The following is a 440,648-nucleotide window of genomic DNA, read 5'->3' as shown; positions in this document are numbered from 1 at the left end:
GTGAACGACGCGTCCCTGGGGCGCGACGGCGAGGGTCGTGCGCCTCGCCCGCTGGACAACATCGGTATCCAGTACGGACTGTCGGGCCTGAAGCAAGGGGCGCTCACGGCGGAGCAGTTCGTGACCCTGAACGAGAACGTTGGCGGCTATGACGCCGACGGCAACCTGCAGGCGGCCAGAACCCCGGCCGACCTGGCAGGCCTGCGGCGCGCCTACGCGCTGGGACGCGTGGGATCGGGTGCCGGCGGGCTGGCCACCGTACCCTTGCTGCAGATGCGCGCCGTCACCGAGCCGGCCGGCGACATCCACACCCTGGACAACGACTTCAAGCTGCGCGCGCAGCTGCAGCGCTCGAACGGCCGCAGCGACAACCAGGTGATCTGGGTGCTGCCTCATCCGGCGCTGGCCCTGCTGCTGGGGCTGGGGGTGGAGCAGCAGCGAAAGCTCGAGCAACTGCTGCACGACACACTGCTCGCGCGCCTGGACCTGATGAGCCAGTGGCTCGACACGCTGAGCGCGATGCCAGCACCCCACAACGCAGACCAGATTGCGACCGCCAGGCCGGCCGGCGCGGTCGATGCCTGCTGGGACGTGGCCACCGCCGCGCGCATCGACGAGCCCGCCACCTACGATGGGCCCGGGCGCTGCAACACGCTCTACCCGAAGACGCCCTCACCGCGCATGGTGGCCGGGGCCCCCGTGTCCGATGACGTGCTCAAGTGCACACTGAAGCCGCTGGACCCGCGCGACTATCCCGAGGGCATGTTCGACGCGGCACAGTGGCAGCGGCTGAACGCCCTCTTTCCGACGGGGGTGTGCGACTACAGCCGGCGCGGCGTTGAACAAGTGCCGCTCAAGGGCACCTGGTTGCGTTACTGAGGCCTGGGTGGGAGCGGGTGCGCCTCCATATCCCCGGAAGCGCACCCGCTCTTGAATGGTTCGTTCATCTCTCGCTCCTTCCGTGATTCTGGTTGGTCAGCTGCGAACCAGCTCAGCCGTCACCTTCTGCGGCGCCACCTCGTAGTGGTCGAACTGCATCGTGTACTGCGCACGCCCCGATGAGAGTGCACGCAGGCTGCCGATGTAGCCGAACATCTCCTTCAGCGGCACCTGCGCGTCGATCACGACCGCCTGGCCCCGCAGCTGCTGACCCCGCACGATGCCGCGGCGCCGGTGCAGGTCGCCGATGCAATCGCCCAGGTACTCGGCCGGTGTGACGACTTCTACCGCCATCACCGGCTCCAGCAACTTCGGGTCTGCTTTCGCAAACGCCTCGCGGGCAGCCGCCGCCGCCGCCAGCTCGAAGGCCATCGCCGACGAGTCCCGCTCGTGGAAGCTGCCGTCCACCAGCGTGGCCTGGAAGTCCACGGAGGGGAAGCCGCGGACCACGCCGGTCTCCGCCGCACGACGGATGCCCGCTTCCACCGCGGGAATGAACTCGCGGGGAATCGCGCCACCGACGACCTGGCTGTCGAACCGCAGGCCTTCGCCGCGAGCCAAGGGCTCGAAGCGCAGCCGCACCTCCGCAAACTGGCCCGGGCCGCCGGTCTGCTTCTTGTGCACGTGATGCACCTCCACAACCCGGCCGAGCGTTTCGCGGTAGGCCACTTGCGGCCGACCGACCTGCACCTCCACCCCGTGGCGCGAGCGCAGCTTCTCGATCGACACCTCCAGCTGAAGCTCGCCCATGCCCGAGAGGATCGTCTGCCCGGATTCGGCGTCGTGCCGCATCCGCAGGCTCGGATCCTCGCGCAGCAGGGTCTGCAGCGCCTTCGACAGGCCCTGGGCGTCCTCGCGCGTGCGCGGCTCGACGGCCACGTCGATCACCGGCTCGGGCACGCTGATCTCCTCCAGATGCAGAGGATGGGCCGGGTCGCACAACGTGTGCCCGGTCAGCGTTTCCTTCAAGCCGACGATCGCCGCGATGTCGCCCGCCTGCAACTCGTCGAGCTCGACGTGGTCGTCCGCATGCACCTCGTACAGCCGCGCCACGCGCTCAATGCGGCCCGTGTTGGCATCCAGCACCGAGTCGCCGCGCCGCAGGCGGCCGCGATAGACACGCACGAACACCATGGCGCCGTGGCCCTCGGCCGCCACCTTGAAAGCCAGCGCCGCGAACGGCCCTTGCGGGTCGGACGCAGGTTGGCCTTCGGCACGGAGGATGTCCTCCGGCGACGGCAGGTAGTCGACCACCGCATCGAGCAACGGCTCCACGCCGCGGTTCTTGAAGGCCGAGCCGGCGAGCGCGGGCACGAACGCCCCAGACAGCACACCGCGGCGGATGCAGCGCTTCAACAGCGCCGCGTCCAGCGGTTCGCCGTTCAGGTAGGCGTTGAGTGCCTGCTCGTCCTGCTCGACGACCGAGTCGATCAGTCGCGCGCGGTGCCGACCGACAGCGTCGGCCATGTCCGCCGGCACGGCCGTCACGCGAACAGGCTCGCTCGCGTCGTCGCGGTCCCACACCAGCGCTTGCTGGGTGAGCAGGTCCACGACGCCGCGGAACTCGCCTTCCGCGCCGATCGGCAACTGCAGCGGCAGCACGGTGGCACCAAGCCGCTCCTCCATCATGGCCACCACGCGCAGGAAGTCGGCGCCCACGCGGTCGAGCTTGTTGATGAAGGCGATGCGCGGCACGCCGTACTTGTCGGCCAGGCGCCAATTGGTCTCGGTCTGCGGCTCCACGCCGGCCACACCGTCGAACACCACCACGGCACCGTCGAGCACGCGCAGCGAGCGGTTCACCTCGATGTTGAAGTCGATGTGGCCCGGCGTGTCGATCAGGTTGATCTGCGTGCCTTGCCAGTGCACCGTGATCGCGGCGCTGTTGATCGTGATGCCACGGCGGCGCTCCTGCGGGTCGTAGTCCATGCGGGTGGTGCCGTCGTGCACCTCGCCCATGCGATGGTTCTCGCCCGTGTAGAACAGGATGCGTTCGGTGGTCGTGGTCTTGCCGGCGTCGACGTGGGCGATGACGCCGATGTTGCGCAGTTGTCTGTTGTTCGAGTTCATGGCGAATCCTTCTTATCAAGCCTTTGGGCAAGACGCTGCCCTCAGGCGGATTCGCCTGATGTGGCTAGCGTCGCGGATGCGGACGAAGGCCGGAGCGCGCGCACGCGCAGTCCACGCTCCGGCGGGCGGGAATCGTGGCGATCAGCTTGTCGTAGGTGCGCATGAGAGAACCCTTGAAAACACAAAACCCCGGAGGGCGGGCGCCTGCCGGGGTTTGAGGGCCGGAAGGCAGACACGCCTTCCGAAACGCGATCGAAAGGCGTTGCTAGGTGGCGATGGTCGCCTTGATCACGTGGGTGAGCTTCATGATGGTCAAGATTGTGAGCGAGCTTGGAAGGCCTCGCAACGACGAGGGCATGCGTCGTTGTGTTCAACCGAGAGCGGGAAAAGTGTCCGCCGTGACGGACCTTGTCGAAGAAGAAATGTTGTCGCAACCGCTTGACGACTAAGTGAAGAGTCTTTACAGTCCGCCTCCTCGCTGCAATGAGTGCGGCGGGAACCGATTTCAGAAGCAACCCAACAACGAAGAGTTCATCGTGCAACGCAAAGGCCACATCGCAAACCGCTCGCTTGCCCTGAAGGGCCAGTGTGCGTTCGTGCGAGCCGTCATTGGCTTCGGCACTGCGGTTGTCACCATGAATGAACGGCATCCGGTCAAGAGCCAGCGACCCACCGGGGCGCTTGGCTACGAGGATTGGATGCATCCGGGCAAGGGAGGCGCATAAGGCGCGCTCCCTCCACTCGATCACACGTCGAGGCCCGGATTCCGAAAGGATCCGGGCCTTTTTGTTGTTGGCGTCAGATCTCATTGCGGGTGTGCTTCGGCACAACGGCCGAGCATGCGTCTTTTGAAGTGCAAAGACGGCCGGAATGTGCGCTGCAGGGACGCCTGCATCGTGCAGCGAGAGCGCTTCAAGCGGGGCACCGCGCTCGCGCTGGAGCACAACCGCAATGGGATCCGACTAAATCGGCCGCAAAGATTGGGCGGCGCCGGAACCCGTCACCGGATGGCTTATTTGCGCCTCCTTAGCTCAGGGGAATCAAGAGCGCCGGTCTACGAAACCGGAGGCCGCACGTTCGAATCGTGCAGGAGGCACCAGTCACTTATCTAACTGTTTTGTCTCGGTTCGATCCCGACCGGTCACCCTCAGCGCACGCGATTCCCGTACGAGACGTCAATCATCAACGCCATCACACAACGAGCTGAAGGTTCCGCTGGTGCGTTCCTTCGGCCCACACCCGAAGGAAAGGAGGAAGCACCATGCACCAGCACGTACTGCAACTGGACATCCAGGGCACGCCGCAGCGTTGGATCACCCTCCAGCAGGCGGCCCTGAACTACGCGACCGACGCGGTGGCCTGGGTCGATGGCGAAACGCCGCTGCGAACGCTGCGCGGCGGCTTCAATTCGGCCACCGGCCGCCAGTCGGCCATCGAGGTGCACCCCATCATCGCGCTGCGTGGCGCGCCGAAGATCAACCTGTTCGAGGTGGTTCCCGGCGTCACCAAGCTGAAGCTGTTCCGTCGTGACCGCTGCACCTGCGCCTACTGCGGCCAGCGCTTCAGCGAGCGCGAGCTGCAGTGCGAGCACATCGTGCCGGCATCGCGCGGCGGCGGCTGGACCTGGATGAACCTCGTCTCGGCCTGCGGCGCATGCAATAGCCGCAAGGCCAACCGCACGCCGGAGGAAGCCGGAATGCCGCTCGTGTACCTGCCGTACGTGCCGAGCCGCTTCGAGCATTTTCTGCTCGAAGGCAGGCATATCCGTGCGGACGTGCACGAGTGGCTGGCCGCGCGCCTGCCGAAAGGATCGCGCCTTGGCTGAACATCATCGAAACGCTGAAACTCAACGAAAGCATCATCATGAAGAACGAAGAACTGCCGGCGATCGAGATCAAGGTCAAGCAACCGCCGGTGCTTTTCAGCCGCACGCAAGCGCTGATTCAGACGTTGCAAACGCGGCTGGGCGGCCCGCTCGTCGCTTACTGGAACGGCCCGCGCGGCTCGGTGTGCCATTCCGACGTGGTGGCGCTGTACCACGTGCTCGAGCGGCTGGGCCAGCACGACACGATCCACCTGTTCATCAAGTCGGATGGCGGCAGCGGCCAGGTGTCGCTGCGCCTGGTGAACCTGCTGCGTCAGCACTGCCGCCGCCTGGTGGCCCTGGTGCCGCTGGAGTGCGCGTCCGCCGCGACCATGGTCACGCTCGGTGCCGACGGCATTCAGATGGGCCCAACGGCCTACCTGACCGCCGTGGACACGTCGCTGAACCACGCGCTTTCGCCGGTGGACCGCGACAACGACCGCGTGAGCGTCAGCCTGAACGAGCTGCAACGCGTGATCAAGCTGTGGCGCGACCAGCAAGGCCAGGGCAGCGCCGAACCGGAGAACGCCTACAAGTCGCTGTTCCAGTACGTGCACCCGCTGGTCATCGGCGCGGTGGACCGCGCGGAATCGCTGTCCATCATGCTGTGCCGCGAGCTGCTGGCGTATCACATCGCCGACGCGGCGAAGGCAGAGGCCATCGCGACGGCCTTGAACGGCAAGTACCCGTCGCACAGCTACCCGATCCTGCTGGACGAGGCGGTGAAGATCGGCCTGAACGCCCAGCGCATGCCGGCGGACGTGAACGCCTTGCTGCTGCAGCTGAACGCCTGCTACAGCGAGATGGGCCAGAAGGCGACGACGGACTTCGACGAAGTGCGTGCGCACAGCAACGAGATCGTGAACATCTGGGAGTCGACCGGCGCCCAGGTGTACTACCAACAGGACAAGGACTGGTTCTACCGCGCGGAAGAGCGGCGCTGGATCACCCTGAACGACAACAGCGGCTGGCGCCGCATCGAACGTGTGGGCAAGCGCATTCAGCGCGGCCCGCTTCACGTTGCATGATGGCGCCATCCGCGCATGGAGAAGTCATCATGGAAACGACCAACCACATCCACGAAGACGTGCCCGGTGGCGTGCCGCTGAAGATGTGGACGCGCGGCGTGCCCGTCGAAGACGAGGCCAAGCGCCAACTGCAGAACGCCGCGCGCCTGCCCATCGTCTTCAAGCACATCGCGGCCATGCCCGACGTGCACTTCGGCATCGGCGCCACCGTGGGATCGGTGATCCCGACCGTCAAGGCCATCATCCCGGCCGCGGTGGGCGTGGACATCGGCTGCGGCATGATTGCCTGCAAGACCACCCTGAGGGCCGAAGACCTGCCCGACAACCTGGGCCCGCTGCGCTCGGCCATCGAGCGCGCGGTGCCCCACGGCCGCCAACCCGGCAGCCGCGACCCGGGGGCGTGGCAGAAGGCGCCGGGCTCGGTGAACACGGCGTGGGCGCAGCTGGAGCCGGAGTTCACCGAGCTGTGCCGCAGCTACCCCAAGCTGGCAAAGACCAACAACATCCAGCACCTGGGCACGCTGGGCACGGGCAACCACTTCATCGAGGTGTGCCTGGACGAGGCGGGCGCCGTGTGGTTCATGCTGCACTCCGGCTCGCGCGGCGTGGGCAACTTCATCGGCACCATGTTCATCGAGCTGGCCAAGCAGGACGCGATGCGCCACCAGGCGAACCTGCCGGACCGCGACCTGGCCTACTTCGAGGAAGGCAGCCGCTACTTCGGCGACTACGTGCGCGCCGTGAGCTGGGCGCAGAACTTTGCCGCCGTCAACCGCGAGCTGATGATGAAGCGCGTGATCGACGCCGCGAAGACGGTGATCCGCAAGAACTTCCAGAGCCACATCGAGGCGGTGAACTGCCACCACAACTACGTGCAGAAGGAACATCACTTTGGCGAAGACGTGTACGTGACCCGCAAGGGCGCGGTGAGCGCAAAGGCCGGGCAGCTGGGCATCATCCCCGGCAGCATGGGCGCGCGCAGCTACATCGTGCGGGGCAAGGGGCATGCGGACAGTTTCGAGAGCTGCTCGCATGGGGCGGGGCGGGTGATGAGCCGGGGTGAGGCGAAGCGCCGCTTCACGCTGGCGGACCACCGCGCGGCTACTGAAGGCGTGGAGTGCCGCAAGGACAAGGATGTGATCGACGAGACGCCGGCGGCGTACAAGGACATCGACGCGGTGATGGAAGCGCAGCGTGACCTGGTGGACGTGGTGCACACGTTGAAGCAGGTGGTGTGTGTGAAGGGGTGAGCTTGGGCTTGACCAACTTGAGCGGCGTCCGACGAAGTCGGACGCCGCTCTTTGTTGGACGCTGCCGTTTGAGGAACGGCGGCTTAAGAGTGATAGCAGACCTAAGATTCGCAGCCGAGTGACTGGTCTTCTCGAGACCGGTTGTTCGGCTACACGCGGCCGTGTGCCTCAAACAATGGCCGCACCTTGGGACTTTGGCCGCATAGGGCTACTGGGCAGGCAACGGGAGTTGCGGCCTACTTCGGCGATAGAGGTGACGGCCACGGGCGCCCTTGCAACTTAGCCATCATCGTTGCCGGTCCGAAGTACTCGGATAGGAAGAGATGCACGGCAGCTACGACAAGTACAAGTCCAAGACCTAGCGATGCGAGGCCAGCTGCAACGTCGAGAACGTTCCCCCAGAACGCTGCAACCAGCAGCGCGACACCAAGGCCGCAGCACAACTCCGCGAACGCGTTCAGAACGCGCAGGCGGCTTCTAGGTTCTTCAAGTGATGTATCGATGACCTCAATAGCTGCCTGTCGTTCAGGAGCGGCGTCGGGGCCTTGTACCGGCTGCACGACTTGCTGTGCCCTCTTCCGAAGATCAGTTGCCCGCGCGGCGAGCGCGAAGACACACCATACCAGGGATCGGGACACTGCCCAGCCCGTGATAACTACTCCGATCCCTACGAGTAGATCGCCCACCGTCGCCGAGCCTAAAGGACTCCCTTGTAGCGTCATGAAGGAGGAGAGCTTCGACTGTGCCAACGTCTCGACGATGCTCAGATGGGTCTGTGCCTTGACCATCAGCGCGCCTACGAATCCACTCGCAAAGAGGACGAGCCTGTGCAGCGGCAGGGCAGCCGTTGCGGCTTCAATGTATGGCGATCCGACTGACTCCCAAACAGACATTGCTGCTAGGCCACAGAAAGAAACATCAGATCGCCACCCATGAGGTCGAATCCAAGAGCTTCAATGATGGGACAAACAAAGAGGCGAACCTCCCTGCCGTTGTGATACGGATGTAGCGCGTCGCAGTCTTGCTGACTTGAGAGGTGCAGAACAACTTCTCGTCCCGACGCAAGATTGAGAATCTTCGCGCTTGGTCTAGCGTAGCGATTGCCTCGGTCCAGAGTACGGATGATCGTGTTCACAGCGAAGGCTGCCCCCAGTTCCTTCCTTGCGGCAATCTTGTGAAAGCGTCTCGCGATCTGTGCGTCAAACTCAAACGGCAGATGCGATCTCCGTCCACGCAGGGTGATTTCCACAATACTCCCGTCCAGCCTGTCCGGAGTGACTTGCGCGACTAACTGGTCAATCTCCTTCACAACCGAACGGTTCGAGTACCCGCTGGCCCATGCGTCAGGTGGATCCGCCAGAAGGTCCTCGAACCGTGGAGTGTTGGCGCGCATCCCGCCGACGTAGTCTCGCCTGTCCGCGAGCTGTTCCGCAATCGACGCCTGCTGTTCGATGGCATCGTTAACCGCTCCCTCAAAGACAGGACGAATCGCCGCGGCTACCCGGTCCACTATCGCTCCCGCGCCCGCCCGAACGGCGTCGAGAATGATGCCGCCTTCGCGCGGATACTCTGCGATGAACTCGGTCTCTTGGTACTCGTGATCTTTTAGGCGGGCGTGCTTCCATACATCGCCGTGCTTCTCGATCAGGTAAGCCCGATCGATCGCACGTTGCATGTGCTCGTACGTCTTCGCCAGAACCCGAATGGAGACCTTGTGGTCGACGGTAATCGGCCCGTCGAAGTGAATTCCGAACGTTGCCAAGTTGGCCTCCCTAGCTGTCTTGTTTGAGCGTCCGGCCACGAACGGCGTCTACGCCATCGTATCGTTGGAACGGGACCTACCTCTACCGCTTTGACGTAGCTGGTGTGATGCGCATGCGGCCGGCATGCTACCTGGCCGGTTCCTTGGCGTGCGCAGACGGTGGCACTGTCAACCGCCAAAACCCGACGCTGGCAGGAACGCTTCGCCGGTCTGCGAGGCGTGCCGGCGCACGCGCAGGATCACGTCCTGAAACGCCATCGAGCCGGTCAGGAACATGTACAGGTGCATCGCATCCAGCAGGAGCAATGCAGTCTTTCGTCCAGATGCCTGAGCAATGGCAACGCTTGAGTAGCCGGAGATGGAGACCATGATGCCCATCGTGTTGTCTGCCTTGTCGTCGACCTTGGACCGTAGCGAGTCAACGTCGGTTGCACCGGCCTGACTGCCAGTGAACTTCAACTCCACTAGGTAGGTCGTGCCGTCAAGAGTGAGCGAGCCATCGATTTGCCGTCCAGCGCTGACGTAGGGCCTGCGGTTCTGAATTTCGCAGTAGTCGAGTACATCGTAGAACCAGGTCTGGAAGGCGTAGCCGCCCTGCTGTGTCCCGACGGACGGGTGGAGTTGATCCAGCCGCTCTTGCAGCTTGCGCTTGTCGGTCAGCCCACGCTGGACTTTCTCGCGTTCTTCGCGTGCACGGTTCTTTGCTTCCTCACGCTCGCGTTCGCTGCGAACTTCTTCGTCTTGCGCCCGCAGGTACGCCTTCAACTCCCCGACTGCCTTCGTGGCTTCGGCGATCTTCTGCTCGCTTTCCTCCCAGTTTCGAAGGTCGGGAAACGTAGTCTGTTCGGACAAGGCGCGAGCCATTTCGAAGATCACGGCCTTACCGCGGTCGCTCCCCTGGAGCTTCTGAAACGTGCGATCGAGAAAGTCCCGCTTGCTTTCATCGGCGGACCATGTGGCGACATGCGTATCCGCGACATGGGAGCCAAGTAGAAACTTACGCAGCGCCGCCTTTCGCCAGAACGACTTGAGCGTGGCTTCGTATGTCAGCTCGACAAACCGGGGCGTGATCTTCGCGGCCATAGCGCGGATTCTGATAGAAGCATCGTCGTTCCATCAATCCGGCGACGCACCTGGGGTATCCGACAACAATGAAGACTGGGGATGCCCGCGGTATCGGCTGCGGCCAATGCAAACAATGTGCAGATGCTTGTGGCGGGTCCACAGCGACGCTGACCCAGCTGTAAACCTCAGCAAGAGTAACTGGTTCCAGGCCGGTTGCCGTTGCCGACGGACGCGAGACGTACCGCTGTAGAGCGGACATCGATCGGTGCAGCCACGATTCCGTCGCTACGAAATCAAAAGGGGTCAGCTCCAAGCGAAGCTGACCCCTTGATGTTTGGCTCCCCGACCTGGGCTCGAACCAGGGACCTACGGATTAACAGTCCGGCGCTCTACCGACTGAGCTATCGGGGAATGAAGCCTTGCATTATAGCCAGACTTTTCGGCGTCGATCAAATCGCCGCTTGCAGCGCAACGCGCAAGGTGCGCGGCGCCATCGGGAACAGGTACGCGTGGCCGTACTGGTAGGGCGCTTCCTTCCAGGCGCGCTGGTTGGTGGCGTTGTCCACGCCCACGCGCCAGGTGAGTTGCGTGCCGCCCAGCGTGTGCTCGTAGCGCGCCAGCAGGTCCAGGCGCGTCCATGCGGGAATGCGCAGGCTGTTGTCGGGCAGCACCATGCGGTCGCCTTCATGCACCACCGAGCCCAGCAGGTGCAGGCCGGGCAGGGCACCCAGGTCATGCTCGACCTGCAGGCGCAGCGTGCGCGCGGCCACGTTGGTCGGACGCAGGCCGTTCACTGACGCGTCCTGCGCGCCGCGGCGCTTGGCGTCCAGCCACATGCCGGTGCCGTGCACCTGCCACGGCCCGCTGTGCCAGCTGAGCATGGCTTCGGCGCCGCGATGGCGCGCGCTGCCGTCGATGTGGCCGGTGCAGGGCGCTTCGGTGGAACAGCTTTCTTCGGCCACCTGCGGCCGGTCGATGTCGAACAGTGCCGCGCTGGCGTCGATGTTCTCGCCGTCGTGCTTCAGGCCCAGCTCCACCTGGCGGCTCTTCAGTGCGGGCAACGCTTCGCCGGCGTTGGTGTAGTAGCTGCGGTTGGGCACCACGGCGCTTTCGATGCCCTGGCCCCAGCTCGCGTACACCAGGGTCTTCGGCGTGATGCGGTGGGCCACGGCCAGCCACGGCGTGGTGAACTGCTGGTCGTAGCTCGTGGCGCGGGAGCCGTCGGTGCGCACGCTCTCGCGCGCCAGGCGGGTGTGGCGCAGCCCGGCCCACACGCTCCATTGGGGTGACAGCTCGATGGCATCGCGCAGGTAGAGCTCGGTGCTGCGTTCGTCGCGGTTGGTGTTCTCGTCGGTCAGCTCGGGCGCCGCGGGCACTTGCGTGTTGCCGTCGATGGTGCCCACGCCGGCCCAGTTGTAGGCCTGGCGCTGGAAGCGGCTTTGGAAGCGGGTGAAGAGCACGCCGGCGCTCAGCTGGTGGCTCACGCCGCCGGTGCGCAGCGCGCCGTGCAGGGCCAAGTCCACCGCGTCGCTGTCGCGGTGTTCGTTCTCGCTGCGGAAGTCGTAGAGGTCGAAGCTGCCGTCGCTGCAGTAGCGGTCGTACACGTCGGCCGCGCTGCAGCCGAAGGGGAAGGCCACGCGGTCGTCGTTCACCAGGCGCTGCGCCATCGCCTGCGCGGTAATGCGCCAGTCATCGTTCAGGCGCTGCTGCAGGCGCAGCGAGCCGGTGTTGGCCTTGAACACCACCGGCAGCGACCAGCTCTGGTTGTTGAGGTTGATGCGCGGGTCGATGCTCCTCGCATCGGGCAGGGTGCTGCCCAGCAGGCTGAAGCCCGGCACGCTGGGTTGGGACTGGCGGCTGTTCTCCACTTCGGCTTCGATCAGCGTGTCGGGGCTCACGCGCCAGTCGCCGGCCAGCGCCAGCAGGTGGCGCTCGCCCTTGGCGCTGCGCACCTGCGGGTCCAGGTGTTCAGCGCTCGCATTCACGCGCAGGCCGAAGGCCTCGTCGGTGCCGAAGCGTTGGCTGATGTCCACCGCGCCGCCCACGCTGCCGTGCTCGCGCCACTCGATGCCGGCGGTGCGCAGGTTGCGGGTGGGGCGCTTGACCACCAGGTTCACCAGGCCACCGGGCGCGCTGGTGCCGGCCTGGATGCCGGTGGTGCCCTTGAGCAGTTCCACGCCCTGCTTGTTGCCCAGCGGGATCACCGCCTCGGCATTGATCGGCAGGCCGTCGCGGCGGTAGTTGAAGCGGTTGTCGATGACGAAGCCGCGCACGGTCAGCGACTGCCAGTAGCCTTCGGCGTTGTAGGCGTCGCTGATGGCGGCGTCCAGCCGCGTCAGGTCAGAGATGCCGCGGGCGCCGGCATCGGCCAGCTGGCTGGCGGTGATCAGGCTGGCCGCAAAGGGCGACTGAGCCAGCGGTACGTCGCCGAAGCCGCCCACCTGCAGGGGCGAGCCGATGATGCGGCCGGTGACGGTGACCTGCTGCACAGGTTCAGCGGCCGTGGCGGCCAGCGCGCACAGCAGCGAGAGGGAACAAAAGAGAACGGGCTTTGTCATCGTGCGTCCGAAAGCGACAAAGCAGGTCGGCGGAACGTCACGGCGCCCGTGTCGGGCGATCAAGAGCGTTTGCTTCCCTGCGCGAGGATTACCTCAATCAGGTTCAAAGGGACTTTCTCAGTCGGCCGCCCGCGCGATGCGAGGGCCAACACCCCTAGCGAATGCGGCGCTTTGGAAAACTGCTGCGCGCCGCGGCAGCGATTATGTCAGTCGTCGAAGCTGGGCGTTTCCACGCCCAGCACCTTGTGCAGCTTCGGGCTGGTGGTGGTGTACTGCAGCAGCACGCGCTTGTCCGGGAAGATGTAGGGCGACGCGCCAAAGGCCGCCAGCGCCGCCTCGTGAAAGCCCGAGAGGATGAGCTTCTTCTTGCCCGGGTAGGTGTTCACGTCGCCCACGGCGAAGACGCCGGGCACGTTCGTCTCGAAGGTCTCGGTGTTCACCACCACCTGCTTGCGCTCCAGGTTCAGGCCCCATTCGGCGATGGGGCCGAGCTTGGGGCTGAGGCCAAAGAACACCAACACGCTGTCGCAGGGCACCACGCGCGTCACGCCATCGCCGCCGGTGACCTTCACCGCATTGAGCTTGCCGTCGTCTTCGTCATAGCCGGTGACCTGGCCGACGATGAACTGCATCTCCAGCGCGTCGCACAGTTCGCGCATGCGCGCCACGCTGGCGGGCGCGGCACGGAAGCCGTCGCGCCGGTGGATGAGGATCACGCTCTCCGCCTTGTTGGGCCCGTCCTGCACGAAGTTGAGCGACCAGTCGAGCGCCGAATCGCCGCCACCCACGATCACCAGGTTCTTGCCTGCGAACTGCGCCGGGCTCTTCACGCGGTAGAACAGCTGCGTGTCGTTGTATTTCTCGATGCCATCCAGGCGCAGCAGCCGGGGCTGGAAGGAGCCGACGCCGCCTGCCACGAAGATGGTCTTGGAGATGAAACGCGTGCCCTTGGACGTGGTCACGTCGAAGCGGCCATCCTCGCGGCGCGCGACCTCGGTCACTTCCTGCCCCAGGTGGAAGGTGGCACCAAAGGGCTCGATCTGCTTGAGCAGGTTGTCGGTGAGCTCGCGGCCGGTGCACACCGGCACCGCCGGAATGTCGTAGATCGGCTTGTCGGGGTAGAGCTCGATGCACTGCCCGCCCGGGTAGGCGAGCGAGTCGACGATGTGGGCCTTGATCTCCAGCAGCCCGAGCTCGAACACCTGGAACAGGCCCACCGGGCCGGCACCGACGATGAGGGCATCGGTCTCGATCACGCCGGCGGGCTCGCTCATCGTGTTCAGCGGATCAGGTGCGAGACCTTGTCCTTGACGTCCTTCCACTCATCCGCATCGGGCAGCGCGGCCTTGCGCTTGGTGATGCTGGGCCAGTTCTTGGCCAGCTCCGCATTGAGCTTGATGAAGGCCAGCTGGTCGCTGGGCACGTCTTCCTCGGGGAGGATGGCGTTCACCGGGCACTCGGGGATGCACACGGCGCAGTCGATGCACTCGTCGGGGTCGATCGCGAGGAAGTTCGGGCCCTCGCGGAAGCAGTCCACCGGACACACGTCCACACAGTCGGTGTACTTGCAGCGGATGCACGATTCGGTGACAACGTGGGTCATGACCTGGAGGCTCGGGTTGAGGGTGTGTGGTGTGCGGCCCGCCCGGACGCGAGGCGGAAGCCCGCGATTTTAGGGCTTCAGCGGGGAACGGGCCGGCAGCGGCACCTCGGCGCCTGAGGGCTTGTTGACGCCGCGCAAGGCGGCCGCCCCGGCGCCCACCGTCACCACGCTGGGCCGGCCGGCATGCAGCAGGCTGGCTTGCGGCAGGGTGGCCACGGTGTGGTCGCTGTGCAACTGGTCGGGCCAGCCGGCACGCGACAACACGCTTACCGGCGTGTCCGGCGCCCAGCCGGCCTGCTGCAGCCGGCGTGCGAGCGCAGCCAGTTGCTTGCCGGCCATGTAGAAGACTTCGGTGTCGGCCGTGCGCGTGGCGTGCAGTTCGCCGGCCTGGGTCATCGCGGTGGTCAGGCTCACGCTGCGGCCTTTGCCGCGGCGGGTGAGCGGGCGCTGGATGGCGGCCGCGGCCGCAATGGCGGCGGTGACGCCGGGCACCACTTCGCTCTGGATGCCGGCCTGGGCCAGCGCTTCCAGCTCTTCTTCCAGCCGGCCGAACACGCTGGGGTCGCCGCCTTTCAGGCGCACAACCACCGCGTGCTCGCGGGCGTGTTTCACCAGCAAGGCGTTGATCTGCGTCTGGGCCGTGCTGTCGCAAAACCCGCGTTTGCCCACATGCACCCACAGCGCGTGGGGTGCCAGTTCGCGCAGCGTGGGGTCGGTGAGCGCGTCGTACAGCACCACCTCCGCCTGCGCCAGCCAGCGTGCGCCCCGCAGCGTGATCAGGTCGGCCGAGCCGGGGCCCGCGCCGACGAACACCACCTTGCCGGGCACGTGGCTGCTCATCAGAGGGCTTCCTTCACCAGCAGCGCGCCGCTGGTGCGGTTGGTGGTGGGGTCCACCACGATCAGCGCACCGCCCACGCGGTTGTCGGCATAGGCTTCCACCGGCAGCGCCTGCTGGGTTTCCAGGGTGACGTGGCCGATCTCGTTGACGGCCAGCTCGTGGGCGTCGGTGGGCTGCAGGGAATGGATGTCCAGCCGGTGTTCGATGGCGCTGATGCGCGCCTGCACCCAGCGGTTGCCATGGCGCACCCAGTACTTGCGGCCCACGATGGCGGGCTCGGTGTCCAGCCAGGCCAGGGTGGCGGCAAAACGCTGCGTCGATTTCACGGCGCCCGGCGTGCCGATCCAGTCGCCGCGCGACACGTCGAGCTGGCGGTCCAGCACCAGGCCCGCGGACTGGCCCGCCTCGGCGCGCGCCACCACTTCCGCGGCGCGCCGCACCTCGGCCACCACCGCACGTTCACCGCTGGGGAACAGCTGCACCTCGTCGCCGGCCTTCACCGTGCCGTGGGCGATGCGGCCCCACAGCGTGCGCGGCTGGTTGCCGGTGCCTTCGCCTTCGCGCGCCACGTACTGCACCGGCAGCAGCAGCGAACCCTGGGTGCGCTCCTGCGTGGTGGGCAGGCGCTCCAACAGCTGCAACAGCGACGGGCCGTCGTACCAGCTGGCCCAGCTTTGCAGGCCCGGTCCGGAGTGGCTGGGGGTCAGCGTCACGTTGTCGCCCCGCAGCGCCGACACCGGGATGATGCCGGCCACCTCGATGCCCGCGGCATCGGCAAAGCGCTGCAGCGCGCCGCTCACGGCCTTGAAGGCGGCTTCGGCCTGCTCCACCGCATCGAGCTTGTTCACCGCGAACACGATGCCGGGCACGCGCAGCAGCTGCGCCAGCAGCGCATGGCGGCGGGTCTGCGGCAGCAGCTTCACGTCGGCCGCGGTCCAGTCGATCTTGGTGATGTCCACCAGCACCACCGCCGCATCGCTGCCGGCCGCGGCGGTGACCATGTTGCGGGTGTACTGCTCATGCCCCGGCGCATCCGCAATGATGAACTTGCGCGTGCGGGTGGCGAAGTAGCGGTAGGCCACGTCGATGGTGATGCCCTGCTCGCGCTCGGCCTCCAGGCCGTCGGTGAGCAGCGACAGGTCGATGGGCGCACCGGCGGCGCGCTTTTCCAGCGTGTCCAGCTGGTCGGCCAGGATGGCGCGGCTGTCGTACAGCAGGCGGCCGATCAGCGTGCTCTTGCCGTCGTCCACACTGCCGGCGGTGAGGAAGCGCAGCGCGCGGTGGTCGGTGGCTTGTTGCTCGGCCACGGTCTCTTCTTTCAACACGGCAGACATCAGAAATACCCTTCCTTCTTGCGGCGCTCCATCGAGGCCTCGGAGGTGCGATCGTCCATGCGGGTGGCGCCGCGCTCGCTCACGGTGACGGTGAGCGTTTCGGCCACGATCTCGGCGGCGTTGGCCGCATCGCTTTCCACCGGGCAGGTGCAGGTCATGTCGCCCACAGTGCGGAAGCGCACCTGCGCGGTCTCGACCGTTTCGCCGGCTTCGGGCGGGGTCACCTCCGTCACCGGCACCAGCAGCCCCTTGCGGCGGATCACCTGCCGGTCGTGCTTGTAGTACAGGTTGGGCAGCGGGATGTTCTCGCGGGCGATGTACAGCCACACGTCCAGCTCGGTCCAGTTGCTGATGGGGAAGCAGCGGAAGTGCTCGCCCGGCTTGTGGCGCGTGTTGAACAGCGTCCACAGCTCGGGCCGCTGTTCCTTGGGCTGCCATTGGCCGAAGCTGTCGCGGTGGCTGAAGATGCGCTCCTTGGCGCGCGCCTTTTCCTCGTCGCGCCGGGCGCCGCCGATCAGCGCATCGAAGCGGTGCTCCTCGATCGCTTCCAGCAGGGTCACCGTCTGGTGGCCGTTGCGCGACTCCAGCGGATGCGCCAGGCGCACGGTGCCGCGCTTCATGCTGTCTTCGAGGTGGCCCACCACCAGGCGCTCGCCCATCTCCGCCACGCGGCGGTCACGGAACTCGATCACCTCGGGGAAGTTGTGTCCGGTGTCCACGTGCAGCAGCGGGAAGGGCAGCTTGCCCTTGAAGTCGTTGCCGCTGATGCGAGTCTTGAAGGCCTTTTCGGCCAAGCGCAGCACGACGCAAGAATCCTTGCCGCCCGAGAACAGCAGGGCGGGGCGCTCGAAGGTGGCGGCCACCTCGCGCAGGATGAAGATGGCCTCTTCTTCCAGCCAGTCGAGGTGGCTGTGGTCCAGCTGCGGCAGCAGCTTGTCGACACTGATCGGTGCGTTCATTCAACGGGCTCCCAGCATGGAGACGGCACCCGTCTCCTCGTCATCGTCTTGTTTCACGTGCAGGCCGCATTCCTTGGCCGCTTCGTCTTCCCACCACCAGCGGCCGGCGCGGAAGGGCTCGCCCACGGCGATGGCGCGCGTGCAGGGCGCGCAGCCGATGCTGGGCATGAACTCGTCGTGCAGCGGGTTGTAGGGCACGTCGAAGGCCTGGATGTAGTGCCACACGTCGTTCCAGGTCCAGTCGGCCAGCGGGTTGAGCTTCAAGCGGCCCTGGTCGTCGGTGTCCTCGAAGGGCACCTCGCCGCGGTTGTTGCTTTGCTCGCGGCGCAGGCCGGTCACCCAGGCGCTGCGATCGGCGAGCATGCGGCCCAGCGGCTCCAGCTTGCGGATGCCGCAGCAGGCCTTGCGCAGGTCGATGCTCTGATACATCGCCTTCTCGCCGTGGTCGCGCACGAAGTGGATCACCGCCTCGGCCTGCGGACGGTAGAGCTCCACCGCCAGGCCATAACGCTGCTCGATGCGCGGCACCAGGGCCAGCGTCTCGTCATGCAGCTTGCCGGTCTCCAGCGTGCCCAGGGCGATGGGCAGTTGCAGCCGGGCGATCAGGTCGGTGACCACCATGTCCTCGGCGCCCAGGCTGGTGGCCTGCACGATGCGGCCCGGGTGGGCGGCAGCGGCGGCCTGCAGCAGGCGGGTGGCGTTGGCCAGCTTGGCGTCGAAGTCCGCGCTCTTGCGGGCATAGAGGGCGATGGCGCTCATATCGCAGCCCCCACGTTCAGGAACTCGGTGGCGGCGGCGTTCTCTTCCGGCGTGCGGGCAAACAGCGGCCGGGTCTGCTGCACGTCGCCCTGGTAGTGACCGGCAAAGAAGGTGAGGGCGCGTTCGGCCGACTCCCGCTTCTGGTCACCGCGCAGCACCACCGCGTCGAAGCCGGTGCGCTGCAGCAGGGGCAGCATGTCCACCACCACGTCGCCGATCGCACGCACCTCGCCGGCATAGCGGAAGCGGCTGCGCAGGATGCGGGCCTGGCTGTAGGCGCGGCCGTCCACCCACTTGGGGAACTGCAGCACCAGCAGCGCCAGGCGCGGCAGGTCGGCTTCCAGGGTCTCGATGTCAATGTCGTTGGGCACGAGCACGCCGGTGGGCAGGTTGGCCGGCCAGCTGTCGCGCACGGCATGCCACTGCTCCAGCGTCAGCAGCTGGTGCGGCAGCGGATTCGGGTGCGGGATCGGGCCGTCTTCGCCGGCCGCGGCACGCCAGGGGTCATGGGGCTTGTCGATGAACTTCATGGGGCTGTCCTCAGGCCACGGCGGTGGCATGACGCTCGGCGTCGGCGGCCTGCTTGAAGGGCGCCAGGCCGATGCGGCGCACCGTGTCGATGAAATGCTCGGCCGCCTGGCGCTCGCGCTTGTAGGTGGTGATCAGGGCCTCGATCACGTCGGGCACCTCGTCGGCGGCGAAGGAGGGGCCGATCACCTTGCCGGGGATGGATGCGCCGCTCAGCGTGGAGCCGTCGGAGCCGCCCAGCGACACCTGGTACCACTCCTTGCCGTCCTTGTCGACGCCGAGGATGCCGATGTGGCCGCTGTGGTGGTGGCCGCAGCTGTTGATGCAGCCGCTGATGTGCAGGTCGATGTCGCCGATGTCGTGCAGCTCGTCGAGGTCGTCAAAGCGCTCGGTGATGGCTTCGGCGATCGGGATGGAGCGGGCGTTGGCCAGCGCGCAGAAATCGCCGCCGGGGCAGGCGATCATGTCGGTGAGGTAGCCGATGTTGGGCGTGGCAAAGCCGTGCGCCTTGGCCTGCTGCCACACGGCGTACAGCTCGGCTTCGCGCACCCAGGGCAGCAGCAGGTTCTGGTCGTGCGTGACACGCAGCTCGCCGTGGCTGAATTGATCAGCCATGTCGGCCGCGCGCTCCATCTGCTCGTCGGTGGTGTCGCCAGGGGCCTGGCCGGGCCGCTTGAGCGACAGCGTCACGGCACGGTAACCCGGCACGCGGTGGCCGTGCACGTTGCGCGCCAGCCAGCGCTGGAACGCGGCCGGTGCGTCGGCTGGGGCCTGCAGGGAGGCCTCGGTCGGCTGCACACCGGCGGGCTCCACGAAATACTGCGCCACCCGGTCGAACTCGGCCTGCGGGATGAGGTGCGCGGCGCCGTCGACGTCGCGCTCCAGGATGTTGCGGAACTCCGCGTTCACCGCGTCGAAGAACTTCTGGCCTTCCGCCTTGACGAGGATCTTGATGCGGGCCTTGTAGAGGTTGTCGCGCCGGCCGTAGCGGTTGTACACACGCACGATGGCCTCGATGTACACGAGGATCTGCTGCCAGGGCACGAACTCGCTGGCCACCGTGCCGATCACCGGCGTGCGGCCCATGCCGCCACCCACCAGCACCTCGAAGCCCACTTCGCCGGCGGCGTTCTTCTTCAGCTGCAGGCCGATGTCATGCCAGGCGATGGCGGCGCGGTCTTCCTTGGCGCCACTGACGGCGATCTTGAACTTGCGCGGCAGGAAGGCGAACTCCGGATGCAGCGTGCTCCACTGGCGCAGGATCTCGCAGTACGGCCGCGGGTCCACGATCTCGTCGGGTGCAATGCCGGCGAGCGCGTCGCTGGTGATGTTGCGTATGCAGTTGCCGCTGGTCTGGATGCCGTGCATGTCCACCGAGGCCAGCAGGTCCATCACGTCGGCCGCCTTGGGCAGCGGAATCCAGTTGAACTGGCAGTTCTGGCGCGTGGTGAAGTGGGCATACCCACGGTCGAACTCGCGTGCGATGCGGGCCAGCATGCGCAGCTGGCGGCTGGCGAGCTCGCCATACGGCACCGCGATGCGGGCCATGGGCGCGTGGCGCTGGATGTACCAGCCGTTCTGCAGCCGCAGGGCCCGGAACTCGTCGTCGCCCAGTTCGCCGCGCAGGTTGCGCTCCAGCTGGTCGCGGAATTGCGCGGCGCGCGCATGCACGAACTGGCGGTCGAAATCGGTGTACTGGTACATGAAGGTCGTCGTCGGTTCAATGAATCACTTTGAGGCCTGCGGTCACCAGCGACACGCACAGCAGCGTGCGGGTGATCTTTTCCGGCATGGACTTGGTGAGCCGCGCGCCGAGCCAGATGCCGGGCAGCGAGCCGATCAGCAAGGCGCCCAGCAGGGCCCAGTTCACGTTGCCCAGCGCGGCGTGGCCGATGCCGGCCACCAGGGTGAGCGGCACCGCATGGGCGATGTCGGTGCCCACCAGGCGCTGGGTGGGCAGGCGAGGGTACAGGATCAGGATCAGCGTGGCGCCGATCGCGCCCGCGCCAATGGAGCTCAGCGACACCAGCACCCCCAGCAGCACCCCGGCGGCCACGGTGAAGTAGGGCTTGCGCGAGGGTGGCAGCCAGGCCTCCAGCTTCAGGCCCACGCGGTGCCAGGCCTGGCGGTAGGCCACCGTCACCGCGGTGAGCAGCAAGGCAATGCCCAGCGAGAAGGTGAGCGCGCTGGCCCAGCCCTTGGTGATGCCGGTGAAGTGCATCAGCGCGATGGTCACCAGCGCGGCCGGGATGCTGCCGGCCAGCATCAGGCCGGTGATGCGGTAGTCCACATGGCCGTGGCGGTGGTGCGCGATCGACCCGCTGGTCTTGGTGATGGCCGCAAACCACAGGTCGGTGCCGATGGCCACCGCCGGGTGGAGCTTGAACACGCCCATCAGCAGCGGCGTCATCAGCGAGCCGCCGCCCACACCGGTCATGCCGACGATGGCGCCGACGCCGAATCCACTCGCGATTGCCAACCAGTCCATGCCGCTCCAACGGGTTTACCCGGGTTTCAACCCGTCGGGCGACTTTAAGGATCGTATATATATATGAGAAGAACAGTTTAGTTGATTGCTTATTCCAGCCTGCGTCGGGAAATCTTGCCGCATGCGCGGCGCTGGCCAGGGAAGCCGGCTCCTAGAATCCGCCGATGTTGTGCCTGACCTCTGTTTCTTGGCGCCGCCGCGGGTTTGCGCTGGCTCTCCTGATCGGCCTGGTGGGCTGTCAGACGGCGCCGGTGAACCCACCCACCACACCCCCGGTGGTACAGCCGCCCGCCGTGGTGGTGGCGCCGCCCAAGCCGGTGCGCCCGCCGCGGATCGGCCTGGCCTTGGGCGGCGGTGCGGCCCGCGGCTTTGCCCACATCGGCGTGATCCAGGTGCTGGAGGAGCACGGCATCAAGCCCGACCTGGTGGTGGGCACCTCTGCCGGCAGCCTGGTGGCCGCGCTGTACGCCGCGGGCCGCAGCGGCGCGGAACTGGGCACCTTGGCTCAGACCATGGACGAGACCGCGATCACCGACTGGGCGTATCCCGGGCGGGCGTTGATCCGCGGCGAGGCGCTGGCGCGTTACGTGCGCGACCACACCGGCGGCCGGCTGATCGAGCAGATGAAGCTGCCGCTGGGCATCGTGGCCACCGACCTGGACAGCGGTGCACCCATCCTGTTCCAGCGCGGTGACCCCGGCATGGCGGTGCGCGCCTCCAGCGCGGTGCCGGCGGTGTTCCAGCCGGTCAAGATCGGCAGCCGCGAGTATGTTGACGGCGGCCTGGTGTCGCCAGTGCCGGTGCGTTTTGCGCGCCAGATGGGCGCCGAGCTGGTGATTGCGGTGGACATCTCCGCCGCGCCGGAAGGCAACCCCACGGGTGACGCGATGCGCATGCTGCTGCAGACCTTTGCCATCATGGGCCGCAGCATCAACCAGTATGAGCTCAAGGACGCCGACATCGTGCTGCGCCCCAAGCTCAACGGCGTGTCGAGCGCGGACTTCAGCGTGCGCGCCAAGTCCATCCAGGCCGGCCGCGAGATCGCCACAGCGCTGTTGCCCGACCTCAAAGCCAGAATCACGGCCCTGACGAAGTAGCGCTGCCGCAGCCATCTCGCCGGGCGCGTGCATTGGTCCCTGGGGACAGGCCGCGCAGCGGCCAGGGGCGCAGCGGTGGATGACGAGCGGGTCGCGGACGGGTTGCCCGGCCGCGACCCGAGCCCCCACGGGGGGCGGCCGCGAGGCGGCCGGGGGCCAAAGAAAAGGCCCCACGCGGAGCATCGGGCCTGAAGGTACCTTGAAAGGGGGTTTCGAGAGGTACCGAGGAGACAACCTTTCAGGGAGACCGCAGTGCGGTCAAACGCTGCGGTGCTCCATAGATGCGGCGATCGGACAAAAGTTCAATCGCAAGATCCGGTCGTTGTTCAAGCTCAGGCGGCGGCGGTGGCGCGCTTGCCTTTGCCGGTGCTGGCCTGGGTGGCCTTCACCGCGGTGCTGGTCATCGCCTGGATGTTGGCTTCAGCCACATCGGCGGCTTGCTTCGCAGCCTTGTGCACGCTTTCGTAGGCGTTGTTCGCGGCAGCCAGGGCCGACTTCACCAGGGTGACGGCGTTTTCGGTGCCGGCCGGGGCGTTCTTGACGGCGGTGTCGACCAGGCTCATGAAGTTGCTCTGGCCTTCGGCCAGCTTCTCTTCAGCGACGCGGGTCACTTCGGCACCGGTGGCAGAGGCGATGTCGTACACGTGGCGGCCGTAGGCGGCAGCCTTCTCGGCCACCGGCTGCAGCAGCGCGGCTTGCAGGGCCACCAGCTCTTGCGCGTCCTTCACGGACAGGGCGGCCTGGGTGTTTTCAGCCACTTCGCCCAGCGCGGTCTTGGCGACCTGCAGGTTCAGTTCGACCAGCTTTTCCACGCCTTCGAAGGCCTTGTTGGTCAGGCCGAACAGGGTTTCGACGTTGGCTTTGTGGGCGGCGAGCAGTTGTTCAACAGTCAGCATGTGAGACTCCAATGAGGTAGATGGGCGGAGAGAGCGTTTGCTGCACTGCAGCATGGCCTGAAGTATAGGGACCTGCCGCCGCCATGCAAGTCTTTTTTGTTGCGATGCAGCATTTTAGGGGGCCGTTTCTAGATGCGGGCTTTTTACGCCGACACCTTCGTGCTGCCGGTGCCGGCCGGGCACCGCTTTCCGATGACCAAGTACCGCCTGCTGCGCGACGCCGTGGCGGCAGAGCTGCCCGGTGTGCGACTGGAGGTCGCCCCGCCGGCCAGCGACGGTGAACTGGCGCTGGTGCACACCCCCACCTACGTGAACGCGGTCGCGGAGGGGCTGTTGTCGCCCGCGCAGCAACGCGAGATCGGCTTTCCCTGGTCCGAACGCATGGTGGACCGGGCCCGGCGCTCCGTGGGCGCCACCATTACTGCCGCGCGTGTGGCGCTGGCCGAAGGCGTCGCGGCCAACCTGGCGGGTGGCACCCACCACGCCCAGGCGGACAAGGGCAGCGGCTACTGCGTGTTCAACGACGTGGCGGTGGCCGCCCGGCTGATGCAGGCCGAGTGGCACCGGCAGCACCGGGCCTTGTTGCGGGTGGCCGTGATCGACCTGGACGTGCACCAGGGCAACGGCACCGCGGCGATCTTCCGCGACGACCCGACGGTGTTCACCCTGTCCCTGCATGGCGCCAAGAACTTCCCTTTCCGCAAGGAGGCCAGCGACCTCGACGTGGAGCTGCCCGACGGCTGCACCGACGCACCCTACCTGCAGGCGCTGGACACGGCCCTCGCCGAACTTTGGCTGCGCCACGCCGGCGCCTTGCCTGGCCTGGTGTTCTACCTGGCCGGCGCCGATCCGCACGAAGGCGACCGGCTGGGGCGGCTGAAGCTCACGGCGCAAGGCCTGGCCGAACGTGACCGGCGCGTGTTCGCCGCGCTGCGCGAGCGCCGCATTCCGGCGGTGATGGCGATGGCCGGCGGCTATGGCCGGGTGATCGAAGACACCGTGGCGGTGCAGCTGGCGAGCTTCCATGCCGCGCTGGCCAGCTGGCAGGCCTGGCAGTCGATGGAACAATGCGGCGCATGAGCTCGCCGCCTGCCCGCCCCGCCGCCCAGCCGCGCAGTGCCTACCGGCACTTCGGCGCCATCACTACCCGCTGGATGGACAACGACGTCTACGGCCACGTCAACAACGTCGTCTACTACAGCTTCTTCGACACCGCCGTGAACCGCTACCTCATCGAGGCTGGCGCGCTGGACATCCACCGTGGCGAGGTCATCGGGCTGGTGGTGGAGACGCACTGCAACTACTTTGCGCCGCTGGAGTTTCCCCAGACGGTGGAGGCCGGCTTGCGCGTGGCCCACGTCGGCAGCTCCAGCGTGCGCTACGAAGTGGGCCTGTTCGCCGCCGGCGAGCCGCTGTCCGCCGCTGCCGGCCACTTCGTGCATGTGTACGTGGACCGCGCCACCCGTCGCCCCGCGGCGCTGCCGGCCGCACTCCTGACCGCCTTGCAACCCCTCCGGACCGCCGAATGAGCGACACCCCCAGCCCTGACGCCACCGCCGCGGTGGATGCCGCCATCACCTCGCGCCGCTCGATGCGCGCTTTCCTGCCCACACCGGTGCCGCGCGAGACCATCGAGGACATCCTTCGCGTGGCCGCGCGTGCCCCCTCGGGCACCAACACCCAGCCGTGGAAGGTGACGGTGCTCACCGGCGAGGCCAAGGCCGCGCTCTCCGCCAGGATCCGAGCCGCCTACGACGACCCGCAGCAGCGCGCCCAGCACACGGAGGAGTACGCCTACTACCCCACCGAATGGGTATCGCCCTACATCGACCGGCGTCGCAAGGTCGGCTGGGACCTGTACGGACTGCTCGGCATCGCCAAGACCGACAAGGCCCGCATGCATGAGCAGCACGGCCGCAACTACCAGTTCTTCGATGCGCCGGTGGGCCTGATCTTCACGATCGACCGCATCCTGCAGCAGGGCAGCTGGCTGGACTACGGCATGTTCCTGCAGAACATCATGGTGGCCGCGCGTGCACGCGGGCTGCACACCTGCCCGCAGGCCGCATTCACCCAGTTCCACCGCATCATCATGGAACACATCGGTGCGCCGGCGAACGAGCAGGTGGTGTGCGGCATGTCGCTCGGTTATGCCGACATGGGCGCGGTGGAGAACACGCTGGTGACCGAGCGCGAACCGGTGGAGCGCTTTGCGCGCTTTCTCGCGCAATGAACGGCGCGCAGCTCTCCGCCTGGTGGGGCGTGCCGTTCGCCGGCATGCTGCTGTCCATCGCGCTGATGCCGCTCACGTGCCCCAAGCTCTGGCATCACCACTACGGCAAGATCGCGGCCGGCTGGGCGCTGGCCTTCCTGCTGCCCTTTGCGGTGCTGCATGGCCCGGCTGAAGCCGGCCATGCGCTGGCGCATGCGCTGCTGGCCGAGTACCTGCCCTTCATCATCCTGCTGGTGGCCTTGTTCACCGTGGCGGGCGGCATCTTCATCCGTGGCAACCTGCATGGCAGCCCGGGCCTGAATGTGCTGCTGATCGCCATCGGCGCGGTGCTGGCCAGCTTCATGGGCACCACCGGGGCATCGATGCTGATGATCCGGCCGCTGATCCGCGCCAACGACAACCGGCCCTATGTGGCGCACGTGGTGGTGTTCTTCATCTTCATCGTGTCCAACGCGGCCGGCTCGCTCACGCCGCTGGGCGATCCGCCGCTGTTCCTCGGGTTCCTGCAGGGCGTGGACTTCTTCTGGACGGTGTCGCACCTGCTGCCCGAGACGCTGTTCCTTTGCGGTGCGCTGCTCGCGATCTTCTACGTGATCGACAGCTACCACTACCGCAAGGAAGGCGTGCTGCCGGCCGACCCCACGCCGGACACCGAGTCGTTCGGCATCGACGGCAAGCTCAACTTCCTGCTGCTGCTGGCGATCGTGGGCCTAGTGCTGCTGAGCGGCCTGTGGAAGTCCGGCGTGGCTTTCCAGCTCGCCGGCACCGACATCAACCTGGAAGACCTGGTGCGCGACATCGGGCTGGTGGTGGTGGCGCTGCTGTCGTACCACCTGACGCCCAGCGCGCCGCGGGTGGCGAACCAGTTCTCCTGGGGCCCGATGCAGGAAGTGGCCAAGCTCTTCATCGGCATCTTCCTCACCATGGCGCCGGTGCTGGCCATGCTCAAGGCCGGCATGAACGGCCCCTTCGCTTCGGTGGCGGCCGCCGTCACCGCGCCGGATGGCCGGCCCGAACCCTGGGCCTACTTCTGGTTCAGCGGGATGCTCTCGTCCTTCCTGGACAACGCACCCACCTACCTGGTGTTCTTCAACCTGGCCGGCGGTGATGCACCCACGCTGATGACCACGCTGGCCACCACGCTGGCCGCCATCTCCGCCGGCTCGGTGTTCATGGGCGCCAACAGCTACATCGGCAACGCACCCAACTTCATGGTCAAGGCCATCGCCGAGGAGCGGGGCATCCGCATGCCCAGCTTCTTCGGCTACATGCTGTGGTCGGGTGCGGTGCTGATCCCGCTCTTCGTGTTGATGACCTTCATCTGGTTCCGCTGACGAGGCAGTCGATGAAACCCAGCATCCTGGTGGCGCGTGCGGTGTTTCCCGACCTGGTGGAGCGGCTGCGCGCCTGGTTCGAGGTGGACGACAACCCGGAGGACCACATCCTCGACCGGCCTCAGCTGATCCAGCGGCTGCAGGGCAAGGCGGGCGTCATCACCACCGGCAGCGAGCGCATCGACGCGCAGGTGCTGGATGCCTGCCCCGAACTGCGGGCGGTGTGCAACATGGCGGTGGGCTACAACAACCTCGACGTGCCGGCCTGCACCGCCCGCGGCGTGCTGTGCAGCAACACGCCGGACGTGCTCACCGAGACCACGGCGGACTTCGGCTTTGCGCTGATGATGGCCACCGCCCGCCGCATCACCGAGGCCGAGCACTTCCTGCGCCGCGGCGAATGGACCCGCTGGGCCTACGACATGTTCATTGGCGCGGACGTGCACCGCGCCACGCTGGCGGTGCTGGGCATGGGCCGCATCGGCCAGGCGATCGCGCGGCGCGGGCGCTTCGGCTTCGGCATGCAGGTGATCTATCACAACCGCTCGCGCCTGCCGGCCGACACCGAGGCGGAACTCGGCGCACGGTACGTGGACAAGCCGACGCTGCTGCGCGAGGCCGACCACCTGGTGATCGTGGTGCCGTATTCGGCCGAGTCGCACCACCTGATCGGCGCGCAGGAGCTGGCGCAGATGAAACCCACCGCCACCCTGACCAACATCGCGCGCGGCGGCATCGTGGACGACGTCGCCCTCGCGTCCGCCCTGCGCGAGCGGCGCATCGCCGCCGCGGGGCTGGATGTCTTCGAAGGCGAGCCGCGGGTCCACCCCGATCTGCTCGCGGTGCCCAACGTGGTGCTCACGCCGCACATCGCCAGCGCGACGGTGGCCACCCGGCGTGCGATGTTCACGCTGGCCAGCGACAACCTGGTGGCCGCGCTGGGCTGCGGCCCCGATGCCGGGCGCCCGCCCACCCCCTTGAACCCGGAAGTGCTGTCGCGCATGCGACCCGGCCTTACGTGAAACCCACAGCGCTTGTTGGGGGATGCGCTGCCTAGAATCCGGCGCATCACAAGCCCACAAGGGGACAAGCACCGTGAAGATCAAGAGCCAGAAGGATTTCTGGTCCGGGCTGATGTTCGTCGTCGTCGGCACCACGTTCGCCGTGGGCGCGCTGAACTACAGCTTCGGATCGTCGGCCCGCCCCGGGCCGGCCTACTTCCCGTTCGGCCTGGGCGTGCTGCTCGCCATCCTGGGCGCGATGGTGCTGTTCAAGGCCCTGACCATCGAAGTCGAAGGTGGTGATCCGATCGGCAGCTTCGCCTGGAAGCCGCTGATCATTCTCGTGGTGTCGCTGGCTGTGTTCGGTGCCATTCTGCCGCGCCTGGGCATGGTGATCTCCCTGCCGCTGCTCATCCTCATGTCCAGCCTCGCGGGCGACGAGTTCCGCCTGAAGGAGGTGGTGCTCAACGCGCTGGTGCTCACATTCGGCAGCTGGGTCATCTTCATCTGGGGCCTCAAGCTGATCATCCCGGTGTGGCCCACCATCACGTTCGGCGCCTGAAGGAACCACCATGGACTTGCTGAACAACCTCGCGCTGGGGTTCTCCACCGCGCTGACGCTGCAGAACCTGCTCTATGCCCTTGGCGGCTGCATATTGGGCACGCTGATCGGCGTGCTGCCCGGCCTGGGGCCGGTGGCCACCATCGCGATGCTGCTGCCCTCGATCTATGCGCTGGACGCGACGCCGGCGCTGATCATGCTGGCCGGCATCTACTACGGCGCGCAATACGGCGGCTCCACCACCGCCATCCTGATCAACGTGCCGGGCGAGTCGTCGTCGGTGGTCACGGCGATCGACGGTTACCAGATGGCGCGCCAGGGCCGTGCAGGCGCGGCGCTGGCGGCGGCCGGCCTGGGTTCCTTCTTCGCCGGCTGCGTGGGCACCATCATCATCGCGGCCTTTGCGCCGCCGCTCACCGAGCTGGCCTTCAAGTTCGGCCCGGCGGAGTACTTCTCGCTGATGGTTCTGGGCCTGATCGGTGCCGTGGTGCTGGCCTCCGGCTCGCTGGTCAAGGCCATCTCCATGATCCTGTTGGGCCTGCTGCTGGGGCAGATCAACACCGACGTGATCTCCGGCACGCCGCGCTACAGCTTCGACATTCCGGAGCTGACCGACGGCATCGGCTTCGTGGTCATCGCGATGGGGGTGTTCGGCTTCGGCGAGATCATCGCCAACCTGGGCATGCCGGCCGAGCACCGCGAGGTGTTCACCAAGAAGGTCAAGGGCCTGTGGCCCACCAGGCAGGACTTCCAGGAGGCCTGGCCTTCGGTGCTGCGCGGCACCACGCTGGGCTCGGTGCTGGGCGTGCTGCCCGGTGGTGGCGCGCTGCTGGCCTCGTTTGCGGCCTACACGCTGGAAAAGAAGCTGACACGCAACCCGCGTGTGCCCTTCGGCAAGGGTGCCATCCAGGGCGTGGCGGGGCCCGAGTCGGCCAACAACGCGGGTGCGCAGACCTCCTTCATCCCGATGCTGACGCTGGGCATTCCGCCCAACGCGGTGATGGCGCTGATGGTGGGCGCGATGACGATCAAGGGCATCCAGCCGGGCCCGCAGGTGATGACCAGCAACCCCACGCTGTTCTGGGGCCTGATCGCCTCCATGTGGATCGGCAACCTGATGCTGGTGATCCTGAACCTTCCGTTGATCGGCATCTGGATCAAGCTGCTCACGGTGCCCTACCGTTTCCTGTTCCCGGCCATCGTCACCTTCTGCGGCATCGGCCTGTACACGCTCAATAACAACAACTTCGACGTGTATGTCGCATCGGTCTTCGCAGCGGTGGGTTACCTGTTCTACAAGCTCGGCTGCGAGCCGGCGCCGCTGCTGCTGGGTTTCATCCTGGGGCCGATGATGGAAGAAAACCTGCGCCGGGCGCTGCTGCTGTCGCGCGGCGACTGGAGCACCTTCCTGCAGCGGCCGCTGTCCGCAGGCTTGCTGATTGCCGCGGCGCTGATGGTCGTGGTGGTGATGCTGCCCTCCATCCGGAGCAAGCGGGAAGAGGCGTTCCAGGAGGATTGACCTCACCGGGTTCGTCAGGGAAAGGGCCGCACCACGCGGCCCTTTTCGTTTGCACAATCAGGCATCTTCCTTGACGAGCGCGCCATGAACCACAGCTTCGATTGGACCAGCGGCTACCCCTCCGCCCGCCTGCCGGTGTTCGGCCGCAACGTGGTGTCCACCTCGCACCCGCTGGCCGCCCAGGCCGGCCTTCGCATGCTGCTCAAGGGCGGCAATGCGATCGATGCCGCGATCGCCGCCGCCGCAGCCATGACGATCGTGGAGCCCTGCAGCAACGGCCTGGGCTCGGACGCCTTCTGCATCCTGTGGGACGGCACCCGGCTGTACGGCCTGAACGCCTCCGGCCGTGCCCCCGCGGCCTGGACCCCCGACTACTTCCAGCGCAAGTACGGCACCGACGCGCGCCATCCGCCGGCGCGCGGCTGGGATGCGGTCACCGTGCCGGGCGCGGTGGCCGGCTGGGTGGCGATGAGCGAACGGTTCGGGCGCCTGCCGTTTGCCGACCTGCTGGAGCCGGCGATCGAGATCGCAGAGCGCGGTTATGCAGTGCCGGTGGTGGTGCAGCAGAAGTGGGCGGCCGCGGCGCAGGTGCGCGAGCTGGTGTCGCAGCCGGGCTTTGCCCAGGCCTTCCTGCCGCACGACCGCGCGCCGAATGTGGGCGAGCTGTTCCGCTTTCCGGCTGCCGCCCGCGCCCTGCAGGCGATTGCCGACACCCGCGGCCACGCGTTCTACGGCGGCGAGATCGCCGAGTGCATGGTGCGCCACGCGCAGGCCGAAGGCGGCGCCCTCACACGGCGCGACCTGGCCGACTACCGGCCGGAGTGGGTGACACCGATCGAAAAACGCTACCGCGGCCACACGCTGCACGAGATTCCACCCAACGGCCAGGGCATCGCGGCGCTGATCGCGCTGGGCATCCTCTCGCATTTCGACCTGGCGTCGCTCAAGCCGGACAGCCCCGAAGCCATGCACCTGCAGATCGAGGCGATGAAGCTCGCCTTCGCCGACGTGTACCGCCACGTCGCCGAGCCCGAGGCAATGGAGGTGTCGGCCGAGCAGATGCTGGACGAAGGTTACCTGCGCGGGCGCGCGAAGTTGATCGATCCGAACCGTGCGCAGGACTTCCAGGCCGGCAACCCGGTCAAGGGCGGCACCATCTACCTCACCGCCGCGGACGCCAGCGGCATGATGGTGAGCTTCATCCAGAGCAACTACCTGGGCTTCGGCTCCGGCGTGGTGGTGCCGGAATTCGGCATCTCGCTGCAGGACCGTGGCCATGCCTTCAGCCTGGACCCGCGCAGCCCGAATGCGGTCGCGCCGGGCAAGCGGCCCTTCCACACCATCATTCCGGCCTTCCTCACGAAGGACGGCCACCCGGTGATGAGCTTTGGTGTCATGGGTGCCAACATGCAGCCGCAGGGCCATGTGCAGACGGTGGTGCGCATGCTGGACCATCGGCAGCAGCCCCAGGCTGCTTGCGACGCGCCGCGCTGGCGCTTCAACCAGGGCCTGTCGCTGAACGTGGAAGGTGCGATGGACCGGGCGGCGGTGCAGGGCCTGGTCGACCGCGGCCACCAGATCGAGGCGATCAATGACAGCTACCAGGACTTCGGCGCCGGCCAGTTCATCTGGCGCCTGGGCGACCCGGCGGTCGAAGGCTACGTGGCGGCGAGCGACCCGCGCCGCGACGGGCAGGCGGCGGTGTTCTAGACAAGCGGGCCCTCGGCTGCACACACAAGCGGGCCTTTCCCGGCAGCGAAGGCGGCCTGCCAACACGCTGCCTAGAATCGTCCGCAATGTCGTCTTCTTCCATCGCGGCGCCTTCGGCCGCCAAGCCCGCGCCGGTGTGGCCGGGCCTGGTGCTCGCGTTGCTCGGCTCGATCGCGTTTTCCGGCAAGGCGATCATCGTCAAGCTCGCCTACCGCCATGGCGTGGACGCGGTCACGCTCATCATGTACCGCATGCTGTTCGCGCTGCCGATGTTCGTGCTGCTGGCCTGGTGGGCCGGCCGCGGCAAGGCGCCGCTGCAGCGGCGCGACTGGGTGGCGATCGGCGGGCTCGGTGTGTCGGGCTACTACCTCGCGAGCTTCCTCGACTTTGCCGGCCTGCAGTACATCAGCGCCAGCTTCGAGCGCCTGATCCTCTACCTCAACCCCACCATCGTGCTGCTGCTCGGCGTGGTGCTGTTCAAGCGCCGCACCACGGCGCGCCAGCTCATCGCGCTGGGGGTCAGTTATTGCGGCGTGCTGCTGGTGTTCGGCCATGAGCTCACGCTGGCCGGCGCCAACGTGGTGCTGGGTGCGGTGCTGGTGTTCGGCAGCGCGGTCAGTTATGCGATCTACCTGGTCTACAGCGGCGAGGTGGTCCGGCGCATCGGCTCGTTGCGCCTCACCGGCCTGGCCACCTCGGTGGCCTGCGTGCTGTGCATTGCGCAGTTCCTGATCGTCAAGCCGCTGGACGCGGCACTGGTGGCCCCGCAGGTGGTGTGGCTGTCGGTGCTCAATGCCGTGGCCTGCACCTTCGCGCCGGTGCTGATGGTGATGATGGCGATCGAGCGCATCGGCGCGACCATGGCGGCGCAAACCGGCATGGTGGGCCCCATGTCCACCATCCTGATGGGTGTGTTCATCCTGGGCGAGCCGTTCACCGCCTGGGTGGCCGCCGGTACGGTGCTGGTGCTGGCCGGTGTGTGGCTGCTGGCGTCGGCGCCCGCCGCAGCCAAGCCGGGCACGGCGGCCACCAAGTGAACATCGTTTGAACGCTTGAGAGAAGGATCGACATGGACCTCGGCATCCAAGGCAAGTGGGCGCTGGTGTGCGCCGCCAGCAAGGGCCTCGGCAAGGGCTGCGCGAGCGCGCTGGTGCGTGAAGGTGTGAATGTGGTGATCACCGCGCGCGGCCCCGAGGCGCTGGAGCTCACCGCGATCGAGCTGCGTGCGCTCGGCGGCGGCGAGGTGCACGCGGTGGCCGGCGACATCACCACGCCGGAGGGCCGGGCGGCCGCGCTGGCCGCCTGCCCGCAGGTGGACATCCTGGTCAACAACGCGGGCGGGCCGCCACCCGGGGACTTTCGCGACTGGGGCCGCGACGCATGGATCCAGGCGCTGGAAGCCAACATGCTCACGCCGATCGAGCTGATCAAGGCCACGGTGGATGCGATGGCCGAGCGCGGTTTCGGCCGCGTCGTGAACATCACCTCCGGTGCGGTGAAGGCGCCGATCGATGTGCTGGGGCTGTCCAACGGCGCGCGCTCCGGCCTCACCGGCTTTGTGGCCGGCCTGGCGCGCCAGCCGCGGCTGGCTGCACGCAACGTCACGCTCAACGGCCTGCTGCCGGGCGCCTTCGACACCGACCGGCTGCGTGGCACCACGCAGGGCGCGGCGCAGAAGACGGGCCAGTCCTTCGATGCACTCTGGGACAAGCGCCGCATGGGCATTCCGGCACAGCGCTTCGGCAGCGCGGAGGAGTTCGGCGCGGCCTGTGCCTTCCTCTGCAGCCAGCATGCCGGCTACATCACCGGGCAGAACCTGCTGATGGACGGCGGGGCATACCCCGGCACCTTCTAGGGTTGCGGCCCTGTCGCACACTGGCCGTCCAACAGCAAGGAGGCCAGCATGGGTGACAGCGGTGAACATGTGCTTTACGGCTACCAGGGCAGCGGCAGCGCGGCGATCGAAGCGGCGCTCACCCTCGCCGAGCTGCCATTCCGGGTGGTGAATGCTGCGTCCTGGGACGCGGCCTCGGAGCTGGGGGCTTTGCGCCAGGTGAACCCGCTGCTACAGATCCCGGCCCTGCGCTGGCCCGACGGCAGCACGATGACCGAAAGTGCCGCCATCCTGATCGAGCTGGGGCTGCGGCATCCGCACAGCGGCCTGCTGCCTCAGTCGCCCGCCGCACGGGCCCATGCCATCCGTGGCCTGGTGTACATCGCAGCCAACTGCTACGCTGCCATCGGCGTGATCGACTACCCGGAGCGCTGGACCAGCGGGACCACCGACACGGAGAGGGAGCATGTGCGCCAGGGCACGCGTGCGCGCCTGCATGCGCTGTGGGACCGGTTTGCCGGCACCTTCCCGGCGCAGCCCTTCCTCAGCGGCGAACAGCCCGGTGCGCTGGACCTGCTGGCCGCGGTGGTCTCGCGCTGGTCCGGTGCGCGCAAGCACCTCGGCACGTCGCGGCCGCAGTGGTTCCCGGTGCTGGAGCGCATCGACCACCTGCCCGCCGTGGCGCCGGTCATGGCGCGCCACTGGCCTGCGGCGGCCTGAACCTTCAGCGGCGCGAGGACACCGCGATGCCTGCCACGATGAGCGCGAACGCCACGCCGTGGTAGGGCTGAGGCGCCTCGCCCAGCATGGCCGCCGACAGCACGGCGGCAAACAGCGGCGTGAGGTTGCTGAAGAAGGCTGCCACCGCCGGCCCCACCAGCGTGACACCCTGGCCCCAGCAGCGATAGGCGATCACCGAAGGGCCCACGGCCACGTACAGCAGCGCCACCGCCACGCCGGGTGACCAGTGCACCGTGGCCCCGGTGAGGGCGAATTCCGCGCTGGCCGCCGTGGCGCCGAAGGCGCTGCCGAAGAGCGTCTGCACCAGCAGCAGCTCGGCCCAGTTCCAGCCCGGCCGCGCCTCGCCGCGCATGGACTTCGGCGGCCGTGCCAGCAGCCAGCTGTAGAAGGCCCAGCTCATCACCGCCAGCAGCATCAGCAGGTCGCCGGTGACGAAGTGCACCCGCGCCAGCGCGGCCACGCTGCCGCGGGACAGCACCACCAGCACGCCGCCCAGCGACAGCGCTGCGCCCAGCCATTCGCGCCCGCGCGGGCGCACCTGGTAGAAGACCGCGCCGATGCCCATCATCCACAGCGGCATGCTGGCCGCGATGAGCGTCACGTTCAGCGGCGTGGAAGTGGTGAGCGCCAGGTACTGCAGCGAGTTGTAGCAGCCCACGCCGAGGAAGCTGAGCAGCGCCAGCTCGGGCCAGCGTTGTGCGATCTGCGCGCGGGCAGCCGGCGTGGCGATGGCCCTCCATCCCAGCGGCAGGAGCAACAGGCTGGCCAACACCCAGCGCATTGCGTTCAGCGCCAGCGGCGGCACCTGGCCCACCATCAGGCGGCCCACCACCGCGTTGCCCGCCCACAGCAGCGGTGGCAGTGTGAGCAGCAGCACCAGCCGGGCATTGAGCTTCACCATGCCGGCCCCATCGCGCCACATTGCCAGCACTGGTCAAACGGCCCGTCGATGCGTTCATGGCACTGCTGGCACACCCAGTGGCGCCAGGGCGGATGCTGCAGCTCGCGCAGCTGCGCCTGCGCGGCGTCGAACTGCGTTTCGTCCAGCACCCACACCTCGGGCAAGGCCTGGTCAGGCGGAATCTCGCCCGCAATGCTGCTGGTGTACAGCCGCTGCACATTGGCCGCGATGCCGGCCTGCGTGAGCATGTCGGCCCACAGCGTGGCGATGGCGATGTTGGGAGCTTGGGCGAGGCGCTTCAATTCGCAGGGTTTTGGCGGGGCAGCGCGCATGCTAGTTCACGGCTGGCGTAACCTCGCCGCTTCCCTTGCAAACCAGGAGTGCACAGATGCCCAAGGCCATACAGATCAGCGAATTCGGCGGCCCCGAGGTGTTGCGCCTGACCGAGGTGGCGGTGGGCGAGCCGGGGCCCGGTGAGGTGCGCATCCGGCACCAGGCCTGCGGCCTGAACTACATCGACGTGTACCACCGCACGGGGCTGTACCCGAACAACCTGCCGCTGGTGCTGGGCATGGAAGGCGCGGGCATCGTGGAAGCAGTAGGTGAAGGCGTGATGCACCTCGCCCCCGGCGACCGCGCTGCCTATGCCAGCCAGCCGCCCGGCGCCTACAGCGAGCTGCGGGTGATGCCGGCCCGGTGCGTGGTGCGGCTGCCCGACGGCATCGACTTCGAACAGGGCGCGGCCATGATGCTCAAGGGCCTGACCGTGCAGTACCTGCTGCGCAAGACGCAGCCGCAAGGCGGCCTGAAGGAGGGCGACTTCATCCTCTTCCATGCCGCCGCCGGCGGTGTAGGGCTGATCGCCTGCCAGTGGGCGCGTGCCATGGGTGTGCAGCTGATCGGCACGGCGGGCAGCGATGCCAAGTGCCAGCTGGCGCGCGACAACGGCGCCGCGTTCACCATCAACTACAACACCGAAGACTTCGTCGCGCGGGTGAAGCAGATCACCGGCGGACGCGGCGTGAAGGCGGTGTACGACTCGGTGGGCAAGGACACCTTCGAGCGCTCGCTCGACTGCCTGCAACCCTTCGGCCTGCTGGCGCTGTTTGGCAACTCCTCGGGGCCGGTGGCGGCGCTCAACACCGGGCTGCTGGCGGCCAAGGGTTCGCTGTACGTGACCCGGCCGACCTTGTTTGCGCACCTGGCCACGCGCGAGGCCACGCAGGCCATGGCGGACGACCTGTTCGACATGGTCGGCAGCGGCCGGGTGAAGATCCAGGTCGAGCAGCGCTACGCCTTGGCCGACGCCGCGCAGGCGCACCGCGACCTGGAAGCGCGCAAGACCATCGGCTCCAGCGTGCTGCTGCCCTGAGTGCGCGGGGCGGCCGCGCCCGTCGGCGGGCAGGGCTCGCGGTCGCCGGCGAGCCCGGGTGCAGGCCCTAGCGCCCGCGCCGCACGCGCAATAGCTCGTCCAGGATCAGGCAGGCGGCGCCCACGCTGATGGCGCTGTCGGCGACGTTGAAGGCCGGAAAGAACCAGCCGGCGTGGTGCACCTGGATGAAGTCGACCACGTAGCCATGCAGCAGGCGGTCGATCACGTTGCCCAGCGCCCCGCCCAGGATGAGTGCCAGCGCGGTGGCAAACAGGCGCTGGCCGCCATGTTTGCGCAGCATCCAGATGATGAAGCCGGCGGCCGCGACACCCAGGCCCACGAACATCCAGCGCTGCCAGCCGGAGGCACCGGCCAGGAACGAGAACGCGGCGCCGGTGTTGTGCGCGCGCACGATGTTGAACCACGGCGTGATGGTCACCGAGTCGCCATAGGCGAAGGTGCGCAGGATCATCGCCTTCGTGATCTGGTCCAGCAGGATCACGATGGCGGCCAGCCCCAGCCAGGGGAGCAGGCTGGCGCTGGCGGAGGAAGGAGCGGTCTTGGCCATGCTGTGCGCGCGCTCCCTCAGGCGACGGTGCGGGGTTCACCCGCGCCGAACAGGTTGCTCACGCAGCGGCCGCAGATCGTGGGATGTGCGGCATCGCTGCCCACATCGGCGCGGTAGTGCCAGCAGCGTTCGCACTTGGGGTCGGCCGAGGGCGACACCTGCACCTGCAACTCGCTGCCGGTCTTCACTTCCGCCCTGGAGGTGATGAGCACGAACTTCAGGTCCTCGCCCAGCGCACGCAACAGCGCCTCGTCTTCGGCCGCCGCGCTCAAGGCCACGTTGGCCTGCAATGACGAACCCACGCTGCCGGCCGCGCGCAAGGTCTCGATCTCCTTGTTCACCACCTCGCGCACCTCGCGGATGCGCGCCCACTTGGCGAGCAGCGCATCGTCCTGCGCCGGGAACTGCCAGTAGGTCTCCGTGAAGATCGTCTCGCCGCCGTTGAACACCTTCCACGCCTCTTCCGCGGTGAAGCTCATGAAAGGCGCCATCCAGCGCAGCATGCCGTTGGTGATGTGCCACAGCGCCGTCTGCGCCGAGCGGCGCGCGTGGCTGTCGGCCTTGGTGGTGTAGAGCCGGTCCTTCAGCACGTCGAGGTAGAAGGCGCCCAGGTCTTCGGAGCAGTAGACCTGCAGCTTGGCCACCACCGGGTGGAACTCGTACACCTCGTAGTGCGCCAGCACCTCGGCCTGCAGCTGCGCCGCACGCGACAAGGCATACCGGTCGATCTCCAGCAGCTTGTCCAGCGGCACCGCGTCCTTCTTCGCGTCGAAGTCGCTGGTGTTGGCCAGCAGGAAGCGCAGGGTGTTGCGGATGCGGCGGTAGGCGTCCACCACGCGGGCCAGGATCTTGTCGTCGCCGGCGATGTCGCCGGAGTAGTCGCTGGCGGCCACCCACAGGCGGATGATCTCGGCGCCCAGCTTCTTGCTGGTTTCCTGCGGGTCCACGCCGTTGCCCAGGCTCTTGCTCATCTTGCGGCCCTGGCTGTCCACCGTGAAGCCATGGGTGAGCAGGTGGCGGTAGGGCGCCCGGCCTTCGAGCGCGCAGGCGATTAGCAGGGACGAATGGAACCAGCCGCGGTGCTGGTCATGGCCCTCGAGGTACAGGTCGGCTTCGGGGCCTTGTTCATGGCTGCCGCCCGGGTGCGAGCCGCGCAACACATGGAAGAAGGTGGAGCCGGAGTCGAACCACACGTCGAGGATGTCGGTGCTCTTGCGGTAGTGCTCGGCGGAGTGTTCGCCTTCGCTGCCCAGCCATTCCACCGGGTCCAGCTTGGCCCAGGCTTCCACGCCGCCCTTTTCCACCAGGTCGGCGGCCTGGTCGATCATGCGCAGTGTCTCGGGGTGCAGCTCGTCGGTCACCTTGTGCAGGAACAGCGGCAGCGGCACGCCCCAGTTGCGCTGGCGGCTGATGCACCAGTCGGGCCGGTTCGCGATCATGTCGCGCAGGCGGGCCTTGCCGTTTTCCGGATAGAAGCTGGTCTGCTCGATCGCGTCCAGCGCCATCTGGCGCAGCGTCTTCGGCGCCTTGTCCACGGTGAACACGCCGTGGCCTTCGTCCATGCGCACGAACCACTGCGCCGCGGCGCGGTAGATCACCGGCGTCTTGTGGCGCCAGCAGTGCGGATAGCTGTGCTGCAGCTTGGCGCTGGCCATCAGGCGGCCAGCATCCTGCAGCGCCTGCACGATGTTCGGATTGGCCTTCCAGATGTACTGCCCACCAAACAGGGGCAGGCTGGTCTCGTAGACGCCGTTGCCCTGCACCGGGTTGAGGATCTGGTCGTGCTTCACCCCGTGCGCCACGCAGGAGTTGAAGTCCTCCACGCCATAGGCCGGCGCCGAGTGCACGATGCCGGTACCGTCTTCGGCGGTGGCGTAGTCGGCCAGGTACACCGGGCTCAGGCGGTCGAACCCGAGGTCCACATGCGCCAAGGGGTGGTGGAAGTGCAGGCCGTCCAGCGCCTTGCCCTGCGCGGTGGCGATCACCTGGCCGGTCAAGCCGTAGCGCTCCAGGCATTTGTCCACCAGCGCGCTGGCCAGCAGCAGCACGCCGCGCTCGGTGTCGACCAGCGAATACTCGAGGTCGGGGTTGAGGTTGAGCGCCTGGTTGGCCGGGATGGTCCAGGGCGTGGTGGTCCAGATGACCACGAAGGCGTCCTTGTCGAGCTGGCTCAGGCCGAAGGCCTCGGCCAGCTTTTGCGGCTCGGCGGCCAGGAAGGCCACGTCCACGGTGGGCGAGGTCTTGTCCGCGTATTCGATCTCGAACTCGGCCAGCGAGCTGCCGCAGTCGAAGCACCAGTACACCGGCTTCAGGCCGCGGTAGACGAAGCCGCGTTCCATCACGCGCTTCAACGCGCGGATCTCGCCGGCTTCGTTGCCGAAGTCCATGGTGCGGTACGGATGGTCCCAGTCGCCCAGCACGCCCAGGCGCTTGAAGTCCACCATCTGCTGCGCGATCTGCTCGGTGGCATAGGCGCGGCTCTTGGCCTGCACCTCGTCGCGCGGCAGGTTGCGGCCGAAGGTCTTCTCGATCTGGTTCTCGATCGGCAGGCCGTGGCAGTCCCACCCCGGCACGTAGAGCGCGTCGAAGCCGGCGAGCTGGCGCGCCTTGACGATCATGTCCTTGAGGATCTTGTTGACCGCGTGGCCCATGTGGATCTGGCCATTCGCATACGGCGGGCCATCGTGCAGCACGAACTTCGGCTTGCCGCAGCGTGCGTCGCGCAGCTTCTGGTAGATGCCCTTGTCCTCCCATTCCTTCACCCTGCCCGGCTCGCGCTTGGGCAGGTCGCCGCGCATCGGGAAGGGGGTGTCGGGCAGGTTGAGCGTGGCGCGGTAGTCGGTCTTGTCGGTCACGATGGAATCTCGCGAAAGGAAGTCGAATGGCAGCCCGCTTCGGAGGAGAGGCTGCAGTGCGGGGTGGGAGATGTGAGCGGTGCGCTCACCGCGCCTTCAGCGGCGCTCAAGCACTGCGAGAGTCAAATTCGGCTGCGCGTGGTCTCGCGCCGCGTGTGGGTGTGCGGCGTGAGCAGGGAGGGCGACGGGCCGGAGAAGGCCTGTTGCATGGCGCGTTGCATGCCTGCGATTGTACGGGGCGCCATGGCCAAGGGCTCAGGTGGGATGGGCCGCCAGCCAGCGCCGTGCATTGGCTTCGTCCACCGCAATCGCTTCGCGCAGGGCCTCCAGCGACTCATAGCGGCGCTCATCGTGCAGCTTGTGCAGCAGCTCCACCCGCACCACGCGGCCATAGCCGCCTTCGTCGCCGAGGCCGGCCGGCCAGTCGAGGCAATGCGTTTCGAGCAGCACGCGCCCGCTGTCTTCCACCGTGGGCCGCACGCCGAGGCTGGCGACGCCGGGCAAAGGCGCGTCGGTGAGGCCATGCACCCGCACCACGAAGATGCCGTGCGCGGCGGGCTTGGCATGCTGGAAGCGCAGGTTGAGGGTGCGAAAACCGAGTTCGCGGCCCAGCTTACGGCCATGCTGCACATGCCCGCTGATGCTGAACGGCCGGCCCAGCAGGCTGGTCACGCGCTCCATGTCGCCGACGGCCAGCGCCTCGCGCACCGCCGAGCTGGACACGCGCAGGCCGTGCACCTCGTAGCTCATCATGCGGGCCACGTCGAAGCCGGCGGTGGCGCCTGCCGCGTCCAGCATGGCGTAGTCGCCGGCGCGCCGGGCGCCAAAGCGGAAGTCGTCGCCCACCAGCACGTAGCGCGCGCCCAGGCCGCGCACCAGCACCTCGTCGATGAAGGCCTGGGGTGCCAGCGATGCCAGCTGTTCGTCGAAGCGCAGCACCACCACCTGCGCGATGCCGCAGCGTTCCAGCTCGCCCAGCTTGTCGCGCAGGTTCGCGATGCGGGCCGGCGCCAGCTCGGGCTTGCCCGCCCGCACGGCAAAGAAGTCGCGCGGATGCGGCTCGAAGGTCAGCACGCAGCTCGGCAGCTTGCGGTGGCTGGCTTCGTTGGTCAGCAGCGCCAGCATCGCCTGGTGGCCGCGGTGCACGCCGTCGAAGTTGCCGATGGTGAGGGCGCACTCGCGCGCGATGCCGGGATGGTGGAAGCCGCGGAAGACTCGCATGCGGGCGATTATGTCCACCGGCCGGGCTCCGGCCCTCCGGGGCCGTGCACCCGGGGTGCGCCCGGTGCCGCCGCGGCCGGTGCCGGTGCCGCGGTGGAGCAGCCAGCGAGGTGGCGCTGCAGCAGGGCACCCAGCTCGTTCAGGTCGAAGGGCTTGGCGAGGTAGTCGTCCATGCCGGCGGCCAGGCAGCGCTCGCGGTCGCCGGGCACGGCGTTGGCGGTCACGGCGATGATGGGCAGTCGCATCGCGGCAGCCTCCTGCGCGCGCCAGCGGCGGGTGGCCTCGAATCCGTCCATGCCCGGCATCTGGCAGTCCATCAGCACTGCGTCGTAGCGCGTCGTGTGCAGTCGCTGCAGCGCCTGTTCGCCGTCCTCCGCCAGGTCCACGCTGAGGCCGAAACGTTCCAGCATGCCGCCGGCCACCATGGCGTTCACCGGGCTGTCGTCCACTACCAGCACATGGCCGCGCAGCTGGAAGGCCTGTGCGGCCCAGGCCCTCGGCAGGGCGGCATCCTCCGTGGGCATGGGGGCTGCCGCCACGGTGAAGACAAAGGCCGCACCACCGCTCGGCTCGCCCTGGTAGCGCACGTCGCCCCCCATGGCACGCGCCAGCTGGCGCGAGATCGTCAGGCCCAGGCCGGTACCCGCGCGCCGGGCCGCACCTTCGCCGGCCTGCGCAAACGCGTCGAAGATGCGCTCGGCTTCTTCAAGGGCGATGCCCTGGCCGGTGTCGCGCACCGTGAACGCCAGGCCCTCGGGCGTGGCGGCCACTTCCAGCGTGATGCCGCCTTCGCGGGTGAACTTGATCGCATTGCCGAGCAGGTTGTGCAGCACCTGCTTGATGCGCGACGCGTCGCCGCAGGCGCGCGCCGGCAAGCCCGGCTGCAGCAGCACGCGGAAGGCCAGCCCCTTTTCGGCGGCCACGGCGCTGAGCAGGTCGCTCACCTCGCGCACCGTGTCAGTGAGGATGAAGGGCTCCAGCTCGATCTCCAGCCGGCCGAACTCGATGCGCGACAGGTCCAGCAGGTCGGCGATCACGGTCTGCAGGTGGCGCGCCGAGCGCCGCATCACCTCGAGCTGATGGCGCTGGTGCGGGTCGCTCACCTGGGCGCCCAGCAGCTGCGTCATGCCGAGGATGCCGTTCAGCGGCGTGCGCATCTCATGGCTCACTGCAGCCAGGAAGCGGCTCTTGGCCGCGCTGGAGTGTTCCGCCAGCGCCAGCGCCTGGCGCCGCTGCTCCGCGATCCAGGCGTTCTGGTAGCGCAGCCTCAGCATCTCCACCAGCCGGCTCTCGCTGCGCCAGCCTTCGAAGGCCAGCACGCCGAAGTAGATGAGCAGCGCGGCGGCGGTGAGCAGGTTGTCGCGCTCGCCAATGGCGAGCTGGTCCACCATGATGGGCGCAAGCACCGAGACGAGGTACACCAGGCTGGTGCTCCAGTGGCTGAAGGTGGTGAACACACCGACCGAGGCCACGCCCACCGCACCGGCGAGCAGCACCGTGCTGGCGATGCCGTGTGCATAGGGCATGAACACCACCGTCATGCCGCCCCAGCTGATCGCATCGATCGTCATCAGCGTGAGGTAGCGCGCCAGCCAGCCCCGCAGCGCGGGCGCGGGCGCGCTGCAGCGGCGAAAGGCCGCTGCGTCCACGATGCGCAGTGCGGCCATCAGCAGCTTCAGCCCCAGCCAGCCGGCAGTGAGCAGCGGGGGCGCCACAGGTGCCATCATCAGGGCCACCAGCAAGGCGAACCCTGCGCCGGCCATCACCGGCGGCGGCGTCAGCTCGTAGAGGGTGCGCACGCGTTCCAGCGCGATCTGTGCGCCGATGCCGGAAGCGTCGGATGGGTCGACCGCTGAAGCCGAGGTGCGCGAAGGCGGCGGAGATACAAGCATGGAACAACGATGCCCTGGCCGCTGTGAGGCCGCCGGGCGGCGCCGCGGCGGTGTAACTGATTGTTCACAGCTTATCGGCCGGCCGCCGCGCAGGCCCCGGGCCAAACCCGCTCAGCGCGTGCCGAAGATCACGCCAGGGTCAGGTATCCAGCGCCACTGGCCTGGGCCCAGGTCGGCCGGCAACGCGAGCGCGCCAAAAGCGCTGCGATGCAGCTGCTCCACCCGGTTGCCTACCGCCGCCACCATGCGCTTGACCTGGTGGTACTTTCCTTCGGTGAGCACCAGCTGCAGATGGCGCTCGCCGAGCGCCTGGGCGGCTGCGGCGCGCACCGGCAGGGGGTCGTCGTGCAGCACCACACCCTTGAGCAGGGCACTCACCTGGCCGGGCGTGACGGGATCGGCGGTGGTCGCTTCGTACACCTTGGGCACATGGTGCTTGGGCGAGGTGAGCTTGTGGATCAGGGTGCCATCGTCGGTGAGCAGCAGGGCGCCGGTGGTGTCCTGGTCGAGCCGGCCGATCGGCTGCACGCCGCGCTTGCGCAGGGGCGCGGGCAGCAGCGAGAGCACGCTGGGCCAGGCGGAGGGCTTTTGCGAACACTCGTAGCCGGCCGGCTTGTGCAGCAGCACCAGGGCCTTCTCGTGGTACGTCCAGGCCTTGCCTTCCACCTCGAACTGCAAGCCCTCGGTAGGCACATCAACCGCCGGGTCGTCCACCACCTGGCCGCCGACGCGCACCAGGCCGGCGGCGATCAGGCCTTCACATTCGCGCCGGGCACCAAAGCCCTGGCTGAACAGCACTTGTGCAAGCTTCATCGGGCGGCCTCGGTCGCATCGCCGGACGCCGACCACTCGCTGGCCGATGGCCAGCCGGGCAGGCCCTGCGCCTGCGTGATCGCGTTCAGCACCGCCGCCGTGGTCACCCGGGCGGCCAGCGCGCCCAGCCAGGTGAGGTGGGGCGTGCGGCCGCTGCGGCCGGTGGCCAGCGCGAACATCGTGTCGCCGTCCGTCATGGTGTGCACCGGGTCGATGCAACGCGCCAGGCCGTCGTGCGACAGGGTGGCGAGCTTGTGGGCCTGCGCCTTGGTGAGCACCGCGTCGGTGGCCACCACGCCGATCGTGGTGGCACCGCCGGCCACCAGCTGGCTGGGCCCTTGGCCGCGCACCATGGCGTCGGTGCTGCCGATCAGGCTGCGGCCGTCGGCGCTGCGTGCGCCGGCCAGCAGGCGGCCGGTGGCCGGATCGATGATGTCGCCCACCGCGTTCACAGCCACCAGCGCCGCCACGGTGACGCCGTCCACCGTGAGGCTGGCACTGCCGATGCCGCCCTTCATGGCGTGCGCGATGCCGAACAGCTTGCCCACGAGGGCGCCGCTGCCGGCGCCCACCGAACCTTGTGCGATGGCGCCTGCGTCGGCTGCTTCGCACGCCGCATAACCCGCCGCCGCATCCGGCCGGATGTGGCCGTCGCCCACCCACAGGTCGAACAGCACCGCGGCCGGCACGATGGGCACACGCACCGGGCCCACGGGCAGGCCGATGCCACGCTCCTCCAGCCAGCGCATCACACCGCCAGCCGCGTCCAGCCCGAACGCACTGCCGCCGGCCAGCAGCACCGCATGCACCCGCTCCACCAGGTTGTCCGGGCGCAGCAGGTCGGTTTCGCGGGTGCCGGGGGCTGCGCCGCGCACGTCGACACCGGCGATGGCGCCTTCTTCGCACAGCACCACGGTGCAGCCGGTGGGGCGGCGGCCGTCGGTGTGGTGGCCGACCTTGAGGCCGGCCAGGCCGGGTGCACCAGCAGAGGACAGGGTCCGCTGGCTCATGGGCCGGTGAGTTCCTGCACCAGAATATGCGAATAGCTGCCCGGCGCCTCCTGACCAAGCAGGCTCGGATAGGTGGTGGTCGTCACACACTTCACGTTGCGCTTGAGTGAAACAGACCACCAGCAGTCGATCGACTGGTCGTAGCCCGCCTGGCCGCCCGAGCCCAGAGGCAGTCGCGGATCGTTCGACTGGGTCACGATGACGTGCGTGTGCAACCGGAGTGCATCGTGGGTCGTCCCGCCCACCGTGACCGGTTCGTAGTCCGCCACCGTGGTGATGGAGTCCACAGTCTCCTCAAACCCTTGCTGACAGCTGTAGTGCCACTGGCTCGTCCAAGGACTCTTGCCGTAGTAAAGCGGGAACTTCAGGAGCTTGCGCACCGGGTCGTAGGTGCAGCGGTTGTTGTTTGCGATGGTGCGCTCGAGGAGGTTGTCCTCGCTGTCCAGCAGGCGCGTCTCGGTCACGGTACCGGGCGACGTGGTGATGTCGCGCACGCTCTGGTCGTAGCTGCCATCGCCATGGACCGCGGCGGTGCTCACCTCGTTCTTGACCACGACGATGCTGCCGTCCTTGTGCGTGTCGGTCTCGGTCCAGGTTCGCACTTCGCCGACTTGCGCCGCCGCGCGCTCGTATTTCTGCGCATTCACCACCGCCGTGATCTCGACTTCCTGCGACGGATCGTTGCTGGAGACCGCCTTGATCACCACCTGCCCGCCCTTGGGGCTGTTGAGCACCGCGCTGAAGCTGCTGCCGTCCTGGTTGGCGTCGGCCTGGATCACGTTGCCATCGGCCGTTACCGTCCATTGCGCGCCGTTGGGGCTGGCCTTGACCTCGATCTTGTCGCCCGACTCCATGGTGATGGAGTACTTGATGCCCAGCGCGGGCACCGGCAGGCCGTTGACGGTGGTGATCACCAGGAAGGGTGTCACCACCGGGGTGGGCTCGGAGCCACCGCCCCCGCCGCCACAACCGCCGATGAACGCCAGGGAAAGGGCCAGGCAGGCCCGCGCCAGATACTGCTTCATGAATGGCTTTCGTCGAATGCGGACGACCGGCCCGCCAGCCCGCATTGTCCGCGTAGCGGCCTCAGTTCTCGCGCAAGCCCTCGATCACCGTGGCATCGAGTTCTAGCACCACCGAGGTGTAGTGCTCGATCTTGCCGACCACACGTTCGCGCGGGCCCTGGCGCCATTCGTCGCTGCCGTAGAAGGCGTCCTGGCTGGCCTGGCGCTCGGCCAGGCTGGCGTAGGCGCGCATCAGCACATACGAATCATCATCGTGGGCGGACGGGCCGCAGCGCACCACGTCCACGCCCCAGCGCTGCAGCATGGGCAGTGACTCCTCCTGCATCACGCGGTGCAGTTCGACCCGGGTGCCGAGTTTGAGGGTGTAGGAGCGGATTTCCAGCCAGCGTTTCATCGCAGCCTCCGGGGGGACGAAGGCTGCGAGTATCGCGTTCAGGCAAACACGCCCGCGGTGTCCTGCATGCGCTGGCTGACCTCGCCCAGGTGGTGCAGGGTGTCGCCAAAGCTGAGCTCGATGCAGGTGAGGCGCTTGAAGTAATGCGCGCCGATGTATTCGTCGGTCACGCCGATGCCGCCGTGCATCTGCACCGACTCCTGGCCGAGGAAACGCATGGAGCGACCCAGCTGCACCTTGGCCTGCGCGATGGCGCGCCGCCGCACGGCGGGCTCGTCGTTGAGCTTCAGGCTGGCGTAGTAGCTCATGGAGCGCGCCAGCTCCAGCTGCATCTTGCAGTCGGCCATGCGGTGGCGCAGCGCCTGGAAGCTGGCGATCGGCACGCCGAACTGCTTGCGCGTGTTGAGGTACTCCGCGGTCAGCGCCAGCAGCTTGTCCATCGCACCCACGGCTTCGGCACAGAGGGCGGCGATGCCGGCATCCACCGCTGCTTCCAGCGTGGCGAAGGCGGCGCCCGGTGCAGCGATCAGCGTGGCGGGCGCATTGCCGAACTGCACATCGGCGGCACGGCTGCCGTCCTGCACGCCGTAGCCGCGTGCGCTGACGCCGGCGGCGGCGCGCTCGACCAGGAACAGCGCGATCCCGGCCGGATCGTCCACCGCCCCGCTCACGCGTGCAGGCACGATGAAGGCATCGGCCTGGTCGCCCGCGGGCACGATGTGCTTGGCACCGGTGAGCGTCCATCCGCCCGCAGCCTGCGTCGCGCTTGTCTCCACGTGGTTCAGCCGGTAGCGCGCGCCACGTTCCTGGTGCGCCAGCACCACCAGCGCGTCGCCGCTGGCGATGCGCGGCATCCACTCGGCCTGCACCGCCTCGGGTGCCGACTGCAGCGCGGTGGGCGCGACCAGCGCACCTTGCACCAGCGGCTCCATCACGATGCCGCGGCCCAGCTCTTCCATCACGACCATGGCGTCCACCGGCCCGAAGCCCATGCCGCCATGGGCCTCCGGCACGTACAGGCCCGTGAGGCCCAGCTCCGCCAGCTGCGTGTACACGCCGCGATCGAAGCCGCCGGCTTTCACGATGGCCCGCCGGCGCTCAAAGTCGTAGCCCTTGTCGACCCAGCGTCGCACCGCCTCCCGCAGCGATTCCTGGTCCTCGGTGAAATCGAAATTCATGGCCTGTCCTTCCTCGTCCTTCTGACTGGAGCCCCCTCCCGGAGGGGAGCAATCCTGTTGCGCAACGCGCAAACGGTGATCGGCCTCAGCCGAGCACCGTTTGAGCAACGATGTTGCGTTGCACTTCGTTGGAGCCGCCGTAGATGGTGGTCTTGCGGGTGTTGAAGTAGGTGGCGGCCAGGGGCGCCAGGTAGGCCGGCCCGGTGAACTCGCCCTGCCAGCCGGCCTCCATCGCCTCGTGCACGAAGGGCAGGCTGTAGGGGCCGGCGGCCAGCATCATCAGCTCGGTGTAGCGCTGCTGGATCTCGCTGCCGCGGATCTTCAGCAGGCCGGCGATGTCCAGCGACTTCTTGCCGCCTTGCTCGGCGCTCAGCACGCGCAGCACCATCATCTCCAGCGCCACGATGTCCACCTCCAGCAGCGCCACCTGGTCGCGGAAGCGCGGCTCGTCGTACACGCCTTCGGCCTTGGCGATGCGCTTCAGGCGCTCCAGCTCGCGCTTGGCGCGGTTGACGTCGGCGATGTTGGTGCGCTCATGCGCCAGCAGGTACTTGGCGTAGGTCCAGCCCTTGTTCTCCTCGCCCACCAGGTTCTCCGCCGGCACCTCGACGTTGTCGAAGAACACCTCGTTCACCTCGTGCTCGCCGTCCAGCGTGATGATGGGCCGCACGGTGATGCCGGGCGTCTTCATGTCGACCAGCAGGAAGCTGATCCCGGTCTGCGGCTTGCCCTCGTTGCTGGTGCGCACCAGGCAGAAGATCCAGTCGGCGTGCTGGCCGAGCGTGGTCCAGGTCTTCTGGCCGTTGACGATGTACTTGTCGCCGCGGCGCTCGGCGCGGGTCTTCAGCGAGGCCAGGTCGGAGCCGGAGCCGGGCTCGCTGTAGCCCTGGGCCCACCACACCTCGCCGCTCATGATGCCGGGCAGGTGGCGCTGGCGCTGCTCCGGGTTGCCGAACGCCATGATCACCGGGGCCACCATCACCGGGCCGAAGGGCAGGATGCGCGGCGCGCCGGCCAGGGCGCACTCTTCCTCGAACAGGTGACGCTGGATCGAGTTCCAGCCCGGGCCGCCGAACTCCTTGGGCCAGCCATAACCCAGCCAGCCCTTCTTGCCGAGGATCTTGGCCCAGCGCTGGATGTCGTCACGGCTCAGGCGGAAGGCGTTGTGCACCTTCTCGCTGATGTCCTTGGGCAGGTTGGCGGCCACCCAGTCACGGATCTCGTGGCGGAAGGCGATCTCTTCCGGCGTGAAGTTCAGGTCCATGGTTCGTCTCCTGTAGCCCGGCGTTTTAGCACGATCGTTCGATTCGCGGCTGTCCCTGGGGTGACAAGCGGGTGCGCGGGGCGGGCACGCCGTTAGCATGCTCCCTCTTGCCCGAACCCTGGGTGCCTTTTGATGACTGCGATGGAAATCCTGCTGTGGCGCCATGCCGATGCCTTCGATGCCCGACCCGGGCAGGACGATTCGCAGCGTGCCTTGACGCCCAAGGGCCTGGAGCAGGCCCGTCGCATGGCGCGATGGCTCAACAGCGTGCTGCCAGCCGACACCCGGGTGATCGCCAGCCCGGCCCAACGCACGCAGCAGACCGCCCAGGCGCTCGGCCGCGAAGTGCAGACGGTGGCGGCCCTTGCACCTGGCGCATCGGTACAGGCCGTGCTGCAGGCGGCGGACTGGCCGAACGCCAAGGTGCCGGTGCTCGTGGTCGGCCATCAACCCACCATGGGGTTGGTGGCCTCCTGGCTGATGACAGGCCAGCAGCAGCACTGGTGGGTGCAAAAGGCCGGGGTCTGGTGGCTGCGCAGTGAACGCGACGACCGTGCCACCTTGCTGGCCATGCGCACGCCGGAGCACGAGCCGCGTTAAGGCCGCCCGTGCAGGGCGCGGCGCCACGCCCGCAGCCAGCGGCCCGGCATGTTCCTAGAATCGCCTGCCGGCCGCGCCTTTGCGCGCCGTTCAATGCCAGGAGAACACCCCATGCAGCGTGACGACCTCGACAGCCTCTTGCCCGCGCGCGATTTCAGCCGCCGCGACTTCGTCCGCACCACCGTGGGCAGCGGCTTTGCCGCGGCCGTGCTGCCCGTGACCGCGCAGACGGTGAAAACCGACACGCAGGGGCTGGTGGCCGGCGAAGTGGCCATCCCCGTGGGTGACTTCAAGATGCCCGCCTACCGCGCTGCGCCCCAGGGCAAGCGCAACCCGCCCGTGATCCTGGTGGTGAGCGAGATCTTCGGCGTGCATGAACACATCGCCGACGTGGCCCGCCGCTTCGCCAAGCAGGGCTACATGGCGATCGCGCCGGAGCTCTTCGTGCGCCAGGGCGACGTGAAGGCCGCCATCGAGGTGGCCAAGGTGATGGAGGTGGTGGGCAAGGTGCCCGACGCGCAGGTGATGGGCGACCTGGACGCGACCGTCGCCTGGGCCAAGGCCCAGGGTGCGGACACCACCAAGCTGGGCGTCACCGGCTTCTGCTGGGGCGGGCGCATCACCTGGCTGTACTGCGCCCACAACTCCGGCGTGCAGGCGGGTGTCGCCTGGTACGGCCGTCTGGCCGGCGCGCCCACCCCGCAGCAGCCACAGCATCCGATCGACATCGCCACCAAGCTGCACGCTCCGGTGCTCGGGCTGTACGGAGGCAAGGACCAGGGCATTCCGCTTGACAGCGTTGATAAGATGAAATCGGCCCTGGCGCAGGGCAGCGCGGCCTCGCGGGCGTCGCAGTTCATCGTGTACCCCGACGCCGGCCATGCCTTCCATGCGGACTACCGGCCCAGCTATGTCAAGGAGGCTGCGTCCGATGGGTGGGCCCGCTGCCTGGCCTGGTTCAAGACGCACCAGGTCGGCTGACCCGCCCAGCCGCCACCACCGCGCCTGCAGAAGGCGCGGTTCTTTTTTGCACTTTCGAAGAGCCCATGACGCAAGGAGCCCCATGACGCTGCTGTACATCGTGCTGGCCACGCTGCTGGGCGGCCTGCTGTCGGTGTTCATCGCGGCCAGCCTCACGGTGAGCATGCTGGGGCGCATCGTCAAGAGCCTGGTCAGCCTGTCGGCCGGCGTGCTGCTGGGCACGGCGCTGCTGCAGGTGCTGCCGGAAGCGTTTGAAAGCAAGGCCAGCCCGCAGGCCTTGTTCATGACGCTGCTGCTGGGCCTGCTGTTCTTCTTTCTGCTGGAGAAGGCCGAGCTCTACCGGCACGGCCACCACCACGAGGGCGACGGGCACCACCACCACCACCACTTCGACGCGCAGCAGGCCGGCCGTGGCGGCTGGAGCGTGCTGGTGGGTGACAGCATCCACAACTTCTGCGACGGCGTGCTGATCGCGGCGGCCTTCCTGGCCGACACGCGGCTGGGCATGGTCACCGCGCTGGCCATCATCGCCCACGAGATCCCGCAGGAGGTGGGCGACTACATCGTGCTGCTCAACGCGGGCCTGTCGCGCGCCAGGGCGCTGCTGTACAACGCGCTGTCCGGCCTGGCGGCGGTGGCCGGCGGCATCGTCGGCTACTTCGTGGTCGGGCCCTGGGAGGCGCTGTTCCCGTACATGCTGGTGGTGGCGGCGAGCAGCTTCGTGTACGTGGCGGTGGCGGACCTGATCCCGCAACTGCAGCGGCCGCTGCCGCTGAAGGACACGCTGTCGCAGCTGCTGTGGCTGGCGATGGGCCTGGGGGTGGTGCTGTTCGCCACCCAGTTCATGCATCACTGAGCGCCGGGCGGGCCCAGAGGCAGCCGGCCGCGCAGCCGGCTAACGAACGATCAGGACCGGAATGGTGCTGTGGGTCAGCACCTTCTGGGTTTCGCTGCCCAGCAGCAGCGAGGCCATGCCGCGCCGCCCATGCGACGCCATCACGATCAGGTCGCAACCTTGCTGCCTGGCGTAGTCCACGATGGCTTCCCAGGGGTGCAGCGCTTCGAGCGTGTGCGCCTGGCAGGGCAGGTCGGCCACCCGGGCAGCCTCCACCACCTGCTGCACCCGGCCGGAAGCGATGCGCTCCTGTGCGTCAAAGAACTCCTGCGGTGGCGTGGGTTGCATCTCGGAGATGGCGCTGTAGGGAAACGGCTCCTTCACGCTGATGGTGAACAGCTGGGCGCCGAGCCGGCGCGCCAGGCCGATCGCGGTCTGCACCGCCTTGGCGGTGATGTCCGAACCGTCGGTGGGGACGAGGATGCGCTGGTACATGGTCACCTCCTGGCGTGGGGCCCTTGGGCAGCCCGCGGGGTGCGGGTCGGGTGCAGTGTCCCCTCAACAGTATGAACAGGCTTGCGTCACGTCAAGAAGGGCGAACAAGCCCCCGCCACCTCAGCCGCGGGCCACGGGCCGCGCCGGGTCGGCGGACCATTCGCTCCAGGAGCCGGGGTACAGCCGCGAGCCGGCCAGCCCGGCATGCTCCATGGCCAGGATGTTGTGGCAGGCGGTGGCGCCGGAGCCGCACTGGTGCACCACCTCGGCGGGCGGCGTGGTGCCCAGCAGGGGCACGAACTCCGCGCGCAATTGCCCGGGCTGCTTGAAGCGGCCATCGGGCTGCAGGTTGAGCTGGAAAAAGCGGTTCAAGGCGCCGGGAATGTGGCCCGCCTGCTTGTCCAGCGGCTCCGCCTCGCCGCGGTAACGTTCCGGCGCCCGCGCGTCGATCAGGGTGACGGCGCCCAGGCGCTGCTGCAGGGCGTCAGCGTCCAGCGTGGGCATCGCGTCGGTGCTGGCAGGGTAGGGCGCCGCTGCTTCAACCCGCGCGGGCACGGCCTGATCCATCGGGCCGCCCGCGGCTTGCCAGGCCGGCAGGCCGCCGTCCAGCACCGCGACCGCGCGGTGCCCGATCCAGCGCAGCATCCACCAGGCGCGCGCGGCGAACATGCCGCCTTGTGCGTCGTACACCACCACCTGCGTGGCTGGCGTGATGCCCAGTGCGCCGGCCAGCGCGGCAAAACGCTGTGGCGGTGGCAGCGGATGGCGGCCGCGGAAGCGGCCCTGGGCGTCGACCTTGGCGTCTGCCAGGTCGCGGTCCAGGTGCAGGTAATGCGCACCCGGCAGGTGGCCGGCGGCGTAGGCGCGCTCTCCGGCAGAGGGGTCGGCCAGGTCGAACCGGCAGTCCAGCAGCACCAGCGGTGCGCGCTGCTGCACCAGGGTCAGCAGGTCCGGAGCGGAGATGAGGGTGCGGTGCTCGGATGTCATGGTTCGGCGGTGGGGAAGGTGGAATCCGGCGGTGCCTTCTGGCTGCGCAGCAGGGTGGCAGCCAGCCCGGCCGCCACGATCAGCAGCATGCCGGACAGCGCCATCCATGTCACCGGGTCGTCGAACAGCCACACGCCGTAGAGGAAGGAGAACACGATGCCCATGTACTGCAGGCTCGCGTTGGACAGCGTGCGCCCGATCGCATAGGCCCGCGTCATCAGGATCTGTGCCACCGTGGCCAGCAGGCCAGTGGCCAGCAGCAGGAGCACGCCGCGCAGGCTGTGGGGCGACATGCCGGTCCACAGCGTGGACAAGGCACCGGCGGCCACGCTGCCGAGCGAAAAATAGAACACCACGCGGTACTCGGGCTCACCGGCCCGCCCGAGCGCGGTGACCTGGAGATAGGCCAGTGCGGACAGCATGCCCGACAGCAGCCCCACCAGGCCGGCCCAGAGCTGGTTGTGTTCCAGCGTGGGCCGCAGCACCAGCGCCACGCCGGCAAAACCCGCCAGCACCGTGGCCACCAGCCGGCCATCGATGCGCGAGCGCTCGCCGGCATTCAGCATCACGGCGCCGCCAATGAGGAACAACGCCATCCAGACCGAGGACATGTAGTTCAAGGTCACCGCGGTGGCCAGCGGCAGGTGGCCGATGGCATAGAACCACAGGCACAGCGCCGACACGCCGCAGATCGAGCGCCAGAAATGCATCGCCGGCACGGCAGTGCGCAGGCTGCCGCCGCGAAAGCGCGCCATGCCCGCAATGAACAGCGCCCCGATGAGGCCGCGGTAGAGCACGATCTCGCCAGTGCCGTAGTGCGCCGACGCCAGCTTGACGCACACCCCCATGGTGGCGAACAGCAAGGTGGCGAGCAGCATCAGCAGGGGTGCGGACATGGCGGCCGATGGTAATGGCCGCAACCGGACGTATGCGGCGCGCGCGTGGGAGCCGGAAAGAACACGGGGCCTTCAAGAGGCCCCGTGCGGTCACACCATGCGCAGCTGCTTGCGGTACCACTCGTGGAAGTGCTGCATGCCGTCTTCCATCGGGCTCTGGTACGGCCCCACCTCGTTGTCGCCGCGCTCCATCAGCGCCTTGCGCCCGGCGTCCATGCGCATGGCGATCTCGTCGTCCTCCACACAGGTCTCCAGGTAGGCGGCCTGCTGGGCCTCCACCAGCTCGCGCTCGAAGGCGGCCACCTCTTCCGGATAGAAGAACTCCACCACGTTGGTGGTCTTCTGCGGCCCCTTGGGGTACAGCGTGGAGACCACCAGCACGTGCGGATACCACTCCACCATGACGTTGGGGAAGTAGGTGAGCCAGATCGCGCCGTGCTGGGGCGCCTGCCCGTTGTTGAAGGCGAGCACCGCGTCGTGCCATTTGCGGTAGATGTCCGAGCCCGGCTTGGCAAGCGAGCCGTTGACCCCCACCGTCTGCACCGAGTGGTGCGAGCCGAACTCCCAGCGGAGGTTGCTGCAGGTGACGAAACCGCCCAGCCCGGGGTGGAACGGCCCCACGTGGTAGTCCTCCAGGTAGACCTCGATGAAGGTCTTCCAGTTGTAGTTGCACTCGTGGATGTGCACCTTGTCCAGCACGTAGCCGTCGAAGTCCAGCGCGGCGCGCGGCCCCAGCTTGGCGAGGTCGGCGGCCACGTTGCGGCCGTTGTCCTCGAACACCATGCCGTTCCACACGTGCACCGGGTAGTTGTTCAGGTGCAGGCAGGGGTCGTCCTGGAAGTGGGGTGCCCCGATCAGCTGGCCCTGCAGGTCGTAGGTCCAGCGGTGCAGCGGGCAGACGATGTTGCGGCTGGTATGGCCGCGCCCACGCAGCATCACCGCCTGCCGGTGGCGGCAGACGTTGGATATGAGCTCCACGCCCTGGGGCGTGCGCACCAGGACCCGGCCTTCGCCTTCCTGCGGCAGCGCGTAGTAGTCGCCTACCTGGGGCACGGCCAGCTCGTGCCCCAGGTAGCGAGGACCATCCCTGAAGATCGTTTCCTGTTCCTTGCGGAACAGGCCCTCGTCGTGATAGGCGGATACGTGCAGTTGCGAGCGCGTGCGCTCAAGAGCTTCCAGAGTGATGCTCAGGTCGGACATGATCCCCAGGATCTCCAAAAACCAATGTCAACCCCCCACCGCTTCAGGGATCGGTGGGCAAAAAAGCCGCTGTTCGGGCTCCCGAAAGCGGCCGGCGATTGTACCCAGTCCCCCAACATGGGTCGGGCGAGAGGAATCACAAGCGAAATGTGCGTCAACCCCCTTTGGAGGGAGCTCACCACAACCCCTGAGGGTTCACCTTGGGCCGAGGGTTCCACCTGACTACAATTCCACCCTTGATTTTTCATCCTCCGAAATGACGTCCAGCGCTTCCCCCACCGTATCGGTCCCCGCGAGCTATGAAGAAGCGTTGGCCGAACTGGAGCGGCTGGTGCTGGCGATGGAGGGTGGCCAGATGCCGCTGGACCGGCTGCTCGAAAGCTACCAGCGGGGCGCGGAACTGCTGGGCTTTTGCCGCACGCGCTTGCAGGCCGTGGAAGAGCAGGTCAAGGTTCTAGAGGACGGGCAGCTCAAACCGTGGACAGCGAACGCGTGAACCGGGACAACTTCGACATCTGGATGCGCCGCGAGCTCGACGCGGTGGAACGCGCGCTGGAAAGCTGGGTACCCTCCGACGCACCGGCCGGGCTGGGCCAGGCCATGCGCTACGGCGTGCTCGACGGCGGCAAGCGCCTTCGGCCGCTGCTGGTGATTGCCGCCTGCGAGGCGGTGGACGGCCTGCGCGAAGCGGCCCTGCGCGCCGCCGTGGCGGTGGAGCTGATCCACGCCTATTCGCTGGTGCACGACGACATGCCCTGCATGGACAACGACGTCCTGCGCCGGGGCAAGCCCACGGTGCACGTGCAGTACGGCGAGGCGCAGGCCATGCTGGCCGGCGACGCGATGCAGGCGCTGGCCTTCGAGATTCTCACGCCCGACGATGGCGTGCCGCCCGCGCTGCAGGCGCGGCTGTGCAGCCTGCTGGCGCGCTCGGCCGGCCATGCCGGCATGGCCGGCGGCCAGGCCATCGACCTGGCCAGCATCGGCGTGAGCCTGGACGAAGCCGCCCTGCGCGACATGCACCGCCGCAAGACCGGCGCGCTGCTGCAGGCCAGCGTGATGATGGGCGCGGCCTGCGGGCCGGCCAGCGCGGCCGCGCTGCAGGCGCTCGCCGACTACGGTGCCGCCATCGGCCTGGCCTTCCAGGTGGTGGACGACATCCTCGACGTGACCCAGGCCTCCGAGACGCTGGGCAAGACCGCGGGCAAGGACCTGCACCACAACAAACCGACCTATGTGTCCGTGCTGGGCTTGAGCGCGGCACGCCGCCATGCCGCCGAGCTGCGCGACCAGGCGCATGCGGCGCTGGCCCGCAGCGGCCTGAGCCATGCCGCCCACCTGAGCGTGCTGGCCGACAAGGTCGTGGAGAGGGAGAGCTGACACCATGAACCACCCGCTGCTGCAAACGATCGCCAGCCCGTCCGACATGCGGCGTCTGTCGCGTGCCGAACTGAAGACGCTGGCCACCGAACTGCGCGACTACGTGCTGCAAAGTGTCAGCAGGACGGGTGGGCACCTCTCGTCCAACCTGGGCACGGTGGAACTCACCATCGCGCTGCACTACGTGTTCAACACGCCGCACGACCGGCTGGTGTGGGACGTGGGCCACCAGACCTATCCGCACAAGGTGCTCACCGGCCGGCGCGACCGCATGCATTCGCTGCGCCAGCTGGGCGGCATCAGCGGCTTTCCGCGCCGCGACGAAAGCGAGTACGACACCTTCGGCACGGCGCATTCGTCCACCTCCATCTCCGCCGCGCTCGGCATGGCGATGGCCGCCAAGCTCAAGGGCGAGGACCGCAAGGCGGTGGCCATCATCGGCGACGGCGCCATGACGGCCGGCATGGCGTTCGAGGCGATGAACAACGCCGGTGTCAGCAACGGCGGCGTGCTGGCCGACATGCTGGTCATCCTGAACGACAACGACATGTCGATCAGCCCGCCGGTGGGTGCGCTCAACAAGTACCTGGCGCGCCTGATGAGCGGCAGCTTCTATGACGCCGCCCGCGAGGGCGCCAAGCAGGTGCTGAAGAACACGCCCCTGTACGAGCTGGCGCGCCGCTTCGAGGAACATGCCAAGGGCATGGTGGTGCCGGGCACCATCTTCGAGGAGCTGGGCTTCAACTATGTGGGCCCGATCGACGGGCACGACCTGGACTCGCTGATTCCCACGCTGGAGAACCTGCGCGAGAAGAGGGGCCCGCAGTTCCTGCACGTGATCACCAAGAAGGGTTATGGCTACAAGCTGGCCGAAGCCGACCCGGTGAAGTACCACGCAGCGTCGGGCAAGTTCGACCCGGCGGTGGGTTTCGCCAAGCCGGCTACCGCGCCCAAGATCACCTTCACCCAGGTGTTCGGCCAGTGGCTGTGTGACATGGCGGCCGCCGATGAGCGCCTGGTGGGCATCACGCCGGCCATGCGCGAAGGCTCCGGCATGGTGGAGTTCGAAAAACGCTTCCCCCGGCGCTACTACGACGTGGGCATCGCCGAGCAGCACGCGGTCACCTTCGGCGCCGGCCTGGCGTGCGAAGGCATGAAGCCGGTGGTGGCCATCTATTCCACCTTCCTGCAGCGCGCCTACGACCAGCTGATCCACGATGTGGCCATCCAGAACCTGCCGGTGGTGTTTGCGCTGGACCGTGCCGGCATCGTGGGGGCCGACGGTGCCACCCATGCCGGTGCCTACGACATTGCCTTCATCCGCTGCATTCCGAACATGAGCCTGCTGACGCCGGCCGATGAAAACGAATGCCGCATGGCGCTGACCACCGCCTTCCGGCAGAACCATCCGGTGGCGGTGCGGTATCCGCGCGGCGCCGGCGTAGGCGTGCAGATCGAAGCGGCGCTCACCGAGCTGCCCTGGGGCAAGGGCGAGATCCGCCGGCGCGGCCAGCGGGTGGCGATCCTGGCCTTCGGCACCTTGTTGTACCCGGCGCTGGAAGTGGGCGACCGGCTGGACGCGACCGTCGCCAACATGCGCTTTGCCAAGCCGCTGGACGCGGAGCTGGTGGCCGAGCTGGCACGCACCCATGAAGCCATCGTCACGGTGGAAGAGGGCTGCCTGCCGGGCGGCGCCGGCTCCGCGGTGATGGAGGCGCTGCACGCAGCGGGCCTGAAGACGCCGGTGCTGGCGCTGGGCCTGCCCGACGAGTTCATCGAACACGGTGACCCGGCCAAGCTGCTGGCCTTGTGCGGGCTGGATGCGGCCGGCATCGAGCAGTCCATCCTGAAGCGGTTTGCGCTGCGCCCGGCGCTGGTGCGGCCCGCGGCCAACCAGTAGGGCGCCCGGCGAACGCGCCGGCCGTGGAAAACCGCCTCTAGAAAAGCACCCAGCCGGGCAGGGGCCGGCGGTTTGATGCGATGCTCCGGTCTGGCGCCGGGCAATCGGCATGCCGTTGCTGTACTGACTTCACCATGACGCACCCCACCGACGCCCTGCACATCCCCGACACACAGAGCGAGCGCGACCAGCGCCAGCTGGTGATCCAGCGCGTGGGCGTAAAGGACGTGCGCTACCCGCTGCAGCTGCGCGTGGCGGGCCAGGTGCAGCAGACGGCCGCCCAGTGGGATTTGGACGTCATGCTGCCGGCCGACAAGAAGGGCACGCACATGTCCCGCTTCGTCGCCTGGCTGGACGCGCTGGATGCGCCGCTGGAGTCCAACTCGCTGCGCCTGCAGCTGGGCAGCATGCTGGACAAGCTGCAAGCCACCGAAGGCCGCATCGAGGCCCGCTTCACCTTCTTCATCCGCAAGCGCGCGCCGGTGTCGGGCGTGCAGAGCCTGCTGGACATCCAGGGCCGCTGGATCGCCGAAAGCCGCGGCGGCAAGACGGCGGTATGGGCCGAGGTGGGTGTGCCGGTGAAAAGCCTGTGCCCCTGCTCCAAGGAAATCTCCGACTACGGCGCCCACAACCAGCGATCATTGGTCACCATCCGCGTGGAGCTGCAGCAGGACATCGGCTGGACTGAACTGGTGCGTTACGCCGAGGAGTCGGCCTCCAGCGAGATCTGGCCGATGCTCAAGCGCGCCGACGAAAAGTGGATCACCGAGCGCGCCTACGAGAACCCGAAGTTCGTGGAAGACCTGGTGCGCGACGTGGCGTTGAAGCTCAACGCCGACACGCGCATCGGCCGCTACAGCGTGGATGTGGAGAACTTCGAGTCCATTCACAACCACAGCGCTTATGCGCGCATTGAGCGCGCATAAGCCCGCGCTTCACTGCTGCGGGACGCCCTTGCGCCACAGCGGCCAGCGCCGCACCACGTCCTCCACCCACGGCGCGCCGGCCAGGTAGAGGTTCTGCGTCGCGATCGGGAAGCCGCCGGAATTGGCCTTGAGCGACTCAAAGGCCGTCTGCCCGGCATGGGGGCGGTCGAAGTTCGAGCCGGTGCGCAGCACCGCCACCCGCTTGATGTCCAGCAGGCCCGCGCTCGCGCCGCGCGTCAGCGCCTCCATGGTCGCGTTGTCCTCCTGCTGCGTGGTGCAGTAGGTGCCCTGGCCATCGGTGAGCAGCTTGGTCCAGTCACGGGCGCGCTGGCCCAGCGCGTGGCCATGCCACCAGGTGTTGCCCGAGGCGGTGTCGCATTGCAGCACCGTGGGTGGCAGGTTGGCCGGTGCACTGCCGTACAGCGCCCGGTACTGCTGAGCTTGCGGGCTGTCGGCCAGCGGGGCGTTGCGGGTCAGTTGGAGGATCTTCTGCAGCAGCGCCTCGTCCAGCTTGAACACCTCGTTGTGGTAGTCCGGGCTGGGTTTCTGGTTGGGGCCGCTGGTCATGATGCCGATGTAGCCGCTGGGCCAGTCGGCCGGCTTTTCACGGGCGTCGATCTCCTGCTGCAGCGAAAAGTCGACCACGTAGCGCGCCCAGGCGGCGCTGCCCAGCGTGCCTTGTGCCGGGTCGATGCCCGCGATGCCGGCGATCAGGAAGTAGCTGTGGCGCAGGTCGAACTGGCGGCTGAAGACGAGCGCACTGATCGAGCTGGCCACGTTCGCGTAGCCCATCCCGGTGGTGACCTGGCACACGTCATCCGCATTGCAGTGCACCTGCGGGCCGTCGGGGCTGAGGCCCGGCACCGGGATCGCCTGGGTGAGCGATAGGCCGCTCTGCCAGGGCTGCGCCTCCGGCGCGAACATGCTGATGATCAGCAGCTTGACCGGCCGCGGGCGGCCGTGCCCGTGGCCCTGGCTGTCAGCTGCGGCGGGCGCCGCCTGGCACCAGCCGCAGGCCGCAGCCAGCAGCAGCGCGCCCAGGCGGGCGCCCCGTGAGGTGATTCGTTTCATGGTTTCCATCCCTTGGTGTGTGAACCGGCAACCCCCTGGTCGCCAGTCCGCCTTTGTGCCGCAGGATGGACGGCCGCGCTGAATCGGAAGGTAACGGCAGCGGCCGGGCTCAGGGCCGCTTTTCCAGGCGCAGCGTGTCGTTGTCGCGCTTCATCTGGAAGCGCGACAGGAAGGTATTGCCCAGCAGGATGTGCTCCATGGGCGCCGGCATCACCACCGCCTGCACGTTGTACGTTTCGACGTCGCCAATGCGCACGGAAGTGAGGTTGATCAGGTAGCCGGGCACGGTGCCGTTCGCGGTGTTCATGGGGATCATGCGGCCGCTGCGGTAGTTCAGCCCCATGCGGTCCGCGTCGGCCTGGGGAATGGAGATCGCAGTGGCGCCGGTGTCCACCATGAAGCGCGCGGCCTTGCCGTTGATGCTGCCGTTGGCGAGGAAGTGGCCGCCCAGCCCGGCACTGAGCACGATCTCCTGGCCGCCGCCACCCGACGCGGCGCCGCCCATGCTCACCGGTGTGCCGTGGCGCAAGGCCAGGCTGCGCCCACCGAATTCCACCTTCGCCTCGTCGGCGCTCAAGCCGGTGAGGCGCACGCCGGCCACGGTGGCGCCCAGGGCCACCGTGCGCGGCTGGCCGTCGATGACGAGCAGGGCCTTGTCGCCCATGCTGCCGTTGAAGGTGACGGTCTGCGCGCTTGCGGTAGCGCACAGCGCCGCCAGCAGCAACGCGGCGGCGATGCGGTGTGTCATGAAAGCCTAGTCGCGGAAATTGTTGAAGGACAGCGGCACGTCGGCCACGTCCTTGCGCAGCAGCGCCATGGCTGCCTGCAGGTCGTCGCGCTTAGGCCCGGTGATGCGCACCGTGTCGCCCTGGATGGCGGCCTGCACCTTCATCTTGCTCTGCTTGATGAGGGTCTGGATCTTCTTGGCGGTCTCGCTGTCGATGCCCGCCTTGATCTTGATCAGCTGCTTGACCTTGTCGCCGCCGATCTTCTCGATCTTGGCGGTGTCGTCGAGGAAGCGCACGTCCACGCCGCGCTTGGTGAGCTTGGCCAGCAGGATGTCCTTCACCTGGCTGATCTGGAAATCGCTGTCGGCATAGAGCGTCATGCTCTTGTCGGTGCCCTTGTCGACAAGCTCGATGCGGGCGTCGGAGCCCTTGAAATCGAAGCGCGTGCCGATTTCCTTGTTGCTCTGGTCGACCGCATTGCGCAGCTCCACCAGGTTGGGTTCGAGGACGGTATCGAAGCTCGGCATGGAAATGGCTTTGGCAAGCGTGATGATCGGCGAAAATTCTGCCATGCCAACCCCTCTTGCGGTCGAGCGCGGCGTCAACCTGCGACCCTACAACAGCTTCGGCCTGCCGGCGGTGGCGCAGCAGCTCGTGCGCGTGAAGGCTGACGCGGATATCCGCCGCGTGCTGGGGGATCCCCAGCTCGGCCGTGCGCCCAAGTTCGTGCTGGGCGGGGGCAGCAACGTGGTGCTCACCCGCGACCTCGACACCCTGGTGCTCAAGGTGGAGGTGATGGGCAGGCGGGTGGTGCAGGAGCGCGACGATGCGGTGATCGTGGAGTTCGGCGCCGGCGAAACCTGGCATGACGCGGTGGCCTGGACGCTGGACCAGGGCTTTGCCGGCCTGGAGAACATGGCGCTGATCCCAGGCACCGTGGGCGCGGCGCCGGTGCAGAACATCGGCGCCTACGGGCTGGAGCTGAAGGACCGCTTCGAGTCGCTGGACGCGGTGGACCTGGTCACCGGCCGCAGCGTGCACTTCGACGCCGGCATGTGCCACTTCGCCTACCGCGACAGCGTGTTCAAGCGCGAACTCGCCGGCAAGAGCGTGATCACGCGGGTGCGCCTGAAGCTGCCCCGGCCGTGGACGCCCGTGGTGGGCTACCTCGACCTCGAGCGCAAGATGCACGAGAGCGGCATCACATCGCCCGACGCACGCCAGATCTTCGACTGGGTGTGTGCCATCCGGCGCAGCAAGCTGCCGGACCCGGCCCTCATCGGCAACGCGGGCAGCTTTTTCAAGAACCCGGTGGTGAGTGAAGAGCAGTGCCGCGACATCATCGGCCGCGATCCGGAGATCGTGCACTACCCGCTGCCGGACGGCACGGTGAAGCTGGCCGCCGGCTGGCTGATCGACGCCTGCGGCTGGAAAGGCAAGACCATCGGCCGCGCCGGCGTCTACGAGAAGCAGGCGCTGGTGCTGGTGAACCGCGGCGGCGCGAGTGGCGCCGAGGTCGTCACGCTGGCCCGGGCGATTCAGGAGAGCGTGTACGGCCGGTTCGGGATCCGCCTCGAACCCGAACCGGTGGTCGTTTAGGCCTTCGTGCCGTCGTCGGACAGTTTGGCCAGCGCCGCACCCTGGCCCAGTGACAGCAGCCCGCTCTTGGCGTAGATGGCCAGCTTCTCCCGCGTGTCCACGATGTCGAGGTTGCGCATCGTGAGCTGGCCGATGCGGTCGGCCGGGGAGAAGGGCGCGTTCTCCACCTTCTCCATGCTCAGGCGTTCCGGCGCGTAGGTCAGGTTGGCCGACTCGGTGTTCAGGATGGTGTAGTCGTTGCCGCGCCGCAGCTCGAGGGTCACCTCGCCGGTGATGGCGCGCGCCACCCAGCGCTGGGCGGTCTCGCGCAGCATGATGGCCTGCGGGTCGAACCAGCGGCCCTGGTAGAGCAGGCGGCCCAGGCGGCGGCCGTTGTCGCGGTACTGCTCGATGGTGTCCTCGTTGTGGATGCCGGTGACCAGGCGCTCGTAGGCGATGAACAGCAGCGCGAGCCCGGGCGCTTCGTAGATGCCGCGGCTCTTGGCCTCGATGATGCGGTTCTCGATCTGGTCGCTCATGCCCAGGCCGTGGCGGCCACCGATGCGGTTGGCTTCCATCAACAGGTCCACCGGCGAGGCGAACTCCCGGCCATTCAGCGCGACCGGGCGGCCCTCGTCGAAACGCACAGTCACCTCTTCGCGCTTGACCTCCACGTCGTCGCGCCAGGAGGCCACGCCCATGATCGGCTGCACGATCTTCATGCCGGTGGACAGGTGCTCCAGGTCCTTGGCCTCGTGGGTGGCGCCCAGCATGTTGGAGTCGGTGGAATAGGCCTTCTCGGCGGACATCTTGTAGGCGAAGCCGGCCTTTTGCATGAAGGCGCTCATCTCGGCCCGGCCACCCAGCTCGTCGATGAAGGCTTGGTCCAGCCAGGGCTTGTAGATCTTGAGCGCCGGGTTGGTGAGCAGGCCGTAGCGGTAGAAGCGCTCGATGTCATTGCCCTTGAAGGTGCTGCCGTCGCCCCAGATGTTGACCTCGTCCTCCTTCATGGCCGCCACCAGCATGGTGCCGGTGACGGCGCGGCCGATCGGCGTGGTGTTGAAGTAGGTGCTGCCGGCGGTGGTGATGTGGAAGGCGCCGCACTGCAGCGCGGCCAGGCCTTCGGCCACCAGCTGCGCGCGGCAGTCGATCAGGCGCGCCTTCTCGGCGCCGTACTGCATCGCGCGGCGCGGGATGTCGTCGTAGTCCGGCTCGTCGGGCTGGCCCAGGTTGGCGGTGTAGGCGTAGGGAATGGCGCCCTTGTTGCGCATCCAGTGCAGCGCCGCGCTCGTGTCCAGGCCGCCGGAGAACGCGATGCCGACTTTCTGGCCGGAGGGAAGGTGCTGGAGGATGGTGGGCATGGTGTGCGGGGGCGGGAAGTGGTCGGACGGGCGGGGCCGGGGAAAACACGGATTTTATGGGCCGCCGGCTGGCGGGCCGCTGCGGTGTATCGCAGTGCAACAAGTCACGCGTGCCCGGGGCCTGTCGTGGGGTCTTCGGCGGCACCCGGCTCGAGGCGATAAGCTGGCGGGATGTCCGAGGCCTCCCCCGCGCTGAAGGGAGGGCCGCCGCCATTGGCTGCCCACCCGGGCGACGCCTTGCCCCAGGGCACACGGCTCGCCGAATTCGAGATCCGCCAGGTGCTGGGCGCGGGTGGCTTCGGCATCGTCTACCTCGCCTGGGACCACGCGCTGGAACGCGAGGTGGCGCTCAAGGAATACATGCCAGTCACCCTGGCCGGCCGGGGCCCGGGCCACCGGGTGACCATCCGCGCCCAGGCCCATGAAGAGACCTTCGCGCTGGGCCTGCGCTCGTTCGTGAACGAGGCGCGCCTGCTGGCCCGCTTCGACCATCCGTCGCTGGTCAAGGTGTACCGCTTCTGGGAGGACAACGGCACCGCCTACATGGCCATGCCGATGTACCACGGCCGCACCCTGCGCCAGGTGCGCCAGGCGATGGCACCCGGCTCCCCGGGGGAAGCCTGGTGCCGGGCGATGATCGACCCGATGCTGGGCGCACTGGAACGCCTGCACCGCGAGGACGTGTACCACCGGGACATCGCGCCCGACAACATCGTGCTCACCGACGAGGGCCATGCGGTGCTGCTGGATTTCGGCGCCGCCCGCCGGGTGATCGGCGACCGCAGCCATGCGCTCACCGCCATCCTCAAGCCGCATTTCGCGCCGATCGAGCAGTACGCCGACGTCGCCGCCATGCGCCAGGGCCCCTGGACCGACCTGTACGGCCTGGCCGCCACCGTGTACTACCTGCTCACCGGCCAGCCGCCGCTGCCGGCCGCCGCGCGTGCCCTGCACGACGAGCTGCCGCCTTTGGCGCGGCTGCAGCCGTCCGGCTGTTCGCTCGCCTTCCTGCAGGCGGTGGACTGGGCGATGGCGGTGCGGCCGCAGGAGCGCCCGCAGAGCGTGGTGCTGTGGCGCGACGTGCTGGAAGGCCGCATGGCCGTGCCCAGCCTGATGCGTCACGACACCACGGTGCCCAGCGTGGCGACACGCGCCTCTGCGCCGCCCCCCGTGACGGATTTCGACCCCACCATGCCCGCCTCCGCGGCCGCCGCCAGCGTGCTGCCGCTGCAGGCGCCCACCCTTCCTCCGCCCGGCCAGGCCGAGGCCAGCCATCCGCTGTGGCGCGGGTTCACCGTCCACCGGGTGCCTGAAGCCGCCACCGACCCCGCTGCCGCTGCGCCGCCGGCCCTGCCTTTGCCGGCCGCGGTGCGGCGCAAGCTGTGGGCCGGGGCGGGTGAGCCTCGCCGCGCATGGCAACTGCGGGCCGCTGCCGTGGCCGGGGTGGTGGGCCTGCTCGCCGCATTTGCGTGGGTCCTGCCCTCAGCGAAGCCGGATGGGCGGGCAGCCACTGCACCGGCCGCGTCCGCGCCCGCGGCGGCGCCCGCGCTGACCGCTGCGTCTGCAGCCCCGGTCGAAGTGGAGACCATCGAAACCGTGCTTCCACCTGCCAGGCCCGCTCGCCGGGTGGCTGCCCCGGCAACGGCACCCACCACGGTGGCCGCCTCTCCCGCATCCACACCGGCCGGCCAGGAGCCCGCAGCGGCGTTGCCCGAGAACGGCAGCGCCGAGCAGCCGATCGTGGTGCTGCCTGCGGCGCCGCGAGAGCGCTCACGCGACAAGGAGCGTGCCAAGCCGCGGCCGGCTCCTGCCGCCCATGCAGCCGTCACCGGCCCGCAGGAACGTTGCGCCGACCGCATGTTCCTCACCCGGCTGATCTGCATGAAGCATGAGTGCGACACCGATCCCCGGCTGCGCACGCATCCTGAATGTGTGCGCCTGCAAAAGGCGGAACAGGACCGCCGCGAGCGCATGCTGGAGCGCTGAAGCGCTGACACCTGGGTGACAGGCCCGATCGGGAATTGGCGGATGCGCCGGTGCCTGGGCTTGGGGTACATCTGACGTCTCACGTCAGGAGTGTTCAGGTGACTTCGTCTTCCCCGGTGCGCCCGCACCATGCCATCTGGCCGCGCCGCCTGCCGCGTGCGCTGACCGTGCCGCAAACATCCTTGTGGTTCAACCTCGAGGTGTCGGCACGGCGGTATCCGGACAAGGCGGGCTACGTCTTCTTCGGCCGCGAACTGCGCTTTGCCGAGCTGATGGCGCAGGCCGAGGCCATCGCCGGCTGGCTGCAAAGCCGCGGCGTCAAAAAAGGCGACCGGGTGCTGCTGTACATGCAGAACTGCCCGCAATACATCGTGGGCTACTACGCCATCCTGCGCGCCGACGCGGTGGTGGTGCCGGTGAACCCGATGAACCGGGCCGACGAGTTCGGCCACTACATCGTGGACCCGGAGGCCAGGGTGGCGCTGTGCAGCGCCGACCTGGCCGGCATCGTGGCACAGGCGAATGCCGCGCTGCCCGAGGCACAACGCCTGCAGCACCTGCTGGTGGCGCGTTATGCCGATGCCCTGCCCGAGACCGGCATTCCCGAGGACCAGAAACCCTCGCCCGCGCTGCTGGACTGGCTGCTGTCCGACCCGCCGCTGCCCGCCGGCTGCACGCGCTGGCAGGACGCGCTGGCGGCCGGCCTGCAGCCCGGACCGCACACCGCCCAGGTGGACGACCTGGCGGTGCTGCCCTACACCTCGGGCACCACCGGCCTGCCCAAGGGCTGCATGCACACCCACCGCACCTTGCTGTCCAACACCGTGGGCGGCGGGCTGTGGAGCCATGCCAGTGCCGAAACCGTGACGCTGGCGGTGGTGCCGCTGTTCCACATCACCGGCATGCTCTACGGCGTGCTCGGGCCGGTGTACCTGGGCTGCACCGCCGTGCTGATGCCGCGCTGGGACCGCGAGCTCGCCGGGCGGCTGATCTCGCGCTACCGGGTGACGCACTGGACCTGCATCCCCACGATGATCATCGACCTGTTCGGCAGCCCGAATTACAAGAGCTTCGACCTCTCCAGCCTCACCTACCTCAGCGGTGGCGGCGCCGCCATGCCGCAGGCCGTGGCGGAGCGGCTGCAGCAGGAGTTCGGCCTCACCTTCGCCGAGGGTTACGGCCTCACCGAAACCGCTGCGCCCAGCCACGGCAACCCGCCCGAGCGCGCCAAGCTGCAATGCCTGGGCATCCCGATCTACGGGGTGGACTCGCGCGTGGTGGACCCCGTCACCCTGCAGGAACTGCCGCCGGGCGAAGTGGGCGAGATCGTCACCCACGGCCCGATGGTGTTCAAGGGCTACTGGCGCTACCCCGAGGCCACGAAGGCCGCGTTCATCCAGATCGACGGCAAGCCCTTCTTCCGCACCGGCGACCTGGGGCGCATGGACGAGGAGGGCTACTTCTTCATCACCGACCGCCTGAAGCGCATGATCAACGCCAGCGGTTTCAAGGTGTGGCCCTCGGAGGTGGAACTGCTGCTTTTCAAGTGCCCGCTGGTGCAGGAAGCCTGCATCATCGGCGCCAAGGATGCCTATCGCGGGGAGACGGTGAAGGCGGTGGTGGTGCTGCGCGCGGAGGCCAAAGGCAAGGCCACCGAGCAGGACATCATCGACTGGTCACGCGAACACATGGCGGCCTACAAGGTGCCGCGCATCGTGGAGTTCGTGGACGCCCTGCCCAAGAGCGGCTCCGGCAAGGTGATGTGGCGCCTGCTGCAGGACCAGGAGGCCGCCTGAGGCGGTGTGTCAGAAGCCCGAGCCGGGCTGCCGCAGGAATTCCAGCTCTTCCGGGGTGGACTCCCGGCCCAGCAGCGCGTTGCGGTGCGGGAAGCGTCCGAAGCGCTCGATGATCTCGTGGTGCCGGCGCGCGTAGTCGGCATAGCCGGCCAGCCCGGGCGCCTCGGCCACCAGGGCGTCGAACAGGCGCAGCGCCTCCCGCTGGGCCGCCAGGTCCTCGGCATGCTCGAACGGCAGGTACACGAACACACGGCGCAGCAGCGGCAGCTGCTGGTCCTGGCCCAGCGCCACCATCTGGCGGGCCGCTGCCAGCGCGAGCGGGTCGCCAGCAAAGGCGCGGGCAGAGTCGCGAAAGGCATTGCGGGTGAACTGGTCGAGCAGCAGGATGCGCGCCAGCGCAGGCCCCGGCTGCCAGGCCCAATCCGTCAGCTCGCCGGCCAGCGCGCGCTCGATCAGTGCGCCGAAGCGGTCGCTGATCTCCCGGTCGAACGCGGCGTCCTTGCGGAACCAGCGCGAGGTGACCGCTTCGGTGTCGGCCAGCTCGGGCGGGCCGAACCAGAATTCCAGCACTCCGGCCGGTTCGCTGCCCGCCAGGGGCGCGGCCGCGCTCACGCGAGCACGTCCTTCGCTTCGGGGTGGCGCTGCATGTACGCAGCGACGTAGGCGCACTGCGGCTCGATCTTCAGCCCCTGCTCGCGCGCATGCGCGATGGCCTTTTCCACCAGGGAGGCGGCGATGCCGCGGCCCTCCAGCGCGGGCGGCACGCTGGTGTGGGTCATGGTCATCACGTCGCCGTTGAGGCGGTAGGCCGCCTCGCTGAGTTGGCCGTCCACGGTGGCTTCGAAGCGCGACTGCGCCGCGTTGTGCGTCACCGTCCAAGAGGGTGTGTTGTTCATGCGATCGGTCCAGCGAACGCCGTGCCCGTCAGCGTGCGAGCTGCTGCCACAGGTAGCTGAACTCCAGTGCCTGCAGGTCGGCGCGCTGGAAGTTGTCTGCCGCGCCGCCATGGCCGCCCTCGATGTTCTCGTAGTACAGCAGCTCGTGGCCCTGGGCCAGCATGCGCGCGGCCATCTTGCGGGCGTGGCCTGGGTGCACGCGGTCATCGCGGGTGGAGGTGGTGAACAGCACCTTGGGGTACTTCACCCCAGACTTCACGTTCTGGTAGGGGCTGTACTTCGAGATGAAGGCCCATTCGGCGGGATCGTCCGGGTTGCCGTACTCGGCCATCCACGAGGCGCCCGCCAGCAGCTTGTGGTACCGCTTCATGTCCAGCAGCGGCACCTGGCACACGACCGCATTGAAGAGGTCCGGCCGCTGCACGAAAGTGGCGCCCACCAGCAGGCCGCCGTTGCTGCCACCCTCGATGCCGAGGTGGCGCGGGCTGGTGATCTTGCGCCGGATGAGATCCTCGGCGACCGCGATGAAATCGTCGTAGCTTTTCTGCTTGTTGGCCTTGAGGGCAGCCTGGTGCCAGGCCGGGCCGAACTCACCGCCGCCGCGGATGTTGGCCACCACCAGCACACCGCCGTGGTTGAACCAGGCGGTGCCGAAGCCGCCCGAGTACCAGGGCTGCATGGACACCTCGAATCCACCGTAGCCGTACAGCAGGGTCGGGTTGCTGCCGTCGGCGGTGGCACCCTTGGGCCAGACCACGAAGTAGGGCACCTCGGTGCCGTCCTTGGACTTGGCGAAGGCCTGCTCCACCCGCATGCCGGCAGCGTCGAAGAACGCGGGCCGCGCCTTCAACGCCTCCCGGCGGTTGCTGCCGGTGCGGCCCAGGGCCAGGGTGTCCGGCGTCAGGAAGTCGGTGTAGGTCAGCAGGTAGGCGTCGCCCAGCGGGTCATCCTTGAGCAGGGGATCCCACAGGCCGCTCACGCCCAGCGTGCCAGGGAAGGGCGCATCCACCTCGCGCATGCGCCACCGGCCATCGGCCACGTGCCATTCCTCGACGCGGCTGGCAACCTTGTCCATCAGGTTCAGCAGCACATGCGAGCGTGTGAGCGTGAAGCCGGCCAGCGAGCGCGTCGGTGTGGGCGTGAACAGCGCATGCAGCTTGCGTTCGCCTTTGAGATAGGCCCCGGCATCGGCCACCAGCAGGGAGCCGCGTGGGAAGGTGGTGTCGCCTTGCTTGAAGTCGCTGCGCAGTTCGAGGAACAGGTGTTCGCGCCAGAACGACACCGAGGCGTCACTGGGTTTGTCGATGCGTTGCAGCGAGCCGTCCTTGGCCTGCAGGAACGCCTCGGTGTTGTAGAAGTCCAGCGAGCGGCCGAACACCGTGCGCTCGAAGCCGGGTGTGCGGTCCACGGTCACGAAGGCGCTCACGTCCTTGGGCTGGGCCTCGAAGACGGTGACGGCCGCGCTCAGCGGCTGGCCGCGTTTCCAGCGCTTGATCACGCGCGGGTAGCCCGACTCGGTGAGCGAGCCGGGGCCGAAGTCGGTGCCGACGTACACCGTGTCGGCGTCCAGCCAGTCCACGCTGGTCTTGGCCTCGGGCAAGGCGAAGCCGCCGTCCACGAAGCGCTTGGTCTGGGTGTCGAACTCGCGCACCACCGCCGCATCGGCCCCGCCGCGCGACAGGTTCAGCAGGCAGCGCGCGTAGGCCGGCCCGAAGCAGGTGGCGCCGTGCCAGACCCAGTTTTCCTTTTCGGCCGCGCCCAGGGCGTCCAGGTCCAGCACCGTCTCCCACGCCGGGTTGGGCTTGCGGTATTCGGCCAGCGTGGTGCGGCGCCACAGGCCGCGCTTGTTCTTCTCGTCCTGCCAGAGGTTGTAGAACCAGTCGCCCTGGCGCGACACGTAGGGGATGCGTTCCTTCGAGTTCAGGATCTTCAGCAGTTCCTCGCGCGTGGCCTGGAAGCGCGGGTGCGCCTCCAGCTGCTTGCGCGAAACGGCATTGCGCTCGCGCGCCCAGTCCAGCGCCTTCTCCCCTTGCACCTCCTCCAGCCATTGGAAGGAATCGTCGTTGGAGGGAGCGGAAGTCTGGGCCATGGCAAACAACGGGACAGCAAGAAAACCGGTGAGCGCCGCGGATCGCAGCGCGCGCGAGAGCAGGGTTCGCATGAGGCTTGGTGCGGCTTGTGGCCGCCGAGCTGCAAAGCCCCGGATGATAGGAGCCGCGCCGCCTTCAGCGTTCGCGGGGTTTCATCAGCGGCTGCAGCGTCAGTTCGACCCCCCGGCTGCCGTTGTCCATCGACACGGTGCCGTCCTGGATGTTCACCTGCAGCCGCATGCTGCGTTCGGCCAGCAAGGCCAGTGCCTGGCTCTGGTCGGCCGGCAGCTGCCACACCGCGAGGTTCTCCGCCCGCGTGAGCCGGTTGGCCAGCGGTTGCCACCACAGCAGCGCGCTGCTGCTGTAGGCGAAGACGCTCACGCGCTCGGCGCGGCCCGCCGCCTTGAGCAGCCGGCGCTCGTCGGGTTGGCCCACTTCGATCCACTGGACCAGGGCGCCGGTGAGGTCCTTCTGCCAGAGGTCCGGCTCATCGGGGTCGGACAGGCCCTTGGCGAACTCCAGCGCACCGCGGTGGTCGTCGGCGGGCAACTGCAGCGCGTAGGCCAGCACCCGCATCATCATGCGTTCGTCGGTTTCCGACGGATGGCGGGCGAGCGTGAGCGCATGGTCGCCGTAGACATGGCGGTCCATGTCGGCCAGCTGCAGCTGGGCTTTGAAGATGGTGGACTTGAGCGCCATGGTGGGGGCCGGCAAAGCCGTCCACTGTGCCACAGGCGAGCGTGCGACCGCTCGCCTGTGGCTTCCTCCCGGGGGTTCAATCGGGAGATCGTCGGGAACGTCGATACGCCGCGCCGATGCACGCAGCACCAACCAGGGCCAGCGCCCAGGTGCTTGGCTCAGGTACGGGAACGGGAGCGGAGAAAACGCTGTAGTGGATGCCAAAGTCCCACAGGCTGGGGTCTGCCTGCGCCGTCCGGAAGACCAGCTGATCTATGCCCTGGACGAAATTGACTTCGAAGAGGTCGGTCTCTCCACCAATTACCCGCAGCGCATCGCTGGCGACCAGTTGGCCAGCACGGTAGGCGTCCACCACATAGTCGGAGGCGCCGGGCAGGCCGTTGAAGAGCATGCCCGTGATGCGCTGGTAGCGCCAAGTGCCGGAAATGGTGAGCGTGAGGGCGCTTTGCAAGCTGTCGTCACCCAGATGGGACGTGGCGTACGTCGTGTGCAGCGTCCCTGGCAATTGGAATGAAGTGAAGGGCGGGATGCCAAGCACCACACCACCATCGATGCTGAGGTCTCCAAAAGTCAAGGACTGCACGGCGCCGGCGGCCGCAAACGTCGCGGCAGCGGGTTCGCTGTCGAAGGTGAGAGGAGGAGCGAACTGGGCTTGCGCAGCGCTCGCAGCGACGAACAGCGTCGCGCTGAACATCAGTGTCTTCATGCGAGGCTCCCCGGAGCGGCGGCGCGGCGGTCTCTTGCACGACGCAAACCCGCGATACCGGCCAAGCCGGCCAGCATCAAGGCATAGGTCTGCGGTTCCGGCACGGCCAGCGCGCTGCGGCCACCAGCCCAAACATTGGCTTCGAAGCTGAACTGCAGAGGCTGGTCCGTCAGATTGGTCAGCGACACCTGGAGGTGTTGAACGCTGTCGAATGTGATCGGGCCGGACCCGGAGCCCAGCAAGCTGTGGTCCAAGCGGGCGATGGAGCTTTGCTGGCCCAACCCTCCGGAGGCATCCGGTGCAAAAAGCTTGAGCTGCGCACCGCCGTAGGCCTCCTGGCAGCTCTCACCCCATCGGGTGGAGAAGCATTGGTCGGTGAACACGGACAACGCCAGGTCTCCCGACAGGACGAGCACCGAGTTGGGCGCCAAGGTGAGCATAAGCGCACCGAACAACAGCTTGCTGTCGACGCGGGCGCTGAAATTCTCCAGCACGTTGACGCTCGAACCGGTGGTCGACGCCCGCGCCGACATGGCGTTTGCGCCGGAAGAGGCCGACAGCTCCGTCGAGCCAGATATCAGCGTGCTTTGCGCCGGTCCGGCGAGGCCCGCGGCAAGGTCGTCGGCGTGATCGGTAATGGTGACCGTCGACAACATCAAATGGCGGTCGTACCCCGCGGTCGTCGCGGTGGCCATGCCGTCGATGCCGAAGACGGCCGGCGTCACGCCGTCTCCCAGATCGAGGTCAATGAAGCTGAAGCTGAGGTTGTGGAAATCGGCGGACGCAGCGGCCATGGGCGACGCATGCGCCGATGCCGCAAAGCCGGCCGCCAAGGCTAAGGCGGCCGCGAGGCAGGCAGGTGTCAAGGAGGTACTACGTGTCATGGCTTGGAAGGTGTGTAGGGAAGAGGCGGAACCGCCCTTATAGATGCCGACCTTTGGGCGTGCCACTTCCAACCGAGGTCTTGTCGTCCGTCGCGTCGTTTGATATGTCCGGGCTGTTATAGCGAAGCGCGCATGAGGGATTGGCTCAACGCAGAACAAGTCTGTAGGCGTAAGCCCTTGTATGGCAACCAAGGCAGGCCAGCAGGCGGCGACGGGCGCTGGCATCATGGATGCTCCGGTCTACCACCGGACTAGCAGGAGTGCAGTTGCCATGACGATGCTGACGAACGGCGTGCCGGCCACGAGCCCTGGCACCGACCACAACCCTTTGCTCCAGCCCTGGGAGGCGCCGTACCACGTGCCGCCCTTCGAACGCGTGCGCGCGCAGCACTTCGCCCCTGCCTTCGAGGTGGCCATGCGCGAGCACCGCGCGGAGCTGGACGCGATCGCCAGCCAACCGGACGCACCCACCTTCGACAACACGCTGGCTGCCTTCGATCGCAGCGGGCAGACGCTGGCGCGGGTGCAGGCCTTGTTCCACAACCTCTGTGCCTCCGAAACCTCGCCTGAGCTGCAGGCGGTGCAGCGGGAGATGGCGATGCCGCTGGCGGCGCACGAAAGCGCCATCTACATGCACGAAGGGCTGTTCCGGCGGGTGCATGCGCTGCATGAGGCACGCCTGGGCCTGGGGCTGGCGCCCGAGCCGTTGCGGCTGCTGGAGCGGGTGCACTTGGACTTCGTGCGCGCCGGCGCCCAACTGCCCCCAGCGGCGCAGCAGCGTTATGCCGCCGTGATGCAGCGCCTGGCCGAGCTGACCACGGCCTTTGCGCAGAACGTGCTGCACGACGAAGCCGGCTACCAGCTGGTACTGCAAGGCGAAAACGATCTGGCGGGGCTGCCCGACTTCCTGCGGGCGGCCGCGCGCGAGGCCGCCGCCCAGCGCGGCGTGCAAGGGTATGTGATCACCTTGTCGCGTTCGCTCATCGTGCCGTTCCTCACTTTCTCGGAGCGCCGTGACCTGCGTGAGCAGGCCTGGCGGGCCTGGATCACGCGTGGCGAACACGACGGTGCGCACGACAACCGGCCGCTGATCCGCGAGATCCTGGCCTTGCGCCAGGAGCAGGCGCGCCTGCATGGCTACGCCAGCTATGCCGACTACGCCCTGGTGGACCGCATGGCGAAAGAGCCGGCCGCGGTGAACCGCCTGCTGGCCGACGTGTGGCAACGCTCCAAGGCCGCGGTGGAGCGTGAGCGCGCAGCGCTGCTTGCGGTGCAGCGCGCCGAGGGCGCGACCGAGGCTTTGCAGGCCTGGGACTGGCGCTACTGGGCCGAGAAGGTGCGCCAGCGCGACTACGCGATCGACGACGCCGAGGTGAAGCCGTACTTCCCGCTGGACGCCATGGTGTCCGCGGCCTTCGACTGTGCGCAGCGCCTGTTTGGTGTGCGCTTCACGCCGCGGCCGGACCTCAAGCTCTACCACCCCGACGTCAAGGCCTACGAGGTGCACGACGAGCGGGGCCAGCGCATGGGCGTGTTCCTGCACGACAACTTCGCGCGGCCCAGCAAGCGCAGCGGTGCCTGGATGAGCGGCTTCAGCTGGCAGTCACTCAACGGTGATGCGGCCGGCTCGCCGGTGTACCCGGTGATCATCAACAACAACAACTTCGCCAAGGGGGCCGCCGGCGAGCCCACCCTGCTGAGCTTCGACGACGTGCGCACGCTGTTCCACGAGTTCGGCCATGGCCTGCACGGCCTGCTGTCCAGCGTCACCTACACGCGGCTGTCGGGCACCCAGGTGCTGAGCGACTTTGTCGAGCTGCCGTCGCAGCTGTATGAACATTGGATGTCGGAGCCGGAGGTGCTGCAGCGCCATGCGCGCCACTGGAAGACCGGCCAGCCGATTCCCGATGCCCTGATCGAGCGGCTGCAGGCCGCGCGGCGTTTCGGTCAGGGGTATGACACCGTTCGCTATTGCGCCAGCTCCCTGGTCGACATGGCGGTGCACAGCCATCCGGACCCGGCGAGCATCCAGGACGTATCGGCCTTCGAGGCGCAGGTGATGCGGGAGCAGGGCCTGCCCGATGCGGTGGGCCTGAACCATCGGCTGGTGCATTTCCAGCACCTGTTCTCCAGCGACGGTTATGCGGCCGGCTACTACGTCTACCTGTGGGCCGAGGTGCTGGACGCTGATGGCTACGGCGCCTTCAAGGAGGCGGGCAGCCCCTTCGACCCGGACGTGGCGGCGCGGCTGAAGCGCTTCATCTATTCGTCGGGCAACAGCCTGGAGCCGGGGCAGGCGTTTGCGGCCTTCCGCGGCCGGCCGCCCACCATCGAGCCGCTGCTGGAAAAACGCGGCCTGCTGCAGCCAGCCTGATGCGGCGAAGCGGGTCAACCAGGGGCGGTCGCCACTCGTTGTGGGCTGTGAGCGAATCGCTCAACGATCCCCATCGCGAGAGGAAAACACATGAAGAAACTGTTTGCTGCCCTGGTTGCCACCGCATTTGCCGCCGGCGCCTTTGCCCAAGCCACCCCGGCGACCCCGGCCACGCCCGCGACCTCGGCTTCCGCCGCTGCGCCGGCTGCTTCGGGCGCCCACAAGGCTGCCAAGCACAAGAAGGCTGCCAAGGCGAAGAAGGCCGCCAAGGCCGCCAGCGCCAGCTGAGCTGTCGTACCCGGCGCTCAATCCAAGCGCCCAACAAAAAACCCGGCATCGCCGGGTTTTTTCATTTCTGGCCGGGCCGGTTGTGTTTGGGCGCCTGGTCCAGCGGGGCCAGCAGGCGGCTCTTGGCGATCCGGTCCCACTTGCGCTGTTCCCAGGTCTGCGGGCCTTCCAGCGGCCACTGCTCGATCGCACCACTGAGTTCCGCACGCGCCACGCGCATGTAGCCGGGGCGCTGGCGCCGCAGGATCCACAGCCCGGGCCGCAAGCGGCGGGGCAGGGCGGCGTGCGACTCGCTCACCCAGTAGATGCAGTTGCGCTGGGCCCAGAACGCCTGGCGCTCGAAGTGCACCCGGCCGGCAATGCCGCTGTCGGCGGGCAGCACCACGGCGTCCGCGCTGGTCTCGATCACCGCGAACGCCAGGTCGCCGGGTGTGTCACCCGCGCCCCGGCAGACCAGCACCACCCGCTGGATGTCGTCCGCCGGAATGCGATCGAGCTCCTGACCGTTCTGCGTGACGATCAGCTCCATGCCCTGCCATGCGGTGTGCAGCTCGGTCCTCATTCGTCCTCCATCAAGGCCGGAGAGCGTAGTGCGGGACCGACCCTGCCGTTGTGAGCACCTACTACAAACTGAAAGAGTCGGCAGCAATGGCGACCGACCGCGGCGTGGGGATACGCCGCGATATAGCGCTCAGCGCTTCGGCTGGGTCAGGCGTGCGCCGGGGCGGGGGCCACCTTCACGGCGTGCCGGCGCAGGGGCCGGGGCTTGGCTGCGTGGGGCCGGCTGGGGAGCCGCCGATTGAGGCGGGCGCCCGGAGCGCTGAGCCTGGCCTTGGGGCTGCTGGGGCCGCCCGCCACCATGGTTTTGCCCGTTGCCGCCCTGGCCGCGGGCGGGGGCCTGCGACCGCGACTGGCCGCCGCCGCCACCGCCGCGGCGGTTGCTGTTGCCGCCTCGGCCACCGGCACCCACGCCGATCACCATGCGGCCCAGCACGATCGGCTCTGCCTTGGCGTTCGGGTCCGGCTCGAATCCCGGCACCACCTCGCGCGGGATGCTGCGCTTGATCAGCTTTTCGATGTCGCGCAGAAAGATGTCCTCGTCCACGCACACCAGCGAGATCGCTTCGCCCTGCGCCCCCGCGCGGCCGGTACGGCCGATGCGGTGCACGTAGTCTTCCGGCACGTTGGGCAGCTCGAAGTTCACCACGTGGGGCAACTGGTCGATGTCGATGCCGCGCGCCGCGATGTCGGTGGCCACCAGCACCTGCAGGTCGCCGCTCTTGAACTCGGCCAGCGCCTTGGTGCGTGCGCCCTGGCTCTTGTTGCCGTGGATCGCCATCGCGCTGATGCCTACCTTCTCCAGGTATTCCTGCAGGCGGTTGGCACCGTGTTTCATGCGCGTGAACACCAGCACCTGGTGCCAGTTGCCCTGCTGGATCAGGTGGGCCAGCAGTTCCTTCTTCTTGTCGCGGTCCACCGGGTGGATCTTCTGCGCGATGGTGTCGGCGGTGGCGTTGCGGCGCGCCACCTCGATCAGCGCGGGCGCATTCAGCAGGCGGTCGGCCAGGGCCTTGATCTCATCGCTGAAGGTGGCACTGAAGAGCAGGCTCTGCTTCTTCTGCGGCAGCACCGCCAGCACCTTCTTGATGTCGTGGATGAAGCCCATGTCGAGCATGCGGTCGGCTTCATCGAGCACGAAGATCTCCACGTGCTTCAGATCGAGCGTGCCTTGCTGGTGATGGTCCAGCAGGCGGCCCGGGGTGGCCACGAGGATGTCGACGCCGCGGCGCAGCTTGTCGATCTGCGGCTGCATGCCGACCCCGCCAAACATCACCATGCTGGTGAGCTTGAGGTACTGGCCATAGGTACGGACGCTTTCTTCCACCTGCGCTGCGAGTTCGCGCGTGGGCGTGAGGATGAGCGCGCGGATGGCCACGCGGCCCTTGGCGTCGCGCACCGCCGGCGTGGCCGACAGGCGGTGCAGCAGCGGCAACGTGAAACCGGCGGTCTTGCCGGTGCCGGTCTGTGCGCCGGCCAGCAGGTCACCGCCCTTCAGGACGGCGGGGATCGCCTGGGCCTGGATGGGTGTGGGGGTGTCGTAGCCTTGTTCGCGAACGGCACGCAGCAGGGGCTCGGCCAGGCCGAGGGAATCGAATGACATGGAGGGATGACAAAGATCGGCCTGTCGCCGCCAATGTGGGGCGCCAGTCGCAGGCAGAAGGTGGGGAAGGTGCGCCGGACTGGCGCTCAGGTCGGAATCGACCGCAGTGAAGAGACGACTGGAATCGCAACTGCTTGAGGCGGGATTGTACCTGGTTGGTTCATCCCGTGTTCGCGGGGGCCGGCACCCCCCTGGTGCTTCGCATAATCCGCGCTGCATGCACTTTTGGGGAGGAACGCATGACGAAGAGAGCCGTGCGCGCTGTGCAGCGCGTCGCCGCGTTGGCTGCCATGACGATGGGTGCGGTCGCCGCGCAGGCCGCCAACTACCAGGTAGACGTGTTCACCCTCGAAGGGCAAAGCACATTCTTGGCGGACATCAACAACGCCGGCGTATTGCTGGGAAGCAACTTCACCTACAGCCATGGCGTGACGACCTATCTGCCGCTGCCGCCCGGAGCGCTCGGCGCATTTTCCGGCGCCATCAGCGATAACGGGGTGATCGCCGGCACGTACTTCACCACGCAGCAGGTGGATCCTTGGACCGGCGATCTCTATGACGGTCCGTACAGTGGCTACCTGTACAACGGCAGCACATTCACCTCGTTCGATGTGCCCGGTGTCGACTCCCCGATGGTGCGGGGTATCTCACCTGACGGACGTTTCGTGTCCGGACTCAATATGAGCGGTGGCGGGTTTGTGTTCGACACGCAGGGTGGGCTGGGCGTGCAACTGATCGGCGGTCCCGGCCCGACGATCGCGCAGGGCGTCAACAGCCACGGAACGGTCGTTGGCAGCGAGGGCATCTTCGGGGAAGACGGGTCGTTTACGAAAGTCAGCTTCACCTACGACCTGAACACCGGCGTGCGGCAGGACTTCAGCTTTGCCGGTTTTCGCCAGACCAACTTCCGCGACATTACCTCGGACGGCCGCATCGGCGGCTGGCTGGCCACGAACGAGGTGGACCCCGAGACGGGCTCGACACGCATCGTTGGGTTTTTCGGTACGCCGGACAATTTCCAGATCATCGAAGTGCAGGGCGCCCAAAGCACCTTCGTCGAGGGCGTCAACGACCAGGGCTGGCTGGTGGGCAACTACACCAATGCCGATGGCACCGGTGGCGCCTTTGTTGCCCGTCCGGTCCCGGAGCCAGCCACCTGGCTGCTGCTCGCTGGCGGCATGCTCGGCTTGGCTTCGGTGCGCCGCCGCGGCTGACAGGCGGCATTCACCCCAAGCCCGGCCTCGCCGGGCTTTTTCATTTCCCCGGCCGCGTCGACCGCCAGAACCGATCTGGTACCCTAGCGGGTTACCCCGGAAGTCCAGCAGAGAAGCACCCGCCATGGCCCAGTACGTCTTCACCATGAACCGCGTCGGCAAGATCGTGCCGCCGAAGCGGCAGATCCTCAAGGACATCTCGCTGTCCTTCTTCCCCGGCGCCAAGATCGGCGTGCTCGGCCTCAACGGCTCGGGCAAGTCCACCCTGCTGAAGATCATGGCCGGCCTGGACAAGGACATCGAGGGCGAAGCCGTCGCCATGCCCGGCATCAAGATCGGGTACCTGCCGCAGGAGCCGCAGATGGAGCCGTCGCAGACGGTGCGCCAGGCGGTGGAAGAAGGCCTGGGTGGCGTGCTGGCCGCCAAGAAGCGGCTGGACGAGGTGTACGCCGCCTATGCGGAGCCGGACGCCGATTTCGACGCGCTGGCGGCCGAGCAGCAGGAGCTGGAGGCGGTGATCGCCGCCGCCGGCAGTGAAAACACCGACCTACAGTTGGAGATCGCGGCCGACGCGCTGCGCCTGCCGCCCTGGGAAGCCACCATCCAGAACCTGTCAGGGGGCGAGAAGCGCCGCGTGGCGCTGTGCCGCCTGCTGCTGAGCAAGCCGGACATGCTGCTGCTGGACGAACCCACCAACCACCTGGACGCCGAGTCGGTGGAATGGCTGGAAGTGTTTCTCAAGCGCTTCTCCGGCACCGTGGTGGCCATCACCCACGATCGCTACTTCCTGGACAACGCGGCCGAGTGGATCCTGGAGCTGGACCGCGGCCGTGGCATCCCCTGGAAGGGCAACTACAGCGACTGGCTGGAGCAGAAGGAAGCCCGCCTGGAGGCCGAGCAGAAGGCCGAAGACGCCCACATGAAGGCGATGAAGGAGGAGCTGAAGTGGGTGCGCTCCAACGCCAAGGGGCGCCAGGCCAAGAGCAAGGCTCGCCTGGCGCGCTTCGAGGAACTGTCGGACGTCGATTACCAGAAGCGCAACGAGACCAACGAGATCTTCATCCCGGTGGCCGAGCGCCTGGGCAACGAGGTGATCGAGTTCGAGGGCGTGTCCAAGAGCTTTGGTGATCGTGTGCTGATCGACAACCTGAGCTTCAAGGTGCCCGCGGGTGCCATCGTCGGCATCATCGGCCCCAACGGCGCCGGCAAGTCGACGCTGTTCCGCATGATCTCCGGCAAGGAGCAGCCCGATTCCGGCACGGTGAAGATCGGCAAGACGGTCAAGATGGCCTTCGTGGACCAGAGCCGCGATTCGCTGGAAGGCGACAAGACGGTGTGGGAAGACGTCTCCGGCGGGCTGGACAACATCGTGGTCGGCAAGTTCGTGATGCCCTCGCGCGCCTACATCGGCCGCTTCAACTTCAAGGGCAACGACCAGCAGAAGCTGGTGAAGAACCTGTCCGGCGGTGAACGCGGCCGCCTGCACTTGGCCAAGACGCTGGCCCAGGGCGGCAACATGCTGCTGCTCGACGAGCCGTCGAACGACCTGGACGTCGAAACCTTGCGCGCGCTGGAAGATGCGTTGCTCGAATTTGCCGGCTCGGTGATGGTGATCAGCCATGACCGCTGGTTCCTGGACCGCATTGCCACGCACATCCTGGCCGCTGAAGGCGACTCCCAGTGGTTCTTCTTCAACGGCAACTACCAGGAGTACGAGGCCGACAAGAAGAAGCGCCTGGGCGAAGAGGGCGCCAAGCCGCATCGGCTGCGCTTCAAGGCGCTCAAGTGAACCGAAGCGACCTGCGGGTCGCTTTTTTCATGGGGCGCTGGCCGCGTGGCGGCGCAGGCCGAGAAATAGGCCGCGCGCACCGGTCAATTCGCGATGGCCGGGAACGAAACGCGGTGTTAGTGTTCTGACGCAACGCTGGCGGCTCGGGCCGCAAGCACGAATTCCAAGGCAGGCAACCCACGTGCCTGCCCCCTCTGCCCGTCCTGCCGCTGTATCCATGGACCGACCCTCGCGCTCTATCGCCGCCCGCACGGCGCTGTCTGCCACCGCTGCTTGCGTCGTGTGGTTCCTGACCGGCTGCGCTGCGGTGAGCAACCTGGTGGCCGTGGCCACCACGCCGCCCGCGCCGGCCCCGGCCCACCTCACCGGCACACCGGTGCCCGCCGCCCCCGGTGCTTCGGCCCCGGTGGTGACACTGGCCTCAGCCGCGCCTGTCGCAGCCACCCCCCCGCTGCCACCCGGCAGCCCGCCGCACTTTGCCAACGTCATCAAGGACGCGCGCAAGACCGAGGGCCTGTTCACCCTGTGGCAGAAGGACGAGAAGGTCTGGATCGAGCTGCGGCCGGAGGATTTCAACAAGCCGTTTTTCCTGAGCCCCAAGTTCGCCAGCGGCATCGGCGAAGGCGGGCTCTTCGGCGGCACCATGACACGTAGCTGGGGCGAGGCCTATGGCAAGCCGCAGGTCGTGGAATTCCGGCGCATCCACAACCAGGTGCAGATGATCGCGCGCAACACGGCCTTCGTGGCCAAGGCGGGCAGCGCCGAGGCGCTGGCGGTCAAGGCGGCGTTTTCGCCCAGCCTGCTGGGCAGCTCGCCGGTGGTGAGCCAGCCGCACCCGGAGCACAAGTCGGTGCTGATCGAGGCGAACGGCCTGTTCGTGAGCGACATGCTGGGCGTGGGCATGCTGCTGCAGCGCAACTTCCACCAGGGTTATGGCTTCGATCCGCGCCATTCGGCCATCACCGCGCTGCGCGGCAAGGCCGACGAGGTGGTGTTCGAGGTGATGAACCACTACGCCACCTCCTCCATCGCCAGCTCGTCCGGCGGCGGCAGCGGTGCGCCGGTGGTGCCGGGCGGCCTGCCGGATGCGCGCAGCCTCTTCGTCAACCTGCACTATTCGCTCGGCCGGCTGCCCGAGGAGCCGATGGCGCCGCGCAAGGCGGATCCGCGCATCGGGCACTTCACCACCAACGTCAACGACTTCGGCGATGACCTCGCCCGCAGCCCGCGCGTGCGCTACGTGAACCGCTGGCGCCTGGAGAAGAAGGATCCGGCCGCGGCGCTGTCCGAGCCGGTCAAGCCGATCACCTTCTGGCTGGACCGCACCATCCCGCCCAAGTACCGCGAGGCCATCACCGCCGGCGTGCTGGAGTGGAACAAGGCCTTCGAGCGCATCGGTTTCAAGAACGCGCTAGTGGTGCAGGTGCAGCCGGAGAACGCCGACTTCGACACGCTGGACATGGGTTATGCGTCCATCCGCTGGATGACCAACAGCAACCCGCAGTTCGGCGCCATCGGCCCCAGCCATGTGGACCCGCGCAGCGGCGAGATCCTGGATGCCGACATCGGCATCGAAAGCCTGTCCTCCCGCTCCATCCGTTCGGTGCGCGCGCAGGTGCTCGGCAAGGCGCTGATGAGCGCGTGGCCGGGCCTGCTGGAAAACGGCGGTGCGGTGGCCGCACACGCCCACGACCCGCTGCAGTGCAGTTATGCCCAGCATGCCGGCGAGCAGATGGACTACGCGCTGGACGTGCTGGAGGCGCGCGGCGACCTCGCCCCGGACGGCCCGCAGGCGCAGCAGTTCGTGTTCGACTACCTCAAGGACACGACGATGCACGAGGTGGGCCACACCCTCGGCCTGCGCCACAACTTCCGCGCCTCCACCGCCTACACCGAAGCCCAGCTCAGCGACCCGCAGTTCACGCGCGCCAACGGCAACACCGGCTCGGTGATGGAGTACGCGCCGATCAACCTGCCGCGCCCCGGCGACAAGGGCGGCACGCCGTTCCAGACCACCCTGGGCCCCTACGACTACTGGGCGGTGGAATACGCCTACAAGCCCTTCGCGCCCGGCACCACACCCGAGCAGGTGCAGGCCGAGCTGGCCAGGATCGGCGCGCGCAGCCGCGAGCCCCAGCTGGCCTACGCCACCGACGAGGACAACTTCCTCGGCGTGGACCCGGACGCCGTGCAGTTCGACCTGGGCAGCGATGTGCTGGCCTTCGCCCGCAAGCGCATCGACATTGCACGCGACCTGCTCAAGCGCCAGGAAGCGCGCGAGCTCAAGCCCACCGAGGACTACTCGGTGCTGCGCCGCTCGGTGAGTTATGCCCTGCGCGACGTGAGCCGTGCGGCCGGTGCGCTGGCGCGCCAGATCGGCGGCGTGCGGACCTTGCGCGACTTCCCCGGCTCCGGCCGCGACCCGCTCACGCCGGTGCCGGCCAGCCAGCAGCGCGAGGCGCTGGACCTGCTGATTCGCGGCCTGCTGTCGGCCGACAGCTTCCGCATCTCGCCGGCACTGGCGCGCCGCCTGGCGCCGGACTTCCAGGAGCGCACCGACGCGGTGTTCGAAGGCGACGCCATGGCCAGCGTGCAGACCGACTTTTCGCTCGACGGCATGGTGCTGTCGCTGCAGCGCGCGCTGCTGGGGCAGCTGATGAGCGACACCGTGATCTCGCGCATCGTCGACAGCGAGGGCAAGAGCCGCCCGGGTGAGGCCTTCCATGTGTCCGAGCTGTACGGCCGCCTCAATGCCGAGGTGTGGAGCGAGCTGGCCGCACGCAAGGGCGACATCCCGCCGCTGCGCCGCGAACTGCAGCGCGACCATGTGAACCGGCTGGCGTCACTCGTGCTGCGGCCCTCGGCCTACAGCCGCAGTGACGCCCGCAGCCTGCTGCGCAGCGAAGCGCAGGCGCTGCTCACGCGCATCAATGCGGCCACCAAGCGGCCGGGCTTGAGCGTGGAGGCCAAGGCCCACCTGGCCGACAGCGCCGAAACGCTGTCCCAGGCGCTGGCTGCCAAGCTGGTGCGCGCCGGGGTGTAGCGCGCGTCGGGCCGCCAGCGGCAGCCCCCAAACCGTCGTCCGTCGCATCCGGCCTGCGCGGCCATTGGAGGGCCGCAGTGCCGGGGGTATCGTCGGGCCCTATGTCTGCAGCCCCGCCCGTGGTGCCCACGCCGCCACCCGATACCGCGCCGCCGCCCGGGTCGTTTTTTTCCGCCCTGACCGGGCGCAGCGTGCTCATCGCGCTGGTGCTGGCGGTGGTGGTGGCCGCAGCGCTCAACCCGCTGTTCCTGCCGCCCTTCCCGGTACTGCTGGGGCGCACGCTGTTCCTGTCGATGGCGCTGCTGCTGGCCTTCACCGCGGCGCGCCAATGGTCGCCGCGCTGGCTGCCGCGCTGGATGGCGCAGGTGCTGGCGGTGGTGATCGCCGCGCCGCTGGCCACGCTGCTGGTCTACCTGCTGTCGGTGGGTGGCAATGTGAGCGCGCTGCTGGCGCTGCCCGAGCGAGTCACGGGGATCGTGATCGTGTCCAGCGTGTCGCTGGTGCTGGGGCTGGTGCTGGCGCTTGGCGCGCTCTACCGTGAGCGCGATGCGCAGGCCCACCAGCAGGAGCTGCGTTTCGCGCTGGAGCGCGCCACGCTGGAGCGGCAGGCCCTGGACGCGCGGCTGTCGCTGCTGCAGGCGCAGATCGAGCCGCACTTCCTCTTCAACACCCTGGCCAATGTGCAGGCGCTGGTGGAAAGCGGCTCGCCGCGTGCCGCCGAGGTGCTCAAGAGCCTGATCGCCTACCTGCGCGCGGCCATGCCCAAGCTGCATGGCGACGCCCCCACGCTGGGCAGCGAAGAGGCGCTGGTGCGGGCCTACCTGGAGCTGATGTTCATGCGCATGCCGGACCGTCTGCAGTACCAGGTGGAGATCGACCCGGCCCTGCGCGCGTTGCGCTTTCCCGCGATGGCGCTGCTCACCCTGGTGGAAAACGCCGTGCGCCACGGGGTGGACCCGAGCGAGCAGGGCGGCCGCATCGAGGTGGGCGCGCGCAACGATGCAGCCGATGGCAGCGTGCATGTCTGGGTGGCCGACACCGGCGTGGGCATGGCCGAAGCCGCCACGCCGGGCACGGGCCTGACCAACCTGCGCCAGCGCATGCAGGCCTTCTTCGGGCCGGGCGCCCGGCTGGAACTGACCGAACAGACCCCGCACGGCGTGCGCGCCGAACTGATCTTCACCCCCGCACCATGAGCACTGCCCTGATCGCCGACGACGAACCGCTGCTGCGCGAGCGCCTGGCGGCCCACCTGACGCGCCTGTGGCCGGAGCTGGCCGTCGTGGCGCAGGCCCGCAACGGCCGCGAGGCGGTGGAGCTGTTCGACGAGCATGCGCCCGACGTGGTGTTCCTCGACGTTCACATGCCCGGCATGAACGGCATCGAGGCGGCCCGCTCCATCGCCCGCCGGGCCCAGGTGGTGTTCGTCACGGCCTTCGAACAATATGCCGTGCAGGCCTTCGACCACGGGGCCATCGACTATCTGGTCAAGCCCTTCGACGAGGCGCGCCTGGCCGACACGGTGCAGCGGCTGAAGCAGCGCCTCGGGGCCGGCGACCCGGCCGCACAGGCGCCGGTGGCGCTGGATGCCGTGCTCGAGCGCCTGAGCGCCGAACTCAAGCGCCACCAGGGCACCGGTGGCTGGCTGCAATGGATCAAGGCGTCGGTGGGCAACACCGTGCGCCTGATCCCGGTGGACCAGGTGGCCTACCTGCGCTCCGACGAGAAATACACCCTGGTGGTGTGGGAGGGCGGCGAGGCCCTGATCCGCAAGACCATCCGCGAACTGGCCGACGAGCTCAACCCCGATGTGTTCGTGCAGGTGCACCGCTCGGTGATCGTCAACCTGCGCCAGGTGCTGCAGGTCACCCGCGGGCCCAACGAAACGGCCGAGGTGCAGATGCAGGGCCGGCCCGAACTCCTGCCGGTCAGCCGCAGCTACCTGCACGTCTTCCGCCAGATGTAGGCCAAAGAAAAAGGCCGGCGGGAGCCGGCCTGAAGACGATCCCTGTGTGGGTTGTGCCCGGGATCGCGGGAGGTCTGTCGATCGCGCTTTCGGGACGCGACCATGCCACTCTAGGCGGGCCGGGCATGACCCGCCAGCGGCCTGCGACGGACGGCGGCCTGCACGGCATGAACTGCAGGCGGGCGGCCCGCCCGCATCGCGCCGCAGCGCCGCCCAGCGCATGCACGTGCGCACAAAGTCCTCAACTGGCAGGGGAAGCGGCCGATATTTGGCCCAGTGACCGCCGAAACGGCCACTCACAATTCCGTGACCATGCACTCCAAGAGGCAGCCCATGACGCTTTCGTCGCTCACCCATTTGTCCGTAGGCCGGCGCCTGGCCCTCGGCTTTGCCAGCCTCGTTGTGATGCTTGCCGCCGTGGCAGGCCTGAATACGCTCGAATTCCGCAACATGGGCGAGCGGGTGCGCCAGATCGTGGAGGTGAACAACCCCAAGAGCGACCTGGCCTGGCAGATGCTCAACCACATCAATGAGCTGGCGGTGCAGGCCCGGTCCATCACGCTGCTCACGGACGTGAAGGAGATCGACTCCGAGGTCAAGATGCTGAAGGCCGCCGAGGCCAACTATCTCAAGGCCGAGAAGGCCCTGGCTGCCAGCATCGAAGCGGCCGGCGCCACGGCCGAGGAGAAGAAGCTGATGGAGGAGCTGCAGGCCGCCGCCAAGAAGACCATGCCGCTGGTGCTGCGCGCCGCCAAGGAGGGCCAGGACGGCGCCAACATCGAAGCCACCATGACGCTGATGCTGCAGGTGCGGCCCAACGAGCAGGTGTGGCGCAAGAAGGTGGCCGAGCTGGTGGCCGTGGAAGAAGCGCTCAGCCACAAGAGCTATGAAGATGCCAAGGCCGGCCAGATGCGGGCGATGGTCATCGCCGGCGCCCTGGTGGTGGCTGCAGTGGTGGTGGGCGGCCTGGTGGGCTGGCGCATCACACGCAGCGTCAAGCTGCCGATTGACCGCGCCATCCGCATCGCCGAGCGCATCGCCGAAGGCGACCTGAGCTCCACCGTCGAGGTGACCTCGCGTGACGAGATCGGCCGCCTGCTGATGGCCATCGGCGCGATGCAGGACCGCCTGCGCGCCCTGGTCGGCGAGATCCGCCAGTCGGCCGAAAGCATCCAGATGGCCAGCGCCGAAGTGGCCACCGGCAACCAGGACCTGAGCCAGCGCACCGAGATGGCGGCCTCCAACCTGCAGCAGACCGCCAGCTCGATGGAGCAGCTCACCGGCACGGTCAAGCACAGCGCCGATGCAGCGTCGCAGGCCAATCAGCTCGCCAGCTCCGCATCCGCCGTCGCCTCGCGCGGCGGCCAGGTGGTGAGCCAGGTGGTCTCCACGATGACCGAGATCAACACCAGCTCCAAGAAGATCGCCGACATCATCGGCGTGATCGACGGCATTGCCTTCCAGACCAACATCCTCGCGCTGAACGCGGCGGTGGAAGCCGCCCGCGCCGGCGAGCAGGGCCGCGGTTTTGCGGTGGTGGCGGGCGAAGTGCGTTCGCTGGCCCAGCGCAGCGCCGAAGCCGCCAAGGAAATCAAGGCGCTGATCGGCACCAGCGTGGACAAGGTGGAGACCGGCTCGCGCCTGGTGCAGGACGCCGGCAGCACGATGAACGAGATCGTGGCCAGCGTGCAGCGTGTGACCGACATCATCGGCGAGATCACCGCCGCCTCCAGCGAACAGAGCAGCGGCATCGGGCAGGTGAACACCGCCGTGGCCCAGCTGGACCAGATGACACAGCAGAACGCGGCGCTGGTGGAAGAGTCGGCGGCGGCAGCGGAGAGCCTGAAGGAACAGGCCCAGAAGCTGGCCGGGATGGTGACCGCGTTCCGTCTGACGGCAGCCTGAACGGCTGCAGTCCCCGGCCCGCGGTCACCATTCCGGCGGGCCGGTGAATGTTCGCTCCCCCGGGCCCCCGCCGGGAGGGGGTTCCAGTCAGAAGTTGAAAAGCCGGCGTGAGCCGGCTTTTTTCGTTCAGAGCGGTTGGGTCCGCATTTCTAGCCAAGCCAGTGCGTCGCCGCTCACCAAGGGCGCCAAGCGTTCGCGGACGGTGGCGTGGTAGCGGTTGAGCCAGTCGATCTCATCCTGCCGCATCAGGCTGCGGTCTATGCAGCGGGTGTCGATCGGGCAGAGGGTGAGTGTCTCGAATTCCAGGAACTCGGCGAAGCGGTCGCCTTCGGGCGTGTCGGCCGGCACGTTGAGCACCAGGTTCTCGATGCGCACGCCCCATTGGCCGGGGCGGTACACGCCGGGTTCGATGGAGGTGATCATGCCCGGCTCCATCGCCATGTTGGCGTCGGGCAGGGCCTTGGAGATGCTCTGCGGGCCTTCGTGCACGTTGAGGAAGTAGCCCACGCCGTGGCCGGTGCCGTGGCCGAATTCCACGCCTTCGGCCCAGAGCGGCGCGCGTGCCAGCGCGTCCAGCATGGGGGACAGCGTGCCGCGCGGGAAGCGCGCGCGCGACAGCGCCATCGTGCCCTTGAGCACCAGGGTGAAGTCGCGTTTCTGTGCGTCACTCACCGTGCCGATCGGCCATACGCGGGTGATGTCGGTGGTGCCGCCCAGGTACTGGCCGCCGGAATCGATGAGCAGCAGGCCGTCGCCTTCGATCACGGCGTGTGAATCCGCCGTGGCGCGGTAGTGCGGCATCGCGCCGTTGGCGTTGAAGCCGGCGATGGTGGAAAAGCTCAAGCCCACGAAGCCCGGGCGCCTGGCGCGTGCGGCGGTGAGGCGCTCGTCGATGGTGAGTTCGGTGATGCGCTCCGTGCCCTGCGCCTGCTCGAACCAGGCGTAGAACTCGCACATCGCCGCGCCGTCCTGGGCCATGGCCTCGCGCACGAAGGCCGCTTCCTCGGCGGTCTTGCGGCTCTTGGCCAGGGTGCTGGGGTTGATCGCCTCGATCACCGCCACGCCGGTGGGCACATGCTCGCGCAAGCCGAAGGTCACGCGCTTGGGGTCCACCAGCAGGCGGCTGCCCACGGGCAGGGCCGCCAGGGCGCGTGGTGCCTCGGTGTAGTCCGCCACGCGCACGCCGTCGGCCTGCAGGGTGGCTCCCAGATCGCTGCCCACCTTGCCGGGCGCCAGGTAGAGCGTGCAGCCGCTCATGTCCAGCAGCGCATGAGCCAGGAACACCGGGTTGTAGTCCACGTCGCTGCCACGCAGGTTGAACAGCCACGCGATGTCGTCCACCGTGGAAATGAAGTGGTGGCTCGCGCCCGCGCGCGCCATCGCCTCGCGCACCTGCGCCAGCTTGGCGCTGCGCGGCAGGGGTGCATGCGGCGCACGGTGTTCGAACACCGGCGCGGTGGGCAGCGCGGGCCGGTCGGGCCAGATGTCGTCCAGCAGGTCGATGTCGGTGCGCAGCGTGATGCCAGCCTTGTCCATCGCGCTGCGCAGTTGCTGCGCGGCGGCCAGGCCGAGCACCTGGCCGTCCACCGCCAGCGTGCCGCGCGAGCCCAGTTGCTGCACGATCCAGTCGATGTGGTGGGTGGCCGCTGCGGTGGGAATCTTCACCAGCACCAGGCCGGTGCCGGCGAGCTCGCGTTCGGCCTGCTCCCAGTAGCGCATGTCGGCGAACAGCGCGCCGCCGTCGCGCGTGACGACCAGCGTGCCCATGGAGCCGGTGAACCCCGACAGCCACTCGCGGCCTTGCCAGCGTTCGGGCAGGTACTCGCTGAGATGCGGGTCGCTGGAGGGCACCAGCAGCGCATCGATGCCGCGCCGTTGCAGGGCTTCGCGCAGGCGGTCGAGGCGAAGGCGTTGGGGCGAGGTGCGGGTGTCCATGGTGTGGGGCTCGCGGTTGGGGCCGCGAGGCGCCGGGTGGGCGCCGCGGCCCGGTGGGCAGGGGGTAGGCGCCGATTCTAGGCGGGGGCGTCCTTCGGCTCTTGTGCGCTTTCGGCCACCACGCGGGCATGGCGCTCAAAGGTCCAGTACGACCAGGCCCAGTCGAACAGCACGATCAACCGGTTGCGGAAGCCGATCAGGAAGTACACGTGCGCGAAGAGCCAGAACAGCCAGGCGAAGTAGCCGCCCCACTTCACCTCGCCGATGGCCGGCACTTCCAGCTGCACCACCGCCGACTTGCGGCCGATGGTGGCGAGCGAGCCGTAGTCCAGGTAGCGGAAGGCTACAGCCGGCTCGCCGCGCAGGCGGCGCAGCAGGTTGCGCGCGGCCAGGCGGCCCATCTGCTTGGCCGCCGGGCTCACACCCGGCACCGGCTTGGGGTCGCTCTTGCCGTGGCTCTTGGCGGCCGCCAGGTCGCCGATCACGCTGATCTCGGGATGGCCGGGCACCGTGAGGTCGGCCTCCACCACCACCCGGCCGGCGCGGTCCAGCGTGGCACCGGCGGTTTCCGCGAGGGAGCGGCCCAGCGGCGAGGCGGCCACCCCGGCGCCCCACAGCACGGTGCGCGCTTCGATGCGCTGGTCGCCCTGCTCGGGATGGGCGGCATCGTGATAGGTCACGCCGTGGTGGTCGATGCCGGTGACGCGGCAGCCGGTGCGCACCTCCACGCCCAGCTTTTCGAGCTGGCGACGGGCGCTTTCCGAGAGCCTGGGATGAAAGGCCCCCAGCACCCGGTCCGAGCCCTCCACCAGCACCACGCGGGCGCGGCGCGAGTCGATGCGGCGGAATTCATCGGGCAGGGTGTGGCGCGCAATCTCCACCAGCGCACCGGCCAGCTCCACGCCGGTGGGGCCGCCGCCGATGACCACGAAGTTGAGCCACTGCTGCGCCTGGGCGGTATCGGCGCAGAGCTCGGCCCGCTCGAAGGCGCCGATGATGCGCGCGCGGATGTTGAAGGCGTCGGCCAGGGTCTTCAGGCCAGGCGCCACCGGCTGCCATTCGTCGTGGCCGAAGTAGCTGTGGGTGGCACCGGCGGCCACGATCAGGTGGTCATAGGGCAAGGCCTGGCCCTGGTCCAGCAGCAGCTCGCGCCGGGTGGCGTCGATGCGGGTCACCTCGGCCTGCAGCACGGTGAGGTTGCCGCGCCGCATCTCGCGCCGCAGGATGTGCCGGATCGGCCCGGACACCGCCGGTGCGCTGACGTTGGCGGTGGCCACCTGGTACAGCAGCGGCTGGAACAGGTGGTGGTTGGTGCGGTCGACGAGCGTGATGTCCACCGGTGCGCTGGAGAGCAGGCGCACTGCTTCCAGCCCGCCGAAGCCGCAGCCGATGAGCACGACACGGGGGCGGGTGGGGGCCGGGGAGGCGGAGGTGTGGTTGTTCATCGTGGTCCTGGTCGGTCAAGCCTTGGGGCAAACCCTAGGCCGATCCTACCGGGCCGCGGCGCTGTCAGGCCGGGCGGGGCTGCAAACGTCGCCGCACCTGCTGGATGTGGCCCTTGAGCGCATACAGCTCGTCGGCATAACTCAGCGGCAGCGTGATGCCCGCCACCCGGGCCTCGATCTCGTCCAGGCGCTCGTTGAGCTCCTGCGCCGGCGTGCGGCCTTCCTCCGCCTCGATCGCGCGCAGCTGGCCGTACCAGCGGAACACCCGCGAGCGGATGCGGAACTCCACCAGCGGCGGCACCACCCGCGACAGCGGGATCAGCAGGCCGACGATGGACAGCAGCACCACCCACATGCGGTCGATCAGGTTGGCCAGCCAGAACGGCAGGTAGCGCTGCAGCAGCGGCTCGCCATGGCTATAGACACGCTCGGCCTCGCGATGCAGCGCGCGTTCGTTGTCGCGCGCGTTCGGGAAGTCGCCCTTGCGTTGGAACCAACCGGCTTCGCCATGCACCTGCTGCGCCGCCTGCACGAACAGCTGCACCAGGGCCGGGTGCAGGCTCTCGCGCGCCACCAGCGTGGCGGTGGGTGCCACCAGGTGCACATCCTGGCGCGGCAGGTCGCCGGCCAGATCCACCACGCCGCGCGGCAGGTTCACGGGGGTGAGAAAGGGAAATCGGCGCGCATAGGCCTCGGCCTGGGCGAAGTCGAACAGCCGGATGCCGGGCGTCTGCAGCAGCATCTGCACCATCAGCGACTCCGGGGCGGAGGCGAACACCAGCGCGTCGATGCGGCCTTCGAGCAGGTCCACCACCGCGGGCGTCTGCGGCTGCTGCTGCAGGGTCAGCGTGGCGGGCTCGATGCGGTTGGCCTCGATCAGGCGCTGCATCAGGTTGGGCACGCCGCTGCCGGGTGCGCCGATGTTCACCCGCCAGCCCGGCAGCTGCGACAGGCTCCTGAGTTCCTGAGCCTTCAGCAGCCGCTGGGCGGATTCCTCCCGGTAGAACAGCCACACCGGCTCGTAGAACATGCTGCCGAGCGATCGCAGGTTCGCATCCGGGTTTTCGTCCGGCCCGCGGTCGCGGTCGGCGCCGCCTTGCACAAAGGCCAGGTCCACCTTGCCTTCGCGCAGCAGCTGCAGGTTCTCGGCCGCGCCCTGGGTGGCGCGCAGCTCCACCCGGATGTGGTGCTGTGCCAGCCGCGCCGCATAACGCTTGCCGAACTCGGCATAGGCGCCCTGGTCCACGCCGGTGGCCAGCACCACATGGCGCGGTGGCGACGGGTCCAGCACCAGGTAGGCCACCACCAGCAGCGCCAGCGCCAGCAGGGCGAAGGGCGCGGCCGTGCTGGCGAATTCGCGCACGGCGGTGAGCGAGAAGCTAATGTGGGGCAGGGAGGGCCGGGGCATGGGGCGCAACGATAACGTGATTGGTATCCTCGCCCGATGCGCCTGTTACTGGTAGAAGACGACCGCATGATCGGCAGCACGCTGCGCCAGGCGCTGCGGCTGGAAGGCTACGCGGTCGACTGGGTGTACGACGCACCGGCCGCGGCCGCGTCGCTGGCCAGCGAGCGCTTCGACCTGGTGCTGCTGGACCTGGGCCTGCCGCCGTCTCCTCAATACGGCAGCGGCCTGGACGTGCTGCGCGAGCTGCGCCAGCGCGGCGACACCACGCCGGTGATCGTGCTCACCGCGCGCGACGCGCTAGAGGACCGGGTGGCCGGCCTGGATGCCGGCGCCGACGACTATCTGGTCAAGCCCTTCGAGCTGGACGAGCTCAACGCCCGCATGCGCGCCGTGCTGCGCCGCCATGCCGGCCGCGCCGCACCCCGGCTGGAACACGAAGGCGTGGTGCTGGACCCGGCCACCCGCCAGGTCACCAAGGAGGGCGAGCCGGTGCTGCTGTCGGCGCGCGAGTTTGCCTTGCTGGAAGCGCTGATGCAGCGGCCCGGCGCCATCCTGTCGCGGGCCCAGCTGGAAGACCGGCTCTACGGCTGGGGCGAAGAGGTCGAGAGCAATGCGGTGTCGGTGTATGTGCACCAGCTGCGCCGCAAGCTGGGCGCGGACTTCATCCAGAACATGCGCGGCGTGGGCTACTTCCTCGGCAAGACGCCGAGGGCCTGTTAACGCTATTTGGAGCCTCACGTGACCCAGGAAACGGGTGCCATCAAGGCGCAAAGCACAGCCGTAGCACAGGCTACGGCGAGCATTTGCAACGCGGAGGGCGCCCGTTTCCTGGGATCACCCTTCGGGCTCGGGGCCCAAGGCGCGCATACCGTCGTTGCCGGCTCGTTGCGTGCATCTAGCACGCGGCCTCGCCAGCGCCTAGGTCTGCGCGCCTTGGACCCCGAGCGTGAGGCTCCAAATAGCGTTAACAGGCCCTAAGCATGAATTCCATCCGCACGCGCCTGCTGGTGTCGCTGGTGCTCACCTTGCTGCTGGCCGCGCTGGTGCTGGGCGGCATCACCTACCGCAATGCGCTTCAGGAGGCAGAAGGCCTGTTCGACTACCAGTTGCGCCAGATGGCCTTGTCCCTGCGCGACCAGGGCGAGATCGCGCCCGACCAGGCCAATGCCTTCGCCGACGCGGGGCTGGACTTCGTGGTGCAGATCTGGACGGTGGACGGGCGCGCCATCTATTCGACCCGCGCGCATGCCGCCTTGCCGGCCCGCGCGGTGCTGGGTTTTGCCGACGTGGCGGTGCAGGGCCAGACCTGGCGCACCTTCAGCGTGGCCGCGCGCGACCGGGTCATCCAGGTGGCCCAGCCGCGCCAGATCCGCGAGCGGCTGGCGGCCGGCGCGGCGCTGCGCAGCGTGTTGCCCTTGCTGCTGATGCTGCCGCTGCTGGCGGTGGTGATGAGCTGGCTGGTGGCCGTGACGCTGCGGCCCTTGCGGCAGGTGTCGCAGCAGGTCACCGAGCGTGGCGCCGAGGCCCTGAGCCCGCTGCCGGCCGAGGGCCTGCCCGACGAAGTGGCCCCACTGGTCGGCTCGCTGAATGCGCTGCTGCAGCGCCTGTCAGCTGCCTTCGATGCCCAGCGGGCCTTCGTGGCCGATGCCGCACATGAACTTCGCTCGCCGCTCACCGCGCTGAAGCTGCAGGTGCAGATGCTGCGGCGTGCGGCCGACCCGGCTGATCGGGCGGCCGCCACCGAGGCGCTGGCCCAAGGCGTGGAGCGCGCCAGCCGGCTGGTGGAGCAGCTGCTCACGCTCGCACGCAACGAACCCGGCGCGCGCCAGGCGCCGCTGCAGCCGGTGGACCTGGCCGAAGCCGTGCGCCAGGCGCTGGCCGATGCCGGCCCGCTGGCCGCGGAGCGGGGCACCACGCTGGCGCTGGAAGCGGCCGGCCCGGTGCAGGTGCAAGGCGATGCCATCGCGCTCGCGGCATTGGCACGCAACCTGGCGGACAACGCGGTGCGCTACGCGCCGCCCGGCGCCCGCGTGCTGGCGCAGGTGGCCAACGAGGGCGACGCGGCGGTGCTCACGGTGGACGACAGTGGCCCCGGCATCCCGAGCGCCGAGCGCGAGCGTGTGTTCGACCGCTTCTGGCGCCGCGAGGCCACGGCCGCGTCCACGGCAGGCACGGGGCTGGGCATGGCCATCGTCAAGAGCGTCGCCGAGCGCCATGGTGCGCAGGTGAGCCTCGGCGATTCGCCGCTCGGCGGCCTGCGGGTGACGGTGCGCTTCCCGCGCGCCGCTTGAGCCGCGGCTTAACTTTCGCTTCATCTTCGGCTAACGCTGGCCTCATGTGCCGGCCGCAGCATGGTGGCCAAGCGGATTCATCCGCGCTCACCCCAGGAGAGAACACACCATGGCCAACCATCGCCTCACCCCACTCGCTGCCGGGCTGCTCGGCGCGGGCATCGCCGTCGCCGGCAGTGCCGGCGCCCTCAGCTTGAACCCGAGCGACTGGTTCAAGAAGGACAAGGCCAGCGACACCACCGCCCCGCCTGCGCCGCCCACCCAGCTGGCGGCCAACACGCCGTCGCCGGTGGTGCCGGTAGCCCCCACCAATGCCAACGGCATCGCGCCGGTGGCCGCGCCCAACTTCCGCTCCATCGTCAAGCAGTACGGCCCCGCGGTGGTGGGCGTCACCGTCGAAGGCATGCACAAGGCCAGCGCCGAGGAGCAGGGCCTGCCGCCCGGCGCCGAGGACGACCCCTTCTTCCAGTTCTTCCGCGGCATTCCCGGCTTCGGCCAGCGTGGCCGCCGCGGTGGCAGCCCCGAAGTGCCGTTCCGCGGCCAGGGCTCCGGTTTCATCATCGACAACGCCGGCACCATCCTCACCAACGCCCACGTGGTGCGTGAAGCCAAGGAGGTGACCGTCAAGCTGCAGGACCGGCGCGAGTACCGCGCCAAGGTGCTGGGCCTGGACCCGGTGACCGACGTGGCGGTGCTGCGCATCGACGCCAAGGGCCTGCCGGCAGTGCGCCTGGGCGACCCGAAGCAGATCGAGGTGGGTGACCCTGTGCTGGCGATCGGCGCGCCCTACGGCCTGGAGCAGACGGCCACCCAGGGCATCGTCAGCGCCAAGGGCCGCTCGCTGCCGGGCGACAGCACGGTGGTGCCTTTCATCCAGACCGACGCCGCGGTGAACCCGGGCAACTCCGGCGGCCCGCTGTTCGACGGCGCCGGCAACGTGATCGGCATCAACGCGCAGATCTACTCGCAGACCGGCGGCTACCAGGGCCTGAGCTTCGCGATCCCGATCGACGTGGCGCTGAAGGTCAAGAACCAGATCGTCGCCACCGGCAAGGCCAGCCATGCGCGCCTCGGTGTGCAGATCCAGGACCTGAACCAGACGCTGGCCGAAAGCTTCGGCCTGCCGCGCCCGGACGGCGCGCTGGTGGCGCAGGTGGCGCCGGGCAGCGCCGCCGACAAGGCGGGCCTGAAGTCCGGTGACGTGATCACCGAGGTGAACGGCGAGCCGGTGGTGCGGGGTGGTGAGTTGTCCAGCCGGATCGGCCTGGCATCGCCCGGGGAGAAGGTGAAGCTGAAGGTCTGGCGCGACAAGGCGCAGCGGGAGGTCGAAGTCAAGCTGGGCTCGGCCGATGAGCGCAGCGAGCGTGCCGCGGCCGGCGATGACGAAGCGGACGGTGCACGCCTGGGCCTGGCCCTGCGCCCGCTGTCACCGGCCGAACGCTCGCGCGCCAAGCTGGAGCACGGCCTGGTGGTCGAAGACGTCGGCGGCCCGGCGGCGCGGGCCGGCGTGGCGCCCGGCGACGTGCTGCTCGCGGTGAACGGCAAGCCGGTGGATTCGGTCGACGAGGTGAAGGGCTTGCTCAAGAGCAAGCCCAAGAACGTGGCGCTGCTGATCGAGCGCGACGGCGAGCGGATCTTCGTGCCGGTGCGGCTGGGCTGAGTGGCCCGGAACCCTCAGGACACGCGCAGCTTCAACTGGACGGCGTACGCGCCGTCCACCCGCTTGCCCACCGACGGGATGTAGAGGAAGTTGATGCCCACGCGCTGCCACTCGAGCGACATCACCGGCACCAGGGTGGCGAAGTAGCCGCCGTGGCGCACCTTGGGGTAGCCGTTGATCACGCCCACGCTGGCACCGCCACGCACACGGAAATCGCTTGGCAGGGCGGTGTCCAGCGGCGTCCACGCCACCTGCGCATAGGTGCTGCCATGGCGCACCGAGTTGCGGTAGTGGCCTGCGTTGAACTGCACCTGCGGCGACCAGCGCCATTCGAGCCCCAGGCCATCGTTGCGCTGGTTGTAGCGGCTGGCGTGGGCGGTGTGGTGGGAGCGGAACCCGGTGGCCACCCACAGCTCGCGCTCGAAGCCGCTGACCGCGGGCGAGGCATCGGCTTGCGCGATCGCGGGGCCGGCCAGGCCGGCGGCAAGCGTGAGGGGCGCGAACCGCGCGAGGGACCAGAGGTGCATACAGCCCCCTCCCGATAACCGAAGGACCATGGGCGCCCGGCGTGGCGCCGGACGAGATGATGTGTCTATCGGTTACGGCGGCGGGCGCCTTGAGCGCTGGCCTCGTGCTGCGGCGATCGGCCGCGCACTCGGTCACGCACCTGGCCGGGAACGCGGCTGCGATGGTCTCCGGCGCGAGTGCCCGGCGCGCGGGTCAGCTGCGCGCGGCGAGCGGCAGCGGAACGGGCGGCTGCACCGGCATGTGCTGCTCCACCGCGTCCAGCACCTGCTCGGGCTCGTCCGCTTCGGCGTCGCTCTCGTTGTTGAGCTGGCGCTGCAGGCGTTCGGTGTCCAGGTCGCCGGTCCACCGGGCCACCACCAGCGTGGCCACGCCGTTGCCGATCAGGTTGGTGAGGGCGCGTGCTTCGCTCATGAAGCGGTCGATGCCCAGGATCAGCGCCAGCCCGGCCACCGGCACGCCGCCCACCGCCGACAGCGTGGCCGCCAGCACGATGAAGCCGCTGCCGGTGACACCGGCGGCGCCCTTGGAGGTGAGCAGCAGCACCGCCAGCAGCGTGAGCTGCTGCGTCAGCGTCATCGGCGTGTTGGTGGCCTGGGCGATGAACACCGCGGCCATGGTGAGGTAGATGGAGGTGCCGTCCAGGTTGAAGGAGTAGCCGGTGGGAATGACCAGCCCCACCACCGACTTGCGAGCGCCCAGGTTCTCCATCTTTGCCATCATGCGCGGCAGCACCGATTCGGAGGACGAGGTGCCCAGCACGATCAGCAGTTCTTCCTTGATGTACTTGATGAACTTCCAGATCGAGAAGCCGTGCACCCGCGCCACCAGCCCGAGGATCAGGAAGATGAAGATCAGGCAGGTGGCGTAGAAGGTGCCCATCAGCTTGCCCAGCGACAGCAGCGAGCCGACGCCGTACTTGCCGATGGTGAAGGCCATCGCGCCGAAGGCACCGATGGGCGCCACCTTCATGATGATGCCGACGATGGCGAAGAGCACGTGCGAGATCTTCTCGATCACGTCGAACACCAGCGTGCCGCGCCCGCCGAAGCGATGCAGCGCAAAGCCGAACAGCACCGAGAACAGCAGCACCTGCAGGATCTCGCCCTTGGCGAAGGCATCCACCACCGTCGACGGGATCACATTGAGCAGGAAGTCGGTGGTGGTCTGCATCTTGCCCGGCCCGGTGTAGGCGGCCACGCTCTTGGTGTCCAGCGAATGCGGGTCCACGTTCATGCCCACGCCCGGCTGCACCAGGTTCACGATCAGCAGGCCCACCACCAGCGCGATGGTGCTGAAGATCTCGAAGTACAGCAGCGCCAGGCCGCCGGTCTTGCCGACCTTCTTCATGTCTTCCATGCCGGCGATGCCGACCACCACGGTGCAGAAGATGATGGGCGCGATCATCATCTTGATGAGCTTGATGAAGGCGTCTCCCAGCGGCTTCATGGCCTCGCCGGTGGCGGGCCAGAACTGGCCCACCAGCACGCCGATCGCGATGGCGATGATGACCTGCAGGTACAGCGACTGGTACAAGGGCTTGCGTGGCATGGCGTCTCCTGTGGCGAGAGGACGCGAAGTGTGATCTTCTGCCGGCCGGCGCGCATACGTAGCATCCGCAACCGGCGTGAGGGCTCACCGCAGGCACGCCACGGCCGGCTGCCTACCCGGGCTTGCTGTCCATCGGAACGATGGAGATGCCGCCCGCCGGCTCGAGCACCGCGTACTTGATCTGCGCCATGTTCTCCAGGCCCTGTTTCTCGCGCGCGCTCTGCAGGATGTCGTCCACCGTCACGTGGGTGCTGTCCAGGCTGTCGCGCAGCAGCTTGCCGTGGGCCACCACGATCACCGGGGTGCCTTCGACGAGCTTCTCCACCCGGGGCACGCGCTTTTTGGCGTAGGCCAGCGCCAGGTCGATGAGCACCAGCGTGAGGATGGCCGTCATGCCGTTGACCACGGAGAAGTCGTCGCCGATCAAGGCGTTCTGCGTGGCCTCGCTGACGATGAGCAGCAGGACGAGATCGAAGTTCGACAGCTCGCTCAGGGTGCGCTGGCCCGCGATGCGGAACAGCACCAGCAGGAAGAAGTAGATCGCGGCGGATCGAAGCACGGTGTCCATGGGGGGGCTCCCGTCAGGGGTAGACGAACTGGCTGAACTCCAGCGCAGGGCCGTTGTCCGCGCGCCAGCGTGCCTGCAGGCGGCCGGGGTGCGTGGCCTTGACCTGCAACTGCACCTGCAGCGGCACGCCCGGCGTGGCATGGAACACCAGCAGGGTGGCCTGGGCTTGCGCCTGCACCTGCGCCGGTTGCGGCACCACCTGCTCGATGCTCACCTGCTGCAGGTAGGGCGTGTCCAGTTGCAGCACGACACGGCTGGCAACCGGCATCACGCTGAGATGCAGCTCCTGCATCGCGTCGCGGCGGGCGAAGCGGGGATGGTCGAGCACCACACCCGGCTGGCCTGACAGGTGCGCCCGCGCGAGCGGGCCGTCGCCCAGCAACCCGAGCGCGATCGCCAGCAGCAGCGCGTACAGCAGCGGCCGGGCAATGCGCTGCAGGCGCCCTTCGCGTTGCTGCTGGCGCAGGTTGTCGTCCAGCTCCAGCCCGGGGTGGTGGTGATGGCGGACCATGGTGTCAGTGGGCTCGGGAGGGGGTGGTGCGTGTCATCGGTTCCCGCGCAGCGGCTTCCTGCGCGCCGGAGAGGACGACGGTGCGGGTGGGGAACGCGAAGTTCACGCCCATGCGGCCGAGCTCGCGCATCAGCGCCAGGTTGATCAGCTGCTGCTCGTCCATGTAGAGCGTGTAGTCCGGCTCGGTGACGAAGTAGACGACCTCGAAGTCCAGCGAGCTCTCGCCGAAGCCCTTGAAGTGGGAGCGGTCGAACTTCAGCTTGGGGCGCTGTTCGATGATGCGCTTGACCACGCCGGCAATGCGCTCGGCCTGGTCCGGCGTGGTGTCGTAGGTGACGCCGAAGCCGAACTGCACCCGGCGCTGCGCCTGGCGCTTGAAGTTGCTGAGGGTCTGCTTGAGCAGGTCGGTGTTGGACACCACCACCTGCTCGCCGCTCAGGCTGCGGATGCGCGTGCTCTTCAGGCCCACGTGCTCCACCGTGCCCGACACGCTGCCGAAGGCGATGAAGTCGCCCACCTCGAAGGGCTTGTCGATCGCGATGGACAGCGATGCGAACAGGTCGCCCAGCACGTTCTGCACCGCCAGCGCCACCGCGATGCCGCCCACGCCGAGGCTGGCCACGAAGGCGGTGATGTCCACGCCCAGGTTCGACAGGATGCCCAGCATCACCATGGACCACAGCGCGGTGTGCAGGCCCCAGGACATCAGGGTGGCGCTGGCGCTGGCGTGCGCGCCGCTGGCGGGAGCGTGGCGCTGCAGGTAGCGATCCAGCCCGATGCGGATGGCACGCCCGCCCCACAGCGCCAGCTGCAGCGCCACCGCCACGAACCAGAGCTGGCTCACCCGCGTGGCCCAGCGGTCCGGCAGGTCCAGCAGGTTCACGCCGATCAGCAGTGCGGCCACCGCGATGAGAACGCGGTTGGTGCCGCTGAGCACCTGCACCGCTGCGTCGTCGAGCGTGGTGCGGCTGCGCGTGGCCATGCGCTGCAGCCGCTGCAGGGCGAAGCCCAGGGCCCAGGTGGCCACCAGGTAGGCCAGCAGCGCCGCGCTCAGCGCCAGCAGCCAGTGGGTAATGTCGGTGCCCAGGAAGAGGGTGCTGTCACCCCAGTGCTTGATGTCGGCTGTGTTCATGCCGCACAGTCAGCAAGTGCCGCGCCTTGGTGCTGCCCATGCCGCGGGTATGCCGTTTGCTCGGTGAGGGCGCCCTCCCTATGATCGGGCGCCCCTTCTCATCCGGAATCGAGCCATGAAGACAGTACACCTTCTCATCGGAATCGCCCTGGCCGCGGGCACGGCGATGGCGCAGGCGGCCAGTGCCGCGGCCTCCGCGGCCAGCGCGGCCTCCTCGGTGGCCACCAAGACCGAAAAGGCCGTGAAGCACGGCGTCAAGAAGGGGGCCAATGCGGTGGAACACGGCGCCCATGTGGCGGGCAGCGCGGTGCAGCGCACGGCCAAGAAGATCGGCCTGCCAGTGGCGCCGGCGTCCTCGCCGGCCAGCGAGGCGAAGTAGCGCGCCGGTAGCGGCCGCGCGGCTCTAGAGGTCGGTGCGCAGCTTCCAGATTTCGGGGAACAGCACCACGTCCAGCATCTTGCGCAGGTAGCCCACGCCGGAGGTGCCGCCGGTGCCGCGCTTGAAGCCGATCACCCGCTCCACCGTGGTCACGTGGCGGAAGCGCCAGAGCCGGAAGGCGTCTTCCAGGTCGGTGAGTTCCTCGCCCAGCTGGTACAGGTCCCAGTGGTGCTCGGGGTCGCGGTACACCTGCAGCCAGGCCTGCTCCACCTCGGCGCTTTCCGCATAGGGCTGGGTCCAGTCGCGCTCCACATGGCTGGCCGGCACGGGCAAGCCGCGGCGCGCCAGCAGGCGCAGGGATTCGTCATACAGCGACGGTGAGTCGTAGGCCGCTTGCACATCGGCCAGGCGCTCCGGCTTGTGCGAATGCGGCTTCAGCATGGCCGCATTCTTGTTGCCCAGCAGGAACTCCACGCAGCGGTACTGCCAGCTCTGGAAGCCGCTGCTGTTGGAGAGGTAGGGCCGGATGGCGGAGTACTCCGGCGGCGTCATGGTGGCCAGCACGTCCCACGCATGCACCAGCTGTTCCATGATGCGGCTCACGCGCGCCAGCATCTTGAAGGCACTGCCGAGCTTGTCGTCGGCCACGCACTGGATGGCAGCACGCAGCTCGTGCAGCATCAGCTTCATCCACAGCTCGCTGGTCTGGTGCTGGATGATGAAGAGCATTTCGTTGTGCTCGGGCGAGCGCGGATGCTGGGCGCTGAGCACCTGGTCCAGGTGCAGGTAGTCGCCGTAGCTCATGTCCTTGGAGAAGTCGAGCTGCGCTTTTTCAGCGCGCACGATCGCCTCGCCCTTGCCGCCGCCCATGGGGCAGCCTTCGTTCTGTGCGCTCATGTCACTGCCGCCCGTTGGTTGAAGCGCGCCTCGCGCCATTCGCCGCTCGCCAGCACCTGGCGAAGTTGTTCCACCGCGTCCCACACGTCCACGAAGCGGGTGTAGAGCGGCGTGAAGCCGAAGCGCAGGATGTCAGGCGCGCGGAAGTCACCGATCACGTTGCGTGCGATCAGCGCCTGCATGATGGGGTAGCCGGCGCTGGGATGCGAGAGGCACACCTGGCTGCCGCGCCGGGCATCGTCGGCGGGTGAGGCGAGGGTGAGGCCGTGGCCATCGCAGCGCTCGGCCGCGAGCGCCATGAACAGGCGTGTGAGGGCGATGGACTTGCGGCGAAGCGCCTGCATGTCGCCGGCGGCGAGCACCGTGTCCACGCCGCACTCGAGCGCGGCCATGGCGATGACGGCCGGTGTGCCGCAGAGGTAGCGCGCGATGCCGGGCGCCGGCCGGTACTGCGGCGTGAACTCGAAGGGCGCGGCGTGGCCCATCCAGCCCGACAGCGGCTGCCAGAAGCGTTCCGCATGGCGCGGGTGCGACCACACGAAGGCCGGTGCACCCGGGCCGCCGTTGAGGTACTTGTAGCCGCAGCCCACCGCGAAGTCGGCCTCGGCGGCATGCAGGTCCACCGGCACCGCGCCGGCAGAGTGCGCCAGGTCCCACAGCGCGAGCGTGCCGGCCTCATGCGCGTGCCGCGTGACGGAAGCCATGTCGTGCATGCGGCCGGTGCGGTAGTTCACGTGGGTGAGCATGAGCACCGCCACGTTGCGTTCGGCCAGCAGCGGCTCGATCTGTTCCGGGTCGTCACACAGCACCAGCTCGAAGCCGCGTTCGCGCGCCAGGCCTTCGGCGATGTAGAGGTCGGTGGGGAAGTTGTGGCGCTCCGACAGGATCACGCGCCGCGTGGGGCTGTCGGCCTGCGAGATGGCGAGGGCGGCACTCAGCACCTTGAAGAGGTTGACGCTGGTGGAGTCGGCCACCACCAGCTCGCCCGGGCCGGCGCCCACCAAGGTGGCGATCTTGTCGCCCACGCGCTGCGGCAGGGTGATCCAGCCGGCGGTGTTCCAGCTGCGGATGAGGTCGTGGCCCCACTCCTGCTGCACCACCTGCTGCACGCGGGCCGCGGTGGCTTTGGGCAGCACGCCAAGTGAATTGCCGTCCAGGTAGATCAGCCCCGGCGGCAGCTCGAACTGGTCACGCAGGTGGCGCAGCGGGTCGTCGGCATCGAGTGCGATGCAATCCGCACGGCCGGTGGTCATGGTGTGTCCTTCAGAGTTCGCGCAGCACGGCGCGCACCGGGCTGGCATCGGCGGTCATCAGCTTGAGCGGCAGGGCGATCAGCTCGTAGTCGCCCTCGGGCACTTCGTCCAGCACCAGGTTCTCCAGCACGCGCAGGCCACGCTCGCGGATCACCTGGTGGCTGTCCAGCGTCTTGCTCTCGGCCGGGTCGATGCTGGCGGTGTCGATGCCGACCAGCCGCACGCCCAGGTCGGCCAGGCGGCGGATGGTGTCGGGTGCATAGGCGGGCAGGGCCGGGTCCCAGCGGTCCACCGGCGCTTGCCGGTACGTGCGCACCAGCACGCGCGGCGGCAGTGCCTGTACCGCATGTTCGATGTGATGCCATTGCACCAGCGCGCCGCAATCGATCGCATGGATGACACGGCAGGGCCCCAGATAGGGCTGCAGGTCCAGCGCGCCTGCCGTCTGGCCCTGCGGGTCGTAGTGCAGGGGCGCGTCGGCATGCGCACCCACATGCGGCGACAGGGTCAAGGTGCTCACATTCACCGGGCAGCCGGGGCCCAGCGTAGCGGCCCATTGCTGCTGGTAGGGCGTGTCGCCGGGGAACACCGGCGAGCCCGCCTGCACGGGCGGCGAGATGTCCCAAAGGCGCTTCATCGAGGGATCATATGCCGCCATCCCAGCCCGCCCCAAAATAGTTGACAACTAAAGTATATCGGCCTAGATTGCCCTGCAACGATGCTCCGACCCGGAGGCTTGGGCCATGACGCGCAGCGCGCACCTCGACACGTTTGCGAGTGACCATCTGCCGCCGCGCGAGCTGTGGCCGCAGCTGCTGTTCGAGCTGCCCGAGCTGCAGTTCCCTGAGCGGATCAACTGCGCCGATGCCCTGCTGGACCGCTGGGTGCGCGAGGGCCAGGGCGAGCGTCTGTGCCTGCAGGGCGCCGGTGTGCGCTGGACTTATGCGCAGCTGCAGGCCCAGGCCAACCGCATCGCCCATGTGCTGGTGCAGGACATGGGCCTGGTGCCCGGCAACCGTGTGCTGCTGCGCGGTGCCAATTCGCCCATGCTGGCGGCCTGCTGGTTTGCGGTGATGAAGGCGGGTGGCATCGCGGTGGGCAGCATGCCGCTGCTGCGTGCACGCGAGCTCGCCGCGATCATCGACAAGGCGCAGATCAGCCACGCACTGTGCGACGCCCGGCTGGTGGACGAGCTGCAGACCGCGCGTGCCGGCTGCCCGGTGCTGGCGCAGATGGCGCTGTTCAATGGCCCCGGCGGGGAAGGCCTGGAGGCGCAGGCCGCCAACAAGCCGGCAGCGTTCACCAACGTGGACACTGCCGCCGACGACACCTGCCTGATCGCCTTCACCTCCGGCACCACCGGCGTGCCCAAGGGCACCATGCATTTCCACCGCGACGTGATGTCAGCGTGCGCCTGCTGGCCGCCGCATGTGCTGCGTGCCACGCCCGACGACGTGTTCATCGGCAGCCCGCCGCTGGCGTTCACCTTCGGGCTCGGTGGGCTGTTGCTGTTTCCGCTGTCCATCGGTGCGAGCAGCGTGCTGATCGAAAAAGCCACGCCCGAACAGCTGCTGCCCGCCATTGCCCAGTACAAGGCCACGGTGTGTTTCACCTCGCCCACCGCCTACCGGGCGATGGCGGCCGCCGCGCCGCAGCATGACCTGAGCTCGCTGCGCAAATGCGTGTCGGCCGGCGAGGCGCTGCCCGCGGCCACCCGCGCGCTGTGGAAGCAGGCCAGCGGCATCGAGATGATCGACGGCATCGGCTCCACCGAGATGCTGCACATCTTCATTTCGGCCGACGAGCAGCGCGCCAAGCCGGGGGCCACCGGCTTCCCGGTGCCGGGCTACCAGGCCTGCGTGCTGGACGACGAAGGCCGGCCGTTGCCACCCGGCCAAGTGGGCCGCCTGGCCGTGAAGGGCCCCACCGGCTGCCGCTACCTGGCCGACGAGCGCCAGCGCGCCTATGTGCACAACGGCTGGAACCTCACCGGCGATGCCTACCTGGTGGATGCGGACGGCCAGTTCGTCTACCAGGCGCGCACCGACGACATGATCATCTCCGGCGGCTACAACATCGCCGGCCCGGAAGTGGAAGGTGCATTGCTGCTGCACCCGGCGGTGGCCGAATGCGGCGTGGTCGGTGCGCCGGATGAAGAGCGCGGCCAGATCGTCAAGGCCTTCGTGGTGCTCAAGCCCGGGCATGAGGCTGATGACGCCATGGTGCGCACCTTGCAGGCCTTCGTGAAGCAGACCATCGCGCCCTACAAGTACCCGCGCGCCATCGAGTTCCGCGCCAGCCTGCCGCGCACCGAGACCGGCAAGCTGCAGCGCTTCAGGCTGCGGCAGGAAGCGGCGGCTCCCCAATGAACTTCGAACGAGAGGAGACGGTGCGTTTCGGCCACTGCGACCCGGCCGGCATCGTCTTCTATCCGCAGTACTTCGTGATGCTGAACACCCTGGTGGAGGACTGGTTCGACCGCGGCCTGAAGATCCCGTATGCACAGCTGGTGCTGCAGCGGCGCCTCGGCCTGCCCACCGTGCGGCTGGAGGTGCAGTTCACCGCGGTCAGCCGCCTGGGTGATGTGCTGCGCCAGGTGCTGCGGGTCACCCACCTGGGCCGCACCTCCATGCACCTGGAGTCGGCCTTCCATGGCGGCGACGAGCTGCGCCTGCGTGTGAAACATGTGCTGGTGTGCACCTCGCTGGAGGACCACCGCCCCCGCCCCCTGCCGGACGACGTGAGGAATGCCGTGCCGGCCTACCTGGAGACATCACGATGAGTGCCCATCGCGTTCTGCAACCGGCCGGCTGGGTGCCGCCGCGCGGTTACGCCAACGGCGTGGCCGCACGCGGCACCACGGTGTTCGTGGCTGGGCAGATCGGCTGGAACGCCGAGTGCCGCTTCGACAGCGACGACTTCGCGGTGCAGGCGCGCCAGGCGCTGGCCAATGTGTGCGCGGTGCTGGCCGAAGCCGGCGCGCGGCCGGAGCACATCGTGCGCATGACCTGGTACGTGACGGACAAGCGCGACTACCTGGCCAGCGGCAAGGCGCTGGGCGCGGCCTTCCGCGAGCTGGTGGGCCACTACGCGATCGCCATGAGCGCGGTGGAGGTGAAGGCGCTGATCGAGGACCGGGCCAAGGTGGAGATCGAGGCCACCGCCGTGATCCCTGACGCCTGAGGTTGCCGTTTTCTACAAGACGGCGGGTCGCCCGGCGCGTAGCCTGGAGGCTTCATCACCAGGGAGCGCCCCATGATCCACGAGGTATTTGCCTACCTGTCGGTGCACGACACCCAGGCCGCCATTGAGTTCTACGAGAGAGCGTTTGGCGCGGAAGAGATCTTCCGGCTCACGGAGCCCAGCGGGCGCATCGGCCATGCCGAGATGAAGCTCGGGCCGGCGGTGCTGATGCTGGCTGACGAATACCCGGAATACGGCATCGTCGGGCCCAGGACGCTGGGCGGCAACGGCAGCCGCGTGCACCTGCATGTGGGCGACGCGGACGCGATGGCGGCGCGCGCCGTGGAGGCCGGCGCCACGCTGGTGATGGCACCGCAGGACCAGTTCTACGGCGAGCGCAGCGCCCGGGTGCGCGACCCCTTCGGCCACGAGTGGTTGATCGGGCACGAGATCGAGAAGCTCACGCCCCAGGAGATGCAGAAGCGCTACGACGCGCTGTTCAAGTAACGCCGCGCCTGGCCCGCATCGGCCGTGCGTCAGTTCGTGATGCGGATCAGGTTGAATCCGGTGCTCATGTCGCTGCAGGCCACCAGCGGCTCGCCGGGGAATTTGTAGACGCCCCAGCAGCCGCCCAGCCCCGGGCCCTGCAGTGCATTGGTGTCCAGGTGCGCCACCAGCTGGGGTGCCGACGGGTTGCCGAGGTCGTACACCGCCAGGCCTTCGGTGTAGTGGCTGAAGTAGGCGCGCTGGCCCTCGATGATCACGTTGTGCGGCGTGCCGCTGCCCACCTTCAGCGTCGCCAGCTGCGTGGGTGTGGCACCCACCTGCTGCCACACGCGCGCCGGCAGGCCGTTGGGGATCTCTTCCGTCGTGATGACCAGGCTGCCGTCCGCGCTGGGCCACAGGCTGTGCGCAAACCCGCCCACCGACCAGCGCGACACCAGCACCGGGGCCCTGGGGTCACGCACGTCCCAGCGCGAGAAGGTGGAGGCGTTGCCTTCGGCCACGTAGACGAAGTCGCCCGCGGCGGTCATGTCGTGCACGCTGCGGTGCTGGTTGAAGGTGGTGAGGTAGGCCGGGTTCTCCGGGTCGGTGGCGATGTCGTAGATCTCCACCGAGCCGGTGTTGGCATCCCCCACCGGATGCTCTTCCCCGCTGTGCAGCGCCGTCGCGCGGCCGCTGCCGGCCGCGCTGGGCGCCCCCAGGTTGGTCACGCGCTGCAGGTACAGCAGGCCGCGGGTGGTGTCGACGTCCACCGTGTGCGCGGCCAGCTGCCCGTCACGCGGCACCACGCTGCGCACGTAGCGCACGCTGTCGGGCAGGCCGGCCAGGTCCAGGATCATGATGCCGCCGCGGACGTTGGTGTGCTCGGAGACGATGTAGGCGTGGGATCCGTACACCCGCATCTCGCGCCAGTACACACCGGCCGTGTGCGTGTCGTCCGGGCCCTGCACCTCGTCCACCACCCGCGGCTGGGCCGGGTTGCGCAGGTCCAGCACCAGCACCCCGCGGGCGGTGCCCATGAGCGCATAGCGTGAGCCGTCGGGTGCCACGTAGCCCCAGGTGCCGGAGACACCGCTGGCGGGCACCCGGCTCACCAGCTCGGCGCCCATGTCGGGGGCGGCTGGCGGCGGCGCAGGCGGTGCATCGCTGCCGCCGCCGCCACAGGCGGCCAGCAGCGTGGTGAGCAGCAGCGGCATGAGGGATGAGCGCAGTGCCGGCATGTCAGCCTCCGAACACGCGCCGCAGGATCGCGCTGCCGGTGCCCACCGGATCCTGGCGGATCAGGCGCTCCTGCTCGCCGATCACCTGGTACAGCCCGTCCAGCGCCCGGCCGGTGACGTAGCGCGGCAGGTCCGCGTCCTCCGCCTTCATCAGCCCGAAGGCCGCCGCCTTGCCGGCCACCGCGTTGTATTTCTCCGCCAGTGCCACGCGGTGCGTGGCCCGGGTGACGATGGGCAGGAAACGCTCCCCCAGCGGCTCGCGTGTCTTGCCGGCAAAGAACTGGGTGGCCGCATCGTCGCCGCCACTCACGATGCGCAGGCCGTCTTCCACGCTCATGCTGCGCACGGCATCGATCAGCAGGGCCTTGGCCTGCGGCACGGCGGCCTCGGCCGCCCGGTTCATGGCCACCACGAGTTCATCGACACGGTGCTGCTGGCCCAGCGCCTGCAGCAGCTTGGCCGCGTCCTTCAAGGGGCCGGGCAGCGGTATGCGCACCTTGGGGTTGGCGAGGAAGCCGTCGTTGCGGCCCAGCTGCGCCACCGCGGCGGCCGCGCCGCGCTGCAGCGCGACGCGGATGGCGCTGGCCGCATCCGTTTCGCTGGCGGCACGCGCCTGCCAAGGGGTGGCGGCCGTGACCAACACGCTGATGACCCAGTGACGCCGTTGCATGACGAGCTCCGCAAAAGATGGCTCAGCATAGCGTGCGCTGCGCGGCAGAAACGCCGCGCTTGTGGCCACCGTGGTATTGGCTGCCGATACCGTGCGGCGCGGCCTTGGGCCACCCGGCGTGAAGTGCTGGCAACGCCGCCTCGCGGCGGCGAGCATCGCGGCCCATGAACCTGCCCACCCGCTCTCTCACGCAGCCACTCGGCGGTGCTCACGGCGACACATCGCCTGGATGGAACGAACGCCGGCGCTTCCTCGCCAGCGGCCTGTGCTGCGGCGTCGCCACCGCGCTGGGTGTCTTCAGCCTGCCGCAGGCCTTCGGCTTTGCGCCGGCGCGCTGGCCCGCCGACGTGCAGGCCCTGTGGCAGCAGGCCTGGGCCGGCGTGCGGCCCGAGCAGGTGCTGGACGTGCATGTGCACCTGCTGGGCCACACCGCGCATGCGCCCGACGACGATGCCGGTGCCTGGATCCATCCGCGCACGCTCAGCCCGCTGGCACTGGGCGACTGGGTGCGCCGCACGGCGATCGAACACGCCAGCGGCGTGGCCGGCCGGCGCGCCGAACTGTCGGCGGTGTACCTGCAGCGCCTGGCCGCGCTGTGGGCCGAGTTCCCGCCCGGCGCCAAGCCGCTGCTGCTGGCGTTCGATGCCGCGGTGGCAGCCGATGGGCGGGTCGATGCCGAGCACACGATGTTCCGCACCGGCAACGCCTACGCCGGCGCGGCGGCGCGCCAGCACGGCTGGGGCTGGATCGCGTCGGTGCACCCAAACCGGCCGGATGCGATCGACCGGTTGCAGGCCGCCCATGCGCAGGGCGCCCGCGCGGTGAAGTGGCTGCCCTCGGCCATGGGCATCGATCCGTCGCTGCCGCGCCATCGCCGCTTTTATGCCGAGCTGGCGCGCCTGAAGCTGCCGCTGCTCAGCCACGCTGGCGAGGAGAAGGCTGTGACCGGCGCCAACGCCCACGAGGCGCTGAACCCGCTGCTGCTGCGCCCAGCGCTGGGCGAGGGCGTGCGGGTGATCCTGGCGCATTGCGCCAGCCTCGGCCAGGCGCGCGACCTGGACCATCCGCATCAAGCGCTGGTGCCGGCCTTCGAGCTCTTCGCGCGCCTGATGGACGACCCGTCGCTGGGGGCGCGGGTGCACGGCGACATCTCGGCCATCACCCAGGTGAACCGTTCGCCCGGGGTGCTGCGCACGTTGCTGCAGCGGCGCGACTGGCATGGCCGCCTGCTCTTCGGTTCCGACTATCCACTGCCGGCGCTTGCGTGGTTGACCTCGGTGCCGCGCCTGGCCCGCGCAGGGCTGCTGGACGCGCAGGACGTTTCGGCGCTGGAGCGCTTGCAGGCGCTGAACCCGCTGGCCTTCGACTTCGCGCTCAAGCGCCGGCTGCAGTGGCAGGGCGAGGGCTTTGCGCCTGCGGTGTTCGAGACCGCCAGGCACCTGGGCGGCGCATGAAGCGCGCCGGCTTCAACCCGCTGCGCGCACCACCGTGACGGTGCAGCCGCTTTGCGCCACCACCTGGGAAGAGACGCTGCCCAGGTAGCGCCGCAGCGCCGAGCTGCCGCGCGCGCCCATCACGATGTGGTCCACCTCGTTGCGCTGCGCAAAGTCGATCAGCGCGGCGGCCGCGTCGGGCGCTTCCAGCACATGGAAGGTGAGGCGGCCTTCGTCCAGCCCATGCGCCATGGCGATCGGCCGGGCCCAGTGCTTCAGGCCGATCAGCTGCTTCAGGTGCAGGCTCTGGCCGTGCGCGTCGGTGAGCTGGTCCATGCCGATGCGCGCAGTGCGCATCACACCCACGCAGGCCAGGCGCGCGCCCGGCTGGGTGCCCACCAGGCGCTGCACCGTCTCGCGCAACTGGTCCAGCAAGGCGGCTTCGGCGTTGAGGTCCACCGCGGCCAGCACGATGGGGCTGCGCTGCACCTGCGCGGCGGTGCTGTCGACGCCTTGGGGCTCGCTGCCGAGCGCGGCGAACCAGCGTCGCATCGCCTTCCAGCGGCCGCCGCCTTGCAGGCGCTCGGCGCGCCGGGTGAGCGGCATCTGCTCAGGGTTGTGCAGGTCGAGCGCGAGCTGCGCCGCGGTCTGGTAGCGCAGCTCGGGTTTCACTTCCAGGCAGCGCAGGATCACCTCCTGCAGCCAGGGCGGGCAGTCCGGCCGCAGCGCACGCGGCGGCGTGGGCTCCGCGTACAGCCGCTTGCGCAGGCCGGCCACGCTGGTGGGGTGGCCGAAGGGCCGCTGCCCGGTGGTGAAGTGGTAGAGCATGACGCCCAGCGCAAACAGGTCGCTGCGCGGATCGTTGCGCACGAACTGCACCTGCTCCGGCGACATGTAGGGCGCGGTGCCCATGGGCAGGCTGAACTCCTCGTCCAGCAGGTCGGGCAGGTGGTCGTGGCGCGACAGGCCGAAGTCGATGAGCACCGCTTCGCCGCTGGGCCGCAGCAGGACGTTGCTCGGCTTCACGTCCAGGTGCACCACATGCTGGCGGTGCAGCTCGTGCAGCGCCTGGGCCACCTTGGCGCCCAGTGCGGCCACTTCGGCCACCGGCAGCGGCGCGGCGTCCAGGCGCGGGCGCAGCGAGGGGCCGGCGATGTGTTCCATCACGATGTAGGGCTGGCGGATGAAGTCGCCCTTGGCCACGAAGGCCGGCACATGTGGGCCCTTGAGCATCGGCATGATCATCTGCTCGACCTCGAAGCCGACGATGGTGGCCGGATCGTCGCCGCCCTTGATGCGCGGCACCTTCATGATCAGCGGGAAGCGCGCGTCACCGTCATCGCGCCGCACACGCCACAGGTTGGCCATGCCGCCCTGGTGCAGGTGCTCCTCCAGCACGAAGCCGTCGACCACCTGCCCGGCCTCCAGCGGGGCCGGCGGCGCTGCGGCGGTTTCACTGTCCATTGACCAGCCGGTCGGCGAACGACGTGGGCAGTCCCGCGGCGCGGATCTTGTCGGCCGCGGCGTCGTGGTCGTAGGGCACACGATGGAAGGTGAGCTGCGCCTGGGCCAGGTCCATGGTGGCGTAGCAGGCGGCTGGGTTGCCGTCACGCGGCTGGCCGGCCGAGCCGGGCAGCACCAGCCACTGCCGGTGCGGCGGCACGGGGATGTCCACCTCCGGCGTGGGCCGGAACTCGCCGGTCTTGCCGGTGGACGACAGGTGGTACAGGCAGGGCTCGTGCACGTGGCCGCAGAAGGTGTAGCGGCTGGCGGTGCACAGCAGGCTGCGCGCCGCGTCGTGCCGGCCGACGATGTAGCCCCATTCCATGGGCGCGTAGGCGTTGGCGTGCACGTAGAGCCGGTCGTCCTCGGTCACCGCATAGGGACGCGCGGCCAGGAAGGCCACCTGCTCGTCGCCCAGCTGCGCACGCGTCCACTCGATCGCCTGGCGCGGCTCCAGGCGCATCGAGGGCGTGGGCCCGCGCACCACCGCCGCGTCGTGGTTGCCCAGCACCGCGGCCGAGCCCTGGGCCACGAACTCGCGCACCCGGTCCACGACCCAGCCGGGGTCGGCGCCGTAGCCCACGTAGTCGCCCAGGAAGGCATAGCGCTGCACCCCCAGGCCCTCGGCATGCGCCAGCACCGCGCTGAGCGCCTCCCGGTTGGCATGGATGTCGGTGATCAGCGCGAGCTTCATGGGGCGCTGCCGGGCCCTAGAACCCGAAGGCGTTGCGCATGACGTGGAAGATCCAGTTCTCTTCCATGCTGCCTCGCACCAGGTGGGCACGCGGGCCGCGGGCCCAGATGGCGACGTCCTCGCCGCCGTGGGTTTCGCTTTCCATCGGGATGGCCGCCTCCTGGTGGAAGTCGAGCTCGGTCGTGTCCACCGCGCTCAGGTCCGTGCGCGGCCCTTCGCGATGGCCGGGGCCGTTCTGGTAGCCCAGGGTGGTGTAGGGCAGGCCTTTCTGGTCCTTGGCCGGCGCCGTGGGGTTGCCGTCCACCTCGGGCACGTCCTTCACCACGCCAAGGATGTTGTTGCCGCGGTGCGGATAGCCGGCGATGGTGAACACATGGCTGTGGTCCGCGGTCACGATAATCAGCGTGTCGCTCTCTCGCGTGAGCTCCATCGCGCGGCGCACCGCGTTGCTCAGCTCGATGGTGTCCAGCAGCGCGCGTTTGGCATTGCCGCCGTGGTGGCCGTGGTCGATGCGGCCGGCTTCCACTTCGAGGAAGAAGCCCTGCCGCTGCCGGCTCAGCAGGCGAATCGCCTTGTCGGTCATCTCGGTGAGCGAGGGCTCGCCCGCTTGGTCCTGCGCACGGTCGGCTTCGTAGCGCATGTGCGAGGGCTCGAACAGGCCGAGCAGGTGCTCGGTGCCGGCCAGGTCGATCGCATCGAACTGCGCCTTGTTCCACACGTACTGGGCGCCGTTGCCGCGGCTGCTCAGCCACTCGGCGGTAAGGTTGCGGCCGTCGGTGCGGCCGCCCTTGACCGGGCCGTATTCGGGGTCGTCCACGGTGGCGGCGTCAGGCTGGCGCGGCAGGAACGCCGAGCGCCCGCCGCCCAGGGCGACCTTCAGGCTCTTGCGCACCGCCGGCGACACCTCGATCAGCTGGCGCGCGATGTCCTTCACGCCGCAACCGGCGGGCTGGTGGGTGTCGGCTTCCCAGTCGCGCGCCGGCACGTGCGCGTAGGCGCCGGCCGGGGTGGCGTGCGTGAGCCGCGCGGTGGTCACCACGCCGGTGGCCTTGCCGTGTTCGGCCGCCAGCTCCAGCATCGTCTCCACCGAATGCGCCGCGACGTTCGCCGCATCGCAATCGTTGCGCGGTGTGAGGTGGTCCACGCCCAGCATGCCCTCGCGGGTCTTGTAGCCGGTCATGATGGCGCTGATGGTGGGCGCCGAATCGGAGGTCTGCTGGTCCCAGGAATAGGTCTTGGACAGCGCGCTGTACGGAAAGGTCTCGAAGGACAGCCGGTTCTCCTCGCCCGGCTGCCCACGCAGCTGGCCCTCGAGGATGCGCGCAGCCGTCTGCGTGCTCACGCCCATGCCGTCGCCGACAAAGAGGATGACGTTCTTCGCGCGCCCGGTGATCGGCTTGACCGCTTTCGATTCGCGGATGAAGCGCTGGCCGGCGTCGTACCAGTCCTGCACTTTTTCAGGGCCGCGCACGGCGGGCTCGGCGGCAGCTGTGGTGAACGACAGGATGCACAGCACGGCCGCCGCGCCGGCGACCACAGGGGTGTTCTTCTTCATGTGCAATGTCAGCCGATGCGCCCGAGCAGCAGGTATTCCATCAGGGCCTTCTGCACATGCATGCGGTTCTCGGCCTCCTCCCACACCACCGACTGCGGGCCGTCGATCACCTCGGCCTGCACCTCCTCGCCGCGGTGCGCGGGCAGGCAGTGCATGAACAGCGCATCGGGCTGGGCCACGGCCATCATGTCGGTGTCCACGCACCAGTCGGCAAAGGCCTTCATGCGCACCGCGTTCTCGGCTTCGTAGCCCATGCTGGTCCACACGTCGGTGGTCACCAGGTGGGCGCCGCGGCAAGCGTCCATCGGGTCGGCGAAGGTCTTGTAGCAGCCGGTGTCGCGGATGCCCGCCACCTTGGCATCCACTTCGTAGCCCCCGGGCGTGCTCACATGCACCGTGAAGCCCAGGATCTCCGCCGCCTGCAGCCAGGTGTTGGCCATGTTGTTGCCGTCGCCCACCCAGGCCACCGTCTTGCCGGCGATGCTGCCGCGCTGCTCGATGAAGGTGAAGATGTCGGCCAGGATCTGGCAGGGATGGAACTCGTTGGTCAGGCCGTTGATCACCGGCACGCGCGAGTGCGCCGCGAAGGTGTCGATCTTGGCCTGCTCGAAGGTGCGGATCATCACGATGTCGACCATGCGGCTGATCACGCGGGCCGAATCCTCCACCGGCTCGGCGCGGCCGAGCTGGCTGTCGCCGGTGGTCAGGTGCACCACCGAGCCGCCCATCTGGTACATGCCGGCCTCGAAGCTCACGCGGGTGCGGGTGCTGGCTTTCTCGAAGATCATTGCCAGCGTCCGGTCCACCAGCGGCTGGTACTTCTCGTAGTTCTTGAAGCGCTTCTTGATGATCGCGGTGCGCTCGAACAGGTAGGCGTACTCCTCGGCACGCAGGTCCTTGAACTGCAGGTAGTGCTTCATCAGGCTGTGGCCGGGCTTCATGCCGCGGGCGAGGACAGGAACTCTTTCACCAGCGGCGCGAGGATGGCCACGAGCTGGTCGGCTTCTTCGCGCGTGAGGATCAGCGAAGGCACCAGGCGGATCACCTTGTCGGCCGTCACGCTGATCAGCAGGCCCGCCTCGCAGGCGCGGCCCAGCAGCTCACCGCAGGGGCGGGCGAGTTCGATGCCGATCATCAGGCCCTGGCCACGCACTTCCACCACGCCGGGCAGGCCCTTGAACTCGCGCTCCAGCGCGGCCTTGAGGTGGGCGCCCACCGCGGCGGCGTTCTCCAGCAGCCGCTCCTCTTCCATGATGCGCAGCGTTTCCACGCCGGCGCGCATGGCCAGCGGGTTGCCGCCGAAGGTGGTGCCGTGGTTGCCCGGGCCCAGCACGTTGGCCGCACGCGGCCCGCAGACGATAGCGCCCACCGGCACGCCGGAGCCCAAGCCCTTGGCCAGCGGCATCACGTCGGGCTGGATGCCGGCCCATTGGTGCGCAAACCACTTGCCGGTGCGGCCGATGCCGCACTGCACCTCGTCGAGCATCAGCAGCCAGTCGCGTTCGTCGCACAGCTTGCGCAGTGCACGCAGGTAGTCCAGCTGCGTGGGGTTGATGCCACCTTCGCCCTGGATCACTTCGAGGAAGACCGCGACCACGTTGGGGCGGGTGCGTGCGGCTTCCTCGATCGCGGCCAGGTCGTTCAGCGGCACGCGCACGAAGCCTTCGACCAGCGGGCCGAAACCGGCCTGCACCTTCGGGTTGCCGGTGGCCGACAGCGTGGCGATGGAGCGGCCGTGGAAGGCCTTTTCGTAGACGATGATCTCGGGCCGGTCGATACCCTTGTCATGGCCGAACTTGCGGGCGATCTTGAGTGCGCCTTCGTTGGCCTCCAGGCCGCTGTTGCAGAAGAATACGTTGGTCAGCCTTGACAGCTCGCACAGCTTCGCCGCGAGCTGCTCCTGCAGCGGCACGTGGTAGTAGTTGGAGCTGTGGATCAGCTTGCTCACCTGGTCCTGCAACGCGGGCACCAGCTTGGGGTGCGCGTGGCCCAGCGTGTTGACCGCGATGCCACCCAGGCCGTCGAGGTACTTCCTGCCGTCGGTGTCCCAGAGCCAGCAGCCTCGGCCGTGCGACAAAGCGATCGGCAGGCGGCCGTAGGTCTTCATCACATGCGGTTCGGGGGCGTTCATCGAGGCAGCTCCAGAGGAAAAAAGTCATTCTACGGGCGTGCTGCGCCGCAACACATCCGCGGCACAATACGGGGTTGCCCTCGCATTGACTGCCGCCAGCGTGTCGACCGAACCGAAACCGCGCCAAATCTTCATCCAGGGAATCACCAAGGATGGGCGCACCTTCCGTCCCAGCGACTGGGCCGAGCGGCTGGCCGGTGCGATGTCCAGCTTTCGCCCTGAAGGCGTGGTGCAGGGCAGGGCGGCCTACATCGGCTATTCGCCCTACTGCGTGCCGCGAGTCATCAATGGCGTGAAGTGCGTGATCGTCAACGAGGCGCTGAAAAGCGTGGAGCCCATGGCCTGGGACTTCGTGATGAACTTCGCGCGCGACAACGATCTGCAGGTTGCCGAGGCCTGCCTGGTGCCGGACACACCCGCCTCCCCGCCGGCCTGAGCGCCTGGGGAAGGGCGCCCACGGCGCGCCGGGGTGCTCAAGTTGGCGCCGTGGCGGCCGATACCCGAAGGTGCCACCGCCTGCACCCTCCATGACCTTCGACGGTGATCGACTGCCAAGCCGCGCACCCGATGGGCTGCGCATGGCCGCCGTGCTGCCCTGGCTGGCGGTCGGCGTTTCGTTCGCCCTGGGGGTGGCTGGGCTGCTGGCCCTTGGCCTGGACCTGGACCTGGTGTATGGCCAGCCCTGGCTGGTGGCCTTGCCGGCGTGGGCCTGCGCGGCCCTGGTGCTGGGCGCGCTGGGCATCGCGGCCCGGTGGGGAGCGTTGCGGCGCCCTACGCCGATGGATTCCCGGCACAGCGAGCGCCAGATCCTCCTGGCTTCCATCGTCTTCGTCGGGCTGGCGGCGGCCGGCGCTGCCGTGGTCGGGTTTGCAGCCCAGCAGCGCACCCGCCTGGAAGCGACCAACGCCGCCCTCAGCGCGGCGATCGACGCACGCACCCGGCTGCTCGACGAAGTGCTTGAAGCGGGCTCGCGCCGCGCCTTGCATGCGTCGCAACGCATGCCGCCGCTGCCGCCCCCGAGCCAGGCGGCCAACCATGCGGCGACGCAGGCAGCCAAGGTGCAGATCGCCCTGTTCGCACGCAGCCTGGTGGACACCGGCTACGCCGGCGTCGTGGTCACCACCGCTGACGGCTCGCCCATCGTCTCGGTGGGTGACGTGGCCGCCGCACGCGGGCTGCAGGCGCGGCTGGCACACGGCGTTCACAGCCAGCTTCTGTGGGACGACGGCCTGGTGCTGCGCCAGCAGGTGCAGGCCGGGGATGCCGACGGCACGGTCCGCAGGGTGCAGCTCGACCAGCGGCTGGACGCCCTGTGGCGTGACTTTTTCACCGCGACGGGTTTTGGCACCACCGGCGAGGTGCGGCTGTGCGTGCGCGCCGATGCCGGCCTGCGCTGCATCGCCGGGCCCCCTGAGCGGACGCCGGTCGAGATGCCAGCCGCCGGCGCGGCCAACGCACCCATGCTGAGTGCGCTGGCCGGCAGCCACGGCGTCGCGCGCTTCAACATAAACCGCGGTACCCCGACGCTGGCCGCCTACGGCCCGCTCGGTCCGGATGTGGGCGTGGTCGTGCAGCAGGCAGCGGTGGAGGCCTTTGCGCCGGCCCGGCGCACCCTGGCCTGGTCGCTGCCCCTGCTGGGGCTGCTGGTGCTGGCGGCCGTGTTTGGCGTGTGGGCGCAGGTGAAGCCGCTGGCGGCCCGGCTGGGCGCGGCGCAGCGTGAGGCCGCACGCAACGAGACCCAGATCCGCTCGGTGATGGACAGTGTGGCCGAAGGCATCCTCACCATCAGCGAGGACTGGGTCATCACGAGCGCCAACCGGGCCGCCTGCGAGATGTTCGGCTACAGCGCCCAGGAGATGGTGGGCCGCGACATCGTGGACCTGGTGCCCGAGCGCCTGCGCGGCGCGCACCGCGCGGCCATCGAGCTCTATCGCCAGACCGGCGACAGCAAGGTGGTGGGCCAGCGCTGCGTGGAGCTGGCCGCCCGCGCCAAGAACGGCAGGGAGTTCCAGGTGGAGTTCACCATCGGCGTGATGGCGCTGGACGCCGAGGCGGTGTTCACCGGCGTGGTGCGCGACATCACCGCCCGCAAACAAGCCGAACGGCGCTTGTTCGCCGAGAAGGAGCTGCTGCGTGTGACGCTGGGCGCCATCGGCGACGGCGTGATCGCGGTGGATCGCAGCGCCCGGGTCACCTATCTGAACCGGGTGGCCGAAGCCATGACCGGCTGGCAGGGCGACGAGGCGGTGGGCCGGCCGGTGCAGGACGTGCTGCGCCTGTGCGACAGCACCAGCCGCGCCCGCACCCAGGACCCGGTGGAGCAGGTGCTGCGTTCCGGCCAGGCCACCAGCCGCGAGCAGGACGTGCTGCTGGTGTCGCGCGACGGCGCCGAGCGGCCCCTGGAGGACGCCGCCGCGCCCATCTTCGACGACCATGGCCAGGTGGCCGGTGCAGTGGTGGTGCTGCACGACGTGACACGGGCGCGCAAGCTGGCGGCCGAGCTGTCCCACCAGGCCACCCACGATCCGCTGACCGGGCTGCTCAACCGGTCGGCTTTCGAGCAGCGGCTGGACACCGTATTGCAATCGCCCGGCGGCAGCGGCCAGACGCACGGCCTGCTGTTCCTCGACCTGGACCAGTTCAAGGTGGTCAACGACACCTGTGGCCACGCGGCCGGCGACCTGCTGCTGCGGCAGCTCGCGCAGCTGCTGCGTGGTGCCCTGCGGCGCGGCGACACCATCGCCCGCCTGGGTGGGGATGAATTCGCCGTGCTGCTGAACGACTGCCCGGCCTCGGCCGCGGCGCAGGTGGCGGAGAACCTGCGCCAGCAGGTTCAGGACTTCGCCTTCAGCTGGGAGGCGCGCCACTTCCACGTGGGCGCCAGCATCGGCCTGGTGTCGTTCGTGCCCGGTGAGTTCGATCGTGCCGGCGTGCTGCGCGCGGCCGATTCTGCCTGCTACGTGGCCAAGGAAAAGGGCCGCAACCGCGTGCATGCCTTCCATGCCAACGACGTGGACCTGCAGCGCCGCGCCGGCGAGATGGACTGGGTGAGCCGGCTGCAGCAGGCGCTGGCGGAGGACCGCTTCGTGCTGTACGCACAGCCCATCGTCGGCCTGGATGCCTTGCCGGGTGCCACGCCGCGCTTCGAGATCCTGCTGCGGCTGCTGGACGAGCAGGGCCGCATGGTGCCGCCGATGGCCTTCATCCCGGCTGCCGAGCGCTACGGCCTGATGGGCGACATCGACCGCTGGGTCATCCGCCATGCGCTGGCCGAGCACCGCCGCCACCGCGCGGCCGTCGGCTGCCCGGTGCACTACAGCATCAACCTCTCGGGCTCCTCGCTGTCCGACGACACCCTGGGTGCCTACGTGCAGGCCGAGCTGCTGACGAACGACACGCCGCGCGGGGAGATCTGCTTCGAGGTGACGGAGACCGCGGCAGTGGCGAACCTCGAGGTGGCCGTGGACCTGCTGGGCGCGCTGCGGGCGCAGGGCTGCCAGGTGGCGCTGGACGACTTTGGCGCCGGCATGTCGTCCTTCAACTACCTCAAGCGCCTGCCGCTGGACTACCTGAAGATCGACGGCGGGCTGGTGCGGCGCATCGGCGACGACCTGACGCACCGGGCGATGGTGGAGGCCATCCACAAGATCGGCCACCTGATGGCGCTGAAAACGGTGGCCGAGTTCGTGGAGGACCAACGCATCCTGGACGAGCTGCGCTCGGTGGGCGTGGACTTCGTGCAGGGTTATGCCATCGCCAAGCCGGGGCCGCTGTGCGACGCCTTCAGCGCCCGTGCCGTGGACCCCGTGGCGGCTGGCTGAAGCAGCCGCACAAAACAAAGCCGCCGAAGCGGCACCACAAACAAAAAAGCCCGCCGAAGCGGCACCACAAACAAAAAGCCCGCCGAAGCGGGCTTTGCTGCTCACACCTGGACGGTGTTCTTCAGGCGGCGGGCGCGGCCAGCGCCTTGATCTTCGCCGACAGGCGGCTCTTGTGGCGAGCGGCCTTGTTCTTGTGGAAGATGCCCTTGTCGGCCACCGAGTCGATCACGGCCTGGGCGGTCTTGAAGAGGTCAGCGGCCTTGGCCTTGTCGCCGGAGACAACGGCCTTTTGCACGTTCTTGATGACCGTGCGGAATTTGGAACGCAGCGCGGTGTTCGCGGCGTTGAGCTTCACGTCCTGGCGGGCGCGCTTGCGGCCGGATGCCAGGCGGACGGTCTTCTTCTTGGCTTTGGAAGAGGTGGCCATGCTTGAGTTCGGTGTCCAGGTGGTGAGCCGGCGAGTATAGCATCCTTGGGCGGCGGCGGACAAGCCGCGCGCCTGGCCAGCCGGGCGGGCCCAGGGGCCTTCCTATAATCGCCCGCCCTGTTGCCAGGCCGCCCGGCCTTCCCCGATGAACCTGCTGAAGGCCGCCTCCACCGTCTCGCTGCTCACGCTGGCTTCTCGCGTCACCGGGCTGATCCGGGAAATGCTGGTCGCCGCCACCTTCGGCGCCACCGCCACCACCGACGCCTTCAACGTCGCCTTCCGCCTGCCCAACCTGCTGCGCCGGCTGTTCGCCGAAGGGGCGTTTTCGCAGGCTTTCGTGCCGCTGCTGGCGGCCAGCCGGGAGCGCCAGGGCGATGAAGCCACCCGCCGGCTGATAGACGCCGTGGCCACGGTGCTGCTGTGGGCCCTCATTGCCACCAGCGTGCTGGGTGTGCTCGGCGCGCCCATCCTGGTGTGGCTGATCGCCGAGGGCCTGCGCGATGGGGGCAGCTTCGACCAGGCGGTGGTGATGACCCGCATCATGTTTCCCTACATCGGCTTCATGTCGATGGTGGCGCTGTCGGCGGGCATCCTGAACACCTGGAAGCGCTTCGCGGTGCCAGCGGCCACGCCGGTGCTGATGAACCTGTGCTTCATCGGCGCGGCGCTGTGGCTGGTGCCGCAGTTCAAGGCCTGGGGCATCGAGCCGATCTACGCCCTGGCCGTGGGCGTGATGGCTGGCGGCGTGCTGCAGCTGGCCGTGCAGCTTCCCGCCCTGCGGCGCATCGGCGCCTGGCCGCGCCTGGGGTTCACCCCGGGCCGTATCCGCGAGGCCTGGCGGCACGACGGCGTGCACCGCATCCTGCGCCAGATGGCGCCCGCGCTGGTGGGCGTGTCGGTGGCCCAGGTGTCGCTGCTGATCAACACCCAGATCGCCTCGCATGTGGCGGTGGGTGGGGTGTCGTGGCTGACCTATGCCGACCGGCTGATGGAGTTCCCGACCGCGCTGCTCGGCGTGGCGCTGGGCGTGGTGCTGACGCCGCAGCTGTCGGCCGCGCAGGCCCGCAACGACAGCGTGGGCTATTCCGGCCTGCTGGACTGGGGCCTGCGCCTGGTGCTGCTGCTCGCGCTGCCCTGCGCAGTGGCGCTGCTGGTGTTTGCGCAGCCGCTGGTGGCGGTGCTCTACCACCGCGGCGCCTTCGACGTGGAGGCATTGCAGCGCACCACCACGGCGGTGATGGGCTACGGCGTGGGGCTGATCGGCCTGGTCGGCGTGAAGATCGTGGCGCCCGGCTTCTATGCCCGCCAGGACATCCGCACGCCGGTGAAGGTGGCGGTGGTCGTGCTGTGCCTCACCCAGCTGATGAACCTGTTGTTCGTGCCGTGGCTGGGCGTGGCCGGGCTGGCGCTGTCCATCGGCCTGGGCGCGGTGATCAATGCCGTCTGGTTGCTGATCGGCCTGCGCCGGCTCGGCAGCTACACGCCCCTGCCGGGTTGGTGGGGCTTCCTGCTGCGCGTGGGGCTGGCCTGCGCCTGCATGGGGGCCGGCCTGTGGGCGGCGGGCCACTACCTGGACTGGGTCGCACTGGGCCAGCACCAATGGCTGCGGGCCGGCTGGATGGCCGGGGTGCTGGGTGCCGCGGCGCTGCTGTACTTCGGCGTGCTCGTGGCGCTGGGGCTGCGTCCGCGCGACTTCATGCGCCGCAGCTGACTGCCTAAACTGTCGGCATGCAGTTCCGGCCCATCACGCCGTTGGAGTACTTCGCCAGCCTGGTGGCCGAGGACGACGGGCTGGCGCTGACCGAGGCGGCCATCACGGTGGCGCAGGACGAGCACCCGTCGCTGGACCCGCAGGCCGTGCTGTCGGACATCGACCAGCTGGCCGAGCGCCTGAAGCGCCGCCTGCCCGCAGACGCCATGCCGCTGCAGCGGCTGCGCCTGCTGAACCACTACTTCTTCAACGAGCTGGGGTTCGCGGGCAACGTCAACGACTACTACGACCCGGGCAACAGCTACCTGCACCAGGTGCTGTCCACCCGGCGCGGCATCCCGATCACGCTGGCGCTGCTGTACATCGAGCTTGCCGGCCAAGTGGGCCTGGCCGCGCGGGGCGTGTCCTTCCCGGGCCACTTCCTCGTCAAGCTGCGCATGCCGCAGGGTGAGGTGGTGATCGATCCGTTCAACGGCCACTCGCTGTCGCGCGAGGAGCTGGACGAGCGCCTGCTGCCCTATCGGCGCCAGCAGGGCCTGGTGGACGACTTCGAGGTGCCGCTCGGCTTGTTCCTGCAATCGGCCTCCGCGCGCGACGTGCTGGCTCGCCTGCTGCGCAACCTGAAGGAGATCCATCGCGCTGCCGGCGACCCGGGGCGCTGGCTGGCCGTGCAGCAGCGCCTGGTGGTGTTGCTGCCGCAGGCCTGGGAGGAGCGGCGCGACCGCGGGCTGGCCTATGCCGAGCTCGGCCAGCGCCTGATGGCGGTGGACGACCTTGCCGCCTACCTGGAACACCGGCCCGGCGCCGCGGACGCCGCGGAGCTGCTGCAACGCATCGACGAGCTTCGCCACGGCAGCCCGCCGCGGCTGCACTGAAGGCGGTGTGAACGAGCGGCCGGGCCGGCTCCTGCCGGCGGGCTGGCACAGCGCACCGGCGGCCTACCCGGCGGCAGGCTCGCCGTGGTGATGGCCGTGCCCGGACGGCCGCCACATAGAATGGCGCCCGCCTGCCGGCTCCCTGTGCCCCTCGCGAGCGGCTCGCGGCCCCTCGCCACCATGTCGCTCACCGCCACCCAACGCCAGACCCTCAGCTGGGCCGCCATCGGCCTGGTGGCCTGCCTGTTGCTGTGGCGGCTGGCGCCGGTGCTCACCCCCTTCATCGTCGGTGCCGGCCTGGCCTACGCGCTGTTGCCGGCGGTGGAGCGCCTGGTGCGCCGGGGGTGGCGCCGGCCGCTGGCGGTGCTGCTGGTGGAAACCGCCGCCATCACCGTGGTGCTGGCGCTGCTGCTGCTGATCGTGCCGGTGCTCACGCGCGAGCTGCCGCTGCTGAAGGAACAGCTGCCCCTGTTGGTGGACCGGCTCGATGCCACCCTGACACCCTGGCTGGCCCAGTACGGTGTGCAGGTCTCCTTCGACATGAACAGCGTGCGCGACTTCATCGTCAAGCACTGGGACGCGAATTCGGACGACTGGCTGTCCCGTGCCTTCGCTTCCGCGCGCATCGGCGGCAGCTACGTGCTGGCGATCGTGGGCAATGCGGTGCTGGTGCCGCTGGTGCTGTTCTACCTGCTGATGGACTGGCCGCGCATCGCGGTGCAGCTGCAGATGCTGGTGCCGCCGCGCCAGCGCGAGCGCTTTGCGTCCTTCATGGGGGAATGCGACCAGGTGCTGGGCCAGTACCTGCGCGGCCAGCTGCTGGTGATGTTGCTGCTGGCGCTGTACTACGCGGTCGGCCTGGCGCTGTTCGGTTTTCACCTGGCGTTGCCGGTGGGTGTGATCACCGGCTTGCTGGTCTTCATCCCCTACCTCGGGTTCGGCCTGGGCCTGGCGCTGGCGCTGGTGGCGGCGCTGCTGCAGTTCGGCGGCTGGTACGGGCTGGGGAGCGTGGCGGTGGTGTACGGCTTCGGGCAGCTGCTGGAAAGCTTCTACCTCACCCCGCGGCTGGTGGGCGAGCGCATTGGCCTGAGCCCGCTGGCGGTGGTGTTTGCGCTGTTGGCGTTTGGCGAGCTCTTCGGTTTTGTCGGCGTGCTGATCGCCTTGCCGGTCAGCGCGGTGATGCTGGTGGCGGTGCGCCGGGTGCAGGGCCTGTACCTGGGCAGCCGGTTGTACCTGGGATGAAACAGATTCCGTTGGCCATCTTCCCGGAGGCGTCGCCCAGCTTCGAAAGCTACGTCACGGGCGCCAACGGCGCGGCCGTGCAGCACCTGCGCAACCTGCAGGACGTGGCGGCGCCGGTGTACCTGTGGGGGCCCTCCGGCACCGGCAAGACGCACCTGATGCGTGCCCTGGCCGCCGAGCGCCAGAACGCCGGCGAGCGGGTGGGCTGGTTCGATGCGCGCAGCGAGGTGCCCTGGCCGGTGGACGAGGCCTGGTCGCTGGTGCTGCTGGACGACTGCCAGGATTTCGACGCCCAGCAGCAGCAGGCCGCGTTCACGGTCTTCGTGGAGGCCGTGACGCTGGGCGTGCAGCTGGTGGCCGCCGGTCGCGTGCCGCCGGTGGACCTGCCGGTGCGCGACGACCTGCGCACCCGGCTCGGCTGGGGCCATGTGTTCGCCCTGGAGCCGCTGGCCGAGGACCAGGCGCGTGCCGCGCTGCGCCGCGAGGCCGACCGCCGCGGCATCTTTCTCTCCGACGATGTGATGGACTACCTGTTGACCCGTTTCGCCCGCGACCTCAAGCACCTGATGCGCCTGCTCGACCGGCTGGACGTGTTTGCCCTGTCGCACCAGCGCGGCATCACCGTGCCGCTGCTCAAGAGCATGCTGGCCGAGGAGGGAGCGGCATGAAGAATCTCACCCTGTTTGACCTGGACGGCACGCTGATCCCGGTAGATTCCGACCACGCCTTTGGCGATTTCCTGGTGCGGGCCGGCTGGGCCAACGGCGACGAGTTCAAGCGGCGCAACGACGCGTTCTACGCGCAGTACCTGGACGGCACGCTGAACCTGGAGGCCTACCTGGACTTCGCCACCTCGGCCTGGCGAGACCGCCATCCGGACGAAGCGCAAGCGATGCGTGAACGCTTCATGCGCGAGGAGATGGCGCCCTCGCTGCGGCCCGAAGCGCTGGCGCTGGTGCAGCGCCACCAGCAGGCTGGCGACCTGGTGGCCATCGTCACCGCCACCAACGAATTCGTCACCCGCCCGATCGCCGATGCCTTCGGCGTGGCCGAGCTCATTGCGCTGGAACTGCAGCGCGACGGCGAAGGCCGCGTCACCGGCAAGATCCACGGCGTGCCCACCTTCCGCGAGGGCAAGATCCAGCGCGTGCTCGACTGGCTGGACCAACGCGCGCACAGTTGGGACCAGTTCGAGCGCATCACCTTCTACAGCGATTCGACCAACGACCTGCCGTTGCTCGAACGCGTGAGCCACCCGGTGGCCACCAATCCCAGCCCCGCGCTGGAGCAGATCGCCCGCCAGCGTGGCTGGCCCATCCTGAAGCTCTTCGAATGATCAAGAAACTCATCAACAAGCTGCTTGGCAAGACCGAAGCGGGCGACGACAAGAAGAAGGGCCCGAAGATCCCCCTGGGCAAGCGCACCGAAGTGCCCGTGGCCGAACACGGCATCGACCCCGCGCTGGTGGACGAGCGCGCCATCAAGGTGGTGCGCACCCTGCAAGACGCCGGCCATGAGGCCTACATCGTGGGCGGCGCCGTGCGCGACCTGCTGGTGGGCCGCCGCCCCAAGGACTTCGACGTGGCCACCAACGCCACGCCCGAGCAGGTGAAGGCGCTGTTCCGGCGTGCCTTCATCATCGGCCGGCGCTTCCGCATCGTGCACGTGGTGCATGGGCGCGGGCGCGACCATGAGGTGATCGAGGTATCCACCTTCCGCGCCTACATGGACAACACCGCCTCCGAGCAGGTGGAAGGCAACGAGAAGACCTCCCGCGAGGACCTGGCCGGCAAGAGCCATGCAGTGGACGCCAGCGGCCGCGTGCTGCGCGACAACGTCTGGGGCCCGCAGATCGAGGATGCCGCGCGCCGCGACTTCACGGTCAACGCGATGTACTACGACCCGCAGACGCAGATCGTGGTGGATTACCACGGCGGCATCAAGGACGCCAAGAAGCGCCTGCTGCGGATGATCGGCGACCCGGAGACCCGCTACCGCGAGGACCCGGTGCGCATCATCCGTGCGGTGCGTTTTGCCGCCAAGCTGGGCTTCGACATCGAGGAGAAGACCCGCGCGCCCATCCAGCGCATGGCCGCCCTGCTGGACAACGTGCCGCCCTCGCGCATGTTCGACGAGATGATCAAGCTGCTGCAGACCGGCCACGCGCTGAGCAGCCTGGAGGAGCTGCGCAAACAGGGCCTGCACCGAGGTGTGTTCCCGGTGATCGACGTGTTGCTGGACGAAGCCCACCGCCACGACGGGCGCGAGAAGTTCGTGCACCTGGCGATGAGCGACACCGACCGCCGGGTCGAGGAGGGCCGCTCGGTCGCCCCCAGCTTCCTGCTGGCCTGCATGCTCTGGCACGACGTGCTGGACCGCTGGAACAAGCTCAAGTCCGCCGGCGAGCCCGGATTCCCGGCGCTGCAGCAGGCGATCGATGCGGTGTTCGACGCCCGCATCGGCGACATCTCCGGCCGTGGCAAGCTGGCCGCCGACATGCGCGAGATCTGGATGATGCAGCCTCGCTTCGAGCGCCGCGTGGGGCAGGGGCCCTACACCCTGGTGGAGCAGCCGCGTTTCCGCGCCGGGTTCGACTTCCTGCGCCTGCGCGCCGACGCGGGTGAAGCACCCGCCGAGCTGGCCGACTGGTGGGAGGATTTCGCCCTGGGCACGCCGGAGGAGCGTGAAGGCCTGCTTGCAGCTGCGCGTGAAAGCGGCCATCCGCGCCGTGCAGCCGGTGGCGCCGCCCACTCGGATGCGCCCGAGGCGGATTCCGCGCCCGCCAAGAAAAAGCGTCGCCGCCGCCGCAAGCCCGGCGGCCGCTCGGGGGGCGAGGGTGCGCCCGTGGTGTCCGACAGCCCGGGCGGCGAGGGCGCTTGAACGACCCGGCGGTGCCGCACACCGCCTTCGTGGGCCTGGGCGCCAACCTGGGCGACCCGGCGGCCACGGTGCGCGACGCTGCCGCGGCCATCGCCCGCGTGCCGGGCGTGGAGGCGATGAGCTTGTCCTCCCTGTACCGTTCCGCGCCGGTGGACGCCGGTGGGCCGGACTTCGTGAATGCGGTGGCGCAACTGCGCACCGGCTTGTCACCACAGGCTTTGCTGGCCGCGCTGCAGGCAATCGAGCAGCAGCACGGCCGCCAGCGGCCGTACCGCAATGCCCCGCGCACGCTGGATCTGGACCTGCTGCTCGTGGACCAGATCAGGATCGACACACCCGAGCTGACGCTGCCGCATCCGCGCCTGCACTTGCGCGCCTTCGTGCTGCAGCCGTTGGCGGAGCTGGCGCCGGGGCTGGTCATCCCTGGGCAGGGGCCGCTGGCCCTGTGGCTGCAGCGCTGCGCGGACCAGCCGATCGAACGCCTGGCGTAGGCCACCGGGCGCTGCCTGCATGCCGGCCTTCCTAGAATGCCGGGATGCCCTCGCTGAGCCTTCCTGTGCAGACCTTCGGCCTGCTGCTGCTGTCCAACGTGTTCATGACGGTGGCCTGGTACGGCCACCTCAAGAGCCTGGCCGATCGCCCCTGGTACGTGGCCGCCCTGTTGAGCTGGGGCATCGCGCTGTTCGAGTACCTGCTGCAGGTGCCGGCCAACCGCATCGGTTATGCCGGCGGCTACAGCCTGGCGCAGCTGAAGATCGCGCAGGAAGTGATCACCTTGTCGGTGTTCATGCCCTTCGCCGTGGTGGTGATGAACCAGCCGCTCAAGCTGGACTACCTCTGGGCCGGGCTGTGCCTGGTGGGGGCGGTGTACTTCATCTTCAGGGGCTGAAGTGCGGCGTTTTCGCCATATCGCGATCGAGGGCCCGATCGGCGCGGGCAAGAGCTCGCTGGCCCGCAAGCTGGCGGCCACCCTGGGCGCTGAGCCCTTGCTGGAAAAACCGGAAGAGAACCCCTTCCTCGCCCGCTTCTACGAGGACGGCAGCCGCTATGCCCTGCAGACGCAGCTGTTCTTCCTGTTCCAGCGGGTGGAGCAGTACCGGGCGCTGGCGCAGCCGGGCATGTTCAGCCCGCGCATCGTCAGCGACTTCATGTTCGCCAAGGATGCGCTGTTCGCCCGCCTGACGCTGTCGGACGACGAGTACCGGCTCTACCTCCAGATCCACCAGCACGTGGCCGCCTCCCTGCCGCAACCCGACCTGGTGATCTGGCTGCAGGCCGCCACGCCGGTGCTGCAGCAGCGCATCCACCGCCGCGGCATCGACATGGAACAGGCGATTCCGGACGCCTACTTGGAGCGCCTGTCGGCCGCCTACGCCGAACATTTCGAGCGGGAGCCGGGATTGCCGGTGCTGGCCGTGCCCACGGACGGGTTCAACCCGCTGGCGCAGGAGGCGGACTTCCACCGGCTGCTGCAGGCGCTGGCCGACTTTCAGGGGCCGCGCGAGAGCCTGGCCACCGATAGCGGCCTGCCGGCGCAAGCCGGCCTCTAGAATCGCGCCCGAACCAAGGAGAACCATCATGCTGTTCGGCAAGCTGCTGCCGCGCGAGGGCAATTTTTTCGAGCTTTTCAACGAGCACGGCAACAAGATCGCCGAAGGGGCCCGCGCCTTCATGCTGATGGTGCAGAACTACAGCGACCCCTCGCTGCGCGAAAAATACGCGGCCGAAGTGGACGCGGCGGAGCGCCAGGCCGACAAGGTCACCGCGGAAGTGAGCCGCCTGCTGCACAAGACCTTCATCACGCCGATCGACCGTGAGCAGATCCACGGCCTGATCAACGCGATGGACGACATCCTCGACCTGCTGCAGGACTCCAGCGAAACCATGTCGCTCTACGACGTGAAGGCGATGACCGAAGAAGTGCTGCGCCTGGCCGACCTGTCGGTCAAGTGCTGCGAGCGGGTGCAGCATGCGGTCTCGCTGCTGCCGCGCCTGTCCGAGAGCGCGGTCGCCGAGGCCGCGATCAAGACCTGCGAAGAAATCGACCGGCTGGAGTCGGATGCCGACCGCGTGATGCGCTCGGCGATGTCCAAGCTGTTCCGCGAGCAGCCCGACGTGCGCGAGCTGATCAAGCTGAAGGCGGTGTACGAGCAGCTGGAGTCCATCTCCGACCGCTGCGAGGACGTGGCCAACCTCATCGAGGGCGTGGTCCTCGAGAACTCCTGATCCTGGCCTGACATGGAAGTCATCCAGATCAGCTTCTGGGTCGTGGCGCTGCTGGTCGTGCTGGCGGTGGTGTTCGACTTCATGAACGGATTCCACGACGCGGCCAACTCGATCGCCACCGTGGTGTCCACCGGCGTGCTCAAGCCGCAGACCGCCATCCTGTTCGCCGCCTGTTTCAACTTCATCGCGATCTTCATCTTCCAGCTCAAGGTGGCCGCCACCGTGGGCAAGGGCATCGTGGAGCCGGGCATCGTGGACCACCATGTGGTGTTCGGCGCCCTCATCGGCGCCATCACCTGGAACGTGATCACCTGGTGGTACGGCATCCCGTCGAGCTCCTCGCATGCGCTGATCGGCGGGATCGTGGGCGCGGCCATCGCCAAGGCCGGCGCGAGCAAGCTCATCGCCGCCGGCATCGTGAAGACGGTGGTGTTCATCTTCGTGTCGCCGGTGCTCGGCTTCCTGCTCGGCTCGTTGCTGATGGTGGCCGTGGCCTGGACCTGCAGGCGAACGTCCCCGCTCAAGGTGGACAACTGGTTCCGGCGCCTGCAGCTGGTATCGGCCGGCCTGTATTCGCTGGGCCACGGCGGCAACGACGCACAAAAGACGATCGGCATCATCTGGATGCTGCTGATCGCGGCCGGCTACGCGAACGCGGGCGACAGCGCGCCGCCCTGGTGGACCATCTGGATCTGCTACATCGCGATCGCGGCTGGCACCATGTTCGGCGGCTGGCGCATCGTGAAGACCATGGGCCAGAAGATCACCAAGCTCAAGCCCGTGGGCGGCTTCTGCGCCGAGACCGGCGGCGCGATCACCCTGTTCATCGCCACCGCCATGGGCGTGCCGGTGTCCACCACCCATACCATCACCGGCGCCATCGTCGGCGTGGGCTCCACGCAGCGCGCATCGGCCGTGCGCTGGGGCGTGGCCGGCAACATCGTGTGGGCCTGGATCTTCACCATCCCGGCCTCCGCCTTCGTCGCGGCGATCTTCTACTGGGTGAGCCTGACGCTGTTTGCCTAGCGGCTGGGCCCTATTGGCTGATCTTGCGCGCTTCCTCGGTCTGCCACTCGAAGAAGCGCTGGCCGCTGAAGGCGATGGTGGCCATCAGCACGCCCGCGCCCACCATCAGTGCCGCGATCGCGCCCAGCACCGGCGCCCAGCGCGTGGCGTGAACCGGCAGCCCGGGGTTGTGGCGGGTGTCCCAGGTTTCGTCAGGCGTCAGGCCATAGCGGATGGCGGTGAGCATGGCCTGCGCCACCATCAGCCCCAGCAGCGGGATCAGCAGCCACGAGAGCCGGTCGTCCTGCCCCAACTGCTGCACCCGGCGAATGCCGTAGAGCCCAAGCAGGGTGGGCAGCGGATGCAGCCAGCCCAGCCGGTCACCAAGGCCGTGCAGGTAGAACCGATGCAACCCCAGGCTGCCGCCGATCACGGCGATCCAGGTGGCGAGCGACTTCGATCGGTACCGGTTCATGGCAAGCAGTTTATAATGGAGGGTTTTCGGAGCCGGTCGGGTGAAAGCCCGGCGTATCTACGGAGCCGAACAGCGGGGGCGGATTGGGCTTTGGTGCAGCCCGCCTCTCATTGAACTGCCTCGCCTTGAGTGTCTCCTGGGTGTGGCGGTCGCCTCGAACACTCAAGGAAAAATCATGGTCGTGATTCGACTGTCCCGTGGTGGCGCCAAGAAGCGTCCGTTCTACAACATCGTGGTGTCCGATTCCCGTGAGCGCCGCGACGGCCGCTTCATCGAGCGTGTGGGCTTCTACAACCCGATGGCCTCCGGTGGCGAGCAGCCGCTGCGCGTGGCGATCGACCGTGTGACCTACTGGGCCGGCGTGGGCGCACAACTGTCGCCCACCGTCACCCGCCTGGTCGAGCAGGCCAAGGCCGCCACCCCGGCCGCCTGAGCTTGCAGGCCGACCGCACCATGGCGGCCGCAGGCTGGCCGGAGGATGCGGTCGAAGTCGGCCGCATTGCCGACGCCTGGGGCGTGAAGGGCTGGATCAAGGTCCAGCCCTTTTCCAATGAACCGCAGGCCTTGCTGGCCGCGCGCCATTGGTTGCTGAAGCCGGCCGATGGCCCCGGCGCCGTCCGGCCGGTGACTGCGGCGAAGCCGCTCCCCCATGAACTGAAGATCACCGCGGCCCGCCGCCATGGCGATGCCGTGGTCGCCAGCGCCGAGGGGGTCCAAGACCGCTCGGCCGCCGAATCGCTCAGGGGTGCGCGCGTGTTCGTCTCGCGCGCCACCTTCCCGCCGGCGGAGACCGACGAGTACTACTGGGTCGACCTGATCGGCCTGGCCGTGGTCAACCGGCAGGGCGAGCCGCTGGGCACGGTGGCCGACCTGATCGACACCGGGCCGCACACCGTGCTGCGTGCGGTGAAGGAAGGCGATCCGCCCTCCGAGCACCTGATCCCGTTCGTCGCCGCCTATGTGGATGACGTCAACATGGCACAGCGCCGCATCACCGTCGATTGGGGGCTGGACTACTGAAGTCCGGCAGCGCGGCCATGCGCTTCGACGTCATCACGCTGTTTCCCGACCTCTTCACGCCGCACCTGCAGCTGGGCGTGACCCGGCGCGCCTACGAAAGCCGCCAGGTCGACCTGCGCCTGTGGCCGCTGCGCGACTTTGCGGAGGATGCCTATCGCCGCGTGGACGACCGGCCCTATGGCGGCGGCCCCGGCATGGTGATGCTGGCCGAGCCGCTGGAGCGCGCGCTGGCCGCGGTGCGGGCCGATCGCGCCGAGGCCCCCACCGCACCCCTGGTGCACTTCACCCCCACCGGCCGCCGCATCGACCAGGCCTTGGTGCGCGAGATGGCCGCCGGGGCGGGGGCGGTGCTGCTGTGCGGCCGCTACGAGGGCGTGGACCAGCGTTTCCTGGACCGGCATGTGGACCTGGAACTGAGCCTGGGCGACTTTGTGCTCTCCGGCGGGGAGCTGCCTGCGCTGGCTCTGCTGGATGCGATCGCCCGGCTGCAGCCGGGTGTGCTGAACGACGCGCAATCGCACGAGCAGGACAGCTTTTCTGCCGACGGCCTGCTGGACTGCCCGCATTACAGCCGCCCTGAAGTGCTGGACACGCCGGAGGGCGCGATGCCTGTGCCGGTGGTGCTGCTGTCGGGCCACCATGCGCAGATCGCCCGCTGGCGGCGCGAGCGGTCGCTGGAGCTCACCGCCCGGCGCCGGCCCGAGCTGATTGCCGCGGCGCGGGCAGCCGGGCGCTTGTCCAAGGCCGATGAACAGTACCTCGCCGGCTTGTTGCTATAATCATCGGCTTTTCGATCCTCTGCCGGGTGGACTACAAGCAGCGGGGCCCTTTCCCGCTGCAGGCGCTTTTGAAGGTGCCACCTCAGCACGCCGGCATGATCACAGGAGAAACCCCGTGGATCTGATCCAAACCCTCGAGCAGGAAGAGATTGTTCGCCTGAACAAGACGATTCCCGCGTTCGCCCCCGGCGACACCGTGATCGTGAACGTCAACGTGGTCGAAGGCACGCGCAAGCGCGTGCAGGCCTACGAAGGCGTGGTGATCGCCAAGCGCAATCGTGGCCTGAACTCCAGCTTTATCGTGCGCAAGATCTCCAGCGGCGAAGGCGTGGAGCGCACGTTCCAGCTGTACAGCCCGCTGATCGCCTCGATCGAAGTCAAGCGCCGCGGCGATGTGCGCCGTGCCAAGCTGTACTACCTGCGCCAGCGCAGCGGCAAGTCGGCACGCATCAAGGAAAAGCTCGCCTGACGAAGTCGGAAACCGCACAGCGGTCATGGCGCCAGCGATGAGCCTGCTTTCGGCGTAGCCAAAAGCAGGCTTGATCCAGGGTCTCATGTCCGACACCAAGCCGCCTGCGGTCCACCGCCCAGGCGGCTTTGTTGTTTTGTAGTCCATGGCCACTTCATTCGATCCCGAGAAGCTGCCGGTCATCGGCATCGACGAGCACCTGCCGCCGGTGGGCGACCACGACCTGCTGCCACACGCGCTGCGCCAGCGCTTCACCGCGCCGCCGGTGTGGTCGCCGGAAATCGTGGTCGAGCGCCGCTTTACCGAGCGCAAGCAGGCCCATGCGAGCGTGCTGGTCCCCATCGTGCTGCGCGAGGAGCTCACCGTGCTGCTGACGCAGCGCACCGACCACCTCACCGACCACGCCGGCCAGATCAGCTTCCCCGGCGGCCGCGCGGAACCCTATGACGCAGACGCCGTGGCCACCGCGTTGCGCGAGGCGCAGGAGGAGATCGGCCTGGCGCCCGAGCATGTGGATGTGCTGGGCAGCCTGCCCACCTACACCACCGGCACCGGCTTCATCGTCACGCCGGTGATCGGCCTGGTGCAGCCGGATCGCGCCTTGCAACCCGATCCCTTTGAAGTGGCCGAGGTGTTCGAGGTGCCCCTGGCCTTCCTGATGAACCCGGCCAACCACCGCCGCCATGCCATCGAGCTGGGGGGCGTGCAGCGCGAATTCCTGTCCATGCCCTGGGACACGGTCGATGAACAGGGCACAGCGCGGCGCTACTTCATCTGGGGCGCCACCGCGGCGATGCTGCGCAATCTTTACCGCTTCCTGTCGGCCTGAGCGGACAGCGTCGTTATGATGCGCGGCGATGAGCTTCTTCGCCGTTCTGCTCGCCTTGATGCTCGAGCAGCTCAAGCCCCTGCCGCGTGACAACTGGGTGCACGACACGCTGATCTCCTGGGTCGGCTGGACGGGGCGCAACTTCGACGCCGGCAAGGAACATCACGCCTGGGTGGTGTGGTGCGTCACCGTGCTGGTGCCCACCGCGGTGACCATCGGCCTGTACCTGGCCATCGTGCACTTCACCCTCATCGGTGCCTTCGTGTTCGATGTGGCGGTGCTGTACCTCACGCTGGGGTTCCGCCAGTTCAGCCACTACTTCACCGACATCCGCGATGCGCTGGATAGGGGCGATGAATCGGAAGCGCGCCGGCTGCTCGCCGAATGGCGCCACCTGGACACCAGCGAACTGCCGCGCACCGAACTGCTGCGCCATGTGATTGAACACTCGCTGCTGGCCGCGCACCGGCACGTGTTCGGCGTGTTCTTCTGGTTCGTGGTGCTGTCGGCGGTGGGCGCCGGCCCGGCCGGTGCGCTGCTGTACCGCATGGCGGAGTTCGCCGGCCGCTACTGGGCCTTCAAGAGCCGCGCGCTGGACGCGCCCACCAACGAACGCCTGATGGCCCTGTCGCAGCGCCTGTTCAGTGCGATCGACCACATCCCGGCGCGCCTCACCGCCTTCGGCTTTGCCGTCGTCGGCAACTTCGAGGAGGCGGTGGCCGGCTGGCGCCGTGACGCCAGCCTGTGGAAGCATGAAAACGAAGGTGTCATCCTGGCCGCAGCTGCCGGCGCGGTGGGTGTGCAGCTCGGCGGTGCTGCGCCCCCCGGCGTGACGCCGGACCGCTCCAAGACCTTTGCGAGTGGCGTCGCACCCGAGACGGTGGGTTCGGCCGGTTCGACGGCCGGCATGCCTCCCGTGCAGGGCCACCTGCAAAGCGTGGTCGGCCTGGTGTGGCGATCGGTGGTGCTGTGGATGTTGCTGGTGGCCCTGCTCTGGGTCGCCCATCTGGTGGGCTAGCCGCGGCCAGCCTGGCGCGCAGCGGCTTCGGTCACCAACGCGGCGGTTGGGTCAGTTCCTCGTGGATCTCGCCGTAGATGCGGTAGCGCGCCGGGCTGATCTCGCCCCGCTCCAGCGCGGCGCGCACGCCGCAGCCGGGCTCCTGCCGGTGGGTGCAGTTGTAGAACCGGCATTCGCCCACATGTGCCCGCAGGTCTGGCATCAGCAACGCCAGCTGCTGTGCCTCGATGTGGCGCATGCCGAATTCCTGGAAGCCGGGTGAATCGATCAGCGCGCTGGTGCGTGCCTCGTCGATCCAGTACCAGCGCGTGGTGGTGGTGGTGTGGCGGCCCGAGTTGAGCGCCTGGGAGATCTCCCCCACCTCGGCCGCAGCGTTGGGCACCATGTGGTTGATCAGGGTGCTCTTGCCGGTGCCGCTGGGCCCCAGCACAAGTGTGGTTCGCCCCTGGAGCTTCGGCTGCAGGATCGCCATCGCGTCCTCGCGGCGGGCCTTGAGCGACAGCTCCAGCAGCTCGATCCCCATGGCGCGATACGGCTGCAGCCGCTCGCGCGCCGCGGCGGCTGCCGGCAGGTCGATCTTGTTCAGCACGATGCACGCCGGGATGCCGGCGCTTTCGGCCGCGATCAAGGCACGGGTCAGCTGGCTTTCGCTGAACATCGGCTCGCCGGCCACCAGCACCATCAGCTGGTCCAAGTTGGCCGCGAAGGATTTGGTGCGCCACTCGTCCTGCCGGAACAGCAGGTTGCGGCGTGCCTCGATGTGCTCGATCACGCCTTCGGCGTCGCTGGCCGCGCCCACCGGCATCCAGCGCACCCGGTCCCCCACCACACAGTCGCTCTTTTTGCCGCGCGGGTGGCAGATCAGGCGCCGGCCTTCCGGCGTCTCCACGATGAAATGGCGGCCGTGGGCGGCCACCACCAGGCCGAGGTCGAGTTCGACGGTCTTGTTCAAGGCAGCAAGGCGTCGACCTGGGCCGCGCAGATGAAATCGTTGATGGACAGGCCATTCACCGAATGGGTGGTGTAGCGCACGGTACAGCGCGTGTAGCTGACGCGCAGCTCTGGATGGTGGTCCTGCACATGGGCGATCCAGGCCACGGCATTCACGAACGCCATCGTCCGATGGAAATCCGGGAAGCTGAATTCGCGTTCGATCGTTGAGCCAGCCACCACCGTCCACCCAGGCGCTTGCGCGAGCAACGCGCCAGTCTGGGCCGGGTCCAGGGCTGGGCCCTGTTGCGGCTGGCAGTGCTGCTCCTTCAGCACCATCGTCAAGCGCCTTTCAGCGCGCTGAGCCGCTCGGAGGCGGGTGGATGGGAATAGTAGAAGCGCACGTACAGCGGGTCGGGTGTCAGCGTACCGGCGTTGTCCTCGTGCAGCTTGAGCAGGGCACTGGCGAGGTCCTTGCCGCTCGCCTGGGCGCAGGCGAAGGCGTCGGCCTCGAATTCATGCTTGCGCGACAGCCGCGCGAGCAGCGGCGACACGAAGAAGGCAAACACCGGCACGGCGAGCATGAACAGCAGCAGGGCCAGCGCGTCGTTGGGCGCGTTCACGTTCGGCTGCACACCGAGGCTGGTGTAGAACCAGGCCTGGTTGGCCAGCCAGCCCAGCACGCCCAGTGCCAGCAGGCTGAAGGCGAACATGCCCAGCATGCGCTTGAGCACATGGCGGTGCTTGAAGTGGCCCAGCTCATGTGCGAGCACCGCTTCCACTTCGCCAGGCGTCAGCTGCTTGAGCAAGGTGTCGAAGAACACCACCCGCTTGGAGCGGCCCAGGCCGGTGAAGTAGGCATTGGCGTGTGCCGAGCGCCGGCTGCCATCCATCACGAACAGGCCCTTGGCGGCGAAGCCACAGCGCTGCATCAGCGACTGCACCCGCTCGCGCAAGGGCTCGTCGGGCAGCGGCTGGAACTTGTTGAACATCGGGGCGATCACCGTGGGGTAGATCAGCAGCATCAGCAGCTGGAAACCCGTCCAGGCCACCCAGGCCCACAGCCACCACAGGCCGCCGGTGGCACCCATGATCCAGAGGATGAGGGCGGCCAGCGGCAGGCCGATCACCGCGCCCAACACCAGGCCCTTGGCCATGTCGGCCAGGTACAGCCGCCAGGTCATGCGGTTGAAGCCGAAACGCTGCTCGATGCGGAAGGTGCTGTAGAGCTCGAACGGCAGGTCCAGCAGGCCGGAGATGAGGGTGAAGGCAGCCAACAGCGCGAGCTGGTAGGCCATGCCGCCCCAGCGGGGCATGACGGCATCGCGCACCGCGGCGTTCAGCGCATCGAGGCCGCCCAGCAGCGTCCAGCCCAGCAGCACCACCGTCCCGAAAGCCATGCTCAGCAGGCTGAAGCGGCCCTTGGCCAGGGTGTAGTCGGCCGCCTTCTGGTGCGCCTGCAGGCTGACCGAGCCGGCAAAGGCCTCGGGCACGGTTTGCCGGTGGGCCGCCACGTGGCGCATCTGCCGGGTGGCGAGCCACAGCTTCACGAGCAGGGAGGCCACCAGGGCGACGGCAAACAACAAGGTCAGGGGAGCGCTGGACATGGGGGCGAGTGTAGAAGGCGCGGCGCCAGCTGGAGCGACAATGGCCGGCGAATCGCCCGATTTCAAGCCTTGAAGGATTACGGATGGCCGAGACCGTCACATCGCTGCCGCTGCACGAACAGAACCTGATCTGGATTGACCTGGAAATGACCGGGCTGTTCCCGGACACGGACCGCATCATCGAAATCGCCGTGGTGGTGACCGATGCCCAGATGACCCAGCGGGTGGAAGGCCCGGTGTTCGCAGTGCACCAGAGCGACGCCACCCTGGACGGCATGGACGCCTGGAACAAGGGCACCCACGGCCGCAGCGGCCTGATCGACCGGGTGAAGGCCTCCACGGTCGACGAAGCCGCGGCCGAAGCCCAGACGATCGCCTGGCTGTCGCAGTTCGTGCCCAAGGGCAAGTCGCCGATGTGCGGCAACTCGATCTGCCAGGACCGGCGTTTCCTCGCCAACTACATGCCGCAGCTGGAAGCGTTTTTCCACTACCGCAACCTGGACGTGAGCACGCTGAAGGAGCTGGCGCGGCGCTGGAAGCCGGACATCCTGCCCGGCTTTTCCAAGGCCCAGGCGCACACCGCGCTGGCCGACATCCACGAGTCGATCGACGAGCTGCTGTACTACCGCCAGCACTTCCTTCAGGCCTGATCCGGCCCGGCTGGGCGGCTCCTGCGGCGCCAGGCATGCAGGAACCAGCGCGCCTCGTCGTCCGGCCGCTTGGCGAGCTTGCGGTATTGGGAGCAGTCGCTCTTGCGCGCGAGCAGCCGGTCGTTGATCAATTCGCGTCGCAAGGTGGCGTGGTCGCCGAAGGTGTGCCAGGCCTTGAGCACCTCGTTCACCTCACGCTCGGTGTACAGCCGGCGGCCGTCGAAGCGGGTCCACAGGGCCCATATCGCCAGGCGCTGCACCGAGAACTTGGTCGGCCAGCGCACCAGCCGCCCATGGGCGTCGAAGTGGGTCAGCGCCTTGCGCGCCGTGGCGCTCAAGGCCGGCATGGCGGCTTGCTCGTCGGGCGAGGCGGCGGGTGGGGGCAGGGCGCGCGCAGACGCCTGCAGCGCCTGCAGGTTGCGGTGACCGGCCGCGCGCGCCAGCAGGTTCATCAGCTCGACATGGCTTGGCGCTTGCGGCTGGGCCGCCAGGCGCTCCTTCAGGGAGCGACCGAGGGCGCGGGCGAACTGGGAAAGATCGGGTGCCATGAAGGGCACGGACTCACGAGTCATGGAAGGTTCTCCGTCTCGCGTGCGCCTTGCCAGCCCGGGCCATGCACGGGCGCTGGTGGTTGCCGTCTTCCAGCTGCGGGGCGCACGCTGCAACGCGTGACCTTCATGCTGAACTGTCGAGGGCAGGTTTAGCACGCGGCACGGGCCGCGCGGCAACGCCTGGGTGAACTGCCGACCGGGGCTGTGAGTTTAGCCTGCCGGCCGTGGCCGCAGCGCACCGGCCGACCTCCTGAGATTCGGTCCGCCCAGCCCCGCATGGCTCTCGGCTGGCGCTTGAAACGCAGCGGGAGAAGAAGCGCAGCCGCTGAAGATTAGGGTTATTCCGGGATCCGCTGTAGAATCGCAGGCTGCCTTGGGGTGTGCTCCAGGGCAGTTCGTTCATCCCCTCTGACCTCTTCGATGCTTCCCGCAGGTTTTGCTGCGCGGCTGGTCTCGAATCCCCTCGTGGAACGGTTGGCGGCGATGCCGTCGCAGTAGGACCGTTTCACACCCGCGTTGCACGCGGGATCGGCGCATTCCTTCGCAAGCGACTTCACCTGGTGAGCCGTGTCGTGCTCGCCTCAGGTGCCTGGCGGCGTGCCCCCGTGCGCGCGGGGTGCCCTTGTTCGAGAGAAGAGAGTCATGAGTTTTGAATCCCTGGGCCTGAATCCCGCCCTGATCCGCGCCGTTGCCGATTCCGGCTACGAAAACGCCACCGACGTGCAGACGCGCGCCATCCCGCCGGCGCTGCAAGGCCACGACCTGCGTGTGTCTTCCTCCACCGGCAGCGGCAAGACGGCGTCCTTCGTGCTGCCCGCGCTGGAGCGCGTGCTGGCCGCCCGCGGCGACAACACCAAGCGCCGCGAAAAAGGCGTGGTGCAAGGCCCGCGCATCCTGGTGCTCACCCCCACCCGCGAACTCGCGCTGCAAGTGGCCAAGGCCACCGTCACCTATGGCCAGCATGTACAAGGCCTGCGCGTGGCCACCGTCGTGGGCGGCGTGCCCTACGGTGCCCAGCTCAAGGCGCTGCGCGGCCCGCTGGATGTGCTGATCGCCACCCCCGGCCGCCTGATCGACCACCTGGGCAGCGGCAAGTGCGTGCTCGACAACATCGAGATGCTGGTGCTGGACGAAGCCGACCGCATGCTCGACATGGGCTTCATCGACGACATCCACCACATCGCCGCGCAGACGCCCAAAGAGCGCCAGACCGTCATGTACAGCGCCACCTTCGCAGGCCACGTGGGCCGCCTGGCCGAAGAGCTGCTGAAGGAGACCGCGCAGACCATCGCGGTCGACTCGCACACCGACACGCACGAAAACATCACCCAGCGCCTGCACTGGGCCGACAACGGCCAGCACAAGGACGCGCTGCTCGACCACATCCTGACCGAGCGCGACATGGAGCAGGCCGTGGTGTTCACCAGCACCCAGCGCGACGCCGACTGGCTGGCCGACCGTCTGGCCGACATGGGCCATGCCGTGGCCTCGCTGCACGGCGGCATGCCGCAAGGCCGCCGCACCCGCGTGCTGCAGGGCCTGCGCAGCAAGCAGCTGCGCGTGCTGGTGGCCACCGACGTGGCCGCTCGTGGCATTGACGTGCCGACGATCAGCCACGTCATCAACTACGGCCTGCCGATGAAGGCCGAGGACTATGTGCACCGCATTGGCCGCACGGGCCGTGCCGGCCGCTCGGGCCTGGCGGTGACATTGGCCGAGCGCCGTGACCTGATCATGATCAAGCGCATCCAGCAGTTCACCACCCAGCCCATTCCGGTGGCCACGGTGACCGGCCTGGAACCCAAGCAGCCCGAGCCGCGCATCTTCGCCGGCCCGCCGAACGCCCGCCCGGGTGGCAAGCCCTTCGGTGGCAAGCCCGGCCCGCGCGGTGGCAAGCCGTCGTACGGCAAGCCGTTCGCTCCGCGCCAGGACGGTTTCCCGCCGCGTCGTGACGACGGTTTCGCGCCTCGTGGCGGCGACGGCTTTGCCGCGCGTCCGGCACGCGCACCGTTCGAAGCCGCGCCGCGCCATGACCGCGCACCGTTCGAACGCCAGGCTGCTGGCCCGCGCAAGGGCCCGGGTGCACCGTTCGGCAAGCCGGCGCGTCCGCGCCAGGGCGGCTTCGGCCGCTGATCCGCTCGGGTCAGCCCTCAGTTGCAGCGCCCCGCCGGTTCGCCCGCGGGGCGTTTTCCTTTGGTGGTCCCCGGGTGTGTTGCTGCACCCCAACGGGATGTGATCCGCAAACTAGGGATTGCCTGCCTTGGATGGTCCTGTCTAGACAACGTGCCAATTCATCGTGTTTGCCCCGTGCTGCCAAAACGCCGGAGCGGCGCGCAGGGTCTGCGCGCATGCGCGTGGCGGCCAGGCGCTGGGCCGGTGCCTCCACGGGCTGCGGATAAGCGGGTTTCCCTGGGGAAGGCTGCACCGGCCGATGGACAGAATCGGTTGGCTTTGGCAAGCCATCGGTTCATGAAGCCCCTGAGCTTGCCGGAGGAACAAGGTTCATCCGATCAACCTTTGCAGGAGAGAGGCTCATGTTCGACCGAACAGCAGTGGCGCGGGCGGTTGCCCTGGCAGTGGGAAGCCTGGTCTTGGCAGGCAGTGGCACGACCTGGGCGCAAGAGGCCCAGCGCGTGGAGATCACCGGTTCATCGATCAAGCGGGTGGACGCGGAGACCGCGCTGCCGGTGACCATCATGACGCGCGACCAGATCGAGAAGAGCGGCGCCACCAACGTGGAGGACCTGCTCAAGCGCGTGTCCGCCAGCACCGCCTTGGTGTCGGACACGACGCAAGGCGCCGGTTACGCCACCTCCAACGCCAACCTGCGCGGTCTGGGAGCCAACTCGACGCTGGTGCTGCTGAACGGCCGCCGCCTGGCGAACCATCCGTTCGGTTCCATCGGCGGCAGCGCGTCGGTGGACTTGAACAGCATTCCCTTTGCCGCCATCGATCGCATCGAGGTGCTTCGGGATGGCGCGTCTGCGGTGTACGGCACGGATGCCGTGGGCGGGGTGATCAACTTCATCACGCGGCGGGACTACCAGAGGGGAGAGGTCACGCTGCGCTATGGCGACACCGAGAAGGGCATTGGAGGCACGGAGCAGGGCCTGTCCATCGCCCTGGGGTTCGGTGACCTCGCGAGTGATCGCTTCAACGTGCTTGCAACAGCGAACTACCAGAAGAACAAGCGCCTGAAGGCCATCGAGCAGCAGCTGTACAACCGCGGCGTACAGGAGATCCCGGGGTCGTCTCCGCCCACCTCCGGCGGCGGTTTCCCAGGCCGCCTGACCGACTTCCGCATCACGCCGGGCGCATTCCCCGAACTCAACCCCGGGTCCCAGTTCCTCCCGTGCGATCCGCAGTTCACGGTCGTCGTCGAGCAACCCGCCAGCCCGAACGGAACCCCCCGGAAGATCTGCCGCTTCATCTATGCGGCCACGCTCGACAACCTGCCTGACCAGGAAAAGGGCGACCTGTTCACCCGGGTGAGCTACAACCTGTCGGACGACCATCAGCTGTTCCTGGAGGCGTCCTACGCGCGAAACCACAACATCGGCCGCGTGGCGCCCACCCCGATCTTCTGGGGTGCGACTCACCTGGATCCGGTGGCCGGCGACTATGCGCACCCCTTGATGCCGGTGAGCAGCCCCTTCTTCCCGAGCGACCTGCTGTTGCAGCTGGGCTATACGCCGGCGGACTTCGACCCGGACGGTGACGGGATGACCGAGGTGGCCCTGCGGGCCATCCCGGTGGGCAACCGAATCAACGACAACGTCAACACCCAGGCGCGGGTAGTCCTTGGTGCGCAGGGCACGATGGCCGGCTGGGACTACAACACCGCGCTCAACCTGTCGCAGGCCAAGGGCGCGCTGAACTACTTCGGCTACGTACACGAGGGCCGGTTCCTCGATGCACTGGCCACGGGCAACATCAATCCGTTCGGGCCCAGCAATGCGGCCGGCGATGCGCTATGGCAGTCGTCGCTGATGGAAGGCCCGATGCGGCGCTCCAAGAGCACGACCACCGAGATCGACTTCCGTGCCAGCCGCGAGCTGATGGCAATGGGCGGCGGCAACATGGCGCTCGCCTGGGGCGTCGACCTGCGCCGGGAAAAGGCCGAAGACGTGCCGGTCAACCCGGACTACTCTGCCGGCCTGCACATCGGCGGCGAAGGCTCGGTGCCCACGACCCGTGCGTCCCGGAGCATCAAGGCGGTGTTTGCAGAGCTGAATCTCCCCTTTGCCAAGGGTTGGGAGGCCGGCATCGCGGCACGGTACGACCACTACAGCGACTTCGGGTCGACCTTCAATCCCCGGGCCACGATCCGGTTCCAACCCACCCGGGAGTTGGCGTTGCGCGCTGCGGCGGGCACCGGCTTCCGTGCACCCACCTTGTGGGACGTGAACAGCCCGCCGGCGACCACCAACACCGCCAACAGCTTGAAGGACCCCGAGTGCCCTCCGGGCTTCGAAACGGATCCGAAGTGCGAGATCCAATACAACGTCCACAACTTCGCCAGCCCGAACCTGAAGCCTGAGAAGTCGCGGCAGTTCTCGGCAGGTGTGGTGTTCGAGCCCACCCGTTCCATCTCGGCCACGTTGGACTACTGGATGATCGTCAAGCGTGACCAGATCAGCGTGATCGGTGGCGATGCGATCCTGTCCGACCCTGCCCTGTACGCCAAGTACAGGGACCGCGTCGTGCGCAATGCGCAGGGCTTCATCTCGTACATCGAGACGCCGGTGCAGAACCTCGGTGAACTGCGCACCTCTGGTCTGGACATCGATCTGCGTGGCAATGTCCCGCTGGGCGAAGGGATGCGGCTGGGCGCTAGCCTGGTGGGCACCTACGTCGCGCAATGGAAACAACAGGCCGAGCGCGGCGGCGAGTTCACGAGTTACGTGGGCACAGCGGGAGACGGCGCTTCCGTGCAACCCGTGCCGCGCTGGCAGCACACCGCTGCAGTCGACCTGAGCGCCGGCCCATGGACGGTGACGCTGGAAAACGTGTTTGTGAAGGGCTGGACCGAGAGCGCTGCGCTGGTCGACTTCAACGTGGGCGTGCTCACCGAGCACAAGGTCAAGGACACCAGCCGCTTCAACGCCTCGGTCAGCTTCAAGGGCATCAAGGACCTGACCTTGCGCCTGGGCGTGCGCAACCTCACCGACGAGGAGCCGCCGTTCACGGCCGTGTCGTCATACGGATCGCATGCCGCCGGTTATGCGGCGTCGTTTGCCGACCCGCGCGGCCGGTTCTGGTACGGGGTGGTGTCCTACCAGTTCAAGTAAGCGCGCCGTCCACGCGTCACAAAGCCCGCCCCGGCTGCAAACCGGGCGGGCTTTTTTCATCAGACCGCCAGCAGCTCCACCTCGAACACCAGCGTCGCGTTCGGCGGAATCACGCCGCCCGCGCCACGGGCGCCGTAGCCCAGCTCCGGCGGGATGGTGAGCACGCGGGTGCCGCCGACCTTCATGCCCTGCACGCCTTCGTCCCAGCCCTTGATCACATGGCCCGCGCCCAGGGGGAACTCGAAGGGATCGTCGCGGTCCTTGCTGGAGTCGAACTTGCGGCCGCGCGCATTGGCTTGCGTGGGGTCGTGCAGCCAGCCGGTGTAGTGCACACGCACCGTCTGGCCCTTGTGCGCTTCGGCGCCCTGGCCCGGCGTGGTGTCTTCGTACTGCAGGCCCGAGGGTGTGGTGGTCATGGCAACTCCTTTGAAACGTCGAAGGGGCGCATCATGCCATCCAGCGCCCCCGCCATGCCGGCACCGCGGATGCCAGCCAGTCGGCGGATGTGGCGGCGCTCTGTGGCGGCAGCCCCAGCACCTCGGCTGCCGCCTGCAAGGCCTCGATCGGGCGGGCGACGTCCAGGGCCGGTGCGCCGTGTTGCTTGGACAGCTTCTCGCCCCGCGCATCGCGCACCAGCGGCGTGTGCAGATACCGTGGCAGGGCAAGCCGGAGCAGGCGCTGCAGGTGGATCTGGCGCGCCGTGTTGTCGGCCAGGTCCTCGCCGCGCACGATGTGCGTGATGCCTTGTTCGGCGTCGTCCACCACCACGGCCAGCTGGTAGGCCCACAGGCCGTCGGCGCGGCGCAGCACGAAGTCACCCACCGCGTGGGTGACGTCCTGGCGCTGCGGGCCGAGGCGGCGGTCATGCCAGTCGACCACGACGGGGCGGGCCTCATCCCCGCAGCGCACGCGCCAGGCGCGGGGTGCGGCCGTGGGCGGGGCAAGGCGGCAGGTTCCCGGGTACACCAGCTCGTGGTGGCGCGCATGCGGGCGGCCAGCCGCCTCCAGCGCCAGCTCGATCTGCCGGCGGGTGCAGCGGCAACCATAGGCGTCACCCCGGGCGATCAGGCGCTGCAGGGCTGCCTCGTACCCCGCGGCGCGTTGGGACTGCCACACCGGCGGCTCGTCCGGCCGCAGGCCCAGGGCCGTGAGCTGGCGCAGGATCTCGACGTCTGCACCCGGCATGCAGCGCGGTGTGTCCACGTCCTCGATGCGCACCAGCCAGCGGCCGCCATGCGCACGCGCATCCAGCCAGCTGGCCAGCGCCGCCACCAGCGAGCCGGCATGCAGCGGGCCGGTGGGCGAGGGCGCAAAGCGGCCGATGTACTCCATCAGTCCACCGCGCTGGCCAGCAGGCCGGCATGGTGCTCGATCAGTGCGCGGCGGGTGGCGGGACTGTCCAGCTGGGCGAGCCACCATTGCAGCGCCAGCCCTTGCGGTGCCTTGCGCGGCTGGGGCACGGCGCCAGCGCGCCAGGCGTAGCCGAAGCGCGCCTTGTGCAGCGTGCGCGCCACCTCCTTCACCACCAGCCGGCCGGCGCGGATGTGTTCGCGCGCCAGCGGCTCGGGCACGAAGCCGCAACCCAGGCAACGCACCTGCGCTTCGATCTTGGCCTGCACGCTGGCCACGGTGAACACCTCCTGCCCGGGCAGCAGGTTCACCGTGCGTGGCGACATGCGCTGGGCCGTGTCCGCCACCGCCACGGCGCGGTGGGTCAGCAGTTCGGCATCGGTGATGGGGCCGTCATGCGCGGCCAGTGGATGATGCGGCGCCACCGCGAACACGAAGTCCATGTCGCCCAGCGGCTGCGCGTCCACGCCGGCCGGCGGCGGTGTGTCACCGAACGCGCCGATCGCCAGGTCGGCCTGGCCGGACAGCAGCGCCTCCCAGGTGCCGGACATCACTTCGGTGCGCAGGCGCAGCCGGGTGCCCGGCCCGTCCCGTCCATCGGGCCGCAGGGCATAAAACGCCTCGCACAGCTCGAACATGGTCAGCCGCGACAAGGCGCCGTCCACCGCGATGGTGAGCTGCGTCTCCCAGCCGGTGGACACGCGCTTGACCCGGTTGGCCACCGCTTCCATCTCGGCCAGCAGGCGCCTGCCTTCGTTGAGCAGCTCCTCGCCGGCCGCGGTGAGCTGGGCCTGGCGCGAGCGCCGGTCGAACAGCAGCACATCGAGCGCGTCCTCCAGCTGGCGCACGCTGTAGGTGAGGGCGGAGGGCACCTTGCCGAGCTCGCGCGCGGCCGCGGCGAAGCTGCCGGTGCGTGCGATGGTGTCCATCATCGCCAGCGCTTCGGGCGTGAGGGCATGGTGTTGGTCGGGCATGGAGTTCATCTTATTTGAACGTTCGCTTCAAGCACGCCCCGCCGCCGCATGGCCACGGCTGCCTACAGTGAAGTGACAGCACAAGGAGCACGCCCCATGATCGAACTGATTCGCGCCGCGGACCGTGGTTTTGCCGACCACGGCTGGCTGAAGTCGTACCACAGCTTCTCGTTTGCGGACTACCACAACCCACGCCGCATGGGTTTCGGCAACCTGCGCGTGATCAACGAGGACCGCATCGCGCCTGGCACCGGCTTTGGCACGCACGGCCACCGCGACATGGAAATCGTGAGCTACGTGCTGGAGGGTGAGCTGGCCCACAAGGACAGCCTGGGCACCGGCGCGGTCATCATGCCCGGCGACGTGCAGCGCATGAGCGCGGGCAGCGGCGTGCGCCACAGTGAGTTCAACCATGCCGAGGGCCGGGCCACGCATTTCCTGCAGATCTGGATCCTGCCCGACCGCATGAACGTGGCGCCCAGCTACGAGCAGAAGCGCTTTGCGGATGAGGACAAGCGCGGCCGGCTGCGGCTGGTGGCCTCACAGGACGGGCGCGACGGGTCCCTGACACTCAACGCCGACGCCGCACTGCACGCCGGGCTGTTCGATGGTGAGGAGCGCGCAGAGCTGGCGTTGGACCCGGCTCGGCTGGCCTATGTGCACCTGGTACGCGGCAGGCTGCATGTGAACGGCCAGCTGCTGGCGGCAGGCGATGCGCTGGCCCTTGCCCAGGAGGAGCGCCTGGTGCTGGGCGGCGGTGAGGCAGCCGAGGTGCTGGTGTTCGACCTGGCCCCCTGAGCGCGGGGTAGCGGCGCGCGTGGCGGTCCCCGCGCAGGCGGCTTCGGGCCGGGGCTGCCTACACTCGCGCTTTGCTTGCTGCGCGCGGCGTCTGCGGAGACCGCGCGCCCATCCTCCCATGCTGAATCGACTCCTGTTGCGGCTGCTGCCGCACACCCTGGCGCTGGTGTTCTGTGCGTGCGCCACCGACACGCCGACGCCCGCTGCGGCCGATGCCGCCTCCACGCCCGTGGCACCCCGGGCCGCCCGTGTGCCGAAGGACGTGAGCGTTCATGGCGACCAGCGAATCGACGACTACTTCTGGCTGCGCGAGCGCGACAACCCGGAGGTGCTGGCCTACCTGCGCGCCGAGGCCGCCTACACGGCCGCCTGGTTCAAGCCGCTCGACGGCTTTCGTGAGCGCCTCTACCAGGAGATGCTGGGCCGGGTGCAGCAGGCCGACGAAGCCGTGCCGACCCGCGATGGCGCGCACTGGTACTTCAGCCGCACGGTCGAAGGCGGCCAGTACCCGGTTTACCTGCGTCGCCAGGCGCAGGGGACGCAACGGCGTTATGACCCGCAGGCGCCCGAACAGGTGCTGCTGGACCTGAACGAGATGGCGCGCGGCCGCAAGTTCCTCGCGCTGGGCGACATGGCGGTCAGCCCAGATGGCCGGCTGCTCGCTTATTCCACCGACGACACCGGCGCGCGCGATTTCCTGCTCCAGGCCAAGGACATCGCCACCGGCCAGCCCCTGCCCTGGCAGCGCCACAAGGTGTCCAGCTTCCAATGGGCACTGGACAACCGCACGATCTTCTACACCACCGACGACGACGCCAAGCGCAGCCATCGCCTCTGGCGCCACACCCTCGGCCAGCCGGGCCCTGACACCCTGCTGTACGAGGAGAAGGATGAGTTGTTCGACCTGCAGCTGTCGCACACCCAGGACCGGCGCTACCTGGTGCTCAGCAGCGTGAGCAAGGACACCACCGAGCTGCGCGTGCTGGACGCGGCCACGCCGCGCGCCGCCTGGCGCACGGTGCTGCCGCGCCGTACCGGCCGCGAATACCAGCTGGAGCACCGCAACGGCCTGTTCTACCTGCTGGTCAACGACACCGGGCGCAACTTCCGCCTCGTCAGCACCCCGGCGGCCAAGCCGTCCCTGCAGGGCGCGCGGGAGCTGGTGGCGCATCGGCCTGACGCCATGCTGGAGCAGCTGACGATGCTGCGCGGGCACATGGTGCTGCAGGAGCGTGAAGAGGGGTCGATCAAGCTGCGGGTGTTCGACTTCAAGAGCGGCCGCCAGCACCGCATCGCCTTCCACGAGGCGGTGTACACCGCCTCGGCCAGCGACAACCCCGAATACGACACGGACAGCTTCCGCTTCGCCTTCCAGTCGCTCACCGTGCCACCGTCGGTCTACGACTACGACCTGGCGCGCCAGACGCGCACCCTGCGCAAGGTGCAGCCGGTGCTGGGTGGCTACGACCCGGCGCGGTATGCGTCCGAACGCGTCTGGGCCACGGCCACCGACGGCACGCGCGTTCCGGTGTCGCTGGTGTACCGGCGCGACCTGCGCCGGCCCGGCGTGCCGCAGCCCACGCTGCTCTACGGCTATGGCAGCTACGGCCTGCCGATGGACCCGCGCTTCTCGTCCGCGCGGCTGTCGCTGCTGGACCGGGGCGTGGTGTTCGCCATCGCCCACATCCGCGGCGGCGGGGACCTCGGCCGCGCCTGGTACGACGCCGGCAAGCTCGAGCGCAAGATGACCACCTTCACCGACTTCATCAGCGCCGCCGAGGCGCTGGTGCAGCAGGGCTTCACCACGCCGCAGCAGCTGATCATCCAGGGCGGCAGCGCCGGTGGCTTGTTGATGGGCGCAGTCACCAACCTGCGGCCGGACCTGTTCAAGGCGGTGGTGGCGGAGGTGCCGTTCCTGGACGTGATCAACACCATGCTGGACGAGACGCTGCCGCTGACCACCGGCGAGTTCATCGAGTGGGGCAACCCCAAGATCGAATCGCAATACCGCTGGATGCGCTTCTACAGCCCCTACGACAACCTGATGCCCGGCGCCTACCCGGCGATGTACCTGCGCACCAGCTTCAACGACAGCCAGGTGCCCTACTGGGAGCCGGCCAAATACGTGGCCAAGCTGCGCACCTTGAAGACCGACACCCAGCCGCTGCTGTTCGACATCAACATGGACGCCGGCCATGGGGGCGCGTCGGGTCGATTCGATGCGCTGAAGGAGCGGGCACAGGTGTACACCTTCATGCTGCAGCAGTGGGGGCTCACCGCCGCGCCGAACTGAACGCTCAATCTGCTGGCTGCAGGGCCGGGTCCAACGCGATGCGCTCGTCGAACACGAAGCAGTCGCCGCGCCAGTGCGGCGCGCCGGGCGCCTCTTCAAAGTACTTGAGGATGCCGCCTTCGAGCTGGTACACATGGTCCAGCCCGGCGCTCTGCATCACCAGCGCGGCTTTTTCGCAGCGGATGCCGCCGGTGCAGTAGCTCACCACCGTCTTGCCGGCCAGCTCGTCGCGGTGGGCCTGCAGCGCAGCCGGAAAGTCGCTGAACTTGGCCAGGCGCCAATCGATGGCGCCTTCGAAGGCGCCCTGGTCCACCTCGAACGCGTTGCGGGTGTCCAGCGTCACCACCGGCCGGCCGTCATCGTCATGGCCCTGGGCCAGCCAGCGGGCCAGCGTCGCGGGCGCCACCGCGGGGGCCCGGCCCGCCGCCGGCCGCACGGCCGGCATGTTCATGCGGATGATCTCGCGCTTGACCTTCACCCGCAGGCGCTTGAAGGGCACCTCGGCGCTGGTGCTCTCCTTGGGCTGCAGGTCGGCGAACCGGGGGTCGGCGCGCAGCACTGCCAGCCACTCGCGCACCGGCGTTTCCTGGCCGGCGACGAACAGGTTGATGCCCTCTTCGGCCAGCAGCACGGTGCCCTTCAGGCCACGCGCTTCAGCCTGCGCCAGCAGGTGCTGCTGCAGCGCGGGCAGGTCGTGCAGCTCGACGAACTTGTAGGCGGAGAGATTGAGGATGGGCAGCGCGGGCAGCATGGCCCGCGCATTGTAGGAAGGGGCTCAGGCGCCTAGTGCCGCGTGCCGTCGCCCGCCTCGTGGCGACGGGCGGCGTCCTGCAGCGTGAGCTGCTCGGCCCAGGCGCGCACCTGCTGCAGGTGGTCAGCCTCCTGGTCCAGCGCCAGCTGGAATCGCTGCGCCATCTCATCATGGCCCAGCGACTGGGCCAGGCCGATCAGCATCTCCCAGCCCGCGTTGTCCAGCAGCTCCGCGTCCAGCACCACGTGCAGGCATTGCGGCACCGTGGTGCGAGGGTCGTTCATCGCCTGCATGAGCCCCATGCTTTCCACGCCCACCAGGTCCGCGCAGGGTGTTTGCGCGGTGGGGTCGGCACCGATGCTCTTGATCGCCTCGACCACCAGCGCGAAGTGCTGCGCTTCCTCCTCGCGGAAGCGGCGCAGCGTGTCCAGCGCGCCAGCCGGCAGCACCTCGGGCGCGGCTTCGCACTTGATGAGCAGCGCGTCGTACAGGCGGGTGCCGCCGCGCTCGAAGGCCAGGCGCTCGCCCAGCTTGTCCACCAGCACCTGCGGATGTCTGCCCTTGAGCATGTCGGCCGCGGAAGCCAGCGTGCCCTTCAAGGTGCCGGGCACCGGCACGGAGCCCAGGCCTTCGGAGTCCTCGATGTAGGGCCGGCGAACGCTGGCCAGGCCCGCTTCGGCGGCAAAGGCGTCGGCAGGCAGCCGGTCGCTGGCGTGTTCCATGGACCTTGCGTCGATGGGCGACATCTGCACGCCGGTGCGGTTGCGTCCCAGGGGGGTGTGTTGTTCCATGATGGTGTCTCCTCAGGCGGCGTTGCGATTGAGCTCGGTGCCGGCGGTCCAGCGGTAGCCCACGGCCACCAGCTCGGAGGGCGAGCCTTCGGAATTGAGCTGCATGCGGTAGTCCAGCGACAGCGGGCTCTCCTGCCCCTTGTCGACGAACTGGCTGCCGTTGGCGCGCAGGTCCACCTCCTTGGCGAGCACCTCGCGCACGAACTCGCGTTGCGACTGGATCGGGATCGGATCGGGCAGCACCTGGGGCAGCACCTCGGCCGCATCGCGCCGCTCGTGCTGCTCGAACAGTTTGACCACGTGGTGCAGCTGGCCCAGCTCGTAGTCCAGGAAGCGCTCCCAGATGGCCCGGATGCGCGGGTTGGTCTCCTGCTGCACGCAGCCGTGGTAGTTGTAGACCTCCATCGCCTCGTGCAGCAGCCACTTCTCGAGCCAGCTCTCGTCCGGATCGATGATGGATTCGTACTGCGTGGTGTGCTGCTCCTCGATGGAGGCGATCTCGGCGTAGAGCTGGCGCGCCACCGGGTCGGCGAACAGCGGGCCGATGTTCATGTAGTAGTTGTGGGTCTGCTGCTCGGCCGCCATGATGGTCAGCGCATGCAGCTTGGACAGCGGGTCGGCCGCCACCCGGCTGTACGGCTCGCGCAGGTCGTCGTCGGGGTCCCGGTGCTCCTCGATCGTGGGCCGGCCAGGCAGGATGTCGGTGTAGCTCTGCAGGATGTTGTTGGCGTCCTTGCCCTCCAGCCGGTCCAGCAGGGCGGAGTAGCGGTACATGTGGTCAAAGTCCTCCAGCAGACCGAAGCGGTACACCTGCGCCAGGTAGGGGTCGGGCTCGCGCAGCGCCACGCCGGCGGTGACGTCGATCGCCACCTGCTCGTAGGCGATGGTGGTCTCCAGCGGAGAATGGTCCGCGCCGATCAGCCAGTTGATCATCGTGGCCTGGTGCTGCTCCACGCGCCGGATGCGCGCCAGTGCCGGCTGCAGCACCCGGTTCATGCGGGCGCACGAATGCGAGAAGCGCGAGGCTTCCATTTCCAGCCCGTTCATCAGGATGATGCGCACGCGCGTATAGGCGTCGTCGTCGAGCTTGCTGATCGGCTTTTGCACCAGGTCGCGCCAGGTGAAGCGCTGCTTGTCCAGCGGACAGCCGCGTGTGTCGAAGAGATTGAGTGCCATGCCAGTCTCCAGTCATGTGTCGGGGGGTCACATGGGAGAAGCGCGGCAATCCCGATACCTGGGAAGCGCACGGAAGGTGCCTGCGAAACGGCTCTCTACAATCCGGTGAATGCCCTTCGTCCACCTGCGCACCCACACCGAATTTTCAGTCGTCGACGGCACCCTGCGCATCGACGATGCGGCCGGCGCGGCCCGCGACGACGCCCAGGTGGCACTGGCGATCACCGACCTGAACAACCTGTTCGGCGCGGTGAAGTTCTATACGGCCTGCCGCAAGAAAGGCGTCAAGCCGATCATCGGTGCCGACGTGTGGATGGAGCCGGAGCCGGGCGACAAGCTGCCCAGCCGGCTGGCGCTGCTGGTGCAAAGCAGCGAGGGCTATCACAACCTGTCGGAGCTGCTGGCGCGCGGCTGGACGCGCAATGCGCAGCGCGCCCAGGCCTGGATCAAGTGGGACTGGCTGCAGGAGCTGGGCAGCGGGCTGATCGTGCTGTCCGGCGCCGAGGGCGGCGTGGTGGGGCAGGCGCTGCTGGCCGGTGACCGCAAGCGCGCGGCCACCTCGGCGCAGCGGCTGGGCGAGCTGTTTCCCGGCCGCTTCTACCTGGAGCTGCAGCGTGCCGGCCTGCCCAACAACGAAGCGCATGTGCGCGCCACCGTGCCGCTGGCCGCGGAGCTGAAGCTGCCGGTGGTGGCCACGCATCCCGTGCAGTTCCTGGCGCCGGATGATTTCGAGGCGCATGAGGCCCGGGTCTGCATTGCACAAGGCGAAACCCTGGCCGACCCGCGCCGCGTGAAACGCTTCACGCGAGAGCAGTACTTCAAGACCCAGGCGCAGATGGAGGCGCTGTTCGCCGATGTGCCCTCGGCCGTGGCCAACACCACCGAGATCGCCCGGCGTTGCAACCTCACGCTGGTGCTGGGCAAGCCACGGCTGCCGGACTTTCCCACGCCGAACGGCATGCCGATCGAGGCCTACTTCCGCCAGGCGTCCTTCGAAGGTCTGGAAGATCGGCTGCAGCTGCTGTACCCCGACGCGGCCGAGCGGGACAAACAGCGCCCGCGCTACGTGGAGCGACTGGAGTTCGAGATTGGCACCATCCTGAAGATGGGCTTCCCGGGCTATTTCCTGATCGTGTCGGACTTCATTCTCTGGGCCAAGAACAACGGCTGCCCGGTGGGGCCTGGCCGCGGCTCCGGCGCCGGCTCGCTGGTGGCCTACGCCCTGAAGATCACCGACCTGGACCCGCTGCAGTACAACCTGCTGTTCGAGCGTTTCCTGAACCCGGAGCGCGTGTCCATGCCCGACTTCGACGTGGACTTCTGCCAGGGCAACCGCGACCGCGTGATCGAGTACGTGAAGGACAAGTACGGCCGCGAGGCGGTGAGCCAGATCGCCACCTTCGGCACCATGGCGGCCAAGGCCGCGCTGCGCGACGTGGGCCGCGTGCTCGGCATGGGCTACGGCCACGTCGATTCCATCGCCAAGCTGATCCCGGCGCCTCCGGGGAAAACCGTCACCCTGGCCAAGGTGCCCGAGAAGCCGGACCCGGGGATCATCTACGCCCGCAAGGAAGCGCCGGAGCTCGAGCAGCGCGAAGCCGCCGAAGAGGAAGTGGCGGCGCTGCTGGAGCTGGCCGCGCGCGTGGAAGGCATGGTGCGCAACATCGGCATGCACGCCGGCGGCGTGCTGATCGCGCCCGGCAAGATCACCGACTTCTGCCCGCTCTACCAGCAGCCCGGCAGCGACTCCGCGGTGAGCCAGTACGACAAGGACGACGTGGAGGCGATCGGCCTGGTGAAGTTCGACTTCCTGGGCCTGGCCACGCTCACGATCCTGGAGCTCGCCAAGGAGTTCATCGTCGCCCGCTACCCGGAGCAGAAGGACTTCCAGTTCGAGACGATTCCGCTGGACGACCCGCGGGTCTACAAGCTGTTCTCCGACGGCCTGACCGAAGCGGTGTTCCAGTTTGAAAGCCGCGGCATGCAGGGCATGCTGCGCGACGCCAAGCCCAACCGCCTGGAAGACCTGATCGCGCTTAACGCGCTGTACCGGCCGGGCCCGATGGACCTGATCCCCACCTTCGTCGCGCGCAAGCACGGCAAGGAGCCGGTGGAGTATCCGCATCCGCTGGCCGAACCGGTGCTGGCCGAGACCTACGGGATCATGGTCTACCAGGAGCAGGTGATGCAGACGGCGCAGGTGCTGGGCGGCTATTCGCTCGGCGGCGCCGACATGCTGCGCCGGGCCATGGGCAAGAAGAAGCCCGAGGAGATGGCCAAGCACCGCGAGATCTTCCGTGAGGGCGCGGCCAAGAAGGGCATCAGCCAGGAGAAGGCCGACGAGGTCTTCGACCTGATGGAAAAGTTCGCGGGCTACGGCTTCAACAAGTCGCACGCCGCCGCCTACTCGCTGCTGGCGTACCACACCGCCTGGCTCAAGGTGCATTTCACGGCCGAGTTCTTTGCCGCGAACATGACCATCGAAATGGACGACACCGACAAGCTCAAGGTGTTGCTCAACGATGCGAAGAACTTCGGCATCACCTTCGAGCCGCCGAACGTGAACACTGGGGTCCACCGCTTCGAGCCGGTGAACCGAAAGCTCATTCGCTACGGGCTCGGCGCGGTGAAGGGCACGGGGCAGGGCGCGATCGAGGCCATCGTCGCGGCCCGCGACGGCAAGGACGGCTCCGGCGGCGGGCCGTTCCGCAGCCTCTTCGACTTCTGCGCGCGGGTGGACCGCAGCCGCATCAACAAGCGCGTGGTGGAAGCCTTGATCAAGGCCGGTGCCTTCGACCTGCTGCACCCGGACCGCGCGAGCACCCTGGCGAGCGTGTCGCTTGCGTTCGAATGGGCGGATTCCCAGGCTGCGCACGTGGACCAGGGCGGCCTGTTCGACTTTGGCGACTCGCATGCCGCCTCCACCCAGGAGCCGGCGCTGGTGGACGTGGAGCCCTGGAGCATCAAGGAGCGGCTGACGCTGGAGAAGACGGCGATCGGCTTTTACCTGTCGGGCCACATGTTCGACCAGAGCGAGGGTGAGGTGCGCCAGTTCGTGCGCCGCCAGATCGCCGACCTGGTGGACAGCCGCGAGCCGCAGATGCTGGCCGGCATCGTGGGCGATTTGCGCATCGTCAACGGCCAGCGCGGCCGGGTGGCGATCTTCAAGCTCGACGACAAAAGCGAGTTCATCGAGGCGGTGGCGGACGAGAAGCTGCTCGATGCGAACAAGGACCTGCTGAAGGACGACGAGCTCATCATCGTGCAGGGCAAGGTGCAGCCGGACCGGTTCTCCGGCGGCCTGCGGCTGAACGTGATGCAGGTGTGGAGCCTGGCGGCGGCGCGCTGCCGCTTCGCCCGCTACCTGCGCGTGGCGGTCAATGGCACGGTGCCACCGGTGCAGCAGCTGCTGCGGGAGTTCCCGCCCAAGCGCGAGGCCACCGAACAGGGCGACCTGGTGCAAGGGCTCACCGTGCGGCTGATGCTGCAGCGCGAGGGTGCGGTCGGAGAACTTGATCTTGGCGACGAGGGCCGCTTCTTCCCCAGCGATGCCGCGCTGCTGCGCTGGCAGCAGGCAGCCCACGGTGCCGCGCAGTTGGTGTACGAAGCGGGCTGAAGCGCTGAAACAGCCGGCAACAGCGGCGCCTTTCGTGAAGAAGTGTGGCTGCTGTCGGCAGTCGGGCTGATCCGGGCGTTGAACAATGCACCAGCCTCACTGTCGTTGCGCTCATCCCATGAAAAAACTCCTGCTTGTCCTCGCCGCCGCCGGCGCTGCCGCCACCACGGCCAGCCCTGTGTTTGCCGCCGATGTGGGCGTGTCTGTGTCGGTCAACCAGCCGGGTTTCTACGGCCGTGTGGACATCAACCAGCCGCCCCCCCCGGTGGCGCTGGTCTACGCCCAGCCGGTGATCATTGCCCGGCCGCCGGTGCAGGTGGTGCAGCAGCCGATCTACCTGCATGTGCCGCCCGGCCACGAGAAGAAGTGGTCCAAGCATTGCCACAAGTACAACGCCTGCGGCCAGCCGGTCTACTTCGTGCGTGACACCTACTACCAGCAACACTACGTGGTGCGCCAGGGCGACGACCACGATGGTGGCGAAGGCCACGGTCACGGCCATGGCAAGGGCAAAGGCAAGGGGCACGGCAAGCACGACTGAGGGATGCGCCGCCTGGGGGTGTGCGGTATTGACGGGTTTTGATGCCGTGTCGCCACGCCCGCCGGGCTGACCCTGATCCTTCGGTGCGGCAGCCGCTGCCACACTGCTGCCCATGCAGCCTGCCACCTCGAAGCCGCTGACCGGCCTGATCCTCACCGGAGGCGGCGCACGTGCGGCCTACCAGGTGGGGGTGCTCAAGGCGGTGTCGCGCATCCGCCGCGACTGCAAGGCGCCTTCGGGCAACCCCTTTCCAGTGATCGCCGGCACCTCGGCCGGCGCGATCAACGCCGCCGCCCTGGCCTGCCATGCCGACCACTTCGACCTGGCGGTCGCCGGGCTGGCGGAGGTGTGGTCCAACTTCCAGGCCGAGCAGGTGTACCGCGCGGATTCGCTGGGCGTCATCCGCACCGGTGCGCGCTGGCTCACCCTTTGGTCCATCGGCTGGATCATTGCGCGCTGGCGCCGCATGCGGCCGCGCTCGCTGCTGGACAACTCGCCCCTGCACGACCTGCTCAAGCGCATGGTGCACCTGGAGCGCCTGCATGAGGTGATGGAAGGCGGCCACTTGCAAGCGCTGGCGGTCACCGGCTCCAGCTACAGCTCCGGCTTCCACGTCACCTTCTACGACGCGGTGCGCGACTTCCTGCCGTGGAATCGCTCGCAGCGCATCGCGGTGAAGAGCCAGATCACCATGGCGCACCTGCTGGCGTCCTCGGCGATTCCCTTCGTGTTCCCGGCGGTGCCACTGAGTGTGGAGGGCCAGACCGAGTACTTCGGCGACGGCTCCATGCGCCAGGCCGCGCCGATCTCACCGGCGGTGCACCTGGGTGCCGAGAAGGTGCTGGTCATCGGCGCGGGCCGCATGCACGAACCGCCCGGCGAGCGCCGCGCCGCCACCGAATACCCCTCGCTCGCGCAGATCGCCGGCCATGCGCTGTCCAACATCTTCCTGGACGCACTGGCGGTGGACATCGAGCGCCTGCAGCGCATCAACAACACGCTGTCGCTGCTGTCGCCCGAAGCGCGCGCCAAGACCAGCCTGCGGCCGATCGAGGTGCTGGTGATCGCCCCCAGCCAGCGCCTGGACGACATCGCCGCCCGCCACATCGCCAACCTGCCACCCGCGGTGCGTGCGCTGTTGCGCGGGGTGGGTGTGTCCAGCCCGGAGCACGGGCACGAAGCGCGCGGCTCGGCGCTGGCCAGCTACCTGCTGTTCGAAGCGCCGTTCACGCGGGAGCTGATCGCGTTGGGCGAAGCGGACACGTTCGCACGGCGGGAGGAGGTGGCGGCGTTTTTTGGGTGGGACCAGCGTGGTGCCACGCCGGCTCAGCGCGCGGCATCGACCGAAGGGCTGCTGGCCGCAGGCGTGGGCGCATAAGGCTGGCCTGCCACGGTGAGGCCCTGGGCCGCCAGGCGCTGGGCGCTGCGGGCTCCCACACCGGGTACTCTGCGCATCAGGTCCGCCCAGCCCTCGAAGGCGCGAACGGCACGCTGCGCGAGGATGCGATCGGACAGCTCCGGGCCGATGCCCTTGACGCGTTCGAGCTCGGCCCGGCTGGCGTCGTTCAGCTCCACGGCGGGCAGCGGCAAGGCCATGGCTGCAAGCAGCAGGACAAGCGCGGCAGGGCGGGGAGGCTGCATGGTGGAACCTATACTACCGGGCTCATGAGTTCTCCGCACTTGGACGGCGTCGTTCTCGAAAGTCGGCCTTGCCCTAACGGCTGCGCGCCGTCCGACCGGCCGGTGACCGAGGGCCAGGACCGTTTGCACGGCCTGCCAGGTCGATTCACGGTGGTGCAGTGCACCGGCTGCGGCCTGATGCGCACCGACCCGCGGCCCACGGCCGATGCGATCGGAGCCTACTATCCCGACGACTACGGGCCTTACATGACCGCGCCGGTCATCAAGGTGAAGCCCAGCACCTGGCATCGCCGCTTCAAGGCGCGCTGGAACCGCTGGCTGGGCAAGGACGTGCGACGCATTCCTGACATTGCGCCGGGCCGCATGCTCGAAGTCGGCAGTGCGGGCGGTGCTTACCTGCTGGAGATGCAGGCGAAGGGCTGGACCGTCGAGGGGATCGAGTTTTCGCCCGCCGCGGCACAGAAGGCGCGTGAGCGCGGGCTGAACGTGCGTACCGGCTCGCTGGAAACGGCAACTCCGCCGCAGGAAAAGGCGGACGTGATCGCCGCCTGGATGGTGCTGGAGCATCTGCACGAGCCGCTGGCGGGCCTGCGCAAGATGCATGAATGGGTCCGGCCCGACGGTTACCTCGTGGCGGCGGTCCCGGATGCCAGCGCGCTGGAGCGTCGCGTGTTCGGTGAATACTGGTACGGTTGGCACCTGCCCGCGCATCTGTACCACTACACGCCCGACAGCCTGCGCCGCTTGCTGGACAAAGCGGGCTGGACGCTCTGTGCGATGCACTGGCAGCCCAATCCCATGAACCTGCTCAACAGCCTGGAGTGGCAGGCTGAGGCCCACGGCCGCCAGCGGCTGCTCCGCCTCGCCCGCTGGCTCAAGCATTCGCCCAAGGCCGGCAAGTTGAGGCGCTGGCTGGGCTGGCTGCTCGGCATCACCCGGCAGAGTGGCCGCATGGAGTTCTGGGCGCGCCCTAAGCCGCAGCCACGCACTGCATGAACCACGGCCCGTCGGCCCGTGCGGTACGGTGGTGGCCGCACACCACCGACATGCGCATTGCCAGCTACCGCCTGCGATGCCAGCGCATCGTCGAGCACCTGCGCGGCCTGGACATGGACGTTGGCCTGTTCCGGCCCGAGGACACCCAGGTGCCCGCGGTGCTGGTACTTTCCAAACGCTACGACCCCGCGTCGCTGGAACGTGCGCTGCAGTGCCGTCGCAGCGGCGGCACCCGCGTGCTGCTGGACCTGTGCGACAACCATTTCCACTTCGAGGGCGCCGATCCGGCGCTGGGCCAGCGTGCGGCTGTCTTGCGCCACGCTGTGGCATCGGTCGACACCGTGGTGGTGGCGTCGCAGGCACTGGCTGAGGCGGTCCGAAGCGAGAGTCCCGGCCAGTTCCGGGTCGTGGTGGTACCGGACGCGGCCGAACCACCCTTCGATACCGCGCACCCCTGGCGAGCCCCCCGCGCGCAATTCCGGCTGTTGTGCCTGCGGCAGTGGCTGCGTGGTACCGGCGTACCGCGGTCGCGCCGATTGGTCTGGTTCGGCAACCATGGCAGCGCCGGCACGGACGGTGGCATGGCGGACCTGCAGCGCATCCAGGAGGCAATGCACCAGGCGCATCGGCAAGCCGCGGTCAGCCTGACCGTCATCAGCAACGATGAGGCAAAGTTCCGCCGCATCACCGCGGGCTGGGAGTTTCCGCGTGCCTATCTGCCCTGGCATGCCGACAGCTTTTCTCCGGCACTTCGGCTGCACGGTGCGTGTGTGATCCCGGTGGGCCTGAACCCTTTCACCCGCTGCAAGACGAACAACCGGGTGGCCACCGCCTTGCTGCATGGGTTGAACGTGATGGCGACCCGCATTCCGAGCTACGACGAGTTCGCCCACTGCACCGTGCTGGACGACTGGGCGTACGGATTGGGTGGCTACCTGCACGACACCGAGCGCCGTGCCAAGGACGTGCAAGCGGGCCAGTCGCTCCTTGCCGCGCACTACAGCCTGGACGCAATCGCCTCGCGCTGGCGCACGGTGGTCGAAGCTTGACGCGTATCCACCAGCCAGCAGGACGCTGGGGCTACAGTGGCGGGCATGCCCCTGGGGGGCGACATCCATGGAGGTAACAACGTGATCAAGCTCTTCATCGGTTTCGACCCCCGCGAGGCGGTCGCCTATCACACGTTCTGCCAGAGCGTGCTCGAGAAGGCCAGCCAGCCCGTCGCCTTCACGCCGCTGGTGCTGCAGTCGCTGCCGCTTTACAAGGAGACGCACGGCGATGGCAGCAACACCTTCATCTACTCGCGATTCCTCACGCCGTATCTGTGCGGCTACGACGGCTGGGCGATCTTTGCTGATGGCGACATGATCTGCCGAGCCGACATCGCCGAGCTGTGGGCCTTGCGTGACCCGCGCAAGGCGGTGCAGGTGGTGCAGCATGACTACGTCACCAAGGCCAGCACCAAGTACCTGGGCAACAAGAACCAGAACTACCCGCGCAAGAACTGGTCGAGCGTGATGCTGTGGAACTGCGAGCATCCCAAGAACCGCATCCTCACGCCCGAGTTCCTGATGGCTCAGACGGGCGCCTTCCTGCACCGTTTCAGCTGGCTCGACGATGCCGAAGTGGGTGCCTTGCCCAGGGAGTGGAACTGGCTGACCACCGAATACGAAGACAACTACGACGCCAAGCTGTTGCACTACACCCTCGGCACGCCGTGTTTCAAGGACTACCGCGAAGCACCGATGGCGGACGAATGGCATCGCCACCATGAGCGCGCGGAAGCCGGCATGAACGTCTGACAAGCGTCCGCCCGGCCGACATGCTGGACGTCCTGGTCTGCACCAACCTGGTCAACTACGCGGTGGCGGTGCGCGGCGTGCGGAACGTGGTGCACGGCCGGGCCCTGCTGCTGTATGAACCGAGGCGCTTCGAACGCCAGCACGTCGAGCGCGTCAGCCATCTGCCGATCGGCATCTGGAGCCTGCGCCTTGTGCGAGGGCTGGCACGGCTGGGCCAGGTGCGCACGCTGTACCTGCCGCACCATCGTTTCAATCGGCGCATTGCTGCGGCCGCTGCGGATGCCCACTCCATTGCCTACCTCGACGACGGCCTGGATACCTTGCGGCGCGAACCGCGCAACTTCGAGCTGGACCGCATCACCGGCCGGCCGCCGTATTTCACCTTCCGGGACTACGGCGCGCTGCCCGGTTGGCTGCAGGACTTCCAGGTCCAGCCGGTGTGCGGCCTGCTGGACCTGGCCACCGTGTCGCCGCGCAGCGCGATGGCGCTGGACGGCATCGACCATGTGTTCTTCGAATCCCCTGGCCTGCAGCCCGCCGCCGTGATCACCAGCTTTGGCCTTGACGTGCGCCGCACCCTGGTTGTGCGCCATCCCATCGCCGCCAAACGAAGCACCATTCCGCCCGACTGCCGCACGGTGAGCGGGACGGACTTCAACCCGGAGGCCACCTTGCTGGCGTCGCAGGGCAAGGCGTTCTACTTCGGAGAGACCATGGCGCTGGTGTTCGCCCTGCATGCCGGGCCGGCGGCTCGCAACCGTGTTCGGGCCCAGTTGAGCGCACAGCAGCTGGACAACTTGGCGGTGTTGCGCCTGCGGCCAGCCGAAGCGGCGGGCGCGGTGCAGCTGTTCGGGCCGTCCGATTAGCGCCAGCGTGCCAGGCGGTGCTTCAGGCGCAGGCGCCAGCTGCGCCGGTCTGTCATGCCCAGCCGCTTGCGCTTGTCGATGATCACCGCCGCTGCGTCGAGCTCGCCGCGGCGCAGCAGCTCTTCCGCCAGGTCGTGCGCATCAAGGCCACGACACATCTCGTCGGGCAGGCCGCGCAGCAACTGCAGCAGCTCTTCCGGGCTGAACACGTCTGCGAAATTGAACAGGCCGTGGACGCCGAAGGTGGGATGGTTCGGTTTGGCGCGCTCATAGGCAAAGTGTCGCGCCAGCGCCAGCGGCGCAAACCGGATGCCGTGCTGCTGCTCCAGGTGGTCACGGTTCAGCTGGCAGATGCACACATCCTCAGGGTGCGACACCACGATTTCGGGATCCTGCAGCGCCTGCAGCAGGCGGCGCGAGCGCAAGGAGAAGCCGCCGTTGCCCACGGCGCGTTCGCCTTCCACCTTCGGCCAGGGGGCGCCGATGTAGTCATGGTCCAGGAACTCGGGGCGCCATGCCGAGGCGTCCAGCACGAACCCGTCCCATTGCACGATGAGCCAGTGGGAAGTGGCGATGTGCGGCGTGATGCCGCGCAGCATGAACTCCGAATAAGCAGCAACCGACTCGATGCGCATGTCCACCAGCCGCACACCCGGCGGTGCCTGCCTGCAAACGCGCGTGTCGGTGAACAGCAGCACCTCCGCGAAGCGGATGCCCGCCGTGCAACGCGCCAGCGCGGCCAGTGCGAGCTGTGGTGTGCGCGTGTCCACGCAGCACAGCGTCACTTGCGGCAGTTCTAGCATTAGCGCTCCAGCAGCCGCGTGTACAGCGCGACATAGCGCTCGGCACAACGCTGCCAGCTGAATTGCCTGGCATGGGCCGCTACCGCCGCCTGGCGCGCCGGGTCGGCACCTGCGGCCAGGCCGTGTTCCACCACGGCCCGCGTCGCAGCCCCATCGAAGCTGTCGAAGTAGAACGCCGCATCTCCCCCCACCTCCGGCAGCGAGGTCAGCCGCGACAGGAACACCGGCTTGCCGAAGTGCATGGCCTCCAGCGGCGGCAGCCCGAACCCTTCTGCAAGAGACGGGAACAGGAAGCCTTCGCAATGGGCATAGGCCCAGGCCTTTTGCGCCTCGCTCAGGTCATGGCGGATCAGCACGTTGTGCAGGCCGCGCTCGGCCACCATGCGGCGCACCTCGTCGGTGTAGGGGCTGGGGGCGCCGGCCAGCACCAGGCGTTTTTCCGGCCAGGCCGCTGCCAGGTCCAGCAGTGCCACGATGTTCTTGCTGGGGGCCATGCGGCTCACGTGCAGCAGGAAGGGGGCGCCGCCCAGGTCTGGCAGCGCTTGCTGCGCGTGGGCCGTGAGATCGGTGCTGCCGTTGTGGATCACCTCCACCGGCGTGCTCACTGGCGCCAGTTCACGTGCGATGTCGGCGGCCACGTGGTGGGTGATCGCCACCGCGGCGTCCAGGTGCTGCAGCCGCTGGCGATGGATGCGGCGATAGCGCTCGATCTTGGGGCCCTGCTTGTTGTGCAGGAAGTTGAGGTCGTGGATGGTTTCCACGCGCCGTCGCGTGCCCAGCGGGGGCTTCAGGCGGTTGTGCTGGTGCCAGGTGTGCCACAAGGCGAAGCGCATCGGCAGCGCGTGCAGCCAGCGCTGCGTGGTGTGCGTGGCCAGGTACCCCACCTGGTCACCAAAGCAGCCGTGGAATGCCCGGGGCAGGTGGAAGTGCAGACGCCATCCGCGTTCAGCCTGCAGCCGCGGCGCCTGGGCGGCCAGCGCCATGCCGAGCTGGCGAGAGAACTCGCCGAGTCCGTCGTGCCAGTGGCGGATGCGGCCCAGCCCGAGGCCGATGTGAATCGGCTCTCGTTCACTCATCCTGCCGCCGTGCTGGCCAGCAGCTCACGCGCCTTGGCCATCACTTCGTCGACGCTCGGCCACACCGTCGCACCGTCCGGCGGCTGCGGGTGCTGTACCACGTGCACCCGCGGCCCGTAGGGCGCCCACTGATGCGCCACGGTCGGGCCCAGCACGCTGAGCACCGTGACGCCCAGGGCGCCCGCCATGTGGCCGGGCCCGGTGTCGTTTGCAACCACCAGGGCCGCGTCGCGCAACAGCGCGCCGTAGACGGCCAGGTCGGAGCCTTCGAGCATCAAAGCATCGGGGTACAGGCTGCGCGCCAGCTCGTGTTCCCCCGGCCCGGGATACACCACCAGGCGGCGGCCGAATTCACGCGCGGCCTGGCGCACGAAATCGGGAAAGCCGGGCCACTTCTTCTCCAGCTTGCGTTCGGTGGCCAGGCCGGCCGCGAACGGGCAGATCACGATGTAGCCCGGTGGCACCGCATGCTGGGCCAGCAGTTCACGCGCTTGCGCCACCTTGGCCGGTGCCAGCTGCATGTCGATGTGGGCCGGGGGCGCGCCCTCCACACGCAGGAACTTGCAGGCGAGCTCCCAGTAGCTCACCAGGGCAGATCCGCCGTACGTGACCTTTTCAGAGCGCGCCAGCAGGAAGCTGCGCCCCTCCTGGCCATAACCCACCGCCTTCAGGCCGGCCAGCCGCATCTCCAGCGCGCTGGAGAACGACTGCGGCAGCACGAAGGCGTTTTCGCGCCGCCGGAACCCGGGGTCTTGTCGCACGCACTCGTCGCGGATGCTGCGCAGCTGAGCGGCACGCTCCATCAGCCCCTTGGGCTGCACATGCACGGGCCAGGGATAACCGGCCAGCAGCGCCGGCGCCCACTTGCCCCGCGCCACGATGTGCAGCGAGTAGCCGTGCTGTTCCAGCAGCCGGAGCGCCGGCAGGCCCAGCACCACGTCGCCCACCCAGTTGCGCACGCGCACGATGAGGGGCTTGGTCATGGGTCCACCCTCCGCGCTGACGCGCTCCGGGATTCGCGCTTGGGAGCGGCCCGGCGCGCTCATTGGGCAACCTCCGCCATACGGGCTGCGGTATTCGCCTTGGGAGCGGCCCGGCGGCTCATGGCCGTTGCTCCGCCGCGCGGATGCGCTGCACCAGCTGGGTGGTGGAAAAGCCGCTCACGAAGGGCAGGGCGAGCGAACGGCCGCCCCAGCTGCGCACCAGTGCGGTCTCGGGCAGGGCCTCGATGTCGTAGTCGCCCCCTTTGACGTAGATGTCCGGCCGCAACTGCCGGATCAGTTCCACTGGTGTGTGCTCGCCGAACAGCACCACCGCGTCCACGCAGGCCAGGCCGCCGAGCACGAAGGCGCGGTCGCGCTCGCTGTTCAGCGGCCGGTCGGGGCCCTTGTTGAGGCCGCGCGCGGAGGCATCGGAATTCAAGCCCACCACCAGGCAGGCGCCCAGGGCACGGGCGGCGCAGAGGTAGCTCACATGGCCGCGGTGCAGGATGTCGAACACGCCGTTGGTGAACACCATCGGGCGGCGCTGCGCCAAGCTGCCGAGCGCCTGTTCTGCGTCCAGCAGCTTGGCCATCGGCTCGAACACCTGCGGCTCAGTCATAGGCAAAGAGTTCGTCGTAGCTCACGGTGGCGGTGCCGAACTTGCCCACCACGATGCTGCCGGCCCGGTTGGCCAAGGCGGTGGCGCTGCGCAGGTCCACGCCACACGCCACCAGGGTGGCCATGGCGGCGATCACGGTGTCGCCGGCGCCGGTGACGTCGAACACCTCGCGCGCCAGCGCCTTCACGTGGAAGGGCTCCTTGGCGTCGAACAGGCTCATGCCTTCTTCCGAGCGGGTGAGCAGCACGGCATCCAGCCCCAGGCGCCGGCGCAGTTCGAGCGCGCGGCGTTGCAGGTCCGCTTCGTCGGTCCAGTTGCCCACCACCTGGGCGAGTTCCGCCCGGTTGGGTGTGATCACATTGGCGCCGGCATAGCGGCCGTAGTCGGCGCCCTTGGGGTCCACCAGCACCGGAATGCCGGCCTGGCGGGCCATCTCGATCATGCGCGGAATGTGCGTGAGCCCGCCCTTGCCGTAGTCGGAGAACAGCACCGCGTCATGCTCGGGCAGCACGCGCTCATAGTCGGCGAGCATCTGCTGCAGCACCTCGTGGTCGGGCTGGTTCTCGAAGTCGATGCGGATCAGCTGCTGCGAGCGGCCGATCACCCGCAGCTTCACGATGGTGTAGAGCTTGGGGTCGCTGCCCAGCACCGTGGCGATCTGCTGGCGCTCCAGCAAAGTGCGCAGCTTCTGCCCCGGCTCGTCGGTGCCGACCACCGTCATGAAGGTGCACTGTGCGCCCAGCGACTTGACGTTCAGCGCCACGTTGGCGGCTCCGCCCAGGCGTTCCTCCTCGCGCGTGACGCGCACCACCGGCACGGGGGCCTCGGGTGAGATCCGGTCCACCGCACCGTACCAGTAGCGGTCCAGCATCGCGTCGCCCACCACCAGCACGCGCTTGCCGGCGACCTGCTCCCGCGTCGGCCGCATGCCGCTCACTGCCCCACGCCGAGCCGCTGCTCGATCAGCTGGCACCACAGGTGGCCGACGAAGATGTGGGCCTCCTGGATGCGGGCCGTGGTGTTGCTCGGCACGACCACCGCATGCCGGCACAGCGCTGCAAGGCGCCCGCCATCGCGCCCGAGCAGGCCGATGGTGGTGATACCCAGCGCATGGGCGGCCTCGACCGCGCGGATCACGTTCTCGGAATTGCCGGACGTGGACAGGCCGATCAGGCAATCACCCGCGCGGCCCAGGCCACGCACCTGGCGCTCGAACACCGCGCCGAAGTCGTAGTCGTTGCCAATGCTGGTGAGCGCGGAGGTGTCCGTGGTCAAGGCCAGGCCCGCCAGCGGCGCGCGGTCCTTGACAAAGCGGCCGGTGAGCTCCGCCGCAATGTGCTGGCTGTCGGACGCGGACCCGCCGTTGCCGCAGAGCATGACCTTGCCACCCGAGCGCAGCGCATCGGCCAGCACGCCGGCCACCTGCTCCACCTGCGGCTGCAATGCTGCCAGGGCATGGAAGGTGCTGAAGTGTTCGGCGAGGGCGAGTTCGTAGGCGCTTTGCGGCATGGAGGGCACCGCGCGGACGCGCGGCGTAAGCTGGCGATAATCGCCGGCCATTGTGCCATCCGGTGCCTTGCGGGCCGGCCCTGCATTCCGCCATGAACCAGCCACTCCCTTCCGCCGACGCAGTGATCTCGCTGCACGACCAACTGCTGGCCCGGCCCGGCTGGCCGAAGTCGCATGCACCCTCGCAGCCGCAGGCGTCGGTGTGGCACTGGATCGAAACCAACCACCTGTTCAACAGCCGGTTGTGGGCCGAGGAAGACCTGGCACGCCGCACCCAGGTGAGCGACGCGGAAATCGCTGCCAACAAGCGCGCAATCGATGGTTTCAACCAGGCCCGCAACGATGCCACCGAACGTGTGGACGAACTGCTGCTGGTCGCCCTGGGCCTGGTGGACCCGGCGTCCGCCAACAGCGACGCACCAGTGAGCCGCGTGCCCGCCGGCGCGCGCCTGAACAGCGAAACCGCCGGCAGCATGATCGACCGCCTGTCCATCATGGCGCTGAAGGTGCACGCGATGGCGCAGCAGACCCGCCGCACCGACGCCGACGCCGCCCACATCGCCACCAGCCAGGTGAAGCTGCAGCGCCTGCTGGAGCAGCGCGCCGACCTGGGCGCCTGCCTGGACAGCCTGCTGGCGGACGCGCAGGCCGGGCGGGCCTACTTCAAGGTCTACCGTCAGTTCAAGATGTACAACGACCCGCGTTTCAACCCGGTGCTGGTGGCCGAACGCCAAGCCCGCGGCGGCCAGGCGTGAGCATGCGCGTCGCAGCTGCACCGGGCCCGGCATGCGTGTCCTGATCGTCAAGACCTCGTCGATGGGCGACGTGGTGCACGCGTTGCCGGCGCTGTCGGACATGGTCCGCCACGTGCCCGGCCTGCACGCCGACTGGCTGGTGGAAGCGCCTTTTGCAGCCATCCCTGCGCTGCACCCCGGCGTGCAGCAGGTGCTGCCCCTGGCCTGGCGCAAATGGCGCAAGCGGCTGTTCGACCGGGCCACTTGGCAGGCGATGGGCCAGCTGCGGCAGCAGCTGCGCCGTGAACCTTATGACGTGGTGCTGGACATGCAGGGCCTGCTCAAGAGCGTGGTCTGGGGCGGCCTGGCGCGGGGGCCGCTGGTCGGCTACGAACGGCCCGGCATCCGCGATCCTTTTGCGTCGCGCTTCTACTCTCGCAAGGTCTACGTGCCCTGGGAGATGCAAGCGGTGGAGCGCTGCCGCCGGCTCGCCGCAGCGCATCTCGGTTATGCCTTGCCGGCCACTGCGCCGGAGTTCGGCATCCAGGCCCCAGCGCCGGAGTGGGCGGCGCCCGCGGCCTTCAGCGTGCTGATCCCTTGCGCGAGCCGGCCGGAGAAGCTGTGGCCAAACCGCGACTGGACATCGGTCGGCCAACACCTCGCCGGCCAAGGCCTGCCGCCGGTGGTGCTGTGGGGCAGCGACGCCGAGCGCCACATGGCGGAGGCGATTGCGCACGGCTGTGGCGGCGTGGTGCCGCCGTTCCTGTCGGTGAAGGACACGGCTGCCGTGCTGGGCCGTGCGACCATCGTGGTGGGCCTGGACACCGGATTCACGCACCTGGGTGCGGCGCTGGGCCGGCCCACGGTGGGCATCTATTGCGACCATGAGCCGGGCCTGGCCGGCATCACCGGCAGCGGGCCCGTGGCCAGCATTGGCGGCAGAGGGCAGGTGCCCTCGCTGCAGGCGGTGCTGCGCCTGGTGGATGAGGCTCAGAGCTCCTCGATGCGCACCGGCGGGTAGCTGTCCCAGCTGAGGCAGCCCGGGCACTGCCAGAAATAGTGCTGCGCCTCAAAGCCGCAGGCTGCGCAGCGATAACGCTGCAAGGGCTTGGCGGCCTTGGCCACCGCCTGGCGCAGTGCGCCCAGCGTCTCGCCGGGCCAGGCCGCGGGTGGCGAATCCAGCACGTCGAGGGCGGCCGCCAGCGACGGCTGGGTGCGCATCTGGGCTGCCAGGCGCTGCTGCACCGCGTCGGGCGAGGGGTCCAGCACCGCCATCGCATGCAACAGGTCGATGCTGGGCTGACGCTCATGCAAAGCCTTCAGCGCACTGAGCGCTGCAGTGGTTTCTCCGCTGGCCACGGCACTCTTGGCGTAGTCGGTGGCCACCAGCAGAAAGGCCGCCGGGGCGCGGCGCCGAAGCTCGTTCCAGGCCTCCAGCGCCTCCCCGTGCCGGCCGGCCCGGGCCAGGCGCTGGCCCATCAACACCAGCGGCCGCGCGGCATGCGGCGCCACCTCTCGCGCACGGCGCAAGGCATCATCGGCTTCGGCGTGCTGGCCGCGCTCGTCGGCATCCAGCGCCACTTCGCACCAGTGGTGCGCGATGCGGGTGGCGAAGGAACCCGTGCCGCTGCGTTCGAGCTTGGCGGCGGTGTCGGCGGCGGCCTTCCAGTCGCGCGAGCGTTCATACAGGCCCAGCAGGGCGAGCCGCGCTTCGGTGTCGAACGGCGTGCCTTCCAGGGCGCGGTAGGCGGCCTCGGCACGGTCGAACAAGCCGGCTTTCATGAAGTCCTGCGCCAGGGCGTTCTGCGCCCGCTGGCGCTCGGCGGCAGGCAGGTCCGCCCGGTTGAGCAGGTGCTCATGCACGCGCACCGCGCGTTCGAACTCGCCACGGCGGCGGAAGAGGTTGCCGAGCGCAAAGTGCAGGTCCGAACTCTGCGGATCCTGCTGCACCGCCTCGATGAAGGCGTCGATCGCCTTGTCCTGCTGTTCGTTGAGCAGCAGGTTCAGGCCCTTGAAGTAGGGCTTGGGTGTGTCGCGCTGGTCGCGCTTGAGCTGCTTGAGGTCGAAGCGGGATGCCAGCCAGCCGAACGCGAAGGCGATCGGGATGCCGAGCAGCAGCCATTGCAGCCAGTGAAGGTCAAAGTCCATCGCGCGGCGGGTGTTCGGGACCGAAATCCGACAGCGGGGCCGCGGCTTGTGGCGCGGCCTGCGGCTTGGCGGGCATGTCGAGCGGGGCATGGCGGCGCGCCACGCGACGATGTTTCCACCAGCTGGGCACCATGGCGAGCACACCGAACACGCAGCCGCCGGCAAAGGCGGTCAGCACGACGATCACCATGGGCGCACGCCACTCGTAGCCGAAGAACCAGCGCACGGCGGATTCCTGCTGGTTGTTCAGCGCAAACGCGAAGAGGGCAAAAAAAACAAAGGCTCTGGCGAGCCAGACAAAGATGCGCATCACGACTCCGGCGGCGATTCTATGAGCTGCGCACCTCCGGCCGGGCCGGATGCGGCCGGCAAAGAAAAAAGCCGTGACGGCGAGTCACGGCTTGGTCAGGTGGTCTGCAAGAGCTCAGGCCGATGGCGCCTCGTTCTTCGGAGTGTCGTCTTCGACCGGAATGTTGGCATCCACCGACTCACGCAAGGCCTTGCCCGGCTTGAAGTGCGGCACCAGCTTCTCCGGAATCACCACCTGCTCGCCGCTGCGCGGGTTGCGGCCCACACGAGGCGGGCGGCGGTTGATGGAGAAGCTGCCGAAGCCCCGGATCTCGATGCGGTGCCCGCGCGCCAGGGCGTCGGACATCGCGTCGAGGATGGTCTTGACCGCGAATTCGGTGTCGCGGTGGGTGAGCTGGCTGAAACGTTCGGCCAGCTCGGCCACGAGATCGGAACGGGTCATTGAGGTCTACGGATACGAGCCCAGGTGCCGGGCCGCCCCAAGCCTGGGCGAGCAGCCCCCGGGCTCGTGAGAGCGAGCCCTTCCGGGCTCTCGGGGCGCGGCGCCACAGGCGTTGGGGGGCAACGATTACTTTTCGTCGCGGTTGTCCAGCTTGGCGCGCAGCAGGGCGCCCAGGCTGGTGGTGCCGGCGGTCTCGCGCTCGTTGGTGGCCGACAGGCGCTGCATGGCTTCCTGCTGGTCGGCCGAGTCCTTGGCCTTGATCGACAACTGGATCGAACGCAGCTTGCGGTCGATGTTGATGATCATGGCGTTGACTTCGTCGCCTTCCTTCAGCACGTTGCGGGCGTCTTCCACGCGGTCGCGGGAGATTTCCGAAGCGCGCAGGTAGCCGGTCACGTCGTCCGTCAGCTGGATCTCGGCGCCGCGGGCGTCCACCGTCTTCACCTTGCCGGTGACCAGGGCGCCCCGGTCGTTCAGCGTGGTGAAGGTGGCAAACGGGTCACCGTCGAGCTGCTTGATGCCCAGGCTGATGCGCTCGCGCTCCACGTCCACGGCCAGCACGATGGCTTCGACTTCCTGGCCCTTCTTGAAGTTGCGCACGGCCGCTTCGCCCGGCTCGTGCCAGGACAGGTCGGACAGGTGCACCAGGCCGTCGATGCCGGCGGACAAACCAACGAACACGCCGAAGTCGGTGATCGACTTGACGGGGCCCTTGACCTTGTCGCCACGCTTGACGTTGGAAGCGAATTCTTCCCACGGGTTGGCCTTGCACTGCTTCATGCCCAGGCTGATGCGGCGCTTGTCTTCGTCGATCTCGAGGACCATGACTTCGACTTCGTCGCCCAGGGACACGACCTTGCTGGGGGCCACGTTCTTGTTGGTCCAGTCCATTTCGGAGACGTGCACCAGGCCTTCGATGCCCGGCTCGATCTCGACGAACGCACCGTAGTCGGCGATGTTGGTGACCTTGCCGAACAGGCGGGTGCCGGTGGGGTAGCGGCGCGACACGCCGTGCCACGGGTCGTCACCCAGCTGCTTGATGCCCAGCGAGACGCGGTTCTTCTCGGCGTCGAACTTCAGCACCTTGGCCGACAGTTCCTGACCGACCTGCACCACCTCGCTCGGGTGGCGCACGCGGCGCCAAGCCATGTCGGTGATGTGCAGCAGGCCGTCGATGCCGCCCAGGTCGACGAACGCACCGTATTCGGTGATGTTCTTGACCACGCCGTGCACGATGGCGCCTTCTTGCAGCGTCTCGAGCAGCTTGGCGCGCTCTTCACCCATGGAGGCCTCGACCACGGCACGGCGCGACAACACGACGTTGTTGCGCTTGCGGTCGAGCTTGATGACCTTGAACTCCATGGTCTTGCCCTCGAACGGGCTCATGTCCTTGACCGGGCGCGTGTCCAGCAGCGAGCCGGGCAGGAAGGCGCGGATGCCGTTGACCAGCACGGTCAGGCCGCCCTTGACCTTGCCGGAGACGGTGCCGGTGACGAAGTCGCCGGATTCCAGCGCGGTTTCCAGGCTCAGCCAGGAGGCGAGGCGCTTGGCCTTGTCGCGCGACAGGATGGTGTCGCCGTAGCCGTTTTCGATGGCGTCGATGGCCACCGAGACGAAGTCGCCGACCTGCACTTCGAGTTCGCCCTGGTCGTTCTTGAACTCGTCGATGGGCACATAGGCTTCGGACTTGAGGCCGGCGTTCACCACCACGAAGTTGTGTTCGATGCGCACGACTTCGGCGGAGATGACCTCGCCGGCGCGCATGTCGCTCTTTTGCAGCGATTCTTCGAAGAGGGCGGCAAAGCTGTCGCCGCCCGTGGTGGCGGATTGGGTTTGGGGCATGGTGTTTCCTGGTGTCGGCTCGAGCGCCGACGGTGTGCAGCACGAAGCTGCCGGTTGAGTTGAATGAAACCGGCGCTTCAGCGTGCTTGGCAGCACAGGAGGGAAAGCACCGGGCCCGGCCCTTCCAAATGCGCGGGCAGCGCCTTCAGAAGGGGTTGCGTTGCTGCCACCACTTCAGCACTTCATCGACCGATTGCTCGATCGTGAGGGCCGAGTTGTCCAGCAGCACCGCGTCTTCGGCGGGCTTCAAGGGGGCGACGGTGCGGTTTCTGTCCCGCTCGTCACGCATCTCCAAGTCCGCGCGAAGGTCGGCAAGTTTAGTCGAAATTCCCTTTTGAATCAACTGCTTATGCCGCCGCTCGGCGCGCATGGCGGCGCTGGCCGTGAGGAATACCTTGAGCCGCGCGTCGGGGAAGATCACCGTGCCCATGTCGCGCCCGTCGGCCACCAGCCCGGGCAGGCGGCGGAAGGACAGCTGCAGGTCGTTCAGCGCCAGCCGCACCTCGGGCAGGGCGGCGATGCGCGAGGCCATGGAGCCCACTTCCTCCAGGCGCAGCTCGTCGGTGATGTCCACCCCGTCCAGCAACAGGCGCTCGCCCTGGAAACGCAGTTGCAGGCTGCGGGCCAGTGCCGGCAGGCGCAGCACGTCGTCGCCCTGCACCCCGTGGCGGATGGCCGCCAGCGCAGTCACCCGGTAGAGCGACCCGGAATCCAGCGTGTGGTAGCCCAGGCGGTGTGCTACCGCGCTGGCCAGGGTGCCCTTGCCGGAGGCGGTGGGGCCGTCGATGGTGATGACCGGAATCCGGTGCGGCGCCGCCTGGCCCAGGTGGAACAGGGCTTCGAAGTAGTCGGGGAAGGTCTTGCCCACGCAGCGCGGGTCGAGGATGCGCTGCGGCACGGGGACCTCAGCACCTGCCAGGCCGCTGAACGACGCCAGCGACAGGCACATCGCCATGCGGTGGTCGTCGTAGGTGTGGATGGCGGCAGCCTGCCAGCGCGCGGGCGGCTGCACCTCGATGAAGTCGCCGCCTTCGACGACCGTGGCACCCACCTTGCGGAGCTCGGCCGCCATGGCGGCAATGCGGTCCGTTTCCTTGACACGCCAGCTGGCGATGTTGCTCAGGCGGGTGGTGCCATGTGCATAGAGCGCCATCACCGCCAGCGTCATGGCGGCGTCCGGGATGTGGTTGCAGTCCAGCGTGATGGCGCGCAGAGGCCATTCCCCGCGCCGGACTTCCAACCAGCCGGCGCCGGCCTGCACCTGAGCGCCCATGGCCTGCGCGGCCTCCACGAAGCGGATGTCCCCCTGGATGGAGTCGGCGCCCACGCCTTCGATGCGGATCACCCGGCCGCCGTGGGCCGCAATGGCGCCCAGTGCGACGAAGTAGGAGGCGGACGAGGCGTCCCCTTCCACGTGAATCTCGCCCGGCGTGCAGTAGGCGCTGGCCTGCGGGATGGTGAAACGGCTCCAGCCGTCCTGCGCGACCGTGATGCCGAAGCGCCGCAGCAGGTTGAGCGTGATCTCCACGTACGGCTTGGAGATCAGCTCGCCTTCGACCTCCACGGTGATCGGCCCGTCCTGGCTCACCAGCGGCAGGGCGAGCAGCAAGGCGGTGAGGAACTGGCTGGACACGTCGCCGCGCACGCGGATCGGCGCGGCGGTGGTGAGCCGGCCACCCGGCTGGCCGCTCAGGCGCAGCGGCGGATAGCCCTCGGTGCCCAGGTAGTCGATGTTGCACCCGAGCTGGCGCAGCGCGTCCACCAGGTCGCCGATCGGCCGTTCGTGCATGCGCTGCACGCCGGCCAGCTCGAACCGGCCGCCTTGTGTCGCCGCCAACACCGCCAGCGCTGCGGCCAGCGGCCGCATGGCGGTGCCGGCGTTGCCGAGGAAAAGGGCGGCCTCCTGCACTTGCAGGCGCCCGCCCAGGCCGGTGACCCGCACACTGCCGTCGCCCTCGGCCTCGATGGTGCCCCCCAGCTGCCTCAGGCCGGCCAGCATGACGCGGGTGTCGTCCGAGTCCAGCAGGTCGCGCACGACCGTGGTGCCGGCGCTCAAACCGGCCAGCAGCAGCACGCGGTTGGAGATGCTCTTGGACCCCGGCAGCCGCACGGTGCCAGAGGCGCCGTCCATCGGCGGCAGATCAAGAAAGGGAATGTCGAACATCTCAGGGTCGGCCGAGGTGCTTCAAGTGGAAACCGGCAGGCGCGAGGCCGGGCGGTGAACGATGCAGGCCGGCATCAGCGCGACGATTTGGGCGCGTTCATCTGCCAGCCGGCGCGGGCGTCGGAGGCCTTGCGGATCAGGTCCTCCAGCGCCTCGACGTTGCCCGAGCGGACCACGTGCTCCAGCGCATCCAGCGCATGGCGGAAGCGCTGCGACTGCTTCAGCACCTCCTCCCGGTTGGACATCAGGATGTCGCGCCACACCGTGGGGTCGCTTGCGGCGATGCGGGTGAAGTCCCGGAAGCCGGGGCCGGCCAGCGAGAGGAAGTCCTTGCCCGCCGGCTGCTTGACCACCGAGCTGAAGTAGGCAAACGCCAGCATGTGCGGCAGGTGGCTCACGGCGGCAAATGCCGCGTCGTGGTTCTCCGGCGTCATCTTCAGCACATGCGAGCCGATGGCCGACCACACGTCGGTGGCTTTCTGGATCAGCTCGGCGGTGGTCTGCGGCAACGGCGTCAGGATGACCTGGCGGCCGGTGTACAGCGATGCGTCGGCGTTCTGGATGCCGGCCACTTCCTTGCCGGCGATGGGGTGCGCCGGCACGAAGGCGCCCACACGCTCCTTCAGCACGCGGCGGGCGGCATCCACCACGTCGCGCTTGGTGCTGCCGACGTCCATGAACAGCACGCCGGGCTCCACCAGGTGGCGGATGGCCTTGAAGGTGGCTTCACTGGCCGCCACCGGCACCGCGATCAGCACGATGTCCGAGCCCGACACCGCGAGGAGCGCCGACTCCGCCGCCACGTCGATCACGCCCAGCTTCTTGGCGCGTTCGGTGGTGGAGGGTGATTTGCTGTAGCCGATGACGCGCTTGACCAGGCCCGCGCGCTTGAGCGCGAGCGCGAACGATCCGCCCATGAGGCCGCAGCCGATGACTCCTAGCTGAGTAAACATGGATCAGCGCCTGCCGGGCCGCCCCAAGGGCGCTGAGCGCCCCCACGGGGGGCAGTGAACGAAGTGAGCGTGGGGGCTCGTCATATCAGTGGACGTCGAGCGGATAGGTGCCAAGGATCTTGAAGAAGGCGCAGGCTGCGCGCAGTTCGTGCAGTGCGGCGTCCACGTGGGGCTGGTCCGGGTGACCTTGCAGGTCGATGTAGAAGTAGTACTCCCACTGGCCCGAGCGGGCCGGGCGGGATTCGAAGCGCGTCATGGACACGCCGTTGCGCTTCAGCGGCACCAGCATGTCGTGAACGGCACCCGGCCGGTTGGTGACCGAGACCACCAGGCTGGTGCAGTCATGGCCCGAGGCCTTGGGCTGCGGGTGGCGATCGGGCCGGGTGACGATGGCAAAACGCGTGCGGTTGTGCGGATCGTCCTGGATGCCGGGTGCCACCACATGCAGGCCGTATTCGCTGGCCGCGCGCACGCTGGCGATGGCGGCCAGCGACGCGTCCTGCGCGGCCAGCCGGGCGCCTTCGGCGTTGCTGGACACCGGCCGTCGCTCGGCGTGCGGCAGGTGGTTGGAGAGCCAGCCGTGGCATTGCGCCAGCGCTTGGGGGTGCGCACAGACCGCTTGCACGCCCTGCAGCCCGTCGTCGCGCCGCAGCAGGTTCTGGCGCACGTACAGGCTGGTCTCGCCGATGATGAACAGCGGCTCGGTGAGGAACAGGTCCAGCGAGCGGGCCACCACGCCTTCGGTGGAGTTCTCCACCGGCACCACGCCGAAGTCGGCGGCGCCCGCGCTCGTCATGCGGAACACCTCGTCGATGCTGGCGCAATGCACCCGCACGATGGAGGCGCCGAAGAAGCCGAGCGCGGCTTCCTCGCTGAAGGTGCCGGCCGGGCCGAGGTAGGCCACGCGGGTGGGCGTTTCCAGCGCACGGCAGGCCGACATGATCTCGCGCCAGATCGGCGCCACGCTTTCGGTCTTGAGCGGCCCCGGGTTGCGAGCTTTCAAGCCGTCGATCACCTGCGCCTCACGCTCGGGGCGGAACACCACCGAGCCTTCCTTCTTCTTGAGTTCGCCCACCGCCAGCGCCAGGCCGGCGCGGCGGTTCAGCAGGTCCAGCAGGTCGCGGTCGACGGCGTCGATCTGCTCGCGCAGCGCCAGCAGATCGGGTGTTGGGGCGGCAGCATCAGCCATGGCGGGCCGCGAACTCGCGCATGTAGCTCACCAGCGCCTGCACGCCCTGCAGCGGCATTGCGTTGTAGATGGAAGCACGCATGCCACCTACGCTCTTGTGGCCCTTGAGCTGCAGCAGTGCACGCTCCTTGGCACCGGCGAGGAAGCTGTCGTTGAGCTTTTCGTCGTGCAGGAAAAAGGGTACGTTCATGCGCGAGCGGCAGTTGGCAGCCACCCGGTTGACATAGAAGCCGCCGGAGCCGTCGATGCACTCGTACAGCAGGCGCGCCTTTTCGACGTTGCGTTGCTCGATGGCCGCGATGCCGCCCTGGCGCTTGAGCCAGTTGAACACCAGCCCGGCGATGTAGATACCGTAGGTGGGCGGCGTGTTGAACATCGACTGGTGCTCGGCCACGGTCTTGTAGTCGAAGGCCGAGGGGCAGATCGGCAGCGCATGGCCCAGCAGGTCTTCACGCACGAACACCAGCGTCAGGCCGGCGGGGCCGATGTTCTTCTGGGCGCCGCCGAAGGCCAGGCCCAGGCGTGACCAGTCCACCGGCCGCGAAGCCATGTGCGAGGAGATGTCGGCCACCAGCGGCGCGTCGCAGCCCAGCGCCTTGAGGTCGGGCAGCGTGTGCATCTCGACGCCGTTGATGGTTTCGTTGCTGCACACGTGCACGTACGAAAGGCCATCGCGCAGCTGCCAGCTGGAAGGATCGGGCAGGCGGGTGTGGCCGTCGGCCTGGTTGCTGGCCGCCACGGCCGCATCGCAATAGCGCTGCGCTTCCTTGTGCGACTTCTGCGACCAACTGCCGGTGATCACGAAGTCGGCCTTGCCACCACGCGACAGGTTCAGCGGCACGATCGCGTTTTCGCCCAGGCCACCACCTTGCATGAAGAGGATGCGGAAGTGAGCCGGCACCGCGAGCAGCTCACGCGCCAGTGATTCCGCTTCTTCATAGATCGAGATGAACTCGCGGCCGCGATGGCTCATCTCCATCACGCCCATGCCGCTGCCATGCCAGTTCAGCATGTCGGCAGCGGCCTCGCGCAGCACCTCTTCGGGCAGCGCTGCGGGCCCCGGAGCGAAGTTGTACGCGCGCTGGTCCATCACTTCTTCTTGGCGGGGGCCGCGCCCGACGCCGCAGGGCCGGCCGGTTGCGCCGGCTGCACGCCCAGGTGCTTGGCCATGGCGGCCTGCATCGCGCGCGCCTTGGGTTCGATGGCGGGCCGCACATCGGCTGCCAGCTTCTCCACCAGGCCCTTCTGGATCTCCGGCACCATCTGCTGGTACTTGCGCACCACGGGCGATTCCAGCCAGCCTGCCAGCTGCTTGAGTTCGTCCTCGCTGAAGCGCTCTTCGAGCATGGGGCCGATGATGGTGGGCGCCAGCTTGCCGGCGCGTTCCCGCACCAGCGGCACCGCTTCATCGAGGTACTTCTTGATGTCGGCCTGGATGTCCTTCATCACGGCCTCGCGCTTGTCGGCCGGCACCTTGCTCTGCAGCGCCATGTTGGCCTGCGGCGCCAGCTGGGCCACGGGTTCTTCGGCCAGCTGCTGGGCCATGTTCTCGATGCCGGGCTGCTGCAGCTTCAGCACGCGCTGGACCAGCTCCTTCTTGGCAGGCGACGACGGGGCCGGTGCGCTGGCGGCGCTGCCTTGTGCGTGGGCGGCGGAAGCAAAAGCCAGCGAAAGTGCCAGCGTCAGGATGCGGAATTTCAAGAGTTGTTCTCCTCGCCGGGGGTGCCGGCGATGTCGGTGTCGGTGTCGACGTTGGCATCGTTCTCGACGATGCGTTGCAGGCCGATCAGCTGTGAGCCGTCGTCCAGCGCGATGAGGGTCACGCCCTGGGTGGCGCGGCCGAGTTCGCGGATCTCGCGTACCCGGGTGCGCACCAGCACGCCCTTGTCGGTGATCAGCATGATCTCGTCTTCCGGGCGCACCAGGGTGGCGGCAACCACCTTACCGTTGCGCTCGCTTTGCGAGATGGCGATCATGCCCTTGGTGCCGCGGCCGTGGCGGGTGTACTCGACGATGGAAGTGCGCTTGCCGTAGCCGTTTTCGGTGGCGGTCAGCACGCTCTGCGTCTCGTCCTCGGCCACCAGCATGGCAATGACCTGCTGGCCTTCCTCGAGCATCATGCCGCGCACGCCGCGGGCCTGGCGGCCCATGGCGCGCACATCGTCCTCGTCGAATCGCACCGCCTTGCCGCCGTCGGAGAACAGCATCACGTCGTGCTTGCCGTCGGTGAGCGCGGCGCCGATGAGGAAGTCGCCCTGGTCCAGGTCCACTGCGATGATGCCGGCCTTGCGCGGATTGCTGAACTCGTCCAGCGAGGTCTTCTTCACGGTGCCCAGCGCGGTGGCCATGAAGATGTAGTGGTCTGCCGGGAAGGTGCGGAACTCACCGGTGAGCGGCAGCACCACGGTGATCTTCTCCTCCGGCTGCAGCGGGAACATGTTGACGATCGGCTTGCCGCGCGAGTTGCGCGAGCCTTGCGGCACCTCCCACACCTTCAGCCAGTACACGCGGCCGCGGTTGCTGAAGCACAGGATCCAGTCGTGGGTGTTGGCGATGAAGAGCTGGTCGATCCAGTCGTCTTCCTTCGTCGCGGTGGCCTGCTTGCCGCGGCCGCCGCGCTTCTGGGCGCGGTATTCGGTGAGCGGCTGGCTCTTGATGTAGCCGGTGTGGCTGAGCGTCACCACCATGTCGGTGGGCGTGATCAGGTCTTCGGTGCCCAGCTCCAGCGCGTTGTGCTCGATGTGGCTGCGGCGGGCCGCCAGCTTGCTCTGCCCGAACTCGGTTTTCAGCGAGGTGAGTTCCTCGCCGATGATGAAGGTGACACGCTCCGGCTTGGCCAGGATGTCCAGCAGATCGGCGATCTGCGCCATCACGTCCTTGTACTCGCCGATGATCTTGTCCTGCTCCAGGCCGGTCAGGCGCTGCAGGCGCATCTGCAGAATTTCGCTGGCCTGGTCGTCGGACAGGCGGTACAGGCCGTCGGTCTGCATGCCGTAGTGCGGCGGCAGGCCTTCGGGGCGGAAGGCGTCGCGCCCGCCCGGCGTGTCGGCCTCGGCGCGCACCAGCATCTCGCGCACCAGCGACGAGTCCCAGCTCTTGCTCATCAGCGCCTGCTTGGCCACCGGCGGGGTGGGCGAGGTCTTGATGGTCTCGATGAACTCGTCGATGTTCGCCAGCGCCACCGCCAGGCCTTCGAGCACATGGCCGCGCTCGCGCGCCTTGCGCAGCTCGAACACGGTGCGGCGGGTGATCACCTCGCGCCGATGGTCCAGGAAGACGTCCAGCAGCTGCTTCAGGTTGCACAGGCGCGGCTGACCGTCGATCAGCGCCACCATGTTCATGCCGAAGGTGTCCTGCAGCTGCGTCTGCTTGTACAGGTTGTTCAGCACCACCTCGGGCACTTCACCGCGCTTGAGCTCGATGACCACCCGCATGCCGGACTTGTCCGACTCGTCCTGGATGTGGCTGATGCCTTCGATCTTCTTGTCGTTGACGAGCTCGGCGATGCGCTCGAGCAGCGTCTTCTTGTTCACCTGATAGGGGATCTCGTCGACGATGATCGCCTGGCGTTCGCCCTTGCCGATGTCCTCGAAGTGGCACTTGGCGCGCATGATCACCTTGCCGCGCCCGGTGCGGTAACCCTCGCGCACCCCGGTGATGCCGTAGATGATGCCGGCAGTGGGGAAGTCCGGCGCCGGCACGATCTCCATCAGCTCCTCGAGCGTGGCCTCGCTGTTCTTCAGCAGGTGCAGGCAGGCGTCCACCACCTCGTTGAGGTTGTGCGGCGGGATGTTGGTGGCCATCCCCACCGCGATGCCGGCCGAGCCGTTGATCAGCAGGTTGGGCAGGCGGCTGGGCAGCACCAGCGGCTCTTTTTCCGACCCGTCGTAGTTGGGGCCGAAGTCGACGGTTTCCTTGTCGATGTCGGCCAGCATCTCGTGCGCAATCTTGGCGAGGCGGATTTCGGTGTACCGCATGGCCGCGGCGTTGTCGCCGTCCACCGAGCCGAAGTTGCCCTGGCCGTCCACCAGCATGTGGCGCAGGGAAAAGTCCTGCGCCATGCGCACGATCGCGTCGTACACCGCGGTGTCGCCGTGCGGATGGTACTTACCGATCACGTCGCCGACGATACGCGCCGACTTCTTGTAGGGCCGGTTCCAGTCGTTGTTCAGCTCGTGCATCGCGAACAGTACGCGCCGGTGCACGGGCTTGAGGCCGTCGCGCGCGTCGGGCAGCGCACGGCCGACGATCACGCTCATCGCGTAGTCGAGGTAGGAACGCCGCATCTCCTCTTCGAGACTGACGGCGATGGTTTCCTTGGCGAACTGGGTCATGGAGGCAGGCGGGCTCGATCCACTGGCTGAAGGGCTCAGCCGCGAAAGGCTCAGGGGGTTGGAACACCGATTCTAAAGGGCGGTGCCTGTAGCACCAGCGCAACAAGGCTCCTGCCCGACATGGCCTGGAAGCCCAAAATGACTAGCATCCGATGAGTCGGCTGGCACAATGGGTCATCGGTGGTGAGCGCTCGCCAAACCGGGCGTTTGCCAGGTTATCTCGCTTCCGATTTGGACGTTTCGCAGGCTTCTGCGGCTTTCCTTGAGAGGAGAATCATGAAGAAACTCAACAGTGTGGCGGTGCTTTTTGCATCAGCTGCGCTCGTCGCTCCGCTGGCGGCCTTTGCACAGGTCAAGACCGGTGGAGACAACTGGCGCGCAGCCGATGGCACCGTCTGGAAGAACGGGACCAATGAACTCTGCTGGCGCGATGCCAACTGGACACCCGCTACGGCAGATGCCGATTGCGACGGTGCCCTGAAGCCGCCGCCGCCGCCCCCGCCGGTGGCTCCCCCGCCGCCCCCGCCGGCTCCGGCCCCGGTGGCTCCGCCCCCGCCGCCGCCTGCTCCGCCCGCGCCGGTGAGCGAGAAGGTCACGTTCGCTGCTGACACCTTCTTCGACTTCGACAAGGCTGTGCTCAAGCCCGAAGGCAAGGCCAAGCTGGATGACCTGGTCAGCAAGACCGGTGGCATCAACCTCGAGGTGATCATCGCTGTCGGCCACACCGACTCGGTGGGTACCGACGGCTACAACCAGAAGCTCTCCGTCAAGCGTTCCGACGCGGTGAAGAACTATCTGGTGAGCAAGGGCATCGAGAAGAACCGCGTGTACACCGAAGGCAAGGGCGAGAAGTCGCCTGTGGCCGACAACAAGACCTCCGAAGGCCGCGCCAAGAACCGCCGCGTGGAAATCGAAGTGGTCGGTACCCGTACCAAGAAGTAATCCAGCGTCTGGTTGGTTGCTTGAAGCCCCGCCTCGGCGGGGCTTTTTGTTTTCCGACTCGGTACCATTGGGGAATATGACTGCCACCGTCAACGCCGATCCCCAGGAGCTCGCCAAATTCAGCGAGCTGGCCCACCGCTGGTGGGATCCGAACAGCGAATTCAAGCCGCTGCACCAGATCAACCCCCTGCGGCTGGACTGGATCGACAGCCTGGCGCGCCTGCCGGGCAGGCGTGTGGTGGACGTGGGATGCGGTGGCGGCATCCTGGCCGAGTCCATGGCCAGGCGCGGTGCGTCGGTGCTGGGCATTGACCTGGCGACCAAGCCCCTGCGCGTCGCGCAGCTGCATGCCATGGAAGCTGGCGTCGAGCAGCTGCAATACCGCGAGGTGCCTGCCGAAGCACTGGCCGTCGAGATGCCGGGTGCCTTCGACGTCGTCACCTGCATGGAGATGCTGGAGCATGTGCCCGAGCCCGCCTCCATCGTGCGTGCCTGCCACGCGTTGGTGAAGCCGGGTGGCTGGGTGTTCTTTTCCACCATCAACCGCAACGCCAAGGCGTTTGTCTTTGCGATCGTCGGTGCGGAACATGTGCTGAAGCTGCTGCCCAAGGGCACACACGAATACGCCCGCTTCATCCGTCCGAGCGAACTGGCGCAGTGGTGCCGTGACGCCGGCCTGGTGCTGCAGCAGACCCGTGGCATGGAATACAACCCGCTGACCCAGCGCTGCTGGCTGTCCGGCGACACCAGTGTCAATTACCTGGTGGCCTGCAGGAAGCCGGCATGACGACCACGCTGAACACGATCGAGACGGATCGCGTGGTGACGGCTTCCGATCCAGGCACCAGGGTGCGGGCGGTGCTGTTCGACCTGGATGGCACGCTGATCGACAGCGCGCCGGACCTTGCGGCCGCTGCCAACTGGTTGCGCCAGGCGCGCGGCCTGGAGGCCTTGCCCTACGAAGCGCTGCGCCCGATGGTGGGCGCTGGCGCACGCGGCATGGTGGGGGCCGCTTTCGGCATCGGCCCCGGTGATGCGGACTTCGAGAGCCTGCGCGACGCGTTCCTGGCGCGTTATGCCCAGGTGCTCACACAACGCACGGCCGTCTTTGCCGAGGTCGAGCCCCTCTTGCTCGCGCTGGAGCGCTCCCGCATGCCGTGGGGCGTGGTGACCAACAAGGCCACCCGCTTCACCGCGCCGGTGCTGCAGGGCCTGGGGCTGGACCGCCGGGCCGCCGTGGTGATCTGCGGAGACACCACGCCGCACGCCAAGCCGCACCCCGAGCCGCTGCTCGAGGCGGCACGCCGGCTGGGCTGTGAGCCGGGCCAGTGCATCTATGTGGGCGATGATGCACGCGACGTGCAGGCCGGCCGGGCCGCCGGCATGGCGACCTTTGCCGCCAGCTGGGGCTACCTGGGGCAGGAAGCGCCCGTGGCCCAGTGGGGCGCGGACAAAGTGCTGGAATCGCCGGGCGAACTCTTGAATTGGCTGGGATTGGCCTAAACTCTCGTTTCCTGGGGCCGACCTGGTTTCGACGTGGGTACGGATCCGGCGCAGGGCATGCCGAGCACCAGTCAGCTCGTAAATCCATCTGGAAACAAAGTAACTGCGAACGACTCTTCGTACGCTCTCGCCGCTTAACACCGGTGAGCCTCTCAACGGTTGGCCAATGGGCCGTGCTCGCAAGGGCTGAGAGGTCATTCACATTGGCTGGTTCTGAGCTGGGTCACTCGGCTCAGAACGAGATTCAGTGACTGGCGATGTTGGTAGCGTGCTGCTGCGCGACCGCATCGTGAGACTCAGATCAGTCAGCTAAGCATGTAGAACTGTCCGGTGATGGCTTGCGGACGCGGGTTCGATTCCCGCCGGCTCCACCATCTCTTTTTCTGACGCAGCGTGCCGCTCCAGGCACGTGTGCTGCTGCTGGGCATGGCCATGAGCAGCGACGCCCACAGCCCTTTCCCACCCGCTGGCGGCCGGCTTCCCGATGTGCGGCAGATCGCGGTGTTGCGCGCCAATGCGGTGGGTGACTTCATCGTCACGCTTCCCGCGCTCACGGCGCTGAAACGCGCCTATCCGCACGCTGAGCTGGTGCTGCTGGGCAAGCGCTGGCATGCCGATTTCCTGCGCGAGCGGTCGGGGCCGGTGGACCAGGTGATCGAGTTGCCGGCCGTGCCCGGCGTCAGCGTGGATCCGAATGCTCCGTTCGAGCCCGGTGCCGTGCAAGCGCTGGTGGACCGGCTGCGCGCGCGCCGTTTCGACCTCGCAGTGCAACTGCATGGCGGCGGGCGCTACAGCAATCCTTTCGTGCGGCGGCTGGGCGCTCGCCTCAGCGTCGGCCTGTGCGCGCCGGACGCCGAGCCGCTGGACCGGAACCTGCCCTATGTGGACGATCACCATCCGGTGAGCCTGCAGCTGCTGGAATGTGTGGGGCTGGCCGGTGCAACGAGTGCGCCCCTGGAGCCGCAGCTGGCCCTGCGGCCGGGCGATGTGGCGGAGGCGGCTGCCGTGGTGCCGCCGACGCCGGCGCCCTTGCTGGTGCTGCAGCCGGGTGCCAGCCATGCGCAAAAGCGCTGGGCGCCGGAGCGTTTTGCTGCCGTGGGCGACGCCTTCGCTGAACGCGGCGCGGTGGTGGCGGTGCATGGCAGCGCCCCGGAAAGTGCGCTCACCTCGGCGGTGTGCCGCGCCATGCGCCAGCCTGCCATCGACCTGGCCGGCCGCTTGTCGGTCGGTGGCTTGGCAGGCCTTCTGGCGCGCGCGCGGTTGCTGGTGTCCAACGACACCGGACCGGTGCACCTGGCGCGCGCACTCGGCACCCCGACCGTGGCGATCTTCTGGGTCGCGAATGTGCGCAGCTTCGGGCCGTTAAGCACGCGCACCCAGCGGGTGGCGACCTCATGGCGCATGAACTGCCCGCTGTGTGGCCGCAACGCCATGACCGACGCCTGCCCGCACGAGGTGTCGTTGGTGGATGACGTGCCGGTCCAGGCCGTGCTCGAACTCGCCGATTCGCTGTGGGACGACTGCCCGGGCGACCAGGGGTCGACTTCGCCTGGCCCTGAAAATACCGAGCTTCAGGTGGCCGACCAGTAGGCGCCGGCATACCCACGGTACGGGTTGCCATAGGCTTGGCGACCGGCTTCCTGGTGTTCGGCGATGAAGCGCTCGATGTGCTCGGGCGACGCTCCCTTGAGCATTTCCTTCAGCACGCCATCGGGCAGCAGCGCGCGGTAGCGCACCGCGATGCCGGCATACGCAGCGCCTTCCGGCAGGTCCTTGGGTACGCGGGTCGGGTCGAAGAACCGGCTTTCACCGAATTCGCTGTCATGTTGCCGGCGCACCTGCCGGGCCGCGGCGAGGATGCCCTCAATCACATCGCTCAGGCTGCGGCCGCTCATCTTGGCCTGCCAGGCCGCGCGCAGGAACAACAGCTCGCCCGGCTCCACGCCGGGACACGCGCCTTGGTATGCAGCGGTGAGGCAGTGGTCGCCAGCGGCCAGCAGCCGCTGGGTTTCGGTGGGTTCGCGTTCGAGCAGTTGCAGCACCTGGCCCAGCGATGAACCGTCAAGAAAGCGCTCGGCCGGCATCTCGTAGCCGGGGTCGCCGGGGTGGTGGTGGTCCACGCGCAGCGCTGGTGTTCGGCCCACGATGCCGCACTCGACAAACACGGCGGGCGCCTTGGGTGGCAGCACGGCGGAGCGCGCAACGCCGTCCAGGCCGGCCCGTACCACGCCGTCGGCCAGATAGGCGGTCTGAGCCGTGGTGCGCCGGCCTTCGCGGGCTGCGTGCAGGCAGGCGAAGCCGGCGGAGGTGACGGTCTTTTCGATTTCGCGCATCTCGGGGTCCTGCGCCCCGAGCACGAAGATGCACTCTCTGTCGATCAATGGGGGTCGTGTGTTCTGGTGGTGTCCACTTGCGACCCCGTCGGTACCGTGAACGTTCCCTACAGCGCGGCAGCCTTGGTGCCCAGCAACTGCGAGATGCGGTCCGCCGCACTGCGCAAGCGTGGCAGGAAGTGGGTGAGCATGTGCTCGGGCGGCGTGCGATTGAACTGGCCGCTGATGTTCAACGCAGCGATCGTGCGGCCGCCGCGGTCCAGGATGGGTGCGGCCAGCGATACCAGACCCTCTTCCAACTCCTGGTTGACGAGCGCCCAGCCCTGCTCGCGCGTCTGCGTAACGATCCGCATCAGCGCGGCCACGTCCACCACGGTGCGCGGCGTGCGGGCTTCGAGCGGGCTGGCGTGCAGGCGGCGTTCCAGCTCGTCGGGCGGCAGGCCGGCCAGCAGCACCCGGCCCATCGAGGTGCAATAGGCCGGCAGGCGGCTGCCGATGCCGAGGTTGATGCTCATGATCTTGTGCGTGGGCACACGCAGCACGTACACCAGCTCGGTGCCGTCCAGCACCGCGGCCGAGCAGGACTCCTTCACCTGCGCGACGAGCTCTTCCATCACCGGCTCGGCCAGGTTCCACAGCGGCAGGGACGAGAGGTACGCAAACCCGAGGTCGAGGATCTTGGGTGTGAGCCGGAACTGGCGGCCCTGGCATTCCACATAACCCAGGCCTTCCAGCGTGAGCAGGATGCGGCGGGCGCCGGCCCGGGTGAGGCCGGTGCGGGCCGCCACCTCCGACAGCGACTGGCTGGGCGCGTGGGCGCTGAACGAGCGAATCACTGCCAGGCCGCGGGCGAAGGACTGCACATAGGTGTCGCCCGGCCGGGGTGCGGCAGGGGCGTCGGAAGGCGAGCCGGGGAGGGCGGCAGCGTTGCTCATGGGCCAGGGAAGCGGCGCGATGGGGACCCGCGCATTATGGGCGGCGCCCGGTGGGCGCCATGGCCGCTACGTGGGGGTCAGCCCGAGGCGCCGGCTTTCGCCGAAGACAGGTTGATCCTCGTCGCCATGCGCGGTCACTGCACGTCCGCGACCCTGCCGCTTCGCTTCATACAAGGCCTGGTCGGCCCGGTGCAGCGCCTCGGCCAGCGTTTCGCCGGCAAGCGTCTGCACCACCCCGAAACTCAGCGACAAGGGTGGCAGCCCCAGCGGCTCGGTGCGCATCTGCACCCGTGCGGCGATGCGCGAGGCCACCGCCATGGCGTCGCTCACGTCGGTGCGCGGCAGCAGCAGCACGAACTCGTCCCCGCCATGCCGGCCCGCCACGTCGCAGGCGCGCAGCGTCTCCTGGGCGCAGCGCGACACCAGCTTGAGCGCCCGGTCGCCGGCCGCATGGCCCAGTACGTCGTTGATGCGCTTGAAGTGGTCGATGTCGAACATCAGCACCGCAGCGGTGCCGGGTGGGTCGCGTTCCAGCACGCGCCGCGCCAGCTCCTGGAAGCGCCGGCGGTTGGGCACGCGGGTGAGCATGTCCACGTTGGCCAGGTAGCGCAGCCGGCGGCGCGAGTCGCGCAGCTCGCGCTCGGTGCGTTCGTAGGTGAGCAGCAGGGTGAGGTACACGGTGATCAGCGACACGGTCACCGCCAGCAGCACCCCGCTGGCCTGCAGCAGCAGCAACGCCTGGGCCGGCGCCGGCGCCGGCGCGGCATACACCGCGCGTCCCAGTTGCACCCCGGCCACGGCGCCGAGGAAGCCGCCGATGGCGCGCAGGGCCATGCTGTCGCGGTGGGAGCCGGCCCACAGCAGCCGGCTGGCCACCCAGGCATGCAGCACCGCCGACGCGAGTGAAAAAGCCGCCATGCGCGCCAGCAGCGGCGCCTGCATCAGCCAGGGCAGGGCCCACGCGCCATAGGCGGCTGCCAGCAGGGCGGCGTCCACCCAGGCGGGCGAGGGCAGCGGTTGCCGGGCGTGGAAGCGGCGCAGCCCCACCAGGGTGATCACCGGCCACTGCAGCAACAAGGCGTGCATCATGGCGACGGCCGCCGGTGAGGAGGGCAGCAGCCCGGCCTGCAGGGCCACGCCGGCGCAGCTCAGCCACTGGGCACTCACCCACCACCAGTAGCCCCGATACACCCGCTGCACACTGCCGAACACGGTCATGACCCCTGCCGCCAGCAGCATGAGAGCGGTGCTGAACAGCAGCAGGGTGGGCAGGTGGATGTCCATGGGCGGGATCGGCGATTGTCCCGTGGGGCTGGAAAGGCGCTGATCCCGGGAAAGCGGGTCGATTGCAACAAAATGATGCTTCTGCGAGCGTCTTGTCACCAGCAGTCACGCCGCCGTCGGTTTCGCGTCAGGCGTTCCGGTGGTGCCCTGGCCTTTGGTTACCATCGCCGCCGTTTACATATTCAGTGGAGCGCGAAATGGCAATGGACGTGGTCGACTACGAGATCAAGGGCGCAGAAATGCAGTTCGTGGAGGTCGAGCTCGACCCCGGCGAGGCAGCGGTCGGCGAGGCGGGCAGCATGATGTTCATGGACGCCGGCATCTCGATGGACACCATCTTCGGCGACGGCTCGCAGAGCCAGGGCGGCTTCTTCGGCAAGCTGATGGGCGCGGGCAAGCGCCTGCTCACCGGCGAATCGCTGTTCACCACCATCTACACCAACCAGGCCAGCACCAAGCTGCGCATCGCGTTTGCGGCACCGTACCCCGGCAAGATCATGCCGATGGACCTGAGCAAGCTGGGCGGCATGCTCATCTGCCAGAAGGACGCCTTCCTCTGCGCGGCCCGCGGCGTGTCGCTCGGCATCCACTTCCAGCAGAAGATGTCGGTCGGTTTCTTCGGCGGCGAGGGCTTCGTGATGCAGAAGCTCGAAGGCGACGGCCTGGCCTTCGTGCACGCCGGCGGCACCGTGCTCAAGCGCGAGCTGCAACCCGGCCAGACCTTGATGGTGGACACCGGCTGCCTGGTGGCCTACACGCCCAACGTCAACTTCGAGATCCAGTACGTCGGCAAGGTGAAGACCGCGCTGTTCGGCGGCGAGGGCCTGTTCTTCGCCAAGGTCACCGGCCCGGGCACGGTGTGGCTGCAGAGCCTGCCGTTCTCGCGCCTGGCGTCGCGGGTGTTTGCCGCGGCCCCGCAGAACGGCGGCCGCAAGGAAGAAGGCTCGTTGCTGGGCGGCTTTGGCGCCGGCGGGCTTCTGGGCGGCGTGCTGGGTGGCGACGACGAATGAACTTTGGAGCCTGGTTTCGATCAGGCTTTTCGGTCGATCGAACGACCACCCCGCCGCCTACACTTACCGCCCTGATCCCCCCAGGGCCACCCTCTTGAAGCTCCCTTCCCGCCTGATCGGCGCGTGCCTGCTGGCCGCGCTTCCCGTGTTTGCGGCCGCAGCGCCGATGCGGCCCGTGTTTGTGCTCAATTCGCTCGATGCCTCGGTGAGCGTGATCGACGCGCAGACCTATACGGAGCTGCGCCGCATCCCGACGGGCAAGGAGCCGCATCACCTGTACCTCACGCCGGACGAGAAGTCGCTGCTGGTGGCCAACGCGCTGAGCGATTCGCTGCTCTTCATCGACCCGGCCACCGGCGAGGTGCAGCGCACGCTCACCAAGATCGTCGATCCGTACCAGCTGCGCTTCTCGCCGGACATGAAGTGGTTCGTCACCACCGCCAACCGGCTGAACCACATCGACATCTACCGCTGGGTGCCGGCCAACGCCGCCGAGCCGCTGCAGCTGGTCAAGCGCATCTCGGCCGGCAAGACGCCCAGCCACCTCACCATCGACAGCAAGAGCAGCACCGTCTACTCCTCGCTGCAGGACAGCGACCAGCTGATCGCGATCGACATCGCCACCCAGACGCCGAAGTGGACCGTGCCCACAGGCAAGATGCCGGCCGATGTGTGGCTCACGGCCGATGACAAGCACCTGTTCGTCGGCCTTACCGGCGACGAGTTCGTCGAGGTGTACGACGTCAGCGGCGCCATGCCCAGCCTGGTCAAGCGCATCAAGACCGGTGCGGGCGCCCACGCCTTCCGCGGCATGGGCGACAAGCGCCACATCTTCGTGAGCAACCGGGTCGCCAACACCATCAGCCTGGTGGACACGCAGGCCATGGCCGTGGTGGCCAACTACCCGGCGCCGGGCGGCCCGGACTGCATGGACCTGATGAGCGACGGCAAGACGCTGCTGGTCACGTCGCGCTGGGCGCGCAAGCTCACCGTGATCGACATCCAGCAGAAGAAGGTGGTGCAGCAGGTCAAGGTGGGCCGCTCGCCGCATGGCGTGTGGACGCTGGACCATGCGGCGCGCCAGTAGCCTGCTCGTCCTGACGGTTGCGGCTGGCGCGAGCGCGGTCGCTGCCGGCCTGCAGCCGGGCGCGGCTTCCGCCTCCCGGTCGGCCTCCTGCAAGCCGGTCTACCTGACCTTCGACACCGGCCACATGGGCGTCGCGTCCCTGATCGCCGAGGTGCTGCAGCGCCAGCAGGTCAAGGCCACCTTCTTTCTCGCCAACGAGCCCACGCAGACCGGCGGCACCAGCCTCGACGAGCAATGGGCGCCCTGGTGGAAGGCCCGCGCTGCCGAAGGCCACGCCTTCGGCTCCCACACCTGGGACCATGATGTGCTGCTGGCCGACACCCGCGCCGGCTTCCGCATGAAAGCCACCGCGCTGCCCGGCGCACCGGTGGCCACGCTCACCGTCGCGCAGTACTGCGAGCAGCTGCGCAAGCCGGCCGAGCGCTTCCAGGCCATGACCGGCCAGGCGATGCTTCCCTTGTTCCGGGCCCCCGCGGGCAGGACCTCGCCTGCGCTGCTGGCGGCCGCCCGCCAGTGCGGTTTCAGCCATGTGGGCTGGGCGCCTGCCGGCTTCCTGGGCGATGAGCTGCCGAGCGAGCGCTACCCCAACGACGAGCTGCTGAAAAAGGCCCTGCGCGACGTCCGTGCGGGCGACATCCTGGTGGCGCACCTGGGCATCTGGTCGCGCAAGGACCCTTGGGCGCCCGCCGACCTGGAGCCGCTGATCGTGGGCCTGAAGCAGCGGGGCTTCTGCTTCGCCACCCTGCGCGAGCATCCGCAGTACACCGGCCTCGCAGCCGCGCGTTGAGCCCCCATGATGCCGACCCTGATCGATGGATTCGACCAGCTCCAGCAGCTGGTGTACGAACACCTGCTGCAGCCGCTGATGTTCCAGCTCGGCCTGGGCAACCTGCTGGAAGACGGTTTTGCCGCCACCGGCTGGCTGCTTGCCGGCGTGGTGCAGGTGATCATCATGGTGACCGTGTTCGCTGCGCTGGAACGCTGGAAGCCGGTGGAGCACGTCACTGACCGCAAGGCCGTGCGGGTGGATGTGCTCTACACGCTGATCCACCGGCTCGGTGTGTTTCGCTTGGCCTTGTTCCTCACGGTGGACCCGCTGTGGGATGAACTCATCGGCTCCCTGCGTGTGCACGGCCTGCCCACGTTCCAGCTCGACCAGCTCTGGCCCGGTGTCACCGATGCGGCGCTGGTGAGCTTCGTGCTCTACCTGGTGCTGTTCGACTTCATCGACTACTGGGTGCACCGCGCCCAGCATCAGTTCCACTGGTGGTGGCAGCTGCATGCGCTGCATCACAGCCAGCGCCAGATGACGCTGTGGAGCGACGACCGCAACCACCTGCTGGATGACCTGCTGCGCGACAGCCTGATGGTGCTGCTGGCGCTGCTGGTGGGCATCGCCCCCGGGCAGTTCGTGGCCGTGGTGGCCTGCACACGCCTGCTGGAGAGCCTGTCGCATGCGAATGCCCGTCTGTCCTTCGGCAAGCTGGGGCGGGTGTTGGTGAGCCCATGTTTCCACCGCCTGCACCACAGCATCGGCATCGGCCATGAGTCGGCCGGCAAGGGCACGCTGGGCGGCTGCAACTTCGCGGTGCTGTTCCCGGTATGGGACCGGTTGTTCGGCACCGCCAACTTCGAACGCCGCTATGAACCCACGGGCATCCGCGACCAGCTGGCGGAAGAAGGCGGGCGCGACTACGGCCGCGGCTTCTGGGCCCAGCAGTGGCTGGGCGTGATGCGGCTGCTCGGGCGCGCCTGACGCCCCGGCGCGCTATCCTGCGCGCCATGAAAGAACTGCTGGATGCCTTCTGGCGCGCGGTGGCGTATTGCCTGCATCCGCGGGTGATCATGTTGTCGCTGCTGCCCTTGATCATCGCGGGCGGCACCGCCTGGCTGCTGGGCTGGCTGTTCTGGGAAACGGCCATCGACGCGGTCAGCGCTGCGCTGCAGAGCTGGTCCCTCACCGCGGCCTTCCTGCAGTGGCTGCAGGCGATTGGCGCGGGCGGGTTTCGCAACGTGCTGCCGCTGCTGATCGTGGTGGCGCTCGCGTTGCCCGTGGTGGTGGTGTTCTCGCTGCTGCTGGTGGCGCTGCTGATGACGCCCGCGCTCACCCGGCTGGTGGCGGTGCGCCGCTTTCCCCAGCTGGAGCAGCGGCACGGCGGCAGCTGGTGGAGCAGCGTGTTCTGGTCGCTGGGCTGCACGGTGGTGGCGCTGGTGGCGCTGCTCGTGAGCATCCCGCTGTGGTTCGTGCCGCCGCTGGTGCTGATCGTGCCGCCGCTCATCTGGGGCTGGCTCACCTACCGGGTGATGACCTTCGACGTGCTGGGCGACCACGCCAGCAGCGACGAACGCCGGCGCCTGCTGCGCGCGCATCGCTGGCCGCTGCTGGGCATCGGCGTGGTCACCGGCTACCTCGGCGCAGCGCCCTCCTTGCTGTGGGCCATGAGCGCGGCCACGCTCATCTTTGCGCCACTGCTCATCGTGGCGTCGGTGTGGCTCTACACCCTGGTGTTCGCCTTCTCGGGCCTGTGGTTCGCGCACTATGCCCTGGCCGCCCTGCAGCGCCTGCGCGAGGCCGACAAGGTGGTGGAGCTGGCGCCCGCGCAGGCCGCCCCCGCCTCTTCCATCGAACCACCCCTGCTGCCCCCCGCCCTATGAACATCGGCCTCATCATCATCGGCGACGAGATCCTCTCCGGAAAGCGCCAGGACAAGCACCTGCCCAAGGTGATCGAGCTGCTGGCCGCCCGTGGCCTGGCGCTGGCCTGGGCGCGCTACGTGGGCGACGAGCGCGAGCGCATCACCGCCACGCTGCACGACGCCTTCGCCAGCGGTGACGTGGTGTTCTCCTGCGGCGGCATCGGCGCCACGCCGGACGACCACACCCGCCAGTGCGCCGCGGCCGCCCTCGGCCGGCCGCTGGTGCTGCACGAAGGCGCGAAGGCGCTGATCCTCGAGCGCATGCGCGACGTGGCAGCCGAACAGGGCCTGCCCTACGAACCGGACCGGGACGACAACGTGCACCGCTTGAACATGGGCGTGTTCCCGCAGGGCGCCGAGCTGATCCCCAACCCCTACAACAAGATCCCCGGCTTCTCGGTGGAGCAGGTGTACTTCGTGCCCGGCTTCCCGGTGATGGCCCACCCGATGATCGAGTGGGTGCTGGACCAGCGCCTGGCCGACCTGCACGGGCAGCATCGCCAGGCCGAACGTTCGGTGATCGTGTTCGGCGCGATGGAGGCCACACTCACGCCGCTGATGGAGGCCATCGAAGCGCGCTTCGCAACGGTCAAGGTGTTCAGCCTGCCGAGCGTGGACCATCCGCAGTGGGGCCGCCACATCGAACTGGGCGTGAAGGGCGCGGGGGGCGACGTGCCGGCGGCCTACCAGATGCTGCGCGACGGCCTGGCGCAGGCGGGTGCCAGCTGCGGCCCCGAGATGGTGCGGTAGAGGGCACCATTGCGGTGCTCTGGGTGGCACCGCAGTGGTGCGAAGTGGCCTCGGCAGGCCGCACCGCCAAGGCGCAAGCGGCCTATTTGTTGGCACGCGTTCTGCTACATTCCAGTGCGCTTTTTTGGGGGCCTCCAGTCGCTCCTGCGAGAGCCAATCCACCTCTGTATCCCCCCATCCCACAGCAAGCGTCCCCGCTAGGAGATTTTTGATGGCCAAGACCGTCGCCGACGTGATGAGCCTGGTGAAGGAAGCCGAAGTCAAGTTCGTTGACTTCCGCTTCACCGACACCCGCGGCAAGGAACAGCACGTCACCGTGCCGATCTCGCATTTCGATGAAGATAAGTTCACGTCGGGCCATGCGTTCGACGGCTCCTCGATCGCCGGCTGGAAGGGCATCGAGGCCTCCGACATGCTGCTGATGCCGGACCCGAACACCGCCAACATCGACCCGTTCTTCGAAGAGCCGACGCTGTTCCTCAGCTGCGACGTCATCGAGCCGGGCGACGGCAAGCCCTATGAGCGCGACCCGCGTTCGCTGGCCAAGCGCGCCGAGGCCTACCTCAAGAGCTCCGGCATGGGCGACACCGCCTTCTTCGGCCCGGAGCCCGAGTTCTTCATCTTCGACAGCGTGCGCTGGAACGCCGGCCCGTCGGGCAGCTTCGTCGAGATTGAAGCCGAAGAGGCCCCCTGGGCCAGCGGCGACAAGCGCGAAGGCGGCAACATGGGCCACCGTCCGGGCGTCAAGGGCGGCTACTTCCCCGTGCCGCCGGTCGACAGCTTCCAGGACATGCGCTCGGAGATGTGCCTGATCCTCGAATCGCTGGGCATCCCGGTCGAAGTGCATCACCATGAAGTGGCCTCGCCGGGCCAGAACGAGCTGGGCACCAAGTTCAGCACGCTGGTGGAGCGGGCCGACTGGTTGCAGGTGCAGAAGTACGTGATCCACAACGTGGCCCACGCCTACGGCAAGACGGCCACCTTCATGCCCAAGCCGATCGTCGGCGACAACGGCTCCGGCATGCACGTGCACCAGTCGGTCTGGAAGGACGGCAAGAACCTGTTCGCCGGTGACGGCTACGGCGGCCTGAGCGAGTTCGCGCTGTATTACATCGGCGGCATCATCAAGCACGCCCGCGCGCTCAACGCGATCACCAACCCGACCACCAACAGCTACAAGCGCCTGGTGCCCGGCTTCGAAGCCCCGGTGAAGCTGGCCTACAGCTCGCGCAACCGTTCGGCGTCCATCCGCATCCCGTACGTGGCCAACCCCAAGGGCCGCCGCATCGAAGCCCGCTTCCCGGACCCGATGTGCAACCCGTACCTCGGCTTCTCGGCCCTGCTGATGGCCGGCCTGGACGGCGTGGAGAACAAGATCCATCCGGGCGAAGCCGCCACCAAGGACCTGTACCACCTGCCGCCGGAAGAGGACGCGAAGATCCCGACCGTGTGCCACAGCCTCGACCAGGCGCTGGAGTACCTGGACAAGGACCGTGCGTTCCTCACGAAGGGCGGCGTGTTCACCGATGCTTACCTGGACGCCTACATCGAGCTGAAGATGCAGGAAGTGACCCGCTTCCGCATGACCACGCACCCGATCGAATTCGACATGTACTACAGCCTCTGATCGGCTCCCGATCAGGCTTGGAAGGGACGGCGCAGGCCGTCCCTTTTTCTTTGGCCCTGCGACACAATGCACCCCATTGGGTCGTCCGCGGGACGGCCGCACGCGTTGGAACCGTATGGAAATCGCTGGCATGAAGTGGGCTGAACGTTGGGCTGTCGCCCTGCTGCTGGGCGGCATCGGGTCGTCGGCCTTCGCTGAGGGCGCCACCGTCTATCGTTGCCCGGGGCCGCCCATCCTCTACACGGATGCGATCTCGGCCGCCGAGGCCAAGCAGCGCAACTGCCGCACGATCGAGGGCGCGCCCATCACCGTGATGCAGTCGCCCAAGGGCAGCGGCAAGCCGGCCCCGGTGGCCTCGTCCGGCCCGCGCAACAGCGAGGCCCGGGTGGACCCCAAGGAACAGCAGGCACGTGACAACGACGCGCGCCGCATCCTCGAAGCGGAACTCCGCCGTGAAGAGGAGCGCCTGGCGCAGCTGCAGAAGGACTACAACGGCGGCGAGCCCGAACGCCAGGGCAACGAGCAGAACTACGCCAAGTACCAGGAGCGGGTGGCCGCGATGAAGGCCTCCATCACCCGCAAGGAAGCGGACATCGCGGCCATCAAGCGCGAGCTCGCCAAGCTGCCCTGAAGCGGGCGCCCCGATCGCGTCCGCCGACTGCCGTGAACCTCACCGAGCCCGCGCCGGGTTGGCCTGGCGGCGAAGCCTTCGACCTGCTGGCCACCATGGTGGCGATGGTGCGGCCCGACGGCGAATGCCTGTTCGCGAACGCCGCGTTCGAGAACGTGCTGGGCCTGTCGCGCCGGAGCATCCTGCGCGGGCGCCTGGGTGACTGGTTCGTCGAATCCGACAAGCTCGACGAGACGCTGAACGCGGTGTCGCGCAATGACTTCGCCACCGGCCGCTTCGACGGCCAGCTCAAGCGACCGGCCGGCCAGCACCCCGAGCTGCTGCCGGTGCACGTCATCGTGAACCAGACCGATTCACCCGACCGGGTGGTGGTCGAGATGATCGAGATCGAGCAGCAGACCCGGCAGGACCGCGAGGAGCGCACCCTGGGGCAGGTGCAGGCCACCAAGGAGCTGATTCGCAACCTCGCGCACGAGATCAAGAACCCGCTGGGCGGCATCCGCGGCGCCGCGCAGCTGCTGGGCATGGAGCTGGGCGGTTCGCGCGAGCTCACCGAATACACCAACGTGATCGTGCAGGAGGCCGACCGCCTGCAGGCGCTGGTGGACCGCCTGCTGGCACCGCACCGCCGCCCGCATGTGGTGAGCGACGTGAACATCCACGAGGTCTGCGAACGTGTGCGCTCGTTGATCCTCGCAGAGTTCCCGCGTGGGCTGGCGGTGGTGCGCGACTACGACATCTCGATCCCCGAGTTCCGTGGCGATCGTGAACAGCTGATCCAGGCGGTGCTCAACATCGCGCACAACGCGGCCCAGGCCCTGGCCGAGCGCATTGCCGCGTCCAGCGCCGAACTGATCCTGCGCACGCGCATCGCGCGCCAGGTCACCCTGGGCAAGCAGCGTTGGCGACTGGCATTGGAATTGCATATTCAGGACAACGGCCCGGGCGTTCCGGAGTCCATCCGCGATCGGATCTTCTATCCCCTGGTGTCGGGGCGTGAGGGCGGGTCGGGCCTGGGGCTCACGCTGGCGCAGACCTTCGTGCAGCAACACCAGGGCACGATCGAATGCGACAGCGAACCTGGCCGGACCGTGTTCAAGATCGTGATTCCGCTGCCCTAGCGCAACCGCACTGGGCCACAGCCAGCCGAGGACCCAAGGCCTGCATGAAACCCATCTGGATCGTTGACGACGACCAATCCATCCGCTTCGTGCTCGAGAAGGCGCTGGCGCGCGAGCAGTTTGCGGTGCGCAGCTTCGCCAACCCGCGCGAGGTGCTGCTCGCGCTCGATGACGACGAGCCCCAGGTGCTGGTGAGCGACATCCGCATGCCCGGTGGATCGGGCACCGACCTGCTGGTCAAGGTGAAGGCGCGCCTGCCAGGCCTGCCGGTGATCATCATGACCGCGTACTCGGACCTGGACAGCGCGGTGGCGGCGTTCCAGGGCGGAGCTTTCGAGTACCTGCCCAAGCCCTTCGACGTGACCAAGGCGGTGGAGCTGATCCGCCGTGCTGTGGAGGAGAGCCTGCGCGAGGAGGTGCGCGACGGCGCCCAGGCCGAGATGCCGGAGATGCTGGGCCAGGCGCCCGCCATGCAGGACGTGTTCCGTGCGATCGGCCGGCTCTCTCAGAGCAACGTCACCGTGCTCATCACCGGCGAAAGCGGCTCGGGCAAGGAGCTGGTGGCACGCGCGCTGCACAAGCACAGCCCGCGTGCGGCCGGGCCCTTCGTGGCGATCAACACCGCGGCGATCCCCAAGGACCTGCTGGAGAGCGAGCTGTTCGGCCATGAGCGCGGCGCCTTCACCGGCGCGCAGACCATGCGGCGCGGCCGTTTCGAGCAGGCCGATGGCGGCACCCTGTTCCTGGACGAGATCGGCGACATGCCGTTCGACCTGCAGACGCGGCTGTTGCGCGTGCTGAGCGACGGCCAGTTCTATCGGGTGGGCGGGCACCAGCCGCTCAAGAGCAATGTGCGCGTGATCGCCGCCACCCACCAGAACCTGGAAGAGCGGGTGCGCCAGGGTGTGTTCCGCGAGGACCTGTTCCACCGCCTCAACGTGATCCGCCTGCGCCTGCCGGCCCTGCGCGAGCGGCGCGAGGACATTCCCACCCTCACGCGCTTCTTCCTGCAGAAGAGTGCCAAGGAGCTGGGCGTGGAAGCCAAGCGCATCACCGATGCCGCGCTGGACCGGCTGATGGGCTTCGACTTTCCCGGCAACGTGCGCCAGCTGGAGAACGTGTGCCATTGGCTCACGGTGATGGCGCCGGCGCAGGTGGTGGAGCCCAAGGACCTGCCGCCGGAGTTCCTGGGAGAGGCGGGCGCGGTGCGCCATGACGCCGCGGGCGGCGGCGCCGTGCCGGCGACAACGGCGGGCGACGCGCTGAGTTATTCGGCCCTGGTGCCCACTGCGGTGCCGACTGGCGCGCAGGGTGCAGCGCCGGTGCCAGCCACCTCGTCCAGCGGCAGCAGCCACTGGCTGGCCGACCTGGAACGCGAGGCGCGCGGCCTGCTGGAAGCCGGCGTGCCCGAGGTGTGGGACACGCTCACACGCAAGTTCGAAGGCCAGCTCATCCACACTGCGCTGGACATCACCCGGGGCCGCCGCATCGAAGCGGCGCAGAAGCTGGGCATCGGGCGCAACACCATCACCCGAAAGATCCAGGAGCTGGGGCTGGACGACTGATCAGGCGCGCAAGCCGGCGGTGCGCACTACGCGATCTCGACCACCACCGGCGCGTGGTCGCTGGGCCGCTCGTTCTTGCGCGGCAGCCTGTCGATGCTGCAGCTGCGCACCTGCGGCCGCAACGCGTCGCTGACCAGGATGTGGTCGATGCGCAGGCCCTCGTTCTTGCGGAAGGCCAGCATGCGGTAGTCCCACCAGCTGAACACGCGCGGCGGCTGCTCGAAGAGGCGGAAGCTGTCGTGCAGGCCCAGGCCCACCAGCGCGCGGAAGTGCGCGCGCTCTTCGTCGGTGCAGTGGATGTGGCCAGCCCAGGCGACGGGGTCGCACACGTCGGCATCCTCGGGCGCGATGTTGAAGTCGCCCATCAGCGCCAGCTGCGGATGCTGTGCCAGCTCGCCGGCCAGCCACTCGCGCAGGCTTTGCAACCAGCGCATCTTGTAGGCGAACTTGTCCGAGCCGGGCGCCTGCCCGTTGGGGAAGTAGCCGCACACCAGGCGCAGGCTGCCCAGGCTGGCGGCGATCACGCGCGCGTGGTCGTCGTCGAAGCCGGGTATGTTCTTCACCACGGCGGTCAGCGGCTGCAGGCTCAGCAGCGCCACGCCGTTGTAGGTTTTCTGGCCGTGGAACACCGCGTTGTAGCCGGCCTCCTGCAACTCGGCGAGCGGGAACTTGTCGTCGGTGAGCTTCAGCTCCTGCAGCGCCAGCACGTCGGGCCGCGCGCTGGCCAGCCACTGCAGCACCTGGGGCAGGCGCACGCCCAGGGAGTTGATGTTCCAGGTGGCGAGTTTCATCGGTATGCGGCTACCAATGCAGCAGCGCCGCGCCGCCCAGCAGCACACCCAGCCCGGCCACGCCGAACATGCCCCACTCCAGCCACTTGCGCCGGGTGAGCAGGGCAATCGCGGCCAGCGCGATGGAGATCTGCAAGGCGGTGGTGGCCTGGGCCCAGCGGTGATGCAGGTGCATCTGCGCTTCCGACTGCTTGTCCCAGTTGATGCTCTCGGCTTCCAGCGCCTCGGCCTTGGTCTTAATCGCGTTCTTCTCGCTTTCGTAGCGGTCCACCTTGGCCTGGTAGGTCGCCTTGCGCTCGTCGGCCGAGAGGTCACGCACCTGTTCGGCCAGCGCCTGCTTGGTGCTCTTGGCCTGGAAGTAATTCCACTGGTTGGAGGCTTCCGTCTTCTTGATGGCGGCGTTGTTCTTGTACAGGCCGGCATTCGCCTGGGTCGCGCCGCCCATGTAGGAGAAGAGCGCGCCCACCGTGGCCAGGATGGCGGTCATCACGGCGATCTGCCCGGAGAAGGAATCCTTGGTGCCATGCTGGGCGGCATGTTCGAGTTCGTGGTCGTGCGGACCGTGCACGTGGAAACCGTGGCCGGACATGGAAGCTCCCTCTAGCGTTGTCGTTGGTAGGTGACGAAGTCATAGCGCAAGCCGTCGTCGGTGACGCGGCGCTCGCGCTCGGTCTCGAAGAACTGCGACCGGTATTCGGGAAAGAAGGTGTCTGCGCCGGCGACTTCGGCGTCCACCTCGGTCATCACAAGCTCGTCCGCGAGCGGCAGGGCCAGCGCGTAGAGCTCGCCGCCGCCGATGACACACACCTTGGGCACATCGCCGGCCAGCTTGAGTGCCTTGTCCAGCGAGGCGGCACGCTCGGCGCCGTCGGCCTGCCACTGCGCATTGCGGGTGACCACGATGTTGCGCCGCCCGGGCAGGGGCCGGAAGCGTGCGGGCAGCGAGTCCCAGGTCTTGCGACCCATCACGACCGGATGGCCCAGGGTTTCGCGCCGGAAGCGCCGCTGGTCCTCGGCGATGCGGAACAGCAGGTCGTTGCCCTTGCCGATGGCGCGGTCACGGGCCACGGCTGCAACGAGCACAAGCGCCATCACATCAGCACCAACGTCATACCGCCACCGGCGCCTTGATCGGCGGATGGCATTCGTAGTCCAGCACCTCGAAGTCCTCGTAGGCGTAGTCGAAGATCGATGCCGGCTTGCGCTTGATATGCAGCCGCGGGTAGGGGAAGGGCGCACGGGCGAGCTGCGTGCGCACCTGCTCGAAGTGGTTGTTGTAGATGTGGCAGTCGCCGCCGGTCCAGATGAAGTCGCCCACCTGCAGGTCGCACTGCTGCGCCAGCATGTGGGTGAGCAGCGCGTAACTGGCGATGTTGAACGGCACGCCGAGGAAGATGTCGGCGCTGCGCTGGTAGAGCTGGCAGCTCAGGCGCCCTTCGGCCACGTAGAGCTGGAAGAAGGCGTGGCAGGGCATCAGCGCCATGGCGGCCAAGTCCGCCACGTTCCAGGCGCTCACGATGATGCGGCGCGAGTCGGGGTTGTGCTTCAGCTGGTCGACCACCTGGGCGATCTGGTCGATGTGGCCGCCATCGGGCGTGGGCCAGCTGCGCCACTGCACGCCGTACACCGGGCCGAGGTCGCCATCCGGCCGCGCCCATTCATCCCAGATGCTGACGCCGCGCTCCTGCAGCCACTTGACGTTGGAATCGCCGCGCAGGAACCACAACAGCTCCAGCACGATGGACTTCAGGTGCACCTTCTTGGTGGTGACGAGCGGGAAGCCCTCGTTCAGGTCGAAGCGCATCTGGTGGCCGAACACGCTGCGCGTGCCGGTGCCGGTGCGGTCGGTCTTTGAAACGCCATGCTCGAACACATGGCGCATGAAGTCTTCGTACTGGCTGCGCACCGGGCGCGAGGAGGCGGTCATGGCCCGATTTTACGGGCCGCCCCCTGCCGCCCGGCCGCTTTAGCCCTGGCGCTGTTCCGGCTCGCGCAGGAAGATTTCCACGCGGCGGTTGCGCGCGCGGCCGGCTTCGCTGTTGTTGTCGGCCACCGGCTCATGTTCGCCACGGCCGGCGGTCTCGATGCGGCTGCCGGGCACGCCGCGGTCTTCCAGGTAGCGGCGCACTGCGTTCGCGCGCTGCACCGACAGCGGATCGTTGATGGCATCGCTGCCGGTGTTGTCGGTGTGGCCGATCACGCGCACATGGATGGTGTTGTCCAGGCCCTGGGCAAACTGGTCGAGCACGCGGCGCATCTCGGGCTTGAGGTCGGCCCGGCCGGTGTCGAACGAGATGTCGCTGGGCACGTTCACCTTGAGCTGGTTGTCCTGGGTGCGTGCCACGTCGATGCCGGTGCCCTGGGTGGCCTTTTCCATCGCCGCACGCTTGTCTTCCATGCGCTTGGACCACAGGTTGCCGGCGATCGCACCCACCACGCCACCGATGGCCGCGCTCTGGCCGGTCTTGCCGCCGGTGGTCTTGCCGATCACGGCGCCGGCTGCGGCGCCCACGCCAGCGCCCACGGCAGTGCCTTTCTGGCGCTCGCTCATGTCGGCACAGCCGGCGGCGGCCAGGGCGATGGCCAGGGTGGTGGCAGCGGCCACGGGACGGGTGAAGGCAACGACGTTCATGTGAATCTCCTTGTGGTCAAAGGCCGGCCGGTGACGGCAGCGGCGCTTCGCCGAGTCTGTGGTGGTGACGGTCGCGCGTCTGTCGGGCTGGCGCGCCCGGGCATGTCGGTGTCGTCCGACACGCGGCACCTTCTTTGCCAAGTGCTCACCAGGAGCTTTCATGGACGACATCCTCCAGGCCGTGGGCCACGAGTTTTCCGACATCGCCGACGCACGCCAGGCCGTGCTCGTGAGCGTGCGCCTGCTGGTGGCCGTGTTGCTGGGCGGCGTGCTCGGCTACGAGCGGGAGCTGCGCGGCGCACCGGCAGGCCTGCGCACGCACATGCTGGTGGCGCTCGGCTCGGCCCTGTTCGTGCTGGTGCCTGAACAGGCGGGCGTGTCGCCAGCGGACCTGACCCGCGTGCTGCAGGGTGTGGTGTCCGGTATCGGCTTCCTGGGCGCCGGCGCGATCCTCAAGCTGGACCATGAGCGCAATGTGCAGGGCCTCACCACGGCTGCCAGCATCTGGGCCACCGCCGCCATCGGCATCGCTGCCGGCCTGGGGCGCGAGCTCACCGCCACCCTGGCGACCGTGCTGGCCCTGGTGATCCTCACCGTGCTGCGCTGGTTCGAGCAGCGCCGCGGCGCGAGCGAGGAGGCCGCGCTCACGCCGCCGGCTGAAGCTCGAACTGCATCGCCGCCAGCCGCGCATACAGGCCGCCCGCCGCGCTGAGCTCGGCATGCGTGCCACTTTCGACGATGCCGCCGTGGTCCATCACCACGATGCGGTCGGCGCGCTGCACGGTGGCCAGGCGGTGCGCGATGACCAGCGTGGTGCGGTCCTTCATCGCCGCTTCCAGTGCGGCCTGCACCATGCGTTCGCTCTCCGCGTCCAGCGCGCTGGTGGCTTCGTCCAGCAGCAGCAGCGGTGGGTTCTTGAGCATGGCGCGCGCGATGCTGATGCGCTGGCGCTGGCCGCCTGACAGGCGCACGCCGCGTTCGCCGAGGAAGGTGTTGTAGCCCTCGGGCAGGGCGCTGATGAAGTCGTGCGCAAATGCGGCGCGTGCCGCGGCCATCACGGCTTCGTCGCTGGCTTCGGGCTTGCCGTAGCGGATGTTCTCCATCGCGCTGGTGGAAAACACCACGCTGTCCTGCGGCACGATGCCCACGCGTGCACGCAGCGTGTTCAGGGCCAGCTCCTGCACCGGCACGCCGTCGATCGCCACCTGGCCAGACTGCGCATCGTAGAAACGCAGCAGCAGGTGGAAGACGGTGCTCTTGCCGGCGCCGCTGGGGCCAACCAGCGCCACGGTTTCTCCTGGTGCGACCTGCAGGCTGAAGTCGCGCAGGGCGGGATGCTGGGGCCGCGATGGATAGTGGAACTGCACCGCCTCCAGCGTGACGGTGGAGCCCCCCTGCACGGCGGGCAGCGCGCGCGGCCGCGCGGGCGAGGCCACCGGCGAGCGCGCGCCGAGGAGCTCCATCAGGCGCTCGGTGGCGCCAGCCGCCCGCAGCACATCGCCATACACCTCCGACAGCACCGCCACCGAGCTCACCAGCAGCACCACATACACCACGGTCTCGCCCAGGTGGCCGGCGCTGATCTGGCCTTTCATCACCGCCTGGGTGCCCTGGTACAGGCCCCACAGCAGGGCGCCGAAGGTGGCGGTGATGATGAAGGCCACCAGCATGGAGCGCACGCGGGTGCGCTTGCGTGCGGTCTCGAACGCCGCTTCGGTGGCGCGCGCAAAACGGTCGGCCTCACGCTGCTCCTGCGTGTAGCTCTGCACCACCGGAATCGCATTCAGCACCTCGGCCGCGATGGCGCTCGAATCGGCCACCCGGTCCTGGCTGGCGCGGCTCAGGCCGCGCACGCGGCGCCCGAAGTACAAGGACGGCAGCACCACCAGCACCAGGATGCCCAGCACCTGCGTCATCACATACGGGTTGGTGATGATCAGCATGGCGAGGGCACCCAGGCCCATCACGCTGTTGCGCAGGCCCATCGACAGGCTGGAGCCCACGACCGTCTGCACCAGCGTGGTGTCGGTGGTCAGGCGCGACAGCACCTCGCCGGTCTGCGTGGTCTCGAAGAATTCCGGGCTCTGCTCCACCACGTGCGCATACACCGCGCTGCGCAGGTCGGCGGTGATGCGTTCGCCCAGCCAGGTGACGCTGTAGAAACGCAGCGCCGAAAACACGCCCAGCGCCGCACCCACGCCGAACAAGGCCATGAAGTGCTCGCGCAGCGCCATCACACGCTGGCCGGGATCGGTGGCCACCAGCCCCTGGTCGATCAGCGAACGCAGCGCCACCGGAAAGGCCAGCGTGCTCAGCGCTGCCATCACCAGGAACAGCAGCGCCAGCGCGATGCGGCCGCGATAGGGGCGCAGGAACGGCAGCAGGCCCGACAAGGCGCGCGGCGACGCCTTGGCAGGCGCGGTGCTGGCCGGCATGCCGGGCGAGGGAAGGGTGGTGGACGCGGCCATCGCGGCAGTCTACGGCGGGCCGCTGCGGCAACGCGGCCGCGGCGGTGTGCGGGTCAACGCCGGGGCTTGTCGGGCGCCGGTGCGGGCGCCACCGGCCCAGCGTCAGCGTCCGGCGGAGCGGCGGGCGTGCGCCGGCGCCGTGCCAGGCCCTCGCGCAGCAGGTACTCCACCTGTGCGTTCACGCTGCGCAGTTCCTGCGCCGCCAGGCGCTCGAGCTCCGCCCACAGCGCCGGGTCGATGCGCAGCAGGAAGGCCTTCTTGCCGGGGCTTGCCATGCCGCAAGCTTCTTCAGGTGTAGAGCGTGCCGGTGTTGACGATGGGCTGGGTGTCCTTGTCCGAACACAGCACGACAAGCAGGTTGCTCACCATGGCCGCCTTGCGTTCGTCGTCCAGGTGCACCAGGTTGCGCTCCGACAGGCCCTTGAGCGCTTCCTCCACCATGGACACCGCGCCCTGCACGATCTTCTTGCGTGCGCTGATGATCGCTTCGGCCTGCTGGCGCCGCAGCATCACCTGGGCGATCTCCGGCGCATAGGCCAGGTGGGTGAGCTTGGCGTCCTGCACTTCCACGCCCGCGCCGGCAAAACGCGCCTGCAGCTCGCCCTTGAGCGCCACCACCACTTCGTCCATGCCGGCACGCAGGGTGGTCTCGCCGACGTCCAGGTCCTCGCCTTCGTCGTAGGCGTACAGCGAGGCGAGGTGGCGCAGCGCCGCCTCGGCCTGCACCCGCACGAAGGCCTCGAAGTCGTCCACCTCGAACAGGGCCTGCGCGGTGTCGCGCACCCGCCAGACCACCGCGGCGCTGATCTCCACCGGGTTGCCGCGTTTGTCGTTCACCTTCAGCGTGGGCGCGTTCAGGTTGCGCGAGCGCAGCGAGAGCTTGCGCTTGGTGAACAGCGGGTTCGCCCAGCGCAGCCCTTCGTTGCGGTCGCTGCCCTGGTAGCGGCCGAACAAGGTGAGGATGGCCGATTCGTTGGGCTGCAGCATGTACAGCCCCGCCATGCACAGCACGCCCAGCACGATGCACAAGGCGCCCAGGCCCGCGCCGGCCGCCCCGCCCGGATGGCTGCCCACAAGCGCCGCGCCCAGCAGCAAGGCAGCCAAGCCGAGCGCGCCCATCGCATAGCCGTTGGCGGAACGGAACGGTACTTCCTCTCGCAAGGGATTCTGGTGTGGCATGCCCGCCTCGTTTGAAATCAGAGTGATATCACTTTAGGCCCGCGGCCAATGCGCTGTCAACGCCCTTGTCGCGCGGTTTGTGTTGCAATCAGGGCGCAGGGCCCGTGATGAGATCCGATGCATCCCCTTCCTCCTGGTGGCGCTGGCTGAGCGGCCGGCTGCTGCGCCTGGGCGTGTGGCGGGTGAACGCGCTGCTCACCGTGGCGGCGGTGGCCCTGGCCGTGGGCGCCGTGCAAGGCGTGGTGGCACTGCTGGGCCGGGGGGAGTCCGTGCTGGCCGGCGTGGCGGCCGGCATCAGCTGCGCCGTGCTGGCGCCCTGGGTCAATGCCTTCGTGCTGCGCCTGCTGTTCGAGCTGGCCCAGGCGCGCGACGAGCTCGCCATCCGAGCCACCCAGGACGAACTCACCGGCGTGCACAACCGTCGCCACTTCATGGACCTGGCCGAGCGCGAGCTGGCGCGCTGCCGGCGCTACCAGACGGCCGGCGCCCTGCTGCTGGTGGACGCCGATCATTTCAAGCGCATCAACGACACCCACGGCCACATCTGCGGCGACGCGCTGCTGTGCGAGATCACGCGGGTGACGCTGGCGTCCCTGCGCCAGGCCGACCTGCTGGGCCGCTTTGGTGGCGAGGAGCTGATCGTCTTCCTGCCGCACACCGACCCGCTGGGCGCGCTGGACGTGGCCGACCGCATCCGCGAACGGGTGAGCGAGTTCAAGCTGGGCTGGCAGGGGCGCGAGGTGCAGGCCACGGTGAGCATCGGCGTGGCGGCGGTCGAGCCGGGCCATGCCTCGCTGGACGCGCTGATCCATGATGCGGACACGGCGTTGTTCGCCGCCAAGGAGGCCGGCCGCAACTGCGTGCGCGCCGCGCCCATCCAGCCTCGGCGCAGCGGCGAAACCCATCCTGTAAGCGCCCCTCGGCCCTGACAAGCCTGCTGGAGCAAAGGCAGCCTTGACATTGTTTGCCCGGGCAAGTATATTTCTTGCCATGGCACGTATCCCCCCTCCCGCTGACCTGTACCGCCCTGGCGCCTATTGCGCCGAGGACAGCGTGGCCTACCTCATGAAGCGGGTGCTCGCCTCCTTCATCCAGCAGGCCGAGCTGCAGCTGGAACCTCACGACCTCACCCATGCGCAGTGGATGCCGCTGTTCAAGCTGCGCCAGGCCAAGCGCATGGCCGTGGCCGAGATGGCGCGCGAGCTGCAGATGGACGCCGGCGCCACCACCCGCCTTCTTGATCGCCTGGAGAAAAAGGGCTTGTGCAAGCGGGTGCGCTCCACCGAAGACCGCCGTGTCGTGATGCTCGAGCTCACCCCGGAGGGGGAGGCCGCCGCAGCGCTCGTGCCCGGCGTGCTGACCGACGTGCTGAATGCCCATCTGTCGGGTTTCTCCAAGACCGAGTGGCAGGCGCTGATGTCCTACCTGCGCCGCATGCTGGAAAACGGAGAGGCGCTGCGACAGGGGGCCATGGCCACCGCCGATTGAGCGGTTTGTCTTGCCGAAATAGTTGCCTAAGCAGAAACAGCCCTAACAAATTTATGGACAACTTGCACCGCCTCACCGTCCCGCGCCGCCCGTCCGGCCTGGCGCTGACCACCTTCACCGCCATTGCGGCCATCGCCATGGCGGCCACCCTGCTGCTCGCCGGCTGTGCCAGCCCGGGCGACGTGCACCCGCAATCAAAGCCGGTCGTGCCGGCTGCCGTCGGTCTGGACGGCGGCGGCACTGCGCCCGCGCTGGCGCAGGCCTGGTGGCAGGACTTCAAGGATCCCCAGCTTGACCAGCTGGTGCAGCGCGCCCTCAGCGACAACCCCTCGCTGAAGTCCGCACAGGTGCGGGTGCAGCGCGCCCAGGCCCTGGTGGCTGGCGCACAGGCGGCCGAGCTGCCGCAGGTGAACGGCAGCTTCGAAGGCACGCGCCAGCGCTACCCCGAGCATGGCCTGTTCCCGCCGCCGCTGGCGGGCTCGATGCAGACGAGTGCCACCCTGCAGGCCGGCGCTTCCTGGGAGATCGACTTTTTCGGCCGCCACCTCGCTGCGCTGGAGGCGGCGCTGGGCGCCCAGCGTGCCGCCGAGGCCGACGCCCAGGCGGCGCGCGTGCTGCTGGCGGCCAATGTCAGCCGCGCCTACGTGCAGTTGGCGCGCCTGCAGGAGCAGCGTGCCGTGAGCGAGCGTGCACTGGCGCAGCGGGCCGACATCCTGGCGCTGATCCGCCAGCGGGTGCAGGCCGGCATCGACACCAACGTGGAGCTGCGCCAGGGCGAGGGCGCCTTGCCCGAACTGCGGCAGCAGCTCGCCGCGCTTGACGAACAGGCGGCGTTGACGCGCCACGCGCTCGCCGCGCTGACAGCGCAGCCGCCGCAGGCGCTGGATGGGCTCGCCCCTCGGCTGCAGGCGGTGCAGGCCGTGCCGCTGCCGGCCAGTGTGCCGGCCGACCTCTTGGGCCGGCGTGCCGACATCGAAGCCGCGCGCCAGCGCATCGAAGCCGCGACGCAGGACCTGCAGGCCGCACGCGCGCAGTTCTATCCCAGCGTCAACCTGGTCGCTTTCGCCGGCTTCAGCGCCATCGGCCTGGACCGGCTGATCGAGACCGGCAGCCGCCAGTACGGTGTGGGCCCGGCGATCCACCTGCCGATCTTCGATGCCGGCCGGCTGCGCGCCAACTACCGCGGCAAGGCCGCCGACCTGGACGCCGCCGTCGAGGCCTACAACGGCGCCGTGCTGGAGGCGGTGCGCGACGTGGCCGACCAGATCAGCTCGCTGCAATCCATCGCGCGCCAGCAGCAGGAGCAGGCCAGCGCACAGGCCGCCGCCGAAAGCGCCTATGAGCTGGCGACGCAGCGCTACAAGGCCGGCCTCGGGCCCTACCTCACGGTGCTGATCGCCGAATCCAACGTGCTGGCGCAGCGCCGCGCCGCCGCCGACCTGAAAGCGCGGGCGCTGGACAGCCAGGTGGCCTTGATGCGCGCCTTGGGTGGCGGCTACACCGCCCCGGCCCAGCAGCTGGCCCAGGCGCACTGAACAACGAACACGAACGAACAGAGGACCTCTTCACCATGGACGCTCAATCCACCCCCGCCGCTCCCGCAGCCGCCGCAGGCAATCCCAAGCGCAAGAAGGCCCTGGCTGCCGTGGCGGGCCTGGTCGTCGCCGGTGGCGCCGCCTACGGCGCCTACTACGCGCTGGTGCTCAACCACTACGAAAGCACCGACAACGCCTATGTGCAGGCCAACGTGGTGCAGATCACGCCGCAGGTTGGCGGCACGGTGCTGAGCATCGGCGCCGACGACACCGACTTCGTCAAGGCCGGCCAGTCGCTGGTGCGCCTGGACCCGGCCGACGCGCAGGTGGCGCTGGACCAGGCCGAGGCCCAGCTGGCGCAGACGGTGCGCGAGGTGCGCACCCTGTTCGTCAACAACTCGACCCTGAAAGCGCAGATCTCCGCCCGCCAGGCCGACGTCGCCCGGGCCCAGGCCGACGTGGCCAAGGCGCAGGACGACGTCAACCGGCGCGCGCCGCTGGTGGCCACCGGCGCGGTGGGCAAGGAGGAGTTCAACCACGTCACCGCGCAGCTGGCCGCGGCCAGGAGCGCTTTGGCGGCCGCCCAATCGGCGGTGGTGGCGGCGCAGGAGCAACTGGCCTCCAACCAATCGCTCACCGACAACACCAGCGTGGAGCAGCATCCCAACGTGCAGCGTGCCGCCGCACGTGTGCGCGAAGCCTACCTGGCGCTCAAGCGCGCCGACCTGCCGGCGCCGGTGAACGGGTACGTGGCCAAGCGCAGCGTGCAGGTCGGCCAGCGCGTGCAGCCGGGCGCCCCGTTGATGACGGTAGTGGCGCTGGACCAGGTGTGGGTCGACGCGAACTTCAAGGAAAGCCAGCTGCGCAAGCTGCGCATCGGCCAGCCGGCCACCCTGGTGGCCGACGTGTACGGCAAGAAGGTGGAATACCACGGTGCCGTGGCCGGCCTGGGCGCGGGCACCGGTGCGGCGTTTGCGCTGCTGCCGGCGCAGAACGCCACTGGCAACTGGATCAAGGTGGTGCAGCGCGTGCCGGTGCGCATCGCGCTCAATCCGGAAGAAGTGGCGGCGCATCCGCTGCGCGTGGGCCTGTCCATGGACGCCAGGGTGGACGTGAGCCACACCGACGGCAAGGCCCTGGCCGACGCGCCGCGCCGGGAGGCGGTGGCGCAGACGGCGGTGTTCGACCGCATCAACCGCGACGCCGAAGGCGAGGTGCGCAAGATCATCGCGGCCAACCTGGGGCATGCGCCGCGCGTGGCCTCGGCGTCCGCGCCGGCCGCCAAGGCGGCCACGGTGGCGCCGGCCGACCAGGCCTCCGCCTCTGTAGCCGCGCCCCCGGCGACGGGTCCCGTCGCGCTGGCCACGGCCGGCGTGTTGGCCACCTCGCTGAGCAAGTAAATGGCCGGCCCCGCTGCCGCCGCGGAGCATCCGCCGCTGCAGGGCACCGCGCTGGTGCTCGGCACGGTGGCGCTCTCGCTCGCCACCTTCATGAACGTGCTGGACACCTCGATCGCCAACGTGTCGCTGCCCGCGATCGCCGGCGACCTGGGCGTCAGCCCCAACCAGGGCACCTGGGTGATCACCAGCTTCGGTGTCGCCAACGCGATCTCGGTGCCGCTCACCGGCTGGCTGACCATGCGCTTCGGCGCGGTCAAGCTGTTCACCACGAGCGTGCTGCTGTTCGTGCTGACCAGCTGGCTGTGCGGCTTTGCGCCCTCGCTCGAATGGCTGATCGCCTTCCGCGTGATGCAGGGCCTGGTGGCCGGGCCGATGATCCCGCTGTCGCAGACGCTGCTGATGGCGAGTTATCCACGCGCCAAGGCCGGCATGGCATTGGCGATGTGGTCCATGACCACGCTGGTGGCGCCGGTGGCCGGGCCCTTGCTCGGTGGCTACATCACCGACAACGTGTCCTGGCCCTGGATCTTCTACATCAACATCCCGGTGGGCCTGGGCGCCGCGGCGGTCACCTGGTTCATCTACCGCAAGCGTGAATCGCCCACCCGCAAGCTGCCGATCGACGGCATCGGGCTGGCGCTGCTGGTCACCTGGGTGGGCTCGCTGCAGATCATGCTGGACAAGGGCAAGGAGCTCGACTGGTTCCATTCCGGCCAGATCGTGCTGCTGGCGGTGACCGCGCTGGTGGGCTTCCTGTTCTTCCTGGCGTGGGAGCTGACCGAAAAGCACCCGATCGTGGACCTGCGCCTGTTTGCGCGCCGCAACTTCGCCTTCGGCTCGGTGACGCTGGCGCTGGCCTACTGCCTGTTCTTCGGCAACATCGTGCTGCTGCCGCTGTGGCTGCAGCAGTACATGGGCTACACCGCCACCGCCGCCGGCATGGCGCTGGCGCCGGTGGGCGTGCTGGCCATCCTGCTGTCGCCGCTGGTGGGCAAGAACGTGTCGCGCATCGACCCGCGCCTGCTCACCACGGTGTCCTTCGTGGTGTTCGCGATCGTGCTCTACATGCGCTCGGGCTTCACGCCGCAGGCCGACCAGTGGAGCATCCTGTGGCCCACCATCGTGCAGGGTGCGGCGGTGGCGTTCTTCTTCATCCCGCTGATGAGCATCACCATGTCGGGGCTCACGCCGGACCGCATCGCCGCCGCCTCTGGCCTGTCGAACTTTGCCCGTATCACGGCAGGCGCGTTCGGCACCTCGATCGCCACCACGGTGTGGGACGATCGCGCCACCCTGCACCATGTGCACATGGTGGAGAACCTGGGGAACAACACCGCCACCGGCCCCTTGGGCGATGCCTGGTCGCGCCTCAGCGCTGCCGGTTTCAGCCCGGAGCAGATCGCGGCGCAGCTCAACCGCATGATCGACCAGCAGGCGTTCACGCGGGCGGCCGACGACGTGTTCTTCGCCTCCGCCTTCCTGTTCGTGCTCCTGATCGGCCTGATCTGGTTCGCCCGGCCGGTGAAAGCGGGCGGCCCCGCGGCCGACGCAGGAGGCGCTCACTGACGCAGCCGCTGGCGCCGTTAGACTGCCGTCGGCGACCGGCCAACCGGTCACGACACCACACGAGACGCTGCGGCAGAAGGCGCCATGGGGACACCGAAAGCGGGGCGGCAGGGGAGCATGCGCTTGGCCGTCGCCTACGCGGCGGCGGTGCTGCTGAGCCTGCTCGCCCTGGCGTTGCGGCCGTTCATCGGAGCGCGCCTGGGCGCCGATCCGGCCCTGGTGCTGGCCTTGCCTGCTGTGGTGGCGCCGGCCTGGATCGGCGGCTTCGGCCCGGGCGCGCTGGCAGTGCTGCTGGTGATGGCGGGCCGGACTGCCAGCGCCTGGCTCAGTGGCGCCGGGGTGATGGACGAGATCTCGGTCCTGCGGGCCCTGATCGCGGTGCCCACCGCCCTGGTGGTGTGTGCCGCCTTCGAGCAGGTGCACCGCGCGCGCCGTCGTGCGGAAGCCCGGGCGGAGGACGCTGAGCACGCCGCGCTGGCCACCGAGCGCCTGGCCGCCGCCCAGCAGCGCATGCAGCGCCTGGTGGACAGCTCCGCGGTGGCCATCGCCTTTTCCGGCGGCGGCGTGATCACGGAGGCCAATGACGCCTTCCTCGCCTTGATGGGTTACAGCCGCGCGGACCTGCAGGGCGGCCGCATCAGCCAGGCGACGCTGATCCCCGAGGAGGAGCGGCCGGTGTACGCGATGGCGCGCCAGGAGCTCGACGAAACCGGCCGCAACGGGCCCTTCCACGCCCGGCTGAAGCGGCCCGATGGCATCCTGGTGGACGTGATCACCAGTGCCGGCCGGCTGGGCGACAACGACTACTGCATTTTTTTCACCGACATCACCGCGCTCACGCGTGCCGAGAACGCACTGCGCACCAGCGAGCAGCGCTTCCGCTCGCTGGTCAATGCCACCGCCTCCATCGTGTGGACCGCCGGCCCGCAACGCGAGTTCATCACCGACCAGCCCTCCTGGGCCGAGTTCACCGGCCAGACCCGCGAGCAGTACCTCGGGTTCGGCTGGCTCGAGGCCATGCATCCGGAGGACCGCGCCGGCGTGATGGCGGGCTGGGAGGAGGCGCGGCGCCTGCAGCAACCGTTCCGTGGCCGTTCCCGCCTGTGGCACCAGCCCACCGGCGGCTACCGCCGCGTGACCGCGCGCGCCAGCCCGGTGATGCGCGATGGCCGCATCGTCGAGTGGGTGGGCATGGTGTTCGACGTGGAAGAGGGCGAGCAGGTGTCCGAGCAGCTGCGCGAAGCCAGCGCACGCCTGCAGCTGCTGCTGGAAAGCACGCCACTGGGGGTGATCGAGTTCGACGGTGAGCTGCACATCACCCGCTGGGCCGGCCAGGCGGAGGCCATCTTCGGCTGGGCCGCGGGCGAGGCGGTGGGCCGGCATGCGCGCGACCTGGGCTGGGCGCTGCCCGAGGAGGAGATCGGGCCGGCGACGCTGCGCGAGCTGCTGCGCGGGGAACGCCCACGCGCCAGCTTCCGCATCCGCAACCGGCGCAAGGACGGCAGGGTGATCCATGCGGAGTGGAGCATCTCCGCGGTGCGCCGGCCCGAGCAGCCGCGCGCGGCCGCCCTGCTGGCGCTGGTGCTGGACGTGAGCGAGCGCGAGCAGGCGCTGGACTCCTTGCGCCAGGCCGACCGCCAGAAGGACAACTTCATCGCCACCCTGGCGCACGAGCTGCGCAACCCGCTGGCCCCGATTGCCAATGGCGCGCGCCTGCTCAGCCTGAAGCCCGGTGACCCGCGCACGGTGGCCTGGTCGGCGGCGGCGATCGAGCGCCAGGTGCGGCAACTCACGCGCCTGCTGGACGACCTGCTCGACGTGTCGCGCATTTCACGCAACACCCTGCAGCTGCAGCGCCAGCGCCTGCGCCTGCAGGAGGCGATCGACCTGGCGGTGGAGCAGGTGCGGCCGTTCTTCGATGCCCAGGGACATCGCCTGGAGCTGAACGTGGAACCCCAGCCGCTTGAACTGCTGGGCGACCTGGCACGGCTGACCCAGGTGTTCGCCAATTTGCTGCACAACGCGGCCAAGTACACGCCGGAACCCGGCCTGGTGACGCTGTCAGCGGGCCGCCAGGGAGACCACCTGGTGGTGAGCGTGCAGGACACTGGCCTGGGCATCCCGCCGCAGGAGCAGCAGCGGGTGTTCGAGATGTTCTCCCAGGCCCACACCACCTTGCGCCATGCCCAGCCGGGCCTGGGCATCGGCCTGGCCCTGGTGCGCGGCATCGTCGAGATCCATGGCGGCACGGTGCGGGTGGACAGCGCCGGCGCCGGGCAGGGCAGCCGCTTCACGGTGGAGCTGCCTGCGCTCGCCCCGGCCGACGAGCCCGCGGCCGCGCAGGGCGCGGACGACCCGCTGGCCGGCCTGGCGGGCCACCGCGTGCTGGTGGTGGACGACAACACCGACAGCGCCGACAGCATCGCGGCGCTGCTCACCCAGTGCGGCAGCACCGTGCGCAGCTGCTACGGCGGCCAGGCCGCGCTGGACATCGGCCCGGATTTCCAGCCCTCGGTGGTGCTGATGGACATCGGCATGCCCGGCATGGACGGCCTGCGCGCCGCCACCCTGATGCGTGAAACCGCCTGGGGCCGCGCCGCCTTGCTGGTGGCGATGACCGGTTACGGCCAGCCCGAAGACCGCCGCAAGGCCCTGCAGGCCGGTTTCGACCACCATCTCACCAAGCCGGTGGACCTGGACGCGCTGGTGCGTTGCCTGGGCTAGCCGGGCACGCTGTGTGCCGCGCTAGGAACCGTCCCCCGTACGGAGCGTGAGATGGCAGAACAGCAAGATGAACAACTCGACGGCCTGACCGTCGCAATCCTGGTGCATGACCTGTTCGAGCAGGTCGAGCTCACCGGCCCCAGGCAGGCCCTGGAGGCCGCGGGCGCCAAAACCGTGATCGTGTCCCCCAAGCCCGGCCCGCTGCGCGGCATGCACCATGACCAGCCGGGCGACACCTTCGAGGTGGACCTGCCGCTGAACAAGGCCAACCCCGAGGACTTCGACGCCCTGCTGCTGCCGGGCGGCACCATGAACGCCGACAGCCTGCGCATGGTGGAGTCGGCCCAGCGCTTTGCCCAGGCCTTCGAGGCCGCGCGCAAGCCCATCGGCGTGATCTGCCACGGCCCCTGGCTGCTGGTATCCGCCGGCCTGGTGCAGGGGCGCACGCTCACCAGCTGGCCCTCCTTGCAGGATGACATCCGCAATGCCGGCGGCAACTGGGTGGACCGCGAAGTGGTGGTGGACACCAACTGGGTGTCCAGCCGCAAGCCGGACGACCTGCCGGCGTTCAATCGCGAGTTGATCGGTGCGCTCGCGCGGGCGCCCGAGCTGTCCGCCAACCCGATGCCCATCACCGAATGACGATGGACGCCGCATACCCCCGGCCGCTGCTGCAGCGGCCCGACTGGACATCCCTCAACGGCCCCTGGCGCTTCTGTTTAGACGACGACAAGCGCTTCCAGCGGCCGTCCGACGTGACCGAATGGACGCACCAGATCGTGGTGCCGTATCCGCCCGAATCCAAGGCGAGTGGCGTCGGTGACCGGGGCTTCCACAAGGCTGTGTGGTACGAGCGCGATTTCCACGCCGTGCCCGACGGCAAGCGCCTGATCCTGCGCTTCGGCGCGGTGGACTACATCGCCAAGGTCTGGGTCAACGACCGGCTGGTGGCCACGCACGAAGGCGGGCACACGCCGTTCTGGGCCGACATCACCAACGTGCTCAACCCCTCGGGCGAACAGCGCATCACGGTGATGGCCGAGGACGACCCGCATGAGCTCACCAAGCCGCGCGGCAAGCAGGACTGGCAGCTGGAGCCGCATTCCATCTGGTACCCGCGCACCACCGGCATCTGGCAGACGGTGTGGATCGAACGCGTGGCGCGCACCTACATCGACAAGATCCGCTGGACGCCCCAGGTGGAAGGCTTCTCGATCGAGTTTGCCGCCCGCATCCTGGGCGACCATGTGAACGAGGACTTGAGCGTGGAGATCGTGCTGCGCCAGGGCAAGCGCCTGCTGGCACGCGACCGCTACCAGGTGATCCAGGGCGAGGTGGACCGGGCCATCGTGCTGTCCGACCCCGGCATCGACGACTACCGCAACGAGCTGCTGTGGAGCCCCGAGCGGCCGACCCTCATCGATGCCGAGATCCGCCTGATGCGCGGCGACGAGGTGCTGGACGAGTTCAAGAGCTACACCGCGCTGCGCTCGGTGCACATCCTGCGCGACCGCTTCATGCTCAACGGCCGGCCCTACACGCTGCGGCTGGTGCTGGACCAGGGCTACTGGCCCGACACCCTGCTGGCCGCGCCCAACGACGACGCACTGAAGAAGGACGTGGAGCTCGCCAAGGCCATGGGCTTCAACGGCGTGCGCAAGCACCAGAAGATCGAGGATCCGCGTTACCTCTACTGGGCCGACAAGCTGGGCCTGATGGTGTGGGAGGAGATGCCCTCGGCCTACCGCTTCACCCGCACCGCCATCAAGCGCACGGTGCGCGAATGGACCGAGGTGCTGGACCGCGACTACAGCCACCCCTGCGTGATCGTATGGGTGCCGTTCAACGAGTCGTGGGGTGTGCCCGAGCTCACCGCGGTGCGCGAGCAGCGCCACGCAGTGGAGGCGCTCTACCACCTGACCAAGACGCTGGATGTCACGCGCCCGGTGATCGGCAACGACGGCTGGGAATCGAGCGCCACCGACATCATCGGCATCCACGACTACGACGCCAACATCGAGCACCTGCGCCAGCGCTATGGCACCGAATCGGCGCCGCAGCAGCTGTTCGACCGGCGGCGCCCGGGCGGCCGCGTGCTCACGCTGGACGGTTATCCGCACCGCGGCCAGCCGATCATGCTCACCGAATTCGGCGGCATCGCGTACGTGAAGAAGCCGGAGCCGGGCGTGAAGCAGACCTGGGGCTACACCCGCGCCAAGACGGACGCAGAGTTCAGCCAGATGTACAAGGAGCTGATGGAGGTGGTGATCCACACGCCGCTGTTCTCGGGCTTCTGCTACACCCAGTTCGCCGACACCTTCCAGGAAGCCAACGGCCTGTTGTGTGCCGACCGCACGCCCAAGATCCCGATCGAGGAGATTGCCAAGGTGACGAAGCAAAATCGCACCTACATTCCTGGAGGGGTCTAGATGCATCGTGTGGAGTTGAAGAAGCCGGATGGGCGAACCCTGCGGCTGTACAGCCGTCGTCCGATCGATGGCGCCATCACCGCGCCGAGCCCGTTTGCCGAGCCGCTGAACGCCAACCCGCACCTGCGCTGGCATCCATTGCGCGGCGAATGGATCACCTACGCCGCCTATCGCCAGGGCCGCACCTTCCTGCCGCCGCCGGAATACAACCCCCTGGCGGCCATGCGCGACCCGGCCAACCCCACCGAAGTGCCGCAGGGCGACTGGGACGTGGCGGTGTTCGACAACCGATTCCCGTCGCTGTCACTGCAGGCGCACAACCCGCCGTCGCTGCATGTGCCCACCATGCCGTCCACCGGCCAGTGCGAGGTGGTGGTGTTCACGCAGGATCCGTCCTCGTCGCTCGGCAAGTTGCCGCTGTCCCACCTGGAGCTGCTGCTGTCGGTGTGGGGCGAGCGCACCCGGGAGCTGGGCGCGCTGGAGCACATCCAGTACGTGCTGCCCTTCGAGAACCGGGGCGCCGAAGTGGGCGTCACGCTGCACCATCCGCACGGCCAGATCTACGCCTATCCGGTGGTGCCGCCGGTGCCGGCGCGCATGCAGCAGCAGGCTGAGCACTACCACGCCGAGCGTGGCCGCGGCCCGCTGCAGGACCTGATCCGCGGCGAGCTGCAGGACGGCACCCGGCTGCTCTACCAGGGCCCGCATGCGGTGGCCTTCGTGCCGGTATGCGCGCGTTATCCGTACGAGGTGTGGGTGGGGCCCATCGAGCCGGTGCCCACGCTGGCCGACCTGGACGATGCCCAGCGCGCCGACCTGGCGCGGGCCATCAAGACGGTGTTGATGAAGTACGACGGCCTGTGGCAGCGCCCCTTCCCCTACCTGATGGCCTGGTACCAGGCGCCCACCGACGGCCAGCCGCACCCGGAGGCGCATGTGCACGCCGAGTTCTATCCGCCGTATCGCACGCCTGACCGGCTGAAGTACCTGGCCGGCACCGAGCTGGCCGCCGGCTTTTTCGCCATGGACGCGCTGCCGGAGGACAAGGCCAAGGAGCTGCAGGCGGTGCAGGTGGACATCGAGGCGGTGCAATGAGCCGCAAGAGCTTCGGCGATGTGTTTGGCGGCACGCCGGCCGCCAGCGCGGACGCACCCGGCCGGGTGAACCTGCTGGGCGAACACACCGACTACAACGACGGCTTCGTGCTGCCCACGGCGATCCCGCAACGCACGCGGGTGCAGCTGCGCCCAGCGCCCGGCGAGCGTTTCAGCCTGTATGCGGCCGAGCTGGACGAGTCGGCCGAGTTCACGCTGGCCGCGCCGCCGCAGGACCAGTTCGCCCGCTATGTGTATGGCTGCCTGCACCAGCTGCAGGCCCAGGGCGTGCGCATCCCGGCGCTGCAGATCCATGTGGACTCCGACGTGCCCATGGGTGTGGGCCTGTCCTCCAGCGCCGCGCTGGAGGTGGCCACCTTGCGCGCGCTGCGCACGCTGCTGCAGCTCACCGGCGAACTCGACGATGTGCGCATCGCCCAGCTGGCGCAACGCGCCGAGATCGAGGATGCCGGCGTCAACTGCGGGATCATGGACCAGATGGCCTCCAGCCTGGCCGACGACACCAGCATGCTGTTCCTGGACACCCGCACGCTGGAGCGCCGGGTGTTGCCGCTGCCGGCGGGCAGCGAGGTGCTGGTCATCGATTCCGGCATGCCGCGCACCCTGGCCGGCAGCGCCTACAACGAGCGCCGCGCGGAGTGCGAAGCGGCGGCCGCGGCGCTGGGCGTGAAGGCCTTGCGCGATGTGAGCGACGTGACCCGCGTGGAGGGCCTGCCCGAGCCGATGCGCCGGCGCGCGCGCCATGTGGTGACGGAGAACGAGCGTGTGCTGCGCGCCATCACCGGCATTGGGCCCGCCGAGTTTGGCGTGCTGATGAATGCCTCGCATGACAGCCTGCGGGACGACTACGAGGTGTCGATTCCGGAGCTGGACCGGCTGGTGGGGTTGTTGCGGGCGCAGCCGGAGGTGCATGGAGCGCGGCTCACTGGCGCGGGGTTCGGCGGGGCTTGCGTGGCGTTGTGCCGGGCTGGCGAGGCGGTTGCTGTTTCCCAGCGTGTGCTGGCGGAGTATGGGAGCCGGGGGCGGTTGTTGGTGCCAGCCGGCTAGCGGTGTTTGTTTGCGCCTGCGGCGCTGGCTGGGTTTGCGCTGCTCGCTAGAGCCCGCCGGTCGCGCCCGGCCGGCGGTCACTTTCTTCTGCTGGCTCAGAAGAAAGTAACCAAAGAAGAGAGCCTGGAAGACCAACATCCGATTTCGCTCCCTCACGCCGGTAGGGGGCCCGGTTTTCTGGGGACTCACTGACGCCGCGAGAGACCCGAGGCCACTTGTGACGAGTGCCCTGGCTCGTGTGCACCGCGCGCTAGACGTCTTTCCAGCCTCCGTGTGCGGGCGCTTCGCTGCGCTCGCTCGGACATGGCATGCGGAGGCTGGACAGGGGTCGAGTGATAGGTCGCGTCGATGTGCCTGGCCGGTGAGAAGTGGCCTCGGGTCTGCAGCAATGTCAGCGTGCTCCCCGAAAACCGGGCCCCGATTCGGCGTCAGCGAGTCTGATCGGATGTTCGTATTCCAAGGCTCTTCTCTTGGTTACTTCTCTTGAGCCAGCAAGAGAAGTGACCGCCGGCCGGGCGCGACCGGCGGGCTGCACGCGAGTGGCCAGAAACCGAACCAGGCCGAAGGCCAAGAACCACCCCGGCACTGTGGGCTCAGCACAAACCGAAGCGCTCACGCCGCCGCGTCCTGCTCCTCCAGCTGCTGCAGCAGATACAACCGCTGATACAGCCCCCCCGCCAGGCCCATAAGCTCCCCATGCGTGCCCAGCTCGGCGATGCGCCCATGGTTCAACACCACGATGCGATCCGCATCCCGGATCGTCGACAACCGATGCGCAATCGCGACGATCGTCACCTTGCCGCGCAAGGCCGTCAGCGCCCGCTGCACCACCTGCTCGGTCTCCGAGTCGATGTGGGAGGTGGCCTCATCGAGGAACAGGATGCGCGGTTCCCCCGCCAGCGCACGCGCGATCGCGATCAGCTGCTTCTGCCCGACGGACAGCCGCGCACCGCCTTCACCCAGCTGCGTGTCGTAACCACGCTCCAGGCCCATGATGAAGTCGTGCGCGTGCGCCGCCCGCGCCGCCGCTTCGATCTGCGCATGGGTGAGCGCACGCCCCATCGCGATGTTCTCGCGCGCGTTCGCGGCCAGCAGGAAGGGCTCCTGCGGCACCAGCCCGATGGCCGAACGGAAGTCCTCGTCGCCGATCGCGTCGATCGGCGTGCCGTCGATGCGGATCGCTCCGGCCGGCGCGGGGTAGAAGCGCAGCAGCAGCGACAGCAGCGTGGTCTTGCCACTGCCGGTGTGGCCCACGATGCCGTGGAAGCTGCCGGGCGCGATCTGCAGGTTAAGGTCGTGCAGCACCGGGTGGCCGCTCTGGTAGGCGAAGTCCAGGTGCTCGATGCTGATCGCGCCTTCGCTCACCCGGCCCTGTGAGGTGGCCGGCGGTGTCTCGGCCTCCTTGAGCAGGGTGCGCACCCGCGCTGCGCCCACCATGGCCTGCTGCAGCTGCGAGAACTGCATGGTGATCTGGATCAGCGGCTCCACCACGCGGGCGATGTAGTTGATGAAGGCGTAGAGCACGCCCACCTCGATGGCGCTCATCGCCACGCCCTGCGAGCGTGTGCCGAACACCGCGATCACGATCGCCAGCAGCAGCACGTTCAGGAAATCGAGCGCCGGGCGCAGCAGCCAGGCATTGGCCCGCAGCTCGCGCTCGCGCGACTGGTAGTGCGCCTCGTTGGTGCTGGCGAAGCGCTGGCTGAAGCGGCCGGTGGCATTGCTCGCCTGCAGCACCGCCATGCCGGCGATCGATTCGCCCACCTGTGCATTGAGCTCGCTGCGCAGCTCGCGGGTGCGGGTGACGGCCGGGGCGCTGAGGCGCTGGTACAGGGTGACGATGAGGGCCACGGCCGGCACCAGCGCGGCCACGATCAGCATCAGGCGCCAGTCCAGCCAGGCCATCGCGATCAGCGCGCCGGTGAGCACGATCACGCTGTCGAGCATGACGAACAGCACCTGCACGTACAGCGTCTTCACCGCCTCGGTGTCGTTGGTCACGCGGCTCACCAGCTGGCCGGTGATCGCGCGGTCGAAGAAGCTCATCGGCAGCCGCAGCATGTGGCCGTACACCCGTTCCCGGATGCGCTGCACCGAGCGCATCGCCAGCCCGGCCAGCCGCACCAGCTGCAGGTAGCGCAGGCCGCTGGCCAGCATGCCGGCCACCAGCGCACCCAGCAGCAGCCCTGCCATCGCCGGAATGTCCGGATGGCGCGGCAGCAGGTAACCGTCGATGAAGGCCTTGCCGATCAGCGGCCCCAGCGCTTCCAGGCCGGCGGCCACCAGCAGCCACCAGATGCCCCACCGCAGATGGCGGCGTTCCGGTGCGGCCGCGCGCAGCAGCAGGGCGGCCGCGTCGCCGAGGGTGCGGCGGCGCTGCTGCTTGTCGGGCAGCTCGGGTGCCGGGGTGGTGACTGCCTCAGCTGACATGGGGTGATTCCTCGCGCTGCGTTACGTTCGGCGCTTGCGCAGCGCCTGCGTCGTGCAGCGGCGTGTCGGCCTCCAGCGAGGCCTCCAGCTGCTGGTAGCGCCATTGCCGCGCGTACCAGCCATCGCGAGCGAGCAGCGCGGCATGGTCGCCCTGTTCGACCAGGTGACCGTCGCGCAGCACCAGCGTGTGGTCGGCATCGGCCACCGCGCTCAGGCGATGGCTCACGATGATGACGGTGCGGCCCTGCCGGGTGTCTTTGAGGTGGTGCAGGATGCGCGCCTCGGTGTCGGTGTCCACCGCCGACAGTGCGTCGTCGAGCAGCAGCAGCGGCGCGTCGGCCAGCAGCGCGCGGGCAATCGCCACACGCTGGCGCTGGCCACCCGACAGGGTGACGCCGCGTTCGCCCACGGGCGTTTCGTAGCCCTGCGGCAGGCGCAGGATGTCGTCGTGCACGGCGGCCAGGCGGGCGGCGGCTTCCACCTCCGGCCGGGTGGCACCAGGCTTGGCCAGCGCGATGTTCTCGGCCACCGTGGCTGAGAAGAGGAAGGCTTCCTGCGGCACCCAGGCGATGGCACCGCGCAAGGTGTCCAGGCGGTAGTCGTTCAGGTCCACGCCATTCCAGCTCACTTGGCCGGCCTCCGGCCCGTGATGCCGCAGCAGCAGCCGCAGCAGGGTCGACTTGCCCGCTCCGGTGGGCCCCACCAGCCCCAGCGTGCGGCCGGCGGGCAGCTCGAAGCTCACGCCGTCCAAGGCGGGCCGGCCCTGGCCGGGGTAGCGGAAGCGCACATCCTGAATGCGCAGCAGGCCGGGCGTGAGCTCTGCCTGCTTGCCGTGGTCGTCCACGCTCAAGGCTTGGTCCAGCACCGGCTGCAGCCGCCCCCAGGCCGCCTTGCCACGCTCCAGCAGGGAGAGCACCCAGCCGGCGGCGAACATCGGCCAGATCAGTTGGCCGAGGTAGAGGCTGAAGCTGGTGAGCTGGCCCACGGTGAGCTCCTGCCGCCACACCAGCCAGCCGCCCACGCCCAGCGTCAGCACCGTGGCCGCGCTCAGGGTGAAGCCCACGGCGGGCTCGTACGAGGCCTCCCACTTCTGCGCGTCGAAGCTGGCGTCGGAGGCCTGGGTGGCGAGCTCGGAGAACTGCGCTGCGCTGCGCGCCTCCAGCCCGAGGGCACGCAGGGTGCGCACGCCGGACAGCGTTTCCTGCACATGGTCGTTGAGCGCGCCAAAACGCTCCAGCGACTGGCGCCAGGCCTCGTGCACATGGCGCGAGATCCACCAGAAGCTCAGCGCCATCAGCGGGAAGGGCAGCAGCGCCACCGCGGCCAGGCGCCAGTCCACGCCCAGCGTCATGGTGGCCACCACCAGCACCAGCGTCAGCGAGCCGTCGAAGCCGGCCAGCATGGCTTCCCCGGCGGCCATTTCCACCGCGTCGATGTCGTTGGTGGCCAGCGCCATCAGGTCGCCGGTGCGGCGCCCCTGGTAGAAGTGCGGCCCCTGCAGCGACAGGCGCGCATACAGGCGCTCGCGCAGCTCCACGCCCAGGCGGTAGGCGGCCGCAAACAGCTGCAGCCGCCAGCCCACGCGCAGGAAGTAGATCACCGCGCCGGCCAACAGCAGCAGGCCCAGCTCGCGCGCCAGTGCCCAGCCGCCCAGCTGGCGCGTGACCAGTGCGTCCACCAGGTGGCCGATCTGGCGCGGCACCCAGACGATCAGGCAGGCGATGCCGGCCAGCATGAAGCCCGACGAGGCGTACGCAGCCCAGTGGCGGCGCAGGAACTGGGCGATGAGTCGGTACAGGCTCATGCGAAAAGGAGGGCCGGCCGCCCTTGTGAGGCAGCGCGCGCAGGGTTGGGGGATTGGGCCGGCGGGCGCACCGTGGGGGCGCCGCCAAGGCATTCTAGGGAGACTGGCCGCGCCGTGCAGGCGCGACGCCGCCGCGGCGAAGCCAGGCCGCGGCATGCCGGCCAGCAGCGCGGCCATGGCCGGCCGTAGCAGGTGGGCCGGGCCCGAGGCGAGGGCTGCGCGTGGCGCCTTCGCGGCGCGCCACGCGCAGTCCTGCGCGAGCTTCAGGGGTTGTCAGTGGCGCTTGCCGTACTCGTTGCCGAGCACACCACCCACCACCGCGCCGCCCACGGTGCCGGCGGTGCTGCCATTGGTCAGCACGGAGCCGGCGACACCCCCGGCGGCGGCGCCCACGGCGGCGGCTTTTTCACGGTGGCTCAAGTCGGCACAACCGGTGGATGCAAGGCAGCCCACGGCGGCCGAAGCGATCGCGATGAGACGGGACAGCTGTTTCATGATGCGCTCCTGTGTGTGGAAGGATGAAGAACCCGACCGCAGGGCGGTTCGGGCTCACACCACACTAACGCGCGGGCGCCGCCGGGGGTGTCAGCCCGGGCTGTGACCTGATGTCAGCCCAGGCCGACGAGGGATTCACTCCCTCACATCTGCAATCGGCTCGCTTCCAAAATCCGCCCGCTCCAGACGTGCCAGCACCTTGGCCGCGGCCTGCTCGGGCGTGTCCAGCTGCCCCTGGGCCTTGAGCTGCATGAAACGTTCGCGCTCGGGAAAGCGCTCCGGGTCGGCGGCCCGCAACTGCTGCTGCATGTCGGTGTCGATCACCCCGGGCGCCAGCGACACCACCTTGGCGCCGTTGGGCTGCTGTGCCTGCTCCAGGGCGAGGGCGCGCGAGAAGTGGTCCATGCCGGCCTTGGCGGCGCAGTAGGCCGTGCTGCCCGCCATCGCGCGCCGGCCCAGGCCGGACGAGATGTTGAGAATCTTGCGCGTGCCGGGCCAGCCGTCGGTGGCGCGCAGGAAGCTGGCGCTCAGCAGCAGCGCAGCCTCCAGCCCCACCCGCAGCGCGTTGGACAGCTCGGATGCACTCGCCTGTTGCAATGGCCCTGGCGAGGGCACGACGCCGGCGTTGTTGATCAGGCTCGCGCTGGCAAAGCGCTCGGGCGCGTGTTCGCCCAACCAGGCCTGCAGCCGGTCGGCCGCAGCCACCGCATCGGCCAGGTCCATCGGCCACTGCAGCAGGGCGGCCCCGGCGGCGTCCGCCTGCGCCGCCAGGGTGCTGTTGCTGCGGCGGGAGATGCCGAGCACGGTGTGCCCCGGGCGCAGCAGCGCCCGGGCGATGGCCAGGCCCATGCCGCGAGAGGCGCCGGTGAGGACGTACAGGTGTTCGCTCATGGAGAGGTCTCCGCTTCGAGGATGTGCCGGGCGAGCTGCCGCACGCCTTCGGGGGACAGGTCGTCGGCGGGCAGGCGCAGCGCGCTGCCCAGCTGTTGGAGGTGGCTGCCCTGGGACCGCGCATACAGCGGGTCGTAGTGCAGCTGCATCAGTTCGGCGAACAGGGGTTCGAGCTCGCCGGTGGCCACCCAGGCCTGCCAGCGGGCCAGGGTCTCGTTGGACTGCAGCCCATGCAGCAGCGCAATCTTCTGGGCCAGCGCCTCGCGGTCGTCGCCCAGGTAGGCATAGTCGCGCAGCAGGTAGGCCAGGCGCGCTTGCGGCGTGGCGGCGATCTCCACGCAGGGGCTGGCGCGCAGCGCCTCCAGCAAGGGCAGGGGCACTGCCAGGCGGCCGATCTTGCGGCTTTCGGCCTCCACGTACAGCGGCCGCGCGAGGTCGATGTGGTCCAGCACATCCGCGATCTGGGTCTCGAACGCCTTTTGCGATGGCTGGGCCACGCCGGGCAGGCTGCCCAGCACCGAGCCCTTGTGCTGCGCCAGCGCTTCCAGGTCCAGCACCTGCGCGCCCAGCTCGGCCAGCGCCTGCAGCACCCGGGTCTTGGCGCTGCCGGTGGCGCCGCACAGCACGCGGAACTGCAGCTGCGGGCTGAGCGTCTCGATGCGCTGGATCACATGCGAGCGCCAGCTCTTGTAGCCGCCGGCGAGCTGCTGCGCGTCCCAGCCCACCAGCCGCAGCCAGGTGACCATGGAGCCGCTGCGCATGCCCCCGCGCCAGCAGTACACCAGCGGGCGCCAGCCCTTGGGCTTGTCCGCGAACCGTTCGCGCAGGTGCAGCGCCAGGTTCTGCGCCACCATCGCGCCGCCCACGCGGCGCGCCTCGAACGCACCCTGCTGCTTGTACAGGGTGCCCACGATGCGCCGCTCTTCATCGTCCAGCACAGGGCAGTTGACCGCGCCGGGCAGGTGGTCCAGTGCGTATTCCGCCGGCGAGCGGGCGTCGATCAACTCGTCGAACTCATGGCGCTGGGCCACGTCGACCGCGCGGTTAGGCGTGGCCATGGCGGCGCTGCGGGGCGGGAAAGCTCATGCCGCGATTGTCGGCCAGCAGCCGGGTGCCATCGCAGGCGGTGCGCGGCGCTGGGTTCTCGGCCGCCTCAATTCACCTCGTCGCTCTCCAGCAGCTTCTTGCACTGCGCATGGCCGGCAAAGCGCGGCTGGCGGCATTGCGTGCGCATGCAGTAGTAGAGCGAGAAGTTGGTGCGGCTGCCGCAGGCGGCACGCGGGTCGCCGGAGGTGGCCGGCCGGCTGGTGGTGGCAGCACTGGTGCGCGCCGCCGCCTTGGGCACCGGTGCGGCCGCCGTGGCGCCAGCGCGGGCGCTGGGCGTGGCGCTCTTGCGCGGCGTACGGTTGGTGCTGGTGCTGGCGCGTGTGCTGGTGGTGCCACTGGTGCCGGTGCGTGCGGTCTGGGCGGGCGCGGCCGCCGGGCCCTCGGGCGTGTCGTCGTCCGCCTGGGCCACCACGGCGGGGGGTGCGGACGGCGCCGGGCGCGTGGTGGCGGCCGGTGTGTCGTCCGCCGCGGTGGGCGCGGGCGGTGTGGCGGCAGGTGCCGGCGAGAGTGGTGGTGACGCGGTGGCCTGTGCCGTCGGCGGAGTTGCCGGTGTCGGGGCGGGTGTGGCGGTCGTGGTCTGCGGGGTAGCGGTCGGCCCGGCGGAAGTCGGCTCCAGGGGTGTGGTGCGCGGGGCGGGTACCGTGGGTTGTGCAGGCACGGGCGCCGTGGTGGGCGCCTTGCCGAGCATGCTCACGCGCGCGCCCTCAGGGGCCTGCTCGCGCCACTGCCAGGCGCCCGCGGCCAGCAGCGCCGCCAGGCCGGCTGCGGCTGCCCAGCCCCATGCAGGGCGGCGCGCCCGGGGCGGTGGCGGGGTGTCGCTGGCGCTGTCGCTGTCGGCCCGCCACTGGGGGAAGTCGCTGGCCGGCACCGTGTCCTCGTGAGCGTCGGCCTGGGACACCGCAGCGGGATGCAGGACAACATCGGCGACAGCGGGGGCCGCAGCGATGTCGCGTGGCACCGGCCGCGCGGCTTCCGCGGATGAGGGCGTGCCGGCGGCGCTGGCGATCGGTACGCTGGTGGCGGATGGCACCGGCCTTTGGGAAGCCGGACCTGACGCAGCCACCGCCGGCGGCACGGGCGCCGCGGGGGCGAGCGCTTCAGCGCCGGCGGCCGGTGTCGATGCACTCGACACGGCTGCTGTTGGTGCAGGCGGCGTCGCGACCGGCATGGGCGCAGGGGCGGCCGTTGTGGGCTGGACGCGCGTGGTCGCGACCGGCTCGGATTCGGCCGGAGCAGGGGCGGTGGATGCAGGTGAAGCCTCCGGCGCAGAGGCGGCGGGTGCCGGGGCAGCCGCGGCACCCGCCATCGGCCCGCTGGGGAACCGCATCGCGGTGATGGCCGGCGATGTCGGCGCCCAGGTCGCAGCCACCGGCGGTGCCGGCACCGGCTCGGGAGCACTGGGCTGCGGGGCAGGGCGGGCCGGTGCTGCGTCGGCGGGCTGGCGCTCGGCCGCCGCATCGCGGCCCGGCACCACCTTCAGTGCCACCTTGCCTGGGGCGGCGGACGTGGGCTCCTCCCGGTTGTCGAAGGCGCCCAGCGCGGCAAAGCGGGTGTCCGGTGCACGGTCGTTGCGCGGCGCGATGTGCGGCACCAGCACCGGTTCGATGCGCGGGCGCCCCGCGCGGGCCATCGGCGGCCAGTCGCCCACGTCACCGATGCCGGTGGCGATGGCGGCGCGGATTGCCTGCTCTTCCTCTTCGCTCATCTCCTGCTCGTCGGCCGCGGCGGGCGCGTCGTCGCCGAAGATGCGGATCTCCGGCGGCCCGGGGTCGCGCACCGCCTGCAGCGGCGGGCCTTCGATGGTGACGTCCGGCTGCACATGGCTGCTGGCCAGCGCCTCGCGCATCGCCTGCGCGCTTTGCCAGCGGTCGGCGGGGCGCACCGCCAGGGCCTTGTCGAGGGCCGCGAGGAAGGGCGCGCTGTACTGCAGCCCCGGGAAGCTGCGGCCCACCACGCCGGCCAGCTCGGCCATCGGCATCAGCGCCGCCTCGTTCACGGCGCGCACGGTGGCAGGCACCGGCGCCCGGCCGCTCAGCACGTAGTACACCACTGCGGCCAGCCCGTAGATGTCGGTCCAGGGGCCCTGCGGCAGGTTGGGGCTTTCGGCGTATTGCTCGATCGCCGCGTAGCTCGGGTTGAGGATGGCGGTGAGCGGCTGCGTCATGTCGCCCACCACGCGGCGGGCGGAGCCGAAGTCCAGCAATACCGGCTGGCCGTCGGACTTGAGCAGGATGTTGCCGGGCGACACGTCGCGGTGCAGGCAGGAGCCGGCATGCAGGGTGTCCAGCGCGCCCAGCAGCGGCAGCAGCAGCCGGTCGCGCAGCCACGCTTCGTCGGGCGGGCGCAGCATGCCGTCGCGCGCGGCCTTCAGCGTCGGCCCTTCGCAATACGGCATCGCCATGTAGGCGGTGTGATTCTCTTCCCAGAAGCGGTACACCCGCACCAGCGACGGATGGTCGAACTGCGCCAGCAGGCGCGCCTCGCGCAGGAAGGACTGCAGCCCGCGCAGGAAGGTGTCGCGGTGGCTGGCCTCGCGCAGGCCCAGCTGGGCGCCTTCGCCGCGGCCGGCCAGTTGCACCGGCAGGTATTCCTTGATGGCCATGGGCCGCTGCAAGGCCAGGTCGGTGGCCAGGTACACGATCCCGAAGCCACCCTGGCCCAGGGTGCGCTCCACGCGGTAGGCGTCGCCCAGCACGGTGCCCGCAGGCAGCGCGTCGCGCGGTTCCTGGCGCGGTGCGGCGCCATCGCCGGACTGGCGCATCGAAGAAGAAATGGTCATGGTCGTTGAATCCCTCGGCACGGCGGCAGGTGCGCCCTTATAGGGGCGGCCAGTCCGCAGCCCGTAGCCAGGCGTGAACGCGGGTGACGCGCAGAAGTGGCAGCAATCGGCGTGCCGCACATGGCCGCGGCTCACGATCCGCCACGAAGGGGCGGCTGTTCCTCGCATCGGCCGCGCGGCCGCGGTTACACTGCGCCGACACAATGCACAAGACCGTTTCTTCAAGGTCTTTCTTCACCGCCCTGTTCCGCGGGGCCGGCCTGGTTTGAGTTCCCGGTTTGACGTTTCTTGAGTGTTTGTGCCGCGCATCGGTGTGTTTGCCGTGCGCGTTCGTTTCTTCTGTTCAACTCTCAAAGGGCTTCATCCATGAGCACTCAAATCGGCACCGTCAAGTGGTTTGACGACGGCAAGGGCTACGGTTTCATCACCCCCGAAGAAGGCGGCAAGGACCTGTTTGCCCACTTCAGCGAAATCCGCAGCGAAGGCGGCTTCCGCAGCCTGAAGGAGAACCAGAAGGTCGAGTTCGAGGTGAAGCAAGGCCAGAAGGGCCCGCAAGCCGCGAACATCCGCCCGGTCTGACGCGGCGGCATTCGCCCCAATGAAAAAGCGGCCCTGCAAGGGCCGCTTTTTCATTGGCGGGCGGCTCAGCCGCCGCTGGGCTCGGCCGGCGGCGGCGCCCCGGCGTCGGTGTTGTTGCCGGCGTCGGATGGCGCGTGGCCGGGGGTGTCGTCCCGGTGGGACTTCTTCTGGAGCTTTTCTTCCTTCTTGCGCTTCTTGGCGAGCTCGCGCTGGCGTTTTTCGTAGGAATAGTTGGGTGTTGCCAAGGCCGTGCCTCCTGGGAAAGCGGTAGCCGCGAGCATAACCGCTCGGTTTGAGCGTTGACACTGCGGGCAGTGCTAGAACGGAGCCTCGCTCACAAACTGCAGCCGGGTCCCGCTGTCCGGATCATCGAAGGCCAGTGCGCTGGCGTGCAGCAGCAGCCTCGACGCCTGCGCGGCGGCCCCGTACAGCGCATCGCCCACGATCGGATGGCCGATCGCCATCAGGTGCACCCGCAGCTGGTGCGAGCGGCCGGTCACCGGCTCCAGCGCCAGGCGCGTGGTGTCTTGCGCCGGGTCGTAGGCGATCGTCCGATAGTGGGTGAGGGACGGCTTGCCTGCCACGCTGTCCACCTTCTGCCGGGGCCGGTTGGGCCAGTCGGCGGCCAGCGCGAGATCGATGCGCCCGCCGGCCTCGCCGCTGAGCAGCTGCCCCTGCACCACCGCCACGTAGCCCTTGCTCACCCGGCGCTGCGCGAACGCGATGCTCAGTTCGCGCTGGGCCGCCTTGCCGCGCGCAAAGACCATCAGGCCCGAGGTGGCCATGTCCAGCCGGTGCACCACCTCCACGTCCGGCCAGTGCACCTGCAAGCGTGTCAAAAGGCAATCCCGGCCGGAGTCGCCGCGGCCCGGAACGGCCAGCAGACCGGCTGGCTTGACCGCCACGAGAAAGTTTTTTTCGACCTCGACAGGGCTCATTTTTCAGAGGTGGACCCCCTGAATCGGGGGTGCGGGAACCCCCTTCGCGGGAGCGGTGGTTGCCCCAGTGGCTTCGCTTCTGAATCGCGGAAGCGACATATCACTACGAGAGGACACTGTATGAAGCTCGCGTCTACTTTGCGTGCAAGCTTTGCGACCGCCTGCATTCTGGCCTTGGCCGCGTGCGGGGGTGGTGGGGGGGACGACTCGCCGGCTCCGGCGCCTGCACCCACGCCGGCCACGGACTACCAGGTGGGCGGCACGGTCAGCGGCCTGAGCACCAGCGGCCTGGTGCTGGCCAACGGCAGCAGCACGGCGACCATCGGCTCCGGCGCCACCAGCTTCCAGTTCACCAACCGCCTGGCTACGGGCGCAGCCTATGCGGTCACCATCCAGTCGCAGCCGTCGGGCCAGACCTGCAGCCTGACCAACGCGAGCGGGACGGTGGCCAGCGCGGACGTCACCAACATCGGTGTCAGCTGCCGCAACTACGTGGCGTATGTGACGAACTACCTTTCCGGTACGTCAGCCCACGCCGGCGCAGTTGACCAACTGGTGCTTGGCACAGATGGCTCGGTGAACCGGCACGCTACGTCGCTCGCGACAGGCTCGGAGCCCCGCAACATCGTCTTGTCCCCGAACGGAAAGTTTGCCTTCGTCGCGAACTCCAACAACGTGCCCCTCGGCAACACCATCTCCCGCTTCGCCGTGGGTTCGGACGGCCTGCTAACTGCAGTCACACCTTCGACGCCCACCGGCGCGGCACCGGTGGACCTGGCTGTCACGCTGGACGGCGGCATGCTGTTCAGCGCGAACCTGGAAGCCAATGCCGTGGGTCAGTACAGCCTCGGCGCCGATGGTTCTTTGGCAGCTTTGGCGACGCCCAGCGTGGCCACTGGCCCAAAGGCGGCAAGCATTGCGCTGAGCCCGGACTCCAAGTTTGCGTACGTGTCCAACTGGAATGGAGCCACCCTGTCGCAGTTCAGCGTCACGCCGACGGGCTTGGTGCCCCTGTCTACGCCCACGGTGAGCACGGGTTCGGGCCCGCGTGAGATCGAATTCACGCCCGATGGGAAGTTTGCCTACGTGGCCAACCAGGGCAGCAACAGCGTGTCGCAATACCAGGTGAACGCCAATGGCACGTTGACTTCGCTGGGCACTGCGCTGCCTGCAGGTTCGCAGCCCTGGGGGCTGAAGGTTTCGCCCGATGGCAAATCGGTCTATGTCGCGAACCTGACTGGAAATTCGCTGTCCCGTTATCGAATTGGTGCGGACGGGCGGTTGACCGGTGCCGGCACTGTGCCGGCGGGCATCGGACCGCATGGCATGGCCTTCACACCTGACGGGAAGTTCCTCTTCGTCACGATGCAGAACGACTCGACGGTCATGAAGTTCAGTGTCGAGGCGGACGGCTCCCTCACGCTGGTGAGCACGACGGCCCTGCCGGCGGCAAGCCTGCCCTGGGACATCGTGATCCACTGACCGGCTACTGCCGCATCAGCCCCGCGCTGGCCAGCTCGAACCCGGCGGCGGCATGTTCCACCGCCGTGGTAATGCCCTTCGCGCGGGCCTTTTCGAAGGCCTCGCGCGCCTGGGCCTGCTGGCCGATGGCGCGGAAATGCTGGCCGAGGTGGAACCAGGCCTCGGCCAGCGCCAACTCGAGCTCGTCGCCGCGCTTGGCCCGCTGGATCTGCGCCAATAGCTGTTCCGGGCTCAAGGCGCCCACCAGCATGGCCAGCGCCGGCTTGGGCCAGGGCTCCTGCGCGGTGCGGCGGGCGCTGTCTTCCAGCTCCTTGGGCAGGGCCTGGCCGGCCCGTTGCAGGGCCCACGCCTGCCACAGCTGCGCATAGGCCGTGTCGGTTTCATTGCCGCTGCCGCGCCGCAATGTGGCCGCCTTGCTGAAGTCGGCAGCCGCTGCGTCGTACTGGCCGGCATAGAAGCGTGCATGGCCGCGCCGGTACAGCACGCCATACGCCTCCTGCCCCAGGCTCAGCGCGCGGGAATAGTCGGGCACGGCTTGCGCGAATTCACCTTTGGCAAACAGCAGGTTGGCGCGGCACTGGTAGGCCCGGCCTGAGACCGGCGCCACACGCACCGCCTCGTTGGCATCCGCGAGCCCGGCGTCGGCACGGCCCCGTTCAGCCAGCGCTTCGGCGCGGTCGCACAGAGCCTCGGCCAGGTCGTCGCCGCTCAACTGCTCGCCGCGGATGGCGCGTGTGTTGCGCTCGATCTGCTGGTCCAGCCGCGCATTCATGGTGTCCTGCAGGGTGGTCTTGCCGATGCCGAACAGGCCGCCCGAGCGCTTGACCGCATTGCGGTTGACCGCCACCACGCCGAGCAGCGAGCGCTCCAGCCCCTTCAGGTCCTGCTGCAGCTGGTTGAGTTCACCGGGCTGCACGGCGGCCACACGCGGCGCGTACTGCATGTCGACGGTGGTGAGGTTGCCGCGGAAGCTGCGCTGCACCTCGGCGCGGAAAAAGTCGCTGGCCAGGTGCACGCTGCTCGGCTCGCGCATCACGCTCACCTCGTCGGGCCAGCGGATCACCAGGTGGTAGCGCGCCTGGTAGGGCACGCTGGCCACGGTGGCGGGGAAGCTGCGGTTGAAGTTCTCCGGCAGCTTCACCGTGCCGGCGATGTTGTCGGGGAAGAAGCGCAGTGCCCAGTCGCCGTCGTGCTCACGCGTGAGCTGCGGGATCTCGAACTCGGCCTCCAGCGTGAAGGCATTGTTGTTGGTGTCGTCGGCCAGGCGCGGCTCGGCGGCCAGCTGGATGCCGGGATAGCGCCGCTCGTAGCCGCCTTGCACCTGCTTGCGCCGTTGCTCCGGCGTCATGCGCTGGTAGGCCAGGCGCATCAGCTCGGCGCTGGTGCCGTTCCAGGTCTGGCGCATCTGCAGCCGGCCGGTGCCGCCCAGCGCCTGCACGGTGAAGGTCTCGCTCAGTTCGCTGGTGGCCAGCGCCAGCGGGTCGGGCGCATGCAGCGCCACCAGCGTGCGCGTGTCGGGCCGCACCACCAGGCCGGTGGCGCCTTCCAGCACGCCCAGGCGGGCCAGCCGGCCGCGCTGGCCGAGCCGGGTGCCGTCGAGGTAGTAGCTGCGCCCATCGATGCGCACCTGCGCCACCACATGGTCGAACACGTCGGGGTTGGGCAGCAGGCGGGCGGGCGAACGCGGGCTGGTCAGGGCCACCAGCACCGGGTCGGCCTCGATGCCAAGCGCGCGCAGCAGGGTCACCAGCAGGTAGGTCTTGTCCTTGCAATCACCATAGCGGCGCTGCACCACCTGCGCCGGCGTGTAGGGCCGGTGCGAACTCTCGCCCATGGACACGCTGAAGTAGCGGATCTCCTCCTGCACCCAGCGCAGCGCCGCGGCCGCGCGGGCTTCCGGTGAGTCGATGGCGCGCAGGTGAGCGAGCAGCGGGGCCAGCTCCGCCGGCAGTTCGGCGTCGGGCGGGAACAGGCCCTGCGCCCACTGGGCCACCGCGTTCCAGTCGGCAAATTCGGTGAGCTGCAGGAAGCGGGCGGAGAAGTAGTCCTCGGGCACCGCGGGCTCGTCGTCCAGGCCGGCGATGCCACGCTCCTCGAAGCGCAGCACGCGCATGCCACTGCCGGGCACGCTCAGATCGCGCGGCGCGATGGTGGTGGGCCGATGGTCGCCCTGCATGCGCCAGGCGATCTGTCGCTCGGCCGGGGCGATCAGCGTGGCGCGGCGCAGCTCCACCGGCTCGGCATGGTCCCAGCTGATGCTGTGGCTGTAGCGCGGGCCCAGTGCAGGGTTGCGCCCCTCCAGCGTGTACACCAGGTGCAGGGTGTCACCCACGCGCACGTCCTCGAACAGCAGCACCGCGGTCACCATGCCGCTGTAGATGCCGCTTTCCAGCCCGCTCTCGCGGTCGAGGAAACGCACGCTGGCCTCGCGGGTGCGGTCCAGCACCTGGTTGCCGCGCAGGAGGCGCGCCGAGTGCAGGTGGATGCGCTGGTACTGCGGCACGAAGTAGAGCGGGTACTGGCCGATCTGCGCCAGCTCGGCGGCGTCGTTCACCTGCAGCGCGCGGCTCACCAGGTAGCGCACATCCTCGCCCAGGTGCACCTGTGTCTCGGCCACGCGGATCACCACCGGGTCGGTGCGCTGGGTGGCGGGCAGCTCGGCAAAGGGCAGGGCCCAGGCGGGCAGCGGGTCGCCGCGCGTGAAGGCCATGGCCGCGCGTTCGGTGTCCTTGGCGGCGGCCTGCCCATGCGCCGGCAGGCCGCCAGTGGCCAGGGCCAGCAGCAGCAATGCCGTGCGAACGAAGGGCAGCAGGGCGGGCAGGCACATGACGGCACCTTAGCGCCCGCTCCCGCAGGCCGATGCGCAAAAGTGGCGCCTTCTCCCCTGCCATTCCCGGGCCGGCCGGGGCAGGTTGCGCAGCTTGTCACGGCGTGCCGAAAAGAAACGAAACACGGCGATACCCCACGGAGAGGACGCACCGCGGCGGGCGCTCGACCATGGCGCCCAGGCGACCGCATCAACCTTGAAAGGACCGACCCCATGCGACTCTGGCTGCGACCCTCCTTTGCCGGCTGGATGGGCGCGCTGCCCTGGTTCACGCGGCGCCCGTGGCGGATGCGGCACCATCGCGCCGGCCATGCGGAGCAGCGCAGCGCGCACTGGCGCCAGCGCTTTGTCGACCAGGTCAGCAGCCGCCTGCAGCTCGACGACACCGGGCAGGCCCGCCTGGGCGTGCTGTTCGACCGCGTGCAGGCCCAGCGCGTGGCCCTGCGCGGGCCGGGCGACTGGCGTGCCGACCTGGAGGGCCTGGTGAAGGACCACACGTTCGACCGCTGGCATGCGCATGACCTGCTGAACGCGCGCATGCAGGCCATGCGGGAACACGGCCCGCAGGTGATCGCGGCCCTGGCCGACTTCTACGACGGCCTGCAGCCGGCCCAGCAGCAGAAAGCACGCGAGCTGCTGCAGCGCTGGCTGCACTGAGATCACAATCCGCGCCATGCGCCGCCTGCTGCTGATCGACGACGACCACCACCTCGCTGCCCCGCTGGCCACCTACTTCCGCCGCTTCGAGTTCGAGCTCGACGCGGCGGTGCGGCCCAGCGAGGGCCTGGCCCGCCTGGAGGGTGGGGGCTATGACGCCGCCATCCTCGACGTGATGCTGCCGGAGATGAACGGCTTCGAGCTGTGCCGCACCATCCGGCGCAGCAGCGACATCCCGATCGTGATGCTCACCGCGCGCGGCGATGTGATGGACCGCGTGGTCGGCCTCGAGCTGGGCGCGGACGACTACCTGCCCAAGCCCTTTGAGCCGCGCGAGCTGCTGGCCCGCATCCAGACCATCCTGCGGCGCGGCCGCATGCCGGCGGCACCGTCGCAGCGGCTGCAGTTCGACGGCCTCGCCATCGACCTGGGCACGCGCCAGGTGCTGCGCCAGGGCCAGGCCGTGGAGCTCACCGGCACCGAGTTCCAGCTGCTGGTGCTGCTGGCGCGCGAGCCGGCCCGCGTGTTCACCCGCGACGAGATCCTGGAGAGCCTACGCGGCCAGTCGGCCGAGGACCTGTTCACCCGCGCAGTGGACATCCTGGTGAGCCGCGTGCGCAAGAAGCTGGAGCCGCTGGACTGCATCAAGACCCTGCGCAATGTGGGCTACGCCTTTGCCGCCGGGCGGCCGAGTTGATGGCGCCCCCACGGCCGGGCTGCGCCCAGCCTGCCCCCCGCGGGGGACAAGGAAACTCGGGGCGGCCCGGCGTTTCCTTGACGACGCGCCACCGGGTCTGCCCGCGCGGCTGGCAGGGCGCGGTCTATCGTTTTCGCCACACGCTGAAATGGCGCCTGGTGAGCCTGTTCCTGGTGCTGGCGGCGGTGGTCACCGTCACCTTCATCAGCGGCGTGCAGGGCCTGCTGCGCGCGGGTTGGCAAGGTTATGGCCGCCCGCTGGCCAACGACTACGTGGACCAGCTCACCGCGCAGATCGGCATGCCGCCGGACATCGCCAAGGCGCGCGCCCTCATCGAGCGCCTGCCCCTGAGCGTGCGCATCGACGGGCCGGTGGTGAACTGGGCCTCGCATCCGGAGCGCCGCCATCCGTGGGAGCTGCCGCACCGCATGCTGAGCGGCACCACGTCCGAATGGCTGCATGTGCGCGAGCTGCCCGACGGCCACCGCGTGACCTTCGGTTTTGCCGACCCCTCGCCCAGCGAGATGGGGCCGCACTACATCGGCTGGGCCACGCTGACGCTGCTGCTGCTGTCCACCCTGCTGGCGTATGCCTATGTGCGGCGGCTGTTCCGGCCGGTGGAGGACATCCGCGACGGCGCCATCCGGTTCGGGCAGGGTGACTTCGCCCATCGCATCCCGCTGCGCCGCCCCGACGAGCTGGGCGACCTGGCGATGCAGATCAACGACATGGCGCAGGAGATCGAGCGCATGCTGGACGCCAAGCGCGCGCTGCTGCTGGCCATCAGCCATGAGCTGCGCTCCCCGCTCACCCGCGCCCGAGTCAACGTCGAGCTGGTGGACGAAAGCGAGGCGCGCAGCGCGCTGCTGCGCGACCTGGCCGAGATGCGCGACCTGGTGACCGACCTGCTCGAAGGCGAACGCCTGGCCGGTGGCCACACGGCGCTGCAGCGCGAGCCGCTGGACTTCGCCGCCCTGGTGCGCGACACGCTCGAAGCGCACTTTGCCGGCCAGGGCATCACCACGGCGCTGGCGCCCGAGCTCGGCGAGGTGGCCCTGGACCGGGTGCGCATCAAGCTGCTGCTGCGCAACCTGCTGGACAACGCCTTGCGCCACAGCGCCCAGGCTGCCACGCCACCCTGCATTGCCGCCGCGATGGACGGTGGGCTGCTCAGCATCACTGTGCGAGACCACGGCCCCGGCGTGGCGCCGGAGCACCTGCCGCACCTCACCGAGGCCTTCTACCGGGTGGACGCTGCGCGCCAGCGCACCACCGGCGGCTTCGGCCTGGGGCTGTACCTGTGCGGCCTGGTGGTGCAGGCGCATGGCGGCACGCTGGACATCAGCAATGCGCAGCCCGGGCTGCGAGTGCAGGTGCGGCTGCCGCCGCGGTGACCGGCGCGCGGCGTGGGGGCAGCTACTTCTTTCGTCCGCTCTTGAGGTAGTTCTCCACCGCCGAGGCGTTGGCGCCGGCCACCTTGACCGCGGCCTTGAGCTCTTCAGGCGTGACGCCGAACTTCTTCGACCAGTCGCGCAGCTCGTAGTCCTCGTTCACATTGATGCGCGAGCGGTCCTGGCCGCCCGGCTTTTTCTTGTCGTCCATGGTGGTACCCCGCTGATGTGGTAGTGCACTTCGGCAAGCGGCGTACCGAGCACCCTCTGGCCAGCCTCAGCCTGCGCCTTCCGTGGGGGCGGCCGGCGTGCACAGGCGCACCCGTGTTCCGGTGACGGCCACCACCTGGCCGGCGCGCAGCTTGGCCGTGCGCCGCAGCTCCGGCTGGCCGTCGACCTGCACCTTGCCGCTTTGCACCAGGGTCTTGGCTTCTCCGCCGCTGCCGGCCAGGCCGGTGGCCTTGAGCAGCGCGTCCAGCGGAATGTGCTCCCCACGGAGTTCGAAGTCGATCAGGTTCATGGCGCGAGGAGAAACAAGGCGGTAGGCGATTGTCCACGCGGCGCGCAGAAGTTCAGCGCCCCGCCGGGCTCACGCGCCAGATGGTGTTGCCCACGTCGTCGGCCACCAGCAGCATGCCGCGCTTGTCCAGCGCCACACCCACGGGCCGGCCGTGCGCCTGGTTGTCTGCGTTGACGAAGCCCGCGAGCAGGTCCACCGGCTGGCCCGAGGGCTTGCCGTTGGCGAAGGGCACGAACACCACCTTGTAGCCGCTGAAGGGTTTGCGGTTCCAGGAACCGTGTTCGCCGATGAAGGCGCCGCCGGCGTTGAAGGGGGCGGGCAGGGCGGTGCCCTCGGCGAACGCCAGGCCCAGCGCGGCCACGTGCGAGCCCAGCGCGTAGTCGGGCTTGATCGCCTTGGCCACCAGGTCGGGCCGCTGCGGCTTCACACGCTCGTCCACATGCGGGCCGTAGTAGCTGTAGGGCCAGCCGTAGAAGCCGCCATCGACCACCGAGGTCAGGTAGTCGGGTACCAGGTCGTTGCCGAGTTCGTCGCGTTCGTTCACCACGGTCCACAGCGCCCCGGTGCGCGGCTCCCACGCCAGGCCATTGGGGTTGCGCAGGCCGGTGGCAAAGAGCCGGTGCTTGCCGGTCCGGGGGTCGATCTCCCAGATCGCTGCGCGGCCGGCTTCTTCCTCCATGCCGTGTTCGGCCACGTTGCTGTTGGAGCCCACGGTGGCATAGAGCCGGGTGCCGTCGCGGCTGGCGATGATGTTCTTGGTCCAGTGGTGGTTGCGTGGGCCACCCGGCAGGTCCACCACCTTGGTGCCGGGCGCCACGATGCGGGTGTCGCCCGGCGTGTAGGCGAACCGCATCACCGCGTCCGCGTTGGCCACGTAGAAGTCGTTGCCGACCAGCGCCATGCCGAAGGGGGAGTTCAGGCCCTGCAGGAAGACGCTGCGGGTTTCCGCCACGCCGTCTCCGTCGGCATCGCGCAGCAGGGTGATGCGGTTGGCGCTGGGTACGCCCGCCCCCGCCTTCTTCATCGTCTTCTTCATGAACCAGCCCTTCACACCCTTGCCCCCCTCGGGGCGCTCGGGGGCATTGGTCTCGGCCACCAGCACATCGCCGTTGGGCAGCACGTACAACCAGCGTGGATGGTCCAGGCCGGTGGCAAAGGCCTTCACGGCCAGGCCCGCAGCCGGCTGCGGCTGGCTGCCGGCCGGCCAGCCCACGGCGGTGGCCACATGCACGGTGGGCAGAAGCTGCTTGTCCGGTGCGGGCAGCGTGGGGCTGGGGCCCACGCCCACGGGCTCGGCCAGGCGGGTGGTTTCGGCGCAGGCCGCCAGCGCCATGCCGAGGGAGAGCAACAGGATGGTCAGGCGGACATGCATGGGACGCCTCCTTGGTCGAGCGCTTTGCCAGCAAACGGCGCACCCAGGCGCAGCAAGCGCCCAAGCCCCTACCGCATTGACCGCCTGCAGTCCATCCCCCGAGCCTCAGTCTCGATTCAAGGGGAGAGGGCGGGTGCAGCGCTCGTGGGCCGGTACATTCGCGCACGCCACGGCCGCAACAGGCCGGGCCAACGTGCCGACGCGACAGGTGTCCTGTCCGAGTTGCGGTCGAAGGGCTGGAAAGCCCATGCACTGAAGATCAATTTTTCGCGGGGGAGGAGCGATGGATTTGCGCAAGCTTGCACAAGCGTTCGGCCTGGCGTGCTGCCTGGGCGTTTTCAGTGGCGCGAGCGCGCAGCCGCGCGGCATGGGGCCGATACAGATACCCGGCACGTTGCAGCCGCGGGACCTGGATGGCGACGGCGAAGCCGATGCGTTCTACGACACGGTGCTCAAGATCACGTGGCTGCGCAATGCCGACATGTCGGGCATCCGCTTCTTCGACGATGCGCAGAGCTGGGCGCGCGGCCTGCGCATCGGCGGCTATTCGGACTGGCGCCTGCCCTCGATGGTCGATACGGGCCCGGCAGGCTGCGACTGGGCCTTTGCGGGCACCGACTGCGGCTACAACGTGCAGACGCTGGGCTTCAGCCGCGTCTTCAGCGAGTTGGAATACCTGATGCGGGTGGAGCTGGGGAACACCGGCTACTGCCAGGCCAGCGGCCAGTGCGGGCAAGGGGCGTGGGGGCTGCTCAACACCGGGCCTTTCTACAACGTGCGGCCCTACTTCTACTGGACGAACCTGTCTTACACCGGCCCGCTGGGCCCCTTCGCCTGGTACTACTACATGCCGGGCATTTACCAGGCCTACGGCATCAAGACACTCGGCATGCATGCCATGGCGGTGCGCAACGGCGACAGCGGCGTGCCCACCACCAAGGTCACGCCGCGCCCGTCCGATCCGCCGGTGCAGCCGGCCGTCGCGTCGGTGCCGGGGCAGGGCACCTGGGTCACGAGCCTGCAGCCGCGATCGCTCAACGGCGACGGCAGGATCGATGCCTACTACGACCCGGAGCTCAACGTCACCTGGCTGCGCGACGTGGGCGGCAACGGCCTGCAGTTCTGGGCGGATGCGAATGCCTGGGTGAGGACGCTGTCGGCGGGTGGCTATTCCGACTGGCGCCTGCCGAAGGTCGTCGACGTCAACAGCGACGGCTGCAACTTCGGCTACTCGAACACCGACTGCGGCTACAACGTGAGGACCACGGTGGCCCATCGCGTGGTGCTCAGCGAGCTGGGGCACCTGTTCCAGGAGACGCTCGGCAACAAGGGCCGTTGCGACCGTGAGGGTGTGTGCGACCAGGCCGGCTGGACGCAAGTGAACATCGGCCCGTTCACGAACCTTCAGTCCATGTTCATCTGGACGTCGGTGGAGTACCTGCCGAGCACCGTGCTGGCGTGGTACTACTACCCGTACACCGGCTACCAGAGCTTCGGCCACAAGAACCACATGCTGCAGGTGATGCCGTTGCGCGACGGCGATTCCGGCGTGCCGGTGAACACCGTTCCCCAGCCGTCCCGCTGACGCCCGCCTAAGGCCGGCGGGCGTTCAGCTCGCGCAGCGCGTCGTTGGCGATCCAGCGCGCCGAGCGCGAGGTCTGCTCGCGCAGCGATTGGGCGAGCGCAACAGCAGCGGCATGCAAGCGCGCGTTGCGCTTGCCGATCTGGCGCAGCGCCCAGTTCACGGCCTTGCGCACGAAGTTGCGCTCGTCGCCGGCGGCCGCCTCGATCAGCGGCAGCGTGGCGACGAAGGCGTCGTCCGATGCCTTCTTGTCGTGCACCGCGAGCGCAGCGATGAGCGCGAATGCCGCCCGGCGCACGAACTCCTCCGGCCGGGCCGCCCAGCGCGCGGGCTGCTGCCACGCGAGCGGCGAGGCGGCGAACGCGTTGGTGCAGGCCTGGTCGCAGACGTCCCACGAGTCCATGGTGCTCACCCAGTGGTCCATCTGGGCCTGAGTGAAAGCGGCGGGCTCGGCGGTGAAGGCCGCCAGGATCTGCGCATCGGCGATGCCGGTGTCCCACAAGGCGAGCGCGCGCTGATGGTCGCGCCGGGCAGCCTTGGCCAGGCCCCGCAGGGTGGGAATGGACAGGCCGATGCGCCGGTCCACGGCCATGCCGAAACGCGCCATGCCCTGCACGTCCGCGGGAGTGGGTGCATGGCTGTGCAGCCACGCCATGCAGTCATCGACGCTCGGCGTGGCGCTTGTCATGGCGATGCGCTCAGCGGCCCGCGGCTGCTTCGGCGTTTGCGGCCGGTGCCGGCTGCAGCACCCCATCGGCGCGGAACATCGCCTTGATGCCCCGCACGGCCTGGCGGATGCGCGATTCGTTCTCGATCAGCGAGAAGCGCACATGGCCGTCGCCATAGTCGCCGAAGCCGATGCCGGGTGAGACCGACACCTTGGCCTTGGCCAGCAGCTGCTTGGCAAACTCCAGCGAACCCAGCTCGCGATAAGGCTCGGGAATGCGGGCCCAGATGTACATCGAGGCCTTGGGTTTGTCGACCGTCCAGCCGATCTCGTTCAGGCCCTTCACCAGCACGTCGCGCCGCGCCTGGTACTTGGCGGCGATGTCCTGCACGCACTGCTGGTCGCCTTCGAGCGCGGCGATGGCGGCCACCTGCAGCGGCGTGAAGGTGCCGTAGTCGTGGTAGCTCTTGATGCGCGCCAGCGCGGCCACGAGGTCGGGGTTGCCGACCATGAAACCCACGCGCCAGCCGGCCATGTTGTAGCTCTTGCTCAGGGTGAAGAACTCGACCGCAATGTCTTTCGCGCCCTTCACCTGCATGATGGACGGCGCCTTCCAGCCGTCGAACACGATGTCGGCGTAGGCGAGGTCGTGCACCACGAAGATGTCGTGCCGCTTCGCCAGCGCGATCACACGCTCGAAGAACTCCAGCTCCACGCACTGCGCGGTCGGGTTGGAGGGAAAGCCCAGCACCATCATCTTCGGCTTGGGATAGCTGCCCTTGATGGCGCGCTCCAGCTCGGCGAAGAAGTCCACGTCCGGCGTGTTGGGCACCGAGCGGATGTCCGCACCCGCGATCACCGCGCCGTAGATGTGGATCGGGTAGCTCGGGTCGGGCACCAGCACCGTGTCACCGCGGTCCAGGGTGGCGAGCATCAGGTGCGACAAGCCTTCCTTGGAGCCGATGGTGACGATGGCCTCGCTGTCCGGATCGATCTGCACGCCGTAGCGTTGTTCGTACCAGTGCGAGATGGCGCGGCGCAGGCGCGGGATGCCCTTGCTCGACGAGTAGCCGTGCGTGTCGGCGCGCTGGGCGGTGATGGCGAGCTTGTCGACGATGTGCTGCGGCGTGGCCCCGTCGGGGTTGCCCATGCTCATGTCGATGATGTCTTCGCCGCGGCGCCGCGCGGCTGCACGCAGCTCGGCCGTGATGTTGAAGACGTACGGGGGAAGGCGGTCGATGCGCGCAAAGCGGCGCTGGCCCGATGAGGACATGGAGTTGGCTTTCACGTGAGCGCCCGGAACCGTCCGAGCGACGTGGCTGCATGAGGCATGCGGCCGGCGCCGATGCTATCGGAGAAACTCTCTCGATGGCAACAGCACGCGCCCAAGGACGATGCGATGACTGAGCATGCAGGCTGGCTGATTGCGGCCGCAGCGTGGGTGGGTGCCCACGCGCTGGCGTTGTTCTTCTTGGGCCTGCTGCTGCTGTTGCTGGCCGCCGCGCTCGCATGGCGTCTGCTGCGCCGCTGGCTGGTGCCGCACCAGGCCAGCACGCTCACGCCGCCCGTGTTCCTTCTCACGCGCGTGGTGGTTGGCTTCGGGCTGCTGGTGGGCGGGGCCTGGGCGTTTGCCGAGATCGCCGAGGCGTTGGGCGGCGGCCCCGCGCTGGGCCAGGCCGACCAGGCGCTGGCCGACCAGATCGGCCGCCACGTGCCGCCGGGTGCGATCCAGGCCTTCGCGCTGCTCACGCACCTGGGCGATGCCGTCACGCTCATCACCTTGTGCATCGCGGTCGCGGCACTGCTGGTGTGGCGCGGCCGCCGCTGGCTGGCGCTCGGCTGGGTGCTGGCCCTGGTGGGCAACGGCGTGCTGAACCCCACGCTCAAGCAGGTGTTTGCCCGCGCGCGGCCGGTGCACGACGCCATCTACTCGGCGCCGGGCTACAGCTTCCCCAGCGGCCACAGCTCCGGCGCGGTGGTGGCCTACGGCATGCTGGCCTACGTGCTGCTGCGCTTCGTGCCGCAGCGCTGGCACCTCGCCGTGGTGCTGTGCGCGGTGGCGCTGGCCTTCACCGTGGCCTGCAGCCGCGTGTTCCTGCGGGTGCACTTTGCGAGCGACGTGGTCGCGGGCCTGGCCAGCGGGCTGGCGTGGCTGGCGGTGTGCGTGGTGAGCATCGAGCTCACCCGGCAATACCGCCAGCGCGCTTCAGCTGGCGCTGCGCCGATAGACCAGGAGCGACCCTGACAGCAGCAGGAGCACCCCACCGCAAGCGCGGTCCAGCCACAGCGCAGCGGGGCGGCGCAGCAGCTTGATGGCATGCACACCCATGGCGGCATAGCCCAGCATCACGATGAAGTCGATGAGCCCGAACACCACGCCGATGGTGGCGTATTGCGGCCACTGCGGTGCCGAAGGGTCGATGAACTGGGGCAACAGCGCCGAGCAGAACAGGTCGCCCTTGGGGTTGGTCACCGCAACGAGGAACGACTTGGCGAACACGGCGTTAGCCGTGCGTCCTGCGGTCGATGGAAAAGGCGAGCAGGGTGGTGGGATTGATCCGCGCGATTCATCACGGTGACCGGGCCGCTGCGGCCGATGGACACAAAGTCCGCGTCGCCGGGCACGGGTACTGCCCACCTTCGGCCGAGATGGAATGCCTGCCATGAAGATCGCCACCTTCAACGTCAACGGTGTGAAGGGCCGCATGCCGCGGCTGCTGGAGTGGCTGGGCGAAACGCAGCCGGACATCGCCTGCCTGCAGGAGATCAAGACCGGCGATGCGACGTTTCCGCATGAGCCGATCGGGGCGGCCGGTTATCACGTCGTCTGGCACGGCATGCCGCGCCACCATGGCGTGGCCATCCTGTCGCGCGGCGCGGCGCCCAAGGAAGTGCGCAGGGGCCTGCCCGGTGACGACACCGACGGCCAGGCGCGTTACCTTGAAGCCGATGTGCACGGCCTGCGCGTGGCGTCGGTCTACCTGCCCAATGGCAACCCGGTGCCCAGCCCCAATTTCGACTACAAGCTGGCCTGGTTCGAGCGCTTCAATGCACACGCCCAGACGCTGCTGGCCAGTGGCCTGGACGTGGTGCTGTGCGGCGACTTCAACGTCGTGCCCACCAACGAGGACATCTACAACGCGGGCTCGTGGCGCTTCGACGCCGTGCTGCAGCCGCAAACCCGCGCGGCCCATGAGTCACTGCTCGCGCAAGGATGGATCGACAGTGCGCGCCACCTGCACCCCACCGCGCGCAGCGAGCTGTACACCTTCTGGGTCAACGATTTCGCGTTCCGCCGCCATGCCGGCTTTCGCATGGACTTTGTGCTGCTGAGCCCGGGGCTGGTGAAGCGCCTGGTGGCCAGCGGTGTGGACTCGCAGCATCGAGGACGCGAAAAACCGAGCGACCACGCGCCGGCCTGGGTGGCCTTGCGCTAGCGGCACTCACGGGCTGGCAGGCAGGCGCCCGCACAGCTCGTCCAGTTCCTTGCGCAGCACGTGAACCCATTCGCGGATGGCGCGCACAGCCGGCTCGTCCGAGCGTGCCCGCGGCCACACCAGCTGGAACGGCGCGCCCTGCAGCTGCGGCCCGAAGGGCTGCACCAGGGAGCCGCGCTCGAACTCGTCGGCCACCAGCGCGCGGCTCACCAGCGCCACGCCCTGGCCGGCCAGGGTCGCCGCCACCGCGTGGGTTTCATCGGTGAACACCGGCCCGGCGCTCGGGTCCAGCCCGGGCACGCGGGCTTGCGCCTGCCACACCGCCCAGTTGATGGGCGCACTTTTGCTGCCGCGCGGCTCGAAGTGCAGCAGCGTGTGGCGCGGCAGATCGGCCGCGCGCACGAGACCGAGCCGTGGGCTGCAGGCCGGCACGAACACGTTGTCAAACAGCGGTTCGTTCACCACGCCCGGCCACGGGCCATGGCCATAGCGCACCGCCACGTCCGCGGCATTGCCGTCCAGGGGCACCAGCTCATGGGTGGCGTGGATGTGCACGTCCAGCAACGGGTGGTGCTCACGCATCCAGTCGAGCCGAGGCATCAGGCAGCGCGCCGCGATCGCGGGGGTGGTGGAGATCGTGACCGTCTGCCGCCCCACGGCGCGGCGCAGCCGGGCGAGGGTGCTCGCAAAGCTGTCGAAGCCGACGGCCAGCACCGCCTGCAGCTCCCGGCCGGCGGCGGTGGGTTCGAGCTGCCTGGGCCGTCGCACGAACAGTGGTGTCCCCAGCCACTGCTCCAGCGCACGCACCTGGTGGCTGATGGCGGTCGCGGTGACATGCAGCTCCTGCGCTGCACGCTGGGCGCTGCTGTGGCGGGCGGCGGCCTCGAAGGCGCGCAGGGCGGACAGCGGTGGCAGGTGGCGGCTTGTCATGGATGAGTTTTATTTTGCGCGATCCGCAAGAAATGACCAGTTGTCCGGCGCAGGCGTGGTCCATAGAGTCTGCTCATCCACCAACCGATCTCATCCATGAGGACCACGATGCACCACCCTGGAACGCCACTTCACCTGCTTCACCTGGACTCCAGCGCCCGCCCCGGCCGGGGCGGCATCGAGCCGCACGGCAGCTGGAGCCGGCGCCTGTCCCACGCGTTTGCCAGCCGATGGCGCGCCGCGCGCCCGCACGACCGGTACACCTACCGGGACCTCGCATTGCAACCGCCCCAGCCCATGCCGGGCAACTGGGTGCAGGCAGCCTTCACCCCGCCTGCGCAGCGCAGCGTGCAGCTGCAGGCCGCGCTCACGGAGAGCGACCAACTCGTCGCGGAGCTGCGCGCCGCCGATGTGCTGGTGGTGGGCCTGCCGATGTACAACTACGGCATGCCCGCCGCACTGAAGGCCTGGGCCGACCTGGTGGTGCGCATCGGGGAAACCTTCGCCATCACCCGCACCGACGGTGTGACGAGCTACCAGCCGCTGCTCAGCGACCGGCCACGCCGCGCGCTGCTCGTCACATCGCGCGGTGCCATGGGGTTCGGCGCCGGCGGCGACTACGCGGCGCTGAACCATGCTGATACAGCGCTGCGCGCGGTGCTGGAATTCATCGGCTTCACCGACATCGAAACCGTGGCCGCCGAGGGCGAAGAAACCGGTGGCGCGGTCTTTGAGGCCGCCGTGGCCAAGGCGCTGGAGCAGGTGGAGCGGCTGGCCGTGCGCTGGTCGGGCGCCGAGCAACCGGCGATCGCGATGCACGCGGCGTGAGGCCCTGAGGGCGCGCCAACTCGCGCGGCCAAAGCGGGTTAACGTTGCGGGCTGCGCATCAGGAGCCCGGCGTGTTCAGCCTGTTCGAAAAACTGGTGCATCCCTATCCGGATGCACCACCCGATCCACCCCCCAGCGGATTCTTTCCCTTCCTGTGGGCCTGCACCCGCGGGCTGCGCCGGCACATCGCGGCCATGACCGTGTTCACCGCGGTGATGGGCGCGTTCGAGGCGCTGCTGTTCAGCATGCTGGGGCGGGTGGTCGACTGGTTGTCGGCGGTGCAGCCGCAGCGGCTGTGGAGCGAGCAGCGCGGCAGCCTGCTGCTGCTGGCCGGCATCCTGCTTGCCAGCCCGGCCGTGATGGCCTTGCAGACCATGTTCAAGCACCAGGCGCTGGCGGGCAACTTCCCGATGCTGCTGCGCTGGAACTTCCACCGTCACATGCTCGGCCAGAGCATGAGCTTCTACCAGGACGAGTTCGCCGGCCGCGTGGCCACCAAGGTGATGCAGACGGCGCTGGCGGTGCGCGAGGCCTGGATGATCGTGGCCGACATCATCGTGTTCGTCACCATCTACTTCACCACCATGGCCGCGGTGGCGGGTGCCTTCGACCTGCGCCTGCTGCTGCCCTTCCTGGGCTGGCTGGTGCTGTACCTGGCCGCGCTGTGGTACTTCGTGCCGCGCATGGGCGCGGTGGGCCAGCGCCAGGCCGATGCGCGCTCGCTCATGACCGGCCGCATCACCGACGCGTACACCAACATCCAGACGGTGAAGCTGTTCTCGCATGCGCAGCGCGAGGCGGGCTTCGCACGCTCGGCGATGAAGGACTTCATGGTCACCGCCTACGAGCAGATGCGGCTGGTGAGCGGCTTCGAGATCGTCAACCACACGCTCAGCATGGGGCTGATCGCCAGCACCGCCGGCGTCGCGCTGTGGCAATGGACACAAGGCCAGGTGGGCGTGGGTGCGGTGGCTGCGGTTACCGCGATGGCGCTGCGCCTGAACGGCATCTCGCACTGGATCATGTGGGAGATGGCCACACTGTTCGAGCACGTGGGCACGGTGCAGGACGGCATCACCACGCTGAGCCGCGCGCATGCGGTGGTGGACAAGCCGGACGCGAAGCCGCTGGTGGTCACGCGCGGCGAGATCCGCTTCGAGGACGTGCACTTCGCCTACGGCCGCGACAAGGTGATCGACCACCTGTCCTTGCACATCCGCCCGGGCGAGAAGATCGGGCTGGTGGGGCGCTCGGGCGCAGGCAAGAGCACCATCGTGAACCTGCTGCTGCGCTTTTATGACCTGCAGCAGGGCCGGGTGCTGATCGACGGCCAGGACATCGCCCATGTCACGCAGGATTCCTTGCGTGCCCAGATCGGCATGGTCACGCAGGACACCTCGCTGCTGCACCGCTCGGTGCGCGACAACATCCTCTATGGCCGGCCGGACGCCAGCGAGGCGGAGATGGTGTCCGCCGCCCGGCGCGCCGAGGCGCATGACTTCATTCAGGGCCTCACCGACCCGACCGGCCGCACGGGCTATGACGCGCATGTGGGCGAACGCGGCGTCAAGCTGTCCGGCGGCCAGCGCCAGCGCATCGCCATCGCGCGGGTGATGCTCAAGGACGCACCCATCCTGCTGCTCGACGAAGCCACCAGCGCACTCGATTCCGAAGTGGAAGCCGCCATCCAGGCCAGCCTGTACAGCCTGATGGAAGGCAAGACGGTGGTGGCCATCGCGCACCGCCTGTCCACCATCGCGGCGATGGACCGGCTGATCGTGCTGGACCAAGGCCGCGTGGTGGAAGAGGGCGACCACCGCAGCCTGCTGGTCCGCGGCGGCCTGTATGCGCGCCTGTGGGCGCATCAGAGTGGCGGCTTCCTCGGCGAGGAAGCGGATGACGACGAACCCGAACCCCGTGCCGTGGAAATGGCCTGAAGGAGCACACCGAATGCTGACCTTGCGACATGGCGACCTGCGCCTCGAACTGGTGCCCGACGTGGGCGGCTCCATCGCCGCCTTCTACAGCGAGCACGCCGGCGTGCGGCGCGACTGGCTGCGCCCGGCCACGCCCGAGGCGATCGCCGAGCGGGACCCTCTGCGCATGGGCAGCTTTCCGCTCGCGCCCTGGTGCAACCGCATCCGCAATGGGCGCTGCGGTTATGGCGCCATCCCGATCGAGCTGCCGCCCAACTTCAAGGATTCGCCGCACACCATCCACGGCACCAGCTGGCAGGGGCCGTGGGAAGTGGAGTCCGCCTCCGAGAGCGACGCCACGCTCACGCAGGAGCACCGGCCGGCCGACGGCTCGCGCGACTGGCCCTATGCCTTCGACGCGCGCCAGACCTTCAAGCTCGACGAGCGCGGCCTGTCGGTGGAGATCGCGCTCACCAACCGCAGCGCACATCCCATGCCGGCCGGCATCGGCCACCATCCCTACTTTCCGCATCCGCGCGGCACCCGGCTCACCACCCGGGTGGACGCGATGTGGGACAGCGACGCCGACCTGCTGCCCACCGGCCTCACGCAGCCGGTGTTCCTGTCGCGCCTGGCCGACGGCATCGACCTGGACGAGATCGTGCTGGACAACAACTTCATCGGCTGGTCGCGCGAGGCGCGGGTGGACTGGCCGGAACAACATGCCGGCCTGCTCATGCGGGCGGAAGCGCCGCTGGACTACTTCGTGCTGTACAGCCCGCGCAACGAAGACCACTTCGTCATGGAGCCGGTGAGCAACTGCACCGACTGGATGAACCTGGCGGCCCAGGGCATCGGCGATGCCGGCGGCATGGTGCTGCCGCCGGAGCAGACGCTGAGCGGCCGCTTCCAGCTGCTGCCGGTCAGCCCTTAGCGGCTGCCGTGCGCGGCCGCGTCGGCACGCTGGCGTTGCACAGGTTGATGTGGCGCGGGCTGTGCACGAACCATTCCTCACGCCGCACGCGCCGTGCGTCCAGCAACTGGCGCCAGCTGTCGGTGTCGGTGCGCATCACCTCGAATTGCGGCCGTTCGGCTTCCGGCATGTCGGCCATCAGGCGCACCCGCTGGATCGTCGTTCGCTGCTGCGGCTGCGCGTAGAAGCCCATCTCGGCCGTGCCACGCGGCAGCGCGGCCAGCCACTGCATGCCCTGCAGCACCCGGCCCACCACGGTGATGTTCAAGTCCAGGCCGCGCGCGGGCTGGCCGATCACCACGTAGAGCTCGGTGCCATTGCTGCTGTCAGCCGCCATGTCACGGCCCGCACCCACCATGCCGTAGCAGTGGGCGAGCCAGGCCTGGCCGGTTCTCGGGTCGGCTGCCACCGGCATGCCGTCCACCAGCCCGGTGACCGGCGCCCAGCCGTCCACGTCCGGCAGCCGCTGCAGCGGCAGGCCCTTGAGCGGCACCGAGAACTCGGCCGGCAGCTTCTTCTGCGCGCTGCCCAGCGGCTTGGCCTTGTCGGGCGATTCGCCGTCGGGGTCACCCCACTGGGTGACGTAGTTGTCCTGCACCCGCAGGATGGCCAGCCCGTCCCAGTAGCCTTCGTGCGCCAGGGTGCGGATGTTGGCTGCATGGCGGGGTGCGAAGCGCGGCGCCAGCTCGATCACCACCTGGCCGGCGGCGAGCTCCATCACCAGGGTGTTGTCCGGGTCCAGCGCTCGCCAGTCGGTCGGCTTGGTGGATTCGATCACCTGGGCGGCGGTCATCGAGGCGGTGGCCGCCGCCGCAGACAACAAGCTCAGCCATGCCGCGCAGAAGGCATGGCGGCGGGACAGGCGGGTCATGCAGGCTCCAGGCGTCGGTGAAGCCGGCAAGCTTAACTTTTCCGCCCCGCTGCCGATATCCACGCTAGCCATGAACTCCATTGCGAACATCGGCCTGTCAGGCATGAATGCGGCGATGCGCCAGCTGGGTGCGTCCGCGCACAACATCGCCAACGCGCAGACGCCCGGCTTCCGGCGTCAGCAGGTGCTGCAGCAGACGCTGGCCGACGGCGGCGTGCGTGTCAGCGTCGCGCAGGCGGCCGAGCCCGGCGAGCACCTGGCCGAAGACATGGTCCAGCAGATGAGTGCCAGCTACGCCTTCAAGGCCAACCTGCGGGTGGTGCAGACGCAGGACCAGGTGCTCGGCAGCCTGCTCGACGTGCGCGCCTGACGCTCACTCGCCGGGGTAGCGCAGCCCGATCTGCGCGCGCATTTCATCCATCCAGCCCATCAGCGCCAGCGTCTCGTCCAGCGGCATCACCGGGCTTTCGGTGAGCCCGGCGCGCAGGCAGCGCTGCACTTCCTCGACCTGGTGTGCATAACCGTTGCCGGTGTGCGGCAGATGGTGCTCCTGCTGCGCGTCGCCGTGGCGCACCAGCAGGAAGCGCTCGGCATGGAAGAAGGGCGTGTGCAGCTCGATGCGCCCGGCGCTGCCCAGCACCAGCGCCCGCCAGGGCGTGGTGCTGCGCAATGAACACAGCCCCTGGCTGAGTGCGCCGCTGCGGTGCTGGAGGCTGAACGTGGTGTGCACGTCCACGCCGGTGGGCGCGAGCTGGGCCTGGGCCTGCACGGCGCTGATCGGCCCCATCAGGAAGCTCGCAAGCGCCAGCGGGTAGATGCCCACGTCCAGCAGCGCGCCGCCGCCGAGCTGCGGGTCCAGCACGCGGTGCCCTGGTGCGAAGGCACTGGCATCGAAGCCGAAGTCGGCCTGCACCGACAGCGGCTCGCCGATCGCACCGCTGCGGACCAGCCGCGCCACCTCGGCCACGGCCGGCACGAAGCGGGTCCACATCGCCTCCATCAGGAACAGGCGCCGCGCCCGGGCCTCGGCGACCACGGCCTGCGCCTGCGCAGCATTGAGCGTGAAGGGTTTTTCGCACAGCACCGCCTTGCCGGCCCGCAGCGCCAGCAGGGCGGAGGCGGCATGGTCAGGATGGGGGGTGCCCACATACACCACCTGCACCGCGGGGTCGTCCACCAGCGCCTGGTAGCTGCCGTGCACCGCCACGTCCGCATGCGCGCCGGCGTGCGCCGTGGCAAACGCCTGTGCGCGCTCCAGCCCGCGCGAGCCCACCGCGGCCAGCCGTGCACCGGGCACGTGAGCCAGCGCCTGCGCCATTGCGCTGCAGATGCCGCCGGTGCCGAGCAGGCCCCAGCCGATCGAGTCGTGAACCATGCCACCTCCAAAAGCGTGCAAGCGTACGCCAGCGGGCCCTTGAATCGGCGGGCCGCCGTCCCCAACTCGGCTGCATGAACGCCAAAGTCATCAAACCGATCCAGCTGCCTGCCGGCCTGGCCGTGGTGGCGACACTGGCCAGCCTGCTGCAGCGCCTGGAAGGCAGCACCGTCGCAGTGTCGCCGGCGCAGTACCGCTCCGTGGCCCAACGCCTGGCCGAGGCGCTGCGCGAGACGCCGCCCAGCGACGGGCTGAATGCGGTGCTGTCGGCCTTTCCGGCCGCGGCCGAGCTGTACGAAAACCTCAACTACCAGCACGCCGGCCTGTGCCGGTCGCCGCTGGAGCCTGGCCTGAACGCCGAGTTGCAGGCACGGCAGCTGATCGAACGGGTGGCACGTACCCATTGAGCGACGGCTTGCGCTTGGCTGCACGCCTTACATGCGTGCAACCCCGCCCGACGATCCGTGCCCCCAGCATGGGCCATGCGGGATTTCGAGGATTCCACCCTCTGGCGCGTGAGCGAGTTCGAGCGCGTGCGGGAGCGAACCGGCGCCAGCGGCTTTGCCCGCCTGGCGGGGCCGACGCTGCTGCCCACCACCTTGTTGGCCGACCTGCGCCGGCTGCACCGCGACCCGCAGTCCGACGACGCGCTGGAGGTGGTCGCCGCCTGCGTGCGCCACCGTGAAGCCGCGCTGCTGTGCCTGCAGGTGGACCAGCTCGTCTGGCCGGTGACGCTGTTCCCCCAGTCCATGCTGTACCACTCGCCACGCGACCTGGCCGAGGCCGGCGCTGCCGGCTTCGCCGCGCTCACCGTGCTGAGCGCCGAGCCGCCCGGCGTGCGGCCGCCCGGCCACTGGATGCATGAACGCGTGGCCCATGTGCAGCACTACCGCCCGCTGCCGCCGCTGCTGTGGGACCTGGCCCTGCGCGGGCCGCGCCGCAGCGTGCTGACCGAGATCGGCGGCCGCGCGGCCTACCGCCTGGTGCCCAGCCGCGATGGCGCCGGCCGCCTGTCGGCCAGCGGGGCGCTGGGGCCGGCGATGCAGCGCCTGCAGCGCGAGTCGGTCTCGCTGCGCGAGATCGCGTCCTGGCCCGGCCTGGACGTGGAGCGGGCCAGCCGCCTGTTGAATGCGCTGTACCTCACCGGCAGCCTGCTGGTCAGCCGCAGCCATCCGGCCGCACGCGAGCAGCCGGGTTTGCTGCGATCACTGTTCGGCGCGGGCAAACCGCGCGCTTGAGGCGCGGGTCATTCGCGCTCAAGGCCACAGCACCCGCCCCACCAGCGCCACCGCGAAGACCAGCGTGCCCAGCACCAGGTTGAGCATCACCGCGTTGCGGATGCGGCCCAGGCCGGCGGCCGCACCGGGCGCATCACCCGCTTGCAGCGCGCGCTGCAGCTGCACGAACAGCCGCAGCCGGATGTGGCCGAACACACCGATCATCACCAGGCCGATCGCCGCCATCGCGTGCACGCTGGCGTGCATGCGGCCAAAACCGCCCGCCTCCCACACCATGGCCAGCCCGCTGATGAGCAGCACGCCAATGGCAATCGCCACCCAGCTGAGGAAGTGGCGCAGCAGGGCCTGCATGAAACGCAGCCGCTCCGGTGGCGCCAGCGCCTGGGCGGCGGCAGGCCGCACCGCGAACTGGATGGCCGCCATGCCGCCCACCCAGGCAGTGGCGGCGAGCAGGTGCAGCAGCAGGAAGAGCGAGCGCATCAGCATGGGCCGAGTGTCGCAGGACGACAGGCGCACCGCACCGGGCGGGCACCCGGCTTGCCGCGAAGGGGAGTTCACCCATCGGAGGCAGCATGAGCGATCACGTCTACAAGACCGTTGAACTGACCGGGTCGTCGCCGGTCGGCATCGAGGAAGCCGTGCAGACGGCGATCGAGAAGGCCGCCCAGACCGTGCGCAACATCCGCTGGTTCCAGGTGACCGAGGTGCGGGGCCATGTGGCCGACGGCAAGGTGGCGCACTGGCAGGTGTCGCTCAAGGCCGGCTTCACGCTCGAGTGAGCGCGCGGCCCAGGCCCTGTGGCGCGCTCAGTGGAAGGTCGGCTCCACGGCCGGCATGGCCACTTCGCGGCCGATGACGGCGCGGGCGTAGAGGTAGTTGTTGCGCGCCTTGTCGCTCAGCGCGTCCAGGTCCACATGGCCCTGGGCGTCGCAGGGGAAGGCGTAGGCCCGGCCTTCATGGAACAGGGACTGGAAGCGCAGCACGTAGCGGGCTTGGGCTTCGGCCTGGGCTTGGCTTTGGGCGGTGGTCAGTTCCATGGTCCGTACTCCTGAAGTGGGGGTGACGTTGCCATCACCGTTGATCTCAGAGTACGCGCCGCCCGGGCTGCCTGCGATCAGGCGACGTCGGTGCGCCGGGTCGGGCTGCGGCGAAAGCCCGTGTAGGCAAACGCCTGACAACTCCGTCAGTCGTAGCGGCCGAACAGGTCGTACAGCAAGGCGAAATCCGGCGCCGGCGTGGGCTGCAGGCGGTCGCTGCCACCGGCGAGCACCCGGGCGCAGCGCAGGTATTCCGGCTGCATCGCACCTTGCCAGTGCAGCGCAAACTGGGTGTCCCGGCCCACGGGCCGGCCGGTCTTGTCCTCCACGCGCAGGGTGTGCTCCTCCAGCGTCAGCAGCGGCTCGCTGCGCGTGACCTGGCGCTGCCAGAACACCAGGTAGTCGGCGTCGGCGGGGCGGTTGTACTGCAGCTCCGCCCAGCGGGCCCGCCGCAGCTTGAGCTGGCGGGTCACCGCCACCGGCACGGTGAGCTCGGGGTCGGCGCTGTTGAACACCACAGCCGGCGGCGTGGCCACGGTCACGCGGGCCGGGGTGTCGGCGGCCACGGCCCGGCAGCGGGCTTGCAGCTCCGGCGACAATCGGGCCAGCATCTTCTCCTTCTCCGCAGCCAGCGTCTTGTTGCGCTCGCCGATCTCCGAAAACACCTTGCTGCCCTGGCGGTAGACCATGAACGGCCCGCAGGCCGCCAGTGCCGCCGCCATCGTGAGCATCACGCCCGCCCGCCACATCCTGCGCATCGCCATGAGCCGCCCGGTCCCTTGTTTGACAAAGGGCGCACTGTCGCACGTTTGCCGCCCATGACGCTGCTGCTCGCGCCCATGGAGGGCCTGCTCGACTTCACCCTGCGCGACACGCTCACGCGCGTGGGCGGCATCGACCGCTGCGTGTCCGAGTTCATCCGCGTCACCGGCACCCTGCTGCCCGAGCGTGCCTTCCTGCGCATCGTGCCGGAGCTCAAGACCGGCGGGCGCACGTCAGCCGGGGTGCCGGTGCGCGCGCAGCTGATGGGCTCCGACCCGGCGTGCCTGGCCGACAACGCCGCCCGCCTGGCCAGCCTGGGCCCGGCCGGCATCGACCTGAACTTCGGCTGCCCGGCCAAGGTGGTCAACCGCCATGGCGGCGGCGCCGCGCTGCTGCAGGAGCCGGAGCTGGTGCACCGCATCGTGGCGGCGGTGCGCCGCGCGGTGCCACCGGCCATGCCGGTGTCGGCCAAGATGCGCCTGGGTTTCAACGACGACAGCCGGGCCGAGGAGTGCGCCATCGCCATCGCCGAGGGCGGCGCCGGCGAGCTGGTGGTGCATGCACGCACCAAGGCCGACGGTTACCGGCCGCCGGCATACTGGGAGCGCATTCCGCGGGTGAAGGCGGTGGTGCGCATCCCGGTGGTGGCCAATGGCGAGATCTGGACCGTGGACGATGCGGTGCGCTGCCGCGCCATGTCCGGCTGCGATGCGCTGATGCTGGGCCGCGGCATGGTGGCCGATCCGGGCCTGGCGCTGGCCATCCGCGGCGCGGGCGGGCGGCTGCCGTGGAGCGTGCTGCTGCCGCTGATGGCCGGCTTCTGGCAGCTGGTGGAGCAGCGGGTGGAAGCGCGCCACCGCGCCGGCCGGCTCAAGCAGTGGCTGAACTACCTGCGCCGGTGTTATCCGCAGGCGCAGGAGGCCTATGACCGCGTGCGAACGGTGAACGATCCGCGCCAGGTCAGTGCCAGCTTGTTTGCGGCAGGAAGTTCAGCGCAGGCGGTAGCGCAGACGGCGACCACCAGCCACGGTGGAGTCCAGCCCGAGCCAGTCGCCCTCGGCTGAATACAGCAGCTCCAGGGGATTCGCCAGGCCGTCGATGCGATGGCGCTGCTGTGCGCCGGGGCCGTCGGGCAGGCGGCGGATGGTCACTGCTTCGTAGCGGCCGTTCTGCGCATTGAGCAGCTGGGTCTGGCGCAGCATCGCCGGGTTCCAGTAGGCGAAGCTCATCACGCAGGCGGGCAGGGCGGCATCGCCTTGCGGCCCGTCCACCTGAAGCCGGCCGGCCTGCAGGCGGGCGTTCACCTGCGACGTCTTGCCGTTGTCGTCGGTGTCTGCTTCCAGCGCGGACAGGCAGTCGCCGCGCCAGCGTTCGGTGGCGCGGTGGCGGTAGCGGTACACGGTGAAACCGAACAGCTTCACGTCGAAGCGCGCCGTGCTGAGCAGCAAGCGCTCGCCGTCGCGTTCCTGCAGGGTGAAGCGATGCTCGCCGATGGGTTTGTCGTCCAGCGACACCACGAAGTGCCACTCTCGGCCGGCGGGTTCGGAGGCTGGAGGCGCCGCGCTGGCCCAGGTGCACAGCCCGGCGAGCATCGCAATGCCCAAGCGCTTCATGGGGCCGGCCGGCGCGGGCCGGGCACGAAGGCGTTGGTGCGGCGCACGTAGTCGGCATACCCCGGCCGGCGCTGTGCGATGCCGTGCTCCAGCAGCGTCACGCCGGACACCTTGAGCAGCAGCAGCGTCATCAGCAGCGGGGAGAACACCGTCCAGGCCGCGCCGGCGCCAAAGGCCAGCAGGGACAGGCCCCACCAGACGCAGGCTTCGCCGAAGTAGTTGGGGTGGCGCGAGAACCGCCACAGGCCCTGGTCCATCACGCGGCCGCGCTGCGAGGCGTCGCGCTGGAACCGCAGCAGCTGCCAGTCGGCGATGGCCTCGAACACCGTGCCGAACAAGGTGAGCGCGATGCCGGCCGCATCCAGCAGGCCGAGTGGCCGGGGTGACGCCAGCGCGGCCAGCAGGGGCGCCGACACGCACCAGGCGATCAGTGCCTGCAGGCCGAACACCAGCCCCAGGCTCTTGAGCACGAAGTGCGGTGAATGGCGCTGGCGCATCGCCTGGTAGCGCCGGTCTTCCGCATGGCCCCAGCTGCGCCAGGTGATGTGGGCCGACAGCCGCAGGCCCCACACCAGCAGCAGGCCGGCCACCCACGGCGCGCGCGGCCCGAGCGCAGGCAGCGCAAGCGCATACGCCGCCGCGCCCGCCATGAAAAACCAGGACCACACGCGGTCGACCAGCGCCACGTTGTGTCGCAGGCAGCACACCGCCCAGGCGAACAGGCCCAGCACGGCCATCACGACCAGCCCTCTCGTGGCCGCGTGCCACAGCGACAGCGCCTCAGCCATGTTGCGCCGCTCTTGCCGGTACATCGGGCGATCGATCCAGCCGGGCGGCCAGATGCACCAGCAACGGCATCCACACCGCCCATCCCAGGCTGAGTGCGGCGAGGGCGAGCGTCGTGTCCGGAAACGCCGCCGCTCCCAGGCGCACGCCGGCCCAGAACGACAGCGGGCCGCCGAGCGCGCCGAAGGCCAGCGCCACACGCCAGCGGTGCCGTATCCACCGCATGGAGCTGTTCAGCGTGGCCGCGAACAACGCCCACAAGGCGCCGATCCAGTACGGCGCTGTGCCGGGCAGCAGCACGCCGGTGTCGTAGCGCACGATGCCGGCCGCCGCGAGGGCGCTGTCCCACGCGAAGCCCAGCAGCACCACGCCGCCGATCAGCAGCGCCTCCTGCCGGCGCCGCGGCGCGGTAGCGACATGAAGCGCCAGCAGCAGCGCCGCCACGCCGGTGCCCAGCGCCGCCTCACCGCGCGCGGCGCCCAGCACGCAGGCGAACCAGCCGAGCTGGAAGCCCGCTGCATTGAGGATCACGCGCGCCGGCGCCAGCCGCGCGGGCGCCGCCACCACGGCCTGCGTCATGGCCGTGCGCCTACGGCGTGGGCGTCGATGGCCGCCGGATGGCGCGGCTCGAACAGGTAGTGGCTTACGCCCCAGCGCTGGCCTTGTTCGAAGCCGAACAGCTCGGCGCACGAGATGAAGAACAGGCGCCAGCGCATCCACCAGGCCGCCGCGTCAGTCGCACCATAGGTCTGCTCCAGCACTGGCCACACCTGGTCGCGCGCGGCATCCATGTTGGCCAGCCAGGCAGTGGCGGTGCGCTCGTAATGGCGGCCGTCCCAGCGCCAGCGATGGCGCAGCCGCAGCTCGTCCTGGAAGTGCAGCGCGAGGTCGTCGCTGGGCATCATGCCGCCTGAGAAGAAGTGCCGGCTCATCCAGTCGGTGGCGTCGCGCTCGACGAACTCATAGGGCGCGCCCTGATGTGTGAACACATGCAGGAAGAAGCGGCCGGCGGGCCGCAGCCAGCGCGACACCGCGCCGAACAGCTCCGGCCAGTTGCGCATGTGCTCGAACATCTCCACCGACACCACGCGGTCGAAGCGCTCGGTGGTGTCGAAGCGGTTCATGTCGCAGGTGATCACCTGCAGGTTGTGCAGGCCGCGGCGAGCCGCCTCGGCCTCGATGTGGGCACGCTGCGATTGCGAGTTGGACACCGCGGTGATGCGGCTGGCGGGATAGCGCTGCGCCATCCACAGGCTGAGGGAGCCCCAGCCGCAGCCCAGCTCCAGCACCTGCTGGCCGTCCGCCAGCTCGGCGCGATGCAGGTGATGGCCAGCGCACGGGCCTCGGCTTCGTCCAGCGACTGCACGCCCTCGCCCCACCAGCAGCTGCTGTACTTCCGGTGCCTGCCCAGCACTGCGGCGAAGAAGGCCGCCGGCACCTCGTAGTGCTGCTCGTTCGCCTTGTGCGGCTGCAGCGCACGTGGCGCATCGCGCAGCCGGGCCGCAAAGCTGTCGGTGAGCCGGGCGGCGGCTTCGATGTCGGTGTCGTGCACCTCGGCCAGCCGGGCCTTCAGCAGGCGGCGCACGCCGGCGCGCACCACCGTGTCGGGCACCCGGCCCTGTTCGACCCAGTGGATGGCCAGGTGGGCGGCTCGGCTCATGGAAGGCTCCGCAGTGTGGGCATGCCGGCCTGTACGCACGGTGCCGCGTTCCGGATGCGCTCGGCCTGCAGTACCCTGTGAGGCCTGACCATCGAACGTTCCTGCCGTGAAGACCTATTCCATCGAAGTGCAACGCGTGAAGGCGATGTCCAACGCCCATGGCCTGGTGGAGGCCCGGGTGGACGCCAGCGTGCTGCCCAAACCCGCGCGCGACGAAGGCGAGCCCACCACCACCCTCACCATGACAGTGGAAAACGCCCGGGTGCTGTTCCTGCTGCTGAAGGCCCAGCTGGCCGAGGTGGACAGCCGCAAGGCCCGCAGCCAGCGCTAGGAGGTGCGATGAACGAGCTGCCAAGCACCGAACAGGCGATTGCCCAGACCCGCGCGTGGATCGAACACGCGGTGATCGGCCTGAACCTCTGCCCCTTTGCGAAGGCAGTGCACACCAAGGGCCAGATCCGCTACGTGGTGAGCGACGACACCGACCCGGAGGACCTGCTGAACACGCTGTGCGCGGAGCTGCAGCACCTGGCCAGCGCTGACCCCGCGGAGGTGGACACCACGCTGATCATCCATCCGCGGGTGCTCACCGACTTCATGGACTACAACGACTTCCTCGAGCTGGCCGACCAGGCGGTGGAAGACATGGGCCTGGAAGGCGTGCTGCAGGTGGCGAGCTTCCACCCGCAGTACCAGTTCGAAGGTACGTCACCCGACGACGTGAGCAACGCCAGCAACCGCAGCCCGTATCCCACGCTGCACCTGCTGCGCGAAGACAGCGTGGACCGCGCGGTGGACGCCTTCCCGGAGGCCGAGCGGATCTACGAAACGAACATCCGCACCCTGGAAGACCTGGGGGCGGATGGATGGGCGGAATTGCAGAAGAAGATCCGCTGAACCCGACGCCGGGCCGCTCCCAAGCCGGGTTCAGGCCCTCTCGGAGGGCGGGCGCGGTACCCCGCGATCGGGTGCCGACATTCAGGTCCTGAAGACCTGAACCACCTGCGCCAGCTGCGCGGACTGTTCCTTCAGGCTGCTGGCCGCGGCGGCGGATTGCTCCACCAGCGCCGCGTTCTGCTGCGTCATGCGGTCCAGTTCCACGACCGCGATGTTCACCTGGCCGATGCCGCTGGACTGCTCGTTCGCGGCGCAGCTGATCTCGCCGATGATGTCGCTCACGCGCCGCACCGATTGCAGGATCTCCTGCATGGTGCCGCCGGCGTCCTTCACCAGGCCGGTGCCGGTTTCCACCCGCTCCACCGAGGCGCCGATCAGGGTCTTGATCTCCTTGGCGGCCGCGGCCGAGCGCTGCGCCAGCGTGCGCACTTCACCGGCCACCACCGCAAAGCCGCGGCCCTGTTCGCCGGCGCGCGCGGCTTCTACCGCCGCATTCAGCGCCAGGATGTTGGTCTGGAAGGCGATGCCGTCGATCACGCCGATGATGTCGGCGATCTTCTTGGAGCTGGCATTGATCTGCTCCATGGTCTGCACCACCTCGGCCATCACCTGCTCGCCGCGCTGGGCCACCTGGCTGGCGCCGGAGGCCAGCTGGTTGGCCTGGGTGGCGGAATCGGCCGACTGGCGCACGGTGGCGGTCAGCTCTTCCATCGCACTGGCCGTCTCCTGCAGGCTGGAGGCCGCCTGCTCGGTGCGGGCGGACAGGTCCTGGTTGCCCATGGCGATTTCGCTCGAGGCAGTGTTCATGCTCTCGGTGGCTTGGCGCACCTGGGTCACCGTGCCCTGCAGCGACTGCACCATGCGCTGCAGCGCGGCCAGCAGGCTGCCGGCGTGCGGCTGGTGCAGGTCCACCGCGAGGTTGCCTCGGGCCACTTCGTCCATCACGCGGATGGCGTCGGCCGGCTCGCCGCCGATCTGGGCCAGCACGCCGCGGGCGATCAGGAAGCCGATGCCGCCGATCACCAGCAGCAGCGTGAGCGCGATGCCGGCGCGTGCCAGCAGCTGGCTCTGCACCTCGGCCTTCACGTCGTCCATGTACAGACCGGCGCCCACCAGCCAGTTCCAGCCGTCCACCTTGGCAACGTACTGCAGCTTGGGCACCGGCTCGGTCTTGCCGGGGCGAGGGAAGTTCGTGTCGACGAAGGACCCGGCCGGGTGCTCGCTGACACCCTTGATGAGCGCGGCCACCACGTCCACGCCGCCGGTGTCCTTCACCTGGCCGAGCATGGGCTTGCCGTCCCACTCGGGCTTGATCGGGTGCATCACGCCGTCGCCCTGCATGGACCAGATGTAGAAGTAGTTCGCCTTGCCGTCGGTGCCGCCGAAGCGGGCCCCGCGCAGGGCATCCTTGGCGGCTTTCTGGGCATCCGCGTCGCTCATCTGGCCGGCCGCCGCCTTGGCCTGGTAGGCCGCCACGATGGCGTGCACCGACTGCACGCTGGACACCAGCTCGTTGCGCCGGCTCTCGAGCACCAGGCGCCTGATCTCCAGGCCGTTGAGCAGCGTGAGCAAGGCCACGCCGGCCACCGCCACGGCCACCAGCAGGGCGATCTTGCGTTTGAAGGAAAGGTCTTTGAAGAAGGACATGGTCCGCTTTGTGACTGACACCAAGGCGGGTTATCGGCAGGTCCGTCGCGGAACTTGAATGCGCCCGTGCCTGCCGGGCGGCGGGCCGCGGGTGGCGGACGCTCAGCCCACCACGCGGGCGATGGCGGCGCTCAGTTGGCCGGGGTTCACCGGCTTGAGCACGTAGTCGTCCATGCCCGAACGCAGGTAGGTTTCGCGGTCTTCCAGCATCGCGTTGGCGGTGAGCGCGATCACCGGCACATGGGCCGCCGCACCCGGCAGCGAGCGGATGGCGCGCGTGGCCGCATCGCCGTCCATCTCCGGCATCTGGATGTCCATCAGCACCAGGTCGTAGTGGCCGTGCTGCACCTTGCGCACCGCGTCCCGGCCGTTGTCCACGATGTCGCAGTGGTGGCCCATGTCCTTCAGCAGCGCCTGGATGAGGATCTGGTTCACGTCGTTGTCCTCCGCCACCAGGATGTGCAGCCCGCCGGCCAGCGGCGCCGGCATTGTCTCTTGCACGGCGTCCACCGGCGCCAGCTGGCTGGCGTCGCCCGGCGGCAGCGCGAGCACCACCTCGAAGGTGCTGCCCGCGCCGGCCTGGCTGTGCACCTGGATGCGCCCGCCCATCAGGTTCACGATCTCGGCGCTGATCGCCAGCCCCAGCCCGGTGCCGCCATAGCGGCGGGCGGTGGAATCGTCGGCTTGCACGAAGCGCTCGAAGAGCTTGGACAGCGCTTCCGGCGCGATGCCGATCCCGGAGTCGCGCACCGCGATGGAGAGTTCCACCTTGCCCTCTGCCGCGGGCCGGTGGGAAACCTTCACTTCCACGCCGCCCTGCTCGGTGAACTTGAGCGCGTTGCCCACCAGGTTGAGCAGCACCTGGCGCAGCCGGGTGGGGTCGCCGCGCAGCGCGGGGGGCAGGCCGCGCGGCAGGTGCAGGTCCAGCGTGAGGCTCTTGCTCTGGGCACGCGGGGTCAGCAGGGACACCACGTTCTCCACCACCGCGGCGGGGCTGAAGTCGACGATCTCCAGCCCCATGCGGCCCGCCTCCACCTTGGACAGGTCGAGGATGTCGTTGATCAGCTCCAGCAGCGCCTGGCCGGAGCTGCGGATCATCTGCGCATAACGCCGCTGCTCGTCGGTGAGCGGCGTCTTGAGCATCAGCCGGTTCATGCCCAGCACGGCGTTCAGCGGCGTGCGCATCTCGTGGCTCATGGCCGCCAGGAAACGCGACTTCGACTCGTTGGCCGCTTCGGCAGCGGCCTTGGCACGCGCGAGCTCGCGCTCGCCGGCGGTGATGTCGCGGATCACCGTCACCGTGCCGCCATCCGGCGTGGGCCGCTCCACCGCGTCGATCACGATGCCGTTGCCCCAGTCGAGCTCGTACATGCCGTGGCCCTTGCGGCGGATCGCCAGGCGCATGTCCACCCACGCCTTGCGGGCCGCTTCGTCGCCGTGCGGCACCAGGGCCTGCGCGCCCGCTTCGGCCAGTTGCAGGAAGGGCACGCCGGGCGCGATCACATCCTTCAGCCAGGGGAACAGCTCGACGTAGCGGCCGTTCCAGGCCAGCACCCGGTCCTGCGCGTCGCACAGCAGGAAGCCGTCGGTCATGGCCCCCAGCGCCTGGTCGAGCACGGTCTTGGACTGCGCGATCTCGCGCCGCGCTCGTTCCAGCCCGGCAAAGTGCCAGTGGGTCAGCCCGCCCACGCCAACGATGAACAGCGCGAACGCCGCAGCCACGCTCAGGATCACCAGGCGTTCGTGTGCGTATTCGCGCAGGGCTGCGGCCAGGGGGATGCTGGCGGCCACCATGACCGAGGAATACAGCGTCGGCCGGGCCAGCACGATCGCCGGCTCACCGTCGAGGCGGCCGGCGGTGCGCATCGGCTTGCCGTTGAGCGCGGCGCCGGCTAGCGGCGGCTCCAGGCGCTCGCCCATGCGCAGCTCGTTGGCGGGCACAGCGGCCAGCAGCCGGCCGTCGTCGCGCTCCAGGGTCACCTGCAGCCCGGGCACTTCGGCGGCGGGCGCCAGCAGCGTGGCCATCAGGGACACCGGCATCTCGGCCACCGCCACGCCGCGGGTTCCGTCGGGCAGCTGCAGCGGCCGGGCAAAGTACAACGAACGTTCGGACGTGGTGAAGTTGAGCAGCGGCCGGCTGATCGCCATCTGCGGTGCCGGCTGCTGCAGCACCCCCTGCACGAACTCGGGCATCAGCGGCAGGCCCATGCGGCCGCTCTCGGGCTGCGCAGCGGCGACGACGCGGCCGTCCGGCCCCAGCACCAGCAGGTTGCGCATCATCAGGTTGCGGTGCTCCACCCCGCGCAACAGCCGGGTGGCCGTCGCCGCGTCCAGCGTGCGATCCGGCCGCACCGCGGATTCCAGCAACTCGCCCATGCCGGCCAGCACCACGTCCACGCCCAGCAGGCTGCGGTTGAGCGCGGCCTCTGCCCCGCTGATGAAGCGGGCGGCGCGGTCCTCGGCCTCGGCATTCGCCTCGCGTTCGCCGCGCCACACCAAGACGGCGCTGGCCAGCGCGATGGCCGCCACCAGCGTGGCGACCACGCTCCAGATGACGACAGCGGTGCGGTGCTTCAGCGGCATGGCGCAAGGCCGCGGCACGCGCAGCCGGTGTGACGGGGCAGCATGGGCAGCAGCGGCTGGTGCATCAGCGCGTGTGGGCCTCGAACCCGGCGACCGGGCCGATGGTCTGGTTCCATACCGCGGCGCAAGTGTTGCCGCAGCGCTGCACCCAACGCGGCAGCACCGTGGAAGCAAAGATCTCGCGTCGCCGACGCTCGTCCGCCGCCGAGGCCCGCACCACCGTCATGCGGCCCTTGCGGCCGGCCGTGCAGGGCTCGCCGCCGCTGTTGCAGGCGATGCCTTCGAGCGTTTCGCGTTCGGACTCGTTCCAGATCGACCGCTCCAGCCCCGGCAGCTCGCGCTTGATGAGCGCCTGCATGTCCGGCGGCAGCGCCTTCCAGGCGGCCGCGTTGGCCACGAAGGCCGAAGGCCCCCAGTTGATCGCCATGGTGTGCAGATGCGTGGTCGCCTCGTGCAGGCCGATCGTGTTGCCGGACATGGCGCCGGTGATCGCGCAGTCCACGTTGCCGCTCTTCACGTTGGGCAGTATCTCGGCAAAACCCGTCTGCACGGGTGTGGCGCCCAGCGCCTCGACCAGGTCGGACTGCGCCGGCGACGAGGTGCGGATGCGCCGCCCTTTCAGGTCCGACAGGCCGGTGAAGGGCTTGGTGCAGAACATCACCTGGGCCGGGTAGACGTAGGTGGCGAGCAGCTCCACGCCGTAGCGTTCGCGAAGCACCTTCTCGAGATAGGGGCGTGCGGCCGCCATGGACCGCCGAGCCGCCGGCATGTCGGTGTTCAGCCCGGCCAGGTCGGGCATGCCCAGCTCGGGATCTTCGCCCGCGCTGACGCTGAGGAGCAGGGTGGCGAACGGCACCGCTCCGAGCTGCACCAGGCGCAGCACTTCCTGCGCTCTGAGCCCGGCCCGGTCGAAGGGCACGATCTCCGCGCTGAGCTTGCCGCCGGACAGGCGCGGGATTTCGGTGGTCCAGAACGGCTCTTCGTGCCGCGTGTACTGGTTCACGTTGGCCAGGCCGCCGACGATGCGTATGCGCACCGGTGCGGCTGGCGCGGCGCTTTGCGCCTGCACGCCCGGGGCGGCCGCCATGAACACAGCTGCGGCCAGCGCCGCCCATCGGGCAGCGCCGCGCGATCTGCGAACTGTGTCCATCTGGTACCTCTCCCGGATCTGCGGGCTCTGACGGATGGCCACGCAATTGGGGTGGATGGTAATCAAGCGCCAGCCGGTGCGTGCGCTGGAAAAGCCGCCAAAAAGCCAGGCAACTGCGCCTGCGCCAGTGGGCCCGGGCGCAGGCCGTGCGGCCTGCGATGCGGCTTCAGGCGGCGGCGGGCCGGCTGCGCAGCCAGGTGGCGCCGCAGCCTGACACCACGATCAGCACCACGCCCAGCGCCCACGGCCAACTGGGGCTGTCGTGGAACAGCAGCAGCCCGTAGAGCGAGGAGAACACGATGCCGGTGTACTGCAGGCTGCCGCTGACCAGCGGGTTGCCGCTCGCATAGGCGCGCGTGAGCAGCGTCTGCGCAAAGGCGGCCAGCACGCCCACGGCCAGCAGCAGCGCCACGCCGGGCAGCGTGTGGCCATGCCAGCCGCTGCCGAAGGCCATGGCGGCGCCCACCACGATGCCGCTGAGCGAGAAGTAGAAGACGATGCGCTCGTCCGGCTCGCCCAGCCGGCTCAGGCGCGCCACCTGCAGGTACGACACCGCCGCCACCACGCCTGACAGCAGGCCCGCCAGCCCATGGCGCCATTGCGCCGGCCCGAGGCTGGGTTGCAGCACCAGCGCCGCACCCACGAAACCGAGCAGCACGGCCGCCACCAGCCGCACGTCCGGCCGGGCCGAGCGGCTCGCCAGCGCCATCGCGACCAGGAAGAACGCCATCCACACCGAGGAGGTGTAGTTCAGTGTGATCGCCGTGGCCAGCGGCAGCCCGGTGATGCCGTAGAAGAACAGGCCCAGCGCCACCGCACCGGCACCGCTGCGGGTGAAGTGCAGGCCGGGCACCTGCGTGCCCACCGCGGTGCCGCGCCGGCGCATCACCACCACCACCACCAGCGAAGCGATGATGCTGCGGTAGAACACGATCTCCCCGGCGCTGTACCAGGCGGACGCCAGCTTCACGCACGCCCCCATGGTGGAAAACAGCAGCATGGCCAGCAGCATGGCCGGCGGGCCGCTCAGTCGTCGGTTCATGGGCCGCAAGTGTGCAGCAGGGGGTGTGGCCCGCTGCCGACGCGTGGCCGTCCAAGTCATGAAGTACGCACGGCCCGGCGGCACTTTCGTGCGCGCTGCGTGGCGGGCCGGCGTCAGCCGCGCCCGCGCGGCGGGCCGACCTCGATGTCCACCGGGTTGCAGTCCAGCGGCGCGCCGCTGTGGCGGCTGCGCGGGCGCGGCACCGTGCCCGCGCCCGCCACGTCGATCAGGTGCAGGCGCGGCGCCACGTGGTAGCGCCCCGGCACGCTCAGGTCGAATGGCAGCGCCAGGTCCACCTCCACGCTGCGCGAGGCGCCGGCCGCCAACCGGAAGTACTGGTCCGCGGAAGGCTCGGCGCGTTTGACCATGGGCCCGTTGTAGGGCACCGGCACGCCGTCGCGCGTGAGCTCCACATACGGCGAGAACCAGCCGTCCTCGAACGGCGTGTTCCATTGCAGCACCTGCACCGGCGTGCGGCCGGTGTTGCTGAGCGTGAAGCGCAGCATCACCGGCGCGCCAGCGGTGGCACGCGCCGGCGCCTGCAGGCTGCAGCGCAGTTCGTGCGCCGTGGCGGTCATGGCGCAGCCCGCGGCCAGCGCCAGGGCAAGCAGAGGCCGCATCGCCTCACGGCAACGCCGGGGTGTTCTCGGCGAAGTACTCGTGGTTGTCGGCGTTGTCCAGCGCCTTGGCCGGGTCCGATGCGGCCAGCGCGGCGGCATCGGCCTGTCCGTAGGCCCAGTCGTCGGTGCCGGCCACCACGTTGAAGTGCGACATCTCGTGCACCAGGGTGCCGCCCTTGGAATCGGTGCCGGTCATGGGTGCATTCCAGAACGCGCCGCAGACATAGATCTTGTACGGCTGGTTGGGGTACACGTAGGCGTACACCGTGCGCTTCTTGCACTTGCAGTCCAGCGTGAGCGGCTGGGTGCTGAAGGCGCTTTGTTCGGCAGCGAAGTGAGACTTGGCGGTGTTCCAGCCGCTGGACGAGAAGGCGCCGAACCACTTGACGTAGCGCTGCGTGGCCGACGGCGAGCCGCTGAGGTAGCTGTTGGCGCTGGTGGCGTAGGTGGTGGCTGCATTCACCGCCTGCTGCAGCGTGGTCTGCTGCGACGCGGAGCAGCCGCCGGTGTAGGTGATGCCGCCTGCGGTCGGCACCGCGGCCGCCTGCTGCTGCGAATCAGCGCTGCGGCCGCTGCGGCCTTCCAGCCAGAGGTACAGCGGCGCCGATGCCATGGTGGCCGCGCCGCCATGGCGTGCATGGCCCACGTACTCGATGGTGTAGCGGCCGCTGCGTGACAGGTCGTAGGAACCGGTCAGCTCGACCTGGTAGGTGAGCGAAGCGCCGGGTGGCAGCTTCACCAGGTCGTCGGCCTGCGGCGGCATGCGCTTGACGATGGCCCCGAGGTAGCGCACCGGCAGCCGGTCGTCGCGTGTGATGCGGAACAGCGGCGCTTCCATCTCGTCCGAGGGCAGCTGCCACTTCAGCAACGTCACCTGGTGGGGCGATGTGTTGGTGATCGTCACGTTGACCACCACGTCCACGTCACCCTTGAGCACCGGATTGGGGGCGGACAGGCGCACGTCCACGCGGTCCTGGGGCGCAGCCTGCACGCAGGTGCCGGCGGCAAAGACGGCGGCGGCGGCCGCCCATCGGGTGAAGCTGAACATGGCAGGGACTCCAGGTGAATTTGTTGGAGCCCGTAGCCTAGGCGGGCGTGACATATCGCACATCGGTGCTCGCCCTGACGGGCCTGCGGCTTGCCCGATGCGCTGCAGGTAAGCTCAGCGGATGGCCCGTTTCTCCCCCGATCCCGACACCAGCGTGACCACGCTCGCCAATGGCGTGCGCGTGGTCGCCATCGACCTGCCGCACCTGGACAGCGTGTGCGTGAGCGTCTTCGTGCGCACGGGCAGCCGCCATGAGAGCCGGCGCCTGAACGGCATCAGCCATGTGGTGGAGCACATGGCCTTCAAGGGCACGCACCAGCGCAGCTGCCAGCGGATCAACCTGGATGCCGAGCGCCTGGGCGCCGAGGTCAATGCCCACACCGACAAGGACCACACCGCATACCACATGCGCGGCCTGGCCGAACATGCCGGCGTGTTCATCGGCATGCTCGGCGACATCGTGCTCAACAGCACCTTCCCCGAGGCCGAGCTCGAACGCGAGCGCCAGGTGATCCTGCATGAATACGTGGAGGACGAGGACGATGCGATGTCCACCGCGTACAAGCTGTTCGACAAGCTCTGCTTCGGCAGCCACCCGCTGGCGCAGCCGGTGATCGGCACGCGGCGCAACATCGAGCGCTTCACGCGCGATGAACTGCTGGGCTACGTGCAGCGCCAGTACACCGGCGCGAACGTGGTGGTGGCGGTGGCCGGCCGCATCGATGCGGACGCGGTGCTGCGCCAGGCCGAAGCGGCTTTTGGCCACATGCCGCGTGGCGAGGAGAACACGGTGGCGCCGCCCGCCTACCTGGGCGGCGTGGCCTCGCGCCGCCAGCCGGGCTTCAGCCAGACGCATGTGGTGCTGGGCTTCCCGGTGCCGCCGCTGCGCGACCCGGCGCACCATGCGGGCGTGGTGGCCGCCGCGCTGTTCGGGGAGGGCATGAGCTCCCCGCTGCTGGACGAGATCCGCGAGCGCCGCGGGCTGGTGTACTACGCCGCCTGCTCGGCCGACGTGAGTGACCTGTGCGGCCAGTTCATCGTCGAGGCGTCCACCTCGCCGGACAAGCTGGACGAGTTCGCCACCGAGGTGACCCGGCTGCTGCGCCAGCATGCCGAGCAGGTGGACAAGGTGGCGCTCGAACGCGCGCGCAACCAGCTGGCGGTGCGCAGCCTGGGTGCGCAGGAGCGGCCTTTCCGGCGCCTGGAGGAAGCGGCGCAGGATTTGTTCGTGCATGGCCGCGTGCGCTCGCGCGAAGAGGTGCTGGCGCGGGTGCGCGCCGTGGGCGCGGCCCGGGTGCGCGCCGCCTTCGAGCGCATGCTCGCCTCGCCCCCCTCGGTGGCGGTGGCCGGGCGTGTGCGCCGGGGCACGGAAGACCGGCTGCGCGCGCTCTACGCCTGAGCTCAGCCGCGCGGCCGCGCAGGCGCGAAGCGCGCCTGGAACCACTGCGTCAGCATGCGTTTTTCATGACGCAGCGACTCGTTCTCGCTCGCGTCCCGGATGTGGTTCATGTAGTCCAGGTCGGTGACGGTTTCTTCGCCCTGGCGCAGCACCTGGTCGCCGCCTTGCAGGCTGTAGCGCAGGGTGATGCGCGGCAGGTCGGCGCGGCCGCGGGCCACGCGGATGTTGCCGCGCGAGGTGGGGTAGGACATACCCGCCAGGTCCACGTCCAGCACCTCGACCTTCAGCGTCTGGCCGGGCGCCAGGTAGCGCTGGCCCAGCGTCTGCAGGTGCGTGGCCAGCGTCTTGAGGTTGCCTTCTTCGTCCCACCGGGTGGTGCCGGCATCGGAGAAGCGGGTCGACTCCACAAAGGAAACGTCCACCGGGCCGGCGCTGGCCGCGGTGGCGGCCAGCACCAAGGCACAGGACGCCATGGCGTACAGAGGCTTGCGCATGAGACAGCTCCTTCTGCAAGAAGAGGTGATTCTGCGCTTGCCCCGAACTTTCAGCGCGTTGCCATCACGGCAGGAAAGGGCTGTTCTCCGCGAAGTACTCGTGGTTGTCCGCGTTGTCCAGCGCCTTGCTCGGGCTGGAGCGGGCCAGCGAGGCGGCGGCGCTCTGGCCGTAAGCCCAGTCGTCGGTGCCGGCGATCACGTTGAAGTGCGACATCTCGTGGATGAGCGTGCCGCCTTTGGAATCGGTGCCCGTCATGGGCGCGCTCCAGAACGCGCCGCACAGGTAGATCTTGTACGGCTGCGTGGGGTACACGTAGGCGTAGGTGCCGCTGTCCTTGCAGGAGCAGTCCAGCGTGAGCGCGGCGTTGTTCCAGGCGTTCTGCTCGTTCACGAAGTGGGAGCGCGCGGTGGACCAGCCGGAGGAGCTGTACGCGCCGAACCACTTCACATAGCGCTGGGTGGCGCCCGGCGTGCCGTTGAGGTAGCTCACCGCATTGTTGGCGTAGTTGCGCGCCGCGCTCACCGCGCTTTGCAGCGTGGTCTTCTGCGACGAGGTGCAGTTGCCGGTGTAGGTGATGGTGGCCGCCTGCGTGCTCATCGGCGGCGCGGCCATGGGCTCCGCACCCAGGCCGCTGCGGCCGTCCAGCCACACGTACAGCGGGCTGGCGGTGGCCAGGGCCACGCTGCCGTTGGCGTGGCCGCGGCTGACGAACTCGATGGCGTAGCGGCCGTTGCGCGACAGGTCGTAGGCGCCGGTCAGCTCCACCTGGTAGCTGAGCGACGCACCCGGCTGCAACACCACCATGTCGCCCGCGCGCGGAGCGGCGCGCTTGACGATGCGGCCAAGGTAGCGCACTGGCGTGCCGTCCTCATGCGTGATGCGGAACAGCGGCGCCTGCATGTCGTCGGAGGGCAGCTGCCACTTGAGCAGCGCCACCGGATGGTTGGCGGTGTTGGTGACCGTGAGGTTCACCGTCACGTCGACGTCGCCATGCAGCATCGGCTGCGCCACCGACAGCTGCACGGCCAGGGTCTCGTGCTGCGCGGCCTGCGCGGCGGCGGCGGCTGCAACGGCGAGGGCGGCCACGGCCGCGCTTCTTGCAAAAGAAAGCATCAGGAACTCCTTGTGGGATGAGGGTGCTTGGCTCCCCCTTCCACACGCACGATGGCTGCGGCGGCGGAACCAGCGGGCGAATCTAGGAGTGCCTGCCACACCGCACATCCGGGCTGGCCCCTAGCCGGCGGGGGGCTGTCCTGCGCAGTCGGAATTGACGCTCTTCAGTCGCGCAAACACGTTTCAGTGTTTGTCCGGCTCCGCGTCCTGCCGGCTGGGGATGGCCTCGGTCCACTGGGCCACGTCCTGCGGCGTCATGCGGCCATGCGGTTGCACACGGCCGTCCTTGTAGCCCTGCTCCTCCACGTCCAGCAGGTACTGCTCGCGCGACAGCAGCGTGCCGGCGCACAGCTGCGTGGGCGGGGGCGGCGCATGCGTTTCGTCGCCCAGGCGCTGGAGCAGGTGGTCCATCACCCAGCCCGGCACCATGGCGCGCTCGCCGGGGTAGATATAGCCGAAGAGCACCAGGTGGCTCAGCAGCACGCGCCAGTGCGGGCCGAAGCGCTGCAGCAGGCGCGGCCAGTCCATCTCGTGCGCGCGGTCGCGCAGCAGATGGGCCACGTCGGCCCCGTCGTAGCGCTCGCGCTCCATGATGAAGGCCTTGGACCACAGGCTTTCTTCGGCCGGCGACACCTTCACCTGCACGCCGAGCACCTCGGCATCCGAGGCATGCACGAACCAGCCGTCGTCCACCGGCGCGATGCCGTTGCCGGAGCTGAAGATCAGGTCCACGAACGCGTCGCCGTGGTGCACCTTGGCCAGCCAGTGCGGATAGGTGAGCTCGGCCCGGTAGCCGGCCTCGGCCATCAGCTGCTCGATGCGCTCGTAGTCCTCCCGCCGGATGAACAGGTCCAGGTCCTTGGTGTGGCGTTTCACCTCGGTGAAGCAGGCCAGCGCGAAGGCGCCGCCCACCAGGAACGGCACGCCAGCCCCGCTGAGCGCCTGCAGCACATGGCGGTAGAACGCCGAGGTGTCGGGGTCGACTTCCACCAGGGAAGACAGGGTGTCGGGGACGGCTGACATGGATGTGGCCCTTGGTTTTGGGCTCAGGGGCAACGGGCATGCCATGGCGGGGGTGGAGCCTAAATTGCAGGCAGGTGGGAGCAACCGTTTCCGTGACTCCGCACCACAAGGACAAGACGCATGGCTTCACCCCCAACCGTCCGCTTTGCCGCTGTCGGCGATCTGCATTGCACCAAGGATTCCGCCGGCACCCTGCGCGGCTTTTTCGCCCAGGCGGCGGAGGCAGCGGACGTGCTGCTGCTGTGCGGGGACCTCACCGACTACGGCACGGCCGAAGAGGCCAAGGTGCTGGCCGACGAGCTGAGCGTGGTGCACAAGCCCATCGTCGCGGTGCTCGGCAACCACGATTACGAATCCGGCACGCCGGACGTGGTGCGCCAGACGCTCGGCAGCGTCGGCGTGAAGCTGCTCGACGGCGAGGCGATCGAGCTGCACGGCGTGGGCATCGCCGGCGCCAAGGGCTTTGCCGGCGGTTTTGGCCGAGGCTCGCTGGGCGCCTGGGGCGAGCCGGCGATCAAGCTCTTCGTCAACGAGGCGATGCAGGAGGCGATGAAGCTGGAGTCGGCGCTGGCCAAGCTGCGCACGCGCCAGCGCATCGCCCTGCTGCACTACTCGCCGATCGCCGGCACCGTGGAGGGCGAGCCGGTGGAGATCTTCCCCTTCCTGGGCAGCAGCCGGCTGGAAGACCCGCTGGTGCGCTACCCGGTGGGCGCGGTGTTCCACGGCCATGCCCACCGTGGCGCGCCGGAAGGCCGCACGGTGAACGGCGTGCCGGTGTTCAACGTGGCCAAGCCGCTGCTGCAGCGGCTGCACCCCGATCGCCCACCCTACCGCCTGTGGGAGGTGGCCGTGGAGCCGGTGGAGGAGGCGGCCACGCGCTGATGCGGCATCAGCCCGCCGCGCGCGCCATGCAGCGCCGGTGGCGATCGTCGACGCGGGTGGCGAACCATTCGGTGCTGAGCTTGCGCGTGATCTTGGGGCTGTGCAGCGTGATGCGCGGCATCACCGCGCGCGGCAGCGCCCGCTGCTCGATGCGCTCGGCCAGCTCGAACACCCGCTTGTAGAGCGTGCTGCGCTCGAAGTCGGCGCTGTCGCCTTGTTCCAGCGCGCGGCGGATGGCGCTCTCCCCGAGGTCCAGCTGCTTGCCCAGCGCCCGCACCGCCACCTCGGTGCTGCCGGGTTTGTCGGCGTCGTCGCCATGGCGCACCAGGTCGCCGTCCAGCACCAGCGGGATGCCGGAGGCCAGGCTCACGGCGTTCTGGAACGCCGCGTTGCGGCTGGCGTACTGGCCGGCATTGAAGTCGGCAAACCGGTAGACCAGCTTGTCGTACTGCGCCGGGTAGTCGAACAGGTGGGCGATGCCGAAGTACAGGCCGCCGCGCCGCGTGAACACCTCATGGCGGATGGAGCCGGCCACCGGGTAGGGATACGGCTTGTTCCGGGCGTGCTGCTCGGCAAAGTCCACGCTCACCTGCATCGGCCCGCCGGTGTGCACCGGGTTGTAGTTGGCGAACAGGCGCTTGCCCATGGGCACCATGTCGATGAAGTCCTCGAAGATCTCGCTCAGCTCCCTCTCGGTCTTCACCGCGTCGATGCGTTCGCTGTAGCTCTTGCCATTGCGCGAGGCGAGCTGCAGCGCGCCGTGCACCAGCAGCTTGGGAATGCCCATCTTCTCGGCGCGCCGGTCGATCTCTTCCCAGGCGATCTTGCCGAGCTGCGGCACCGTCGGGTCCGCCCGGAAGGTGGACTCCTGTTCCGTGACGGCCAGCACACCGCACAGGCGCGCTGCGTCCGGCGTGATGCCCAGCGCGGAGAAGGCGGCGTAGATGTCGGTGGCCCAGCCCGCGCGGTCGGCCACGCTGGCGGGCAGCATCTGCACGATCTGCGCGCGCACCTCCTCCGGGCGGCGCGGCCGCGGCGTGTCGGCCGGCTGCTCGCTGGCACAGCCGGCCAGCAGCAGCGTGAGGACGACGCCGGCGGCCCATGCGTGCGTCGTGGGCCGCCCGGCGCGTTGCGTTGTGCGCATCACCGGGCTCTCGGGAGGGCAGGGCGGGGGTTGGATCGCTGGCTCCTGGCGGGGTGGTCTGCCGGGATGGCGGCAAGTGCCGTTCCCCGCCCGGCCGGCGCCCGGGGTCACGACATCGGGTTGGCCGGCGGTGCGGGGTCCCCCGGCAGCGGAATGAACTCGCCGTCGTCCAGGTCGGGCAGCTTCATGCGGCCGGCGCGCCAGTCGGCCTTGGCCTGCTCGATGCGCTCGCGCGAGGAGGACACGAAGTTCCACTCGATGAAACGTTCGCCCAGCGGTTCGCCGCCCAGCAGCATGACGGTGGCGTCCTGCACGGCGGTGAACAGCACCGCCTGGCCGGCGCTGAAGACCAGCATCTGGCCTGCGCTGAAACGGCGGCCGTCCACCTCCACCTCGCCGGTGGCCACATAGGCCGCGCGCTCCGGATAGTCGGCCGGCAACTGCGCCCGCGTACCCGCGGCCAGGCGCCAGTGCACATAGAACATCGGCGAATGGGTGGGCACCGCCGCCTTGGCACCGAAGGCCTCACCGGCCACCAGCCGCGCCCACAGGCCGCCGCTTTCGTAGGTGGGCAGATCGGCGCCTTCGTGATGGTGGAAGGCCGGGTCGGTCTCCTCCAGCTCGCGCGGCAGCGCCACCCAGGCCTGGATGCCGTGCAGCTGGCCGCCTTGGGCCCGTGCGCGTTCGAACCGTTCGGAATGGGTGATGCCGCGGCCGGCAGTCATCCAGTTCACCTCGCCGGCGCGGATCGGCTGCTCGGAGCCCACGCTGTCGCGGTGCATGATCTCGCCGCTGAACAGGTAGGTCACGGTGGACAGGCCGATGTGCGGATGCGGCCGCACGTCCACGCTGCGCGGAATGCCGGGTGCAAAGTCCACCGGCCCCATGTGGTCGAAGAAGACGAAGGGCCCCACCATGCGGCGCCTCGCGAAGGGCAGCACGCGGCCGACCTCGAAGCCGCCGAGATCCTTGCGTCGTGCATCGATCACCAGTTCGATCATGGGCAGCTCCCTAAGTTACAAAAAAGCAAGGCGGTGGTGTCGATCCGGCGCGGCCCGCTTCGTCGTGCAAGTGGAGGCACCGACTTCCTCACCACTTCAGGAGACCGACATGCGATTCATGGTACTGCTCAAGGCCAACCAGGACACCGAAGCCGGCGTGATGCCCAGTGCGCAGCTGATGGCCGACATGGGCAAGTTCAACGACGAGCTGATCCAGGCCGGCGTGCTGCTGGACGGCCAGGGCCTGCAGCCCAGCGCCAAGGGCGCCCGGGTGCGCTTCAGCGGCAAGGACCGCCGCGTGATCGACGGCCCGTTCGCCGAAGTCAAGGAGCTGGTCTGCGGCTTCTGGCTGTGGGAATGCAAGAGCCGCGAAGAAGCGATCGACTGGGTCAGGCGCTGCCCCAACCCGATGAACGGGGACACCGAGATCGAGATCCGCCCGCTCATGGAGCCGGCCGACTTTGGCGCCGACTGCCCGGTGAACCCGGTGCTGCCGGCCCGCGGCGCCTTGCCGTACCTGGTGATCAAGGGGGCGTCGGACGCCATCGCCTACTACCAGCGCGTGTTCGGCGCGCAGGAGGTGTTCCGCCTCGATGCGCCGGACCGCAGCGTGATGCACTGCGAGATGAAGATCGGCCCGGCCAGCTTCATGCTCACCGAGGAGCGGCCGGAGCACGGGGCGCGCGGGCCGCTCAGCCTGGGCGGCACCGCGACCACGGTGACCTTCTACGTGCCGGACGCCGACGCGGTGATCGCACGTGCGGTGGCCGCTGGTGCCACGGTGGGCATGCCGGTGGGCGACCAGTTCTGGGGCGACCGTGCCGGCAGCATCACCGACCCCTTCGGCCACCAGTGGTTCGTGGCCACGCACAAGGAGGAGCCGACCCACGACGAGATGAAGCAGCGTCTGCAGAAGATGTTCGAACAGGGCGCGCCCGCCTGCGGCTGAGAGGGTGCTCAGTCCCCCAGTTCGGCCTGGCGCTCGATCACCCGGCTGACCAGCCCGTACTCCACCGCTTCCTGCGCGGACATCCAGCGGTCACGCTCGATGTCCGTCAGCACCCGCTCCAGCGGCTGCCCGGTTTCGCGTGCGATCACCTCGGCGATGCGCTGGCGTGCCTTGAGGATCTCGCGCGCCTGGATGGCGATGTCGGTGGCCTGGCCGCCGGCGCCGCCGCTGGGCTGGTGGATCAGGAAGCGGGTCTGCGGCAGGCAGAAGCGGCGCTCGCGCGGCACCGACAGGTACACGTGCGTGGCAGCGCTGCCCACCCAGCCGGTGCCGATGATGCGCACCGGCGCATTGATGAAGCGGATCACGTCGTGGATGGTGTCGCCTGATTCCAGGTGGCCGCCGGGCGAGGACACCAGCAGGTCGATGGGCGCGCTGGAGTCGGCGGCCAGGGCGATCAGCCGGCGCACCGTGTCCTGCGCCGTGGCGTCGCTGATGGGGCCGAACACCAGCACGGTGCGCGACTTGAAGGCTTTTTCCTCCAGGAACGAGGTGCGCACGTCGGCGGAGGGAGTGGGGGTGGGTGTTTCCATGGAATGCATGTGCAAGTGGCCAAAGGGCAGGACGATGAACAGAGCCCTGCGTGTTGTGACAGGGGCATGCGCGCACTATGCAGCAGCGGCAGCCCGCCTGCGGTTTATACCCGTGGCGGCCCTTGCGGGCTGTCGGCATCAGGCGCCGTACCAGCCGCCCAGCCGCACCTCGCGCAGGATCACCCGGCTGTAGGTTTCGAGCGCGCCCGCCTTGTTGCGGATGGTCTCGGTCACGTCGACCAGCTCGTTGCGGTCGACGCAGGCCACGCGCAGGGCGTAGTCGAAGGAGCCGGTCATCAAGGTGGCGCTGGTGACCTGCGGCAGGTCGCGGATCGCTGCCTCGAAGGCCTCCGCGCTGGTGGTGGGCCGCAGCTTCACGTCGATCTGCGCTTCCACCGTCACACCCAGCGCCGCCGGGTCCACCACCGCGCGAATGGCGCGCACGGTGCCATCCTTCACCAGGCGGCGGATGCGCTCGGCCACGGCGTTGGCGCTCAGGTGCACCGCCTCGCCGATGTCGCGGTAGGAGCGGCGGCCGTCCGCCACCAGGATTCTGAGGATTTCTCTGTCGGTCTTGTCCATGCCGCGATTGTCCCTGCGTGAGAAGCGATTCACCGGTGCAAATCCTCGCCAACTGCAGCGCCACTGCTTACATACTGTCGCGCTTCACCGTCCTTATTTCCTCTCGATGAAACACCTGCTGCGCCTGTCCTCCCTGGCCATCGTGCTCTCCATCACCCAATGTGCCGCGTTGGCGCAAGCCACCGTCGATGCGGCCACCCGGCGCCAGGTGGTGGACGCGGCCATCGCCAGGATGAAGGAGCGTTATGTGTTCCCGGATGTGGCCAAAAAAGTGGAAGCCGCGTTGCAGCGCCAATGGCAGGCCAAGGCCTTCGACGGGCTGGACGATCCCAAGGCCTTTGCCGACAAGCTGACCACCGAGCTGCAGGCCGTCACCCGCGACAAGCACATCCGCGTGCGCTACAGCGCCCAGCCGCTGCCGCCGCGCACCAGCGACACGCCCAGCGCCGAGGAGCTGGCCAACGATCGCCGCGAAGAGCAGCTGCACAACTACGGCGTGGAGCGGGTGGAGCGGCTGCAGGGCAACATCGGCTACATCGACCTGCGCAGCTTTGCGCCCACCGACTGGGCCGGCGAGACGCTGGCCGCCGCGATGACGCTGGTGGCCAACACCGACGCGCTCATCGTCGACCTGCGCAAGAACGGTGGCGGCGACCCGAGCACGGTGGCCTTCGTCACCAGCTACCTGTTCGACACCCGCACGCACCTGAACAGCCTGTATTGGCGCGAGGGCGACCGCACCGAGCAGTTCCACACCCACGACTGGGTGCCCGGCAAGCGTTTTGGCCAGAAGAAGCCGGTGTACGTGCTGACCTCCAGCCGCACCTTCAGCGGCGCCGAGGAGTTCAGCTACAACCTGAAGAACCTGAAGCGCGCCACCCTGGTCGGCGAAACCACCGGCGGCGGCGCCAACCCGGGCGACGTGGTGCCGCTGAACGGCCACTTCGGCATGTTCGTGCCCACCGGCCGGGCGGTGAGTCCGATCACCAAGACCAACTGGGAGGGCACCGGGGTGGAGCCCGACGTCAAGGTGGCGGCCGATCAGGCGCTGGACGTGGCGCGCCGCATGGCGCTGGAAAAGGTGATCGCCACCGAGACCGATGCCGAGCGCAAGGGCTCGCTGCAGGAACTGCTGGCCACCTGGCAGAAGGACACGTCCGCACGCTGACACAGGCTGTTCTTCGGCGGCAGGGCATGTGAGTTGCCCGCCTCCGCAGCTCCACTGCGCTTTGGAGCTGCGATGCCTGCCTTCACCCTCAACGGACAGCCGGCCACCCTGGAGGTGCCTGACGACATGCCCCTGCTGTGGGCGCTGCGCGACGTGGCCGGGCTCACCGGCACCAAGTTCGGCTGCGGCGTCGCGCTGTGCGGCGCCTGCACCGTGCATGTGGACGGCCAGGCCACCCGCTCCTGCATCACGCCGGTGGCGGCGGTGGCCGGCAAGTCGGTGGTCACCATCGAGGCCATCGGCCAGAACCCGGTGGGCCAGCGGGTGCAGGCGGCCTGGCGCCAGATCGACGTGGTGCAGTGCGGCTACTGCCAGTCCGGCCAGGTGATGGCGGCCAGCGCGCTGCTGCAGGCCAACCCCAACCCCAGCGACGCCGACATCGACGGCGCGATGGCCGGCAACATCTGCCGCTGCGGCACCTACCAGCGCATCCGCTCGGCGATCAAGATCGCTGCGGCGAAGAAGGAGGCTTAGCATGTCAAAGCAATCTCCTTCACTTGCGGCCCGGCGCGATTTCCTGCGCGTGAGCGCCGCTGCCGGCGGCGGCCTGCTGGTTGCATTCGCCTTGCCCGGCTGCAACCGGGATTCGCGCAAGGAGCCGCCGCCCGAAGCGGCGGTGGGGCACGCCACCTCGCGCCTGTCCACCGACAGCCCGGGCCTCAGCACCGCCGGCTTCATCCGCATCGACAGGGCCGGGCTGGTCACCTTCACCGTGCACAAGGTGGAGATGGGCCAGGGCACCTACACCTCCATCCCGATGCTGCTGGCCGAAGAGCTGGACGTGGACCTGGCCAAGGTCAGGCTCGAGCATGCACCGGCCAACAACGCGCTCTATGCCGACGCCCTGCTGGGTGGTCAGGTGACCGGCGGCTCCACGTCGATCCGCGGCGCCTGGGGCCCGCTGCGCAAGGCCGGCGCCACCGCGCGCGCCATGCTGGTGTCGGCAGCGGCGCAGTCGTGGAACGTGGACCCGGCCAGCTGCACCACCGCCAACGGCACGGTGACCCACGCCGCCAGCAAGCGCAGCCTCGGCTACGGCGACTTGGTGGATGCGGCCGCCAAGCTGCCGGTGCCGCAGGACGTGGCGCTGAAGAAGCCGGCCGACTTTCGCCTGATCGGCACGCCGGTCAAGCGCTTGGACTCTGCCGACAAGGTGAACGGCACGGCGCAGTTCGGCATCGATGCCAAGCTGGCCAACATGAGCATCGCCACCGTGGCGGCCGCGCCCATGCTGGGCGGCACGCTGGCCAGTGCGGACGACGCCAAGGCGCTGGCGGTGCCGGGGGTGCGCCAGGTGCTCAAGCTCAACAATGCGGTGGCGGTGGTGGCAGCCCACATGTGGGCCGCCAAACAAGGCCTGGCCGCGCTGGCGCCCACCTGGAAGGACGGCCCGGCCAGCGGCGCCAGCCTGGCCGGCATCGTGGCCGACATGGATGCGGCCTCGCGCAAGGCGGGTGCGGTGGCGCGCCACGAAGGCGATGCCGTGGCGGCCATCCAGCAGGCGGCCGCGAACCGCAAGCTCGAAGTCGTCTACCAGATGCCCTTCCTGGCCCACGCCACCATGGAGCCGATGAACTGCACGGTGGACCTGCGGCCCGACGGTTGCGACCTCTACGTCGGCACCCAGGTGCCCGCGCTGGCGCAGGCCGAAGCAGCCAAGGTGGCGGGCCTGAAGCCCGAGCAGGTGCGGGTGCACAACCACTACCTGGGCGGTGGCTTCGGGCGCCGCCTGGAGGTGGACTTCATCGTGCAGGCGGTCGCCTTCGCCAAGCAGGCCAAGGGACCGGTGAAGTTCGTGTGGACACGCGAGGAGGACATCCAGCACGACATGTACCGGCCCTACTACCTGGACCGCATCTCCGCTGCGCTGGACGACCAGGGGCGGCCCACGGCCTGGTTCCACCGCGTCACCGGCTCGTCCATCATGGCCCGCTTCGCGCCGGCGGCCGTGAAGGACGGCATCGACAGCGACGCGGTGGAAGGTGCCAAGGACCAGCCCTACAGCGTGCCGGCGGTGCAGGTGGAATATGTGCGCCATGAGCCGCCACTGCCCACCGCCTTCTGGCGCGGCGTGGGCGCCACCCACAACGTCTGGGTGGTGGAAAGTTTTGTCGACGAGCTGGCGGCCGCAGCCAGGCAGGATCCGGTGGCCTACCGACTGGCGCTGCTGGACAAACAGCCTCGCCTGCGCGCGGTGCTCAAGCTGGCGGCCGAGAAAGCCGGCTGGGCCCAGCCGCTGCAGGTGCCCGCAGGGCGCCGCGGCGGGCGCGGCGTGTCGGTGCAGTTCGCGTTCGGCACCTACATGGCCCAGGTGGCCGAGGTGTCGGTGTCAGCCGAGGGCGAGGTGGCGGTGCACCGCGTGGTCTGCGTGCTGGACTGCGGCCAGGTGGTCAACCCGGACACCGTGTCGGCCCAGATCGAAAGCGGCGTCGTCTTCGGCCTGGGCGCGGGCCTCTGGAACGAGATCACGCTGGACAAGGGCCGGGTGCAGCAAAGCAATTTCGGCGACTACCGCGTGATGCGTTTCAACGAAGCGCCCCGCGTGGAGGTGCATGTGGTGCAGAGCGCGGAATCGCCCGGCGGCATCGGCGAAACCGGCACCTCGGGCGTGACACCTGCGCTCACCAACGCCATCTTCGCCGCCACCGGCCGGCGCATCCGCAAGCTGCCGGTGGGCGAGCAGCTCAAGGGCAAGGCGGCGGCGTGAACGGCCCGGGGGGTCAGGCGCCGCGGCTGTAGTCCCCCAGGCCGGTGGTGGAGGGGCCCGAGCCCTTTTGCGAGGAGGACTCGAACGGGTCCTCCGCCAGGCCGGCGTCGGCGGCTGGCGTGCCGTTGCCGATCGGCGAACCGGTCAGATTGTCATCTTCCATGCGTTCTGCCATGTTCATCGAGGACGTGCCCATGCCCGGCATGCCGGTGTCCGAGCTGGCTTGAAGGCCGGTGTCGGCGCGCGGCAGGTCGTCCACCGGCAGGCCGGCATTGCCGGCAGCCACGGGCGTGCGGCGCGATTTCATGATGAGGTTGGCGGTGACGCCGGCGACAGCCAGGGTCAGCAGCAAGGTCTTGAGGCTCATGGGGTACTCCAGGGTCCAGGGTGGGTGCAGCCCTGTTCCAGGCAAGCGAGGTTCCCGCCCGCGGGAGCTTCAGCGCGCGGTGGCGTAGGGCGGCTGGCCCTGGCTGCCGACCATCAGCTCGTTCTGCACCCCATCCACGTCGTCGATGGTGCGCACCAGGCGCTCCAGCTCGGCCGCCTGCTCCGCCGTGGCCACGCAGCCCTTGAGCCATACATAACGGCGCTGGCCCAGGGCCCACACACTGGTGTTGGTGAAGCGGCCGGCCACGGTGATGGCCTGTTTCACGCGCGGGATGATCTCCTTGTCGTACAAGTAGGCGCTGTGCAGCCGGCAGCGCCCGGCCATCCAGCAGCTCACGCCGCGCTGGGCGCGGTCATGCGCCTCGGCCTTGTACTGCTCGTCGGTGAACACCGGTTCCTGCGGCACCGGGCAGTTCGGCAGGCCGCTGGTGACGGCGACGAAGGGGTCGTCGAAAGGGTTGTGCTGCAGCGCCTGCGCATTGGCGGTGACTGTGGCGAAGCAGGCCAGGAGTGGCAGCAGCCGATGGGAGAAGCGGCGCGTGTGCCGGGCGGGTTGGCGCATCTGCAAGCCTCACTGGTGTGAAATGCGATGCTGCGGATTCTGTGGCGGCACCCGCCGAGCTTTTCACGGTTTTGCGCGTCCGCAGGCGCACCGGTTCGCAGGGCACACTGGCACCAGAACCCTCAAGGAGCATGTTGATGAAGACTCGAGCCGCCGTGGCCTGGAAAGCGGGCGCCCCGCTCAGCGTGGAAACCGTGGACCTCGAAGGCCCGCGCGCCGGCGAGGTGCTGGTGGAGGTGAAGGCCACCGGCATCTGCCACACCGACTACTACACCCTCTCCGGCGCGGACCCGGAGGGCCTGTTCCCCGCGATCCTGGGCCACGAGGGCGCCGGCGTGGTGGTCGAGGTGGGGCCGGGTGTCACCAGCCTGAAGCGCGACGACCACGTGATCCCGCTCTACACGCCGGAATGCCGCGAGTGCAAGTTCTGCCTGTCGCGCAAGACCAACCTGTGCCAGCGCATCCGCGGCACGCAGGGCAAGGGCCTGATGCCCGACGGCAGCTCGCGCTTCTCGCTCGACGGCAAGCCGCTGCTCCACTACATGGGCACCTCCACCTTCAGCAACCACATCGTGGTGCCGGAGATCGCGCTGGCGAAGATCCGCTCCGACGCGCCGTTCGACACCGTGTGCTACATCGGCTGCGGTGTCACCACCGGCGTGGGCGCGGTGCTGTTCACCGCCAAGGTGGAGGCGGGCGCCAACGTGGTGGTGTTCGGCCTGGGCGGCATCGGGCTCAACGTGATCCAGGGCGCCAGGATGGTGGGCGCCGACAAGATCATCGGCATCGACCTCAACCCGGGCCGCGAGGCCATGGGCCGGCAATTCGGCATGACGCACTTCATCAACCCGAAGGACGTGCCCAACGTGGTGGACGCGATCGTGCAGCTCACCGATGGCGGCGCCGACTACAGCTTCGAATGCATCGGCAACACCACCACCATGCGCCAGGCGCTGGAATGCTGCCACAAGGGCTGGGGCCAGAGCATCATCATCGGCGTGGCCGAAGCCGGGGCCGAGATCAGCACGCGGCCTTTCCAGCTGGTGACCGGCCGGCGCTGGCTCGGCTCGGCTTTCGGCGGCGCCCGCGGCCGCACCGACGTGCCGAAGATCGTCGATTGGTACATGGACGGCAAGCTCAACATCGACGACCTGATCACGCATCGGCTGAAGCTGGAGCAGATCAACGACGGTTTCGACCTGATGAAGCGCGGTGAATCGATCCGCTCGGTGGTGATCTATTGAGCGCCGCGATGCAGGGCCTCACCGTGTTGAGCGAACACGCCTGCTTCGGCGGCGTGCAGGGCTTCTACGAGCATGCGTCCCAGGCCACCGGCGGGCCCATGCGGTTTGGCGTGTACCGCCCGCCACAGGCCGCGCAGGGCCCGGTGCCGATGCTGGTCTACCTGGCTGGGCTCACGTGCAGCGAAGAAACCTTCGCGATCAAGGCCGGCGCCCAGCGCCTGGCGGCTCAACACGGCCTCCTGCTGGTGTCGCCGGACACCAGCCCGCGCCAGACCGGCCTGCCCGGTGCCACCGACGCCTGGGACTTCGGCGAAGGGGCCGGTTTCTACCTGGACGCCACCGCCGCCCCCTGGGCCAGCCGGTTCCGCATGGAAAGCTGGATCACGGGCGAGCTGCAGGCGCTGCTGGTGCAGCACTTTCCGGTGCTGCCCGGCCGGGTGGGCGTGTTCGGCCACTCGATGGGCGGGCACGGCGCGCTCGCGCTTGCCCTGCGGCACCCAGGGCTGTACCGCAGCGTGTCGGCCCTGGCGCCCATCTGCGCGCCTGCGCAGTGCCCCTGGGGCCGCAAGGCCTTCAAGGCTTACCTGGGGCCGGATGAGGCCGCCTGGGCCGGGCACGACGCCTGCGCGCTGATCTCGGCCGGTGCCAAGGCCCCGCGGCTGCTGGTGGACCAGGGCCTGGCCGACAAGTTCCTGGCCGAGCAGCTCAAGCCCGAGCTGCTGGAGGCCGCCTGCGAACGCACTGGCCAGCCGCTGCAGCTGCGCCGCCATGCGGGCTACGACCATGGGTACTACTTCATTGCCAGCCTGATGGCCGACCACATCGCCCACCACGCGCGCCAGCTTCAGGGCTGAGGCCGGCCACCTGCGTACGCGGTTTGCTGCGGCGTCCATGGGCTTTCAATGGAGCATGCAGGATGGCTAAGGTTCTGGTTCTGTATCACAGCGTCCACGGCCACGTGGAAGCGATGGCCAAGGCGGTGGCCGAAGGCGCACGCGAGGTGCAAGGCGCCCAGGTGGACTTGAAACGTGTGCCCGAGACCATGCCGCCGGAGGTGTTTGCCAAGGCGGGCGGCAAGGCAGACCAGCCCGCGCCGGTGGCGCAGCCGGCGGAGCTGGGCAACTACGACGCCATCCTCTTTGGCACCGGCACCCGCTTTGGCAACATGACCGGCCAGATGCGCAACTTCCTCGACCAGACCGGCGGCCTGTGGGCCAGCGGCGCGCTGGTGGGCAAGGTGGGCTCGGTGTTCTGCTCCAGTGGTACCCAGCACGGCGGGCAGGAGAGCACGCTGCTCACCTTCCACGTGACGCTGCTGCACCATGGCATGGTGATCGTGGGCCTGCCCTATGCGGAGGCCCGCCAGACCGGGCTGGACGAGATCAAGGGCGGCAGCCCGTACGGTGCGTCCACCATCGCCGGCGGCAAGGGCGAACGCATGCCCAGCGAGCAGGAGCTCGGCATGGCGCGCTACCAGGGCCGCCATGTGGCGCAGATCGCCACCAAGCTCTTCGGCTGAGCAGCGCGCGCCGGCTACTTCACGAAGGCCGCGATCAGGTCGGCCATGCGCTGGCCCGCATACTGCTCCAGCGATGCGATCGGATGGTCGGCCTTGGACACCACGGTGTAGCGCACGCGCCCGCCGCACTGGCTCCAGCCCGGCCCGGCATTGGCGGTGGACCGGGCGGCGAGCGCGGGCCATTCCGAGCACACGCGGAAGCTGCGGTCGTAGTGGCGGCTCCATTCATAGGCGAGCGTCGGGCTGCTCAGGCCCGCGGCCATTTGCTCGGCCGACGGCGGCTGCGCTGCCTGGAAGAACTGCGCGAGCTTGGTGTCCTGCCCACCTACCACCGCGTGATAGGGCGCCGGCACCAGCGGCGTGCAGGTGGCCGCGGGAGAGGGGAAGGACGAGGAGGGCATGGGCGCGGCCAGGGTCACGAAGGCCTTGTAGGCGGTGGTGGCCTCGCACCACATGCGCGCCGTCATGGCGCCGCCATTGGAGTGCCCCGACAACGACACCTCGGTGGCGCCGTACTGCGCCTTCAGGCTCGCCGACAGCGCCTTCAGAAAACCCACGTCGTCCTGGCCGGAGCTCTGCACATAGTCGCTCCAGGTGGGCAGCGTGCTGCCCGCCGGCGTGGTGGCCTGGGGGAACACCGCGATGATGCCGTTGCGCGTGAGCCAGTCCCAGTTCACCGTGTTCATGGTCGGCGGCGCCATCACACTGTTCAGGCCGAGGTCGCGCGCCATCTGGAAACTGCGGCCGCCCAGGCCGTGCAGGAAAACCACCGCCCGCGTGGCGCCGGCCGGGCGGTACACGTCGAACTTGTGCGGAAAACCGGGCAGCGCCAGGCCCACCTGCAGCGTGTTGCTGGTGGACGCGGTCCTGCGCACGAAGGCGGTGGCGGCGGCGGTGCCGTCGCTGGCCTCGCTGGCTTGCGCCGTGTCGGCCGGGTCTTGCCCGGTGCCACCGCCGCACGCGCCCAGCAGGGCAAGCAAGGAGGCAGCCGCAAGCGGCGCGAGGTGGCGCAGGGCCGGGAAGTACTGCTGATGTGGCATGAGGGGTTGCGCAAAGGAGACCCCTGTTCATCGGCAGCGCCGCAGGCCGGATAAAGGCCGCGGTGTGAGGGCGCGGTGTGTTGAGCAACCGGATGTACCGGTGGCGGCCCGCCCGGTGCCGCACGTGTGACAGGCTGCACGGGCCGGGCTCGGGCATCGCCCGATACTGCCGCCATGGACGATCACTTCGAGCTGCGCATCGAACCGGCCGGCTGGCCCTGTGAAGGCGCTCCCCGGCCAGTCGCTGCTCGCATCGGCCTTGCGGGCGGGCGTGCTGCTGCCCAACAGCTGCCGCAACGGCACCTGCCGCACCTGCCTGTGCCAGCTGCGCAGCGGCGAGGTGCGCTACAGCGTGGAATGGCCGGGTGTCAGCCGCGAGGAAAAGGCCGAGGGCTGGATCCTGCCGTGTGTGGCCCAGCCGTTGAGCGACGTGGTGCTGCAGGTGCCCCACGCCCGCCGGGCCGGGTGATCGCGGCCGGCGCCAAAGAAAAAGGGGCGCTACTGCGCCCCTTTGTGGATCGCAGGCCTCCGCGGATCAGCCGGCCTGCACCATCGGGGCAGTCGCCATCGCCGCCGGGGTGTCGGGCGTGGCCGCCATGCTGAACACCCCGGCCAGCAGCGCCAGCGTGACGACGCAGGAGGCGGCGAAGGCAGGGACGTTGAAGGTGGAGGTGATCTGGCTGTTCATGGTGGGGCTCCGTGGGCTGTGGCGTGTTGCGATGAGTGAACTATCGGCCGGCAAGGCCTGGCGCACGAGCGGCTTGCGACGGTGTGCAGCCAGCGAGTGACGGGCTGCATCCGGGGCGGATGAGCGCGGAGGTATGCGCCCCGTGCCACCTCACTCCGCCTGCACGATTCCCAGCCGATACGCGCCGCTCACCGCTTCGGCGCGGGTGCTCACGCCCAGCTTGGTGAAGATGGAGGCGAGGTGGTGGTCGATGGTGCGCGTGGACCGGCTCAGGCGCTGGGCGATGTCCTTGTTGCGCAGGCCGGAGGCCAGCAGGGCGAGCACGGCGACTTCCTTGCTGGTGAGGCCGGCGGGATGCTGCTGTGTGGTGGCGCGCGGGCCGCGGGGCAGGCCGCGAGCGCCGGCGGCACGCAAGCGCCAGCGCACGCGCTCGGCCAGCGGGCGCGCGCCCAGCGTCTCCAGCAGCGCCAGCGCTTCACGTTGCGCCGCTTCATCGCCCCCGGCCAGGGCGCGGGCGGTCTCGAAAGGGCAGCCCAGCTCGCGCCAGCAACGGGCGGCGTCTTGCCAGCGGCCCGCAGCTTCCAGCGCCGCGGGATGCCGGTCGCAGAAGGTGGGAATGTCGCTGTTCAGGCCGGCGCGGCGGCACCACAGGAGCAGCTCGCCCGCAAGCGCGGCTTGCCGCTTGTGGATCGCCAGCGTGAGGCAGGCAGCGGCATCGTGCAGCGCGTCGTCGCTGCGGCCTTCCAGCCATGCGGCTTCGGCGCGGGCCGCATGCAGGGGCGCCGTGCGCTGCACCGTGCCGCTGGCGTCGGCCAGCGCGCGCGCTTCATCCAGCGCCTGCCAGGCGGCCGGGTCGCCGCGGCGCGCGCGCAGCCGCCCCAGCGCAGTGAGTGCGACGATGCGGGCCACCGTGGTGGCGCGCCGGTCCCCCAGCACCTCCAGCGCCGCTGCGTCGGCGTCGTCCCAGCGGCTGCGCAGCAGGTGCACCTGCGCCAGCCAGGCCAGCTGGTACAGGCGCGATGCATCCAGGTCCCGGTCCGTGCAGAAGGCGATGCCGCGCTGCAGGTAGGCCATCGCCTGGTCCAGGCGCAGCGATTCCGCACAACCGGCGCTCAGGTTGGCCAGGGCCTGGCCCATCAGGGCATCGTTATGCAGGCGCTCGGCCAGGCCGAGGGCGTGTTCCAGTCGCTGCACACCTTCGTCCACCCGGTCGAGGTTGATGTGCGCAATGCCCAGCATGATCAGGCAGTGCACCATGGAGGGTTCGTCCTGGTCCCGTTCGGCCTGGGCAAGGGCCGGGGCCGCCAAGGCGATGGCCTCGGCGCTGTCGCGGTCGAGCACCCGCACGCCTGCCGCGCAGCGTCGCACCGCGGCCGCGAAGGAGCTGCTGGGGTCACCGGCCAGCAGCCGGTGCGCGTCCGCGAGGGCGGCCTCGCCTTCGGCATTGCGGCCGGCGAGCACCAGCAGCAGCGCCAGCCGCGCCAGCGTGGCAGCGGCATTGCCGTCGCGGCCGGCTTCGCGCCACAGCCGCGCCGCTTCCTGGCGCGCAGCGATCGCTTCGGCCAGGCCACCGGCCATCTGGATCTCGGTGGCGCGCTCGTCGAGCAGGGCGGCCCGTTCGGCCGGCAGGCGGGTGTGGTGCAACGCCTGCGCCCAATGCGCGGCGGCTTGCCGGTGCGCGCCGCTGGCGGCGGCCTTGCGCGCAGCCAGTGGCGCCCATTGCCGCACCGCGGGCGCATCGCCGGCGCCGTCCGCGTGCAGCGCCAGCCGCGCGGGGTCGGCTGGGTTTGACGAGGCCAGGGCCTGCAAGGCCTGCCGGTGCAGGTGCACCAGGCGGTCGGGCGCGATGCAGCGCAGGATCGCGTCGCGCGCGAGCTCGTGGCGGAAGGTGGCCACCCCGCCATCGGCCTGCAGCACGCCGGTGGCCAGGCATTCGTCGAGGCACGCGGCGTCGGCGCCGGCCAGGGCCTGCAGCAGCGCCGGCTCCGCCCGGGCCCCGGCCACGGCCGCGGCTTCGAGCAGGGCGTGGGCCGCGGGGGACAGCCGGCTGGCGCGGGCCAGCACGGCGTCCTGCACCGTGGCGGGAACGGTGTCCGCGCCGGCGGCCAGCACCTCGGTCACGAAGAACGGGTTGCCGGCGGTCTTGCGGTGCAACTCGGCGATGTCTGCGCCCGGCACCGTGCACAGGGCCGCCACCGCCTGCAGCGACAAGGGTGCGGGCGCCAGCCGCAAGGCACCGCTGGTGGCCAGGTCGCCCAGCACCGCACGCAGCGGATGCGAGGGCACCAGTTCATCGCTGCGGTAACTGCCCAGCAGCAGCGATCCGGTGCGCGCCACGCGCCGGCCCGCGTAGCGCAGCAGGTCCAGCGTGCCCTCGTCGGCCCAGTGCAGGTCTTCCAGCACCGCCACGCAGCGCCGGGCCGACAGCAGCTCGAGGAAGGCCACGAACACCTGCTGCCGCGGCGCGGCGCGGCGGTGCAAGGCCAGCAGGTCCCCGCGCACTTGCAGCGCGATGTCCTCCAGCGGCGCCAGCGGGCGGGGTGACAACAGCGCGTCGCAAGCGCCCCAGTACACCGGCGCCTCGTGTTGCACGGCCCGCGCAAAGGCGCGCAGCAGGGTGGTCTTGCCGATGCCGGCTTCGCCTTCCAGCAGGATCAGCCGGCCTGTGCCGGCCTGCTGTTGCGACTTCAGCTGCGCCAGCAATGCGTCCCGTTCGAGCAACTCCATGTTCCTGCGATGGCTTCGTGCGGGCCATGCTACCCGGGCTCATCCGGTGACGATGCCCCGCGCTGCCCATGCGCGGGCGGGCAGCAGCGCGGCGCCATCCGGCTGCATCGGCAGGCGCCGGCGCAGCAGCTCGCGCAGGCTGTCGCGTGCCGGCGCCTCCAGGCGCATCGCGTGGGCCGGCGCGGGGCCCTGTCCGGCGAGGAAGGGCTGCCAGTAATCGTCGAAGCTGGTGAAGCGCATCGAGATGTCGATGCCCGACACCTCCACCTGCGCCATGCCGGCGGCGGCGAACGCGGCAGCCAGCGCATCGGGCTGGCACAGCGGGAAACGCTCGCCCTGCGCCTGCCCCGGCGCCAGCAGGCCCAGCTCGGCGGCCGCGTCCCAGTACAGGCGGGTCATCGCCATGCAGCCGGCGTAGTCCCACACGCAGGCGGCGATGTCGCCGCCGGGCACGGTGACACGCGCCATGTCGCGCAGGGCCGCATGGGGATCCGGCACGAAGTTGAGCACCAGGGCCGACACCGTCACATCGACGGTGTGGTCGGGCAGCGGCAGGCGGGCTGCGGTGCCCTGGTGCAGCACCACCTCCGGTGGCAGCGTGGCCCGCGCGGTGGCCAGGAAGCCCTCGGACGGTTCCACCCCGGTCACCGATGCCGGTGCCGCCCGCTCGAGGATGGCAGCGCACAGCGAGCCGGTGCCGCAGCCCACGTCCAGCCAGTGGCGCCCCGCCGGCACGGCCAGCCACTGCAGGAACAGCGGGGTCAGCTGCCGGCTCCAGCGGCCCATGTAGCGCTCGTAGGCGTCGCCGGCCTGCCAGGTGTCGGGCGTGGTGGTGATGGTGTTCATCTGATCACTCCGCAAGCAACCGCTGCACCGCCAGCGCACCGATGCGCTGTCCCATGTCCAGGCCCACTTCGGTGGAGAAGCGGAAGTGCGCCCCACCGTAGATGCGGGCGTGGCCCACTTCCCGCACGAAGGCATGCACGCCGGGCCATTGCCGCAGCGCCCCATTGGCCGACACGCTGGTGGTGCTCAACATCGGCACGGGGCCGGAGCCGATCTCCGCCTGCAGCACCGCACCCACGGCAGCGGCCTGGATGCAGTGCGCACAAGGGTACTCGGGGTGCATGGGGGTGTCGATCAAGGGCAGCCAGGACGGGTCGCGTTCGGTGTGCGCGTTGCCGTCGGTGTCGCCATTGCGGATGGCCGTGATCGGCCGCCAGAAACCATGGTGGTACTTGGCGTCGAACACCGCGATCATGCCGTCGTCGATCGCCTGGGTGACCGCGGCGTACAGCCGGGCGTTGCGCACGGTGTCGCGCCCCGGCTGCTCCGCCACGCCGCGCACCACGCCGTGGTAGATGGCCGGCAGGGTGGTGGTCCAGAAGCGCGCGATGTCGGTCTGCTCCGGTGTGCGCAGCTTGCTCTGGCGGGCGCCCAGCGCCTTGATCTCGTTGTAGTCGCGGGCCCAGCGCTCGCTGTCCAGGGCGGGCGGCGGGCCGGGGCGGAACTGCGCCGCGCTGCTCATCAGCCAGGGCGTGCGCTGCGGCCACTGGGGCGTGGAGGGTATGGTCGTGGCCACCCAGCGGCCCGGGGTGGTGAGGGGCCGATACGTCTCCACCGCGTTGGCGCCATCGTCGGCGCGCCGGGCCAGCAGCTGCTGCGCGGCCCGCTCGCCGACCGCGACACCCTCGTCCTTGGCCTGGCCGTCCGCGATGGCGGCCAGCGCCTTGCGGTAGGCCAGGGTGATGGCCGGCTGCTGCGTGGGCAGCAACTGGCCCAGGGTGGCATGGTGGGCGGCCGCGATGGCCGCATCCACCGACGCGCCAGGCGGTGCGCTCAGGCCGGCGGCCTGCAGACCCGGGTAACGCCGCGTGATGGCATTGGCCGCCTCGAAGGCCGCCGTGTGGCTGATCGCCATCACGCGGCTGGCGGGCTGGGTGACGAGGCCGGCGGCGGCCACCCACTGGCAGGCCTGCAGGTTCCAGTCGGTCACCGCGTCGGCTTGCGCTGCGGCGGCCGCAACCAGCAGGCTGGTGCAGAGCGCAAGGCGCGCGGTGTCCCGGGTGCGGGTGAACAAGGGCGTGAGGTTCATGGCGGGCTCCCGTGTCTGTGGGGTGCGGCAGGCCGCCGCGACGCAGCAACCATAGGCTGCGGTGTGCAAGTGCCATACGGCGGAATTGCCCAGATTGCGCAGGCCACAACGACACAAGGGCGCCGAAGCGCCCTTGCCGGAACGGAGATAAAAAGTGCCGCCGCGTGTTCAGCCCGGTGCGTGGCAGATGGCCGCCTCGCTCACCCACACCGGCGCCGCAGTGGCGCCCGCGCTGGTGCCGAACACACCGATCAGCAGCGCCGAGGCCACCGCGCCGGCGGCGATGAAGGCACACAGGCTGAAGGCGGAAGGGGTGTGTTTCGTCATGGTGGGCTCCGTGGGTGGTGTGTTGCGGTGAGTGGACTGTCGCCCCCCGCGGCCCGCAGCGCGAGCGGCTTGCGACGACATGCCGCCAGCGCGCCGCCAAATGCCCGGACCGGCGATGAAATGTCGGGCGTTCGGGTACACGCGCACCCCGCACACGGCGCCCATGGCGCCCGCCGGCGGGCACAGCACCTGCTCAGCCTGCGGGATCACCAGGAGCATGCTGCATGGACAAGAACTCGCCACCCCGCCACTTCAACACCTTCAGCCCTGCCAACCACATCGTGATGGCGCTGCCGTCCGCCGATGCGGCCGCGGCCCTGCAGGACGAGCTGCGCGACGCGGGCGTGGCCGAGGGCGAGGTCGTGGTGTATGAGCCGCAGCAGATGCGCGCGCTGGCCACCGACGAGGTGAACAACGCCACCCTGGCGGCCAAGATCGGGCAGGAATACAACCTGGCGAAGACGCGGCTGGCCCTGGCCGAGCAGGGCTGCACCTTCGTGGTGACACCCATTGGCGACGACCGCCAGGTGCAGGCGGTGGCCGAAGCCGCTCGCCGCCATGGTGCCTTGCGCGCCCAGCGCTATGGCACCTTCCTGATCGAGGAGCTGGTGGAGGTGGGCGATGGCGAGCGCCAGGTGGGCGAGTCGCCCGACCGCGGCCTGGATCCGCAAACCACCACCGGCCGGGAAAGCCAGCCCCACGAGCGCGGCGCCGGCCGCTAGCGGCGCGGCCGGCGCGCCGCGCATGCAGCGGACAATGCGCCGATGAAAACACCCCCGCGCCTGCAGGCGCTGATGGCCGAGGGCCTGATCGACGACGTGCTGCGCCAGCTCAAGAGCGGCAAGGAAGCCGAGGTCTACGTGGTCCGCTGCGCCGGCGAGGCACGCGCCGCCAAGATCTACAAGGAAGCCACCCACCGCAGCTTCCGCCAGGCGGTGGACTACACCGAGAACCGCAAGGTCAAGAACAGCCGCCAGGCGCGCGCCATGGCCAAGGGCACACGCTACGGGCGGGAGCAGCGCGAGGCCGCCTGGCAGAGCGCCGAGGTGGACGCGCTGTACCGCCTGGCCGGCGCGGGCGTGCGCGTGCCCCGGCCGTACAACTTCCTCGACGGCGTGCTGATCATGGAGCTGGTCACCGACGAGCACGGCCAGGCCGCGCCGCGGCTGAACGACCTGTCCTTCACCGCCGACGAGGCCCGGGCCCACCATGCCGCGCTGATCCGCGAGGTGGTGCGCATGCTGTGCGCGGGCGTGGTGCACGGCGACCTGTCGGAGTTCAACATCCTGCTGGCCGCGGACGGCCCGGTGGTGATCGACCTGCCGCAGGCGGTGGACGCGGCGGGCAACAACCACGCCGCGCGCATGCTGATGCGTGACGTGAACAACCTGCGCGGCTTCTTCGGCCGCTTTGCGCCGGAGCTGCTGGCCACGCAGTACGGCCCGGAAATCTGGGATCTCTACGCCGGCGGACGGCTGGGCCCGGGGACGCCCCTGACCGGCCGCTATGAGCGCCAGCCCGGCACGGTGGACCTGGGGGCGGTGATGCGCGAGATCGAGGATGCGCGGCTGGAGCAGGAGGCGATGCGGCTGCGCATGGGCTGAGCCCAGCGGGCACGGCGCCTGCCTCTTCTGTCGTTGGACCAGGCAAGCGCCCCTCGCGCTTGCATCGACATGAAAGGGCACCCACCATGCAGGAAAACTCCACCGACAAGCATCCGCTGAGCAACCTGGAATACGACTGGATCACGCTGATCCAGAACAAGGCCCAGGCGCTGATGGCCTACGACCAGTACATCAAGGACGCGGAACAGGCCGGCTCGCCGGAATGCGCCGCGTTCTTCCGCCGCGTGCACGATGCCGACAAGGCCCAGCTGGCCGAAGCCAGGCAGCACCTGGTGGCGGTGATGCAGGGCAAGATGGGCGGCGGGTCCAGGTGATGCCGGTGGCCGTTCGCTCCATCGCCGTGATCGGCCTCGCGCTGGCCGGCGCGGCGGCGCAGGCCGCGCCCGCGCCCACGCACGCGGAGTTTGCGCTGTGCTCGCCGCAGTACCGGGTGGTCGTGGTGGCCGATGCGCCGGTGTCGGCGCGCGAGGTGGCGGGCGACATGCAGGCGCAGCTGCGGCAGTTGTGCCCGTCGTTGGCCCAGCCGCTGGCGCCGGAGACCGCCCAGCGCATCGTGCAGGAGCTGGCCAGCGCCAGGCAGCAACGCCTGGTCGACGAAAAGCGGCTGTCGATCTACCTCGAAGCCGCCACGAACTGACCCGTCTCCCAAATCTGCCCGGCGGCGCGGGGGCGCGCTGAGCCCGGGTCCGGACGAGATGCCCGACAATCGGGCCCTTCTCGTCCGGCCTGCCTGCCCATGCCCCCGGTACCTTCCGTTTCCCCCGCTGCACTGCGCCGTCGCACCGTGCTGAAGGCCGCGGCCGCCACGGCGCTGCCGCTCGCCTCCCCGCTTGCCACGGCGGCCGATCCGCTGGTGGTGGGCGGGCTGCCTGTCACCTGCAACCTCACGCTGCCCGTGGCCTGCGTGGCGCGCGGTGGCAACGTCTTTGAATACAGCAAGTACAGCGGCTGGCCGGAGATCAAGGAATCGCTGATGACCGGGCGCATCCAGGCGGCCTTCATGCTGGCGCCGCTGGTGATGGACCTGGCCGACAAGAAGATCCCGGTGAAGATCGTGTCGCTGGGCCACCGCTCGGGGGCCGTCATCATGGTGCGTACGGACTCGGCGCATCGCAGCTTCCGCGACCTGACCGGCAAGCGCATCGCGATCCCCAGCCGCTTTGCGGTGGACTACCTGTTCCTGCGCAAGATGCTGGCGCAGGAGAAGATGACGCCCAAGGACATCCAGCTCGTGGAGATGGCGCCGCCGGACATGCCGGCCGCCCTGTATGCCAAGGCGGTGGACGCCTACTGCACCGGCGAGCCCTTCGGCGCGGCGGCCCAGCGCGCCGGTTACGCGCGGCCCATCCGCATGACCCGCGATGAGTGGCGCAACTACATCTGTTGCGTGCTCACCGTGCGCGAGGAGCTGATCGCGAAGAACCGGCCGCTGGTGCAGGACCTGGTGAACCACGTGCTGGGCGCGGGCCTCTGGCTCGACCAGAAGCAGGACAACCGCAACAAGGCGGTCGCCATCGCGGCGGGCCGCAAGTATTTCAACCAGGATCCCAACATCATCCGCTTCGTGATGGAGAACCCGGTGGACCGGGTGACCTACGGCGACCTGCGCATGATCCGCGCCGAGTTCGAGGAGCTGATGCAGCTGTCCATCGAGGCCGGCACGCTCAAGGCCCCGGTGCCTTACGAGAAGTACATGGACGAAAGTTTTGCGAAGGCCGCGAAAGCCGCGCCCATCAGCCTGTGAGCGCGCGCATGAATGCAGCGCGCCGTGCCCTGGTGGCCGCCGCGGCCCTGGCCGCCACACTCTGGGCTACCGAGGGCCATGCCGCCGCGCCGGGCGCCACGCCGCCTTTGAAGGCCGGCGTGTTCGAGCCGCCGCGGCTGGCGCCGCCGGTGCTGCTGGAGGGCTCCGACGGCCGTGCCTTCGACCTGTCGCGCCACCGCGGCAAGGTGGTGCTCCTGTCCTTCGGCTTCTCCAGCTGCCCGGCGGTGTGCCCCACCACGCTGGCCACCCTGGCCCAGGCGCGCAAGGCGCTGGGTGCCGACGCCAAGGACGTGCAGGTGGTGTTTGTCACGGTGGACCCGGAGCGCGACACGGTGCAGCGCCTGAAGGACTACATGGCCGCGTTCGACCCCGGCTTCATCGGCGCCACCGGCCGGCCTGAAGCACTGGCGCGGGTGCGGGCCAGCTTCGGTGCCACCGCCACCAAGGTGACGTCCGGCGCGGCCTACGGCTTCGACCACACCTCCTCGGTCTACCTGATCGACCGCGCAGGGCGGCTGGTCGGCATGATGCCGTACGACCATCCGGCGAAGGACTACGTGCACGACCTGCGCCTGCTGCTCGCGGCACGATGAAGCTGCCCACCGTGCGCCGCTCCGCCTGGCGGGCCCTGCCGTGGCTGGCCTTCGCGGCGCTGCTGCTCGGGCTCGCCTGGGCCGCGCTGGTGCCGCCAGCGCCCGCCACCCGCGAGGAGCTGTTCGAGATTCCCAAAGGCACCTGGGCACGCCGCATGGCGGGCGACAAGGTGGAGATCCTGCCCAGCACCATCGAGCTCACGCTCGGCACCAACGACGTGCTGCTGCTGCGCAACCTCGACGAGGTGCCGCAGACCTTCGGGCCGGTGCTCATCATGCCGGGCCAGAGCTTCCGCCTGCCCTTCGAAAAGGCCGCCAGCTACAGCTTTGCCTGCACGGCCCACGCCAGCGGGCAGATGAGCGTGGTGGTGGAGCCCGCGCTCGCACCCGGCTGGCCCACGCTGCGCTGGCGCTGGCTGCAACTGCAGCGCCGGCTGGCATGAGCGACCCCATGAGCGCGGATTTCCCGGGCGCCTGCCGCCCTGCATCAACCCCTTGAGACGATGACGAGAACAGGAGTGCGGGGCGCAAGCCCGTGGGCGAGGCATTGGCAGCGGGTGTGGCCGCCCACGCTGGTGCTGGCGGCCCTGATCGCCGGCTGGTGGGCCGCGGTGGTGGCCACCCAGAGCGTGATCTTTCCCACCCCGGCGCAGGTGGTCACCGGCACGCTGGAACTGGTGGAGGACGGCACCTTGTGGGAGCACATCGGTGCGTCGCTGATGCGCGTGGGCCTGGGCTTCGGGCTCGCCACGCTGGTGGCGGTGCCGCTGGGCTTGTGGATGGGCTGGGTGGCTGGCGCCTACCGCACGCTGAACCCGGTGTTCCAGATGCTGCGGCCGATCTCCCCGATCGCGTGGATACCGATCGCCATCCTCTGGTTCGGCGTGGGCGACGTGTCGCCCATCTTCCTGATCTTCATCTCGTCGGTGTTCCCCATGGTGTTGCAGACCACGGCCGGCGTGCACACCATCGAGCGCCGCTACCTGCGCGCGGCCACCAACTTCGGTGTGTCGCGCGGCACGCTGTTCCGCCAGATCGTGATTCCCGCGGTGCTGCCGGAAATCATCGTCGGCATGCGCATCGGCATCGGCGTGGCCTGGCTGGTGGTGGTGGCGGCCGAAATGATCGCGCTGCGCTCGGGCCTGGGCTACCTGATCATGGATTCGCGCAACGCCGGCAACCGCTACGACCTGGTGATCGCCAGCATGATCATCATCGGTGCCATCGGCCTGCTGCTGGACAGCGGAACCCGCCTGCTGGAAAGGCTCAAGATCGTGCGGTGGCGCTATGTCCGTTGAACCCAAGATCGCGGTGCGCCGCGTCAGCAAACGCTTCATCGGCGCCAAGGGTGTGCTCCCGGTGGTGGACAACGTGGACTTCAGCGTCGCGGACGGCGAGTTCGTGGCCATCGTCGGCCCCTCGGGCTGCGGCAAGAGCACGCTGATGAACATCATCGCGGGCTTCGAGCGGCCTGACGACGGCCAGGTGCAGGTGGACGGCCAGCTGCAACGCGGCCCCAGCCCCAAGGGCATCCTCATCTCGCAGCACGGCTCGGTGTTTCCCTGGCTCACGGTGCGGGAGAACCTGATGTTCGGCCTGACGGGGCAGGGCGCCGCGCAGAAGGCCGAACTGGCCGACCACTATGCGGCGATGGTGGGCCTGAAGGGTTTCGAGCAGGCCTATCCGCACGAGCTCTCCGGCGGCATGCTCAAGCGCGCCGAGATCGCGCGCGCGCTGGTGGTCAAGCCCGACATCCTGTACATGGACGAGCCCTTCTCGGCGCTCGACGCGCTGATGAGCCTGCGCATGCGCAACGAATTGCTGCGCGTGCTGGAGGAAGAGCGCCACACCGTGCTGCTGATCACGCACGACGTGGAAGAAGCGGTGCACCTGGCTGACCGCATCCTGGTGCTGTCGCCCCGGCCTGCGCGCATCCAGGCGAGCTTCACGGTCGACCTGCCGCATCCGCGCAAGCTGTCCAGCCCACAGGCGCAGGACCTGCGCGAACGCATCCTCGCCGAGCTCGGCGTGTAGCGGCTATCGCCTGCGGTAAGCGGAGGGCGGCTCGCCCACGCGCCGGGCGAACAGCCGCGCGAAGGTGGCGGCGTCGGTGTAGCCCACTGCCTCGGTGATGCGGGCCACGCTCCAGCGCGTGCCGGCGAGCAGCTGCTTGGCCTTGTCCACGCGCGCGTGCTGCAGCATCGTCAGCGGCGAGCTGCCGGTCTCGGCCTTCACCCGCCGCATCAGGGTACGTCCGCTCACATGGAACGCCTGGGCCACGCGCTGCAGGTCATAGGGCTCGGCCAGGCGCGTGTCGAACCAGTGGCGCAGCCGGCTGGAGAAGGTGGGCAGCGGCTCGACCGCGAGCTGGTGGTCCACGTAGGGCGCCTGGCTGTTGCGCGCCGTAGGCAGCAGGGTGGCCTGGGCCGTGGCGGTGGCCACTGCGGCGCCCAGGTGCCGCTTGACGAGGTGAATGGCCAGGTCGAATGCGGAGGTGACCGCGCCAGTGGTGATGACGCCCCCGTCGTCCAGCAGCATGGCGTCGGCCTGCAGGTGCGCGGCCGGGTAGCGGGCGGCAAAGTCCTTGGCAAAGAGCCACGACGTGGTGGCCCGCCGCTGGTCAAGCAAACCCGCCTCGGCCAGCAGGAAGGCGCCCACGCACACCGACGCCACCGGCGTGCCGCGTGCAAAGCACTTGCGGATGAACGCCAGCTCCGGTGCGAGCGGCGCCAGCGTGGTGCACCAGTGGTTGCCGCGCTCGGCCAGCAGCCCGGGCACGATGAGCAGATCGAAGGCACCCCGGGGGCGCTTGGCGGGCAGCCGCACGCCACCCGAGACGGTGGCGCCGCTGCCACCCGTTGCCACCAGCTGCACGTCGAAGCGCCAGCGCGGGCTGCCGTGCCGCGCTGCGTCGATCTGGCTGGCGATGCGCAACACGTCGCCGATGCCAAACAGCTGGGTGGCCATGCAGCCGTCGTAGGCGAGCAGGGCGATGCGCAAGGTCTTCATGGGCTGGATCGTAGAACGGATCCGTGCATGGTCGCCTGGCCATATCGCCATCAAACAAGGCGATACCGCCATCACGCGGCGCAGCAGCGATTCACACAATGGCGCCATCGCATCACACCACCTGGACGCCTGACCATGCCGCAGCCCCGCATCGTTCGAATCCCCATCCTGCCCTTTGGCGTCATCAATTGCCACCTCGTCGTGGGTGATCGGGGCTGTGTGCTGGTGGACACCGGCGTGCCGGGGTCGCATCGCAAGATCGAACGGGCGCTGCAGGCCCACGGCCGCAGCTTGAAGGACATCCGGCTCATCGTGGTGACCCATGCGCACATGGACCATGCCGGCTCCGCGGCCCGTGTGCGCGAGCTCTCAGGCGCGCCCATCCTGGCGCACGCGGGCGACCTGCCCTATTACGAACGGCGCAAAGCCATGACCTATTGCGCCACCGGCTGGGTGAGCCGGCTGTTCTTTCGCACCGGGGTGATCGTGCGCCCCTATCAGCCGTTCACGCCGGACATCGTGCTGGCCGATGGCGAGGCGCTGGACCTGGCCCCATATGGCGTGGCCGGCCGCGCCCGCCATACGCCCGGCCACACCGCGGGTTCGGTGTCCATCGAGCTCGATGGAGGCGACGCGATGGTGGGCGACCTGCTCGCCTCGGGCGTGCTGCTGGGCGGGCTGGTGCGCACGCAGCACGCCAGGCGTCCCCCTTTCGAGGACGACCCGAAGACCGTGGCGCTCCAGCTGGAGCGGCTGGTGGCCTCGGGCATGCAGACCTTCCACCTGGGCCACGGCGGGCCACTGCCCGCGCGGGAGGTGCTGCGGCATGCCCAGTGGCTGGGGCGGCAACGCCCGGGCCGCATGTACCACGGCCCCGCGCCATGCCGCTGTGAAATGCCGCAGGCGGGTGCTTCCGCGCGGCAATGATATTATGGGCATCATATACTGACGCCTTCCATGAGCCGCATCCCTTCCAGCCGCAAACAGGCCACACACGAGCGCATCGTCGAGGTGGCCTCCCGTGCCGTGCGGCGCAAGGGCTTTGGCGGTGCCGGGGTGGCGGAGGTGATGAAGGAGGCCGGGCTCACGCACGGCGGGTTCTATGCCCACTTCGACACCCGCGAAGCGATGCTCGCCGAAGCCGTGGACCGTGCCGGCTCGGACACCGTGGCGGCGCTGTCGCGGATTGCCGCCGACGCGCCGGCGGACCAGGCGCTGTCCACCGTTATCCGCGCCTACCTCTCCAGCGCCCACGTGGAGCGTGCCGAAACTGGCTGCGCGATCGTGGCCCTGGGGTCCGACATGCCGCGCCAGTCGCCGGACGTGCGGGCGGCGGCCACCCGGCGCATCAAGGAGCTGGTGGACCTGGTGTCGCGCCAGTTGCCTGGCTGGGGCCAGCCGGGCGCGCACGAGCAGGCGTTGGTGACGGTGGCCACCATGGTGGGCGCGCTGCTGCTGGCCCGTGCGGTCGATGACCCGCGCCTGTCCGAGGCCGTGCGCGACGCGGCGCTGAAACACCTGACCAGCGACCAGCGGGGCTGAATGCCCATCGGTTGCGGCCAACGTTCGTCCAGAAATATGATGAGGATCATCCACGTGAAAGGCGACCGACATGTCGAACGTTGACCAGCGGCCCTCGCCCCAGGAAGTGGCCCACCTGTTCCTCACGCCGAGGCGGCCCGCACAGGTGGAGGCGCTGGTGCTGCCGGGCATCGAGACGCACCGCCTGGCCACGCCCGAGGGCGAACTCGTGGTGCAGCGGGCCGGCCACGGCCCGGCGGTGCTGCTGGTTCACGGTTGGGAAGGCCAGGCTTGCGACCTCGCCGCCATGGCGCCGCCGCTGCTGGCAGCCGGCTTTGCCGTGACCGCGGTGCATCTCCCCGCGCATGGGGATTCGCCCGGCCAGCAGAGTTCCATTCCCCAGGCGGCCCGCACGCTCCGCGCCGCGGCCCCGCAGCTGGGTGCGCTGCACGGTGCCATCGCGCATTCCGTCGGTTCCGCCGTGCTGGTGGAAGCCTTGCATGCCGGCCTGGCCGTGCAGCGCGTGGTGCTCATCGCCGCGCCGGCGTATTACGAGCGCTATGCACGCAAGGTGGCCGCGGCAGCCGGGCTGGACGCGGACGGTACCGAGGCGATGCTGGGGCTGCTGTCCGGCCGCATCGGGATGGACGTGCGCGAGGTGTCCCTGCCCGCACGTGCACCGTTGCGGCATGAGCCGGCGCTGTTCCTTCACTCCGGCGACGACCGGGTGGTGGCCATCGAAGACAGCCTCATGAGTGCTGCAGCCTGGCCGGGTGCGCGCCACCAGCGGGTGGACGGCCTGGGCCACCGGCGCATCCTGTTCGACCCGGCCGTGGTGGCCGCCGCCGTCGACTTCATTGCCTCCACCTGTTGAAGGACAGTCCATGAGCGTGAGCGGCGCAACGGCCAACGCGGTGCCGGGCCAGGCCAGCACCCCCTGGGCGGTGTTCGGGGTGGCCAGCATGGCGGTGTTCCTCGTCTCCATCGACACCACCGTCCTGTTCGCAGCCTTTGGCGCGCTGCGCGCGGGTTTCCCGGGCAGCGACGCGACCGACCTGTCCTGGGTGCTGAACGCCTACACCGTGGTCTATGCGGCCTTGCTGGTGCCGGCGGGCCGGCTGGCCGACGTGCATGGCCGAAAGCGCGTGTTCCAGATCGGGCTCACGCTGTTCCTGCTGGCGTCAGCGGCCTGTGGGGCGGCGCCGACCGTGGGCGCCCTGGTCGCTGCGCGGGTGCTGCAGGCCGTGGGCGCGGCGCTGCTGACGCCCTCGTCGCTGGCCCTGGTGCTGGGCGCGTTCCCGTTGGACAAGCGTGCGGTGGCGGTCAGCCTGTGGGGCGCAGTGGGCGGGCTGGCGGCAGCCCTGGGCCCCAGCGTGGGCGCCGGTGTGGTGGACGCGCTGGGTTGGCGCTGGGCCTTCTTCCTCAACCTGCCCATAGGCGCGATCGCACTGTGGCGCGGCCGCAGCCGGCTCACCGAGTGGCGCAGCGGCGGCCGCGCGAAGGTCGACTTGCCGGGCGTTGCCTTGCTCATTGCCGCCGTGGGCGCGCTGGCCTTCGGCATCGTGCAGACCGAGGCGCTGGGCTGGCGCTCACCGGTGGTGCTGGGCGCGATCGCGATGGGCGCGGCGGCGATGGTGGCCTTCGTGGCCTGGGCGCGCCACACCGCCGAGCCGGCAGTGGACCTGTCGCTGTTTGCCGACCGCACCTACCGCGACGTCAACCTGGCGACGCTGGCGTTTGGCACCGCGTTCGCGATGATGTTCTTCGGGTTCTTCTTCTTCACGATGCAGGTGTGGCACTACTCGCTGCCCCAGGCGGGACTGGCGGTGACCCCGGGGCCGCTGCTGGTGGTGCCGGTGGCCGTGCTGTCGGGCCGGCTGGCGGGCCGGGTGGGCCACCGGCCCCTGCTGGTGGCCGGCAGCCTGGTCTATGCCGCTTCGGGCTTGTGGTTCTACCTGCGCGCCGGCCCGGTGCCGGACTACTTGGGCGCCTGGCTGCCCGGCCTGCTGCTCAGCGGCACCGCGGTCGGCATGGTGCTGCCCTCGTTGAGCGGTGCTGCGGTGGCCCGGTTGGCGCCGGCGCGCTTTGGGATCGGCAGCGCGGTGAACCAGGCCATCCGGCAGATCGGTGGCGTGCTCGGCGTGGCGGCCACGGTGGCCCTCGTCGGCCACACGAACCCGCAGTTGGCGGACTTCCGCCAGCTGTATGCCACCCTCGTCGCCCTGGCGCTGCTGACGGCGATGCTGTGTGTGCGTGTGGACACGCGCCCGCTCCAGCGCGCCGGTTAGACGAAGCAGAAGAGCGCGCCTCAGGCCGCCTTCACCGCGGCCGCCTTGGCCATCCACACCTGGGCCGGCGTGTCGCTGGCCATGCTGCTCACGCCCATCAACAAGGCCAGGGTGACGGCGCAGGCGGCGCTGAAGGAAGCGAAGCGGGCGGTGTAGGTGCTGGTCATGGTGGGCTCCTGAAGGCGTTGCGTGTTGCGATGAGTGAACTATCGGCGCGCGCCTGGCTGGCGGCGAGCGGCTTGCGACGACGTGCGCACCGCGCGTGATGAGCCGCAGGAACGCCGGATGAACGGAGGGCTGCGACCTATCATCCCGCCCCATGGCCCGCGCGGCCGCCGCTGCGGCGCGCTCGGCTCTGCCAAGGAGACACCCGATGACAAGACGCACCCGTTTCGGCGCCCCGGCAGCGCTGTTCATGCTGATGGGGCTCGCATGGCCGCCGGCGCACGCGGCCACGCAGCCCGTGCAGGCGCTGCAGGGGACCAGGATCTACACGGCCCCCGACACTGCGCCGATCAACGGCGGCGTGGTGCTGGTGCGCGAAGGCAAGATCGTGTCGGTGGGCCCGCGTGACAAGCAGGGCGAAGAGGCACCCGCGCTGGCGCCAGCATGCAATGGCGGCATCATCGTCGCGGGCTTCCAGAACAGCCATGTGCACCTGCTCGGCCCCGCCTTTGCCAACGCCGCCAAGCGGCCGGCCGCCGAGCTGGAGGCCGGCCTCACCCAGCTGTTGACACGCTACGGCTTCACCACCGCCTTCGACATCGCCTCCGACCGCGACAACACGCTGGCCTTGCGGGCGCGCGTGGACAAGGGTGACGTGAAGGGCCCGCGCCTTCTCACCGCGGGGCTCCCACTCTTCCCGCACAAGGGCCTGCCGCTCTACGTGGCGCACCTGGACGCCGCCTTCCTCGCGAAGCTGCCGCAGCCGGACACGGCCGCATCGGGCGTGGACACGGTGCGACAGAACCTGGACGCAGGCGCCGACGCGACCAAGCTGTTCCTGGTCACGCCCCAGGGCAAGGGTCAGGTCAAGCGCATGCCGGCCGACATCGCGGCTGCGGCCGCCGCGGAAACCCACCGCCGCGGCAAGCTGGTGTTTGCGCATCCCACCGACCTGGACGGCGTGCGTGCCGCGCTGCAGGCGCAGGTGGACATCCTGGCGCACCCGCCGCTGGGCACGCCCGCGCCGTGGCCGCAGGCGCTGATGGACCAGCTGCGCGCCGAGGGCGTGTCCATGGTGCCCACGCTCAAGCTGCTGCGCTACGAACTGGCCAAGGAGCAGGTGCCGGCGCCGGTGGCCGAACGCATCGTTCAGGAGAGCGTGCAGGAGTTCGGCAAGTTCGCGGCTGCCGGCGGCAAGGTGCTCTTCGGCACCGACGTGGACTACATGACCGACACCGACCCCACCGAGGAGTACCAGCTCATGGCCCAGGCCGGCATGAGCCCGATGCAGATCCTGGCCTCGCTGACCACCACACCCGCCGCCCGCTGGAACGAGCAGCAGCGGCGCGGACGCATCGCACCGGGAATGGACGCCGACTTCGTCGTGCTCGAGGCCGACCCGGGCAAGGACGTGAAGCACTTCGCCGCGGTGAAGTGCGCGGTGCGCGGCGGCCAGGTCATCTATTCGAGGTCGGAAACGATCCGGTAAGCGCTGTTCAGTCCTTCAGCGGGGAAATGCCTTGCACCGGCCCCAGGAGCCGCTCGAACAGGCCCTTCAGCCGCTCCACGCGGGCCCGGTCGCGCATGAAGGCGCGGAAGTCTTCGGGGCTGGTGTTGTACTGGTCGATCGGCTTGAAGCCGGCCGGTGGCGGCACGTCCTTGCGCAGCGGGAACTGCCTCGGGCTGGATGCCGTGGGCAATGACAGGGTCCAGCTGACATACAACTTGGCAGCGGCCGGGTGCTTGGCGTCCTTGAAGATGGCACCCGTCTGGGCCCAGGTGAGGAAGGGGTCGCTGGCCGGCAGCATGAAGCGGATGTTGGACGACTCCACCGGCACGAAGTTGCCGGAGGTGCCGGTGGACACCGCGTACTTGCCCGCCTCCACCGCGTCGCGTGGCGTCTGCGTGCCACGCACCCACTGCACGCCATTGGCCTGCAGCTTGTCGATGAAGCCGATGCCGTACTTCTGGATGATCTTGTCGAACACGTAGAGCACTGCGTCGTCGTCGTGCGGATACGCGATGACGATGCGGTTCCTGAACTCGGGCTTCAGGAAGTCGGCATAGTCGCGCGGCGCGTTCTCGGCCGTGACCAGCGTCTTGTTGTAGCTGTTGGCGAAGGTGAGCATGAACAGGCCGGTGAAGCGCGCCTGCGGGTCCTTGTAGGCCGCAGGGACCTGGTCCCACCCGATCGGCCTGTAGGGCAGCAGCAGGCCCCGTGCGGCCCAGTCGTCGAAGTCGTGCAGGGTCTGCAGGTGGGCGACATCGACCTTCAGGTCCTTGCGCAACAGCTCTTCCTCGATGCGCGCGTCGTGGTACTTGCTGAGGTCCACCACCAGGTTCAGTTTCATGCCGGGGAACTGCTTCTCGAACCCGGCCTTGATGCCGAAACCCTGTGTCACTTCGTCGCCGCCGGCATAAACCGTTAACGCGCCGCCTTCCTTCAGCGCCGCCTGGTAGAGATCCTGCAGCGTGTGTCCCGCGCCGTCCCGCTCTGGTGGGGCCGGTGGGGCTGCCGGTGTCTGGGCCCGGGCGGGGGCGAGCGCCCCGAGAGCCAGGGTGGCGGCGGTGGCCAGCAGCGTCAGCCGGCGGGAAACGAGTGCGCTCATCGGTGCTCCTTGTGTTGGAGCCCACTCTATTGATTCGCTGCGGATGGATAAACTGCGTTTCGCTCAAGAAATTGTCAACCAGCCCGACTCAATGCATGGACCGCCTGAACGCCATCCGCACCTTCGTCGAGATTGCCGACCGGGGCAGCCTCACCCGCGCCGCGGAGACGCTGGACCTGTCGCGCGCCATGGTGAGCCGCCATCTGGAGGGGCTGGAGCGCTGGCTGGGCGCGCGGCTGCTGCATCGCACGACACGGCGTGTGAGCCTGAGCGAGGCGGGGCAGGAGGCGCTGCCCCGCCTGCGCCAGATGCTGGAGCTGTCGTTGGACCTGCAGGCGGTGACCGGCGCGCACCGCGCCGAGCCCACGGGCAAGCTGCGCATCACGACCAGCCTGTCGTTCGCCATGTCCTGCCTCACGCAGGCGGTGGTGAAGTTCCAGGCGCGGCATCCACGCGTCGAGGTGGAGCTGTTGGCCGTGGACCGGGCGGTGGATCTCGTCAGTGAACGCATCGACCTGGCGCTGCGCATCACCAACCGCCTGGACGACGGCATGGTGGCGCGCCGGCTGGCCAGCTGCCGCTCCGTGCTGTGTGCGTCACCGCACTACCTGCAACGTTGCGGGCAGCCGCAACGGCCGGAGGAGCTGAAGGCGCACAACTGCATCACCCACGCCTTCGGCGCCCGCGCGCAGTACCGGCTGCGACGCGATGGCCGCCTGAGCACCGTGGACGTGGCGGGCTCGCTGTCGGGCAACGAGACGGCGGTGCTGCGGCAGGCGGCGCTGGCCGGCGCTGGCATCGCGATGCTGCCCACGTACTTTGTGGTCGGTGAGCTCGAGCGCGGTGAGCTGGTGCGGCTGTTGCCGGACTACGAACCGGAACCGCTGGGCATCCATGCCGTGTACCTGTCGCGCCAGCACCAACCGCGACCGCTGGAGCTGCTGATCGGCTTCCTGGCCCAGCGGTTCGATGGTGACGTGGCACCCTGGGACCGCGAGCCCGCCACGCCGGGCCGCCGCGCCATGAAAAAGGGCGCCGCAGCGCCCCGCTGACCGGCTGAATCCGACCCTGCCGCTGCCGGTGGCGGGCGGCCGCTGTGCGGCCAGGGTGCTCACGAGGGAGGGCCGCGGCGCGTCCAGCTCAGGTCGAGCACATGCCCGATGGCGTTCAGCAGCTGCGGCACGTCCACCGGTTTGGCCAGGAACGCATTCGCGCCCGCGGCAAGGTAGCGCTCCCGCTCTTGTGCGGATGCGCCGGCCGACACCGCGATGATGGGTACCTGTGCAAATGCCTCCTCGGCGCGCAACTGGCGGGTGACCTCGCTGCCCGTGGGCTTGGGCATTCCGTTGTCGATCAGCACGAGGTCGGGCCTCAGGGCCCGTGCCTGCTCCAGGGCTTGGCGGCCGTCGGCGGCCTCAGCGATGTCGAAGTCGAGTGACTTCAACAGCTCCAGCAGGATCTGGCGGTTGTCGTGCACGTCGTCCACCACCAGCACCCGCCGGCGTGGCCCCAGGTAGCCGCTGATCATGGGCGGCGCGGGTGCATGCATCGCGGCGGCCGCGGCCGGCAACAGCAGTTCGAAGGAAAAGGCGCTGCCCTTGCCGGGCTCGCTGTGCACGGTGATGGTGCCGCCCATCTGCCGCACCAGCGCGTCGCTGATCGCCAGCCCCAGCCCCATGCCTTCGGCGCGCTGGCGCGCGCTGCCCGCCTGCTCGAAGGGGCGGAAGATGCGCTGCACTTCCGCGGGTGTCATGCCCACGCCCGTGTCTTCCACATCGAAGGCCAGTGCCCATGCGTGGGCGGCTTCGCGGCGCGCCCGCATGCGCAGGGTGACACGGCCGGCGTGGGTGAACTTCACCGAGTTGCTCAACAGGTTGAGCAACACCTGGCGCAGCCGCAATTCGTCGACCAGCACGCTGGCGGGCTGCGGCGGCGGCGTGTCCAGCACGAACTGCACACCCTTCTGTTCGGCGCGCAGGCGCACCACGTCCGCCACGAAGTCCAGGCAGTTGCGCGGGTCTGTCGCCACCGGGGCGAGCTCCATGCGGCCTGCTTCGATGCGCGCCAGGTCCAGGATGTCGTTGATCAACGAAAGCAGGTGATTGCCGCTGGCCTCTATCGTGTGCAAGCCCCTGCGCTGGCGCTCGGTGAGGCTGTCGTCGCGCTGCAGCAGCTGGGCAAAGCCGAGTACGCCATTGAGCGGCGTGCGCAGCTCATGGCTCATGTTCGCGAGGAATGCCGACTTGGCCTGGTTGGCCGCCTCCGCTTCCAGCCGCGCCCGCTGCGCCAACTCCGCCCGGTCGCGTTCGCTCAAGTCGAGCACGAAGCCCACGGTCTGCGGGCGTTCGCCCTGGAACAGGATGCCACCCGACATCACGGGGACACGGCTGCCGTCCTTGCGCACATACACCTTTTCATAGGGCACGTAGCGGCCATCGCGCAGCAGCTCCTCCAACGCGCGGGCATCGGCGTCGCGGTATTCGGGGGGTGTCACCACATGCGTGGTCAGCCGGCCGGCCGCCATGTCGTCGCGCGAATAGCCGACCAGGCGCAGGTAGGCGTCGTTCGCATCGACGATCAGGCCGTCCAGGTTGGCGATGCGCACCGCGATGATGTTCGACTCCACCAGCCGGCCGATGCGCGCCTGCCATTCGAGCGTGGCCGCCTCCGCCAGCCGCCGCTGCGCGTTCTCGGCCTTGAGCGCCGCGTACAGCCTGGCGGTCTCCAACGAGATCGCGGCCTGCCCGGCCAGCAGGCCCAGCACCGTGGCATGCCGCGGGGTGAAGGCATGGGTGACCATCCCGTGCTCGAGGTACAGCACACCGATCGTCTGCGATTGCCGCACCAGCGGCAGGCACAGCACCGAGCGCGGCCGTCGCCGGCCCAGCCACGGGTCCGCGCTGAAGGGATGGGCCTGTGTCGCGTCGCCCAGCAGCACCTGCTCCTGGCTGCGGCGCACGAAGTTGAGGATCGCGAGCGGATGGTCGCCCTCCACCGGCGCATCGTCCGCATGCTGCTGCACCACCAGGCCTTCGCCATGCACCTCGGCCGAGGCCGCCAGCTGCATCGGCTCCTGCGTGGCGATGTACAGCCGGGCGGCCTGGGCGCCGGCCTGTTCCAGCGCGATGCGCATCAGCGTGTCCAGCAGCGCGGCGAGGTCGATCTGGCTCGACACTGCCTGGGCTGCCTTCATCACCGCCAGGGTGTCGATGGGCAAGGCCGCGCTGCGTGCGATGCGCAGCACCGGATGGGTGGTTTCGAGCTGCGCCGCCTTGCCGAGGGCGCCCCAGCGCATGTAGGCCTGGTGGGCGTCGGCGATGTAGGCGTCGGCGATGCGTGCCAGGCCGCGGCCGTGGTGGAACGCCGCGGCCCGCTCGCAGGCCAGTGCCTCCTGATGGACCAGCCGGCTGGCCCGCGCGGCGTCGATCGCCTGTTCGTAGAGCCGCTCGGCCTGCAGCTCCTGCCCTTGCAGGCGCGCCAGCTCGGCCGCCACCAGCGCATGCCGGTTGGCGTAGTTCTCCGGGCAGTGCTCGGCCCAGGTGGCCAGATCGGCGGCGTGCTGCTCGATCGCGCGCAGGTTGTCGGGGCGTTCCGGCGCCGCCAAACCGGGGTGCGCCTCGGCGAGCGTGAGCGCCCGGTAGAACACATGCGTGGGCCGCACCGGCATGGCAAACACAGCCCGCAGCACGCCTGCGGTGCGGCCCGCCGCTTCCCGCGCCGCGGGTGTGTCGCCCATGACGAAGGCCGACATCTGCTCCAGCATGTGCACGATGCCCAGCCCTGCCACATTGTTCTGGTCCCGCATGCGCTGCACCACCGCGTCGTGGCGGTAGTGCTCGTCATCGAACGAGCCGGGCGCGTGGGTGCGGCCCTGCAGGCAACGCGCGAACTGCCGGAACACCTGCGCCACCTCCAGGGTGCCGCCGCTGTGGGTGGCTTGCAGGAAAGCAATGGAGCGCTCGGCCTGCGCCGCCAGTTCGTTGAGCCGTTCGCCGGCCTCGGCCATGTAGAGGCAGGTGTTCACCTCGATCAGCGCCGCATGCACGAAGTTGCCCACCTCGAGGCAGGCGGCAAGGCCGCTGTCCAGCGTGGCGCGTCCGCCGGGAAAGGGCTGGCGCCAGAAGTGGATGAAGCCGGCATGCGAAAACAGCAGCATGCCGCGGCGCTTGCGGTCGCCGAGCTTTTCGTTGAGCTGCACCGCCAGCTGCGAGTACTCGTACGCGGCATCGATCTCGCCGAACGCCGCCAGCAGCACGCGGGCGTAGTAGGTGTAGACGACGGCGCTTTCTTCGCAGTTGCCGTGGCGCAGCACGAGCTGCGTCGCCCTGAGCACCAGCAGCGGAAACACCTCCGGGCGTGCGATGTAGATGCCGGTGAAGGAATCCACCATCAGGCCAAGCACCGTGCGGGCCTCCGCATCGGCGAGGGCGGGCGCCTTCAGCAGCTGCTCGATGCTGCGGCCCGCCAGCTCGCGCTCCACCTCCTGCCGCGCCTGCGCCACGAGCGCGGGGGCGCCGGCGCCGTCGAAGCTGACGCCGAAGAGGCGCAGCGCTTCCAGCGCGGTGTCCGCCGCGGCGCCAAATTGCCCGGGCACCAGGCGCAGGCGGATGCGCAAGCCGTAGATGCGCGCGCGTTCGGCGGGCGTGTGCGCATGTGGCAACAGCGCCGACAGACGCTCGTCGGCCTGCTGGAATGCGGCGTTGAGGAACTCGCACTCCGCCAGGTCGAACTGCAGGTCGAAGGTCTCCTGGAAAACGGTGTCCCAGGCCTGCGCCGGCCACCGATCGGCCGCGCGCGTGAGGTGGTCGCGGGCGGAGGCGAATGCCAGCTGCGCCTTGGCCTTGCGGCCGGCCTTGGCGTTCAGGCGCGCGAGTGCCAGGGATTCCGCCGGCGCAGTCACCAGCGCGCTGCCCCGGTTGAGCTGGTAGGCCAGCTCGAAGATGCGTTCCTGCTGTTCCTGCTCGGGCAGCGCGGCCAGCAGCTGGCGGCCGATGCGCAAATGGGTCTGCGCCAGGTCGGCGGCGTCGATGGTGGCGTACGCCGCCTCCTGCAACCGGTCATGCAGGAAGTGGAAGCTTCCTTCGCGGCAGGCCACCATGCCCGCCCGGGCCGCCTCCGCGAGGGCGTCTTCCACGTCAGCCTGCCCCTGGCCCACTGCCGCGGCCAGCAGCGCCACCGATCCGCTGGTGCCCAGGCAGGCGGCGTGCTGGAGCACCCGGCGCACGGGTTCGGGCAGCCGGCGCAGGCGGCGTGAGACGAGGTGCTCCACGTCGTCGGCCAGGTTGCGCGCGCGGATCCGCTCGAGGTCCCAGGTCCAGCCCAGGCGCGCGCGGTCGTAGCGCACCAGGCCTTCCGCGCGCAGCTCCGCCAGGAACTGCAGCACGAAGAACGGGTTGCCGTTGGTGCGCTGGCGCACCAGCTCGGCCAGTGCGCGGGCCTGCGATGGCGTGGTGTGGAGACTCTCGGCCACGAGCGCCTCGACATGCTCGGGCCTCAGCGCCACCAGCGGCAGGCGCAGCACCCGTGCGCCGCCGCCCTGCGCGCGCTCCAGCGTGGCCAGCAGCGGATGGCCGGCACCAACCTCGTCGTCCCGGTACGCCCCCACGAGCAGCAGGGCACCGGCGTCGGTGCGTGTGGCCAGGTCGCCCAGCAAGGCCAGGCTGGCCAGGTCCGCCCACTGCAGGTCGTCGAGGAACAGCACGAGCGGATGCTCGGCGCGGGCGAGTACACCGATGAACCGGCCCAGCACCCAGCGCAGTCGGTTCTGCGCCTCGGCCGGCGGCACCTCCGGCAGCGGTGCCTGCGGGCCGATGATGCGCGCCAGTGCTGGCACCACATCGATCATCAGTTGCCCGTTCGTGCCGAGTGCGTCGGCCATTGCCGAGCGCCGCTGTGCCAGCTGCGCCTCCGGCTGCGCGAGCACCTGCCGCACCAACCCGTGCAGCGCTTGCAGCAGCGCGGAGTAGGGCACGTCGCGGTGCTGCGAGTCGAACTTCGCGCCGGCGAAGTAACCGTGGGCCGCGAGCACCGGCTCGTGCAAGCTGTCGACCAGCGATGTCTTGCCCACGCCGGGCAAGCCGGACACCAGCACCAGGCGGGGCCGGGGGTCGGCCACCGTCTGCGCAAACGCGTCAAGCAGCCGGGTGCGCTCCTCCTCGCGCCCGTGCAGGCGCAGCGTAGGCTCCACCTGGTCGTCCGGGTCGTTGGTGCCCAGGGCAAAGGGCGGCACGTCGGCGCGCGAGTGCCATTCGTCAATGCAATGGCCGATGTCGGCCAGCAGGCCTTCGGCACGTCGGTAGCGCTGTTCGGCGGTTTTGGCGAGCAGCCTGGACACCAGCTGGCCCACGCCCGCCGGCACGCCGGCCGGCAGTGCGGCGGGCGGCCGTGCGGTGTGGCAATGCGCCCATTCGAGCGCATCCGTCGCCTCGAAGGGTGCACGCCCCGCCAGCATGCGATACAGCAGCAGCCCCAGCACATAGAGGTCGGCCCGATGATCGACCGGGCGGTCCATGCGGCCGGTCTGCTCCGGCGCGATCCACGCCCAGTCGTCCACCGGCAGCGCCACACCCGGGTCGGCGTTGCGGCGCTCCACGGCCGCGCTGAGGTCGGCGATCCAGGCCGCCCCGGTGCGGCGGTCCACCAGGATGTTGTGGGGGCGAAGGTCGCCGTGCCAGAGGGCAGCGCCGTGCAGCGCCGCCAGCGCCTGCGCCAAGGTGTGGCTGACAAGCAAGGCTGCGTCCACCGCCATCGGCGGCCCGGCCAACAGCTCGTCCAGTGCAACCAGGTCGAGCTCGGGCAACACCATCGCGGGGAGGGCGCCCGTCACCGTCCATTGCTGCGGCTGCACGATGCCAGGCGCCTGCAGGGAGCGAAGCAGCCCGTACTCCTCGCGAAAGAGCGCCGGGTCCCCCGCGGCAACCTTCAGGATCGCTCGGTCACCGTCGGGCTGCCGCGTGGCGCGGCCAATGCGCGAGGCCCGGGTGCGGGTGACCCAGGACGTGATGCACCAGCTTCCGGTCGTCATCCGGCGGCCCTCCAGCAGGCACCGTATCAGTGCGACGGCAGAGCGTCAAACCTCGTAACTACCTGTTGGCCCGGTGCCCGCCGCAGCGGGGAGTGGCGCTTCTGGCCACTCTTGGCCATGTGACGCCGGGGCCGATGCGGCAGGAGGGCCGGCGCGGCGGTTGCTGTCATCCAGCACCAGACTCAGGAGCCACCACATGCAGCCCACCCCCGCCGGCCAGCAGCCCTCGCCCGACACCCGCGTTGCCACATCTGCACTCACCGGCCACTGCCTTTGCAAGGCCGTGACGATCACGGTGGCCGGCGAGCACGATCCGCGCGTCGGCGCCTGCCACTGCCGGATGTGCCAGCGCTGGACGGGCGGGTTGTTCGTGTGTTTTACGGCCGAGGTCTCCACGGTGACCGTGACCGGCGAGGTCACGCGCTACCGCTCCTCCGACTTTGCCGAGCGCGCCTTCTGCCCACGCTGCGGCTCGCACCTGTGGTTCAACGATGTGGACGAGCGTGGCGAGGCCAAGGCTTACGAACTGATGCCCGGCCTTTTTGACGCCGCCCGCGGGTGGCCGCTTCGGTCGGAAATCTACGTGGACCGTGCCATGGCGTCACTCCATCTTGCGGGCGACCACCGCCGCAAGACCCGCGCCGAGTACGAAGCGGAGCATCCGTTCGTCGAGGGTGACCTGGAATGACTACGGGTTGATCGCAGGGGCCCTCGCAGGCAGCCGCCTCACCCGGGCGCCGGTTTCTTCTTGGTTACGGCCTGCTCCGCCGCCGGCTGCCGCTGGCATCATCGCGGCCATGTTCCCGATCCGCCCGGTTCGCGGCGCCGCTTTGGTGGCCGCGCTGCTCTGCGCCTGCCATGCCGTGGCCGGTGCGGAAAAGCCGCTGCTGCCTGCCGCGGCCTTCCGGCCCGTGCCGGCGTGCGCGCCGATCGACCCGTTTGCGGACGCCAGCCCCGAGCGGCAGGAGCGCAGCCTGGGTTGCGACGCCGACATCCCGCTGGCGATGGCGGTGCGCACTCCGCGCCTGCGGCCCACCGACACCGGCCCCAACGCGGTGGAGCTCGAAGTGGACCGCCAGGTCAGCCTGCAAGGCAGCTACTTCACCGGCGTGGCCCGCTTCGGCATGACGGCCGCGTCCGACCCGGCCGACCACCGCCTGCAGCCACGCCGCAACCTGGTGGCGGCCAGCGGCACGATCCGCCTCACGGACGACTTCGCCATGGACCTCGGCCTGGGCCGCGACCTGCTGCCCGCCCGCAGCCGCGTCACCGCCACCGCCATCTACCGGCCCGAGGGACGGCACCTGATGTACCTGCAGGTCGCCGAAGAAGCCGGCCTGCTGGCGCCCGCGGTGGGCCTGCGGTGGTGGCTCATCCCGGGCGGCGCCTCGCTGGACGTGAGCGCGCGCCGCGCCGCCGACGACAGCATCGAGCCGCGCGTGGGCCTGCGCTGGTCGCAGTGACGGCTCGCGCGCGTGCGACCATGCCCGCGTGACGCCTCCGCTCCCTGCTCGCCGCATCGCTTGCGCACGCTGCCTGCGCCCGCAAGCCACCTGCCTGTGCGCGCTGGCGCGGCCCATCGACCACCGCACCGAGGTGCTGGTGCTGCAGCACCCGCAGGAGCAGCGCCAGGCCAAGAACAGCCTTGCGCTGCTGCGCCTGTCGCTCGCGCATTGCGACGTGGTGGTCGGCGAGCGCTTTGCGCCCGAAGCGCTGCAGGCGCTGCTGCAGCGCCTCGGGCGGGAGACGCGGCTGCTCTACCCCGACGTGCCGGCCGCGCCCGCGCCGCCGGCCCCCATGCCAGCAGCGGACGCGCCCCTGAGGCTGGTGGTGATCGACGCGACATGGCGCAAGAGCCTGCGCATGGTGCTGGAGCACCCGGCCTTGGCCGCACTGCCGCGGCTGTCGCTGGACGCGCCGCCGCCCACCCGCTACCGCACGATCCGCGCGGCGCGGCGAGCCGACCAGGTGTCCACGCTGGAAGCCACCGTGCACGCCCTGGCGATGCTGGAGGGCCCGTCGTTCGACGCGGCGCCGCTGCTCGACGCGTTCGGCCAGTTCGTCACGAGCGTGGCTGCGCGGCGGCAGCCTCGGCAGGCTGAGAAGCCGGCCGACTGTTGACGAAGTCCGCCACTTCCACCCGATCGCGGCCGGCGCGCTTGGCACGATAGAGCGCGGCGTCCGCACGGGCGATGCACTGGTCGATGCTCTGCGCGTCCGCAAACTCCGCGATGCCGAGCGAGATCGTCACGGAGAATTTCGGGTCGAAGCCGGTGAACCTGTGCTGCTCCACAAGCTGGCGCAGGCGTTCGGCGCAGACCTGCGCCTCCTTGGCGCGCGTCTGTTCGAGCAGCAGCATGAACTCCTCGCCGCCATAGCGCGCGCAGAGGTCGCAGGCGCGAAGCGTGCGCTGCAGCACCAGCGCCACCTCGCGCAGCACCACATCGCCCTGCAGGTGGCCGTAGGTGTCGTTGACGTGCTTGAAATGGTCGATGTCCACGATGACGATGGAGAACGCCTGGCCGGCGCGCGCATGGCGCTTGGCGGCCATGTCCAGCGCATCCATCAGATGGCGCCGGTTGAACAGGCCCGTCAACACATCCACCCGCGCCATCGCCTCGATGGTCTTCATGGCCTCGCCGAGTTCTGCGTTGGCCCGCTTGGTCTTCGCAACCTCTGTCACCAACGCATCGCGGCTCTCCTCGGCGCTGCGCTTGGCGGCCTTGACTTCCATTCGCTGCTGCGAAAACAACCCCGACAGGTAGCAGAGGAAGAGGGCGGACGGCGCGAAGCAGAAGGCGTAATACACCTCCAGCTTGAACACGCCCGGCTGTCCCAGCCCCGCGATGGCGTACCAGGAGGCGACGATCTGGATGACAAAGGCGCTCAGCGCAATGGTGAGCGACTTCGCTGCCTTGGTGTCCGACAGCATGAAGGTCAGGGGCATCATGGCGCAGAACAGCGCCATCACACGGATCTCTCGCAGCGTGAGAACCCAGCCCGCGTAGGCCACCAGCCAGATCACGTACTGGCCGAAGTGGAACAGGTTGACGTAGCCGGTGGAGATGGACTTCCTGAACCGCGTGATCGCGTAGAACAGCGCACTGGACGTCAATGTGAAGCCAGTGACCCACAAGATCTCGTGGTGGCGCACCGTCGAGAGGCCCAGCAGGCGCCCGGCCAGGGTGGCCAGCTGAGTCAGCACGTAGCCTGCAAAAACGAGCTTCGCGTTGCGCAGCAGGATGCCGCGCCGGCGCTCGTTCTTCTCGACATCACCGCTCGGCACCGTGCCCTCGTGGTCGGCGAAGGGAACCTGGTCTTCCGCCATGTTTCGCACATCGGCAGCCGAGCGGCGGACTTGAGGCGCGTGGGTGGTGCGCCGTGATGGAAACCGCGCTTCGAAGCGGAGGAGGGGCGCCCTTGGGGGCGGCCGGCCGACCTTTGAAGAAAGACAAGGGGCGCCGAAGCGCCCCTTGCGAGGTGAGGGCAGTGCCTCGCGTTCAGGCCGCCTTGACCGCTGCCGCCTTGGCCATCCACACCTGGGCCGGCGTATCGCTGGCCATGCTGCTCACCCCCATCAACACGGCCAGCGTGACGGCGCAGGCGGCGCTGAAGGAAGCGAAACGGGCGGTGAAGGTGCTGGTGGTCATGGTCGGCTCCTGAAGGCGTTGCGTGTTGCGTTGAGTGAACTATCGGCCAACGCCCCGTCGCCCGCGAGCGGGTTGCGACGACATGCAGGGAGCGCGTGATGAACTGCAGCGACGTTGGACCAACCGTACCCGCTCGGTGCCGCCGGCCGGCGCCGTTTTGGTCACCCTGGGGATGCGTTCCGAGTGAACACCGCCAGCTGCGCATCGAACGCGCGCCGATAGGCGGGCCGTGCTTCGCCGCGGGCGACATAAGCGCGCAGCGTCGGGTACTCGTCCAGCAGGCCGGAGGGCCGCAGCCGCAGCAGCACCGCCACATCATCAGGTCGCCCGCGCTGAACGCGCCATCGAGCCAGTCGGCGTCGCCCAGCCGAAGGGCCAGATCGCCCAGCCGCTGGCGAATGCGGTCCTTCACCAGCGGCAGGCGCTGCTCGCACCAGGGTTTGTCGCCTTCCGCCGGCTTGGCGACCATGAGCTCGAGGTGGGGGCCGTGTCGTGCGCCCGCCTTACATCGCGCCCGATCCGATGCCCCGGTGAGCCGGCTTGGGTGCATGCCGCCTCCATCTCCGGGCGATAGTGCCGCGCGAAGCCTAGACGGCGTCTACGATCCGCCTCGCAAGGCGCCGCTGGCCACTCACTTCTTCTTTGGATCCAGGCTGCCCATCGGCGAAGGACCGGTGCCATCGGGCTCGACCTTCACCACCTTGTCGGTCAGCGCATCGTCCTTGAAGTTGCGCGGCTGGTCCTTGTTGGCCTGGCGTTCGCTGTCCAGCAGGGCATCGCGCTGGGCATCCGGCTTAGGCGTCTTGTCGGTTGGCGAAGCGGTCACGGTGAGCTCCTAAGAGTTTTGCAGGTAGCGTACTCTTCGCCAGCTGCCGCCGCCAGTGCGCGAACGAAGGCGATCGGCTTCGCCAGGCAAGGCCAACTCGGTCGCAGCTGCGATTTGATCCGCGAAGGCCTGGTTGTCGACAGCTCGCGCGAGCGTGACGGCGCCCACCAGTGCTGCCAATGCCGCTCACTTCCCCCAAGAATCCTTCAACCCCGTGATCCGGTTGAACACCGCCTTGCCTTCCACGCGGTGATGATCCTTGCAGTCGGCCACGAAGTAGCCATGGCGCTCGAACTGGAACTTGTGGTCCGGCATCGCCTTGGCGAGTGAGGGCTCCACGTAGGCCGTCACCACCTTCAGGCTCGCCGGGTTCAGCGCCGCCTTGAAGTCCTTGCCGCCGGCGTCCGGCTGCGGGTCGGTGAAGAGGCGGTCATACAGGCGCACCTCGGCTTCCACCGCATCGTGCGCTCCCACCCAGCTGATCACGCCCTTGACCTTGATGGCATCGGCGCCCGGCGTGCCGCTCTTGGTGTCGGGCACCAGCTTGGCCTGCACTTCAGTCACCGTGCCGTCGAAGCTCTTCTTCAGGCCGGTGCACTCGATCACGTAGCCGTACTTCAGGCGTACCTTGCTGCCCGGCGTGTTGTTGCCCTGGCCGTCGTAGCGCGGCGGGTAGAGGCGGTGGTAGCCCTTGAGCGGCTCCTCCATGAAGTCGTCGCGCTCGATCCAGATCTCGGGGCCTAGGCTGAACTCGCGCTTGCCGAGCTCCGGCTGGTTGGGGTGCATGGGGGCGCTGCAGGGTTCCGTCTTGCCTTCACCGATCACCTTGTCCCAGTTGGTCAACACCAGCTTCAGCGGGTCCAGCACGGCCATCGCACGCGGGGCCTTGGCTTCCAGGTCTTCGCGCAGCGCGATCTCGAGGTTGCTGTAGTCGATCCAGCCGCCCGCCTTGCTCACGCCTGTGCGCTCGGCAAACAGGCGGATGCCTTCGGGCGTGTAGCCGCGGCGGCGCATGCCGACGATGGTGGGCATGCGCGGGTCGTCCCAGCCATTGACGATGCCTTCGTCCACCAGCTGTTTGAGCTTACGCTTGCTGGTGATCACGTAGGTGAGGTTCAGCCGCGCGAACTCGTATTGTTTGGGCAGCGGGTGCTTGAGCAGGCCCACGTCCACCAGCCGCTCGAGGATCCAGTCGTAGAAGGGGCGCTGGTCTTCGAACTCCAGGGTGCACACGCTGTGGGTGATGTTCTCCAGCGCGTCCTCGATCGGGTGGGCGTAGGTGTACATCGGGTAGATGCACCACTTGTCGCCGGTGTTGTGGTGGGTGGCCTGCTTGATGCGGTAGATGGCCGGGTCGCGCAGGTTGATGTTGGGGCTGGCCATGTCGATCTTGGCCCGCAGCACCATCGCGCCGTCGGGGTGCTTGCCGTCGCGCATCTCGCGGAAGCGCGCCAGGTTCTCGGCCGCGCTGCGGTCGCGGAAGGGGCTGTTGGTGCCGGGCGTGGTGAAGTCGCCGCGGTTGCGCTTCATGTCCTCCGCGCTCTGTTCGTCCACGTAGGCCAGGCCGGCTTCGATCAGCGCCTCGGCGGCGCGGTACATGAAGTCGAAGTAGTTGCTGGCGTAGTAGAGGTGACTGCTGGTCACGCCCATGAAGTCGGCGGTCCAGTTCCAGCCCAGCCAGCGCACGCTGTCGACGATGCTGTCGACGTATTCCTGCTCTTCCTTCTCCGGGTTGGTGTCGTCGAAGCGCAGGTGGCACACGCCGCCGTAGTCGGCCGCCAGGCCGAAGTTGAGGCAGATGCTCTTGGCATGGCCCACGTGCAGGTAACCGTTGGGCTCGGGCGGGAAGCGCAGGCGCACACGCGCGGGGTCGGGGCTGCCTTGTGCGTGGTGCGCCGCATCACCGGGGCTGCCGGCCCATTGGCGGCTGGCGTAGGTGCCTTGTTCCAAGTCGCGCTCTATCACCTGGCGCAGGAAGTTGCTCGGTTTTACGGCGGCGTCGTCTTTGGGTGCGTTGGACATTGTTTCTAGCGCGTTCGGGCTGAAAAGCCGCGCCAATCAAGGGGTTGGCTCATTCTAGGCGTGGGGTGCCGCAAACCTTTACACAGGACGTTACGTCGGCAGGTGAACCAGTTCTGCGGCTGATGCGTTCGAACCGTACACCTCGAAAGGAGAACGAACATGAGGAACGCCAAGCTTTTTGCTTTCGCGTTGATGGGGCTGCTGGCCGCGGGGGCGGCCAATGCCCGGGTGAACGTGTCCATCGGCATCGGCCTGCCGCTGCCGGGCGTGGTGGTGCAGCCACAGCCGGTGTATGTGGAGCAGCAGCCGGTGTATGTGCAGCCCGCACCGGTGTACTACACGCAGCCTGCGCCGGTGTACTACACGCAGCCCGCCCCGGTGTACGTGCCGCGGCGTGTGTATGTGCGGCCGGCACCGGTGTACTACCGCCCCGCGCCGGTGATGGTGAGCCCGCAGCCGGTGGTCTATGTGGGTGGCGGCTGGCGCCACGGCCACCACCATCACCACGGGCACTGATCTCCGCTGGACCTTTGCCGCCACGCCCGCCCCGCGCTCCGCGGGGCGGGCGGTTTTCATGGTGCCGTGGCGGTTGGCTGCAAACCACCCGGGCGCATGCAGCGCGCACAAGACAGGGGCCGGGGAGGGTGCCACAGTGCGGGATCGTCGTCTACGATGAAGGCATGCACGCCGTGACCCGCAGCGCCTACCGCCCCCACGTGGTCAACAGCCTGGCCGACACCTTGTTCGTCGAGGCCTTGTTCGACCGCCTGCCCGACGTGGTGTTCTCGGTGAAGGACACCACCGGGCGCTACCTCGCCGTCAGCGGCGCCTGCGTGCCGCGTTGCCGCCTGCGCGACAAGCGTGACGCGGTGGGCCGCACCGCGCATGAGCTCTTCCCCGGCCACATGGCGGACCGCTATTGCGCACAGGACCGCCAGCTCTTTGATGCGGGCCGCCCGGTGCTGGACCGGCTGGACCTCACGGTCTACAACGATCGCCGACCCGGCTGGTGCCTGTCACAGAAGCAGCCGGTGGTCGACCGCGAAGGCCGCCTGCTGGGGCTGATCTGCATCTCGAAGGACCTGACCGAGCTCACGCGGGAGGGCCTGGTGGACGATGGCTTCGCTCGGGCGGTGGACCACATCCAGGCGCACTGCGCACGCCAGCTCAGCCTGCAGGAGCTGGCCGACGTGGCAGGCCTGTCGCCGGCCCAGCTGGACCGGCGCATGAAGCGGGTGTTCCACAGCACCACCGGCGAGTTCGTGCGCCGCACCCGGCTGGAGGCCGCCCTGCATGCCATCACGCACACACGGCAGCCGCTGGCGCACGTAGCGGCGGATTCGGGCTTTTGCGACCAAAGCGCGCTGCACCGCCAGTGCCGTCGCGCCACGGGGCTCAGCCCCCGCCAGCTCCGGCTGCAGGCGCAGCAACCCTTGGCCCCTGCGCCTGCCGCTTCGGTTCAGTAGCCTTCGCGGCGCTTCAGCGTCTCCATCTCCTGGGCCAGCAGGCGGCTGCGCAGGCCGTCGGTGCTCAGGCTCAGGAAGGTGACGATGCCGTGGATCGCCAGGCCCAGGCCCCAGCCCCAGAAGGGCAGGTGATGCCCGCGGGTGCCGCCGCTCAATTCGTGGAGGGCATACAGGCCCAGGTTCACCAGCACGAACACCAGGGCGTGGATGAAGAAGCCCATCTTGCGGCGCACGCGGCGATGGGCGCGGTACTCGAGGGAATCACGGTCTTTGCGGTCGGTGTGCATGGTGGGCTCCTTTGTGCGGTGGTTGATTCGATGGAGCCCATGGTAGGAAACGCAGGCGGCGGCGGCACAGCGGCGTGGGACGAAACGGCAGCCGGCGCGACGACACGTCGCCCTCGCGGCGCGAAATGCAGCCGCTACATGCCCTTGAACAGGTGGGCGTAAAGCCGGCTGGCGGTCAGCTTTTCGGGGCGGCCGCGCAGCGTGAGCGTGACCTTGCCGGTTTCCTCGCGATGCGCGGTCTGGATCAGGCGCGCCTGCACCACCGTGCCGCGATGCACCTGCCAGAAGCGCTGCGGGTCCAGCTGCGGCAGCAGCTCCTTCAGCGACAGCCTGATCAGGTGCTCCTTGTCGGCCGTCACCACGCGGATGTACTTGTCGGCCGCCTCGAAATACACCACCTCATCCACCGGCACCATGTGCACGGTGCTGCCCACGCCGGCCTGGATGACGTCCAGGCGCGGTTGCGGCGCCGCCGGGGCGGAGCCGAGCAAGGCGCGCAGCTGCTCCATCGCCGCCTGCATGGCCTGCGGCGCAGGCTGGGCCTGGCGCTGCGCGAGCAACTTCTGCAGGCGCTCGGTGCACTGCTGCAGCCGCGCCGGCTGCACGGGCTTGAGCAGGTAGTCCACCGCCTGGGCCTGGAAGGCCTGCACGGCGTATTCGTCGTAAGCGGTGATGAACACCAGCAGCGGGAAGGGCGGGCCGTCGTCGGGCCAGTCCTCGGCCAGCGCCTGGGCCACTTCCAGGCCGGTCATGCCAGGCATGCGGATGTCCAGGAAGCACAGCTGCGGCGCCAACACCAGCGCCTGCTTGAGCGCCTGCGGGCCGTCGCCCACGCTCGCGATGATCTTCAGCTCGGGCCAGCACCGGGCCAGGTCGGCCTGCAGCGCCTGGGCCAGCAGGGGTTCGTCTTCGGCAATGAGGGCGGTGGTCATGGGGGTCAGGCAGTCGATGCGGAGTGAGGCACCGGCACGGCCGGCAGGCGGATGCAGGCCAGCGTGCCGCCTTCGGCGTCGTCGGCGGGCTGCAGGTTGAAGGCGGCGGCGTCGCCGTACAAGGTGCGCAGGCGCTCCTGCACCTGCTTCAAGCCGAATTTCGTGCCGTTGGAGGCGGGCGCGCCGTCCAGGCCCACGCCGGTGTCGCGCACGCTGAGCACCAGTTGCCCGCCGTCGCGCCGTGCGCTCACCTCGATGCGGCCGCCTTCCACCTTGGGCTCCAGGGCGTGGTGGATGCAGTTCTCCACCAGCGGCTGCAGCAGCAGCGGCGGCACCTGCACCTGGCGCAGCTCGTCCGGCAGGTCGAAGCGGGCTGACAGGCGCGGGCCCATGCGCACGGCCATCAACTGCAGGTAGTCGTCCAGGCGATCGAACTCGGAGGCCAGCGAATGGGCCTGCGTGCGTGAGGCGGTCAACGTGGCGCGCAGGAAGGCGATCAGCCGGTCCAGCATGGCCTGGGCGCGCACCGGGTCCAGCCCGATCAGCACACGCAGGTTGGCCAGCGTGTTGAACAGCATGTGCGGCTCGAGTTGCGACTGCAGCAGGGCCAGGCGCGCGAGGGTGGCGTCGCGTTCCGCCGCGGCCAGCTTTTCGCGTTGCTCGGCGTGGCGGCCATGCGAGTAGAAGTAGTAGGTGGCCACGGTGGAGGCAGTCACCGTGACCAGCAGCGTCATCAGCAGCTTGCCCGGCCGGTGGCTGAACAAGCCCATGGCACTGCAGCCGCAATACCAGTCGCCGATCACCGAGCCGATCACCCAGCCGCCCAGGATGCCGCCAACGATGAGGCCCACGGCGCGCCCGGGCGACGGCCAGTGCGGCGACTTGTCGGTGGGGCGGCTCAAGGGCCGGCGGCCGAAGTCGATGATGGCCCAGATGCTCAGCCCGATCGCCTGGTTGTAGACCAGCGTGATGTCCCAGCGGCCGCCATTGCCGCTGACCATCTGGAGGATCCACAGGACGGTGTTGAACACCATCACCTGCGCGCCGTGGCGCAAGGTGTGCTGCCAGGTGCGGTCGGTGCGAAACGGTGGGGCGGCAGGGGTGCGAGTGGGGTTCACAGGAGTGAGTCCGGGTGCCGGCGCGATTGTGCGGCAGCCACCCTGGCGCGGCCTGCGGCGTGCGACGAAACGCCCGCAGGCGGCGCGAGAGGTTGGTACGCGCTCGCGTGCCGTGTGGCGCAGTTGGCGGGAATCCCCTGGAGAGGGGAGGCGCGGTTGTGCCCCGGCCGTACAATTTGCATCCCGCTCCAGGAAGTTTTTGCAGGGAAATCCCGTGTCCTCGTCCGCCCTTGTCATCACGCCCGCCGGCGACTCCGCCCAGCAGTCCATGCCCGAGCAGGAACTCGCCGAACTGCTCGTCAAGGCGCTGAACCTCGAAGTCGCCCCTTCCGCCATCGACCCCACCGCACCGCTGTACGGCGACGGCCTGGGGCTGGACTCCATCGACATCCTCGAGGTGGCGTTGGAGGTGTCCCACCGCTACGGCTTCGACCTGCGTTCGGACGACCAGAACAACGTGCGCATCTTCAGCTCCCTGCGCAGCCTGGCGGCCCACGTGGCCGCGCACCGCACGCGCTGATCCCATGTCCGCCTGGCAGATGGCCTTGGCGCTGCTGGCCGCAGCCGCCTATGCCGTGCTTTCGCATTGGCTGATGCTGCATGCGGCGGCCGAGCCCTGGGCCGTGGCCGCCCTGCTGGGGCCGCTGCTGGCGGTGGTGGTGGGCGTGGCCTGGCGCAACCGGCAGTGGCCCATGGTGGCCGGCGGGCTGGCCGCCTGCGCGGTGCTGGCCGGCGTGGTCGCCCGGGGTGGCGTTGCGGAGCTCAGCCGCCTGTATGTGCTGCAGCACGTGGGCATCAACGCGGCGCTGGGCATCAGCTTCGGCCTCAGCCTGCGCGGCGAACAGATGTCGCTGATCAGCCGCATCGCCGAGCGGGTGCACGGCACGCTGTCGCCCGGGATGCTCGCCTACACCTGGCGCGTCACGGCGGCCTGGACGATCTACTTCTTTGCCATGGCCGCCGTGTCGGTGGCCGTGTATGCCTTGGCGCCATGGAGCACCTGGTCATTGCTGGCCAACGTGGGCACGCCGGTGGCGGTGGCGCTCATGTTCGTCGGCGAGCACTGGCTGCGTTACTGGCTGCACCCGGAATTCGAACGCGCCAGCCTGATGGACGCGGTGCGGGCCTTCCGCGACGCCCCCGTGGTCGAGGCGGCTGGCCGATGAGCCTGCCGCTGCTGGCCGCCCGCGACCTCGATGCGCCTTTGGCCTGGCGCAGCGGCGTGCCGGTGAGCGCGCGCCAGTTCCTGGCTGACGCCGCATTGCAGGCCGAGCTGCTGCCGGCGCAGGGCCCGGTGGTCAACCTGTGCAGCGACCGCTACCGCTTTGCGGTGGGCCTGGCGGCCGGCCTGATGCGCGGCCACACCAGCCTGTTCCCGCCCAACGCCATGCCGGACACACTGGCCCGGCTGCGCGAGCCTTATCCCGCGCTGGCCGCCTTGTGCGACGACCTCGCCGCGGCGTCGTCCGAACTGCTCAGCGTGCCGCTGGCGCCCGCCGGTGTGGCGGCGGCCACACCGCACATGCCCCTCGTCGATGGCGCGCTGCATGCGGCCTGCCTGCTCACGTCCGGCTCCACCGGCACGCCGCAGCCGCATGCCAAGGCCTGGGGCACCCTGGTGCACAACGTGGGCGCCGCCGCGCAGCGGCTGGCGCAGATGCTGGAGCGGCCTGATCTCCGTGGCCTGAACATCGTGGCCACCGTGCCGCCGCAGCACATGTACGGCTTCGAGTCCAGCGTGCTGCTGGCCCTGCTGGGTGGCGCCGCCTTCGACGCCGGCCGGCCCTTCTACCCCGCTGACATCACCCAGGCGCTGGAGCGGCTGCCGCGCCCGCGCGCCCTGGTGACGACGCCCTTCCACCTCAAGACCTTGCTCCTGGCCGGTGTGGCGCTGCCGCCGGTGGACCTGGTGCTGTGCGCCACCGCGCCGCTGTCGCCCCAGCTGGCCCTACAGGCCGAGCGCAGCTTCGGCGGCCCGCTGGTCGAGATCTATGGCTGCACCGAAGCCGGGCAGGTGGCAATGCGCCGCACCGCACAAAGCGAGGTCTGGCACACCATCGGCGAGCTGCGCATCCATGCGGAGCAGGCCGACGGCGACGAACGCTTCATCGTGCAGGGCGGGCACGTCACCGTGCCCACGCCGCTGGCCGACGTGCTGCAGCTCGAGGACGCGCAGCGCTTCCGCCTGCTGGGCCGCGCCAACGACCTGATCCACGTGGCGGGCAAGCGCACCTCGCTGTCGCACCTGAACTACCACCTCAACAGCATCGAGGGTGTGCAGGACGGTGCCTTCTGGCTGCCCAACGACGTGGCCGACGGCGTGGTGCGGCCGGTGGCCTTCGTGGTGGCACCAGGGCTCGTGCCGGCGCAGATCCTCGCGGGCCTGCGCAGCCGCATCGAGGCGGTGTTCGTGCCACGCCGGGTGGTGCAGGTGCCTTCGTTGCCGCGCGAGGCGACCGGCAAGCTCACCGAGAAATCGCTGCGCCGGCTGGCTGAAGCGCACCTGGAAGGCCGCTCGGCATGAACGCGGCCACCATCGTGCGCGAGGTGCCGGCCTCGCATCCGGCGTTTGCCGGCCACTTTCCGGGCCAACCGCTGCTGCCGGGCGTGTCGCTGCTGGCCGAGGTGATGGAAGCGGCCCAGGCCCAGCCGGGGCTCGCCGGCCGGCTCGATGGCCACAGCCAGCTGCAGGCCGCCAAGTTCCTGGCCCCGGTGCGGCCGGGCAGCACCTTGCACATCGGCCTGCAATGGGACACCGCCGGGTTGCGCTTCGAGGTGCATTGCGCCGGCACGCTGGCGGCGAAGGGGCAGTGGTCGTGGAGCGCGGGCGAATGAACAGCGCCGCGCAGGCACCGGCAGCGGCCGGCGCCAACAGCTGGGCGCGCGCGCCCGAACGCAGCAACGCCTTCGCCCTGCGCGTCATGACCTGGATCGCGCTCACCTTCGGGCGCCGCGTGGCCCGCTGGGTGCTGCATCCGATCACCTTGTATTTCGTGCTGTTCGCGCCCACGGCGCGGCGCCATTCACGGCGCTTCCTCGGCCGTGCGCTCGGCCGCCCGGCGCGGCTGGTGGACTGCTATCGCCAGGTGCATGCCTTCACCGCGACCATCCTCGACCGGGTGTACCTGCTGCGCGGCCGGCTCGACCAGTTCGAGGTGACCGTGCGCGGCGGCGAGCTGATCGAGCAGACGCTGGCCGAAGGACGGGGCGCCTTCCTGCTGGGGGCCCACGTCGGCAGCTTCGAGGTGCTGCGCACCGCGGGGCAGGCGCACGTGGGCATGCGGGTGGCGATGGTGATGTACCCCGACAACGCGCGGATGATCAACGCGGCGCTGAGCGCGATCGCACCCGACAGCAAGCCGGACATCATTGCGCTCGGCCGGGTGGAGTCCATGCTCGCGGTGCGCGACTGGCTGGACGGTGGCGGCCTGGCCGGCATGCTGGCCGACCGGCAGCTGCCGGGTGAATCGGAGCGGGCCGGCGAGGTGCGTGTGCCCTTCCTGGGCCACGACGCGCCCTTCAGCGACGGGCCGTTCCGCCTGGCCGCGCTGCTGCGCCGGCGCCTGGTGTTCATGGCCGGCGTGTACCTCGGCGGCAATCGCTACGATGTGCGGCTGGAGCCGCTGGCCGACTTCAGCGGGCGCCTGAGCGGGCCAGAGCGCGAAGCCCGCATCCGCGAGGCGATCGTGGCCTATGCGGCGCGCCTGGAGGCCTTGTGCCGCGAGCATCCGTACAACTGGTTCAACTTCCATGATTTCTGGCGCGAAGATGCGAGCTGAGCTGCGCTCCCTGGTGTGCGGCCTGCTGCTGGCCGCGATCGCACTGCCGGCCCTGGCCCTCGAGCTGCCCGAGCTGATGGCGCTGCTGGCGCGCCGCACCAGCGGCCAGGCGACGTTTTCCGAACAGCGCTTCGTGAAAGGCCTGGACGAGCCGCTGGTGTCCACCGGCACCCTGAGCTTCGCCGCGCCGGATCGCTTCGCCCGCCGCACCTTGCAGCCGCGGGCGGAATCCATGGTGGTGGAGGGCAACACTGTCACGCTGTCGCGCGGCGGCCGCAGCCGCACGCTGGCGCTGGACTCATCGCCGGAAGCGGTGATCGCGGTGGAGGCGGTGCGGGGCACGCTCACCGGCAATGCGCAGGCGCTGCAACGCCACTTCCGCACCCGGCTGTCGGGTGATGCCGAGCGCTGGACGCTGGAGCTGCAGCCGGTGGACCCCCGCACGGCAGGCGCCTTGCGCAGCGTGCGCATCCTCGGCCAGCAGTCCGACCTGCGCGTGGTGGAAACCCAGCTGCTGGACGGCGACCGCACGGTGATGACCATCGACCCGGTGCGCGGGCCCGCAGCAGCCGCATCCGCGCCGTGACGCGCTGGCCGCGGCCGCGCGGCGCGGTGGTGCTGGCGCTGTGGCTGCTGGCCATGGCGCTGGGCGGTGTGCTGATCGCACGCGCGCACTTCAGCGCCGACCTGTCCGCCTTCCTCCCGGTGAGCCCCGACGCACGCCAGCGGGTGTTGATCGAGCAGCTTCACAACGGCGTGGCGGCCCGCACCCTGATGGTGGGCATCGAAGGCGGCGACGCGGCCGCCCGGGCGCAAGCCTCGCGAGCGCTGGCCGCGGCGCTGCGTGCCAGCGGCCGCTTCGAGCAGGTGCACAACGGCGAGAGCACCGACTGGCAGGCCGCCGGCGAGCTGCTGGTGGCGCATCGTTACCAGCTCAGCCCGGCCGTCAATGCGCAGCGCTTCAGCACCGCCGGCCTGCGCGATGCGATCGACGACACCCTTTCGCTGCTCGGCACGCCGGCCGGCGCGGCCGTCAAGCCACTGCTGCAGCGCGACCCCACCGGCGAGACACAGCGCATCGCCGAGGCGCTGATCCCGGCCAACGCACCGCGCAGCGAAGACGGCGTGTGGGTGTCACGCCAGGCGCCGCGTGCGCTGCTGCTGCTCACCACCCGGGCGCAGGGGGCGGACCTGGATGCGCAAGCCGCGGCCATCGCGGCCGTGCAGGCCGCCTTTGCGCCCCAGGCCCAGCGCGGGCTGCAATTGCAGCTGAGCGGCGCGGCCGTGTTCGCGGTGGACACCCGGGCACGCATCCAGCATGAAGCGACCGTGCTGGCGATCGTGGGCCTGTTCGCGGTGGGCGGGCTGCTGCTGGCGGCCTTCGCTTCGCTGCGCGCGTTGGCCGTCGCCATGCTGCCGGTGGCCACCGGCGTGGTGGCCGGCATCGCGGCGGTGAGCATCGGCTTCGGCACCGTGCATGGCATCACCCTCGGCTTTGGCAGCACGCTGATCGGCGAGGCGGTGGACTACGCGATCTACTACCTCATCCAGGCAAGGGCGGGCGGCTGGCAGCGCTGGCGCCTGGACAACTGGCCCACCGTGCGGCTGGGCCTGCTCACGTCGGTGTGTGGTTTTGCCGCGCTGGTGTTCTCGGGCTTCCCCGGCCTGGCGCAGCTGGGTGTGTTTTCGGTGGCCGGCCTGACTGCGGGCGCCCTGGCGACGCGCTACGTGCTGCCGGCGGTGGTGCCGGAAGGCGCCGCGGGGCGCGGCCTGCGCAGCGGGTTGGCGCGCCTGGCCCGGGCCGTGGTGCAGCACCTGCCGCGTGCGCGCTGGGCCGCCTGGGGGCTGGGCGCCGTGTGCACCGCCGCGCTGCTGCTGCAGTGGGGGCATCTGTGGCGCGGGGATCTCGCCTCGCTCAGCCCGGTGCCACGCAGCGCTCAGGCGCTGGACCAGACCCTGCGCGCCGACCTCGGCGCCAGCGACGCCCGCACGCTGGTGGTGGCCAATGGCGCCGACCTGCAGGCCACGCTGCGTGACGCCGAGGCCGCCGGCGCACGGCTGGACGCGTTGGTGGAGCAGGGCGCCCTGGCAGGTTATGACTCGCCGGTGCGCCTGCTGCCCAGCGAGGCCACCCAGCAGGCGCGTCTGGCCAGCCTCCCGGATGAGGCCACGTTGCGCGTCCGGCTCGCCGAGGCCACGCAGGGCAGCCCCTTGAAGGCCGAGCGCCTGCAGCCCTTCCTCGACGACGTGCAGGCTGCCCGGCACGCCGCACCCGTCACACCCACGATGCTGGCCGGTACACCGTTGAAGCCGGTGGTGGATGCCCTGCTGTTCCAGCGCAGCACCGGCGGCTGGTCGGCGCTGCTGCCGCTGCAGCCCGGCCCCAAGCCGGTGGATGCTGCGCAGGTGCGGCAGGCGCTGGCCGGCCTGTCCGCCGACATCCAGGTGGTGGACATCAAGCAGGAGCTCGACAACCTGTACGAGCGCTACCTGCACGAGGCGCTGGTCCAGGCGCTGCTGGGAGCGCTGGCCGTGGTGGCGGTGGTGTGGCTGCAGCTGCGCTCATGGCGCCGCCTGCTGGCCGTGTGCCTGCCGCTGGTGCTGGCGGTGCTGCTCACGCTGGGTGCGCTGGCGGCCTTCAACGTGGCGCTGGGCATCCTGCACCTGGTGGGCCTGCTGCTGGTGGTGGCGGTGGGCTCGAACTACGGCCTGTTCTTCGACCAGTGGCGCCACGGCGGCGACCCCAGCGACGACACGCTGGCGTCGCTGCTGCTGGCCAACATCACCACGGTGGTGGCCTTCGGGTTGATCGCGCTTTCGGACATCCCGGCGCTGTCGGCCATCGGGCGGGTGGTGGCGCCCGGTGCATTGTTGGCGCTGTTGCTGTCCGCGGTGTTCGCGCGGGCTGTTCCCCGGCCGTAACCGCGCGTCGCTATGGGAAAATCCGCGTTTGCCGTCGCGCGCCCGCCCGGGCGCTGATCCCTCGCTTCGCATGAGACCGGCCCCCGCCCTGAACGCCACTTCCTGGACCATGCCGCCGCTGCTGCGCGCCAGCGTGGGCGTGCATGCGCTGGCCGCCGGCGTGGCGGCGGTGGAGCCGCAGGCCTGGTCGTGGGCGGTGGCCGGCGTGGCGCTCAACCATGCGGTGCTCACCGCCGCCGGCCTGTGGCCGCGCAGCCGCTGGCTCGGTGCCAATCTGGTGCGCCTGCCGGCGGCCAGCGCCGCGCGCGGCGAAGTGGCGCTCACCATCGACGACGGCCCGGATCCGGAGGTCACGCCCCAGGTGCTGGAGCTGCTGGACGCACACGGCGCCCGCGCCACCTTCTTCTGCATCGCGCAGCGCGCGGCGGCCCAGCCCGCGCTGGCGCGCGAGATCGTGGCGCGCGGCCACAGCGTGCAGAACCACAGCCATGCCCACCGCCACAACTTCGCGCTGCTGGGCCCCCGCGGCTTCGAACGCGAGATCGCCCGCGCCCAGCAGGTCCTGGGCGACATCACCGGCGAGCGCCCCAGCTGCTTCCGCGCCCCGGCCGGCCTGCGCAACCCCTTTCTCGACCCGGTGCTGCACCGGCTCGGCCTCACGCTGGTGAGCTGGACGCGGCGTGGCTTCGACACCCGCGAGGCGGACGCCAGCCGCGTGCTCGCCCGCCTGACCGGCGGCCTGCGCGGCGGCGACATCCTGCTGCTGCACGACGGCCACGCCGCGCGCGCGGCCGGTGGGCGGCCGGTGGTACTGGACGTGCTGCCCTCCCTGCTTGACACCTGCCGCCAGGCCGGCCTGCGCTGCATCACGCTGCCGCAGGCCCTGCAGACGGCCCAACCTGCTGTTTCATGAGCACACCTCCTGTCGTCCTGGGCACTGCCGACCGGCTGTCCACCCCGAGTGCCGACGAGGCCTGGCGCGAACTGCATCGCACCGCCTGCGCGCCCTATCGCAGCGCGGGCCGTTTTGCCTGGCACTTCGCACGCGGCAAGCTGGGCCGCGACCCGGTCTTCCGCGGGCTGCTGGAGCGCGGTGACCTGCCGGTGCGCGCCCGTGTGGTGGACATTGGCTGCGGCCAGGGGCTGCTGGCCAGCCTGCTGGCCGCCATCGACGGCATGCAGGCGCGCGGCCGCTGGCCCGCCGCATGGCCGGCCGCACCGGCAGGTGCCCACTACACCGGCATCGAGCTGATGCCGCGCGACGTGGCGCGCGCCGAAGCGGCCGTGGGCGGCCTGCCGAATGCGCCCCGCTTCGTGTGCGGCGACATGTGCAAGGTGGACCTGCCGGCCTGCGACGTGGTGGTGATCCTCGACGTGCTGCACTACGTGGACCATCCCGCCCAGGAGGGTGTGCTCACCCGCGTGCGCGATGCCCTGGCCCCGCACGGCCGGCTGCTGCTGCGGGTGGGTGATGCGGCCAGCAAGCGTGGCTTTGCGGTCAGCCAGTGGGTGGACCGGGTGGTCACCCTGGTGCGCGGCCACCGCGTGCCGCCCACCTTCGGTCGCCCCTTGGCCGACTGGGTCGGGCTGCTGGAGCGGCTGGGCTTCAAGGTGCGCAGCGTGCCGATGAGCCAGGGCACCCCTTTCGCCAACGTGCTGCTGGTCGGGGACCTTTCATGACCCGTCTCGCGATCACCGACTACACCGCCGCCAGCGCCATCGGCGTGGGGCGAGCGCCCACCCTGCAGGCCCTGCGTGAGGGCCGTTCCGGCCTGCAACGCAAGCATTTCGAGACCTGCACGCTGGACACCTGGATCGGCGAAGTGGCCGATGTGGACACGCAGCACCTGCCCGAGGAGCTGGCCGCGTTCGACTGCCGCAACAACCGCCTTGCCTGGCTCGGCCTGCAGGCGGACGGTTTTGCCGACAGCGTGGCCAGCGCCCGCGAGCGCTATGGCGCGCGCCGCATCGGCGTGTTCCTGGGCACCAGCACCTCCGGCATCCTCAACACCGAGCAGGCCTTCCGCCGGCGCGACCCCGCCACCGGTGCATTGCCGCCCGACTTTCGCTATGCGCAGACCCACAGCACCGCCTCGGTGGCCGCGTTCGTGCGGCGGGCGCTGCAGCTGGAAGGGCCGTCCTTCGTGGTGTCCACGGCCTGTTCGTCCAGCGCCAAGGCGTTTGGCAATGCCGCCCGCCTGATCGAGCTGGGCGTGATCGACGCCGCGGTGGTCGGTGGCGTGGACAGCCTGTGCATGACCATCCTCTACGGCTTCAATTCGCTGGAGCTGCTCTCGGCCGACGTGTGCCGGCCCTGGGATGCCGAACGCAAGGGGTTGTCCCTCGGCGAAGGTGCGGCGTTTGCGCTGCTGGAGCGGGACGCGGCGCGGCCGCGCGCCTGGCTGCTGGGCGTGGGCGAAAGCAGCGACGGCCACCACATGAGCAGCCCGCATCCCGAAGGGGCCGGTGCCGCTGAAGCCATGGCCGGTGCGCTGGCCCAGGCCGGCCTGCAGCCCGATGCGGTGGACTACCTCAACCTGCACGGCACCGCCACGCCGAACAACGATGCGGCCGAGGACATGGCGGTGCGCACCGTGTTCGGCGGCCGCATCCCCTGCAGCTCCACCAAGGGCGCCACCGGCCACACCCTGGGTGCCGCGGGGGGCGTGGAAGCGGCCATCTCGCTGCTGGCGCTGGAACACGGCGTGATGCCGGGTGGCCTGAACCGCCGTACGCCCGACCCCGCGCTGCAGGCGAACTACCTCACCCAGCCACGCGATGCCACACTCAAGGCGGTGGCCAGCAATTCCTTCGGCTTTGGCGGCTCCAACGCCTGCCTGGTGTTCGGAGCGGCCGCATGACCGCCCCGCGCGCGAACGGTGTGCTGGACGTCAGCCTGCTCGGCATCGGCCTGCAGGGGCCGGGTTTTGCCGACTGGGCCACGGGGCGCGCCGCCTTGCACGATCCGGCGCTGTGGCACTCCGCACCCACGGTGCTGGTGCCGCCCGCGCGCCTGCCGCCGGCCGAACGCCGCCGCGCCGGTGCCATCGTCAAGCTGTGCATCGCGGTGGCGGACCAGGCCTGCGCACAGGCCGGCGCGGACACGCTGCAACTGGCCACCGTGTTCACCGCCTCGGCCGGCGACGGCGCCAATTGCAGCGCCTTGTGCGAGGTGCTGGCCACGCCCGAGCGCATGGTCTCGCCCACACGCTTCACGAACTCGGTGCACAACGCGGCGGCGGGTTACTGGCACATCGCCACCACCTCGCGTGCCCCGTCCACCAGCCTGTGTGCGCATGACGCCAGCTTCGGCGCCGGCTTGCTGGAGGCGGCCAGCCAGTGCGTGGCGTGGCAACGGCCGGTGCTGCTGGTGGCCGGCGACACACCCTATCCCGAGCCCTTGAACGGGGCGCGGCCGCTGCCGGATGCGTTTGCCTGCGCCTTGTTGCTCGCACCCGCGGGGCAGGGCGGCAACGCACTGGCGCAGTTGCGCCTGCAGCTGGACGCCGGCACGCCGACCGCGTGCGAGGGCGCCAGCCTGGAGGCGTTGCGCCAGGCCATCCCCGCGGCGCGTGGCCTGTCGCTGCTGCAGGCCCTGGCCCAGGGCGCTGCGCAATGCACCGTGGAGTACCAGGACGGGCTGGCGCTGCGGGTCGATCTGACGCCCAGTACGCCGGCATGAGCGCACCCGCCACGCTGGAGCGTGCGGGCATCGCGGCCCGCATACCCCACCAGGGCAGCATGTGCCTGCTGGACCGGCTGGACAGCTGGAGTGCCACCGAGGTGCGCTGCAGCACCACAAGCCACCGCGCCCCGGCCAATCCCCTGCGCACCCCCAGCGGGCTGCTGATGCCCTGTGCCATCGAATACGCCGCCCAGGCGATGGCCCTGCATGGTGCCCTGGTGGCGCCGGCCGGCGAGGGGCCGGCACCCGGCTACCTGGCCAGCGTGCGCGGTGTGCGTTTTGCGGCCGCGCGCCTGGACGACGTGGCGGGCCGGCTGCAGGTGCTGGCCGAGCGCCTGGCGGGTGACGTGAACCAGATCCTCTACCGCTTCGTGGTGAGCGACGAACGCGGTGCGCCGCTGGCCGAAGGCCGGGCCACCGTGGTGCTCAACACGCCGATCGCTCCACCTTCCGAATCAACTGCACCATGACCTTGGCCAACAAGCGTGCGCTGGTCACCGGCGCCAGCGGCGCACTCGGCGCCGCGATCGCGCAGCGCCTGGCGCGCGACGGCGCCACCGTGCTGCTGCATGCCAACTCCCGCCCCGATGCAGTGGCCACGCTGGCCGACACCATCCGCCGGGCGGGTGGCCAGGCCGAGCCGGTGGTCTTCGACATCACCGATGCGGACGCCACGCGTGCGGCCTGCACGCAGATGCTGGCCGATGGCACGGTGCAGATCATCGTCAACAACGCCGGCGTGCACGACGACGCGGTGTTCCCCGGCATGCGCGCCGAACAATGGCACCGCGTGATCGACGTGTCGCTCAACGGCTTCTTCCATGTGACGCAGCCGCTGCTGCTGCCGATGCTGCGCACCCGCTGGGGCCGGGTGATCAACATCTCCTCGGTGGCCGCGCTCGCGGGCAACCGGGGCCAGGTGAACTACGCAGCGGCCAAGGGCGCGGTCAACAGCGCCACCAAGGCCTTGTCACTCGAAGTGGCCAGCCGCGGCGTGACCGTGAACGCCATCGCGCCGGGCGTGATCGCCTCGCCGATGGCCGATGCGGTGTTCGACAAGGCCATGGTCGAACAGATGGTGCCCTGCAAGCGCGCCGGCACGCCGGAGGAAGTGGCCGCGCTCGCGGGTTTTCTCGCGGGCGAGGAGGCGGGCTACATCACGGGGCAGGTGATTTCGATCAATGGCGGGATGATCTGATCGAGCTGATCTAGGGGGCGGCAAGCGAAGGGCCGTCGATAGAATCGCGCGACCTTTTCAAGGGAGAACACGATGAAGATGTTGCGTTGCATGTTCATGGCCACAGCGGTGTCGTTGACCGGCTGCGCGGCCAACGTGGTAAAGGTCCCCACGACCGGCACCCCGCCCGTGAACGTGCCTGCCGAATCGAGCAAGAACATCGTGCTGAACTTGTCGGGTGCAGCCAAGGCAGTGCGGGCCGCCGACTGGCCGGCGTTCAGCGGCGAATGGCGGGGCGCCGTAGCGGCCGAAGCGTCCGCTGCCGGGGTTTCCTTCAATGTGCAGGAGGGCGAGCCTGCACCCACCGGACAGCCAGGCACCCTGATCTCTGTGTTCGTGAATGACTACCGCTACGTCAGCACGGGCGCGCGCTACGGCCTAGGGGTGTTCACTGGTAACGCGTTCGTGGATGCAAAAGTCCGGTTCCTCGACCTGAAGACCGGCCAGTCCTTCGGTGATCAGACCATCAACACCAGCTCCAGTGCCTGGCAGGGCGTGTTCTCCGCCATGACGGACAAGCAGCTGCAGGCGATAGCCAAGGAGCTGGTCAACGACGTCAAGCCGCGTTGAGGGTAGTGTGAGCCGGAGGCGGATCATGCGGCATGGATGCGGGCTGGTTCTTCTGCTCTGGGCAGGACTCTGCTCGTCGGCGCTTGCGCAGGCCGCCACCGCCCCGGTCCAGGGCTTTCTGTGTTGCACGCTGCGCACCGATGGGCAGTGGATCAGCGACATGACCTATGCGGACGAGGGTCTGAGCCTGCTTCCTGCGGGCACGCCGGTGAAGATCACCGGCTTCGGGCGCCAGCGGGTGCATCTGCAGATTGACGGCAAGCCGATCGATCTGGGCAACGACTACAGCCGCACGCTGGATCTACCGACGTTTGCAGCGCGCTACGTGGTGGTCGACGATCCCACGCGCGAGTTGATGCAGGCCGATCCGGAGACGGCCGCTGCAGTTCGCGGCGGAAAGCTCAGACCGGGCATGACAAAAGCGCAGGTTGTGATGGCGCTCGGCTATCCGGTGAGCAGCGAAAACCCGTCGTTCGACGCCCCTCGTTGGCGGTACTGGGTGAGCAGCGAGCGCGGATACACCGTAGTGTTCGACGCTCAGGGAAAGCTGCTTCAGTTAGAGGGTGAACCGGACGTCGTGGCCTTCGTGATGCCCGAGCCCGGCAGCCCGCTGAACGTCACGTTTCGCGAGAAACCGGAGGCGCCATGTGCGCTCAATGTCTACCGCACCCGGACCCGAGACGCCATGCCGGTCGCGCGGCGAAGCACCCTGGTGGTGGACGGCAAGGAGATGGGTCTTGTCGCCTTCGGTGAGACACGCTGCCTCGACTTGCCGCCCGGCCCGCACACGGTGGTCATGCAGGACACGGTGCTCGGCGTGTCCACGCCGGAACGCAAGATGGAAGTGACGCTGGTGGCTGGCAAGCCGAGCTTCGTTCGCTCGGGGATCGTGTTCAACGGCGTGCGGGCTGTTGGCAAGCAGGTGGTGCCCGAGACCATGAACGTTCTGGAGCAAGCGGTCGAGTGGCAATGGCGTGGCCGTCAATGACGAACCAACCCGGGAGAGTCCGATGAGTATTCGATTTCCACTGCGCGCGGCCTTCGCTGCGCTCTCTATGTTGGGCGCTGCTGGCATTGTGTCCGCACAAGCCTTGCCTGAGCCCGCGACAGGCTTTCTCTGCTGCAACATGCGCACCGACGGCAAGTGGATCAGCGACATCAACTACGCGGAGAACGGCAAGAAGATCATTGCCGTCGGCACCCCGGTCACGGCCACGGGCTATGGCCGCTATCGCGTTCTTATCGACGTGGACGGTGGCAAGCAGGCGATCGGCAATGACTACAGCCGCACCCTGGACATGCCGGCCTTCGCCAAGCGCTACATCGTCGCTGACGACCCCAAGAAGAAGATCGCCGGCTTTTCGCCCAAGATGCGTAAGGCGATCGAAAGCGCTCGTGTGATGCCCGGCATGACGCGCGAGCAGGTGCTGATGGCGGTAGGGTACCCGGTCAGCAGCGAAAACCCACAGCTCGACGCCAAGATCTGGCGCTTCTGGCTCAGCAGCTTTGCCGAATTCCAGGTGGTCTTCGACGGCAACGACCGGGTCAAGGAGATCACGACCGATGCGCAGACCCGCAACCTGGTGGTGATGGAGTAGTCAGGCCCTCACTCCTGGAACGGCGGCCTGCCCAGCAGCCGCCGCACCAGCAGCACCGGCAGGCGGACAAAGAACTCCAGCATCAGCCGCAGGTGCATCCAGGTCAGCAGCACGTTGTCGCGGCCATAACGGAAGTGCGACACGCCGCCTTCTTCGGCGGTGAGGTACTTGACCGGTGCGTCCACGTTGATCGGTTTCACGCCGCGCCAGGCCAGGCGCACCACCGCCTCGGTGTCGAAGTCGAAGCGGCGCATCCACGGCTGGCGCGCCATCACCGCGGCCAAGCCGGCCACCGGGTACACGCGGAAGCCGTAGAGTGAGTCGGCCACACCGGCGCCGAGCGTTTCCAGGTTGGTCCACCAGTTGGACACCCGCCGGCCGCGCACACGCAGCAGCGGCGCACTCGCATCGAACACCGGCCGGCCCAGGATCATGGCGTCGGGCCGCTGCATCGAGGCTTGCATGAACGCCGGGATCAGCGCGGCCGGGTGCTGGCCGTCGGAGTCCATCGTGAGCGCATGAGTGAAGCCGGCCGCCTGCGCGGCCTTCAGGCCTTGGAGCACCGCCGAGCCCTTGCCCTGGTTGTGCGGCAGCAGCCACACCCGCAGGCCTGGATCGTCGGCCGCCATGCGCTGCAGGCCTTGTGCGGTGCCATCGGTGCTGCCGTCCACCACCACCCACACCGGGTTCCAGTGCGCCCGGGCTTCGCGCACGGTGTCGTACACCTTGGGGCCGGTGTTGTAGCTCGGGATCAGGACGAGGTGGCTGGTGGAGGCGAACTTCATGGGGCGGACGGACGGCGTGGCGGCTTCACGCCGGCAGCGAAGTACTGTTCCATCTCCGCCAGCAGCGCGTCACTGTCCTTTTGCGGCGCGAAGCGCTGGCCCAGGCGCACCTTGAACACGATCGGCAGCGGTGGCAGGCGCCAGATCGGCCATCCCTTGCCGAGGTAGGGCGAGTCGGTGTCGATGAACACCGTCTGGATGGGCGCGTTGGCCAGCTTGGCGATCAAGGTCACGCCAGGGCGGAAGGGGTTCACCGGCTGCTGCGTGGTGCGTGTACCTTCCGGAAAAATCACCAGCTGGCCGCCGTGTTTGAGGTCCTCCACGGCCAGGCGGATCATGCCGCGCGCCGAGTCATTGCGGATGTAGCCTGCCAGCCGGGCGCCCGCGCCGAGGAACACGTTGCGCATCAGCTCGGCCTTCATGATGCAGGCACTGCGCGGCAGCCGCGCCACCAGGATCAGGGCGTCCAGCATGCTCGGGTGGTTGGCCACGACGATGATGCCGCGCTCGTTGCGCAGGGCGTCCAGCGCGCTGGAGTCGATCTTCAGCATGCCGGTCCAGGCGGCCAGCCGCCAGAACACCGCGTAGCCGTGGGCGATACCGGCGCGTCCCACGGCCAGGCGGCGTCGCGCGGGCAGCAGGGGGTACAGCAGCATGGCGGCCGTGTTCCACCCGAGCGAGATCAGCCCCAGCACCACCAGGTGCAGGTACAGCGCCAGTGCCAGCGGCACCGCGAGCAGGCGGCTCACCGAGCGCCTCAGTCCGCCGACGGGACGGTCTGCTTCGAAGCTGCGAACACCCATGAGAAGGCCACGCCAAAGGACCAGTGATGACGCTGGCGCACCAGCGGGCTGTCGGCGAACACCGCGCCGTTGAGGGTGTCGTACTTGACGAAGGCGCCGGCCCAGGTGTTGCCGAAGCGGCGCGAGGTGGCGGCGATCAGCTGGCCGCCGCCGAAGCCACCGCGCGCGGCGTAGGCGGGGCGGTCGGGCAGGGCATCGGCCGGCGCCACTTCATAAAAATGCGCGTTGTAGCGGCGGTCCGCATACAGCAGCGCGGCCTGCAACCCGAGGTGCCAGCCGCCCAGGTCTCGCAGGTCGAGGTTGATGTTGGGCGTGGCGGTCCAGCCGATGGTGCGCGGATGCGACTGCAAGGTGACGGCCGCGCGCACCGGGGCGCGCAGGTCGAGCTTCCAGTGCGTGTCGCGCGCCAGCGTGTAGTTGAGGTTAGGGCCCACCTCGAAGGTGGGCGGCAGGTCGGCCATGCCGCGCCGCGCCACGTTGTCGTCGCTGCGCGTGGGCGCGCTGGCCGACACGCTCAGGTCGAAGTTGAGCCGGTTCGATTCGTACAGCACCGCGCGCGCGCCTTCGCGGTCGGCCTTGAAGATGTGGCCGCGGTACACCACGTAGGGCACCGGCAGCAGCCAGGTGTGGGACTGGTCGGAGCCGCGGTAATGCGGCAGGTTCAGCACGCCGGCGCCCAGGCCCAGCTCCCACAGGGGAAGCTCCGCCGCATGGGTGGCCATTGCGGACAGCGCCAGCAGGGGCAGCAGCCGCTTCATGCGCGCACCTCGCCCTCGGCGATGCCGTGCGCCTCGATCTCCACCAGCAGGTCGGCCCGGCAGATATCCGCCTCCAGGTAGACAGCGGAGCGGGCGGCCGGCGAATCGGCACCCACGGCCGCTTCGAACACCGCGCGGATCAGTGGCGCATGGTCGGCATGGCGCACGTACACGATGCACTCCAGCCGGGCCAGGTCGAAGCGGGCGCTGCAGCGCTCATGTGCCGCAGCGATCACCGCCTGCAGGTTGTTGATGGTTTCTTGCGTCTGGGCCTGCACGTCGCCGGCATGCACGCTGGCATGGCCCACGATGCTGGCCGTGCCGGAGATCAGCAGCGCCACCTGGCCGGTGTGCACGGGCACCAGCGCCGCACGCGAGAAGGTGGGCGCACGCGGGCCATAGGTGCTGGGGTAGTGGTAGGCGGACACCTGGCGCGGGTTCTCCACCGGCACCGGCGGCGCGGTGCCGGCGAGAAAGCGCACGCAGAAGGGGCCGCCTCGCGTGCCGATGGCGCAGGCGGCCGGCGCGCCTTCGAACGCCGCATAACCGGCATCCAAGAACGCGATCTGGCGGCCGGCGTTGAACTGGCGATAGCGCTCCAGCCCGCCGCCATCGGCGTTGATGCCGGGCAGGTAGTTCCACAGCCGCTGGAGGTGGCTGCAGCCGGTGTGCTTGAGCGTGCCGAAGATGTCGGCATAGGCCTGGCGCGACAACGTGGCCAGGTCCTTGCCTTCCACGGCTTCGTCGAGTTCGATGGCGCCGTAGAGCCAATGGCCGTTGTGGCGCCAGCGCACCCGGCCGGTCTGGCCCTGCGTCAGCGGCCCGGCGCTGGACCAGGCGTCGACCATCGGGCCGGCGGCCGACAGCACGCGGCCGCGCACCGTGTCGGCGCCATCGATCAGCGGCCCGTAGCCCAGGCCGCCGAGGGGCGGCACAGGCGCGGCGCTGGCGAGCGACCAGGCTTGCGGGGTGAGGCGTGCCACGCGCAAGGCGGGCAGGGAGTGCAGGAGGGTCACGGTCACTTGGCCTCGACCGCGATCGTCTCGCCTTGCAGCGGGCCCAGGTCGCGGATGTTCTGGCGGCGCTGCATCCAGGCCTTGAAGGTGCGCTTGAAGTTGCGCAGCGAGATCAGGTAGTAGATGCCCTTGAGCACGCGCAGCCGGCCCCAGATCGGCGTGTTGCCGTAGATATCGCCGGCCAGCAGCGACAGCAGCGCTTCCTGCACCCGCCAGGGGTTCTGCGGATGCATGAAGAACTCGCGCATCGTGGGGTTGGTGACGCGGAAGATGAACCAGGAGAACTCGCGCGGTCCCAGCGTCATCATGCGTTCGAAGGCCTTGCGGGCTTGTTTGGCTTGCGCCGGCTGGTCCAGGCAGGCGGCCACCACCTTGGCGCCTTCGAACGCGCTTTGCATCGCCAGGTACACGCCGGAGGAGAACACCGGGTCCACGAAGGCGAAGGCGTCGCCCAGCAGCAGGTAGCGCTCGCCGCTGCAATGGGTGCCGTTGTAGGAGTAGTTGCCGGTGGCGTGCACCGCGTCGTCCACCAGCGTGGCGTCCTTCAGGCGCTCGGCCAGCTTCGGGCACATCGCGATCGTGTCGGCGAAAAAGTCCTTCAGCGGCTTGTTGCGCGACTTCAGGTAGTACGGCCAGCACACCGCGCCCACGCTGGTGGTGCCGTCGGCCAGCGGAATGAACCAGAACCAGCCGTGTGCGAACCAGAAGATGGTGATGTTGCCTTCCAGCTTGCCGGGCAGGCGCTGGGCATTGGTGAAGTGGCCGAACAGCGCCGAGCTGTTGTGCCTGGGGTTCTTCTTCTTGGACTTGAACTTGTTGGCCAGGAAGGTGTCGCGGCCGGACGCATCGATCACGAAGCGCGCACGCCAGCTGCGCTTGGCCCCGTCGTCGAGCTCCGCCTGCACGGTGGCGCCGTCATCGTCGAACTGCACGTCGCGCACGCGGCAGCCTTCGATGGCACGGGCGCCTTGCTTTTCGGCGTGGCGGAACAGCAGCTCGTCCATCTCCGAGCGGCGCACCTGCCATGCATAGGGCATGGACTTGTCCATCGCGTCGGCAAACTCCAGGAAGCTGCAGTGCTCGTGGTTGGGCGAGACGAACTCCACCCCCCACTTGGGCATGCCGATCTTGTCCAGCTCGGCACGCAGGCCGAGCTGGTCGAACAGCGCCACGTTGGCGGGCAGCAGCGATTCACCGATGTGGAAGCGCGGATGGTGGGCCTTTTCGAGCAGCACCACGTCGCGCCCTTGCTGGGCCAGCAAGGCGGCGGCAGTGGCGCCCGCGGGGCCGCCGCCGATGACGAGCACGTCACAGCGGTCTTCAGTGATGTTCATGCGGATTTCGAAGCGGTGTATTCGGAGAAGATGCCCAGCTCGACGTGGCGCTGCACGTTCTGGAAGCCGGCATCGCGCAGGGCGGACAGCACGGTCTGCGGCGGAATGCACGCTTCGATGGTGTCCCAGTAGTAGCGCCAGAGTTCGCTGGTGTGCTGGCGGCGGGCCACCACCCTGGCAATCAGCGGCACCACGCCGCGCATGTAGCCCTTGAGCAGCGCCATGCCCATGCGGCCGGCGGGCCGGGTGATCTCCAGCACCAGCAGCCGGCCACCGGGGCGCAGCACCCGATGGAATTCACGGAACGCGGCGGCCACGTCGCTGATGTGGCGCAACGCGTAGCCCATGCTGAGGAAATCCGCGCTGGCATCCGGCCGCGGCAGGCTCTCGGCGCGGCCCTGCACCAGCTTCACGCCGCGCAGGTGCACCTGGCCCATCATGCCGGCGCTGGGGTCCACGCCGGTCAGCTGGCCTTGCGGGCCGATGATGTGCAGCGCTTCACGCGCCACCAGGCCGGTGCCGATGCCCACGTCCAGCACCTGGGCGCCCGCTTGCAGGCCCGCCCGTTCCAGGGCCTGGCGGCGATACCACGGCCCGCTGCCCAGCGCGAGCACACGTTCGATGCGGTCGTAGTCAGCAGCGGTGTCGTCGAAGATGCGGCGCAGGAAGCGGTGGCGCTCGTCTTCGTCCTTGTAGTAGTCGGTGAGCGGGGCGTGCGGTGGCAACTGCGCACCCTTGTCCGGGCCCGAGGGTCTGGCTGGGGTCATCCGCGGATTATGGCGTGCCGGCCTTGCGCGCCGGCCCCTGTTGCCCTAGGGAGAGGCCGCTCAGGCGGCCACAGTGTGCGGAGTGACCGCATCGCCCACCGCCAGGCGCCACAGGCGGGCGGCGCGGCCGACGAACAGGCCGGTGAACAGGCCGTACAGCGCGCTCAGGCCGAGGCTGAAGCCGCCGTGGAAGGCGAGTTCGGGTGCCTGCGCGAGCGTCACGCCAACGGCGTACTTGGTGAAGAACACGCCCATCATCAGCGCCAGGGGCACCGCGCTGCCGGGCAGCTGGAAGCGGCGGCTGGCCGCGTCATAGCGCACGCCGGCCGGCAAAGGGAACTGCAGCAGCACCCCGCCCGCAAGCACCGCACCAGCCATCCAGGCCGGCAGCGCCAGCGGTTGCATGGCAAACGCGGAGATCACCCCCCAGACGGACAGGCCGGTCATCACCACGGGCAGCAGCGACACCCGGCGCAGGGTGACCTGGCGAGTGAACAACTGCTGCACACCCAATGCCAGCAGGACGAGGAAGAGGCCGAACACCCAGCGCGGGGTGTGGGTGAGGATCTGGATCAGCATCTGGCTCATGGCGGGCTCCTGAAGAAAAGACGTTGTCGATGGCGTGATCTTCTTCAAGGCCGGCTTGCCGGGCGAGCGCGGCGGGACGAAATGCCGGCCGGTGTCGCGAGACGCGGCTCAGAAGGCGTGACTCGCGAGCAGGTACGCGGTGCGGCGCAGGGGCAGCTGCGCCAGCAGCGCGTCCGCCGGCCCGCCGTAGGCGCGCACACCCGCCTCCAGGCGCAGGCGGTCGCCTTGCCAGGCGAGCGCGGCGGTGAGCACGCGGCCACCATCGGTCGGTGTGAGCAGCAGGTCCACCGCCGGCTGCCAGGCGCCGTGCTGCCACGACAGCCGCAGGAACAGGTTGTCGCGGCGCAGGTTCTGGGCGTCCCAGGGCGTGGCCTGCCACGCCAGGTTGGCGGCATACGCGGTGTGCCAGGGCTCGGGTGCCGCGGTGCCCGCGGCGGCCAGCGACTCGGTGCGGGCCTGCCAGGCGCGCCAGTCGGCGTTGCCGGGTGCGCTGCCGTCGTGCCAGGCTTCCGCCAGCACGCTCCATTGATCGGCGTTGGTCCAGGTGAAACCGACGAGCAGCAGCTGCGCCGCGCTCAGCGTGGCCACGTGCCAGGGGTTGGCGGTGGCCGGCGCGGCGGCGCCCGGGCCGCCGTATCGCCAGCCATCGTGGGCCGTGGCCCAGCGCCAGGAGGCATGCCACTCCAGCGATTCGGTGGCCACCCATGCGGCAGCGAGGCCGACGCTGGCATGCGTGTGCTCGCCCCAGCGGGCAAAACCGTGCCAGTCCACCGCACCGTCGCGCCGGTACACGCGCCCGGCCAGCGCGCTTTCGTTGCTGCCGCTGCGGCGTTCGGCGCTTGCGTTCAGGCGCTGCGGGTTCACCCACACCAGCGTCCAGGCGGTGTCCGCGCTGAAGTGCTCCAGCTGCAGCAGCGGCCGGCCCTGCGGCGTGGACGACTGCAGGGTGCGGCGCTGTTCCTGCTGCACCACGTCGTTGGGGCGCCAGCCGTAGCCCACGTCCCAGCCGACGATCTTGCGGCCGGCGCTGTACTGCCAGGCGTCGCTGCCGGGCCATGCACCGGACAGCACCAGCTCGTTGAAGCGGGCGGTGCTGTCGCTCCCGCCGCCCTCCAGCCGCTGTTGCTGCAGCAGCACGTCGGCCGACACGCCGCGCTGCTGGGCGCGCAGGCCCAGCGCCACGGTGGCGCCGCCGCGTGGCAACGCCACCAGCCCGGGCGACAGGCGCGCGGCGGCCGCCAGCGGCCCGGCGGGATTGGCGCTGCGCGCGTCCACGTGGGCCCGCAGCTCGCCGCTCCAGGCGCGCGCCGCGGCCTCCGGCTCGGCGTGTGCGGCGGCTGCACAGGCGAGCGCCGTCGCCACGGCCAGCGGCCGCGCGGCAGGGGTGCGGGGCATGGCCTACTCCAGCGCCGGGTTGCGCGCCAGAAACATCGGGTTCATCCACGCGTCCGGCACGCTGCGCCCCTGGCGCGAGAGATACCGCACCCGCGTCTCCTTGTGCGAGCTCAGCTGGTCCAGCAGCACCATCTCCGCGACGCTCGTGCCGGCCTTGTCGAGCACGAAACGCGCCTGTTTGGCGAGCTTGTCCGACTGCACGTAGAGGTCGGCCTTCACCGGCTCATGGCGCTGCTTGCCCAGCCACAGCTCGATGCGCTGGTAGCTCACGCCCTTGCGCGCGGCCTGCAGGCTGAGGTGGGTGCACAGCGGCCCGCCGGCCTCGGCGCAGGGCTCGTCGCCCACCAGGGTGCCGGTGTAGTCCTCGGCCCAGCTCAGGGTGGCCACGTCGCCGGTGGAGGCGTCGCCCAGCAGCTTCTGCATCGGGGTGATGCGCAGCGGGCGCTGGCTGCTGGGCATCAGCAGCCAGAAGTCGTCGCCCAGCATCAGCACCTTCTGGCCGGCCTCGGCCGGCGAGCGCATCAGCACCAGCGAGCGGTGCTGCGGTTGGGCGAACACGGTGTAGCGGCGTTCCTTGTCGGGGCTGCCGTCCTTGTTGAACACCTGCACCTGGGTCTCGACCTGCAGGCTGTCGCTGGACATGCGCCATTTGTCGGCGGCCTTCAGCAGCGCGGGCACGTCGTCGGCGGCCTGCGCGGTGGTGGCCGCCAGCAAGGCGGCTGCGATGAGGGTGAAGCGGAGCATCGTGGTTCCTTGTTCAGACATGGGCCAGCGCCTCGACGATCGGGCGGTGCACCGTCTTGCGGGCGATCCAGGCCGAGGCCAGCATCGCGAGCAGCACCATCGCCACCAGCGTCGCGGCATACATCGGTGCGTCGATGGCGATCTGCAACGGGTAGCCGGTGCTGCGGCCCGGTGGCGGCGGCATCTCCACCGGCACGATCAGCAGCAGCACGGACACGCCCAGCGACAGCAGCGCGCCCACCGCCGCGCCGGTGCCACCCAGCACCATGCCTTCCAGCGCCAGGCTGCGCAGCAGCTGGCCGGGCAGGGTGCCCATGGCGCGCAGGGTGCCGATCTCACGGGTGCGCTCGATGATCGCCATCGCCATCGCGTTGGTGACCACGAACACCACGATCACGCCGATGATCAGCCCGAGCGCGCCGAAGATCCGGTTGTAGAGCGCTTTCACGCTCTTGTAGAAGGTGGCCTGGTCCAGCCAGGTCTGCACTGCCAGGCCCGGGTGGGCGGCCGCGATGCGCGCCTGCGCTGGCGCCACGTCGTCCATGCCGCGCAGGAACACGCCCAGCGTGGACACGCGCTGGGTGACCAGCAGCTTCTGCGCGGTGGCCAGGTCGGTGTAGACCAGGCGCTTGTCGATCTCCGGGATGCCGGTGGAGAACACGCCCTTGACCGTGACGTCCATCGCATTGAGCGCGCCTTCGGTGGTGCTGGCCAGCAGGGTGAGGCTGGTGCCGGGCTGGGCCTTCAGGCTGCGTGCCAGGGCCTCGCCCAGCATCACCTCACCCTGGCTGCGGCTGGCCAGCACGTCACCCGCGGTCACCTTCAGGAACGGCCCCTTCACCGCGAACTCGCTGTCCGGGTCAATGCCGGCGGCCATCATCACGGTGGACTTTTCGCCGTTGCTGATCAGGCCGCTGAACTCCACCCGCGGCAGCACCTGGCGCACCGCCGGGTCGGCCAGCAGCCGGGCGCGCAGGTTGGCCACGTTGTCCAGGCCATGCTGCAGCGGCACGTCCTCGTCGCGGCTGAACTGGCTGGGCATGCCCACGATCAGGTGGCCGGTGCTGCGGGCGGCGGACTGCGCCAGCCCCTGGTAGGTGAACAGCGCAAAGCCGCCGGCCAGCAGGATGGCCGCCGTGCCGAGGGCGGCGATCGCCACCGTGACCAGCGAGCGCCGGCGGTTGCGCAGCGTGTTGAGCCAGGCGAATCGAAGCCACTTCATGCGGCGCTCCTTTGCGGTTCCTGTGCGGGCTGTTCAGCCCCGGTGATCTCGCCGTCCAGCAGGCGCACGATGCGGTCGCAGCGGCGCGTCAGGCGGTCGTCGTGCGTGGCGATCACGAAAGCGGCGCCCTCGGCATGGCAGCGCTCGCGCATCAGGTCCAGCACCTGGTCGGCGGTGTGGGAGTCCAGGCTGGCGGTGGGCTCGTCGGCGATCACCAGCGCTGGGCGCTTGATGAGCGCGCGGGCAATGGCCACGCGCTGGCGCTGGCCGCCCGACAGGGCATCCGGCCGGTGCGCGGCATGCTCGGCCAGGCCGACGCGCTCCAGCGCCTCGGCCACCCGGCGCCGGCGTTCAGCCGCCGGCACGCCGGCCAGGAAGAGCGGGTAGTCCACGTTGTCGGTCACTGTCATCACCGGCACCAGGTTGAAGCTCTGGAATACAAACCCCAGGCCGTCGCGGCGCAACAGGGTGCGGCTCGTCTCGTCCAGCAGGTGCACCGGCTGGCCCTGCAGGCGCACCTCGCCGGCATCGGGCACGTCGATCAGGCCGCACAGGTTGAGCAAGGTGCTCTTGCCGCTGCCCGACGGCCCGGTGAGCGCCACCATCTCGCCCGCCAGCACGGCCAGGTCCACGCCCTGCAGCGCCGGCACGGTGTGCGCGCCCAGCCGGTAGGTCTTGCGCACGCCGCGCACCGCCACCACGGGGGCGCTGGCGTCTCGATGCAGCCGGGTCATTTCTGTGCAGCCTGGGTGGCCCGCGCCTGGGCCCGCTGGCGCACCGCGGCCTGGAAGGCCTGCGGCGCCTGGGCCAGCAGCGGGCTCGCCAGCACCTCCTGCAGCAGCGCGGCGCCACGCGCCTCGCGGTGGAACATCGGCGGCATGCCGAGGAAGGTGGTGGCGGCCACGAAGCGCGCCTCCAGGCTGGCCGGCGTGCCGTGATGCAGCAAGGTGTCGTGGGCCGGCTGCAGCAGCGCCAGCGCCTTGTCGATCTGGGCCAGCCCCTCCTCGGCGTAGCCCATCTTCTTCCACGGCATCAGGGCACTGCGCGCCTTCATCGCGGTGGCCGCGCCCGCGTACGCCAGCAGCACCGGGTCGGCCGGGTCGGCCTGCAGCAGGCTGCCGAACTGCTCGGCCGCCTTGTCCACGGCGCTTTCGTCGCCCTTGAGCGCCTGCTGGAACTGCTGGAAGGCGGCCACGAACTGCGGCTCGCTGACGGCTGCGAAGGCGGCGCCCTGCAGGCTGAGGGTGGCGAACAGGGCCACGCCGTGGCGGCGCAAGGCCTGGCGCAATTGGGGGGTGTACATGGCGGCTCTCTCCTGCGGTCGTTGATCGAACGACCGTGAGGCTAGGGGCCGCCGCCGCCGGGTGCAGCCGGTGTGCGACGAAATGCCGGCGCCGTGCGCGAGATGTCGGCGCCGCGGCGCCAGCGGGGGCGGCTGGTGGCCGCGGTCAGTCGCGCAGCAGGCGCGCGATCACTTCCAGCGCCACGTCGACGTTGTACGGTTTGCGCAGGAAGTGGTCGTAGCCGGTGAAGTGCTCGCGCACCGCACTCTCGGTGAGGCTGCTGTTCATCAGGATGCGGATGCCGCGGGTGGCGTCCGATTCGCGCAGCGCGCGGCCCATGTCGGCGCCGTTCATGATGGGCATCATGAAGTCCAGCACCACGAGCTGCGGCCGCACCTCGGCCACCCGCTCCAGGCCTTGGCGCCCGTTCGATGCGCAGAAGACGCGGTAGCCCTCCTCCTCGAGGATCAGGCTGAGCACCTCTGCGTTCGCAAGCTCGTCGTCAACGACCAGGATGGTCTTCAAAGGGGCACCTTCTCACTGCGCCTTGCCGGTCATGGGTTGGGCGCTGGGAATCACGTCGCCGTCCAAGCTGTACATGCCGGCAATCGACAGTCCCGCCGGCCCGATCTTGAATTCGTGCAGGCCGGGCTGGAAGTCGCTGTCGCGCATCTTGATGATGGTGATCAGCCGCTTCACGTGGCCGCCGGTCTCGGCAAAGCGCAGGAACAGCAGGTTGTCGACGAAGCCGGACACGCCGAAGGGCGTGCTGATCTCGCTGCCCACCACGTTGATCGTCTCCATGGTCATCAGCACGGACACGCCGAGCCGCCGCAGCTCGTTGATCAGGCAGGAGAAAAACCGGCTGGTGCGCTCCGGAAATACGGAAGATTCGAAAAAGCCGGACATGCCGTCGATGGCCAGGCGCTTGATGCCGCGCTCGGTCACCTCGGTGAGCAGCCGATGTGCCAGCTCGTCCAGCACGTGCTCGCCCTGGGAGTGCCACTTCAGCGTGAGCGCGCCGCTGGCCTCCAGCGCCTCCAGGTCCGCGCCGAAGGCTCGCGCCTTGGCGCGCAGCCGGTGCGGCGCCTCGAAGAAGCCGAACATCATGCCCGGCTCCTGCGGTGTGCACCGGGACAGGAAGTTCAGGCACAGCGTGGTCTTGCCGGTGCCGGTGGAGCCGATGACCACGGTGGCGGTGTTGGCCGGGATGCCGCCGGCGGCGATCAGCGCGTCCAGGCTGGGCACGCCGCTGGAGAGCGCCGGGGTGGGCTGCGGTGAATCGGGCGGCGCCTTGAACATCGACTCGATGCGGGGAAACACCTCCAGCCCGTCGTCGCTGATGCGAAAGGCGTGCTTGCCGCGCAGCGAGCCGCCGCCGCGGAACTTGCGCACCTGGATGGCGCGCTCGGAGCGGGCGTCGAACAGCCGGTCCTCCAGCTCGATCAACCCGTCCACCATGGTGTGCTCGGCATTCACCCGCTGCGGCCCGCCGCTGGTGAGCAGGAACACGGTGCAGCCGTGGAACACCGCGCTGGTCTGCACCTCGTGGATGAACTTCTTGAGCTCGCGGTCGGTTTGCGCGGCCTCGGCGGCGGCCACCAGGCCGTCCAGCACCAGCACGCTCACGTTGCGCGCCCGCATCTCGCGTCGCAGCACGCCCATCAGGCCCTTCAGGCCGTCAGCCTCGAGGTCGTGGAAGGCGCTGATGTAGCTCAGCTCGTCGGGAATCGCCTTTTCGTCGAAGAACGACAGCGGGCGGATGTGCTGCAGCATGCGCGCATGCGATTCGGCGAGCAGGGTGACATACACCGCCCGCCCGCCGGCGGCCACATGCCGGTAGCACAGCTGGTTGGCCAGGATGGTCTTGCCGCTGCCGGGGTGCCCGTGAATGATGTACACGCCCGAGCGGAAAAAGCCGCCGCCCAGCACCATGTCCAGGCCGGGAATGCCGCTGGACAGACGCTCCAGCGAGGGAGCAGAAGAGCTAACGTTCATGGTCGGTTGTCGGCTCGGTAGACGGTGGGAAGCCGCAGCGTGAAGGTGCTGCCGGCCTGGGGGCGGCTGGACAGTGTGATGCTGCCGCCCAGTACGGCCAGCAGTTTACGCACGATCCACAGGCCCAGGCCGCTGCCCGTTCCGCGTGGGCCGTCCTGCGCGACCGCGAACTTGCCGAAGATGCGCTGCTGGTCCTGCGGCGCGATGCCACGGCCGTCGTCGGCCACGCTGACGAGCACCGTGTTGTCCTGCGCCGGCTGCAAGGTGAGCGTGACGTGCTGGCAGGCGGCATGCTTGAACGCGTTGAGCATCAGGTTGCCCACGATCTGCTCGACGATGGCCGGGTCGGTGGTGAGCTCGCAGCGCTCCGGCGCCTCCAGCTGCAGCTGCACGTGCCGGTACTGCGCCTCGGCCGCCAGGGTGTCCACCAGCGAGGCGAGGGTGCGGGTGAGGTCCACGGTGCGCAACCGCACCGGATAGGCCTCGGCATTCAGCCGTGTCAGGTCGAGCAGCAGGGTGAGGCGCTCCACGTAGCGCTCCAGCATCACCTCCGCCTTGGCCACGCGGCCAAGCGCTTCCGGCGCGTCGCCGCCTTCGGCCGCCATGCGGGCCAGGCGCAGCTGCAGGGACAGGCTGTGCAGCGGATTGCGCAGCTCATGGGCGGTGAGCGCCAGCAGATCGTCACGCTCCTGCAGCGCCCGCTGCAATCGGTGGATCTCGTCCTGCAGGTCGGTCGGCGCAGAGGTCATCACGGTCCTCGGGTGAACGCCTGGGCTGCAGGCCGGAGGGCGCATTTTGCGCCGGCGCATGACAGCCCCGACGCTAACATGGCCCTCGAGAAGGCCGCCCCGATGCCGACGCACCCTCCCGACGCCTACCTGCTGCACCGCCCCGCCGGCGATGCACTGCCCATCGTGGTGGATTCGCCGCACAGCGGCCGCGAGACGCCGGCCGATTTCGACACCGCGCTTGCGCCCGGCCTGCTGCGCAGTGCCGAAGACAGCTTCGTCGACGAGCTCTGGGCCGGCGCGCCACGGCACGGCGCGGTGCTGCTGGCCGCTCGGTTCCCGCGGGCCTACATCGACCCCAACCGGGCGCTGGCCGACATCGATGAAGCGCTGCTGGACGGCGCCTGGCCGGGCGAAGTGCGGCCCGGCCCCAAAACGCGCCTGGGCATCGGGCTGGTGTGGCGCCTGCTGGACGGCCAGCCGATGTACAGGCGCCGCCTGAGCGTGGCCGAGGTGCAGCGCCGCATCGACACCTGCTGGCGGCCCTACACCGAGGCGCTGCAGCGGGAGCTGGAGGCGGCGCACCAACGCTTCGGTGCGCGCTGGCACCTGAACGTGCATTCCATGCCCGACGACAGCTATCGCAAGCTCGGCCTCGGCGACCGGCCGCTGGCCGACTTCGTGCTGGGTGACCGCGACGCCAGCACCGCCGACGAAGCCACCATGGCACTGATCGAAGCCAGCCTGCGCAGCAGCGGCTTCAGCGTGGCACGCAACGACCCGTTCAAGGGCGTGGAGATCGTGCGCACCTCGGGCGACCCGTCACGGCACTGCCATGCGGTGCAGATCGAGGTGAAGAAGTCGCTCTACATGGACGCCGCGGCCTACCAGCGCAACGCCGGCTTCGCGCGGGTGCAACGGGCCATCGAGCGCCTGCTGGGCGATCTGGCTAACCACGTCCGCCAGCAGATCTCGAAAGCGTAGAAACCGTACCGGGCGCGCCATGAAGTCCCCCTGGGACAGGCCGCAACGCGGCCAGGGGGGATGGTGGCGGCGGGGGGGAATGCGGACGGGTTGCCCGGCCGCGTTCCGAGCCCCCATGGGGGGCGGCTGCCAGGCAGCCGGGGGTTCACTTCACCACTGGTCGCTGCGCATCACGGCTTCCCACGCGCCGGGGTTGGCCTTGTACACGCTGATGGCGCCGTAGTACTGCTCGCCGTCGGGCTTGAAGCGGATGGCGTTGGTGACCGGTGCCAGGGCGTCGATGCGCTTGAGCTCCTTGGTCAGCTTCTCGCCGTCCACGCTCTCGGCGCGCTTGATCGCGGCCACCAGCACATGCACCGCGTCGTAGGCGTAGTGCGCGCCGTAGATCGGCTCGCCGTTGGTGGCAGCGCGGAAGCGGGCCAGGAAGTCGCGGCCCGCGTTGAACTCGCGCGCCTCGATGATGGGCGAGGTGGCGTACACGCCGCGGATGGGCAGCGGCCCCTTCACCAGCTTGTCGGTCTTGATCGTGTCGCCACCCAGGATGCGCATGTCGGTCATGCCGGCCTTGGCGAGCTGCTCGATCAGCGCGACCACCTGGAAGTCGTTCAGCGTGGTGACGATCACGTCCACCTTGCCGGCCTTGAGCTCGGGCAGCAGGGCGGCGAAGTCGGTGGTCTTGTCGTCCAGCGACTTGCGCACGCTGACGGCCTTGTTCTGCTTCTTGATCTCGCCGGCGGCCAGGTCGGCCAGGCCCTTGCCGTAGGGCGTGTTGTCGTCGATCACCGCATAGGCGCTGCCGGCGATCTGGCTGGCGGCGTAGGAGCCCATCGCCTTGGACTGGATGGCGTCGTTGGCCACCAGCCGGAAGGTGGTGTCCAGGCCCATCTTGGTGTATTCGGGCTTGGTGGAGATGGCCAGCTGCGGAATGTGCTTCTCGGCGTACATCGGCGCAGCGGCCATGCTGACGCCGGAGTTGAGGTGGCCCACCACGGCCACCACGCCGGCGTCGATCAAGGTCTGGGCAACCTTCTTGCCTTCGTCGGCATTGGCCTTGTCGTCGACCGACACGACCTCCAGCGTGACCGCCTTGCCGTCGATGCGCAGCCCGGCCTTGTTGATCTCCTTGACCGCAAGGGTCACGCCGTTGAGCATGTCCTTGCCCAGCGGGGCCAGCGGGCCGGACATCGGCTGGGCGACACCGATCTTGACCGTGTCGCCGATCTTGGAGCAACCGGCCAGGCCGATGGACGTGGCGGCAGCGATGGCCGAAAGCGCGATCGTGAGAGCGGCGCGGCGTGTTGTCATAAGGTTCTCCTCCGTCAGATGCGTGCAGCCATGCGAGGCCATCGCACGAATGTAGGCCCTGACACCGCGGGCGCGGGTCGGGCTTTCGATACGTTTTCTTGCAGTCAGCCGGATCGCGTGATGCAGTTCACGCGCGTTTTTCTCGCTGCCGCCAGGCGCGTCAACGGCGCCGGCTGCTGCCCCCCAGCAGCGAGCCGAGCACGCCGCGGATGATTTCTCGGCCCACGGTGGAACCGATGGAGCGTGCCGCCGACTTGGCCACGGTCTCGAGCACCGAGTCCTTGCGGCCGGAGCCGCGCAGCAGGCCGCCGGCCACGTCGCCCAGCCAACCGCCGCCCGATGGCGCGGGGGCGGAAGCAGGCGTGTGGCCTGGTGCGCCGGTGGGTGAAGGCGTCGCGGGCTGGCTGGAGGCGACAGCACGGCCCTTGAGTTTTTCGTACGCGGACTCGCGGTCCACCGTCTTTTCATACACGCCGGCCACCAGCGAGCTCTGCATCAGGGCCTGGCGCTGGGCCGGCGTGATCGGCCCGATCTGGCTGCCCGGCGGCAGCACGAACGCCCGCTCGGTCACGCTGGGCCGGCCTTTTTCGTCGAGGAAGCTGCACAGCGCCTCGCCGACCGCCAGCTCGGTGATGGCGGCGGAGATGTCGAGCTTGGGATTGGGCCGCATGGTGTCGGCCGCGGCCTTCACGGCCTTCTGGTCGCGCGGCGTGAACGCACGCAGCGCATGCTGCACCCGGTTGCCCAACTGGCCGAGCACGGTGTCGGGAATGTCCAGCGGGTTCTGGGTGACGAAATAGACCCCCACGCCCTTGGAGCGCACCAGCCGCACCACCAGCTCGATGCGCTCGATCAGTGCCGCGGGTGCGTCCTTGAACAGCAGGTGCGCCTCGTCGAAGAAGAACACCAGCTTCGGCTTGTCCAGGTCACCCACCTCGGGCAGGGATTCGAACAGCTCCGACAGCATCCACAGCAGGAAGCTGGCATACAGCCGCGGCGCGTTGAGCAGCTTGTCGGCGGCCAGGATGTTGACGACGCCCTGGCCGTCCGAGGTCTGCATGAAATCGGCGATGTTGAGCATCGGCTCGCCGAAGAACCTGTCGCCGCCTTGCTCCTCGATCTGCATCAGGCCGCGCTGGATGGCGCCGATGGACGCCGGGCTGATGTTGCCGTACTCGGTGGTGAACTCGCCGGCGTTGTCGCCCAGGTGCTGCAACATGGCCCGCAGGTCCTTCATGTCGAGCAGCAGCAGGCCATGGTCGTCGGCAATCTTGAAGGCCAGCTGCAGCACGCCGGCCTGGGTGTCGTTCAGCGCCAGCATGCGGGCCAGCAGCAGCGGCCCCATGTCACTGACGGTGGCGCGCACCGGGTGGCCCTGTTCACCGAACACGTCCCACAAGGTGGCGGGGCAGGCGGCCGGCGGCGGGGCCTGCAGCCCCCGTTCCTTCAGCATCGCGGCAAGCTTGTCGCTCACGCTGCCTTTCTGGGTGATGCCGGTGAGGTCGCCCTTCACGTCAGCCATGAACACCGGCACGCCCTGGCGGCTGAAGTTCTCGGCCAGGGTCTGCAGCGTGATGGTCTTGCCGGTGCCGGTGGCGCCGGTGATCAGGCCGTGGCGGTTGGCCAGCGCGGGCAGCAGCTGGCACTCGATGTCGCCGTGCTTGGCAACCAGGATGGGCTCGGCCATGGGAATCTCCTCTGGGACGCCAAGTAAAATCGCGTCCAGTCTATCCAAAGAACACAGGGCGGCCGCGCGCTTTCAGCGCCGCCCGCCACAGGAGAAAAACGCATGGCCGGTCATTCCAAGTGGGCCAACATCCAGCACAGAAAAGGCCGCCAGGATGAAAAGCGCGGCAAGGCCTGGACCCGGGTGATCCGCGAAATCATGGTGGCCGCCCGCCTGGGTGGCGGTGACCCCGGCGCCAACCCGCGGCTTCGGCTGGCGATCGAAAAGGCCAAGGCGGTGAACCTGCCGGTGGACACGGTCAAGCGCAACATCGACAAGGCCACCGGCAACCTCGAAGGCGTGAACTACGAGGAAATCCGCTACGAGGGCTATGGCATCGGCGGCGCCGCCATCATCGTGGACTGCATGACCGACAACCGGGTGCGCACCGTGGCCGAGGTGCGCCACGCCTTCAGCAAGTACGGCGGCAACCTGGGCACCGAAGGCTCGGTGGCCTTCCAGTTCAAGCATGTGGGCCAGTTCATCTTCGCGCCGGGCACCAGCGAGGACAAGGTGATGGAAGTCGCCCTGGAAGCGGGCGCCGAGGACGTGATCACCGACGACGACGGTGCGGTCGAGGTGCTGTGCGCCCCGCCGGAATTCGAAGCCGTGAAGAACGCGCTCGAAAAGGCCGGCCTCAAGCCCGACGTGGCGGAAGTAACCATGCGTGCCGAAAACTCCATCGAGCTCGCCGGCGAGGAGGCGCAGCGCATGCAGAAGCTGCTGGACGTCATCGAAGACCTGGACGACGTGCAAGAGGTCTATCACAACGCAGAGCTCGAGCTGTGAACAGGCACCCGCTATGAAGATCCTTGTCATCGGCGCCGGCGGCCGCGAACACGCGCTGGCCTGGAAGCTCGCGCAATCCCCGCGGGTGCAGCGCACCTACGTGGCGCCGGGCAATGCCGGCACCGCGCTGGACCCCCGGCTGCAGAACGTCAACATCACCGACATCAAGGCGCTGGCGGACTTTGCCGCGGCCGAGAAGATCGCGCTCACGGTGGTGGGGCCGGAGCAGCCGCTGGCGGCCGGGCTGGTGGACGAGTTCCGTGCGCGCGGGCTGCGCGTGTTCGGGCCGACCAAGGCGGCCGCGCAACTGGAAAGCTCCAAGGCCTTTGCCAAGGACTTCATGCAGCGCCACGGCATCCCGACCGCGCTGTACGCCACCTTCGAGAAGGCGGAAGAAGCCCACGCCCATGTGGACAAACACGGCGCGCCCATCGTCATCAAGGCCGACGGCCTAGCGGCGGGCAAGGGCGTGGTGGTGGCGATGACCGCGCAGGAAGCGCACGAGGCCATCGACTTCATCCTGCTGGACAACAAGCTCGGCGTGCAGCACAACAGCGGCGGCGCGCGGGTGGTGATCGAGGAGTTCCTCGAGGGCGAGGAAGCCAGCTTCATCGTGCTGTGCGACGGCAGGAACGTGCTGCCGCTGGCCACCAGCCAGGACCACAAACGCCTGCTCGACGGCGACCAGGGCCCCAACACCGGCGGCATGGGCGCGTATTCGCCGGCGCCGGTGGTCACGCCCAACGTGCATGCGCGGGTGATGCACGAGATCATCCAGCCGACCGTCGCGGGCATGGCCAAGGACGGCATTCCGTTCACCGGCTTCCTCTACGCCGGCCTGATGATCGATGCCCAGGGCCAGCCGCGCACCATCGAGTTCAACGCCCGCATGGGCGACCCCGAGACCCAGCCGATCATGATGCGGCTGAAGTCCGACCTGGTGGAGGTGCTGCTGCACGCCACCGACGGTACGCTCGACCAGGCGGACCTGCAGTGGGACCGCCGCTTCGCGCTGGGCATCGTGATGGCCGCACACGGCTACCCGATGTCGCCGCGCAAGGGTGACGCAATCACCGGCCTGCCGGCAGAGAGCGCCGATGCGATGGTGTTCCACGCCGGCACCGACAGCCGCGAGGGCAAGGTGGTCAGCAACGGTGGCCGCGTGCTCTGCGTGACCGCGCTCGGTGAATCCGCCCGCACCGCGCAGCAACGTGCCTATGAAGTGGCGGCCGGCATCCATTTCGACGGCGCGCAGTACCGCAAGGACATCGGCCACCGCGCCGTGAAGCGCTGATGCTGGACACCGGCGCCGTGCGCGCCTACCTGCTGGGGCTGCAGCAGCGCATCGTGAGCGCACTGGAAGCCGAAGGCGGCGAACCCTTCCTCACCGACCGCTGGCAACGGCCGGCCGGCGGCGCGCTGGAAGGCGACGGCATCTCGCGCATCGTGGAAGGCGGGCGCCTGCTCGAGCGCGGCGGCTGCGGCTTCTCCCACGTGATCGGCAAGACCATGCCGCCCTCCGCCACGGCACACCGGCCGGAGCTGGCCGGCGCGCCCTTCGAGGCGATGGGGGTGTCGCTGGTGATGCACCCGCGCAACCCCTACGTGCCTACCGTGCACATGAACGTGCGCATGTTCGCCGCCCGGCCGGCGGGCCGTGAGCCGGTGGTGTGGTTTGGCGGCGGCATGGACTTGACGCCGTACTACGGCTTCGAGGAGGACGCCCGGCACTTCCACCGCACCTGCCGTGATGCGCTGGCGCCCTTCGGCGCTGCCTTGTACCCGCGCTTCAAGCGCTGGTGTGACGAGTACTTCTTTCTCAAGCACCGCAACGAGCCGCGTGGCATCGGCGGCGTGTTCTACGACGACTTTGCCGAGCTTGGCTTTGACGGCAGCTTTGCGATGACCCGCGCGGTCGGCGATGCCTTTCTCACCGCCTACCTGCCAATCGTGCAGCGCCGCCAGCGCATGCCCCATGGCGAGCGGGAGCGCGAATTCCAGACCTACCGGCGCGGCCGCTATGTCGAGTTCAACCTGGTGTTCGACCGCGGCACGCTGTTTGGCCTGCAGTCGGGCGGGCGCACCGAATCCATCCTGATGTCGATGCCGCCGGTGGTGACCTGGCGCTACGACTGGCAGCCCGAGCCCGGCACGCCGGAGGCTCGGCTGTACAGCGACTTCCTGCGGCCGCGCGACTGGGCAACGGAGTGAAGCCGCTGCGCATCGGCCTGTATGGCGGCAGCTTCGATCCGCCGCACAACGCCCACCTCACGCTGGCCCGGCTCGCACGCGACCAGCTGGGGTTGGACGAGCTGGTGCTGGTGCCTGCGGGTCAGCCGTGGCAGAAGGCCGACCGCGCCATGGCACCACCCGCGGACCGGGCCGCGATGCTGCGCGCCATGATCGACGGCGAGCCCGGCATGCGCGTGGACGAGTGCGAGTTGAAGCGCACCGGCCCCAGCTACACGCTGGACACGGTGCTGGAGCTGCAGGCGCGCCCTGAATACCGTGGCGCCGGCTGGTTCCTCGTGCTTGGCCAGGACCAGTACGCCCGGCTGCACACCTGGCATCGCTGGCAGGACCTGCTGGCGCGGGTGACGCTGGCCGTGGCCGGCCGCGACGGCGAGCAGCCGAAACCGAGCACGCCGGTTGCTGCGGTGCCGCACCAGGTGCAGGCACTGCCGATGCCAGCCATGCCGTTGTCATCGAGCGACGTCCGGGAGCGCATCGACCGCGGCCAAAGCATCGCAGAGGTGGTGCCGCCCGGCGTCGCCCGCTATATTGACCGTACCCACCTCTATCGGAGCTGAATGAAACCGCTTTGCCACACACGTGCGTTGCCCCTGACGAGGGTTTCCTGATGGACATCCGCAAGCTGCAACGCGCCATCGTCGATGGCCTGGAAGACGTGAAGGCCCAGAACATCGTGGTCTTCAACACCGAGCACCTGTCGCCGCTGTTCGAGCGCGTGATCATCGCCTCGGGCACCTCCAACCGGCAGACCAAGGCCCTGGCCTCCAGCGTGCGCGACGCGGTGAAAAAACGCGGCCTGCAGGTGATGCGCACCGAGGGTGAGGACAACGGCGAGTGGATCATCGTGGACTGCGGCGCCGCCGTGGCCCACATCATGCAGCCGGCCATCCGCGAGTACTACCACCTCGAGGAAATCTGGGGCGGCAAGCCGGTCAAGCTCAAGCTCGACGGCGAGGCCAAGGGCCTGGTGAAGGCCTCCGCGGCTGACGACGAGGAGGCCGAGGAACCGCCGCCCGCCAAGAAGGCCAGCGCCAAGAAGGCCAGCGCCAAGCAGAGCGCGACGGCACAGACCCCCGCCGGCAGGACAGCCACCAAGGCACCGTCCAAGTCGCCTGCGAAGGCTCCTGCCAGGACGGCGGCCACCAAGACGGCTGCCAAGCCGCCCGCCAGAAAGACGGCAGCCGTCAAGGCGCCGGCCAAGGCACCCGCCAAGACGGCCGCCCGCAAGTCGGCCGCCCAGCCCGCCAGCGCGGGCCGGGCCCCGGCCAAGAAGGCGCCCGCCAAGAAGGCCGCCATCACGCGCACCGTGGGCGTGAAGAAGGCGCCGGCGAAGACGGCCGCCAAGAAGACGGCGCCGCGCCGCTGACACGCATCCTGCCGTGCGGCTGGTGATCGTTGCTGTCGGCCAGCGCCAGCCGGCCTGGGCCGAAGCGGCCTACGAGGAGTTTGCGAAGCGTTTCCCGCCCGAGCTCCGCCTGGAGCTCAAGGCGGTGAAGGCCGAGCCGCGCGGTGGCAAGAGCGCCGCGCAGCTGATGGCCGCGGAGGCGCTGCGCCTGGAGGCGGCGATCCCGAAGGGCGCGCGCCGCATCGTGCTCGACGAGCGCGGTGACCGGCTCACCAGCGTGCAACTGGCCGAGCGGCTGCAGCGCTGGATGGGCGAAGGCCGAGACGCAGCCTTGCTGATCGGCGGGCCGGACGGCCTGGACCCGGCGCTCAAGGCCAGCGCCGACGAAGCGCTGCGCCTGTCCGACCTGACCCTGCCGCATGCCTTCGTGCGCGTGCTGCTGGCCGAGGCGCTCTACCGTGCCTGGTCGGTGACCACCGGCCACCCGTACCACCGCGAATGAAGATCTACCTCGCGTCCCAAAGCCCGCGCCGGCGCCAGCTGCTGGACCAGATCGGCGTGGCGCATGAGCTGCTGCTGCCCGGTGAGGACGAAGACGCCGAAGCGCTGGAAGCCGTGTTGCCGGGCGAGCTGCCAGCCGACTACGTGCAGCGGGTCACCCTGGCCAAACTGAAAGCCGCGGTGAAGCGGCTGCAGCAGCGCGGCCTGCCGCCCGCGCCCATCCTCTGCGCCGACACCACGGTGGCGGTGGGCCGGCGCATCCTCGGCAAACCGGCCGACGACAAGGATGCCGAACGCATGCTGGGCCTGTTGTCCGGCCGCACCCATCGGGTGCTGACCGCCGTGGCCGTGCGCCGGGGCCAGCGCAACACGCTGGCGCTGAACGTGTCGCGAGTGCATTTCAGGCCGCTTGCCCGCGCCGAGATCCAGGCCTATGTGGCCAGCGGGGAGCCGCGCGGCAAGGCCGGCTCCTACGCGATCCAGAGTGCGGCGGCCGCCTGGATCGGGCGCATCGACGGCAGCTACTCCGGCATCATGGGCCTGCCCTTGTTCGAAACGGCACAGTTGCTCGGCCTGTAAGGGTTGCGGCGGGCCGGGCGCCTGCCGGCCGCGGCTACTATCGGCAGCATGCAAGACATCCTGGTGAACTGGACCCCGCAAGAGACTCGTGTCGCGGTGGTCGAAAACGGTGCGGTGCAGGAACTGCACATCGAACGCTCGCTGGAGCGCGGGCTGGTGGGCAACATCTACCTCGGCCGCGTGGCGCGTGTGCTGCCCGGCATGCAGTCGGCCTTCATCGACATCGGGCTGGAGCGTGCGGCCTTCCTGCACGTGGCCGACCTGCACCTCAATGCCACCGGGCCGCGCGGCGAGCCGCTGGCGGGCGCGTCGCCGCAGCCGATCGAGAAGCTGGTGTTCGAAGGCCAGACCCTGACCGTGCAGGTGATCAAGGACCCGATCGGCACTAAGGGCGCGCGCCTGTCCTCGCAGGTGAGCATCGCTGGCCGCATGCTGGTGTACCTGCCGCAGGACAACCACATCGGCATCTCACAGAAGATCGGCTCGCACGAGCTGCGCGAGCAGCTGCGCCAGCGCATGCAGGCGCTGGTCGGCAAGCCGGAGGAGGGTGGCGGGGGCGGGTTCATCCTGCGCACGAATGCGGAGGAGGCCACCGACCCGGAGCTGGCCGACGACATCACCTACCTGCGCAAGACCTGGACCACCATCCGCGAACTCAGCTTCACCGTGCCGCCGGGCACCCTGCTGCACCAGGATCTGAGCCTGGCGGAGCGGGTGCTGCGCGACCTCACCAACGACGACACGCAATCCATCCGCATCGACTCCAGGCAGCAGTACGAGCACCTGCTGGCCTTCGGCAAGGCCTTCACGCCCACGGCGGTGAGCAAGCTGGAGCTCTACCGCGGCGAGCGGCCGATCTTCGACCTCTACAACATCGACACCGAGGTGCAGAAGGCGCTGGCGCGCCGCGTGGACCTGAAGTCGGGTGGTTACCTCATCATCGACCAGACCGAAGCGCTGACCACGGTGGACGTGAACACCGGCGGATTCGTCGGCGCGCGCAACTTCGACGACACCATCTTCAAGACCAACCTCGAAGCCGCAGGCGCCATCGCGCGCCAGCTGCGCCTGCGCAACCTGGGCGGCATCATCATCGTCGACTTCATCGACATGTCGCGTGACGAGCACCAGGCGGCAGTGCTGGCCGAGTTCCGCAAGCAGCTGGCGCGCGACCGCACCAAGATCACGGTGAGCGGCTTCACCCAGCTCGGCCTGGTGGAGATGACGCGCAAGCGCACCCGTGAGTCGCTTGCGCACATGCTGTGCGAGCCTTGCCCGGTGTGCGAGGGCCGCGGGCAGGTGAAGACCGCGCGCAGCGTCTGCTACGACATCCTGCGGGAGATCCTGCGCGAGGCGCGCCAGTTCGACCCCAAGGAATTCCGTGTCATCGCCTCGCCGGCGGTGGTGGAGATGCTGCTCGATGAAGAGAGCCAGCACCTGGCCGGCTTGAGCGACTTCATCGGCAAGCCGATCTCGCTGTCGGCCGAGAACCAGATGACGCCGGAGCAGTACGACATCGTGCTCTTGTAGCCCCGGCATGCGGCTTGCGTGAGGCGGCCCGCTGGCACGCCACTGGCAAGGGGCGCCTGCCAGCCAGAAACGACAAACGCTCGGGGACGCACTGCCGGGCCTGGCCGGGCCGGTGGAAGGCACAGCCAGGCTCGGCAATTCTTGCCGCAACACCAAGCAGGAGATGACACGATGCTGAAGTGGGCCTTGATCTTCGCGGTGATCGCGCTGGTGGCAGGGGTGATGGGCTTCACCGGCGTGGCCGCCGGGGCCGCCAGCATTGCCAAGTTCCTGTTCTTCGTGTTCCTCGCCTTGTGCGTGCTGGCGCTGGTGCTGGGCGTGACGGTGTTCAAGTCCGTCAGCAAGTAGCCTGGCTGGCGCCTGCCCTGGCGCGCCTTGGGTTCAGGAGCGCGCCAGCCGCAGCGCGGTGAACTGCCAGCGCGCCTGGGCGGGAAAGAAGTTGCGGTAGCTCGCCCGCAGGTGGCTGCGCGGCGTGGCGCAGGAGCCACCCCGCAGCACCATCTGGTTGATCATGAACTTGCCGTTGTACTCGCCCACCGCGCCTTCGGCCGGCCGGTAGCCGGGGTAGGGCAGGTAGGCGCTCGCGGTCCACTCCCAGCCGTCACCAAACAACTGCTTCAGGCCATTGCCGGGGCGCGCAGGCGCCGGGTGGAAACGGGCGTCGTCCAGCAAGGCGCCTGCCGCCTGCCACGCCGCATCGCCGGCTGATTCCGCCGCGTGTTCCCATTCGGTCTCGGTGGGCAGGCGGGCACCGGCCCAGCGTGCATAGGCGTCGGCTTCGTAGTAGCTGAGGTGGCACACCGGGGCGTCCGGCTCCAGCGGCTGCAGGCCGGCCAGCGTGAACGCCTGCCACCGCGGGCCGCCTTGCCAGTACAGCGGCGCCTGCCATTGCTGGCGTTGGCACACGTCCCAGCCTTCGGACAGCCACAACTCGGGCCGCTGGTAGCCACCATCGGCGATGAAGGCCGCGTATTCCGACTGCGTCACCAGCCGGTCGGCCAGCTCGAACGGCGCCAGCCAGACCTTGTGGCGGGGTAGCTCGTTGTCGAAGGCAAAGCCGGAGCCGGCATGCCCGATCTCCACCAGCCCACCCTCGAACGGCAGCAAGCGCAGCGGCGCCGGTTCACGCGGCGGCACGGCGGCGGCCGCCCGATAGGCCGGCTGCAGCGGATTGCAGGAGAAGTGGTGCTTCAGGTCGGTGAGGATCAGCTCCTGGTGCTGCTGCTCATGGTGCAGGCCCAGCTCGGCCAGGGCCACCAGGGCCGGGTCCGCGCCCGGCCGCAGCCACTGGGCGAGGTGCTGGTCCACATGCTGGCGGTAGGCCCGCACTTCAGCCAGCGACGGGCGTGACAGCAGCCCGCGCTGTGGCCGCGGATGGCGCTGGCCCACGCCCACGTAGTAGGAGTTGAAGAGCACCTTGTAGGCCGGATCGGGCGAGCGGTAGCCCGCCAGGCCGGGTTGCAGCACGAAGGTCTCGAAGAACCAGGTGGTGTGGGCCAGGTGCCATTTCACCGGGCTCGCATCGTCCATGGACTGCAGCTGGCAGTCCTCCGCGCTCAGGCCTTCGCACAACGCTTCGGTGGTGCGCCGCACGCCGAGCAGGCGATCGAGCAGCGTGGTCACGATGAGACCGCTCCAGGTGCGGCGACGAACACACCGAACCAGCGCTGTTCGTCGGTCCAGTGCCGCACCGCGCCGAAGCCCGCCTCGGCGAGCAACTGGGCAAAGGCTTCCGCGCTGTGTTTGTACGAATACTCGGTGACGATGGCCTCGCCTGCATCGAAGCGGCGCTGCAGGCCGTCGGCCAGCCGCACCTGCGTAGGCCGGTTGGCCACCAAGTGCATCTCGATGCGGCTGTGGGCGTCGTTGAAGACCGCACGATGGTCGAACTGAACCAGCGGGAAGTCGCTGCCGAGTTCACGGTTCACCACGCGCAGCACATTGCGGTTGAAGGCCGCGGTGACACCGAGTGCGTCGTCGTAGGCCGCCAGCAGGGGCGCCATCGGCTTGGGGGTGTCCACGCCGATGAGCAGCCGGTCCGCGCCACGCAGGTGATGCCGCATCTCGCGCAGCAGGCGCAGCGCCACGGCGGGCTCGAAGTTGCCGATGGACGAGCCGGGATAGAAGAACACACAAGGCTGGTCCGGCCGCAGCACCGACTGCAGGCTTAGGCCGCGGGTGAAGTCGGTGACCACGCCATCGAAGCTGACCTGGGGAAAGCGATGCGCGCCGCGCTGCAGCGTGGCCCGCAGCCACGGTTCGGCGATGTCCACGCCGACGTAGCGCTGCACGCCCAGCGCCTCGATCCAGCGCCAGGCCTTGGCACCATCGCCACAGCCCAAGTCGACGAACTGCGCCTCGCGTGGCAACGCTGCCGCGATGTCGCGCTGATAGCGGTCGAAGATGGCGGCTTCGGTGCGCGGTGGGTAGTACTCGTCGAGCGCGCAGATCGCTTCATACAGCGCCGAGCCTTGCGCGTCGTAGAAGAACTTGGGCGGAATGCGCGCAGGGCGGTCGAGCAGGCCGGCCAGCAGCTCCTGGCGGCGCTCTGCGGGTGTGTCGATGCGTTGCACGAAGAGGTGCGAGCCCTCGGCCATCTGCGTCTCCTGCGGGTGGCGCCACAGGATAGCAGTGCATGCGAATGCATGCAGGCGGCGCCAAGGCCTCCAGGGCAGGGCGTGTGCCTGCCCTTTGGCTGCCCCCTCAGCGCTTGTCGCGCGGCACCCGGCCCAGCAGGTAGAACTCGTCGTTGGGCCGCATGCTCACGAGGTTGGCCATGCGGTTGGACAGACCGAACAAGGCGGTGATGGCCCCGATGTCCCAGATGTCTTCTTCCGAGAATCCGTAGGCCTTGAGCGCGTCGAAGTCCGCTTCCACGATGTTGGCGGAGTCATTGCAGACCTTGAGGGAAAAACCCAGCATCGCCTTCTGGCGCGGCGTGATGTCCGCCTTGAGGTAGTTGGTGGCGATCTGGTCGGCCAGCAGCGGGCTCTTTTCGTACACCCGCAGGATCGCGCCATGGGCCACCACGCAGTACAGGCAGCGGTTGGCGCCCGAGGTGGCCACGATGATCATTTCCTTTTCGCCCTTGCTCAAGCCCGATTCGCGCAGCAGCAGGGCGTCGTGGTAGGCCACGAAGGCGCGGAACTCGTCCGGCCGGTGCGCCAGCGTGAGGAACACGTTGGGAATGAAGCCGGCCTTCTCCTGCACCTGCAGCATGCGCTCGCGCACGTCCTCGGGCAGGTCCTTCAACTCGGGCACGGGATAACGGCTGATCGGGTGCGTCATGGCACGGGCTCCTTCAGGTTCTGAACTGCATCGCATGCAGGCGGGCATAGAGGCCGCCATGGGCCAGCAGCTCGGCATGTGTGCCTTGCTCCACCACGCGGCCGGTTTCCATGGCGACGATGCGGTCGGCCCGCTCGATGGTGGACAGCCGGTGCGCGATGACCAGCGTGGTGCGGCCATGCATCAGGGTGTCCAGTGCCTGCTGCACTGCGCGCTCCGATTCCGAATCGAGCGCCGAGGTCGCTTCATCGAGGATCAGGATGGGCGCGTCCTTGTAGATCGCGCGGGCGATCGCCAGGCGCTGGCGCTGGCCGCCGGAGAGCTGGCTGCCGTTGTGGCCCACGGGTGTGTTCAGGCCCTCTGGCAGCGACTCCACGAATTGCAGCAGGTTGGCGCTGCGCAAGGCCTCGCGCACGCGGGCTTCGTCGATTGCATCGCCCAGCGCCACGTTGGCAGCCACGGTGTCGTTGAACAGCACCACGTCCTGGCTCACCAGCGCGAACTGCGCGCGCAGCGCGGCGATGTCCCACTCGGCGAGCGGATGGCCATCCAAGGTGATCTGCCCGCCGCTGGGGTCGATGAAACGCGGGAGCAGGTGCACCAGCGAGGACTTGCCTGCTCCGGAAGGGCCCACCAGCGCCACCGTTTCACCCGGGTGGATCTGCAGGCTGAGCCGGTCCAGCGCGGGCGCATGGTCCTCGCGATAACGCAGGCTCACCTCCTGCAGTGCGATCTCGCCGCTGGCGCGCCCGCTGGGCCGGTAGCTGCCACCGGACTCCGCCGGCGTGTCATGCAGCAGCCCCATGCCGCGCTCCAGGTAGGCCAGGCCGCGGGTGATGGGCGTGGTCACGTCCGACAGGCGCTTGATCGGCTGCAGCAGCGCCATCATCGCGGTGACGAACTGCACGAAGCCGCCCACCGTCATGCTGCCCCGCGCCGACTGGTGCAGCGCGACGGCGATCACCACGGACACCGCGGTGGCCGCCAGCAACTGCGACAGCGGTGTGAGCGCTGCGCCCGCGGCCACCGACTTCAGCATCAGCCGGCGCAAGGTGGTGGTGCGGCGCTCGAAGCGCTCGCGTTCCACCGGGGCGGCGTTGTGCAGCCGCACCACGCGCCAGGCCAGCACGTTCTCTTCCACCACGTAGGCCAGATCGTTCACCGCGGCCTGGCCCTCGAGCGTGAGCCGGCGCAGGCGCGGCGCTGCCAGCCGCATCACCACCCCCACCCCGGGCACCAGCAGTGCGACGATCAGGGTGAGCTGCCAGTTCATGAACAGCAGCAGCCCCAGCATCACGGCCACGGTGAGCGAATCCTTGAACACCGTGAGGATGGCGCCCACCAGCTGCTGCACGCCGGCCTGGGTTTCGTGCACCACCATCGCGGTGAGGCTGCTGGCGGAATGCCGCGTGAACAGCGCCGGCTGCACCCGCAGCAGGTGGTCGAACACATGCCGTCGCATGGCTTCGATGCCGCGCTGCGCCGACCAGGCCAGCGCGCACTCCGCCAGGTAGCCCGCCAGTCCGCGGGTGGCGAAGATGCCGATGATGGCCGCGGGCACCGCCCACACCGGCAGCCGGTTGCCGGTGAAACCCTCGTCCAGCAGCGGCTTCATCAGCCAGGCGAGCGCGCCCTCGCTGGCGGCGGACACCAGGGAGCCGATCGCGGCGACCGCCAGTCCCAGTCGGCCGGCGGCAAAGTACGGGGCAAAGCGGGAAAAGCGCTGGCGAAGGGACGGCATGGGTGCGGAACACGAGCGGACACCCATTATGGAAGCCGGGTGCCTACAATCCCGCGGGCTCGCCGCTGTGGCACGCCGTTTGCGGCATGGGCGCGACACTCAGTGAACCAATTGCCCTGCAAGGAGTCATCAGTGCCGATGTGGCAAAGAAGAGCCTTCCTGGGCGCGGCCTCCGCCGCGCTCGCATTGCCGGCTGCGGCGCAGTTCCGCGTGGAGATCAGCGGCGTGGGCGCCACCCAGCTGCCGATCACGATCGCCCGCTTCCGTGACGAGGACAAGTCCTCCCAGGCCATCTCGGCCATCGTGCGGGCCGACCTGGAGCGCAGCGGCGTCTTCCGCGGCATCGACGTGCCCGGCGTGATGGACGAAACCGTGCAGCCGGTGTTTGCGGAGTGGCGCTCGCGCTCGGCCGATGCCCTGGTCACTGGCTCGGTCACCCGCCTGGCCGATGGCCGCTTCGACGTGCGCTACAAGCTCTGGGACGTGGCCAAGGGCACCGACCTGGGCGGCCAGAGCCATGCGGTGACCGTGCCCGACCTGCGGCTGGCGGCCCACCGCATCGCCGACACGGTGTACGAAAAGCTCACCGGGGAGAAGGGCGTGTTCTCCACCCGCATCGCCTACGTCACCCGCGCCGGCCGCCGCTTCACCCTGCGCATCACCGATGCGGACGGCGAAGGTGGCCAGGCAGCGCTGGCCAGCCCCGAACCCATCATCTCGCCGGCCTGGTCGCCTGACGGCCGGGAACTGGCCTACGTGTCCTTCGAAACGCAGAAGGCGGTGGTCTGGGTGCAGGACGTGTCCAGCGGCCAGCGCCGGCCGATCGCCAACTTCCGCGGCTCCAACAGCGCCCCCGCATGGAGCCCCGATGGTTCGCAGCTGGCGCTCACCCTCACGCGCGAAGGCGGCTCGCAGCTGTACCTGATGTCGCGCGAAGGCGGCACGCCGCGCCGCATCACCCACAGCAGCGGCATCGACACCGAGCCGGTGTTCTCGCCCGACGGCAAGCAGATCTTCTTCGTGAGCGACCGCGGCGGCGGCCCGCAGATCTACCGCATGCCGGCCGGCGGCGGCAATGCCGAGCGCGTCACCTTCAGCGGCAGCTACAACATCAGCCCGTCCATCAGCCCGGACGGCAGGCTGCTGGCTTACATCGCACGCCAGGGCAACTCGTTCAAGCTCGCCACGATGGACCTTGGCTCCGGCACGACGACCCAGCTCACCGACACCACCGACGACGAGAGCCCGAGCTTCGCGCCCAACGGCAAGCTGCTGATCTACGCCACCCGCGCCGGTGGGCGTGACGTGTTGATGACCACCACCCTGGATGGCAAGATCAAGACCCGGTTGTTGTCCAGCGGGCTCGATGTGCGTGAGCCGGTGTGGGGGCCCTACGGTCGTTGATGCTGTCCTTGCCCCTTTGAATTCGATCCCATAAGGAGAAGACGATGTTTGCACTGCGTGCTAGCGCGGCCGTCCTGTTTGCGGCCGCCCTGTTGGGCGCCTGTTCCTCGAGCGTGCCGCTGAACGACAACAAGGCCCAGGTCGAAACCCGCACCCCCACGCCCGCCGGGCAGGGCGCCGGCACCGGGGCCACCAGCCAGAGCCAGGTGACCGGCGTGGACCTGGGTGCGGGCAACGCAGCGGCGGCGGACACCCTGCCGCGCACGGTGTACTTCGATTTCGACAGCTACGTGGTCAAGGACGACTATCGCCCGGTGATCGAGGCCCATGCCAAGCGCCTGTCGGCCGATCGCAAGAAGCGCATCACCGTGGAAGGCCACACCGACGAGCGCGGCGGCAGCGAATACAACCTCGCGCTGGGCCAGAAGCGCGCCGAAGCGGTAGCCAAGTCGCTCAACACGCTCGGCGTGGCAGACAACCAGGTCGAGGCGGTGAGTTTCGGCAAGGAGCGGCCCGCGGTGCAGGGCAGCGACGAATCCGCGTGGGCCAAGAACCGCCGCGCCGAGCTGAAGGACCGCTGAAGTGCGCTTTGCACGCCACCCCCGCGCTGCCGCTGCCGCCTTGCTGCTCGGCGCTGCCCTGCAGGCGCAGGCCGGCATCCTGGAAGACGACGAGGCCCGCAAGGCGATCCTCGAGCTGCGCAACCGCGTCAGCCAGATGGAGGCGCGGCAGGCCGAGCAGGCCAGCCAGCAGCGCGAGGAGCTGCAGCAGCTGCGGCGCAACCTGCTGGACGCCAACAACCAGATCGAGGCCCTGCGCGCCGAACTCGCGCGAATGCGCGGGCAGGACGAACAGCTCGCACGCGACGTGGCCGAACTCCAGCGCCACCAGAAGGACATCGCGCAGGGGGTGGAAGAGCGCATCCGCAAGCTCGAGCCGCAGAAGGTGGTGGTCGACGGCAAGGAGTTCATGGCCGACGCGGAGGAAAAGCGCCTGTACGACGAGGCCGTGGCCCCGTTGCGCAGCGGCGACTTCGCCGGCTCCGCCGCGGCGCTGGTCAACTTTATGAAGCGCTTTCCGAACAGCGGCTTCATCGATTCGGCGCGCTTCTGGCTCGGCAATGCGCAGTACGGCAAGCGGGAGTACCGCGAGGCGATTGCCAGCTTCCGTGCCTTCGTGTCGGCCGCGCCCCAGCACCCGCGCGCGCCCGAAGGCCTGTTGGCGATTGCCAATTGCCAGATCGAGATGAAGGACAACAAGTCCGCCAAGCGCACGCTGGAAGAGCTGGTGCGGGTGTACCCGCAATCCGAGGCGGCGCAGGCCGCCAAGGAACGGCTGGTTTCGCTGAAGTAGCCCCGTGTGAACGCTGCCTTGCCCTTGGCCGACCTGCCGCTGCTGGACGCCGACCTGGAGCGCCGCTTCGGCGGCCTGCAGCGCCTGTATGGCGAGCGTGGCTACCGCACCTTGCGCGGGCTGCGCGTGGCGGTGGTCGGCCTGGGGGGCGTGGGCTCGTGGGCGGCTGAAGCGCTGGCGCGCAGCGGCGTGGCCGGCCTCACGCTGATCGACCTGGACCATGTGGCCGAGTCCAACATCAACCGCCAGATCCAGGCGCTGGGCAGCACGCTCGGCATGGCCAAGGGCGACGCGCTCAAGGCCCGCATTGCCGACATCCACCCCGGCTGCCATGTGCAGGTGGTGGACGAGTTCGTGGCACCCGACAACTGGCCTCAGCTGCTGCCTTCGCCGGTGGACGGCGTGATCGACGCCTGCGACCAGCTGCGCGCCAAGCTGGCGTTGGCAGCATGGGCGCTGCGCGAGCAAGTGTTGTTCATCAGCGCGGGTGCGGCCGGCGGCAAACAGCTGGCGCATGGCGTGGAAGTGGCTGACCTCGCGGAGGTGACACACGACCCCTTGCTCGCCGGCTTGCGTCAGCGCCTGCGGCAGCAGGCCGGTGCGCCGCGCAAGGGCCGCATGGGCGTGCGTTGTGTGTTTTCGCGCGAGGCGGTGCAGCCACCGGCCGATGCCGCCTGCGCGGTGGACGGCAGCCTCAACTGCCATGGGTATGGCTCCAGTGTGGCGGTGACCGCCACCTTCGGCATGGTGGCGGCTGGTGAACTGATTCGCGAGGCACTGGCGCGGGCGCAAAAAAACCAGCTATAATGCGAGGCTCTGCAGACGCGAGCGCAAGCTTGAAAGTCGGGTCGTTAGCTCAGTCGGTAGAGCAGCGGACTTTTAATCCGTTGGTCGCGTGTTCGAGTCACGCACGACCCACCACGCGACGGTAGAAAAATTCAGGGCTCTTAGCTCAGTTGGTAGAGCAGCGGACTCTTAATCCGTTGGTCGAGTGTTCGAGTCACTCAGGGCCCACCAACAAAGAAAAGAAGGGGTTAGCAGCTGCTGCTAACCCCTTTTTTCATGGCCGGCACCGCCGGCCGCGTCAGTACAGCGTGTTGCGCTGGCGCGTGGGCAGCTCCGCATCGTAGGCAGCACCATCGATGCGGTCGCCACTCAGCGTCTGCAGCACGGTGCCGATCGAGGGCAGGCTCGCACGGTCCACCTGGCGCGTTGCGTCCCACAGGCCGGAGCGCAGCATGGCGCGCCCGCACTGGAAGAACACTGAGCGCACGCGGATCACCAGCACGCTGCGCGGCGGCTTGCCGTCCACCGCCAGGCGCGACAGCAGCGCGGGCGCCACCGAGATGCGGGCACTGCCGTTGACCCGCAGCGCCTCGCGACAGCCGGGCACCAGGAACAGCAGCGCCATGCGCGGGTCGTGCACGATGTTGCTCAGGCTGTCGATGCGGTTGTTGCCCCGCCGGTCGGGCAGCAGCAGCGTCTTGTCATCAGCGATCGTCACGAAACCCGGTGCGTCGCCGCGTGGTGATGTGTCCAGGCCGTGGGGCCCCAGCGTGGCCAGCACGGCAAAGGGCGACGCTTCGATGAACGGCCGGTACAGCGGATGCACGTGGTCGGCGACCTTGGCGGTGGCTGTTTCTGCCGGCTCGCTGTACAGGGCCCGCAGGCCGGCCAGGCTGCGCAGGTCGTGGCTGTCATCGTCCCAGTCGTTCATCGGGGCTCCGCGGGGTCGCAATAATGGATGCATTGTGCTGCCCGTGTGGGTGGGGGCGGCAGGAGGCGAAGATGAAGCTGTTGTCCTGCATCGCGCTGCCGCTCGCTGCCCTGGCCGCGTGCGCGCCTTATGCGCCAAGCCACCTTAGCGCCGGCGCATCGATGGCCGACGTGACCCGTGAACTGGGCTCACCGACAGGCCGTTATGCATTGCCCGACGGCGGTACGCGTCTGGAGTTCGCACGTGGCCCTTATGGCAGGCACACCTATATGGTCGACCTGGATGCGCAGGGCCGCGTGCTGCAGTGGCAGCAGGTGCTCACCGAGGCCAACTTCAACCAGGTGCGCGCCGGCGAGAGCGGCGAGGAACTGCTGCGCCAGCTCGGCCGGCCCTCCGAGCGCCGTTCCGGCGACTGGCAGGGCGGGCAGGTGTGGTCGTACCGTTATGAAACCCTGATGGGCCTGTGCCAGTGGTTCCAGGTGTCCGTGAACGATCAGCAGACGGTCACGAGCAGCGCCTATGGCATCGACCCACGTTGCGACGTGAACGACAAGGACAGATCGCGCGAATGACCGCCATCACGCTCTACGGAATCCCCAACTGCGACACCGTCAAACGCGCCCGCGCCTGGCTGGCCGACCACGGCATCGCCGTCACCTTCCACGACTACAAGAAGGCTGGCGTTCCCGAGCCGCGCCTGGACGCCTGGCTGCAGGCGCTGGGATGGGAGCCGCTGGTCAATCGCCAAGGCACCACCTGGCGCAAGCTGGATGACGCCACCAAGGACGGCGTTCACGATGCCGCCAGCGCCCGCGCGCTGATGCTGCAGCAACCGAGCGTGATCAAGCGCCCGGTGGTCGAATGGGCCAACGGCCAGGTGACGGTGGGCTTCCAGCCCGACGACTGGTCGGCACGCTTGGGCTAGCTAGACCAACAGATCGAACTCCGCCGCAGCCATCGTCTGGCCGTTCACCAGCAGCTCGATGCGGTGTCGGCCGGCGTGGTAGCGCCGGGTGGTGATCAGCTTGAACGAATGCCGCTTGCTCAAGCGCCGAGTCTCACCCGGCGCCAGCTCAAGGCGCCAGCCCTTGAACACCTTGGGGCTGGTGCTGCCATTGGCCTTGACGTGGTGCACGGCGTAGTCGATCACCAGGTTCTGCGACGCACGCTGGCTGGACTTCAACATCACGTCGATCTGCAGCGCGCCGCCCACCGCCACCGCGGCGGGGCTGATCTCCACGCTGGCCTTCCCTCGCAAGGGTGCACCCAGGCCCCAAGCCTGCAACACGCCGGCATGCCCCTGTTTCACCAACGTGCGGCTGGCGTGGCGCAGCAGCGCCTGTCGCTGCGCAGAGGCATCGGGCAAGTGCTCCGCAGCCAGTGCACCACGAGCTCGGGATGGTCCTTCGCGATGTCGTTGAGATGATTGGCGACGCTGCGGCGAACATACTCGCTGGCATCGTCCTGCAGCGCCCGCAGCAAGGGCAGAGTGGGCGAAGGGTCGGCAATCAGCGGCTTGAGCACCATGCCCCACGGCAGGCGCGGCCGGCTGCCTTCGCTCACCAGGCGGCGCACATGCGCGCTCGGATCGCGGGTCCAGCGCTGCAGCGTGTCGAAGCTCAGATCCGGATGGCGCAGGATGAACGGCCGCACCGCCCATTCGGCGGAGAATCGCTGCGTCATCGCATGCAGTGTCTGCAACGCCAGCGGCACGTCGCCATGGCCATGACGCGCCACGTACTCCGTCATCGGCCACACCGCCCAACCCGCCAGACCGGCGTCGCTGGTGCGCAGGCTCGCCAGGTCGTCTCCCACCCCGGCAGGGCCGAGAGCGGCGACCAGCACTTCGGCCGCTTCGTCAAAACTTTGAGGCAAGGTCGCCTCCAGCGCATCGCACACCCGATGCGCGCGGGCCTTGAGTTCCAAGGCCTGCAGGTCGTGCAGAGCAAGGGCCTCAAAGCGGACGCGGTCGAAAGCCGGCCAGACACGTTGCAGGTGGATGCCCATGGACTGCACCAGGGCGGGACTGATGAGGTTCTTGAACGGTTCCATGTGGCGTTGCTTGTCTACTGCGACGTATCGTGCGTGCCGAGGCCGACGGGTGACCCCGCTTCGCTCATGTCCCCCGGTGCGGGCTGCGCCCGCCCCTCCTCCTTTACTTCGCTACGGGGGTCACCCGCCGCCCTCGGCAGGACACGCTGTCCCACTTCCACCGTCGAGAGCCACAGTGGTGGTGGATCGGGTCGGTGGGGCGTTCTGCGGAGCGAAGTAAAGGAGGAGGCGGCGGCCGCAGGCCGACGCCGGGGGACCTGAGCGCAGCAGAGCGCCCCACCGACCCGATCTCGCTCCTGCCTTCACGCGAAAGCCATCCAACTCAAATCACACTGCGTTCGACAAACGGCTGTGCACTCAACACTCGCTCGAACCGAAAGGCAGCCAGGTCCAACGACCGATACCCGCCCTCGAGAATCAGCTCCGCCACACCGCGCCCCGCCGCCGGCGCATGCTGCAGCCCGTGCCCCGAGAAGCCGTTGGCGAAGAAGAGGTTGGTGAGCTCCGGATGCCGCCCGAGGATGGCGTTGTGGTCCAGCGGATGCACCTCGTAGTAGCCAGCCCAGGCGCTTTGCATCCGCAATGCTTCGAACGCCGGCACGCGCTCGGCCAGGGCCGGCCAGAGGCGCTCCTCGAACAGGTTCAGGTCCGCATCCAGCGGCAGGTCATCCGGGTCGGCATCGTGTTCGCCGGGTGACCAGCCGGCGAGGAAACCATCGCCTTCGCTGCGGAACCACACGCCGCTGGTGTCGATGACCAGCGGGGTGCGGGGCAGGGCGGTCGGGCAGCTCAGCTTGAACACGGTGCGCCGGCGCGCGAACACCGGCAACGTGATGCCTGCCATCGCGGCCACTTGGCGCGCCCAGGGCCCGGCGGCGTTGACGAACACGTCGGCCTCGATGCGCTCGCCATCGGCGAGCTGCGCGGCGTTGATGCGGTCGGCATCGCGCGACAAGCCGGCCACTTCACCCCGCACATACACCGCGCCCAGCGCCTGGGCTTCGCGCTTGAGCGCCTGCGTGAACGCATAACCGTCGAACCAGCCTTCGCCTTCCAGGCCGAGGCTGGCCAGCGCCACGCCCTCGGTGTTGATCCACGGCAGGCGCTCGCGCAGTTCATCGGGCGTGAGCAGCGCTACCGGGGCGTGCAGCGCACGCTGTACCGCATGGTTCTCGCGCAGCACCTGGGCGCCCGGCACAGTGGCCAGGAAGAGGTAGCCGGACTCCACAAAGCCCACGTCGAAGCGGCGCACCCATTCGAGCCCGAACTGCGACATCTGGACATTGATGGCGTTGGAGAACTGCTGGCGGATGGAGCTCGCCGACAGCGCCGACGACGCGCGTGCATAAGTGGGGTCGCGCTCGACCACCTGCACCTGCAGGTCGCAGCCGCCCAGGCGCATCAGGAACAGCGCCACCGCCGAGCCGACGGCGGCGCCGCCGATGACGCAAACCCTCATGCCAGAGCCTTACTGATGGCGCTCGCGGGCCGGCCGGCCCGCGATGCCATGTCGCCCGCCATGGCGGGGCCTGCCCTACGTGCTCATGCCGCCCACAGCTGCCTGAGCACGGAGGGCAGGATCCCGCCGTGCCGGTAGTAGTCGATCTCGATCGGCGTGTCGATGCGCAGCTTCAGCGGCACTTCCAGCTTGCCGCCGTCGGGCCGGGTGATCACCAGCCGGGCATCGCCTTGCGGCTTGATGTCGCCGTCGATCACCACGTCGACCAGCTCGTCGCCCTTGAGCCTCAGGGTGGACCAGCTGTCCGCCGAGCGGAACTGCAGCGGCAGCACGCCCATGCCCACCAGGTTGGAACGGTGGATGCGCTCGAAGCTCTTGGCGATGACGGCCTTGATGCCCAGCAGCTGGGTGCCCTTGGCGGCCCAGTCGCGCGAGGAGCCGGTGCCGTATTCCTCGCCGGCGAAGATGACGGTGGGCACGCCGGCGCTCATGTACGCCATGGCCGCGTCGTAGATGAACATCTTGTCGCCCTTCTTCGGGCCGCCGCCTTCGATGCCCTCGTGCTGGAACACGGTGAGGCCGCCTTCCTCGCGGCTGCCGTCGGCGCGCGCCGGAATCATCAGGTTCTTGATGCGCACGTTGGCAAAAGTGCCGCGCATCATCACCTCATGGTTGCCGCGGCGCGAGCCGTAGGAGTTGAAGTCCTCCTTCATCACCCCGTGTTCCTTGAGGTACTGGCCGGCGGGTGTTGCTTCCTTGATCGAGCCGGCCGGCGAGATGTGGTCGGTGGTGATGGAGTCGCCGAACAGCGCCATGATGCGCGCGCCCTTCACGCCCACGGCTTCAGCCGCCGGCGGGCGCATGGTGAAGCGGTCAAAGAAGGGCGGTTTGGCGATGTAGGTGCTGGTAGGCCAGTTGTAGACCTGGCCGTCCACGCCGTGGATCTTGGCCCACAGCTCACCCGGGTTCTTGGCCACCTGGTCGTAGTTGGCCTGGTAGGCGTTGGCGTCCAGCGCGTACTTCAGCAGGTCATGCACTTCCTGGCTGGTGGGCCAGATGTCCTTCAGGTACACCGGCTGGCCGTTCTTGCCGTTGCCCAGCGGCTCGGTCATCAGGTCGCGCGTGACGTTGCCCGCAATGGCATAGGCCACCACCAGCGGCGGGCTGGCCAGGAAGTTGGCCTTGATGTTGGGGTGGATGCGCGCTTCGAAGTTGCGGTTGCCCGACAGCACCGCAGCACACACCAGGTCGTTGGCCATGATGGCGTCGTTGAACTCCGGCGCCAGATCGCCCGCGTTGCCGATGCAGGTGGTGCAGCCATAGGCGGCCACGGTGAAGCGCAGCTGCTCCAGGTAGGGCAGCAGGCCCGCCTTGCCCAGATATTCGGTCACGATGCGCGAGCCGGGGGCGAGCGAGGTCTTGATGTGCGGCTGCACCGTGAGGCCCGCTTCCACCGCCTTCTTCGCCAGCAGGCCGGCGGCCAGCAGCACGCTGGGGTTGGAGGTGTTGGTGCAGGAGGTGATGGCGGCGATCAGCACGTCACCGTTGTGCAGGGTCACGCCGTTGGCCGCCGGGAAGTCCTGCTTCAGCTTGGCGGGCGGCTGGCCGAACCCGTTGGAGTCCACCGGCTTGCTGAACAGGTCGGTGAAGGCCGAGGCCAGCTTGTCGAGTTCGATGCGGTCCTGCGGGCGCTTGGGGCCGGCCAGCGAGGGCACCACCGTCGAGAGGTCGAGCTTCACGACCTTGGTGTATTCGATGTCCCCTGGCTTGGGCACGCCGAACAGGCCCTGCGCCTTGAAGTAGGCCTCGAAGGCCTCGATCTCCTCGGTGGTGCGGCCGGTGCCGCGGAAGTAGTCGATCGTCTTGCCGTCCACCGGGAAGAAGCCCATGGTGGCGCCGTATTCCGGCGCCATGTTGGCGATGGTGGCGCGGTCCGGCACCGCCAGCGATTCGGTGCCTTCGCCGAAGAACTCGACGAACTTGCCCACCACCTTTTCCTTGCGCAGGATCTCGGTGACGGTGAGCACCAGGTCGGTGGCGGTCACGCCCTCGCGCAGGGCGCCGCTCAGCTCGAACCCCACCACGTCCGGCGTGAGGAAGTACACCGGCTGGCCCAGCATGCCGGCCTCGGCCTCGATGCCGCCCACGCCCCAGCCCACCACGCCGATGCCGTTGATCATGGTGGTGTGGCTGTCGGTGCCCACCAGCGTGTCGGGGTAGTACACACCGTCGGCACCCTTGTGCACGCCGCGCGCCAGGTATTCCAGGTTCACCTGGTGCACGATGCCGAAGCCGGGCGGCACCACGCGGAAGGTGTCGAAGGCCTGCATGCCCCACTTCATGAACTGGTAGCGCTCCAGGTTGCGCGAGAACTCCAGCTTCATGTTGAGGTCCAGCGCATCCTTGGTGCCGTAGTGGTCGATCATCACCGAGTGGTCCACCACCAGGTCCACCGGCACCAGCGGCTCGATCGTCTTCGGGTTCTTGCCCATGTCCTGCGCCACGTTGCGCATGGCGGCCACGTCGGCCAGCAGCGGCACGCCGGTGAAGTCCTGCAGCACCACGCGGGCCACCACGAAGGGGATCTCGTCGGTGCGCGCGGCCGTGGGCGCCCAGGCGGCCAGCTGCTTCACATGCTCCTCGGTGACCTTTTTGCCGTCACAGTTGCGCAGCACCGACTCCAGCACGATGCGGATGGACACCGGCAGCTTGTTGACCTGTGGATACGTCTCGGCCAGCTCGGGCAGCGAGAAGAACCGGCCCTGCGTGCCCGACGGCGTGGTGAATGTCTGCACGCAGTGCGGGAACGCGTGCTCGGGCGCCTTTGCGGGAACGGTCGTGGCCATGGCAGAAACCTCCGGTGATGGTTGCTCGGGGGGAGCAGGCAATTATTGTGTCCGGCCCCCTTCCTGGGGCAAATGAAGGGTACTGCAGCCGTTTCCGCGCCGGGTGGGCCGCTGTTTTTGTTACCGTGCCGCCCAAGCAAGACAAGAGGTGGTGAATGGTCCGTTGGCTGGGATGCGCCGTACTGGCGCTGGGAATGAGCCTGTGCGCGCAGGCACAGGCGGCGGAGCTGCCGCCGAACCGGGCCCTGCATGCGCTGTTCGAACGCGAGTTCCTGCGTGGCCTGCAGGTGTCGCCGGAATCGGCCACCTTCGTGGGCGTGGAGGGCTTCAACGACCGGCTGGACGACCGCAGCCCGGCCGCCGTGGCGGCGGAAAAGGCGCATGGCCGGGCCCTGCTGCGCGAGCTGCTGGCGGTGGACGGCCGCCGGCTGAACACGCAGGACCGCATCTCACGCCAGCTCATGGTCGAGCAGCTGCGCAGCACCCAGGCGGTGGACGCGCTGTACGGCAGCCTGCCCTTCAGCGGCCGCGACGGCTGGCTGGTGGTGGGCCCCGACAGCGGGCCGCAACATGAATTTGCCGCACTCGCCAAGGCCAGCCCGTTTCGCCGCACGCGCGACTACGAGCACTACCTGCAGCGACTGGCGGCGATGCCGCGCGCGCTGGCGCAGATGACGGCACTGATGCGCCAGGGCATGCGCTCGGGTTGGCTGCCACCGGCCGAGGTGATGGGTGGCGTGCCAGGGCAGTTCAGCGCCTATGTGGCGGCCGACGTGGGCGCCAATCCGCTGTTCGCGCCCTTCAAGTCCTTCCCCGTGAACATGCCGGCGCCCGAGCAGGAGCGGCTGGCCGCGGCGGCTCGCCAGGTGCTCAGCGAGCAGGTGCAACCGGCGTTCGCTGCGATGCGCCGCTTCCTGGAGCAGGAGTACATCCCGGCGTGCCGCCCGTCGCTGGCCGCCTCCAGCCTGCCGGGCGGCCCGGCCTATTACGCGCTGGCGGTGCGTGACAACACCACCACCGAGCTCACACCGCAGCAGGTGCACCAGATCGGCCTGGACGAGGTGGTGCGCATCGGCGCCCGGATGGACAAGCTGATCGCGCAGATCGGCTTCCAGGGCACGCGCTCCGAGTTCATGCAGAGCACCAAGCGCGACAAGCGCTTTTACTTCACCGATCCGGCCGAGATGCTCAAAGCCTACCGCGACATCGCCAAGCGCGTCGATGCGGAGCTGCCCAAGCTGTTTGCCGAGCTGCCGCGCCAGCCCTACGGCATCCGTGCGATGGAGGCTTACGAAGGTGACGCGGCCGAGCACTACAGCTCAGGGGCGCTGGACGGCAGCCGGGCCGGCTTCTTCGAGGCCAACGTGCTGAGCCTGGACACGCGGCCGAGCTACGACATGGAGAACACGCTGCTGCACGAGGCGGTGCCGGGCCACCACCTGCAAAGCGCCCGCGCGCTGGAGATCAAGGGCCTGCCGGCATTCCGCCGCTCCGGCTGGTACGTGGCCTATGGCGAAGGCTGGGCGCTGTATGCCGAAAGCCTGGGGCCAGAGCTGGGGCTCTACAAGGACCCGTATGCGCGCTTCGGCGCGCTGACCTGGGAAATGCTGCGTGCCGCCCGGCTGGTGGTGGACACCGGCTTGCACGCTTTTGGCTGGAGCCGTGCGCAGGCGGTGCGCTATCTGGTGGACACCGCCGGCATCAGCGAGGGCTTGGCCGTGGCTGAGGTGGACCGCTACGTCGTCACTCCCGGCCAGGCGCTGGGCTACAAGATCGGCGAACTGAAGATCAAGGCCTTGCGCCGCAAGGCTGAGGCCGTGTTGGGCGAGCGCTTCGACATCCGGCGTTTCCACAACGCGCTGCTGGACGACGGGCCGCTGCCCTTGACGCTGCTGGAAGCGCGCATCGACGAGTGGATTGCCGGCGAGCAGCGTCAGCTGGCGCAGCGCGGATCGGCCGTGCGCCGGGCGCGGTGAGGGTCAGGGCTCATTGAGGAACTGCAACAGTGCCGCGGCCAGCTCCTCCGGCCGTTCCTCGGCCATGTGGTGGCCGCAGTCAAGACTGCGTCCCTGCAGCGCGCCGGCCCAAGGCCGCCACACGTCGAGCGGGTTGCCGTACAGCCGCTCCATGTCGTCGCGCAGCGCCCACAGCACCAGCAGCGGGCAGCTGAGCCGGCGGCCGGCAGCGCGGTCGGCCTCGTCATGCGCGCGGTCGATGCCGAGGCCGGCGCGGTAGTCCTCCAGCATGGCGTGCACCGTGGCCGGGTCGTGGATGGCGGCCTGGTAGTCCGCGTAGGCTTGCTCGCCCATCTGGGCTCTCTTCGCGGGCGTGTTGTTGTACCAGGCGTCGGGGTCGGCGAGGATCGCGCGCTCCGGCTTGTGCGGCTGCGCAAAGAAGAACCAGTGCCACCAGGCCGCGGCAAAGCGCGTGTCGCAGCGCTCCAGCGCTTCCACGATGGGCACCGCGTCCAGCACAGCCAGTCGCTCCACCTGGGCCGGGTGGTCCATCGCGGTGCGGAAGGCGGCATACGCGCCGCGGTCGTGGCCGACCACGCTGAAACTTTCGTGGCCCAGGTGCCGCATCAAGGCCACGCAGTCCGCGGCCATCACGCGTTTGCTGGCCTGCGCATGGTCGGGCCGGGTAGGGGGCTTGGACGAGCGCCCGTAGCCGCGAAGGTCGGGGCACACCACGGTGTGGCGGGCCGCCAGCAGGGGCGCCACCTTGTGCCAGGTGGCATGCGTGCGCGGGTGGCCGTGCAGCAGCAGCACCGCGGGCCCGTGGCCGCTGTGGCGCATCCGCAGCGTCACCTCGCCCAGCGCCACATCCTCGAGCTGGAAGCCGTCGAACATGGGGCGCTCCTTGTCAGCGCTTGCGCAGCAGGGTGAGGCCGTCGCTGATCGGCAGCAGCGACAGGTCCACCCGCTCGTCGGCATGCAGCTTGGTGTTGAGCGCCTGCAAGGCCAGCGTGTCCTTGTCCTGCGCAGGCCGCGCGACCGCGCCGCTCCACAAGGTGTTGTCGATCGCGATCAGGCCGCCCGGGCGCAGCAGCTGCAGGCAGCGTTCGTAGTAGGCGTCGTAGCCGGTCTTGTCGGCGTCGATGAAGGCGAAGTCGTAGCGGCCCGCACCGCCTTCGGCCAGCTGCGTATCCAGCGTCTGCAGCGCCGGTGCCAGGCGCAGGTCGATCTTGTGCGCCACACCGGCGGCCTGCCAGTGCGGGCGGCCCACACGCACGTACTCCTCGCTGATGTCGCAGGCCAGCACCGTGCCGTCGTCGGGCAGGGCCAGCGCCACGGTGAGGGCGCTGTAGCCGGTGAACACGCCGATTTCGATGGTGCGGCGCGCGCCCATCAGGCGCACCAGCAGCGCCATCAGCTGGCCCTGCTCCGGCGAGATCTGCATGCCGGCATGCGGATGGTGGCGGGTGGCCTCGCGCAGCGCCGCCTGGGCCGGATGCTCGCGCACCGAATGCGAAAGCACGTACTGGTAGAGCGTGTCGTCGAGGTTGAGCGTGCGGTTGGACATGGGGCTGGGCCGGGAGGTGGTCGATGGCGCAGTATCCGGCGCTGCACAAACCCCTGTCCGCACGGCCGTTACCTGTTCGACAACGCGCGCCCCGCCGCTTCAGCCGCCGCCCAGCGGCTTTTCCATGAACACGCTGTGCGGATCGTCCCAGTAGTCGCCGTAGGGCCCGCGGCTGCGATAGCCCAGCCGCCGGTACAGCGCAATCGCCTCCGGCTGGCGCGGGCCGGTCTCCAGCATGAGGGTGCTGCAGCCGCGCTGCAGAGCTTCCTGCTCCAGCGTGGTGTGCAGGGCCTGGCCGATGCCCTGTCCGCGGCAGGCCGGGTCCACGTACATGCGCTTGAGCTCGCCGTACTCGGGCATCAGCAGCACGGCGGCACAACCCACCGCGCGGCCTTGCGCATCCCGCGCCACCGCGAAGAGCACGTTGGGTTGCGTCAGCACGCCGATGTCCACGCCGTGGTGGCTTTCCTCTGGATACATCGGCCGCTGGTAGGCGTCCAGCGCATCGATGAGGGCGATGACCTCGGGCTGGTCGGGTGATTCGAGGGCGATGTGCATGGGTCAACGGTGGGTGGGAGAGGGGGCTGCCTTGCGCACCACCACCAGGTAGTGCGTGGTGGTGGCGGTGGGGTTCTCGAAGGTGTGGCCGTGTTCCAGCGACATGCGCGCGCAGTCGCCGGGGTGCAGGTTCAGCACCTCCTTGCCGATCAGCAGGCGCAGTTCGCCCTGCAGTACCAGCACCTGCTGCTCGTAGCGCGTTCGCGTGTCCGGCGCATAGGGCACCCGCGCGCCGGGCGGCAGGTCCACCGCCACGATGTCGGTGTCGCCTTCGGCCGCGGCGGGCGACACCAGGCGGCGCAGGTAGCCGGTTTCGGGGTCGCGCCACACCAGTTGCTGGTCGCGCCGGTTCACGCTGGCCGGGGCACCGGCCGCGTCGCTCATCAGCGCGGACAGCGTGATGCCCAGCGCATCGCACAGGCGCGACAGCAGGCCCGCGGTGGGGCTGGAATCCTGCCGCTCGATGCGCGAGATCATGGCGCGGCTGACACCCGAGCGCTGGGCCAGGTCGTCCAGCGACCAGGCCTGGGCCATGCGATGCTCTTTCAGGCGTTTGGCGATGATGGCTTCGATGTCCATCCGTCCACTATACGAGAAACTAATCTAATATAGAAGACATGCCCACAAAGACCGCACCTGCCCCTACCGAGGAGCCCCTGCGTTTGCACGACACGCTCGCCTGGGAACGCTGGCTGAAGCGCCACCACGCCGGCAGCGACGGCGTGTGGCTGGAGATCGCGAAGAAGGGCGCGCCCGAGCCCACGCTCTCGTATGCCGAGGCGCTGGAAGTGGCGCTGTGCTACGGCTGGATCGACGGGCAGAAGAAGGGCGGCGAGCCCTACTGGCTGCAACGCTTCACCCCCCGGCGCGCACGCAGCATCTGGTCCAAGGTGAATCGCGCGAAGGCCGAAGCCTTGATCGAGCAGGGCCGCATGCAGCCGGCCGGCCTGAAGGAGGTGGAGCGCGCCAAGGCCGACGGCCGCTGGGCCGACGCCTACGATTCCCCCAGCCAGGCCAGCGTCTCGCCGGAGTTGCAGGCGGCGTTCGATGCCAACCCCAAGGCGGCCGCGTTTTTCGCCACCTTGGACAGCACGAACCGGTATGCGGTGTTGTGGCGTGTGCAGACGGCGAAGCGGCCGGAGACGCGGGCCAAGCGCATTGCGCAGTTGGTCGAGATGCTGGCTCGGCATGAGAAGCTGCATCCTTAACTGCGTTGTGCATGCGGAGGCCCGGCGCTGATCGGGTCGCTGGGGTGCTCTGCTGCGCTCATGTCCCCCGGCGTCCGCCTTCGGCGGCCACCTCCTCCTTTACTTCGCTACGCAGAACACCCCACCGGCCCGATCCTCCACCACTGGGCTGTTCGACGGCTGAGCGCACCGCTGCGTCCTGCCAAGGGCGGCGTGTGACCCCCGTAGCGAAGTCGCCTCCGAATTCCATGTCCGAATCAGGCGAGCCCCCAACGCCGCCGGCTTGCAGACTTGGGGCCACACAACGGAGAAAACAAATGCATGTGGCCTGTGAACCCGCGATCCTGTACTTCGGCACGCCGGTGGTGCTGATCAGCACCCTCAATGAAGACGGGTCCAGCAACCTGGCGCCCATGTCCTCCGCCTTCTGGCTGGGATGGCGCTGCATGCTGGGGCTGGGCGCCTTGTCCAAGACCGCGCAGAACCTGCGCCGCACCAAGCAGTGCGTGCTCAACCTGCCGTCGGTGAACGAAGTGGCCGCGGTGAATCGCCTGGCCCTGACGACGGGCGCCGATCCGGTGCCGAAGGCGAAGGCTGCGCGGGGTTATCGGCATGTGGCCAACAAGTTCGCGAAGGCCGGGATGAGTGAGCAGGCCTCCCAGACCGTGGCACCGCCCCGCGTGCAGCAGTGCCCCGTGCAGATGGAGGCGGTGGTGGAGGCGATTCACGGCGTGGCCGACGACGATGAACGGCTGCGCGGCGGCATCCTGTGCTTCGAGGTGCGCATACAGCGCGTGCACGTGGAGCAGGCGCTGCTGATGAAGGGCGAGCCCAACCGGGTGGACCCCGACCAGTGGCGGCCGCTCATCATGAGCTTCCAGCACTTTTATGGCCTGGCGCCCGGCGCCCTCCACGAGTCCAGCCTCGCGAGCATTCGGGAAGCGATGTACCGCAGCCCGGACGTGGACCGCGCGCGGCGCGAAACGGCGGCCGCTGAAGCCGGCTGAAGCCGGGCCATCGCGGCCAGCCCGCGCCTGCCGGCGGGCCGCTGGGTCAGATGCCGGCCATGGCGGCCAGCTCGCCGGTGTCCACTGCGCCGGCATGGGTGCCGTAGACGCCCGTCTTGCCGTTCTTGAACACGATCAGCGGCACGCTTTCGGCGCCCAGCTGGTTGAACAGCGCGGTGTTGTTTTTCACCTTGGCCAACACGTCGTCCGGCAGCGCCGGGTTTACCGCAATGCCCGGCCCGCGCGCCATCACGGACGCCTCGTTCTGCGCCATCGCCGCGGCCGGGTCGGCGGCGCTCAGGATGGTGGCGCCTTGCGGGCCGGAGGTGCTGCGCAGCAGGCCGATCGGCATCCACACGATCTTCAGGCGCGGCTGCAGCGGCTTGGCCTGCTCCCACAGGTGGGCGCAGTGTGGGCAGGCGGTGTCGAAAAACACGTACACCGTGTTGGCGGCCATGATGGGGCCCACCGTGAAGCCGCTGCCCTTGGCGGCCAGCGCGTAGGCTTCCTGGGCCGTGGCCTTGGTGGGCGGGGCCTCGGCCAGCGCGGCCGCTGCGGGCGTGGCGGCGTTGGTCTTGTCCTGGCAGGCCGCCAGGGCCAGCGTGGCCACCAGGGCGATGGCGGCGGGGTGCAGAAGGCGTCGGTTCAAGCGCATGTCCTCGTCGTTGTCGGGGCTGTCACAGATGGGAACGGCAGGCGGTGGCCAAGGGTCTATCGTGGCCGCTGCATCACTGGGAGTCCGGCATGTCGCCTTGGTTCAACGCAACCACCCACTCGCCGGAGCGGCGCCCGGCGCAGGAGCCGCCGCCCGGCAAAGTATTGCCTGGCCAGCCGGTGGAAGACCCGATCCCGCCCGAGATGTCGCCCGACGAGGACATGCCGGAGCTGCCGCACCCCGGCCCGGAGCGCTGAAGCGTCCTCGCTTGGACCTCAAGCGCCCTGGGCGGCGATCCAGGCGTTGATCTTGGCTTCCAGCATCGACAGCGGCATGGAGCCTTCGCCCAACACCTGGCTGTGGAAGGCGCGGATGTCGAAGCGCTCGCCCAGGCGGGCGCGTGCCTTTTCGCGCAGCTCGATGATCTTGAGCTCGCCCACCTTGTAGGCCAGCGCCTGGCCGGGCCAGGCCATGTAGCGCTCGGTGGCCCGGCGCGCGGAGTCTTCCTTGGAGCCTTCCATCTCCATCAGGTAGCGGATGGTCTGCTCGCGTGACCAGCCCTTGGCATGCAGGCCGGTGTCTACCACCAGGCGCAGGGCGCGGTGCAACTCCATGAACAAGCGGCCCAGGTAGGCGTTGGGGTCGTCGTACAGGCCCATCTCGCGCCCCAGGCCTTCGGCATACAGGGCCCAGCCCTCGCCATAGGCGTCGTACCAGGCCCCCTTGCGGAATTTGGGCACGGGCAGTTCCTGCTGCAGCGCCATCTGGTAGTGGTGACCGGGCTGCCCCTCGTGCAGGAAGAGCGAGGTCATGCCGGTGGTGCGGTAGGTGGCAGGGTCCTTTACCACGGTGTAGAACATGCCGGGGCGCGAGCCGTCGGTGGCCGGCGGCGAGTAGTAGTCCGACGCGGTGTCGCGCCGCATGGGCTCCACCGCATGGATCTCCAGCGCCGCCTTGGGGGCACGCTCGAACAGCTTGGGCAGAGCGGCGGCCACCCGCAGGTTGAGCTTGGCAAAGGTGTCCAGCACCTCGCGTTCGTCGTGGAAGGGCGTCAGCTCGGGCCGGTTGTCCAGCGACTTGAAAAAGGCGTTCAGGTCGCCCTCGAAGCCGAAGCGGGCCTTCACCTTCTCCATCTCGCCGCGGATGCGCGCCACCTCCTTCAAGCCGAGTTCGTGGATCTGCTCCGGCGCGAGGTCGGTGGTGGTGCTGTCCTTCACGTTGGCGCGGTACCAGGCCGCGCCGCCGGGCAGGGCGCCCAGGCCGGCGGTGTCGCGGCACTTGGGCAGGTAGCGTTCGTGGAGGTAGCTGCGCAGCCGCTGAATCGCCGGCGCGATCGACTGGTCCACGGTGTTGCGGTAGGCCGCGCGCAGGCGCTCCTGGTCCTCGGGCGCGATGCCGGCCGGGAACTCGCGGGTGGCCAGCAGGTAGGGGCTTCGTGCCGGGTCGGCGGGCAGCAGGGCATCGAGCTGCGGCATCAGGCGCTCGATCAGCGCACGCGGCTGCACGATGCCTTTGGCGATGCCCTCGTCCATGTTGGCCATCGCCTGGTCGATCCAGGCCGGCAGGTGCTTCAAGCGTGCCAGGTAGTGCTCATAGTGCGCCGCCGTCTTCATCGGCTGCGGGCCGGTGCCGCTGGCCCATTGCGCCAGGCGCACCGGCATGCTGTTCATGTGCTCCAGCGGCAGCAGGTGGGTGGGGAAGGCCAGCATGGCCAGGCGCTGCTGCGCCTCGTACTTCAGCAGCTCGTAGGTCACGCGTTGCTGCCGGTTGAAATGGCGCGGGTCCACGCCCTGCAAGGCCTTCAGCGTGCGCTCGTACAGCGCCTTCTGGCGTGCCCGGTGTGCCGGTGCGATGTCCACCTCGAAGGCAGCCTCGTATTGCGCCTCGCCGAGGTTCTCGGTCGCCGCCATCGGGAACAGGCCGAAGTAGCCCTCGTAGTAACGATCGGCCACCTCGGCCAGGCGCTGGGCGGGCTGGGGTGCTGCCGTCTGCCTGGCCAGCGCGGGTTGCACCGCGGCGGGAACGACGATCAGCGCCAGGGCGCCATGGAGAATGAAAGAACGCGAGGTGCGACGAAGCATCGGAGGGCAGCCTTGTGAGCCAGGGGACGCGCCGCAGGGCTTCGGCCGGTGGGCGGCCGCGGCGCAGCAAGCGCGCAGCATCGCACGATCGCGCGCCGGCTGCACAGTGCGGAAATTCGGAAGAAGCAGCGCAGTGGCAGCGCTGCACGTCGCGGTCCGCCCGCGGCGCCGCCCGGCCGAGCTGGCCAGGGCGGCGCGGTGGGTCAAGCCGTCAGATCGACTGCACCGCTGCACGCACCGCCGCAGCCGCGGGAGAGGGCGGCCGCCGCACCGCCGCATCCGGCGCCGCCCCGGTTTCCCCAGCGGCCCGCTTGAGCGCGCTCGCCAGGTCCTCCGCTTCGCCGGCCAGCTTGTCGGCCAGCCCCAGCGCACAGGCCACCAGCCAGGAGCCGGTGCCCTTGTCCTCGCTGCTGTCCTGGTCCAGGAAGTGGTCGGCCGCGCGGGTGGCGGCGTGCAGCTGGTGCGCGCGGGTGCGCAGCTTGGTCAGCGCCTGGCTCATGCCGGCGTCGCTGGCCCGGGGCTTCCAGGTACGTGCCAGCCCGTCCAGGTCGGCGGTGATGTCCTCGGCGAGGGTGACCGCGCAAGAGATCAGCCAGACGCCGGTGTCGCGGTCCTCGCTGGCGTCCTGCGCCAGGAAGCGGTCGCCCGCGCGGGTGGCCGCGCGCAGCTGGTAGCCCACGCCGGCCAGCCGGCGCAGCAGGTGATACGCCTCGTCGAGCCCCGTGCCGGGCGAGCCGCCCGGCTTGGTGGCCGCGGGGTTGTTGCCGAGCGGGGTTGCCGCGGTTCTGTCTTCCGCCATGGATGCCTCCTGCTGGGAATGCGCGGGTGTACCCGCATGGTCAGGCCGGCTGGGCGGCTGGCCTGGCAAAGCCTGTGTGCGGCCGTGACATTTGCCGCGTGACGTGTCAAAACACCGCCCACTGCAGCAACCGCCGTGCCGTTCCCCTGTTCCGGGGGGGTGTGCAGGCCGATAACGGAGCAGCACCTTGCGGCCCGCTGGGCCGGGCGTGCCCGCCTTCCTCCATGCGCAAACTGCTGCCGTTCACCGTTGTCGCAACTGTGGGATCCCTCGTGAGCCTCTCGCTGGCGGCATGGTGGCCGTTGCTGGGGCTGGCCGCCCTGCCGCTCGCGCTGCTGGGCGCGGGTGCGGGGTGGCAGGAATGGCGCCGTCGCCGGGCCGAGCGCCTGGCGCTGGAATCCACGGTGGCGCACCTGTCCGAATTCCGCCTGCCGCTGCCGCCGGAAGTGATGCAGCGCCTGCCTGACCTGATCCGGCCGCTGGTGGCGGGCTACGAAACGGTGTTTGCCGAAATGCACCGGCGCGAGGCCGCGCTCACCGCCCGGGTGGAGCGTTATGCCTTCATGGAGATGCACACCGAGGACATGGTGATGCAGGCGGACGCCAAGGGCCTGGTGCAGTACGTGTCGCCCTCGGTGCAGGCGCACCTGGGTTTCACCCCGGAGGAGCTGGTGGGCCAGCGCGTGCTGGAGTGGCTGCATCCGAACCAGCGCGAAACATGGATGACGGCCCTGAAGGGCGCGGCGCGCACCCGCAGCGCATTGCTGCTGGAGGGCGACTGGCGCCACAAGGACGGCCACTACGTCACGCTGGAAATGTCGCTGCGCCATGCCTATGGCCTGAACGGCAGCGTGGTGGAAACCATCAGCATGGCGCGCAACGTGGAGGCCCGCAACGCGCTGCGCGACCAGCTCACCCGCGCCGCGCTCACCGACCACCTCACCGGCCTGCCCAACCGCGCTGCGCTGGTGACGCAGCTGGAGCGCTTCCGCGCCGGCAGCGCGGAGAAGCCCTTTGTGCTGTTCCTGTTCGACCTGGACCGTTTCAAGCAGGTGAACGATTCGCTGGGCCACGCGGCCGGGGACGAGTACCTGATCGAAACGGCGAACCGGGTGCGTTCCATCCTGCGCCCGGGCGACACCCTGGCCCGCATGGGCGGCGACGAGTTCGTGGCGCTGTTCGAAGGCGTGGACACCGAAAGCGGGGCCCGTTCGATCGCCGGCCGCATCCTCGACGCCGTGGGCCAGCCCTACTCCTGCCAGGGCGCGCTGCTGCATCCCAAGACCTCCATCGGCATCGTGCTGTGCGACGGGCCCGACGTGGCATCGGACGAGCTGATCATGCGCGCCGACCGGGCGATGTACGCGGCCAAGCGCCAGGGCGGCAACCTGGCCATCGTCTACAACGGCAGCCACAGCGATTCGATGCGCAAGGACTTCGACGTCGAGCGCGCCCTCACGCTGGCCTTGCAGCAGGAGCGGCTGGTGCTGCACTTCCAGCCGATCGTGGACACCCGGACCAAGCAGCCGGTGCTGGCCGAAGCCCTGGTGCGCATGCGCGCCGAGGACGGCAGCCTGCGTTCGCCGGCCGAGTTCATCGACGTGGCGGAAAAGACGGGCCAGATCCTGCAGGTGGGCCAGTGGGTGCTGGAGCAGGCCTGCTGGCACGCCCGCCGGCTGGAGGAGGCCGGCACGCCCACCGCGATCAGCGTGAACGTGTCGCCGCGCCAGCTGATGCACGTGAACTACGTGCGCAGCGTGGAGACGGTGCTGGAGCACACCGGCGTCTCGCCCTCGTCCATCCTGCTGGAGGTGACCGAGTCGGCCGTGATGGAGGACGTGGACAAGGCCAAGGCGGTGCTCAACCACCTTCGCTCACTCGGCTTCCGCCTTGCGCTGGACGACTTCGGCACCGGTTATTCCAGCATCTCGATGCTGAAGACACTGCCCTTCGACATCCTGAAGATCGACCGCGCCTTCGTGCGCGAGGCCGAAGGCCTGGCGCCGGGCCCCACGACGCTGGGCGCCATCATCGACATCGGCAAGAGCCTGAACCTGACCATCATTGCCGAAGGCATAGAGACCGCGGAGCAGAGCCTGGGGCTGGAGCGGCTGGGCTGCGACCTGCTGCAGGGCTTTCGCTTCCACCGCCCGATGGACGCGGACGCGCATGCGAGGCTGATGGTGCAGGCGGCATCACCCGTCCCGCACCTTCGCCTGGCCTGAGCATCAGGGCAGCATCTCGGCCAGCACCAGGGTCACCTGGCGTTCGGCGTTGTCGCGCTTCACCGTGAGCTTTACCTCGGTGCCCACGGCCTCGGAAAGCCGATGGTTGAACGCCCGGCCGCTCATCTCGCGGGCGGGCATGCCGTCCACCGCCAGGATGCGGTCGCCGCGCGCCAGGCCGGCGGCCTCGGCCGGCGAGCGCGGGGACACCAGCATCACCTCAAGCGCCTCGGGCGTGGTCTTCAGCGCCCGCAGGCCCGAGCGGTTGAAGGGTCGCGGCTCGTAGCCGGGCTGGTGCTCGAACCAGATCACGCCCTTGGCGTAGTCGAAGTCGAGCACGAAGTGCGACAGCAGCTCGGTGCCGATGTTGGCTGCCTCGGTGCGCGAGCTGAAGGAGCCCGCGGTGTCCTCGGCATAGCGCACCACCGGCCGCGCGATGGTGACGCCCGCGATCTCGATGGCGCCCACCCGGGTGGCCCAGTTGCGCGATTCGCCGCCCGCGCCGTAGGACACGGTGGCGATGCCCTCGCGTTTCATGCGCTCCGCCAGCCCGTGCGCTCGCGCCCACACATGCTGGATCACCGTGCTGCCGCCGTTGCCGGTGTCCAGCCCCAGCAGGCCGGGCTGCCCGTTGATGCGGCCTTGCAGCAGCGGCATGTCGTCGTCAAAGGCGATGGGCACCGCGGTGCCGCCGCCCTGGTGGCGATAACCGGCCAGCTTGCGCAGCGTGAGCGTCCTGGCGCGGTAGTCCAGCCGGATGCCGAAACGCTCGAACAGCTCCAGCCCCAGCAGGCCCGCCACCGGCGGGCGGCTGCCGCGCTCCACGGTGGAGTAGGGGAAGTGCAGCACATAGAAATGCTGGTCCTTCAGCGTGGCCTTGCCGATCTGCACCGTCTGCACCCGCAGGTACTGCTGCGCCGTTTCGCCCGCCCCAGCGCCGCCGCTGGCGCCCTGGCCCTGCGGCACCAGCCCCAGCGCCTTCGCCACGGCCGGCGTGATGATGTTGTGCCCGCCGGTGTCCAGGATGAAGTCGAAGTCCTGGCCGTTCAGGGTGGCCCGCACCACCGGCCAGCCGTCGATTTCCAGCGGCACGGTGGTGTCGCCGTACAGCACCACGTCGTCGGGCATGGGGGGCTGCACGAAGTCGCGCGCGGCCGGGCGCTGGATGCGCCACTGCTGCACCTGCACCCGCTCCACGTCGGAGCTGCCGGAGTCGCTGGACTCGATGGAGAAGGGCAGCCACAGGCCCTTCACCGGCCGGTGGTCGGCATACCGCACGGTGAGCACGGAGATCGGCATGGTGCGTTCGGTGCGCGCAAGCTGGTGCGTGGCCGCCTCGAACCACAGGCTCACCGGCTGCCCGCCCTGCGGCTGAACCTCCACCACGTCATAGGTTGTGCCGGCGTCCACGCGGCGCTGCGGCTCACCGACCTTGGCATGGTCCGCCGCTGCACGCAGCCAGCCGCGGCGGGTGAGCCAAGCTTCGGTGACGGCGGCCTGGCGCGCAAAATCCGCATTCAGCCGGTGGACCCCGCCGGAGGGATCCTGGCGCCAGCGGCCGCGGCCGTCATCGCCCTCGGCGGTGCGGAACACGCCCATGTCGGTGCGCAACAGATAGCGCCCGCGTTGGAGGTCTTCGCGCCGTTCCCAGCGGCCCTGCAGGGCGGACGCGTCCACCCTGCCTTCAGCTTGCAGGCCGTGAACGCCATCCCAGGCGCTGCCGCCTGCGGCGGCGCGCGCCTGGGCCAGCAAACGCGGGCCGGTGGCCTGCGCCAGCGCGCCCAGGGAGATGCACATTGCGCTCAGGCCGAGCGCCCAACTCCATCGCTTCATGAGCCGACCTTTTGTGAATGACGGCTGCAGCGTAGGGCGGCCGGGCCGCGGCGTCTTGAACGCGGCTTGCGCGCCTAGAACCCGGCTTGCATTGCGCGCCGGCGCGCACCCGGGGAGACGCCCACCTGGCGCGTGAAGACGCGGGTGAAGTGCGCCTGGTCGGCAAAGCCCGCGGCCGCGGCAATCTCGGCCAGCGTCAGCTCGCCTGCGAGCGCGCGCTCGGCTTCTTCCACCCGGCGCCGGCGCACGTAGTCGCCCAGGGTTTCGCCGCGGGCCTGGCGGAAGCAGCGCGCCAGGTGCGACGGATGCAGCTGCAGCGCGCCGGCCAGCTCGCCCAGCGTGGGCGCATGCGCGAGGTCGGCCTCGATGCGGTTGATCGCCTCGGCGATCCAGCGCGGCTCGGGTGCCGGCTGGTCGGCCCGCATGGCGAGCGCCAGCAGCTCGATGGCCGCCGAAGCGACCGCCAGCGATGCGGCCGTGTCGCTGGCATGCATCTCGTGCGCCAGCCGGCGCACCACCGGGGCGTCCGCCGGCAGCGCGACGTGGCGAAAGTCCGCCAGCCAGGCCTGCAGGGCAGGGTCCCGCACCCAGGCGTCGCCCAGGTGCAGGTTCAGGCACCGGCCTTCGAGCGGCCCGAACCGGTTGGCATGCGCATGGCCTGCGGGATGTGCGATCACGCTGCCGGCCGGGCAATCCCGCGCCCGCGCCGCCTGCATCTCGAAGCCGCCGGCCAGCACGATGCACAGGTACGGGTTTTCGTGTTCATGGCGCGGCACCACCATGCCGGGCGCGTGCTGCGCGGTGTTCACCACCAGGTCGGCGCTGGCCACGCGATGCGTCATGGCGCCGAAGTTCTGGCCTGCATTGAGCCGGCCGGCCAGCGAGGCAGCCGGTGTGTCGGGGGCAGGGTGCGCGGCCATCGCGGCCGATTCTAGGCGTGGGGCGCGCCGCAAAAGGAAGGGCCCGCATGCGCGGGCCCCGGGGTGCTGAAGCGGTGTGTCAGGCCGTCAGGCGGTGACCGCCTTGCCCACCGTGTTGAACTCCTCGATCTGGTCGAAGTTCATGTAGCGGTACACCTTGTCGCCGTCCTTGTTGATCACGCCCATGTCGGCGTGGTATTCGGCCACCGTCGGGATGCGGCCCAGCTTGGAGCAGATGGCGGCCAGCTCCGCGCTGCCGAGGTACACGTTGGTGTTCTTGCCCAGGCGGTTGGGGAAGTTGCGGGTGCTGGTGGACATGACGGTGGCGCCTTCGCGCACCTGGGCCTGGTTACCCATGCACAGGCTGCAGCCCGGCATCTCGGTGCGCGCACCGGCGGTGCCGAACACGCCGTAGTGGCCTTCCTTGGTCAGCTCGGCCGCGTCCATCTTGGTGGGCGGCGCCACCCACAACTTGACCGGAATGTCGCGCTTGCCTTCGAGCAGCTTGCTGGCGGCGCGGAAGTGGCCGATGTTGGTCATGCACGAGCCGATGAACACTTCATCGATCTGCGCGCCCTGCACATCGCTCAGGGTCTTGGCGTCGTCCGGGTCGTTGGGGCAGCACACCACCGGCTCGGTGATCTCGGCCAGGTCGATCTCGATGACCGCGGCGTACTCGGCGTCGGCATCCGGCTCCAGCAGGCTGGGCTTGGCGAGCCAGGCTTCCATGCCCTTGATGCGGCGCTCGATGCTGCGCTTGTCCTCGTAGCCGTTGGCGATCATCCACTTCAGCAGCGCGATGTTGCTGTTGAGGTACTCGATGATCGGTTCCTTGTTCAGGCGCACGGTGCAGCCAGCGGCGGAACGCTCGGCTGACGCATCGCTCAGCTCGAAGGCCTGTTCCACCTTCAGGTTGGGCAGGCCTTCGATCTCCAGCACGCGGCCGGAGAACACATTTTTCTTGCCCTGCTTGGCGACGGTGAGCAGGCCCTGCTTGATGGCGTACAGCGGAATCGCGTGCACCAGGTCGCGCAGGGTGATGCCGGGCTGCATCTGGCCCTTGAAGCGCACCAGCACCGATTCCGGCATGTCCAGCGGCATCACGCCAGTGGCTGCGGCAAAGGCGACCAGGCCGGAGCCGGCCGGGAAGCTGATGCCGATGGGAAAGCGGGTGTGGCTGTCGCCGCCGGTGCCCACGGTGTCGGGCAGCAGCATGCGGTTCAGCCAGCTGTGGATCACGCCGTCGCCCGGCCGCAGGGCCACGCCGCCGCGGTTGCTGATGAAGGCCGGCAGCTCGCGGTGCATCTTGACGTCCACCGGCTTCGGATAAGCCGCGGTGTGGCAGAAGCTCTGCATCACCAGGTCGGCGCTGAAGCCCAGGCAGGCCAGGTCCTTCAGTTCGTCACGCGTCATCGGGCCGGTGGTGTCCTGCGAGCCGACGGTGGTCATCTTCGGTTCGCAGTAGGTGCCCGGGCGCACGCCCTGGCCCTCGGGCAGGCCGCAGGCGCGGCCGACCATCTTCTGGGCGAGGGTGAAGCCCTTGGTGCTCGCCGCCGGCGCCGTCGGCAGGCGGAAGACGGTGGCCGCAGGCAGGCCGAGGAAATCACGCGCCTTGGCGGTGAGCGAGCGGCCGATGATCAGGTTGATGCGGCCGCCGGCGCGCACTTCGTCGAGCAGCACGTCGCTCTTGAGCGCGAAGGTGGCGGCGACAGCGCCGTTCTTCTCGATCTTGCCGTCGTAGGGGTACACGTCGATCACGTCGCCCATCTCGAAGGCGGACACGTCCACCTCGATCGGCAGCGAGCCGGAGTCTTCCTGCGTGTTGAAGAAGATGGGCGCGATCTTGCCGCCCAGGGTGACGCCGCCGAAGCGCTTGTTGGGCACGAAGGGGATGTCTTCGCCGGTGGCCCAGATCACGCTGTTGGTGGCGCTCTTGCGGCTGGAGCCGGTGCCCACCACGTCGCCCACGTAGGCGACGAGGTGGCCCTTCTTCTTCAGGTCCTCGATGAACTGCATCGGGCCGCGCTTGCCGTCTTCTTCCGGCGTGAAGGCCGCGCCGGCGCGGGTGTTCTTCAGCATCGCGAGGTAGTGCAGCGGGATGTCCGGGCGGCTCCAGGCGTCGGGTGCGGGCGACAGGTCGTCGGTGTTGGTCTCGCCGGGCACCTTGAAGACGGTGACGGTGATCTTCTTCGACACTTCCGGGCGCGAGGTGAACCACTCGGCGTCGGCCCAGGACTGGATCACTTCCTTGGCGACCGCGTTGCCGGCCCGGGCCTTCTCGGCCACGTCGTGGAAGTAGTCGAACATCAGCAGCGTCTTCTTCAGCGCTGCAGCGGCAACGCCGGCGACTTCGGCGTCGTCCAGCAGGTCGATCAGCGGCTTGACGTTGTAGCCGCCCACCATGGTGCCCAGCAGCTCGGTGGCCTTGGCGCGCGAGATCAGCGGCACGGCCACGTCGCCATGCGCCACGGCGCTCAGGAAGGAAGCCTTCACCTTGGCGGCGTCGTCCACGCCCGGCGGCACGCGGTGCGTCAGCAGCTCCACCAGGAAGGCCTCTTCGCCGGCCGGCGGGTTCTTCAGCAGCTCGATCAGGTCGGCGGTCTGCTGGGCGGACAGGGGCAGCGGCGGGATGCCGAGCGCGGCGCGTTCGGCGGCATGTTGACGGTAGGCTTGCAGCATGTGGGGCTCCGGGTGGGGGCGAAAAGCGGCCCGCCGGGGCTCCATACGGCCAAGCGCCGGCGACTCCAATATTTTATGTCTTATATAAGACTTGGCGCTCAATCCTGAGTGCCGCAGCGGCACAAAAAAGCCGCCCGGAGGCGGCTGTTTGTCGCACTTGGCTTCGGCGCCGCGGCTTACTGAGCCGGGGCCGAGGCGGGGGCCGAGGCCGCCGGTGCCACCTGCAAAGCGGCGCTGGAGGCCGGCAAGGAGACGGACACCGCCGCAGACGCAGCTGTCGCCGCCGCGCTGGCGGCCTGCGATGCCACGGCGGCGGCCGAAGCGGCGGTTTGTGCGGCCGCTGCCACGGCGGCCGTGGACGGCTGGCCTGCGAAGAGGCTGCCTGCCACAGCGGCAGAGGCGGCGTTGGTGGCGGCGCTGGCGGCGGTGTCCGCCGCCGCGGCCGCCACGCGAGCCTGCTCGATCGCCTCCACCGCCGCGCGCTGCTGCGTGTGCTGGCAGGCATCCACCATGCGCTGGGCCGCCTTGTTGTTCATGAGCATGGACTTCACCGGGATCTGCAGCCACACCACGTCGGCCTTGCGGTCGTGCAGGCGCACCGCGCCGGTGGTGGTCTCTTCCGGCACCATGTCAAAACGCTGCTTGCCGAAACTCACCTGGAAGTGGCCGGGGCGACCGTCCACCGGCTGCACGTCCACCGCCTGCTTGAACTCGCAATCGGCGCGGCCGGTGAACACGCGGCCGGCCATGGCCAGCTGCCCTTCGCTCAGGGTCTCGGGCGGCTCGGCGGCCACCGGCTTGGGCTCGGCCTTCTTCTTGGTGGCGGCCGGTTTGGCGGCTGGTTTCTTGCTGGTGGCCGCGTCCACGATCATCGGCATGGCGGCAAACACCACCAGCGACAGGGCAGCGACGGGGGCAAGCAGGCGGGTCATGGAAAACGCTCCGGGATTTCTCGAAAGCGGCGATTGTCGGCAAGCCGGCGGGCCGCACGGAGGCGGACAACCCCCGGTCAAGGCAACAAACTGCAAGCCGCCTGGCGCCGGAAGCTCGCCGGGTCGAGCCGGTACAGCACATGGCGCTGCATCGGGTGGCCTGCCGGCACACGGGGATGGTCGAAGTCGTCGCGCTCGTCGCGCCGCATGCCCAGGCGCTCCATCACCTTGCGCGACGGTGCGTTGGCCGGGATGGTCACGGCAATGATCTCGTCGAGCGCCAGTTCGGTGAAGGCGAACTGTGCGGCCGCACGCGCCGCTTCGATGGCATAACCCTGGCCCCAGGCGTCCCGGCAGAGGCGCCAGCCGATTTCCACCGCCGGCATGAAGGGCGCCTCGTAGGCCGGCACGATGAGCCCGACGGCGCCGGCAAACGGCAGCCGCCCGGGGATCTCCAGCGCCCAGAAGCCCCAGCCGCGCTGGCCAAGGGCTTGCCGTATCCGGCCCGCTTCGCCCAGCGCCTCCTCCGGCGTGTGTACGGAGGGAAAGTGCTGTCGCACCTGAGCGTCGGCGTTCATCTCGCACCAGGCGGGCAGGTCGCTGTCTTTCCAGGCGCGCAGCAGGGTGCGTGCGGTGCGCAGCTCCAGCGGGTGCGGGTAGGTCTTCAGGATCAGCATGCGGGTCAGGCCGTCGCTTCGTTGAAGAACGCCTGCCGCACTTCGGTCGGCAGCTGCGGCCCGTCCGCGAACGACGTGCGATGGGCACGCGCCAGCACATGCCAGAAATAGCGGAAGCTGGCCCGGTCGTGCAGGGTGTCGCGGTGCCGTATCGGCGCCCAGTTCGCGTCGCGCGCGGCCATCAGGATCTCGATCGCCTGGTCCACCTCGGCGACGGTTGGAGAGAAGGCGTCCACGATGGTGCGGATCTGCGCGGGGTGGATGCTCCACATGCGGGTGTAGCCGAACTGGCGCGCCGCCTTGTCGGCCGCCTGCGCCAGCGCACGTTCGTCCTTGAACTCGGTGACCACGCAGTGCGATGGCACCTTGCCCGCAGCATGGCACGCCGCCGCGATCTCCAGCTTGGCCCGCACCACCAGCGGATGTTCGAACTGGCCGGTAACGCTCATGCCGCTTTGGGGAATGGCGCCGCGGTGTGCCGACACGAAGTCCATCAGCCCAAAGGACAGTGATTCGATGCGTGGATGGGCCGCGATCGCCTGCACGTGTTGCAGGGCACCGTGGGTCTCGATCAGCGCATGCAAGGGGATGCGGCGCGCCAGGTGCGCATCCACGCTGAGCCGGTCCACCTCCTGCGCTGCCCGCTCCACGTCCGCCAGGCTGCGCGGCTTCGGCAGCATCAGGTAAGCCAGCCGGGCGCCGGCATCGCGCACCAGGGTCTTGGCCACGTCGGCAAAGGCTGGATGATCGACCGGCAGCATGCGAGCGCCGACCCGGCCGAAGCGGTTGGCCGGCGAGGTGACGAGCTCGGCGATCAGCTGTGCATGCTCGCGCTCACCGCCCACTGGCGCGCCGTCTTCGTTGTCCAGCGTCACGTCTAACACGGGCCCCAGTTCGGCCTGCAAGTCAAGGCTCTTGCGCATGCGGGCTTCGACGCCCGCATAGTGGTCGCACACCGGCAATGACACGGCGGCTTCGCTGGCGTCGAACAAGGCATCGCAGGGATGCACGGAGGTGGTGCTCATGGGTCAGGCGCCGCGCTGGGCGACGATGAACAAACGGGGAAAGGCGAGCAGCCGGCTGCCGTCAGCGCGTCGCGAATAGGCGTGGCCGATGCGCTGCTCGTAGTCATGGAGGAATTCTGCCTGCAGCGGCGCGGGCAGCGCGTCGACAAAGGGCTTGAGGCCGGTGCCGCGCAGCCACTGCACGATGTCGGCTGGCGAGCCCATGCGGTGGTGGTAGGTGGTGCGCCAGATGTCGACCGATGCGGCGCCGGGCGCCAGCAGGTCGTAGTACGCGTCGGCGGGCAGGATGCGGGCGCGCAACGTGGCGGCATCGCCGATGAGCGCGGCCCAGCGGGCATCGGCGGCCGTCTCGCGCATCAGGCGGTGCGAGGGTTCGTCGAGGTTGTCGGGCATCTGCACGGCCAGCACGCCGCCGGGTGCCAGCATGCCGAACAGCCGGGGCAGCAGCGTGTCGTGGCCAGGCAGCCATTGCAGCGAGGCATTGGCGTAGATAAGGTCCGCGGCCTCCGCCTGCCAGGTGCGGATGTCGCTGAGCTCGAAGCGCACCTGCGGCAGCCGCGAGCGGGCCGCTTCCAGCATGGCGGGCGAGTTGTCCGTGCCGACCACGCTGGCCTGCGGAAACCGCCGCACCAGCAGTTCGGTGGAATTGCCCGGGCCGCAGCCCAGGTCGAAGACACCTTGGGCGGCCTGCAAGGGCACGCGGGCGAGCAGTTCCACCGCCGGCCGGGTGCGCTCATCCTCGAAGCAGGTGTAAAGGGCAGGGTTCCAGTCGCGCATGGCGGTCCCCCAACAAAAAAGCCGGCTTTCGCCGGCTTGGTTGCTGTGCTTACAGCAGGTGCTTCACGCCTTCCTGCTCTTCGAGCAGCTCCTTCAGCGTGACGTTGATGCGCTCGCGGCTGAACTCGTCGATGGGCAGGCCTTCGACGATCTTGTACTCGCCGTTTTCCACCGTGACCGGGTAGCCGAACATCACGTCCTTGGGGATCTCGTACTGGCCGTCGCTGGGAATGCCCATGGTGACCCACTTGCCGTTGGTGCCCAGGGCCCAGTCGCGCATGTGGTCGATGGCGGCATTGGCAGCCGATGCGGCGGACGACAGGCCGCGCGCCTCGATGATGGCCGCGCCGCGCTTGCCGACGGTGGGCAGGAACGTGTTCTTGTTCCATTCCTCGTCGTTGATCATCTGCTTGACCGGCTGGCCGTCGATGGTGGCGAAGCGGTAGTCGGCATACATCGTGGGCGAGTGGTTGCCCCACACGGCCATCTTCTCGATGCTGGCCACCGGCTTGCCGGTCTTGGCGGCGATCTGGCTGAGCGCGCGGTTGTGGTCCAGGCGCAGCATGGCGGTGAAGTTCTTGCGCGGCAGGTCGGGCGCGCTCTTCATCGCGATGTAGGCGTTGGTGTTGGCGGGGTTGCCCACCACCAGCACGCGCACATTGCGCGAGGCCACGGCATTCAACGCCTTCCCCTGTGCAGTGAAGATCTGCGCGTTGGCGCTCAGCAGGTCCTTGCGCTCCATGCCGGGGCCACGCGGGCGGGCGCCGACCAACAGGGCGTAGTCGGTGTCCTTGAAGGCGGTGTTCGGGTCGCTGTGCGCTTCCATGCCGGCCAGCAGCGGGAAGGCGCAGTCTTCCAGCTCCATCATCACGCCCTTGAGCGCCTTCTGCGCCTTCTCGTCCGGGATCTCCAGCAGCTGCAGGATCACGGGCTGGTCCTTGCCCAGCATTTCGCCGGAGGCGATGCGGAACAGCAGGGCGTAACCGATCTGGCCGGCGGCGCCGGTGACGGCGACACGGACGGGCTTCTTGCTCATGGGGAAGGCTCCAAGGAGGTTGGTGGAAAGGTCTGGACCACCGGTGAGTTTACGGCGACTCTAAGGGTCTACCCCTGCTCTGTCAATGGTCTTATGTCTTATATAAGACATCTTTCATGAGTTGGTGGACGTGCGGGCGCGCCGTGTGCTGCAATCCGGGCCATGGCCTCCGTTTCACCTTCCAGCGGCGCTTCCGCGGCCGACGCCCCGGCCGCCGAGTCCGGCCCGGCGTTCAGCCCGCTCTACCAGCAGATCAAGGCGCTGATCACGCGCAGCCTGCAAAGCGGCGAGTGGAAGCCGGGCGAGGCGATCCCGAGCGAAATGGACCTGGCGGCCCGCTTCAAGGTGAGCCAGGGCACGGTGCGCAAGGCGATCGACGAGCTGGCCACCGAGAACCTGGTGGTGCGGCGGCAGGGCAAGGGCACCTTCGTGGCCACCCATGCCGAGCAGAAGATCCAGTACCGATTCCTGCGCCTGATGCCCGACGACGAAGGCGCACCGCGCGGCACCGAGCGCCGCATCCTCGAATGCCGGCGGCTGCGCGCCCCGGCCGACGTCGCGCGCGTGCTGGAGCTCAAGAGCGGCGATGCGGCGGTGCAGATCCGGCGCCTGCTGCTGTTTGCCGGCAAGCCGGTGGTGCTGGACGACATCTGGCTGCCCGGCGCGGCCTTCAAGGGCCTGACCGCCGAGCGCCTGGCGGAGACCCGCGGGCCGCTGTATGGCCTGTTCGAGACCGAATTCGGCGTGCGCATGATCCGCGCCGAGGAAAAGATCCGTGCCGTCGCTGCGGACGCGGCCACCGCCCAGCTGCTGGAGTTGCCACCCCACGCGCCGCTGTTGAGCGTGGAGCGGCTGTCGTTCACCTACGGCGACAAGCCGGTGGAGCTGCGGCGTGGCCTGTACAACACCGAATCGCACTACTACCGCAACGAATTGAGCTGACAGCGGGAACCACGCATTCGTTGTCAGGCTCGCGACTGTTGCATTGCAATAAAATCATTTGGTTTCACGCACGCAAGGCTCGTAATGGCACAAGTACAAGCACCGAAGCAGAGACCGGGCGAGATGAAGCTGATCGACGCGCTGACGGGCTACCGTTATCCGTTGGCAGCCATCGTGTCCATCCTGCATCGCATCAGTGGCGGCATCCTGTTTGTCCTGCTGCCCCTCATCATCTGGCTGTTCGACACCAGCGTCACGTCCGAGTTCTCCTTTGAGCGCTTCCGCGCCGCCTTCGTCAGCGGCATCGGCGTGGTACCGGGCTGGCTGGTGAAGCTGGTGGTGCTGGCCATCATCTGGTCCTACCTCACCCACTTCATCGCCGGCGTGCGCCACCTGTGGATGGACGCCACCCACTCGGTGTCCAAGGAGCAGGGCAAGGTGTCCGCCCAGGTCACGATGGGCCTGAGCCTGCTGCTCACGCTGCTGTGCGCCGCCAAGCTCTTCGGCCTGTACTGAGGAACCAAAAGCATGGCCATCAATCACGGATCCAAGCGCCTGGTCGTCGGCGCCCATTACGGTTTCAGCGGCTGGCTCGCCCAGCGCATCACCGGCGTCGCGATGGCGCTGTTCACGCTGGTGCTGCTGGTGCAGCTGCTGCTGCCGGGGCCGCTCAGTTATGAAAAGTGGGCCGGCATCTTCGCGGCCCAGTGGATGAAGGTGCTCACGTTCACGGTGATCGTTGCGCTGGCCTACCACGCGTGGGTGGGCATGCGCGACATCTGGATGGACTACATCAAGCCGGTCGGCATCCGCCTGGCGATGCACGCGCTGACCATCATCTGGCTCGTGGGCTGCGCCGGCTGGGCAGTCCAGGTCCTCTGGAGACTTTGAACATGACATCGGGTTCTTCCCTGCCGCGCCGCAAGTTCGACGTGGTCATCGTCGGCGCCGGCGGCTCCGGCATGCAGGCGTCGCTTCAGCTGGCACGCGCCGGCCTCAACGTGGCGGTGCTGTCCAAGGTGTTCCCCACCCGCTCGCACACGGTGGCCGCGCAAGGTGGCATCGGCGCCTCGCTGGGCAACATGAGCGAGGACAACTGGCACTACCACTTCTTCGACACCGTCAAGGGGTCGGACTGGCTGGGCGATCAGGACGCCATCGAGTTCATGTGCCGAGAGGCGCCCAAGGTCGTGTATGAACTGGAACACCAGGGCATGCCGTTCGACCGCAACCCCGACGGCACCATCTACCAGCGCCCCTTCGGCGGCCACACCGCCAACTACGGCGAAAAGCCGGTGCAGCGCGCCTGCGCGGCCGCCGACCGCACCGGCCACGCGATGCTGCACACGCTGTACCAGCAGAACGTCAAGGCCCGCACCCACTTCTTCGTGGAGTGGATGGCGCTGGACCTGATCCGCGACGCCGACGGCGACGTGCTGGGCGTGACCGCGCTGGAAATGGAAACCGGCGACGTGCACATCCTGGAAGCGAAGACCACACTCTTCGCCACCGGCGGCGCAGGGCGCATCTACGCGGCCAGCACCAATGCCTTCATCAACACCGGTGACGGCCTGGGCATGGCGGCTCGCGCCGGCGTGCCGCTGGAGGACATGGAGTTCTGGCAGTTCCACCCCACGGGGGTGCACAACGCCGGCGTGTTGCTGACCGAAGGCTGCCGTGGCGAAGGCGCGATCCTGCGCAACAGTGATGGCGAGCGCTTCATGGAGCGTTATGCGCCGACCCTGAAGGACCTGGCGCCGCGTGACTTCGTGTCGCGCTGCATGGACCAGGAGATCAAGGAAGGGCGCGGCTGCGGTCCCAACAAGGACTACATCCAGCTCGACATGACCCACCTGGGCGCCGAGACCATCATGAAGCGCCTGCCCAGCGTGTTCGAGATCGGCCATAACTTCGCCAACGTCGACATCACCAAGGAGCCGATTCCGGTGGTGCCGACCATCCACTACCAGATGGGCGGCATCCCGACCAACATCCATGGCCAGGTGGTGGTGCCGAAAAACGGCAACCCGAATGCGGTGGTCAACGGCTTCTACGCGGTGGGTGAATGCGCCTGCGTGAGCGTGCACGGCGCCAACCGCCTGGGCACCAACTCGCTGCTGGACCTGCTGGTGTTTGGCCGTGCGGCGGGCCACCACATCATCGATTCCAACCTGAAGAACAAGTCGCACAAGCCCCTGCCGGCCGATGCCGCCGACCGCGCGCTGGAGCGCCTGGCGCGGCTGGATGCCACCAGCGAAGGCGAATACGCGCAGGACGTGGCCAACGACATCCGCACCTCGATGCAGAAGCACGCCGGCGTGTTCCGCACCCAGGCCATGCTCGATGAAGGCGTGAAGCAGATCGCCGCCCTGCGCGAGCGGGTGAAGGCCATCACGCTGAAGGACAAGTCCAAGGTGTTCAACACCGCGCGCATCGAGGCGCTGGAGGTGGACAACCTGATCGAGGCGGCCCAGGCCACCATCGTGTCCGCGGCCGCCCGGCGCGAAAGCCGCGGCGCCCACACGGTGAACGACTACGCCGACAGCCCCGAATACCCGAACGGCCGCAACGACAAGGAGTGGATGAAACACACCCTGTGGTTCAGCGACGGCAACCGACTGGACTACAAGCCGGTCAACCTCAAGCCGCTGACGGTGGAATCCATTCCGCCCAAGGTGCGTTCCTTCTAAGCAGGATCCCCCATGTCGCAACAAAAGCGCACGTTCCAGATCTACCGCTACGACCCGGACAAGGACGCCAAGCCCTACATGCAGACGCTCGAGGTGGAGCTCGACGGCTCCGAGCGCATGCTGCTGGACGTGCTGATCAAGCTGAAGTCGATCGACCCGACCTTGTCGTTCCGCCGCTCCTGCCGCGAAGGCGTGTGCGGCTCCGACGCGATGAACATCAACGGCAAGAACGGCCTCGCGTGCCTGACCAACATGCGCGCGCTGCCTGCCACGGTGGTGCTCAAGCCGCTGCCCGGCCTGCCGGTGGTGCGCGACCTGATCGTCGACATGACGCACTTCTTCACCCAGTACCACTCGATCAAGCCGTACCTGGTGAACGAGATGCCGCCGCCCGAGAAGGAACGCCTGCAGACGCCGGAAGAGCGCGACGAGCTGAACGGCCTGTACGAATGCATCCTATGCGCGAGCTGCTCCACCAGCTGCCCCAGCTTCTGGTGGAACCCGGACAAGTTCGTCGGCCCGGCCGGCCTGCTGCAGGCCTACCGCTTCATCGCCGACAGCCGCGATCAGGCCACCAACGAGCGCCTGGACAACCTGGAAGATCCGTACCGCCTGTTCCGCTGCCACACGATCATGAATTGCGTCGACGTCTGCCCCAAGGGCCTGAACCCGACCAAGGCGATCGGCAAGATCAAGGAACTGATGGTCCGCCGCGCGGTTTGACCGGTCGGTGCGCACAGGTTTAGACGCCGCGTTCAGCCTCCAGAAAGCCAATTGATGGACACTGCGCTGGACCCCCGAGCCTTGAGCAAGCTGAGGTGGCGCTGCCGCCGCGGCCTGCTCGAGAACGACCTGTTCATCGAGCGCTTCTTCCGTCGCCACGAGGCGGCGCTCACGGTGCGGCAGGCCCAGGCGCTCGAAGCGCTGATGGCGCTGCCCGACAACGACCTGCTCGACCTTCTGCTGTCGCGCAAGCAGCCCGAAGGTGAACTCGACAGGGCGGACGTCAGGACCGTGCTCGCGATGATGAGAACACCGGTTTGAAGAATTGAAGCAAAGAAAGGAACTGCGATGACGATGACCCAGTCCGACGTGAAGGCCACCCTGTCGTTCAGCGACGGCAGCGCGAGCATGGACCTGCCGATCTACAAGGGATCGGTCGGCCCCGATGTCATCGACATCCGCAAGCTCTACGCCCAGACCGGCAAGTTCACCTACGACCCGGGCTTCATGTCCACGGCGGCGTGCAACTCCACCATCACCTACATCGACGGCGACAAGGGCGAACTGCTGTACCGCGGCTACCCGATCGAGCAACTGGCCGAGAACTGCGACTTCCTCGAAACCTGCCACCTGCTGCTGTACGGGGAGCTGCCCGACGCCGCCGGGAAGAAGGACTTCGTGGCCCGCGTGACCAACCACACGATGGTCAACGAGCAGATGCAGTTTTTCCTGCGCGGCTTCCGCCGCGACGCGCACCCCATGGCGGTGATGACGGGCCTGGTGGGCGCGCTGTCGGCCTTCTATCACGACAGCACGGACATCAACAATCCGCAGCACCGTGAAATCGCGGCGATCCGCCTGATCGCCAAGATGCCGACCCTGGTGGCCATGGCCTACAAGTACAGCGTGGGCCAGCCCTACATGTACCCGAAGAACAAGCTGAGCTACACCGCGAACTTCATGCACATGATGTTCGCCACGCCGTGTGAGGAATACGAGCCCAACGACGTGCTGGTGCGCGCGATGGACCGCATCTTCATCCTGCACGCCGACCACGAGCAGAACGCATCCACCTCCACGGTGCGGCTGTGCGGCTCGTCCGGCACCAACCCCTTCGCCGCCATCGCGGCCGGTGTGGCCTGCCTCTGGGGCCCGGCGCACGGTGGCGCCAACGAAGCGGCGCTCAACATGCTGGAGGAGATCCAGCGCAACGGCGGCGTGGAGAAGATCGGCGACTTCATCAAGCAGGTGAAGGACAAGAACTCCGGCATCAAGCTCATGGGCTTCGGCCACCGGGTGTACAAGAACTACGACCCGCGCGCCAAGCTGATGCGCGAAACCTGCCACGAGGTGCTCAACGCACTGGGCCTGCACGACGACCCGCTGTTCAAGCTGGCGATGGCGCTGGAGAAGATCGCCCTGGAAGACGACTACTTCGTGTCGCGCAAGCTGTACCCGAACGTCGACTTCTACTCCGGCATCGTGCAGCGCGCCATCGGCATCCCGGTGAGCCTGTTCACCGCCATCTTCGCGCTGGCCCGCACGGTGGGCTGGATCGCCCAGCTGAACGAGATGATCGGCGACCCCGAGTACAAGATCGGCCGTCCGCGCCAGCTGTACGTGGGCGCGAACCGCCGCGACGTGAAGCCGATCGGCCAGCGCTGATACTGCCGACTTCGCAAGATACGGGGCCTTCGGGCCCCGTTTTCATTGGGAGTCGGAGGTGCTCGGTCGATCAGCCGCCGGCGGCCGCCAGCCCGTTCTCGAAGTGCGCACGCATCAAGCGCTGAGCCTTCGCGGCATCACGTGCTTCCAGTGCCTGCATCACCGCGCGGTGCTCCGCCAGCGACTCCGCCAGCCGGCCCGCCTTGAACAGCGAGTGGTGGCGGTTGAGCTTCATCACCTTGCGCAGGTCGGCAATGATCTGCGTGCGCCAGCGGTTGCCGGCGATCTCCAGCAGGCGCATGTGGAAGCGCTCGTTGGTGACGAAGAAGGACTCACGCTGCTTCACCTGCTTTTCCAGCTTGTCGTGCAGCGTGCGCAGTTCGGCGATGTGGTCATCGCTCGCATGGGCTGCCACCTCGGCGGCCGCGTCGCTTTCCAGCACCGCCAGCAGGTGGTAGACCTGCGACACGTCCTGTGCCGACATCTCGGTGACGTAGGCGCCGCGCCGCAGCTTCATGGTCACCAGGCCTTCGACGGCCAGCACCTTCAGCGCCTCGCGCAGCGGCGTGCGGCTGATGCCCCATTCGGCCGCCAGGCGCTGCTCGTCGATCCAGCTGCCCGGCTCCAGCGCGCGGTTGAAGATCTTCTCGCGCAGCCGCTCTGCCACTTCCATGTACAGGGCCCGTGTGGGCAGCATGGAAGCAGCGGCTTTGGGCAGGGCGGACACGGGCGGGTGCATTGCTCGGGATTTTGAATTCTGAATTATGCATCAGGTATCATGCCGCCCAAGCGTTTCAGGAGCCACTTGCATGTCCGCACCGTCCAAGGAATTCGCCAGCGCCACCCTGGAGCAGTGGCAGAAGGCTGCGGCCAAGTCGGCACCGGGCGGTGACGTCGCTGCGCTGAACTGGGTGACGCCCGAAGGCATCGCCGTCAAGCCGCTGTACACGGCGGCCGACACGGCCGAGCTGCCCTACGCCGACACGTTGCCGGGCTTCGAGCCCTTCCTGCGCGGCCCGCAGGCCACCATGTACGCAGTGCGTCCCTGGACCATCCGCCAGTACGCCGGCTTCTCCACCGCCGAGGAGTCCAACGCCTTCTACCGCAAGGCGCTGGCCGCCGGCGGACAGGGCGTGTCGGTGGCCTTCGACCTGGCCACCCACCGCGGTTACGACTCTGATCACCCGCGTGTCACCGGCGACGTGGGCAAGGCCGGCGTGGCGATCGATTCGGTGGAGGACATGAAGATCCTTTTCGACGGCATCCCGCTCGACAAGGTGAGCGTGTCCATGACGATGAACGGCGCGGTGCTGCCAGTGCTGGCGGGCTACGTGGTGGCCGCCGAAGAGCAGGGCGTTGCGCAGGACAAGTTGAGCGGCACCATCCAGAACGACATCCTCAAGGAGTTCATGGTCCGCAACACCTACATCTACCCGCCCGAGCCGAGCATGCGGATCATCGGCGACATCATCGAGTACACGGCGAAGAACATGCCGAAGTTCAACTCGATCAGCATCTCCGGTTATCACATGCAGGAGGCGGGCGCCAACCAGGCGCTGGAGCTGGCCTTCACCCTGGCCGACGGCAAGGAGTATGTGAAAACCGCGCTGGCCAAGGGCCTGGACGTGGACGAGTTCGCCGGTCGCCTGAGCTTCTTCTGGGCGATCGGCATGAACTTCTATCTCGAGATCGCCAAGATGCGCGCGGCGCGCCTGCTGTGGTGCCGCATCATGAAGGGCTTCAATGCGAAGAACCCCAAGAGCCTGATGCTGCGCACCCACTGCCAGACCTCGGGCTGGAGCCTCACCGAGCAGGACCCGTACAACAACATCGTGCGCACCACCATCGAGGCCATGGCAGCGGTGTTCGGCGGCACGCAGAGCCTGCACACCAACAGCTTCGACGAAGCGATCGCGCTGCCCACCGAGTTCAGCTCGCGCATCGCGCGCAACACCCAGCTCATCATCCAGGAAGAGACCCACATCACCAACGTGGTGGACCCATGGGCCGGCTCCTACATGATGGAAAAACTCACCCAGGACATGGCTGAGCAGGCTTGGGGCCTCATCGAAGAGGTGGAGGCCATGGGCGGCATGACCAAGGCGGTGGACTCCGGCTGGGCCAAGCTGAAGATCGAGGCCAGCGCTGCCGAGAAGCAGGCCCGCATCGACAGCGGCAAGGACGTGATCGTCGGCGTCAACAAGTACCGCCTGGCCAAGGAAGACCAGCACGACATCCTGGAGGTGGACAACGTGAAGGTGCGCGAGCAGCAGATCCAGCGACTGCATCGCATCAAGTCCACGCGCGACGACACCAAGGTGCGCGCTGCGTTGAAGGCGCTCACCGAGTGCGCCCAGTCCGGCCAGGGAAACCTGCTCGACTTGAGCATCCGGGCCGTGCGCCTGCGCGCCACCGTGGGCGAGGTGAGCGATGCGCTCGAAACCGTGTTCGGGCGCCACCGCGCCGACATCCAGAAGGTGACCGGTGTGTATGCAGCTGCTTATGACTCTGCCGAGGGCTGGGAAAAGCTCCAGACCGAGATCGCGCAGTTTGCCGACGAGCAGGGCCGCCGCCCGCGCGTGATGATCGCCAAGCTGGGCCAGGACGGGCATGATCGCGGCGCGAAAGTGGTCGCCACCGCATTCGCCGACCTGGGCTTCGACGTGGACATGGGCCCGCTGTTCCAGACTCCCGAAGAATGCGCCCGCCAGGCGATCGAGAACGACGTTCACGCAGTGGGCGTGTCCACCCTGGCGGCCGGCCACAAGACGCTGGTGCCGGCCATCATCGAGGCGCTGAAGGCCCAGGGCGCCGACGACATCATCGTGTTCGTTGGCGGTGTGATCCCGCAGCAGGACTACGGCTTTCTCTACGACGCGGGCGTGAAGGGCATCTATGGCCCCGGCACGCCGATTCCTGCCAGCGCGAAGGACGTGCTCGAGCAGATCCGCCGCGTGCACGCCGCTGCCTGAGCATCGTGCTGCCCGCAGCGGATCAGGCGCTGGTGGATGCGGTGCTCGGTGCGCCGGGCGCGGCGCAGCGGCGCGCCATGGCCAAGGCCATCACCTTGCTGGAGTCCACCCGCGCGGACCATCGGCTGCGCGCCGATGAGCTGCTCAACGCCTTGCTGCCGGCCACCGGCCAATCGCTGCGCCTGGGCATCTCCGGCGTGCCCGGCGTGGGCAAGAGCACCTTCATCGAGGCGCTGGGCCTCTTCCTCATCGGCCAGGGCCATCGCGTGGCGGTGCTGGCGGTGGACCCGTCCTCCAGCGTGTCGGGGGGGTCGATCCTCGGCGACAAGACGCGCATGGAGCACCTGTCGGTCCACCCGCAGGCCTACATCCGCCCCAGCCCGGCCAGCGGCACGCTGGGCGGCGTGGCGGAGAAGACGCGCGAGTCCATGCTGGTGTGCGAGGCGGCTGGCCACGACATCGTCATCGTGGAGACCGTGGGTGTGGGCCAGAGCGAAACCGCGGTGGCCGGCATGACCGACATGTTCGTGCTGCTGCAGCTGCCCAACGCGGGCGACGACCTGCAGGCCATCAAGAAGGGCGTGATGGAGCTGGCCGACCTGGTGGTGATCAACAAGGCCGACCTGGACGAGGCGGCGGCCACGCGGGCGCGGGCGCAGATCACCAGCGCGCTGCGCCTGTTTGGCCAACACGGCCACCCGGACCACGCAGTCCACGACACCCAGCTGTGGCATCCGCAGGTGCTGCAGCTCTCGGCGCTGAAGGGGCTGGGCCTGCCCGAGTTCTGGCAGCAGGTCACCCGCTTTAGGCAACTGCAGGGCGACAGCGGCCGCCTGGCGGAACGCCGCCGCAGGCAGGACCAGGCCTGGATGTGGGAACGCATCGATGCCGGCCTGAAGCAGCGCTTCCGCCAGCACCCTGCGGTGAAGGCCGCCCTGGATGAATTGAACGCCGACGTACGCGCCGGCCGCACCGCGGCCTCGGTGGCGGCACGCCGCCTGCTCGACCTTTTCCATTGAGGAGACACATTCCATGCACGACATCCAGCAGATGCTCGAAGAGAAACGCGCCAAGGCCCGGCTGGGCGGTGGCGACAAACGCATTGCCGCCCAGCATGCCAAGGGCAAGCTCACCGCGCGCGAGCGGCTGGAGCTGCTGTTCGACGACGGCACCTTCGAGGAATGGGACATGTTCGTCGAGCACCGATGCGCTGACTTCGGCATGGCCGACAACAAGGTGCCCGGCGATGGCGTGGTCACCGGCTACGGCATGATCAGCGGCCGCCTGGTGTTCGTGTTCAGCCAGGACTTCACCGTGTTCGGGGGCGCGCTCAGCGAAGCGCACGCCGAGAAGATCTGCAAGATCATGGACCAGGCGATGAAGGTGGGCGCGCCGGTCATCGGCCTCAACGATTCGGGTGGCGCCCGCATCCAGGAAGGCGTGGCCTCGCTGGGTGGTTATGCCGACGTGTTCCAGCGCAATGTGATGGCCTCGGGTGTCATCCCGCAGATCAGCCTGATCATGGGGCCGTGTGCCGGCGGCGCGGTGTATTCACCCGCGATGACCGACTTCATCTTCATGGTGAAGGACAGCTCCTACATGTTCGTCACCGGCCCTGACGTGGTGAAGACGGTGACGCACGAGGAGGTGACCGCCGAAGAGCTGGGCGGCGCGGCCACCCACACCACCCGCTCGGGGGTGGCCGACCTGGCCTTCGACAACGACGTGGAAGCGATCCTGATGCTCAGGCGTTTCTTCAGCTACCTTCCGCTGAACAACCGCGAGAAGGCGCCGGTGCGCCCCAGTGGCGACCGCGCCGACCGGCTCGACATGTCGCTGGACACCCTGGTGCCCGACAACCCGAACAAGCCCTACGACATCAAGGAGCTGATCCTCAAGGTGGTGGACGACGGCGACTTCTTCGAGCTGCAGCCGGAGTACGCCAAGAACATCGTCATCGGCTTCGGCCGCTTCGATGGCCAGACGGTGGGCATCGTGGCCAACAACCCAATGGTGCTGGCCGGCTGCCTGGACATCCGCAGCAGCATCAAGGCGGCGCGCTTCGTGCGCTTTTGCGACGCCTTCAACATCCCGGTGGTGACCTTCGTCGATGTGCCGGGCTTCATGCCGGGCACCAGCCAGGAGTACGGCGGCATCATCAAGCACGGCGCCAAGCTGCTCTATGCCTACGCCGAGTGCACCGTGCCCAAGGTGACGGTGATCACCCGCAAGGCCTACGGCGGGGCCTACGACGTGATGAGCTCCAAGCACCTGCGCGGCGACGTCAACTTCGCCTGGCCGAATGCCGAGATCGCGGTGATGGGCGCCAAGGGCGCGGTGGAGATCATCTTCCGCGAGGACAAGAACGATCCGGCCAAGCTGGCGGCGCGCGAGGCGGAATACAAGGCCCGCTTTGCCAACCCCTTCGTGGCCGGCGCCCGCGGCTTCATCGACGACGTGATCCAGCCGCACGAAACGCGCAAGCGCATCTGCCGTTCGCTGGTGATGCTGCGCGACAAGCAGCTTGACAACCCGTGGCGCAAGCACGGCAACATCCCCCTGTGAGGCGCGGCGCCATGTTCAAGAAGATCCTGATTGCCAACCGCGGCGAGATCGCCTGCCGCGTCATCAAGACGGCCAAGAAGATGGGCATCGCCACCGTGGCGGTGTATTCCGAGGCCGACAAGGACGCCCGCCATGTGGAACTGGCCGACGAGGCGGTGCTGATCGGCCTCGCGCCCAGCCGCGAGAGCTACCTGCAGGCCGACAAGATCATCGCCGTCTGCAAACAGACCGGTGCGGAAGCGGTGCACCCGGGTTACGGCTTCCTGTCGGAGAACGAAGCCTTTGCCCGGCGCGTGGAGGAAGAGGGCATCGTCTTCATTGGCCCGAAGCACTATTCCATCGCGGCCATGGGCGACAAGATCGCCTCCAAGAAGCTGGCCAACGACGCCAAGGTCAGCACGATTCCCGGCTACAACGAAGCGATCGACACGCCCGAGCAGGCGGTGTCGATTGCGCGCGAGATCGGCTACCCGGTGATGATCAAGGCCAGTGCCGGCGGCGGCGGCAAGGGCCTGCGTGTGGCCTACAACGACAAGGACGCCTTCGACGGTTTCACCTCCTGCCGCAACGAGGCGCGCAACAGCTTCGGCGACGACCGTGTGTTCATCGAGAAGTTCGTCGAGGAGCCGCGCCACATCGAGATCCAGGTGCTGGGCGACTCACAAGGCAACGTGGTCTACCTCTGGGAGCGGGAGTGCTCCATCCAGCGCCGCCACCAGAAGGTGATCGAGGAAGCGCCGTCGCCCTTCATCAGCGAAGCCACCCGCCAGGCGATGGGCGCCCAGGCGGTGGCGCTGGCCAAGGCGGTGAAGTACCAGAGCGCGGGCACGGTGGAGTTCGTGGTCGGCAAGGACCAGAGCTTCTACTTCCTTGAGATGAACACCCGCCTGCAGGTGGAGCACCCGGTCACCGAGTGCATCACCGGGCTCGACCTGGTGGAGCTGATGATCCGCGTGGCCGCCGGCGAGCCGCTGCCCTTCACGCAGGAGCAGGTGCAGCGCCGCGGCTGGGCCATCGAGTGCCGCATCAATGCGGAAGATCCCTTCCGCAACTTCCTGCCGTCCACCGGCCGGCTGGTGAAGTACCAGCCGCCGCACCCGAGCATGGAAGCGGCGATGCCGGTGCCTGAAGGCGGAGGGGTGCGCGTAGACACCGGCGTGTTCGAAGGCGGCGAGATCCCGATGTACTACGACTCGATGATCGCCAAGCTCATCGTGCATGGCACCGACCGAGCCGACGCGATCGCGAAGATGCGCGAGGCACTGGACGCTTTCATCATCCGCGGCATCTCGAGCAACATCCCGTTCCAGTCCGCGCTGCTGGCGCATCCGAAGTTCGCTGCCGGCCAGTTCAACACCGGCTTCATCGCCGAGCACTACGCCAAGGGCTTCCGGCCGGAGGACGTGCCACACGACGATCCGGACTTTCTGGTGGCGCTGGCCGCGGCGGCGAACCGGCGCTTCCTGGAGCGCGCGGCCGGCATCAGCGGTCAGCTGCCCGGCCATGGCGTGCAGATCCGCGAGGACTTCGTGGTGCTGGTCAAGGGCGACGCCGGCCAGCACACCCACCACCCGGTGAAGGTGACCACCAACGGCGCGGTGGTGGTGCTGGTGGGCGACAAGCGCTACGAGCTGGCGAAGGACTGGCGCATCGGCACCATCCGCGCCAGCGGCGTCTGCAACGGCCGGCCGTTCACGGCGCAGATCGAACGCCAGGGCGTGTGGATCCGCGTGGCGCATGGCGGCAGCCGCATCGACACGCTGGTGCTCACGCCGCGTGCGGCTGAGCTGGCGAAGCTGATGCCCTACAAAGCGCCGCCGGACACCAGCAAGCTGTTGCTGTCGCCGATGCCGGGGCTGCTGGTGGACATTGCGGTGCAGCCCGGCCAGCAGGTGCAGGCCGGTGAGCGCCTGGCGGTGGTGGAGGCGATGAAGATGGAGAACATCCTCACCGCCACGCAGGACGGCGTCGTGAAGGAGATCACCGCCAAGAAGGGCGACAGCCTGGCCGTGGACCAACCCATCCTGAGCTTCGAATGAGCGACAACAAACCGTTCCGCATCCTCGGCATCCAGCAGATCGCCATCGGCGGGCCAGACAAGCAGCGGCTGAAGTCGCTGTGGGTGGACATGCTGGGGCTCACGGTCAAGAGCACTTTCGTGTCCGAGCGCGAGAACGTTGATGAGGACATCTGTTCTCTCGGTGATGGCCCTCACGCTGTGGAAGTTGACCTGATGCAGCCGCTCGATCCGGACAAGAAGCCGGCGGTGCATACGACGCCGCTGAACCACGTCGGGCTGTGGGTGGACGACCTGGCGAAAGCCGTGGAGTGGATGGCTGCCAACGGCGTGCGTTTTGCGCCGGGTGGCATCCGCAGAGGAGCGGCGGGCCACGACATCTGCTTCATCCACCCGAAGGGCAACGACGAGTTCCCGGTAGGCGGGGAAGGCGTCCTGATCGAGTTGGTGCAGGCGCCGCCGGAGGTGATCGCCGCACTGACCTGATTTCTGTGTTGACCGAAATAAGCGAAGCGCCTAGACTGGCCGCATGGAACTGAGCGACATCGGCAAGCGCTTCGTGCTGCACTGGGGTGAGATGGGCACGGCCTGGGGCGTCAACCGCACGGTGGCGCAGATCCATGCGCTGCTGTTCTTTCATGGCAAGCCGCTGAACGCCGAGGACATCTGTGACGCGCTGGGCGCAGCGCGCTCGCATGTGAGCACGAGCGTGAAGGAGTTGTTGAACTGGAAGCTGATCCGCGTGGTGCACCTGATGGGCGATCGGCGCGATCACTTCGAGACCTCCAGCGACGTGTGGGAACTGTTCCGCACCATCGTGCGCGAGCGCAAGGAGCGCGAGTTCGATCCCACGGTGCGCGTGCTGCGCGAGATCACGGGCTCGCCCGCCTTTCCCGGCGAACCGCAGGACACGCAGGACCGGCTGCAGGAAACCCTGCGCTTCATGGAGGCGCTGGGCGCCTGGTCCGACGAGATGCTGAGGTTGACGCCGGCGACCTTGGAAAAGGTGCTGAGGATGGGGGCGTCGATTCAGAAGTTCGTGCGTGGGCCTGCGGACGCGGGGACCGCGAGCGCCGGGCTTCCGACGCCGCCATATGTGTGAGGAGCCAAAGGTTCCTTTTTTTGGCCATGAATTTCTGTACTTACCGAAACTAAAGAAGGAGGGCGATGATGATCGCCAGATCCGTGTATCCGCTGACGCTCTATTACGAGTCGGCGTGCGCGCTGTGCAATGCGGAGATGACTAACCTCATGCTCCGCAACCACGCCGGGCTGCTGCACTTCGTCGATGTGTCGGCGCCCGGTTTTGACGAGCCGCCGCCGGGCGTGACGGTGGACGAACTGCTGGAGCTGATTCATGCCGTGCAGGCGGACGGCACGGTGATTCGCGGCGTGCCGGTGTTCGAACACGCTTATCGCGCTGTCGGCCTGGGTTGGGTGATGGCCCCGGTGCGGCTGCCGGGCATGCGAGCGCTCGCGGACCGCTTGTACCCCTGGCTCGCGCGCAACCGGCATCGTGTTCCGCGCGCCCTGGTGCATGGCCTGTTCGAAACGTCGGTGCGGCGGGCGGCCGAACGTGCAGCCGGGCGACGCTGCGACGCCGGCGGCAGCTGCCGGCTGTAACACCCCTTTGCTTCAACCCTGGAGGTCCTCATGAACACGTCGTTTTTCCTGCTCTCGCTGTGCCTGCCGGTCTTTGGGCCGCTGCTCGCCGTGACCTATCTGCGGCCAATCCTGATCAAGGTCTTGCGTGGCTTCTGCGACGCCGAGGGTGGCGCCGAGTTCTGGGTGCGCAGTGCCTACCTGCTGGCGGTCTGCGGCACCTTGCTGCTGTGGCTGAGCTTCGGATTCTTCGACAGCGGGGTGGATCCGCTCGTCGCCTTGCGCCGCACGCTGTGGCTGGTGCTGGCCGGCGTGTTCGCCACGGTGGCGTTCATTGCGACCAAGGTGTGGTCGCAGGTCAGTGCCCTGTTGGGGAAGCGCTGGGTGGCCGCGGCAGACGGAGCCGCGCCTTGAACGCGCGGTTCCGGGGCACCGCTGTCACCCCGTTCCCACCAGGGTGAGCTTTCGTCGCACACGAAGCGCTGATTCACAATCGCCCAAACACAGCGGTTCCTGCGAAGGCTACTGTAGCGGCTGCGAGGTGCTCGCCGTTGCGGGTTCACCGATCTGCTGAGCACGACCCGGCCTCCACGTTCACCGATGTGAGGGGCGGGGCTGATACAGCACCTCGCATCCCGGCCCACCATGCGCTTCGACCTCGTCACCCTCAACCTCGTGCTCGCCATTGCCGAAACCCGCAGCATCACGCGCGGGGCGGAGCGTGAGCACCTGGCGCTGGCCGCGGCCAGCAAGCGCCTCTCCGACCTGGAGACGCGCCTGGGGGTACCACTGTTCGAGCGGCGAGCGCGCGGCGTGGAGCCTACCGAGGCCGGCCGTTCGCTGGTGCGCCACATCCGATCGCTGAACGCGTCGCTGCATGCGCTGGAAAGCGAGGTGGTGGAGTTCGCGCGCGGCGTGAAGGGCCACTTGCGCATCGTGGCCAACGTGTCGGCCATCGCCGACTGCCTGCCACCGGACCTGGCGGCTTTCTCCCAGGCGCATCCGCTCATCCGCATCAGCCTGGAAGACCTGACCAGCGCCGATGTGCAGGCGGCCGTGGCGGAAGGCCGGGCCGACGTGGGCATCTTCGTGCCGCCGCTGCTGGAGAACCGGCTCACCACCTGGCACTACGCCAGTGGGCAGCTGTCCGTGATGGTGCCGCTGCAGCATCCGCTGGCCGGGCGCGACGAGGTCGCCTTCGACGACCTGCTGGACTACGACATGGTGGGCCTGCAAAGCGGCGCCGCGGTACAGGAACAGTTGCAGCAGCTGGCCAGCGCGCGCGGCCGCACGCTGAAGGCGCGGCTGCAAGTGCGCGGGTTCGACGCCATCGCACAGCTGGTCGAAGCGGGGCTGGGCGTGGCGGTGCTGCCCACCGCGGCGGTCGAGCGTTTCAGCAAGCTGTTCAAGGTGAAGCGCCTGGCGCTGAAAGAAGACTGGGCCGAGCGCGACTACCTGCTGGCCGTGCGCACGCAGGAGGTGCTGCCCACGGTCGTCAAGCGGTTCGTCGAGGCCCTGTGCCCCCAGGCGTTCGCGGCGGCGCGCGACAATTCCACCCTTCCACCGAGCAAGCCATGAGCGGACGCACCCTCTACGACAAGATCTGGGACGAACACGTCGTCCACACGGAAGAGGACGGCACCGCCGTGCTCTACATCGACCGCCACCTGGTGCACGAGGTCACCAGCCCGCAAGCCTTCGAAGGGCTGCGGCTGGCCGGGCGCAAGGTCTGGCGCGTGAGCTCCATCGTAGCCACCGCCGACCACAACACGCCCACCACGCACTGGGAGCGGGGCTACGACGGCATCGCCGATCCCATCAGCAAACAACAGATCACCACGCTGGACGCCAACATCAAGGCGTTCGGCTCGGCGGCGTACTTTCCTTTCATGGACAAGCGCCAGGGCATCGTGCACGTGATCGGGCCGGAGCAGGGCGCCACCCTGCCGGGCATGACGGTGGTGTGCGGCGACTCGCACACGTCCACCCACGGCGCCTTCGGCGCGCTGGCGCACGGCATCGGCACCAGCGAGGTGGAGCACGTGCTCGCCACTCAGACCCTGCTGGCCAAGAAGGCCAAGAACATGCTGGTCAAGGTGGAAGGCCAACTCACCCGCGGCTGCAGCGCCAAGGACATCGTGCTGGCCATCATCGGCCGAATCGGCACCGCCGGCGGCACCGGCTACACCATCGAGTTCGGCGGCAGCGCGATCCGCGCGCTCAGCATGGAAGGCCGCATGACGGTGTGCAACATGGCCATCGAAGCCGGCGCACGCGCGGGCCTGGTGGCGGTGGACGAAACGACGATCAACTACGTCAAGGGCCGGCCGTTCACCCCTGCCGGCGTCGAATGGGAGCAGGCGGTCACCTACTGGCGCACGCTCCAATCCGACCCTGATTCGAAGTGGGATGCGGTGGTGGAGCTGGACGCCGCGCAGATCAAGCCGCAGGTCACCTGGGGCACCTCGCCGGAGATGGTGCTGTCCATCGACGACCGCGTGCCCGACCCCGACAAGGAAAAGGACGCCAACAAGCGCGGCGCGATCGAACGCGCGCTGCAGTACATGGCGCTGGAACCCAACAAGCCGTTGGCCGACGTGCGCATCGACAAGGTGTTCATCGGCTCCTGCACCAACAGCCGCATCGAGGACCTGCGCGAAGCCGCGGCCATCGTGCGGCGCGTGGGCGGCAAGGTGGCGTCCAACGTGAAGCTGGCGATGGTGGTGCCGGGCTCCGGCCTGGTGAAGCAGCAGGCCGAGAAGGAAGGCCTGGACCAGGTGTTCAAGGCGGCGGGCTTCGAATGGCGCGAGCCGGGCTGCTCGATGTGCCTGGCCATGAACGCCGACCGGCTGGAACCGGGCGAGCGCTGCGCCTCCACCAGCAACCGCAACTTCGAAGGCCGACAGGGCGCCGGCGGCCGCACCCACCTGGTGAGCCCCGCCATGGCGGCCGCGGCCGCGATGGAAGGCCACTTCGTCGACGTGCGCCGCATCAGCTGAAGGACACACGATGGACAAGTTCACCGTTCACCAGGGCCTGGTTGCGCCCATGGACCGCGAAAACGTCGACACCGACGCAATCATTCCCAAGCAGTTCCTCAAATCGATCAAGAAGTCCGGGTTCGGCCCCAACCTGTTCGACGAATGGCGCTACCTCGACCCCGGCCAGCCTGGCCAGGACCCGGCCACGCGCAAGCCGAACCCTGATTTCGTGTTGAACCAGCCGCGCTACCAGGGCGCATCCATCCTGCTGGCGCGCAAGAACTTCGGCTGCGGCTCCAGCCGCGAGCATGCGCCCTGGGCGATCGAGCAATACGGCTTCCGCGCGCTGATTGCGCCCAGCTATGCCGACATCTTCTTCAACAACTGCTTCAAGAACGGCCTGCTGCCCATCGTGCTGCCCGAGCATGAAGTGGCGACGCTGTTCGACGAGGTGAACGCCTTCGTCGGCTACCAGCTCACCATCGACCTGGAGCGCCAGGTGGTGGTCAAGCCGGACGGTGCCGCGATCCCGTTCGAGGTGCAGCCTTTTCGCAAGTACTGCCTGCTCAATGGCTTTGACGACATCGGGCTGACCTTGCGGCACGCCGACAAGATCAAGGCCTTCGAAGCCGAGCGCCTGGCGCGCAAGCCCTGGCTGAACCAGCGGCTGCCCGGCTGACCCACGAGGAACTGGAAAATGAAGATTGCGATCCTGCCGGGTGACGGCATCGGCACCGAAATCGTCGCGGAAGCGGTGAAGGTGCTCAACGTGCTGGACCTGAAGTTCGAGACCGAAACCGCCCTGGTTGGCGGCGCCGCTTACGAAACCCATGGCCACCCGCTGCCGGAATCGACGCTGAAGCTGGCGCAGCAAGCTGATGCGGTGCTGTTCGGTGCTGTCGGCGACTGGAAGTACGACAAGCTGGAGCGCGCCCTGCGTCCCGAGCAGGCCATCCTGGGCCTGCGCAAGCACCTGCAGCTGTTTGCCAACTTCCGCCCGGCCATCTGCTACGAAGAGCTCACCCATGCGTCCAGCCTGAAGCCCGAGCTGGTGGCGGGGCTGGACATCCTCATCATCCGCGAGCTCACCGGTGACATCTACTTCGGCCAGCCGCGCGGCCGCCGCGAAGCGCCGGATGGCGCGTTCAAGGGCGCGCCCGAAGCCTTCGACACCATGCGCTACTCGCGCCCGGAAATCGAACGCATCGCCCACGTCGCTTTCCAGGCCGCCCGCAAGCGCGGCAAGAAGGTGACCAGCGTTGACAAGGCCAACGTGCTGGAGACCTTCCAGTTCTGGAAGGATGTGGTCACCGAGGTGCACGCCGAGTATCCGGACGTGGAGCTGGACCACATGTACGTGGACAACGCGGCCATGCAGCTGGTGAAGGCACCGAAGAAGTTCGACGTCATCGTCACCGGCAACATGTTCGGCGACATCCTGTCCGACGAAGCCGCCATGCTCACCGGCTCCATCGGCATGCTGCCGTCGGCCTCGCTGAATGCCGAGAACAAAGGCTTGTACGAGCCCAGCCACGGCTCCGCACCCGACATCGCGGGCAAGGGAATCGCCAATCCTTTGGCTACAATCCTGTCCGCTGCCATGATGCTCCGCTTCTCCCTCAACCAACCCGAAGCCGCCGCACGGATCGAATCCGCGGTGCAGGACGTGCTCGCGTCCGGCCTTCGCACGGGGGACATCTGGTCGGAAGGCACGACCAAGGTGGGCACACGCGAAATGGGCGACGCCGTCGTGGCCGCCCTGACCGGCAAGACCATCAAAACCATTACCAAGAGCTAGCAAGCTCCGGTTCGTCTCGCCCCCACAACTCCCAAGGTAGTCCGGCGAACGAGCCGGGGGAGTCAGAGGTTTCCAACCACAGCGGATGAAAGGGCGAGAGATGAAGGTCGTAGGTCTGGTCGGATGGCGCGGAATGGTCGGTTCCGTGCTCATGGATCGCATGCAGGAGGAGGGCGACTTTGCCCTCATCGAGCCGGTGTTCTTCAGCACCAGCAATGCAGGCGGCGCCGCGCCCCAATGGGCGAAGAACGAAAGCAAGCTGAAGGACGCCTACGACATCGAGGCGCTCAAGCGCTGCGACGTGGTGATCACCGCACAGGGCGGCGACTACACCAACGACGTCTTCCCCAAGCTGCGTGAGTCGGGCTGGGCTGGCCACTGGATCGACGCAGCCTCCAGCCTGCGCATGAAGGACGACGCCGTCATCGTGCTGGACCCGGTGAACCTGCCGGTGATCAAGAGCGCGCTGGCCAAGGGCCAGAAGAACTGGATCGGCGGCAACTGCACCGTGAGCTGCATGCTCATGGGCGTGGGCGCGCTCTACAAGGCCGGCTTGGTCGAGTGGATGAGCACGCAAACGTACCAGGCGGCCTCCGGCGGCGGCGCGCAGCACATGCGCGAGCTGCTCACCCAGTTCGGCACCTTGAACGCCGAGGTCAAGGACCTGCTGGCCGACCCCAAGAGCGCCATCCTCGACATCGACCGACGCCTGGTGGCCAAGCAGCGCTCGCTCACCGAAGCGGAAACCGCCAACTTCGGCGTGCCGCTGGCCGGCTCGCTGATCCCCTGGATCGACCGCGACCTGGGCGACGGCATGTCCAAGGAGGAGTGGAAGGGCATGGCCGAGACCAACAAGATCCTCGGCCAGGGGCCGGGCTTCGGCTCGGCTGCGGTCCCGGTCGATGGTTTCTGCGTGCGCATCGGCGCCATGCGCTGCCATAGCCAAGCACTCACTTTCAAGCTCAAGAAGGATGTGCCGCTCGCCGATATCGAGGCCATGATCGCCGCGGACAACGCCTGGGTGAAGGTGGTGCCCAACAGCCGCGAAGCCACCATCCGCGACCTGACGCCGGTGGCTGTGACGGGCACGCTCACCATCCCGGTGGGCCGCCTGCGCAAGCTGGCCATGGGCCCGGAGTACCTGGGGGCGTTCACCATCGGCGATCAACTGTTGTGGGGTGCGGCGGAACCGCTGCGCCGCATGCTGCGCATCCTGCTCGACGCCTAAATCGCGCGAACGGGTGCAAAGCGCGGGGAGGCAGCGGCTTCGTTGCCTCCCCGCGACATTTCGTGAATAACTTGGGTGACACGAACCACACCCGACCGGACATCAGGTTTTGCGTGAGCTTGTAAGCGTATATGCTTGATGTTATTGTGATTTCCACCGTTACGGCCTGAGGAAGGCAAGTGCGGAACACAGCACACACGATGTCGTTGGGCGGCGGACTTTGGAAACCAGTCCGCCGATCGCATTTGGGAGACGCCTTGAAAGACAGCTCGATCAACGCAGGGCGCTTCGCCCTGTCGGCGGTGGCCGCCGCCACCCTGGCCCTTGCAGCCACCCATGCCTCGGCGCTGGGCCTGGGCCGGCTGGCGGTGCAGTCGGCCCTTGGCGAAACCCTGAAGGCGGAAATCGACGTCACCAGCCTGACGCCTGAAGAAGCCTCCACGCTGAAGGTGCGCATCGCGCCGGCCGAGTCCTACCGCGCCGCGGGCGTGGACTACAACGCCGTGCTCACCAGCACCTCGGCCACCCTGCAGCGCCGCCCCGATGGCCGCACCGTGCTGCGCCTGTCCAGCGACCGCGCCGTGCAGGAACCCTTTGTGGACGTGATCCTCGAGGTGTCCTGGTCGACCGGCCGGCTGGTGCGTGAATACACCCTGCTGTTCGACCCGCCCGTGCGCACGCCGGCGCCGCCCGCCATGGCGGCAGCGCCGTCGATCTCACCCGCACCCGCCCCGGCGCCGGCCGTGACCGCCGAGGCGCCCGCTCCGCGTGCGCAGCCCTCGCGTCCCGCTGCGGTGCCCACCCCTCCCGCGCCTGCTCCGGCCACCGCCCGTGCACCCGCACCGTCTCCTGCGCCCGCGCCGGTCGCGTCCTCGCAGGGCGGCGACGAGTACACCGTGCGCAGTGGCGACACGCTGTTCCGCATCGCCGCCAAGACGCAGCGTCCCGGCGTCTCGCTGGACCAGATGCTGGTGTCGCTGTACCGCGGCAACCCGTCCGCCTTCCTCGGCGACAACATGAACCGGCTGAAGTCCGGCGTGGTGCTGTCGGTGCCCTCGGCCGAATCGGCCCAGCAGGTGTCGCCGTCCGAGGCCAAGCAGATCATCCAGGCCCAGAGCGCCGACTTTGGCGCCTATCGCCAGCGCCTGGCCGGTGCCGTGCCGGCCGCCAAGACGGAAGAGCCGGGTCGCCAGGCCACCGGCAAGGTGCAGGCCGCTGTGGAAGACCGCAAGCAGGCCACGCCCACGCCCGACAAGCTGACGCTGTCGCAAGGCGCGCTGAAGCCGACCTCGCCTGAAGTCAAGATCTCCAAGGAAGCCGAGCGCAAGGAGGCCTCCACCCGCGTGGCCGAGCTGTCACGCAACGTGGAAGAGCTCAAGCGGCTGTCCAGCGCGTCCAGCGCGGCGGGTGCCAAGCCGGCGTCTGCGGCTGCCACACCGGCGCCCGCGCCTGTGGCCGCCGCCAAACCCGCGCCGGCACCTGCGCTGCCCGTGCCCGCCGTGCCGGTCAAGCCGGCGCCGGTGCCTGTGCCCGCCCCGGCCCCCGCGCCGGCTCCCGTGGCTGCAGCGCCCGTCGCGCCGCCGGCTGCTTCGGTGCCGGCATCCCCGGCTCCGGCCCCGATCGCGGCCGCCAGCCAGCCGCAGGCCGCCTCGGCCACCGTGCCGGCGTCGGCGCCGCGGCCTGCCGTGGCGGCATCGCGCCCGCGTCCCCGCCCGGTCCCCACGCCGGTGCCGGTGGAAGAACCCAGCCTGTTCGACAACCCGTTCATGCTGCCGGCAGCGGCGGTGCTGCTGCTGGGCCTGGGTGGCCTCGGCTTCTATCGCTGGCGCAGCCGCTCCAAAAAGGACAGCGGCGAAACTTCCTTCCTGGAAAGCCGCCTGCAGCCGGATTCGTTTTTCGGCGCCAGCGGCGGCCAGCGCATCGACACGCGTGACGCCAGCGGCGTGTCCTCGTCGATGAGCTATTCGTTGAGCCAGCTCGACGCCATCGGCGACGTGGATCCGGTGGCCGAAGCCGACGTCTACCTGGCCTATGGCCGCGACCTGCAGGCCGAGGAAATTCTCAAGGAGGCGATGCGCGGCAACCCGGACCGCCTGGCCATCCGCTCGAAGCTGCTGGAGGTGTATGCCAAGCGGCGCGACACCAAGGGCTTTGAGCTGCTGGCCACCCAGCTGTTCGCGCTGACGCAGGGCGAAGGCGAAGACTGGCAGAAGGCGCAGGACCTGGGCCGTCAGATCGACCCGGAGAACCCGCTGTACCAGCCGGGCGGCCAGCCGGTGACGGCCGAAGGCCAGCCGGCGGTGGAGCCGCTGGGTGCCAGCACGATGCCGCACTCGGTGCTGCCATCCGGCCCCAGCTCGTACGCTGCCCCGGCACCCGAGCCGATGGACGAGGCTTCCGCAAGCACCGACCTGGACCTGAACCTGGACGCGCCGGTGGCTGAAGCGCCGGCGCCGGAAAGCGCCCGTCCGCTGTCCGGCTCCGCCAGCCGCGCCGCGCAGGACGTGAGCCTGGACTTCGACCTGCCCACCATGGACGCACCCCCGGCCCGACCGGCCGCAGCGCCCTCGCCGATGGAGTTCGACCTCGGCTCCCTGTCGCTGGACCTCGATTCGCCGAGCGGCGCAGCGCCGGCCGCCCAGCCGGAGTCGCTGCCTGACCTGGACCTGCCCGGCATGGAAGGCGGCAGCGTTGACGATGCCGCTGACCCGCTGATGCGCAAGCTGGAGCTGGCCGAGGAGTTCCGGCAGATCGGGGACATGGAAGGCGCCCGCGACCTGCTCGAGGAAGTGGTGGCCAAGGCGAATGGTTCCTTGAAGGCCAAGGCGCAAGGCATGCTGGAAACGCTTGCCTGAGCTTGAAACGCGGGCGGCCGAGCGGCCGCCCGTTCGCATCGCCCTGGGCATCGCCTACCGTGGCGAGCGCTACCACGGCTGGCAAAGCCAGCCGGGTGGGCGCACCGTGCAGGACACGCTGGAGCGTGCGCTCTCGGAGTTTGCCGCCCAGCCGGTGAGCACCCTGTGCGCCGGCCGCACCGACACCGGCGTGCATGCGCTCAACCAGGTGGTGCACGTCGATGCGCCGGTGGAGCGCGAGGCTTTCTCCTGGGTGCGGGGCACCAACCGCTACCTGCCGCCTGACATCGCGGTGCAGTGGTGCCAGCCGGTGCCGCCCACCTTCCACGCCCGCAACAGTGCGAGGGGCCGGCGTTATCGCTACCTGCTGCTCGAATCGCCGGTGCGCCCGGCGATCGAACAGGCGGGTTGCGGCTGGACCTTCCGCCCGCTGGACGGCGCCGCGATGCAGGCCGCGGCACGGCACCTGATCGGCGAACACGACTTCAGCAGCTTCCGCTCTTCGGAATGCCAAGCCGCCTCCCCGGTGAAGACCTTGCGCAGCCTGCAGGTGAGCCGTCGCGGCGCCTACTGGCGCTTCGACGTGGACGGCAGCGCCTTCCTGCACCACATGGTGCGCAACATCATGGGCTGCATGGTGGCCGTGGGCAGCGGAGCGCGAGCGCCGGACTGGATGGGCGAGGTGCTGGCCGCACGCAGCCGCGACGCCGCGGCGCCGACCTTCGCCGCGGATGGTCTGTACTTCGTCGGCCCGTACTACGATGCCGAACTCGCCATCCCGCAGCACACGCCGGCGATGGACTGGTTGCCCTGAACTAGGCCCCTCGCGCGGCGCCGGCTGCACGACATGGACCCTGCGATGAACCCCCAACGAACCCGCATCAAGATCTGCGGCATCACCCGCGAAGCCGACCTCGACGAAGCCGTGGCGGCCGGCGCCGATGCGATCGGCCTGGTGCTGTATGAGCGCAGCCCCCGCCATGTGAGCCTGGAAAAGGCGGTGGCGCTCGCACAACGGCTGCCGCCCTTCGTGACGCCGGTGTGCCTGCTCGTCAATGCACCGGCCGATCGGGTGGCGCAGGTCACCGGTGCGCTGCCGCAGGCGCTGCTGCAGTTCCATGGCGATGAAACGCCGCAGCAGTGCGCCGCACCCGGGCGCCCCTTCCTGCGGGCGGCGCGCATGGCGCCGGGCTTCGATTTGTTAGACTTTGCCGTGCAGTACGCACACGCCACCGGCCTGTTGCTCGACGCTCATGTCGAAGGTTACGGCGGCGGCGGAAAGGTCTTCGATTGGTCTCTCATTCCACCCAGCGTCCCCTCTCCGGTCGTTTTGTCTGGTGGGTTGAATCCTGCAAACGTGATCGATGGGGTGTTGCACGTCCGGCCCTGGGCCGTTGACGTGAGCTCCGGCGTGGAGAGCGCAAAGGGCATCAAGGATGCCGCGCTCATGCGCCGGTTCTGCGAGGCGGTGCGCGAGGCGGATGCCCGCATCGCCGATGCCAGCACCTGAACCGAGATCACACCATGTTGAACTATCACCAGCCCGACGAGCGCGGGCATTTCGGGCCCTATGGCGGCACCTTCGTCGCCGAGACCCTGATCCATGCCCTGGACGAGTTGAAGGCGGCCTACGAGCATTACCGGGCCGATCCCGAATTCATGGCCGAATTCCGCCATGAGCTGAAGCACTTTGTCGGTCGGCCGAGCCCGATCTATCACGCGGCGCGCACCAGCCGGGAACTCGGCGGCGCGCAGATCTACCTGAAGCGCGAAGACCTCAACCACACCGGCGCGCACAAGATCAACAACGTCATCGGCCAGGCGCTGCTCGCCCGGCGCATGGGCAAGCCGCGCGTCATCGCCGAAACCGGCGCTGGCCAGCACGGTGTGGCCACGGCCACCATCTGCGCCCGCTACGGCATGGAATGCGTGGTGTACATGGGCAGCGAGGACGTCAAGCGCCAGTCGCCCAACGTGTACCGCATGCACCTGCTGGGGGCCAAGGTGGTGCCGGTGGAATCGGGCAGCAAGACCTTGAAGGACGCGCTCAACGAAGCGCTGCGCGACTGGGTCACCAACGTCGAGAACACCTTCTACATCATCGGCACGGTGGCCGGCCCCGCACCGTACCCGGCCATGGTGCGCGACTTCCAGGCCGTGATCGGCGAGGAATGCCTGGTCCAGATGCCCGACATCGTCGGCCGCCAGCCCGACGCGGTGATCGCCTGCGTGGGCGGTGGCAGCAATGCGATGGGCATCTTCTATCCCTACATCGGGCATGAAGGCACCCGGCTGATCGGCGTGGAGGCCGCTGGCCAGGGGCTGGCATCGGGCAAGCACGCCGCGTCGCTGTCGGCCGGCTCGCCGGGCGTGCTGCATGGCAACCGCACCTACCTGCTGCAGGACGACAACGGCCAGATCACCGAAACCCATTCCATCTCGGCCGGCCTGGACTACCCAGGCGTGGGCCCAGAGCACGCCTACCTCAAGGACATCGGCCGGGCGGAATACGTCGGCATCACCGACGACGAGGCGCTGGCCGCATTCCATCACCTGTGCCGCACCGAAGGCATCATTCCGGCGCTGGAGTCCAGCCATGCTGTCGCTTACGCGATGAAGCTGGCCAGGACGATGCGGCCCGACCAGCACCTGCTGGTCAACCTCTCCGGCCGCGGCGACAAGGACATCGGCACCGTGGCCGACCTGTCGGGCGCCGAATTCTACTGCCGGCCGTCGTGCCGGGGGCAGAGCGTGAAGGGAGGGTTGTGATGAGCCGCATCCGCAACGTGTTCGCCGCCCTGCAGGCCGATGGCCGCAAGGCGCTGATTCCCTATGTGACCGCCGGCGATCCCTACCCGGACGCCACGGTGCAGATCATGCAGGGCCTGGCCGATGGGGGCGCCGACGTCATCGAACTCGGTGTGCCGTTTTCGGACCCGATGGCCGATGGCCCGGTGATCCAGAAGGCCTCCGAACGCGCGCTCGCCAAGGGCATCGGCCTGGGGCAGGTGCTGGCTTACGTGAAGGCTTTCCGGCTCGGCAACGACCGCACGCCGGTGGTGCTCATGGGTTATGCCAACCCGGTGGAGCGCTACGACCAGCGCCTAGGGGAGGGCGCCTTCCTGCGCGATGCGGTGGCCGCGGGCGTGGACGGCGTGCTGATCGTGGACTACCCGCCGGAGGAGTGCGAAACCTTTGCCCAGCGCCTGAAGGCCGCTGGCCTCGATCCGATCTTCCTGCTGGCGCCCACCTCCACCGAGCAGCGCATGAAGGACGTGGGCCGCATCGCCACCGGCTATGTGTACTACGTGTCGCTCAAGGGCGTGACCGGCGCCGGGCACCTGGACACCGCCGCGGTGGCCGCCATGGTGCCGCGCATCAAGGCCCACGTGAACGTGCCGGTGGGCGTGGGCTTCGGTATCCGCGACGCGGACACCGCCCGGGCGGTAGCGGCGGTGTCGGACGCCGTGGTGATAGGCTCGCGGCTGGTCCAGATCCTGGAATCCCAACCGCGCGACAATGTCGCCCTGGCCGGCCGGCAGTTCATCGCCGAGATCCGCGCCGCCCTGGACAGCATCAAAGAAGGAGCTACTGCATGAGCTGGCTTGAAAAACTGCTCCCGCCGAAGATCCAGCAGACCGACCCCGCCGAGCGCCGCTCGGTGCCCGAAGGCCTGTGGATCAAGTGCCCCTCTTGCGAGACGGTGCTCTACAAGACCGACCTGGAGCAGAACCAGAACGTCTGCCCCAAGTGCAGCCACCACCACCGCATCGGTGCGCGGGCGCGGCTGGACTTCTTCCTCGACCCCGAAGGCCGCTACGAGATCGGCCAGGAAGTCATCCCGGTCGACCCGCTGAAGTTCAAGGACAGCAAGAAGTACCCCGACCGCCTGAAGGATGCGATCGAGAACACCGGCGAGACCGATGCGCTCATCGTGATGGGCGGCGCGGTGATGAGTGTGCCGCTGGTCGTGGCCTGCTTTGAGTTCGACTTCATGGGCGGCTCCATGGGCTCGGTGGTCGGCGAGCGCTTCGTGCGCGGCGTGGAAACCGCGGTGGAGCAGAAGGTGCCCTTCGTGTGCTTCACCGCCACCGGGGGCGCCCGCATGCAGGAAGGCCTGTTGAGCCTGATGCAGATGGCCAAGACCAATGCCGCGCTCACGCGCCTGGCGAAGGCGAAGCTGCCCTACATCAGCGTGCTCACCGATCCCACCATGGGCGGTGTGTCGGCCAGCTTTGCGTTCGTGGGCGACATCGTCATCGCCGAGCCAAAAGCACTGATCGGCTTTGCCGGCCCGCGGGTGATCGAGAACACCGTGCGCGAGAAGCTGCCGGAAGGCTTCCAGCGCTCGGAGTTCCTGCTCACCAAGGGCGCGCTGGACATGATCGTGGACCGGCGCGAGCTGCGCAAAACCGTGGCGCATTCGCTGGCCATGCTGCAGCGGCAGAGCGCCGACGCGGTGGCCTGAGCGCGCCGCACACCATCCAAGGGCGGCCCGCGGGCCGCCCGTTTCGCTTCTGAACCGATGACTTCCCATCCGCAGACCCTGGACGACTGGCTGGCCCATTGCGAGCGCCTGCATCCGGTGACGATCGACATGACCCTTGACCGCGTGGCCGCCGTGCGGGACCGGCTGGGCCTGTGCTTCGAGGTGCCGGTGATCACGGTCGCGGGCACCAACGGCAAGGGTTCCACCTGCGCGATGCTGGAGTCGATCGCGTTGCAGGCGGGCTACCGGGTGGGCCTGTACATCAAGCCGCACCTGGTGCACTTCGAGGAACGTTGCCGGCTCAACGGCGCGCCGGTGGCCGCCGACGCGCTGCTGCCGCATTTCGAGGCGGTGGAAGCGGCGCGCGAGGGCACCACGCTCACCTACTTCGAGTTCACCACCCTGGCCATCCTGCGCGCGCTGTCGCAGGCCGAACTCGATCTCGTGATCCTGGAGGTGGGCCTGGGCGGCCGGCTGGATGCGGTGAACGTCATCGATGCCGACTGCGCGGTGGTGACCAGCATCGCGCTGGACCACACCGAATACCTCGGGCCGGACCGCGAGAGCATCGGCCGCGAGAAAGCCGGCATCCTGCGCACCGGCCGGCCGGCGGTGTGCAGCGACCCCCAGCCGCCGCAAAGCCTGCTGGACCGTGCGCGCGAGATCGGCGCCGACTTGCGCGTGAGCGGACGCGACTTCCATTTCACCGGCGACCGTCAGCAATGGAGCTGGACCGGGCGCCAGCGCCGCTATGCCGGGCTGGCGTATCCGGCGCTGCGCGGCGCCAACCAGCTGCTCAATGCCGCCGGCGCACTGGCAGCCTTTGAGGCCCTGCACCAGCGCCTGCCCATCACGGCGCAGGCGGTTCGCACCGGGCTGGCACTGGTGGAGCTGCCGGGCCGGTTCCAGATCGTGGCCGGACAGCCGGTGCTGGTGCTGGACGTGGGCCACAACCCGCAGGCGGTGGCGGTGCTGGCGCAGAACCTGGACCAGATGGGCTTCTATCCGCGCACCCATGCGGTGTTCGGCGCCATGCGCGACAAGGACCTGGCTGGCGTGCTGAAGCCCGTGGCACCGCTGGTGGACGCCTGGCACCTCACCGACCTGCCGATCGCGCGTGCGGCCACCGCCGAGGCGCTGCGCCCGGTGGCCGAGGCGGCCAGCGCGGGCCGCGAAGTGCCGGTGCATTGCCACGCCAGCCCTGCGGACGCCCTGCGGGCAGCGGTCGCCGCAGCAGACCCCGCTGATAGAATCGTGGTCTTCGGTTCGTTCTACACCGTGGGTGGCGTGTTGAAGGACGGTCTGCCTCGGCTGAGCGCTCCTCACGTCGGCTGACGGCCCGCTTCTGTCGCTCCCTGCCTGTGGCCTGCAACGGGCCGCCTCACCCTCCCCGAGCTTTGCGCCACGCATGGGTCTCAAGTCCTTCTTCCAACGCAAAGACAAAGACGCCGACGCGGCACCTGCGGCACGCACGCGGCGCAATGCGCCCGCCAGCGAGTCGGCCGATGCAGTGCAGCAGGCCCGCACGCGGGCCCGCCAGCGCCTGATCGGCGCCGTGGTGCTGCTCGGCATCGGCATCATCGGCTTCCCGCTGCTGTTCGAGACCCAACCGCGTCCGATTCCGGTGGACCTGCCGATCGAGATCCCCCGCAAGGAAACCGCGCCGCCGCTGCAACTGCCCGCACCGCGCGTGGCCGTGGCGCCGGCGGCGTCCAGGACGGCAGCCGACCCCCGGCCCGCTGCGGCCAGCGCGCCGGTGATCGTGGAAAGCCCGGCCGATGCGGGGCGCGACGTGACACCGCCCGCCGCAACCGCGCCGGTGGTGGCGCAGGCGGCCTCCACGCCCAAGCCGACCGCTGAGAAGCCGCCGGCGGACAAGCCCGCCAAGCCGGCCGCCGACAAGCCGGTGGCCGCCGCCAGCCATGCCACGACCGCCAAGCCCGCTGCCACACCCGACGATGCAGCGCGTGCAAAGGCCTTGCTCGAAGGCAAGCCCGCCGCCGATACGGCACCGGGGCGTTTCATCGTGCAGGTGGGCGCCTTCGCAGAGGCCACCGCGGCCCGCGAGGCACGCGTGAAGGTCGAGAAGCTGGGCCTGAAGACTTACACGCAAAGCGTGGACACCGACAGCGGCAAGCGCATCCGCGTGCGGGTGGGGCCTTTCAGCTCGCGCGACGAGGCCGACAAGGCCGCGGCGAAGATCAAGTCCGCCGGGCTCGCGTCGGCCGTGCTCACGCTCTGAGCGCCATGGACGCCCTGGGCACCGTCGACTGGGTTTTGCTGGCGGTCCTCGGCCTGTCGGTGCTGATCGGGCTGTGGCGCGGGCTGGTGTTCGAGGTGCTGTCGCTGCTGGGCTGGGTGGCGGCCTATTTCGCGGCACAGTGGTTCTCGCCCGCCATGGCGGAGCATCTGCCGGTGGGTGCGCCGGGCTCCGCGGTGAACCACGCGGCGGCGTTCGCCGTCACCTTCATCCTGGCGCTCATCGTGTGGGGCCTGGCTGCGCGCCTGATCCGCATGGCGGTGACCGCCTCGCCCCTCAGCGTGGTCGATCGCCTGCTGGGTGCGGTGTTCGGCTTCCTGCGCGGGCTGGTATTGCTGCTGGTCGTCGCCACCTTGGTGGCCATGACGCCAGTGAGAAGGTCGCCGGCGTGGGGCGAATCGCATGGCGCGGCATGGCTGGACGCCCTGTTGCAGCAATTGAAGCCGGTACTGCCGAGCGAAGTCGCTCGGCACCTGCCCGCGTGATCGATCGTTTTTCGAGGACCGAAGTATGTGTGGCATCGTCGGAGTGATTTCCAAGGCGCCGGTCAACCAGCTGATCTATGACGCGCTGCTGCTGCTGCAGCACCGCGGCCAGGACGCCGCCGGCATCGTCACCATGCAGGGCACCAAGTGCTTCATGCACAAGGCGCGCGGCATGGTGCGCGACGTGTTCCGCACCCGCAACATGCGCGGCCTGCCCGGCACGGTGGGGCTGGGCCAGGTGCGCTATCCGACGGCGGGCAACGCCTACAGCGAGGAAGAAGCACAGCCCTTCTATGTGAATGCGCCCTTCGGCATCGTGCTGGTGCACAACGGCAACCTCACCAATGCCACTGCGCTGAAGCAGGAGCTGTTCGACATCGACCGCCGCCACATCAATACCGAGAGCGACACCGAGGTGCTGATCAACGTGCTGGCGCATGAGCTGGAGCGCAGCGCGCGCGACCTGCCGCTCACGCCGGAGGCGATCTTTCGCGCGGTGGGCGAGGTGCACAAGCGCATCAAGGGCTCGTATGCGGTGATCTCGCTGATCGCGGGCTACGGACTGCTGGCCTTCCGCGACCCCTACGGCATTCGCCCGCTGTGTTTCGGCGAGGTGCAGACACCCGAGGGCATGGAGATCATGGTCGGCAGCGAGACGGTGGCGCTCGAAGGCACCGGCCACAAGGTGGTGCGCGACGTGGCCCCGGGCGAAGCCATCTTCATCGACATGGAAGGCCGCATCCACGCCCAGCAGTGCGCGGAATCACCCACGCTCAACCCCTGCATGTTCGAGTTCGTGTACCTGGCCCGGCCCGATTCGGTGATGGACGGCATCTCGGTGTACCAGGCCCGCCTGAACATGGGTGAGACGCTGGCGCAACGTGTCATCTCCACCATGCCGCCCAACGAGATCGACGTGGTGATCCCGATCCCCGAATCGAGCCGGCCGTCGGCCATGCAGCTGGCCCACAAGATCGGCAAGCCCTATCGCGAAGGCTTCGTGAAGAACCGCTACGTCGGCCGCACCTTCATCATGCCCGGGCAGGGCGTGCGCAAGAAGTCGGTGCGCCAGAAGCTCAACGCCATCGCCTCCGAATTCAAGGGCCGCAACGTGCTGCTGGTGGACGACTCCATCGTGCGCGGCACCACCAGCAAGGAGATCGTGCAGATGGCGCGCGAAGCGGGCGCCCGCAAGGTCTACATGGCGTCGGCCGCGCCGCCGGTGCGCTACCCCAATGTGTACGGCATCGACATGCCCACCAAGAGCGAGCTCATCGCCCACGAGCGCAGCATCGAGGAGATCCGCGAGTTCATCGGCGCCGATGCGCTGATCTACCAGGACGTGGACGCGATGAAGCGCGTGGTGAAGGCGCTGAACCCCAGGCTGAGTGGCTTCGAGGCCTCCTGCTTCGACGGCGTGTATGTCACCGGTGCTGATGTCACCGCCGCCGACTTCGCCGCCATGGCCACGCAGCGCAGCTCGCAAGGCGAGGAAGAAGAGGGCGGCGACCGCTCGCGCCTGGCGCTGCAGAACGCCACGGAGGGCACCTGATGGCTGAACCCACCAAGAAGACATTGCCGCGGGTGGACCTGCCGGCCGACGTGCGCCTGGACACGCTGGCGGTGCGCGAGGGCCTGCCGCCGTCCCCCTGGGGCGAGAACTCGGAAGCGCTGTTCCTCACCAGCAGCTTCGTGCATCCCGATGCAGCCACCGCGGCCGCCCGGTTCGCCAATGAAGAAGAGGCCTTTGTCTACAGCCGTTTCTCCAACCCCACCGTCACCATGATGGAGCGCCGCCTGGCGGCGCTGGAAGGCACCGAGGCCTGCATCGGCACGAGCAGCGGCATGTCGGCCATCCTGCTGCTGGTGATGGCGCTGCTGAAAGCGGGCGACCATGTGATCTGCTCGCAAAGCGTGTTCGGCTCCACCATCAAGCTGCTGCAGGGCGAGTTCGGCAAGTTCGGCGTGCAGACGACCTTCGTGCCGCAAAGCGATGTGGGCGCCTGGGCCGCGGCCGTGCAGCCCAACACCAAGCTGCTGTTCGCAGAAAGCCCGACCAACCCGCTCACCGAGGTGTGCGACATCCGCGCGCTGGCCGAGATCGCGCATGCCAACGGCGCGCTGCTCGCGGTGGACAACTGCTTCTGCTCGCCCGCGCTGCAAAAGCCCGCGGCCCTTGGCGCTGACATCATCATGCATTCGGGCACCAAGTACCTGGATGGCCAGGGCCGCGTGATCGCCGGCGCGCTGTGTGCATCGGCGGCCATCGTGAACGAGAAGTTCGTGCCCGTGATGCGCAGCGCCGGCATGAGCCTGTCGCCCTTCAATGCGTGGGTGGTGCTCAAGGGCATGGAAACCTTGAGCATCCGCATGCAAGCCCAGAGCGCACGCGCCCTGCAACTGGCCGAGTGGCTGGAGGCGCAGCCGCAGGTGGCGCGGGTGTACTACCCCGGCTTGAAGTCCCATCCGCAGCATGAGCTGGCCATGGCACAGCAAGGCGGCTCAGGCGGTGCGGTGGTGTCCTTCATCGTGAAAGGCGAGGGCGCCGAGGCGGGCCGCAAGAACGCCTTCCATGTGATCGACTCGACGCGCATCTGCTCCATCACCGCCAACCTGGGCGACACCAAGACCACCATCACCCACCCGGCCAGCACCTCGCACGGCCGGGTCACCGAAAACCAGCGCCTGGCCGCCGGCATCACGCAGGGCATGATCCGCGTGGCCGTGGGCCTGGACGACATCGCCGACATCCAGGCCGACCTCGCACGAGGCCTGAGCACCCTGACCGCATGACCTCGCCCGTACGCACCCGCTTCGCCCCCAGCCCCACCGGCTTCATCCACCTGGGCAACATCCGCTCGGCCCTGTACCCCTGGGCTTTTGCGCGCGCCAACAAGGGCACCTTCATCCTGCGCATCGAGGACACCGACCTGGAGCGCTCGTCGCAGGCCGCGGTGGACGTCATCCTGGAGAGCATGCAGTGGCTGGGCCTGGACCATGACGAAGGCCCGTACTACCAGATGCAGCGCATGGACCGCTACAAGGAAGTGCTGGCGCAGATGCTGCAGCAAGGCCTGGCGTACCACTGCTACATGAGCACGGCGGAGCTCGACGCCTTGCGCGAGCGCCAGATGGCCAACAAGGAAAAGCCGCGCTACGACGGCACCTGGCGCCCCGAACCCGGCAAGACCTTGCCGCCGGTACCCGAAGGCGTGCAGCCGGTCATCCGCTTCAAGAGCCCGATCGGCGGCAGCGTCAGCTGGGACGACAAGGTGAAGGGCCGCATCGAGTTCAGCAACGACGAGCTCGACGACCTGGTGATCGCGCGGCCGGATGGAACACCGACCTACAACTTCTGTGTCGTGGTGGACGACATCGACATGGCGATCACGCACGTGATCCGCGGCGACGACCATGTGAACAACACACCGCGTCAGATCCACATCTTCCGTGCGCTCGGCAAGGAGCCGCCGGTGTATGCGCACCTGCCCACCGTGCTGAACGAGCAGGGCGAGAAGATGAGCAAGCGCCATGGCGCCAAGCCGGTCACGCAGTACCGCGAGGACGGCTTCCTCGCTGATGCGGTGGTGAACTACCTGGCGCGCCTGGGCTGGAGCCATGGCGACGACGAAATCTTCTCGCGCGAGCAGCTGATCGAGTGGTTCAACCTCGATCACCTGGGCAAGAGCGCGGGCCAGTTCGACGAGGCCAAGCTGCGCTGGGTGAACGCGCAGCACCTGAAGCACACCGACGATGGCGTGCTGGCCCCCATGGTCACCTTGCAGTTGTCCAGGCGCGGTGTCACAGCGCCCGTTGACGAGCGGCTGGCGCGCATGTGCGGCCTGTTCAAGGACCGTTGCGCCACCACGGTGGAGCTGGCTGACTGGCTGGCGATGTACTTCAGCGCCGTGTCGCCTTCGGAGGGGGATCGGGCAACACACATCACCGATGCGGTGAAGCCGGCCTTGCAGTCACTGCATGCCCGTCTGATGCATTGCGACTGGAACAAGGCGGCCATCAGCCAATGCATCAAGGAGACCTTGGCCGAACACGGCTTGAAGATGCCGCAGCTGGCAGCGCCCGTGCGCGTGCTGGTGTGCGGCCGTGCGCAGACGCCATCGCTCGATGCGGTGCTCGAGTTGTTCTCACGCGAAGAAGTTTTGAGCCGCTTGCAGACTCATTAAAAGTCTGCCTATAATCGCGGTCTCGCTTGAACAGCGTTGTTCCTGAAGAGTTTCAGATTTTTGGAATTCCGGAGGGGGTATAGCTCAGCTGGGAGAGCGCTTGCATGGCATGCAAGAGGTCAGCGGTTCGATCCCGCTTACCTCCACCAAAACCCGAAAGGGCGGTGGCGCGCGGTTCAAGTTGGTGAAGGATTAAGTCCCCTTCGTCTAGAGGCCTAGGACACGACCCTTTCACGGTTGTAACAGGGGTTCGAATCCCCTAGGGGACGCCAAGTTTGGCTGCGCTTGCGGAGTAATCCGAAATGCGGCTGCCACTGCGGAGTGGTAGTTCAGTTGGTTAGAATACCGGCCTGTCACGCCGGGGGTCGCGGGTTCGAGTCCCGTCCACTCCGCCAAAAACCTCAAAAAGGACAGTCGCTTCGCGGTGACTGTCCTTTTTGCTTTGCGGATTTTGATGCCTGGCAGGATGCTTGGCTTCGTCGTCCGGAACGCGGTCGATGTTTCGCACAACCGCTCACCGTCAACATTCGTTGACGACCGCCGCCGCGTCAGCTATTGTTGACGACATGCGGCTCCCGAAGAGTCTTCCCGATCCACGCCAGACGGCCGATGCGCTGGCTGCCGTGCTGGGCTTGCGCCGGATGGCAGACGACCTGGAGGCAAAGGCCGTCCATTCGGCGCTTCGCCAAGGATGGTCATGGTCCGAGATCGCGGAAGCGCTGGGAGTTTCCAAGCAGGCCGCCCACCGCCGACTGTCGCACCTGCAATCGAAATAGCGCGGAGGGCTCAGAAGCTGTGAATCAATCGGGCGCACCCGAGCAGGCCAAGCACTTCGTCCTTGCTCCGCTGGCACTGCCCGATCGAACGGCGGCGCAGGCCCTTCCTTGAGCGGAGAGCCGGCGTGGTTACTTTCTGTCACGCCGCCGGCGATTTACTTTTGAAGACACACCGGTAGTATTCGCCCGCCTCCGGCCAAGCCGGGGACCACGACCAAGACCACGGCGGCGCTGGCCGCAGCATCCATCGGGAGATCCGCTCACATGACCGAGAACCTCAAGTCCCCCCGCCGACGCCAGATGTTGGCGGGGAGTGCCAGTGCGTTGGCGGCTGCCGGCGCAGGCGCCTTCGCCTTGCAGGCCCGTGCCCAGGCTCCCGCTGCAGCGGCCGCGGCGTCTGCCGCCCCCGCCGCGCCGCAGGCCAAGCCGCTGCCCGGCTACGCGGCGTGGAAGGACAGCAACAGCCTGATCGTGCACACCAGCAACACGATCGAGACCAAGCGCTCCGCCTTCGGCACCAGTGTCATCACCCCCGGCGAGCGCCTGTATGTGCGCAACAACCTGCCGCCACCGGACGCCGCCATCCTGGCGAACCGCGATGCCTGGGAGCTGTGGGTCGACGGCGTGAAGAACCCGCGCAAGCTGACCTTGGCTGAACTGAAAAGCCTGGGCGTCGAGACGGTCGCCACCGTGCTGCAGTGCTCCGGCAACGGCCGCGGCTACTTCGCCAGCAAGCCCAGTGGCACGCCGTGGCAGGTGGGCGCCGCCGGCTGCGTGCTGTGGAGCGGCGTGCCGGTGCGCGCCGTGGTGGAAGCCCTGGGTGGGGTGGCCAGCGGCATGCGCTTCATGACCGGCACTGGCGGCGAAAAGCTGCCCGATGGCGTGGACCCGAAGACCGTGGTGGTCGAGCGCTCGCTGCCGCTGTCCGCCATGGGCGACGCGCTGCTGGCCTGGGAGATGAACGGCGCGCCGCTCTCGCTGGCGCACGGCGCTCCGCTGCGCCTGATCGTGCCGGGCTACAGCGGCGTCAACAACATCAAGTACCTGCAGCGCCTGGCGTTCGCGGCCAGCGAGTCAGATGCCAAGATCATGAGCCACGGCTACCGCATCACGCCTCCTGGCGGCAAGGCGGACCCGAGCCAGCCCTCGGTGCTGGAGATGCAGGTGAAGTCCTGGGTCAACACCCCCGGCGGCGAAGAGCCGGCCAAGGCAGGGCGCACCATGGTGACCGGCGTGGCCTTCAGCGGCGGCAGCCCGATCAAGCGCGTGGAGGTCAGCGTCGACGGCGGCCGCAGCTGGCGTGACGCCAAGCTCGTGGGGCCCGACCTGGGCAAGTACGCCTGGCGCCAGTTTGCGCTGCCGGTGGACTTGGCCGCAGGCACGCATGTGATTGCCAGCCGGGCCACCGACGCGGCCGGCAACGTGCAGCCGGAGCAGCGCCTGGAAAACGTGGGCGGCTACAACAACAACAGCTGGGCCGACCACGCAGTGAAGGTCACGGTGGCATGAACAGGCCGGCGCCGCGCGGCCGGCGCGCGCTGGCTTCAGGGCTGGCGCTCGGCCCGCGTGGCGGCGCAGCACGGTGGAAGCAGCAGGTCGGCGCGCTGGCCGGTGCTGCCGCGGTCTTGTGGGCTGGCGTCGCACAAGCCGCTGAGCCGGCGTCGCTGGACGTGGGCCGCAAGCTGTTCCAAGCGGGCGCTCAACCGGCCTGCGCGGTGTGCCATACCTTGAAGGACGCGGGCAGTGAAGGCGCCGTCGGCCCGGTACTGGACGAGCTGAGGCCCGACGAACAACGGGTGGCCACCGCGCTGCGCAACGGCCTGGGCAGCATGCCGTCCTACAAGGCCCTGCTCACGGAAGAGCAGATCGCCACGCTGGCGCGCTATGTCTCCTCGGTGGCCGGCCGCTGAACATCCAGCGGCCGCATCAGCACGCGCGCCTGCATCGGCAGGCCCATGCATTTCAAGGGCGGCCAGAGAACATCGGTGCGATGCCGCACCATGAGCCCGGCGCTCTGTTCGCTGCCAGACGGAAGTGCGCTGCCATTCGCGTGCAGGATGCACGATGGCTGCCACACCCCGCCCCGCTGAAGGGCGCAATACCCTCATCGACGCGCTTGCCGCGCGCGATCGTGCACGCCTGCTGGCCGCGTGCCGGCCGATGGAGCTGGTGGCCGATGCGGTGTTGTGCAAGCCCCGCGAGCCGTTGCACGAGGCGGTCTTTCCCACCAGCGGTGCGATCTCGTTGCTCACCGATGCAGCCCTCGGGCCTTCATTCGAGGTGGGCCTGATCGGGCGTGAAGGCATGCTGGCCGTCGAACTGGCATTGGGCCTGCAGGCGGCCACCCTGCAGGCGGTGGTGCGGGTGGCAGGGCAGGCCTATCGCGTTCCCGTCGTCGCGTTGCGCCGTGAGCTCGCCTCGAGTGCGGGCCTGCGGCGCGTCATGGCCGGTTATCTCCAGGCTCAGCTGTCGCAGCTGGCGGGCGAACCCGCTTGCGTGCGCTTCCACTCGGTGGTTGCGCGTCTGGCGCGCAGCCTGCTGCTGGTGCAGGACAGGCTGCACAGCGAGCACTTTCACCTGACCCAGGATTCGCTCGCCCGCACCCTGGCCGTACGCCGGGTGAGCGTGACCAATGCGGCTTCTGCCTTGCAGCGCGAGGGCATCATCCGTTACCGGCGCGGTGACATCACCGTGACGGACCGGCCGGCCCTGCGGGCCTGGGCTTGTGGCTGCTACTCCGGCGGCGATGCCGGGCCGGGCGCCAAGGCACGCTGAGCCTGCATTTCCCCGCTTTCACGGCCCGGGCGCTTGAGGGGCGGTGACGTCCGCGTCGCGCAGCATCACCGGCTCGCGCGAACCGGCGGCCGAGCGGCGCCGCACGGCGTCGTCGATGCGCTGGCGGTTCACCTCGTAGGTGCCGATCGCGTTGTCGCCGTTGCTGTCGGCATGGAAGCAGTAGTGCAGCGTCTGCTTCGTGATGGTGGCGCCGATGTACTGCCCATCCGCCTGCAGCACCCAGAAGCGCAGGGCCCCCGTGCCGCTGTGGAAGAAGGGTTCGAAAGGCGGTGGTGCTGCCGCGAGGCCGTGAATGTCCATGCGGGGAGTGTGTGCCCGCCCACAGCCGGGCGTCTGTGCACTACCGTACTTAGCAGGGGCCCATGATGGGCCTGCCGCCGCCGGCCAGAGTGCCTTCGCACCTGCCGGCGTCGATGGAGCCTTCATGCCAGAACCGATGCCGACCGCGGCAAGCCACAACCGCCTGCTGCAGGCCCTTCCCCGCGACGCCTGGGAGCGCCTGTCGCCACACCTGGAGCCGGTCGAGCTGCCGCTGGGCGCGGTGCTGTATGAATCGGGCGTCCAGCTCAACCACGTGTATTTCCCCACCACCGCCATCGTGTCGCTGCTGTACATGCTGGCCGACGGCGCCTCGGCCGAGATCGCGGTGGTGGGCTTCGAAGGCGTGGTCGGTATCTCGCTGTTCATGGGCGGGGGCAGCACCCCCAGCCGGGCTGTGGTGCAGAGCAAGGGCGAAGCCCTGCGCCTGGGCGCCCACGTGCTGAAGCAGGAGTTCGAGCTGGCAGGCCCCACCATGCACCTGCTGCTGCGCTACACGCAGGCGCTGATCACGCAGATGGCGCAGACGGCGGTGTGCAACCGCCACCACTCGCTGGAGCAGCAGTTGTGCCGCTGGTTGCTGCTCAGCCTGGACCGCCTGCCGGGCAACGAACTGGTGATGACGCAGGAGCTGATCGCCAACATGCTGGGCGTGCGCCGCGAGGGTGTCACCGAAGCCGCCGGCCACCTGCAGGACGCCGGCATCATCAGCTACCGGCGCGGCCACATCACGGTGCTGGACCGGCCGGCACTGGAGACGCACGTCTGCGAGTGCTACAGCGTCGTCAAGCGCGAGACCGACCGGCTGCTGCCTGCCACGCCGGCCAGCTGAGCCAGCGCTGCCCTCGCACGCGGCGCCATGTGGACTGTGCGCTGGCGCACCGACAAGCCGCATCGCCGGCCCCATGCTGTACCTTTCATCGGAGCCAGCATGAACAACATTCGAACTGTCGGCATCGGCGCCACCCTGGCGGCCGTCCTGCTCATTGCCACCACCGGCTGCGCGGTGACGCGCGGCCAGGAGAGCGTAGGCGCCTACGTGGACGACGCGGCCATCACCACCGCCGTGAAGGCACGCTTCGTCGACAACAAGGACGTCGATGCATCCAACATGCACGTCGAGACATTGAACGGCACCGTGATGCTGTCGGGCTTTGCCAAGAACGCCACCGAACGCACCACGGCAGAGAGCCTCACGCGCAAAGTCAACGGCGTGAAGTCGGTGAAGAACGAGATCGCCGTACGGCCGTGACGCCGTGGGGGCGGGCGTTCTGGGGGGACATGGAGCGCCACATCCTCCAGCGGCCCACACGCTGGGCTGCCGCTTCGGCCGTCCTCACACCATCACGCGGTTGCGCCCGCCACTTTTCGCGCGGTACAGCGCCGCATCGGCGGCCTGCGTCAAGGCCTGCAGGTCGTAGGGCGGCGCGGTGGACAGCCCGATGCTCAGGGTCACGCTGAGGCCGGGCGCCAGGCCGGCCCAATCGTGCGCCTGCACCTGCGCGCGCAGGCGCTCGCACACCTCCTGCGCCACCGGCAGGGCGGTGTCGGCCAGCACGATCAGAAACTCCTCGCCGCCCAGGCGCGCCACCACGTCGTTGCCGCGGGTGTTGTCGCGCAGCAGGTCGGCGATCTTCACCAGCACGCGGTCGCCGGTGGCATGGCCGAAGCGGTCGTTCACAAGCTTGAAGTGGTCCAGGTCGATCAGCGCAGCGGTGAGTGGCTGGCCACCGTTGGCCGCCGCGGCAAAGAGGGCGGGCATGCGCTTGTCCAGGTAGCGCCGGTTGCCCAGCCCGGTGAGCTGGTCGCGTTGCGCATCCGCTTCGAACTCCGCCGCCCGCAGGCGCTCCACCTGCACCTCCAGGCGGGCGCGTTCGGCCTCCACGCGCGTGACGAACAGGCGCGACTGCGCCTGCAGCTGCGCCACCACGCGCCGCCGCTCCAGCGCTTCATAACGCTCCAGGTGCAGCAGCGCGCGTGCGGGGTCGCCCAGGGCGCGCCAGCCGCGGTAGAGCGCGTCGTGCACGCGGGTGAGGGTGTTGGTCTGCTCGCTGCCAGCCATCTCGGCGCACAGGGCCTCGAGCTGGCGGCTGGCTTGCCCGGCGTCGCCGCGGGCCAGCAGCAGCTCGCCCGTGGCATAGCGGATGCGCCAGCTGCGTGTGGCGTTGCCTTGTTCGGTCACCCGCCGCAGTGCGGTGGTGAGCAGTTGCTCGGCTTCGGCCGTCTCGCCCAGGTGCAGCAGCGCCTCGGCCAGGTTGCCTTCCAGGATGGCCGCGAAGAAGGGATTGCCGGGCACACGCGCCACCAGTGGCATGGCTTCGCGGGCGTGCGCTTCGGCCGAACGCAGCACCGCCGTCACCTCCGTGCGGCTGCCGCCGTCGCGCAGCAGGTAGAAGGCGCCGATGTAGGCGGCGCACAGGTTGTTGAGGATCACGCACTGCGTGTTGGGGTCGTCCACGCCCTGCATCAGGGTGCGTGCTTCCTCCATCAGGCGGTGCGCCTGCCAGGGGTCGCCCATGCGTTCGATGCAGATGCCCAGCGCCACCAGCGACAGGGCCAGCTGGGCCCGGTCCCCGGCGGCTTCGGCCAGCCGGCAGGATTCGTTGGCGCTGTACAGGCCGAGGTCGAAGCGGCCGGTCTCGCAGGCAGCCAGCGTCATCCAGCGCCGCACCTCCACCCGGCGGGCCATCTGGTCCGGTGCTTCCAGCAGCGGCAGCGCCTGTTCGCCTGCCTGCAGCACGGCCGCCCAGCGCCCGAGCCGGTAGTGCGCCATGCAGAGCAGGTAGCCCGCTTCGGCGCGCGCGTCGGAGCCGTCGGGCAGGGCGGCGAAGGCCGCCTCGGCGTGGCGGCTGGCGTCGTCCATGCGGCCATCGGCCAGCGCGTTGCGCGCAGCCTCCAGCGGGGCGGTCTCACTCGTACTGCTGGCCATTCGGTGGCATCGTGATCACGTTAGCGTCTTATCGGCAGGCGGGCGCTGAACCTGATGCACTTTGCACGCTAGACTGGATGTTTGAACAGTCCCTCCTACACTGTCGCCGTCCGTGCGCTGTGCGAATTCACCGCCAAGCACGGCGACCTCGATCTCCGCTTCACGCCGGCGCCCACGGCGCTGCAGGGCATCGAAGGCCACCAGGTCGTGGCCGCGCGCCGTGGCCCGGGCTACCAGGCGGAGCTGCCGCTGTGCGGCGAATTCGGGCCGCTGCGGGTGCGTGGCCGCGCAGACGGTTATGACGCGGGCCGCAACCGGCTCGAGGAGGTGAAGACCTTCCGCGGCCGCATCGACCGCCTGCCGGAAAACCATCGTGCGCTGCACTGGGCGCAGGCCATGGTGTACGGCTGGCTGCTGTGCGAGTCGAAAGGGCTGCCGGACATCGAGCTCGCGCTGGTGTACTTCGACGTGGGCAGCCAGCGCGAGACGGTGTTCACACAACAGTGCACTGCACACCAGCTGCGGCAGCACTTCGAACAGCGCTGCGCGGCCTTCCTGGCCTGGGCCGAGCATGAGCTGGCCCACCGCGGCGCCCGCGACACCGCCTTGCAGCAGCTGCGCTTTCCGCATGCGGGCTTTCGTGAGGGCCAGCGGCCGCTCGCCGAAGCCGTGTACAACGCGGCGCGTTCCGGCCGCTGCCTGATGGCGCAGGCGCCCACCGGCATCGGCAAGACGGTGGGCACCCTGTTCCCGCTGCTGAAGGCCGCGCCGGGGCAGGCGCTGGACCGGGTGTTCTTCCTCACCGCCAAGACCTCCGGCCGTGCGCTCGCGCTGGACGCGGTGGCCCTGATGCGCCAGGCCGATCCGGCGCTGCCGCTGCGCACCCTGGAGCTGGTGGCGCGCGACAAGGCCTGCGAGCACCCCGACAAGGCCTGCCATGGCGAGGCCTGCCCCCTGGCGAAGGGCTTCTACGACCGCCTGCCCGCCGCGCGTGAAGCGGCTCTGGCGGTGCCGGTGTGGGACCGGGCGGCCGTGCGCAGCCTGGCGCTGGCCCATGAGGTCTGCCCGTATTACCTGACCCAGGAGCTGGCACGCTGGAGCGACCTGCTGGTGGGCGACTACAACC

General features: G+C 68.9%; 427 protein-coding genes, 7 tRNA genes, 1 other RNA gene, 3 pseudogenes and 1 riboswitch (2 of these 439 running past the window's edge). Of the genes and pseudogenes, 234 read left to right on the top strand and 204 right to left on the bottom strand.

Annotated features, from left to right (window positions below; translation table 11 throughout):
* On the top strand, positions 1–879 hold the final stretch of the coding sequence (locus tag VPH43_RS05625) for a DUF6351 family protein (protein WP_328576670.1). Its footprint begins 1,362 nt before the window's first position; 879 of the gene's 2,241 nt are visible here — the last part of the coding sequence; its start codon lies off the left edge, out of view; it ends in the stop codon at positions 877–879.
* 96 nt (positions 880–975) lie between these two features.
* Here the strand turns inward: VPH43_RS05625 and fusA are convergent, their stop codons facing one another.
* A complete protein-coding gene (gene fusA / locus VPH43_RS05620) occupies positions 976–3,009 on the bottom strand; it encodes an elongation factor G (RefSeq protein ID WP_328576669.1) in 2,034 nt (677 codons plus the stop codon).
* Between the two features lie 1,020 nt (positions 3,010–4,029).
* On the opposite strand from fusA, the gene VPH43_RS05615 reads away from it, so the two are divergent.
* From VPH43_RS05615 to VPH43_RS05600, 4 genes are all read left to right on the top strand, one after another.
* Positions 4,030–4,108, top strand: a tRNA-Arg gene (locus VPH43_RS05615).
* A 162-nt stretch (positions 4,109–4,270) separates the two neighbouring features.
* Positions 4,271–4,834 carry an HNH endonuclease gene (locus VPH43_RS05610; RefSeq protein ID WP_328576668.1) on the top strand — a complete coding sequence of 188 codons (564 nt, stop codon included), beginning with the start codon at positions 4,271–4,273 and terminating at the stop codon, positions 4,832–4,834.
* Positions 4,835–4,872: 38 nt separating this feature from the next.
* Positions 4,873–5,901, top strand: coding sequence for a hypothetical protein (locus tag VPH43_RS05605; protein ID WP_328576667.1), 1,029 nt, complete (start codon positions 4,873–4,875; stop codon positions 5,899–5,901).
* A gap of 29 nt (positions 5,902–5,930) precedes the next feature.
* Positions 5,931–7,151: an RtcB family protein gene (locus tag VPH43_RS05600; protein WP_328576666.1), complete on the top strand. Its 1,221-nt coding sequence runs from the start codon at positions 5,931–5,933 to the stop codon at positions 7,149–7,151.
* Positions 7,152–7,387: 236 nt separating this feature from the next.
* On the opposite strand, the gene VPH43_RS05595 is transcribed toward VPH43_RS05600, so the two are convergent.
* From VPH43_RS05595 to VPH43_RS05530, 14 genes are all read right to left on the bottom strand, one after another.
* On the bottom strand, positions 7,388–7,939 hold the full coding sequence (locus VPH43_RS05595) for a hypothetical protein (protein WP_328576665.1): 552 nt from the start codon (positions 7,937–7,939) through the stop codon (positions 7,388–7,390).
* Positions 7,940–8,049: 110 nt separating this feature from the next.
* On the bottom strand, positions 8,050–8,913 hold the full coding sequence (locus tag VPH43_RS05590) for a hypothetical protein (RefSeq protein WP_328576664.1): 864 nt from the start codon (positions 8,911–8,913) through the stop codon (positions 8,050–8,052).
* A gap of 168 nt (positions 8,914–9,081) precedes the next feature.
* Entirely contained in the window at positions 9,082–9,996 is a 915-nt protein-coding gene (locus VPH43_RS05585; RefSeq protein WP_328576663.1) for a hypothetical protein, read from the bottom strand.
* Between the two features lie 317 nt (positions 9,997–10,313).
* A tRNA-Asn gene (locus tag VPH43_RS05580) sits at positions 10,314–10,389 on the bottom strand.
* Between the two features lie 38 nt (positions 10,390–10,427).
* Positions 10,428–12,536 (bottom strand): TonB-dependent siderophore receptor, encoded by a 2,109-nt coding sequence (locus VPH43_RS05575; RefSeq protein WP_328576662.1) that lies wholly within the window; start codon positions 12,534–12,536, stop codon positions 10,428–10,430.
* Between the two features lie 57 nt (positions 12,537–12,593).
* A riboswitch (TPP riboswitch) is annotated at positions 12,594–12,702 on the bottom strand.
* Between the two features lie 40 nt (positions 12,703–12,742).
* On the bottom strand, positions 12,743–13,810 hold the full coding sequence (locus VPH43_RS05570) for an NAD(P)/FAD-dependent oxidoreductase (RefSeq protein ID WP_328576661.1): 1,068 nt from the start codon (positions 13,808–13,810) through the stop codon (positions 12,743–12,745).
* Between the two features lie 5 nt (positions 13,811–13,815).
* A complete protein-coding gene (gene fdxA, locus VPH43_RS05565) occupies positions 13,816–14,139 on the bottom strand; it encodes a ferredoxin FdxA (RefSeq protein ID WP_328576660.1) in 324 nt (107 codons plus the stop codon).
* A gap of 69 nt (positions 14,140–14,208) precedes the next feature.
* Positions 14,209–14,979 (bottom strand): uroporphyrinogen-III C-methyltransferase, encoded by a 771-nt coding sequence (cobA, locus tag VPH43_RS05560; RefSeq protein ID WP_328576659.1) that lies wholly within the window; start codon positions 14,977–14,979, stop codon positions 14,209–14,211.
* A complete protein-coding gene (locus VPH43_RS05555) occupies positions 14,979–16,313 on the bottom strand; it encodes a sulfate adenylyltransferase subunit 1 (RefSeq protein WP_328576658.1) in 1,335 nt (444 codons plus the stop codon). Before VPH43_RS05555 ends, cobA begins: the two co-directional genes overlap by 1 nt.
* Positions 16,313–17,272 (bottom strand): sulfate adenylyltransferase subunit CysD, encoded by a 960-nt coding sequence (gene cysD, locus VPH43_RS05550; RefSeq protein ID WP_328576657.1) that lies wholly within the window; start codon positions 17,270–17,272, stop codon positions 16,313–16,315. The genes VPH43_RS05555 and cysD overlap by 1 nt, the downstream gene beginning before the upstream one ends.
* Entirely contained in the window at positions 17,273–18,031 is a 759-nt protein-coding gene (locus VPH43_RS05545; protein WP_328576656.1) for a phosphoadenylyl-sulfate reductase, read from the bottom strand.
* A complete protein-coding gene (locus VPH43_RS05540) occupies positions 18,028–18,561 on the bottom strand; it encodes a DUF934 domain-containing protein (protein WP_328576655.1) in 534 nt (177 codons plus the stop codon). The genes VPH43_RS05545 and VPH43_RS05540 overlap by 4 nt, the downstream gene beginning before the upstream one ends.
* A 10-nt stretch (positions 18,562–18,571) precedes the next feature.
* Positions 18,572–20,263, bottom strand: a complete 1,692-nt coding sequence (locus tag VPH43_RS05535; RefSeq protein WP_328576654.1) for a nitrite/sulfite reductase — start codon at positions 20,261–20,263, stop codon at positions 18,572–18,574.
* A gap of 16 nt (positions 20,264–20,279) precedes the next feature.
* Complete coding sequence (locus VPH43_RS05530; RefSeq protein WP_328576653.1) at positions 20,280–21,047, bottom strand: sulfite exporter TauE/SafE family protein; 768 nt, start codon at positions 21,045–21,047, stop codon at positions 20,280–20,282.
* Between the two features lie 164 nt (positions 21,048–21,211).
* Between VPH43_RS05530 and VPH43_RS05525 the strand changes: the two genes are divergently transcribed.
* Positions 21,212–22,144, top strand: a complete 933-nt coding sequence (locus VPH43_RS05525; protein WP_442909212.1) for a patatin-like phospholipase family protein — start codon at positions 21,212–21,214, stop codon at positions 22,142–22,144.
* Positions 22,145–22,476: 332 nt separating this feature from the next.
* On the opposite strand, the gene phaP is transcribed toward VPH43_RS05525, so the two are convergent.
* Positions 22,477–23,040, bottom strand: a complete 564-nt coding sequence (gene phaP / locus VPH43_RS05520) for a TIGR01841 family phasin (RefSeq protein WP_328576651.1) — start codon at positions 23,038–23,040, stop codon at positions 22,477–22,479.
* A gap of 132 nt (positions 23,041–23,172) precedes the next feature.
* Here phaP and VPH43_RS05515 point away from each other — a divergent pair, with 132 nt between their 5' ends.
* From VPH43_RS05515 to VPH43_RS05465, 11 genes are all read left to right on the top strand, one after another.
* Entirely contained in the window at positions 23,173–24,120 is a 948-nt protein-coding gene (locus tag VPH43_RS05515) for a histone deacetylase family protein (RefSeq protein WP_328576650.1), read from the top strand.
* Positions 24,117–24,569, top strand: a complete 453-nt coding sequence (locus tag VPH43_RS05510) for an acyl-CoA thioesterase (RefSeq protein ID WP_442909210.1) — start codon at positions 24,117–24,119, stop codon at positions 24,567–24,569. The genes VPH43_RS05515 and VPH43_RS05510 overlap by 4 nt, the downstream gene beginning before the upstream one ends.
* Positions 24,566–25,273, top strand: a complete 708-nt coding sequence (locus VPH43_RS05505) for a nitroreductase (RefSeq protein ID WP_328576648.1) — start codon at positions 24,566–24,568, stop codon at positions 25,271–25,273. The genes VPH43_RS05510 and VPH43_RS05505 overlap by 4 nt, the downstream gene beginning before the upstream one ends.
* Positions 25,270–26,607, top strand: a complete 1,338-nt coding sequence (locus tag VPH43_RS05500) for a sodium:proton antiporter (protein ID WP_328576647.1) — start codon at positions 25,270–25,272, stop codon at positions 26,605–26,607. Before VPH43_RS05505 ends, VPH43_RS05500 begins: the two co-directional genes overlap by 4 nt.
* Before the next feature lie 11 nt (positions 26,608–26,618).
* The gene (locus VPH43_RS05495) at positions 26,619–27,629 is read left to right on the top strand and encodes a 2-hydroxyacid dehydrogenase (RefSeq protein WP_328576646.1); all 1,011 of its coding nucleotides are present in this window, start codon (positions 26,619–26,621) and stop codon (positions 27,627–27,629) included.
* 73 nt (positions 27,630–27,702) lie between these two features.
* The gene (locus VPH43_RS05490; protein ID WP_328576645.1) at positions 27,703–28,170 is read left to right on the top strand and encodes a tripartite tricarboxylate transporter TctB family protein; all 468 of its coding nucleotides are present in this window, start codon (positions 27,703–27,705) and stop codon (positions 28,168–28,170) included.
* A gap of 10 nt (positions 28,171–28,180) precedes the next feature.
* Positions 28,181–29,689 carry a tripartite tricarboxylate transporter permease gene (locus VPH43_RS05485; RefSeq protein WP_328576644.1) on the top strand — a complete coding sequence of 503 codons (1,509 nt, stop codon included), beginning with the start codon at positions 28,181–28,183 and terminating at the stop codon, positions 29,687–29,689.
* 84 nt (positions 29,690–29,773) lie between these two features.
* Positions 29,774–31,399: a gamma-glutamyltransferase family protein gene (locus VPH43_RS05480; RefSeq protein WP_328576643.1), complete on the top strand. Its 1,626-nt coding sequence runs from the start codon at positions 29,774–29,776 to the stop codon at positions 31,397–31,399.
* Between the two features lie 86 nt (positions 31,400–31,485).
* Positions 31,486–32,436, top strand: a complete 951-nt coding sequence (locus VPH43_RS05475) for a DMT family transporter (RefSeq protein ID WP_328576642.1) — start codon at positions 31,486–31,488, stop codon at positions 32,434–32,436.
* Between the two features lie 32 nt (positions 32,437–32,468).
* Positions 32,469–33,254, top strand: coding sequence for an SDR family oxidoreductase (locus VPH43_RS05470; protein WP_328576641.1), 786 nt, complete (start codon positions 32,469–32,471; stop codon positions 33,252–33,254).
* Positions 33,255–33,302: 48 nt separating this feature from the next.
* A complete protein-coding gene (locus tag VPH43_RS05465) occupies positions 33,303–33,953 on the top strand; it encodes a glutathione S-transferase (protein ID WP_328576640.1) in 651 nt (216 codons plus the stop codon).
* Between the two features lie 4 nt (positions 33,954–33,957).
* On the opposite strand, the gene VPH43_RS05460 is transcribed toward VPH43_RS05465, so the two are convergent.
* Complete coding sequence (locus VPH43_RS05460; RefSeq protein WP_328576639.1) at positions 33,958–34,875, bottom strand: DMT family transporter; 918 nt, start codon at positions 34,873–34,875, stop codon at positions 33,958–33,960.
* Positions 34,869–35,177, bottom strand: coding sequence for a putative signal transducing protein (locus VPH43_RS05455; protein ID WP_328576638.1), 309 nt, complete (start codon positions 35,175–35,177; stop codon positions 34,869–34,871). Before VPH43_RS05455 ends, VPH43_RS05460 begins: the two co-directional genes overlap by 7 nt.
* 86 nt (positions 35,178–35,263) lie before the next feature.
* Between VPH43_RS05455 and VPH43_RS05450 the strand changes: the two genes are divergently transcribed.
* Entirely contained in the window at positions 35,264–36,247 is a 984-nt protein-coding gene (locus VPH43_RS05450) for a quinone oxidoreductase family protein (RefSeq protein ID WP_328576637.1), read from the top strand.
* 67 nt (positions 36,248–36,314) lie between these two features.
* Here VPH43_RS05450 and lspA read toward each other — a convergent pair whose 3' ends face one another.
* The 10 genes from lspA to VPH43_RS05400 form a co-directional block, all read right to left on the bottom strand.
* Positions 36,315–36,815 (bottom strand): signal peptidase II, encoded by a 501-nt coding sequence (gene lspA / locus VPH43_RS05445; RefSeq protein WP_328576636.1) that lies wholly within the window; start codon positions 36,813–36,815, stop codon positions 36,315–36,317.
* Positions 36,816–36,832: 17 nt separating this feature from the next.
* On the bottom strand, positions 36,833–39,613 hold the full coding sequence (gene ileS / locus VPH43_RS05440; RefSeq protein WP_328576846.1) for an isoleucine--tRNA ligase: 2,781 nt from the start codon (positions 39,611–39,613) through the stop codon (positions 36,833–36,835).
* A gap of 312 nt (positions 39,614–39,925) precedes the next feature.
* Positions 39,926–40,891 carry a bifunctional riboflavin kinase/FAD synthetase gene (locus tag VPH43_RS05435; protein WP_328576635.1) on the bottom strand — a complete coding sequence of 322 codons (966 nt, stop codon included), beginning with the start codon at positions 40,889–40,891 and terminating at the stop codon, positions 39,926–39,928.
* A gap of 8 nt (positions 40,892–40,899) precedes the next feature.
* Entirely contained in the window at positions 40,900–42,783 is a 1,884-nt protein-coding gene (locus tag VPH43_RS05430) for a response regulator (RefSeq protein ID WP_328576634.1), read from the bottom strand.
* A gap of 111 nt (positions 42,784–42,894) precedes the next feature.
* Complete coding sequence (locus VPH43_RS05425) at positions 42,895–43,596, bottom strand: pseudouridine synthase (protein WP_328576633.1); 702 nt, start codon at positions 43,594–43,596, stop codon at positions 42,895–42,897.
* Entirely contained in the window at positions 43,593–44,606 is a 1,014-nt protein-coding gene (locus tag VPH43_RS05420; protein ID WP_328576632.1) for a P1 family peptidase, read from the bottom strand. The genes VPH43_RS05425 and VPH43_RS05420 overlap by 4 nt, the downstream gene beginning before the upstream one ends.
* Positions 44,603–45,631, bottom strand: a complete 1,029-nt coding sequence (locus VPH43_RS05415; RefSeq protein WP_328576631.1) for a hypothetical protein — start codon at positions 45,629–45,631, stop codon at positions 44,603–44,605. Before VPH43_RS05415 ends, VPH43_RS05420 begins: the two co-directional genes overlap by 4 nt.
* A 61-nt stretch (positions 45,632–45,692) precedes the next feature.
* Positions 45,693–46,025: an NIPSNAP family protein gene (locus VPH43_RS05410; protein ID WP_328576630.1), complete on the bottom strand. Its 333-nt coding sequence runs from the start codon at positions 46,023–46,025 to the stop codon at positions 45,693–45,695.
* A gap of 38 nt (positions 46,026–46,063) precedes the next feature.
* Positions 46,064–47,203, bottom strand: a complete 1,140-nt coding sequence (locus tag VPH43_RS05405) for an acyl-CoA dehydrogenase family protein (RefSeq protein WP_328576629.1) — start codon at positions 47,201–47,203, stop codon at positions 46,064–46,066.
* 85 nt (positions 47,204–47,288) lie between these two features.
* On the bottom strand, positions 47,289–48,467 hold the full coding sequence (locus VPH43_RS05400) for an acyl-CoA dehydrogenase family protein (protein WP_328576628.1): 1,179 nt from the start codon (positions 48,465–48,467) through the stop codon (positions 47,289–47,291).
* 132 nt (positions 48,468–48,599) lie between these two features.
* Here VPH43_RS05400 and VPH43_RS05395 point away from each other — a divergent pair, with 132 nt between their 5' ends.
* From VPH43_RS05395 to VPH43_RS05385, 3 genes are all read left to right on the top strand, one after another.
* Positions 48,600–49,067, top strand: coding sequence for a SixA phosphatase family protein (locus tag VPH43_RS05395; protein WP_328576627.1), 468 nt, complete (start codon positions 48,600–48,602; stop codon positions 49,065–49,067).
* 111 nt (positions 49,068–49,178) lie between these two features.
* Positions 49,179–50,048: a dienelactone hydrolase family protein gene (locus VPH43_RS05390; protein ID WP_328576626.1), complete on the top strand. Its 870-nt coding sequence runs from the start codon at positions 49,179–49,181 to the stop codon at positions 50,046–50,048.
* Positions 50,049–50,130: 82 nt separating this feature from the next.
* Positions 50,131–50,904, top strand: coding sequence for a ZIP family metal transporter (locus tag VPH43_RS05385; protein WP_328576625.1), 774 nt, complete (start codon positions 50,131–50,133; stop codon positions 50,902–50,904).
* Between the two features lie 39 nt (positions 50,905–50,943).
* On the opposite strand, the gene VPH43_RS05380 is transcribed toward VPH43_RS05385, so the two are convergent.
* The 4 genes from VPH43_RS05380 to VPH43_RS05365 form a co-directional block, all read right to left on the bottom strand.
* A complete protein-coding gene (locus VPH43_RS05380; RefSeq protein ID WP_328576624.1) occupies positions 50,944–51,378 on the bottom strand; it encodes a universal stress protein in 435 nt (144 codons plus the stop codon).
* A gap of 120 nt (positions 51,379–51,498) precedes the next feature.
* The gene (locus VPH43_RS05375; protein WP_328576623.1) at positions 51,499–52,365 is read right to left on the bottom strand and encodes a sulfurtransferase; all 867 of its coding nucleotides are present in this window, start codon (positions 52,363–52,365) and stop codon (positions 51,499–51,501) included.
* Positions 52,362–53,261: a DMT family transporter gene (locus VPH43_RS05370; protein ID WP_328576622.1), complete on the bottom strand. Its 900-nt coding sequence runs from the start codon at positions 53,259–53,261 to the stop codon at positions 52,362–52,364. The genes VPH43_RS05375 and VPH43_RS05370 overlap by 4 nt, the downstream gene beginning before the upstream one ends.
* A gap of 90 nt (positions 53,262–53,351) precedes the next feature.
* Positions 53,352–54,461 carry an aromatic ring-hydroxylating oxygenase subunit alpha gene (locus VPH43_RS05365; RefSeq protein ID WP_328576621.1) on the bottom strand — a complete coding sequence of 370 codons (1,110 nt, stop codon included), beginning with the start codon at positions 54,459–54,461 and terminating at the stop codon, positions 53,352–53,354.
* A 256-nt stretch (positions 54,462–54,717) separates the two neighbouring features.
* Between VPH43_RS05365 and VPH43_RS05360 the strand changes: the two genes are divergently transcribed.
* The 4 genes from VPH43_RS05360 to folE2 all read left to right on the top strand — a co-directional run bounded on the left by VPH43_RS05360 (position 54,718) and on the right by folE2 (position 58,667).
* Positions 54,718–54,957: an exodeoxyribonuclease VII small subunit gene (locus VPH43_RS05360; protein ID WP_328576620.1), complete on the top strand. Its 240-nt coding sequence runs from the start codon at positions 54,718–54,720 to the stop codon at positions 54,955–54,957.
* A gap of 23 nt (positions 54,958–54,980) precedes the next feature.
* Positions 54,981–55,841 carry a polyprenyl synthetase family protein gene (locus tag VPH43_RS05355; RefSeq protein WP_328576845.1) on the top strand — a complete coding sequence of 287 codons (861 nt, stop codon included), beginning with the start codon at positions 54,981–54,983 and terminating at the stop codon, positions 55,839–55,841.
* A gap of 4 nt (positions 55,842–55,845) precedes the next feature.
* Positions 55,846–57,741, top strand: a complete 1,896-nt coding sequence (dxs, locus tag VPH43_RS05350) for a 1-deoxy-D-xylulose-5-phosphate synthase (RefSeq protein WP_328576619.1) — start codon at positions 55,846–55,848, stop codon at positions 57,739–57,741.
* 134 nt (positions 57,742–57,875) lie between these two features.
* Positions 57,876–58,667 (top strand): GTP cyclohydrolase FolE2, encoded by a 792-nt coding sequence (folE2, locus tag VPH43_RS05345; protein ID WP_328576618.1) that lies wholly within the window; start codon positions 57,876–57,878, stop codon positions 58,665–58,667.
* Between the two features lie 9 nt (positions 58,668–58,676).
* On the opposite strand, the gene VPH43_RS05340 is transcribed toward folE2, so the two are convergent.
* From VPH43_RS05340 to VPH43_RS05330, 3 genes are all read right to left on the bottom strand, one after another.
* Positions 58,677–59,738, bottom strand: coding sequence for a purine-nucleoside phosphorylase (locus VPH43_RS05340; protein ID WP_328576617.1), 1,062 nt, complete (start codon positions 59,736–59,738; stop codon positions 58,677–58,679).
* A gap of 109 nt (positions 59,739–59,847) precedes the next feature.
* Positions 59,848–60,486 (bottom strand): retropepsin-like aspartic protease family protein, encoded by a 639-nt coding sequence (locus tag VPH43_RS05335; RefSeq protein WP_328576616.1) that lies wholly within the window; start codon positions 60,484–60,486, stop codon positions 59,848–59,850.
* Positions 60,487–60,492: 6 nt separating this feature from the next.
* Positions 60,493–60,993 (bottom strand): YajQ family cyclic di-GMP-binding protein, encoded by a 501-nt coding sequence (locus tag VPH43_RS05330; protein WP_328576844.1) that lies wholly within the window; start codon positions 60,991–60,993, stop codon positions 60,493–60,495.
* A gap of 43 nt (positions 60,994–61,036) precedes the next feature.
* On the opposite strand from VPH43_RS05330, the gene murB reads away from it, so the two are divergent.
* A complete protein-coding gene (murB, locus tag VPH43_RS05325) occupies positions 61,037–62,065 on the top strand; it encodes a UDP-N-acetylmuramate dehydrogenase (RefSeq protein WP_328576615.1) in 1,029 nt (342 codons plus the stop codon).
* Here murB and argG read toward each other — a convergent pair.
* On the bottom strand, positions 62,062–63,405 hold the full coding sequence (gene argG / locus VPH43_RS05320; protein WP_328576614.1) for an argininosuccinate synthase: 1,344 nt from the start codon (positions 63,403–63,405) through the stop codon (positions 62,062–62,064). The genes murB and argG overlap by 4 nt on opposite strands.
* Positions 63,406–63,576: 171 nt before the next feature.
* On the opposite strand from argG, the gene VPH43_RS05315 reads away from it, so the two are divergent.
* Complete coding sequence (locus tag VPH43_RS05315) at positions 63,577–65,391, top strand: serine/threonine protein kinase (RefSeq protein WP_328576613.1); 1,815 nt, start codon at positions 63,577–63,579, stop codon at positions 65,389–65,391.
* 98 nt (positions 65,392–65,489) lie between these two features.
* Positions 65,490–67,187: a long-chain fatty acid--CoA ligase gene (locus tag VPH43_RS05310; RefSeq protein ID WP_328576612.1), complete on the top strand. Its 1,698-nt coding sequence runs from the start codon at positions 65,490–65,492 to the stop codon at positions 67,185–67,187.
* Positions 67,188–67,196: 9 nt separating this feature from the next.
* Here the strand turns inward: VPH43_RS05310 and VPH43_RS05305 are convergent, their stop codons facing one another.
* The 6 genes from VPH43_RS05305 to VPH43_RS05280 form a co-directional block, all read right to left on the bottom strand.
* Positions 67,197–67,799, bottom strand: coding sequence for a DUF924 family protein (locus tag VPH43_RS05305; RefSeq protein WP_328576611.1), 603 nt, complete (start codon positions 67,797–67,799; stop codon positions 67,197–67,199).
* The gene (locus VPH43_RS05300; protein WP_328576610.1) at positions 67,796–68,083 is read right to left on the bottom strand and encodes a GNAT family N-acetyltransferase; all 288 of its coding nucleotides are present in this window, start codon (positions 68,081–68,083) and stop codon (positions 67,796–67,798) included. The genes VPH43_RS05305 and VPH43_RS05300 overlap by 4 nt, the downstream gene beginning before the upstream one ends.
* 28 nt (positions 68,084–68,111) lie before the next feature.
* Positions 68,112–70,172: a prolyl oligopeptidase family serine peptidase gene (locus VPH43_RS05295; protein ID WP_328576609.1), complete on the bottom strand. Its 2,061-nt coding sequence runs from the start codon at positions 70,170–70,172 to the stop codon at positions 68,112–68,114.
* A 136-nt stretch (positions 70,173–70,308) separates the two neighbouring features.
* Positions 70,309–70,872 carry a YaeQ family protein gene (locus tag VPH43_RS05290; protein ID WP_328576843.1) on the bottom strand — a complete coding sequence of 188 codons (564 nt, stop codon included), beginning with the start codon at positions 70,870–70,872 and terminating at the stop codon, positions 70,309–70,311.
* Between the two features lie 76 nt (positions 70,873–70,948).
* Positions 70,949–71,578, bottom strand: a complete 630-nt coding sequence (locus VPH43_RS05285) for a PEP-CTERM sorting domain-containing protein (RefSeq protein ID WP_328576608.1) — start codon at positions 71,576–71,578, stop codon at positions 70,949–70,951.
* Complete coding sequence (locus VPH43_RS05280; protein ID WP_328576607.1) at positions 71,575–72,462, bottom strand: PEP-CTERM sorting domain-containing protein; 888 nt, start codon at positions 72,460–72,462, stop codon at positions 71,575–71,577. Before VPH43_RS05280 ends, VPH43_RS05285 begins: the two co-directional genes overlap by 4 nt.
* A gap of 271 nt (positions 72,463–72,733) precedes the next feature.
* Between VPH43_RS05280 and VPH43_RS05275 the strand changes: the two genes are divergently transcribed.
* Positions 72,734–74,836 (top strand): M3 family metallopeptidase, encoded by a 2,103-nt coding sequence (locus tag VPH43_RS05275; protein WP_328576606.1) that lies wholly within the window; start codon positions 72,734–72,736, stop codon positions 74,834–74,836.
* A gap of 90 nt (positions 74,837–74,926) precedes the next feature.
* On the top strand, positions 74,927–75,124 hold the full coding sequence (locus tag VPH43_RS05270) for a hypothetical protein (RefSeq protein WP_328576605.1): 198 nt from the start codon (positions 74,927–74,929) through the stop codon (positions 75,122–75,124).
* 61 nt (positions 75,125–75,185) lie between these two features.
* Here the strand turns inward: VPH43_RS05270 and VPH43_RS05265 are convergent, their stop codons facing one another.
* Together VPH43_RS05265 and VPH43_RS05260 are read right to left on the bottom strand one after the other, a co-directional pair.
* Positions 75,186–75,686, bottom strand: a complete 501-nt coding sequence (locus VPH43_RS05265) for a hypothetical protein (RefSeq protein WP_328576604.1) — start codon at positions 75,684–75,686, stop codon at positions 75,186–75,188.
* Between the two features lie 129 nt (positions 75,687–75,815).
* Positions 75,816–77,285, bottom strand: coding sequence for a DEAD/DEAH box helicase (locus VPH43_RS05260; protein ID WP_328576603.1), 1,470 nt, complete (start codon positions 77,283–77,285; stop codon positions 75,816–75,818).
* Positions 77,286–77,524: 239 nt separating this feature from the next.
* Here VPH43_RS05260 and VPH43_RS05255 point away from each other — a divergent pair, with 239 nt between their 5' ends.
* From VPH43_RS05255 to VPH43_RS05230, 6 genes are all read left to right on the top strand, one after another.
* A complete protein-coding gene (locus VPH43_RS05255; RefSeq protein WP_328576602.1) occupies positions 77,525–78,499 on the top strand; it encodes a PEP-CTERM sorting domain-containing protein in 975 nt (324 codons plus the stop codon).
* A 124-nt stretch (positions 78,500–78,623) separates the two neighbouring features.
* Complete coding sequence (ettA, locus tag VPH43_RS05250; RefSeq protein ID WP_328576601.1) at positions 78,624–80,288, top strand: energy-dependent translational throttle protein EttA; 1,665 nt, start codon at positions 78,624–78,626, stop codon at positions 80,286–80,288.
* Positions 80,289–80,505: 217 nt separating this feature from the next.
* Positions 80,506–83,331, top strand: a complete 2,826-nt coding sequence (locus VPH43_RS05245; protein ID WP_328576600.1) for a zinc-dependent metalloprotease — start codon at positions 80,506–80,508, stop codon at positions 83,329–83,331.
* A 101-nt stretch (positions 83,332–83,432) separates the two neighbouring features.
* Positions 83,433–84,527, top strand: coding sequence for a sensor histidine kinase (locus VPH43_RS05240; RefSeq protein ID WP_328576599.1), 1,095 nt, complete (start codon positions 83,433–83,435; stop codon positions 84,525–84,527).
* Positions 84,524–85,297, top strand: a complete 774-nt coding sequence (locus tag VPH43_RS05235) for a LytR/AlgR family response regulator transcription factor (RefSeq protein ID WP_328576598.1) — start codon at positions 84,524–84,526, stop codon at positions 85,295–85,297. The genes VPH43_RS05240 and VPH43_RS05235 overlap by 4 nt, the downstream gene beginning before the upstream one ends.
* 333 nt (positions 85,298–85,630) lie before the next feature.
* On the top strand, positions 85,631–87,202 hold the full coding sequence (locus VPH43_RS05230) for a methyl-accepting chemotaxis protein (RefSeq protein WP_328576597.1): 1,572 nt from the start codon (positions 85,631–85,633) through the stop codon (positions 87,200–87,202).
* Between the two features lie 126 nt (positions 87,203–87,328).
* Here VPH43_RS05230 and VPH43_RS05225 read toward each other — a convergent pair whose 3' ends face one another.
* The 3 genes from VPH43_RS05225 to VPH43_RS05215 all read right to left on the bottom strand — a co-directional run bounded on the left by VPH43_RS05225 (position 87,329) and on the right by VPH43_RS05215 (position 91,990).
* On the bottom strand, positions 87,329–89,137 hold the full coding sequence (locus VPH43_RS05225) for an aminopeptidase P family protein (protein ID WP_328576596.1): 1,809 nt from the start codon (positions 89,135–89,137) through the stop codon (positions 87,329–87,331).
* A gap of 77 nt (positions 89,138–89,214) precedes the next feature.
* Positions 89,215–90,582 (bottom strand): NAD(P)/FAD-dependent oxidoreductase, encoded by a 1,368-nt coding sequence (locus VPH43_RS05220; RefSeq protein ID WP_328576595.1) that lies wholly within the window; start codon positions 90,580–90,582, stop codon positions 89,215–89,217.
* A 64-nt stretch (positions 90,583–90,646) separates the two neighbouring features.
* The gene (locus VPH43_RS05215; protein ID WP_328576594.1) at positions 90,647–91,990 is read right to left on the bottom strand and encodes a TAXI family TRAP transporter solute-binding subunit; all 1,344 of its coding nucleotides are present in this window, start codon (positions 91,988–91,990) and stop codon (positions 90,647–90,649) included.
* A 36-nt stretch (positions 91,991–92,026) separates the two neighbouring features.
* Between VPH43_RS05215 and VPH43_RS05210 the strand changes: the two genes are divergently transcribed.
* The 3 genes from VPH43_RS05210 to VPH43_RS05200 all read left to right on the top strand — a co-directional run bounded on the left by VPH43_RS05210 (position 92,027) and on the right by VPH43_RS05200 (position 95,941).
* A complete protein-coding gene (locus VPH43_RS05210; RefSeq protein WP_328576593.1) occupies positions 92,027–92,710 on the top strand; it encodes a response regulator transcription factor in 684 nt (227 codons plus the stop codon).
* A gap of 260 nt (positions 92,711–92,970) precedes the next feature.
* Positions 92,971–94,281: an ATP-binding protein gene (locus VPH43_RS05205; RefSeq protein ID WP_328576592.1), complete on the top strand. Its 1,311-nt coding sequence runs from the start codon at positions 92,971–92,973 to the stop codon at positions 94,279–94,281.
* A gap of 109 nt (positions 94,282–94,390) precedes the next feature.
* Positions 94,391–95,941, top strand: a complete 1,551-nt coding sequence (locus tag VPH43_RS05200; RefSeq protein WP_328576591.1) for a Do family serine endopeptidase — start codon at positions 94,391–94,393, stop codon at positions 95,939–95,941.
* Positions 95,942–95,955: 14 nt separating this feature from the next.
* Here VPH43_RS05200 and VPH43_RS05195 read toward each other — a convergent pair whose 3' ends face one another.
* From VPH43_RS05195 to VPH43_RS05175, 5 genes are all read right to left on the bottom strand, one after another.
* Positions 95,956–96,468, bottom strand: coding sequence for a hypothetical protein (locus VPH43_RS05195; protein WP_328576590.1), 513 nt, complete (start codon positions 96,466–96,468; stop codon positions 95,956–95,958).
* Positions 96,469–96,661: 193 nt separating this feature from the next.
* The gene (locus tag VPH43_RS05190) at positions 96,662–98,017 is read right to left on the bottom strand and encodes a dicarboxylate/amino acid:cation symporter (RefSeq protein ID WP_328576589.1); all 1,356 of its coding nucleotides are present in this window, start codon (positions 98,015–98,017) and stop codon (positions 96,662–96,664) included.
* Between the two features lie 112 nt (positions 98,018–98,129).
* Positions 98,130–98,585 (bottom strand): DUF421 domain-containing protein, encoded by a 456-nt coding sequence (locus VPH43_RS05185; protein ID WP_328576588.1) that lies wholly within the window; start codon positions 98,583–98,585, stop codon positions 98,130–98,132.
* Positions 98,586–98,598: 13 nt separating this feature from the next.
* A complete protein-coding gene (locus VPH43_RS05180; protein WP_328576587.1) occupies positions 98,599–99,096 on the bottom strand; it encodes a hypothetical protein in 498 nt (165 codons plus the stop codon).
* Positions 99,097–99,100: 4 nt separating this feature from the next.
* Positions 99,101–100,228 (bottom strand): mechanosensitive ion channel family protein, encoded by a 1,128-nt coding sequence (locus tag VPH43_RS05175; RefSeq protein WP_328576586.1) that lies wholly within the window; start codon positions 100,226–100,228, stop codon positions 99,101–99,103.
* Between the two features lie 115 nt (positions 100,229–100,343).
* Between VPH43_RS05175 and VPH43_RS05170 the strand changes: the two genes are divergently transcribed.
* Positions 100,344–100,607 (top strand): hypothetical protein, encoded by a 264-nt coding sequence (locus tag VPH43_RS05170; protein WP_328576585.1) that lies wholly within the window; start codon positions 100,344–100,346, stop codon positions 100,605–100,607.
* A gap of 24 nt (positions 100,608–100,631) precedes the next feature.
* On the opposite strand, the gene kynA is transcribed toward VPH43_RS05170, so the two are convergent.
* From kynA to kynB, 3 genes are read right to left on the bottom strand one after another with little or no spacing between them, the layout of a single operon-like run.
* Entirely contained in the window at positions 100,632–101,504 is an 873-nt protein-coding gene (kynA, locus tag VPH43_RS05165) for a tryptophan 2,3-dioxygenase (RefSeq protein ID WP_442909208.1), read from the bottom strand.
* A complete protein-coding gene (gene kynU, locus VPH43_RS05160; RefSeq protein WP_328576584.1) occupies positions 101,501–102,757 on the bottom strand; it encodes a kynureninase in 1,257 nt (418 codons plus the stop codon). The genes kynA and kynU overlap by 4 nt, the downstream gene beginning before the upstream one ends.
* Before the next feature lie 10 nt (positions 102,758–102,767).
* Positions 102,768–103,394, bottom strand: a complete 627-nt coding sequence (kynB, locus tag VPH43_RS05155; protein WP_328576583.1) for an arylformamidase — start codon at positions 103,392–103,394, stop codon at positions 102,768–102,770.
* Between the two features lie 106 nt (positions 103,395–103,500).
* Here kynB and VPH43_RS05150 point away from each other — a divergent pair, with 106 nt between their 5' ends.
* The 4 genes from VPH43_RS05150 (at position 103,501) to VPH43_RS05135 (ending at position 106,447) form a co-directional block, all read left to right on the top strand.
* A complete protein-coding gene (locus VPH43_RS05150) occupies positions 103,501–105,126 on the top strand; it encodes an AMP-binding protein (protein WP_328576582.1) in 1,626 nt (541 codons plus the stop codon).
* Entirely contained in the window at positions 105,123–105,539 is a 417-nt protein-coding gene (locus VPH43_RS05145) for an acyl-CoA thioesterase (protein WP_328576581.1), read from the top strand. The genes VPH43_RS05150 and VPH43_RS05145 overlap by 4 nt, the downstream gene beginning before the upstream one ends.
* Positions 105,536–105,940: a RidA family protein gene (locus VPH43_RS05140; RefSeq protein ID WP_328576580.1), complete on the top strand. Its 405-nt coding sequence runs from the start codon at positions 105,536–105,538 to the stop codon at positions 105,938–105,940. Before VPH43_RS05145 ends, VPH43_RS05140 begins: the two co-directional genes overlap by 4 nt.
* 72 nt (positions 105,941–106,012) lie before the next feature.
* On the top strand, positions 106,013–106,447 hold the full coding sequence (locus tag VPH43_RS05135; RefSeq protein ID WP_328576579.1) for a VOC family protein: 435 nt from the start codon (positions 106,013–106,015) through the stop codon (positions 106,445–106,447).
* A gap of 29 nt (positions 106,448–106,476) precedes the next feature.
* Here the strand turns inward: VPH43_RS05135 and VPH43_RS05130 are convergent, their stop codons facing one another.
* Positions 106,477–107,664 carry an LVIVD repeat-containing protein gene (locus tag VPH43_RS05130; protein WP_328576578.1) on the bottom strand — a complete coding sequence of 396 codons (1,188 nt, stop codon included), beginning with the start codon at positions 107,662–107,664 and terminating at the stop codon, positions 106,477–106,479.
* 1 nt (position 107,665) lies between these two features.
* Positions 107,666–108,334, bottom strand: coding sequence for a DUF4197 domain-containing protein (locus tag VPH43_RS05125; RefSeq protein WP_328576577.1), 669 nt, complete (start codon positions 108,332–108,334; stop codon positions 107,666–107,668).
* Positions 108,335–108,498: 164 nt separating this feature from the next.
* Here VPH43_RS05125 and VPH43_RS05120 point away from each other — a divergent pair, with 164 nt between their 5' ends.
* The gene (locus tag VPH43_RS05120; RefSeq protein ID WP_328576576.1) at positions 108,499–109,788 is read left to right on the top strand and encodes an amidohydrolase family protein; all 1,290 of its coding nucleotides are present in this window, start codon (positions 108,499–108,501) and stop codon (positions 109,786–109,788) included.
* Between the two features lie 12 nt (positions 109,789–109,800).
* Here the strand turns inward: VPH43_RS05120 and VPH43_RS05115 are convergent, their stop codons facing one another.
* From VPH43_RS05115 to VPH43_RS05095, 5 genes are read right to left on the bottom strand one after another with little or no spacing between them, the layout of a single operon-like run.
* Positions 109,801–111,231: a serine/threonine protein kinase gene (locus tag VPH43_RS05115; protein ID WP_328576575.1), complete on the bottom strand. Its 1,431-nt coding sequence runs from the start codon at positions 111,229–111,231 to the stop codon at positions 109,801–109,803.
* Entirely contained in the window at positions 111,221–111,964 is a 744-nt protein-coding gene (locus VPH43_RS05110) for a metallophosphoesterase family protein (RefSeq protein ID WP_328576574.1), read from the bottom strand. Before VPH43_RS05110 ends, VPH43_RS05115 begins: the two co-directional genes overlap by 11 nt.
* Positions 111,965–111,980: 16 nt before the next feature.
* Positions 111,981–113,519 carry an alkaline phosphatase gene (locus tag VPH43_RS05105; protein WP_328576573.1) on the bottom strand — a complete coding sequence of 513 codons (1,539 nt, stop codon included), beginning with the start codon at positions 113,517–113,519 and terminating at the stop codon, positions 111,981–111,983.
* Between the two features lie 8 nt (positions 113,520–113,527).
* Positions 113,528–114,460 (bottom strand): ornithine carbamoyltransferase, encoded by a 933-nt coding sequence (gene argF, locus VPH43_RS05100; protein ID WP_328576572.1) that lies wholly within the window; start codon positions 114,458–114,460, stop codon positions 113,528–113,530.
* A complete protein-coding gene (locus VPH43_RS05095) occupies positions 114,457–115,650 on the bottom strand; it encodes an aspartate aminotransferase family protein (RefSeq protein WP_328576571.1) in 1,194 nt (397 codons plus the stop codon). The genes argF and VPH43_RS05095 overlap by 4 nt, the downstream gene beginning before the upstream one ends.
* Before the next feature lie 85 nt (positions 115,651–115,735).
* Between VPH43_RS05095 and VPH43_RS05090 the strand changes: the two genes are divergently transcribed.
* Both VPH43_RS05090 and VPH43_RS05085 read left to right on the top strand, forming a co-directional pair.
* Positions 115,736–116,086 carry a DUF3579 domain-containing protein gene (locus VPH43_RS05090; protein ID WP_328576841.1) on the top strand — a complete coding sequence of 117 codons (351 nt, stop codon included), beginning with the start codon at positions 115,736–115,738 and terminating at the stop codon, positions 116,084–116,086.
* A 91-nt stretch (positions 116,087–116,177) separates the two neighbouring features.
* Entirely contained in the window at positions 116,178–119,471 is a 3,294-nt protein-coding gene (locus tag VPH43_RS05085) for an EAL domain-containing protein (RefSeq protein ID WP_328576570.1), read from the top strand.
* Between the two features lie 121 nt (positions 119,472–119,592).
* Here the strand turns inward: VPH43_RS05085 and rpsT are convergent, their stop codons facing one another.
* Positions 119,593–119,898: a 30S ribosomal protein S20 gene (gene rpsT / locus VPH43_RS05080; protein ID WP_328576569.1), complete on the bottom strand. Its 306-nt coding sequence runs from the start codon at positions 119,896–119,898 to the stop codon at positions 119,593–119,595.
* Positions 119,899–120,043: 145 nt separating this feature from the next.
* Here rpsT and murJ point away from each other — a divergent pair, with 145 nt between their 5' ends.
* The 11 genes from murJ to VPH43_RS05025 all read left to right on the top strand — a co-directional run bounded on the left by murJ (position 120,044) and on the right by VPH43_RS05025 (position 129,858).
* Entirely contained in the window at positions 120,044–121,609 is a 1,566-nt protein-coding gene (gene murJ / locus VPH43_RS05075; protein ID WP_328576568.1) for a murein biosynthesis integral membrane protein MurJ, read from the top strand.
* 17 nt (positions 121,610–121,626) lie between these two features.
* Complete coding sequence (locus VPH43_RS05070) at positions 121,627–122,484, top strand: SirB1 family protein (protein WP_328576567.1); 858 nt, start codon at positions 121,627–121,629, stop codon at positions 122,482–122,484.
* Between the two features lie 180 nt (positions 122,485–122,664).
* The gene (locus VPH43_RS05065; protein WP_328576566.1) at positions 122,665–123,726 is read left to right on the top strand and encodes an AI-2E family transporter; all 1,062 of its coding nucleotides are present in this window, start codon (positions 122,665–122,667) and stop codon (positions 123,724–123,726) included.
* Positions 123,723–124,394 carry a DnaA regulatory inactivator Hda gene (gene hda / locus VPH43_RS05060; protein WP_328576565.1) on the top strand — a complete coding sequence of 224 codons (672 nt, stop codon included), beginning with the start codon at positions 123,723–123,725 and terminating at the stop codon, positions 124,392–124,394. The genes VPH43_RS05065 and hda overlap by 4 nt, the downstream gene beginning before the upstream one ends.
* Entirely contained in the window at positions 124,391–125,062 is a 672-nt protein-coding gene (locus tag VPH43_RS05055) for an HAD family hydrolase (protein WP_328576564.1), read from the top strand. Before hda ends, VPH43_RS05055 begins: the two co-directional genes overlap by 4 nt.
* On the top strand, positions 125,059–126,606 hold the full coding sequence (pcnB, locus tag VPH43_RS05050; protein ID WP_328576563.1) for a polynucleotide adenylyltransferase PcnB: 1,548 nt from the start codon (positions 125,059–125,061) through the stop codon (positions 126,604–126,606). The genes VPH43_RS05055 and pcnB overlap by 4 nt, the downstream gene beginning before the upstream one ends.
* Positions 126,603–127,097, top strand: a complete 495-nt coding sequence (folK, locus tag VPH43_RS05045) for a 2-amino-4-hydroxy-6-hydroxymethyldihydropteridine diphosphokinase (protein WP_328576562.1) — start codon at positions 126,603–126,605, stop codon at positions 127,095–127,097. Before pcnB ends, folK begins: the two co-directional genes overlap by 4 nt.
* Positions 127,098–127,141: 44 nt before the next feature.
* Positions 127,142–127,495, top strand: coding sequence for a DMT family protein (locus VPH43_RS05040; RefSeq protein WP_328576561.1), 354 nt, complete (start codon positions 127,142–127,144; stop codon positions 127,493–127,495).
* A 1-nt stretch (position 127,496) separates the two neighbouring features.
* Positions 127,497–128,156, top strand: coding sequence for a deoxynucleoside kinase (locus tag VPH43_RS05035; RefSeq protein WP_328576560.1), 660 nt, complete (start codon positions 127,497–127,499; stop codon positions 128,154–128,156).
* A gap of 28 nt (positions 128,157–128,184) precedes the next feature.
* Positions 128,185–128,832 carry a DUF47 domain-containing protein gene (locus tag VPH43_RS05030; RefSeq protein ID WP_328576559.1) on the top strand — a complete coding sequence of 216 codons (648 nt, stop codon included), beginning with the start codon at positions 128,185–128,187 and terminating at the stop codon, positions 128,830–128,832.
* Positions 128,833–128,844: 12 nt separating this feature from the next.
* Entirely contained in the window at positions 128,845–129,858 is a 1,014-nt protein-coding gene (locus tag VPH43_RS05025) for an inorganic phosphate transporter (RefSeq protein ID WP_328576558.1), read from the top strand.
* Positions 129,859–129,868: 10 nt separating this feature from the next.
* Here VPH43_RS05025 and VPH43_RS05020 read toward each other — a convergent pair whose 3' ends face one another.
* Complete coding sequence (locus VPH43_RS05020) at positions 129,869–130,312, bottom strand: hypothetical protein (RefSeq protein ID WP_328576557.1); 444 nt, start codon at positions 130,310–130,312, stop codon at positions 129,869–129,871.
* Positions 130,313–130,487: 175 nt separating this feature from the next.
* Here VPH43_RS05020 and rpsP point away from each other — a divergent pair, with 175 nt between their 5' ends.
* The 6 genes from rpsP to VPH43_RS04990 all read left to right on the top strand — a co-directional run bounded on the left by rpsP (position 130,488) and on the right by VPH43_RS04990 (position 134,427).
* On the top strand, positions 130,488–130,745 hold the full coding sequence (gene rpsP / locus VPH43_RS05015) for a 30S ribosomal protein S16 (RefSeq protein WP_328576556.1): 258 nt from the start codon (positions 130,488–130,490) through the stop codon (positions 130,743–130,745).
* Between the two features lie 20 nt (positions 130,746–130,765).
* Positions 130,766–131,332, top strand: a complete 567-nt coding sequence (rimM, locus tag VPH43_RS05010; RefSeq protein ID WP_328576840.1) for a ribosome maturation factor RimM — start codon at positions 130,766–130,768, stop codon at positions 131,330–131,332.
* Positions 131,333–131,349: 17 nt separating this feature from the next.
* A complete protein-coding gene (gene trmD / locus VPH43_RS05005; RefSeq protein ID WP_328576555.1) occupies positions 131,350–132,111 on the top strand; it encodes a tRNA (guanosine(37)-N1)-methyltransferase TrmD in 762 nt (253 codons plus the stop codon).
* Positions 132,112–132,226: 115 nt separating this feature from the next.
* Complete coding sequence (gene rplS, locus VPH43_RS05000) at positions 132,227–132,580, top strand: 50S ribosomal protein L19 (RefSeq protein WP_328576554.1); 354 nt, start codon at positions 132,227–132,229, stop codon at positions 132,578–132,580.
* A gap of 145 nt (positions 132,581–132,725) precedes the next feature.
* Complete coding sequence (locus VPH43_RS04995; RefSeq protein ID WP_328576553.1) at positions 132,726–133,409, top strand: CoA pyrophosphatase; 684 nt, start codon at positions 132,726–132,728, stop codon at positions 133,407–133,409.
* A gap of 28 nt (positions 133,410–133,437) precedes the next feature.
* Positions 133,438–134,427 (top strand): CobD/CbiB family protein, encoded by a 990-nt coding sequence (locus VPH43_RS04990; RefSeq protein ID WP_328576552.1) that lies wholly within the window; start codon positions 133,438–133,440, stop codon positions 134,425–134,427.
* 31 nt (positions 134,428–134,458) lie between these two features.
* Here VPH43_RS04990 and rsgA read toward each other — a convergent pair whose 3' ends face one another.
* From rsgA to VPH43_RS04975, 3 genes are read right to left on the bottom strand one after another with little or no spacing between them, the layout of a single operon-like run.
* Positions 134,459–135,379 (bottom strand): ribosome small subunit-dependent GTPase A, encoded by a 921-nt coding sequence (gene rsgA / locus VPH43_RS04985; protein WP_328576551.1) that lies wholly within the window; start codon positions 135,377–135,379, stop codon positions 134,459–134,461.
* Entirely contained in the window at positions 135,376–135,696 is a 321-nt protein-coding gene (locus VPH43_RS04980) for a 4a-hydroxytetrahydrobiopterin dehydratase (RefSeq protein ID WP_328576550.1), read from the bottom strand. The genes rsgA and VPH43_RS04980 overlap by 4 nt, the downstream gene beginning before the upstream one ends.
* 2 nt (positions 135,697–135,698) lie before the next feature.
* Positions 135,699–136,964 carry a M48 family metallopeptidase gene (locus VPH43_RS04975; RefSeq protein WP_328576549.1) on the bottom strand — a complete coding sequence of 422 codons (1,266 nt, stop codon included), beginning with the start codon at positions 136,962–136,964 and terminating at the stop codon, positions 135,699–135,701.
* An 83-nt stretch (positions 136,965–137,047) separates the two neighbouring features.
* Here VPH43_RS04975 and orn point away from each other — a divergent pair, with 83 nt between their 5' ends.
* Positions 137,048–137,614 carry an oligoribonuclease gene (gene orn, locus VPH43_RS04970; protein WP_328576548.1) on the top strand — a complete coding sequence of 189 codons (567 nt, stop codon included), beginning with the start codon at positions 137,048–137,050 and terminating at the stop codon, positions 137,612–137,614.
* Here orn and VPH43_RS04965 read toward each other — a convergent pair.
* Positions 137,605–138,186 (bottom strand): DUF2087 domain-containing protein, encoded by a 582-nt coding sequence (locus VPH43_RS04965; protein WP_328576547.1) that lies wholly within the window; start codon positions 138,184–138,186, stop codon positions 137,605–137,607. The two genes, orn and VPH43_RS04965, sit on opposite strands and share 10 nt — an antisense overlap.
* A gap of 621 nt (positions 138,187–138,807) precedes the next feature.
* On the opposite strand from VPH43_RS04965, the gene VPH43_RS04960 reads away from it, so the two are divergent.
* Both VPH43_RS04960 and VPH43_RS04955 read left to right on the top strand, forming a co-directional pair.
* Positions 138,808–140,298, top strand: a complete 1,491-nt coding sequence (locus tag VPH43_RS04960) for a DEAD/DEAH box helicase (protein WP_328576546.1) — start codon at positions 138,808–138,810, stop codon at positions 140,296–140,298.
* 401 nt (positions 140,299–140,699) lie between these two features.
* Entirely contained in the window at positions 140,700–143,456 is a 2,757-nt protein-coding gene (locus VPH43_RS04955; protein WP_328576545.1) for a TonB-dependent receptor, read from the top strand.
* Positions 143,457–143,515: 59 nt separating this feature from the next.
* Here the strand turns inward: VPH43_RS04955 and VPH43_RS04950 are convergent, their stop codons facing one another.
* From VPH43_RS04950 to VPH43_RS04940, 3 genes are read right to left on the bottom strand one after another with little or no spacing between them, the layout of a single operon-like run.
* Entirely contained in the window at positions 143,516–143,872 is a 357-nt protein-coding gene (locus tag VPH43_RS04950) for an FKBP-type peptidyl-prolyl cis-trans isomerase (protein ID WP_328576544.1), read from the bottom strand.
* 31 nt (positions 143,873–143,903) lie between these two features.
* On the bottom strand, positions 143,904–144,788 hold the full coding sequence (gluQRS, locus tag VPH43_RS04945) for a tRNA glutamyl-Q(34) synthetase GluQRS (RefSeq protein WP_328576543.1): 885 nt from the start codon (positions 144,786–144,788) through the stop codon (positions 143,904–143,906).
* Complete coding sequence (locus VPH43_RS04940) at positions 144,788–145,780, bottom strand: LysR family transcriptional regulator (protein WP_328576542.1); 993 nt, start codon at positions 145,778–145,780, stop codon at positions 144,788–144,790. The genes gluQRS and VPH43_RS04940 overlap by 1 nt, the downstream gene beginning before the upstream one ends.
* Positions 145,781–145,876: 96 nt before the next feature.
* Here VPH43_RS04940 and VPH43_RS04935 point away from each other — a divergent pair, with 96 nt between their 5' ends.
* Both VPH43_RS04935 and VPH43_RS04930 read left to right on the top strand, forming a co-directional pair.
* A complete protein-coding gene (locus tag VPH43_RS04935) occupies positions 145,877–146,578 on the top strand; it encodes a pirin family protein (RefSeq protein ID WP_328576541.1) in 702 nt (233 codons plus the stop codon).
* 118 nt (positions 146,579–146,696) lie between these two features.
* Positions 146,697–148,871, top strand: a complete 2,175-nt coding sequence (locus VPH43_RS04930; protein ID WP_328576540.1) for a S9 family peptidase — start codon at positions 146,697–146,699, stop codon at positions 148,869–148,871.
* Positions 148,872–148,875: 4 nt separating this feature from the next.
* Here the strand turns inward: VPH43_RS04930 and VPH43_RS04925 are convergent, their stop codons facing one another.
* Genes VPH43_RS04925 through VPH43_RS04915 form a run of 3 tightly spaced genes read right to left on the bottom strand, consistent with a single transcriptional unit; the run spans position 148,876 to position 151,589 of the window.
* A complete protein-coding gene (locus VPH43_RS04925) occupies positions 148,876–149,622 on the bottom strand; it encodes a sulfurtransferase (protein WP_328576539.1) in 747 nt (248 codons plus the stop codon).
* A gap of 32 nt (positions 149,623–149,654) precedes the next feature.
* Positions 149,655–150,413 (bottom strand): ferritin-like domain-containing protein, encoded by a 759-nt coding sequence (locus VPH43_RS04920; protein WP_328576538.1) that lies wholly within the window; start codon positions 150,411–150,413, stop codon positions 149,655–149,657.
* Between the two features lie 12 nt (positions 150,414–150,425).
* Entirely contained in the window at positions 150,426–151,589 is a 1,164-nt protein-coding gene (locus VPH43_RS04915; protein WP_328576537.1) for a hypothetical protein, read from the bottom strand.
* Between the two features lie 109 nt (positions 151,590–151,698).
* Here VPH43_RS04915 and dnaE point away from each other — a divergent pair, with 109 nt between their 5' ends.
* The 3 genes from dnaE to VPH43_RS04900 all read left to right on the top strand — a co-directional run bounded on the left by dnaE (position 151,699) and on the right by VPH43_RS04900 (position 157,124).
* Positions 151,699–155,205, top strand: a complete 3,507-nt coding sequence (gene dnaE / locus VPH43_RS04910) for a DNA polymerase III subunit alpha (RefSeq protein WP_328576536.1) — start codon at positions 151,699–151,701, stop codon at positions 155,203–155,205.
* A gap of 118 nt (positions 155,206–155,323) precedes the next feature.
* Positions 155,324–155,746, top strand: a complete 423-nt coding sequence (locus VPH43_RS04905) for a hypothetical protein (RefSeq protein ID WP_328576535.1) — start codon at positions 155,324–155,326, stop codon at positions 155,744–155,746.
* Between the two features lie 112 nt (positions 155,747–155,858).
* The gene (locus tag VPH43_RS04900; RefSeq protein WP_328576534.1) at positions 155,859–157,124 is read left to right on the top strand and encodes a patatin-like phospholipase family protein; all 1,266 of its coding nucleotides are present in this window, start codon (positions 155,859–155,861) and stop codon (positions 157,122–157,124) included.
* Here the strand turns inward: VPH43_RS04900 and VPH43_RS04895 are convergent.
* Complete coding sequence (locus tag VPH43_RS04895; RefSeq protein ID WP_328576533.1) at positions 157,073–157,387, bottom strand: ComEA family DNA-binding protein; 315 nt, start codon at positions 157,385–157,387, stop codon at positions 157,073–157,075. The genes VPH43_RS04900 and VPH43_RS04895 overlap by 52 nt on opposite strands.
* A gap of 177 nt (positions 157,388–157,564) precedes the next feature.
* Here VPH43_RS04895 and VPH43_RS04890 point away from each other — a divergent pair, with 177 nt between their 5' ends.
* The 4 genes from VPH43_RS04890 to VPH43_RS04875 all read left to right on the top strand — a co-directional run bounded on the left by VPH43_RS04890 (position 157,565) and on the right by VPH43_RS04875 (position 161,051).
* Positions 157,565–158,383 (top strand): class I SAM-dependent methyltransferase, encoded by an 819-nt coding sequence (locus VPH43_RS04890; protein WP_328576532.1) that lies wholly within the window; start codon positions 157,565–157,567, stop codon positions 158,381–158,383.
* Positions 158,380–159,432 carry a hypothetical protein gene (locus VPH43_RS04885; RefSeq protein WP_328576531.1) on the top strand — a complete coding sequence of 351 codons (1,053 nt, stop codon included), beginning with the start codon at positions 158,380–158,382 and terminating at the stop codon, positions 159,430–159,432. The genes VPH43_RS04890 and VPH43_RS04885 overlap by 4 nt, the downstream gene beginning before the upstream one ends.
* 81 nt (positions 159,433–159,513) lie before the next feature.
* The gene (locus VPH43_RS04880) at positions 159,514–160,185 is read left to right on the top strand and encodes a glycosyltransferase (RefSeq protein WP_328576530.1); all 672 of its coding nucleotides are present in this window, start codon (positions 159,514–159,516) and stop codon (positions 160,183–160,185) included.
* A 20-nt stretch (positions 160,186–160,205) separates the two neighbouring features.
* Positions 160,206–161,051: a hypothetical protein gene (locus VPH43_RS04875; protein WP_328576529.1), complete on the top strand. Its 846-nt coding sequence runs from the start codon at positions 160,206–160,208 to the stop codon at positions 161,049–161,051.
* On the opposite strand, the gene VPH43_RS04870 is transcribed toward VPH43_RS04875, so the two are convergent.
* From VPH43_RS04870 to VPH43_RS04845, 6 genes are all read right to left on the bottom strand, one after another.
* Positions 161,048–161,854: a DUF5672 family protein gene (locus VPH43_RS04870; protein WP_328576528.1), complete on the bottom strand. Its 807-nt coding sequence runs from the start codon at positions 161,852–161,854 to the stop codon at positions 161,048–161,050. The two genes, VPH43_RS04875 and VPH43_RS04870, sit on opposite strands and share 4 nt — an antisense overlap.
* A complete protein-coding gene (locus tag VPH43_RS04865; protein ID WP_328576527.1) occupies positions 161,854–162,930 on the bottom strand; it encodes a glycosyltransferase family 4 protein in 1,077 nt (358 codons plus the stop codon). The genes VPH43_RS04870 and VPH43_RS04865 overlap by 1 nt, the downstream gene beginning before the upstream one ends.
* The gene (locus tag VPH43_RS04860; RefSeq protein ID WP_328576526.1) at positions 162,927–163,913 is read right to left on the bottom strand and encodes a glycosyltransferase family 9 protein; all 987 of its coding nucleotides are present in this window, start codon (positions 163,911–163,913) and stop codon (positions 162,927–162,929) included. Before VPH43_RS04860 ends, VPH43_RS04865 begins: the two co-directional genes overlap by 4 nt.
* 118 nt (positions 163,914–164,031) lie before the next feature.
* Positions 164,032–164,505, bottom strand: coding sequence for a D-glycero-beta-D-manno-heptose 1-phosphate adenylyltransferase (gene rfaE2, locus VPH43_RS04855; protein WP_328576839.1), 474 nt, complete (start codon positions 164,503–164,505; stop codon positions 164,032–164,034).
* 19 nt (positions 164,506–164,524) lie between these two features.
* Positions 164,525–165,460, bottom strand: a complete 936-nt coding sequence (rfaE1, locus tag VPH43_RS04850) for a D-glycero-beta-D-manno-heptose-7-phosphate kinase (protein ID WP_328576525.1) — start codon at positions 165,458–165,460, stop codon at positions 164,525–164,527.
* A gap of 5 nt (positions 165,461–165,465) precedes the next feature.
* Entirely contained in the window at positions 165,466–166,041 is a 576-nt protein-coding gene (locus tag VPH43_RS04845; RefSeq protein WP_328576524.1) for a D-sedoheptulose-7-phosphate isomerase, read from the bottom strand.
* A 92-nt stretch (positions 166,042–166,133) separates the two neighbouring features.
* On the opposite strand from VPH43_RS04845, the gene VPH43_RS04840 reads away from it, so the two are divergent.
* Together VPH43_RS04840 and waaC are read left to right on the top strand one after the other, a co-directional pair.
* Positions 166,134–166,796, top strand: a complete 663-nt coding sequence (locus VPH43_RS04840; RefSeq protein ID WP_328576523.1) for a DUF4254 domain-containing protein — start codon at positions 166,134–166,136, stop codon at positions 166,794–166,796.
* Positions 166,797–166,827: 31 nt separating this feature from the next.
* Positions 166,828–167,796: a lipopolysaccharide heptosyltransferase I gene (gene waaC, locus VPH43_RS04835; RefSeq protein ID WP_328576522.1), complete on the top strand. Its 969-nt coding sequence runs from the start codon at positions 166,828–166,830 to the stop codon at positions 167,794–167,796.
* Here the strand turns inward: waaC and lapB are convergent.
* From lapB to gyrA, 10 genes are all read right to left on the bottom strand, one after another.
* Positions 167,766–168,923 carry a lipopolysaccharide assembly protein LapB gene (gene lapB / locus VPH43_RS04830; protein WP_328576521.1) on the bottom strand — a complete coding sequence of 386 codons (1,158 nt, stop codon included), beginning with the start codon at positions 168,921–168,923 and terminating at the stop codon, positions 167,766–167,768. The two genes, waaC and lapB, sit on opposite strands and share 31 nt — an antisense overlap.
* Complete coding sequence (locus VPH43_RS04825; protein WP_328576520.1) at positions 168,913–169,233, bottom strand: LapA family protein; 321 nt, start codon at positions 169,231–169,233, stop codon at positions 168,913–168,915. The genes lapB and VPH43_RS04825 overlap by 11 nt, the downstream gene beginning before the upstream one ends.
* Positions 169,234–169,347: 114 nt before the next feature.
* Entirely contained in the window at positions 169,348–169,674 is a 327-nt protein-coding gene (locus VPH43_RS04820; RefSeq protein ID WP_328576519.1) for an integration host factor subunit beta, read from the bottom strand.
* A 126-nt stretch (positions 169,675–169,800) separates the two neighbouring features.
* Positions 169,801–171,516, bottom strand: a complete 1,716-nt coding sequence (gene rpsA, locus VPH43_RS04815; protein ID WP_328576518.1) for a 30S ribosomal protein S1 — start codon at positions 171,514–171,516, stop codon at positions 169,801–169,803.
* Positions 171,517–171,661: 145 nt separating this feature from the next.
* The gene (locus VPH43_RS04810; RefSeq protein ID WP_328576517.1) at positions 171,662–173,680 is read right to left on the bottom strand and encodes a bifunctional 3-phosphoshikimate 1-carboxyvinyltransferase/cytidylate kinase; all 2,019 of its coding nucleotides are present in this window, start codon (positions 173,678–173,680) and stop codon (positions 171,662–171,664) included.
* Between the two features lie 74 nt (positions 173,681–173,754).
* On the bottom strand, positions 173,755–174,633 hold the full coding sequence (locus tag VPH43_RS04805; protein ID WP_328576516.1) for a prephenate dehydrogenase: 879 nt from the start codon (positions 174,631–174,633) through the stop codon (positions 173,755–173,757).
* Positions 174,634–174,718: 85 nt separating this feature from the next.
* Positions 174,719–175,822 carry a prephenate dehydratase gene (gene pheA, locus VPH43_RS04800; protein WP_328576515.1) on the bottom strand — a complete coding sequence of 368 codons (1,104 nt, stop codon included), beginning with the start codon at positions 175,820–175,822 and terminating at the stop codon, positions 174,719–174,721.
* Positions 175,815–176,912 carry a 3-phosphoserine/phosphohydroxythreonine transaminase gene (gene serC, locus VPH43_RS04795; RefSeq protein ID WP_328576514.1) on the bottom strand — a complete coding sequence of 366 codons (1,098 nt, stop codon included), beginning with the start codon at positions 176,910–176,912 and terminating at the stop codon, positions 175,815–175,817. The genes pheA and serC overlap by 8 nt, the downstream gene beginning before the upstream one ends.
* Entirely contained in the window at positions 176,912–177,523 is a 612-nt protein-coding gene (locus tag VPH43_RS04790) for a hypothetical protein (protein WP_328576513.1), read from the bottom strand. The genes serC and VPH43_RS04790 overlap by 1 nt, the downstream gene beginning before the upstream one ends.
* Complete coding sequence (gyrA, locus tag VPH43_RS04785; protein WP_328576512.1) at positions 177,520–180,156, bottom strand: DNA gyrase subunit A; 2,637 nt, start codon at positions 180,154–180,156, stop codon at positions 177,520–177,522. The genes VPH43_RS04790 and gyrA overlap by 4 nt, the downstream gene beginning before the upstream one ends.
* Positions 180,157–180,432: 276 nt before the next feature.
* Between gyrA and ompA the strand changes: the two genes are divergently transcribed.
* From ompA to VPH43_RS04760, 5 genes are all read left to right on the top strand, one after another.
* Positions 180,433–181,098 carry an outer membrane protein OmpA gene (gene ompA, locus VPH43_RS04780; RefSeq protein WP_328576838.1) on the top strand — a complete coding sequence of 222 codons (666 nt, stop codon included), beginning with the start codon at positions 180,433–180,435 and terminating at the stop codon, positions 181,096–181,098.
* A 76-nt stretch (positions 181,099–181,174) separates the two neighbouring features.
* On the top strand, positions 181,175–181,885 hold the full coding sequence (ubiG, locus tag VPH43_RS04775; RefSeq protein WP_328576511.1) for a bifunctional 2-polyprenyl-6-hydroxyphenol methylase/3-demethylubiquinol 3-O-methyltransferase UbiG: 711 nt from the start codon (positions 181,175–181,177) through the stop codon (positions 181,883–181,885).
* Complete coding sequence (gene gph / locus VPH43_RS04770; RefSeq protein ID WP_328576510.1) at positions 181,882–182,601, top strand: phosphoglycolate phosphatase; 720 nt, start codon at positions 181,882–181,884, stop codon at positions 182,599–182,601. Before ubiG ends, gph begins: the two co-directional genes overlap by 4 nt.
* 13 nt (positions 182,602–182,614) lie before the next feature.
* Positions 182,615–182,975: a transfer-messenger RNA gene (ssrA, locus tag VPH43_RS04765) on the top strand.
* A gap of 19 nt (positions 182,976–182,994) precedes the next feature.
* Complete coding sequence (locus VPH43_RS04760) at positions 182,995–184,191, top strand: glycosyltransferase family 9 protein (protein ID WP_328576509.1); 1,197 nt, start codon at positions 182,995–182,997, stop codon at positions 184,189–184,191.
* Here the strand turns inward: VPH43_RS04760 and VPH43_RS04755 are convergent.
* From VPH43_RS04755 to VPH43_RS04745, 3 genes are all read right to left on the bottom strand, one after another.
* On the bottom strand, positions 184,173–184,934 hold the full coding sequence (locus VPH43_RS04755) for a hypothetical protein (RefSeq protein ID WP_328576508.1): 762 nt from the start codon (positions 184,932–184,934) through the stop codon (positions 184,173–184,175). The genes VPH43_RS04760 and VPH43_RS04755 overlap by 19 nt on opposite strands.
* A gap of 107 nt (positions 184,935–185,041) precedes the next feature.
* Positions 185,042–185,869, bottom strand: a complete 828-nt coding sequence (locus VPH43_RS04750; RefSeq protein WP_328576507.1) for an IclR family transcriptional regulator — start codon at positions 185,867–185,869, stop codon at positions 185,042–185,044.
* Between the two features lie 66 nt (positions 185,870–185,935).
* Positions 185,936–187,153, bottom strand: coding sequence for a GGDEF domain-containing protein (locus tag VPH43_RS04745; protein WP_328576506.1), 1,218 nt, complete (start codon positions 187,151–187,153; stop codon positions 185,936–185,938).
* A 197-nt stretch (positions 187,154–187,350) separates the two neighbouring features.
* Between VPH43_RS04745 and VPH43_RS04740 the strand changes: the two genes are divergently transcribed.
* From VPH43_RS04740 to ntrC, 10 genes are all read left to right on the top strand, one after another.
* Complete coding sequence (locus VPH43_RS04740) at positions 187,351–188,163, top strand: TIGR00266 family protein (protein ID WP_328576505.1); 813 nt, start codon at positions 187,351–187,353, stop codon at positions 188,161–188,163.
* A gap of 166 nt (positions 188,164–188,329) precedes the next feature.
* On the top strand, positions 188,330–189,250 hold the full coding sequence (locus VPH43_RS04735) for a YncE family protein (RefSeq protein WP_328576837.1): 921 nt from the start codon (positions 188,330–188,332) through the stop codon (positions 189,248–189,250).
* Complete coding sequence (locus tag VPH43_RS04730) at positions 189,234–190,037, top strand: polysaccharide deacetylase family protein (RefSeq protein ID WP_328576504.1); 804 nt, start codon at positions 189,234–189,236, stop codon at positions 190,035–190,037. The genes VPH43_RS04735 and VPH43_RS04730 overlap by 17 nt, the downstream gene beginning before the upstream one ends.
* Positions 190,038–190,043: 6 nt before the next feature.
* Positions 190,044–191,006: a sterol desaturase family protein gene (locus VPH43_RS04725; protein WP_328576503.1), complete on the top strand. Its 963-nt coding sequence runs from the start codon at positions 190,044–190,046 to the stop codon at positions 191,004–191,006.
* 26 nt (positions 191,007–191,032) lie between these two features.
* Positions 191,033–191,905: an EI24 domain-containing protein gene (locus tag VPH43_RS04720; protein WP_328576502.1), complete on the top strand. Its 873-nt coding sequence runs from the start codon at positions 191,033–191,035 to the stop codon at positions 191,903–191,905.
* On the top strand, positions 191,902–192,696 hold the full coding sequence (locus VPH43_RS04715; protein WP_328576501.1) for a competence/damage-inducible protein A: 795 nt from the start codon (positions 191,902–191,904) through the stop codon (positions 192,694–192,696). The genes VPH43_RS04720 and VPH43_RS04715 overlap by 4 nt, the downstream gene beginning before the upstream one ends.
* Before the next feature lie 211 nt (positions 192,697–192,907).
* A complete protein-coding gene (gene glnA, locus VPH43_RS04710) occupies positions 192,908–194,323 on the top strand; it encodes a type I glutamate--ammonia ligase (RefSeq protein ID WP_328576500.1) in 1,416 nt (471 codons plus the stop codon).
* Positions 194,324–194,453: 130 nt separating this feature from the next.
* Positions 194,454–194,954, top strand: coding sequence for a hypothetical protein (locus VPH43_RS04705; RefSeq protein WP_328576499.1), 501 nt, complete (start codon positions 194,454–194,456; stop codon positions 194,952–194,954).
* Between the two features lie 95 nt (positions 194,955–195,049).
* A complete protein-coding gene (glnL, locus tag VPH43_RS04700) occupies positions 195,050–196,075 on the top strand; it encodes a nitrogen regulation protein NR(II) (protein ID WP_328576836.1) in 1,026 nt (341 codons plus the stop codon).
* Between the two features lie 44 nt (positions 196,076–196,119).
* Complete coding sequence (gene ntrC, locus VPH43_RS04695) at positions 196,120–197,640, top strand: nitrogen regulation protein NR(I) (protein WP_328576498.1); 1,521 nt, start codon at positions 196,120–196,122, stop codon at positions 197,638–197,640.
* 26 nt (positions 197,641–197,666) lie between these two features.
* Here the strand turns inward: ntrC and VPH43_RS04690 are convergent, their stop codons facing one another.
* From VPH43_RS04690 to VPH43_RS04670, 5 genes are read right to left on the bottom strand one after another with little or no spacing between them, the layout of a single operon-like run.
* Positions 197,667–198,431 carry an exodeoxyribonuclease III gene (locus tag VPH43_RS04690; RefSeq protein WP_328576497.1) on the bottom strand — a complete coding sequence of 255 codons (765 nt, stop codon included), beginning with the start codon at positions 198,429–198,431 and terminating at the stop codon, positions 197,667–197,669.
* A gap of 10 nt (positions 198,432–198,441) precedes the next feature.
* Positions 198,442–199,020, bottom strand: a complete 579-nt coding sequence (locus VPH43_RS04685; RefSeq protein WP_328576496.1) for a DUF4337 domain-containing protein — start codon at positions 199,018–199,020, stop codon at positions 198,442–198,444.
* A gap of 11 nt (positions 199,021–199,031) precedes the next feature.
* A complete protein-coding gene (locus VPH43_RS04680) occupies positions 199,032–199,523 on the bottom strand; it encodes a dihydrofolate reductase (protein WP_328576495.1) in 492 nt (163 codons plus the stop codon).
* A 16-nt stretch (positions 199,524–199,539) separates the two neighbouring features.
* Positions 199,540–200,358 (bottom strand): thymidylate synthase, encoded by an 819-nt coding sequence (locus VPH43_RS04675; RefSeq protein ID WP_328576494.1) that lies wholly within the window; start codon positions 200,356–200,358, stop codon positions 199,540–199,542.
* 39 nt (positions 200,359–200,397) lie between these two features.
* Positions 200,398–201,063: an OmpA family protein gene (locus VPH43_RS04670; RefSeq protein ID WP_328576493.1), complete on the bottom strand. Its 666-nt coding sequence runs from the start codon at positions 201,061–201,063 to the stop codon at positions 200,398–200,400.
* Between the two features lie 160 nt (positions 201,064–201,223).
* Here VPH43_RS04670 and VPH43_RS04665 point away from each other — a divergent pair, with 160 nt between their 5' ends.
* Positions 201,224–201,775, top strand: a complete 552-nt coding sequence (locus VPH43_RS04665; RefSeq protein WP_328576492.1) for an MgtC/SapB family protein — start codon at positions 201,224–201,226, stop codon at positions 201,773–201,775.
* Here VPH43_RS04665 and VPH43_RS04660 read toward each other — a convergent pair.
* Genes VPH43_RS04660 through VPH43_RS04650 form a run of 3 tightly spaced genes read right to left on the bottom strand, consistent with a single transcriptional unit; the run spans position 201,708 to position 204,710 of the window.
* Positions 201,708–203,531: an ABC transporter transmembrane domain-containing protein gene (locus tag VPH43_RS04660; protein WP_442909202.1), complete on the bottom strand. Its 1,824-nt coding sequence runs from the start codon at positions 203,529–203,531 to the stop codon at positions 201,708–201,710. The two genes, VPH43_RS04665 and VPH43_RS04660, sit on opposite strands and share 68 nt — an antisense overlap.
* 53 nt (positions 203,532–203,584) lie before the next feature.
* Positions 203,585–203,806 (bottom strand): hypothetical protein, encoded by a 222-nt coding sequence (locus tag VPH43_RS04655; RefSeq protein WP_328576491.1) that lies wholly within the window; start codon positions 203,804–203,806, stop codon positions 203,585–203,587.
* 13 nt (positions 203,807–203,819) lie between these two features.
* A complete protein-coding gene (locus VPH43_RS04650) occupies positions 203,820–204,710 on the bottom strand; it encodes an SPFH domain-containing protein (RefSeq protein WP_328576490.1) in 891 nt (296 codons plus the stop codon).
* A gap of 107 nt (positions 204,711–204,817) precedes the next feature.
* Here VPH43_RS04650 and VPH43_RS04645 point away from each other — a divergent pair, with 107 nt between their 5' ends.
* The 10 genes from VPH43_RS04645 to galK all read left to right on the top strand — a co-directional run bounded on the left by VPH43_RS04645 (position 204,818) and on the right by galK (position 218,014).
* Positions 204,818–205,639 carry a GGDEF domain-containing protein gene (locus tag VPH43_RS04645; RefSeq protein WP_328576489.1) on the top strand — a complete coding sequence of 274 codons (822 nt, stop codon included), beginning with the start codon at positions 204,818–204,820 and terminating at the stop codon, positions 205,637–205,639.
* Between the two features lie 61 nt (positions 205,640–205,700).
* A complete protein-coding gene (locus tag VPH43_RS04640; protein ID WP_328576488.1) occupies positions 205,701–206,198 on the top strand; it encodes a MarR family winged helix-turn-helix transcriptional regulator in 498 nt (165 codons plus the stop codon).
* 53 nt (positions 206,199–206,251) lie between these two features.
* Positions 206,252–207,733: an efflux transporter outer membrane subunit gene (locus tag VPH43_RS04635; protein ID WP_328576487.1), complete on the top strand. Its 1,482-nt coding sequence runs from the start codon at positions 206,252–206,254 to the stop codon at positions 207,731–207,733.
* Between the two features lie 35 nt (positions 207,734–207,768).
* The gene (locus tag VPH43_RS04630) at positions 207,769–209,133 is read left to right on the top strand and encodes an efflux RND transporter periplasmic adaptor subunit (RefSeq protein ID WP_328576486.1); all 1,365 of its coding nucleotides are present in this window, start codon (positions 207,769–207,771) and stop codon (positions 209,131–209,133) included.
* A complete protein-coding gene (locus VPH43_RS04625) occupies positions 209,134–210,699 on the top strand; it encodes a DHA2 family efflux MFS transporter permease subunit (protein WP_328576485.1) in 1,566 nt (521 codons plus the stop codon). It abuts the gene before it with no gap.
* 117 nt (positions 210,700–210,816) lie between these two features.
* Positions 210,817–213,423, top strand: a complete 2,607-nt coding sequence (locus VPH43_RS04620) for a hybrid sensor histidine kinase/response regulator (RefSeq protein ID WP_328576484.1) — start codon at positions 210,817–210,819, stop codon at positions 213,421–213,423.
* A gap of 51 nt (positions 213,424–213,474) precedes the next feature.
* A complete protein-coding gene (locus tag VPH43_RS04615) occupies positions 213,475–214,065 on the top strand; it encodes a type 1 glutamine amidotransferase domain-containing protein (RefSeq protein ID WP_328576483.1) in 591 nt (196 codons plus the stop codon).
* Between the two features lie 2 nt (positions 214,066–214,067).
* Positions 214,068–215,852 carry a glycoside hydrolase family 2 protein gene (locus VPH43_RS04610; protein WP_328576482.1) on the top strand — a complete coding sequence of 595 codons (1,785 nt, stop codon included), beginning with the start codon at positions 214,068–214,070 and terminating at the stop codon, positions 215,850–215,852.
* Entirely contained in the window at positions 215,853–216,947 is a 1,095-nt protein-coding gene (gene galT, locus VPH43_RS04605; protein WP_328576481.1) for a galactose-1-phosphate uridylyltransferase, read from the top strand.
* The gene (gene galK / locus VPH43_RS04600) at positions 216,944–218,014 is read left to right on the top strand and encodes a galactokinase (RefSeq protein ID WP_328576480.1); all 1,071 of its coding nucleotides are present in this window, start codon (positions 216,944–216,946) and stop codon (positions 218,012–218,014) included. The genes galT and galK overlap by 4 nt, the downstream gene beginning before the upstream one ends.
* 612 nt (positions 218,015–218,626) lie before the next feature.
* Here galK and VPH43_RS04595 read toward each other — a convergent pair.
* The 6 genes from VPH43_RS04595 to VPH43_RS04570 all read right to left on the bottom strand — a co-directional run bounded on the left by VPH43_RS04595 (position 218,627) and on the right by VPH43_RS04570 (position 227,520).
* Complete coding sequence (locus VPH43_RS04595) at positions 218,627–220,444, bottom strand: ABC transporter ATP-binding protein (RefSeq protein WP_328576479.1); 1,818 nt, start codon at positions 220,442–220,444, stop codon at positions 218,627–218,629.
* The gene (locus tag VPH43_RS04590; protein ID WP_328576478.1) at positions 220,434–222,248 is read right to left on the bottom strand and encodes an ABC transporter ATP-binding protein; all 1,815 of its coding nucleotides are present in this window, start codon (positions 222,246–222,248) and stop codon (positions 220,434–220,436) included. The genes VPH43_RS04595 and VPH43_RS04590 overlap by 11 nt, the downstream gene beginning before the upstream one ends.
* 273 nt (positions 222,249–222,521) lie before the next feature.
* Positions 222,522–222,743 carry a glycine zipper 2TM domain-containing protein gene (locus tag VPH43_RS04585; protein WP_328576477.1) on the bottom strand — a complete coding sequence of 74 codons (222 nt, stop codon included), beginning with the start codon at positions 222,741–222,743 and terminating at the stop codon, positions 222,522–222,524.
* Between the two features lie 135 nt (positions 222,744–222,878).
* A complete protein-coding gene (locus tag VPH43_RS04580; RefSeq protein ID WP_328576476.1) occupies positions 222,879–223,634 on the bottom strand; it encodes an SDR family NAD(P)-dependent oxidoreductase in 756 nt (251 codons plus the stop codon).
* Positions 223,631–224,692 carry a tRNA 2-selenouridine(34) synthase MnmH gene (gene mnmH, locus VPH43_RS04575; protein ID WP_328576475.1) on the bottom strand — a complete coding sequence of 354 codons (1,062 nt, stop codon included), beginning with the start codon at positions 224,690–224,692 and terminating at the stop codon, positions 223,631–223,633. Before mnmH ends, VPH43_RS04580 begins: the two co-directional genes overlap by 4 nt.
* 95 nt (positions 224,693–224,787) lie before the next feature.
* The gene (locus VPH43_RS04570; protein WP_328576474.1) at positions 224,788–227,520 is read right to left on the bottom strand and encodes a protein kinase domain-containing protein; all 2,733 of its coding nucleotides are present in this window, start codon (positions 227,518–227,520) and stop codon (positions 224,788–224,790) included.
* A 366-nt stretch (positions 227,521–227,886) separates the two neighbouring features.
* Here VPH43_RS04570 and VPH43_RS04565 point away from each other — a divergent pair, with 366 nt between their 5' ends.
* Positions 227,887–228,099 (top strand): cold-shock protein, encoded by a 213-nt coding sequence (locus VPH43_RS04565; protein WP_328576473.1) that lies wholly within the window; start codon positions 227,887–227,889, stop codon positions 228,097–228,099.
* Between the two features lie 65 nt (positions 228,100–228,164).
* Here VPH43_RS04565 and VPH43_RS04560 read toward each other — a convergent pair whose 3' ends face one another.
* Positions 228,165–228,344 (bottom strand): hypothetical protein, encoded by a 180-nt coding sequence (locus VPH43_RS04560; RefSeq protein WP_328576472.1) that lies wholly within the window; start codon positions 228,342–228,344, stop codon positions 228,165–228,167.
* Between the two features lie 72 nt (positions 228,345–228,416).
* Positions 228,417–229,037, bottom strand: coding sequence for an RluA family pseudouridine synthase (locus tag VPH43_RS04555; RefSeq protein ID WP_328576471.1), 621 nt, complete (start codon positions 229,035–229,037; stop codon positions 228,417–228,419).
* A 120-nt stretch (positions 229,038–229,157) separates the two neighbouring features.
* On the opposite strand from VPH43_RS04555, the gene VPH43_RS04550 reads away from it, so the two are divergent.
* Positions 229,158–230,519, top strand: a complete 1,362-nt coding sequence (locus VPH43_RS04550) for a lactonase family protein (RefSeq protein ID WP_328576470.1) — start codon at positions 229,158–229,160, stop codon at positions 230,517–230,519.
* A gap of 4 nt (positions 230,520–230,523) precedes the next feature.
* Here the strand turns inward: VPH43_RS04550 and VPH43_RS04545 are convergent, their stop codons facing one another.
* On the bottom strand, positions 230,524–233,346 hold the full coding sequence (locus tag VPH43_RS04545; protein ID WP_328576469.1) for a DUF3857 domain-containing protein: 2,823 nt from the start codon (positions 233,344–233,346) through the stop codon (positions 230,524–230,526).
* A 213-nt stretch (positions 233,347–233,559) separates the two neighbouring features.
* Between VPH43_RS04545 and VPH43_RS04540 the strand changes: the two genes are divergently transcribed.
* From VPH43_RS04540 to VPH43_RS04530, 3 genes are all read left to right on the top strand, one after another.
* Positions 233,560–234,003 carry a Spy/CpxP family protein refolding chaperone gene (locus VPH43_RS04540; protein ID WP_328576468.1) on the top strand — a complete coding sequence of 148 codons (444 nt, stop codon included), beginning with the start codon at positions 233,560–233,562 and terminating at the stop codon, positions 234,001–234,003.
* A 16-nt stretch (positions 234,004–234,019) separates the two neighbouring features.
* Positions 234,020–234,700: a response regulator transcription factor gene (locus VPH43_RS04535; RefSeq protein WP_328576467.1), complete on the top strand. Its 681-nt coding sequence runs from the start codon at positions 234,020–234,022 to the stop codon at positions 234,698–234,700.
* Positions 234,701–234,777: 77 nt separating this feature from the next.
* Entirely contained in the window at positions 234,778–236,094 is a 1,317-nt protein-coding gene (locus VPH43_RS04530) for a HAMP domain-containing sensor histidine kinase (protein WP_328576466.1), read from the top strand.
* Between the two features lie 22 nt (positions 236,095–236,116).
* Here the strand turns inward: VPH43_RS04530 and VPH43_RS04525 are convergent, their stop codons facing one another.
* The 3 genes from VPH43_RS04525 to VPH43_RS04515 form a co-directional block, all read right to left on the bottom strand.
* Positions 236,117–236,302, bottom strand: coding sequence for a DUF3606 domain-containing protein (locus VPH43_RS04525; RefSeq protein ID WP_328576465.1), 186 nt, complete (start codon positions 236,300–236,302; stop codon positions 236,117–236,119).
* A gap of 66 nt (positions 236,303–236,368) precedes the next feature.
* A complete protein-coding gene (locus VPH43_RS04520) occupies positions 236,369–236,611 on the bottom strand; it encodes an RNA-binding S4 domain-containing protein (protein ID WP_328576464.1) in 243 nt (80 codons plus the stop codon).
* A gap of 52 nt (positions 236,612–236,663) precedes the next feature.
* Positions 236,664–237,983 (bottom strand): PQQ-dependent sugar dehydrogenase, encoded by a 1,320-nt coding sequence (locus tag VPH43_RS04515; RefSeq protein WP_328576463.1) that lies wholly within the window; start codon positions 237,981–237,983, stop codon positions 236,664–236,666.
* 283 nt (positions 237,984–238,266) lie between these two features.
* Here VPH43_RS04515 and VPH43_RS04510 point away from each other — a divergent pair, with 283 nt between their 5' ends.
* Complete coding sequence (locus VPH43_RS04510; RefSeq protein WP_328576462.1) at positions 238,267–239,568, top strand: hypothetical protein; 1,302 nt, start codon at positions 238,267–238,269, stop codon at positions 239,566–239,568.
* A 7-nt stretch (positions 239,569–239,575) separates the two neighbouring features.
* On the opposite strand, the gene VPH43_RS04505 is transcribed toward VPH43_RS04510, so the two are convergent.
* Both VPH43_RS04505 and alaC read right to left on the bottom strand, forming a co-directional pair.
* Positions 239,576–240,253, bottom strand: a complete 678-nt coding sequence (locus VPH43_RS04505) for a DNA alkylation repair protein (RefSeq protein ID WP_328576461.1) — start codon at positions 240,251–240,253, stop codon at positions 239,576–239,578.
* 10 nt (positions 240,254–240,263) lie between these two features.
* On the bottom strand, positions 240,264–241,505 hold the full coding sequence (gene alaC / locus VPH43_RS04500) for an alanine transaminase (protein WP_328576460.1): 1,242 nt from the start codon (positions 241,503–241,505) through the stop codon (positions 240,264–240,266).
* A 126-nt stretch (positions 241,506–241,631) separates the two neighbouring features.
* Here alaC and VPH43_RS04495 point away from each other — a divergent pair, with 126 nt between their 5' ends.
* On the top strand, positions 241,632–242,477 hold the full coding sequence (locus VPH43_RS04495; protein WP_328576459.1) for a phosphatase PAP2 family protein: 846 nt from the start codon (positions 241,632–241,634) through the stop codon (positions 242,475–242,477).
* On the opposite strand, the pseudogene VPH43_RS04490 reads toward VPH43_RS04495, so the two are convergent.
* A pseudogene (locus VPH43_RS04490) lies at positions 242,439–242,750 on the bottom strand (LysE family translocator); the annotation flags it as partial. The gene VPH43_RS04495 and the pseudogene VPH43_RS04490 overlap by 39 nt on opposite strands.
* A 145-nt stretch (positions 242,751–242,895) precedes the next feature.
* Between VPH43_RS04490 and xth the strand changes: the two are divergent.
* Positions 242,896–243,669, top strand: a complete 774-nt coding sequence (xth, locus tag VPH43_RS04485) for an exodeoxyribonuclease III (RefSeq protein WP_328576458.1) — start codon at positions 242,896–242,898, stop codon at positions 243,667–243,669.
* Positions 243,670–243,675: 6 nt separating this feature from the next.
* Here the strand turns inward: xth and VPH43_RS04480 are convergent, their stop codons facing one another.
* On the bottom strand, positions 243,676–244,599 hold the full coding sequence (locus VPH43_RS04480) for a LysR substrate-binding domain-containing protein (RefSeq protein WP_328576457.1): 924 nt from the start codon (positions 244,597–244,599) through the stop codon (positions 243,676–243,678).
* A gap of 96 nt (positions 244,600–244,695) precedes the next feature.
* On the opposite strand from VPH43_RS04480, the gene VPH43_RS04475 reads away from it, so the two are divergent.
* The 3 genes from VPH43_RS04475 (at position 244,696) to VPH43_RS04465 (ending at position 248,277) form a co-directional block, all read left to right on the top strand.
* On the top strand, positions 244,696–245,427 hold the full coding sequence (locus VPH43_RS04475) for an FMN-dependent NADH-azoreductase (RefSeq protein ID WP_328576456.1): 732 nt from the start codon (positions 244,696–244,698) through the stop codon (positions 245,425–245,427).
* Positions 245,428–245,498: 71 nt separating this feature from the next.
* Positions 245,499–247,364: an ABC transporter ATP-binding protein gene (locus VPH43_RS04470; protein ID WP_328576455.1), complete on the top strand. Its 1,866-nt coding sequence runs from the start codon at positions 245,499–245,501 to the stop codon at positions 247,362–247,364.
* Between the two features lie 13 nt (positions 247,365–247,377).
* A complete protein-coding gene (locus tag VPH43_RS04465; protein ID WP_328576454.1) occupies positions 247,378–248,277 on the top strand; it encodes an aldose 1-epimerase in 900 nt (299 codons plus the stop codon).
* Here VPH43_RS04465 and VPH43_RS04460 read toward each other — a convergent pair.
* Positions 248,267–249,187 (bottom strand): peptidylprolyl isomerase, encoded by a 921-nt coding sequence (locus VPH43_RS04460; RefSeq protein ID WP_328576453.1) that lies wholly within the window; start codon positions 249,185–249,187, stop codon positions 248,267–248,269. The two genes, VPH43_RS04465 and VPH43_RS04460, sit on opposite strands and share 11 nt — an antisense overlap.
* A gap of 70 nt (positions 249,188–249,257) precedes the next feature.
* On the opposite strand from VPH43_RS04460, the gene VPH43_RS04455 reads away from it, so the two are divergent.
* On the top strand, positions 249,258–249,557 hold the full coding sequence (locus VPH43_RS04455) for a flagellar basal body rod C-terminal domain-containing protein (protein WP_328576452.1): 300 nt from the start codon (positions 249,258–249,260) through the stop codon (positions 249,555–249,557).
* Positions 249,558–249,560: 3 nt separating this feature from the next.
* Here the strand turns inward: VPH43_RS04455 and VPH43_RS04450 are convergent, their stop codons facing one another.
* Positions 249,561–250,562, bottom strand: a complete 1,002-nt coding sequence (locus tag VPH43_RS04450; RefSeq protein ID WP_328576451.1) for a Gfo/Idh/MocA family protein — start codon at positions 250,560–250,562, stop codon at positions 249,561–249,563.
* Positions 250,563–250,636: 74 nt separating this feature from the next.
* Here VPH43_RS04450 and VPH43_RS04445 point away from each other — a divergent pair, with 74 nt between their 5' ends.
* Both VPH43_RS04445 and VPH43_RS04440 read left to right on the top strand, forming a co-directional pair.
* Positions 250,637–250,969, top strand: coding sequence for a hypothetical protein (locus VPH43_RS04445; RefSeq protein WP_328576450.1), 333 nt, complete (start codon positions 250,637–250,639; stop codon positions 250,967–250,969).
* Positions 250,970–251,044: 75 nt separating this feature from the next.
* Positions 251,045–251,800, top strand: a complete 756-nt coding sequence (locus VPH43_RS04440) for a hypothetical protein (RefSeq protein WP_328576449.1) — start codon at positions 251,045–251,047, stop codon at positions 251,798–251,800.
* An 18-nt stretch (positions 251,801–251,818) separates the two neighbouring features.
* On the opposite strand, the gene VPH43_RS04435 is transcribed toward VPH43_RS04440, so the two are convergent.
* Positions 251,819–252,286 carry a CopD family protein gene (locus VPH43_RS04435; protein ID WP_328576448.1) on the bottom strand — a complete coding sequence of 156 codons (468 nt, stop codon included), beginning with the start codon at positions 252,284–252,286 and terminating at the stop codon, positions 251,819–251,821.
* A gap of 86 nt (positions 252,287–252,372) precedes the next feature.
* Between VPH43_RS04435 and VPH43_RS04430 the strand changes: the two genes are divergently transcribed.
* On the top strand, positions 252,373–252,579 hold the full coding sequence (locus tag VPH43_RS04430; RefSeq protein ID WP_328576447.1) for a dodecin: 207 nt from the start codon (positions 252,373–252,375) through the stop codon (positions 252,577–252,579).
* Between the two features lie 27 nt (positions 252,580–252,606).
* Here VPH43_RS04430 and VPH43_RS04425 read toward each other — a convergent pair whose 3' ends face one another.
* Positions 252,607–252,837 carry a hypothetical protein gene (locus VPH43_RS04425; RefSeq protein WP_328576446.1) on the bottom strand — a complete coding sequence of 77 codons (231 nt, stop codon included), beginning with the start codon at positions 252,835–252,837 and terminating at the stop codon, positions 252,607–252,609.
* A 146-nt stretch (positions 252,838–252,983) separates the two neighbouring features.
* Complete coding sequence (locus tag VPH43_RS04420) at positions 252,984–253,601, bottom strand: hypothetical protein (protein ID WP_328576445.1); 618 nt, start codon at positions 253,599–253,601, stop codon at positions 252,984–252,986.
* Between the two features lie 54 nt (positions 253,602–253,655).
* Between VPH43_RS04420 and VPH43_RS04415 the strand changes: the two genes are divergently transcribed.
* Entirely contained in the window at positions 253,656–254,663 is a 1,008-nt protein-coding gene (locus VPH43_RS04415) for a tRNA dihydrouridine synthase (protein WP_328576444.1), read from the top strand.
* On the opposite strand, the gene VPH43_RS04410 is transcribed toward VPH43_RS04415, so the two are convergent.
* The 4 genes from VPH43_RS04410 to VPH43_RS04395 are packed head-to-tail and all read right to left on the bottom strand — an operon-like array spanning position 254,589 to position 257,818.
* Entirely contained in the window at positions 254,589–255,212 is a 624-nt protein-coding gene (locus tag VPH43_RS04410; RefSeq protein ID WP_328576443.1) for a DUF6134 family protein, read from the bottom strand. The genes VPH43_RS04415 and VPH43_RS04410 overlap by 75 nt on opposite strands.
* A complete protein-coding gene (locus tag VPH43_RS04405) occupies positions 255,209–256,000 on the bottom strand; it encodes a DUF1295 domain-containing protein (RefSeq protein WP_328576442.1) in 792 nt (263 codons plus the stop codon). Before VPH43_RS04405 ends, VPH43_RS04410 begins: the two co-directional genes overlap by 4 nt.
* Positions 255,993–256,577 carry a DUF2878 domain-containing protein gene (locus VPH43_RS04400; protein ID WP_328576441.1) on the bottom strand — a complete coding sequence of 195 codons (585 nt, stop codon included), beginning with the start codon at positions 256,575–256,577 and terminating at the stop codon, positions 255,993–255,995. The genes VPH43_RS04405 and VPH43_RS04400 overlap by 8 nt, the downstream gene beginning before the upstream one ends.
* The gene (locus VPH43_RS04395) at positions 256,574–257,818 is read right to left on the bottom strand and encodes a class I SAM-dependent methyltransferase (RefSeq protein WP_328576440.1); all 1,245 of its coding nucleotides are present in this window, start codon (positions 257,816–257,818) and stop codon (positions 256,574–256,576) included. The genes VPH43_RS04400 and VPH43_RS04395 overlap by 4 nt, the downstream gene beginning before the upstream one ends.
* Here VPH43_RS04395 and VPH43_RS04390 point away from each other — a divergent pair.
* Positions 257,765–257,989, top strand: a complete 225-nt coding sequence (locus VPH43_RS04390; RefSeq protein ID WP_328576439.1) for a hypothetical protein — start codon at positions 257,765–257,767, stop codon at positions 257,987–257,989. The genes VPH43_RS04395 and VPH43_RS04390 overlap by 54 nt on opposite strands.
* An 8-nt stretch (positions 257,990–257,997) precedes the next feature.
* Entirely contained in the window at positions 257,998–258,555 is a 558-nt protein-coding gene (locus VPH43_RS04385) for a DUF1415 domain-containing protein (protein ID WP_328576438.1), read from the top strand.
* Between the two features lie 81 nt (positions 258,556–258,636).
* Here the strand turns inward: VPH43_RS04385 and VPH43_RS04380 are convergent, their stop codons facing one another.
* The 6 genes from VPH43_RS04380 to VPH43_RS04355 all read right to left on the bottom strand — a co-directional run bounded on the left by VPH43_RS04380 (position 258,637) and on the right by VPH43_RS04355 (position 266,645).
* Complete coding sequence (locus VPH43_RS04380) at positions 258,637–260,202, bottom strand: methyl-accepting chemotaxis protein (RefSeq protein WP_328576437.1); 1,566 nt, start codon at positions 260,200–260,202, stop codon at positions 258,637–258,639.
* 102 nt (positions 260,203–260,304) lie between these two features.
* A complete protein-coding gene (locus VPH43_RS04375) occupies positions 260,305–262,785 on the bottom strand; it encodes an ATP-binding protein (RefSeq protein WP_328576436.1) in 2,481 nt (826 codons plus the stop codon).
* A gap of 64 nt (positions 262,786–262,849) precedes the next feature.
* Entirely contained in the window at positions 262,850–263,872 is a 1,023-nt protein-coding gene (locus VPH43_RS04370) for a TRAP transporter substrate-binding protein (protein WP_328576435.1), read from the bottom strand.
* Positions 263,873–264,101: 229 nt separating this feature from the next.
* Entirely contained in the window at positions 264,102–264,977 is an 876-nt protein-coding gene (locus tag VPH43_RS04365) for a DMT family transporter (RefSeq protein WP_328576434.1), read from the bottom strand.
* Positions 264,978–265,090: 113 nt separating this feature from the next.
* The gene (locus VPH43_RS04360) at positions 265,091–265,597 is read right to left on the bottom strand and encodes a hypothetical protein (protein WP_328576433.1); all 507 of its coding nucleotides are present in this window, start codon (positions 265,595–265,597) and stop codon (positions 265,091–265,093) included.
* Positions 265,598–265,601: 4 nt separating this feature from the next.
* Positions 265,602–266,645, bottom strand: coding sequence for a M35 family metallo-endopeptidase (locus VPH43_RS04355; protein WP_328576432.1), 1,044 nt, complete (start codon positions 266,643–266,645; stop codon positions 265,602–265,604).
* 121 nt (positions 266,646–266,766) lie between these two features.
* Here VPH43_RS04355 and VPH43_RS04350 point away from each other — a divergent pair, with 121 nt between their 5' ends.
* Positions 266,767–268,044 (top strand): M16 family metallopeptidase, encoded by a 1,278-nt coding sequence (locus tag VPH43_RS04350; RefSeq protein ID WP_328576431.1) that lies wholly within the window; start codon positions 266,767–266,769, stop codon positions 268,042–268,044.
* 2 nt (positions 268,045–268,046) lie between these two features.
* Here the strand turns inward: VPH43_RS04350 and VPH43_RS04345 are convergent, their stop codons facing one another.
* The 3 genes from VPH43_RS04345 to VPH43_RS04335 form a co-directional block, all read right to left on the bottom strand.
* Positions 268,047–268,538, bottom strand: coding sequence for a DUF3016 domain-containing protein (locus VPH43_RS04345; RefSeq protein WP_328576430.1), 492 nt, complete (start codon positions 268,536–268,538; stop codon positions 268,047–268,049).
* A 64-nt stretch (positions 268,539–268,602) separates the two neighbouring features.
* Positions 268,603–269,652 carry a M35 family metallo-endopeptidase gene (locus tag VPH43_RS04340; protein WP_328576429.1) on the bottom strand — a complete coding sequence of 350 codons (1,050 nt, stop codon included), beginning with the start codon at positions 269,650–269,652 and terminating at the stop codon, positions 268,603–268,605.
* 183 nt (positions 269,653–269,835) lie between these two features.
* Positions 269,836–270,675, bottom strand: coding sequence for a nucleotidyltransferase (locus VPH43_RS04335; RefSeq protein WP_328576428.1), 840 nt, complete (start codon positions 270,673–270,675; stop codon positions 269,836–269,838).
* A 120-nt stretch (positions 270,676–270,795) separates the two neighbouring features.
* On the opposite strand from VPH43_RS04335, the gene VPH43_RS04330 reads away from it, so the two are divergent.
* Positions 270,796–271,557 carry a metallophosphoesterase family protein gene (locus tag VPH43_RS04330; protein WP_328576427.1) on the top strand — a complete coding sequence of 254 codons (762 nt, stop codon included), beginning with the start codon at positions 270,796–270,798 and terminating at the stop codon, positions 271,555–271,557.
* 7 nt (positions 271,558–271,564) lie between these two features.
* Here the strand turns inward: VPH43_RS04330 and VPH43_RS04325 are convergent, their stop codons facing one another.
* Both VPH43_RS04325 and VPH43_RS04320 read right to left on the bottom strand, forming a co-directional pair.
* Complete coding sequence (locus VPH43_RS04325; protein ID WP_328576426.1) at positions 271,565–272,701, bottom strand: DUF1615 domain-containing protein; 1,137 nt, start codon at positions 272,699–272,701, stop codon at positions 271,565–271,567.
* Positions 272,702–272,808: 107 nt separating this feature from the next.
* The gene (locus tag VPH43_RS04320) at positions 272,809–273,702 is read right to left on the bottom strand and encodes a pirin family protein (RefSeq protein ID WP_328576425.1); all 894 of its coding nucleotides are present in this window, start codon (positions 273,700–273,702) and stop codon (positions 272,809–272,811) included.
* 109 nt (positions 273,703–273,811) lie between these two features.
* Here VPH43_RS04320 and VPH43_RS04315 point away from each other — a divergent pair.
* Positions 273,812–274,168 (top strand): annotated as a pseudogene (locus VPH43_RS04315) (YciI family protein); the annotation flags it as partial.
* Positions 274,148–274,651, top strand: a complete 504-nt coding sequence (locus tag VPH43_RS04310; protein WP_328576834.1) for a VOC family protein — start codon at positions 274,148–274,150, stop codon at positions 274,649–274,651. The pseudogene VPH43_RS04315 and the gene VPH43_RS04310, both read left to right, overlap by 21 nt.
* Before the next feature lie 8 nt (positions 274,652–274,659).
* Here VPH43_RS04310 and VPH43_RS04305 read toward each other — a convergent pair whose 3' ends face one another.
* Positions 274,660–275,244: an ATP-dependent Clp protease proteolytic subunit gene (locus VPH43_RS04305; protein WP_442909200.1), complete on the bottom strand. Its 585-nt coding sequence runs from the start codon at positions 275,242–275,244 to the stop codon at positions 274,660–274,662.
* Between the two features lie 138 nt (positions 275,245–275,382).
* Complete coding sequence (locus VPH43_RS04300) at positions 275,383–275,826, bottom strand: Lrp/AsnC family transcriptional regulator (protein WP_328576423.1); 444 nt, start codon at positions 275,824–275,826, stop codon at positions 275,383–275,385.
* A gap of 106 nt (positions 275,827–275,932) precedes the next feature.
* Between VPH43_RS04300 and VPH43_RS04295 the strand changes: the two genes are divergently transcribed.
* The 3 genes from VPH43_RS04295 to VPH43_RS04285 all read left to right on the top strand — a co-directional run bounded on the left by VPH43_RS04295 (position 275,933) and on the right by VPH43_RS04285 (position 279,761).
* Positions 275,933–276,994 carry a S41 family peptidase gene (locus VPH43_RS04295; protein WP_328576422.1) on the top strand — a complete coding sequence of 354 codons (1,062 nt, stop codon included), beginning with the start codon at positions 275,933–275,935 and terminating at the stop codon, positions 276,992–276,994.
* A 72-nt stretch (positions 276,995–277,066) separates the two neighbouring features.
* A complete protein-coding gene (locus VPH43_RS04290; RefSeq protein WP_328576421.1) occupies positions 277,067–277,528 on the top strand; it encodes a (2Fe-2S)-binding protein in 462 nt (153 codons plus the stop codon).
* A gap of 1 nt (position 277,529) precedes the next feature.
* Positions 277,530–279,761: a xanthine dehydrogenase family protein molybdopterin-binding subunit gene (locus tag VPH43_RS04285; protein WP_328576420.1), complete on the top strand. Its 2,232-nt coding sequence runs from the start codon at positions 277,530–277,532 to the stop codon at positions 279,759–279,761.
* Positions 279,762–279,774: 13 nt separating this feature from the next.
* Here VPH43_RS04285 and VPH43_RS04280 read toward each other — a convergent pair whose 3' ends face one another.
* Together VPH43_RS04280 and VPH43_RS04275 are read right to left on the bottom strand one after the other, a co-directional pair.
* Entirely contained in the window at positions 279,775–280,128 is a 354-nt protein-coding gene (locus VPH43_RS04280; RefSeq protein WP_328576419.1) for a hypothetical protein, read from the bottom strand.
* A gap of 69 nt (positions 280,129–280,197) precedes the next feature.
* Positions 280,198–280,710 carry a BON domain-containing protein gene (locus tag VPH43_RS04275; RefSeq protein ID WP_328576418.1) on the bottom strand — a complete coding sequence of 171 codons (513 nt, stop codon included), beginning with the start codon at positions 280,708–280,710 and terminating at the stop codon, positions 280,198–280,200.
* 137 nt (positions 280,711–280,847) lie between these two features.
* Here VPH43_RS04275 and VPH43_RS04270 point away from each other — a divergent pair, with 137 nt between their 5' ends.
* From VPH43_RS04270 to wrbA, 3 genes are all read left to right on the top strand, one after another.
* The gene (locus VPH43_RS04270) at positions 280,848–281,954 is read left to right on the top strand and encodes an S-(hydroxymethyl)glutathione dehydrogenase/class III alcohol dehydrogenase (protein ID WP_328576417.1); all 1,107 of its coding nucleotides are present in this window, start codon (positions 280,848–280,850) and stop codon (positions 281,952–281,954) included.
* 8 nt (positions 281,955–281,962) lie between these two features.
* Positions 281,963–282,808 carry an S-formylglutathione hydrolase gene (gene fghA, locus VPH43_RS04265; protein WP_328576416.1) on the top strand — a complete coding sequence of 282 codons (846 nt, stop codon included), beginning with the start codon at positions 281,963–281,965 and terminating at the stop codon, positions 282,806–282,808.
* Positions 282,809–282,870: 62 nt separating this feature from the next.
* Positions 282,871–283,473 carry an NAD(P)H:quinone oxidoreductase gene (wrbA, locus tag VPH43_RS04260; RefSeq protein ID WP_328576415.1) on the top strand — a complete coding sequence of 201 codons (603 nt, stop codon included), beginning with the start codon at positions 282,871–282,873 and terminating at the stop codon, positions 283,471–283,473.
* Positions 283,474–283,487: 14 nt separating this feature from the next.
* Here wrbA and VPH43_RS04255 read toward each other — a convergent pair whose 3' ends face one another.
* A complete protein-coding gene (locus VPH43_RS04255; RefSeq protein WP_328576414.1) occupies positions 283,488–284,513 on the bottom strand; it encodes a hypothetical protein in 1,026 nt (341 codons plus the stop codon).
* A 181-nt stretch (positions 284,514–284,694) separates the two neighbouring features.
* On the opposite strand from VPH43_RS04255, the gene VPH43_RS04250 reads away from it, so the two are divergent.
* Positions 284,695–284,982, top strand: a complete 288-nt coding sequence (locus VPH43_RS04250) for a 2Fe-2S iron-sulfur cluster-binding protein (RefSeq protein ID WP_328576833.1) — start codon at positions 284,695–284,697, stop codon at positions 284,980–284,982.
* A gap of 66 nt (positions 284,983–285,048) precedes the next feature.
* On the opposite strand, the gene VPH43_RS04245 is transcribed toward VPH43_RS04250, so the two are convergent.
* The 5 genes from VPH43_RS04245 to VPH43_RS04225 all read right to left on the bottom strand — a co-directional run bounded on the left by VPH43_RS04245 (position 285,049) and on the right by VPH43_RS04225 (position 290,350).
* Positions 285,049–285,201, bottom strand: a complete 153-nt coding sequence (locus tag VPH43_RS04245; protein ID WP_328576413.1) for a hypothetical protein — start codon at positions 285,199–285,201, stop codon at positions 285,049–285,051.
* Between the two features lie 150 nt (positions 285,202–285,351).
* Positions 285,352–287,928: an ATP-binding protein gene (locus VPH43_RS04240; protein WP_328576412.1), complete on the bottom strand. Its 2,577-nt coding sequence runs from the start codon at positions 287,926–287,928 to the stop codon at positions 285,352–285,354.
* Positions 287,929–287,967: 39 nt separating this feature from the next.
* Complete coding sequence (locus VPH43_RS04235) at positions 287,968–288,774, bottom strand: class I SAM-dependent methyltransferase (protein WP_328576411.1); 807 nt, start codon at positions 288,772–288,774, stop codon at positions 287,968–287,970.
* A 4-nt stretch (positions 288,775–288,778) separates the two neighbouring features.
* Positions 288,779–290,023: a vanadium-dependent haloperoxidase gene (locus VPH43_RS04230; RefSeq protein ID WP_328576410.1), complete on the bottom strand. Its 1,245-nt coding sequence runs from the start codon at positions 290,021–290,023 to the stop codon at positions 288,779–288,781.
* A 168-nt stretch (positions 290,024–290,191) separates the two neighbouring features.
* Complete coding sequence (locus VPH43_RS04225) at positions 290,192–290,350, bottom strand: hypothetical protein (RefSeq protein ID WP_328576409.1); 159 nt, start codon at positions 290,348–290,350, stop codon at positions 290,192–290,194.
* A 224-nt stretch (positions 290,351–290,574) separates the two neighbouring features.
* Between VPH43_RS04225 and VPH43_RS04220 the strand changes: the two genes are divergently transcribed.
* The 9 genes from VPH43_RS04220 (at position 290,575) to VPH43_RS04180 (ending at position 296,367) form a co-directional block, all read left to right on the top strand.
* Positions 290,575–291,072 (top strand): hypothetical protein, encoded by a 498-nt coding sequence (locus tag VPH43_RS04220; protein WP_328576408.1) that lies wholly within the window; start codon positions 290,575–290,577, stop codon positions 291,070–291,072.
* Positions 291,073–291,114: 42 nt separating this feature from the next.
* Entirely contained in the window at positions 291,115–291,954 is an 840-nt protein-coding gene (locus tag VPH43_RS04215; RefSeq protein WP_328576407.1) for a PA4780 family RIO1-like protein kinase, read from the top strand.
* 86 nt (positions 291,955–292,040) lie between these two features.
* Positions 292,041–292,289, top strand: a complete 249-nt coding sequence (locus VPH43_RS04210) for a hypothetical protein (protein WP_328576406.1) — start codon at positions 292,041–292,043, stop codon at positions 292,287–292,289.
* A 5-nt stretch (positions 292,290–292,294) separates the two neighbouring features.
* On the top strand, positions 292,295–292,612 hold the full coding sequence (locus tag VPH43_RS04205; protein ID WP_328576405.1) for a hypothetical protein: 318 nt from the start codon (positions 292,295–292,297) through the stop codon (positions 292,610–292,612).
* A gap of 99 nt (positions 292,613–292,711) precedes the next feature.
* The gene (locus tag VPH43_RS04200; protein ID WP_328576404.1) at positions 292,712–293,719 is read left to right on the top strand and encodes an ABC transporter substrate-binding protein; all 1,008 of its coding nucleotides are present in this window, start codon (positions 292,712–292,714) and stop codon (positions 293,717–293,719) included.
* 8 nt (positions 293,720–293,727) lie between these two features.
* Entirely contained in the window at positions 293,728–294,333 is a 606-nt protein-coding gene (locus VPH43_RS04195; RefSeq protein ID WP_328576403.1) for an SCO family protein, read from the top strand.
* On the top strand, positions 294,330–294,776 hold the full coding sequence (locus tag VPH43_RS04190) for a cupredoxin domain-containing protein (RefSeq protein ID WP_328576402.1): 447 nt from the start codon (positions 294,330–294,332) through the stop codon (positions 294,774–294,776). The genes VPH43_RS04195 and VPH43_RS04190 overlap by 4 nt, the downstream gene beginning before the upstream one ends.
* Before the next feature lie 114 nt (positions 294,777–294,890).
* Positions 294,891–295,631 (top strand): ABC transporter permease, encoded by a 741-nt coding sequence (locus tag VPH43_RS04185; RefSeq protein WP_328576401.1) that lies wholly within the window; start codon positions 294,891–294,893, stop codon positions 295,629–295,631.
* Positions 295,621–296,367, top strand: a complete 747-nt coding sequence (locus VPH43_RS04180) for an ABC transporter ATP-binding protein (RefSeq protein ID WP_328576400.1) — start codon at positions 295,621–295,623, stop codon at positions 296,365–296,367. The genes VPH43_RS04185 and VPH43_RS04180 overlap by 11 nt, the downstream gene beginning before the upstream one ends.
* Before the next feature lie 3 nt (positions 296,368–296,370).
* Here VPH43_RS04180 and VPH43_RS04175 read toward each other — a convergent pair whose 3' ends face one another.
* On the bottom strand, positions 296,371–297,342 hold the full coding sequence (locus VPH43_RS04175; protein WP_328576399.1) for a GlxA family transcriptional regulator: 972 nt from the start codon (positions 297,340–297,342) through the stop codon (positions 296,371–296,373).
* 135 nt (positions 297,343–297,477) lie between these two features.
* Here VPH43_RS04175 and VPH43_RS04170 point away from each other — a divergent pair, with 135 nt between their 5' ends.
* The 4 genes from VPH43_RS04170 to VPH43_RS04155 all read left to right on the top strand — a co-directional run bounded on the left by VPH43_RS04170 (position 297,478) and on the right by VPH43_RS04155 (position 301,151).
* The gene (locus VPH43_RS04170; protein ID WP_328576398.1) at positions 297,478–298,269 is read left to right on the top strand and encodes an MBL fold metallo-hydrolase; all 792 of its coding nucleotides are present in this window, start codon (positions 297,478–297,480) and stop codon (positions 298,267–298,269) included.
* Between the two features lie 30 nt (positions 298,270–298,299).
* A complete protein-coding gene (locus VPH43_RS04165) occupies positions 298,300–298,884 on the top strand; it encodes a TetR/AcrR family transcriptional regulator (protein ID WP_328576397.1) in 585 nt (194 codons plus the stop codon).
* Between the two features lie 70 nt (positions 298,885–298,954).
* Positions 298,955–299,737 (top strand): alpha/beta fold hydrolase, encoded by a 783-nt coding sequence (locus VPH43_RS04160; protein ID WP_328576396.1) that lies wholly within the window; start codon positions 298,955–298,957, stop codon positions 299,735–299,737.
* A gap of 10 nt (positions 299,738–299,747) precedes the next feature.
* Positions 299,748–301,151, top strand: coding sequence for an MFS transporter (locus tag VPH43_RS04155; RefSeq protein ID WP_328576395.1), 1,404 nt, complete (start codon positions 299,748–299,750; stop codon positions 301,149–301,151).
* Between the two features lie 20 nt (positions 301,152–301,171).
* Here VPH43_RS04155 and VPH43_RS04150 read toward each other — a convergent pair whose 3' ends face one another.
* Entirely contained in the window at positions 301,172–301,318 is a 147-nt protein-coding gene (locus VPH43_RS04150) for a hypothetical protein (protein ID WP_328576394.1), read from the bottom strand.
* Positions 301,319–301,524: 206 nt separating this feature from the next.
* Between VPH43_RS04150 and VPH43_RS04145 the strand changes: the two genes are divergently transcribed.
* Positions 301,525–302,805, top strand: coding sequence for an amidohydrolase family protein (locus VPH43_RS04145; RefSeq protein ID WP_328576393.1), 1,281 nt, complete (start codon positions 301,525–301,527; stop codon positions 302,803–302,805).
* Positions 302,806–302,812: 7 nt separating this feature from the next.
* On the opposite strand, the gene VPH43_RS04140 is transcribed toward VPH43_RS04145, so the two are convergent.
* On the bottom strand, positions 302,813–303,925 hold the full coding sequence (locus VPH43_RS04140; RefSeq protein ID WP_328576392.1) for an ABC transporter substrate-binding protein: 1,113 nt from the start codon (positions 303,923–303,925) through the stop codon (positions 302,813–302,815).
* A 95-nt stretch (positions 303,926–304,020) separates the two neighbouring features.
* Here VPH43_RS04140 and VPH43_RS04135 point away from each other — a divergent pair, with 95 nt between their 5' ends.
* Entirely contained in the window at positions 304,021–304,977 is a 957-nt protein-coding gene (locus tag VPH43_RS04135; RefSeq protein WP_328576391.1) for a LysR family transcriptional regulator, read from the top strand.
* 59 nt (positions 304,978–305,036) lie between these two features.
* Here VPH43_RS04135 and VPH43_RS04130 read toward each other — a convergent pair whose 3' ends face one another.
* On the bottom strand, positions 305,037–310,949 hold the full coding sequence (locus VPH43_RS04130; RefSeq protein WP_328576390.1) for an AAA family ATPase: 5,913 nt from the start codon (positions 310,947–310,949) through the stop codon (positions 305,037–305,039).
* 196 nt (positions 310,950–311,145) lie between these two features.
* Between VPH43_RS04130 and VPH43_RS04125 the strand changes: the two genes are divergently transcribed.
* The 3 genes from VPH43_RS04125 to VPH43_RS04115 all read left to right on the top strand — a co-directional run bounded on the left by VPH43_RS04125 (position 311,146) and on the right by VPH43_RS04115 (position 313,070).
* Positions 311,146–311,637: a GFA family protein gene (locus VPH43_RS04125; protein WP_328576389.1), complete on the top strand. Its 492-nt coding sequence runs from the start codon at positions 311,146–311,148 to the stop codon at positions 311,635–311,637.
* Between the two features lie 109 nt (positions 311,638–311,746).
* Positions 311,747–312,412 (top strand): hypothetical protein, encoded by a 666-nt coding sequence (locus tag VPH43_RS04120; protein WP_328576388.1) that lies wholly within the window; start codon positions 311,747–311,749, stop codon positions 312,410–312,412.
* Positions 312,413–312,440: 28 nt separating this feature from the next.
* Entirely contained in the window at positions 312,441–313,070 is a 630-nt protein-coding gene (locus VPH43_RS04115) for a tRNA-uridine aminocarboxypropyltransferase (RefSeq protein ID WP_328576387.1), read from the top strand.
* On the opposite strand, the gene VPH43_RS04110 is transcribed toward VPH43_RS04115, so the two are convergent.
* The 5 genes and pseudogenes from VPH43_RS04110 to VPH43_RS04090 all read right to left on the bottom strand — a co-directional run bounded on the left by VPH43_RS04110 (position 313,012) and on the right by VPH43_RS04090 (position 317,447).
* On the bottom strand, positions 313,012–314,277 hold the full coding sequence (locus VPH43_RS04110) for a GGDEF domain-containing protein (RefSeq protein WP_328576386.1): 1,266 nt from the start codon (positions 314,275–314,277) through the stop codon (positions 313,012–313,014). The genes VPH43_RS04115 and VPH43_RS04110 overlap by 59 nt on opposite strands.
* Before the next feature lie 172 nt (positions 314,278–314,449).
* The gene (locus VPH43_RS04105) at positions 314,450–314,599 is read right to left on the bottom strand and encodes a hypothetical protein (RefSeq protein WP_328576385.1); all 150 of its coding nucleotides are present in this window, start codon (positions 314,597–314,599) and stop codon (positions 314,450–314,452) included.
* A 161-nt stretch (positions 314,600–314,760) separates the two neighbouring features.
* A pseudogene (locus VPH43_RS04100) lies at positions 314,761–315,083 on the bottom strand (glutathione S-transferase family protein); the annotation flags it as partial.
* Positions 315,084–315,230: 147 nt separating this feature from the next.
* A complete protein-coding gene (locus VPH43_RS04095) occupies positions 315,231–315,425 on the bottom strand; it encodes a hypothetical protein (protein ID WP_328576384.1) in 195 nt (64 codons plus the stop codon).
* A 186-nt stretch (positions 315,426–315,611) separates the two neighbouring features.
* The gene (locus VPH43_RS04090) at positions 315,612–317,447 is read right to left on the bottom strand and encodes a glutamine--tRNA ligase/YqeY domain fusion protein (RefSeq protein WP_328576383.1); all 1,836 of its coding nucleotides are present in this window, start codon (positions 317,445–317,447) and stop codon (positions 315,612–315,614) included.
* 159 nt (positions 317,448–317,606) lie between these two features.
* Between VPH43_RS04090 and VPH43_RS04085 the strand changes: the two genes are divergently transcribed.
* Positions 317,607–317,963 (top strand): hypothetical protein, encoded by a 357-nt coding sequence (locus VPH43_RS04085; RefSeq protein WP_328576382.1) that lies wholly within the window; start codon positions 317,607–317,609, stop codon positions 317,961–317,963.
* Positions 317,964–318,127: 164 nt separating this feature from the next.
* The gene (locus tag VPH43_RS04080; RefSeq protein ID WP_328576381.1) at positions 318,128–318,913 is read left to right on the top strand and encodes an AraC family transcriptional regulator; all 786 of its coding nucleotides are present in this window, start codon (positions 318,128–318,130) and stop codon (positions 318,911–318,913) included.
* Here VPH43_RS04080 and VPH43_RS04075 read toward each other — a convergent pair.
* The 3 genes from VPH43_RS04075 to VPH43_RS04065 form a co-directional block, all read right to left on the bottom strand.
* Entirely contained in the window at positions 318,907–319,200 is a 294-nt protein-coding gene (locus VPH43_RS04075; protein WP_328576380.1) for a 2TM domain-containing protein, read from the bottom strand. The two genes, VPH43_RS04080 and VPH43_RS04075, sit on opposite strands and share 7 nt — an antisense overlap.
* A 134-nt stretch (positions 319,201–319,334) precedes the next feature.
* Complete coding sequence (locus VPH43_RS04070) at positions 319,335–320,132, bottom strand: LytR/AlgR family response regulator transcription factor (protein ID WP_328576379.1); 798 nt, start codon at positions 320,130–320,132, stop codon at positions 319,335–319,337.
* Between the two features lie 5 nt (positions 320,133–320,137).
* Positions 320,138–321,250 carry a sensor histidine kinase gene (locus VPH43_RS04065; protein WP_328576378.1) on the bottom strand — a complete coding sequence of 371 codons (1,113 nt, stop codon included), beginning with the start codon at positions 321,248–321,250 and terminating at the stop codon, positions 320,138–320,140.
* A gap of 214 nt (positions 321,251–321,464) precedes the next feature.
* Between VPH43_RS04065 and VPH43_RS04060 the strand changes: the two genes are divergently transcribed.
* From VPH43_RS04060 to VPH43_RS03985, 16 genes are all read left to right on the top strand, one after another.
* Positions 321,465–321,770, top strand: coding sequence for a phosphopantetheine-binding protein (locus tag VPH43_RS04060; protein ID WP_328576377.1), 306 nt, complete (start codon positions 321,465–321,467; stop codon positions 321,768–321,770).
* Positions 321,771–321,774: 4 nt separating this feature from the next.
* Entirely contained in the window at positions 321,775–322,416 is a 642-nt protein-coding gene (locus VPH43_RS04055) for a hypothetical protein (RefSeq protein ID WP_328576376.1), read from the top strand.
* Entirely contained in the window at positions 322,413–323,774 is a 1,362-nt protein-coding gene (locus tag VPH43_RS04050) for an AMP-binding protein (RefSeq protein ID WP_328576375.1), read from the top strand. Before VPH43_RS04055 ends, VPH43_RS04050 begins: the two co-directional genes overlap by 4 nt.
* Positions 323,771–324,085 (top strand): 3-hydroxyacyl-ACP dehydratase, encoded by a 315-nt coding sequence (locus tag VPH43_RS04045; protein WP_328576374.1) that lies wholly within the window; start codon positions 323,771–323,773, stop codon positions 324,083–324,085. The genes VPH43_RS04050 and VPH43_RS04045 overlap by 4 nt, the downstream gene beginning before the upstream one ends.
* On the top strand, positions 324,082–325,029 hold the full coding sequence (locus VPH43_RS04040) for an LpxL/LpxP family acyltransferase (RefSeq protein WP_328576373.1): 948 nt from the start codon (positions 324,082–324,084) through the stop codon (positions 325,027–325,029). Before VPH43_RS04045 ends, VPH43_RS04040 begins: the two co-directional genes overlap by 4 nt.
* A complete protein-coding gene (locus VPH43_RS04035; protein WP_328576372.1) occupies positions 325,019–325,615 on the top strand; it encodes a LolA-related protein in 597 nt (198 codons plus the stop codon). Before VPH43_RS04040 ends, VPH43_RS04035 begins: the two co-directional genes overlap by 11 nt.
* The gene (locus tag VPH43_RS04030) at positions 325,612–327,951 is read left to right on the top strand and encodes an MMPL family transporter (RefSeq protein ID WP_328576371.1); all 2,340 of its coding nucleotides are present in this window, start codon (positions 325,612–325,614) and stop codon (positions 327,949–327,951) included. The genes VPH43_RS04035 and VPH43_RS04030 overlap by 4 nt, the downstream gene beginning before the upstream one ends.
* A gap of 70 nt (positions 327,952–328,021) precedes the next feature.
* Positions 328,022–328,864 (top strand): polysaccharide deacetylase family protein, encoded by an 843-nt coding sequence (locus tag VPH43_RS04025; protein WP_328576370.1) that lies wholly within the window; start codon positions 328,022–328,024, stop codon positions 328,862–328,864.
* A complete protein-coding gene (locus tag VPH43_RS04020; RefSeq protein WP_328576369.1) occupies positions 328,861–329,631 on the top strand; it encodes a class I SAM-dependent methyltransferase in 771 nt (256 codons plus the stop codon). The genes VPH43_RS04025 and VPH43_RS04020 overlap by 4 nt, the downstream gene beginning before the upstream one ends.
* Entirely contained in the window at positions 329,628–330,812 is a 1,185-nt protein-coding gene (locus tag VPH43_RS04015; protein ID WP_328576368.1) for a beta-ketoacyl-[acyl-carrier-protein] synthase family protein, read from the top strand. The genes VPH43_RS04020 and VPH43_RS04015 overlap by 4 nt, the downstream gene beginning before the upstream one ends.
* Positions 330,809–331,633 carry a beta-ketoacyl synthase chain length factor gene (locus VPH43_RS04010; protein ID WP_328576367.1) on the top strand — a complete coding sequence of 275 codons (825 nt, stop codon included), beginning with the start codon at positions 330,809–330,811 and terminating at the stop codon, positions 331,631–331,633. The genes VPH43_RS04015 and VPH43_RS04010 overlap by 4 nt, the downstream gene beginning before the upstream one ends.
* Complete coding sequence (locus tag VPH43_RS04005; RefSeq protein WP_328576366.1) at positions 331,630–332,106, top strand: hydroxymyristoyl-ACP dehydratase; 477 nt, start codon at positions 331,630–331,632, stop codon at positions 332,104–332,106. Before VPH43_RS04010 ends, VPH43_RS04005 begins: the two co-directional genes overlap by 4 nt.
* Positions 332,103–332,834 carry a 3-oxoacyl-ACP reductase FabG gene (fabG, locus tag VPH43_RS04000; RefSeq protein WP_328576365.1) on the top strand — a complete coding sequence of 244 codons (732 nt, stop codon included), beginning with the start codon at positions 332,103–332,105 and terminating at the stop codon, positions 332,832–332,834. Before VPH43_RS04005 ends, fabG begins: the two co-directional genes overlap by 4 nt.
* Positions 332,835–332,906: 72 nt before the next feature.
* Entirely contained in the window at positions 332,907–333,443 is a 537-nt protein-coding gene (locus VPH43_RS03995) for a hypothetical protein (protein ID WP_328576364.1), read from the top strand.
* Between the two features lie 160 nt (positions 333,444–333,603).
* Positions 333,604–334,431, top strand: a complete 828-nt coding sequence (gene bamE, locus VPH43_RS03990; RefSeq protein ID WP_328576363.1) for an outer membrane protein assembly factor BamE domain-containing protein — start codon at positions 333,604–333,606, stop codon at positions 334,429–334,431.
* The gene (locus VPH43_RS03985) at positions 334,418–335,041 is read left to right on the top strand and encodes a hypothetical protein (RefSeq protein WP_328576362.1); all 624 of its coding nucleotides are present in this window, start codon (positions 334,418–334,420) and stop codon (positions 335,039–335,041) included. The genes bamE and VPH43_RS03985 overlap by 14 nt, the downstream gene beginning before the upstream one ends.
* Positions 335,042–335,049: 8 nt before the next feature.
* Here the strand turns inward: VPH43_RS03985 and VPH43_RS03980 are convergent, their stop codons facing one another.
* From VPH43_RS03980 to VPH43_RS03910, 15 genes are all read right to left on the bottom strand, one after another.
* Complete coding sequence (locus tag VPH43_RS03980; RefSeq protein WP_328576361.1) at positions 335,050–335,826, bottom strand: glycosyltransferase family 2 protein; 777 nt, start codon at positions 335,824–335,826, stop codon at positions 335,050–335,052.
* Entirely contained in the window at positions 335,823–336,575 is a 753-nt protein-coding gene (locus VPH43_RS03975) for a lysophospholipid acyltransferase family protein (RefSeq protein ID WP_328576360.1), read from the bottom strand. The genes VPH43_RS03980 and VPH43_RS03975 overlap by 4 nt, the downstream gene beginning before the upstream one ends.
* An 8-nt stretch (positions 336,576–336,583) precedes the next feature.
* Positions 336,584–337,387 carry a MipA/OmpV family protein gene (locus VPH43_RS03970; protein WP_328576359.1) on the bottom strand — a complete coding sequence of 268 codons (804 nt, stop codon included), beginning with the start codon at positions 337,385–337,387 and terminating at the stop codon, positions 336,584–336,586.
* Positions 337,384–338,409, bottom strand: coding sequence for a chorismate transformation enzyme, FkbO/Hyg5 family (locus VPH43_RS03965; protein WP_328576358.1), 1,026 nt, complete (start codon positions 338,407–338,409; stop codon positions 337,384–337,386). Before VPH43_RS03965 ends, VPH43_RS03970 begins: the two co-directional genes overlap by 4 nt.
* On the bottom strand, positions 338,406–339,737 hold the full coding sequence (locus VPH43_RS03960; protein ID WP_328576357.1) for an NAD(P)/FAD-dependent oxidoreductase: 1,332 nt from the start codon (positions 339,735–339,737) through the stop codon (positions 338,406–338,408). The genes VPH43_RS03965 and VPH43_RS03960 overlap by 4 nt, the downstream gene beginning before the upstream one ends.
* Complete coding sequence (locus VPH43_RS03955) at positions 339,734–340,504, bottom strand: class I SAM-dependent methyltransferase (RefSeq protein ID WP_328576356.1); 771 nt, start codon at positions 340,502–340,504, stop codon at positions 339,734–339,736. Before VPH43_RS03955 ends, VPH43_RS03960 begins: the two co-directional genes overlap by 4 nt.
* A 60-nt stretch (positions 340,505–340,564) precedes the next feature.
* Positions 340,565–341,092, bottom strand: a complete 528-nt coding sequence (locus tag VPH43_RS03950; protein ID WP_328576355.1) for a DUF6622 family protein — start codon at positions 341,090–341,092, stop codon at positions 340,565–340,567.
* A gap of 108 nt (positions 341,093–341,200) precedes the next feature.
* Complete coding sequence (locus tag VPH43_RS03945) at positions 341,201–342,487, bottom strand: hypothetical protein (protein ID WP_328576354.1); 1,287 nt, start codon at positions 342,485–342,487, stop codon at positions 341,201–341,203.
* A 3-nt stretch (positions 342,488–342,490) separates the two neighbouring features.
* Entirely contained in the window at positions 342,491–343,231 is a 741-nt protein-coding gene (locus VPH43_RS03940; protein ID WP_328576353.1) for an outer membrane lipoprotein-sorting protein, read from the bottom strand.
* A gap of 13 nt (positions 343,232–343,244) precedes the next feature.
* The gene (locus VPH43_RS03935) at positions 343,245–344,453 is read right to left on the bottom strand and encodes an FtsX-like permease family protein (RefSeq protein ID WP_328576352.1); all 1,209 of its coding nucleotides are present in this window, start codon (positions 344,451–344,453) and stop codon (positions 343,245–343,247) included.
* A complete protein-coding gene (locus VPH43_RS03930; protein ID WP_328576351.1) occupies positions 344,450–345,187 on the bottom strand; it encodes an ABC transporter ATP-binding protein in 738 nt (245 codons plus the stop codon). The genes VPH43_RS03935 and VPH43_RS03930 overlap by 4 nt, the downstream gene beginning before the upstream one ends.
* On the bottom strand, positions 345,184–345,756 hold the full coding sequence (locus VPH43_RS03925; protein WP_328576350.1) for a hypothetical protein: 573 nt from the start codon (positions 345,754–345,756) through the stop codon (positions 345,184–345,186). Before VPH43_RS03925 ends, VPH43_RS03930 begins: the two co-directional genes overlap by 4 nt.
* A 145-nt stretch (positions 345,757–345,901) precedes the next feature.
* A complete protein-coding gene (locus VPH43_RS03920) occupies positions 345,902–346,261 on the bottom strand; it encodes a response regulator (protein ID WP_328576349.1) in 360 nt (119 codons plus the stop codon).
* Positions 346,262–346,273: 12 nt separating this feature from the next.
* Positions 346,274–347,734, bottom strand: coding sequence for an RAD55 family ATPase (locus VPH43_RS03915; RefSeq protein ID WP_328576348.1), 1,461 nt, complete (start codon positions 347,732–347,734; stop codon positions 346,274–346,276).
* Positions 347,731–348,483, bottom strand: a complete 753-nt coding sequence (locus tag VPH43_RS03910; protein WP_328576347.1) for a sensor histidine kinase — start codon at positions 348,481–348,483, stop codon at positions 347,731–347,733. The genes VPH43_RS03915 and VPH43_RS03910 overlap by 4 nt, the downstream gene beginning before the upstream one ends.
* A gap of 102 nt (positions 348,484–348,585) precedes the next feature.
* On the opposite strand from VPH43_RS03910, the gene VPH43_RS03905 reads away from it, so the two are divergent.
* Complete coding sequence (locus tag VPH43_RS03905; protein WP_328576346.1) at positions 348,586–349,446, top strand: N-formylglutamate amidohydrolase; 861 nt, start codon at positions 348,586–348,588, stop codon at positions 349,444–349,446.
* Between the two features lie 150 nt (positions 349,447–349,596).
* Here VPH43_RS03905 and VPH43_RS03900 read toward each other — a convergent pair whose 3' ends face one another.
* The gene (locus tag VPH43_RS03900; protein WP_328576345.1) at positions 349,597–350,751 is read right to left on the bottom strand and encodes a branched-chain amino acid ABC transporter substrate-binding protein; all 1,155 of its coding nucleotides are present in this window, start codon (positions 350,749–350,751) and stop codon (positions 349,597–349,599) included.
* Positions 350,752–350,911: 160 nt separating this feature from the next.
* Complete coding sequence (locus tag VPH43_RS03895) at positions 350,912–352,438, bottom strand: helicase HerA-like C-terminal domain-containing protein (protein WP_328576344.1); 1,527 nt, start codon at positions 352,436–352,438, stop codon at positions 350,912–350,914.
* Positions 352,439–352,540: 102 nt separating this feature from the next.
* On the opposite strand from VPH43_RS03895, the gene VPH43_RS03890 reads away from it, so the two are divergent.
* The 9 genes from VPH43_RS03890 (at position 352,541) to VPH43_RS03850 (ending at position 359,822) form a co-directional block, all read left to right on the top strand.
* Positions 352,541–353,266: a YebC/PmpR family DNA-binding transcriptional regulator gene (locus VPH43_RS03890; protein WP_328576343.1), complete on the top strand. Its 726-nt coding sequence runs from the start codon at positions 352,541–352,543 to the stop codon at positions 353,264–353,266.
* A 13-nt stretch (positions 353,267–353,279) separates the two neighbouring features.
* Positions 353,280–354,560: a phosphoribosylamine--glycine ligase gene (purD, locus tag VPH43_RS03885; RefSeq protein WP_328576342.1), complete on the top strand. Its 1,281-nt coding sequence runs from the start codon at positions 353,280–353,282 to the stop codon at positions 354,558–354,560.
* A complete protein-coding gene (hemF, locus tag VPH43_RS03880; RefSeq protein ID WP_328576341.1) occupies positions 354,560–355,477 on the top strand; it encodes an oxygen-dependent coproporphyrinogen oxidase in 918 nt (305 codons plus the stop codon). Before purD ends, hemF begins: the two co-directional genes overlap by 1 nt.
* Positions 355,474–356,076, top strand: coding sequence for a nicotinate-nucleotide adenylyltransferase (gene nadD / locus VPH43_RS03875; protein WP_328576340.1), 603 nt, complete (start codon positions 355,474–355,476; stop codon positions 356,074–356,076). The genes hemF and nadD overlap by 4 nt, the downstream gene beginning before the upstream one ends.
* Before the next feature lie 50 nt (positions 356,077–356,126).
* Positions 356,127–356,885: a ribosome silencing factor gene (gene rsfS, locus VPH43_RS03870; RefSeq protein WP_328576339.1), complete on the top strand. Its 759-nt coding sequence runs from the start codon at positions 356,127–356,129 to the stop codon at positions 356,883–356,885.
* Positions 356,886–356,898: 13 nt separating this feature from the next.
* A complete protein-coding gene (gene rlmH / locus VPH43_RS03865; protein ID WP_328576338.1) occupies positions 356,899–357,366 on the top strand; it encodes a 23S rRNA (pseudouridine(1915)-N(3))-methyltransferase RlmH in 468 nt (155 codons plus the stop codon).
* On the top strand, positions 357,363–357,944 hold the full coding sequence (locus VPH43_RS03860) for a Maf family protein (protein WP_328576337.1): 582 nt from the start codon (positions 357,363–357,365) through the stop codon (positions 357,942–357,944). Before rlmH ends, VPH43_RS03860 begins: the two co-directional genes overlap by 4 nt.
* Positions 357,945–357,992: 48 nt before the next feature.
* A complete protein-coding gene (rng, locus tag VPH43_RS03855; RefSeq protein ID WP_328576336.1) occupies positions 357,993–359,474 on the top strand; it encodes a ribonuclease G in 1,482 nt (493 codons plus the stop codon).
* Between the two features lie 171 nt (positions 359,475–359,645).
* Positions 359,646–359,822: a DUF1328 domain-containing protein gene (locus tag VPH43_RS03850; protein WP_328576335.1), complete on the top strand. Its 177-nt coding sequence runs from the start codon at positions 359,646–359,648 to the stop codon at positions 359,820–359,822.
* A 33-nt stretch (positions 359,823–359,855) separates the two neighbouring features.
* Here VPH43_RS03850 and egtB read toward each other — a convergent pair whose 3' ends face one another.
* From egtB to msbA, 4 genes are all read right to left on the bottom strand, one after another.
* Positions 359,856–361,139 (bottom strand): ergothioneine biosynthesis protein EgtB, encoded by a 1,284-nt coding sequence (gene egtB / locus VPH43_RS03845; protein ID WP_442909223.1) that lies wholly within the window; start codon positions 361,137–361,139, stop codon positions 359,856–359,858.
* Positions 361,094–362,071, bottom strand: a complete 978-nt coding sequence (egtD, locus tag VPH43_RS03840) for an L-histidine N(alpha)-methyltransferase (RefSeq protein ID WP_328576334.1) — start codon at positions 362,069–362,071, stop codon at positions 361,094–361,096. Before egtD ends, egtB begins: the two co-directional genes overlap by 46 nt.
* Before the next feature lie 106 nt (positions 362,072–362,177).
* Entirely contained in the window at positions 362,178–362,762 is a 585-nt protein-coding gene (locus VPH43_RS03835; RefSeq protein ID WP_328576333.1) for a peroxidase-related enzyme, read from the bottom strand.
* A gap of 13 nt (positions 362,763–362,775) precedes the next feature.
* On the bottom strand, positions 362,776–364,503 hold the full coding sequence (gene msbA, locus VPH43_RS03830) for a lipid A export permease/ATP-binding protein MsbA (protein WP_328576332.1): 1,728 nt from the start codon (positions 364,501–364,503) through the stop codon (positions 362,776–362,778).
* A 138-nt stretch (positions 364,504–364,641) separates the two neighbouring features.
* On the opposite strand from msbA, the gene tolB reads away from it, so the two are divergent.
* The 6 genes from tolB (at position 364,642) to VPH43_RS03800 (ending at position 368,277) form a co-directional block, all read left to right on the top strand.
* Entirely contained in the window at positions 364,642–365,907 is a 1,266-nt protein-coding gene (tolB, locus tag VPH43_RS03825; protein ID WP_328576331.1) for a Tol-Pal system beta propeller repeat protein TolB, read from the top strand.
* Positions 365,908–365,951: 44 nt separating this feature from the next.
* Positions 365,952–366,488, top strand: a complete 537-nt coding sequence (gene pal, locus VPH43_RS03820; RefSeq protein ID WP_328576330.1) for a peptidoglycan-associated lipoprotein Pal — start codon at positions 365,952–365,954, stop codon at positions 366,486–366,488.
* A 1-nt stretch (position 366,489) separates the two neighbouring features.
* A complete protein-coding gene (gene ybgF / locus VPH43_RS03815; protein ID WP_328576329.1) occupies positions 366,490–367,260 on the top strand; it encodes a tol-pal system protein YbgF in 771 nt (256 codons plus the stop codon).
* Between the two features lie 6 nt (positions 367,261–367,266).
* Complete coding sequence (locus VPH43_RS03810; protein WP_328576328.1) at positions 367,267–368,067, top strand: tRNA threonylcarbamoyladenosine dehydratase; 801 nt, start codon at positions 367,267–367,269, stop codon at positions 368,065–368,067.
* Positions 368,068–368,105: 38 nt separating this feature from the next.
* A tRNA-Lys gene (locus tag VPH43_RS03805) sits at positions 368,106–368,181 on the top strand.
* A 20-nt stretch (positions 368,182–368,201) separates the two neighbouring features.
* Positions 368,202–368,277 (top strand) — tRNA-Lys (locus tag VPH43_RS03800).
* Between the two features lie 67 nt (positions 368,278–368,344).
* Here the strand turns inward: VPH43_RS03800 and VPH43_RS03795 are convergent.
* Positions 368,345–368,977, bottom strand: coding sequence for a pyridoxamine 5'-phosphate oxidase family protein (locus VPH43_RS03795; protein WP_328576327.1), 633 nt, complete (start codon positions 368,975–368,977; stop codon positions 368,345–368,347).
* Between the two features lie 71 nt (positions 368,978–369,048).
* On the opposite strand from VPH43_RS03795, the gene VPH43_RS03790 reads away from it, so the two are divergent.
* Positions 369,049–369,549: a hypothetical protein gene (locus VPH43_RS03790; RefSeq protein WP_328576326.1), complete on the top strand. Its 501-nt coding sequence runs from the start codon at positions 369,049–369,051 to the stop codon at positions 369,547–369,549.
* The gene (locus VPH43_RS03785) at positions 369,546–369,902 is read left to right on the top strand and encodes an ArsC family reductase (protein WP_328576325.1); all 357 of its coding nucleotides are present in this window, start codon (positions 369,546–369,548) and stop codon (positions 369,900–369,902) included. Before VPH43_RS03790 ends, VPH43_RS03785 begins: the two co-directional genes overlap by 4 nt.
* Here VPH43_RS03785 and VPH43_RS03780 read toward each other — a convergent pair whose 3' ends face one another.
* The 4 genes from VPH43_RS03780 to acnA form a co-directional block, all read right to left on the bottom strand.
* Positions 369,903–370,217, bottom strand: a complete 315-nt coding sequence (locus VPH43_RS03780) for a hypothetical protein (RefSeq protein WP_328576324.1) — start codon at positions 370,215–370,217, stop codon at positions 369,903–369,905.
* 65 nt (positions 370,218–370,282) lie between these two features.
* Positions 370,283–370,984 carry a hypothetical protein gene (locus VPH43_RS03775; RefSeq protein WP_328576323.1) on the bottom strand — a complete coding sequence of 234 codons (702 nt, stop codon included), beginning with the start codon at positions 370,982–370,984 and terminating at the stop codon, positions 370,283–370,285.
* 367 nt (positions 370,985–371,351) lie between these two features.
* The gene (locus tag VPH43_RS03770) at positions 371,352–372,488 is read right to left on the bottom strand and encodes an NAD(P)/FAD-dependent oxidoreductase (RefSeq protein ID WP_328576322.1); all 1,137 of its coding nucleotides are present in this window, start codon (positions 372,486–372,488) and stop codon (positions 371,352–371,354) included.
* A gap of 83 nt (positions 372,489–372,571) precedes the next feature.
* A complete protein-coding gene (gene acnA, locus VPH43_RS03765; protein ID WP_328576321.1) occupies positions 372,572–375,334 on the bottom strand; it encodes an aconitate hydratase AcnA in 2,763 nt (920 codons plus the stop codon).
* Positions 375,335–375,489: 155 nt separating this feature from the next.
* Here acnA and VPH43_RS03760 point away from each other — a divergent pair, with 155 nt between their 5' ends.
* Entirely contained in the window at positions 375,490–377,310 is a 1,821-nt protein-coding gene (locus tag VPH43_RS03760; protein ID WP_328576320.1) for a DUF885 domain-containing protein, read from the top strand.
* Between the two features lie 3 nt (positions 377,311–377,313).
* On the opposite strand, the gene VPH43_RS03755 is transcribed toward VPH43_RS03760, so the two are convergent.
* From VPH43_RS03755 to VPH43_RS03740, 4 genes are all read right to left on the bottom strand, one after another.
* Positions 377,314–378,183 carry an alpha/beta fold hydrolase gene (locus VPH43_RS03755; protein ID WP_328576319.1) on the bottom strand — a complete coding sequence of 290 codons (870 nt, stop codon included), beginning with the start codon at positions 378,181–378,183 and terminating at the stop codon, positions 377,314–377,316.
* Between the two features lie 13 nt (positions 378,184–378,196).
* A complete protein-coding gene (locus VPH43_RS03750) occupies positions 378,197–378,856 on the bottom strand; it encodes a class I SAM-dependent methyltransferase (protein WP_328576318.1) in 660 nt (219 codons plus the stop codon).
* A 99-nt stretch (positions 378,857–378,955) separates the two neighbouring features.
* Entirely contained in the window at positions 378,956–379,414 is a 459-nt protein-coding gene (locus VPH43_RS03745; RefSeq protein ID WP_328576317.1) for a GNAT family N-acetyltransferase, read from the bottom strand.
* A 3-nt stretch (positions 379,415–379,417) separates the two neighbouring features.
* Entirely contained in the window at positions 379,418–379,993 is a 576-nt protein-coding gene (locus VPH43_RS03740) for a helix-turn-helix domain-containing protein (protein ID WP_328576316.1), read from the bottom strand.
* 38 nt (positions 379,994–380,031) lie between these two features.
* Here VPH43_RS03740 and VPH43_RS03735 point away from each other — a divergent pair, with 38 nt between their 5' ends.
* Entirely contained in the window at positions 380,032–380,622 is a 591-nt protein-coding gene (locus tag VPH43_RS03735; RefSeq protein ID WP_328576315.1) for a YdeI/OmpD-associated family protein, read from the top strand.
* A 296-nt stretch (positions 380,623–380,918) separates the two neighbouring features.
* Positions 380,919–381,608, top strand: a complete 690-nt coding sequence (locus VPH43_RS03730; protein WP_328576314.1) for a flavin reductase family protein — start codon at positions 380,919–380,921, stop codon at positions 381,606–381,608.
* 46 nt (positions 381,609–381,654) lie between these two features.
* On the opposite strand, the gene VPH43_RS03725 is transcribed toward VPH43_RS03730, so the two are convergent.
* Positions 381,655–382,257 (bottom strand): thioredoxin fold domain-containing protein, encoded by a 603-nt coding sequence (locus VPH43_RS03725; protein WP_328576313.1) that lies wholly within the window; start codon positions 382,255–382,257, stop codon positions 381,655–381,657.
* A gap of 95 nt (positions 382,258–382,352) precedes the next feature.
* Between VPH43_RS03725 and VPH43_RS03720 the strand changes: the two genes are divergently transcribed.
* The gene (locus VPH43_RS03720; protein ID WP_328576312.1) at positions 382,353–382,520 is read left to right on the top strand and encodes a hypothetical protein; all 168 of its coding nucleotides are present in this window, start codon (positions 382,353–382,355) and stop codon (positions 382,518–382,520) included.
* 18 nt (positions 382,521–382,538) lie between these two features.
* On the opposite strand, the gene VPH43_RS03715 is transcribed toward VPH43_RS03720, so the two are convergent.
* Positions 382,539–384,344 carry a DUF885 domain-containing protein gene (locus tag VPH43_RS03715; protein WP_328576311.1) on the bottom strand — a complete coding sequence of 602 codons (1,806 nt, stop codon included), beginning with the start codon at positions 384,342–384,344 and terminating at the stop codon, positions 382,539–382,541.
* A gap of 211 nt (positions 384,345–384,555) precedes the next feature.
* Positions 384,556–385,143: a hypothetical protein gene (locus tag VPH43_RS03710; protein ID WP_328576310.1), complete on the bottom strand. Its 588-nt coding sequence runs from the start codon at positions 385,141–385,143 to the stop codon at positions 384,556–384,558.
* 272 nt (positions 385,144–385,415) lie between these two features.
* On the opposite strand from VPH43_RS03710, the gene VPH43_RS03705 reads away from it, so the two are divergent.
* Complete coding sequence (locus VPH43_RS03705) at positions 385,416–387,368, top strand: putative bifunctional diguanylate cyclase/phosphodiesterase (protein WP_328576309.1); 1,953 nt, start codon at positions 385,416–385,418, stop codon at positions 387,366–387,368.
* A gap of 3 nt (positions 387,369–387,371) precedes the next feature.
* Here the strand turns inward: VPH43_RS03705 and VPH43_RS03700 are convergent, their stop codons facing one another.
* From VPH43_RS03700 to VPH43_RS03665, 8 genes are all read right to left on the bottom strand, one after another.
* On the bottom strand, positions 387,372–389,201 hold the full coding sequence (locus VPH43_RS03700; RefSeq protein WP_328576308.1) for an aspartyl protease family protein: 1,830 nt from the start codon (positions 389,199–389,201) through the stop codon (positions 387,372–387,374).
* Between the two features lie 74 nt (positions 389,202–389,275).
* Positions 389,276–390,121 carry a helix-turn-helix transcriptional regulator gene (locus VPH43_RS03695; RefSeq protein WP_328576307.1) on the bottom strand — a complete coding sequence of 282 codons (846 nt, stop codon included), beginning with the start codon at positions 390,119–390,121 and terminating at the stop codon, positions 389,276–389,278.
* An 87-nt stretch (positions 390,122–390,208) separates the two neighbouring features.
* Positions 390,209–392,800 (bottom strand): bifunctional aconitate hydratase 2/2-methylisocitrate dehydratase, encoded by a 2,592-nt coding sequence (gene acnB, locus VPH43_RS03690; RefSeq protein ID WP_328576306.1) that lies wholly within the window; start codon positions 392,798–392,800, stop codon positions 390,209–390,211.
* Between the two features lie 176 nt (positions 392,801–392,976).
* Entirely contained in the window at positions 392,977–393,732 is a 756-nt protein-coding gene (locus tag VPH43_RS03685) for a hypothetical protein (RefSeq protein WP_328576305.1), read from the bottom strand.
* Positions 393,733–393,809: 77 nt separating this feature from the next.
* Complete coding sequence (locus VPH43_RS03680; protein ID WP_328576304.1) at positions 393,810–394,409, bottom strand: GNAT family N-acetyltransferase; 600 nt, start codon at positions 394,407–394,409, stop codon at positions 393,810–393,812.
* A 5-nt stretch (positions 394,410–394,414) separates the two neighbouring features.
* On the bottom strand, positions 394,415–395,434 hold the full coding sequence (locus VPH43_RS03675) for an HpcH/HpaI aldolase/citrate lyase family protein (protein ID WP_328576303.1): 1,020 nt from the start codon (positions 395,432–395,434) through the stop codon (positions 394,415–394,417).
* Between the two features lie 3 nt (positions 395,435–395,437).
* A complete protein-coding gene (tam, locus tag VPH43_RS03670; RefSeq protein ID WP_328576302.1) occupies positions 395,438–396,211 on the bottom strand; it encodes a trans-aconitate 2-methyltransferase in 774 nt (257 codons plus the stop codon).
* Positions 396,212–396,260: 49 nt separating this feature from the next.
* A complete protein-coding gene (locus VPH43_RS03665) occupies positions 396,261–397,247 on the bottom strand; it encodes a malate dehydrogenase (protein ID WP_328576301.1) in 987 nt (328 codons plus the stop codon).
* A 162-nt stretch (positions 397,248–397,409) separates the two neighbouring features.
* Here VPH43_RS03665 and VPH43_RS03660 point away from each other — a divergent pair, with 162 nt between their 5' ends.
* From VPH43_RS03660 to gltA, 7 genes are all read left to right on the top strand, one after another.
* A complete protein-coding gene (locus VPH43_RS03660; RefSeq protein ID WP_328576300.1) occupies positions 397,410–398,189 on the top strand; it encodes a GntR family transcriptional regulator in 780 nt (259 codons plus the stop codon).
* A 123-nt stretch (positions 398,190–398,312) separates the two neighbouring features.
* Positions 398,313–398,705, top strand: coding sequence for a succinate dehydrogenase, cytochrome b556 subunit (gene sdhC / locus VPH43_RS03655; RefSeq protein ID WP_328576299.1), 393 nt, complete (start codon positions 398,313–398,315; stop codon positions 398,703–398,705).
* Positions 398,706–398,717: 12 nt separating this feature from the next.
* Entirely contained in the window at positions 398,718–399,080 is a 363-nt protein-coding gene (sdhD, locus tag VPH43_RS03650; protein WP_328576298.1) for a succinate dehydrogenase, hydrophobic membrane anchor protein, read from the top strand.
* A 2-nt stretch (positions 399,081–399,082) separates the two neighbouring features.
* On the top strand, positions 399,083–400,879 hold the full coding sequence (gene sdhA / locus VPH43_RS03645; RefSeq protein WP_328576297.1) for a succinate dehydrogenase flavoprotein subunit: 1,797 nt from the start codon (positions 399,083–399,085) through the stop codon (positions 400,877–400,879).
* A 12-nt stretch (positions 400,880–400,891) separates the two neighbouring features.
* A complete protein-coding gene (locus tag VPH43_RS03640; protein ID WP_328576296.1) occupies positions 400,892–401,602 on the top strand; it encodes a succinate dehydrogenase iron-sulfur subunit in 711 nt (236 codons plus the stop codon).
* A gap of 54 nt (positions 401,603–401,656) precedes the next feature.
* Positions 401,657–401,923, top strand: coding sequence for an FAD assembly factor SdhE (locus VPH43_RS03635; protein ID WP_328576295.1), 267 nt, complete (start codon positions 401,657–401,659; stop codon positions 401,921–401,923).
* A 33-nt stretch (positions 401,924–401,956) separates the two neighbouring features.
* A complete protein-coding gene (gltA, locus tag VPH43_RS03630) occupies positions 401,957–403,267 on the top strand; it encodes a citrate synthase (RefSeq protein WP_328576831.1) in 1,311 nt (436 codons plus the stop codon).
* 70 nt (positions 403,268–403,337) lie between these two features.
* Here gltA and VPH43_RS03625 read toward each other — a convergent pair whose 3' ends face one another.
* Positions 403,338–404,006 carry a GntR family transcriptional regulator gene (locus tag VPH43_RS03625; RefSeq protein ID WP_328576294.1) on the bottom strand — a complete coding sequence of 223 codons (669 nt, stop codon included), beginning with the start codon at positions 404,004–404,006 and terminating at the stop codon, positions 403,338–403,340.
* Positions 404,007–404,076: 70 nt separating this feature from the next.
* On the opposite strand from VPH43_RS03625, the gene scpA reads away from it, so the two are divergent.
* The 32 genes from scpA (at position 404,077) to VPH43_RS03465 (ending at position 436,254) form a co-directional block, all read left to right on the top strand.
* The gene (gene scpA / locus VPH43_RS03620) at positions 404,077–406,239 is read left to right on the top strand and encodes a methylmalonyl-CoA mutase (RefSeq protein ID WP_328576293.1); all 2,163 of its coding nucleotides are present in this window, start codon (positions 404,077–404,079) and stop codon (positions 406,237–406,239) included.
* A gap of 5 nt (positions 406,240–406,244) precedes the next feature.
* Positions 406,245–407,258 carry a methylmalonyl Co-A mutase-associated GTPase MeaB gene (meaB, locus tag VPH43_RS03615; RefSeq protein WP_328576292.1) on the top strand — a complete coding sequence of 338 codons (1,014 nt, stop codon included), beginning with the start codon at positions 406,245–406,247 and terminating at the stop codon, positions 407,256–407,258.
* A gap of 13 nt (positions 407,259–407,271) precedes the next feature.
* Positions 407,272–408,804: an acyl-CoA carboxylase subunit beta gene (locus VPH43_RS03610; RefSeq protein ID WP_328576291.1), complete on the top strand. Its 1,533-nt coding sequence runs from the start codon at positions 407,272–407,274 to the stop codon at positions 408,802–408,804.
* A gap of 11 nt (positions 408,805–408,815) precedes the next feature.
* Positions 408,816–410,843, top strand: coding sequence for an acetyl/propionyl/methylcrotonyl-CoA carboxylase subunit alpha (locus VPH43_RS03605; protein ID WP_328576290.1), 2,028 nt, complete (start codon positions 408,816–408,818; stop codon positions 410,841–410,843).
* Complete coding sequence (locus VPH43_RS03600) at positions 410,840–411,307, top strand: VOC family protein (RefSeq protein ID WP_328576289.1); 468 nt, start codon at positions 410,840–410,842, stop codon at positions 411,305–411,307. The genes VPH43_RS03605 and VPH43_RS03600 overlap by 4 nt, the downstream gene beginning before the upstream one ends.
* A 43-nt stretch (positions 411,308–411,350) precedes the next feature.
* Positions 411,351–411,923 (top strand): GbsR/MarR family transcriptional regulator, encoded by a 573-nt coding sequence (locus VPH43_RS03595; RefSeq protein ID WP_328576288.1) that lies wholly within the window; start codon positions 411,351–411,353, stop codon positions 411,921–411,923.
* 68 nt (positions 411,924–411,991) lie between these two features.
* The gene (locus tag VPH43_RS03590; RefSeq protein ID WP_328576287.1) at positions 411,992–412,444 is read left to right on the top strand and encodes a thiol-disulfide oxidoreductase DCC family protein; all 453 of its coding nucleotides are present in this window, start codon (positions 411,992–411,994) and stop codon (positions 412,442–412,444) included.
* 30 nt (positions 412,445–412,474) lie between these two features.
* The gene (locus tag VPH43_RS03585) at positions 412,475–412,837 is read left to right on the top strand and encodes a hypothetical protein (RefSeq protein WP_328576286.1); all 363 of its coding nucleotides are present in this window, start codon (positions 412,475–412,477) and stop codon (positions 412,835–412,837) included.
* 231 nt (positions 412,838–413,068) lie between these two features.
* Positions 413,069–414,001, top strand: coding sequence for a LysR family transcriptional regulator (locus VPH43_RS03580; RefSeq protein ID WP_328576285.1), 933 nt, complete (start codon positions 413,069–413,071; stop codon positions 413,999–414,001).
* Complete coding sequence (gene leuC, locus VPH43_RS03575; protein WP_328576284.1) at positions 413,998–415,422, top strand: 3-isopropylmalate dehydratase large subunit; 1,425 nt, start codon at positions 413,998–414,000, stop codon at positions 415,420–415,422. The genes VPH43_RS03580 and leuC overlap by 4 nt, the downstream gene beginning before the upstream one ends.
* A gap of 10 nt (positions 415,423–415,432) precedes the next feature.
* On the top strand, positions 415,433–416,083 hold the full coding sequence (gene leuD / locus VPH43_RS03570) for a 3-isopropylmalate dehydratase small subunit (RefSeq protein ID WP_328576283.1): 651 nt from the start codon (positions 415,433–415,435) through the stop codon (positions 416,081–416,083).
* Between the two features lie 18 nt (positions 416,084–416,101).
* Positions 416,102–417,202, top strand: a complete 1,101-nt coding sequence (gene leuB / locus VPH43_RS03565; protein WP_328576282.1) for a 3-isopropylmalate dehydrogenase — start codon at positions 416,102–416,104, stop codon at positions 417,200–417,202.
* A 100-nt stretch (positions 417,203–417,302) separates the two neighbouring features.
* Positions 417,303–418,430, top strand: coding sequence for an aspartate-semialdehyde dehydrogenase (gene asd / locus VPH43_RS03560; RefSeq protein WP_328576281.1), 1,128 nt, complete (start codon positions 417,303–417,305; stop codon positions 418,428–418,430).
* 257 nt (positions 418,431–418,687) lie between these two features.
* On the top strand, positions 418,688–421,285 hold the full coding sequence (locus VPH43_RS03555; protein ID WP_328576280.1) for a FimV/HubP family polar landmark protein: 2,598 nt from the start codon (positions 418,688–418,690) through the stop codon (positions 421,283–421,285).
* A complete protein-coding gene (gene truA, locus VPH43_RS03550; RefSeq protein ID WP_328576279.1) occupies positions 421,278–422,099 on the top strand; it encodes a tRNA pseudouridine(38-40) synthase TruA in 822 nt (273 codons plus the stop codon). Before VPH43_RS03555 ends, truA begins: the two co-directional genes overlap by 8 nt.
* Positions 422,100–422,144: 45 nt before the next feature.
* A complete protein-coding gene (locus tag VPH43_RS03545; RefSeq protein WP_442909198.1) occupies positions 422,145–422,795 on the top strand; it encodes a phosphoribosylanthranilate isomerase in 651 nt (216 codons plus the stop codon).
* Positions 422,796–422,809: 14 nt separating this feature from the next.
* The gene (gene trpB / locus VPH43_RS03540; protein ID WP_328576277.1) at positions 422,810–424,054 is read left to right on the top strand and encodes a tryptophan synthase subunit beta; all 1,245 of its coding nucleotides are present in this window, start codon (positions 422,810–422,812) and stop codon (positions 424,052–424,054) included.
* A complete protein-coding gene (gene trpA / locus VPH43_RS03535) occupies positions 424,054–424,884 on the top strand; it encodes a tryptophan synthase subunit alpha (RefSeq protein ID WP_328576276.1) in 831 nt (276 codons plus the stop codon). Before trpB ends, trpA begins: the two co-directional genes overlap by 1 nt.
* The gene (gene accD / locus VPH43_RS03530) at positions 424,881–425,753 is read left to right on the top strand and encodes an acetyl-CoA carboxylase, carboxyltransferase subunit beta (protein WP_328576275.1); all 873 of its coding nucleotides are present in this window, start codon (positions 424,881–424,883) and stop codon (positions 425,751–425,753) included. Before trpA ends, accD begins: the two co-directional genes overlap by 4 nt.
* Positions 425,754–425,810: 57 nt before the next feature.
* Entirely contained in the window at positions 425,811–427,109 is a 1,299-nt protein-coding gene (folC, locus tag VPH43_RS03525; protein ID WP_328576274.1) for a bifunctional tetrahydrofolate synthase/dihydrofolate synthase, read from the top strand.
* Positions 427,110–427,182: 73 nt separating this feature from the next.
* Positions 427,183–428,016 carry an SPOR domain-containing protein gene (locus tag VPH43_RS03520; RefSeq protein ID WP_328576273.1) on the top strand — a complete coding sequence of 278 codons (834 nt, stop codon included), beginning with the start codon at positions 427,183–427,185 and terminating at the stop codon, positions 428,014–428,016.
* Between the two features lie 5 nt (positions 428,017–428,021).
* Positions 428,022–428,519, top strand: coding sequence for a CvpA family protein (locus VPH43_RS03515; protein ID WP_328576272.1), 498 nt, complete (start codon positions 428,022–428,024; stop codon positions 428,517–428,519).
* Positions 428,520–428,544: 25 nt separating this feature from the next.
* Positions 428,545–430,071: an amidophosphoribosyltransferase gene (gene purF, locus VPH43_RS03510; RefSeq protein WP_328576271.1), complete on the top strand. Its 1,527-nt coding sequence runs from the start codon at positions 428,545–428,547 to the stop codon at positions 430,069–430,071.
* On the top strand, positions 430,071–431,312 hold the full coding sequence (locus VPH43_RS03505) for an O-succinylhomoserine sulfhydrylase (protein ID WP_328576270.1): 1,242 nt from the start codon (positions 430,071–430,073) through the stop codon (positions 431,310–431,312). Before purF ends, VPH43_RS03505 begins: the two co-directional genes overlap by 1 nt.
* A complete protein-coding gene (gene gltX, locus VPH43_RS03500) occupies positions 431,309–432,703 on the top strand; it encodes a glutamate--tRNA ligase (RefSeq protein ID WP_328576269.1) in 1,395 nt (464 codons plus the stop codon). Before VPH43_RS03505 ends, gltX begins: the two co-directional genes overlap by 4 nt.
* Positions 432,704–432,776: 73 nt before the next feature.
* Positions 432,777–432,852: transfer RNA gene (locus VPH43_RS03495), tRNA-Ala, on the top strand.
* A gap of 47 nt (positions 432,853–432,899) precedes the next feature.
* A tRNA-Glu gene (locus VPH43_RS03490) sits at positions 432,900–432,975 on the top strand.
* A gap of 46 nt (positions 432,976–433,021) precedes the next feature.
* A tRNA-Asp gene (locus VPH43_RS03485) sits at positions 433,022–433,098 on the top strand.
* A 135-nt stretch (positions 433,099–433,233) separates the two neighbouring features.
* Positions 433,234–433,479 (top strand): helix-turn-helix domain-containing protein, encoded by a 246-nt coding sequence (locus tag VPH43_RS03480; protein ID WP_328576268.1) that lies wholly within the window; start codon positions 433,234–433,236, stop codon positions 433,477–433,479.
* Positions 433,480–433,743: 264 nt separating this feature from the next.
* Positions 433,744–434,988, top strand: a complete 1,245-nt coding sequence (gene sorT, locus VPH43_RS03475; protein ID WP_328576267.1) for a SorT family sulfite dehydrogenase catalytic subunit — start codon at positions 433,744–433,746, stop codon at positions 434,986–434,988.
* Complete coding sequence (gene sorU, locus VPH43_RS03470) at positions 434,985–435,389, top strand: SorU family sulfite dehydrogenase c-type cytochrome subunit (protein WP_328576266.1); 405 nt, start codon at positions 434,985–434,987, stop codon at positions 435,387–435,389. Before sorT ends, sorU begins: the two co-directional genes overlap by 4 nt.
* 154 nt (positions 435,390–435,543) lie before the next feature.
* Positions 435,544–436,254: a Crp/Fnr family transcriptional regulator gene (locus VPH43_RS03465; RefSeq protein ID WP_328576265.1), complete on the top strand. Its 711-nt coding sequence runs from the start codon at positions 435,544–435,546 to the stop codon at positions 436,252–436,254.
* 18 nt (positions 436,255–436,272) lie between these two features.
* Here VPH43_RS03465 and VPH43_RS03460 read toward each other — a convergent pair whose 3' ends face one another.
* Positions 436,273–436,575, bottom strand: coding sequence for a DUF1488 family protein (locus VPH43_RS03460; protein WP_328576264.1), 303 nt, complete (start codon positions 436,573–436,575; stop codon positions 436,273–436,275).
* 124 nt (positions 436,576–436,699) lie between these two features.
* Between VPH43_RS03460 and VPH43_RS03455 the strand changes: the two genes are divergently transcribed.
* The gene (locus tag VPH43_RS03455; RefSeq protein WP_442909197.1) at positions 436,700–437,425 is read left to right on the top strand and encodes a Crp/Fnr family transcriptional regulator; all 726 of its coding nucleotides are present in this window, start codon (positions 436,700–436,702) and stop codon (positions 437,423–437,425) included.
* Positions 437,426–437,524: 99 nt separating this feature from the next.
* The gene (locus VPH43_RS03450; protein ID WP_328576263.1) at positions 437,525–437,845 is read left to right on the top strand and encodes a BON domain-containing protein; all 321 of its coding nucleotides are present in this window, start codon (positions 437,525–437,527) and stop codon (positions 437,843–437,845) included.
* Positions 437,846–437,929: 84 nt separating this feature from the next.
* Here the strand turns inward: VPH43_RS03450 and VPH43_RS03445 are convergent, their stop codons facing one another.
* Positions 437,930–439,522, bottom strand: coding sequence for a GGDEF domain-containing protein (locus VPH43_RS03445; protein ID WP_328576262.1), 1,593 nt, complete (start codon positions 439,520–439,522; stop codon positions 437,930–437,932).
* An 81-nt stretch (positions 439,523–439,603) separates the two neighbouring features.
* Here VPH43_RS03445 and VPH43_RS03440 point away from each other — a divergent pair, with 81 nt between their 5' ends.
* On the top strand, positions 439,604–440,648 hold the 5' portion of the coding sequence (locus VPH43_RS03440) for an ATP-dependent DNA helicase (protein ID WP_328576261.1). The gene runs 1,223 nt beyond the window's last position; only the first 1,045 of its 2,268 coding nucleotides appear in the window; its start codon is at positions 439,604–439,606; its stop codon lies off the right edge, out of view.

The sequence above is a fragment of the Ideonella sp. BN130291 genome, from assembly GCF_036231905.1.
Taxonomy (GTDB): Bacteria; Pseudomonadota; Gammaproteobacteria; order Burkholderiales; family Burkholderiaceae_C; genus CAMLIZ01.
This window is presented reverse-complemented; position numbering and strand designations above follow the sequence as displayed.

Excerpts from the sequence above, each read along its gene's own strand:
- fusA (WP_328576669.1), bottom strand. The coding sequence starts at position 3,009 with ATGAACTCGAACAACAGACAACTGCGCAACATCGGCGTCATCGCCCAC.
- VPH43_RS05610 (WP_328576668.1), top strand. The coding sequence starts at position 4,271 with ATGCACCAGCACGTACTGCAACTGGACATCCAGGGCACGCCGCAGCGT.
- VPH43_RS05605 (WP_328576667.1), top strand. The coding sequence starts at position 4,873 with ATGAAGAACGAAGAACTGCCGGCGATCGAGATCAAGGTCAAGCAACCG.
- VPH43_RS05600 (WP_328576666.1), top strand. The coding sequence starts at position 5,931 with ATGGAAACGACCAACCACATCCACGAAGACGTGCCCGGTGGCGTGCCG.
- VPH43_RS05595 (WP_328576665.1), bottom strand. The coding sequence starts at position 7,939 with ATGGTCAAGGCACAGACCCATCTGAGCATCGTCGAGACGTTGGCACAG.
- VPH43_RS05585 (WP_328576663.1), bottom strand. The coding sequence starts at position 9,996 with ATGGCCGCGAAGATCACGCCCCGGTTTGTCGAGCTGACATACGAAGCC.
- VPH43_RS05575 (WP_328576662.1), bottom strand. The coding sequence starts at position 12,536 with ATGACAAAGCCCGTTCTCTTTTGTTCCCTCTCGCTGCTGTGCGCGCTG.
- VPH43_RS05570 (WP_328576661.1), bottom strand. The coding sequence starts at position 13,810 with ATGAGCGAGCCCGCCGGCGTGATCGAGACCGATGCCCTCATCGTCGGT.
- fdxA (WP_328576660.1), bottom strand. The coding sequence starts at position 14,139 with ATGACCCACGTTGTCACCGAATCGTGCATCCGCTGCAAGTACACCGAC.
- cobA (WP_328576659.1), bottom strand. The coding sequence starts at position 14,979 with ATGAGCAGCCACGTGCCCGGCAAGGTGGTGTTCGTCGGCGCGGGCCCC.
- VPH43_RS05555 (WP_328576658.1), bottom strand. The coding sequence starts at position 16,313 with ATGTCTGCCGTGTTGAAAGAAGAGACCGTGGCCGAGCAACAAGCCACC.
- cysD (WP_328576657.1), bottom strand. The coding sequence starts at position 17,272 with ATGAACGCACCGATCAGTGTCGACAAGCTGCTGCCGCAGCTGGACCAC.
- VPH43_RS05545 (WP_328576656.1), bottom strand. The coding sequence starts at position 18,031 with ATGAGCGCCATCGCCCTCTATGCCCGCAAGAGCGCGGACTTCGACGCC.
- VPH43_RS05540 (WP_328576655.1), bottom strand. The coding sequence starts at position 18,561 with ATGAAGTTCATCGACAAGCCCCATGACCCCTGGCGTGCCGCGGCCGGC.
- VPH43_RS05535 (WP_328576654.1), bottom strand. The coding sequence starts at position 20,263 with ATGTACCAGTACACCGATTTCGACCGCCAGTTCGTGCATGCGCGCGCC.
- VPH43_RS05530 (WP_328576653.1), bottom strand. The coding sequence starts at position 21,047 with ATGGACTGGTTGGCAATCGCGAGTGGATTCGGCGTCGGCGCCATCGTC.
- VPH43_RS05525 (WP_442909212.1), top strand. The coding sequence starts at position 21,212 with ATGTTGTGCCTGACCTCTGTTTCTTGGCGCCGCCGCGGGTTTGCGCTG.
- phaP (WP_328576651.1), bottom strand. The coding sequence starts at position 23,040 with ATGCTGACTGTTGAACAACTGCTCGCCGCCCACAAAGCCAACGTCGAA.
- VPH43_RS05515 (WP_328576650.1), top strand. The coding sequence starts at position 23,173 with ATGCGGGCTTTTTACGCCGACACCTTCGTGCTGCCGGTGCCGGCCGGG.
- VPH43_RS05510 (WP_442909210.1), top strand. The coding sequence starts at position 24,117 with ATGAGCTCGCCGCCTGCCCGCCCCGCCGCCCAGCCGCGCAGTGCCTAC.
- VPH43_RS05505 (WP_328576648.1), top strand. The coding sequence starts at position 24,566 with ATGAGCGACACCCCCAGCCCTGACGCCACCGCCGCGGTGGATGCCGCC.
- VPH43_RS05500 (WP_328576647.1), top strand. The coding sequence starts at position 25,270 with ATGAACGGCGCGCAGCTCTCCGCCTGGTGGGGCGTGCCGTTCGCCGGC.
- VPH43_RS05495 (WP_328576646.1), top strand. The coding sequence starts at position 26,619 with ATGAAACCCAGCATCCTGGTGGCGCGTGCGGTGTTTCCCGACCTGGTG.
- VPH43_RS05485 (WP_328576644.1), top strand. The coding sequence starts at position 28,181 with ATGGACTTGCTGAACAACCTCGCGCTGGGGTTCTCCACCGCGCTGACG.
- VPH43_RS05480 (WP_328576643.1), top strand. The coding sequence starts at position 29,774 with ATGAACCACAGCTTCGATTGGACCAGCGGCTACCCCTCCGCCCGCCTG.
- VPH43_RS05475 (WP_328576642.1), top strand. The coding sequence starts at position 31,486 with ATGTCGTCTTCTTCCATCGCGGCGCCTTCGGCCGCCAAGCCCGCGCCG.
- VPH43_RS05470 (WP_328576641.1), top strand. The coding sequence starts at position 32,469 with ATGGACCTCGGCATCCAAGGCAAGTGGGCGCTGGTGTGCGCCGCCAGC.
- VPH43_RS05465 (WP_328576640.1), top strand. The coding sequence starts at position 33,303 with ATGGGTGACAGCGGTGAACATGTGCTTTACGGCTACCAGGGCAGCGGC.
- VPH43_RS05460 (WP_328576639.1), bottom strand. The coding sequence starts at position 34,875 with ATGGTGAAGCTCAATGCCCGGCTGGTGCTGCTGCTCACACTGCCACCG.
- VPH43_RS05450 (WP_328576637.1), top strand. The coding sequence starts at position 35,264 with ATGCCCAAGGCCATACAGATCAGCGAATTCGGCGGCCCCGAGGTGTTG.
- lspA (WP_328576636.1), bottom strand. The coding sequence starts at position 36,815 with ATGGCCAAGACCGCTCCTTCCTCCGCCAGCGCCAGCCTGCTCCCCTGG.
- ileS (WP_328576846.1), bottom strand. The coding sequence starts at position 39,613 with ATGCGCGGCGACCTGCCCAAGCGCGAGCCGGGCAGGGTGAAGGAATGG.
- VPH43_RS05435 (WP_328576635.1), bottom strand. The coding sequence starts at position 40,891 with ATGCGAGTCTTCCGCGGCTTCCACCATCCCGGCATCGCGCGCGAGTGC.
- VPH43_RS05430 (WP_328576634.1), bottom strand. The coding sequence starts at position 42,783 with ATGCTTGTATCTCCGCCGCCTTCGCGCACCTCGGCTTCAGCGGTCGAC.
- VPH43_RS05425 (WP_328576633.1), bottom strand. The coding sequence starts at position 43,596 with ATGAAGCTTGCACAAGTGCTGTTCAGCCAGGGCTTTGGTGCCCGGCGC.
- VPH43_RS05420 (WP_328576632.1), bottom strand. The coding sequence starts at position 44,606 with ATGAGCCAGCGGACCCTGTCCTCTGCTGGTGCACCCGGCCTGGCCGGC.
- VPH43_RS05415 (WP_328576631.1), bottom strand. The coding sequence starts at position 45,631 with ATGAAGCAGTATCTGGCGCGGGCCTGCCTGGCCCTTTCCCTGGCGTTC.
- VPH43_RS05410 (WP_328576630.1), bottom strand. The coding sequence starts at position 46,025 with ATGAAACGCTGGCTGGAAATCCGCTCCTACACCCTCAAACTCGGCACC.
- VPH43_RS05405 (WP_328576629.1), bottom strand. The coding sequence starts at position 47,203 with ATGAATTTCGATTTCACCGAGGACCAGGAATCGCTGCGGGAGGCGGTG.
- VPH43_RS05400 (WP_328576628.1), bottom strand. The coding sequence starts at position 48,467 with ATGGACCTGAACTTCACGCCGGAAGAGATCGCCTTCCGCCACGAGATC.
- VPH43_RS05395 (WP_328576627.1), top strand. The coding sequence starts at position 48,600 with ATGACTGCGATGGAAATCCTGCTGTGGCGCCATGCCGATGCCTTCGAT.
- VPH43_RS05390 (WP_328576626.1), top strand. The coding sequence starts at position 49,179 with ATGCAGCGTGACGACCTCGACAGCCTCTTGCCCGCGCGCGATTTCAGC.
- VPH43_RS05385 (WP_328576625.1), top strand. The coding sequence starts at position 50,131 with ATGACGCTGCTGTACATCGTGCTGGCCACGCTGCTGGGCGGCCTGCTG.
- VPH43_RS05380 (WP_328576624.1), bottom strand. The coding sequence starts at position 51,378 with ATGTACCAGCGCATCCTCGTCCCCACCGACGGTTCGGACATCACCGCC.
- VPH43_RS05375 (WP_328576623.1), bottom strand. The coding sequence starts at position 52,365 with ATGACATCCGAGCACCGCACCCTCATCTCCGCTCCGGACCTGCTGACC.
- VPH43_RS05370 (WP_328576622.1), bottom strand. The coding sequence starts at position 53,261 with ATGTCCGCACCCCTGCTGATGCTGCTCGCCACCTTGCTGTTCGCCACC.
- VPH43_RS05365 (WP_328576621.1), bottom strand. The coding sequence starts at position 54,461 with ATGTCCGACCTGAGCATCACTCTGGAAGCTCTTGAGCGCACGCGCTCG.
- VPH43_RS05360 (WP_328576620.1), top strand. The coding sequence starts at position 54,718 with ATGACGTCCAGCGCTTCCCCCACCGTATCGGTCCCCGCGAGCTATGAA.
- VPH43_RS05355 (WP_328576845.1), top strand. The coding sequence starts at position 54,981 with ATGCGCCGCGAGCTCGACGCGGTGGAACGCGCGCTGGAAAGCTGGGTA.
- dxs (WP_328576619.1), top strand. The coding sequence starts at position 55,846 with ATGAACCACCCGCTGCTGCAAACGATCGCCAGCCCGTCCGACATGCGG.
- folE2 (WP_328576618.1), top strand. The coding sequence starts at position 57,876 with ATGACGCACCCCACCGACGCCCTGCACATCCCCGACACACAGAGCGAG.
- VPH43_RS05340 (WP_328576617.1), bottom strand. The coding sequence starts at position 59,738 with ATGAAACGAATCACCTCACGGGGCGCCCGCCTGGGCGCGCTGCTGCTG.
- VPH43_RS05335 (WP_328576616.1), bottom strand. The coding sequence starts at position 60,486 with ATGACACACCGCATCGCCGCCGCGTTGCTGCTGGCGGCGCTGTGCGCT.
- VPH43_RS05330 (WP_328576844.1), bottom strand. The coding sequence starts at position 60,993 with ATGCCGAGCTTCGATACCGTCCTCGAACCCAACCTGGTGGAGCTGCGC.
- murB (WP_328576615.1), top strand. The coding sequence starts at position 61,037 with ATGCCAACCCCTCTTGCGGTCGAGCGCGGCGTCAACCTGCGACCCTAC.
- argG (WP_328576614.1), bottom strand. The coding sequence starts at position 63,405 with ATGCCCACCATCCTCCAGCACCTTCCCTCCGGCCAGAAAGTCGGCATC.
- VPH43_RS05315 (WP_328576613.1), top strand. The coding sequence starts at position 63,577 with ATGTCCGAGGCCTCCCCCGCGCTGAAGGGAGGGCCGCCGCCATTGGCT.
- VPH43_RS05300 (WP_328576610.1), bottom strand. The coding sequence starts at position 68,083 with ATGAACAACACACCCTCTTGGACGGTGACGCACAACGCGGCGCAGTCG.
- VPH43_RS05295 (WP_328576609.1), bottom strand. The coding sequence starts at position 70,172 with ATGGCCCAGACTTCCGCTCCCTCCAACGACGATTCCTTCCAATGGCTG.
- VPH43_RS05290 (WP_328576843.1), bottom strand. The coding sequence starts at position 70,872 with ATGGCGCTCAAGTCCACCATCTTCAAAGCCCAGCTGCAGCTGGCCGAC.
- VPH43_RS05285 (WP_328576608.1), bottom strand. The coding sequence starts at position 71,578 with ATGAAGACACTGATGTTCAGCGCGACGCTGTTCGTCGCTGCGAGCGCT.
- VPH43_RS05280 (WP_328576607.1), bottom strand. The coding sequence starts at position 72,462 with ATGACACGTAGTACCTCCTTGACACCTGCCTGCCTCGCGGCCGCCTTA.
- VPH43_RS05275 (WP_328576606.1), top strand. The coding sequence starts at position 72,734 with ATGACGATGCTGACGAACGGCGTGCCGGCCACGAGCCCTGGCACCGAC.
- VPH43_RS05270 (WP_328576605.1), top strand. The coding sequence starts at position 74,927 with ATGAAGAAACTGTTTGCTGCCCTGGTTGCCACCGCATTTGCCGCCGGC.
- VPH43_RS05265 (WP_328576604.1), bottom strand. The coding sequence starts at position 75,686 with ATGAGGACCGAGCTGCACACCGCATGGCAGGGCATGGAGCTGATCGTC.
- VPH43_RS05260 (WP_328576603.1), bottom strand. The coding sequence starts at position 77,285 with ATGTCATTCGATTCCCTCGGCCTGGCCGAGCCCCTGCTGCGTGCCGTT.
- VPH43_RS05255 (WP_328576602.1), top strand. The coding sequence starts at position 77,525 with ATGACGAAGAGAGCCGTGCGCGCTGTGCAGCGCGTCGCCGCGTTGGCT.
- ettA (WP_328576601.1), top strand. The coding sequence starts at position 78,624 with ATGGCCCAGTACGTCTTCACCATGAACCGCGTCGGCAAGATCGTGCCG.
- VPH43_RS05245 (WP_328576600.1), top strand. The coding sequence starts at position 80,506 with ATGGACCGACCCTCGCGCTCTATCGCCGCCCGCACGGCGCTGTCTGCC.
- VPH43_RS05240 (WP_328576599.1), top strand. The coding sequence starts at position 83,433 with ATGTCTGCAGCCCCGCCCGTGGTGCCCACGCCGCCACCCGATACCGCG.
- VPH43_RS05235 (WP_328576598.1), top strand. The coding sequence starts at position 84,524 with ATGAGCACTGCCCTGATCGCCGACGACGAACCGCTGCTGCGCGAGCGC.
- VPH43_RS05230 (WP_328576597.1), top strand. The coding sequence starts at position 85,631 with ATGACGCTTTCGTCGCTCACCCATTTGTCCGTAGGCCGGCGCCTGGCC.
- VPH43_RS05225 (WP_328576596.1), bottom strand. The coding sequence starts at position 89,137 with ATGGACACCCGCACCTCGCCCCAACGCCTTCGCCTCGACCGCCTGCGC.
- VPH43_RS05220 (WP_328576595.1), bottom strand. The coding sequence starts at position 90,582 with ATGAACAACCACACCTCCGCCTCCCCGGCCCCCACCCGCCCCCGTGTC.
- VPH43_RS05215 (WP_328576594.1), bottom strand. The coding sequence starts at position 91,990 with ATGCCCCGGCCCTCCCTGCCCCACATTAGCTTCTCGCTCACCGCCGTG.
- VPH43_RS05210 (WP_328576593.1), top strand. The coding sequence starts at position 92,027 with ATGCGCCTGTTACTGGTAGAAGACGACCGCATGATCGGCAGCACGCTG.
- VPH43_RS05205 (WP_328576592.1), top strand. The coding sequence starts at position 92,971 with ATGAATTCCATCCGCACGCGCCTGCTGGTGTCGCTGGTGCTCACCTTG.
- VPH43_RS05200 (WP_328576591.1), top strand. The coding sequence starts at position 94,391 with ATGGCCAACCATCGCCTCACCCCACTCGCTGCCGGGCTGCTCGGCGCG.
- VPH43_RS05195 (WP_328576590.1), bottom strand. The coding sequence starts at position 96,468 with ATGCACCTCTGGTCCCTCGCGCGGTTCGCGCCCCTCACGCTTGCCGCC.
- VPH43_RS05190 (WP_328576589.1), bottom strand. The coding sequence starts at position 98,017 with ATGCCACGCAAGCCCTTGTACCAGTCGCTGTACCTGCAGGTCATCATC.
- VPH43_RS05185 (WP_328576588.1), bottom strand. The coding sequence starts at position 98,585 with ATGGACACCGTGCTTCGATCCGCCGCGATCTACTTCTTCCTGCTGGTG.
- VPH43_RS05180 (WP_328576587.1), bottom strand. The coding sequence starts at position 99,096 with ATGGTCCGCCATCACCACCACCCCGGGCTGGAGCTGGACGACAACCTG.
- VPH43_RS05175 (WP_328576586.1), bottom strand. The coding sequence starts at position 100,228 with ATGAACACAGCCGACATCAAGCACTGGGGTGACAGCACCCTCTTCCTG.
- VPH43_RS05170 (WP_328576585.1), top strand. The coding sequence starts at position 100,344 with ATGAAGACAGTACACCTTCTCATCGGAATCGCCCTGGCCGCGGGCACG.
- kynA (WP_442909208.1), bottom strand. The coding sequence starts at position 101,504 with ATGAGCGCACAGAACGAAGGCTGCCCCATGGGCGGCGGCAAGGGCGAG.
- kynU (WP_328576584.1), bottom strand. The coding sequence starts at position 102,757 with ATGACCACCGGCCGTGCGGATTGCATCGCACTCGATGCCGACGACCCG.
- kynB (WP_328576583.1), bottom strand. The coding sequence starts at position 103,394 with ATGAAGCGCCTTTGGGACATCTCGCCGCCCGTGCAGGCGGGCTCGCCG.
- VPH43_RS05150 (WP_328576582.1), top strand. The coding sequence starts at position 103,501 with ATGACGCGCAGCGCGCACCTCGACACGTTTGCGAGTGACCATCTGCCG.
- VPH43_RS05145 (WP_328576581.1), top strand. The coding sequence starts at position 105,123 with ATGAACTTCGAACGAGAGGAGACGGTGCGTTTCGGCCACTGCGACCCG.
- VPH43_RS05140 (WP_328576580.1), top strand. The coding sequence starts at position 105,536 with ATGAGTGCCCATCGCGTTCTGCAACCGGCCGGCTGGGTGCCGCCGCGC.
- VPH43_RS05135 (WP_328576579.1), top strand. The coding sequence starts at position 106,013 with ATGATCCACGAGGTATTTGCCTACCTGTCGGTGCACGACACCCAGGCC.
- VPH43_RS05130 (WP_328576578.1), bottom strand. The coding sequence starts at position 107,664 with ATGCCGGCACTGCGCTCATCCCTCATGCCGCTGCTGCTCACCACGCTG.
- VPH43_RS05125 (WP_328576577.1), bottom strand. The coding sequence starts at position 108,334 with ATGCAACGGCGTCACTGGGTCATCAGCGTGTTGGTCACGGCCGCCACC.
- VPH43_RS05120 (WP_328576576.1), top strand. The coding sequence starts at position 108,499 with ATGAACCTGCCCACCCGCTCTCTCACGCAGCCACTCGGCGGTGCTCAC.
- VPH43_RS05115 (WP_328576575.1), bottom strand. The coding sequence starts at position 111,231 with ATGGACAGTGAAACCGCCGCAGCGCCGCCGGCCCCGCTGGAGGCCGGG.
- VPH43_RS05110 (WP_328576574.1), bottom strand. The coding sequence starts at position 111,964 with ATGAAGCTCGCGCTGATCACCGACATCCATGCCAACCGGGAGGCGCTC.
- VPH43_RS05105 (WP_328576573.1), bottom strand. The coding sequence starts at position 113,519 with ATGAAGAAGAACACCCCTGTGGTCGCCGGCGCGGCGGCCGTGCTGTGC.
- argF (WP_328576572.1), bottom strand. The coding sequence starts at position 114,460 with ATGAAGCCCGGCCACAGCCTGATGAAGCACTACCTGCAGTTCAAGGAC.
- VPH43_RS05095 (WP_328576571.1), bottom strand. The coding sequence starts at position 115,650 with ATGAACGCCCCCGAACCGCATGTGATGAAGACCTACGGCCGCCTGCCG.
- VPH43_RS05085 (WP_328576570.1), top strand. The coding sequence starts at position 116,178 with ATGACCTTCGACGGTGATCGACTGCCAAGCCGCGCACCCGATGGGCTG.
- rpsT (WP_328576569.1), bottom strand. The coding sequence starts at position 119,898 with ATGGCCACCTCTTCCAAAGCCAAGAAGAAGACCGTCCGCCTGGCATCC.
- murJ (WP_328576568.1), top strand. The coding sequence starts at position 120,044 with ATGAACCTGCTGAAGGCCGCCTCCACCGTCTCGCTGCTCACGCTGGCT.
- VPH43_RS05070 (WP_328576567.1), top strand. The coding sequence starts at position 121,627 with ATGCAGTTCCGGCCCATCACGCCGTTGGAGTACTTCGCCAGCCTGGTG.
- VPH43_RS05065 (WP_328576566.1), top strand. The coding sequence starts at position 122,665 with ATGTCGCTCACCGCCACCCAACGCCAGACCCTCAGCTGGGCCGCCATC.
- hda (WP_328576565.1), top strand. The coding sequence starts at position 123,723 with ATGAAACAGATTCCGTTGGCCATCTTCCCGGAGGCGTCGCCCAGCTTC.
- VPH43_RS05055 (WP_328576564.1), top strand. The coding sequence starts at position 124,391 with ATGAAGAATCTCACCCTGTTTGACCTGGACGGCACGCTGATCCCGGTA.
- pcnB (WP_328576563.1), top strand. The coding sequence starts at position 125,059 with ATGATCAAGAAACTCATCAACAAGCTGCTTGGCAAGACCGAAGCGGGC.
- VPH43_RS05040 (WP_328576561.1), top strand. The coding sequence starts at position 127,142 with ATGCCCTCGCTGAGCCTTCCTGTGCAGACCTTCGGCCTGCTGCTGCTG.
- VPH43_RS05030 (WP_328576559.1), top strand. The coding sequence starts at position 128,185 with ATGCTGTTCGGCAAGCTGCTGCCGCGCGAGGGCAATTTTTTCGAGCTT.
- VPH43_RS05025 (WP_328576558.1), top strand. The coding sequence starts at position 128,845 with ATGGAAGTCATCCAGATCAGCTTCTGGGTCGTGGCGCTGCTGGTCGTG.
- VPH43_RS05020 (WP_328576557.1), bottom strand. The coding sequence starts at position 130,312 with ATGAACCGGTACCGATCGAAGTCGCTCGCCACCTGGATCGCCGTGATC.
- rpsP (WP_328576556.1), top strand. The coding sequence starts at position 130,488 with ATGGTCGTGATTCGACTGTCCCGTGGTGGCGCCAAGAAGCGTCCGTTC.
- rimM (WP_328576840.1), top strand. The coding sequence starts at position 130,766 with ATGGCGGCCGCAGGCTGGCCGGAGGATGCGGTCGAAGTCGGCCGCATT.
- trmD (WP_328576555.1), top strand. The coding sequence starts at position 131,350 with ATGCGCTTCGACGTCATCACGCTGTTTCCCGACCTCTTCACGCCGCAC.
- VPH43_RS04995 (WP_328576553.1), top strand. The coding sequence starts at position 132,726 with ATGGCCACTTCATTCGATCCCGAGAAGCTGCCGGTCATCGGCATCGAC.
- VPH43_RS04990 (WP_328576552.1), top strand. The coding sequence starts at position 133,438 with ATGAGCTTCTTCGCCGTTCTGCTCGCCTTGATGCTCGAGCAGCTCAAG.
- VPH43_RS04980 (WP_328576550.1), bottom strand. The coding sequence starts at position 135,696 with ATGGTGCTGAAGGAGCAGCACTGCCAGCCGCAACAGGGCCCAGCCCTG.
- VPH43_RS04975 (WP_328576549.1), bottom strand. The coding sequence starts at position 136,964 with ATGTCCAGCGCTCCCCTGACCTTGTTGTTTGCCGTCGCCCTGGTGGCC.
- orn (WP_328576548.1), top strand. The coding sequence starts at position 137,048 with ATGGCCGAGACCGTCACATCGCTGCCGCTGCACGAACAGAACCTGATC.
- VPH43_RS04965 (WP_328576547.1), bottom strand. The coding sequence starts at position 138,186 with ATGACTCGTGAGTCCGTGCCCTTCATGGCACCCGATCTTTCCCAGTTC.
- VPH43_RS04960 (WP_328576546.1), top strand. The coding sequence starts at position 138,808 with ATGAGTTTTGAATCCCTGGGCCTGAATCCCGCCCTGATCCGCGCCGTT.
- VPH43_RS04955 (WP_328576545.1), top strand. The coding sequence starts at position 140,700 with ATGTTCGACCGAACAGCAGTGGCGCGGGCGGTTGCCCTGGCAGTGGGA.
- VPH43_RS04950 (WP_328576544.1), bottom strand. The coding sequence starts at position 143,872 with ATGACCACCACACCCTCGGGCCTGCAGTACGAAGACACCACGCCGGGC.
- gluQRS (WP_328576543.1), bottom strand. The coding sequence starts at position 144,788 with ATGGAGTACATCGGCCGCTTTGCGCCCTCGCCCACCGGCCCGCTGCAT.
- VPH43_RS04940 (WP_328576542.1), bottom strand. The coding sequence starts at position 145,780 with ATGCCCGACCAACACCATGCCCTCACGCCCGAAGCGCTGGCGATGATG.
- VPH43_RS04935 (WP_328576541.1), top strand. The coding sequence starts at position 145,877 with ATGATCGAACTGATTCGCGCCGCGGACCGTGGTTTTGCCGACCACGGC.
- VPH43_RS04930 (WP_328576540.1), top strand. The coding sequence starts at position 146,697 with ATGCTGAATCGACTCCTGTTGCGGCTGCTGCCGCACACCCTGGCGCTG.
- VPH43_RS04925 (WP_328576539.1), bottom strand. The coding sequence starts at position 149,622 with ATGCTGCCCGCGCTGCCCATCCTCAATCTCTCCGCCTACAAGTTCGTC.
- VPH43_RS04920 (WP_328576538.1), bottom strand. The coding sequence starts at position 150,413 with ATGGAACAACACACCCCCCTGGGACGCAACCGCACCGGCGTGCAGATG.
- VPH43_RS04915 (WP_328576537.1), bottom strand. The coding sequence starts at position 151,589 with ATGGCACTCAATCTCTTCGACACACGCGGCTGTCCGCTGGACAAGCAG.
- dnaE (WP_328576536.1), top strand. The coding sequence starts at position 151,699 with ATGCCCTTCGTCCACCTGCGCACCCACACCGAATTTTCAGTCGTCGAC.
- VPH43_RS04905 (WP_328576535.1), top strand. The coding sequence starts at position 155,324 with ATGAAAAAACTCCTGCTTGTCCTCGCCGCCGCCGGCGCTGCCGCCACC.
- VPH43_RS04900 (WP_328576534.1), top strand. The coding sequence starts at position 155,859 with ATGCAGCCTGCCACCTCGAAGCCGCTGACCGGCCTGATCCTCACCGGA.
- VPH43_RS04895 (WP_328576533.1), bottom strand. The coding sequence starts at position 157,387 with ATGCAGCCTCCCCGCCCTGCCGCGCTTGTCCTGCTGCTTGCAGCCATG.
- VPH43_RS04890 (WP_328576532.1), top strand. The coding sequence starts at position 157,565 with ATGCGCACCGACCCGCGGCCCACGGCCGATGCGATCGGAGCCTACTAT.
- VPH43_RS04885 (WP_328576531.1), top strand. The coding sequence starts at position 158,380 with ATGAACCACGGCCCGTCGGCCCGTGCGGTACGGTGGTGGCCGCACACC.
- VPH43_RS04875 (WP_328576529.1), top strand. The coding sequence starts at position 160,206 with ATGCTGGACGTCCTGGTCTGCACCAACCTGGTCAACTACGCGGTGGCG.
- VPH43_RS04870 (WP_328576528.1), bottom strand. The coding sequence starts at position 161,854 with ATGCTAGAACTGCCGCAAGTGACGCTGTGCTGCGTGGACACGCGCACA.
- VPH43_RS04865 (WP_328576527.1), bottom strand. The coding sequence starts at position 162,930 with ATGAGTGAACGAGAGCCGATTCACATCGGCCTCGGGCTGGGCCGCATC.
- VPH43_RS04860 (WP_328576526.1), bottom strand. The coding sequence starts at position 163,913 with ATGACCAAGCCCCTCATCGTGCGCGTGCGCAACTGGGTGGGCGACGTG.
- rfaE2 (WP_328576839.1), bottom strand. The coding sequence starts at position 164,505 with ATGGCCAAGCTGCTGGACGCAGAACAGGCGCTCGGCAGCTTGGCGCAG.
- rfaE1 (WP_328576525.1), bottom strand. The coding sequence starts at position 165,460 with ATGCGGCCGACGCGGGAGCAGGTCGCCGGCAAGCGCGTGCTGGTGGTG.
- VPH43_RS04845 (WP_328576524.1), bottom strand. The coding sequence starts at position 166,041 with ATGCCGCAAAGCGCCTACGAACTCGCCCTCGCCGAACACTTCAGCACC.
- VPH43_RS04840 (WP_328576523.1), top strand. The coding sequence starts at position 166,134 with ATGAACCAGCCACTCCCTTCCGCCGACGCAGTGATCTCGCTGCACGAC.
- waaC (WP_328576522.1), top strand. The coding sequence starts at position 166,828 with ATGCGTGTCCTGATCGTCAAGACCTCGTCGATGGGCGACGTGGTGCAC.
- lapB (WP_328576521.1), bottom strand. The coding sequence starts at position 168,923 with ATGGACTTTGACCTTCACTGGCTGCAATGGCTGCTGCTCGGCATCCCG.
- VPH43_RS04825 (WP_328576520.1), bottom strand. The coding sequence starts at position 169,233 with ATGCGCATCTTTGTCTGGCTCGCCAGAGCCTTTGTTTTTTTTGCCCTC.
- VPH43_RS04820 (WP_328576519.1), bottom strand. The coding sequence starts at position 169,674 with ATGACCCGTTCCGATCTCGTGGCCGAGCTGGCCGAACGTTTCAGCCAG.
- rpsA (WP_328576518.1), bottom strand. The coding sequence starts at position 171,516 with ATGCCCCAAACCCAATCCGCCACCACGGGCGGCGACAGCTTTGCCGCC.
- VPH43_RS04810 (WP_328576517.1), bottom strand. The coding sequence starts at position 173,680 with ATGTTCGACATTCCCTTTCTTGATCTGCCGCCGATGGACGGCGCCTCT.
- VPH43_RS04805 (WP_328576516.1), bottom strand. The coding sequence starts at position 174,633 with ATGTTTACTCAGCTAGGAGTCATCGGCTGCGGCCTCATGGGCGGATCG.
- pheA (WP_328576515.1), bottom strand. The coding sequence starts at position 175,822 with ATGGCTGATGCTGCCGCCCCAACACCCGATCTGCTGGCGCTGCGCGAG.
- serC (WP_328576514.1), bottom strand. The coding sequence starts at position 176,912 with ATGGACCAGCGCGCGTACAACTTCGCTCCGGGGCCCGCAGCGCTGCCC.
- gyrA (WP_328576512.1), bottom strand. The coding sequence starts at position 180,156 with ATGACCCAGTTCGCCAAGGAAACCATCGCCGTCAGTCTCGAAGAGGAG.
- ompA (WP_328576838.1), top strand. The coding sequence starts at position 180,433 with ATGAAGAAACTCAACAGTGTGGCGGTGCTTTTTGCATCAGCTGCGCTC.
- ubiG (WP_328576511.1), top strand. The coding sequence starts at position 181,175 with ATGACTGCCACCGTCAACGCCGATCCCCAGGAGCTCGCCAAATTCAGC.
- gph (WP_328576510.1), top strand. The coding sequence starts at position 181,882 with ATGACGACCACGCTGAACACGATCGAGACGGATCGCGTGGTGACGGCT.
- VPH43_RS04755 (WP_328576508.1), bottom strand. The coding sequence starts at position 184,934 with ATGCGCGAAATCGAAAAGACCGTCACCTCCGCCGGCTTCGCCTGCCTG.
- VPH43_RS04750 (WP_328576507.1), bottom strand. The coding sequence starts at position 185,869 with ATGAGCAACGCTGCCGCCCTCCCCGGCTCGCCTTCCGACGCCCCTGCC.
- VPH43_RS04745 (WP_328576506.1), bottom strand. The coding sequence starts at position 187,153 with ATGGACATCCACCTGCCCACCCTGCTGCTGTTCAGCACCGCTCTCATG.
- VPH43_RS04740 (WP_328576505.1), top strand. The coding sequence starts at position 187,351 with ATGGCAATGGACGTGGTCGACTACGAGATCAAGGGCGCAGAAATGCAG.
- VPH43_RS04735 (WP_328576837.1), top strand. The coding sequence starts at position 188,330 with ATGCGGCCCGTGTTTGTGCTCAATTCGCTCGATGCCTCGGTGAGCGTG.
- VPH43_RS04730 (WP_328576504.1), top strand. The coding sequence starts at position 189,234 with ATGCGGCGCGCCAGTAGCCTGCTCGTCCTGACGGTTGCGGCTGGCGCG.
- VPH43_RS04725 (WP_328576503.1), top strand. The coding sequence starts at position 190,044 with ATGATGCCGACCCTGATCGATGGATTCGACCAGCTCCAGCAGCTGGTG.
- VPH43_RS04720 (WP_328576502.1), top strand. The coding sequence starts at position 191,033 with ATGAAAGAACTGCTGGATGCCTTCTGGCGCGCGGTGGCGTATTGCCTG.
- VPH43_RS04715 (WP_328576501.1), top strand. The coding sequence starts at position 191,902 with ATGAACATCGGCCTCATCATCATCGGCGACGAGATCCTCTCCGGAAAG.
- glnA (WP_328576500.1), top strand. The coding sequence starts at position 192,908 with ATGGCCAAGACCGTCGCCGACGTGATGAGCCTGGTGAAGGAAGCCGAA.
- VPH43_RS04705 (WP_328576499.1), top strand. The coding sequence starts at position 194,454 with ATGAAGTGGGCTGAACGTTGGGCTGTCGCCCTGCTGCTGGGCGGCATC.
- glnL (WP_328576836.1), top strand. The coding sequence starts at position 195,050 with ATGGTGGCGATGGTGCGGCCCGACGGCGAATGCCTGTTCGCGAACGCC.
- ntrC (WP_328576498.1), top strand. The coding sequence starts at position 196,120 with ATGAAACCCATCTGGATCGTTGACGACGACCAATCCATCCGCTTCGTG.
- VPH43_RS04690 (WP_328576497.1), bottom strand. The coding sequence starts at position 198,431 with ATGAAACTCGCCACCTGGAACATCAACTCCCTGGGCGTGCGCCTGCCC.
- VPH43_RS04685 (WP_328576496.1), bottom strand. The coding sequence starts at position 199,020 with ATGTCCGGCCACGGTTTCCACGTGCACGGTCCGCACGACCACGAACTC.
- VPH43_RS04680 (WP_328576495.1), bottom strand. The coding sequence starts at position 199,523 with ATGGCGCTTGTGCTCGTTGCAGCCGTGGCCCGTGACCGCGCCATCGGC.
- VPH43_RS04675 (WP_328576494.1), bottom strand. The coding sequence starts at position 200,358 with ATGACCGCCTCCTCGCGCCCGGTGCGCAGCCAGTACGAAGACTTCATG.
- VPH43_RS04670 (WP_328576493.1), bottom strand. The coding sequence starts at position 201,063 with ATGAACGTCGTTGCCTTCACCCGTCCCGTGGCCGCTGCCACCACCCTG.
- VPH43_RS04665 (WP_328576492.1), top strand. The coding sequence starts at position 201,224 with ATGGACGACATCCTCCAGGCCGTGGGCCACGAGTTTTCCGACATCGCC.
- VPH43_RS04660 (WP_442909202.1), bottom strand. The coding sequence starts at position 203,531 with ATGGCCGCGTCCACCACCCTTCCCTCGCCCGGCATGCCGGCCAGCACC.
- VPH43_RS04655 (WP_328576491.1), bottom strand. The coding sequence starts at position 203,806 with ATGGCAAGCCCCGGCAAGAAGGCCTTCCTGCTGCGCATCGACCCGGCG.
- VPH43_RS04650 (WP_328576490.1), bottom strand. The coding sequence starts at position 204,710 with ATGCCACACCAGAATCCCTTGCGAGAGGAAGTACCGTTCCGTTCCGCC.
- VPH43_RS04645 (WP_328576489.1), top strand. The coding sequence starts at position 204,818 with ATGAGATCCGATGCATCCCCTTCCTCCTGGTGGCGCTGGCTGAGCGGC.
- VPH43_RS04640 (WP_328576488.1), top strand. The coding sequence starts at position 205,701 with ATGGCACGTATCCCCCCTCCCGCTGACCTGTACCGCCCTGGCGCCTAT.
- VPH43_RS04635 (WP_328576487.1), top strand. The coding sequence starts at position 206,252 with ATGGACAACTTGCACCGCCTCACCGTCCCGCGCCGCCCGTCCGGCCTG.
- VPH43_RS04630 (WP_328576486.1), top strand. The coding sequence starts at position 207,769 with ATGGACGCTCAATCCACCCCCGCCGCTCCCGCAGCCGCCGCAGGCAAT.
- VPH43_RS04625 (WP_328576485.1), top strand. The coding sequence starts at position 209,134 with ATGGCCGGCCCCGCTGCCGCCGCGGAGCATCCGCCGCTGCAGGGCACC.
- VPH43_RS04620 (WP_328576484.1), top strand. The coding sequence starts at position 210,817 with ATGCGCTTGGCCGTCGCCTACGCGGCGGCGGTGCTGCTGAGCCTGCTC.
- VPH43_RS04615 (WP_328576483.1), top strand. The coding sequence starts at position 213,475 with ATGGCAGAACAGCAAGATGAACAACTCGACGGCCTGACCGTCGCAATC.
- VPH43_RS04610 (WP_328576482.1), top strand. The coding sequence starts at position 214,068 with ATGGACGCCGCATACCCCCGGCCGCTGCTGCAGCGGCCCGACTGGACA.
- galT (WP_328576481.1), top strand. The coding sequence starts at position 215,853 with ATGCATCGTGTGGAGTTGAAGAAGCCGGATGGGCGAACCCTGCGGCTG.
- galK (WP_328576480.1), top strand. The coding sequence starts at position 216,944 with ATGAGCCGCAAGAGCTTCGGCGATGTGTTTGGCGGCACGCCGGCCGCC.
- VPH43_RS04595 (WP_328576479.1), bottom strand. The coding sequence starts at position 220,444 with ATGTCAGCTGAGGCAGTCACCACCCCGGCACCCGAGCTGCCCGACAAG.
- VPH43_RS04590 (WP_328576478.1), bottom strand. The coding sequence starts at position 222,248 with ATGAGCCTGTACCGACTCATCGCCCAGTTCCTGCGCCGCCACTGGGCT.
- VPH43_RS04585 (WP_328576477.1), bottom strand. The coding sequence starts at position 222,743 with ATGAAACAGCTGTCCCGTCTCATCGCGATCGCTTCGGCCGCCGTGGGC.
- VPH43_RS04580 (WP_328576476.1), bottom strand. The coding sequence starts at position 223,634 with ATGAGCGAACACCTGTACGTCCTCACCGGCGCCTCTCGCGGCATGGGC.
- mnmH (WP_328576475.1), bottom strand. The coding sequence starts at position 224,692 with ATGGCCACGCCTAACCGCGCGGTCGACGTGGCCCAGCGCCATGAGTTC.
- VPH43_RS04570 (WP_328576474.1), bottom strand. The coding sequence starts at position 227,520 with ATGACCATTTCTTCTTCGATGCGCCAGTCCGGCGATGGCGCCGCACCG.
- VPH43_RS04565 (WP_328576473.1), top strand. The coding sequence starts at position 227,887 with ATGAGCACTCAAATCGGCACCGTCAAGTGGTTTGACGACGGCAAGGGC.
- VPH43_RS04555 (WP_328576471.1), bottom strand. The coding sequence starts at position 229,037 with ATGAGCCCTGTCGAGGTCGAAAAAAACTTTCTCGTGGCGGTCAAGCCA.
- VPH43_RS04550 (WP_328576470.1), top strand. The coding sequence starts at position 229,158 with ATGAAGCTCGCGTCTACTTTGCGTGCAAGCTTTGCGACCGCCTGCATT.
- VPH43_RS04545 (WP_328576469.1), bottom strand. The coding sequence starts at position 233,346 with ATGTGCCTGCCCGCCCTGCTGCCCTTCGTTCGCACGGCATTGCTGCTG.
- VPH43_RS04540 (WP_328576468.1), top strand. The coding sequence starts at position 233,560 with ATGCGACTCTGGCTGCGACCCTCCTTTGCCGGCTGGATGGGCGCGCTG.
- VPH43_RS04535 (WP_328576467.1), top strand. The coding sequence starts at position 234,020 with ATGCGCCGCCTGCTGCTGATCGACGACGACCACCACCTCGCTGCCCCG.
- VPH43_RS04525 (WP_328576465.1), bottom strand. The coding sequence starts at position 236,302 with ATGGACGACAAGAAAAAGCCGGGCGGCCAGGACCGCTCGCGCATCAAT.
- VPH43_RS04520 (WP_328576464.1), bottom strand. The coding sequence starts at position 236,611 with ATGAACCTGATCGACTTCGAACTCCGTGGGGAGCACATTCCGCTGGAC.
- VPH43_RS04515 (WP_328576463.1), bottom strand. The coding sequence starts at position 237,983 with ATGCATGTCCGCCTGACCATCCTGTTGCTCTCCCTCGGCATGGCGCTG.
- VPH43_RS04510 (WP_328576462.1), top strand. The coding sequence starts at position 238,267 with ATGGATTTGCGCAAGCTTGCACAAGCGTTCGGCCTGGCGTGCTGCCTG.
- VPH43_RS04505 (WP_328576461.1), bottom strand. The coding sequence starts at position 240,253 with ATGACAAGCGCCACGCCGAGCGTCGATGACTGCATGGCGTGGCTGCAC.
- alaC (WP_328576460.1), bottom strand. The coding sequence starts at position 241,505 with ATGTCCTCATCGGGCCAGCGCCGCTTTGCGCGCATCGACCGCCTTCCC.
- VPH43_RS04495 (WP_328576459.1), top strand. The coding sequence starts at position 241,632 with ATGACTGAGCATGCAGGCTGGCTGATTGCGGCCGCAGCGTGGGTGGGT.
- xth (WP_328576458.1), top strand. The coding sequence starts at position 242,896 with ATGAAGATCGCCACCTTCAACGTCAACGGTGTGAAGGGCCGCATGCCG.
- VPH43_RS04480 (WP_328576457.1), bottom strand. The coding sequence starts at position 244,599 with ATGACAAGCCGCCACCTGCCACCGCTGTCCGCCCTGCGCGCCTTCGAG.
- VPH43_RS04475 (WP_328576456.1), top strand. The coding sequence starts at position 244,696 with ATGAGGACCACGATGCACCACCCTGGAACGCCACTTCACCTGCTTCAC.
- VPH43_RS04465 (WP_328576454.1), top strand. The coding sequence starts at position 247,378 with ATGCTGACCTTGCGACATGGCGACCTGCGCCTCGAACTGGTGCCCGAC.
- VPH43_RS04460 (WP_328576453.1), bottom strand. The coding sequence starts at position 249,187 with ATGACCCGCCTGTCCCGCCGCCATGCCTTCTGCGCGGCATGGCTGAGC.
- VPH43_RS04455 (WP_328576452.1), top strand. The coding sequence starts at position 249,258 with ATGAACTCCATTGCGAACATCGGCCTGTCAGGCATGAATGCGGCGATG.
- VPH43_RS04450 (WP_328576451.1), bottom strand. The coding sequence starts at position 250,562 with ATGGTTCACGACTCGATCGGCTGGGGCCTGCTCGGCACCGGCGGCATC.
- VPH43_RS04445 (WP_328576450.1), top strand. The coding sequence starts at position 250,637 with ATGAACGCCAAAGTCATCAAACCGATCCAGCTGCCTGCCGGCCTGGCC.
- VPH43_RS04440 (WP_328576449.1), top strand. The coding sequence starts at position 251,045 with ATGCGGGATTTCGAGGATTCCACCCTCTGGCGCGTGAGCGAGTTCGAG.
- VPH43_RS04435 (WP_328576448.1), bottom strand. The coding sequence starts at position 252,286 with ATGCTGATGCGCTCGCTCTTCCTGCTGCTGCACCTGCTCGCCGCCACT.
- VPH43_RS04430 (WP_328576447.1), top strand. The coding sequence starts at position 252,373 with ATGAGCGATCACGTCTACAAGACCGTTGAACTGACCGGGTCGTCGCCG.
- VPH43_RS04425 (WP_328576446.1), bottom strand. The coding sequence starts at position 252,837 with ATGGAACTGACCACCGCCCAAAGCCAAGCCCAGGCCGAAGCCCAAGCC.
- VPH43_RS04420 (WP_328576445.1), bottom strand. The coding sequence starts at position 253,601 with ATGGCGATGCGCAGGATGTGGCGGGCGGGCGTGATGCTCACGATGGCG.
- VPH43_RS04415 (WP_328576444.1), top strand. The coding sequence starts at position 253,656 with ATGACGCTGCTGCTCGCGCCCATGGAGGGCCTGCTCGACTTCACCCTG.
- VPH43_RS04410 (WP_328576443.1), bottom strand. The coding sequence starts at position 255,212 with ATGAAGCGCTTGGGCATTGCGATGCTCGCCGGGCTGTGCACCTGGGCC.
- VPH43_RS04405 (WP_328576442.1), bottom strand. The coding sequence starts at position 256,000 with ATGGCTGAGGCGCTGTCGCTGTGGCACGCGGCCACGAGAGGGCTGGTC.
- VPH43_RS04400 (WP_328576441.1), bottom strand. The coding sequence starts at position 256,577 with ATGACGCAGGCCGTGGTGGCGGCGCCCGCGCGGCTGGCGCCGGCGCGC.
- VPH43_RS04395 (WP_328576440.1), bottom strand. The coding sequence starts at position 257,818 with ATGGGCGTTGGACATCGCCTTCACGCGTTGCACTTCGATGGAATAGGT.
- VPH43_RS04385 (WP_328576438.1), top strand. The coding sequence starts at position 257,998 with ATGAACGAGCTGCCAAGCACCGAACAGGCGATTGCCCAGACCCGCGCG.
- VPH43_RS04380 (WP_328576437.1), bottom strand. The coding sequence starts at position 260,202 with ATGTCCTTCTTCAAAGACCTTTCCTTCAAACGCAAGATCGCCCTGCTG.
- VPH43_RS04375 (WP_328576436.1), bottom strand. The coding sequence starts at position 262,785 with ATGCCGCTGAAGCACCGCACCGCTGTCGTCATCTGGAGCGTGGTCGCC.
- VPH43_RS04370 (WP_328576435.1), bottom strand. The coding sequence starts at position 263,872 with ATGGCGGCCGCCCCGGGCGTGCAGGCGCAAAGCGCCGCGCCAGCCGCA.
- VPH43_RS04365 (WP_328576434.1), bottom strand. The coding sequence starts at position 264,977 with ATGAACCGACGACTGAGCGGCCCGCCGGCCATGCTGCTGGCCATGCTG.
- VPH43_RS04360 (WP_328576433.1), bottom strand. The coding sequence starts at position 265,597 with ATGCGGCCTCTGCTTGCCCTGGCGCTGGCCGCGGGCTGCGCCATGACC.
- VPH43_RS04355 (WP_328576432.1), bottom strand. The coding sequence starts at position 266,645 with ATGTTCAGCTTCACCCGATGGGCGGCCGCCGCCGCCGTCTTTGCCGCC.
- VPH43_RS04350 (WP_328576431.1), top strand. The coding sequence starts at position 266,767 with ATGGCCCGTTTCTCCCCCGATCCCGACACCAGCGTGACCACGCTCGCC.
- VPH43_RS04345 (WP_328576430.1), bottom strand. The coding sequence starts at position 268,538 with ATGCGCAAGCCTCTGTACGCCATGGCGTCCTGTGCCTTGGTGCTGGCC.
- VPH43_RS04340 (WP_328576429.1), bottom strand. The coding sequence starts at position 269,652 with ATGCTTTCTTTTGCAAGAAGCGCGGCCGTGGCCGCCCTCGCCGTTGCA.
- VPH43_RS04335 (WP_328576428.1), bottom strand. The coding sequence starts at position 270,675 with ATGTCAGCCGTCCCCGACACCCTGTCTTCCCTGGTGGAAGTCGACCCC.
- VPH43_RS04330 (WP_328576427.1), top strand. The coding sequence starts at position 270,796 with ATGGCTTCACCCCCAACCGTCCGCTTTGCCGCTGTCGGCGATCTGCAT.
- VPH43_RS04325 (WP_328576426.1), bottom strand. The coding sequence starts at position 272,701 with ATGCGCACAACGCAACGCGCCGGGCGGCCCACGACGCACGCATGGGCC.
- VPH43_RS04320 (WP_328576425.1), bottom strand. The coding sequence starts at position 273,702 with ATGATCGAACTGGTGATCGATGCACGACGCAAGGATCTCGGCGGCTTC.
- VPH43_RS04310 (WP_328576834.1), top strand. The coding sequence starts at position 274,148 with ATGGAGCCGGCCGACTTTGGCGCCGACTGCCCGGTGAACCCGGTGCTG.
- VPH43_RS04305 (WP_442909200.1), bottom strand. The coding sequence starts at position 275,244 with ATGGAAACACCCACCCCCACTCCCTCCGCCGACGTGCGCACCTCGTTC.
- VPH43_RS04300 (WP_328576423.1), bottom strand. The coding sequence starts at position 275,826 with ATGGACAAGACCGACAGAGAAATCCTCAGAATCCTGGTGGCGGACGGC.
- VPH43_RS04295 (WP_328576422.1), top strand. The coding sequence starts at position 275,933 with ATGAAACACCTGCTGCGCCTGTCCTCCCTGGCCATCGTGCTCTCCATC.
- VPH43_RS04290 (WP_328576421.1), top strand. The coding sequence starts at position 277,067 with ATGCCTGCCTTCACCCTCAACGGACAGCCGGCCACCCTGGAGGTGCCT.
- VPH43_RS04285 (WP_328576420.1), top strand. The coding sequence starts at position 277,530 with ATGTCAAAGCAATCTCCTTCACTTGCGGCCCGGCGCGATTTCCTGCGC.
- VPH43_RS04280 (WP_328576419.1), bottom strand. The coding sequence starts at position 280,128 with ATGAGCCTCAAGACCTTGCTGCTGACCCTGGCTGTCGCCGGCGTCACC.
- VPH43_RS04275 (WP_328576418.1), bottom strand. The coding sequence starts at position 280,710 with ATGCGCCAACCCGCCCGGCACACGCGCCGCTTCTCCCATCGGCTGCTG.
- VPH43_RS04270 (WP_328576417.1), top strand. The coding sequence starts at position 280,848 with ATGAAGACTCGAGCCGCCGTGGCCTGGAAAGCGGGCGCCCCGCTCAGC.
- fghA (WP_328576416.1), top strand. The coding sequence starts at position 281,963 with ATGCAGGGCCTCACCGTGTTGAGCGAACACGCCTGCTTCGGCGGCGTG.
- wrbA (WP_328576415.1), top strand. The coding sequence starts at position 282,871 with ATGGCTAAGGTTCTGGTTCTGTATCACAGCGTCCACGGCCACGTGGAA.
- VPH43_RS04255 (WP_328576414.1), bottom strand. The coding sequence starts at position 284,513 with ATGCCACATCAGCAGTACTTCCCGGCCCTGCGCCACCTCGCGCCGCTT.
- VPH43_RS04245 (WP_328576413.1), bottom strand. The coding sequence starts at position 285,201 with ATGAACAGCCAGATCACCTCCACCTTCAACGTCCCTGCCTTCGCCGCC.
- VPH43_RS04240 (WP_328576412.1), bottom strand. The coding sequence starts at position 287,928 with ATGGAGTTGCTCGAACGGGACGCATTGCTGGCGCAGCTGAAGTCGCAA.
- VPH43_RS04235 (WP_328576411.1), bottom strand. The coding sequence starts at position 288,774 with ATGAACACCATCACCACCACGCCCGACACCTGGCAGGCCGGCGACGCC.
- VPH43_RS04230 (WP_328576410.1), bottom strand. The coding sequence starts at position 290,023 with ATGAACCTCACGCCCTTGTTCACCCGCACCCGGGACACCGCGCGCCTT.
- VPH43_RS04225 (WP_328576409.1), bottom strand. The coding sequence starts at position 290,350 with ATGACGAAACACACCCCTTCCGCCTTCAGCCTGTGTGCCTTCATCGCC.
- VPH43_RS04220 (WP_328576408.1), top strand. The coding sequence starts at position 290,575 with ATGGACAAGAACTCGCCACCCCGCCACTTCAACACCTTCAGCCCTGCC.
- VPH43_RS04215 (WP_328576407.1), top strand. The coding sequence starts at position 291,115 with ATGAAAACACCCCCGCGCCTGCAGGCGCTGATGGCCGAGGGCCTGATC.
- VPH43_RS04210 (WP_328576406.1), top strand. The coding sequence starts at position 292,041 with ATGCAGGAAAACTCCACCGACAAGCATCCGCTGAGCAACCTGGAATAC.
- VPH43_RS04200 (WP_328576404.1), top strand. The coding sequence starts at position 292,712 with ATGCCCCCGGTACCTTCCGTTTCCCCCGCTGCACTGCGCCGTCGCACC.
- VPH43_RS04195 (WP_328576403.1), top strand. The coding sequence starts at position 293,728 with ATGAATGCAGCGCGCCGTGCCCTGGTGGCCGCCGCGGCCCTGGCCGCC.
- VPH43_RS04190 (WP_328576402.1), top strand. The coding sequence starts at position 294,330 with ATGAAGCTGCCCACCGTGCGCCGCTCCGCCTGGCGGGCCCTGCCGTGG.
- VPH43_RS04180 (WP_328576400.1), top strand. The coding sequence starts at position 295,621 with ATGTCCGTTGAACCCAAGATCGCGGTGCGCCGCGTCAGCAAACGCTTC.
- VPH43_RS04175 (WP_328576399.1), bottom strand. The coding sequence starts at position 297,342 with ATGAAGACCTTGCGCATCGCCCTGCTCGCCTACGACGGCTGCATGGCC.
- VPH43_RS04170 (WP_328576398.1), top strand. The coding sequence starts at position 297,478 with ATGCCGCAGCCCCGCATCGTTCGAATCCCCATCCTGCCCTTTGGCGTC.
- VPH43_RS04165 (WP_328576397.1), top strand. The coding sequence starts at position 298,300 with ATGAGCCGCATCCCTTCCAGCCGCAAACAGGCCACACACGAGCGCATC.
- VPH43_RS04160 (WP_328576396.1), top strand. The coding sequence starts at position 298,955 with ATGTCGAACGTTGACCAGCGGCCCTCGCCCCAGGAAGTGGCCCACCTG.
- VPH43_RS04155 (WP_328576395.1), top strand. The coding sequence starts at position 299,748 with ATGAGCGTGAGCGGCGCAACGGCCAACGCGGTGCCGGGCCAGGCCAGC.
- VPH43_RS04150 (WP_328576394.1), bottom strand. The coding sequence starts at position 301,318 with ATGACCAGCACCTACACCGCCCGCTTCGCTTCCTTCAGCGCCGCCTGC.
- VPH43_RS04145 (WP_328576393.1), top strand. The coding sequence starts at position 301,525 with ATGACAAGACGCACCCGTTTCGGCGCCCCGGCAGCGCTGTTCATGCTG.
- VPH43_RS04140 (WP_328576392.1), bottom strand. The coding sequence starts at position 303,925 with ATGAGCGCACTCGTTTCCCGCCGGCTGACGCTGCTGGCCACCGCCGCC.
- VPH43_RS04135 (WP_328576391.1), top strand. The coding sequence starts at position 304,021 with ATGGACCGCCTGAACGCCATCCGCACCTTCGTCGAGATTGCCGACCGG.
- VPH43_RS04130 (WP_328576390.1), bottom strand. The coding sequence starts at position 310,949 with ATGACGACCGGAAGCTGGTGCATCACGTCCTGGGTCACCCGCACCCGG.
- VPH43_RS04125 (WP_328576389.1), top strand. The coding sequence starts at position 311,146 with ATGCAGCCCACCCCCGCCGGCCAGCAGCCCTCGCCCGACACCCGCGTT.
- VPH43_RS04120 (WP_328576388.1), top strand. The coding sequence starts at position 311,747 with ATGTTCCCGATCCGCCCGGTTCGCGGCGCCGCTTTGGTGGCCGCGCTG.
- VPH43_RS04110 (WP_328576386.1), bottom strand. The coding sequence starts at position 314,277 with ATGGCGGAAGACCAGGTTCCCTTCGCCGACCACGAGGGCACGGTGCCG.
- VPH43_RS04105 (WP_328576385.1), bottom strand. The coding sequence starts at position 314,599 with ATGACCACCAGCACCTTCACCGCCCGTTTCGCTTCCTTCAGCGCCGCC.
- VPH43_RS04090 (WP_328576383.1), bottom strand. The coding sequence starts at position 317,447 with ATGTCCAACGCACCCAAAGACGACGCCGCCGTAAAACCGAGCAACTTC.
- VPH43_RS04085 (WP_328576382.1), top strand. The coding sequence starts at position 317,607 with ATGAGGAACGCCAAGCTTTTTGCTTTCGCGTTGATGGGGCTGCTGGCC.
- VPH43_RS04080 (WP_328576381.1), top strand. The coding sequence starts at position 318,128 with ATGCACGCCGTGACCCGCAGCGCCTACCGCCCCCACGTGGTCAACAGC.
- VPH43_RS04075 (WP_328576380.1), bottom strand. The coding sequence starts at position 319,200 with ATGCACACCGACCGCAAAGACCGTGATTCCCTCGAGTACCGCGCCCAT.
- VPH43_RS04070 (WP_328576379.1), bottom strand. The coding sequence starts at position 320,132 with ATGACCACCGCCCTCATTGCCGAAGACGAACCCCTGCTGGCCCAGGCG.
- VPH43_RS04055 (WP_328576376.1), top strand. The coding sequence starts at position 321,775 with ATGTCCGCCTGGCAGATGGCCTTGGCGCTGCTGGCCGCAGCCGCCTAT.
- VPH43_RS04050 (WP_328576375.1), top strand. The coding sequence starts at position 322,413 with ATGAGCCTGCCGCTGCTGGCCGCCCGCGACCTCGATGCGCCTTTGGCC.
- VPH43_RS04045 (WP_328576374.1), top strand. The coding sequence starts at position 323,771 with ATGAACGCGGCCACCATCGTGCGCGAGGTGCCGGCCTCGCATCCGGCG.
- VPH43_RS04040 (WP_328576373.1), top strand. The coding sequence starts at position 324,082 with ATGAACAGCGCCGCGCAGGCACCGGCAGCGGCCGGCGCCAACAGCTGG.
- VPH43_RS04035 (WP_328576372.1), top strand. The coding sequence starts at position 325,019 with ATGCGAGCTGAGCTGCGCTCCCTGGTGTGCGGCCTGCTGCTGGCCGCG.
- VPH43_RS04025 (WP_328576370.1), top strand. The coding sequence starts at position 328,022 with ATGAGACCGGCCCCCGCCCTGAACGCCACTTCCTGGACCATGCCGCCG.
- VPH43_RS04020 (WP_328576369.1), top strand. The coding sequence starts at position 328,861 with ATGAGCACACCTCCTGTCGTCCTGGGCACTGCCGACCGGCTGTCCACC.
- VPH43_RS04015 (WP_328576368.1), top strand. The coding sequence starts at position 329,628 with ATGACCCGTCTCGCGATCACCGACTACACCGCCGCCAGCGCCATCGGC.
- VPH43_RS04010 (WP_328576367.1), top strand. The coding sequence starts at position 330,809 with ATGACCGCCCCGCGCGCGAACGGTGTGCTGGACGTCAGCCTGCTCGGC.
- VPH43_RS04005 (WP_328576366.1), top strand. The coding sequence starts at position 331,630 with ATGAGCGCACCCGCCACGCTGGAGCGTGCGGGCATCGCGGCCCGCATA.
- fabG (WP_328576365.1), top strand. The coding sequence starts at position 332,103 with ATGACCTTGGCCAACAAGCGTGCGCTGGTCACCGGCGCCAGCGGCGCA.
- VPH43_RS03995 (WP_328576364.1), top strand. The coding sequence starts at position 332,907 with ATGAAGATGTTGCGTTGCATGTTCATGGCCACAGCGGTGTCGTTGACC.
- bamE (WP_328576363.1), top strand. The coding sequence starts at position 333,604 with ATGACCTATGCGGACGAGGGTCTGAGCCTGCTTCCTGCGGGCACGCCG.
- VPH43_RS03980 (WP_328576361.1), bottom strand. The coding sequence starts at position 335,826 with ATGAAGTTCGCCTCCACCAGCCACCTCGTCCTGATCCCGAGCTACAAC.
- VPH43_RS03970 (WP_328576359.1), bottom strand. The coding sequence starts at position 337,387 with ATGAAGCGGCTGCTGCCCCTGCTGGCGCTGTCCGCAATGGCCACCCAT.
- VPH43_RS03960 (WP_328576357.1), bottom strand. The coding sequence starts at position 339,737 with ATGAACATCACTGAAGACCGCTGTGACGTGCTCGTCATCGGCGGCGGC.
- VPH43_RS03955 (WP_328576356.1), bottom strand. The coding sequence starts at position 340,504 with ATGACCCCAGCCAGACCCTCGGGCCCGGACAAGGGTGCGCAGTTGCCA.
- VPH43_RS03950 (WP_328576355.1), bottom strand. The coding sequence starts at position 341,092 with ATGAGCCAGATGCTGATCCAGATCCTCACCCACACCCCGCGCTGGGTG.
- VPH43_RS03945 (WP_328576354.1), bottom strand. The coding sequence starts at position 342,487 with ATGCCCCGCACCCCTGCCGCGCGGCCGCTGGCCGTGGCGACGGCGCTC.
- VPH43_RS03940 (WP_328576353.1), bottom strand. The coding sequence starts at position 343,231 with ATGCTCCGCTTCACCCTCATCGCAGCCGCCTTGCTGGCGGCCACCACC.
- VPH43_RS03935 (WP_328576352.1), bottom strand. The coding sequence starts at position 344,453 with ATGAAGTGGCTTCGATTCGCCTGGCTCAACACGCTGCGCAACCGCCGG.
- VPH43_RS03930 (WP_328576351.1), bottom strand. The coding sequence starts at position 345,187 with ATGACCCGGCTGCATCGAGACGCCAGCGCCCCCGTGGTGGCGGTGCGC.
- VPH43_RS03925 (WP_328576350.1), bottom strand. The coding sequence starts at position 345,756 with ATGTACACCCCCCAATTGCGCCAGGCCTTGCGCCGCCACGGCGTGGCC.
- VPH43_RS03915 (WP_328576348.1), bottom strand. The coding sequence starts at position 347,734 with ATGAACGTTAGCTCTTCTGCTCCCTCGCTGGAGCGTCTGTCCAGCGGC.
- VPH43_RS03910 (WP_328576347.1), bottom strand. The coding sequence starts at position 348,483 with ATGACCTCTGCGCCGACCGACCTGCAGGACGAGATCCACCGATTGCAG.
- VPH43_RS03905 (WP_328576346.1), top strand. The coding sequence starts at position 348,586 with ATGCCGACGCACCCTCCCGACGCCTACCTGCTGCACCGCCCCGCCGGC.
- VPH43_RS03900 (WP_328576345.1), bottom strand. The coding sequence starts at position 350,751 with ATGACAACACGCCGCGCCGCTCTCACGATCGCGCTTTCGGCCATCGCT.
- VPH43_RS03895 (WP_328576344.1), bottom strand. The coding sequence starts at position 352,438 with ATGGCCGAGCCCATCCTGGTTGCCAAGCACGGCGACATCGAGTGCCAG.
- VPH43_RS03890 (WP_328576343.1), top strand. The coding sequence starts at position 352,541 with ATGGCCGGTCATTCCAAGTGGGCCAACATCCAGCACAGAAAAGGCCGC.
- purD (WP_328576342.1), top strand. The coding sequence starts at position 353,280 with ATGAAGATCCTTGTCATCGGCGCCGGCGGCCGCGAACACGCGCTGGCC.
- hemF (WP_328576341.1), top strand. The coding sequence starts at position 354,560 with ATGCTGGACACCGGCGCCGTGCGCGCCTACCTGCTGGGGCTGCAGCAG.
- rsfS (WP_328576339.1), top strand. The coding sequence starts at position 356,127 with ATGGACATCCGCAAGCTGCAACGCGCCATCGTCGATGGCCTGGAAGAC.
- VPH43_RS03860 (WP_328576337.1), top strand. The coding sequence starts at position 357,363 with ATGAAGATCTACCTCGCGTCCCAAAGCCCGCGCCGGCGCCAGCTGCTG.
- rng (WP_328576336.1), top strand. The coding sequence starts at position 357,993 with ATGCAAGACATCCTGGTGAACTGGACCCCGCAAGAGACTCGTGTCGCG.
- VPH43_RS03850 (WP_328576335.1), top strand. The coding sequence starts at position 359,646 with ATGCTGAAGTGGGCCTTGATCTTCGCGGTGATCGCGCTGGTGGCAGGG.
- egtD (WP_328576334.1), bottom strand. The coding sequence starts at position 362,071 with ATGGCCGAGGGCTCGCACCTCTTCGTGCAACGCATCGACACACCCGCA.
- VPH43_RS03835 (WP_328576333.1), bottom strand. The coding sequence starts at position 362,762 with ATGACGCACCCGATCAGCCGTTATCCCGTGCCCGAGTTGAAGGACCTG.
- msbA (WP_328576332.1), bottom strand. The coding sequence starts at position 364,503 with ATGCCGTCCCTTCGCCAGCGCTTTTCCCGCTTTGCCCCGTACTTTGCC.
- tolB (WP_328576331.1), top strand. The coding sequence starts at position 364,642 with ATGTGGCAAAGAAGAGCCTTCCTGGGCGCGGCCTCCGCCGCGCTCGCA.
- pal (WP_328576330.1), top strand. The coding sequence starts at position 365,952 with ATGTTTGCACTGCGTGCTAGCGCGGCCGTCCTGTTTGCGGCCGCCCTG.
- VPH43_RS03795 (WP_328576327.1), bottom strand. The coding sequence starts at position 368,977 with ATGAACGACTGGGACGATGACAGCCACGACCTGCGCAGCCTGGCCGGC.
- VPH43_RS03790 (WP_328576326.1), top strand. The coding sequence starts at position 369,049 with ATGAAGCTGTTGTCCTGCATCGCGCTGCCGCTCGCTGCCCTGGCCGCG.
- VPH43_RS03785 (WP_328576325.1), top strand. The coding sequence starts at position 369,546 with ATGACCGCCATCACGCTCTACGGAATCCCCAACTGCGACACCGTCAAA.
- VPH43_RS03775 (WP_328576323.1), bottom strand. The coding sequence starts at position 370,984 with ATGGGCATCCACCTGCAACGTGTCTGGCCGGCTTTCGACCGCGTCCGC.
- VPH43_RS03770 (WP_328576322.1), bottom strand. The coding sequence starts at position 372,488 with ATGAGGGTTTGCGTCATCGGCGGCGCCGCCGTCGGCTCGGCGGTGGCG.
- acnA (WP_328576321.1), bottom strand. The coding sequence starts at position 375,334 with ATGGCCACGACCGTTCCCGCAAAGGCGCCCGAGCACGCGTTCCCGCAC.
- VPH43_RS03760 (WP_328576320.1), top strand. The coding sequence starts at position 375,490 with ATGGTCCGTTGGCTGGGATGCGCCGTACTGGCGCTGGGAATGAGCCTG.
- VPH43_RS03755 (WP_328576319.1), bottom strand. The coding sequence starts at position 378,183 with ATGTTCGACGGCTTCCAGCTCGAGGATGTGGCGCTGGGCGAGGTGACG.
- VPH43_RS03750 (WP_328576318.1), bottom strand. The coding sequence starts at position 378,856 with ATGTCCAACCGCACGCTCAACCTCGACGACACGCTCTACCAGTACGTG.
- VPH43_RS03745 (WP_328576317.1), bottom strand. The coding sequence starts at position 379,414 with ATGCACATCGCCCTCGAATCACCCGACCAGCCCGAGGTCATCGCCCTC.
- VPH43_RS03740 (WP_328576316.1), bottom strand. The coding sequence starts at position 379,993 with ATGGACATCGAAGCCATCATCGCCAAACGCCTGAAAGAGCATCGCATG.
- VPH43_RS03735 (WP_328576315.1), top strand. The coding sequence starts at position 380,032 with ATGCCCACAAAGACCGCACCTGCCCCTACCGAGGAGCCCCTGCGTTTG.
- VPH43_RS03730 (WP_328576314.1), top strand. The coding sequence starts at position 380,919 with ATGCATGTGGCCTGTGAACCCGCGATCCTGTACTTCGGCACGCCGGTG.
- VPH43_RS03720 (WP_328576312.1), top strand. The coding sequence starts at position 382,353 with ATGTCGCCTTGGTTCAACGCAACCACCCACTCGCCGGAGCGGCGCCCG.
- VPH43_RS03715 (WP_328576311.1), bottom strand. The coding sequence starts at position 384,344 with ATGCTTCGTCGCACCTCGCGTTCTTTCATTCTCCATGGCGCCCTGGCG.
- VPH43_RS03710 (WP_328576310.1), bottom strand. The coding sequence starts at position 385,143 with ATGGCGGAAGACAGAACCGCGGCAACCCCGCTCGGCAACAACCCCGCG.
- VPH43_RS03700 (WP_328576308.1), bottom strand. The coding sequence starts at position 389,201 with ATGAAGCGATGGAGTTGGGCGCTCGGCCTGAGCGCAATGTGCATCTCC.
- VPH43_RS03695 (WP_328576307.1), bottom strand. The coding sequence starts at position 390,121 with ATGGCCGCGCACCCTGCCCCCGACACACCGGCTGCCTCGCTGGCCGGC.
- acnB (WP_328576306.1), bottom strand. The coding sequence starts at position 392,800 with ATGCTGCAAGCCTACCGTCAACATGCCGCCGAACGCGCCGCGCTCGGC.
- VPH43_RS03685 (WP_328576305.1), bottom strand. The coding sequence starts at position 393,732 with ATGACCCGCCTGCTTGCCCCCGTCGCTGCCCTGTCGCTGGTGGTGTTT.
- VPH43_RS03680 (WP_328576304.1), bottom strand. The coding sequence starts at position 394,409 with ATGCTGATCCTGAAGACCTACCCGCACCCGCTGGAGCTGCGCACCGCA.
- VPH43_RS03675 (WP_328576303.1), bottom strand. The coding sequence starts at position 395,434 with ATGAGCACCACCTCCGTGCATCCCTGCGATGCCTTGTTCGACGCCAGC.
- tam (WP_328576302.1), bottom strand. The coding sequence starts at position 396,211 with ATGCGCGACTGGAACCCTGCCCTTTACACCTGCTTCGAGGATGAGCGC.
- VPH43_RS03665 (WP_328576301.1), bottom strand. The coding sequence starts at position 397,247 with ATGAGCAAGAAGCCCGTCCGTGTCGCCGTCACCGGCGCCGCCGGCCAG.
- VPH43_RS03660 (WP_328576300.1), top strand. The coding sequence starts at position 397,410 with ATGGCCTCCGTTTCACCTTCCAGCGGCGCTTCCGCGGCCGACGCCCCG.
- sdhC (WP_328576299.1), top strand. The coding sequence starts at position 398,313 with ATGAAGCTGATCGACGCGCTGACGGGCTACCGTTATCCGTTGGCAGCC.
- sdhD (WP_328576298.1), top strand. The coding sequence starts at position 398,718 with ATGGCCATCAATCACGGATCCAAGCGCCTGGTCGTCGGCGCCCATTAC.
- sdhA (WP_328576297.1), top strand. The coding sequence starts at position 399,083 with ATGACATCGGGTTCTTCCCTGCCGCGCCGCAAGTTCGACGTGGTCATC.
- VPH43_RS03640 (WP_328576296.1), top strand. The coding sequence starts at position 400,892 with ATGTCGCAACAAAAGCGCACGTTCCAGATCTACCGCTACGACCCGGAC.
- VPH43_RS03635 (WP_328576295.1), top strand. The coding sequence starts at position 401,657 with ATGGACACTGCGCTGGACCCCCGAGCCTTGAGCAAGCTGAGGTGGCGC.
- gltA (WP_328576831.1), top strand. The coding sequence starts at position 401,957 with ATGACCCAGTCCGACGTGAAGGCCACCCTGTCGTTCAGCGACGGCAGC.
- VPH43_RS03625 (WP_328576294.1), bottom strand. The coding sequence starts at position 404,006 with ATGCACCCGCCCGTGTCCGCCCTGCCCAAAGCCGCTGCTTCCATGCTG.
- scpA (WP_328576293.1), top strand. The coding sequence starts at position 404,077 with ATGTCCGCACCGTCCAAGGAATTCGCCAGCGCCACCCTGGAGCAGTGG.
- VPH43_RS03610 (WP_328576291.1), top strand. The coding sequence starts at position 407,272 with ATGCACGACATCCAGCAGATGCTCGAAGAGAAACGCGCCAAGGCCCGG.
- VPH43_RS03605 (WP_328576290.1), top strand. The coding sequence starts at position 408,816 with ATGTTCAAGAAGATCCTGATTGCCAACCGCGGCGAGATCGCCTGCCGC.
- VPH43_RS03600 (WP_328576289.1), top strand. The coding sequence starts at position 410,840 with ATGAGCGACAACAAACCGTTCCGCATCCTCGGCATCCAGCAGATCGCC.
- VPH43_RS03595 (WP_328576288.1), top strand. The coding sequence starts at position 411,351 with ATGGAACTGAGCGACATCGGCAAGCGCTTCGTGCTGCACTGGGGTGAG.
- VPH43_RS03590 (WP_328576287.1), top strand. The coding sequence starts at position 411,992 with ATGATCGCCAGATCCGTGTATCCGCTGACGCTCTATTACGAGTCGGCG.
- VPH43_RS03585 (WP_328576286.1), top strand. The coding sequence starts at position 412,475 with ATGAACACGTCGTTTTTCCTGCTCTCGCTGTGCCTGCCGGTCTTTGGG.
- VPH43_RS03580 (WP_328576285.1), top strand. The coding sequence starts at position 413,069 with ATGCGCTTCGACCTCGTCACCCTCAACCTCGTGCTCGCCATTGCCGAA.
- leuC (WP_328576284.1), top strand. The coding sequence starts at position 413,998 with ATGAGCGGACGCACCCTCTACGACAAGATCTGGGACGAACACGTCGTC.
- leuD (WP_328576283.1), top strand. The coding sequence starts at position 415,433 with ATGGACAAGTTCACCGTTCACCAGGGCCTGGTTGCGCCCATGGACCGC.
- leuB (WP_328576282.1), top strand. The coding sequence starts at position 416,102 with ATGAAGATTGCGATCCTGCCGGGTGACGGCATCGGCACCGAAATCGTC.
- asd (WP_328576281.1), top strand. The coding sequence starts at position 417,303 with ATGAAGGTCGTAGGTCTGGTCGGATGGCGCGGAATGGTCGGTTCCGTG.
- VPH43_RS03545 (WP_442909198.1), top strand. The coding sequence starts at position 422,145 with ATGAACCCCCAACGAACCCGCATCAAGATCTGCGGCATCACCCGCGAA.
- trpB (WP_328576277.1), top strand. The coding sequence starts at position 422,810 with ATGTTGAACTATCACCAGCCCGACGAGCGCGGGCATTTCGGGCCCTAT.
- trpA (WP_328576276.1), top strand. The coding sequence starts at position 424,054 with ATGAGCCGCATCCGCAACGTGTTCGCCGCCCTGCAGGCCGATGGCCGC.
- accD (WP_328576275.1), top strand. The coding sequence starts at position 424,881 with ATGAGCTGGCTTGAAAAACTGCTCCCGCCGAAGATCCAGCAGACCGAC.
- folC (WP_328576274.1), top strand. The coding sequence starts at position 425,811 with ATGACTTCCCATCCGCAGACCCTGGACGACTGGCTGGCCCATTGCGAG.
- VPH43_RS03520 (WP_328576273.1), top strand. The coding sequence starts at position 427,183 with ATGGGTCTCAAGTCCTTCTTCCAACGCAAAGACAAAGACGCCGACGCG.
- VPH43_RS03515 (WP_328576272.1), top strand. The coding sequence starts at position 428,022 with ATGGACGCCCTGGGCACCGTCGACTGGGTTTTGCTGGCGGTCCTCGGC.
- purF (WP_328576271.1), top strand. The coding sequence starts at position 428,545 with ATGTGTGGCATCGTCGGAGTGATTTCCAAGGCGCCGGTCAACCAGCTG.
- VPH43_RS03505 (WP_328576270.1), top strand. The coding sequence starts at position 430,071 with ATGGCTGAACCCACCAAGAAGACATTGCCGCGGGTGGACCTGCCGGCC.
- gltX (WP_328576269.1), top strand. The coding sequence starts at position 431,309 with ATGACCTCGCCCGTACGCACCCGCTTCGCCCCCAGCCCCACCGGCTTC.
- sorT (WP_328576267.1), top strand. The coding sequence starts at position 433,744 with ATGACCGAGAACCTCAAGTCCCCCCGCCGACGCCAGATGTTGGCGGGG.
- sorU (WP_328576266.1), top strand. The coding sequence starts at position 434,985 with ATGAACAGGCCGGCGCCGCGCGGCCGGCGCGCGCTGGCTTCAGGGCTG.
- VPH43_RS03465 (WP_328576265.1), top strand. The coding sequence starts at position 435,544 with ATGGCTGCCACACCCCGCCCCGCTGAAGGGCGCAATACCCTCATCGAC.
- VPH43_RS03460 (WP_328576264.1), bottom strand. The coding sequence starts at position 436,575 with ATGGACATTCACGGCCTCGCGGCAGCACCACCGCCTTTCGAACCCTTC.
- VPH43_RS03455 (WP_442909197.1), top strand. The coding sequence starts at position 436,700 with ATGCCAGAACCGATGCCGACCGCGGCAAGCCACAACCGCCTGCTGCAG.
- VPH43_RS03450 (WP_328576263.1), top strand. The coding sequence starts at position 437,525 with ATGAACAACATTCGAACTGTCGGCATCGGCGCCACCCTGGCGGCCGTC.
- VPH43_RS03445 (WP_328576262.1), bottom strand. The coding sequence starts at position 439,522 with ATGGCCAGCAGTACGAGTGAGACCGCCCCGCTGGAGGCTGCGCGCAAC.